Genomic DNA, 393787 nt, shown 5'->3' on the forward strand with positions numbered 1-393787 from the left:
GGCACGCCGGCGAGAGCGGGTCCTTCACCATGCTGCGATTCCCGGAATCCGATCTGTCGGACATCGTGTATCTGGAACAGCTGACAAGCGCGCTCTATCTGGACAAGGACGAAGAAGTCGCCCAGTACGAAAAGGCGATGACGCGACTCCACGAGGAGAGCCCCGGCCCGGAGGAGAGTCGTGACCTGCTCCGAGGACTTCTCCAACTCTCCTGATTTTTCAGTACGATGGCGCTCCTACAGGAGTCTGCACCTGAGTTAAGGGATCGCATGTCCTTCTTCCAAGAGCTGGCCGGCCAGTACATCGACGGTGAATGGCGTACGGGCACCGGCTCCTGGGACATCATCGATTTCAATCCGTACAACGGTGACAAGCTCGCCGCGATCACCATCGCCACCGCCGCCGAGGTGGACAGCGCCTACCGCGCCGCCGAGCGCGCGCAGGGGGAGTGGGCGGCGGCGAGTCCGTACCGCCGCCGGGACGTCCTGGAGCGCGCGCTGCGGGTCACCGAGGAGCTGGCCGACGAGATCACCGAAGCGATCATCGACGAGCTGGGCGGCACCCGGACCAAGGCCGCCTACGAGCTGAGCCTCACCCAGGAGTTCCTGCGCGAGGCCGCCCGGCAGGCGCTCTCCCCGGAGGGCCGCATCCTGCCCTCCGCCGCGGACGGCCGGGAGAACCTCCTCTACCGGCTGCCCGTCGGGGTCGTCGGCGTCATCAGCCCCTTCAACTTCCCGCTCCTGGTGACGATGAAGTCGGTCGCGCCGGCCCTCGCCCTCGGCAACGCGGTCGTCGTCAAGGCCAACCAGAACTCGCCCGTCGTCGGCGGCGGCCTCGTCGCGAGGATCTTCGAGGAGGCCGGGCTGCCGGCCGGGCTGCTCAACGTGGTCGTCACCGACATAGCCGAGATAGGCGACGCGTTCATAGAGCACCCCGTGCCCCAGGTGCTCTCCTTCGCCGGGTCGGACCGCGTCGGCCGCCATGTCGCCGCCACCGCGGGCGCCCTCTTCAAGCGCACCGTCCTCGAACTCAGCGGCAACAGCGCCCTGGTGGTGCTGGACGACGCCGACATCGACTACGCGGTCGACGCCGCCGTCTTCAGCCGGTTCATCTACTCCGGCCAGGTCTGCATGGCCGCCAACCGCATCCTGGTGGACCGCCCGGTGGCCGCGGAGTTCACGGAGAAGTTCTGCGCCCGGGTCGCCGCCTTGAAGACCGGTGACCCGCGCGAGCCGGACACCAGCATCGGCCCGGTCATCAACACCTTCCACGCCGACTCGCTGGCCGCCCTGGTGGACCAGGCGATCGCCGACGGCGCCGAGGCGCCGGTGCGCGGGCGGGTGCGCGGCAATCTGGTGGAGCCGACCGTGCTCACCGGGCTGCCGGAGAGCTCCCCGCTGCTCCACCAGGAGATCTTCGGACCGGTCGCGCTGCTGGCGCCCTTCGACGGCGAGGACGAGGCGGTGCGGATCGTCAACGACAGCCCGTACGGCCTCAGCGGCGCGGTGCACACCGCGCGCACCGGGCGGGGCGTCCGGTTCGCCCAGCGCATCCGCAGCGGGATGTTCCACGTCAACGACTCCACCGTGCACGACGACCCGGGCATCGCCTTCGGCGGCGAGAAGGACTCCGGCCTCGGCCGGATGAACGGGGACGCGGCGGTGGACGCGTTCACCACCCAGAAGTGGATCTCCGTCCAGCACGGCCGCAGCGTCTTCCCCTTCTGACCCGCCCCCGCACCGCCCGCTACCCTGGTCGGGCCGACCAGAGAGGTGGAGGGCATGTCCGCGATCCGGCTGCTGGTCCTCGGCGCCGTGCGCCAGCACGGCCGGGCCCACGGCTACCAGGTCCGCAACGACCTGGAGTACTGGGGCGCCCACGAGTGGTCCAACGCCAAGCCCGGCTCCGTCTACCACGCGCTCAAGCAGCTCGCGAAGCAGGACATGCTCCTCGCCCACGAGGTGGCCCCGAGCACCGCGGGCGGCCCGCCGCGCATCGAGTACGAGATCACCGAACGCGGCACCGAGGAGTACTTCGCCCTGCTGCGTGCCTCGCTCACCTCGTACGACCAGCGGATGGACGTCCTCTCGGCGGGCATCGGCTTCATCGTCGACCTGGAGCGCGCCGAGGCGGTCGCCCTGCTCCGCGAGCGGCTGACGAACCTCGCCGCCTGGCGGGCCGCCGTCGCCGGGCACTACCTCCCCGAGGGCGGGCCGGAGCAGCTGGGCCACATCGGCGAGGTCATGAACTTCTGGGTCCACTCGGCGGACGCCGGCGCGGAGTGGACGCGCGGCCTGATCGCCCGCATCGAGGGCGGGGCGTACGTGTTCGCGGGCGAGGGCGCGCCCTTCGTGGGCGTGCTCGCGGAGGGCGAGGAGAACCCGTACGCGACCGGGTAGCTCAGTGGTGGAAGGACGTCGCCGCGTTCTCGTCCCGGGTCAGCGGGTGCGGCTGGGCGCGCAGTTCCGGCATCAGCAGCCGCAGGTCCTCCAGGAGCAGTTCCGCCAGGTCCGACGAGAAGCCGTTGCGGCACACGACGCGGAGCACGGACAGATCCTCCCGGTTGGCCGGGAAGGTGTACGCGGGCACCAGCCAGCCGCGTTCGCGCAGTCGCCGTGACACGTCGAAGACGTCGTACGCCGTCACCTCCGGCCTGGTGGTGAGCGCGAAGACGGGGAGCTGGTCGCCCCGGGTGAGCAGCCGGAAGTCGCCCAGCTCCTCGATCTTCGCGGCCAGGCCCGTCGCCACGTCCCGGGCCGCCTGCTGCACGGCCCGGTAGCCGTCCCGGCCCAGCCGCAGGAAGGTGTAGTACTGCGCGACGACCTGGGCGCCGGGCCGGGAGAAGTTCAGCGCGAAGGTGGGCATGTCGCCGCCCAGGTAATTGACGCGGAAGACCAGCTCCTCGGGCAGCTCGGCGGGCGAGCGCCACAGCGCCCAGCCGACGCCCGGGTAGACCAGGCCGTATTTGTGGCCGGAGGTGTTGATGGAGGACACCCGGGGAAGCCGGAAGTCCCACACCAGGTCCTCGTCGAGGAACGGCGCGACCATGGCGCCGGAGGCCCCGTCGACGTGGACGGGGATGTCGAGTCCGGTGCGCTCCTGGAGGCCGTCCAGGGCCGCGCACAGCTCCGCGATCGGCTCGTAGCTGCCGTCGAAGGTGGAGCCGAGGACGCCGACGACCCCGATGGTGTTCTCGTCGCACAGCTCCACCGCGGCCCCCGGGTCGAGGTGGAAGCGGTCGCCCTCCATGGGCACGAGGCGCGGCTCGACCTCCCAGAACGTGCAGAACTTCTCCCAGCACACCTGCACGTTCACCCCCATCACGAGATTGGGCCTGGCGCTCGCCGGGTAGCGGTCGGCGTTCCTGGCCGCCCAGCGGCGTTTGAGCGCCATCGCGGCGAGCATGCACGCCTCGCTGGACCCGGTCGTGGAACAGCCGACGGCCGCCGAGGGGTCGGGCGCGTGCCAGAGGTCGGCGAGCATCGACACACAGCGCCGCTCCAGCTCCGCGGTGCGCGGGTACTCGTCCTTGTCGATCATGTTCTTGTCGCGGCACTCGCCCATCAGCACCCCGGCCTGGGGCTCCATCCAGGTGGTGACGAAGGTGGCGAGGTTGAGCCGCGAGTTGCCGTCCAGCATCAGCTCGTCGTGGACGAGCCCGTACGCGGTGTGGGGCGGCAGCGGCCCGTCCGGCATCCGGTGCCGGGGCGGGGCCGCCTCCATTCCGGCGACCGGGTCGGCGACCCCGTAGAACGGGTTGAGCGCCAGCTTGCTGTGCGCGGCCGACGGTTCGCCCTCGTGCGCGGAGCCCCGGTGGAGCGGCATCACGGACCTGCCCTTCTCGGCTCGCGCCCGCGAGACCGGACGCGTCCGACGGTACGGACGGCCCCGGCGCCCGGCACCCGGCGCTGGGCCGTCCGGATCAGCGCAGCGCCGTGCCGTCCTCGCGCAGCTGCATCAGCGGCCGGCCGGTCACCAGCAGCCAGGCGGGCAGCGACGCCACGCACAGCAGCGGGAGCAGGGCCGTGTCGAAGCCCAGGACCGCCGCCGTGAACAGGCTCAGCCAGCCCTGCCGGGTGACGGCCAGCAGCACGCCCAGGACCGCGCACGTCACCGCGAGGGTCACCGGTACCGCGTCGACGAGGGCATGGGCGCACAGGCCGAGCGCGACGCCCACGAAGACCGCCGGGAAGATCCGGCCGCCCCGGAACCCGCAGGTCGCGGCGATCACCAGGGCCGCGGCCTTCACCACCGCCATCGTCGCGAACCCGCCGGCCGACCAGCCGTCCGGGTCGGCGGCGAGCGTCTTCACCTCGTCCAGCCCCTTGAAGAGCGTCAGGTGCCCGCCCAGCGCCCCGAGCAGGCCCAGCGCGAGGCCGCCCAGGGTCAGGGAGAGCACCGGATGCGGCAGGGCCCGGAAGCAGCGGTGGACGTAGGGGAACGCGTACACCGCCGCGAGGCCGAGGACGGCTCCGGCCGAGGCGATCACGAGGGCGGCGAGCAGGTCGCCCCATCCGGTGTGCGTGTACGCGGGCAGCGACAGGTCGAAGCTCGGGTGCTCGGCCAGCGACATGGTGAGCGAACCGGCGGCCCCGGCCGCGAGCGGCCCGGACAGCTTGTCCCAGAGCGCCCCGGCGCCGGGCGCGGCGGCCAGCGTCTCGGTGAGGATCAGGGCGGCGGCGACCGGGGTGCCGAAGAGGGCGCCGATGGTGCCGGCGGCGGCCAGCGCGAGCCACAGCTCACCGGGTGCGCCGGGCGCGATCCGGCGGCCGGCCCAGGCGGCCAGGGCGATGTTGGCCGCGGTGATCGGGTTCTCCGGGCCGAGGCTGACGCCGCCCGCCAGGGCCAGGACGGTGACGACGAGCAGGCCGGGCACCACGGAGGGCGGCAGGGGAGGGTCGACCAGGCCCGTGGTCGCCGGGTCCGGGCCGCCCCGGCCGGGGACGGCCCGCAGGACCAGGCCGGTCACCAGGCCCGTGACCGTGAGCATCACGATCATCCACAGCGAGGAGTACCGCCCCACCGACAGCGCGTCGGGCAGCGTCTCCCACAGCACGTCCTGGAGGCGCTCCGCGAGCAGGCTGACCCCGAGCAGGACCAGGGCCGAAACCACGCCCACGGCCAGGGCGGGCACGATGAGCACGAGCAGCCGCCGGGCGGGGGCGGGCTCGGCGGCGACGGCGGAATCGGTCGGCATCGGCACACCATAGCGATGCGAAAGCCGTAAAACCGTTCAAAAGGTGCGGGTGGCAGGCGGGACTTGCACCTGACGCCGCGTGAGGGCCGAGGCTCGGACGCGTACCCACACAGGAAGGAGCGGGGAGCCATGGAGTACTCCGTGGGACAGGTCGCCGGCTACGCCGGGGTCACGGTGCGCACCCTGCACCACTACGACTCCATCGGCCTGCTCTCACCGGGCGGGCGCAGCCACGCGGGCCACCGGCGGTACGACGACGCCGACCTGGACCGGCTGCAGCAGATCCTCTTCTACCGGGAGCTCGGCTTCCCGCTGGACGAGATCGCGGCCCTGCTCGACGACCCGGACGCGGACCCGCAGGAGCACCTGCGCCGCCAGCACGCGCTGCTGTCGCACCGGATCGCGGAGCTCCAGCGGATGGCCGCCGCCGTAGAGACAGCGATGGAGGCACGCAGGATGGGCATCAACCTCACTCCCGAGGAGAAGTTCGAGGTCTTCGGCGACAAGGACCCCGAGGCGCACGCGGAGGAGGCCGAACGCCGCTGGGGCGGTACCGAGGCCTACGCCGAGTCGCAGCGCCGGGCCGCCCGCTACACCAAGGAGGACTGGCAGCGGATGAAGGCCGAGGTCGACTCCTGGAGCGAGCGCTACGCGGCGCTGATGGAGGCCGGCGAGCCCGCCGGCGGCGAGCGCGCCACGGACCTCGCGGAGGAGCACCGCCTCCACATCTCCACCTGGTTCTACGAGTGCGGCTACGAGATGCACCGGAACCTCGGCGGGATGTACGTCGCCGATCCGCAGTTCAAGGCGTTCTACGACGCCATGCGGCCGGGCCTGGCCGAGCACCTGCGCGACGCGATCGAGGCGAACGCGCGCCGCCGGACGTAAAGGGAGGCGGGTGGAACCCGGGGCCGCCCCGAGGCGTTGATAGCTTGGGGCGGCCACGCAGCCGCTTATCGACCTCATCCTGGAGCCCGGACCCTTGAATACGCTTGCGCTCGGACCGAGCTGGCTGGACCCGGACTATCTCATCGGACAGTTCGGCCTGGCCGGTGTGCTGGTCATCGTCTTCGCCGAGTCCGGGCTGCTCATCGGCTTCTTCCTGCCCGGTGACTCCCTGCTGTTCACCACCGGCCTGCTGGTCACGACCGACAAGCTGCACACCCCGCTCTGGCTGGTCTGCGTCCTGGTGGCGCTGGCCGCGATCATCGGCGACCAGGTGGGCTACCTCTTCGGCCGCAAGGTCGGCCCCTCGCTCTTCAGCCGGCCCGACTCCCGCCTCTTCAAGCAGGAGAACGTCGAGAAGGCCCACGAGTTCTTCGAGAAGCACGGCCCGAAGTCGCTGATCCTGGCCCGCTTCGTGCCGATCGTGCGGACCTTCACCCCGATCATCGCGGGCGTCAGCCGGATGAACTACCGCTCGTTCATCGTGTTCAACGTGATCGGCGGCGTCCTGTGGGGCGTCGGGGTGACCCTGCTCGGCGCCGCCCTCGGCAACGTCGAGTTCGTCCACGAGAACATCGAGGCGATGCTCGTCCTGATCGTGCTGATCTCGGTGATCCCGATCGCCATCGAGTTCCTGCGCGCCCGGAGCAAGGCCAAGAAGGAGGGCCCCGCCGCCGGGAACGGCGAGGTGCCCCCGCAGGACCCGTCCGCCGGCCGCCGGGGCCGCCACGCCAAGCGCTGACCCGGCCCGGCCCCCGATCCGGTCAGAAGCCGCGCGTCCGCTTGGCCGCGCGGCGGTTCGCCCCGCCGACCGCGCCCGGCACCCGCATGAACAGCCGGGAGATCTCGCTCCCCAGATTCACCCCGATGGCGATGGCCAGCGCCGTCGCCACCGCCGTGGACAGCGAGGCGAGGCCCCGGTCCAGCTCGTTCTGCGCGACGCCCAGCAGACCGAAGTACGTCGCGGACCCCGGCAGCAGCGGCCCGATCGCCGCCGTGATGTAGGGCAGCGACGACGTGTAGCGGTACCGCGAGAACAGCTGCCCGAACAGCCCGACGAGCCCGGCCGCCGCGGCCGTCGCGGCCACCGCCGACAGCCCGCCCGTCCGGGCCATCGCCCCGTAGATGATCCAGGCCACTCCGCCGTTCAGGGTCACCGCGAGCACCGTCACCCGCTCCTGCTGGAGCAGGATCGCGAACGACAGGGTCAGCACCATCGACGCCAGGATCTGGATCACCGGCCGGTCGTGCGTGATGAACCGCGCCTCCGGGTCCAGCTCCGCGCCCAGCTGAAGCCCCCCGTACAGGGCCAGCAGCACCCCGGTGACGATCGCGATGAAGAAGTACATGACCTCCAGGAGCCGCGCCGAGGCCGTGATGTAGTACCCGGTCAGACCGTCCTGCACGCCCGCCACCAGCGCCCGCCCCGGCAGCAGCGCGAACAGCCCACCGGTGATCACCGCCGACGGCCGTACGTCCGACCAGTGCGTCAGCGTCAGCGCCACGCCCATCGCGGCGGGAGGCATCGCCGCGATCGCGAACTGGTAGAACTCCGGCAGCCCGCGCCCCGCGCACAGCCAGGCCAGCCGGTCACCGAGCATCGCTCCCAGCGCCGCGATCACGAACACCAGCGGGCCACCGCCGACCAGCACGGACGCCGCCCCCGCCAGCCCGCCGGCGGCCAGCGTCAGCACCCAGCCGGGATACGGGTGCCGGTTGCGCCGGATCTCCGCGAGCCGCCGGTACGCCTCCTCCAGCGACACCTCGTCGTCGGCCGTGGTGAGGTCGTCGATCAGCCGGAAGACCGCCGCCAGCCGCGTGTAGTCGGTGCCCCGGCGGCGTACCGTACGGCTCGCCGTCACCGGGTCGTCCACCAGCGACGGCTGGTGCGAGATCGACAGCAGGGTGAACGTCACGGTCGGCTCGCAGCGGTCGAGCCCGTAGCTCCGCATCACCGCGAACATGGCCGCCTCGACGTCCTCGGCGCCCTCACCGCCCGCCAGCAGCAGCTCCCCGATGCGCAACGTCAGGTCGAGCACGCGCGGGACCGGGGGACCCGCCTCCTCGTCGTGCCGCTGGACCGGCTCCGGCGCCGGGCGCTCGGCGACCGGCATCCGCAGCATCGTGCGCATCCGGTCCTGCCAGGGCGCCTCCTTGGTCAGCCGGACCATCGGCACCCCGTACGCCGGGGTGAACGCCGGCGGGGAGTCCCGGAAGCTGTACGTGCTCGGCGGCGCGAACGCCGAACCGGTCGTCTCGGACCCGGAAGCGGAACCCGTACCGGAACCGGAGCCCGGCGCCGGCGGCTCGGGCGTCACGCCCTCCGGAAGGGCGAACTCCGACGTCGGGTGGTCCTCCTCGGGCGGCGCCGCAGGTTCCGTCCCGGCAGGCCGCGAGAAGGCGCTGTGCGCCTCGTCGGACTGGGGCTTCTCGTCGTCGGGCCCGTCCGGTTCCGCCACCACTCGACCTCGCTCCTCCTCGGCTGCGCGTCCTCGGCCGCACTCCTGCCCAGTATGGCCACGCCCAAGGGAGGGCACACGGAACGGGCGGCACACCCACCTGGGTGTACCGCCCGTTCGAGGACCCGCTCACACGAAGCGGAACGTCAGTGCGCGCCGCCCTGCGCCTCAAGGCGCTTGCGGGAGGCGACGATCTCGGCCTCGGCCTCGGCGCGGCCGACCCAGTCGGCGCCCTCGACGGACTTGCCCGGCTCCAGGTCCTTGTAGACCTCGAAGAAGTGCTGGATCTCCAGACGGTCGAACTCCGACACGTGCTGGATGTCCTGCAGGTGCTCCACCCGGGGGTCGGACGCCGGGACGCACAGCAGCTTGTCGTCGCCGCCGGCCTCGTCGGTCATCCGGAACATGCCGATCGCGCGGCACTTGATGAGGCAGCCCGGGAACGTCGGCTCCTCCAGGATCACCAGCGCGTCCAGCGGGTCGCCGTCCTCACCGAGGGTGTCCTCGACGAAGCCGTAGTCCGCCGGGTAGCTGGTCGAGGTGAAGAGCCGACGGTCCAGACGAATCCGGCCGGTCTCGTGATCCACCTCGTACTTGTTGCGCGAACCCTTCGGGATCTCGATAACGACGTCGAACTCCACGGGTGGCTCCTCCATGATCAACACATACGACTGGTGGTTAAGTGTCCCTCACGCAGATGAGTGCTCGCGAAAGGGGCTGGTCAACGGTGGCCGAGCCGGTGGAAAGACCGTCGACCGAACCGTCCGGCACGCCCGGCGGCACCATCGCGGCCCGTCCGGGCGTACGCGGCGCGGTGAACGACTGGCGGTTCACGGCCGTGTCCGCCGTCGTCGGACTGGCCCTCGCGGCCGGCGCCGTCCTCGCCGCCGGACCCTGGGACTCGGGTCAGCGTAAGGCCGAGCGCGACCGGGCGACCGCCGCCGGACGCACAGGTGGCGCACATCACGACGGCGGCGACCCCGAGGGCCCCGCCCCCGCCCCCCGCGCCCCCGCCGTCCTCGCCGCCCTGTCCGCCGCCGGCACCGGCACCGGCGCGAAGAACGCCCCGGCCGGCGCCACTCGCGACCTGCCCGCCGTCCTGGACCCGCTGCTGAAGAACGACGCGCTGGGCACCCGCCGCGCCGCCGTCGTCATCGACACCGCCACCGGCGTACGGCTCTACGGCAAGGGCGCCGACGCCCCCATGACCCCCGCGTCCACCGTCAAGATCGCCACCACCGTCGCCGCGCTCGGCGCCCTCGGCCCCGCCCACCGCATCCCCACCACCGTGCGCGCCTCCGACGACCTGCGCACCGTCACCCTCGTCGGCGGCGGCGACCCCACCCTCGACAAGGCCGCCCTGCGCGCCCTGGCCACCGAGACCGCCCGCGCCCTCAAGACCGCCAAGGCCCCCTCCGTACGCCTCCGCTACGACGCCTCCGCCTACTCGGGGCCCGCGCACCACCCGATCGGCCCCAACGAGAACATCGCGCCCATGAGCGCCCTGATGCTGAACGAGGGCCGCCTGGACGACTCCGCCAAGGGCCCGGCCCCGCGCAGCGAGGACCCGGCCGGCGACGCCGCCCGCGCCTTCGCCGGATACCTGGACGACGCCGGGGTCACCACCAAGGGCGCACCCGCCCCCGGCCGCGCCGCCGAGAAGTCCCGTACCGTCGCCACCCACCTCTCCGCCCCCCTCTCCGGACTGGTCGAACGCGCCCTGACCAACAGCGACAACGACATCGCCGAGGCGCTGGCCCGGCAGACCGCCATCGCCGCCGGGCAGCCCGCCGACTTCAAGGGCGGCCGACGGGCCGTCACCGCCCGCCTGAAGAAGCTCGGACTGCCGCTCAAGGGCGTGAACATCGCCGACGGCAGCGGGCTCGACCGCAAGGACAAGGTGACCGCCGCCCTGCTCGCCGGCCTCCTCGCCCGGGCCGCCGACCCCGCCCACCCCGAACTGCGCCCCGTCCTCACCGGCCTCCCCGTCGCCGGCTTCAGCGGCACGCTCAGCAGCCGCTACACCGCCAGGGCCGGCGGCACCGGCTTCATCCGCGCCAAGACCGGCACCCTCACCGGCGTCAACAGCCTCGCCGGCACCGTCGTGGACACCCGGGGCCGGCTTCTCGCCTTCGCCTTCCTCGCCTCCGGCACCACCGCACCCGCCGAGGCCCAGAAAGCCCTCGACGCACTCGCCACCGCACTCGGCGCCGGGAGGCGTTGAGCCCGTCAACACCTCCTCGTTCCCGGGGATGAGCACGTACGGTTGACGCATGACGAGCATCGGTGGTGCAGGGATGGTCGACTGGAACCTCGCGGTCGCGACCGCGACCCGGCTTGTGCGGCCGGGCCCCGAGATCAGCCGCGAGGAGGCCCGCGAGGTCGTCGCGGAGCTGCGCAGGCACGCGAAGGCGGCGGAGGAGCACGTCCGCGCCTTCACCCGGATGATCCCCGAGGGCACCGAGCCGGAGGACACCCCCGTCCTCGTCGTGGACCGCGCCGGCTGGATCAAGGCCAACGTCGCCGGCTTCCGCGCACTGCTGCGCCCCCTCCTGGAGAAGATGGAGGAACGGCGCACCGGCGGCGCGGGCGGCGCCGTGCTCGGCGCGGTCGGCTCCAAGGTCACCGGCGTCGAGGTCGGCATGCTGCTGTCCTTCCTCGCCTCCCGCGTCCTCGGCCAGTACGAGACCTTCGCCCCCGCCACCCGCGAACTCCCCGCCTCCGCCGACGGCGGCGGCCGGCTCCTGCTCGTCGCCCCGAACATCGTCCACGTCGAACGCGAACTGGCGGCCGACCCGCACGACTTCCGGCTCTGGGTCGCCCTCCACGAGGAGACCCACCGCACCCAGTTCACCGCGGTGCCCTGGCTCCGCGACCACCTCCAGGGCGAGATCCAGTCCTTCCTGGACGAGACCGACGTCGACCCCATGACCTTCCTGGAGCGGCTGCGCGAGGCCGCCCAGTCGCTCGCCGGCGGCCGACCCGAAGGCGAGTCCGACGAGGGCGGCGGCCGCAGCCTCGTCGAACTCGTCCAGACCCCCGCCCAGCGCGAGATCCTCGGCCGCCTCACCGCCGTGATGTCCCTCCTCGAAGGGCACGCCGACTACGTGATGGACGGCGTCGGCCCCGAGGTGGTGTCCTCCGTCGCCGAGATCCGCGAGAAGTTCCAGCAGCGCCGCGCCCGCGGCGCGAGCCGCCTCGACCAGGCCCTGCGCAAGCTCCTCGGCCTCGACGCCAAGCTGCGCCAGTACCGGGACGGCGAACGCTTCGTGCGCGCCGTCGTGGACGAGGTCGGCATGGACGGCTTCAACCGGGTGTGGACCTCGCCCAACACCCTCCCCACCAAGGCGGAGATCGCCCGCCCCGCGGACTGGATCGCGAGGGTGCACCGTAAGGCAGAGTCGTGATCAAGGTCCCCGGTACGAAGGCAACGCGCCGGTAATCACCCATCCGAGGGACCGTAGGGGCATGGGAAGGCGTGCAATGCTCGATGGACGGCATTGCTCTGTCACCATCGACGCACTCTGAGTGACGGCACTCCTTCCCGTCCCGGCACTCCGAGACACCCCTGAAGAACCTCACGAAGGGCACCGGACATGGGTCCCCATCCTGCGGTCGCGGCGATACGCCTGGCGGTCCGCCGCGTACTCCACGACGTCATCGCCGAACACGCCGAACAGACCGAACGCGCCGGGCACGCCCCGCACCCCGAGCTCGCCCGGGCCGGCGCGGGCAGCCGCCCCGGCACGCTCCCCGACCGCCCCGACACCCCCCTGGTGCTGGTCGCCTGCTCCGGCGGCGCCGACTCCATGGCGCTCGCCTCCGCCCTCGCCTTCGAGGCCCGCAAGCTCCCCGTCCGGGCCGGCGGCATCACCGTCGACCACGGCCTCCAGGACGGCTCCGACACCCGCGCGGCCGAGGTCGCCGCCCGGCTCGCCGCCATGGGCCTCGGCCCCGCCGACGCCGTCGCCGTCCACGTCGGCCGCGAGGGCGGCCCCGAGGCCGCCGCCCGCGACGCCCGCTACGCCGCGCTCGACGCCGCCGCCGAACGCCACGGCGCCGCCGCCGTCCTCCTCGGCCACACCCGCGACGACCAGGCCGAGACCGTCCTGCTGGGCCTCGCCCGCGGCTCCGGCATCCGCTCCCTGTCCGGCATGGCCGCCGCCTCCGGCCCGGCCGGCCGCTACCGCCGCCCCTTCCTCCAGCTCGACCGCCAGACCGCCCGCACCGCCTGCCTCGCCCAGTCCCTGCCCGTCTGGGACGACCCCCACAACATCGACCCCGCCTACACCCGCTCCCGGCTGCGCCACGAGGGCCTGCCCGCCCTGGAGAAGGCCCTCGGCAAGGGCGTGGTCGAAGCCCTCGCCCGTACGGCCCAGCTCTCCCGCGACGACGCCGACGCCCTCGACACCTGGGCCGCCGCCGCCGACCGTGACGTACGCGACGACGCGGGCCGTCTGGAGTGCGCCAAGCTGTACGCGCTGCCCCCCGCCGTACGCCGCCGGGTGCTGCGCCGGGCCGTCATAGAGGCGGGCTCCCCGGCCGGCTCGCTCTTCGCCCGGCACATCGAGGAAGTGGACCGCCTGGTCACCGGCTGGCGCGGCCAGCAGGCCATCAACCTCCCCGGCCGCGTGGAAGCCCTGCGCCAGGGTGGCAGACTGGTCATCCGGCAGAGCTGACGCACGAGCGGCTGACACGCAGGGCGAACGGCCGCGCGGGCCCGGGACTCCACCCCCGGACCCGGCAGGCACAGAAAGAGACGCGGGTGAACGAGAAGGACATGGGCACCGACCTCCAGTCGGTGCTCCTCACCAAGGAAGAGATCGACGCGAAGCTCGTGGAGCTGGCCGCGAAGATCGACGCGGAGTACGCCGGCAAGGACCTGCTCCTCGTCGGGGTCCTCAAGGGCGCCGTCATGGTCATGGCGGACCTGGCGCGCGCGCTGTCCACCCCCGTCACCATGGACTGGATGGCCGTCTCCTCGTACGGCGCGGGCACCCAGTCCTCCGGTGTCGTCCGGATTCTCAAGGACCTGGACACCGACATCAAGGGCAAGCACGTCCTGATCGTCGAGGACATCATCGACTCCGGCCTCACGCTGTCCTGGCTGATGTCGAACCTGGGCTCGCGCGAGCCCGCCTCGCTGGAGATCTGCACCCTGCTGCGCAAGCCGGACGCGGCCAAGGTCGCGCTCGACTGCAAGTGGGTCGGCTTCGACATTCCCAACGAGTTCGTCGTCGGCTACGGGCTGGACTACGCGGAGAAGTACCGCAACCTCCCCTTCGTCGGAACCCTCGCCCCGCACGTATACGGAGGCTGAGGGCCCGCGGGCCCGCCGACGGGCCCGCCGGGAACCCTTGAGGGGCGCCCGCCGTTGAGCTTTCGAGGCGGGATTGCCGGACGTCCGAGGCGGACGCCGGTGACCATGCTGGGGTACCGTCCGAAGAACAGTCTTTACTCACAGCAGCATTTACCTACGGGCAGGAGGGACGGGGCGTCTTCGCCTCGTATGGATGGACGTGAAGCGATACTTCCGTGGGCCGGTCATGTGGATCGTGCTGGCCGTCCTCGCCGTGGTCGTGTTGATGAATGTCGTCGGCTCGGGCGGCGGCTACAAGACGGTGGACACCGGACAGGTGATCCAGGCGATCAGCAAGAACCAGGTGGACCAGGCCAAGCTCACCACCGGTGACGATCACATCATCAAGATCGAACTGAAGGACGGCCAGAAGCTGGCCGACGAGTCCGGCAGCAAGTTCCAGGCGAGCTACATCGGCAATCAGGGCGTCCAGCTCGCCGACATGCTCCAGAAGAAGTACGAGAGCGGCGACATCAAGGACGGGTACACCGTCACGCCCTCGAAGCAGTCCCCGTTCGTCTCGATCCTCTTCTCGCTGCTGCCGTTCGTCCTCATCGTCGTCGTCTTCCTGTTCCTGATGAATCAGATGCAGGGCGGCGGCTCCAAGGTCATGCAGTTCGGCAAGTCCAAGGCCAAGCTGATCACCAAGGACACCCCGAAGACGACGTTCGCCGACGTGGCGGGCTCGGACGAGGCGGTCGAGGAGCTCCAGGAGATCAAGGAGTTCCTCCAGGAGCCGGCCAAGTTCCAGGCCGTCGGCGCCAAGATCCCCAAGGGCGTCCTGCTCTACGGGCCCCCCGGTACCGGCAAGACCCTGCTCGCGCGCGCCGTCGCCGGCGAGGCGGGCGTCCCGTTCTACTCGATCTCCGGCTCCGACTTCGTGGAGATGTTCGTCGGTGTCGGCGCCTCCCGGGTCCGCGACCTCTTCGAGCAGGCCAAGGCGAACGCCCCGGCGATCGTCTTCGTCGACGAGATCGACGCCGTCGGCCGCCACCGCGGCGCCGGCATGGGCGGCGGTCACGACGAGCGCGAGCAGACGCTCAACCAGCTGCTCGTGGAGATGGACGGCTTCGACGTGAAGGGCGGCGTCATCCTGATCGCCGCCACGAACCGCCCGGACATCCTCGACCCGGCGCTGCTGCGCCCGGGCCGCTTCGACCGGCAGATCGCGGTCGACCGGCCCGACATGCAGGGCCGCCTGGAGATCCTGAAGGTCCACCAGAAGGGCAAGCCGGTCGCCCCGGACGTCGACCTCGGCGCCGTCGCCCGCCGCACGCCCGGCTTCACCGGTGCCGACCTGTCGAACGTGCTGAACGAGGCCGCGCTCCTGACGGCGCGCAGCAACCAGAAGCTCATCGACAACGCCACGCTGGACGAGGCCATCGACCGCGTCGTGGCCGGCCCGCAGAAGCGGACCCGGATCATGTCCGAGAAGGAGAAGAAGATCACCGCGTACCACGAGGGCGGACACGCCCTGGTCGCGGCGGCTTCTCCCCAGTCGGACCCGGTCCACAAGATCACGATCCTCTCCCGCGGCCGTGCCCTCGGTTACACGATGGTGCTCCCGGAGGAGGACAAGTACTCCACGACGCGCAACGAGATGCTCGACCAGCTGGCGTACATGCTGGGCGGACGCGCGGCCGAGGAGCTGGTCTTCCACGACCCGACCACCGGCGCGGCGAACGACATCGAGAAGGCCACGGCGACGGCCCGCGCGATGGTCACGCAGTACGGCATGACCGAGCGGCTCGGTGCGATCAAGTTCGGCGGCGACAACACCGAACCGTTCGTGGGCCGCGAGATGGGCCACCAGCGCGACTACTCGGAAGAGGTCGCCGCGCTGGTGGACGAAGAGGTCAAGAAGCTCATCGAGACCGCGCACAACGACGCGTGGGAGATCCTCGTCGAGAACCGCGACGTGCTGGACACCCTGGTCCTCCGCCTCCTGGAGAAGGAGACCCTGGGCAAGGAGGAGATCGCCGAGATCTTCGCCCCGATCGTCAAGCGCCCGGCCCGCCCCGCGTGGACCGGCTCCGCCCGGCGCACCCCGTCCACCCGTCCCCCGGTCCTCTCCCCGAAGGAGCTCGCCCTCACCAACGGCGCGAGCACGGCCGCCGGCTCGGTCACGGACACCGTCACGAGCCCGGAGCCCCTCCCCGAGGACCGGCCCGAGAGCTAGTCACCGACCCGGTGTGGCCCCCGTCACGGGGCTCCCACCGGGCCCGGAATGGATGCCGCGCCCCCCAGGTTCTAGCCTGTTGGGGGCGCGGCTTTTCCGTACACCTGCGCGAATGCCCCCGCAGTGACAGCTCAAGGAACGAGGCACACATGACCGACCCGGTGACGCTGGACCCCCAGGGGCCGATCGGCGAGTTCGACGAGAAGCGTGCCGAGGCCGCCGTCCGGGAGCTGCTGCTGGCCGTGGGCGAGGACCCCGACCGCGAGGGCCTGAAGGAGACGCCGGGGCGGGTGGCGCGGGCGTACAAGGAGATATTCGCGGGCCTGTACCAGCAGCCCGAGGACGTACTGACGACCACGTTCGACCTGGGCCACGACGAGATGGTGCTGGTCAAGGACATCGAAGTGTTCAGTACGTGTGAACATCATCTTGTCCCCTTCCGCGGTGTGGCCCACGTCGGATACATCCCGGCCACCACCGGCAAGATCACCGGTCTCTCGAAGCTGGCCCGGCTGGTGGACGTCTACGCCCGCCGGCCGCAGGTGCAGGAGCGGCTGACCACGCAGATCGCCGAGTCCCTGATGGAGATCCTGGAGCCGCGCGGCGTCATCGTCGTCATCGAGTGCGAGCACATGTGCATGTCGATGCGCGGCATCCGCAAGCCCGGGGCGAAGACGCTGACCTCCGCGGTCCGCGGGCAGCTGCGCGATCCCGCGACGCGCGCCGAGGCCATGAGCCTCATCATGGCGCGCTGACCCCGCCCCGAGCCGTGCCCGAGCCGGACGCCCCGGCCGGCCCTACGCCGCCGCCGCGTCCGGCTTGTTGTCGTCCTTGTCGTCCGGGAGCTTGCAGACGTGTTCCAGGAAGAGGGCGGCGGCGATGACCGCGAGGCCGGCCAGGACCGCGAAGGCGGCGTAGACGGCCTGGTCGCGGCGGGGCGGGTTGTCCAGGGAACCGAGCAGGAAGACGGCCGTGCCGCCGTACATGCCGGAGACCAGGGCGACGACCAGGGCGCTCGCCTGGGCGAAGACCAGGGCGCGGGCGGCCATCAGGGGCTCGACGCCCTTGGCGCCGGGGCGGCGTTCGCGCTGGGCGCGCAGGCGGGCGCGGATGGAGAGCGCCGTGGCCAGCAGGACCACGGCGATCAGCGCGAGGACGATGGGCGCGAAGAGCGGCACGCTCGGCAGCGTGCCCAGGGAGTCCCAGAGCCGGGCGGCGCCCCAGGACAGGACTCCGGCGGCGGCGAAGAGGCCGGCCAGGACTCCGAGCCGTAGTTGCTTCACCGGGTGAGCCGCCCTTCGCCGCCTGTGTCCGTGGTGTCCGTCGTGCTGTGTTCTGTGAGCCTAACGACTACTCGGGCAGCCGGAGTTCCAGGTCGGCCCGGGGGAGCACGCCGTCGCGCCCGACACCGGTCAGCAGATCGGCGACCGGGCCCGCGCCGGGCAGCTGGGCCTCGGGGTCCACGTCGTGCCAGGGGGCGAGGACGAAGGCGCGCTCGCGGGCCCGGGGGTGGGGGAGGGTGAGCACGGGGTCGTCGGAGACGACGTCCGCGTACGAGACGATGTCGACGTCGATGGTGCGCGGACCCCAGCGCTCCTCGCGGACCCGTTCGAAGGCCTCCTCGATGGCCTGGCCGCGCTCCAGGAGCGAGGACGGGGGCAGCGTCGTCTTCACGACGATCACCGCGTTGAAGTACGAGGGCTGGGAGCCCGGGTCGACGCCCCAGGGCTCCGTCTCGTAGACCGGGGAGACCGCCTTGACCCGGAGGCCGGGGGTGTCCTCCAGGGCGTCGATGGCGCCCTGGAGCGTCTCCAGGCGGTTGCCCAGGTTGGCGCCGAGCGAGAGCACGGCGAGTTTGGGGTTGGAGAGGGTGATGTCCGCCGCGTCCACCTGCTCGACCACGGAGGCGGGCACCGGCTGTACGGTCGGGTCGCTCTGCCCTTCGGTGGAAAATGCAGTCATGCTCGGCTCCGGGTGATGGTGATGGTGACGTCGTCGAACGGGACGGTGATGGGCGCGTCCGGCTTGTGCACCACGACCTCCACCTCCTCGACGCCGTCGTGCTTGAGGCACTGCTGGGCGATGCGCTCGGCGAGCGTCTCGATCAGGTCGACCGGCTCGCCCTGGACCACCGCGACGACCTCCTCCGCGACCACGCCGTAGTGCACGGTCTTCGTCAGGTCGTCGGTGGCTGCCGCGGGGCGGGTGTCGAGGCCGAGCACCAGGTCCACGATGAACGTCTGCCCCTCTTCCCGTTCCCGGGGGAAGACGCCATGGTGCCCGCGGGCCTTGAGGCCGCGCAGCGCGACACGATCCACGCGAATCACTCCTGCTGTCGTTGGTCGTAGGGGCTCGGCCGCGTGCGGGCGGCCGGCTGCCCGATTTCGAATCTACCTGCGAGCACCGACAGCCCTCCCCCGTGGGGGCCGGGCCTGCGGGCACGGAACAGATAGCCGCTGATACCCCGATGCGGCCGCTTCCAATCACCCCGGGCCGGCTTTTGTGCCCGATGGCGCGGCGGGACGGCTCAGGGCGCGGGGTCTTCGTCCTCTTCCTCACCGGTTTCGGCCAGTACGGGCGAGCCGTGGTGGGACCAGAGCTTCCAGCCGTCCGGAGTGCGCCGGAACACATTCGTCGCGACGACGAGCTGCCCGACGAGCGGGCCGAGCGAGGCCCCCTCCTCGGCGGGGCCGCCGCTGAGGATGTTCTCGGTACAGGTCACCAGCGCGGTGTCGCCGGTCATGGAGACACCGACGTCGGTCAGGAAGAACTGGATGTACTCGGTGTTCGCCATGATCAGCGCGTAGCTGCGCAGCACCTCGCGCCGCCCGCTGAGCACCGGCCAGCCCGGGTGCACGCAGGAGACCGTCAGCTCCTCGTCCGGCAGCCAGGCCGAGGTCAGCGCGTCCAGGTCGCCCCGCTCCACGGCCTCGTAGTACGCCGTGTTGGCCCGCTCCACGGCCGCGATGTCGGCGGCGGCGTCCGGGTGCTCGCCGCCCGGCCCGGTCACCTCGTCGCCCGGCCCGGTCACGCGGCTTCCTCGATGGCGCGGGCGACCCGGACGGCGTCGGCGGTGGCCCGCACCTCGTGGACCCGGACCGCCCAGGCGCCGGCCCGGGCGGAGAGCGCGGAGACGGCGGCCGTCGCGGCGTCGCGCTCGCGGGCGGGCGGCGGGGCGGCGCCCTCGCGGGCCAGGACATGGCCCAGGAACCGCTTGCGGGACGCCGCGACCAGCAGCGGGCGGCCGAGGGCGCGCAGCGCGTCCAGCCCGGCCAGCAGCGCCAGGTCGTGCGGGGCGTCCTTGGCGAAGCCGAGCCCGGGGTCGATCACGAGGCGTTCCGGGGCGATGCCGCCGGCCACCACCGCGTCCATCCGGGCGCGCAGCTCGTCGGTGACCTCGCCGACCACGTCCCCGTACACCGCCCGGCTGTTCATCGACTCGCTGAAGCCCCGCCAGTGCATGACGACGAACGGGGCGCCCGCGGCGGCGACCACGGGGACCATGTCCGGGTCGGCCTGGCCGCCGCTGACGTCGTTGACGAGGACCGCGCCGGCGGCGATCGCCTGCTCGGCGACGCGGGCGCGCATGGTGTCGACGGAGACCGTGACGCCCTCCGCCGCGAGGTCCCGGACGACCGGGATCACCCGGCGCAGCTCCTCGGACTCGTCCACCCGGCTGGCGCCGGGGCGGGTGGACTCGCCGCCGACGTCCACGAGGTCGGCGCCCTCGGCGACCAGGTCGAGGCCGTGCTTGACGGCCGTCGTGGTGTCGAACCAGCGGCCACCGTCGGAGAAGGAGTCGGGCGTCACGTTGACGACCCCCATGACCGCGCAGCGGTCCCACTCCGGCAGACCCTGGACCGTCCCGCGCAACGTACTCATATGACCAGCGTAGGCCCGTGGGGCACGGCGCTACGCCGGACGGGCGTCCTGCCCGCCCGCCGGGGGCCGTACGTGGGCGCAGGGGCGGCGGGGGGCGGGCCGGAGGGGGCGGGGGAGCGCGAGGCGCACGAAGCCCTCGGCCTGCATCGCGGCGAGGGAGATGCGGGGCAGGTCGCGGGCGGTGCGGTAGACCACGAAGCGCGGCTCCCAGCGCGGCCGGAACTTGGCGTTGAACTTGTACAGCGACTCGATCTGGAACCAGCGCGAAAGGAAGATCAGCAGTCCGCGCCAGACGCGCAGGACGGGCCCCGCGCCCAGCTTCTCGCCCCGGGCGAGGGCGGAGCGGAACATCGCGAAGTTCAGGGAGACCCGGCTGACTCCGAGCCGGGGCGCGGCCTGGAGCGAGGCGACGATCAGCAGCTCGTTCATGCCGGGGTCGGCGGAGCGGTCGCGGCGCATGAGGTCCAGGGACATGCCGTCGGTGCCCCAGGGCACGAAGTGGAGCACGGCCTTCAGATCGCCGTACGGGGAGTCGGCGCTCTGCTCGTCCGCCTTGTGGGCGGTGGCGACGAAGCAGTCCCGGTCGGCGCTGTCACCGATCCGGCCGAGCGCCATGGAGAAGCCGCGTTCGGTGTCGGTGCCGCGCCAGTCGGCGGCGGCCCGGCGGATGCGGGCGAGTTCGGTCTCGCCGATGTCGGCCACGCGCCGGACGCGGGTCTCGTAGCCGCCGCGCTCAATGCGCTTCACCATCTGGCGTACGTTGCGCATCGCGCGCCCGGCGAGGGAGAAATCCGCGACATCGACCACCGCCTCGTCGCCCAGTTCCAGGGCTGTGAGTCCGGTCTCGCGGGTCCAGACCTCGCCGCCGGTCTCGCCGCACCCCATGACGGCGGGGGCCCAGGAGTGCGCCCGGGCCTCGTCCATGAAGCGTTCGATGGCGCCGGGCCACGCCTCCACGTCGCCGATCGGGTCGCCGCTGGCGAGCATCACACCCGAGACCACGCGGTAGCAGACGGCGGCCTTGCCGCTGGGCGAGAAGACGACGGCCTTGTCGCGGCGGAGCGCGAAGTGGCCGAGCGAGTCGCGTCCGCCGTGCCGTTCCAGCAGGGCGCGGAGCCGGGCCTCGTCGTCCTCGGTGAGCCGGGCGGCCGGGTGTTCGGGGCGGAAGGCCAGGTAGACGGTGGTGACGGCGGTCAGCAGGCCGAGGGCGCCGAGCGAGCAGCCGACGGTCCAGGAGGTGTCCCCGGAGTAGTCGACGGGCCCTTCGAAGCCGACCAGGCCGTACAGCACGTGCTGGAGGCGGTCGGCGATGCTGGGGCTGCCGACCAGGCGGCGGGGGTGGGCGCTGACGATGAGGAGGCCGAGGCCGAGCGAGCCGGCGCCGAGCAGGACGAAGTTGGCCAGGGCCCGCCACCGGCTGCGCGGGTCGGGCAGGGCGGCGAACTCCCTCCGGTGGCGTACGAGCAGACAGCACAGCGCCAGCGAGACCAGGGTGCCGAGGACCGAGTGCCGGTAGCTGAACTGGGCCAGCGCGCCCGCCGGGAGCAGGACGACGGCGGCCCGCCAGGCGCGGCGCTTGTGCCGCTTGAGGCCGTGGGCCAGGAGGAGCAGCAGCACACCGGCGCTGAGCGAGAGCGCGGCGGCGAAGGGGCCGAGGGCTCCGGGGAGTACTTCGGCGAGGGTGTGCACGCGGCTGTGCCGGAAGCGCGGGAAGACCCCGGCGGCGACGTCGATCAGTCCGACGGTGGTGCAGGCGGTGCCGACCAGCGCGGGCACGGACTTGGGCCGGGGCACGCGCGCGAACGTGCGCGCGCGAACCGGAACCGATCCTGATTTGTCCCCATCTAGCGTGACAGACATCGCTTCCCGTGGTTCCGCGAGAGATTTCCTGGAGTCCGGCGGCCGGGGCCCTGCGGACGATGTGCGCCTTCTAGGACGATCCTTCCGGGTCCCGGGTTCACCCGGTGCCCGGAAATTTCCTGACAGAGAGTTCCCCCGCCATGGGCCTTACCGGCAAGCCGCTGCTGATCCTCGCGATCGTGCTGGCCGTCGTGCTGTTCACCCTGACCGTCTGGTGCTGGCCGAGGCTCGCCCGGCGCAGCGTGCCCGCCGTGCTCGGCCGGGTGGGCATGCTGCTCGCGACCCAGCTGGCGGTGTTCGCCACGGTGGGCCTGCTGGCCAACAACAGCTTCCTGTTCTACGGCTCCTGGGCCGACCTCTTCGGCCGCGAGCAGGAGCTGGGCGTGGTCACCGACCACGCGGCCGGGACACTGGCCGCGAAGAACATCGTCCGGGTGGGCTCGCAGCGGCCGGACGTGCCGGGCGGGTCGCTGCCGCGGGTGGGCGGCCGGATCGACAAGGTCGTGATCGCGGGGGAGCGCTCGGGCATCGAGAGCACGGCGTACGTGTATCTGCCGCCGGAGTACTTCCAGCCGGCGTTCGCCCGGCGGACGTTCCCGGCGGTGGTGGTGCTCACCGGCTACCCGGGCACCTCGGAGAACCTCATCAAGGGGCTGCGCTATCCGCGTACGGCACACGAACGGGTGAAGGCCGGCCGGGCGCAGCCGATGATCCTGGTGATGCTGCGTCCCACGGTGGCGCCGCCCCGGGACACCGAGTGCGTGGACGTGGAGGGCGGTCCGCGGACGGAGACGTTCTTCGCGCAGGACGTGCCCCGGGCGGTGGCGGCCGGCTACCGGGTCGGCGAGCGGGCCCGCAACTGGGGCATCATCGGCAATTCGACGGGCGGCTACTGCGCGTTGAAGATCGGGCTGCACCACCCGGACCGGTACGCCGCGAGCGCGGGGCTCTCCGCGTACTACGAGGCGGCCGAGGACCCGACGACGGGCGACCTCTTCCACGGCGACGAGGCGGCGCGGCGCCGGGCGGACCTGCTGTGGTCGCTGGACAACCGGCCGCAGCCGGGCTCCTCGTTCCTGGTGACGAGCTCGCGGCACGGCGAGGCGAACTACGCCGACACGCGGAGGTTCGTGGCCAAGGTGAGGCGGCCGGCGCAGGTCTCCTCGATCGTGCTGGACAGCGGCGGGCACAACTTCAACACGTGGCGCCGGGAGATTCCGGCGGCGCTGGAGTGGCTGAGCAGCCGGCTGAGCGAGAGCTGAACGCGCCCTTCCAAAGCCCCGCAGCGCCGCTGTCCCGCTTCCTCGAAGCGCCGCCGCCCCGCCGTCTCGCCTGCTCAGATCCCCGCCGTGCCCGCCACGCTTTCGACCTCGACCTCCGCGCGCGGCACCGAGCGGCCGTCCGCGCCGACCGAGCGGCGCAGCGCCTCGTGCAGGCGGGCGGGGGTGAGCACGCCCAGGAAGCGGCCCTCGCCGGCCTCGTCGGTGACGGCGATCCAGCCGGCGTCGTGCTGGAGCATGGTGGCGAATGCCTGTTTCAGCGGGGCGCCGAGGGGAAGCCACGCCTCCATGCGGCGGGCGTGGTCGCGGACGGTGCCCCGGGAGCCGTCGCGCGCGGCGTCGGCGGGAATCCAGCCGTGCAGGTGCTCGTCGCCGTCCAGGACGACGGCCCAGCGGGCGCCCTCCGCGCGGAGGCGTTCGGTCGCGGCGGACAGCGCGTCGTCCAGGTGGACGACGGGTGGGCGGTCGAGGTCGCTCTCCTCGACGGGGGTGACCGAGAGCCGCTTGAGGCCCCGGTCGGCGCCGACGAAGTCCGCGACGTAGGCGTTGGCGGGGGCTCCGAGCACGGTGGCGGGGGTGTCGAACTGCTCGATCGAGCCCTGCCCGTAGACGGCGATGCGGTCGCCGAGACGGACCGCTTCCTCGATGTCGTGGGTGACGAACAGGACGGTTTTGCGGACCTGTTCCTGCAGTTTCAGGAATTCGTTCTGAAGGTGCTCGCGCACCACGGGGTCGACCGCGCCGAATGGCTCGTCCATCAGCAGGACCGGCGGGTCGGCGGCCAGCGCCCGGGCCACGCCGACGCGTTGGCGCTGGCCGCCGGAGAGCTGTTCGGGATAGCGGTCGCCATAAACGGAGGGATCGAGTCCGACAAGGTCGAGAAGTTCGGCGGCACGGGCGCGGCCCTTTTGGCGTTTCCAGCCGAGGAGATGGGGAACGGTGGCGGTGTTCTCCAGGACCGTCCGGTGCGGAAAGAGGCCCACTTGCTGGATCACATAGCCGATGCGGCGGCGCAGCCGGACGGGGTCGATGGCGGATATGTCGTCCCCGTCGAGGAATATCCGGCCCTCGGTCGGTTCGATCAGCCGGTTCACCATCTTCATGGTGGTCGTCTTGCCGCAGCCCGACGGACCGACGAGCGTGACCAGTTCACCCTCGGCGACCTCGAAGGAAAGGCCGTCGACGGCGGTGGTGCCGTCCGCATACCGCTTGGTGACGTGCTCGAAACGGATCATGGTTCCCCATTGTCAAGGGTGTTCTGTGAAGGACGTGTTGCTGGAATACAACGGCTCCGGCGATTGTCAGTGGTCGAGGATAGGCTCGCCGGACATCAGTACGAGAAGGCGAACGGGAGGTGGGGGGACGGATGGCCGGATCGAACTGCCTGGTGACGAACGACTGGATCTGCGGGGAGTATCTCCGTTCCCGCAGCCAGGAGTTGACGGACGCCACCGTCCAGCACATCTGGATCACCGCCGTCTCGGTCGCGATCGGCGTGGCCGTAGCCTTCCCGCTGGCGCTCCTCGCACGCCGGGGCCGCGGATTCGCCGGACCGGTCCTCGGGCTGACGACGGTGCTCTACACCGTGCCGTCGCTCGCGATGTTCTCGCTCCTGCTGCCCCTGTTCGGGCTCTCCGCCGCCCTGGTGGTGACCGGGCTCGTGCTGTATTCGCTGACCATCCTCGTACGCAACATCCTGGCGGGCCTGGAAGCGGTGCCCGAGGAGGCGAAGGAGGCCGCGCACGGCATGGGCTACGGACCGGTCCGCCTGCTGTGGGAGGTGGAGCTGCCGCTCGCGCTGCCCGCGCTGATGGCGGGGATACGGATCGCCACGGTGTCCACGATCGCGCTGACGACGGTGGGTTCCATCGTCGGCCGGGGCGGCCTGGGCAATCTCATCGAGGACGCGCTGCCGAGCTTCTTCAAGGCCCAGGTGCTGGCCGCGTCGGTGCTCTGCGTGCTGCTCGCGGTCGTCGCGGACCTGCTGCTGCTCGGCCTCCAACGGCTGCTGACGCCCTGGACGCGGACACGGGCCGCCGCGCCCGGCCCGGCGCGGACGGAGGCGGTCTGACATGGGAGTCCTCGGGGACGCCTGGAGCTGGCTCACCACCGGTGCCAACTGGTCGGGGGAGAGCGGCGCCGCCCACCGGCTGAGCGAGCACCTGTACGTCAGCGGTGTGGCGCTCGCCCTGGCCTGCGCCGTGGCCCTGCCCCTCGCGCTGTATCTGGGCCACATCAGGAAGGGCGGCGCCCTCGCGGTGAACCTGGCCAACGTGGGGCGCGCGGTGCCCGTCTTCGCGGTGCTGGCCCTCTTCATGGTCTCGCCCCTGCGCAACGCGGGGTACATACCCACGATCATCGCCCTGGTGCTGTTCGCCGTGCCGCCGCTGCTGACCAACGCCTACGTGGGGATGACCGAGGTGGACCGCGCGGTGGCGGAGGCGGCGCGCGGGATGGGCATGTCGGGCGGCCAGCTCTTCCTGCGCGTCGAGCTGCCCCTGGCCTACCCGCTGATCATGACCGGGCTGCGGTCGGCCGCCGTCCAGGTCGTGGCGACGGCGACCATCGCGGCCATGGTCGGACAGGGCGGCCTCGGCCGCATCATCACCGCCGGTTTCAACACGTACGACACCGCGCAGGTGGTGGCGGGGGCGCTGCTGGTCGCCGTGCTCGCCCTGCTGGTGGAGGCGGCGCTGGTGGCCGTCGACCGCCTGCTGTCCCCGCTGCGCCGCCGCCGGCCGGTCTGAGGGCTCCGGCCGCCGCATCCGTAACGCATGTCGCCCATCCATCAACGCATGTCGCACATCCATCGCTTGTCGCATACGGCTTCGCCGCCGTGGACGGAGAAGAACATGACCAGGACCTCACGTGTGGCCGGCGCCGTCATCGGCGTCCTCGCGCTGGCGGGCTCCCTCGCCGCGTGCGGCGGGGACAGCCTGGAGGAGGACAAGGGCGCCCCGGCCGGCGGCCGGGACACCGGGAAGAAGGGCTCGCTCGTCGTCGGCGCCGCCGCCTTCACCGAGTCCAAGGTGCTCGCCGAGCTGTACGCGCAGATTCTCGCGGACGCCGGATACAGCACCTCGGTCACCACCGTGAAGAACCGCGAACTCTACGAACCGTCCCTGGAGAAGGGCGAGATCGACGTCGTCCCGGAATACGCGGCGACGATCGCGGAATTCCTCAACGCGAAGGTGAACGGCGCGAAGGCCGCCGAGTCGAAGCCGGTCGCCTCGGGCGACACCGCCGCGACCGTCGCCGCCCTGAAGAAGCTCGCCGAGCCGCGCGGACTGAAGGTCCTGCCGGCCGGGAAGGCCGTCGACCAGAACGCGTTCGCGGTGACCAGGGAATTCGCCGACAAGCACCAGCTGAAGACCCTTTCCGATCTCGGCGCCGCGAAGATCGCCGTCAAGATCGCGGCGGGCGACGAGTGCGAGGTGCGGCCCTTCTGCGCACCCGGACTCGAGAAGACGTACGGCATCGACGTCACCGGAATCGACCCCAAGGGCGTCGGCACCCCGCAGGCCAAGCAGGCGGTGAAGGACGGCAAGGACCAACTCGTCCTGACCACCACCACCGACGCCGTGCTCGACACCTACGACCTGGTGTTCCTCGACGACGACAAGAAGCTCCAGAACGCGGACAACGTCCTGCCCGTCCTGAACGCCGAGGACGCCGGCGACCAGGAGATAGCCGACGCCCTCGGCAAGCTCACCGGCGCACTCACCACCGAGGACCTCGCACAACTGAACCGCAAGGTCGACGCGGAGCGCGCCAAGCCGGCCGACGCGGCCCGTGAATATCTCCGGTCGAAGGGACTGATCAAGAAGTAGGGCCCCGGCGAAGGCGCCCGGAGAACGGGGCGCGGGAGCCGCCGGGTAACTTGCCGGGCACAGATTGCCGGGCGGCTCCCCAAGTTCGCCGCGCACACGGTAAATTTCGGGCCATGCCCCGTGGACGCCATCGCCATTCGCCACCACTGCACAGAATCCTTCCGCCTTCGGCAATCGCCGGAGCGTCGGTCGCGTGTGCCGCGGGAGCCTGGCTGCTGACCGAACCCATGGCCCTGCGCGCCCTGGTCGCGGCAGCGGCGGCGGCCGCCGTCACCGGCGCGGTCCTGATGCGCGGCTGGGACCGCGAGGCGGGCCGTCGCGTCGCCGAGCTGACGCGCGCCCGTGCGAGCGACGAATGGCGCGCCGAGGAACGCGCGGCGGAGCTCGAAGCGGATCTGGAGGAGGCGCGGGAGATCCGCGCCCGCCTGGAGACGAAGCTGCGCCGCAAGCGCGTCGAGCTCGCCGGGCTGCGGGGCGAACACGCGGCGCTGCTGCGGCGGTACGCCAACGCGGAGACCGAGCGCGCCAGCGTCCTGGAGAGCAGGCGGCAGCTCGCGATCGAGGCGTCCGCGCCCGCCCGCGCCCTGCCCCCCGCCCGCTCCACCCCCACCCCCGACGCCTATGCCCGCGCCGCCCGCGCGCTGGCCGACCTCCCGCGCAACGCGGCGCTCCAGAAGGCCCGGCGCATCGCGGAGGAGGCCGGGAAGGACCTCGCGGAGCGCGCCCCGGAGGCGGAGGAACCGCGGTCCGCGCTGCCCGCCGCCCGGCCCGCCGCGCAGCCGCCGGCCCCGCGCCCGGTGCCGGCCGCCAGCGCGGTCGTCCCGTACACGGCGTCCCGCCGCCAGCCGGTGCCGCAGGGCGGCTTCGACTTCTTCGGTACGCAGAAGGCGGCGCCCGCCGCGACCGGGCGCGCCGCCATCGAGTCCGTGCAGCACGAGGACCTGGCCGACGTGGTGGGCGAGGAGGTCCTGGCCGCGCAGCGCCCGGACGCGCCGGAGGACCGTGCCGTCGGCAAGGTCATCGACCTCACCGCGCACGACGAGACGGAGCAGCTGGACGTGGCGGAGCTGCGCAGCGCGATCTCGTAACGCGGTGGTGCTCGTCGGCGGCTACTTGTCGATGTCGCCGACGACGAAGAACAGCGAGCCCAGGATCGCCACCATGTCGGCGACCAGCGTGCCCGGCAGCAGTTCGGTGAGCGCCTGGATGTTGTTGAAGGACGCCGAGCGCAGCTTCAGCCGGTACGGGGTCTTCTCGCCCTTGGAGACCAGGTAGTAGCCGTTGACGCCGAGCGGGTTCTCGGTCCAGGCGTAGGTGTGGCCCTCCGGCGCCTTGAGGACCTTCGGCAGCCGCTGGTTGACCGGCCCCGGCGCGAGGTCCGCCATCCGGTCGAGGCAGGCGTCCGCGAGGTCGAGGGCGTTGTGCGTCTGCTCCAGCAGGCACTCGAACCGGGCCAGGCAGTCGCCCTCGGTCCGGGTGACGACCTTCAGCGTCTTTGACAGCTCCCCGTACGCGAGATACGGCTCGTCGCGCCGCAGGTCGAAGTCGACGCCCGAGGCGCGGGCGATCGGCCCGGACACCCCGTACGCGTGCACCGCGTCGGCCGACAGCACGCCGACGCCCCGGGTGCGGCCCCGGAAGATCTCGTTGCCGAGGACCAGTCCGTCGTACACGTCCATCCGGGAGCGGACCGAGGCGACGGCGTCCCGGACCCGGCCGAGCCAGCCCGCCGGCAGGTCCTCCTTGAGGCCGCCGACCCGGTTGAACATGTAGTGCATACGGCCGCCGGAGACCTCCTCCATCACCGCCTGCAGCTCCTCGCGCTCCCGGAACGCGTGGAACACCGGGGTGATCCCGCCGAGTTCCAGCGGGTACGAGCCGAGGAACATCAGGTGGTTCAGGACCCGGTTCAGCTCGGCGAGCAGGGTGCGGGTCCAGACCGCGCGCTCCGGGACCTCCATGCCGAGCATCCGCTCCACGGCCATCACGACGCCCAGCTCGTTGGAGAACGCGGAGAGCCAGTCGTGGCGGTTGGCGAGCATGATGATCTGGCGGTAGTCGCGGGCCTCGAACAGCTTCTCCGCGCCGCGGTGCATGTAGCCGACGACCGGTTCGGCGTGCTGGACGCGCTCGCCGTCCAGGACGATGCGGAGGCGGAGCACACCGTGGGTGGAGGGGTGCTGGGGGCCGATGTTGAGCACCATGTCGGTGCTTTCGGCCGCGCCGCCGATGCCGATGGTCGTCTCCGTCATGGGGTCAGTATCGCGTGCCGCCCCGTTGCCCGGGGCGCTGCCCCCGACCCCGCTCCTCAATCGCCGGAGGGGCTCACCGCGTGTTCCAGCCAGCCGAAGTCGCCCAGACCGCCCCGCGCCGTCAGTTCCGCCGCCTCGCCCGCCGCCGCGAGGGCGCGGACGTACGCGGACGGGTCGGCCGACGCCAGAGCGAGGGACGGGCGCCCGCCCGTGACGCCCAGGGCGGACAGGGCCTCGCGCTGGGTGCGTACGGTCGCGCCCGGGGCCGCCGCCGCGCACGCGTCCAGGGCCACGTGGGCCGTCAGGTCGCAGGTGCCGTCCGGGACCGGCCGGACCTCGCGGCCCGCGCGGAAGCCGGTGAGCGTCCCGAAGGGCGGGCGTCGCCCGCGCACGTGTGCGTAGTCCACCGCCACCGCGAGCCCGGCGGACAGGGACGACACCGCCGCCGCCCACGCCTCGTCGCGCGGCCGGCCGATCTCCGCCCGGCTGCCCGGTCCGGCCGACGGCCACCAGCGGCGCAGCCACTCCGCGTCCGCCCCGGTCACCGGAGCACCCAGCCGCTCCGCGCCGTCACGGGTGCGGACCTCGACGTACCGCTCCACGCCCTCGGCGTCCGTCTCCGCGACGGGCAGCGGCACGTTGTCCAGCCACTCGTTGGCGAAGAGCAGCCCGCGCGCCCCGGGCGGCGGCTCGGCGCACCACTCCACCCGGGGGTCCAGGCCCTCGGGGCGGCCGGCGAGCTCCACCGCGTACGCGCGCACCGCGAGGTCCCCGCCGCCCTCGGCCGGGAGCGCGGCGAGGACGCCGGTGACGAGTTCCCCGCGCCCGGCGCCCATGTCGACCAGGTCCACCTGCGCGGTGCCGAGTTCCGCCGCCGTGCGGACCAGGAGCCGGGCGACGGCGGCGGCGAACAGGGGGGAGGCGTGCACAGAGGTACGGAAGTGACCCGCGGGGCCCTCGGGGCGCCGGTAGAAACCCTCGTCGCCGTAGAGCGCGGCCTCCGCCGCCTCCTGCCACCCGCGCCACTCATCCGTCACGGGCCCAGTCTCCACCTTGGGGAGTACGGTCCCGGGACGTGGATCGGCCCTTCGGCTGACCCGGCCGCCCCCGGCCTTCTTTACGCTGGGTTACGTGCAGCGCCTCTACGACTTCATCCGCCGGCACCCGACGGGCGTCGACAGCTTCTGGGCTGTCTTCCTCCTCGGGCTCTCCGGGATGACCATCGTGGTGGGCGACGTCGGGCACGGCGGGCGTCTCGAACGGATCGCGGTCGTACCGGTCGTCCTCGGGCTCTGCCTCGTCGTCGCGCTGCGCCGGCGCGCACCGGAGAAGATGCTGCTGCTCGCCATCGCGATGGGCGCCGCCCAGCTGATCTGCGGCGTCCGGCCGAACGCCGCGAACTTCGCGATGCTCGTCATCACCTTCACCGTGGCCACCGTCGGTGAGCGCTGGGCCTCCCGGCTCGCCCTGGCGTGCAGTCTCACCGCCGCCACGATGTCCCAGCTCCGCTGGCCGAACGAGGAGGGCACGCCGCGCAACTGGGCGCAGACGGTGTTCGTCGTCGCCGTGCTGACGGTGCCGTTCGTGCTGGCCTGGGTGCTCGGCGACTCGATGCGGACCCGGCGGGCCTACTTCGACCAGCTGGAGGAGCGGGCGGCCCGGCTGGAGCGGGAGCGCGAGGCCCAGTCGAAGGTCGCGGTGGCCGCCGAGCGGGCCCGTATCGCCCGCGAACTGCACGACGTCGTCGCGCACAACGTCTCCGTGATGGTCGTGCAGGCGGACGGCGCCGCCTATGTCTTGGACGCGGCGCCCGACCAGGCCCGGCAGGCGCTGGAGACCATCTCCAGCACCGGCCGCCAGGCGCTCGCGGAGATGCGGCGGCTGCTCGGGGTGCTGCGGACGGGCGACGCGCAGGAGAGCGGGGAGTACGTCCCGCAGCCCGACGTCGAGCAGATCGAGGAGCTGATCGACCAGGTCCGCAAGGCCGGTCTGGCGGTGGACTTCAAGGTCGAGGGGACCGCCCGCCCGCTGCCCAGCGGCGTCGAGCTGACCGCGTACCGCATCGTTCAGGAGGCCCTGACCAACACCCGCAAGCACGGCGGCCCGCACGCCGGGGCGAGTGTGCGGCTGGTCTACTTCGACGACGGGCTCGGCCTGCTGGTCGAGGACGACGGCAGGGGCGCCGCGCACGAGCTGTACGAGGACGGGGGCGCCGACGGCGCCGGCCACGGCATGATCGGCATGCGGGAACGGGTCGGCATGGTCGGCGGCACACTGGACGCCGGGCCGCGCCCCGGCGGAGGATTCCGGATCAGCGCGCTGCTGCCGCTCAAGGCCGCCGACCGCTGAACGAACGAGGAGAGAACAGGCCCCCATGGCGATCCGCGTGATGCTCGTCGACGACCAGGTGCTGCTGCGCACCGGCTTCCGTATGGTGCTCGCAGCCCAGCCCGACATGGAGGTGGTCGCCGAGGCCGGGGACGGCGCGGAGGCGATCGACATCCTGCGCGCCACCGCCGTGGACGTGGTGCTGATGGACGTCCGCATGCCGAAGCTGGACGGCGTCGAGGCCACCCGCCGCATCTGCGCGCAGCCCGACCCGCCGAAGGTGCTGATCCTGACGACGTTCGATCTGGACGAGTACGCGTTCTCCGGGCTGAAGGCCGGGGCCAGCGGTTTCATGCTGAAGGACGTGCCGCCGGGCGAACTGCTCGCCGCGATCCGCTCCGTGCACAGCGGGGACGCCGTCGTCGCCCCGTCCACCACCCGGCGGCTGCTCGACCGGTTCTCGCCGATGCTGCCCAGCGGCTCCCCGGAACCGCAGCACAAGGACATCGCCAAGCTCACCGAACGCGAGCGCGAGGTGATGCTGCTCGTCGCGCAGGGCCTGTCGAACGGCGAGATCGCGGGCCGCCTGGTGCTCTCCGAGGCGACCGTGAAGACGCACGTCGGCCGCATCCTGACCAAGCTGTCCCTGCGCGACCGGGTGCAGGTCGTCGTCCTCGCGTACGAGACGGGGCTGGTCCGCGCCGGCGGCGGCGCGGGCTGACGGCGTCAGCGCAGGATTCCCTCCAGGAAGTCGCTGCCGAGCCGGGCCACCACGGTCAGGTCCAGCTGGTGCAGGACGTACCGGCCCCGGCGCCGGGTCGTGACCAGGCCGGCCTTCTTGAGCACCGCGAGATGGCGCGAGACCTCGGGCGGGGTGATCCCGTTCGTGTCGGCGAGCTCACCGGTGGTGTACGGGGAACGCGCGATGTTCCGGCACAGCCGCATCCGCATCGGGTGCGCCAGCGCCTCCAGCCGCAGCTGGAGCAGCTCCACCGAGGCGGGCGCGGGCAGCTCCGGCCGGTGCACCGGATAGTGGATCACCGGACGCCAGCCCGGGGCGTGCAGCACCATCAGATGCGGCCAGCCGAAGCTGGTCGGGATCAGTGTGAGCCCGGGGCCGACGGCGGGGTCCGTCGCGTCGGTCGCCCCCTCGGTCAGCTTGTCCACGCTGATCCTGCCGCCGTCCGCGTCGAGCGTGAGCGCGGGCGAGACCGCCCGTATCGCCTCGGCGAGCCCCTTGTGCCGCAGCAGGTCCGTCTTGTGCCGCGCGTCCGCCACCAGCTGGACGCGGGTCCGCTCCCAGGTGTCCGCGAAGAACGCCTGGTCGCAGTCCTCGAACAGGCGGCGCAGCCAGCGGCGCACGGGAGCGGGGTCGGCCAGCAGCCGCTCGGTGAACTCCACCTGGCGCGGGCCGCGCGCCGCCGCCATGTCCAGCGCCCGGGTCCGCGCCTCCGCGTTGCGCAGCGGGGAGGCCGCGCCGGTCCCGTAGAACGCGGCGCAGGTGAACTCCAGGGCGGCGGAGACGAACCGGTCGTCGTCCAGCCGGTCCAGGATGTCCAGGTCGGCGGCGAGGCTGTCGCCCGTCGTGCCGTCGCCGCCGATGACCCCGGCGAACGGCATGAAGATGTCCGAGAAGGTGTTCCGCCACAGGAACTCCGCCTCGTGCAGCCGGTCGGCGAGATCGGGCTCCAGGGCCGTGGTGGTGGCCGTCGCCCAGCCGTGCAGGCCCGGGTGGTGCCCCGGCTCGGCGAGGGCGTGCAGGGCGACGCCCAGCTCGACCAGCGGGGAGGTCCGGAAGACGATGCGGGCGGGGTCGAGCCCCGCTATGTCGATGGTGACGCTCACCGGTCCATGGTGCCGGGTGGGGGTGACAGCCGGAGCGCGGATTGACGGCGGACGTCAATCCGCCTCCCCGACCGAAGCCGTCCGGGGGCCGGGCCGGGGGCCTGGGGGGCCGGGGGCGGGCCGGGGTCGTCCGGGGCGGGCCGGAGTTGTCCGGGGGCGGGCCGGAGTTGTCCGGGGGGTCCGGGGCCCGGTGGGCCGGCCGGGGCAGGCCGGGGCCGTCCGGGGACGGGCCGGAGTTGTCCGGGAGGCGTCCGGGGCCGTCCGGGGGAGGCGGGGCCGCCTCAGCTCTTCCCGTCCACCCGTTCCAGAAACGCCGCCACCGCCTCCCGTACGTCCTCGGCGCTCCACTCCAGCCCGGCCTCCGTCACCGTCACCTCCGTGTACGACACCCCCGGCGCGCCCGTGTCCGGTGTGAACCAGCGGCGGAAGAGCACCGTGCCCGTCTCCTCCGCCTGCCGCACCGAGGCCCGGCTCAGCACCTCCGCGTCGTACGGCAGCCACACCTGGAACTGGTGCGTGTGCGGCACCTGCGGACGCACCCGGAACCAGCCCGCGCCGCCCGCCTCGAAGCCTTCGGCCAGCGCCCCGGCCACCACCTTCGCCTGCGCCGCGTACGACGGCAGCCTCGGCAGCTCCCGGTCGAGCCCGGCCAGGGCCGCGACCGCCGCCGGGAACTGCTGGAAGAGCTGACCGCCGTACCGGTGCCGCCAGAGCCGGGCCTCTTCGGCCAGCGAGGCGGAACCGGCGAGCACGGCCCCGGAGATGCCGCCCAGGGACTTGTAGAACGACACGTACACGCTGTCCGCGAGCGCGGCGATCTCGGGCAGCCCGCGCCCGAAGTGCGTGGCGCACTCCCACAGCCGGGCCCCGTCGAAGTGGACGACGGCGTCGCGGTCGCGCGCGGCGGCCACAACGGCCTCCAGCTCCTCCCAGGCGGGCAGCAGGAATCCGGCGTCCCGCAGCGGCAGCTCCAGCATCAGCGTGCCGAACGGCTCCGGGAAGTCGCGGACCTCGTCGGCGGTCGGCAGCCTCGGTTCGGTCGTCGGGTGGACGGTGCGCAGCCCGCTCACCGACCCCAGGGCGCCGTTCTCGTGCACCTCCGGGTGGGCGAGCGGGTGCAGGGCGACGACGGGGTTGCCGGTGCGGCCGGCCCAGCAGCGGAGCGCGACCTGCTGGGCCATCGTCCCGGTCGGGAAGAACACGGCGGCCTCCGTGCCCAGCAGGCCCGCGACCCGCTGCTCCAGCTCCCCGACGACACCGTCCCCGTAGATGTCGGCCGGCAGCCCCGCGTCGGTGACCGTCCCGGCGTCCGCCGCCAGGGCGGCCAGCTGCTCGCCGAGCGTGCGGTCCTGCGGAAGGCGGGACAGCGCGCGCCCGGCCCGCCGCCACGCGGCGAGCCGGCGCAGCCGCCACTCCTCCTCGCTCCCCGGCTCCGCCGTCCCGTCCGTCACCTGCGTGTTCATGTCTGCCATGGGACGATCATCACGCAGAACGCCGGTCCTGCCCACCGCGTGTCCCGGGCCCGCCCGGAGCGGTATCCACAGCCTGTGGACAGCCGGGTGGGCGGGGCGGTCGCTGGCGTAGCATGCAAGGGAATCGTCCGGTACCCCCCGCGGACTGGAACGGAAGGCCCGCAGTGTGAACGCAACAGCTCCCAAGGACCCCCTCGACGCGCGGGACCGCCCCGCCCGGCTCACCGTCGGCGTGGTGGGGGCGGGCCGCGTCGGCCCCGCCCTGGCCGCCTCCCTGGCCCTCGCCGGACACCGTCCGGTCGCCGTCTCCGGGGTCTCCGACGCCTCCCGGCGGCGCGCCGCCGAACTCCTGCCCGATGTCCCCCTCGTGACGCCCGCCGACGTCCTCGCGCGCGCCGAGCTCGTCCTGCTCACCGTCCCCGACGACACCCTCCCCGGGCTGGTCGAGGGCCTGGCCGAGACCGGAGCCGTCCGCCCCGGACAGCTCCTCGTCCACACCTCCGGGCGGTACGGGACGAAGGTGCTGGACCCCGCGCGCCGGGCCGGCGCCCTGCCGCTCGCGCTGCACCCCGCGATGACGTTCACCGGCACCTCCGTGGACGTCCAGCGGCTGGCCGGCTGCTCCTTCGGGGTCACCGCGCCGGACGAGCTGCGGCTCGCCGCGGAGGCGCTGGTCATCGAGATGGGCGGCGAGCCGGAATGGGTCGCGGAGGAGTCCCGTCCGCTGTACCACGCGGCCCTCGCCCTCGGCGCGAACCACCTGGTCACCCTGGTCGCCCAGTCGATGGAGCTGCTGCGCACCGCCGGGGTCACCGCCCCCGACCGGATGCTGGGCCCCCTGCTCGGCGCGGCCCTGGACAACGCCCTGCGCTCCGGCGACGCGGCGCTGACCGGCCCGGTCGCGCGCGGCGACGCCGGCACCGTCGCCGCGCACCTCGACGAACTGCGCGCCCACGCCCCGCGCACGGTCGCCGGTTACGTGGCGATGGCCCGCGCCACGGCGGACCGCGCCCTCGCCCACGGCCTGCTCAAGCCGGAGCTGGCCGAGGACCTGCTCGACGCGCTGGCGGACAGCGGCACGGCCACCCGCGGTTCTGGCTCGGGGGGCTCTGGTTTGGGCGGTTCTGGTTTGGGCGGTCCCGGCTCGGGTGGCCCTGGCTCGGGCGGCGCGGGCACCCGCGGCCCTGGCCCGGGCAGTCCTGGCCCGAACGGTCCCGGCGGCCCCGGCCCGGACGGCCCCGGCTCGGGCGGCGCGGGCACCCGCAGCCCTGGCCCGGGCAGCCCTGGCCCGAACGGCCCCGGCCCGAACGGCTCCGGCCCGAACGGTCCCGGCGGCCCCGGCCCGAACGGCTCCGGCCCGAACGGTCCCGGCGGCCCCGGCCCGAGCAGCCCCGGCCCGAACGGCCCCGGCGGCCCCGGCCCGAACGGTCCCGGCGGCCCTGGCCCGAACGGCCCTGGCTCGGGCAGCCCTGGCCCGAACGGCCCCGGCCCGAACGGTCCCGGCGGCCCCGGCCCGAACGGCCCCCGCCCAGGCGGCCCCGGCCCGGACGGCCCCGGCGGACCGGCCCCTTCCGATGACAGCGGCACCGGACCGGAGGACTCCTGATGACCGCCACCACATCCACCGCCCCGGTCCTGCTGAACACGGCCGGTGAGCTGCACGCGTACGCCCCCGAGGGCCGGCGGGCCGTCGTCATGACGATGGGCGCCCTGCACGAGGGCCACGCCTCGCTGATCCGCGCCGCCCGCGCCCACGCGGGCCCCGCCGGTCAGGTCGTCGTCACCGTCTTCGTCAACCCGCTCCAGTTCGGCGAGGCCGCCGACCTCGACCGCTACCCGCGCACGCTCGACGCCGACCTCGCGGTGGCCGGCGCGGCCGGCGCCGACGTGGTCTTCGCACCCTCCGTGGACGAGGTCTACCCGGGCGGCGAGCCGCAGGTCCGGATCTCGGCGGGCCCGATGGGCGAGCGCCTGGAGGGGGCCTCGCGCCCCGGGCACTTCGACGGCATGCTCACCGTCGTCGCCAAGCTGCTCCACCTCACCCGCCCGGACACCGCCTTCTTCGGGCAGAAGGACGCCCAGCAGCTGGCACTGATCCGGCGCATGGTGCGCGACCTGAACTTCCCGGTGGAGATCACCGGCGTGGCGACGGTCCGGGAGCCGGACGGCCTCGCGCTGTCCAGCCGCAACCGCTTCCTCGACACGCACGAGCGCCGCACCGCGCTCGCCCTGTCCCGCGCCCTGTTCGCGGCCCGGGACCGGCTGGCCGCCCAGGCCGCCCTGCACGCCCGCGCGCAGGCCACCGGCGCCACCGAGGACCGGGCCGCCGGGCTCAACCGGCTCGGCGAGGCCCGCCTCGCGGCCGACGCCCAGGCGGTCGCCCGGGCCCGCCCGGACGCCGGGCCCGCCGCCGTGCGCGCCGCCGCCCGCGCGGTCCTGGAGGAGGCGGAGGCCGCGAGCCCGCCGCTCGCCCTGGACTACGTGGCGCTCGTGGACCCGGCCGACTTCACCGAGCTCCCCGACGACCGCGCGGCCGGTGAGGCGATCCTCGCCGTCGCCGCCCGGGTCGGCGCCACCCGCCTCATCGACAACATCCCCCTCACCTTCGGAGCGACCCCGTGACCGGTATACGGCTGACCGCCCCCGCACCCGGCTGGTCCATCGACGCCGACGTCGTGGTCGTCGGCTCCGGCGTCGCCGGGCTCACCACCGCGCTGCGCTGCGCCGCCGCGGGCCTGGCCACCGTCGTGGTGACCAAGGCCCGGCTCGACGCCGGCTCCACCCGCTGGGCCCAGGGCGGCATCGCCGCGGCCCTCGGCGAGGGCGACACCCCCGAACAGCACCTGGACGACACCCTGGTCGCCGGCGTCGGCCTCTGCGACGAGTCCGCGGTGCGGGCCCTGGTCACCGACGGCCCGGGCGCGGTGCGCCGGCTGATGGAGACCGGCGCCCGCTTCGACACCGCCGAGGACGGCTCCGTCGCCCTCACCCGGGAGGGCGGCCACCACCGCCGCCGCATCGTCCACGCGGGCGGCGACGCGACCGGCGCCGAGGTCTCCCGCGCCCTGGTGGAGGCGGTCCGCGCGGCAGCCCTGCACACCATCGAGAACGCCCTCGTGCTCGACCTCCTCACCGACGCCGAAGGCCGTACCGCCGGTGTCACCCTGCACGTGATGGGCGAGGGCCAGCACGACGGCGTCGGCGCGGTCAACGCCCCGGCCGTGGTCCTGGCCACCGGCGGCATGGGCCAGGTCTTCTCCGCCACCACCAACCCCTCGGTCTCCACCGCCGACGGTGTGGCGCTCGCGCTGCGGGCCGGCGCGGAGGTCTCGGACGTGGAGTTCGTCCAGTTCCACCCGACCGTCCTCTTCCTCGGCGCCGGCTCCGAGGGCCAGCAGCCGCTGGTCTCCGAAGCGGTGCGCGGCGAGGGCGCCCACCTCGTGGACGCCTCCGGTACGCGCTTCATGCTCGGGCAGCACGAACTCGCGGAGCTGGCCCCGCGCGACGTCGTCGCCAAGGGCATCACCCGCCAGATGCAGCTCAAGGGCACCGACCACATGTTCCTGGACGGCCGCCACTTCGGCGCCGAGATGTGGGAGCGGCGCTTCCCGACCATCCTGGCCGCCTGCCGGTCCCACGGCATCGACCCGGTCACCGAACCCATCCCCGTGGCCCCCGCCGCGCACTACGCCTCCGGCGGCGTCCGCACCGACCTGCGGGGCCGTACGACCGTCCCCGGCCTGTACGCCTGCGGCGAGGTCGCCTGCACCGGGGTGCACGGCGCGAACCGGCTGGCGTCCAACTCGCTGCTCGAAGGACTCGTCTTCGCCGAGCGCATCGCCGCCGACATCGTCACCGACCGCCCTCGTTCGGGCGCGGCCGTCGGCCCCGCCGGGACGCCCGTCCCGCTGCAGGCCCCCGAGACCCGGCTCACGGTGCAGCGCGCCATGAGCCGGGGCGCCGGGGTGCTCCGCTCCGCCGAGAGCCTGGCCGCCGCGGCGGACGAGCTGGAGGCGCTGCGTCTCGGCACCCGCGAGGACGGGGCGGCGGAGGCGAAGCCCGCGGTGCCCGGCGTCGAGGCGTGGGAGGCCACCAACCTGCTGCTCGTCGCCCGGGCCCTGGTCGCCGCCGCCCGCGCCCGCGAGGAGACCCGGGGCTGCCACTGGCGCGAGGACCGCCCCGAGCGCGACGACGCGGACTGGCGCCGCCACCTCGTCGTACGGCTCGACCCCGAGGGCGGCCTCGTCCTCCGTCGGACGGATACCGAGGCGTTCGGGCCCGTGGACGCGCCCGGGGCGCCAGACTGCGCAGCGACGAGCACCACCCACCCCACTCCCGAGGAGCCGTAACCGTGAGCACGCCCGAAGAGAATCCGCGCCCCACCCCCGTGGACGTACCGCTGATCCGGGTCGGCGCGCCCGCCCCCGCCGCGGGCGGCTGCGGGGACGGCTGCGGCTGCGGCGGGGACGAGGAGTACGAGGAGTGCGGGCTCGACCCCGCGCTCGCCCAGCTCCTCGCCGAATCCGGGCTGGACCCCGTCCAGGTCGAGGACATCGCGCACCTCGCCATCGCCGAGGACCTGGACGGCGGGGTGGACGTCACGACCGTCGCCACCGTCGCCGAGGACGCCATGGCCACCGGTGACTTCACCGCCCGCGAGGCCGGGGTGGTGGCCGGGCTGCGCGTGGCGGAGGCGGTCCTGTCGATCGTCTGCACCTCCGAGTTCGAGGTCGAGCGGCACGTCGAGGACGGCGACCGCGTCGTCCCCGGCCAGAAGCTGCTGACCGTCACCACCCGCACCCGCGACCTCCTCACCGGCGAGCGCAGCGCCCTCAACCTGCTCTGCCGGCTCTCCGGCATCGCCACCGCCACCCGCGCCTGGGCCGACGTGCTGGAGGGCACGAAGGCCGAGGTCCGCGACACCCGCAAGACGACGCCCGGGCTGCGCGCCCTGGAGAAGTACGCGGTGCGCTGCGGCGGCGGCGTCAACCACCGGTTCTCGCTGTCCGACGCCGCGCTCGTCAAGGACAACCACGTCATCGCGGCCGGCGGCATCGCCGAGGCGTTCAAGCGGGTCAGGGCCGAGTTCCCGGAGCTCCCGATCGAGGTCGAGGTGGACACGCCGGCCCAGCTCACCGAGGTGCTGGAGGCGGGCGCCGACCTGATCCTGCTGGACAACTTCACCCCGGCCGAGACCGCCGAGGCGGTCGCCCTGACCGGCGGGCGCGCCTTCCTGGAGTCCTCCGGCCGGCTCACCCTCGAATCGGCCCGCGCCTACGCGGAGGCCGGGGTCGACTACCTGGCCGTGGGCGCGCTGACCCACTCCTCGCCGATCCTGGACATCGGCCTGGACTTCCGCGACACCGACGGGGCCGGCGCCTGATGCTGCTCACCATCGACGTCGGGAACACCCACACCGTCCTCGGCCTCTTCGACGGCGAGGAGATCGTCGAGCACTGGCGGATCTCCACGGACTCCCGCCGCACCGCCGACGAGCTCGCCGTGCTGCTCCAGGGCCTCATGGGCATGCACCCGCTGCTGGGCATGGAGCTGGGCGACGGCATCGAGGGCATCGCGATCTGCTCCACGGTCCCGGCCGTGCTGCACGAGCTGCGCGAGGTGACCCGCCGCTACTACGGCGACGTCCCCGCCGTGCTCGTGGAGCCGGGCATCAAGACCGGCGTGCCGATCCTGATGGACAACCCGAAGGAGGTCGGCGCGGACCGCATCATCAACGCGGTCGCCGCCGTCGACCTGTACGGCGGTCCGGCGATCGTGGTCGACTTCGGCACGGCCACCACCTTCGACGCGGTCTCGGCCCGGGGCGAGTACACCGGCGGTGTCATCGCGCCCGGCATCGAGATCTCCGTCGAGGCGCTGGGCGTCAGGGGCGCCCAGCTCCGCAAGATCGAGCTGGCCCGGCCGCGCAGCGTCATCGGCAAGAACACCGTCGAGGCCATGCAGGCGGGCATCATCTACGGCTTCGCGGGCCAGGTCGACGGGGTCGTGGAGCGGATGAAGAGGGAGCTGGCGGCCGACCCGGACGACGTCACCGTCATCGCGACGGGCGGCCTTGCTCCCATGGTGTTGGGCGAGTCCTCCGTCATCGACGAGCACGAGCCCTGGCTGACCCTCATCGGCCTCCGCCTGGTGTACGAGCGCAACGTGTCGCGGCTGTAGGAACAGGCCCCTGACCGGCGGTTCCGGGTGCGGCGGCGCTCCGGAGCCGCCGCGCCACCGACGACCAGTTAAGCCGATTTTGTCCCATTAGCACGTATTGTCGCGTCATGCCCACGCCCTACGGATCACGCGGCGGTATGGCCTTCAGCGCGGACGAGCTGCGAGTGCTCCGACGCGCCCTCGCCTTCGCGCTGCACCCCGCGCCCCTGCCCGACGAGGATGTCCAGGACTGCCTGCGGCTGGCGGGCAGCGTGGACGAGGCCGTCTCCGAGGCCGGACGGCTGCGCGCCTTCCTCCTCGCCGACCTCGTCCGCTACCGCGACGCCCTGCCCGGTTCCCTCACCGGCTATCTGGAACTCCTCCAGGACGCCCTGGCCGCCGGATACGACCCGCTCCCCGAGGACCTGGCCGCGCTGCGCGCCCTGCGCGGCGGCCCGGTCGCCGCGGCCCTCCTGGAGCGCTGCCAGATGATCGCGGAGCGCTCGGTGCGGGCCCGGCTCGCCGGACGGGCCCTGGCCGCGACCGCCCCGGCGCCCCGCGGCAGGCTGCTCGCGCTGCCCGGCGGGCGCGCCGCCGAGCCGGACCGGCCGAAGGCGCCGCCGGCCCCGGCCCGCCCCGTACCGCCGTCCGAGCGCCCGGCGCCGAAGCCCTCCGAGGTCTTCCCGCCGCGCCGCCCCGTACCGCAGCCGCCGCAGCGCGCCGCGGGGTAGCTCCGAGGGGCCGGGAGGCGGCTCGCTACTCTGGAGGGCATGGACTACGTATCCGCGCTCGTGCCCCCCGTGGTGATGGCCGCCTTCTTCATCGGCCTGGTCGTGACGATCGTCAAGAGCCAGGGCGGCCCCAACAAGGCCAAGGAGGACGCGGCCGTGGAGGCGGCGATCAGCCGCGCCGAGTCGGCGCAGCAGACCCCGCGCACCGAAGGGGCCTGACCCCGCCGGGGGCGCTCCGGCGCTTCCTTGTACGAAAGGGCGTGCGACTCCCGAGGAGTCGTACGCCCTTTTGCTGTGTAAATAGTTACGCATTTCAGACATCTGGCACTAAGGTGACGCTGTGCCCCGTCAATTGGGAGAGCTCGAAGACGCCGTGATGACACGGGTCTGGGAATGGAACCGTCCGGTCACTGTGCGGGAAGTCCTGGAGGACCTTCAGCAGGAGCGGTCCATCGCCTACACCACCGTCATGACGGTAATGGACAATCTCCATCAGAAGGGCTGGGTCCGCCGCGAAGTGGAGGGCCGCGCATATCGATATACGGCCGTCTCCACCCGCGCCGCATACGCCGCCGCCCTGATGAACGAAGCCTGGTCGCTCAGCGACAACCCGGCAGCCGCGCTGGTCGCGTTCTTCGGGATGATGTCGGCCGAGCAGCGCGAGGCTCTGCGCGACGCGATGCGGATCGTTCTGCCCGCCCTTCCCGGGGACGGCACGGTCCAAGCGGACGAAGCCGTCGATGGCGAAGCCGGTGAAGCGGCCGATGGCGCGGAGCCGGAGACCGGGCGATAGCGTCTGCGTATGTCCTCAGAGCTTCCGCAAACCGATTCCCGGACCGAACCGTCGGTTATAAACGTGGCGATCACCGTCCGGCGCGCACGGACGAGCGATGTGCCCGCCGTCCGCCGCCTCCTCGACGGCTACGTGCGGGAAGGCATCCTCCTCGACAAAGCCACGGTGACGCTTTACGAGGACATCCAGGAGTTCTGGGTCGCCGAACGGGACGAGGACGCCTCGGTCGTCGGCTGCGGTGCGCTGCACGTCATGTGGGAAGACCTCGCCGAAGTCCGCACCCTCGCCGTCGACCACGGCCTCAAGGGCGCCGGGGTGGGCCACCAGGTCCTCGACAAGCTGCTGCGGACCGCCCGCTGGCTGGGCGTCCGCCGCGTTTTCTGCCTCACCTTCGAAGTCGACTTCTTCGCGAAGCACGGCTTCGTGGAGATCGGTGAGACGCCCGTCGACGGAGATGTCTACAGTGAGCTGCTGCGTTCCTATGACGAGGGAGTCGCGGAGTTCCTCGGCCTCGAACGAGTGAAGCCGAACACCCTGGGCAACAGCCGGATGCTTCTGCACCTGTGACCGCGCGAAGAGCGGGAAGAGGGGGCGCGCCCCTATGTCCGAATCGCGCACGTTTCCCGTCTCCTTGAGCTGCTGAACCTCTCCCGGGGGTTTGTGTTTTCCGGGGAAAAGCGGTTTCCTTTCCGCGTACTCCATTTTCGATGAAAGGAAATCCGGTGGCACAGAAGGTTCAGGTCCTTCTTGTTGACGACCTCGACGGCGGCGAGGCGGACGAGACGGTGACGTTCGCGCTGGATGGCAAGACCTACGAGATCGACCTCACCACCAGCAACGCGGACAAGCTGCGTTCCCTTCTCGAGCCCTACGCGAAGAACGGCCGGCGTACCGGTGGCCGCGCGGCGTCGGGACGCGGCAAGGGCCGCGCCGTCTCCGGTGGCAACAAGGACACCGCCGAGATCCGTAAGTGGGCCCGCGAGAACGGCCACAATGTGAATGACCGCGGTCGCGTCCCCGCCGAGATCCGCGAGGCTTACGAGAAGGCCAACGGCTGAGCCAGGGGCTCATCGTGGAACAAGCCCGCCCGGGCACGCGCCAGTCGCACCCGGTGGCATTCCGTCGCCACGGCGTCCACGAGCCGGACGAGGTCGGGAGCATCACCACGCGCGCTCCCGAAGCCGGAGAAGGCCGGGAGGACCGGCGCTTCGTCCTGCTCCCGTGACGGCCCGGGGGGCCGCAGCCAGGAGGCGGCCCCCGGCTCCACCGGACGTCCGGGCGGCGGCGGAGCGGTGATCCGCCCGCCCGCGCCCAGACCGGTCAGCGACAGCGCGACCCCGCCCCATTCCAGCCAGTCGAGCAGCCCCGGCAGCTCCTCCGCGCTCCCCGGCGCCACCAGCAGGCTCATCCGCGGCCCCATGAGCGCCACCGGCCCCGTCGGGCCCACCCGCCGCAGCGCCGCGTGACCCGCGACGGCCGGGACGACGAGCACGTCGAACCGCAGCCCGGTCAGCAGCCGCACCGGCGGGCCGCCCGCCGTGGCCCAGCCCATCTCCCGCTCGTACCACCCGGCCCATCCGTCGCACGGCTCCTCCCGGGCGCCACCGCCCAGCTCGACGGCGGACGGGACGCGGGGCGGCGGGACGGCGAGGGTCATGACGGGACAACCCCCGACCGGCCCCAGGGGTTACGTAGTGCGCACGTGCGACCGCGTAGGGTGTCCGGGTTGGGGGCGTACGGGCGCATTCAGGAGTACGAAGATGTTCGCCCGTAGCGGAGGGAACCCGCGTACGCCGCATGGACTGTCTGTAATTGCGGGTAAGACATCCCTAGTGGGGAGGGGCGACACGCAAGCCATGCACGTCTCACGTTCGCCATCGGCGTACTGGCGACTGGGGTATTGGCCTGGCCTGCGGGAACATCGTCTCGCACCATCGGGTTGGAGCAGTTGTCGGCGTTCGGGGCGGGGCATCCGCCAGGAAGCAAGGCCGTGTGTCGGCAGTTGAAATGAGCGGTCCCCGCTTGCGGGACTAAGCTGCGGAAGGACAGGGAGGGGACCGACCCCTTACTGCCTGACCGCTCTGAGGAGCGATTAACGATGTTCGAGAGGTTCACCGACCGCGCGCGGCGGGTTGTCGTCCTGGCTCAGGAAGAAGCCCGGATGCTCAACCACAACTACATCGGCACCGAGCACATCCTCCTGGGCCTGATCCACGAGGGTGAGGGTGTCGCCGCTAAGGCCCTGGAGAGCCTCGGGATTTCGCTCGAGGCGGTCCGCCAGCAGGTGGAGGAGATCATCGGCCAGGGCCAGCAGGCCCCGTCCGGCCACATCCCCTTCACGCCCCGAGCCAAGAAGGTCCTGGAGCTGTCGCTCCGCGAGGCCCTCCAGCTCGGCCACAACTACATCGGCACGGAGCACATCCTGCTCGGCCTGATCCGCGAGGGCGAGGGCGTCGCCGCCCAGGTCCTCGTGAAGCTCGGCGCCGACCTGAACCGGGTGCGCCAGCAGGTCATCCAGCTGCTGTCCGGGTACTCCGGCGGCAAGGAGGCCGCCACCGCCGGCGGCCCCGCGGAGGGCACGCCCTCCACGTCGCTGGTGCTCGACCAGTTCGGCCGCAACCTCACGCAGGCCGCCCGCGAATCCAAGCTCGACCCGGTCATCGGGCGCGAGAAGGAGATCGAGCGGGTCATGCAGGTGCTCTCCCGCCGCACGAAGAACAACCCGGTGCTCATCGGCGAGCCCGGCGTCGGCAAGACGGCGGTCGTCGAGGGCCTGGCCCAGGCCATCGTCAAGGGCGAGGTGCCCGAGACCCTGAAGGACAAGCACCTCTACACCCTCGACCTCGGTGCCCTGGTCGCCGGCTCCCGCTACCGCGGTGACTTCGAGGAGCGCCTGAAGAAGGTCCTCAAGGAGATCCGCACCCGCGGCGACATCATCCTGTTCATCGACGAGCTCCACACCCTGGTGGGTGCGGGCGCCGCCGAGGGCGCGATCGACGCCGCCAGCATCCTCAAGCCCATGCTGGCGCGAGGCGAGCTGCAGACCATCGGCGCGACCACCCTGGACGAGTACCGCAAGCACCTGGAGAAGGACGCCGCGCTGGAGCGCCGCTTCCAGCCGATCCAGGTCGCGGAGCCGTCGCTGCCGCACACCATCGAGATCCTCAAGGGTCTGCGCGACCGCTACGAGGCCCACCACCGCGTGTCCATCACGGACGAGGCGCTGGTCCAGGCCGCGACGCTGGCCGACCGGTACATCTCGGACCGCTTCCTGCCGGACAAGGCGATCGACCTGATCGACGAGGCCGGGTCCCGGATGCGCATCCGCCGGATGACCGCGCCGCCGGACCTCCGCGAGTTCGACGAGAAGATCGCGGGCGTCCGCCGCGACAAGGAGTCGGCCATCGACTCCCAGGACTTCGAGAAGGCGGCTTCCCTCCGCGACAAGGAGAAGCAGCTGCTGGCGGCGAAGGCCAAGCGCGAGAAGGAGTGGAAGGCCGGCGACATGGACGTCGTGGCCGAGGTCGACGGCGAGCTCATCGCCGAGGTCCTCGCCACCGCCACCGGCATCCCGGTCTTCAAGCTGACCGAGGAGGAGTCCTCCCGGCTGCTGCGCATGGAGGACGAGCTCCACAAGCGCGTCATCGGGCAGAAGGACGCCATCAAGGCGCTCTCGCAGGCCATCCGCCGTACGCGGGCCGGTCTGAAGGACCCGAAGCGTCCCGGCGGCTCGTTCATCTTCGCCGGCCCGTCCGGTGTCGGTAAGACCGAGCTGTCCAAGACGCTCGCCGAGTTCCTGTTCGGCGACGAGGACGCGCTGATCTCCCTCGACATGTCGGAGTTCAGCGAGAAGCACACGGTCTCGCGCCTCTTCGGTTCGCCCCCCGGCTACGTGGGCTACGAGGAGGGCGGCCAGCTCACCGAGAAGGTGCGCCGCAAGCCGTTCTCCGTCGTCCTCTTCGACGAGGTCGAGAAGGCCCACCCCGACATCTTCAACTCCCTGCTCCAGATCCTGGAGGACGGCCGCCTGACCGACTCCCAGGGCCGGGTCGTGGACTTCAAGAACACGGTCATCATCATGACGACCAACCTCGGGACCCGGGACATCTCCAAGGGCTTCAACCTGGGCTTCGCCGCCCAGGGCGACGTCAAGACGAACTACGAGCGGATGAAGGTCAAGGTCAACGAAGAGCTCAAGCAGCACTTCCGGCCCGAGTTCCTCAACCGTGTGGACGACACGGTCGTCTTCCACCAGCTCAGCCAGGAAGACATCATCGAGATCGTCGACCTGATGATCGCGAAGGTCGACGAGCGGCTCAAGGACCGTGACATGGGCATCGAGCTCAGCACGGACGCCAAGAAGCTGCTCGCCAAGAAGGGCTACGACCCCGTGATGGGCGCCCGGCCGCTGCGCCGGACGATCCAGCGCGAGATCGAGGACGTCCTCTCGGAGAAGATCCTCTTCGGCGAGCTGCGCCCCGGCCACATCGTGGTCGTCGGCAGCGAGGGCGAGGGCGACGACGAGAAGTTCACCTTCCGCGGCGAGGAGAAGTCGGCCCTGCCCGACGTCCCGCCGATCGAGCAGGCGGCGGGCGGCGGCCCGAACATGACGAAGGAAGCGTGACAGGCGTCCGCTGCCCCTCCCGGCAGTAGCGTCCGCAGAGGCGGCCCCGACCGGTTTCGACCGGCCGGGGCCGCCTCTTTGCGTATGCGGAGCCCGGGCAGCACGGTGACAGGCGCGTCACAGGAAGGTCCCGGTCGCGTTCTCTACGCGCGTTGGCCGAAACTCGCCGGTTAATCTGGCTCGGCCTCGGGCGGCCTGCCCGGGGCAGGTTTTTCGTTCGCAAACGAGGAACGACGAAGAACGAAGAACCCGAGAGCCGAGCAGCGAGGGGGATGGGGGACGCCATGGGCAGAGGCGATGTGTCGCGCAGGCGGATGATCAAGCTGGCCGGGGCCGGAGCGGGGCTGGCGCTGCTGGGCGCCGGGACCGCGGCGTGCGGCCCGGTCGAGGAGCCGGCCGGGGGCGGCGGCTCCGGTTCGGGGAAGCCGGGCGAGTCCGGGGAGCCCGGGGGCGCCGCCCCCGAGCCGGGCGGGAAGCCGAAGCCGGCCTGGCAGCACGCCACCGCGTACGACGGACTGGCCTGGATATCCGCGGTCGCCGTGGTCGACGACGTGGTGCTGGTCTCCGGCGACCCGCTGGTGGCCCGCGACCTGTCCACCGGCAAGGAGATCTGGTCGCGCGCCGAGGTGACCACCCCGGGCGCGAGCCTGCTCATCGCCGACGGCACCCTCTACCTGGCCAGCGCCCGGTACGACGGCAACATCATCGGGCTCGACCCCAAAACCGGCAAGGACACCTGGCGCAGCCGGCTGGGCGACAAGGAGTACTCCCAGCCCCGGGTCATCGCCGCCGACGCCGACCACGTCTACGTCGTCGCCGGGATTCTGGACGAGAACCTGCGCACCCCCGACAACGTGATCGCCGCCATCGACACCTCCTCGGGCAAGGTCGTCTGGCGCGAGCAGCGCGACCACGGCACCGAGGCGAACGGCCTCACCGCGCGGGTCTCCGGCAAGCGGCTCGTCTACACGGACTTTCGCGAGAACCTCACGGTCCGGGACACCGCGACCGGCCACCAGGTCTGGACGAAGAAGATCGGCCGCACCAGCAACCGCGGCTTCGAGGTCCACGAGGGCCTGGTCATCATCGCCACCGGCGACAAGCTGCGCGCCTTCGACCTGGAGACGGGCGCCGAGCGCTGGTCCTTCGCGACCGAGGAGTACAGCCGGTTCAACGATCCGGCCGTGCTGGACGGCGTCCTCTACGTCTCGGACACCGCCCACGCCCTGTGGGCGGTCGATCCGGCGACCGGGAAGCGCCACTGGCACAACCCGGAGACCTTGGAGATCGCGGCCCCCTGGCAGTTCGCCAAGGTGGGCGGCGTCCTCTACGGGGCCACCCAGTTCGACAAGAACGGCGGCGTCCACGCCTTCGACCCGGCCGACGGCAAGCTGCTGTGGACGTACAACGACGGTTCCGGCGACATCGACCGCTGGTACCTGGCCTCGGGCGCCAAGCGCCTGGTCGCCCTGCACGCCAAGAAGGTGACCGGGCTGCCCGTGGGATAGCGCGGAACCACGGGGGCGAAGGTCCCGAAACGGACGGCCTTCGGTCCCACCGCCGGTGACAAGGCGCACAGGCCGTTTCGGGCCTACTAGCCGCCTTAGGAGCAACGGGCCCGATCCGTCGGGGGCCTTTCGGCCCTGCGGCGGACGGGCCCTTCGCGCGTTCGGGGGCGTATGCCCGCACAGGGGGCGTATGTCCGGTTAGGGCGGTTTGTAGCTGGGCCTAAACCTGTTTCGGGGAGGACTTCCGAAAGCCTTCCGGAGGGAGCCGGACGCGGGTCCTCCGGGCGAATTCCCGGGGCGCTTTCTACGGCTTTTGATCGTAGATGGGGTGTTTGAGCACCGGCGGGGGTGCGGGTTACCAAGGTATGGCCAGCCCGGCACACCGCCGGGTCCAGTCATCTCCGGAGGATTTCCGCTTATGTCGAAGCGCGTTACGTTCCAGTCCCGCCGCCCGTCCGTGTCCCGTATGCGCGGCGCCGTGGTGGCAGCCGGTCTGGGGACGTCGATGGTTCTCGGTGCGGGTGCTGCGTTCGCGGCCGGCACTGCGGACGCCCCCCAGGCCCCGGCCCTGGTCAGCTCGGCCACCGCCGACTCGGTCGCCAAGCAGGCGACCGCGCAGTCCAAGGCCGCCGAGCACAAGGCCGAGAAGAAGGCCGAGGACGCGAAGAAGAAGGCCGCCGCCAAGAAGAAGGCCATCGCCAAGCTTCCGTGGGAGACCCCGGTCGACCACTACGAGCTGAGCGCCAGCTTCGGCAACGACGGCAGCCGCTGGGCCCACAAGCACTCCGGCCAGGACTTCGCCGTGCCGATCGGCACCAAGGTCGAGGCCGCCCACGACGGCACGGTCGTGAAGGCCGGCCCGAACGGCGCCGGTGACGGCCCCGCGTACGGCAACGCCATCGTGATCAAGCACGGCAACGGCACGTACTCGCAGTACGCGCACCTGTCCCACATCGACGTGCACATCGGCCAGCACGTGAAGAAGGGCGAGAAGATCGCCCTGTCCGGCAACACCGGCAACTCCAGCGGCCCGCACCTGCACTTCGAGATCCGGACCACCCCGAACTACGGTTCGGCGGTCAACCCGGTCAACTTCCTGCACCAGCACGGCATCAACGTCTGATCCGGCCCGTGCCCCCGCCCCCCCGGCCCCGCCTCCGAGCGGGATCACCGGGGGGTTTCCGGGTCGTGGGCCCGGGTGACCAGCTCGACGGCGACTTCGAGAGCGGCCTTGCGCTTCTCCTCGGGGTCGCCTTCGGTGTCCCGCAGGGCGACCATTCCGGCGTGCAGGGTGATGAGCGCGCTGAAGCACCGCACCTGGTCGGTGAGCGGCGCGTCCGGTTCCTTGATCAGGTCCACCAGGCCCAGGACCCGGTTCTTGATGGTGTGGCCGATGCTCAGGTCCCGTACGGTCGCCTGGTTCTCCTGCATGAAACGGAAGAGCGGGGCCGCGTGGATCAGCGCGTCGCTGTAGCGGCGGAGGATCTCCTTCTTCGTCTCCAGCGTGCGCGGCTGGGCCTCGCCCCAGGCGATCAGCTCCTCCACCGGCCGGTTCAGGTCTTCGAAGATGCTGACGAGGATGTCTTCCTTCGTCTTGAAGTGGTAGTAGAGCGCCGCCTTGGTGACGTCCAGCTTCTCGGCGATCTCCCGGAGCGAGGTCTTCTCGTACCCCTGCTCGGCGAAGAGCTCCAGGGCGACGTCCTGGATGCGCTGGCGAGTGTTGCCCCGGCGCGGCTGCGGCGTGCTGCCCATGGTGCTCTCCCGATTAACTTACTTGACGCCCGGCTAGTTACGGGCTTACCTTCCTCCAGTGTAAGCAACTAGCCGGGCGGCAAGTAAGAGCCCGGTGGCGGGGCGACTGGGGAGTTGGGGAAGATGGCGGACCTGATCAAGACGGCCGGCGGGCAGGCGGGCGGCCCGCCGGCCACGAAGGCGGAGCCACCGGCTCCGCCGCAGCGCAGTGTCCGGGTGGTGGTCCTCGCGCTGATGATCGCCATGCTGCTGGCGATGCTCGACAACCTGATCGTCGGCACCGCGATGCCGACCATCGTCGGTGACCTCGGCGGTCTCGAACACCTCTCGTGGGTCGTCACGGCCTACACCCTGGCCACCGCGGCGTCCACGCCCATCTGGGGCAAGCTCGGCGACATGTACGGACGCAAGGGCATCTTCCTCACGTCCATCGTGATCTTCCTGATCGGCTCGGTCCTCAGCGGCATGGCCCAGGACATGGGCCAGCTGATCGGCTTCCGGGCCGTCCAGGGCCTCGGCGCCGGCGGTCTGATGGTCGGCGTCATGGCGATCATCGGCGACCTGGTGCCGCCCCGGGAGCGCGGCAAGTACCAGGGCATGATGGCCGGCGTGATGGCCATCGCCATGATCGGCGGACCGCTGGTCGGCGGCACCATCACCGACCACCTCGGCTGGCGCTGGAGCTTCTACATCAACCTTCCGCTCGGTGCCGTCGCACTGATCATGATCACCGCGGTCCTGCACCTGCCCCAGCGGGAGCGCACCAAGCGGAACGTCGACTACCTCGGCGCCGCGCTGCTCACCGTCGGCATCACCGCGATCGTGCTGGTCACCACCTGGGGCGGTTCCGAGTACGACTGGAACTCCGCGGTCATCATGGAGCTGATCGCCATCGGAGTCGCCTCGCTGGCCGGCTTCCTCTTCGTGGAGACGAAGGCCGCCGAGCCGGTCATCCCGCTCCACATCTTCCGCAACCGCAACTTCACGCTCATGTCCGTGGTCGGTTTCATGGCCGGGTTCGTCATGTTCGGCGCGGTGCTGTTCCTGCCGCTCTACCAGCAGTCCGTGCAGCACGCCTCCGCGACCAACTCGGGGCTGCTGCTCCTGCCGATGCTGCTGTCCATGATGGTCGTCTCGCTCATAGCGGGCCGGGTCACCACCAGCACCGGCAAGTACAAGGTCTTCCCCGTCGTGGGCTCGATCCTCATGGTCGCCGGGCTCTTCCTGCTCGCGCAGATGGACACCGGCACCAGCCGCTTCACGTCCGGGCTGTACATGGCGGTGCTCGGCGCCGGCATGGGCTTCCTGATGCAGATCACGATGCTCGTCGCGCAGAACAGCGTCGAGCTGAAGGACATGGGCGTCGCCTCCTCCTCGACCACCCTCTTCCGTACGCTCGGCAGCTCCTTCGGCGTCGCCATCATGGGCGCGCTGTTCACCGGCCGGGTCCAGGACGAGATGGCGTCCCGCGGCGGCGGCGCGGCCACCGCGCACTCCGCCCAGCTGGACGCGGCGAGCCTGGCCGGGCTGCCGGCGCCGGTGCGCGAGGCGTACGAGTTCGCGGTGTCGTCCGGCACCCACATCGCGTTCCTGGTCGGCGCGTCCGTCGGCCTGGTCGCGGTCGTCGCCTCCCTGTTCGTCAAGGAGGTCCCGCTGCGGGGCGCGGGCCCCGGGGCCGAGCCCGCCCCGGCGGTCGCCGAGATCTGACCGCCGCGCTCGTACGCCGAGGGCCCCGGGACCACGCGTCCCCGGGGCCCTCGGCCAGGTCAGCCCTCCGCCTCCGGGCCCCGCTGCTCCGCGAACTGGAGCATCGGATAGCTGCCCGTGGCCGTCGGCGCGTGCTCGGGCAGCCACAGCACCGCGACCGCCCCGCCGCTGCCCTCCGCCGCCCCCTCCGGCGCCGCGTTGCGGAAGGTCAGCCGGGCCCCGAGCACCCTGGCCTGGCCCGCCGCGATCGTCAGCCCGAGCCCGTGCCCGCGCCCGGACCGGTCGGCCGACCCGGTACGGAACCGGCTCGGCCCCTCCCGCAGCAGCGTCGCCGGGAACCCGGGCCCGTGGTCGCGGACCCGGACCACCCGGCCCTCGACCGTGACCTCCACCGGGGTCGCCCCGTGCTTGGCCGCGTTGCCCAGCAGGTTGCCGAGGATGCGCTCCAGGCGGCGCGGGTCCGTGTTGACCCAGGACTCGTGGACGACCTGCACCCGGACCTCCGGGTCCAGCAGCGCCACCCGCCGGCTGACGAACTCGCCGAGCGCGATCTCCTGGAGCTCGGCCCGCTCCGACGCGCTGTCCAGCCGGGCCACCTCCAGCACGTCCTCGACCAGCGTGCGCATCGCCTGGGCCCGGTCGCGTACCAGCTCCGTCGGGCGGCCCGGCGGCAGCAGCTCGGCCGCCGTGAGCAGCCCGGTCACCGGGGTCCGCAGCTCGTGCGCGATGTCCGCGGTGACCCGGCGCTCCGCCTCGATCCGCTCGTTCAGCGCGTCGGTCAGCGCGTCCACCGCACCGGCCAGCTCGTCCGTCTCGTCGCGCACCACACCGCCGACCGCGTCCCTGACCCGGACCTCCGTGTTGCCCTGGGCGACCTTGCCCGCCGCCGCTGCCGCCTTGCGCAGCCGGCGCGAGAGCTGGCCGCCGATCAGCACACCCAGCGCGGAGCCGCCGAGGACCACCGAGACCGAACCGATGAGCAGGGCCCGGTCCAGGTCGCCCATGATCATGGTCGAGCGGTCCGCGAACCGGGTGTGCAGCGACAGCACGTTCCCGTTGCCCACCGGCACCGCCGCCCAGACGTCGGGCACCCCGCCGGAGTCGTCCACGTGCGTGGCGCGGCGGTTGCGCCGGACCTCCTCGCGCAGGCTCCGCGGCATCGTCGGATCGTTGAGCTTCGCCCCGAACCGGGGGTCGGCCTTCTTCGTCTTCTTCGCCTCGTACAGCAGCTGCGCGTAGGTCAGCCGCTCCAGCTGGACCTCGCGGGCGTTCTCCAGCATCGAGACGCGGGCCGCGTTGTGCACCACCAGGCTCAGCGCGACCGCGATCAGCGCGCCGACCGCCGCGATCGCGATGCTGATCTTCCAGCGGACGCCCGTCCGCAGGGCGGGCCGCCTCATGCGCGGAGCTTGTAGCCGAAGCCGCGGACCGTCTCGATCCGGTCCTGGCCGATCTTCGTGCGCAGCCGCTGCACATGGACGTCCACGACCCGGGTGTCCCCGCCCCAGCCGTAGTCCCAGACCCGTTCGAGCAGCTTGTCGCGGGAGAGTACGGTGCCGGGCGCCGCGGAGAATTCCAGCAGCAGCCGCATCTCGGTCGGCGTCAGCGCCACCTGGGCACCGCCCCTGCGGACCTCCATGCCCTCGGTGTCGACCTCCAGGTCCCCGAAGACCAGCACCCCGCCCACGGCCTCCTGCTCCGGCGGCCCGCCGCCGGCCCGGTCCCCCGACGCGTGGCCGAAGCGGCGCAGCACCGCCCGGATGCGGGCCACCAGGACCGCCCCGTCGAAGGGCTTGGTGACGTAGTCGTCCGCGCCGGCCTCCAGGCCGAGGACCACGTCGATCGAGTCGGCCCGCGCCGACAGCATGATCACCGGGACCGTCGACTCGTCCCGGATGCGGCGGCACAGGCTGACCCCGTCCAGACCGGGGACCATGACGTCGAGCAGCGCGATGTCGGGCCGGTCCGCCCGGAACGCCTCCAGGCCGGTCAGCCCGTCGGGCACCGCGGTGACCGCGAAGCCCACCCGTTCCAGCGCGAGCTGGGTGGCCTCGCGGATGACGTCGTCGTCCTCGACGAACAGCACATGGGTCTCGGCCATCGGTGAGCTCTCAGTTCCTCGGCGGTTCCGTGGGCTCGGGCAGGTCCTCGTCACCCGCCCCCACGGCTCGGTTGAAGTCGTTGCGCACCCGGTCCTGCTCGGCGAACCGGCCGTTCGCCCAGTGGTACGTGATCACCTCGTCGCCCGAGGGGTAGGCGACCGCGTCCTTCTTCTCGTACACCTGGGTCGTCACCACCAGGTCCCCGCGGTCGATGGTGCCGTAGACGGCGGGCTGCTCGACGGTGAAGACGTTCTCGTACGTGCCGTCGGCACGCGGCCGGTAGACGTAGGTGCCGACGCCCACCGAGTCGCCGCAGGTCATCACGTTCACCACGACGTCGGCGGACGGGCCGTCGGTGATCCTGCCGTACGAGGTGTCCACCGGATACTCGTCGCCGCCGCACGCCTTCAGGTCCATCCGGACCCGCCCGCTCACCTTCGGGTCCGCCTTCAGCAGCGCCACCGCGTCCACCCGGGGCGCGGGCTTCGCCGTGGAGGCGGCCGTCGTGCTCGGGGTGACCTGGACGACCGGCTCGGCGCCCGCCGGGCCCTCGTCCCGGGTGCCCGTACCGCCGGTCGAGCAGCTGACGGCGAACAGGCCGAAGACGGCGAGGCCGGCCAGGGCCGCGCTGCTCGCCGCCCAGCCGGTCAGCAGGCGTTTGCCGACGCGGGCCGTTCCCCCGCCCGTTGTGCCGGTGACCGTGCCGTCGTCACCGCTGCCTGTCAGGCCGCGCACCGCTCCCGCCCCCGCTCCTCGGCGAGCCGGGCCTCCCGGCTCGCCGCTTCCCTGTTCTCCAGCTCCTGGCGCAGCCGCGCCAGCGCACGGTGCAGCGTGCTCTTCACCGTACCGGCCGACATGCCGAGCGCCGCCGCCGTCTCCTCCGTGCTCATCTGCTCCCAGTGTCGCAGGACGACGACACTGCGCTGCTTGGGAGCCAGCACGCCCAGGATGTCCATCAGCAGGGCGCGGTCGGCGCGCTGCTCGGTGCCGTCCTCGACGCTCGCGTCGGGCAGCTGCTCGGTCGGCACCTCGTCCAGCTTGCGCGCCCGCCACCACTCGGTGCGGGTGTTGATCATGACGCGGCGCAGATAGGCGTCGGCGAGTGACTTGTCCTCGATGCGGTCCCAGCGGCCGTAGGTGCGGGCCAGCGCGGTCTGCAGCAGGTCCTGGGCGTCCACCGGGTCCGGCACGAGCCGGCGCGCACTGCGCAGCAGCGCCTCCTGCCGGGTCCGTACGTACTCTTCAAAGCCGAGCACCTCGCCCTGAGCCATCACAACCGCCTCCATCCCCGTGAATCCCCGTGAGAACCGCTCGTGCCGCTGCCCGCCGGTGGTCGGTCCGGCTGACGTCGCAGACGCTACGGAGCGGTTGTCACGAGGCTGTGCGAGGCAGCCGTACGCGGACGCACGGCTGCCCATCGGTTGTGTAACAGCGTGGGGAGGAGACCGGACAAAGGACCCCGCGCCGGACGAGCGAAGGGCCCGCCCGCCCCGTCATCGGCACGGGGCGGGCGGGCCCTGCCCGCCGTTGTCACGAAGGCGGGCGGACGCTGTTACGCGGGGGAGACGGCCCGGCCGCTCAGGTCAGCGGCAGCCGGTACCGCCGGTCGGCCAGCGGCTCGACCAGGCCGTCGGCGACCAGCCCGTCCAGCGCGCGGGCCCGCTGCACCGGCTCGTCCCACACCGCGTCGAGCGCCGCCTGCGGGACCGGGCCGACCGCCTCGCGCAGCACGGCGAGGAGCCTGCCGCGCACCTGCCGGTCCGTGCCGGCGTAGGTCTGGCCCCGGCGCGGCGGCCCCTGGTGCGCGGGCTTCCCGGCCAGCCGCCAGGCGCACTGCTCCGCGATCGGGCAGCGCGAGCAGTCCTCGTTCTTCGCGGTGCAGACGAGGGCGCCCAGCTCCATCGTGGCCGCCGCCCAGCGGGCCGCCCGCTCGTCCTCGTCGGGCAGCAGCTCCCGGGCGAGCCTGCGCTCGGCGGCGGTCGTCGCGTTCGGCGGGTACTGGATGCCGGTCGCGGCCCGTGCGAAGACCCGGCGGACGTTGGTGTCGAGGACGGCGTGACGCTGCCGGTACGCGAACGAGGCCACGGCCGCCGCCGTGTACTCGCCGATCCCGGGCAGGGCGAGGAGCTGGGCGTGCTCACTCGGTACGTCGCCGCCATGGCGTTCCGTTATCGCCTGGGCGGCCCCGTGGAGCCGCAGAGCGCGGCGCGGGTAGCCGAGCCGGCCCCAGGCGCGGACCGCCTCGCCGGGCGGCTCGGCCGCCAGGTCGGCGGGGCGCGGCCAGCGGGCGAGCCACTGCTCGTACACCGGGAGGACCCGGCTGACGGGGGTCTGCTGCAGCATGAACTCGCTCACCATCACGCCCCAGGCCCCCGCTTCGGGGCGGCGCCAGGGCAGATCGCGGGCGTGCTGGTCGAACCACCCGATCACGGGGGCGTGGAGGGAGGCGGGGGGCGTCTGTGTCGCAGTCGTGGCAGTCATCGCACCATCGATCCTGACACGGCGTTCCGGTAAGAGGGCCCACGCCCCGCGAGCCGTTGCGGCAACTGGCCGATGGGCCGTTTTCCGCCCGCCCCGACGCAGGTGCCGTGCGTGAACGTTTCGTCGCGGTGAGTCATATCGAATGCTTCCGGCGCCCGAACTGGCCCTCGCGGGATGATGATCCGCAAAACTTGGGGATCAAGGCGGCGGGTGGGGCGGGAGTTGGGCCGGATCTCTCGTACAGTTTGGGCCGTGGGATCTCTGCGCAATCCGATCGGTCCGCTACCCTCCAGCATCTACTGGCGACGGAGGGCGGTCGCGGCGGCCCTGGTCGTGCTGCTCGCGCTGCTGATCGCATGGGCCGTCACCTCCCGTGGCGGCGACGGGGATCGCCACGACGACTCCAAGGCGCCCGGCTCCAGCCCCGCGGGCTCGATCACGCCCGGACCCTCCCGTTCCGGCCCCGCGATCACCGAACAGCCCGGCGGGGGCGGCGAATCGGACGGCTCCGGCGGCGGCGACGGCGGCAAGGACGGCGGTTCGGACGGCGGTTCCGCCGGTACGGGCGGCGGCTCGGCCCCCTCGGACGCCAACGGCGGTGGCCAGGACACCGGTTCGGGTTCCGCCTCCGGTGCCACCGGCTCCGGCACCGGCGACGGGGTGGAGGCAGCGCGTCCGGTCCCGGCCGGCTCCACGCTCCCCGACTGCGCCGCGGGCGCGATCCGGATCGGCCTGAAGACCGAACTCAGCTACGCCCCCGACGAGAAGCCGGAGTTCCGGCTGTTCGTCACGAACACCTCGTCCACCGCCTGCAAGGCCGACTTCGGGCCGAAGAGCGCGGTGCTCACCGTCACCGAGGCGGGCGGAGAGGACGAAGAGGTGTGGTCCTCCAAGGACTGCCCGCGCGACCCCGAGCCCGTCCTGATCGAGGTGCCCGCCGGAACGACCGTCGTGCACACCGTGAAGTGGGACCGGGCGAAGAGCGCCCCCAAGTGCGCGACACCGCCCGCGGGGAAGGCCGGGCCGGGCACGTACCTCGTGGAGGCCAAGGCGCCGGGTGAGCCCGTGCAGCGCGCCTCGTTCGTCCTCGCGAAGGACTGAGCGCCGGAGGGCTTCCGGGGCCGGTGTCCCGGGGCCCTACACGTACCGTTCGAGGATGGACGACTCGGCCAGCCGGGACAGGCCCTCGCGCACGCTGCGCGCCCGGGCCTCGCCGACCCCGTCCACGGCCTGGAGGTCGTCCACGCTCGCCGCGAGCAGCTTCTGCAGACCGCCGAAGTGCTCCACGAGCCGGTCGATGATCGCGCCCGGCAGCCGCGGCACCTTCGCCAGCAGCCGGAAACCGCGCGGCGACACCGCCGAGTCCAGTGTCTCGGGCGAGCCGCTGTAGCCCAGCGCCCGCGCCACGACCGGGAGTTCGAGCAGCTCCGTGTGGGTCAGCGAGTCCAGCTCGGTCAGTGCCTCCGCCACCGTGCGCGAACGCTTCGCCGTCGGCTCCGGCACGTAGTCCCGCACGACCAGCTCGCGCTCCGGCTCCACGCCCGCGATCAGCTCGTCCAGCTGGAGCGAGAGCAGCCGCCCGTCGGTACCGAGCTCCACCACGTACTCCGCGATCTCCGTCGCGATCCGGCGCACCATCTCCAGGCGCTGGGCCACCGCCGTCACGTCCCGGACGGTCACCAGGTCCTCGATCTCCAGCGCGGAGAGCGTCCCGGCGACCTCGTCCAGCCGCAGCTTGTACCGCTCCAGCGTCGCCAGGGCCTGGTTGGCGCGGGACAGGATCGCCGCCGACTCCTCCAGGACCCGCCGCTCCCCGTTCACGTACAGCGCGATCAGGCGCATCGACTGGGAGACCGAGACGACCGGGAAATTGCACTGCTTGGAGACCCGGTCCGCCGTGCGGTGCCGGGTGCCGGTCTCCTCGGTGGGGATCGACGCGTCCGGGACCAGCTGCACACCGGCGCGCAGGATCTTCGACATGTCCTTGTCGAGGATCAGCGCCCCGTCCAGCTTGGCCAGCTCCCGCAGCCGGGTCGCGGTGAACTCCACGTCCAGCACGAAGCCGCCCGTGCACATCGACTCGACGGTCTTGTCCATGCCGAGCACGATCAGACCGCCGGTGTTGCCGCGGAGAATGCGCTCCAGGCCGTCCCGCAGGGCCGTTCCGGGCGCGACGGCGCTCAACGAGGCGCGCATCAGCGCTTCGTTGCCCGTGGTTTGGCCGGACTTTCCGGGCGATGCTGCCCGGTCGCTGGCTGCCACTGCACTCCTCCGGTCACAGGTTTGCGGTGCCCTCGTGGCCTGTCGGTCGGAACAGGCCGTCCAATCGAAGGACCCGGGGGGCGTCTGGCGCACCCCCGTCCCTCGTGCCGTTCGTACGGACGGGCGAGACCAGGGCAAAGTCTACCGGCGTGCGCCCTCCTCCCGGGGGGCCTGTGCGCGGGTCCGGCGCGGGAGCGCCCGGAGCGCGTCGCCCATGTCGGCCACCTCCGTCACCTTCATGCCGGCCGGGACCTTGCCCGGATCGGGCGGGACCAGGGCGTGCGTGAACCCCAGCCGGTGCGCCTCGGCCAGCCTGCGCTGCACCCCCGTGACCCGTCTGACCTCGCCCGCGAGCCCCACCTCGCCGATCGCCACCAGGTTCTTCGGAAGCGGTGTGTCGCTCGCCGCGCTCGCCAGCGCCAGGGCGACCGCCAGGTCGGCGGCGGGCTCGGACAGCTTCACACCGCCCACCGTCGCGCTGTAGATGTCCCGCTTGCCCAGCGAGCTGATCCGGCCGCGCTGCTCCAGGACCGCGAGCATCATCGACACCCGCGAGGTCTCCAGACCCGACGTCGTCCGCCGCGGGGACGGGATCTGCGAGTCCACCGTCAGCGCCTGCACCTCCGCGACCAGGGGCCGCTTCCCCTCCAGCGTCACCGTCAGGCAGGTGCCCGGCACCGGCTCGTCGCGCCGCGTGAGGAAGAGGCCGGACGGATCGGCGAGACCCGTGATCCCCTCGTCGTGCAGCTCGAAGCAGCCGACCTCGTCGGTCGCCCCGTACCGGTTCTTGACCCCGCGCACCAGGCGCAGCCGGGCATGCCGGTCGCCCTCGAACGACAGGACCACGTCCACCAGGTGCTCCAGGAGCCTGGGCCCGGCGATCGCGCCCTCCTTGGTGACGTGGCCCACGAGCAGCGTCGACATCCCGCGCTCCTTGGAGGCCCGGATCAGCGCCCCCGCCACCTCGCGGACCTGCGCCATCCCGCCCGGCGCGCCCTCGATCTCCGGCGACGCCACGGTCTGCACCGAGTCCAGGATCAGCAGCGAGGGCTTGACCGCGTCGAGGTGGGCGAGCACCGCCGACAGGTCGGTCTCCGCCGCCAGATACAGGTGGTCGCTGATCGCGTGGATGCGGTCGGCCCGCAACCGGACCTGCGAGGCGGACTCCTCACCGGTCACATACAGGGTGCGGTGCTCGTCGGTCGCCGCCTTGGCCGCGACGTCGAGCAGCAGCGTGGACTTGCCCACGCCCGGCTCGCCCGCGAGCAGCACGACGGCCCCGGGCACCAGACCGCCGCCCAGCACCCGGTCCAGCTCGCCGACACCGGTCGGCCGGGCGGTGGCCTGCCGGCTGTCGACCTGTCCGATGGGCAGCGCGGCGGTGGAGACCCGCCCCGCCGCCGTGGTCCGGACGGCGGGCGCGCCGCCGAACTCCTCCACCGTCCCCCACGCCTGGCACTCGGGGCAGCGGCCGAGCCACTTCGCGGTGGTCCAGCCGCATTCGGTGCAGCGGTAGGACGGCCGGTCCTTCGCGGATTTCGTACGGGCAGCCATGGCGCCACCGTATCGGTGGGGACTGACAGCGCGGCCGGGAACTCCTGTCCCTTATCGCGCGATACGTTCACCCGTAAGGGTTAAATCTACTCAAGGAGCGCGAGGGGCGAGTCTGCCGTGCCTACGGTCGCAAGGTGACGAGCAGCAGGCTGGAGACTCCGACGAACACCCCGGGGGCGCACCGGGGACAGCGCCGCGCGCCCCACACCTCGCACTCCGCGCCGAAGAAGCCGCCCGCCCGTTACGAGCCGCATCTCGACGGCCTCTTCACCTACTGCCTCTCCGTCCTGTGCGACCACGACGCCGCCACCGAGGCGCTGGGCGGCGTCCTCGCCCTGGCCGAACGGCAGGGCTCCCGCTGCCCGGACGACGAGGAGGAACGTAAAGCCTGGCTGTACGCCCTGGCCCGGTGGACGTGTCTGCGCCGGCTCACCGAGCAGAAGCAGGGCCGCCACGCCCACCGCCGCCCCGACCCCGCCCGCGCCCCGCACCGCAGGCCCGCCGACGAGGACCGCCACGCCCCGTCGGCCGCCCGCCCCGCCCGGCGCCCGGGGCGCACCGCCCCGCCCGCCGCCCACCCGGCCGCGCCCGCCGCGTCGCAGCCCCCGCAGGCCCCGGAGCCCCCGGGAGGCCCCGCCGCCGAGGCGCACCGCCGGGAGCTGGCCCAGCTGGCCTGGCCCGAGGCCGCGGGCACCACGCCGGAGCAGCGCGAGGCACTGGAGCTGGCCGTCCGGCACGGACTGGCCCCGCAGGCCGTCGCCGCCGTCCTCGGCCTCGGCCCCGCCGCCGCCCGCGAGCTGCTGGCCGGCGCCGCCTGCGAGGTCGAGCGCACCCGGGCCGCCCTCGCCGTGGTCGAGACGGGCAACTGCCCCACGGCCGGCCGCCTCACCGGCGACCACCGCGCGCTGCTCTCGCCCACGCTGCGCCGCGAGCTCGTCCGGCACGTGGACGACTGCCCGCGCTGCCGTCGCGCCGCCGAGCGCGCCGGGGCGCAGGGGCCGTGGCCCGGGAAGACGGTGACCCCGGCCGCCGTGCTGCCGGTCGTGGAGGCGCCGCGCCCCTCCGCTTACGTGGCCATGCTGCACGCGCAGAAACACCAGAAGAATCGGTCCGCCACACCGCGCTTCGACCGCACCGGCTTCCCCATGGACCCCAAGGACCACGCCGCGCGCCGCGACCGGCTGCGCTCCCGGGTCATGACGACGACGGTCGTCGCCACCGTCGTCGCCGCCCCCGTCATCGCCCTGTGGTCCGCCTACCGGGGGGCGCCCCTCACCGGCGAGGGCCGCGACGGCCCGGCGGTCAGCGCCGCCGACAACGGGACCGACGGAGCGCGGACCCCCTACGACGAGTACGAGAACGCCGGGAACGCCCGCCCGGACGGCGGCTCCCGCTTCACCGGCGAGGACTCCCCGCCGGAGGTCTCCGCCGAGATCATCAGCAAGGGTGCCGGCCCCTCCGGCGACCCCGCCGCGCCCGGCGAGGGCCGGCTCACCGTGCGGACCCGCACCGCCGGCTCCGCCACCCTGATCACCCTCACCGCGTCGAAGGCCGGCCCGGTCTCCTGGTCCGCCGCCACCGACCGGTCCTGGGTGAGCCTGAGCCGCACCTCCGGCAAGCTCCCGGCCGGCCGCAGCGTCACGATCCGCGCCCTCGTGGACCACGCGCGGCAGCCCGCAGGGCCCTGGACCGCCCACCTCACCGTCGCCCCCTCGGGCGCGGTCGTCGCCCTGCACGGCTACGGAGCCAAGGCGCCCATCCCCGGCACCGCACCGCGCGGCGGCGGCGCGCACCCGCGCCCGCCGGTCCATCCGCCGGCCACCCGGCCGGGCCCGGACCCCTCCACCCCGGACCCCTCGACCCCGCCGCCGGACCCGGGCGACCCGACGCCCACACCGACGGAGCCCGAGCCGAGCCCGACCCCGGACCCGGCCGGTTCCTCCGGACCGCCCGCACCGCCGAAGGGCCCGAGCACCCCGCCCCTCGCCGACTGACAGGCCCTACGCCGGGTCCGCCGGGTGCGGGGCCATCGGCAGCAGCGAGGCGAGCCGCTGCTCGCACAGCCCGGTCAGCGTGTCGTACGCCTCCTTGCCCATCAGCTCGATGAGCTCCGGCCGGTACGACACGTACACCGGCTCGCCGCCCCCGTGCGCCGACGTCGCCGACGTGCACCACCAGTGCAGGTCGTGGCCGCCCGGACCCCAGCCCCGCCGGTCGTACTCACCGATCGACACCTGGAGCACCCGCGTGTCGTCGGGCCGGTCGATCCACTCGTACGTACGGCGTACGGGCAGCTGCCAGCACACGTCCGGCTTGGTCTCCAGCGGCTCCCGGCCCTCCCGCAGCGCCAGGATGTGCAGCGAGCAGCCGGCCCCGGCCGGAAAGCCCGGCCGGTTCTGGAAGATGCACGAGCCCTGCCAGCGGCGCGTCTGGCGCTCCCCGTCCTCGTCGGTCTGGGTCCAGCCCGTCTCCGTACCCACGTCGTGGAACTGCCACAGCTCGGGAGTGAGGCGCGCGACGTGACCGGCCACCCGCTTCTCGTCGTCCTCGTCCGAGAAATGGGCGCCCAGCGTGCAGCAGCCGTCGTCCGCACGGCCCGCCTGGATGCCCTGGCAGCCGCTGCCGAAGATGCACGTCCACCTGGACGTCAGCCAGGTCAGATCGCAGCGGAAGACCTGCTCGTCGTCGGCCGGGTCGGGGAACTCCACCCAGGCGCGCGCGAAGTCCAGCTCCGTCTCGTCGGAAGGGTCGGGCTCCGCCGTCGCCGGCGTGCGCATCTCCACCTTCTCCACGTGCTTGATGTCCTGCGGGGCCGCCGCCCCGGTGTCCCGCTTCTTCGTGGCTTTGCCCGGCTTCGCCTTTTTCGTCTTTGGCACCCGCCCAGAGTATGTGCGCCGGCCGCAGTAGCGTGCCCCGTATGAGACTCGGAGTCCTCGACGTGGGGTCGAACACGGTTCATCTGCTGGTGGTGGACGCCCACCCCGGCGCCCGCCCGCTGCCCGCGCACTCGCACAAGGCCGAGCTGCGCCTCGCCGAACTCCTCGACGAGGACGGCGCGATCGGCCCGCTCGGGGTGGACCGGCTGATCGGGACGATCGCGGACGCGCTCGAAGCCGCCGAGGACAAGGGCTGCGAGGACGTCCTCGCCTTCGCCACCTCCGCCGTGCGCGACGCGAGCAACGCCGATCAGGTCCTGGAGCGGGTGCGCGACGAGACGGGCGTCGGCCTCACGGTCCTCAGCGGCACGGAGGAGGCCCGGCTCACCTTCCTCGCCGCCCGCCGCTGGTACGGCTGGTCGGCCGGCAAGCTGCTGGTCCTCGACATCGGCGGCGGCTCGCTGGAGATCGCGTACGGCATGGACGAGGAACCGGCCGCCGCGGTCTCGCTGCCGCTGGGCGCCGGACGCCTCACCGCGGGCTGGCTGCCGGGCGACCCGCCGGACCCGGCGCAGGTCAAGGCGCTGCGCCGGCACGTACGGGCGCGCATCGCCCGCAGCGTCGGCGACTTCACCCGCATCGGCCGCCCGGACCACGTGGTGGCCACCTCCAAGACGTTCAAGCAGCTGGCCAGGATCGCGGGCGCGGCCCGTTCCGCCGAGGGCCAGTACGTGCCGCGCACCCTCAGCCGCAAGGCGCTGGAGGAGTGGGTCCCGAAGCTGGCCGCGATGACCGCCGAGGAGCGCGGGATGCTGCCCGGCGTGTCCGAGGGCCGGGCAGCCCAGCTGCTCGCCGGGGCGCTGGTCGCGGAGGGCGCGATGGACCTGCTCGACGTGGACGAGCTGGAGATCTGCCCGTGGGCGCTGCGCGAGGGCGTGATCCTGCGCCGCCTGGACCACCTGCCGTCGGACGGGCAAGCGGTGCCGGCCTGAAGGGAGCGGTGCCGGTGGTGCGGCCCTTGCCGGTGGTGCGGCCCTTCTCACTTTCCGCCGCTCTCCCTCGGCGGGGCGCACCACTGCCCGTACGCTGGCTGCGTGGCAGAACCAGTGGTGCGCGTCCCGGATGCGAAGGTCGCCCTGTCGACGGCCTCGGTCTATCCGGAGTCGACGGCGACGGCCTTCGAGATCGCCGCGCGCCTCGGCTACGACGGCGTCGAGGTCATGGTCTGGACCGACCCGGTCAGCCAGGACATCGAGGCGCTGCGCCGGCTCTCCGACTACCACCAGGTGCCGATACTCGCCGTGCACGCGCCCTGCCTGCTGATCACCCAGCGGGTCTGGTCGACCGACCCCTGGGTCAAGCTCCAGCGGGCCCGCGCCGCCGCCGAGAAGCTGGGCGCGACGACCGTCGTCGTCCACCCCCCGTTCCGGTGGCAGCGCAATTACGCCCGTGACTTCGTCACCGGGATCTGGCGGATGGCCGACGAGACGGACGTCCGGTTCGCCGTCGAGAACATGTACCCGTGGCGCTACCGGGACCGCGAGCTGCTCGCGTACGCCCCCGACTGGGACGTCACCAACGACGACTACCGGCACTTCACGGTGGACCTGTCGCACACCGCCACCGCCCGCGCGGACGGCCTGGCGATGGTGGACCGGATGGGCGACCGGCTGGCCCACGTCCACCTGGCCGACGGCAAGGGCTCCAACAAGGACGAGCACCTGGTGCCCGGCCGGGGCGACCAGCCTTGCGCGGAACTCCTCGAGCGGCTGGCCGGTTCCGGTTTCGGCGGGCACGTGGTCATCGAGGTCAACACCCGCCGCGCGATGTCCACCGCCGAACGCGAGGCCGACCTCGCCGAGGCGCTCGCCTTCACCCGGCTCCACCTCGCCGCGTCCACCGAGCGCGCCCCCCGCGCATGACCCCGGAAGCGCCCGGCCCCCGGCGCCGGGGCCGTCCCGCCCGCGCCGCCTCGGACACCGGCCCGGACGCGCGCACCCGCATCCTGGAGGCCGCCCGCACGGAGTTCGCCGAGCGCGGGTACGACAAGACCTCGGTGCGGGGCATCGCCCGTGCGGCCGGCGTCGACTCCGCGCTGGTCCACCACTACTTCGGTACCAAGGACGAGGTCTTCGCCGCCGCGATCGAGCTGTCCTTCGAGCCCGCGCTGCTCGTCCCGGCCGTCCTCGAAGGGGACACCGGCGACGTGGGGGAGCGCCTGGCCCGCGCCTTCATCGGGATCTGGGAGAACCCGGCGACCCGGGCCCCCCTCCTCGCGGTCCTCCGCTCCGCCCTCACCCACGAGGCCGCCGCGAAGGTCCTCCGCGGCTTCGTGCTCCGCCGCCTCCTGGAACGCGTGGCGGCGGGACTGGACATCCCGGACGCGACGTTCCGCGCGGAGCTGGCGGCGTCGCACATGGTGGGGATCGCGATACTGCGGTACGTGTTGAGGGCGGAGCCGCTGGCGTCCGTACCGCCGGAGAAGATCGTCGCGATGGTCGCCCCCACGCTGCAGCGCTACCTGACGGAGCCGTCCGCGTAAGGCGTGCCGCCGTCACGGGGGCGCTGCCCCCGAACCCCCGCAGCGGGGTCCGGGGGCAGCGCCCCGATTCCGGGAAGGGGCGGGCAGGGGAGCAGGCCCGCCGCAGGCACCCCGCACCCCACCCCCCGCCCCCACCGCTTCCGCATAGCGGACACCCGGTCCACATCCTGGCACCAACGGCGTACGCTCAAGAGCAGTCTTCAACGCAGAAGGAGCGAAAAGACGATGCCCACGCTGAGGTCCCGCACAGTCACCCACGGCCGCAACATGGCGGGCGCCCGCGCCCTTATGCGCGCCTCCGGGGTACCCGGCGCGGACATCGGCCGGAAGCCGATCATCGCCGTCGCCAACAGCTTCACGGAGTTCGTGCCGGGCCACACGCACCTGGCCCCCGTCGGCCGGATCGTCAGCGAGGCGGTCACCGCCGCCGGAGGCATCCCCCGCGAGTTCAACACGATCGCCGTGGACGACGGCATCGCCATGGGCCACGGCGGCATGCTCTACAGCCTCCCCTCCCGCGACCTCATCGCGGACAGCGTGGAGTACATGGTCGAGGCGCACTGCGCCGACGCCCTGATCTGCATCTCCAACTGCGACAAGATCACCCCGGGCATGCTCAACGCGGCCCTGCGCCTGAACATCCCGACCGTCTTCGTCTCCGGCGGCCCGATGGAGTCCGGCCGCGCCACGCTGGTCGACGGCACGGTGCGCACGCTGGACCTGGTGGACGCGATGTCGGAGGCGGTCAACGACAAGATCTCCGACGAGGACATCCTCCGCATCGAGGAGAACGCCTGTCCCACCTGCGGTTCCTGTTCCGGCATGTTCACCGCCAACTCGATGAACTGCCTGACCGAGGCCATCGGCCTCTCCCTCCCCGGCAACGGCTCGGTCCTGGCCACCCACACCGCCCGCAAGGCGCTGTACGAGAACGCCGCCCGCACGGTGCTGGACCTGACCCGCCGCTACTACGAGCAGGACGACGAGTCGGTCCTGCCCCGCAACATCGCCACCGCCGCCGCCTTCGGGAACGCCATGGCGCTCGACATCGCGATGGGCGGCTCCACCAACACGATCCTGCACCTCCTGGCCGCCGCCCAGGAGGCCGGCGTCCCCTACGGCCTGACCGAGATGGACGCCCTGTCGCGCCGCGTCCCGTGCCTGGCCAAGGTCGCCCCGAACGTCGCCAACGGCCGTACGTACTACATGGAGGACGTGCACCGCGCCGGCGGCATCCCGGCCCTCCTCGGCGAACTGTACCGCGCGGGCCTGCTCAACGAGGACGTCCACTCCGTGCACAGCCCGTCGCTGGCCGACTGGCTGAAGACCTGGGACGTGCGCGGCGGCTCCCCGGCGCCGGAGGCGGTCGAGCTCTGGCACGCCGCTCCCGGCTGCGTGCGCTCGGCGGAGGCGTTCTCCCAGTCCGAGCGCTGGGACACCCTGGACCAGGACGCCGAGGGCGGCTGCATCCGCTCCGTGGAGCACGCCTATTCCAAGGACGGCGGCCTCGCGGTCCTGCGCGGCAATCTGGCCGTGGACGGCTGCGTCGTGAAGACGGCCGGCGTCGACGAGTCCATCTGGACCTTCGAGGGCCCCGCGGTCGTCTGCGAGTCGCAGGAGGAGGCCGTCCAGAAGATCCTCACCCAGCAGGTCAGCGAGGGCGACGTCGTCGTCATCCGCTACGAGGGCCCCAAGGGCGGCCCGGGCATGCAGGAGATGCTCTACCCGACCTCGTACCTGAAGGGCCGGGGCCTCGGCAAGACCTGCGCGCTGATCACGGACGGCCGCTTCTCCGGCGGTACGTCGGGCCTGTCCATCGGCCACGCCTCGCCCGAGGCGGCCTCCGGCGGCACGATCGCGCTGGTCGAGGACGGCGACCGCATCCGGATCGACATCCCGAACCGCTCGATCCACCTCCTGGTCTCCGACGAGGAGCTGGCCACCCGCCGCGAGGCCCTGAACGGCGTGTACGCCCCGAAGAACCGCGACCGCAAGGTCTCGGCCGCGCTGCGCGCGTACGCCGCGATGGCGACGAGCGCCGACCGCGGCGCGGTCCGCGACATCTCGAAGCTGGGCTGACCCGGTCGGGCGGGGGGGGGGGGCGCCCCCCCCCCCCCCCCCCCCCCCCCCCCCCGGGGGGGGGGCCCCCCGCCCCCCCCCCCCCCCCCCCCCCCCCCCCCCCCCCCCCCCCCCCCCCCCCCCCCCCCCCCCCCCCCCCCCCCCCCCCGGGGCCCCCCCCCCCCGGGCCCCCCGGGCCGGCCGCCCCCCCCCCCGGGGGCCGGGGGCCGGGGCCCCCCCGCGCCGGGCCCTCCCGCCCCCGACACGAAAGCCCCCACATGCGCAAGATCCAGAAGGCCGTCATACCGGCCGCCGGGCTCGGTACCCGGTTCCTGCCGGCGACGAAGGCGACTCCCAAGGAGATGCTGCCGGTCGTGGACAAGCCGGCGATCCAGTACGTCGTGGAGGAGGCCGCCGCCGCGGGGCTGAGCGACGTCCTGATGATCACCGGACGCAACAAGCGGGCGCTGGAGGACCATTTCGACCGGAACTACGAGCTGGAGTCGGCGCTGACCCGTAAGGGCGACGCCGAGCGGCTGGTCCGGGTCCAGGAGTCGAGCGACCTCGCGACCATGCACTACGTCCGCCAGGGCGACCCGCGCGGCCTCGGCCACGCCGTCCTGTGCGCGGCGCCCCATGTGGGCGACGAGCCGTTCGCGGTGCTCCTCGGCGACGACCTGATCGACCCGCGCGACCCGCTGCTGACCCGGATGACCGAGATCCAGGCGCGTGAGGGCGGCAGCGTCGTCGCGCTGATGGAGGTGGCGCCCGAACAGAGCCACCTCTACGGGTGCGCGGCGGTGGAGCCCACCTCCGAGGACGGCATCGTCCGGGTCACCGGCCTGGTCGAGAAGCCGGAGCCGGGCGACGCCCCCAGCAACCTCGCGGTCATCGGCCGCTACGTCCTGGACCCCGCCGTCTTCGCCGTGCTGCGCGAGACCGAGCCGGGCCGGGGCGGCGAGATCCAGCTGACCGACGCGCTCCAGCAGCTGGCCGCCGACGAGAAGCTCGGCGGCCCGGTGCACGGCGTCGTCTTCCGGGGCCGGCGCTACGACACCGGCGACCGCGGCGACTACCTGCGGGCGATCGTCCGCCTCGCCTGCGAGCGCGAGGACCTCGGCCCCGGCTTCCGTGCCTGGCTGCGCGCCTATGTCGCGTCGGAACTCTGACCCCCGCCGGGCCCCGTACTCCTGATCCCAGACACCCGTAACACCGCACCGAGGAGAACCCCATGATCGGCATGATTCTGGCCGCCGGCGCCGGCCGTCGTCTGCGCCCCTACACCGACACGCTGCCCAAGGCGCTCGTGCCCGTCGGCCCCGAGGGCGACGAGGAGAGCCTGACGGTCGTCGACCTGACGCTCGGCAACTTCGCCGAGGTCGGCCTGACCGAGGTCGCGATCATCGTGGGCTACCGCAAGGAGGCCCTGTACGAGCGCAAGGCGGCGCTGGAGGCCAAGTACGGCGTCAGCATCACGCTGATCGACAACGACAAGGCCGAGGAGTGGAACAACGCCTACTCCCTGTGGTGCGGCCGGGACGCCCTCAAGAACGGCGTCATCCTCGCCAACGGCGACACCGTGCACCCGGTCTCCGTCGAGAAGACGCTGCTGGCCGCCCGCGGCGACGGCAAGAAGATCATCCTGGCCCTCGACACGGTGAAGAACCTCGCCGACGAGGAGATGAAGGTCGTCGTGGAGGACGGCAAGGGCGTCCGGCGGATCACCAAGCTGATGGACCCGGCCGAGGCCACCGGCGAGTACATCGGCGTCACGCTCATCGAGGGCGAGGCGGCCGAGGAGCTGGCCGACGCGCTGAAGACCACCTTCGAGCGCGACCCGGACCTCTACTACGAGGACGGCTACCAGGAGCTCGTCAACCGCGGCTTCAAGGTGGACGTGGAGCCGATCGGCGACGTCAAGTGGGTCGAGATCGACAACCACGACGACCTCGCCAAGGGCAGGAAGATCGCGTGCCAGTACTGACCCGGCTGATACCCGCGCCGGTCGTCGTGGACATCCGGGCCGGGGCCCTCGCGGATCTGGCGGGCGTCCTCGCCGATCAGCGGATCTCCGGCTCGGGCAAGCTGGCCGTGGCGATCAGCGGGGGTTCCGGCCGGGCCCTGCGGGAACGGCTCTCGGGCAGCCTGCCGGGCGCCTCCTGGTTCGAGGTGGGCGGCGGCACGCTGAACGACGCCGTGAAGCTCGCCGAGGCCATGAAGTCCGGGCGGTACGACGCCGTGGTCGGCCTCGGCGGCGGCAAGATCATCGACTGCGCCAAGTTCGCCGCGGCGCGCGTCGGGCTGCCCCTGGTCGCCGTGGCGACGAACCTGTCCCACGACGGGCTGTGCTCCCCGGTCGCGACGCTGGACAACGACGCGGGCCGGGGCTCTTACGGCGTGCCGAACCCGATCGCCGTGGTCATCGACCTCGACGTCATCCGCGAGGCCCCCGTCCGCTTCGTGCGGTCCGGGATCGGGGACGCGCTGTCCAACATCTCGGCCGTGGCCGACTGGGAGCTGGCCCACCGGGTCAACGGCGAGGACATCGACGGCCTGGCCGCCGCGATGGCCCGGCAGGCCGGTGAGGCCGTGCTGCGCCACCCGGGCGGCCTGGGCGACGACACGTTCCTCCAGGTGCTGGCGGAGGGCCTGGTGCTCACCGGGATCTCGATGTCGGTGGCCGGTGACAGCCGCCCGGCCTCCGGCGCCTGCCACGAGATCAACCACGCCTTCGACCTGCTCTTCCCGCAGCGGGCCGCCAGCCACGGCGAGCAGTGCGGGCTCGGCGCGGCGTTCGCCATGCATCTGCGCGGCGCCGTCCAGGAGTCCGTACGCATGACCCAGGTGCTGCGGCGCCACGGGCTGCCGGTCACCGCCGAGGACATGGGCTTCGACGCGGAGGAGTTCGTCCGGGTGGTGGCGTTCGCGCCGAGGACCCGGCCGGGCCGCTACACGATCCTGGAGCACCTGAACCTGTCGGAGGACGGCATCCGGGACGCGTACGCCGCATACGTCAGGAGCGCCGCGGCCTAGGGCCCGGTTTGACCGGCTGTGCGGGGCCCCGTAACCTTGACCGTCGGCGTTTGTTCGCCACACCTCTGAGCACCGACCTCCCGCTCGTACGGGAGAGGCCGCTCGTCCACTCCGGATCGTCACGGGTTCCCGGACCCGTGTGGGCGGCTGGCATCAGGGGTTTCCGCTTCGAGTGAGAGTGAGATCCGCGTGTACGCCATCGTGCGCAGCGGTGGTCGCCAGCACAAGGTTGCTGTCGGCGACATCGTTGAGGTTGACAAGATTTCCACCGCCAAGGTTGGCGACACGGTAGAGCTCTCTACCCTGCTCGTTGTCGACGGCGACGCCGTGACCAGCGACCCGTGGGTGCTGGACGGCATCAAGGTCCAGGCCGAGGTCGTGGACCACCACAAGGGCGCGAAGATCGACATCCTTCGCTACAAGAACAAGACCGGCTACCGCCGTCGCCAGGGTCACCGCCAGCAGTACACGGCGATCAAGGTCACCGGTATCCCCGCGGCTGCGAAGTAAGGGACTGAGAACACATGGCACACAAGAAGGGCGCATCGTCCACCCGGAACGGGCGCGATTCCAATGCTCAGCGGCTCGGCGTGAAGCGCTTCGGCGGCCAGGCCGTCAACGCCGGTGAGATCCTGGTCCGCCAGCGCGGCACCCACTTCCACCCGGGCACGGGCGTCGGCCGTGGCGGCGACGACACGCTGTTCGCCCTCGCCGCCGGTGCGGTCGAGTTCGGCACGCACCGTGGCCGCAAGGTCGTGAACATCGTTCCGATCGCCGGCTGAATTCCCGGCGCTCGTCGAGCGGTATGACGCGGAGGCGGACCTCACTTCCCGAGGAGGGAAGTGGGTCCGCCTTTCGCGTGTTGCCCCTACGGGGGCGAGCGAAGTCTTTCCGCAGGTATGCAACTGGAGGTTCCACCCATGACCACCTTCGTGGACCGCGTCGAACTGCATGTCGCCGCGGGTAACGGAGGCCACGGCTGTGCCTCCGTTCACCGTGAGAAGTTCAAGCCGCTCGGCGGCCCGGACGGCGGCAACGGCGGCCGCGGCGGCGACGTGACCCTGGTCGTCGACCAGTCCGTCACCACGCTCCTCGACTACCACCACCACCCCCACCGCAAGGCCACCAACGGCCAGCCCGGCGGCGGCGACCACCGCACCGGCAAGGAGGGCCAGGACCTGGTCCTGCCCGTGCCGGACGGCACCGTCGTCCTCGACCGCCAGGGCAACGTGCTCGCCGACCTCGTCGGCCAGGGCACCGCCTTCGTCGCGGGCCAGGGCGGCCGGGGCGGCCTCGGCAACGCCGCGCTGGCCTCCGCCCGCCGCAAGGCCCCCGGCTTCGCGCTGCTCGGGGAGCCCGGCGAGGCCCGCGACATCGTCCTGGAGCTCAAGACCGTCGCCGACGTGGCCCTCGTGGGTTACCCGAGCGCCGGCAAGTCCTCGCTGATCTCGGTCCTCTCGGCCGCGAAGCCGAAGATCGCGGACTACCCGTTCACCACCCTCGTCCCGAACCTGGGCGTGGTCACCGCCGGCGAGACCGTCTACACCATCGCGGACGTCCCCGGCCTGATCCCGGGCGCCAGCCAGGGCAAGGGCCTCGGCCTGGAATTCCTGCGCCACGTCGAGCGCTGCTCGGTGCTCGTCCACGTACTGGACACGGCGACGCTGGAGTCCGACCGCGACCCGGTCTCCGACCTCGACATGATCGAGGAGGAGCTGAAGCTGTACGGAGGGCTCGAGGACCGGCCCCGCATCGTCGTCCTCAACAAGATCGACATCCCGGACGGCCAGGACCTCGCGGACATGATCCGCCCCGACCTGGAGGCGCGCGGCTACCGCGTCTTCGAGGCGTCCGCCGTCGCCAGGACCGGGCTCAAGGAGCTGTCGTTCGCCCTCGCCGGCATCATCGCCGAGGCGCGCGCCGCCAAGCCGGTCGAGGAGGCCACCCGCATCGTCATCCGGCCCAAGGCCGTGGACGACGCCGGGTTCACCGTCACGCTGGAGGAGGACGGCATCTACCGGGTGCGCGGCGAGAAGCCGGAGCGCTGGGTGCGCCAGACCGACTTCAACAACGACGAGGCGGTCGGCTACCTCGCGGACCGGCTCGCCCGGCTGGGCGTCGAGGACCAGCTGCGCAAGGCCGGGGCCCGGGCGGGCGACGGCGTGGCGATCGGCGCCGAGGACAACGCGGTCGTCTTCGACTGGGAGCCGACGGTGACCGCCGGTGCCGAGATGCTGGGCCGCCGTGGCGAGGACCACCGCCTGGAGGCGCCGCGTCCGGCCACCCAGCGCCGCCGCGACCGCGAGGCGGAGCGCGACGAGGCCGCCGCGGAGTACCGGGACTTCGACCCGTTCGCGTAAGGCACGAACGGCCGCGGGCCCGGCCCCTTTCCGTCATCCGGAAGGGGCCGGGCCCGCGGCCGTTGTGCCGGAACCTCAGACCTGGGCCGACGCCTCGGCGGGGGAGGGGGCCGGGGTGCGCTCGGCGAGCGGGACCACCGGCAGCAGGGTCTCCTCGCCCAGGAACACCTTGCGGACCACGCGCTCGGCGGCCCGCCCGTCGTCGTAGTCGCAGTACCGCTCCCGGAACGCCGCGCGCAGTGCCGCCGCCTTCTCGTCGCACCACTCCTTCGAGCCCAGGATCTCGGTCAGCCGCTCCTGGGTCGTCGCGACGGCGCCCGGGGGCTCGGCCATCAGGTCGAAGTACGTGCCGCGCACCACCTGGTAGGTGTCCCAGTCGTCGGCGTGGATGACGATGGGCCGGTCCAGGTTCGCGTAGTCGAACATCGCCGAGGAGTAGTCGGTGATCAGGGCGTCGGCGGCGAGGTAGAGCCGTTCGACGTCGGCGTGGGCGGAGACGTCGATGATCCGGCCGCCGGCCTGGAGCTCGGCGAGCCGGCCGGCGGGCTTGTAGAAGTAGTGGCCGCGCACCAGCAGGGTGACGTCCGGGCCGAGGTCCTCGGCCAGCTTCGACAGGTCGAGCCGGGGCGCGAAGGACTTCTCGTACTCGCGGTGGGTCGGCATGTACAGGAAGGCGGTCGTGCCGTCCGCGAGGCCCAGCTCCCGCCGGGCCGCCACGACGTCCGCGGCGGTGGCGTTGACCAGCACGTCGTTGCGCGGGTAGCCGGTCTCCAGCGTCTTGTAACGGCAGGGGTAGACCCGCTCCCAGACGGTGGTGGAGAAGCGGTTGGACGACAGGCTGAAGTCCCAGCGGTCGCACCGGCGGAGCAGCTTCTCCATGTCCATGTTGGTGGACGCCGGGTACTGCGCCTGGTCGAGGCCCATCGACTTCAGCGGGGTGCCGTGATGGGTCTGGAGGTGGATCTGCTCCTCGCGTTTGACGATGGTGTCGCCGAAGTTGACGTTGTTCGTCAGGTACTTGGCGCGGGCCATGACCGCCCAGTATTCGCGTGAGCCGACGATCACCTTCTCGACGCCCTCGGGCACCCGGTCGCGGTGCTCGGAGCGCACCGCCCAGACCCGGCGCACCTGCGGCGCGAGCCGGCCCAGCTCGGCCTCGATGGCGGCCGGATTGCAGGAGTAGCCGCGGCCCCAGTACGCGGAGAACACGGCCAGGTTCTCGTCGACCGGCAGCCGCAGCTGGGACCGGTAGAACACGCCGAGCGCCGCCCGCTTGGCCCGGCCGATACGCGCCTGCCCGCCCAGCCGCGCGCGGTGGCGGACGTTGTTGGCGCGGGTCAGACCGAAGAACGCGGAGTACGAGTCGACGCCGAGCAGCGCGTACTTGTAACCGCGCCCGCCCGCCGGCCGCTCGAAGCCCTCCGGGAGCCGCGCGCGGTAGTCCTTCGCGGCCCGGTGGAAGAACTCGGCGCGCGCGTTGCGCGGCAGCCGGCCCGGCTTCTCCAGCACGGTCAGGAAGTGGTCGACCATCTTCCGGAACAGCGCCGGGCGCCAGGAGGCGAGGTCCGGCCGCTCGTCCAGGAACGCGAACACCCGGTCGTACTGGTCGAAGACGTCGAAGTGCTTCCGGCTGACCGTACGCAGGATGTTGCCGCCCTCACGCCGCTGCCGGTACATCACGCAGGAGCGGTCGAGCACGGCGATGCGTTCCGCCGCGATGAGCGAGCTGTACGTCCACGGGGCGTCCTCGTAGTAACCGGGCGGGAACTGGAACCCGTGCCGGGTGACGAAGTCGCGGCGGTACGCCTTGTTCCACACGATCTGGAGCAGGTCCAGGAGCTGCGGGCGCTCGGCGAGCGAGAAGACGTCCGGGCCGTCCTCGGTCATCAGGTCGGAGCGCTTGTTGCGCAGCAGCCGCCCGTCCCAGTAGGTCCGGGTGTAGTCGTAGACCAGGATGTCCGGGTCGCCGGTCGCCTCGAGCCGGGCCGCGATGGCCGACAGCGAGCCCGGTGCCAGGGTGTCGTCACTGTCCAGGAAGAGGACGTAGTCACCGGTCGCCTGTTCGAGACCGGCGTTGCGCGCACGGCCCAGGCCGACGTTCTCCGTGAGGTGCAGCACACGCAGCCGGTCGTCGCGGGCCGCGTATGTGTCGAGGATCGCACCGGAGCCGTCCGGCGAGCAGTCGTCGACGCCGATGACCTCGAAGTCGGCGAAGTCCTGCCCGAGCACGGAGTCCAGACACTCCCCGATGTACCCCTGCACGTTGTACGCAGGCACGATGAGCGTCAGTCGAGGCATCGTCCACCAGTTCCAGAGGGCTGTCCGCAGGGGCTTTACGAGGGGCGCGGTCGGACCGTGCGACTGTGGTCGGCGTCCGGCACCCGGACAGCGTAATTGATCGCTCCGGCCGCGCCCGGGGAGTGCCTCCGGCCTTCCACGTAGGGTGGAACGCCGACGGTGCACAGCAGCTGACAGGAGACGCACGAACATGACCTGGATGGTTACGGGTGGGGCGGGGTTCATCGGCGCGCACGTGGTGCGCGCGATGCTCGCCGGTGGTCAGCGGGTGGTCGTGTTCGACGACCTGTCGACCGGCAGCGCCGACAAGGTGCCCGCAGGAGTGCCCCTGGTGACCGGCACGGTGCTCGACCGCGAGGCCCTGGACGCCGCGATCAGCGAGCACGGGGTGACCGGTGTGGTGCACGTCGCGGCCAAGAAGCAGGTCGGCGAGTCCGTCGAGCGGCCCCTGCACTACTACAAGGAGAACGTCACCGGCCTGGAGGTCCTGCTGGAGAGCATGGTCGCCGCGGGTGTCGGCCGGCTGGTCTTCTCCTCGTCGGCCGCGGTCTACGGCATGCCCGACGTGGACCTCGTCACCGAGACGACGCCGTGCGCGCCGATGAGCCCGTACGGCGAGACCAAGCTGATCGGCGAGTGGCTGATCCACGCCGCGGCCAAGGCCCACGGCCTGCGCGCCGCGTCGCTGCGCTACTTCAACGTGGCGGGCGCCGCATCGCCGGAGCTGGCGGACGGGGGCGTGTTCAACCTCGTCCCGATGGTCTTCGAGCGCCTGGAGGCCGGCGAGGCCCCGCGCATCTTCGGCGACGACTACGACACGCCCGACGGCACCTGCGTCCGCGACTACATCCACGTCGAGGACATCGCCTCGGCCCACCTCGCCGCCGCCCGCCGGCTGGAGGAGGCCGAGGCCGGTACGGACCTCACGCTGAACATCGGCCGCGGCGAGGGCAGCTCGGTGCGCGAGATGGTCGACCGCATCCTCAAGGTCACGGGCAACGAGGGCGCCGCCGTCGAGGTCTCCCCCCGCCGCGCCGGCGACCCGGCCCGGGTGATCGCCTCCGCCGAGCGCATCCGCGAGGAGCTGGGCTGGTCGGCGCGGTACGGCGTGGACGAGATGATCGAGTCCGCCTGGCAGGGCTGGCGCCTGCGCCACCCGTAAGCACGGCCGTACGAAGGGCCCGGCACCGCTCCACGGGGTGGCGCCGGGCCCCTCGCGTACGGCGGGATGGTCCGGGTTACGGGTGACCGTCACTTTTCCCCCGGATTCAGGGGCAACGGCCGTTTTGTCGCGGAAGATGCGCGGAAAGCTCAGTAAGGTCCCCTGGGTAGCGGCCCTGCGGCCGCCGTCACATCTCATCGTGGGGGCAGGAACAGTGAAGGCTCTCGTACTTTCCGGTGGGGCCGGCACCCGGCTCCGTCCCATCACCCATACCTCGGCGAAGCAGCTGGTCCCGGTGGCGAACAAGCCGGTGCTGTTCTACGGCCTGGAGGCCATCGCGGAGGCCGGCATCACCGAGGTCGGCATCATCGTGGGCGACACCGAGGAGGAGATCCGCGCGGCGGTCGGCGACGGTTCGCGCTTCGGCATCGACGTCACCTACATCCCGCAGGCCGAACCCCTCGGCCTCGCCCACGCGGTCCTGGTCGCCCAGCGTTTCCTGGGGGACGACGACTTCGTGATGTACCTGGGCGACAACTTCATCGTCGGGGGGATCGCGGACCTGGTCGAGGAGTTCCGCGCGGACCGGCCCGACGCGCGGATCCTGCTGACCCGGGTGCCCGACCCGACCTCGTTCGGCGTCGCGGAGCTGGACGGGGACGGCAGGGTGGTGGCCCTGGAGGAGAAGCCGGAGCACCCCAAGAGCGATCTCGCGCTCGTCGGCGTCTACCTCTTCACCCCGGCCGTCCACGAGGCCGTCCGCTCGATCCGCCCCTCCTGGCGCGGCGAGCTGGAGATCACCCACGCCCTCCAGTGGCTCATCGACCGGGAACGCGACGTGCGCTCCACCATCATCCGCGGCTACTGGAAGGACACCGGCAACGTCACCGACATGCTGGAGGTCAACCGGACCGTGCTGGAGGGCATCGAGCCGTGCACCGACGGCGCGTACGTCGACGGCGAGAGCGAGATCATCGGCCGGGTGCTGATCGAACCGGGCGCCCGGGTCACCCGCAGCCGGATCGTCGGCCCCGCCGTCATCGGGACCGGGTCGGTGATCAGCGACGCCTATGTCGGCCCGTTCACCTCGGTCGCCCAGAACTGCCGCATCGAGGACAGCGAGATCGAGTACTCCATCGTCCTCGGGGGCGCGTCCATCGACGGGGTGAGGCGCGTGGAGGCCTCGCTGATCGGCCACGAAGTCGAGGTGACGCCCGCGCCCCGCAGCCCGTCGGCCCACCGACTCGTCCTCGGCGACCACAGCAAGGTGCAGATCTCCTCATGAGCGGTACGCGCATCCTCGTCACCGGAGGCGCCGGCTTCATCGGCTCCCACTACGTCCGGACGCTGCTCGGCCCGGACGGCCCCGGCGACGTCTCCGTGACCGTGCTCGACGCCCTCACCTACGCGGGCAATCCGGCCAACCTGGACGAGGTCCGGGGCCGTGCGGACTTCTCCTTCGTGCACGGCGACATCTGCGACCCGGTGCTGGTGGGGCGGCTCATGGCCGGGCACGACCAGGTGGTGCACTTCGCCGCCGAGTCCCACGTGGACCGCTCCATCGACGGCGGCGCCGCCTTCGTCCGCACGAACGTCGTGGGCACCCACACCCTGGTCCACGCCGCGCACGAGGCGGGCGTCCGCACCTTTGTCCACGTCTCCACCGACGAGGTCTACGGCTCGATCGAGGAGGGCTCCTGGACCGAGGACGAACCCCTCGCGCCCACCTCCCCGTACTCCGCCTCCAAGGCGTCCAGTGACCTCATCGCCCTGGCGTACCACCGCACCCACGGCCTCGACGTGCGCGTCACCCGCTGCTCCAACAACTTCGGGCACCACCACTTCCCCGAGAAGGTCATCCCGCTCTTCGTCACCAACCTCCTGGACGGCCGGCCCGTCCCGCTGTACGGCGACGGCGCCCATGTCCGCGACTGGCTGCACATCGACGACCACGTCCTGGGCATCGAACTCGTCCGCACCAAGGGCCGCCCCGGCGAGGTCTACAACATCGGCGGCGGTACCGAACTCTCCAACAAGGAGCTCACCCGGCTGCTCCTGGAGGCGTGCGACGCCGACTGGGACACCGATGTGGTCCATGTCGAGGACCGCAAGGGCCACGACCGGCGCTACTCCGTCGACTGCGCCAAGATCCGCGAGGAGCTGGGCTACGAGCCCCGCAAGGACTTCGCGGCCGGCCTCGCCGAGACCGTCCGCTGGTACCGCGAGAACCGCTCCTGGTGGGAACCGCTCAAGGAGAGGGCCGCCCTGTGAGGCCGCGCTGGCTGGTCACCGGGGCCGGCGGCATGCTCGGCCGGGACCTGACGACCGCCCTGGCCCGCGAGGGCGCCACCGTGGTCGCCGCTGACCGGGCGGCCCTGGACATCGCCGACCCGGCGCGGGTCCGAGCCGTGTTCGAGGCCCACCGGCCCGCCGTCGTCGTGAACTGCGCCGCCTGGACCGCCGTGGACGACGCGGAGAGCCGGGAGGCCGAGGCGCTGCGCGTCAACGGCACCGGCCCCGCCGTCCTCGCCGACGCCTGCCGCACCCACGGCGGCGTCCTGCTGCACGTCTCCACCGACTACGTGTTCGCGGGCGACGCGGACCGGCCGTACCCGGAGGACGCCCCGACCGCCCCGCGCAGCGCGTACGGCCGCACCAAACTGGCCGGGGAGCGCGCCGTCCTGGAGACCCTGCCGGACACGGGCCACGTCGTGCGGACGGCCTGGCTCTACGGCGCGGGCGGCGCCAACTTCGTCCGTACGATGATCAAACTGGAGGCCGTCAAGGACACCCTCGACGTGGTGGACGACCAGCGCGGACAGCCCACCTGGACCGTGGATCTCGCCTCCCGGCTGGTCCTGCTCGGCCTCGCCGCGCTCGACGGCAGCGCCCCGGCGGGCGTCTACCACGGCACCAGCGGCGGTGCCACGAGCTGGTACGGCCTGGCCCGCGAGGTGTTCCGGCTGCTCGGCGCCGACCCGGACCGGGTCCGCCCGGTCGGCAGCGCCGCCTTCGCCAGGCCCGCGCCCCGGCCCGCGTACAGCGTCCTCGCGCACGACCGCCTCCGGGCCGCGGGCATCGCCCCGGTCCGCGACTGGCGTGCGGCGCTGCACGCGGCCTTCCCCGCGCTCCTCGCCGCCGAACGCCCGGGTCAGCGCCCGGCCGGGCTGAACGCCGACGCGCCGGACCGGCCCCCGGGGACGGCCGGACCGTCCGCGCGCAGCCGCGCGTAGTACGCCTCGCACGCCTCGTACGAGGGCAGCAGCCCGCGCTCCTCGGCCTCGGCGAGCTTCGGGGCCGAGGCGTCCTTCGGGGAGAGCAGCGGCGCGATGTCCGCCGGCCACTCGATGCCCAGCTCCGGGTCGAGCGGGTCGACGCCGTGCTCCCGCTCCGGCGCGTACCCCTCGGAGCAGAGGTACAGCACGCACGCGTCGTCGGTCAGCGCCATGAACCCGTGCCCGAGCCCCTCCGCGAGGTAGACCGCCCGGTGGTCGGTGTCGTCCAGCCGGACCGCCTCCCACCGCTTGTACGTGGGCGAGCCGGTGCGTACGTCCACGATCACGTCCAGCACCGCGCCCCGCACGCACTTCACGTACTTCGCCTGCCCCGGCGGCACGTCCGCGAAGTGGATGCCGCGCAGCGTGCCCCGCCGCGAGCTGGAGAAATTGGCCTGGGCCAGACCCAGCGCGTGCCCGGCCGCCGCCCCCAGGTCCGCCGCCCGGAACCACTCGTGGAAGCTGCCGCGGCCGTCCGGGAAGACCGTGGGCTCGTGCACCCAGGCCCCGGGAACGGAGAGCCGGCGCATGCGATCACATCCTGTTCGCGGTCCGCGGGGCCCGCTGCCGGCCCCGGTGTCTCTGCCCAACGAGTCCGGGGGCCGAACGGACACGGAACGGGGCATGGGCCGACGAGGAGGTTTCCAGGGTGCGGAACGCGAAGGCGCCGGATTCCGCTGTCGCGTAGATTGCGTGGTCCAGCGAGCGAATGCGGGGGACCGGGTGTCAGGGGCAAGGCAGGGCGTGACGGAAGCCCGCAGGATCGTGGTCAAGGTCGGTTCCTCCTCCCTCACCACCGCCGCCGGCGGCCTCGACGCCGACCGCGTCGACGCCCTCGTCGACGTACTGGCCAAGGTCCGCGACGGCGGCGAACGCGAGGTCGTCCTCGTCTCCTCCGGCGCCATCGCGGCCGGACTCGCCCCGCTCGGACTGCACCGCAGGCCCAGGGACCTGGCCCGCCAGCAGGCCGCCGCCAGCGTCGGCCAGGGGCTGCTCGTGGCCCGCTACACCGCCTCCTTCGCCCGCTACGGCATCCGCGTCGGCCAGGTCCTGCTCACCAGCAACGACACCAGCCGCCGGGCCCACTACCGCAACGCCTACCGCACCCTCGACCAGCTCCTGGACATGGGCGCGCTGCCCGTCGTCAACGAGAACGACACCGTCGCCACGGACGAGATCCGCTTCGGCGACAACGACCGGCTCGCCGCGCTCGTCGCCCATCTGGTCCGCGCCGACCTGCTGGTCCTCCTCTCCGATGTCGACGGCCTCTACGACGGCGACCCGAGCATCCCCGGCACCACCCGCATCGCCCAGGTCACCGGCCCCGCCGACCTGGCCGGGGTCAGCATCGGCAGCGCGGGCAAGGCGGGCGTCGGCACCGGCGGCATGGTCACCAAGGTGGAGGCCGCCCGGATCGCCACCGCCGCCGGCATCCCCGTCGTCCTCACCTCCGCGAGCCACGCCGCCGACGCGCTCGCCGGCCGCGACACCGGCACCTACTTCCACCGCACCGGCCGCCGCTCCGCCGACCGGCTCCTGTGGCTCGCCCACGCCTCGACCCCGCGCGGCTCGCTGACCCTGGACGACGGGGCGGTGCAGGCGGTCGTGGAGCGCCACAGCTCCCTGCTGCCGGCCGGGATCGCGGCGGTCGAGGGCGAGTTCACCGCGGGCGACCCGGTGGAGCTGCGCGATCTGCGGGGCCGGCCCGTGGCGCGCGGGCTCGTCAACTTCGACGCCAAGGAGATGCCGCGGCTCCTCGGCCGCTCCACCCGCGACCTCGCCCGGGACCTCGGACCCGCCTACGAACGCGAGGTCGTACACCGGGACGATCTCGTCCTCCTGCACGGCTGACGCCCCCGAAACGGCTGAAAGTCCAGCCTTCGGACCGGGACCTTCACGAAAACCGCCCCACACCGGCCCGCGGGCTGGTCCACTTTGTAGCAGGGAAACTGCGGGGTACAGCAAAAGCAACACATCACAGGAGGCCGCCGGTGAGACGAGCGCGCCCGGGGGCGCCGCCCCGAGGAACGGGTGGCCGCACCCTGACCAGTGTGGGAGCGGGGGCCGGCTTCGACGGGAGCGGGCCCCCGGACCGGAGGGACGAGCGCCCCGGCCGGCCGGAGCCGCGACCGGCCGGCCAGGAGCACACCCCGTCGAAGCTGTGGCACGTCACCCTCTGCGTCTCGGGGAACGAGTTCCCCCTGAAGGAGGTCAGACGCGGGCTCGAACAGCTCGCGCACGACCACCCGTTCCTGCTGACCAGCCGTTATGCCAACGACCACGCGGAGATCCGCTACTGGGAGGAGGCCCGCGACCTGCACGACGCGGCGGCGGTGGCCCTGCGGCTGTGGGGCGAGCACCGCTCCACCGCCGGCCTGCCGCCCTGGGCGATCGTCGGCCTGGAGGTCATCGACCGCGAGACCTACCACCAGCGCGTCGCCGAGGGATACGGGCCGCCTCCGGCAGCCCCGGTCGGCGTCCACCCGTACTGACCGGCCGCCGTCCGGCGAAACGGCCGTCTCGCATCACGGGATGCGTACGGAATGCCCGCAGGGCGCGCATTACCCTGCGGGCATGACCACGCTCTCGCCGTACGACAACATGTCTCCCGTGGCCCAGGCCGCCTACCGGGCCCGCTCCGCCGCCGCCGACATCGCGCCACTTCCGCGCGCGGCGAAGGACGACGCACTCCTGGCGATCGCCGACGCGCTGGAAGTACGGACGAGCGACATCCTGGCGGCCAACGCCGAGGACGTGGCGCGCGCCCGTGAGGCGGGCACCAGCGAATCCGTCGTGGACCGGCTGACCCTCACCCCGGAGCGCATCCGCGCCATCGCCGCCGATGTACGGCACGTCGCCGCCCTGCCCGACCCGGTCGGCGAGGTCGTCCGCGGCTCGACCCTGCCCAACGGCATCGACCTGCGCCAGGTCCGGGTGCCGCTCGGCGTCGTCGGGATCATCTACGAGGCCCGGCCCAACGTGACCGTCGACGCCGCCGCCCTCTGCCTGAAGTCGGGCAACGCCGTCCTGCTGCGCGGCTCGTCCTCCGCCTTCGCGTCGAACACCGCCCTGGTGCGGGTGCTCCGCGACGCCGTGGGCGGCTCCGGACTGCCGGCCGACGCGGTGCAGCTGGTGCCGGGCGAGAGCCGCGACTCGGTGCGCGAGCTGATGCGCGCCCGGGGCCTCGTGGACGTGCTCATCCCGCGCGGCGGCGCCTCGCTGATCCGCACGGTGGTCGAGGAGTCCACCGTCCCCGTCATCGAGACCGGCACCGGCAACTGCCATGTGTACGTGGACGCGGAGACCGACCTGGACATGGCGGTGGAGATCCTGGTCAACTCCAAGGCCCAGCGCCCCAGCGTGTGCAACGCCGCCGAGACCCTGCTCGTCCACCAGGACGTCGCCGACGCCTTCCTGCCGCGCGCCCTGGACGCCCTGGCCGAGGCCGGGGTGACCGTGCACGGCGACGAACGGGTGCTGCGGTACGCCGAGGGCTCCAAGGCCACGGTGGTGGCGGCGACCCCGGAGGACTGGGAGACCGAATACCTCTCGTACGACATCGCGGCGGCCGTCGTGGAGTCGCTGGACGCGGCCGTGGCGCACATCCGGCTCTGGTCCTCCGGCCACACCGAGGCCATCGTGACCACCTCGCAGGCCGCCGCCCGCCGCTTCACCCAGCTGGTGGACTCCACCACGGTGGCCGTCAACGCCTCGACCCGGTTCACCGACGGAGGCCAGTTCGGTTTCGGCGCCGAGATCGGCATCTCCACGCAGAAGCTGCACGCCAGGGGCCCCATGGGGCTGCCGGAGCTGACGTCGACCAAGTACATCGTCACCGGCGACGGCCATGTGAGGTGACCCGGTGACAGGCGAATGCGCCGTCTCCCTGCCCAAAGCGGTCCGCCGGGGCTAGTCTGAAACCGTGGCGGACGACGCGGGGGGCAGGCCGTACCCGGACGGCTGGGAGCCCGACGACGACCGCGGGGGCGCGGACGAGGACTTCGCCTCCGTGGTGTTCGACGAGGACTTCGTACGGGCCGCCGAATTCCACGAACCGACCGCCGTCGAGCGGCTGCTGGCCGCGGCCGAGGCGCGGGCCGAGGCCGACGCCCGGCGGGCCGGTGCCCGCGGCGGCCCCTTCGACGACGAGCTGTTCGACGAGGGCTACGGTCCGGGCGGCTACGGCGGCCCGGACGGCTACGACCCCTTGGACGCGGACGACTTCCGGGAGCACGGGCCCTACGGGCGCCACGGCGGCGCGCTGCGTCCGTACCGGGGGGCGGCCCGCTGGCACCGGCCGGTCGCCTGGCTGCTGGCCGTCCTGATGGGCGTCGGCATGGTCGCCCTGGCCTTCAGCGCCGTCTACCGCAACGGCTCGGGGGACCGGCAGGACCAGGTCCCGCCGCCGGCCTCCACCGGTGTGGACAGCGCGCCGGGCCCCGGCTCCGCCCCTTCGGACGCGGACGACCACTCCCGCCCGATGGTCTCCGCCGTCCCGCGCACCCCCTGACCCGCGCGCACCCCTGACCCGCGCACTCCGGCCGGGGGCGGGCCGGCGGCCTCGCTCCTCCGTCCGGCGGTCCGGTGGAACTCCCCGGTGGTTGCCGGGCGTCACCGCGTTTACCGTCGTCATGTTCGACCCACCCTGAAGGTATGACCCCTCCTCCGTCCGAAGAGGGGACTTCTCACGGAGTCGGGAGAAGTCATGGCACACCGCGGAGATCCGCCCGACGGCCCGGCGGAGAACGGCGCGCACGGCCCGGACGACGACTACGGCTCACTCGTCTTCGACGAGTCCTTCGTACGGGCCGCCCGACTGCAGGAATTCTCCGCCCAGGAACGCATGGGGCAGCACGCCCGCGCCGTCCGGAGCCTGCCCGGCCGGGCCTACCGCAACGGTTCCCGGATCGCCATCGCCCTGATGATCCTCATCGCCCTTGCCTTCGGGACGGCCGTCTTCATGGGCCTGAGCCACCCCTACGAGACCCCCGCCACCGCCCGGAAGCCCGAACCCCTGCGGATGACCCTCGTCCCCCTCGCCCCGCGCGGCGCCGTCCCCGCGGGCACCCCCGCCGCCCTCTTCGCGAGCAGCCCCGCCGCCCACTATCCGAAGGGCCGCGACGGCATCAACCCGCCGCCCGCCCGGCGCACCGCCGACTTCTCGGAGAGCGAGGTGAGCGCCGCCCTGGCCACCGTCAAGGACTATCTGGCCGCCTCCTCGCTCGACCCCGACGTACTCAGCGGAAACACGGTGCGCCCTGTGGAAGCACTGCTCGACCCGGACCAGATGGAGCAGTTCGAGCGCAGCGTCGACGAGCCCTACGACGACGGGCAGCACGCCGCGACCGGCTGGCTCGTCCGCTTCGACCCGGCCCAGGTCGCCCCGGACCCCGAGATCCGGGTCCGCGGCACCCTGCGCTACACCCAGACCGGGTCCGACGCCCTGGAGGTCGTCTCGGACCACACCTTCACCTACGCCCTGCGGCCCGCCGTGTCGGGCCCCCAGCCGAAGGGCGGCGCCTCCCTGTTCACCGTGCGGCGGGAGATGCGCTTCCGGTTCGACCGGGAGGACCTGCGGCTGCACCGGCTGGAGGCACAGACCAGCTACCTCCAGGCGGGCCCGCAGTCCTGCCCGGCCGACGCCTCGGGAGCCCTGCGCCCGCTGCTCGCCGGCCAGCGGGCGGTCTCGCGCGGACCGGCCGGCACCGACCCGTACGCCACCAACCGGCCCGTCGCCGCTCTCTGCGGGACGCTGGAGGTCAGCTCCCTTCCGCCGAAGGCCCCCGCGAGTCCTCAGGGCCCTCCGGCCCCTCCGGCCCGGACGGCCGCGCGGAGCCACCCGTAGCACCGCCCTTGGCGCCGCCGGTGAACTTGTCGCGCAGCTTGCCGCCCAGGTCCCCGGCACCGCCCGCTATGTCGCCGACGAGCTTCATCAGCGGATCCTTGCTGTTGCGCACCGAATCGGCGTAATGCGCGGCGGATTCCTTGAACGAGTCCGTCACCGAGGTGTCCTTGTCCTCGTCCCGGCGCGGGTAGTGGCCGTCCATGATCCGCTGGTGGTCGCGGGTCTCCGACCACTTCTTCAGTTCGGCGGCGCGGACCGTGGTGAACGGGTGCGAGCGGGGCAGCACGTTGAGGATCTTGAGCACCGAGTCGCGCAGGTCGCCGGACTTCTCGTACTCGTCGGCCTGGGCGAGGAACGCGTCCACGTTCATCTCGTGGAGGTGGTTGCCGCCGGCGATCTTCATCAGGCCGCGCATCGACGCCTGTATGTCCTGGCCGACCAGCAGCCCGGCCCGGTCCGCCGACAGCTCCGACTTGCGGAACCACTCGCGCAGCGCGGTCACGATCGCCATGATCGCGACGTTCCCCAGGGGAATCCAGGCGACTTTGAGCGCCAGGCTGGTGAGGAAGAGGAGGATCGTGCGGTACACCGCGTGGCCCGAGAGGGCGTGTCCGACCTCGTGGCCGACGACCGCCCGCATCTCCTCCTCGTCCAGCAGCTCCACCAGGCCCGTGGTCACCACGATGATCGGCTCGTCCAGCCCGATGCACATGGCGTTGGGCTTGGGGTCCTGGTTGACGTACATCGGCGGGACCTTCTCCAGGTCCAGGATGTAACAGGCGTCCCGGAGCATGTCGTTGAGGTGCGCGAACTGGGCGTCGCTCACCCGGACGGAGTCCGACAGGAAGAGGAGGCGCAGGCTGCGCTCCGGCAGCAGTCCGCTCAGCGCCTTGAAGACGGTGTCGAAGCCGCTCAGCCTGCGCAGCGCGACCAGCGCGGACCGGTCCGCGGGGTGCTCGTACGCGCGGGAGGAGATTCCCGGGAAACGCTTGCGCTGCCTGCTCGGTACGTGGTTCCGGCTCTCGTGGCTGCTGGTCATGACATGGGCCCCCTGTGTTCGTACGAGACGTCGCTCGCCCCCTGACGCCGCCCAGCCTAGGTGCTGGGGCTACGGTGTGCGGGGGGCTGTGGATAACTGAGGAGACGCCCGACATGCCGCACACCGTTGCTCTGTTCGCCGCCGCATCCGGGGACCAGGGGCCGGGCAACACGATCCGCATCGTGCTGGTCGCCTCCCTGCTGGGAGCCGCTCTGCTGGCCTGGTTCCTGCTCCGCGGATACCGCAACGACGACAACAACGACTGAGTCGGCGTGAGCGTGCCCGGGGCGCCCGCATACGATGTCCGCGACGTCTTCCCCCCGACTCCCGATCGATAGGTCCTGCCGAAGATGAGCCTCACGAGCACCGCACACCAGCTGGTCACCGTCGCCGCCGAGGGCGAGCACGGCGGCAATCACGAAAGCCTCAGCCCCTACCTCACCGGTGGCGGTGCCTTTGTCGTGCTTCTCCTCCTTCTGTGGATCACCACGCGCTTCAACCGCGACCGCTGAGGCAGAGGCGTACAGCTGTGCCAGTAGGCTCTGCACGCATGGGAGAGCAGGAAGTGCCTACCGGCCGCGTGAAACGCCGACTCGGCGTGATGGGCGGGACGTTTGACCCGATTCATCATGGACACCTGGTGGCGGCCAGTGAAGTGGCCGCCCAGTTCCACCTCGACGAGGTGATCTTCGTACCGACCGGGCAGCCGTGGCAGAAGAGCCACAAGCACGTGTCCCCGGCGGAGGACCGCTATCTGATGACGGTCATCGCGACGGCGTCCAACCCGCAGTTCTCGGTCAGCCGCAGCGACATCGACCGCAAGGGCCCGACGTACACGATCGACACCCTGCGGGACCTGCGCGAGGCCCACGAGGACGCGGACCTCTTCTTCATCACCGGCGCCGACGCGCTCGCCCAGATCCTCACCTGGCGCAACGCCGACGAGCTGTTCTCGCTCTCCCACTTCATCGGCGTGACCCGGCCGGGCCATCTGCTCACGGACGACGGGCTGCCGAAGGGGGGCGTCTCCCTGGTGGAGGTCCCCGCGCTCGCGATCTCCTCGACGGACTGCCGCGCGAGGGTCGCCCAGGGCGAACCGGTCTGGTACCTCGTGCCCGACGGCGTGGTCCGCTACATCGACAAGCGCCAGCTGTACCGCGGCGAGTGAGCCACGGAAAGGGGCACCGGTGAACGACCGACAGAACCCGTACGACCCGTACCAGCAGCAGCCGCAGATCATCGGCTACGACGAGTACGGGCAGCCGGTGTACCAGCAGCAGTACGACCCGTACGCGCAGCAGCAGCAGCAGCCGGACCCGTACGGTGGCCAGGCGCCCCAGGGCGGCGGGCAGGGGTACGGCTACGACCCGTACGCCCAGCAGCCCCCCGCTCCGCCGCAGCCGTACGACCCCTACGCGGCCCAGCCCCAGCAGGCCCCGCACCAGGACTACGGCTACGACCGGTACGGGTACGACACGGGGCAGCAGCAGCCCGTCCATGACACCGGACAGCAGCAGCCCGTCCACGACGCCGGACAGCAGCCCGCCGCGGTCGACACGACCCAGCAGTGGAGCATTCCGCAGCAGGCCGCGGCCCCCGCCGCGCCCGCCCCGCCCCGCGAGCCAGGACCGCGTCCGGCGCCGGAGCCGGCCGTGCCCGGGCAGCGCCGTGGCGGCGACGACTACCGCACCGAGCAGTTCGCCTTCATCGAGGAGCCCGACGAGGACTCCGAGGACGTCATCGACTGGCTCAAGTTCACCGAGAGCCGCAGCGAGCGCCGCGAGGAGGCGCGTCGCCGGGGCCGCAACCGGATCGTCGCGCTGCTCGTCGCCGGGGTGCTGGCCGTGCTCGGCGGCGTCGGCTACCTGTGGTCGTCGGACAAGCTCCCCGGCATGTCCGACGGGGAGAAGGAGAACACCGCGACGACCGGTCCGCAGCGCCGGGACGTCATCGTGGTCCACCTCCACAACACCAAGTCCGGCGGCACGTCCACCGCCCTGCTCGTCGACAACGTCACCACCAAGCAGGGCACCACGGTCCTGCTCCCCAACTCCCTCGCGGTCTCCGAGGAGGACGGCACCACCACCACGCTCGGCAAGTCGGTCGAGGACGACGGCACGTCCGGGACCCGGGATTCCCTGGACGCCCTGCTGGGCACCGACATCAGCGGGACCTGGCGGCTCGACACGCCGTACCTGGAGAATCTGGTCGACCTCGTCGGCAACATCGAGGTCGACACCGACACCGCCGTGCCGGGCGCGAAGAAGGGCTCCGGCGACCTGGTGAAGAAGGGCGAGGCGCAGACCCTCAGCGGCCAGATGGCCGTCGCGTACGCCACGTACCGGGGGCCCGGCGAGGCCGAGGCCAAGCAGCTGATGCGGTTCGGGCAGGTCATGCGCGGGGTGCTGCGCAAGATGTCCGACGACCCGCAGGCCGCCACGGTCACCGTCCAGACGCTGGCCCAGATCCTCGACCCGTCGCTGCCCGAGAAGGATCTCGGCGCCTCGCTGGCGAAGCTGGCCCAGCACGCCAAGATCGGCGACTACAAGACGGCGCTGCTGCCGGTGCAGGACGACGGCACCCTCACCGACGCGGCGACCGAGAGCGTGGTCAAGGGCATCCTCGGCGGCACGGTCAAGGCGCCGTCGGCGGACGGGGTGATCCGGGTAGGGATCAGGAACGCCACCGGTGACACCGGCTCCACCGAGTCCGCCCGGGGCAAGCTGGTCAACGGCGGTTTCGCCTTCGTCAACAGCGGGAAGGCCGACGCGGTCGCCTCGTCGCAGGTGGTCTACGCCGAGGCGGCCGACAAGGAGAAGGCGACCCAGGTCGCCAAGACCCTGGGACTGCCGACGAGCTCGGTCGAGAAGGGCAAGCCGGCCGGGAACGCGGACGTGTCCGTCCTCCTCGGCCAGGACTACAAGGCCGAGTAGCCGCGGAGCGGCCGGGGAGGCCCGGGGCCGGCGCGGCCCGGGCCTCCCCGGGGCGCGCCTCGGACGGCCACGGAATATGACTGCGTGGGCGGGCGGTTCCCCGTGAGACCCTAGAGGTCTACCCGACCGACGACGAAAGCCTGCTTGTGACCGCCACTGACCGCTCCATCGAGCTCATCAACGCCGCCGCCCAGGCGGCCGCCGACCGGCTCGCGCACGACATCATCGCCTACGACGTCAGCGACGTGCTGTCGATCACCGACGCCTTCCTGCTGGCCTCGGCCCCCAACGACCGCCAGGTCAAGTCGATCGTCGACGAGATCGAGGAGCGGCTCCAGAAGGAACTCGGCGCCAAGCCGGTCCGCCGCGAGGGCGACCGCGACGCCCGGTGGATCCTCCTCGACTACGTCGACATCGTCGTCCACGTCCAGCACAGCGAGGAGCGCGTCTTCTACGCGCTGGAGCGCCTGTGGAAGGACTGCCCGGAGCTCGACCTGCCCGAGGACGCGGTGAAGACCCGCGGCAAGGCCGCCGAGCACGCGCAGCTCAACGGCGGTACGGAAGGTGAGCAGAGCTGAACGGCAGCAGGAGCGGCAGGGGCCGCAGGATCGTCCTGTGGCGGCACGGTCAGACGGCATGGAATCTGGAACGCCGCTTCCAGGGCTCCACGGACATCGAGCTGACCGGGACCGGCGTCGCGCAGGCCCGCCGGGCCGCCCGGCTGCTCGCCTCGCTGAAGCCGGACGCGATCGTGGCCTCCGACCTGCGGCGGGCCGCGGCCACGGCCGCCGAGCTGGCCGCGGTCACCGGGCTCGCCGTGGTGCACGACGCGGGTCTGCGTGAGACCTACGCGGGCGCCTGGCAGGGCCTGACCCACGAGGAGATCGTGGAGCGGTACGGCGAGCAGTACGCCGCCTGGAAGCGCGGCGAGCCCGTGCGGCGCGGCGGCGGTGAGCTGGAGACCGAGGTCGCCGACCGGGCCGCCCCCGTGGTCCTCGGGCACGCGGAGAAGCTGCCCGACGGCGGCACGCTGGTCGTCGTCAGCCACGGCGGCACCATCCGGACGACCATCGGCCGACTGCTGGGTCTGGAGGCCCATCACTGGGAGGGGCTCGGCGGGCTGACCAACTGCTGCTGGTCCGTGCTCGGCGAGGGCGCCCGCGGCTGGCGGCTGCTGGAGCACAACGCCGGCACCCTGCCCGAACCGGTGCTCGGCGACGACACCTGACCGGTCGTCGCCGGCCGCCCTCCGGGGCGGTGGGGGCCGGATTTCCCTTTCCGGCTGGTCACAGGCTAGAGTTCTTCTTGTTCGCAGCGCGGGAGCGCAGGGAAACACAGCGGACAGCGGGGCTATAGCTCAGTTGGTAGAGCGCTTGCATGGCATGCAAGAGGTCAGGAGTTCAATTCTCCTTAGCTCCACAATCGGAAATCCCGTCCCCGTCAGGGGGCGGGATTCCCGCATGTGCGGTCACCGGTCTTCAGCGCTCCGGTGGTGTGCCCGCAGCGCGGCGAGCAGCTCCCTGCTCTCCTCGTCGACCGGGGTGTACGTGACGATCCGGCACTCCGGCAGCCCGTTGATGGTCAGCGACACCGAGGTCATCCGTATCTCCCCGGCCACCGCCCAGTGCCGGAAGGTCTTCACCCGGCTCCCCGGCGGGACGACGTCCCCGCTGCGCCACAGCTTCGCGAAGTAGGGGCTGGCCTCCGACAGCGCCGCGATGAACGACTCCCACGCGGGCTCGCCCGCATGGCGTCCGTAACCGCTGCGCAGGGTCGCCGCCATCAGGGGCAGCTCCTGGGAGCGGTGCACGACCGGGCACTCCTCCTCCGGCGCCGTGAACAGCGACCACAGCGCGTTGCGCACGCGGGTGCCCCGCATGACGGGAATGCCGAAGAGGTCCCGGTAGCCCGGATTCGTCGCCAGCACGTCGTAGCGCGCGTTGTAGACGACGGCGGGGAGCGGGTCGAGCGCGTCGATGACGCCCTGGACCTCGTCGCCGACCTCGACGGTGTCGGACTCCCTCCCCGGGAGACAGGCGACGCCCGCCAGCTCGTACAGGTGCGCGCGCTCCGGCGGGTCGAGCCGCAGGGTCCTCGCCACCGCGTCCAGGACCTGTGGGGAGGCGTTGATCGGGCGGCCCTGCTCCAGCCAGGTGTACCAGGTCACGCCGACGCCGGAGAGCTGGGCGACCTCCTCGCGCCGCAGGCCGGGGGTGCGCCGCCGTAAGCCCGGCGCCATGCCCACGTCGGCCGGTGTCACCCGGGCCCGGCGGCCACGCAGGAAGGCGGCGAGCTCGGAGCGCCTGCCGGGCGCCGATCCGTTCCGCCGGGTGTGCTGCTGTGTCGTCACCGTCGTCACGCCCCCATCGTCGGTGCTGCGCCCGGCTGTTGCCAGGTGCTGCCAGTACCAGCATCGGTGGGCTCTCGTTACCCGTATGCGACCGGCACCAGCCTGGAACGCATGACCGCGACATCCGAAACGACGGCCTCACGCTCCGTCACCAGTAAAGCCCCTGCCACTGACAAGACCCCCGCGCGGCTGCTCGCCGTCGTGCTGACGGCGCAGTTCATGGCCATGCTCGACATCATCATCGTGAACGTCGCCGCGCCGACGATCCGTACCGAACTCGGCGCTTCCGACGCCCAGTTGCAGCTCGTGGTGGCCGGATACACCATCTCGTACGCCGTCCTGCTCGTCGCCGGCGCCCGGCTCGGCGGTGTGTTCGGCCACGGACGCGCGCATCTGGCCGGACTCGCCGTCTTCACCGCCGCCTCGCTCGCCTGCGGACTGGCCACGGGCTCGGGCCAGCTGATCGCCTTCCGGGTGATCCAGGGGGCGGGTGCGGCGGTGATGATTCCGCAGGTGCTCAGCCTGATCCAGCAGCACTTCACCGGAGCGGCGCGGTTGCGCGCCATCGGTGCCTACAGCGCCGTGCTGGCCACCGGGGCCGCTGCGGGGCAGGTCCTCGGCGGGGTGCTGGTGAGCATCGACCTGTTCGGGACGGGCTGGCGGCCGGTCTTCCTGGTCAACGTCCCGATCGGGCTCGTCCTGCTGGCGGTCGGCGTGCGGGTGCTGCCGGGCGAGCCGCGCACCGGGGAGGCCCGGCGGGAGGCGCGGGCGCGCGGGTTCGACCCGGTGGGCCTGGTCCTCCTCGCGGCGGCCGTCACGCTGCTGACCGTGCCGCTGGTACTCGGCCAGGAACTGGGCTGGCCGGACTGGACGTGGGTGTGCCTGGTCGCCTGCGCGGTGGTCCTCGCCGCCTTCGTGGCGTACGAGACACGGCTCGCCGCGCGCGGGGGTGCGCCCCTGATCGCGCCCCGTGTGCTCCGGTTGCCCGGAATCGCCGTCGCGGCGGTGCGCCTCCTGCTGGTGATGGCCGCGAATGGGGGCTTCCTCTTCACGCTGACCCTGCACCTCCAGGGCGGACTCGGGTACTCGGCGCTGCGTGCGGGACTGATGTGCGCACCGACGGCGGTGGCCTTCGGCGTGGCCGGGCTGACGTGGCGGCGGTGGCCGGACCGGCTCCGGCGCCACCTGGTGCCCGGCGGGTTCGGGGTGCTGGTGGCCGGGGCCGCGGTGTCCGGTCTTGCGTTGCGGGACGGGGGCGGCGGGGGCGTCGCCCTGTACGCGGGTTTCGTGCTCATCGGCGTGGGTATGGCTCTCGCGTTCAGTCCCAACCTCGCGGGCGCCCTGGCGGACGTACGTCCCCAGGACGCCGCCGACGCCAGCGGTGTGCTGGTGACCGTGACCCAGCTCGGGCAGGTCATGGGCGTCGCCGCCATCGGCACCCTCTACCTCAACCGTCTCGGCACGCCGGGGCCGCAGGGGTCGGGGCACGCGCTGTGGGTCTGCGAACTGGCCCTGGCCGCGGTGGCGTGCGCGGGGGCCGCGGCGGGGCTCGTGCGGCGGCGGCGGGCGGTAACGGCGGTCGGCTGACCCTCTTGCGGGGTCATGGCAGAATCGGACCGCCGGAGGGGGCGACGGACCGAACGGGAGGGTGTGCGCGATGCCTGGGAGCCGCCACGAGGTTCCGCAGCCGCCTTTCGTCCGCCGGGGCCGGAGCTGATCCATGGGAGCACACAGGCGGAAGTGCGACTGGTGCGGCAGCGGTACGCCCATCGTCAGGGACATGGACCCGGTCAACGCGGACTATCAGTACTGGTGCGAGGAATGCGCGCGGGCGCTGATCATAAAAGGCGACCCCATCGAGACCTACCGGGAGCTCGAGGGGGAGCCGATCTACGGCCGGCTCCTCGAGGAGCACTGCACTCTCAAACGCTTCTACTCCTTCGCCACGGCCTGACCGCTTCCCCTCCTCCGGTGGGCGAAAACCGGGCGGAGGGGAATCGATTTGGTGGACGGCCCGGGTGACCGGTACTGTTCTCGATGTCGCCAGGGAGACCGGGCAACACAACGAGGGGCTATAGCTCAGTTGGTAGAGCGCTTGCATGGCATGCAAGAGGTCAGGAGTTCAATTCTCCTTAGCTCCACAGCGAAGAAGGAACGGCGGGTCATCCCAATCGGATGGCCCGCCGTTCTGTGTGCGGAGGCCGGTCAGCGGCCATGGCCCGGAGGGGGAGCGGCCCGGTGCGGTACCCTGGCGCCATGCGTGCCGTAGCCCTTCTGCTTAGCGAGCCGCGCTGATCAGTCCCGACCGGTGAGAACGCCTGGTCGGAATCAGCGCGGCGTCCCCTCCTGTGCGAGGGGATTTTTCGTTTCCAAGGACGTGTGTCCGTAGACGTGGATGCCGGCAGATGACGATCGATGGAGCTTTGAGGATCATGAGCGAGACGAATACCGCAGCGGACGCCGCTGCGCCGCACCGCTACACGGCAGCGATGGCCGCCGACATCGAGGCACGCTGGCAGGACTTCTGGGACGCCGAGGGCACGTACGAGGCACCCAACCCGTCTGGTGACCTGGCAGATGACCCGGAGCTGGCCGCCAGGCCCAAGAAGTTCATCATGGACATGTTCCCGTACCCGTCGGGTGCGGGACTGCACGTCGGCCACCCGCTGGGCTACATCGCCACCGACGTCGTCGCCCGCCACCAGCGGATGACCGGGCACAACGTCCTGCACACCCTGGGCTTCGACGCCTTCGGCCTGCCCGCCGAGCAGTACGCCGTGCAGACCGGCACGCACCCGCGGGTCTCCACCGAGGCCAACATCGAGAACATGAAGGCACAGCTGCGCCGGCTGGGCCTGGGCCACGACAAGCGCCGCTCGTTCGCCACGATCGAGTCCGAGTACTACAAGTGGACCCAGTGGATCTTCCTGCAGATCTTCAACTCCTGGTACGACACCGAGGCGGCCCGCGCCCGGCCCATCGCCGAGCTGGTCGCCCAGTTCGAGAGCGGCGAGCGCGCCACCCCCGACGGCCGTGACTGGTCCGCGCTGAGCGCCGCCGAGCGCGCCGACGTCCTGGGCGAGTACCGGCTGGCCTACGCGTCCGACGCGCCGGTCAACTGGGCACCCGGCCTGGGCACCGTCCTGGCCAACGAGGAGGTCACCGCCGACGGCCGCTCCGAGCGCGGGAACTTCCCCGTTTTCAAGGCGAAGCTGCGCCAGTGGAACATGCGCATCACCGCCTACGCCGACCGGCTGCTGAACGACCTGGACGGGCTGGACTGGCCCGAGGCGATCAAGCTGCAGCAGCGCAACTGGATCGGCCGCTCCGAGGGCGCGCGGGTCGACTTCCCGGTCGACGGCGCGGGCAGCGTCACCGTCTTCACGACCCGCCAGGACACCCTGTTCGGCGCCACCTACATGGTCCTGGCGCCGGAGCACGAGCTGGTCGAGCGGATCATCCCCGCCGCCTGGCCCGAGGGCACCCACCCGGTCTGGACGGGCGGCCACGCCTCCCCGGCCGAGGCGGTCACCGCGTACCGCAAGCAGGCCGCCGCCAAGTCGGACGTCGAGCGGCAGGCCGAGGCCAAGGACAAGACCGGTGTCTTCACCGGTGCGTACGCCACCAACCCCGTCAGCGGCGAGCAGATCCCCGTCTTCATCGCCGACTACGTCCTGATGGGCTACGGCACCGGCGCGATCATGGCCGTACCGGCGCACGACGCGCGCGACTTCGCGTTCGCGCGCGCCTTCGAGCTGCCGATGCGCTGCGTGGTCGAGCCGTCGGACGACCGCGGCACCGACGCCTCGACGTGGGAGGAGGCCTTCGCCTCGTACGACGCGAAGCTGGTCAACTCCGCCAACGACGCGATCTCGCTGAACGGTCTGGGCGTCGCCGACGCCAAGGCCCGCATCACCGAGTGGCTGAAGGAGCACGGCGTCGGCGAGGGCACCGTCAACTTCCGGCTGCGCGACTGGCTGTTCAGCCGCCAGCGCTACTGGGGCGAGCCCTTCCCGATCGTGTACGACGAGGAGGGCATCGCCCACCCGCTGCCCGAGTCGATGCTGCCGCTGGAGCTGCCCGAGGTCGACGACTACTCGCCGCGCACCTTCGACCCGGACGACGCCGACACCCAGCCCGAGACCCCGCTGTCGCGCAACGCCGACTGGGTCAACGTCACGCTGGACCTGGGCGACGGGCCGAAGAAGTACCGCCGCGAGACCAACACCATGCCCAACTGGGCCGGCTCCTGCTGGTACCAGCTGCGCTACCTGGACCCGAACAACTCCGAGAAGCTGGTCGACCCGGCGGTCGAGGAGTACTGGATGGGCCCGCGCGAGGGGCAGCCGACCGGAGGCGTCGACCTGTACGTGGGCGGTGCCGAGCACGCCGTGCTGCACCTGCTGTACGCGCGCTTCTGGTCCAAGGTGCTGCACGACCTGGGCCACGTCTCCTCCGCCGAGCCGTACCACAAGCTGTACAACCAGGGCATGATCCAGGCGTTCGTCTACCGGGACAGCCGCGGCATCGCGGTTCCGGCGGCCGAGGTCGAGGAGCGCGACGGGGCGTTCTACTACCAGGGCGAGAAGGTCTCCCGTGTCCTGGGCAAGATGGGCAAGTCCCTGAAGAACGCCGTCACGCCGGACGAGATCTGCGAGGAGTACGGCGCGGACACGCTGCGCCTGTACGAGATGGCCATGGGCCCCCTGGACGTGTCGCGGCCGTGGGACACGCGTGCGGTCGTCGGCCAGTACCGGCTGCTGCAGCGGCTGTGGCGCAACATCGTCGACGAGGAGACCGGCGAGGTCACCGTGGTCGACTCCGAGCCCGGCGAGGACACGCTGCGCGCGCTGCACAAGGCCATCGACGGGGTCGGCGGCGACATGGCCGGCCTGCGCTTCAACACGGCGATCGCCAAGGTCACCGAGCTGAACAACCACCTGACCAAGGCGGGCGGCCCGCTGCCCCGCCCGGTCGCCGAGGCCCTGGTGCTGCTGGTGGCGCCGCTGGCCCCGCACATCGCCGAGGAGCTGTGGCACCGGCTGGGCCACACGGAGTCGGTCGTGCACCAGGCCTTCCCGGTGGCCGACCCGGCCTACGTGGTGGACGAGACCGTGACCTGCGTGGTGCAGGTGAAGGGCAAGGTCAAGGCGCGTCTGGAGATCTCCCCGTCGATCACCGACGCGGAGCTGGAGGCCCTGGCCCTGGCCGACCCGGCCGTCGTCGCCGCGCTGGACGGCGCGGACATCCGCAAGGTCATCGTCCGCGCGCCGAAGCTGGTGAACGTCGTTCCCGCCTAGTCGCGAAGGCGGGTGGGGGCTTTCCCCTACGGGCAGGTTGGGGGTTCCGCCGGAACCCCCAACCTGCCCGTTCCGTTTACGGTGGAGAGAACCGGTGTAGCTGTACCGAAGGCCGTCACACGATCCGAGGGGCGCTCATGGAAGCCGTGATCCTGATTCTGGGGCTGCTCGTCGTCGCCTTCATGGCCCTGGGCGTCTACGCGACGGTCAAGGTGGTCGGGGCGGCCAGGCGTGGCGTGGACCGCACGATCACACAGGCGCGCCGCACCGTCGAGGACACCACCCTGAGGGCCAAGAGCTACGGGCAGCTGGGCGTCGGCGGTGAGCTGGCGCAGCTGCGCCTCTCGCTGCGCACGTCGATGCGCGCCACCCAGGAGGCCCTGCGGGCGGGCGTGGCCGAGGACGCGTCGCTGTCGGAGTCCTTGGGACTGTTCGACCGGCTCAGCGCACACGGACACGAGCTGGACGCGGAGCTGAAGGCGCTGGAGCGCGAGCCCGACAAGGCGACGGTCACTTCGCGGCTTCCGGGCCTCAAGGAGCGCACCGCGCAGATCACCCGGTCAGCCGACTCGCTGCGCTGGGCGGCCCGGGACCGGGCCCGCAAGTTCGCCGACGACGAGCTGTCGGCGCTGAACGCGCAGATCGACGTGGAGGCGGGGGCGCTGCGGCACTGGACGACGGCGGAAGGGACGCCGGGCCCGTCGCCGGAGTGGGGCGGCGAGGCGGACGCGGACGGGGGCCTCCGGAAGGCGCCCGATGTGCCGGACGGGGACCTCCGGAAGGCGCCCGAGGCCATCACCGCCCGGGATGCCCGGCGGAGCACCGCCTACCCGTGGGAGAAGACGGCCCGCCCCGAGACCACCCTCTGAGGACGGCCGCCCGTCGGCCGGCCGGGACGCTCCGGGGAACGTCGCGACCACCGCTGACCGAGGGTGGCAGGATGCGATGCGAAGCGACCGTGGCTGATCAGTCGCGCGGGGTCGGACTGCCTGCCCCGCGCGACTGCGGGTAACCTCCGGGGCATGTCCCGCCATGTCGCGATCGTCACCGATTCCACGGCCTACCTGCCGCCCGACGCGATGCGGCGGCACGGCATCACGGCGGTGCCGCTGACCGTGGTGCTGGGCGATCAGGCCCTGGAGGAGGGCACCGAGATCTCGGCCCGCTCGCTGGCTATGGCCCTCCAGAAACGCCGTTCCGTGACGACGTCCCGGCCCAGCCCCGAAGTCTTCGCCACCACCTACCGGGCCGTCGCGGAGGCCGGTGCGAGCGGCATCGTCTCGCTCCACCTGTCGGCGGAGTTCTCCGGTACGTACGACGCGGCGGTGCTCGCGGCGAAGGACGCCCCGGTGCCGGTGCGCGTGGTCGACACGGGCATGGTCGCGATGGCCCTCGGCTTCTGCGCCCTGTCCGCCGCCGAGACGGCCGAAGCGGGCGGCGGCCTGGACGATGCGGTGGCGGCTGCCGAGAAGCGCGCGTCGGGCACCTCCGCCTACTTCTACGTCGACACCCTGGACTACCTGCGCCGGGGCGGCCGGATCGGCGCCGCGCAGGCCCTGCTCGGCTCGGCTCTCGCCGTCAAGCCCCTGCTCCAGCTCGACGGCGGCCGGATCGAGCTGCTGGAGAAGGTACGGACGGCCTCGAAGGCCATCGCCCGGCTGGAGGAGATCGTCGCCGAGCGCGCGGGCAGCGGGCCCGTCGACATCGCGGTGCACCACCTCGCGGCGTCCGAGCGGGCGGATCGGCTGGCGGAGCGGCTGCGGGATCGCGTGCCCGGCCTCGCGGACCTGCACGTCAGCGAGGTCGGGGCGGTGATCGGCGCGCACACCGGGCCGGGGCTGCTGGGCGCGGTGATCTCACCGCGCTGATCTCACCGCGCTGAGGCGCACCCCGCCCAGCGGAAGCATCACTCTCCGGAGTGGCCGAGTTATCCACAATGGGCCCGTTGTCCACGGAAATCGCCGGTGCTCAGCGGGATGTGACCGGAGTGCTTAGCGTCCTGGGTCATGGCTTCCCGATCACATCGTGCAACCAGCGGACCCGGCGGACCGGGCGCAGGCCCCGGCCGCGCCCCGGATTCCGACGGGCGGCTGCGACGAGCGGCGCGCCCGGGACCAGGCCGCCGACGCCGGACCACGGCCCGCGCGGAGGCGGTCGCGGCGGCGCGCAGCAGGGCCGACGCGCTGCTGGCGGACGGGTCCGGGGGCCGCGTCGCGCGGTGGGGGGCGGACGTGCCCGTCGCCGCGGTGCCGGCCGCGGCGCCCCGTGCGGCGGGTGGCGAGGGGGAGGCGCCCCCGGGTGCGGCGGACGCGGCGCCCGTGGGGCGGTGGACGGCGGCCGTGTTCGCGGTGCGGGAGCGGCTGCCGATGTGGGTGCAGCTCAGATGCGGCCTGGAGCCGAGGACCCTCGCCGCGCTCGCCGTGGTCCTGGTCGCGGCCGCCGTGCTCGCGGGGACGCACTTCTGGTCCGCCCGGCCCGCGGACGTGCGGGCACCGGACACGGTCGGTGAGGCGGCGCACGCGCCGGCGCCGGACGCGGCTCCGGAGGACGGCGGCCGGCCCGAGCCGTCCCCCGGAGCCGCGCCCACCGCGGGAGCCGGCGGGCAGATCGTGGTGGACGTCAGCGGCAAGGTGCGGGACCCGGGATTGCGCCGGCTGCCCGCCGGATCGCGGGTGGACGACGCGCTGACAGCGGCCGGCGGGGCCCGGCCCGGGACGGACCTGGCGGGGCTCAACCGGGCCCGGGTGCTCATGGACGGCGAGCAGATCGTGGTGGGCGCCCCGCCGGTGCCGGCGCCCGCCCCGGGCGGCCTTGCCGGTGACGGGGCGGGGGCCGGGCCGGTGAGCCTGAGCACCGCGACGGCGGAACAGCTGGAGGGGCTGCCGGGCGTCGGGCCCGTCCTCGCCCAGCACATCGTGGACTACCGCACGCAGCACGGCGGCTTCCGCTCGGTCGACGAACTCCGCGAGGTCAACGGGATCGGCGACCGCCGGTTCGCGGATCTGCGGCCCCGGGTGCGGCCGTGAGCGCGGGGGACGCCCCCGGGGCGCCGGGCCTGCGCGCCGAGCCGGGGGGCCACGCGGAGCCGGACATCCACGCGGCGTCGGGCAGGCGGCTGGGGCTCTCCGACCCCCGGCAGGAGGGCCCGGCCGACCTCCGGCTGCTCGCCCCGGCAGCGGCGGCCTGGGCAGGTGCCGGGCTCGCGGTGAGCGCTCCCGGGCACTGGGCGGCGATGGGGGTCGTGCTCTGCCTGGGGACGGCGATGGTGCTCCTCGCGGTGGGCCTGCGCCGGTCCCGTACGGCGGGCGAGGGCGGCGGGGCCGGGGCGGCGGGCGTGGGCGGGGAAGCCGGTGACGCCGGGGCGGGGAGCGCGGCCGACGCCGTCCCCGTGCCCGGAGCCGCCCGCGCGCGGGGGCGGCTGCGGACGACGGCCGTCGCGGCGGTGCTGCTCTGCGCGGCGGCCGGGGCGGCGTCCGCCGGTCTGCACGGCGCCGACGCGCGCCGCGGCCCCGTGCCCGGGCTGGCCCGGCAGTTCGCGCGCGTCCAGGCGGAGATCACCCTCACCTCCGACGCCCGGCGCACGTTCCCCCGGGTGCGCGGCGACCACAGCACGCCCGCCTCCCTGCTCCTCGACGCGGAGGTCACCCGGCTGACGCGGCCCGACGGCACGTCCGTCCGGCTGCGGACCCCGGTCCTGGTCATCGTCCCGCCGGGCGGCGCGGCGGCGGCATGGCAGCGGCTGCTGCCCTCCACCGGCCTGCGGATCGACGGGCGGCTGGCGCCACCCATGCACAAGGGCGAACGGGTCGCTGCCGTGCTGCGGCCCGACGGCAAGGCACCGCCCAGGGTGACCGGGCCGCCCAGCCTCCTCCAGCGCACGGCGGGCAGACTGCGCGCCGGGCTGCGCGAAGCCACTGACGGACTGGGCCCCGACGCACGGGCCCTGCTGCCCGGACTGGTCGTCGGGGACACCTCACGGGTCACCCCCGAGCTGCACGACGCGTTCCGGGCGACCGACCTCACACACGTGCTGGCCGTTTCCGGATCGAACCTGGCGATTCTGCTCGTGCTGCTCATCGGGCCGCCCGGCCGGGCGCTGCGGGCCGAACGCGGCGGACTGGCGCCCAGGCTGGGGATCTCCCTGCGGATGACCGCGCTGCTCGGCGGCGGGCTCACGCTCGCCTTCGTCCTGGTCTGCCGGCCCGAACCTAGTGTGCTGAGGGCCGCCGCGTGCGGGCTGATCACGCTCCTCGCGATCGGCACCGGGCGACGCCGGACGCTGATCCCCGCGCTGTGCGCCGCCGTGCTGCTCCTGGTGCTGTACGACCCGTGGCTGGCGCGCAGTTACGGCTTCGTGCTGTCGGTGCTGGCCACCGGCGCACTGCTGACCCTCGCCCCGCGCTGGAGCGAGGCGCTGCGCCGGCGCCGGGTGCCGCCCCGGCTGGCGGAGGCGCTGGCCGCCGCGGTCGCAGCGCAGGCGGTGTGCTCGCCCGTGGTCGTGCTGCTCGCCTCCCGGGTGAGTCTGGTGGCGGTTCCGTGCAATCTGCTGGCGGAGTTCGCCGTGGCGCCGGCCACGGTCCTCGGGTTCGCCACGCTGGCCCTGGCACCGGTGGCGATGCCGGCGGCCGGGCTGCTCGCCCGGGTCGCGGGGTGGCCGGCCGGGTGGATCGCCTCGGTGGCCAGGACCGGAGCGGCGTTCCCCGGGGCGGAGACCGACTGGCCCGACGGCCTGTCCGGGGCCGCGCTGCTGGCCGCCGTGACCCTGGCCCTGGTGCCGGCCGCGCGCTGGGCCGGGCGCCGCCCCTGGGTCTGCTCGGCCGCCGTGCTGCTGCTGGTCCTCGCGGTCCTCCGGCCGGCGCCGCTGACCCGGGTGCTGACCGGGTGGCCGCCGCCCGGCTGGGCGTTCGCCATGTGCGACGTCGGACAGGGGGACGCCCTGGTGCTCGCGGCGGGGCGGGGCTCCGGCGTGGTCGTGGACGCGGGCCCCGATCCCCGGCTCGTCGACCGGTGCCTGAGCGAACTGGGCGTGACCCGGGTCCCGTTGCTCCTGCTCACCCACTTCCACGCCGACCATGTGCGGGGCCTGTCCGGGGTGCTGCGCGGCAGGGCGGTGGGGGCGATCGAGACGACGAGCCTGGACGAGCCGCCGGAGCAGGCCGCGTTCGTCCGGAGAACGGCGGCGGGGGCCGGTGTGCCCGTCCTGCGGGCCGCGCCCGGAGAGCGGCGGCGGATCGGCGAGCTGGACTGGCAGGTGCTGTGGCCACCGGGTGCGGCGGGCTCCGCCCCGGCCGCCGGGCCCGCCCCGTACGACGTTCCGCTGGACCCGAACGATGCCAGCGTCACCCTGTTCGTCCGGTCCGGCGGGCTCACCCTGCTGCTGCCGGGCGACCTGGAACCGCCCGCCCAGCAGGCGTTGCTGCTGAGCCGTCCGGAGCTGCCCCGGGTGGACGTGCTGAAGGTCGCCCACCACGGCTCCGCGCACCAGGACAGCGCCCTGCTGCGGGCCGTCCGGCCCAGGTTCGCGCTGGTGAGCGTGGGCCGGGACAACCCGTACGGGCACCCGGCGCCCCGGACGGTCGACGCGCTCGCGGAGCAGGGGGCGGTGGTGCTCCGCACCGACAGGGACGGGGCGATCGCGGTGACCGGTGCGGGGAGCGGGCTGCGGGCGGTGGGGCGGTCATGACGGGGTACGGGGCGAGGCGGCGCGCGGTGCTCCACGCGCCGGTCCGGCCGGATGCGCCGGGCACCACGACAGCCTCCGGGGCGCCGGCCTCAGACCAGCCAGCGCCCGTCCGTCATCAGCTCGCGGCCGGGCTGCTCGTTGGACTCCCGCCAGGCCCGGACCGCGTACGGGGTGAAGCGGAGGTACACCCAGGCGGGGCGCCCCCGCAGGTCCCAGGAGAACTTCGCGGCGAACGCATCGCCGGACTCCTGCGGAAGATCCGCGCCCTCCACCACCTCGGCCGACGCCTCGATCATGACCACGTCGCGGGTGTGGCCCAGGGCGATGTGGGCCCTCCCGGCCGGCGTCAGGTTGACCGCCGTCGGGTTGGTGCGCCGGGTCGCCATCAGCAAGGTCTCCCCGTCCCACAGGAACCACAGCGGCACCAGGGCCGGCGTCCCGTCGGCGGAGGCCGTGGACACCCAGGCGTCCGTGTCCTTCTCCAGGCGGTCGAGTACGTCCTGCTTGCGCTGTTCACGGCTGCGCGCCGGTTCCGGGAGGGGCATGCGGCGCACGCTAACCGGCACGCCGTGGGCGTAACACCGTCGCCGGACCTAGGACCAGTGGCGCATGGCGCGCGGCCGGGGCTGCGGCACAGACTGGCCCCATGGACCCCCAGCTGCCGCAGACCATCGACGCCTACCTGGACCGCATCGGCGCGGCCAGGCCCGCGCGCCCCGACGCCTCGGCGCTGCGGGAACTGCAATGGCGCCACCTCCTCACCGTGCCCTTCGAGAACCTCTCCATCCACCTCGGCGAGGACATCGTGCTGGAGGAAGGACCGCTCCTGGACAAGATCGTGGCCCGCGAGCGCGGCGGCTTCTGCTACGAACTCAACGGCGCGTTCGCCGTACTGCTGCGGGCACTCGGGTTCCGCGTCACCCTTCTTCAGGCCCGGGCCCACGGTGACGGGGGACGGCTCGGCATCCCGTACGACCACCTCGCACTGCGCGTCGAGACGGAGGACGGGACCGGGCCGTGGCTCGCCGACGTCGGTTTCGGCGACCACGCCAGGCACCCGCTCGCGCTCGACGACCGCGCCGATCAGGAGGACCCGGGCGGCGTCTTCCGGATCGCCCCGGCCGGGGCCGACGGCGGGGAGCCCGGGGACCTCGACGTCCTGTGCGACGGCAGGCCCCGGTTCCGGCTGGAGCGGCGGGCCAGGGAGCTGGCCGACTTCCGGGCCGGTGCCTGGTACCACCGCACCTCGCCCGACTCCCACTTCACCCGGGCCCCGGTCTGCTCGCGCTGCACGGACGACGGCCGGATCACCCTCAGCGGCCGCAAGCTCCTCACCACGATCGGCGGCCGGCGGCACGAGACGCCGCTGGCCGGCGACGACGAGGTGCTGGCCGCCTATCGGAACCACTTCGGCCTGCGCCTGGACCGGCTTCCCGGAAATACGGACCTTCGGTAACACCTGCGCCCAAGCCACTGCGAGCCACTCTGTTTGCCTCGAACGCCTCAATGGTGGTCGAATGCATGCACGTCGGCGGGCCGCTGCTTCGACAACGATGTCTGCCATCCGGCCCGAGGTGAGCGAGTGCCCGGGAGTGCGTGAAGATGTTCGGCCGTTGGTTCGGAAACAAGGGTGCGACGGGTGCCGCTCGGGGCAACGCCCTCGCCGGACTGGTGGTGCCGGACTCGGCGGGCGTCCTCAGCTGCCGGGTGCTCGACCCGGTCAACGAGCCCGTGCCGCTGGCGGAGTTCGTGCTGACGGACCGGGTGGGACGCAAGGTGGTCGGAGGCGAGACCGACCCGTACGGCAGCGTCATGGCCACGGTCCCGGCGGGGGAGTACCGGCTGGCCGTCACGGCGGAGGGCTTCACCCCCTTCCACGGCTCGGCCACGGTCACCGAGGGCGGCCATGCGAGCCTCGGCGATGTGACCCTCCAGGTCGCCGCCCCGCCGCAGCTGCCCGAGCCGGGCGACTGGGAGATCGAACCGACGCACTCCCAGATCGGTTTCACCGCGCGGCACATCGGAATGGCCCGAATCCACGGCCGGTTCAACACCTTCGCCGGGGCGGTGCGCATCGCCGACCGCATGGAGAACTCGGCGATGCACGTCATCATCGACGCCGCGTCGATCGACACGAACGTACAGATGCGCGACGACCACCTGCGTTCCAGCGACTTCCTCGACGTCGGCCGGTACCCGACGCTGGAGTTCTACAGCGACCGCTTCGTGCACCGGGGCGGGACCCGCTGGGGTGTGACCGGTGCGCTCACGCTGCACGGGGTGAGCCGCACGGTGACCCTCGACACCCAGTACCTCGGGCTCGGCAACGGAATGGAGGGCGAGTCCCGGGCCGCCTGCCGCGCCACCACGCAGCTGCACCGCGAGGACTTCACCCTCACCTGGCAGACGATGCTGGCGCGCGGCATCGCCGTCGTCGGCCCGAGCATCTCCATCGAGATGGACGTCCAGATCGTCCCGAAGGGCTGAGTCCAGCCGCGGGACGGGAACCGGGGGCGCCGGGCCTACGGCGCCTCCAGCCACCCCTCGTACTCCGCGGCGAAGGCGTCGAGCGCCGCCGGGTCGAGACGGTGGTCCGGGTCCTCCACGACGACCAGCCACTGGGCGTCCTCGGCATCGTCCTCACCGGCCAGCGCGTCGCGTACGAGCTGCGGTTCGTCGGTGACGCCGAAGCGGTCGGCGAGCTCCTCCGCCAGCTCCTCGGCAGCCTCGCGGTCGGGCAGCACCAGCACATGTCTCTCATCGCTCACGTGCCCATTCTCGGATACGGGGGAGGGCACGGCGGACCCGGCCGCGGCAAGGCTGTCAGCGGCCCGTGGGATGCTGGACGGCGATGGCCACCAGAAGGAATTCCACCGACGACCCCCTCGCCCCGCTCACGCTCGCCGTGGGTCAGGAGGACCTGCTCCTCGACCGAGCCGTGCAGCAGGTGGTGGCGGCCGCGCGCGCCGCCGACGCCGACACGGACGTCCGGGACCTCACCCCCGACCAGCTCCAGCCGGGCACGCTGGCCGAGCTGACCAGCCCCTCGCTGTTCGCCGAGCGCAAGGTCGTGGTCGTGCGCAACGCGCAGGATCTGGGCGCGGACACGGTCAAGGACGTCAAGAAGTATCTGGACGACCCGGTCGAGGAGATCATCCTCGTCCTGCTCCACGCGGGCGGCGCCAAGGGCAAGGGGCTGCTCGACGCGGCCCGCAAGGCGGGGGCCCGTGAGGTCGCGTGCCCGAAGACGACGAAGCCGGCCGAGCGGCTCTCCTTCGTGCGGGGGGAGTTCCGCGCGCTGGGGCGGTCCGCGACGCCCGAGGCGTGCCAGGCGCTGGTCGATGCCATCGGGAGTGACCTGCGGGAGCTGGCGAGCGCGGTGTCGCAGCTCGTCGCGGACATCGAGGGCACGATCGACGAGGCGGTCGTCGGGCGTTATTACACGGGGCGGGCCGAGGCGTCCAGCTTCACGGTCGCCGACCGGGCGGTCGAGGGCCGGGCGGCGGAGGCCCTGGAAGCCCTGCGCTGGTCCCTGTCCACGGGCGTGGCGCCCGTCCTGATCACCAGCGCGCTGGCCCAGGGCGTCCGGGCGATCGGCAAGCTGTCCTCGGCGCGCGGGGGGCGGCCGGCGGATCTGGCGCGTGAGCTGGGCATGCCGCCGTGGAAGATCGACCGGGTGCGGCAGCAGATGCGGGGGTGGACGCCGGACGGGGTCGCGGTTGCGCTGCGGGCGGTCGCGGAGGCGGACGCGGGGGTGAAGGGGGGGGGGGACGACCCCGAGTACGCGCTGGAGAAGGCGGTGGTGGCCGTGGCGGGCGCCGCGCGGGGCGGGCGTGGCCCGCGGTAGAGAGCGCCCGCGGATGACCTCGGTCGCCGGACGGGCGTGAACGTACCGTTCGGGCGTCCTCGACCGCCGGACGGGTTTGGTCTACGTGCGGGCTGGGTTTCGCGGCCTCGGTTCGGATGTCGGGTGTCCTCGATCGCCGGACAGGCGTGAACGTGCCGTTCGGGCGTCCTCGGTCGCCGGACGGGATCGGGAGAACGCCCATGCCGAAGGCCCCGCACCCTGGGGAAAGGGTGACGGGGCCTCGGTTTCAGATGGGTGCGTCGCACCCGCGTGGCGAACGCAGGTTCGGTGTGCGGCGCGGGGGCCGGGCAGGAGCGGGGTAGAGGGCCCGCTTGGTCCGTTCCGGCGGTGGGATCAGATCGCTCAGCCCTGGAGGGTGGCAGCCTTGGCGGCCAGCGCCGACTTCTTGTTGGCGGCGGCGTTCTTGTGGATGACACCCTTCGAGACGGCCTTGTCCAGCTGACGGGACGCGGCGCGCACGGCGACGGTGGCCTTCTCGACGTCGCCGGCGGCGACGGCCTCGCGGGCCTTGCGGATCGCGGTCTTGAGCGACGACTTGACGGCCTTGTTGCGCAGGCGCGCCTTCTCGTTCGTCTTGTTCCGCTTGATCTGGGACTTGATGTTCGCCACGAAAGAGCCTTTTCAGGTTCGTTGGATCTTCGATGTGTGTCCGTGCGGCCCGAGAGCCACATGGCACAGCGGTCCACGGTAGCAGGGGCGGTCCGACCGGCCCAAACCGGTCGCCGCCCCGCAGGCGTGGGACGATGGAGGCTACGTACAGATCCGCCCCGACCCGAACCGACCCGAGACACGGCGTCCGGCGTCTCAAGAATCAGGACCCTGCGTGCCCGCGACTCCTCTCCACGTGCCCGAGCCGAGCCGTACCGACCCGGCGCTGATCCGCAACTTCTGCATCATCGCGCACATCGACCACGGCAAGTCGACCCTTGCCGACCGGATGCTCCAGCTCACCGGGGTGGTCGACCAGCGGCAGATGCGCGCTCAGTACCTCGACCGGATGGACATCGAGCGCGAGCGCGGCATCACCATCAAGTCCCAGGCGGTCCGCCTGCCCTGGGCGCCGACCACCGGTGAGGGCCAGGGCAGCACCCATGTCCTCAACATGATCGACACGCCGGGCCACGTCGACTTCACCTACGAGGTCTCCCGGTCGCTGGCCGCCTGCGAGGGCACGATCCTGCTGGTCGACGCCGCGCAGGGCATCGAGGCCCAGACCCTGGCCAACCTCTACCTGGCGATGGAGAACGACCTCACCATCGTCCCGGTGCTCAACAAGATCGACCTGCCGGCCGCCCAGCCCGAGAAGTTCTCCGAGGAGCTGGCCACCCTCATCGGCTGCCAGCCGGAGGACGTGCTCAAGGTCTCCGCGAAGACCGGCATGGGCGTGGACGCGCTGCTCGACCGCGTCGTCCAGGACATCCCGGCGCCCGTCGGCAACGCGGACGCGCCCGCCCGCGCGATGATCTTCGACTCGGTCTACGACTCGTACCGGGGCGTCGTCACGTACGTCCGTGTCGTCGACGGCTCGCTGAACAAGCGCGAGCGGATCCGGATGATGTCGACCGGCGCCACGCACGAGCTGCTGGAGATCGGTGTCTCCTCGCCGGAGATGACGCCCTCCGACGGCATCGGCGTCGGCGAGGTCGGCTACATCATCACCGGCGTGAAGGACGTCCGGCAGTCCAAGGTCGGTGACACGATCACCTCGCTGAACAACGGGGCGACCGAGGCGCTGGGCGGCTACAAGGACCCCAAGCCGATGGTGTTCTCCGGGCTCTACCCGCTGGACGGCTCGGACTACCCGGACCTGCGCGAGGCCCTGGACAAGCTCCAGCTCAACGACGCCGCCCTGGTGTACGAGCCGGAGACCTCCGCCGCGCTCGGCTTCGGCTTCCGCGTCGGCTTCCTCGGCCTGCTCCACCTGGACGTGGTCCGCGAGCGCCTGGAGCGCGAGTTCGGCCTCGACCTCATCGCCACCGCGCCCAACGTGGTCTACCGGGTCGAGATGGAGGACGGCAGCGAGCACACCGTCACCAACCCGAGTGAATTCCCCGAGGGCAAGATCGACAAGGTGCACGAGCCGGTCGTCCGGGCCACGGTCCTGGCGCCCAGCGAGTTCATCGGCGCGATCATGGAGCTGTGCCAGCAGCGCCGCGGCACCCTCCTCGGCATGGACTACCTCTCCGAGGACCGGGTCGAGATCCGCTACACGCTGCCGCTCGCGGAGATCGTCTTCGACTTCTTCGACCAGCTGAAGTCCAAGACCCGGGGCTACGCCTCCCTCGACTACGAGCCCACCGGCGAGCAGTCGGCCCAGCTCGTCAAGGTCGACATCCTGCTGCACGGCGACAAGGTCGACGCGTTCTCCGCGGTCACGCACAAGGACAAGGCGTACGCGTACGGTGTGCGTCTCGTCGCCAAGCTGCAGAAGCTCATCCCCCGGCAGAACTTCGAGGTGCCGATCCAGGCGGCCATCGGCTCCCGGGTCATCGCCCGCGAGACCGTCCGCGCCATCCGCAAGGACGTCCTCGCCAAGTGCTACGGCGGCGACATCTCCCGTAAGCGCAAGCTGCTGGAGAAGCAGAAGGAAGGCAAGAAGCGGATGAAGATGGTCGGCAACGTGGAGGTGCCGCAGGACGCGTTCATCGCCGTGCTGTCGACCGACGAGTCCGCCGGGGACGGCAAGGCCAAGAAGTAGTCCCCGCCCCCGCGGGGGCGGTCCGGCCAGGACGTGGTCCTGGCGGGCGGAGACGGCGGCCCCCGCATCGCAGCACGCTGCGACGCGGGGGCCCGTTCGTTATCAAGCGGGGTCCGATTGCCTCTTACGCGGGGCGCGCGGGCGCTCTACCCTGATCACGACTTCTTAGTTACTCGCCAGTTAAGCAAGCGGGATCGCAGCACGCAGACGCAGACAGCAGCAAGCACCACCGCCGCAGGCCCGGAGGATGTCGTGAGCGACACACAGACCATGATCGATAACCGTCCGCCCTCCGTGGCGACCCTCTTCATCGACCGGGTGGCGGCCACCCCGGACGGGGAGGCGTACCGCTACCCCGTGCCCGCGGCCGGCGGCGAGGGCCCCGACGAGTGGAAGTCGCTGAGCTGGGCGCAGGCCGCCGAGCGGGTGTACGCCGTGGCGGCCGGGCTGATCGCGCTCGGCGTGAACCCCGAGGAGCGCGTCGCTCTCGCCTCCTCCACCCGGGTCGAGTGGATTCTCGTCGACCTCGGTGTCATGTGCGCGGGCGCCGCGACGACCACGGTCTACCCCTCCACCAACGCCGACGAGTCGGCGTTCATCCTCGCCGACTCCGAGAGCCGGGTCCTGATCGCCGAGGACGCCGCCCAGCTGGCCAAGGCCCGCGAACGCCGCGCCGAGCTCCCGGACCTGGCCCATGTCGTGGTCATCGACCCGGAGGGCGCCGGTCCGGCCGAGGGCGACCCCGAGGGCTGGGTGCTCACCCTGGCCGAGCTGGAGGCCCTGGGCACCGAGCACCTGGCGAAGCACCCGGAGGCGGTCCGCGAGCGCGTCGACGCCATCACCTCCGAGCAGCTGGCGACCCTCATCTACACCTCGGGCACCACCGGCCGCCCCAAGGGCGTACGGCTGCCGCACGACAACTGGTCCTACATGGCCAAGGCCACCGTCTCCACCGGCCTCATCACCAAGGACGACGTCCAGTACCTCTGGCTGCCGCTCGCCCACGTCTTCGGCAAGGTCCTCACCTCCGGGCAGATCGAGGTCGGCCACGTCACCGCCGTCGACGGCCGCGTCGACAAGATCATCGAGAACCTGCCGGTCGTCCAGCCGACCTACATGGCCGCCGTGCCGCGCATCTTCGAGAAGGTCTACAACGGGGTCGCGGCCAAGGCCCGCGCGGGCGGCGCCGCCAAGTACAAGATCTTCCAGTGGGCGGCCGGCGTCGCCCGCGAGTACGCCAGGGTCTCCCAGGACAACTTCCGGCGCACCGGCAAGGCGTCGGTGCCCTTCGCGCTCGGCAGCAAGCACAAGGTCGCCGACGCACTGGTCTTCGCCAAGATCCGCGAGGCGTTCGGCGGCCGGCTCCGCGCCTGCGTCTCCGGCTCCGCCGCACTCGCCCCCGACATCGGGCTCTTCTTCTCCGGCGCCGGCATCCACATCCTGGAGGGCTACGGCCTCACCGAGTCGAGCGCCGCCTCCTTCGTCAACCCCGGCGAGAGCTACCGCACCGGCACGGTCGGCAAGCCGCTGCCCGGCACCGAGGTGCGGATCGCCGACGACGGCGAGATCCTGCTGCGCGGCCCCGGCATCATGCAGGGCTACCAGGGGCTGCCGGACAAGACCGCCGAGGTGCTGGAGGCCGACGGCTGGTTCCACACCGGCGACATCGGCGAGCTCTCCGCGGACGGCTACCTCCGGATCACCGACCGCAAGAAGGACCTGATCAAGACCTCCGGCGGCAAGTACATCGCGCCCGCCGAGGTCGAGGGCCAGTTCAAGGCGGTCTGCCCGTTCGTCTCCAACATCCTGGTGCACGGAGCGGACCGCAATTTCTGCACCGCGCTGATCGCCCTGGACGAGCCCACCATCCTCGGCTGGGCCGCCGAGAACGGCATGGAGGGCAAGTCGTACGCGGACGTCGTGGCGTCCCCGAAGACCGTCGAGCTGATCGACGGCTACGTCAAGCGGCTCAACGAGGGCCTTCAGCGCTGGCAGACCATCAAGAAGTTCCGGCTGCTCCCGCGCGACCTCGACATCGAGCACGGCGAGGTCACGCCCAGCCTCAAGCTGAAGCGGCCGGTCGTCGAGCGCACCTACAAGGACCTGATCGAGGAGATGTACGCGGGCTCCCGCGAAGCCTGACCGGTGCCCGCCCCAGCTGCGTACGCCCCCCGAAAGCCCCCCGCGCGCTCCGGCGCGGGGGGACGGCGCGTTCTCGCCGTGACGTCTTCACCACCCACTTCGGTAACTCGGCGCGTATGTGAAGGGCCGATCTGTCACTCTGTCCGTGTCGTCAGCGGCACACCACGGAGAAACAGGCAGAGCGAGAACAGGTCAGGAGCCGCCCTGTGGGGTCCATTCCCTTGCAGCGGGACATCGTGCAGCGTCCCGGAACCACCGCCGCCACGGGCACACAGCCGGTCGCCCGGACGAGCCTGCCCGGCAACCTCCTCGCGCCCGCCGCGGCCCGGCGGTTCGTCACCGCCGCGCTGGACGAGTGGACCGGCCTGGGGCTGCCCGCCGCGGTCGGGTTCAGCGAGCGGCTGTCCGACGACGCGGCGATGATCGTCAGCGAGCTGGTGACCAACGCCGTCGTCCACGCGGGCACCTCGGTCGAACTGCTCTTCCGGCTGGAGGAGGCCACCGAGAACGAGGATTCCGCGCTGGTCCTGGAGGTCTCCGACCACCACCCCGGCCGCACGGTCCGCGGCGACCACGCGCACAGCGCCGAGCACCTGGGCGAGCCGGCCGACTACGGGCGCGGCCTGGACATCGTCGCCGCCCTCGCCGAGCGGTGGGGCATCACCTACCGCACCGGTACGAAGACCGTCTGGGCCCGGCTCCCCGTGGACGACTGGAATCCGTTCCCCGAGGGGCGCGGCGAGACCGGCCTCGAACGCGGGCTGCGCGCCGCCGAACTGCTGGCCCCCACCGCCCGGCGCACCGCCCGCGACGACGGGGACTGGGCCGGGCGCGGCGCGCTCTCCTTCCTCGCCGAGGCGTCCGACCTGCTGGCCGGACAGCTCGACGAGGACATCGTGGCGGCCCTCGCCGGACAGTTACTCGTCCCCCGCCTCGCCGACTGGTGCGCGATCTGGCTGGAGCCCGAGAGCGGCGGCCCCGCGGCCGTCCCGCGCCTCGCCAAGGTCTGGCACGTGGACGAGGAGCGGATCGGGCCGCTGCGCGCCCTGCTGGAGGGCGACCCGCTCCGGCTCCCCGAGCGCGTCGGCACCGGCGCCGTCTCCATGCCGTGGCCCGGCAGCGCGGAGGACGGCGAGCCGCCGGACGAGGAGGAGGGCGTCGCCTTCGCCTACCGGATCACCTCGGGCGGCCGCCCCCTCGGGGCCGTACTCCTGGGCCGCGAGTCCACCGACCGGCTGCCCGACGAGCTGACGGCCCTCATCGAGGACTTCGTACGCCGGGTCGGCCTCGCCGTGGGCGCCGCCCGCGCCTACACCCGCCAGGCCACCATCAGCCGCATCCTCCAGCGCGGGCTGCTCCCCAGCCAGGTCGCCCGGATACCGGGTGTGGCCAGCTCCCTCGTCTACGAACCGAGCGACGACGGCGTCGTCGGCGGTGACTTCTACGACATCTTCCCGTGCCCCGGCGACCGCTGGTGCTTCGTCCTCGGCGACGTCCAGGGCAGCGGCCCCGAGGCCGCCGTCGTCACCGGCCTGGCCCGCCCCTGGCTGCGACTGCTGGCCCGCGAGGGCTTCCAGGCCGACGAGGTCCTGGTGCGCCTCAACCGACTGCTCCTGGACGACGCCATGGAGGCCGCCGAGGCCGCCGCGCTGATGGTCGCCGCCGCCGGCGGCCAGCACTCCGCGGACAACGGCGGGCAGTCCCGCTTCCTGTCCCTGCTGTACGGGGAGCTGGTGCCGCTGCCCGGCGGCGGCGCCCGCTGCACCCTGGCCAGCGCCGGGCACCCGCTGCCGCTGCTGCTGCGCCCGGACGGCACCGTGCGGCCCGCCGCCGAGCCGCAGCTGCTGCTCGGGCTGATGGACGACGCCGTCTACGAGACCCAGAGCTTCGACCTGGCACCCGGTGACAGCCTGCTCTGCGTCACCGACGGGGTCACGGAGCGGCGCTCGGGCGCCCTGATGTTCGACGACGGGGACGGGCTGGCGAGGGCGCTGTCGGGGTGCGCGGGACTGAGTGCGGAGGAGATCGCGGAGCGCATCAAGCACGCCGTGCACGACTTCGCCGAGCGCCCGCCGGACGACGACCTGGCGCTGCTGGTGCTCCAGGCCGAATAGCGCCCGTCCGGGTGTGGCGTACGTTTCCCGGACGGCGCGCGACAATGGGCGGTATGCCTTCCGTACTGCCCGATGGTGAACCCGTGCCCGACGACGGGGCGCTGCCCCGCCACGCCCTGGAAGGCGCAGCCGGCCGCCCGCTCGGCTTCTACCTGCACGTGCCGTACTGCGCGACCCGCTGCGGCTACTGCGACTTCAACACCTACACCGCGACCGAGCTGCGCGGCTCCGGCGGCGCGCTGGCCTCCCGCGACAACTACGCCTCCCACCTCATCGGGGAGATCCGCCAGGCCCGCAAGGTCCTCGGCGACGACCCGCGCCCGGTCCGCACGGTCTTCGTCGGCGGCGGCACACCGACCCTGCTCGCCGCGGCCGACCTCGTCCGGATGCTGGCGGCGGTCCGCGAGGAGTTCGGGCTCGCCGACGACGCCGAGATCACCACCGAGGCCAACCCGGAGTCCGTCGGCCCCGCCTACCTGGCCGAGCTGCGCGAGGGCGGCTTCAACCGGATCTCCTTCGGGATGCAGAGCGCCCGGCAGCACGTCCTGAAGATCCTCGACCGCACCCACACCCCGGGCAGGCCCGAGGCGTGCGTGGCCGAGGCGCGGGCGGCCGGGTTCGAGCACATCAACCTGGACCTGATCTACGGCACCCCCGGCGAGTCCGACGACGACTGGCGCGCCTCCCTGGACGCGGCGATCGGCGCCGGGCCCGACCACGTGTCCGCGTACGCGCTGATCGTGGAGGAGGGCACCGGTCTCGCCCGCCGCATCAAGCGCGGCGAGATCCCGATGACCGACGACGACGCGCACGCCGACCGCTACCTCATCGCGGACGAGGTCATGGCCGCCGCCGGCTACTCCTGGTACGAGGTGTCGAACTGGGCCCGGACGCCGGAGGGCCGCTGCCTGCACAACGAGCTGTACTGGCGCGGCGCCGACTGGTGGGGCGCCGGGCCGGGCGCGCACAGCCACGTCGGCGGCGTGCGCTGGTGGAACGTGAAGCACCCGGGGGCGTACGCGCAGGCGATCGCCGAGGGACGCTCACCGGGGGCCGGGCGCGAGATCCTGTCCGCCGAGGACCGCCGCGTCGAGCGCATCCTGCTGGAACTGAGGCTCGTGGACGGCTGCCCGCTCTCGCTGCTCGCCCCCGCCGGACTCGCGGCGGCCCGCCGCGCGGTGGCCGACGGCCTCCTGGAACCGGCCCCGTTCGAGGACGGCCGGGCGGTGCTGACGCTGCGCGGGCGGTTGCTCGCCGACGCGGTGGTACGCGACCTGGTGGACTGAGCCGGCGCCCGCCTCGGGGGCGTACGCGGTCCAAGGCCTACGCCCCCGAGCACGCCCCCCTCACCACGCCGGGCACCCCCGGACCTCAGCCCGGAAGGGTGACGAAGTCGATCAGTTCCTCGACCCGGCCCAGGAGTTCGGGCTGAAGGTCCCGGTAGGAGCGGACCGAGGACAGGATGCGCTGCCAGGCCGCACCGGTGTTCTCCGGCCAGCCCAGCGCCCGGCACACGCCGGTCTTCCAGTCCTGCCCGCGCGGCACCACCGGCCACCCGGCGATCCCCACCGACGCCGGCTTCACGGCCTCCCACACGTCGATGTACGGGTGCCCGACCACCAGCACGTCGCCGTCCGACACCTGGGCCGCGATCCGGGACTCCTTGGAACCGGGCACCAGATGGTCGACCAGCACCCCGAGGCGGGCGTCCGGCGCGGGCGAGAACTCCCGCACGATCGCCGGCAGGTCGTCGATGCCCTCCAGGTACTCCACGACCACGCCCTCGATGCGCAGGTCGTCGCCCCAGACCCGCTCGACCAGCTCCGCGTCGTGCCGGCCCTCCACATAGATCCGCCCGGCCCGCGCCACCCGCGCCCGCGCCCCGGGCACCGCCACCGAGCCGGAGGCCGTACGCGCCGGCCGTACCGGACCCCCGGCCGACGGGCGCACCAGCGTGACGACCCGGCCCTCCAGCAGGAAGCCGCGCGGCGCCATCGGGAAGACGCGGTGCTTGCCGAACCGGTCCTCCAGGGTCACCGTCGGCCCCTCGGCGGTCTTCTCGCACCGGATGACCGCGCCGCAGAAACCGGTGACGGCCTCCTCCACGACGAGACCGGTCTCGGCGGGCACCTCCGGGACGGGGGCGGACTTCTTCCACGGCGGGGTCAGATCGGGCTGGTAGCTGCGCATCGCACGACGATAAGCGGGGAAGACCCGCGACACGCCGTACCGGGCGCCGCCCCGGGCCTCCGCCTTCCCCGCCGGAGACCCGCCCAATCCCGCCGCCCCCTACGACACGCCGGACACGCCGGACACGCCGAACCGCCCCGCCAGCGCCTCCCGCTGGGCCCGGACGAACGCCGCGTCCACCACCGCCCCGTGCCCCGGCACGTACAGCGCGTCCTCCCCGCCCAGCTCCAGCAGCCGGTCCAGCGCCGCCGGCCAGCGCGCCGGGCGGGCGTCCGGGCCCGCCTGCGGCTCACCGGACTCCTCGACCAGGTCGCCGCAGTACACCAGCGCCGGGGAGCCGGGGGAGCCCGGGACCAGCACCGCGAGGTCGTGGCCGCTGTGCGCCGCGCCCATGTCCACCAGGACCACCTCCCGGCCGCCGCCCAGGTCGACCGCCAGCTCCCCGCGCACCTCGTGGCGCGGGGCCACCAGCACATCGGCGGACCCGGCCGCGTCCGCCTCGGGCAGCCCCTGGGCGACCGCGTCCGCGTACAGCTCGTCCGCCCCGCGCCGCAGCAGCTCCGCCGCGCCCTCGGAGCCGTACACCCGTGCCCCGGCGAAGGCGGCCGTGCCCAGCACATGGTCGAAATGGGGGTGGCTGAGTGCGATGTGCGTCACCCTCCGGCCGAGCAGCGCCTCGGCCTGGGTGCGCAGTTCCACACCCTCGCGCAGTGACGAGCCGGTGTCGCAGAGCAGCGCCCCGTCCGGACCGGCCACCAGCAGGGCCGTCGCGTCCCAGACCGGAAGGCGGCGGCGGCCCGTTCCGTGACCCAGCCGCTCCCACCCGACGTCTTCCCAAGAGGCATCCATGCGGCGACGCTATCGGCAGCGACCCGGGCGGCGTGGCCGGTCGCCCTTGCTAGGGCACCACCCCGTCGCCGTACACTGGCCGGGGATCGCTGGCACTCGTACGCACCGAGTGCCAGGGGAAGGCCCGGGAACGGCCCGGGACACCGACGTGGACAGCTGGAGGTGTGCGCGCGATGCTCAGCGAACGCAGACTCGAAGTGCTGCGCGCGATCGTCCAGGACTACGTCGGGACCGAGGAGCCCGTCGGCTCCAAGGCGCTCACCGAGCGGCACAAGCTGGGGGTCTCCCCGGCGACCGTCCGCAACGACATGGCGGTGCTGGAGGAGGAGGGCTTCATCGCCCAGCCCCACACCAGCGCCGGGCGCATCCCCACGGACAAGGGCTACCGGCTCTTCGTGGACAAGCTCGCGGGCGTCAAGCCCCTCTCGTCCCCGGAGCGCCGCGCCATCCAGAACTTCCTCGACGGCGCGGTCGACCTCGACGACGTCGTGGGCCGTACCGTACGGCTGCTCGCGCAGCTGACCCGGCAGGTCGCCGTCGTGCAGTACCCCTCGCTGACCCGTTCGACGGTGCGGCACGTGGAACTGCTCTCGCTGGCCCCGGCGCGGCTGATGCTCGTGCTGATCACGGACACCGGCCGGGTCGAACAGCGGATGGTGGACTGCCCGGCGCCGTTCGGCGAGACCTCGCTCGCCGATCTGCGGGCCCGGCTCAACAGCCGGGTGGTGGGGCGCCGGTTCGCGGACGTCCCGCAGCTGGTGCAGGACCTGCCGGAATCCTTCGAGAGCGAGGACCGGGGAACCGTGTCCACCGTCCTCTCGATCCTGCTCGAAACCCTCGTCGAGGAGACGGAGGAGCGGCTGATGATCGGCGGCACCTCCAACCTCACCCGCTTCGGACACGACTTCCCGGTGATGATCCGGCCGGTGCTGGAGGCACTGGAGGAGCAGGTCGTGCTGCTGAAGCTGCTCGGCGAGGCCAAGGACTCGGGCATGACCGTACGCATCGGGCACGAGAACGCCCACGAGGGGCTCAACTCCACGTCCGTCGTCGCGGTCGGCTACGGTTCGGGCGACGAGGCAGTCGCCAAACTCGGCGTGGTCGGACCGACCCGCATGGACTACCCCGGAACGATGGGAGCGGTACGCGCAGTGGCACGTTACGTCGGACAGATCCTGGCGGAGTCGTAAGTGGCCACGGACTACTACGCCGTACTCGGCGTGCGCCGCGACGCTTCCCAGGACGAGATCAAGAAGGCATTCCGGAGGCTCGCCCGCGAGCTGCACCCGGACGTCAACCCCGATCCGAAGACCCAGGAGCGGTTCAAGGAGATCAACGCCGCCTACGAGGTCCTGTCGGACGCGCAGAAGAAGCAGGTCTACGACCTCGGCGGCGACCCGCTCTCCCAGTCCGGCGGCGCCGGCGCGGGCGGTTTCGGCCAGGGCGGCTTCGGCAACTTCTCCGACATCATGGACGCGTTCTTCGGCACGTCGTCGCAGCGCGGGCCCCGCTCGCGCACCCGGCGCGGCCAGGACGCCATGATCCGGCTGGAGATCGACCTCGCCGAGGCGACCTTCGGCACCACCAAGGACATCCAGGTCGACACCGCCGTCGTCTGCACCACCTGCAGTGGCGAGGGCGCGGCCCCCGGCACCTCGGCGCAGACCTGCGACATGTGCCGCGGCCGCGGTGAGGTCTCCCAGGTCACCCGGTCCTTCCTCGGCCAGGTCATGACCTCCCGCCCCTGCCCGCAGTGCCAGGGCTTCGGTACGGTCGTGCCGACCCCCTGCCCGGAGTGCGCCGGCGACGGCCGCATCCGCTCGCGGCGCACGCTGACCGTGAAGATCCCCGCCGGCGTCGACAACGGCACCCGCATCCAGCTCGCGGGCGAGGGCGAGGTCGGCCCCGGCGGCGGCCCCGCCGGCGACCTCTACGTCGAGATCCACGAGCTGCCGCACGCGGTGTTCCAGCGCCGCGGCGACGACCTGCACTGCACGGTCACCATCCCCATGACCGCGGCGGCCCTCGGCACCAAGGTGCCGCTGGAGACGCTGGACGGCCTGGAGGAGGTCGACATCCGGCCGGGCACCCAGTCCGGCCAGTCCGTCCCGCTGCACGGGCGCGGCATCACCCACCTGCGGGGCGGAGGACGCGGCGACCTCATCGTGCACGTCGAGGTGACCACCCCGGTCAAGCTGGACCCCGAGCAGGAACGCCTCCTGCGCGAACTGGCCAAGCTGCGCGGCGAGGAGCGGCCCACCGGCCAGTTCCAGCCGGGCCAGCAGGGCCTGTTCTCCCGCCTGAAGGACGCCTTCAACGGCCGCTGAGGCCGTCGGCCACGCGGTACGGACCCGGCCCGGGGTCCGTACCGCCCGGCACCGGCCGCCGGTGCGGGGCGGGCATCACGGGACAGGAAGGACATGACACGATGCGGTCATGCCCTCCGCGCTGACCGCTCTCTGCCGGTATCCCCTCGTGCAGGCCCCCATGGCCGGCGGTCCCTCCTGCCCGCAGCTCGCCGCCGCCGTCTCCGAGGCCGGCGCACTCGGCTTCCTGGCCGCCGGCTACAAGACGGCGGACGCCCTGCGCGACGAGGTCCGGCAGGTGCGCGCCCTGACCGGACAGCCCTTCGGCGTCAACCTCTTCATGCCGCAGTGCGAACCGGCGGACCCCGCCGAACTGGCCGACTACCGCCGCCGGCTCGCGGGCGAGGCCACCGGTTACGAGACGGAGCTCGGAGACCCGGACGTCCCCGGCGACGACGGCTACGAGGACAAGCTCGCCGTCCTCCTCGACTCCCCGGTCCCGGTCGTCTCCTTCACCTTCGGCTGCCCCTCGCGCGACACGCTCGACGCGTTCGCGGCCGCCGGTACGTACACCGTGGTCACGGTCACCTCACCGGAGGAGGCCCAGGCCGCCGAGTGGGCCGGGGCCGACGCCGTCTGCGCGCAGGGCACCGAGGCGGGCGGCCACCGCTCCACGTTCCACGACGATCCGGCGACCGAGGACGGCGGGACCGGGCTGCTGAGCCTGGTCGCCCAGGTCCGCGAGACCGTGCAGATACCGGTCGTCGCCGCCGGCGGCCTGATGCGCGGCGCCCAGATCGCCGCCGTCCTCGCGGCGGGCGCCGACGCCGCCCAGCTCGGCACCGCCTTCCTGGCCTGCCCGGAGTCCGGCGCGCACGTCCTGCACAAGCAGGCCCTGACCAACCCGCTGTTCGTCCGGACCACCCTGACCAGGGCCTTTTCCGGGCGCCCGGCACGCGGCCTGGTCAACCGATTCGTGCGCGAGCACGGCCCGTACGCCCCCGCCGCCTACCCCCAGGTCCACCACATGACCTCCGTGCTGCGCAAGGCCGCCGCCCGCGTCGGGGACGCCCAGGGGATGGCGCTGTGGGCCGGGCAGGGCCACCGGATGGCCCGCGAGCTGCCCGCCGGCCGGCTGGTCCGGCTGCTCGCCGAAGAACTGGACGCCGCGCGGACGGCAGTGAGCACAAGGAGCGCACCGTGACAGCACCCGTCTTCGTCGTCGGACACCTGCCGGACGCCCCCGAGTTCGTCCTCGACGGGCCCGAGGGACGCCACGCCGTCTCCGTGAAGCGGCTGCGCACCGGCGAGCAGGTCGTCCTCACGGACGGCCGCGGCCGGTGGGCCCGGGGCGTCGTGCGCGCCGCCGAGGGCAAGGACCGGCTGGTCGTCGGCGACCTCGGCCAGGTCCACGAGGAGCCGCCTCCCGCGCCGCGGATCACCGTCGTCCAGGCCCTGCCCAAGGGGGACCGGGGCGAGGTCGCCGTGGAGACCATGACCGAGACCGGCGTCGACGCGGTCGTCCCGTGGCAGGCGGCGCGCTGCATCACCCAGTGGAAGGGTGACCGCGGCCTCAAGTCCCTGGCCAAATGGCGTGCCACCGCCCGGGAGGCCGGCAAGCAGTCGCGCCGGGTGCTGTTCCCGGACGTGGCGGACCTGGCCACCACCAAACAGGTCGCCGGCCTGCTCGCCGCGGCGGACTTCGCGGCCGTCCTGCACGAGGACCGCGACTACGCGAGCGAACCACTGGCCACCGTCGCCCTGCCCGACGAGGGCGAGATCGTGCTGGTCGTCGGCCCCGAGGGCGGTGTGTCCCCGGACGAGCTGGAGGCGTTCGCCGCCGCCGGCGCCCGCACCTGCCGCCTAGGCCCCACGGTCCTGCGCACCTCCACGGCGGGCACCGCGGCGACGGCGCTGCTCCTGGGACGCACGGGGCGCTGGTCGTGAACCGTCCCCGATGGGGTGGTTGTGCCCGGAAGCGGTCTACCGCACCGTCACATGGGGTGGGAAGCTGCCCGTATGGGGACATCAAGGGCACCAGGCCGTCGTGCGGCCCGTCGCTTTCCGGTCGCGCTCTGCCTCGCCGCCGCCGCGGTCGCCGGGCTCACCGCCTGTGAACCGGCCGACGCCACCGGCGCGTTGAACACCACGGCCGTCGCCTTCACCACCGACCGGACCGCCACCCGTGCCCTGGAGCACGAAGGCGTCCGGGTGCGCTGGCTGACCTGCACGGCCTCGCTCGGCGGAGGCGGGGCCACCGGCTCGGCGGCTCCCTCCGCCGCACCCCGGTCGGCGGAGGTCCACTGCGACGGCAAGACGGAGTCCGGCGGCGACATCGCGCTGGACGGGCAGGTGACCTACGCGGTCGAAGGCCGGTGCGTACGGGGCGACATGACCGCGAAGACCGGCGGGCGCGCCGTCTTCCGGGCCACCCTGCTCGGCGACTGCACCGCCCCGGCCACGACCGCGCCGCCCGCCGTTCCCCCGGGCCGGGGCGACGGCCCGACGGCCACCGTGACGGTGACCGTCACCGCCTATCCCGGCAAGTGAGCCCGCCTTCGCGGGAGTTGGCGGCTGCCTCCGGTCCGCGCTCCCCGGTGGCCGATCCGCACCGCAGGACGTACTCCGGCCAACCCCGTGCCACCCGGCACCCCCGCGGCCTAGGGTGATCGTGTGACACAGCCTTCCTACCTCCGGTACCCCCATGTCCACGGTGACCTGATCGCCTTCACCGCCGAGGACGACGTCTGGATCGCCCCACTCGACGGCGGCCGGCCGTGGCGGGTCAGCGCAGACAACCGTCCCGTCACCCAGCCGCGCATATCTCCCGACGGCACCCTCGTCGCCTGGACGTCCACCCGCGACGGCGCGCCCGAGGTGCACATCGCCCCCGCCGACGGCGGGCCCTCCCGGCGGCTCACCCACTGGGGCGACGCCCGCACCACCGTGCGCGGCTGGACCCCCGAAGGCGACGTGCTGGTCACCAGCACCCAGGGCCAGGTCTCGCTGCGCCGCACCTGGGCCCGGGCCGTCCCGGTCGACGGCGGTCCCGCGCGGACCCTCCCGTACGGCCCCGTCGGCTCCCTCGCGTACGGGCCCGGCGGGCGCGTCCTGCTGCTCTCGGCCACCATGGGGCGCGAGGCCGCCTCCTGGAAGCGCTACCGGGGCGGCACGGCCGGAAAGCTCTGGATCGCGGCCGAGGACGACCCGATGGAGTTCGCCCGGATCCACACGGACCTCGACGGCAACATCGAGTGCCCGATGTGGGTGGGGGAGCGCATCGCGTTCCTCTCCGACCACGAGGGCACCGGCGCCCTCTACTCCTCGCTGCCCGACGGCACGGACCTGCGCCGGCACACCCCCGTCGACGGCTTCTACGCCCGCCAGGCCACCACCGACGGCACCCGGGTCGCCTACGCCTCGGCCGGTGAACTGTGGCTCCTGGACAGCCTGGAGAGCGACGGGCCCCGCCGCGTCGAGGTCCGGCTCGGCGGCCAGCGCGCCGACCTCCAGCCCTACCCGCTGCACGCCGACAGCCACCTGACCAGCGCGTCGCCCGACCGCACCGGCCGGGGCAGCGCCGTCCTGTCGCGGGGCGCCCTCCACTGGGTCACCCACCGTGAGGGCCCCGCCCGCGCGCTCGCCGCCGAGCCCGGCGTACGGGCCAGGCTGCCGCGCACCTTCCAGGCCGACGGCGACCAGCAGGTCGTCTGGGTCACCGACGCCGAGGGCGACGACGCGCTGGAGATCGCCCCCGCCGCCGGCACCGCCCCCGGCGCCGCGCCCCGCCGCCTCGCGGCCGGCCGGCTGGGCCGCGTCCTGGACCTCGCCCCCGCCCCCGACGGCAGCCGGTTCGCGGTCGCCGCGCACGACGGGCGGGTGCTGATCGTCGAGCGGGAGAGCGGCGAGATCCACGAGGTGGACCGCAGCGAGAACGGCGACGCCTCCGGCCTGGCCTGGTCGCCCGATTCCGCCTGGCTCGCCTGGTCGCACCCCGGCCCCCAGCCGCTCAGCCAGCTCAAGCTGGCCCACATCGCCGACCTCTCGGTCTCCGAGGCGACGCCCCTGCGGTTCCGGGACTTCGCGCCCGCCTTCACCGCCGACGGAAAGCACCTGGCCTTCCTCTCCGAGCGCGCCTTCGACCCCGTCTACGACGCCCACGTCTTCGACCTGGCGTTCATCGGCTCCTGCCGGCCGCACCTGCTCACCCTCGCGGCCACCACCCCTTCCCCCTTCGGACCGCAGCTCCACGGCCGGCCCACGGAGAAGGAGAAGGGCGGCGACGGCGAGGACAACCCCACCGCCCTCCCCATCACCCGGATCGACCTGGACGGCCTCGCCGACCGGATCGTGCCCCTTCCCGTCGAGGCCGCCGTCTACTCCTCGCTGCGCGCCGCGCGCGACGGCCTGCTCTGGCTGCGCCACCCGCTCACCGGGGTCCTCGGCACCAGCGGGGCCGGCCCGGACGCCCGCCGTCCGGACACCGTCCTGGAGCGGTACGACCTGGAGAAGCTGCGCTGCGAGGAGCTGTCCTCGGACGTCAGCCGTTTCGCGGTCAGCGGCGACGGGAAGCGTCTCGCGATCGTCCACCGCGGCAAGCTGTCCGTCGTCCCCTCCGACAGCCGGGTGCCCGCGGGCGACGACGACCACGACGACTCCGTGACCGTGGACCTCTCCCGCATCCGCCGCACCCTCGACCCGGCCGCCGAGTGGCGCCAGATGTACGAGGAGGCCGGACGCGTCATGCGGGACAACTTCTGGCGCCCGGACATGGGCGGCGTCGACTGGGACGGGGTCCTCGACCGCTACCGGCCGGTCCTGGAGCGCGTCGCGACCCACGACGACCTCATGGACCTGCTCTGGGAGGTCCAGGGGGAGCTGGGCACCTCGCACGCCTACGTCACCCCGCCCGGCGGATGGCGCGACGACGCGGCCCGGCAGGGGCTGCTCGGGGCGGACCTCTCCCGCGCGGAGGACGGCAGCTGGCGCATCGACCGCGTGCTGCCCTCCGAGACGTCGGACCCGGCCGCCCGCTCGCCGCTCGCCGCGCCGGGCGTCGCGGTCCGGGCCGGTGACGCCGTCCTGGCCGTCGACGGACACCCCGTCGACCCGCTCACCGGGCCCGCGCCGCTGCTCACCGGCTCGGCCGGGAAGCCCGTCGAGCTGACCGTCGCGCCGGCCGACGGGGGCGACCGGCGCCACGTCGTCGTCGTGCCCGTCGCCGACGAGGAGGCCCTGCGCTACCACGCGTGGGTCGCCGACCGGCGGGCGTACGTGCACGAGCGGTCCGGGGGGCGCCTCGGCTACCTCCACGTCCCCGACATGGTCGGCGGCGGCTGGGCCCAGATCCACCGCGACCTGCGCACCGAGATGGCGCGCGAGGGCCTGGTCGTCGACGTCCGGGAGAACCGCGGCGGCCACACCTCGCAGCTCGTGGTGGAGAAGCTGGCCCGCCGCATCGTCGGCTGGGACCTGCCGCGCGGGATGCGCCCCGCTAGCTACCCGGGCGACGCGCCGCGCGGGCCGGTGGTGGCCGTGGCGAACGAGTTCTCCGGGTCGGACGGCGACATCGTGAACGCGGCGATCAAGGCGCTGAAGATCGGGCCGGTGGTCGGGGTGCGGACCTGGGGCGGTGTGATCGGCATCGACAGCCGGTACCGGCTGGTCGACGGGACGCTGGTCACGCAGCCGAAGTACGCGTTCTGGCTGGAGGGATACGGGTGGGGCGTCGAGAACCACGGCGTGGACCCGGACGTGGAGGTCGTGATGACGCCTCGGGACCACGCCGAGGGGCGTGACCCCCAGCTGGACGAGGCGGTGCGGATCGGCCTGGAGTCGCTGGAGCGGGTGCCGGCGAAGGTGGCGCCGGAGCTGCCGGAGCTGCCGGAGCTGCCGGGTTCGCCGGGACTCGCGGGCTGAGCCGGGCGGGGCGGGGAGCGGCGCGCCTGTTCCCCACCCCGCCCCGCAGGGTGAGCCCCTCCGGCGATCGACGGAGCGGGGTCCGGGGGGCGGCACCCCCGGATAGGCTGGGCCGCAACGGATCGTCAGACCAAGGAGCGCGTAAGCGAATGGCAGGAGAACCGCAGCCCGACTGCCTGTTCTGCAAGATCGTCTCGGGGGAGATCCCGGCCACCATCGTCCGCGAGACCGACACCACCGTCGCGTTCCGCGACATCAACCCCCAGGCCCCCACCCACGTACTCGTCATCCCGCGCCTGCACCACCCGGACGCCGCGTCCCTCGGTGCCGCCGAACCGCAGGTGCTCGCCGACGTGCTCTGCGAGGCGGGCAACGTCGCCGCCGACGAGAAGATCGACGGGACCGGGTACCGCGTCGTGTTCAACACCGGCGCCGGCGCCGGCCAGACCGTGTTCCACGCGCACGCGCACGTGCTGGGCGGCCGGGGTCTGGAATGGCCGCCCGGATAATGTCCGCCCGCGAACTCGTCGTGCTCGGGACCGCCAGCCAGGTCCCGACGCGGCACCGGAACCACAACGGCTATCTGCTGCGCTGGGACGGCGAGGGCATCCTCTTCGACCCCGGCGAGGGCACCCAGCGCCAGATGCTGCGGGCCGGGGTCGCCGCGCACGACATCAACCGGATCTGCGTCACGCACTTCCACGGCGACCACTCGCTGGGCCTGGCCGGGGTGATCCAGCGGATCAACCTCGACCAGGTCCCGCACCCGGTGACCGCCCACTACCCGGCGAGCGGGCAGCGCTTCTTCGACCGGCTGCGGTACGCGACCGCCTACCGCGAGACCGTGCGGCTGACCGAGGCCCCGGTCGCCGCCGACGGACCGCTGGCCACCACCGCCGCGTACACGCTCGACAGCCATCGGCTCTCGCACCCCGTCGAGTCGTACGGCTACCGGCTCACCGAGCCCGCCGGGCGGCGGATGCTGCCCGCGAAGCTCGCCGAGCACGGCATCGCAGGGCCGGACGTCGGCCGCCTCCAGCGCGAGGGCTCACTCGGCGGGGTCACGCTCGCCGACGTCTCCGAGCACAGGCGCGGACAGCGGTTCGCGTTCATCATGGACACCAGGCTCTGCGACGGCGTGTACGCCCTCGCCGAGGGCTGCGACATGCTGGTCATCGAGTCGACGTTCCTCGACGCCGACCGGAAGCTGGCCGCCGACCACGGCCACCTGACCGCCTCCCAGGCGGCCCGGGCCGCCCGGGAAGCGGGCGTACGGCACCTCGTCCTGACGCACTTCTCCCAGCGCTATCCGGAACCGGAGGCGTTCGAGGCGGAGGCCCGGGCCGCCGGTTACGAGGGCGAGCTGACCGTCGCCCAGGACCTGATGCGCGTACCGGTCCCCAGCCGGCACGCGTAGCTCCACGCACCACCCCCCACACGATTGAGACCACCGTGCACCTCCCCAAAGCGGAACTCCACCTCCACATCGAGGGAACCCTCGAACCGGAACTGGCCTTCGCGCTCGCCGCGCGCAACGGCGTGACCCTGCCCCACCCGGACACCGAGGCCCTGCGCACCGCGTACCTCTTCGAGGACCTCCAGAGCTTCCTGGACCTCTACTACGCGCTGATGGCCGTGCTGCGGACCGAGGACGACTTCGCCGAGCTCGCCGACGCCTACCTCACCCGCGCCGCCGCCCAGGGCGTCCGCCACGCCGAGATCTTCTTCGACCCGCAGGCCCACACCGCCCGCGGCGTCCCTATCGGCACCGTGATCGACGGCCTGGGGCGGGCGCTGGAGCGCAGCGAGGAGAAGCACGGCATCTCCACCCAGCTGATCATGTGCTTCCTGCGCGACCAGTCCGCCGGATCGGCCCTGGAGACCCTGGAGGCGGCCCGCCCCCACCTGCACCGGATCAGCGCCGTCGGCCTGGACTCCGCCGAGGTCGGCCACCCGCCCGCGAAGTTCCGCGAGGTGTACGAACGGGCCGGGGAGCTCGGCCTGCGCAAGGTCGCCCACGCCGGCGAGGAAGGCCCGCCCTCCTACATCCGCGAGGCGCTCGACGTGCTGGGCGTGGAGCGGATCGACCACGGGCTGCGCTGCATGGAGGACCCGGACCTCGTGCGGCGGCTGGTCGCGGAGCGCGTACCGCTCACGCTGTGCCCGCTGTCCAACGTACGGCTGCGCGCGGTCGACACCCTGGAGCAGCACCCGCTGCCCGCGATGCTGGAGGCCGGGCTGCTGTGCACGGTGAACTCCGACGACCCCGCCTACTTCGGCGGATACGTCGGAGACACCTTCCACGCCGTGCACGAGGCGCTCGGCCTGGACCGCGAGCAGCTGCGCACGCTGGCCCGCAACTCCTTCCAGGCGGCCTTCCTCGACCACGACGAGGAGCGCAGGGCGCGCTACCTGTCCGAGGTCGAGGCGTACGCGTTCGACTGACCGCCGCCCGCCGGGCCGGCCGTCCGGAAGGCGTTCCGGCCCAGCCGGCGGCGGCGCAGGGCCGGGATGCTGATCTCCGCGACGGCCTGCTCGGGCGCACCCACCTTGGGCACCGCGCCGGGCACCGCACCCGTGGTGACCGCCAGCAGGGCCGCCGGCGCACCGCCCCGGCGGCGTACCGAGCCCGGCACCAGCGGACGGCCGCCGACGTGCAGGGCGACGGCCGTCACCGGCAGCGCGACCAGCAGGGTCGCCGCGCCCAGGACCAGGCCCATCCCCGGGAACCCGGCCTCCTCCGACAGCACACTGCCGAGCACCGGTCCGCAGGCGACGCCCACGGACGAGGCGGACCCCGCGAGGACCGCCCAGCGCCCGCGTACGTCGAGGGAGGCGGCCAGACCGATCAGATACGACAGGACCACCGGGTAGACGGTGTTCCACAGGATCTCGCCGGTCGCGAAGGAGCCGAGGCTCCCGGCGGACGAACTGAGCACGATGCTCCCCGCGATGACCGCGGTGCCCACCCCGATCGGGACCGCGCGTCCCAGCTTCGAGCCCAGCACCCCGGCACCCATCACGCCGAGCAGCCCGGCGCCCAGCGCGGCGGCGAAGACGGCGCCGATCGTCACCTCGGACAGCCCGACCTGGTCCACGCCGATCCGGCTGCTCACGCCCCACAGCGCGTTCTGCGCCATCGACCAGACGAGCATGCCGCCCGCGAGGACCATTCCGGAGCGGCGGTGCGGCAGCCGGCCCGCCGAGGGCGCGGCGGGCCCCGCCGCGCCCGGGCCGCCGAGCCGGGAGGCGGCCGGCCAGACCAGGAGCGCGACCAGGGCGATCGAGGCGAACGGCAGCCGGTGGCCGCCGCCCAGGTGCGGGACCGTCAGATACAGGGCGCCCGCGGTCGCCGAGACGCTCAGCAGGCCCAGGGACGAGGTGCGGTGCGGGTCGCTCTGGGCGGCGATGCCCGCCGCCGCGACGGCGGTCGCCGTACCGGAACCGAAGCCGCCGACCACCGCGCCCGCGACCACCAGCGGCACGGTGCCGGCCAGCGCCGCGCAGCCGTACCCCACCGCGCACAGGATCAGTCCCACGCGCGCCGGTCTGCACGGCCCGTACGCCTCCACGCGTCCCGCCAGAAAGAAGCCGGCGGAGGCCGAGCTCAGCAGAAGCGCGCTGCCGACGAGCCCGGCCTGGGCCGTGCTGAGGCCCAGATAGACGGAGAGCCGTCCCACGATGGTGGGGAGGAGATAGGCGGCGAGGTAGCCGGCGGTGAACACGGCGACCAGGGGCCACGCGGCGCGAGGGCGCGAGGACATGGGCGTTCCTGAGGACATGCCGAGAAGAGGCAGAAGGGAGGGGGGAAATGCGAAAAATCGGCGCTTCCGTCGGGTACGTCTCCAACGGTGCTCGCGGGCCAATTTGTATCAAGTGCTCCCGGCCCACCGAAAGCCGGTGTTCTGTGATCTGGGACACTTTTGTGTTTACGTGGTTCGCGGATGGGTAGCGAAGCACGTTTACGCAGGTCAGCGACCGTGAACACACGCGCGGCGCGCACTCGTCCAACACCGCCGCGTATCGGGCACACTGGCCGCAACCGCCACGACCGGGGAGTGCAAGGTGAGCGCTGACATTCCGCAGATCGACCCGCTGGACGGGCTGCGCGCCCCGCAGGACCCCGACTGCGACGTCTTCCTCACCGGCACGGTCTTCCTGGACATCATCTTCACCGGCCTGGACAGCGCCCCCGTGCGGGGCACCGAGTCCTGGGCGCGCGGCATGGGCTCCAGCCCCGGCGGCGTCGCCAACATGGCCACCGCGCTGGCCCGCCTCGGCCTGCGCACCTCCCTGGCCGCCGCCTTCGGCGACGACCACTACGGCGAGTACTGCTGGGACGCGCTCGAACAGGGCGAGGGCATCGACCTCTCCCGGTCGCACACGGTCCGGGGCTGGCACTCCCCGGTGACCGTCTCCATGGCGTACGAGGGCGAGCGGACGATGGTCTCGCACGGCCACGAGGCCCCGGCGCTCCCCGCCACCGCCTCGCCCGAGGCCCCCGCCTTCCCCCGCTGCCCGCCCAGGGCCCGGGCCGCCGTCACCTCGCTGGTGCCCGGCCGCACCGAACCCTGGGTCGCCGAGGCCGCCCGCCGGGGGGCCCTGATCTTCGGGGACGTCGGCTGGGACGAGACCGGGCGCTGGGACCTGGACGCCCTGAGCGGCCTGGAGCACTGCCACGCCTTCCTGCCCAACGCCGGGGAGGCGATGCGCTACACCCGCACCGACTGCCCCCGGGCCGCCGCGCACGCCCTCGCCGAACGCGTACCGCTCGCCGTCGTCACCCTGGGCGCCGAGGGCGCCTACGCGGTCGACGCCGCCACCGGCACCGCGGCCGAGGTCCCGGCCATCGACGTGGAGGCGCTGGACCCGACCGGTGCCGGTGACGTCTTCGTGGCCGGCTTCGTCACCGGCACCCTGGCCGACTGGCCCCTCGCCGACCGCCTCGCCTTCGCCGGGCTCACCGCGGCCCTCTCCGTCCAGGAGTTCGGCGGCTCGCTCTCGGCCCCCGGCTGGGCGGAGATCGCCGCCTGGTGGCAGCGGGTGCGCAGCTGCGCCGGGCAGGACCCGGCCGCGCTGCGGCGCTACGCCTTCCTGGACGACCTGCTGCCGGCCGCCGCCCGGCCCTGGCCGCTGCGCCGGGCCCTGCCCACGCTCGGTTTCCGCGCCTAGCCCCACCGCCCCGAAAACCCTCTGGTGTTGTCGGTGCGGAGTCGTAGGCTTGAGGCATACGAGGTTTTCGAGCAGCGAGAACCCTGCAACGGGAGGTATGCGCAGGCCCGAGGGCCGGCCCATGACTCAGTCACCCACACAGCCGCAGGCGCGTGCCCACATCAGCATCCCGGCCGCTCACCCGATGGTGATGCTCCTGGGAGCGGGCGACTCGCTGCTGCGCGTGATCGAAGCGGCGTTCCCGGCGGCCGACATCCACGTCCGGGGAAATGACATAAGCGCGACGGGCAACGCGGCGGACATCGCCCTGATCCAGCGCCTGTTCGACGAGATGGTGCTCGTGCTCCGCACCGGGCAGCCGATGACGGAGGACGCCGTGGAACGGTCGATCGCGATGCTCAAGGCCACCGACAACGGCCAGGCAGACGGCACGGAGACCCCGGCCGAGGTGCTGACGCAGAACATCCTCTCCAGCCGGGGCCGCACGATCCGCCCCAAGACGCTCAACCAGAAGCGGTACGTCGACGCGATCGACAAGCACACGATCGTCTTCGGCATCGGTCCCGCCGGCACCGGCAAGACCTACCTCGCCATGGCCAAGGCGGTCCAGGCCCTCCAGTCCAAGCAGGTCAGCCGCATCATCCTGACCCGCCCCGCCGTCGAGGCGGGCGAGCGCCTCGGCTTCCTCCCCGGCACGCTGTTCGACAAGATCGACCCGTATCTGCGCCCGCTCTACGACGCCCTGCACGACATGCTCGACCCCGACTCGATCCCCCGCCTGATGGCGGCCGGGACGATCGAGGTCGCGCCCCTGGCCTACATGCGCGGACGCACCCTGAACGACGCCTTCATCATCCTGGACGAGGCGCAGAACACCAGCGCCGAGCAGATGAAGATGTTCCTGACCCGGCTCGGCTTCGACTCCAAGATCGTCGTCACCGGTGACATCACCCAGGTCGACCTGCCGACCGGGACCAAGAGCGGTCTGCGCCAGGTGCAGGAGATCCTGGAGGGCATCGACGACGTGCACTTCTCCCGGCTCACCTCGCAGGATGTCGTCCGGCACAAGCTGGTCGGCCGTATTGTCGACGCGTACGAGAAGTACGACAGCAGCAAGGGCGAGCAGGACGGCGGGGGCCATCGGGGCCGCGGCCGTCACAACGGGAAGCAGTAGCAGCGCACCATGTCGATCGACGTCAACAACGAGTCCGGAACCGAGGTCGACGAGCAGGCGATCCTCGACATCGCCCGCTACGCGCTCGCGCGCATGCGGATCCACCCGCTCTCCGAGCTCTCGGTGATCGTGGTGGACTCCGCGGCCATGGAGCAGCTGCACATCCAGTGGATGGACCTGCCGGGCCCGACCGATGTCATGTCCTTCCCGATGGACGAGCTGCGTCCGCCGTCCAAGGACGACGAGGAGCCGCCGCAGGGGCTCCTCGGCGACATCGTGCTCTGCCCCGAGGTCGCCGAGAAGCAGGGCCAGGAAGCCGAGACCCGGCACTCCATGGACGAGGAGCTCCAGCTGCTCACCGTCCACGGGGTGCTGCACCTGCTGGGCTACGACCACGAGGAGCCGGACGAGAAGGCCGAGATGTTCGGCCTCCAGGCGGCCATCGTGGACGGCTGGCGCGGTGAGCGCGGGCTGACCGGTCCGTCTCCCGCCCCGACCGTCTCGTGAGCCTGCCCCTGGTCTTCGGCGTCGTCCTGCTGGTGGTCGTCGGCTGGCTGGCGGCCTGCGCCGAGGCGGGCATCGCCCGTACGTCGAGCTTCCGGGCCGCCGAGGCGGTCCGCTCGGGCCGGCGCGGCAGCGCCAGGCTGGAACAGGTCGCGGCGGACCCGACGCGCTATCTCAACGTCGCCCTGCTGGTGCGGGTCGCCTGCGAGATGGCCGCCGGGGTGCTCGTCACGTACGCCTGCCTGAAGGAGTTCCCGGAGACCTGGGAGGCGCTGGCCGTCGCCATCGGCGTGATGGTCCTCGTCTCCTACGTCGCGATCGGCGTCTCCCCGCGCACCATCGGCCGCCAGCACCCGCTGAACACGGCGACCGCTTCGGCGTACGTGCTGCTGCCGCTGGCCCGGGTCATGGGGCCGGTCCCGCAGCTGCTGATCCTCATCGGCAACGCGCTGACCCCCGGCAAGGGGTTCCGCAAGGGCCCGTTCGCCAGTGAGGCCGAGCTGCGGGCCATGGTGGACCTCGCCGAGCAGGAGTCGCTGATCGAGGACGAGGAGCGCCGCATGGTGCACTCCGTCTTCGAACTCGGCGACACGCTCGTGCGCGAGGTGATGGTCCCGCGCACCGACCTCGTCTGCATCGAGCGCTACAAGACGATCCGTCAGGCGCTCACCCTCGCCCTGCGCTCCGGCTTCTCGCGCATTCCGGTCACCGGCGAGAACGAGGACGACATCGTCGGGATCGTCTATCTGAAGGACCTGGTCCGCAAGACGCACATCAACCGGGACTCGGAGGCCGACCCGGTCTCCACCGCGATGCGCCCGGCCTCGTTCGTGCCCGACACGAAGAACGCCGGCGACCTGCTGCGCGAGATGCAGCGGGAACGCAGTCACGTCGCCGTCGTCATCGACGAGTACGGCGGCACGGCGGGCATCGTCACCATCGAGGACATCCTGGAGGAGATCGTCGGCGAGATCACCGACGAGTACGACCGTGAGCTGCCGCCCGTCCAGGAGCTGGAGAACGGCTGCTTCAGGGTCACCGCCCGGCTCGACATCGGCGACCTCGGCGAGCTGTTCGGCCTCGACGAGTACGACGACGAGGACGTGGAGACGGTCGGCGGGCTCCTCGCGAAGGCGCTGGGCCGGGTCCCGATCGCCGGTGCGTCCTCCGAGGTCGGCCTGCCCGACGGGCGGCGGCTGCGGCTGACCGCGGAGTCCCCGGCGGGCCGGCGCAACAAGATCGTCACGGTGCTGGTGGAGCCGGTGGCTCCCGAGGAGGAGGAGGCGGCGTCGGAATGACCCCGCAGCAGCTGAGGGCCTTCTGCCTGGGCTTCAACGCGAGCGTCGAGGAGTTCCCCTTCGGGCCCGAGGCGTCCGTCTTCAAGGTGCTCGGCAAGATGTTCGCGCTGAGCCCGCTGGACGCCCGGCCGCTGACGGTGAACCTCAAGTGCGACCCGGACGAGGCCGTGCGGCTGCGCGAGGAGTACGAGGCGGTGGTGCCCGGCCGGCACATGAACAAGCGCCACTGGAACACCGTCACCGTCTCCGGACTGCCCGACGCGAAGCTGCGCGAGCTGATCGAGGACAGCTACGACCTGGTGGTGGCGGGGCTGCCCCGGTCGGAGCGGCTACGGCTGGACCGGGGGTAGGTGCCCGCCGCGACCGCCCCGGCGGCGATGACCAGCAGGCCCGCCGCGATGGCGGCCACGGTGCGTACGCCGCCGAGCAGGGACTCCTGCGTCGTCGCCAGCACGCCGAGCAGCGGGATGCCGACCGTGAGACCCACCTGCTGAGTCGTGGTCGCCAGGCCCGTCGCCAGGCCCTGTTCCGCGTCCGGCACGCCGGTGGTGACGGTCAGTCCGTACGCGATGATCGCGCCCAGATGGCACATGCTGGCCAGCGAGACGGCTGCCGTGGCCAGCCACACGCCGGAGTGCGCGCCCAGGCCCAGCAGGGTCGCGGTGAACAGCCCCTGGCCCAGCAGCGAGAGGACCAGCGTGCGCCGGGCCCCGATCCGGCCGATCACCTTCGCCGCGTACATCCCCGCGACCACCGAGGCGAGGCCCTGCGCGCCGAAGACGAGACCGGTCGCGAACGCCGACAGGTCCAGCACCTCCTGCAGATACAGGGTCAGGACGAAGACGACCGTGCTCATCATCGAGAAGGTGAGCAGCCCGCCCAGGTTGCCGAAGGCCACCGTGCGACGGCGGAGCATCGGCAGCGAGACCAGCGGGGCGGACGCACGGACCTCGACCATGCCGAACGCGGCGAGCAGCAGCACCCCGGCCACCAGGGCGGCCTGCACGTCCACCCGTCCGAAGCCGTGCTCGGCCGCTGTGGACAGGGCGTAGATCAGGGCCAGGAGGCCGCCGGTGACCGTCACCGCGCCCGGCACGTCGAGCCGGGGCCGGTCGGGCGTACGGGACTCCGTCAGCAGCGCGGGCGCCGCCGCGAGCACGAGGACCGCCGCGAGCGTCAGCAGCCCCATCGTGGACCGCCAGCCCAGCGTGTCGGTGAGCGTGCCACCGGCGACCATGCCGACGGTGAAGCCGAGGGAGAGCAGCGTGCCGCTGATGCCGAGCGCCCGGTCGCGCTGCGGGCCCTCGGGAAAGGTGGTCGTCAGCAGGGACATCCCGGTCGGCACGATCACCGCCGCGCCGAGCCCCTGCAGGGCCCGTCCGGCGAGGAACGCGGCCGGGTTCCACGCGAGCGTGGCGAGCAGGGAGGCGGCGCCGAAGACGGCGAGACCGGTGAGGAACAGCCGCCGCCGGCCGTAGAGGTCGGCGATCCGTCCGAAGAGCAGCAGGAAGCCGCCGGAGGGCAGCGCGAAGGCAGTGATGGCCCACTGCAGACCGGACCGGCTCAGGCCGAGGTCGGCACCGAGCACGGGCAGGGCCACGTTCAGTACGGAGAAGTCGAGCGACACCATGAACTGCGCGGCGCACAGGACCAGGAGGACCAGATGGGCCCGGCCGGACAGCCGGTCCGGGCCGGACGGTGGGGGAGCCGGCAAGGCGGCGGGTGCTGGGGTGGGTGAGTCGATCGCCATGGGCATGAGCCTGCCGCCGCCGGAATATCCGTGGGGAGCGGGTACTTATCCTGTTGCCCGCACCACCAGGCAGACGCGGGCCCGGACTCCAGGAGGCGTACGTGGGCACACCGGCCCGGACCGAGGTGGACACCGGCAAAGCGCACCGCCTCGGTGAGCTGCGGGAGTTCCTGATGAGCCGGCGGGCCCGGATCAGCCCGGCCGAGGCGGGACTCCCGGACGGCGGGGCCCGGCGGCGCACCCCGGGGCTGCGCCGTGAGGAGGTCGCCGTCCTCGCGGGGGTGGGCGTCTCCTGGTACCAGTGGCTGGAGCAGGGCCGGGACATCACCGTGTCGCCGCAGGTGCTGGACTCGGTCGCCCGGGTGCTGCGGCTCAGCAGCGCCGAACGCCGGCACCTCTACGTCCTGGCGGGGCTCAACCCGCCCGCCCCGGAGGTCGATCCGGCGCACGCGGACATGTGCGAGGGGCTCCAGCGGCTGCTGGACGCCTGGATGCCGTACCCGGCGCACATCATGGACGGGTACTGGAACGTGGTGCTGTACAACGACGCGGCATCGGCGGTGATGGGGCTGCGGCCGGGGCGTACGCGGAACTGCGTGATCGACTTCTTCACCGATCCGGTCCACCGGGTCCGGAACAGGCACTGGGAGGAGACCGCCGCCCGGGTCGTCGCCCAGTTCCGGGCCGCCTGCGCGGAGTGCCCCGATGACGAGGGGTTCCGGGCGGTCGTGGCCGAGGTGTCCGCGCGCAGTCCCGAGTTCGCCGAGCTGTGGGCGCGCCGGGACATCGCGCCGGGCGGGCAGATGCGCAAGAAGCTCGCGCACCCGGCCGCGGGTGAGCTGGTCCTGGAGACCACCCAGCTGCGCATCCCGGCCCGTCCGGATCTGGTGGTCGTGCTGCACACCCCGTGGCCGGACAGCGGCACGGAGGAGAAGCTGCGGTGGCTGGCCTCGCCGGACGCCCGGCGCGGCGCGATGCCACCCGGTGCGGGAACGAGCGCCGCGGTCCCACCTGCCGGGACCCGGGCCGGGCTTCGTATGCTCGGCACATGACTGAGACCACCGACCTCGGCGCCGAGGACCGCAAGATCGTCACCCTGGCGCGCAGCGCTCGCGCCCGCAACGGCGTCCCGGAGGGCGCGGCCGTCCGGGACGAGACCGGGCGCACCTATGTGGCGGGGACCGTGGAGCTGGAGTCGCTGCGGCTCAGCGCGCTGCGGACGGCCGTCGCGATGGCCGTGGCCAGCGGGGCGAAGTCCCTGGAGGCCGCCGCGATCGTCTCCGAGGCGGACGCCCCCTCCGACGAGGACCGGGCCGCCGTACGGGACCTGGGCGGGGCCGGTACGCCGGTCCTGCTCGCCGGGCCGGACGGACAGCTGCGGCTCAGCGTCACGGCCGGCTGACCCCGTACGGGCGGGGGCCCGGGGGCCGTACGAACGCGGGCCCGGAGGCCGCGGCGGGCGCCTCGGTGCCCCGCCGCCCCCGGGATCGGGGACAATGGGCGCCATGAGCGTTCGACCTAACTCTGAAGCCGCCGCGCGGCAGGCCGAGACCCCCGCCCCCCACCGGGCCGGCTTCGCCTGCTTCGTGGGCCGCCCCAACGCGGGCAAGTCCACCCTGACGAACGCTCTGGTCGGCAGGAAGGTGGCCATCACCTCCAACCGCCCGCAGACGACCCGGCACACCGTGCGGGGCATCGTGCACCGGCCGGACGCCCAGCTGATCCTGGTCGACACCCCCGGGCTCCACAAGCCGCGCACCCTGCTGGGCGAGCGGCTGAACGACGTCGTGCGCACCACCTGGGCCGAGGTCGACGTGATCGGCTTCTGCCTGCCGGCCGACCAGAAGCTCGGCCCCGGCGACAAGTACATCGTCAAGGAGCTCGCGGGCATCAAAAAGACGCCCAAGATCGCGATCATCACCAAGACCGACCTGGTCGACTCCAAGCAGCTCGCCGAACAGCTGCTGGCCGTCTCCAGGCTCGGCGAGGAGCTGGGCTTCGAGTGGGCGGAGATCATCCCGGTCTCGGCCGTCAAGGACCAGCAGGTCGACCTGCTCTCCGACCTGATCGCCCCGCTCCTGCCCGAGGGCCCGCCGCTCTACCCCGAGGGCGACCTCACCGACGAGCCGGAGATGGTGATGGTCGCGGAGCTGATCCGCGAGGCCGCGCTCGAAGGCGTACGCGACGAGCTGCCGCACTCCATCGCGGTCGTCGTGGAGGAGATGCTGCCGCGCGAGGACCGGCCGGCGGACAAGCCGCTGCTGGACATCCACGCCAACGTCTACATCGAGCGCCCCAGCCAGAAGGGCATCATCATCGGCCCGAAGGGCAAGCGGCTGAAGGACGTCGGCACGAAGTCCCGCAAGCACATCGAGGCCCTGCTCGGCACCCCCGTCTTCCTCGACCTGCACGTCAAGGTCGCCAAGGACTGGCAGCGCGATCCCAAGCAGCTGCGGAAGCTGGGGTTCTGAGCGGCGCCGGGTGTCGGCGGCCGGAGGCCGGCGCAGCCGCTCGAAGCCGCTGATGCCCCCAGGGGCCGAGGGGTGCGAGGGGGGCGGTGTGGATGGGTTCCGAAGCAGCTGCGGAAGCTGGGGTTCTGAGCAGCGGACTCCTCGGCCTTCCCCGCCGTTCCCGGCCCTCCCCGGCTCACGCGCCCTCCTTCAGGACGCGTGAGACCAAGGCGCGCTGGGCCTCGGTCAGGCGGGGGTCCGCGCAGTGCACGGTCCTGCCGTCGACCGTTATCCGGTAGCTGAAGCCGTCCGGGACGCCCTTGGGCGCGGCGGCCTGGCCGTCGGCGAGCGCCGCGCCGGCCAGGGCCTCCCACTCCCGGGCGTCGGCCCGTCCGGAGGTGTCGATCTCGCGGTGGCGCGCGATGCCGGCGAAGCCGCCGGTCCTGCTCACCTGAATCCGCATGCGGTGTCCTCCTAGTCGGTCGGGACGCCCACCTCCGACCACGCCTTGAGGACGGCCTCCACCTCGTCGCCCTCGCCGAAGCGGCTGCGCGCCGCTGCCACGGTCAGCCGGGCGAAGTCCGCGAATTCCGCGTCCACCGCCAGTTCACCACCTGTGAGCACATCGAACCAGAGCTGGCCCGCCCGCTCCCAGGAGTGGCCGCCCAGCGCGGTCGCCAGGAGGTAGAACGCGCGGTTGGGGATGCCGGAGTTGAGGTGGACGCCGCCGTTGTCGTCCCCGGTGTGGATGTAGTCGTCCATGGACGCCGGCTGCGGGTCCTTGCCGAGCACATCGTCGTCGTACGCGGTGCCGGGCGCCTTCATCGAGCGCAGCGCCACGCCCTGGACCCGGGGTGCGAGCAGCCCCTCGCCGATCAGCCAGTCCGCCTGGTCGGCGGTCTGGCCCAGCGAGTACTGCTTCACGAGGGAGCCGAAGACGTCCGAGACCGACTCGTTGAGCGCGCCGGACTGGCCGTAGTAGCTCAGATTGGCCGTGTACTGCGTGAGGCCGTGGGCCAGTTCGTGGGCGATCACGTCGAGGGCGACGGTGAAGTCGAGGAAGATCTCCCCGTCCCCGTCTCCGAAGACCATCTGTTCGCCGTCCCAGAAGGCGTTGTTGTACTTCTCGTCGTAGTGGACGGACCCGATGAGCGGCAGTCCGCGGCCGTCGATGGAGCGCCGGCCGTACGCGGTGAGGAGCAGGTCGAAGGTGGCGCCGAGGCCCGCGTACGCGCGGTTGACGCTGGCGTCCTTCGTGGGCTTCTCGCCCTCGCCGCGGACCTTGGTGCCCGGCAGGTCCGTGCCGTGGCGGCAGTCGTAGAGCGTGCGGTCGGGCGTGGCGGTGCCCTCGTCGTCCGGTTCGGCGGGGGCGGCGGGCCGGGCGGTGGCCGTCACCTGGCGGCGGGTGCGGCGGGCCGCGTCGGACTCCAGGGTGCGGCGTGCCGGGTCGGCGAGGACGGGGTCGTCGGACTGGGACAGTTTGTCGAGGACGTGGGGCGGGACGATGGTGCAGAAGACGGGGTGGAACCCCTGCTGTGAACGAGGCTTCATACACACGACTGTGGCACTCCGTGAGTGACGTGTCACTGGTTGCAACCTTGGTTGCTGAAATGGAGTGATTGGTCACTGTTGGGCGTTTAAGTCGCCGGCGACCGGCCGGCGTGGTCGCCGATCCCGCATACTGATACGGCACCCACGTCTCGGGCGCCCCTCGGCTAGTCTCGACGCATCATGCGTTTCGGGCTGCTTCTTCTTAGCTGCCGCGGTGAGGGCCTGTAGTCGAGGCCGACCCCCTCCCCGCGGAGTCTGGTGTTGCAGTAACACAGTCGGCCGTCCCGGAGAAGGACACCCGAGGAGCCCTGCGCCATGACCGAAGTGAACCCCGCCCAGACCCCCGCCTCGAACGCCGTGGGCCGTCCCACGCCGATCACCAACGCCACGGTGCTGCAGAAGCCGTCCGGGATGCCGGTCCACAAGTACGGCCGCTACGAGGCCGTCGACATTCCCGACCGCACCTGGCCCGAGAAGCGGATCACCAAGGCGCCCCGCTGGCTCTCCACCGACCTGCGCGACGGCAACCAGGCCCTGATCGACCCCATGTCGCCGGCCCGTAAGCGCGAGATGTTCGACCTGCTCGTGCGCATGGGGTACAAGGAGATCGAGGTCGGCTTCCCGTCCTCCGGCGAGACCGACTTCGCCTTCGTCCGCTCCATCATCGAAGAGGGCGCGATCCCCGAGGACGTGACGATCTCCGTCCTGACGCAGGCCCGCGAGGAACTGATCGAGCGGACCGTCGAATCACTGGTCGGTGCCCGCCGCGCCACCGTCCACCTGTACAACGCGACCGCCCCGACCTTCCGCCGCGTGGTCTTCCGCGGCTCCCGCGAGGAGGTCAAGCAGATCGCGGTGGACGGCACCCGGCTGGTCATGGAGTACGCCGACAAGATCCTGGGCGACGAGACGATCTTCGGCTACCAGTACAGCCCCGAGATCTTCACCGACACCGAGCTGGACTTCGCCCTGGAGGTCTGCGAGGCGGTCTGTGACGTCTGGCAGCCCGAGGAGGGCCGCGAGATCATCCTCAATCTGCCCGCCACCGTGGAGCGCTCGACGCCGTCCACGCACGCGGACCGGTTCGAGTGGATGTCGCGCAACCTGTCCCGCCGCGAGTTCGTCTGCCTGTCCGTCCACCCGCACAACGACCGCGGCACCGCCGTCGCCGCCGCCGAACTGGCGCTGATGGCCGGGGCGGACCGCGTCGAGGGCTGCCTGTTCGGCCAGGGCGAGCGCACCGGCAACGTCGACCTGGTGACGCTGGGCATGAACCTCTTCTCCCAGGGCGTCGACCCGCAGATCGACTTCTCGCAGATCGACGAGATCCGCCGCACCAGCGAGTACTGCAACCAGATGGAGGTCCACCCGCGCCACCCCTACGCGGGCGACCTGGTCTACACCGCCTTCTCCGGCTCCCACCAGGACGCCATCAAGAAGGGCTTCGACGCCATGGAGGCCGACGCGGCCGCCCGCGGCAAGACCGTGGACGACATCGAGTGGGCCGTGCCGTACCTGCCGATCGACCCGAAGGACGTCGGCCGTTCCTACGAGGCGGTCATCCGGGTCAACTCGCAGTCCGGCAAGGGCGGCATCGCGTACGTCCTGAAGAACGACCACAAGCTGGACCTGCCCCGCCGGATGCAGATCGAGTTCTCCCGGATCATTCAGGCCAAGACCGACGCCGAGGGCGGCGAGGTCACGCCGGCGCAGATCTGGAGCGTGTTCCAGGACGAGTACCTGCCCAACCCGGACAACGCCTGGGGGCGGGTGCAGATCCGCTCCGGCCAGAGCACGACCGGCTCCGACGGCCGCGACACGATCACCGTCGAGGCGACCGTGGACGGTACGGACAGCGTGCTGACCGGCACCGGCAACGGCCCGATCTCGGCGTTCTTCGAAGCGCTGCAGGCCATCGGGATCGACGCCCGGCTGCTGGACTACACCGAGCACACCATGAGCGAGGGCGCGAGCGCGCAGGCGGCCTCGTACATCGAGTGCGCCATCGACGGAAAGGTGCTGTGGGGCATCGGCATCGACGCCAACACCACCCGCGCCTCGCTGAAGGCGGTCGTCTCGGCCGTCAACCGCGCCGCCCGCTGACCCGGCGCCCGAAAGGGCCCGAAGCCTTACGGCCCGCGAACCCCGCCCCCCGCTCCCGGGGGGCGGGGTTCGGCCATCTCCGGGCGGTTGTGGCCCGCGGGGTACTGACGGCACCACGGGGATGTGGTTAACATCACGTCGACACGGCAGTGTTGCCGGAGTGTTACGGAGGTGTGCGACGTGCGGTCAGCCCTGGGACAACGCGCCATGAAGCTGCGTATCTGCGGCATCCGTACGCTGTGGGACACCACCGGGGACGGGGAGTTCTTCTGCCCCGGCTGCGGCGGTGACCGCAACTACCGCCGCCTCACCGGCCGTCGCCGCTTCGCCGTGCTGGGCGTCCCCGTGCTGCGGCGCGGCACCACGGGCCCGGTGGTCGAATGCGCCGCCTGCCACCAGCACTTCGGCCCGGAGACGCTCGACCACCCCACCACCACCCGGTTCTCCGCGATGCTCAGGGACGCCGTGCACACCGTGGCGCTCGGCGTCCTCGCGGCCGGCGGCAGCACCTCGCGCACGGTGCTGGAGAGCGCCGCGGAGACCGTGCGCGGCGCCGGGTTCGAGGACTGCACGCCCGAGCAGCTCGCCAACGTGGTCGAGGTGCTGTCCACGGACATCGGCCAGGGCTGCGCGTTCGACCCGGCGGCCGAGGCGTGCGGCGCGGCCCTCGCCATCGAGCTGCACGAGGCGCTGGAACCGCTCGCCCCGCACCTCGCCCCCACCGGGCGCGAGTCGATCCTGCTCCAGGGCGCCCGGATCGCCCTCGCCGACGGCGCGTACAGCACCGCCGAGCGCGAGGTGCTGACCACCGTCGGCGGGGCGCTGAGGCTGCGCGCCGAGGACACCGCCCGACTGCTCGCCGAGGCGGCGCGTACGCCCTCCTAAGCCCGTGGGGGCGGGGCCGGCCCCGGTTGTCGGCGGCGTACCGGACAATGGACGCATGAGCTTGTTCCGGGACGACGGCGTGGTGCTGCGCACGCAGAAGCTGGGCGAGGCCGACCGGATCATCACGATACTGACCCGGGGCCACGGCCGGGTGCGGGCCGTCGCGCGCGGGGTGCGGCGCACCAAGTCGAAGTTCGGGGCCCGTCTCGAACCGTTCTCCCATGTGGACGTGCAGTTCTTCGCGCGGGGCAGCGAGCTGGTCGGACGGGGGCTGCCGCTGTGCACGCAGAGCGAGACGATCGCCCCGTACGGCGGCGGGATCGTCACCGACTACGGGCGCTACACCGCCGGGACGGCGATGCTGGAGACCGCCGAGCGCTTCACCGACCACGAGGGCGAGCCCGCGGTCCAGCAGTACCTGCTGCTGGTGGGCGGGCTGCGCACGCTGGCCCGGGGCGAGCACGAGCCGCACCTCATCCTGGACGCCTTCCTGCTGCGCTCCCTCGCGGTCAACGGCTACGCCCCCAGCTTCGACGACTGCGCCCGCTGCGGACTGCCGGGGCCGAACCGTTTCTTCTCTGTGGCGGCGGGCGGAGTCGTGTGCGGGGACTGCCGGGTGCCCGGCAGCGTCGTACCCTCGGCTGAGGCCGTTTCCCTGCTGAGCGCCCTGCTCACCGGTGACTGGGAGACGGCGGACGCGTGCGAGGCGCGTCATGTCAGGGAGGGGAGCGGGCTGGTGTCCGCGTATCTGCACTGGCATCTGGAGCGCGGGCTGCGTTCACTGCGGTACGTAGAGAAGTGACACAGGGAGACTGAGAAGCTCATGGCAGTACGCGGGATGCTCGGCGGCCGTAACCGGCGCGACTACAAGACCCCGGAGCCGCACCCGTCCGGTGCCGTGCCCCCGAAGATCCCCGGTGAGCTGGTGCCCAAGCACGTCGCCGTCGTGATGGACGGCAACGGCCGCTGGGCGAAGGAGCGCGGGCTGCCGCGCACCGAGGGGCACAAGGTCGGCGAGGGCGTCGTCATGGACGTGCTCAAGGGCTGCATCGAGATGGGCGTCAAGAACCTCTCGCTGTACGCCTTCTCGACGGAGAACTGGAAGCGGTCCCCGGAGGAGGTGAAGTTCCTGATGAACTTCAACCGGGACGTCATCCGCCGCCGCCGTGACGAGATGGACGAGCTCGGCATCCGCATCCGCTGGGTGGGCCGCATGCCCAAGCTGTGGAAGTCCGTCGTGCAGGAGCTCCAGGTCGCCCAGGAGCAGACCAAGGACAACGACAGGATGACGCTGTACTTCTGCGTCAACTACGGCGGCCGGGCCGAGATCGCGGACGCAGCGCAGCGGATCGCGCAGGACGTCGCCGCCGGGCGGCTCGACCCGGCGAAGGTCAACGAGAAGACGTTCGCGAAGTACATCTACTACCCGGACATGCCGGACGTGGACCTGTTCGTGCGGCCCAGCGGCGAGCAGCGCACCTCGAACTACCTGATCTGGCAGAGCGCGTACGCCGAGATGGTCTTCCAGGACGTGCTGTGGCCGGACTTCGACCGCCGCGACCTGTGGCGCGCCTGTCTTGAATTCGCCCAGCGCGACCGCCGGTTCGGCGGCGCGGAGGAGGTCGCGGCCTCGGGGAGCTGAGCGGAAGGGCCGGCGGGGGTGCGCCCCCGTCGGCCCGCCGCCTCAGTTCTCGCCGCTCGCGCAGTCGGCGCAGGTGCCGAAGATTTCGACCGTGTGCGCGACGTTGACGAAGCCGTGCTGGGCGGCGATGGTCTCCGCCCACTGCTCGACCACGGGCCCCTCGACCTCGACCGCCTTGCCGCACACGCGGCAGACCAGGTGGTGGTGGTGTTCGCCGGTCGAGCAGCGCCGGTAGACGGACTCGCCCTCCGTGGTGCGCAGGACGTCCACCTCGCCGGCGTCGGCGAGGGACTGGAGGGTGCGGTAGACGGTCGTCAGGCCGACCGAGTCTCCCCGGTGCTTGAGGACGTCGTGCAGTTCCTGGGCGCTGCGGAACTCGTCCACCTCGTCGAGCGCCGCCGCGACGGCCGCCCGCTGCCGGGTCGAGCGGCCGCGTACCGGAGCCGCGTTCGTACCACTGATCGGCGCCGTCGCCACAGGAGCCTCCTCGTGTCGCCCGTACATCTGTCGGGCCATTGTGCCAGCCCGCCCCTTCCGAGGGGTCAGACTCGGACGTCGTCCGGCGCCGGGCGGGCCCCCGGTACTTCCAGGGTGCACCCCTGCGCCTCGGTCGCCCCGCGCCGGGCGCGGCGGCGGGCGAGCGGGGCGGCGAGCAGCGTCAGGGCGACGAAGACGCCGATGGCCAGCAGCACGATCGTCGCGCCGGGCGGGACGTCCTGGTAGTACGAGGTGATGGTGCCGGACAGGGTGACGCCGACCCCGATGAGGACGGAGAGCACGAAGGTCACCTTGAAGGACCGGGTGATCTGCTGCGCCGCCGCGACCGGGACCACCATCAGGGCGCTGACCAGCAGCAGTCCCACGACCCGCATCGCGACCGTGACGGTCACCGCGGCGGTGACCGCGACGAGCAGGTTCAGCATCCGCACCGGCAGGCCGGTCACCCGGGCGAACTCCTCGTCCTGGCTGACGGCGAACAGCTGCCGCCGCAGCCCCACCGTCACCAGCAGTACGAACGCGGCGAGCAGCGAGATCGCGGTGACGTCCTCGGAGGAGACCGTGGCCAGCGAACCGAAGAGGTACGAGGTCAGGTTGGCGTTCGAGCCGGTGTCGGAGAGGTTGATCAGCAGGACGCCGCCCGCCATTCCGCCGTAGAAGAGCATGGCCAGCGCGATGTCGCCGCGGGTGCGGCCGTACCAGCGGATCAGCTCCATGACGACCGCGCCGGCGACGGCGACGGCGGTGGCCATCCAGACCGGGCTGGTGGAGAGCAGGAAGCCGAGGCCGACGCCGGTCATCGCGATGTGGCCGATGCCGTCGCCCATCAGGGCCTGCCGGCGCTGTACGAGGTAGATGCCGACGGCGGGCGCGATGACGCCGACCAGCACGGCGGCGAGCAGGGCCCGCTGCATGAAGGGAGGGTCGAGGAATTCCATGGTCAGCTCAGCAGTCCCGTCCGGACGGGCTCGGAAGCCGCGTGGGGGTGTACGTGGTCGTGGCCGGGCAGGGCGTGCTGCCCGACGGCCTTCGGGGGCGGCCCGTCGTGCAGCACACAGCCGTCGCGCAGGACGACCGCCCGGTCGATCAGGGGCTCCAGCGGGCCCAGCTCGTGCAGGACGAGGAGCACGGTGGTGCCGGCGGCGACCTGCTCGCGCAGGGTGGCGGCCAGGATCTCCTGGCTGGCCAGGTCCACGCCCGCCATCGGCTCGTCCATGATCAGGAGTTCCGGTTCGGCGGCGAGCGCGCGGGCGATCAGCACGCGCTGGTGCTGGCCGCCGGAGAGGGCGTCCACCGAGTCCTTCGCGCGGTCGGCGAGGCCGACGAGCTCGATGGCCCGGTCGACGGCGGCGCGGTCGGCCTTGCGGGGGAGGCCGAGCCGGGTGCGGGAGAGGCGCCCGGCGGAGACGACCTCGCGGATCGTGGCGGGCACGCCGCCGGCCGCCGTGGTGCGCTGCGGTACGTAGCCGACCCGGGCCCAGTCGCGGAAGCGGCGCAGCGGGGTGCCGAAGAGCCCGACGGTGCCGCCGGTCAGGGGGACCTGGCCGATGACGGAGCGGACGGCGGTGGACTTGCCGGAGCCGTTGGCGCCGAGCAGGGCGACGACCTCGCCCGGGCGCACGGTCAGGTCGACGCCGCGCAGCACGGGGCGCGCGCCCAGCGTCGCGGTGGCGTCGCGTACGGCGATGACGGGTTCGGGGGCGGGGTGCTGGGGCTCGGGCATGAGCGTCTCCGGTGCTGCTGCGCGGTCGGGGCCGGCGGGTGTGGTGGGGCCGCCGGGCGGGGCGGGGTCGTGGCTCACTTCGCGCCGAGTGCCGTGCGCAGGGCGGCGAGATTGGACGTCATGACCTCGATGTAGTCATCGCCCTTCGAGCTGTCGGTGATTCCCTCCAGCGGGTCCAGGACGCCGGTCTTCAGGCCGGTGTCGCGGGCGACGGTCTTCGCGGTCTTGTCGCTGGCGAGCGTCTCGAAGAAGACGGTGGTGACCTTCTTCTCCTCGGCGATGGAGTGCAGGGCGCCGATGCGGGCGGGGCTGGGCTCGGCCTCGGGGTCGATGCCGGCGATGCCCTCCTGGACGAGGCCGTAGCGCTCGGCGAGGTAGCCGAAGGCGGAGTGCGTGGTGATGAACGTCCTCGTCGCGGTGTTCTTCAGCCCGGTCCGGTACGCGGTGTCGAGCGCGCCCAGCTCCTTGACGAGGGCCTTGGTGTTCTCGCGGTAGTCCGCCGCGTGGTCCGGGTCGGTCTTCTCCAGGGAGGCGCCGACGCCCTTGGCGACCTCGGTGTACTTCACCGGGTCCAGCCAGATGTGCGGGTCGGCGCCGGCCTCGTCGCCCTCGTGCTCGTGGCCGTGCTCCTCGCCGCCGGTCTCGGTGCCGTGGTCCTCCAGCGCGGTCAGTGTCGCGGCGTCCAGGGTGCGGGAGGCCCCGGACTGCTTGATCGCCTCGTCGACGGCGGGCTGGAGGCCCTTGAGGTAGAGGATGAGGTCCGCGTGGCCGAGCCTGCCGGTCTCCCGGGGGCTGAGCTCCAGGTCGTGGGGTTCCACGCCGGGCTTGGTGAGGGTGGTGACCGAGACGTGGTCGCCGCCTATGCGCTCGGCCAGGAACTGCATGGGGTAGAAGGACGCCACCACGTCCAGCCGGCCGTCGCTCTTGTGGTCGGAGGTGTCGGACGACGAGCAGGCGGTGACGGCGGAGAGACCGAGGGCGACCGCGCCGGTGACGGCGGCGGCCGGTATGAGGCGGCGTATGTTCATGACAGTCATTTTCAACAAAAGTGGAAACGATTGTCAACAAGCGGGGTTCGCGAACGGGACCGGTACCGATTTGATCGAAGGGGAGGCGCCGCCGGTAATCTGGGCTCTTCGCCCGCCCGTTCCGTCGTAATGAAGAGAGCACCGTGGCCGCCGACAAGATCGACACCATCGTCAGCCTGAGCAAGCGCCGTGGCTTCGTCTACCCCTGCAGCGAGATCTACGGTGGCCAGAAGGCCGCCTGGGACTACGGGCCGCTGGGCGTAGAGCTCAAGGAGAACCTGAAGCGCCAGTGGTGGCGCTACATGGTCACCTCCCGCGAGGACGTCGTCGGCATCGACTCGTCGGTCATCCTGGCCCCCGAGGTGTGGGTCGCCTCCGGCCACGTCGCCACGTTCTCGGACCCGCTGACCGAGTGCACCTCCTGCCACAAGCGCTACCGCGCGGACCACCTGGAGGAGGCGTACGAGGAGAAGCACGGCAAGGCGCCCGCGAACGGCCTCGCCGACCTCAACTGCCCCAACTGCGGCAACAAGGGCACCTTCACCGAGCCCAAGCAGTTCTCCGGCCTGCTCTCCACGCACCTCGGCCCGACCCAGGACTCCGGCTCGGTCGCCTACCTGCGCCCCGAGACCGCCCAGGGCATCTTCACCAACTTCTCCCAGGTGCTGACCACCGCGCGCAAGAAGCCCCCGTTCGGCATCGCGCAGATGGGCAAGTCCTTCCGCAACGAGATCACTCCGGGCAACTTCATCTTCCGCACGCGCGAGTTCGAGCAGATGGAGATGGAGTTCTTCGTCAAGCCCGGCGAGGACGAGCAGTGGCAGGAGTACTGGATGGAGCAGCGCTGGAACTGGTACACCGGTCTCGGCCTGCGCGAGGAGAACATGCGGTGGTTCGAGCACCCGCAGGAGAAGCTCTCGCACTACTCCAAGCGCACCGCTGACATCGAGTACCGCTTCCGCTTCGGCGGCAGCGAGTGGGGCGAGCTGGAGGGCGTCGCCAACCGCACCGACTACGACCTCACCGCCCACTCCAAGGCGTCCGGCACGGACCTCTCCTTCTTCGACCAGGAGAAGGGCGAGCGCTACACCCCGTACGTCATCGAGCCCGCGGCCGGTGTCGGCCGCTCGCTGCTGGCCTTCCTCCTCGACGCGTACAGCGAGGACGAGGCTCCGAACGCCAAGGGCGTCATGGAGAAGCGCGCCGTGATGCGCCTCGACCCGCGCCTGGCGCCGGTCAAGGTCGCGGTCCTCCCGCTCTCCCGCAACCCGCAGCTCTCGCCGAAGGCCAAGGGCCTCGCCGCCGACCTCCGGCAGAACTGGAACATCGAGTTCGACGACGCCGGTGCCATCGGCCGCCGCTACCGCCGCCAGGACGAGATCGGTACGCCGTTCTGCGTCACCGTCGACTTCGACACCCTGGACGACAACGCCGTCACCGTCCGCGAGCGCGACACGATGAAGCAGGAGCGCGTCTCCCTGGACCAGATCCAGGGCTACCTCGCCACCCGCCTGCTCGGCTGCTGACGCCCGCACCGCCCACCGAGGCCCCCGCTTCCGCGCCCGCCGCGGGACCGGGGGCCTCGCGCGTCAGGAAAACCGGGTGAGCCGGGCGCCCGGTGTGGGTACCGTCTTGCCCATGTATTCGTTCTTCCAGATCTACGAGTGAGAGCGCGGCGGGCCCGACCACCCGCCGCCCCCCGGATCGATCCGAGGTCGCGAGAGACCTCACCGAGACCACACATTGGGAGAACCCCATGGCCAAGAGCCGCAACAACCTCCTCGGCGTAGGCGGACAGCGCAAGAAGCTGTCCCGCAGCGGCGCGCCGGGCGTCGGCCCCGCCGGAGAGGCCGCCGACCGCAAGTCGGCCGCCGACCAGAAGCAGGAGCTGCTCCGCAAGATGCGGGAGCGGTCCGCCGGCACCGCGCAGCCCGACACCGCGCAGGCCGACGCGCCGGCCGCGGAGCCGGAGGCCCCGGCGCAGAGCTGACGCCCCCGCGCACCGCCCGAGGCCCCGGCGGGCGGACCACCAGGTCCGTCCGCCGGGGCCGTCGTGCTCCCGGCTGCCGCCCCTACCCCACCGCGCGCGGCAGCCGCAGGCTCAGCGCGGTCGTCAGGGCGACCGCCGCCAGCTGGACGAGCAGCGTCACGATCAGGGCGTCCCGCATCCCCGACCCCGGCACCAGGGCCAGGAACAGCGAGCCGAGCGTCGCCACGCCCAGCGTCAGCGTGGCCTGCTGGGTCGTCGTCATCACACCGCCGCCCACCCCGGCCCGATCCGGCGGCACGTCCGACAGGATGATGCGGAAGATGACGGGCAGTTGGAGCCCCTGGCCGAAGCCCGCGACCGCCATGCCGGGCAGCAGGCCCGCCATGCCCAGGTCCGGCCAGCCCCGCCACACGGTGAACGCGAGCACCGCCACGCCCACCGCCTGGATCAGCCCGCCCGCCGTCACGACCCGGCTGCCGTAGCGCCGCACCAGCCGGGGGCCCGCCAGCGACGCCACGAAGAAGGCGAGCGCCATCGGGGCCATCGACAGGCCGGACCGCGCCGGCCCCAGCTCCAGGCCCTGCTGGAGGGCGACCGCGATGACGAACATGAAGCCGCCGAAGCCCACCGAGAACGGCACCACGAGGGCGAGCCCGCGCCGCAGCGACTCCAGGCGCAGCAGGCTCGGCGGCACCAGCGGGACCAGTCCGCGCCGGTCCGCCCACCGCTCCACCCGGTAGAACGCCACCGCCGCGAACGGGAACAGCGCGAGGGACACCCAGGTCCACAGCGGCCAGCCCGCCGCCCGCCCCTCGGTGAGCGGGGCCAGCAGCGTCAGCAGCGACACCGCGAGCAGCAGCGTGCCCGGTACGTCGACGGGCGCCGGCCGGTCCGCCCGGGTCTCCGGGACCGCGCGCGCCGCCAGCACCAGACCGATCGCCGCGACGGGCACGTTGACCAGGAAGACCGACCGCCAGCCCGCGCTCTCGCCGAACACCGAGGAGAGCGGCGCGGCGGCGACCAGCGCCCCGCCCAGGATCTGCCCCGCGACCATGGAGAGCCCGGCCGTCGCCCCGTACAGGCTCATCGCCCGGGCCCTGCGGTGGCCGGAGGTGGCCGCCTGGATCGTGGCGAGGACCTGCGGCAGCATCAGCGCGGCCGACGCGCCCTGGGCCACCCGCGCCCCGACCAGGGTCCAGGCGGTCGGGGCGAGCCCGCAGGCCAGCGAGGTGAGCCCGAAGGCCGCGATCCCGGCCAGGAAGAGCCGGCGCCGGCCGGCCATGTCACCGAGCCGCCCGCCGAGGACGAGCAGCACGGCGTAGGCCAGCCCGTAGCCCGCGACGACCAGTTCCAGCAGGGCCGGGCCCGCCGCCAGGTCGCGGTCGATGGTGGGCAGGGCCACGTTGACGATGAAGAAGTCGATGAGGGGGAGGGCCGCGCCCAGCAGCACGGTGAACAGCCCCAGCGTGCCGAGCACCGGGGCGGGATGGTCGTGCCGCACCACCGGGGAGGCGGGGGCGCTTGCCGTTGTCGTCCGTACAGAGGATTCACTCACGCCCTCGACGATCGTTCCGCCCGCAGCCTGGTACCAGAGTGTCCTTATCCTGGTAGAAGTACCACCAGGCACAGGCCGCCCGGTGCCCGCGCCGGGCCCGCACCCTGGAGGCATGACGACGATGGCGACGCCCCCGACGCAGACGGCCGCCCGCGGCGGGAGCGAGCCCGACGTCCGGCGGCACGAACTCGCGAACTTCCTGCGCAGCCGCCGCGAACGGATCACCCCCGAGCAGGTCGGCCTCGTCCGGGGCCGCCGCCGGCGGACGCCCGGGCTGCGCCGCGAGGAGGTCGCCCAGCTCTCCGCCGTCGGCGTCACCTGGTACACCTGGCTCGAACAGGCCCGGGACATCCAGGTCTCGCCCCAGGTCCTCGACGCCCTCGCCCGCGCCCTGCTGCTCGACCGCAGCGAGCGCAGCCACCTCTTCTCGCTCGCCGCCGCCATCGATCCGGCTCCCGGCACGGACTGTCCGCACCTCACCCCCGCGCTGCGGACCATGCTGCGGCAACTGGAGCCGATCCCCGCCTGCGTGCAGAACAGCCGGTACGACATCCTCGCCCACAACCGCACGTACGGGCGGCTGCTGTGCGACCTGGAGGCGGTCGCGCCCGAGGACCGCAACGTCATGCTGCTCGCCCACACCAACGAGCAGTGGCGGGCCTCGGTCATGGACACCGCCGAGGTGACCCGCTACATCACCGCCAAGTTCCGCGCGGCGATGGCGGAACACCTCGCCGAGCCCGCCTGGAAGGAGCTGCTGGGGCGCCTGGAGGCGGCCTCGGAGGAGTTCCGCGAGAACTGGGCCCGGCACGAGGTCGTCGGGGCCGGCAGCCGGGCCAAGGTCTTCCGCAACGCCTGGGTGGGGCTGCTCCGGGTGGAGGCCACCGACCTGTGGCTCGGCCCCTCCGCCGGACCGCGCCTGGTCAGCTACGCGCCCCGGGACGACGAGACGTACGAGCGGCTGGCGCGCCTTCAGGAGCTGGTGCGCGCCGCCGAGGACTGAGCGGCCGGGTCCCCGGCCACTGCTTCCGCCACCGGCTCAGCCAGCCGTTCCGCGGTCCGGCGGGCGGTGGAGCGGGCCCAGCGCCCGCTGCTCAGGGCGCCGATCAGCAGGACGGCGAGCCCGCAGCCGGTGACGATCCACCAGCCGGGCCGGCTCGCCGCCACGAAGCCCTCCGACCCGCCCGGGTCCGCCATGCCCGCCGCCAGCACCGCGCCGATCACGGCGACCCCGAGGGTCTGCCCGATCTGCCGGCTGGTGGAGGCGACGGCCGCCGCGACGCCCGCCTGGGAGCGGGGCATGCCGGAGACGGCGGTGTTGGTGATGGGCGCGTTCACCGAGCCGAAGCCCAGACCGAACAGCACGTACGCGGCGAACATCGAGACCGTCCCGGTCTCCGCGTCGAACGCCGCCAGCATCAGCCCGCTGGCCGCCATCGCACCGCCCGCGACCAGCAGCGGTATGCGCGGCCCGCGACTGGCCACGAGCCGCCCGGACAGCGGTGAGAGCAGGCACACCACGGCCGCCATGGGCAGCGTGCAGAGCCCGGCGTCCAGCGCGCTCAGACCCCGGACGTCCTGGAGATAGAGCGTGTTGAGGAAGAGGAAGCCACCGAGCGCGGCGAAGGCGCCGACCGCGATGACCGTGGCCCCGCTGAACGGCACGCTGCGGAAGAACCGCAGGTCGATCAGGGGATCGGCGCGCCGCGGCTCGTACACCAGCAGCGCCGCGAGGGCCGCCGCCGCGATCCCCGCGAAGAGCAGGATCTCGGCCGAGGTCCACCCCTTCTGGGGGGCCTCGATGATCGCGTACGTCAGCGAGCCCAGCAGCGCGATCACCAGGAGCTGGCCCAGCGGGTCCGGGCGGCGGGCCCGGTGGGCGCGTGACTCGGGGACGTAACGCCAGGTCAGCAGCAGGGCGGCGAGGCCCACCGGGAGGTTGACCCAGAAGATCGAGCGCCAGCCGACCGAGTCGACCAGGCCGCCGCCGACGACCGGGCCCGCCGCCATCGAGATGCCGACGACCGCGCCCCAGACGCCGATCGCGCGGGCGCGCTCGCGGGGATCGGTGAAGGTGTTGGTGATGATCGACATCGCGACCGGGTTGAGCATCGAGCCGCCCACGGCCTGCACCATGCGGAAGGCGACCAGCGCCTCCAGGCTCGGCGCCAGCGAGCAGAGCGCCGAGCCCAGGGTGAACAGCACCAGCCCGGCCATGAAGACCTTCCGCCGGCCGATCCGGTCGGCGGTGGAACCGGCGAGCATCAGCAGGGACGCGAGGACGAGCGTGTACGCGTCGATCGTCCACTGCATCCCCGCGACGCTCGCGTCCAGCTCCCGGCGCATGGCGGGCAGGGCGACGTTCAGGGCGGTGGTGTCGAGGCTGACGATCAGCAGGCTCATGCAGCAGATCGCCAGCACCAGCATCCGCCGTCGGTGACTGAGCTCAGGCATCCATCGATAGTATGCCTAACTAACGACTGCTGCCGCCAGGGCCTTCGCCACGTCCCGGACCAGCGGGTGGTCGCCCGCCGCGCCGGAGGCACCCGCCGGCTTCGTCGTCAGCACCGCCAGGACCACAGGCGCGCCCTCCTCCGTCCACGCGACGCCCACGTCGTTGCACGAGCCGTAGAAGCCGCCGCCGGTCTTGTCGGCGACCGTCCACTCCGGCGGCAGCCCGGCCCGGAACCGCGTCCCGCTCGTCCGGCAGTTCAGCAGCCAGTGGGTCAGCAGCGCGCGGTCCCGGGGCTCCAGGGCGTTGCCCAGGACCAGCCGGGCGTAGTCGCGGGCGATCGCGGCCGGGGTCGTGGTGTCCGTGACCCGGCCCGGCTCGGCGGAATTCAGGTCGGGCTCCCAGCGGTCCAGCCGGGTCTCCCGGTCGCCGAGGGAGCGGGCGAAGCGGGTGACGGCTTGCGGGCCGCCCAGCTCGCGCAGCAGCAGATTGCCCGCTGTGTTGTCGCTGTCCCCGATGGCGGCGTCGCAGAGCCGGGCGATGCTCAGCCCGCTCGCGATGCTCTCCGGGGTGTCGGTGACCGGCGAATCGGAGACGCAGTCCGCCTTCGTGTAGTGGACCACCTTCTCCAGGACCTCGCCGTCCCGGTCCAGATCGCGCAGGACGGCCGCCGCGGCGAGCGTCTTGAACGTCGACAGCATCGGGAAGCGCTCGTCGGCCCGGTGCCGCACCGAGACCCCGGTGGCCACGTTGTACGCGAACGCGCCGACGCGGGCGCCGTGCGTCCGCTCCAGCTCGCGCAGCCGGGCCGTCGTGGAGCCGGCCGCGGCGCGGGCGGTGCCCGCCGTACCGAGGAGCAGCGCCCCGGCGCCGCCGAGCGCGAGCAGTCCGCGACGGCTGGGGGAGCCGAGAGTTAAGCGGGACATAGGCGTGGTCATGATTCATGTCTCCTTGGTTCGCCGAAAATCCTCACCGGCCCGTCGCCGGAATCCCCACGCTACGGCGGGGGTCCGACAGCGCCCCCCTCTTTCCCCCGTCCCGGCGGGGCGGGACGCCCCGGGGAGCAGTCTCCGGCGTACGGGACAATGGGGCCATGACCACGCTCGCCCCCTCGCCCTCGCTGCTCCGCATCGGCCCGCACACCGTGCAGCCGCCGGTGGTCCTCGCACCCATGGCCGGCATCACCAACGCCCCCTTCCGCACGCTGTGCCGGGAGTTCTCGGGCGGCAAGGGGCTCTTCGTCAGCGAGATGATCACGACGAGGGCCCTGGTCGAGCGCAACGAGAAGACCATGCAGCTCATCCACTTCGACGCGAGCGAGACCCCGCGCTCGATCCAGCTGTACGGAGTGGACCCGGACACGGTCGGCAAGGCGGTCAGCATGATCGTCGACGAGAACCTCGCCGACCACATCGACCTCAACTTCGGCTGCCCGGTCCCCAAGGTCACCCGCAAGGGCGGCGGCTCGGCCCTCCCGTACAAGCGGCCGCTGCTGCGCGCGATCCTGCACGAGGCGGTCTCCCGGGCCGGGGACCTGCCCGTGACGATCAAGATGCGCAAGGGCATCGACGACGACCACCTCACCTATCTCGACGCCGGCCGGATCGCCGTCGAGGAGGGCGTCACGGCGGTCGCCCTGCACGGCAGGACCACGGCCCAGCACTACGGCGGCACCGCCGACTGGGAGGCCATCGCCCGGCTCAAGGAGCACGTTCCGGAGATCCCGGTGCTGGGCAACGGCGACATCTGGTGCGCGGACGACGCGCTGCGCATGATGCGCGAGACCGGCTGCGACGGCGTGGTCGTGGGACGCGGCTGCCTGGGCCGCCCCTGGCTCTTCGGCGACCTCGTCAGCGCGTTCGAGGGGACGGGGACGAGGCAGGCGCCCACGCTGCGCACGGTCGCCGACGTCATGCTGCGCCACGCGACGCTGCTGGGGGAGTGGATCGGTGACGAGGCCCGGGGCGTGATCGACTTCCGCAAGCACGTCGCCTGGTACCTCAAGGGCTTCGCGGTGGGCTCCGAGATGCGCAAGAAGCTGGCGATCACCTCTTCGCTGGAGGAGCTGGGCTCCCAGCTCCAGGAGCTGGACCTCGACCAGCCCTGGCCGGACGGTGCCGACGGGCCGCGCGGGCGCACCTCGGGCAACAACCGGGTGGCCCTCCCGGACGGCTGGCTGAAGGACCCGTACGACTGCGCGGGCATCGGCGCCGACGCGGAGCTGGATACGTCCGGAGGCTGAGCGAGCGGTCGACGAATGGGGGGCACTGCGTGCCCCCCATTCGCATTTTCGCTCATCTGAGCGGTGCCACCATCGAGTGATTCTCGCCACCTTGAGAGGGGTGGTGCTCACATGAGCGCGAAAATCGGGGTTGCATTTCTCAAAGGGTGGCACTGAGTGTCAGGTGTCCGCACTTCGACCGATCGACGCTTCGATCACTTTCAGCCACTGAATCGCGGGTTCCGGTGGGCGCTGCGTCATCCTGTGTACGACTCCTGAAGGCGCGGTTCCGGAGGGCTTCCGGGCGGTCCGCTTTCGATCTGCTGGCGGACGGGTGGTTACGGCCGTACGACGCGCAAGCGCACATACCCAGACACCTTCGATCTGGGTATGTTCCTCGCCGTCAGGGCAGCCACCGCGTCTTCGAGGAGTCGAGACCGTGTCGGAAAACAACGCAGTGCAGAAGTTCGTCTACGACTTCACCGAAGGCAACAAGGATCTGAAGGACCTCCTCGGCGGGAAGGGCGCCAACCTCGCCGAGATGACCAACCTCGGGCTCCCCGTCCCGCCCGGCTTCACCATCACCACCGAGGCGTGCAAGGTCTACCTGGACAGCGGTGAGGAGCCGGCCGCCCTCCGCGACGAGGTGAGTGCGCACCTCGACGCCCTGGAGAGGCGGATGGGCAAGAAGCTGGGCCAGGCCGACGACCCGCTGCTGGTCTCCGTGCGGTCCGGCGCCAAGTTCTCGATGCCCGGGATGATGGACACCGTCCTCAACATCGGCCTCTCCGACGCCTCCGTGGCGGGCCTCGCCGCCCAGGCCGGCGACGAGCGGTTCGCGTGGGACTCCTACCGCCGGCTGATCCAGATGTTCGGCAAGACCGTGCTCGGCGTGGACGGCGAGCTCTTCGAAGAGGCGCTGGAGGCCGCGAAGGAGGCCAAGGGCGTCAAGGTCGACGTCGACCTCGACGCGGGCGACCTGAAGAAGCTGGTCAAGGAGTTCAAGAAGATCGTCGCGCGGGACGCCGGCCGGGACTTCCCGCAGGACGCGCGCGAGCAGATGGACCTGGCCATAAAGGCGGTCTTCGACTCGTGGAACACCGACCGGGCCAAGCTCTACCGCCGCCAGGAGCGCATCCCCGGCGACCTCGGCACCGCCGTCAACGTCTGCTCGATGGTCTTCGGCAACCTCGGCCCCGACTCCGGTACGGGCGTCGCCTTCACGCGTGACCCGGCCGGCGGCCACCAGGGCGTCTACGGCGACTACCTCCAGAACGCGCAGGGCGAGGACGTCGTCGCGGGCATCCGCAACACCGTGCCGCTCGCCGAGCTGGAGGCGATCGACAAGCAGTCGTACGACCAGCTGCTGAAGATCATGGAGACGCTGGAGACCCACTACAAGGACCTCTGCGACATCGAGTTCACCATCGAGCGCGGCCACCTGTGGATGCTGCAGACCCGGGTCGGCAAGCGCACCGCCGGTGCCGCCTTCCGGATCGCGACCCAGCTGGTGGACCAGGGGCTCATCGACGAGGCCGAGGCCCTCCAGCGGGTCAACGGCGCCCAGCTCGCCCAGCTGATGTTCCCGCGCTTCGACGACACCGCGAAGACCCGGCGGCTCGGCCGGGGCATCGCCGCCTCGCCCGGCGCGGCGGTCGGCAAGGCGGTCTTCGACTCGTACACCGCCGTCAAGTGGTCCCGGTCCGGCGAGAAGGTCATCCTGATCCGCCGCGAGACCAACCCGGACGACCTGGACGGCATGATCGCCGCCGAGGGCATCCTCACCTCGCGCGGCGGGAAGACCTCGCACGCCGCGGTCGTCGCCCGGGGCATGGGCAAGACCTGTGTCTGCGGCGCCGAGGAGATCGAGGTCGACACCAAGCGCCGGCGCCTGACGGTCGGGGACGTCGTCGTGGAGGAGGGCGACCTGGTCTCCGTCGACGGCTCCACCGGCAAGGTGTACCTCGGCGAGGTGCCCGTCGTGCCGTCCCCCGTGGTCGAGTACTTCGAGGGCCGGATGCACGCGGGCGCCGACGACGCCGACGAACTGGTCGCCGCCGTGCACCGGATCATGGCGTACGCGGACCGGATGCGCCGGCTGCGGGTGCGGGCCAACGCGGACAGCGCGGAGGACGCCCTGCGCGCCCGCCGCTTCGGCGCCCAGGGCATCGGCCTGTGCCGCACCGAGCACATGTTCCTCGGCGAGCGCCGCGAATTGGTCGAGAAGCTGATCCTGGCCGACACCGACCAGGAGCGCGAGACGGCCCTGGAACAGCTTCTCCCGCTCCAGAAGGCGGACTTCATCGAGCTGTTCGAGGCGATGGACGGACTGCCGGTCACCGTACGGCTGCTGGACCCGCCGCTGCACGAGTTCCTGCCGGACATCACGGAGCTCTCGGTGCGGGTGGCGCTCGCCGAGGCCCGCAAGGACGCCAACGAGAACGACCTCAGGCTCCTCCAGGCCGTGCACAAGCTGCACGAGCAGAACCCGATGCTGGGGCTGCGCGGGGTGCGCCTCGGCCTGGTCATCCCCGGGCTGTTCGCCATGCAGGTGCGGGCCATCGCCGAGGCGGCCGCCGCCCGCAAGAACGCCAAGGGCGACCCGCGCGCCGAGATCATGATCCCGCTCGTCGGCACGGTCCAGGAGCTGGAGATCGTCCGCGAGGAGGCGGACCGGGTCATCGCCGAGGTCCAGGCCGCCACCGGCACCGACCTCAAGCTGAAGATCGGCACCATGATCGAGCTGCCGCGCGCCGCGCTGACCGCCGGGCAGATCGCGGAGGCGGCGGAGTTCTTCTCCTTCGGCACCAACGACCTGACCCAGACGGTGTGGGGCTTCTCCCGCGACGACGTGGAGGCGTCGTTCTTCACCGCCTACCTGGAGAAGGGCATCTTCGGGGTGTCGCCGTTCGAGACGATCGACAAGGACGGCGTCGGCTCCCTGGTCAAGAACGCCGTCGCGGCCGGCCGGGCGACCCGGCCCGACCTGAAGCTGGGCATCTGCGGGGAGCACGGCGGCGACCCCGAGTCGGTGCACTTCTTCCACGAGGCCGGTCTCGACTACGTCTCCTGCTCGCCGTTCCGCATTCCGGTGGCACGTCTTGAGGCGGGCCGCGCGGCGGCCGGGGCGCGGGCCAGCGACAGCCGCTGACGCGGCATTCCGGAGGCGGCGGCACCCCGTGCGGGGGTGCCGCCGCCTTGCCGTGCGGAACCGAGGTCGTGCGCCGTTGTCATGTCCCGGTAAATGCAATGTCCCGTGTCCATTGCTTCGTTTAATGCGCAAAGAAATCGAGTTGAACGGACCGGGGTGCGGCCCCTGGATCCCCATCCACGGGCCGCACCCGGCTTACCCCCATCGAGTGCGGAGCCGCACCTTTGCCAACCGCCGCCGAACGAGCAAAACCCCCCACGGCCTTCACTCGCTCTTCCGGTGGCTCCGGAATCGCACCCGACGGCGTACAGCTTTTCGTCCGGCGGCCGGTCCCGGCGAGGCGTTTCACCTCTGGCCGAAACCCCGTGGTGACGTGCTGTTACGATTCGCATACTCTTGCGAGGGGGTAATTGCAGGTGCAAGGGGTGGGAGTTCGGTGCTGCGTATCCATGTCTCCGGATGGGACCTTTCCAGGGTGCGGATGGCCTCCGGGCCGGACGCGCTGTGGGAGACAATTCTCAGCTTTCACCGGCTGAGGGACCGGAGGGCTTCCGCGGTCTTCGGGAAATGGCGCACCGAAACGCGCCCACGGTTGAGCGGTGAAGTGCGTCTGCTGTCCGCGGTGGTCCCGCAGCGCGGCTATTTCCCCGACTTCCTGACGCCTTCTCAGGAAAGCGCCGAACCGCTCGGGGCCGACGCCGCGATGGAAGCCGTGCGCGCCACTCCGCCCGACCGCCTGCGCGCCGAGATCGCCCTCCTGGAGGACCCCGGCGCCCGGCGCGCCGCCCGCCTCGACCCCCTGCGCGAGGGCGGCGCCGAGCCCCTGGCCCGCCTCGTCGGCGCCTTACGCGACTACCACCGCGCCGCCGTCGAGCCGTACTGGCCGCACATCCGGTCCGCCGTCGAGGCCGACCGCGCGATCCGGGGCCGCGCCCTCCTGGACGGCGGCGCCGACGAACTGCTCGCCTCGCTGCCCCCGGTCATCCGGTGGCGGGCGCCCGTCCTGGAGGCGGACTACCCCGTGGACCGCGATCTCCACCTGCACGGGCGCGGGCTGCTCCTCCAGCCGTCCTACTTCTGCCGGGGCACCCCCGTCGTCCTGCGCGACCCCTTGCTCCCGCCGGTCCTGGTCTACCCGGTGGCCCACCCGGCCGCCCCCGCCTTCGCCGAGCCGGGCCCCTCGCTCGGCCGGCTCCTCGGGCAGACCCGCTCCACGGTCCTGCGGGCCATCGGCGACGGCTGCACCACCAGCGAGCTGGCCCGGCGCGCCGGGGTCTCCCTGGCCTCGGCCAGCCAGCACGCCTGCGTCCTGCGCGAGGCGGGGCTCGTCCACACCCTGCGGCACGGCAGCTCCGTCCAGCACACCCTGACCCCGCTGGGCGGCTCGCTGCTGAGGGGCGGGGCGCCGGTTCCGGTTTCGTGAGGGGCCTCGTACGGAAAGGATCTGCGGCCGCACCGATGAGTTCCGGGCGGCCCCCTCGTCCTATCTGTCGAGAAGCGTTCGCGGACAGCGTGCGCGGACAGCGTTCGCAGCCACCGAGAGAGTGAGACGGCCATGCCCCAGATGATCTTCGTGAACCTGCCGGTCAAGGACCTGGAGACGTCGAAGGACTTCTTCGCGAAGCTGGGCTACTCCTTCAACCCGCAGTTCAGCGACGAGCGCACCGCCTGCCTCGTCATCAGCGACACGATCTTCGCCATGCTCCTCCAGGAGGAGCGCTTCAAGGACTTCACCAAGAAGGAGATCGCGGACGCCGCCGCGTCCACCGAGGTGATCCTCGCGCTCAGCGCCGACAGCCGCGAGAAGGTGGACGAACTGGCCGACGCCGCCCTCGCCAACGGCGGAACGCCCGCCAACGAGCCGCAGGACCTCGGCTTCATGTACGGCCGCTCCTTCCAGGACCCGGACCACCACATGTGGGAGGTCATCTGGATGGACCCGTCCGCCGTCGAGGGCTGAGCCGTCAGGGGCGGGCCGGCCGCAGCCCCGCGTACGTCACGCCGGTCAGCTGCTCCGAGGCCACCCACAGGCGCTCGCCCGCCACATCGCCGCGCGTCCAGCCCGCCCGCCAGGCCGGGCCCGGCGCGCCGCGCCAGCCCAGCACCCGGGGGCCGGTGAAGGAGTCGGGGCGCACGCCCGGCGCGGTCGCCGCGTACAGCGTGGGCAGGGCGCCGGCCGACGCGGGCTGGGCGAGGACGCGGCTGCCGAACCGGATGATCCGCTCCGCCGTCCGGCGGTTCTCCATCCGGACGGCCGCCGTCTGGAGGTTGGTCGAGGCGACACCGGGATGTGCGGCGGCGGCGACCAGCGTGCTGCCGGCCGCCGCGAGCCGCCGGGCCAGCTCGTGGACGAAGAGCAGATTCGCGGTCTTCGAGCGGCCGTAGGCGGTCCAGCGGCGGTAGTCCCGCTCGCTGTTGAGGTCGCCCATGTCGATGTTGCCCAGGGCGTGCAGCCCGCTGGAGACGGTCACCACCCGGGCGCCTCCGGTGGCCAGCAGCTTCGGCAGCAGCAGCCCGGTGAGCGCGAAGTGCCCGAGGTGGTTGACGCCGAACTGGGTCTCGAAGCCGTCGGCGGTCCGCCCGTACGGGAGGGCCATCACCCCGGCGTTGTTGACCAGCAGGTCGAGCCGGTCCGCCCGGAAGTCCGCGGCGAACGCGCGCACGGAGGACAGGTCGGCCAGATCGAGCGGGGCGAACACGACGTCCGCGCCGCGCACCGCGTACCGGATGCGGGCCGCCGCCTCCTCGCCGCGCCGCTCGTCGCGGCAGGCGAGCAGCACCCTGGCCCCGCGGCGGGCCAGCTCGCGGGCGGTGATGAGCCCGATGCCGCTGTTGGCACCCGTCACCACGGCCGTGCGGCCGGTCTGGTCGGGAATGTCGCGCGCGCTCCAGCCCTGGGTCATGGATCAAGCCTACGACCGGGGGCGCGGACGGCCGGAAGCGCCCGTTCGATGCGCTTCCGGCCGTCTTTGGGCGGCGGCGCTCAGTCCGCGCGTACCTCGAAGACCGGTACGCGGACCTCGTCGTCGTCCAGGCAGGCGCCCGTCACCAGGTCGAACCGCTGCTTGAGCAGGGGCGACGCGACGAAGGGCTGCCCGCCCTCCGAGCCGAGCAGGCCGCGCGAGAGGACATAGGCCCCGGTGAACGGGTCGCGGTTGTCGATGGCGTACGTCCGCCCCGCCCGGTCCAGGAAGAGCGCGACCTGCCGGCCGTCCGGGAGGAGGGCGGCGACCCCGCGGCCGGGGGTCAGCTGCGAGCGGTCGCACACCGTGAGCCAGCCGTCCCCGGCGGCGAGCCGGACGGTCCGGGTGTCCTGCGCGGTGGCCGGCGTCTGCGTGGTCATCAGGAGGCGGTCCCTTCGAGAGTGCGGATGGCGAGAACCGGGCCCGCGAGGATGTCCAGGTCCGGCTTGACCTGGTCGCGTTCCGGGACGAACTTCACCGACGGGTCGGGCGCGTCGGGCGCGTTGACGAAGGTGACGAACCGGCGCAGCCGCTCGGGGTCGTTGATGGTCTCGGCCCACTCGTCGCGGTAGCCGCGGACGTGGTCGGCCATCAGCCGCTCCAGCTCCTCGCAGAGCCCCAGCTTGTCGTGCACGACGACGTCCCGGACGTGCTCCAGGCCGCCCTCGATGCGCTCCAGCCAGGCCGAGGTGCGCTCCAGCCGGTCCGCGGTGCGGATGTAGAACATCAGGAACCGGTCGATCAGCCGGACCAGTTCGGCGTCGGACAGGTCCTGGGCGAGCAGGTCGGCGTGGCGCGGGGTGGCGCCGCCGTTGCCGCCCACGTAGAGATTCCAGCCGCCGGCCGTGGCGATGATCCCGAAGTCCTTGCCCCGGGCCTCCGCGCACTCCCGGGCGCACCCCGAGACCGCCGACTTCAGCTTGTGCGGGGCGCGCAGGCCCCGGTAACGCAGCTCCAGGTCGATCGCCATCCGCACGGAGTCCTGCACGCCGTAGCGGCACCAGGTCTGCCCGACGCAGGACTTGACCGTGCGCAGCGACTTCCCGTACGCGTGCCCGGACTCGAAGCCCGCGTCGACGAGCCGGGTCCAGATCAGCGGGAGCTGGTCGACGCGGGCGCCGAACAGGTCGATGCGCTGACCGCCGGTGATCTTGGTGTAGAGCCCGAAGTCGCGGGCCACCTCGCCGATCACGATCAGCTTCTCCGGGGTGATCTCGCCGCCGGGAATGCGCGGCACGATCGAATAGGAGCCGTTGCGCTGGAGGTTGGCGAGGAAGTGGTCGTTGGTGTCCTGGAGGGCCGCCTGCTCGCCGTCCAGGACATAGCCGCTGGCGCCGACCGTCGGGGCGAGCGAGGCGATGACCGAGCCGACCGCCGGCTTGCACACCTCGCAGCCGTCGCCGCCGCGCGCCGCCTCCCGCCCGTGGGAGTCGAGGAGGTCCGCGTACGAGGTGACGCGCAGGGTGCGCACGATCTCGTACAGCTCGCTGCGGGTGTACGCGAAGCAGCCGCACAGGCCCGCGTCCGCGCTCTGCGGGAGCAGCTGGCCGATCACCTTGAGGCAGCTGCCGCAGCCGGTGCCGGCCTTGGTGCACTTCTTCACCTCGGGCAGCGTGGTGTGCTCGCGGATCGCGCCCTTGGTGACGTTGTGGCAGGAGCAGATCACCGCCTCGTCGGGCAGTGCGGACGGGCCGAGCGCCACCGGGCCGCCCGCCCCGGCCGGGAGCACCAGCTGCTCCGGGGCGACCGGCAGCACGCTCCCGGTCATCGGGCGCAGCGTGCCGTACTGGTCGGCGTCGCCGACGAGGACCCCGCCGAGCAGGGTGCCGTCCGCGGCCATCACCAGCTTCTTGTAGACGCCGGAGCGGGCGTCCGCGTACACCACGTCCAGGCAGCCCTCGGTGGTGCCGTGCGCGTCGCCGAACGAGGCCACGTCCACGCCGAGCAGCTTCAGCTTGGTCGACAGGTCGGCGCCGGTGAACGCGGCCTCCTTCCCGGCGATCACCTCGGCGGCCGTCAGCGCCATCTCGTAGCCCGGCGCCACCAGTCCGTAGACCCGGCCGTCCGGGGCGAGCGCGCACTCGCCGATCGCGAAGACCGCGGGGTCGGAGGTCCGGCACTGCTCGTCCACGACGATCCCGCCGCGCTCCCCGACCGCGAGCCCGCACTCCCGGGCCAGCTGGTCGCGCGGGCGCACCCCGGCCGAGAACACCACCAGGTCCGTGGCCAGCGCGGACCCGTCGGAGAGCGCCATCCCGGTCACCGCGCCGTCCTCGCCCGCGGTCACCTCCTGCGTACCGACCCCGGTGTGGACGGTCAGGCCCATGTCCTCGATGGTGCGCAGCAGCGCGGCGCCGCCGCCCTCGTCCACCTGGACCGGCATCAGCCGGGGCGCGAACTCCACCACGTGCGTGTCCAGGCCGAGGCCCTTCAGCGCGCCGGCCGCCTCCAGGCCGAGCAGCCCGCCGCCGACCACCGCGCCGGTCGTCGCGTTCTTCGCGTACTCCTCGATGGCGAGCAGGTCCTCGATCGTCCGGTAGACGAAGCAGCCGGTGCTGTCCTTGCCGGGGACCGGCGGCACGAAGGGGTAGGACCCGGTCGCGAGCACCAGCGTGTCGTACGCGAAGACCTCGCCGGACCGCGCGGTGACCGTACGGGCCGTGCGGTCCACGGCCACCGCCGGGTCCCCGAGCCGCAGCTCGAAGCCGTGCCGCTCCATGAAGCCGTCCTCGGCCAGCGCCAGCTCGTCCGGGGTCCTCCCCGCGAAGTACGAGGTCAGCTGGACCCGGTCGTAGGCGGCGCGGGGCTCCTCGCACAGGACGACGACGCGGGCGGTCCCGGCGGCGCCGGTGAGACCGCGCTCGGCCAGGGCCTCCAGGAAACGCTGGCCGACCATCCCGTGCCCGACGACCACGAGCGTCGGCACGGCGGCGGGGCCTGAGGTGGGGGCGGTCGGGGGAGTGGACACCGGCATCTCGGGCCTCCGTCGTCGGTGGGCGGGTTCGGCAGGGCCACAGGCGCCGGGCCTGTGTGCTCATGTCCCAGAGCGTGTCGCGGCGGTGTTACCCGGCCGGTTCCCCGCTGTTTCCCGGGAGGAACCTTGCGCTCAGCACCTGCGGAAAAGGTCTGTGAGGCGGTCGGCGGAGGCCGGAAAAGGGGCCTTGTCCTGCGGAAACCTCAGAGTTGGCTCAACTTTCCCGGTGCGGGCCCGCACCGGTTGGACTGTGCGCGCATCCGCTCCATAGGGTCGTGCTCATGCCGGACATCACCCTGACCACCCTGGTCGTGCTGTGCCTCGCCGCCGCCGCGGCGGGCTGGGTCGACGCGGTGGTCGGCGGCGGCGGACTGCTCCTGCTGCCCGCGCTGCTGCTCGGCCTGCCGCACCTGCCGGCCGCGCAGATCCTCGGCACGAACAAGGCGGTCGCCATCGTCGGCACCTCGGGCGCCGCCGTCACCTACGCGCGCAGGGCACCGGTGAAGGTGGGCACGGCGGTGCGGATCGGGTGCGCGGCCCTGGCCGGGTCGATGACCGGCGCGTTCTTCGCGGCCGGGATCAGCAGCGAGGTGCTGCGCCCGGTGATCATGGTGGTGCTGCTGGCCGTCGCCGCGTTCGTGATGCTGCGGCCCCAGTTCGGCCGGGCCGCCGGGGACGGCGTCCCGCCGCTGGTCACCCGGGCCCGCAGGATCACCGCGATCGTCCTGGTGGGCGGCGGTATCGGCCTGTACGACGGGCTCTTCGGACCCGGTACGGGCACCTTCCTGGTGCTCGCCCTGACCGCCGTGCTCCACCTCGACCTGGTGACCGCGTCGGCGACCGCGAAGATCGTCAACGTCTGCACCAACGCCGGAGCGCTGGCGATGTTCGCCCACCAGGGCAACGTGCTGTGGCAGCTGGCGGCGCTGATGGCGGTGTTCAACCTGGCGGGCGGGCTGCTGGGGGCGCGGATGGCGCTGCGCAAGGGCAGCGAGTTCGTCCGCGGGGTGCTGCTGGTGGTGGTGTTCTCGCTGGTCGCGAAGCTCGGGTTCGACCAGTGGCAGAGCTGACGCCTCGTGCGGCGGGGCTCAGCGCACGTCCGTGAGGTGGGCGTACGCCACCACGTTCCCCCGGTAGCCGGTCGCTTCTGAGTATCCGCCGCCGCAGGTGATCAGCCGCAGCGAGGCGTGCGCGGTGGCGCCGTAGACCCGCTGGTCCGGGAAGTCGTCGTTCTCGTACACCTCGATCGCGTCGAGCGTGAAGACGGCGGTGCGGCCGTCCTGCCGGTCCACCTCGACGCTGCTGCCCTTCTTCAGGGAGCCCAGGTCGTAGAAGACGGACGGGCCCTGCGCGTTGTCGACGTGGCCGGCGACGATCGCGGTGCCCTTGGCGCCGGGCGGCGTGCCGTCCTTGTACCAGCCGACGATGTCCGTGTTCCCGGCCGGCGGCACGTCCAGGCTGCCGTCGGCCCCGAGCCCGAGCCGCATCATCGGCGCGTCGACCCGGATGGCGGGAATCCGGATGCGTACGGGGGCGGAGGGGCGCAGCGGCTCGGCGACCGGGGAGCCGGGCAGCAGGGCGGGCCCGGCGGCGAACGCCTGGGCGGCGGCCGGGCCCGGCGGGGTGAGCCGGGTGCCCGCGCCGTTCTGGATCAGCCAGACACCGGCCAGCGCCACGACGACGAGCAGCCAGCCCTTGGCCTTCTGGGACACGGTGGTCCTCCGGGGTACGGAAGCGGGAAACGGTCCCGTCCCGGTGGCGCGGGGCCACCGGGACGGACACCGGGCGGTACGGAGGGGTGGATGCCTCCGTCAGCCGGCGTCCCGCGTGCCGCTCGCCCGGCGACGCAGGAGCCAGGCTCCGCCGACGGCGGCAGCGGCGATTACGCCGGCTCCCGCCGCGATCTGGGTGGTGTCCGGGCCGACGCTGCCGCCGACTCCGGTCTTCACGTGCCCCGAGGGAGCGGTGGGCGCGGCCGAGGTCCGGTGCCCGGAGGGCGTCTCGCGGCCGGACCCGTTCTCGTCCCAGTCGGATGATCCGGTCGGGCGGCTGGTGGGGGCGGGGCGCTCGGCGGGCGTGGTGCGGGCGGCCTCGGCGGGGGCGTCCGGGACGAGGGCGGGGCCGGCGGCCTCGGCGTCGAGGCCGTCCAGACCGTCCAGGCCCTCCGTGTCCTCGTCGCCGCCCAGGCCCTCCAGGTCGGAGAAGTCGTACGCGGGCGAGTCGGCGGCGCCCGCGGAGTCCTCGTCGCGCGAGGAGCCCGCGGCCTTCACCTCGATCTCGCCGGTGGCCCGCTCGCCGTTCGCGCAGTCCACGCCGATGTCGTACGTCCCGGGTGCGACGCCGCCGGGCACCCGGAAGGTGCCGGCCAGGGCGTCTTCGAGGGAGACGGGCGCCAGCGGGAACTTTGGGGCGTCCAGCGCGCTCGCGTCACCGGTGGCGGTGCTGTCGCCGCCGCAGGCGGTGGTGTCCACGGTCACCGTGGCACCCGGAGCGGCGCCGGCCGGGGTGATCCGCAGCGATGCCCGCTCGTCCCCGTACGCGGACGGGGCGGCGGCGCCGAGGCCGAGCGCGGCGGCGGCCAGGGCCGCGGCGGCGGTGCCGGTCACGAGTCGGGCGGGACGGAGCATGGGGGTTTCCTCCGGGCAGAAGGCGCTGGGCGGGTGTTCCTGGCTCCGAGCCAACAGCCGGACCGGCCCCCATGCCTGTTGACATCGAGTCAGCTTTCACCCGTCCGGCCCGGCACGGCCTCCTTGCCGGGCGGCGTCGTCGCAGGTCACAGGGGCGACGGTGGATGCGGTGCGTGGTCCCTGACCCCCTGGTGCCGTTCGGGTGACGGCCCCGTCAGGGAGTGTGATGTACGTCACATGCGTGAGCCGTCGCTGAGCGGGAACACGCATCACAACCCCCCACGGGACGGTGTGCGCAGCCGCCCCCGGCCGACGCCCCCTCCGGACCTCTCCCCCCTGGGCCCGGAGGGGGCGGACTGCGTCAGGGGTGCGGCAGGACCGGCTCGCCCGGCGCGCCGTCGTAGGCCGCCGCCAGTCGCCTCATCAGCTCCGCGTCGACCGTGAACGCGGTGCCGTCGATCCGGGAGACCGGAGCCATGCCCAGCGAGTTGGTGAGGAACGCCGACCGGAACGCCCCGAGCCCGTCCAGGGTCACCGGACGGTGCAGCGACGGCAGGCCCGCGCCCGGAAGCTCGCGTACCAGGACGCCCATGGTCACTCCGGACAGGGCCGGGGCCTGCGGCCAGGTGATCGCACTCCCGTCCCAGAAGCCGATGTTGGCGACCGTCCCCTCGGTCACCGAGCCGTCGGGCAGGGTCAGCAGCGCGTCGTCGTAACCGGCGCGGCGGGCCAGGTCCGCGTAGTAGACCTGGCCGAACTCGCCGGGCCGCTTGAGGTGCGCGGCGGTCCGGGCGAACGGGACGGACATCAGGGCCTTGGGTTCCGGAGGCATCCCGCCCGGCTCCCGGACCGTCACCATCACCGTCGTCGCGGTGCTCCCCGGCGGCAGGTACCCGTGCACCCGCAGCGAGGCGTCCGTCCTGCCCGCGCTCTCCAGCGCGTGCCGGATCAGCCGGCGCACGAGCTCCCCGTCCAGGGGGAGTCGGAACAGCTCGCGGTTGGCCGCGTCCAGCCGGGCCAGGTGCAGTTCCAGGCCGCGCACCCGGCCCGCGCGCACCTGCATCGCCGTGAAGTGGCCGTAGTTGAAGAAGAGTGCCCGGCGCAGATCGTCCTCGGTTGCGGGCCGGCCGTCGAACTCGGCGTACGGGAGGCCCGCCGCTGCTGGGGTCGTCATGCGGCCACGGTATGCGGCCGCGGCCGGCCGGCGGGAGGCCCGTTCCCGGACGCGCTTGACCTCAACCATGGTTGATGTACGAACGTCTCCGCCATGGACCTCAACACCGCGGAATCCACCGCCACCGCCCTGTCCGAGACCGGCCCCCTGAAGGTGGCCGTCATCCTCGCCAGCAACCGCGAGGGCCGGTTCGCCCCCGTCATCGCCGACTGGTTCCTGGCCCACGCCGACGCCCATCCCGCGCTCACCACGGATGTGCTCGACGTCGCCGCCCTCGACCTGCCGACCGCCCTCTCCTACCGGCTGGAGCCCGGGGCCGGGAAGGTGCTGGCCGGGGTCGCGGACCGGCTGGCCGGGGCGGACGCGTTCGTCGTCGTCACCCCCGAGTACAACCACTCCTACCCGGCGCCCCTGAAGAACCTCATCGACTGGCACCGCGACGAGTGGCAGGCCAAGCCCGTCGCGTTCGTCTCCTACGGCGGGGTCTCCGGCGGACTGCGCGCGGTCGAGCACCTGCGCCAGGTCTTCGCCGAGCTGCACACCGTCTCGATCCGCGACACCGTCTCCTTCCACAACGCGGGCGCCCAGTTCGACGACGAGGGCAGGCACCGCGACCCGGCCGGGCCGGACGCCGCCGTGAAGACGCTGCTCGACCAGCTCGTCTGGTGGGGCCGCGCGCTGCGGGACGCGAAGCGGGCGCACCCGTACGGCGGCTGATGGCGCGGCGGGGGGCGGGACCCCACAATCGACGGGGGACCGCCCACCACCGCGAGGAGACGCCGAAGTGACGACGACGCCGGCATGGCTGACCGTGCTGACCACGACGGACAGCGAGGAGAAGGCCAGGGACCTGGCGCGGGCCATGGTCGAGGCGCGGCTCGCCGCCTGCGTCCAGATCTCCGCGCCCGTCACCTCGGTCTACCGCTGGCAGAACGCCGTCGAGGCCACCGAGGAGTGGCAGCTGCTGATCAAGACGACGGCCGAGCGCTACGAGGAGCTGGAGGCCCACCTCCAGGAGGCGCACGACTACGAGACCCCGGAGATCATCGCCCTGCCGATCCTCCGGGGCAGCGCCCGCTATCTGGGCTGGGTCTCCGCCGAGACGGCCCCGGTCACCTCGGTCTGAGGGGCGGCCGGCGGGAGGCCGCCGCCAGCGCGTCGTCCACGCCCCGTTCCCGGGGGCCGAGGAAGTGCGGGTCCGGTTCGAAGAGGGCGTCGAGCGCCGCCTTGCCCGCCGCGAACACCTCCCGCGTGGCGCCGTAGCACCAGGTGGCGTCGTGCTTCGCGGCCACCCCGACCCCGTACGCGTCGATCCCCGCCGCCCGGCACAGCGCGATGGCCCGGCGGATGTGGAAGCCCTGGCTCACCAGCACCGCCCGGTCGACGCCGAAGATCCGCTTCGCCCGCACGCAGGAGTCCCAGGTGTCGAAGCCCGCGAAGTCGCTGACGATCCGGTCGTCCGGCACGCCCTGCCCGACCAGGAACGCCCGCATCGCGTCCGGCTCGTCGTACTCCGCGCGGCTGTTGTCCCCGGTCACCAGGACGACCTTCACCCTGCCGTCCCGGTAGAGCGCGGCGGCCGTCCGCAGCCGGTCCGCGAGATACGGGGACGGCTTCCCGTCCCACAACCCCGCCCCGAACACCACCGCGACCTGCCGGGCGGGCACGTCCTCGACGGTCCTGACCCGGGCATCGGCCACCACATGCAGCCAGGTCGCCGGCGCGAGGGCGAGCACACACGCGGCCATCACCCCCCGCACGGCCCGCCGCCGCCCCCGACGGGTCCTCGGCAGCCGGGGCCGCAGCCGGCGGGCGGCCCCCAGCAGCCGGGCGCCCGGCACCCGTTCACTCCCCGGCGTCCGCCGCATCCGCACCCTCACGCGCCCCCACCCCACTCGTCCGCGCCCGTCTCCGGGGTCCTGCTCCAGGGGACGGTCCGAAGGCGGAAAGGGTTCACGGCCCGCCTGAACGCCCGCGTAGGATCGGGCGATGTCGCTTCCACGGTTGATCGCCTCCGATCTCGACGGCACCCTGCTGCGCGGCGACGGCTCCCTCTCGCCCCGGACCCTGCGCGCCCTGCGGACCGCCGAGGAGGCCGGGGCGGAGATCGTCATCGTGACCGCCCGGCCGCCCCGCTTCGTGGACCGGCTGGCCGAGGCCACCGGACTCGTGGGCGCGGCGGTGTGCAGCAACGGCGCCCTCGTCTACGACATGGCGAGCCGCAGCGTCGTCTCCTCGCAGCCGCTGCCCCTGACCGTGGCCCGGCAGGTCGCCACCGCGCTCGCCGCGGCCGTCCCCGGCGTCGGCTTCGCCCTGGAGACCGGCAACCAGGTCTTCTACGAACCGGCCTACCGGCTGCGCTTCGGCGAGGACGCGGACGCCGAACTCCCGGTCGCCTCCCTCGCCGACCTGTGGCTCACCGAGGCCCCGGTGACCAAGCTGCTCGCCTGGTCGGAACAGCTCGACGCGGACACCCTGCTCGCCGCCGCCCGCCAGGGGGCCGGCGACACCGTCCAGCTGACCCACTCCGGCGGGCGCGGCCTGCTGGAGATCAGCGCGCCCGGCGTCCACAAGGCCGGCGCGCTCGCGGCGCTCTGCGCGGAGCGGGGCATCGAGGCGGCGGACGTCATCGCGTTCGGCGACATGCCCAACGACCTCACCGTCCTCACCTGGGCCGGTACGGGCTACGCCATGGCCAACGCCCACCCGTCGGTGCTGGCCGCCGTCCCGACGCACGCCCGGACCAACGAGGAGGACGGGGTGGCCCAGGTCATCGAGCACCTGTTCGCGGTGCGGGGGAGGGGTTGAGGGAGCGCCGGACTTCTCGGCCGCCGTCGTGCTTCCCTCGTGAGGTGTCGGGAAGCCCCTGTGGCTGTCGTGCGACGCCCAGGTCGTCGAGCGTCTGCTGGCGGTGCGGGGGAGGGGTTGAGGGCGCGCCGGGCTTTTCGGCCGCTGTCGTGTTGCCCTCGTGAGGTGCCGGGAAACCCGTGTGGCTGTCGTGCGACGGGGAGGGCGTGGCGGTCCAGGTCGTCGAGCGTCTGTTCGCGGTGCGGGGGAGGGGCTGAGGGGACGCCGGGCTTTTCGGCCGCCGTCGTGCTTTCCCCGTGAGGCGCCGGAAAACGCCCGTGACCGCCGTGCAACGCCCCGGCAACGTCCGTCCGCGACCATCACCCCATGCACCGCATCCGGCACCTTCCCCCGCCCGGCCCCGCGAACCCCCCGGCGTCCGCCGCCCCCGCACTGGTCGCCGTCGCCCACGGCAGCCGGGACCCCCGCACACCGCGCACCGTGGCCGCGCTCCTGGACCGGGTCCGCGAACTGCGCCCCGGGCTCGACGTCCGCCTCGGCCACATAGAGCTCAACGCGCCGCTCCTGCCGGACGCCCTGCACGCCCTCGGCGCCGGCGAGGCCGTCCTCGTACCGCTGCTGCTCGGGCGCGGGCATCACGTCAAGCACGACATCCCCGCGTCCGTCGCGGGCGCCCCCGCCCTGCGGGCCCGGGTCGCCGCGCCGCTCGGGCCGCACCCGCTGCTGGTGGAGGCGCTGCACGACCGGCTCACCGAGGCGGGCTGGCAGGCCGGGGACCGCGACGGCGCCGTCGTCCTCGCCGCCGCCGGGTCGCGCGACCCCGAATCGGCCGCCGACACCCGGCATACCGCGCGGCTCCTCGGGGAACGGCTCGGCGGCGTGCCCGTCGTACCCGCCTACGCCTCCGCCGCCTCGCCCACCGTGCCCGCCACCGTGCGGGCGCTCGCCGCCCGGGGCCACCGCCGGATCGCCGTCGCCTCGTACTTCACCGCCCCGGGCCGCTTCGCCTCGGCCGCCGCCGCCCACGCGCCGTGGATCGCCGCCGCCCCGCTCGGGGCCCACCCCGCGCTGGCCCGGCTGCTCCTGCGCCGCTACGACCAGGCGCGCGCGGCCGGAGCGGCCACGTACGACATACCCATGAACACACGTTTCCCCGCCTCCGCCTGACCCGTCCCGCCGGTGCGGCGGATTACTGTCGGACCATGAACGGCACGGACGGCACCCAGCTGAACGGCACGGACGGCACGGACGGCACCCGGCATCCCGGTACGGCGCCCTACGGCCCCGCCGACGCCGAGCGCTGGGACCCCGAGCCGGACAAACGCCCCGGCCGCACCGCCTTCCAGCGCGACCGCGCCCGCGTGCTGCACTCCGCCGCGCTGCGCAGGCTCGCCGGGAAGACCCAGGTCGTCACGCCCGGCACCCGCGGCCCCGCCTGGGACGCCAGCCCGCGCACCCGGCTCACCCACTCCCTGGAGTGCGCCCAGGTCGGCCGCGAGCTCGGCGCCGCCCTCGGCTGCGACCCCGACCTGGTGGAGGCCGCCTGCCTCTCCCACGACATGGGACACCCGCCTTTCGGCCACAACGGCGAACAGGCGCTCAACGACTTCGCCTCCGACTGCGGCGGCTTCGAGGGCAACGCCCAGTCGCTGCGGCTGCTCACCCGCCTCGAACCCAAGCGCTTCGTCCCCGACACCCGCACCGGCGACCTGGTCAGCGTCGGCCTCAACCTCACCCGCGCCGCCCTCGACGCCGCCACCAAGTACCCCTGGCCCCGGGGCGCCCACCCCACCGACCCCGGCTCGCCCAAATTCGGCGTCTACGAGGACGACCTGCCCGTCTTCCACTGGTTCCGCGAGGGCGCGCCCCGCGACCGCAAGTGCTTCGAGGCCCAGGTCATGGACTGGTCCGACGACGTGGCGTACTCCGTGCACGACTTCGAGGACGGGCTGCACGCGGGTCACATCGACCCCAACTGCCTGGAGGCCGAGCCGGAGCGCCGCGACATCTGGGCCGTCGCCGTCGGCCGCTACGTCCCCGCCGACACCGACCCGCAGGAGCTGGCCGACGCGCTCGACCGGCTCATCGCCCAGGAGTGGTGGCCGCACGGCTACGACGGGTCCGCCGTCGCCCAGGCCCGGCTTAAGGACGCCACCAGCCAGCTGATCGGCCGTTTCTGCCTCGCCGCCGAGACCGCCACCCGCCGGCGCCACGGCACCGGACGCCTCACCCGTTACGCCGCCGAGCTCGTCGTCCCGCGCGCCACCCGCAACGAGTGCGCGGTGCTCAAGGCCATCGCCGACCGTTACGTGATGCAGCGCGCCGAGCAGGAGGAGATCCGCGCCGACCAGCGCGTCGTCATCGCCGAGCTGGCCGCCGCGCTCACCGCCCGCGCCCCCGAAGGGCTCGAACCGCAGCTGCGCGCGCTCTACGGGGCGGCGCCCGACGACCGCGCCCGCAAGCGGGTCCTCGTCGACCAGATCGCCGCCCTCACCGACGCCTCCGCCCGCGCCCTGCACGCCCACCTCACCCGGGAGGGCGTCCGCCACCGGGAGTGACCTGATCGGGCCGCACCCCCTTCCCCCACTACGCTGCGTGCGGGACGCTCGCAGTTGGCGCCGCGCAGCAAGCACCGAGGAGGCATCACGTGGTCGACGCACATCGGACGTTCGTCATCGTCGGCGGAGGGCTGGCCGGGGCGAAGGCAGCCCAGACGCTCCGGTCGGAGGGGTTCAGCGGCCGGGTCATCCTGATCGGCGACGAGCGCGACCATCCCTACGAACGTCCGCCGCTGTCCAAGGGCTACCTGACCGGGAAGGACGACCGCGACAGCGTCTTCGTCCACCGGACCGCCTGGTACGCGGGCGCCGAGATCGAGCTCCACCTCGGCCAGTCCGTCACCGCCCTGAACCGCGAGGCGCGCACCGTGGAGACGGGCGACGGCACCGTCATCCACTACGACAAGCTGCTCCTCGCCACCGGCGCCGAACCCCGCCGCCTCGACGTCCCCGGCACCGACCTGGCCGGCGTCCACCATCTGCGCCGCCTCGCCCACGCCGACCGGCTGCGCAACGTGCTGGCCGCCCTCGGCCGCGACAACGGCCACCTGGTCATCGCCGGGGCCGGCTGGATCGGCCTGGAGGTCGCGGCGGCCGCCCGCGGCTACGGCGCCGAGGTCACCGTGGTCGAACCGGAGGCGACCCCGCTGCTCCGGGTCGTCGGACCGGAGGTCGGCCAGATCTTCACCGAGCTCCACAGCGACCACGGCGTCCGCTTCCACTTCGGCGGCCGGCTCACCGAGATCGTCGGCCAGGACGGCATGGTCCTCGCCGTGCGCACCGACGACGGCGAGGAGCACCCCGCCCACGACGTCCTCGCCGCGATCGGCGCCGCCCCGCGCACCGCGCTCGCGGAGGCGGCCGGCCTGGAGATCGCCCCGCGCGAGGAGGGCGGCGGCATCGCCGTCGACGCCTCGCTGCGCACCAGCGACCCGCACATCTACGCCGCCGGCGACGTGGCGAGCGCCGCCCATCCGCTGCTCGGGACCCGGCTGCGGGTCGAACACTGGGCCAACGCGCTGAACGGCGGCCCGGCCGCGGCCCGCGCCATGCTCGGCCAGGACGTCGCCTACGACCGGGTGCCCTACTTCTTCTCCGACCAGTACGACCTGGGTCTGGAGTACTCCGGCTGGGCCCCGCCCGGCGCCTACGACCAGGTGGTCATCCGGGGCGACGCGGGCAAGCGCCGGTTCATCGCGTTCTGGCTGAAGGACCGCACCGTGCTCGCCGGGATGAACGTCAACGTGTGGGACGTCACGGAACACGTCCAGAAGCTGATCAGGGCCGGCCGGCCGGTCGACCCGGACGCCCTGGCCGACCCCTCGGTCCCCCTGGAAAGCCTGGTCTGAGCGGCCCCGGGCCGGTGCGCGGGCTCCTGCTCCCCGCCTCCGCGCCGGCCCGTGGCCGACCCCCGCCCGCGCCGTCGCCGTCCGAGCCCACCCGTAGACTTCAGTGCGTGGCAGGCAGGATCAATGACGACGATGTGAAGGCGGTACGGGACGCGGTCCCGATCGACGCCGTCGTGTCCGAGTACCTCCAGCTGCGCAACGCGGGCGGGGGCAACCTCAAGGGCCTGTGCCCCTTCCACGACGAGAAGTCCCCCTCCTTCCAGGTCAGTCCGAGCAAGGGCCTCTTCCACTGCTTCGGCTGCCAGGAGGGCGGCGACACGATCGCCTTCGTGCAGAAGATCGACCACCTGACCTTCGCGGAGGTGGTCGAGCGGCTCGCCGCCAAGGCGGGCATCACCCTGCGCTACGAGGAGGGCGGCTACAACCCCTCCCACCAGCGCGGCGAGCGGATCAGACTGGTCGAGGCGCACAAGGCGGCCGCCCAGTTCTACGTGGACCAGCTGAACGGCCCCGAGGCCGAGATCGGCCGCGCGTTCCTCGCCGAGCGGGGCTTCGACCAGGCCGCCGCCGCGCACTTCGGGGTCGGCTACAGCCCGGCCGGCTGGGACCACCTCACCCGCTTCCTGCGCGGCAAGGGCTTCAGCGACAAGGAGCTGATCACCTCCGGCCTCTCCCAGGACGGCAGGCGCGGCCCCATCGACCGCTTCCGGGGCCGCCTGATGTGGCCCATCCGCGACACCGCCGGGGACGTCGTCGGCTTCGGCGCCCGCAAGCTCCGCGACGACGACAACGGCCCGAAGTACCTCAACACCCCCGAGACCCCGATCTACAAGAAGTCCCAGGTGCTCTACGGCATCGACCTGGCCAAGAAGGACATCGCCAAGTCCAGCCGGGCCGTCGTCGTCGAGGGCTACACCGACGTGATGGCCTGCCACCTCGCCGGGGTCACCACCGCCATCGCCACCTGCGGCACCGCCTTCGGCGGCGACCACATCAAGATCCTGCGCCGCCTCCTCATGGACAACGGCAGCGCCCGGGTGATCTTCACCTTCGACGGCGACGCGGCCGGCCAGAAGGCCGCCCTGCGCGCCTTCGAGGACGACCAGAAGTTCGCCGCCGAGACCTACATCGCCATCGCCCCGGACAACATGGACCCGTGCGACCTGCGCCTGGTCAAGGGCGACGACGCCGTCCGCGACCTGGTCGAACCGCGCACCCCGCTCTTCGAGTTCGCGCTGCGCCAGATCGTCGGGCGGTACGACCTGGAGACCCCGGCCGGCCGCGCCGCCGCGCTGGACGAGGCCGCCCCCGTCGTCGCCAAGATCAAGACGGGCAGCGTCCAGCGCGAGGTCGCCGTCCAGCTGGCCGGCTTCATCGGCATCCTGGACCAGGAGTACGTCGTCCACCGGATCAACCAGCTCGCCCAGTGGGCCCGGGGCCGGGGCGGCGACCGGCGCGGACCCGCCCCCGCCGCCCGCGGGGGCGCCCGCCACCAGCCGGTCCAGGCCCCGCCCGCCCCCTCGGGCCCCGCGCTCAACCTCCGCAGCCCCGCCCACCGCACCGAGCGCGAACTCCTCAAGCTCGCCCTCCAGCGCCCCGAGCTGGTCGCGCCCGCCTTCGACGCCTACGGGGCCGACGAGTTCACCGCACCGCCCTACGCCGCCGTGCGCCAGTGCATCGAGGAGGCGGGCGGTGCCGAACAGGGACTCGCCGACAGCCGCGAATACCTCGTCCGGGTCCTCGACGCCACCCCCAGCGAATCCGTCCGCAAGCTGATCACCGAGCTCGCGGTCGAGGTCTTCCACGGCAAGACCATCGACGAGGCCTACGCCGGGGAGCACCTGGTCAAGGTCCGCCTGCGCGCCGTCGACCGCCGGATCAACGACGTCCAGAGCAGCCTGGCCCGCCTCGGCAGCAATGTGGCCCCCGACCACCTCGCCGCCGCGCAGAACGAGGTCTGGGTCCTCCAGCAGTACGCCCAGACCCTGCGCAACCACGGCGCCGCCGCCCTCTGACCCGGGGCCCGCGACCCAGGGCCTGTAACGGAGCGGACTCAGAAAGTCACCGCACGCCCCTCGTGGCGGCTGTGTGCCGTACCCCACACTGGATGGCGGTGCCCTGAGTCATCGGAGCGCGGCCCCACCCCCGCGGTCCGGCAGCGATCACCTGGAGGTCGCCCCCGTGCAGACCCGGACCGTCACCGACGCCGAGCGCGCCCCCGCCGTCCCCGTACAGGCCATGGCGGCGCACCACCCCGAAGGGGTCATCGAGGAAGCGGCCGAGCCTCCGGAGCCGCAGGGGAGACCGGAGGCCGGGCCCACCTCGGACCTGTTCCGCCAATACCTGCGGGAGATCGGGCGCATCCCGCTGCTCACCGCCGCCGACGAGGTGGAGCTCGCCCGGCGCATCGAGGCCGGCCTGTTCGCCGAGGAACGCCTCGCCCGCACCCCGGACCCCGACACCCGCCTCGCCGTCGACCTGGACCGGCTCGTCGTCATGGGCCGCACGGCCAAGCGCCGCCTCATCGAGGCCAACCTGCGCCTGGTCGTCTCCGTCGCCAAGCGCTACGTGGGCCGCGGCCTGACCATGCTCGACCTCGTGCAGGAGGGGAACCTCGGGCTGATCCGCGCCGTCGAGAAGTTCGACTACGCGCGCGGCTACAAGTTCTCGACGTACGCGACCTGGTGGATACGGCAGGCCATGTCCCGCGCCCTCGCGGACCAGGCGCGCACCATAAGGGTCCCGGTCCACGTCGTGGAGCTGATCAACCGCGTCGTCCGGGTCCAGCGCCGGATGCTCCAGGAACGCGGCTACGAGCCCACGCCCGAGGAGGTCGCCGCCCACCTCGACCTGACGCCGGAACGGGTCGGCGAGATCCTGCGCCTCGCCCAGGAACCCATCTCGCTGCACGCCCCCGTCGGCGAGGAGGAGGACGTCTCGCTCGGCGACCTCATCGAGGACGGCGACGCCGCGTCCCCCGTGGAGTCCGCGGCCTTCCTGCTGCTGCGCCAGCACCTGGAGGCGGTGCTCTCCACCCTGGGCGAGCGCGAACGCGAGGTGGTCCAGCTGCGCTACGGGCTGGTCGACGGACGGCCCCGCACCCTGGAGGAGATCGGCCGCCTCTTCGGCGTGACGCGCGAACGCATCCGCCAGATCGAGTCCAGGACCCTCAACAGACTCCGCGACCACGCCTCCGCCGACCAGCTCCGCGGCTACCTCGACTGACGCGCGGGGCGCGCACCCGGGGCAGCCGCGGAGCAGCCGTACGGCTCAGTCGACCTCGGCGACCGCCTGGGCGAACTGCGCCGCGTACAGCCGGGCGTAGGCGCCCTTCGCGTCCAGCAGTTCGTCGTGCGTGCCCTGCTCCACGATCGAGCCGTTCTCCATGACCAGGATGACGTCGGCGTCCCGGATGGTGGAGAGCCGGTGCGCGATCACGAAGCTGGTACGGCCGTGCGCCAGGCCCGCCATCGCCTTCTGGATCAGCACCTCGGTCCGGGTGTCGACGGAGCTGGTCGCCTCGTCCAGTACCAGTATCACCGGGTCCGACAGGAACGCCCGGGCGATCGTGATCAGCTGCTTCTCGCCCGCGCTGACCCCGGAGCCCTCGTCGTCGATCACCGTGTCGTAACCGAGCGGCAGGGTCCGGATGAAACGGTCGGCGTGGGCCGCCCGGGCCGCCTCCTCGATCCGCTCCCGGCTGACGTCGCCGGGGGCGCCGTAGGCGATGTTCTCCGCGATGGTCCCGCCGAACAGCCAGGTGTCCTGGAGGACCATGCCGATGCCGGAGCGCAGGTCCGCCCGCGACATCCTCGCGATGTCCACGCCGTCCAGCGTGATCCGGCCGCCCGTCACCTCGTAGAACCGCATCAGCAGGTTGACCAGCGTCGTCTTGCCGGCGCCCGTCGGGCCGACGATCGCGACCGTGTGGCCCGGTTCGACGTTCAGCGAGAGGTCCTCGATGAGCGGCTTCTCCGGGTCGTAGCGGAACGACACGTGCTCCAGCGCCACGCTGCCGCGCAGGACGCCGGGGTGCTCGCCCTCGCCCTTCGCCGGGTCGGCCTCCTGCTCCTCGGCGTCCAGCAGCTCGAAGATCCGCTCCGCCGACGCCACACCGGACTGCACCAGGTTGGCCATCGAGGCGACCTGGGTGAGCGGCATCGAGAACTGCCGCGAGTACTGGATGAACGCCTGCACATCACCGATCGACAGCGCGCCGGAGGCGACCCGGAGCCCGCCGACCACGGCGATCAGCACGTAGTTCAGGTTCGACACGAACATCATCAGCGGCTGCATGATCCCGCTGTTGAACTGCGCCTTGAACCCGGCCTCGTACAGCGCCTCGTTCTGCTCGGCGAAGTCCCTGGCGGACTCCTCCTGCCGGCCGAAGACCTTCACCAGGGTGTGCCCGGTGTACATCTCCTCGATGTGGGCGTTGAGCTTGCCCGTGACCTTCCACTGCTGCACGAACTGCGGCTGCGAGCGCTTGCCGACCTTCGCCGCCACGACCACCGACAGCGGCACCGTCACCAGCGCGACCAGCGCCAGCAGCGGCGAGATCCAGAACATCATCACCAGCACGCCGATGATCGTCAGCAGGGAGTTGATGAGCTGGCCCATCGTCTGCTGCATCGTCTGCGAGATGTTGTCGATGTCGTTCGTCGCCCGGCTCAGCACCTCGCCGCGCTTGGCGCGGTCGAAGTACGAGAGCGGCAGCCGCGACAGCTTGGTCTGGATGTCCTCGCGCAGCTGGAACACGACCCGGTTGATGATCCGGATCGACAGCCGCGTCGACACCAGCATCAGCAGCCCCGCGCCGACGTACACCGCCAGCGCCATCAGCAGGACGTCGCCGACCGCGCCGAAGTCGATGCCCCGCCCCGGTGTGAAGTCCACCCCGGACAGCATGTCGGCCAGGCCGCTGTTGCTCCTGCGCAGGCCCTCGACGGCCTGCTCCTTGGTCGTCCCCGCGTCCATGGACCGGCCGACGACCCCGGCGAAGACCAGGTCGGTCGCCCTGCCGAGGATCTTCGGGCCGACCACGGACAGCCCGACGCTGCCCGCCACCGCGACCAGCATCAGGTACAGGGTGTTCTTCTCGACGGCGAAGCGCTTCAGCAGCCGCTTCGAGGACCCCTTGAAGTCCATGGACCGCTCGGTCGGCGCCCCGCCCATCATGCGTCCGCCAGGCCCGGCCATTACGCGGCCTCCGCTTCCGTCAGCTGGGAGAGCACGATCTCCCGGTACGTGTCATTGCCGTCCATCAGCTCGTGATGGGTGCCGGTCCCGACGACCCGGCCCTCGTCCAGCACGATGATCCGGTCGGCCTCCCGGATGGTGGAGACCCGCTGGGCCACGATCACCACGGTCGCCTCGGCGGTCTCCCGCCCGAGCGCCGTACGCAGCGCCGCGTCGGTCGCGTAGTCCAGCGCCGAGAACGAGTCGTCGAAGAGGTAGATCTCGGGGCGCTGCACCAGCGTCCGCGCGATCGAGAGCCGCTGGCGCTGGCCGCCGGAGACATTGGTGCCGCCCTGCGCGATCGGCGCGTCGAGTCCCCCCTCCAGGCCCTGGACGAACTCCTTCGCCTGGGCCACCTCCAGCGCGTGCCACAGCTCCTCGTCGGTCGCGTCCGGATTCCCGTACCGCAGGTTCGTCGCGACCGTCCCGGAGAACAGGTACGGCTTCTGCGGCACCAGGCTCACCGTCTTCGCCAGCAGCGCCGGGTCCAGCGTCCGCACGTCCGTCCCGTCCACCAGCACCTGGCCGTCCGTCACGTCGAACAGCCGGGGCACGAGCCCGAGCAGCGTCGACTTCCCGCTGCCCGTCGACCCGATGATCGCGGTCGTCTCGCCCGGCCGCGCCACCAGGTCCACCGCCCGCAGCACCGGCTCCTCGGCGCCCGGGTAGCGGAAGTCCGCGCCGCGCACCTCCAGGTGCCCGTGGGCGCGCAGCTCGCGCACCGGCTTCACGGGCGGGACCACGCTGGACTCCGTCTCCAGGACCTCCTGGATGCGCTCGGCGCACACCTCGGCGCGCGGCACCATCATGAACATGAAGGTCGCCATCATCACCGACATGACGATCTGCATCAGATAGGCGAGGAACGCGGTCAGCGCCCCGATCTCCATCCCGCCGCTGTCGATGCGGTGCGCACCGAACCAGACCACGGCGATGGACGACACGTTCACGACGGTCATCACGGTCGGGAACATCAGGGCCATCAGCCGGCCCGTCGACAGCGCCACGTCCGTCAGCTCGGTGTTGGCGCCACGGAAGCGCCCCTCCTCGTACGCGTCACGCACGAACGCGCGGATGACGCGGTTGCCGGTGATCTGCTCGCGCAGCACCCGGTTCACCGTGTCGAGCCGCTTCTGCATCTGCCGGAACAGCGGGCGCATCTTCCGCACGATCAGGCTCACCGCGATCCCGAGGACCGGCACCACCGCGAGCAGCACCGCCGAGAGCGGCACGTCCTGGCCCAGCGCCATGACGATGCCGCCGACACACATGATCGGCGCCGACACCATCAGCGTGAACGTCATCAGGACCAGCATCTGTATCTGCTGGACGTCATTGGTCGTACGGGTGATCAGCGACGGGGCGCCGAACCGCCCGACCTCGCGCGAGGAGAAGGACTGCACCCGGTCGAAGACCGACGCCCGCACGTCCCGCCCGAGCGCGGACGCGGTGCGGGCGCCGATGTAGACGGCCCCGATGTTGCAGACCACCTGGGCGATGCTGACGGCGATCATCACGCCGCCGTACCGGAGGATGTAGCCCGTGTCCCCCCGCACGACACCGTTGTCGATGATGTCGGCGTTGAGGGTCGGCAGGTAGAGCGTGGCGCAGGTCTGCAACAGCTGGAAGACGACCAGCACCGCGAGTGGTTTCTTGTACGGACCGAGATAGGCCCGCAGAATTTTTATGAGCACGCGTGTCTCTCGGAGTCGGCGTAGGGCGGGGGAGCCGACCCATCTTCCGGCACCGCTCGCCGGGACCGCGAACGTTTTTATTCAAGTCCAGGTCAAAAAACGGACCCGGTCCATAATTTCGGCGGTCCGTCCGCACTCACCGTGTCGGTTCGAACGCTCCCGGGTGAATCTGGTCCCGCGTGGCGATGTACTGCTGGCGCACCGCCTGACCCACGGCCAGCTCCTCGCCGGGCTCCAGCACCTGCGCCGCCGCGCCCTGCCAGGCCGGGGGAGTGCGCCCGTCGAGCGCCCCCTGCGAGACCCCGAGCGCCCACGCCGCCTGCCGGGCCGCGCCGAGCGCCGCGTACTGGGCGGGCTGCGGCACGACCACCTGCGTGCCCAGCAGCGCGGGCGCCAGCTGCCGCACCGCGGGCAGCTCGGCCGCCGCGCCCAGCAGGAACACCCGCCGCACCTCCACGCCCCGGCCGCGCAGCACGTCGAGCGCGTCCGCGAGCGAGCAGAGCATCCCCTCGAACGCGGCCCGCGCCAGGTGTTCCGGCTTCATCGACTCCCGCCGCAGCCCGCACAGCGTCCCCGCGGTGTGCGGCAGCTGCGGGGTGCGCTCGCCCTCCAGATACGGCAGGAGTACGAGCCCCGAGGAGCCGGGCGTCGACTTCAGGGCCAGCGCGGACAGGGCGTCCAGCCCCTCCACGTCCAGCATCCCGGCGGTCCCGCGCAGCGCGCGTACGGCGTTCGAGGTGTGCACCACGGGCAGGTGCATGCCCGTCGCGTCGGCGAACGACGTGATCATCCCGGTCGGATCGGCCAGCGCCTCGTGGTGCACGGCCATCACGGAGCCCGAGGCCCCCAGGGACACGACCGCGTCCCCGACCCCGACCCCCAGGCCGAAGGCCGCCGCCATGGTCTCGCCGGTCCCCGCGGAGATGAGCAGCCCCTCCGGCGTCATCCCGGCCGCCTCCGAAGGGCCCAGCACCTCGGGCAGCGCCGCCTGGTGCCCGAGCGCCAGCTCCACCAGGTCCGGCCGGTAGGACTCGCTGCCCGCCGACCAGTAACCCGTGCCCGACGCGGCGCCCCGGTCGGTGGTCCGCCGGGCCGGCCGCCCGAGCAGCTGCCACACCAGCCAGTCGTGCGGCTGGAGCACCACCGCCACCCGCTGCGCCTGCTCCGGCTCGGACCGCGCCAGCCAGCGCAGCTTCGCCACCGGCTGCGCGGCCTGCGGCACCGCGCCGACCGCCTCGGCCCACGCCTGCCGGCCGCCCAGCCCGTCGATCAGATCGGCCGCGGCGGCCTGTGCCCGCTTGTCGTTGCCGAGCAGCGCCGGGCGGACCAGGTTGCCCTGGTGGTCCAGGGGGACGAGTCCGTGCTGCTGCGCGGAGACGCCGATGGCCTGCACCCCTTCGAGCAGCCCGCCGGTGGCGGCCTCACCGAGGGAGAGCAGCCACGCCTGCGGGTCGGCCTCGGTGGCCTTGGGCTCGACGGGGTGGGGGGCGTACCCCTCGCGCAGTACGGCGCCCGTGTCCGTATCGCAGACCACGATGTGTGTGAACGCGGAAGAACTGTCCAAGCCGGCGACTATGCCCATACACAGATTCTGCCGCACCCCCGGAGGTTTCCCGTACCGGTGGTGCGGCAGAGGCGACGGCGGGGCCGGCTAGGTGTTGGTGGTCCCCCAGTCGTCCTCGACGCCTTTCCCGTTCCCGCGTCCGCGCATGGACCGGACCCGGTCCGTCACGGACGCCGGGACCTTGTCGCCCACCTTCTCGCCCACGGCCTGGTACGCCTTCCCCGCGAACTCCCGGCCGCTCTGGGCCGCGGTCTCGCAGGTGTTGCGCACGGCCGGGTTCTGGGCGAACTGGCGTGCGGACTTCTTCAGCTGCTCGTAACGCTCGCGCCCGGCCCGCGTGCCGAGCACGTAACCGAGGGCCACTCCGGCGATGAACGTGAGCCGGTACCGCATGGCTGCCACCCTTCCTTCGCTCCGTGCGACGTGTGCTGCCCGCCTACCCGCAGACGCCCGAGATCACCCAGGCCGATACCGATTGGCAAAGCACCCCCCCGCTTGCGCTAATGTATGTGTCGCAGCGAGCGCGCGCCGCCCGGCATCCGCCAGGCAGGTGCGTTCGAGGCACCGCAGCAATCCCCTGTAGCTCAATTGGCAGAGCAGCCGGCTGTTAACCGGCAGGTTACTGGTTCGAGTCCAGTCGGGGGAGCGCGATCCCCTGTAGCTCAATTGGCAGAGCATTCGGCTGTTAACCGGAGGGTTACTGGTTCGAGTCCAGTCGGGGGAGCCATCGGGAGAGGACCCTTCGGGGTCCTTTTTCGTGTGCCCGGAACCGGGCGGCGGGCCACGCCGTCTTCATGGTCATCAACAGCCGGGCAGCCGCAGCGGGAGATCGTATGACCGGCTATGCTGCGGCAGACGGTGCGCACACTTGTACGCGCCACGCCGAGACGGGGCGGTAGCTCAGCCGGTTAGAGCAGCGGACTCATAATCCGTCGGCCGTGGGTTCGAGTCCCACCCGCCCCACTTCAGCAGAAACGTCGCGGCCTGTGGGAACGCCGCGCCCGCGGTCGTCTGCGGACGTCGGGGGCCCGGTCATGGAGCGCCGGGAAGGCGCAGGTTGCCGTACCTCGGATTGGGTTCCCCGCGCACCGCGTCAGTGACCTCGCCAGGGCATCCCGGCGGCGGGTGGCCCGGTATGCCGCGGACCCCGTAGTAGACGCACACCAGCCGGTCGTCCCCGTAGGGGAGCATCCGGGTCTCGCCGCAGGCGGGGCAGCGGGCGTCCGCGCGGAGGAGCGTACGGGGCTCCGTGAACACGTGGGGCAGGCGGTTGCGCGTCACGGCGGCCCGGGGCAGGGACAGGCCGTAGTGGTCGCCCAGGACGCGGTAGACGTCCGGCATCCCGGTGTCCCCGGAGGCGTCGTCCCCGAAGACGCCGTGGGGGCGGGCGAGGAAACCGGCCTCCGCGACCAGGCGCCGGCTCACCGGGTGGCCGACGTCGCCGGTGCCGTACTCCCGCATCATCCACTCGGTCTCGCCGTCCACGGTCACCGTGACGGCCGGCGGGTCCATGGTGGTGTCCAGGATGTCCACGACCGTGTGGCGGGCCCTGAGGTCTCTGCCGGGGGCCAGCCGGTCGTCGCGGTGCCCCGCCTCGGGTGCCTCCAGGGCGAACGACCAGCCGCCCGCCGCCTCGCCCACCATCGCCCAGTCCGGCAGCTTCGAGGACCCGGGCCCGTGGAAGAACTCCACGACCCCCGGGGCGGAGTCCGGATCGAGGAGCGTGCCCGGCCGAGCGCCCAGGTACCCCGCGAGGGTCTCGGGGGTGACGCCCTTCACCATGGTCAGGGAGTAGCCGTCCCGGCCCAGCTCGTCGTCCAGCCACGCGATCCCGTCGGTCATGGCGGCACTTTAGGGCCTTCCTCAGACATCTCGGCCGGTCGATACCATTCCGCGTGACCGAATCCCTGACCGAATCCGCCGAGCGCGCCGGTGAACCGGCCGCCCGTGGGCGGATACTCGCCGATCTGACCCCTTTGCGGACCTCGCCCGACTACCGGCGGCTGTGGTTCGGGAACACCGTGTCCTGGATCGGGCAGGGGATGACCGCGCTCGCGGTCTCGTTGCAGGTGTACGACCTGACCGGGTCGGCGTTCTCCGTGGGGCTCATCGGGGCGTGCTCGCTGGTGCCGCTCGTGGTGTTCGGGCTGTACGGCGGTGCCGTGGCGGACACCGTGGACCGGCGGAAGCTGGGGCTGGTCAGCGCGTTCGGCTCGTTCCTGCTGTCGGTGGCGCTCGTCGCCATCACCGTGGCCGGGATCGAGCGGGTGGGGGTGCTGTACGGGATCGTCGCGCTCCAGGCCGTCTGCTTCGCGCTCAACTCGCCCGCCCGCAGCTCGATGATCGCCCGGCTGCTGCCCGCCGAACAGCTGCCCGCCGCCAACGCGCTGAACTCGATGACCAGCACCACCGGCACGCTCGTCGGGCCCATGCTCGGCGGCCTCATCGTCGGCTGGTGGGGCTACCGGGCGGCCTACGGGGTGGACGCCGTCACCTTCACGGCCTCCCTCTACGCGATGTGGCGGCTGCCCTCCATGCTGCCCGAACGGGACGACACGGAGGACCGGAAGCGGGCCTCCGTGCTGGACGGGCTCCGCTTCCTGGGGACCCGGCCCAATCTGCGGATGACCTTCCTCAGCGACCTGTGCGCCATGGTGCTCGCCCAGCCCCGCGCGCTCTTCCCCGTCGTCGCCGTCCTCTGGTACGGGGGCGATGCGCAGACCACCGGACTGCTCGTCGCCGCCCCGGCGCTCGGGGCGCTCCTCGGCGGGGTGTTCTCCGGATGGCTCGGCAGCGTCCGGCGCCACGGTCTCGCGGTCCTGGTCGCCGTCGCCTGCTGGGGCGCCGCCGTCGCGGTCTTCGGGCTGACCCGGCAGCTCTGGCTGGGCATTGTGTTCCTGGCGCTCGCCGGGGCCGCCGACACCACGTCCATGGTCTTCCGCAACACCATGCTCCAGGCGGCCGTGCCGGACGAGCTGCGCGGCCGGCTCCAGGGCGTCTTCATCGTGGTGGTGGCCGGCGGGCCCCGGCTGGGGGACTTCATCGCCGGGTCCGCCGCCGACCTGACCTCGCCCGGTCTGGCCGTGACCGGTGGCGGGATCGCGTGTGCCGTCGCGGTGGGGCTGCTCGCGCTGCGGTGGCCCGCGTTCGCCCGGTACGACGCGCGCGACCCCGAGGCGTGACGGGGTTCCTCAGGGCCTGTCCGCCGGGTCACGGCCGGGGTCGCGGCGCCTGGCACGGCACCCCGCCGCGTTGCCGAAACGCCCGAGCGGCTCCGCCATGAGGACGCTCCGCCGCCTTGCGCCGCGCCGCACCGGACGCCGCGACCTGCCCGACCCTGATCCGCCGGACAGGTCCTCAAGCCTCCCTCTCCAGCTTCGGCTTCTCGCCGCCCGTCGTCCCGCTGTCGAACAGCGAGAACGGCGCGCCCTGCGGGTCCGTGAGCGCGGCGAACCTGCCGAACGGAATGGTCATCGGGCCGAACCGCAGCGTCGCGCCCAGCGACTTCGCCTTCTCCACCGCCGCGTCGCAGTCGTCCACCGCGAAGTACACGTTGATGTACGGCGGCACCTCCGGCGGGAAGTCGTCCGTCATCTTCATGCGGCCCATGACCGGGTCGGCGCCCAGGTCGTAGAGCGTGAAGTCGGCACCGTCGTCCACCATGCGCTGCACGCCGTACCCGAAGACCGCCGGGAAGAAGGCGTCCGCCTTCTCCGGGGCACGGGTGAAGACCTCGGCCCAGGTGAAGGCGCCGGGGACCATGCCGGCCTCGAAGCCCTGGTGGCTGCCGGGCTGCCACACGCCGAAGGTCACCCCGCCCGGATCGGTGGCCAGCACCATCGTGCCGAAGCCGCCCACCCGCATGGGCTCCACCAGGACGGTGCCGCCGTTGTCCCGGATCTTCGACGCGGTGGCGGCCGCGTCCGGCGAGGCCAGGTACAGGCACCAGCCGGTCGGCATCCCGCCCGGGTTCGGCGGCATCAGCGCGGCGACCGCCTTGCCGTCCACCCGGGCCTGCGTGTAGTTGCCGTACTCCGGCAGCGAGTCACCGAACGTCCAGCCCAGCAGCTCACCGTAGAAGCGTTTCGCACCCTCCAGATCGGTGAACGTCGCGTCGGCCCAGCACGGTGTGCCCTCGGTCGCTTCTGCGGGCATCGTGGTCATCTCCTCGAACGAGTGAGCACCCCCTGCCCACGCTAGCCAGCCTTCACCTCGCCTGCCCGTCGGCTCGCGGTCCGGCCACCGAGCGGGCCACGCCCAGCTCCACCAGGTCCTGCGGGCGCAGCCGCAGCTGCCCGGCCGTGGCCCGGACCCGGTCCGGGGGGCGCTTCAGGATCGCGGCGGCGAGCTCCGGCGCGATGACCGAGAAGTAGCTGTCCGGGGTGACGTGCGTGTTGTCCGGCGCGGCCAGGGCCAGCGCCCCGCCCGAGCCGCCCTCGCCGATCACCAGCGTCGTGACCGGGACCCGGGCCGCCGCCACCGCCGCGAACGCGTCCGCGATGGCCGCCCCCGCGCCCGCCCGCTCCGCCTCCGCGTCGTTGGCCGCGCCCGGCGTGTCGATCAGCGTGAGGACCGGGACGCCCAAGCGGTCGGCGAGCCGGATCACCCGGGCCGCCGTCCGGTAACCGGCCGGGCGGGTCGCCGTACCGCACTGCGCCACGTACGCCACCGCACGCCCTTCGCGCAGCCCGAATCCGCAGAGCAGCCCCGGGTCCGTGCCGCCGCAGCGGTCGCCGCTCAGCGGAAGGCGCGCGTCGAAGTAGGCGTCCAGATAGGCGCCGGCGCGCGGCCGGTCCGCCGCCCGCGCGCGGAGCACGGCGTCCCAGCCGGTCTTCGGCGGTTCCGCCGCCGCGAGCGCCGCCGGGACCGGGGCGGGGGAGGGCGGTGCGTCCGGGCGGGCGAGCAGGCCGAGCCAGGAGCCGACCACGGCCGGCAGCTCCCCGGGCGCCACGACCGCGTCGACCGAACCGGCCGCGAACTGGCCCTCGGCGGTGTACGCGGCGGGGTCGGCGTCGGCCGGACGCACCCGTGACCCGGCGAACCCGATCTGCGCCCCGGGCACCGCCAGGATCACATCCGCGCCCGCGCCCAGCGTGGCCCAGCCGCCCCCGGTCGTCGGGTCGCGCAGGACGGCGAGCTGCGCCGGGCCCGCCTCCCGCAGCCGGGCCGAGGCACGGGCCACCCGCTGGAGCTGGGTCAGCGCGATCATGCCCTCCTGCATGCGGCTGCCGCCCGTGGCGATCAGCGAGACGAGCGGCAGCCGCCGGGTGACGGCCTCCTCGTACGCCGCTTCGAGCCGGTCCCCGGTGCGCTGCCCGAGCGACCCGCCCAGGAACCCGAACTCGAACGAGATCAGCACGCACGGGTGCCCGCCGACCACGGCGGTGCCGTGCACGACGGACTCCTGCTCGCCGGTACGGGCGGCGGCCCGGGCCCGCGATGCGGCGTAGCCGGTCCAGCCGAGCGGGCCGTCGCCCCCGGTGTCCCCGGCCGGGGCGGCGGACTCGGCCGGGGCTGCGGACTCGGTGAAACGGTCGGTGAGCGCGGCGATCGCCTCGCGTGCCGTCAGCCGCTCAGCCATGGAGCGCCCGCTTCATGATCTTGCCCAGGTCGTTGCGGGGCAGCGCGTCCAGGTAGCGGACGGCGCGCGGGCGCTTGTGTGGGGCGAGCTGGGCGGCGACATGGTCCGCCAGCTCCCCGGCGGTGGGCGGGGCGGCCGGGTCGGCGGGCACCACCCAGGCCACGATCCGCTCGCCGAGGTCCGCGTCGGGTTCGCCGGTGACCGCCGCCTCCCGCACGCCGGGGTGGTCGAGCAGCGCGTTCTCGATCTCCCCGGCGCCGATCTTGTAGCCGCCGCTCTTGATCAGGTCCGTCGCCCTGCGGCCGACGATGCGCACATAGCCGTCCGGGTCGACCGTGGCCATGTCTCCGGTCCGGAACCAGCCGTCGGGGGTGAGCGCGGCGGCCGTCGCGTCGGGCCGGTTCAGATAGCCGGTGAACAGATTGGGCCCGCGCACCTGGATCTCGCCGATCGCGTCCGCGCCGGTGAGCGGGGTGCCGTCGTCCTCGACCAGGCGCAGCTCCACCCCGCGCAGGGGCGGCCCGACCGTGCCGGGGCGCGGGGCGCCGTCGGCCCGCACGCCCGTGTTCATCAGGGTCTCCGTCATGCCGTATCGCTCGATGACCCGGCGCCCGGTCGCCGCCGTGATGCGCTCGTGGTCGTGGACCGGCAGCGCGGCCGACCCGGAGACCAGCAGCCGGGCGCCCGCCAGGGCCTCGGCGAGCCCGGCCGACGCGTCCGGGTCCGCCAGCGCCTCCGCGAGCCGGTGGTACATGGTCGGCACACCGAACAGCATCGTGCCGCCCGCGGCCAGCTCCCGGGCCACGCCGTCCGGCGAGAACCGGCCCAGGTGGCGCACCGAGCCGCCCCGGCGCAGGGGGCCCAGCACGCCGAGGATCAGCCCGTGCACGTGGAACAGGGGGAGCGCGTGCACCAGGACGTCGTCGGCGGTCCACCGCCAGGCGTCCTCCAGCGCGTCCAGCGAGGCGGCGAGCGCCCGGCGGGGGAGGACGGCGCCCTTCGGCGGGCCGGTCGTCCCGGAGGTGTACACGACGAGCGCGGGGGACTCCGGGTCCGGTTCGGGGAGACCGGCGGCGGGCGCGACATCCGGGGGCGCGGTGGTGACGTCCAGGCGTTCCAGGCCGGCCAGGGCGGGCGGGAGCACCTCGTCGGGCGAGGCGAGCACCAGTGCGGGCGCGCTGTCCGCGACGATGTGGGCCAGCTCCCGTTCCCCCGTCTTCGGGTTCAGCGGTACGGCCGGCACCCCGGCCCGGAGCGCGGCGACCACCGCGACGACGGTGTGCGCGGTCGGTGTGGCCCAGACGGCGACCCGGTCCGCGCCGGTGAGGCGGGCCGCCAGGGCGTCGGTGACCCGGGCCAGGCCGGAGTAGGTGAGGGTGACGTCGTCGAACCGGACGGCCTCGCGGGCGGCTGCCGGACCGGTCACGTCCTGGAGTGCGGGCAGAAGTGGCATCACCCTGCGCACCCTAGATCGCGGCGCTTCCCCCGGCCCCGCGAACCGGCGCGAATGAGTCCCGCCTCACGCCCCGGCGCACGGCGCCGTCTGACGCCCCGGCGCGCGGCCCGTCTGACGCCTCGGCGCACGGTGCCGTCTGACGCCTGGCGCACGGTCCGCCTGACGCCTGGCGCGGGCGGTCCGTCTCAAGCCCGGCGCGGGCGGTTCGCCTGACGGCTTGGCGTTCGCGCTCCGTTCCTAGCCCAGTGTGGGCGGCCCGCCTGACGGCTCGGCGCGCGGCCCGTCTGACGCCTCGGCGCGCGGTCCGCCTGACGCCTCGGCGCGGGCGGTCCGCCTGACGGCTCGGCGCACGCGCTCCGTCGTTTAGTCCGGTGCGGGCGGTCTGTCTGACGCCTCGGTGTGGAGGTCTGTCTCTAGCCCGGCGCGCGGTTCGCCTGACGGCTCGGCGTACGCGCTCCGTTTCTAGCCCGGTGCGGGCGGCCCGCCTCGCGCTTAGCGGCGCGCGCTCCGCCTCGCGCCTCGGCGCACGCGCTCGGTTCCTAGCCCGGTGCGCACGGTTCGCCTGACGGCTTGGCGTACGCGCTCCGTTGTTTAGTCGGGTGCGGGCGGTCTGTCTGACGCCTCGGTGTGGACGTCTGTCTCTAGCCCGGCGCGCGGGGCTCACCTGACGGCTCGGCGCACGCGCTCCGTTCTAGCCCGGCACGCACGGTCCGCCTCACTCCTCGGCGCACGCGCTCCGTTCCTAGCCCGGCGCGGGCGCTCCGCCTGACGGCTCGGCGCACGCGCTCCGCCTCGCGCCTCGGCACGCGCGTTCCGCCCCGCGCCCGGCGGCGCACGGTCCGCCTCACGCCCGGCACGCGCGTTCCGCCTCACGCCCCGGCGGCACGCGCGTTCCGCCTCACGCCCCGGCGGCACGCGCGTTCCGCCTCGCGCCCCGGCGGCGCGCGCTCCGCCTCGCGCCCGGCGCGCGCGCCGCGCCCTCACTCGTCCCGCCGCACGTTCCGCATGCGCCCGTACGCGTACACACAGCCCGCGAGCGCCAGGTCGGACAGGAGCATGAAGCCGATCGAGTACGAGTCCTTCGCGCTGTAGATCGCGCCCATCACCAGCGGCGGCAGGAACCCGCCGAGTCCGCCCATGGCGCCGACGATGCCGGTCACACTGCCCACCTTCGCCTGCGGGGTGACCTGCGAGACCAGCGCGAAGACGCTGCCGCTCGCGGTGCCCAGGCCCGCCGCCATGACCAGCAGCGCGACCGTGCCCGTCGGGTCCAGCCTCGGGTCGAACGCCTGGACGATCGCCATCAGGGCGGCCACCCCCAGCGCCACCGAGGTGACGACCGCCGGGTGGACGCGGTCCGAGAGCCAGCCGCCGATCGGCCGGAAGATGACCGTCACCAGGGCGAACCCGGCCGCCTTCGTGCCCGCGTCGGTCGGCGTCAGCTCGTACCAGGTCTTGAGGTACGTCGGCAGGTACACGCCGAACGCCACGATGCCGCCGAAGCCGATCGCGTACAGCGCGGACAGCTCCCAGGTCACCCGCAGCCGGCCCGCCGAGCCCAGCCGGTGGGCCAGCGAATCCGTCGGCACCTTGCGGCCCGGGTGGTCGTTGATGAGCAGCCCGGCGAGCGCCGCGTACACCACGAGGGCGGCGGCGACCACGAGGACCGGCAGGTTGTCGCCGTGCTTGGCGATGCGCGGCGTGAAGTAGCCGGACAGCGCGACACCGCCCATGCCCATGCCGAAGACGCCGAGCGCGAGGCCGCGTTTGGCGGGCGGGAACCAGGAGTTGACCAGCGGGATGCCGATCGCGAACGTCGTGCCGCCGACCCCCAGCAGGAAGCCCACGGCGAGCATCGCCCCGTACGAGTTCTTCGCCGGGATCAGCAGCAGGACGGGCAGGATGGTCAGCGCCGAGGTCAGCGGGAACATCAGCCGCGCCCCGAACTTGTCGGTCAGCGCGCCCACCGGGATGCGCCCCAGCGAGCCGACCAGCACCGGCACCGCCACCAGCAGCGACTGCTGGAACGAGCTCAGGCCGAGGCGCTCCTTGTAGTCCCCCGACATCGGCGCGATCAGGTTCCACGCCCAGAAGGTGAGCGTGAAGCCGATGGTGGCCATGATCAGATTCCGGTACGCGGCGGAACCCGGGGCGTCCACGGGTGGGGGTGACTGCTTCGCGGCTGTGTCCACACGGCCAGTCAAGGGCGGCGACGGACCGCGGGCCCGTCGGCCTGCTCCGTACGGGGGACGGCTCCTCGTTCTTCGTATATGCGGAGAAGCTGGGACAATGGGGACCATGGATCGTCTGGACAGGGAAATCCTCGGTGTCCTCCAGGAAGACGCCCGGATCTCGTACCGCGACCTGGGCGTCCGGGTCGGGCTCAGTGCCAACGCGGCGGCCGACCGGGTCCGGCGGCTGCGCAAGGACGGCGTCATCCGCGGCTTCACGGTGATCGTGGACCCGGCCGCCGACACCCGCACCGGGCTCGTCGTCTTCATCGACGTGACCCTGCGGATGGACACCACCAACGACACGTTCGAACGGGCGGTGCTGACCCTGCCCGGGATCACCGAGGTGGTGCACGTGACGGGCGGCCACGACTATCTCGTACGCGCCACCGCCGCCGACACCGCGGCCCTCGACACCCTCCTGCGCCGCCTCAAGCGCGAGGCGGGCGTCGCGCACTCCAACACCCGGGTCGCCCTGCGGGCCGCGCCCGGCCCGTGACCGGCGGCGCCCTCACAGCGGCGCCTCCCAGGTCACCGTCCCCGCCCGCGAACCGTCCGGCTCGTGCCCGTCGTCCGCCACCGTGAGGCGGACCGCGCCCCGCCCGTCCGGCAGGGTCGCCGTCGCGTCCACCTCCACCTCGATCGCCGAGACCCCGGCCCGCCGGTGCGCCGCCGCCAGGGCGCCCCGCAGCGCCGCGAGCAGCCGCTTGCCGACCGGCTCCGCCACCAGCGCGTCCACCGCCCCGGCGAACCGCACCGACGGCTGGAAGCCGAGCACCGCCGCCGCGCCCCCCGTCTCCCGGAGCACCCGGCCCCGGAAGGTGGCGGGAGCCTCGGCGGGTGGCTGCTGGAGCGCGAAGATGGCCGTCCGCACCTCCTGGATCGTGGAGTCCAGCTCGTCCACGGCCGTCCCGAGCAGCTCACCCGTCTCCCCGGCACCGGCCCTCCGGCGCGTCGACTCCAGCATCATCTCGGTGGCGAACAGCCGCTGGACGACCAGATCGTGCAGGTCCCGCGCGATCCGGTCGCGGTCCTCGTACACCGCCAGCCGCTCCCGGTCCTGCTGCGCGTCCGCCAGCACCAGCGCCAGCGCGGCCTGCGAGGCGAACTGGGCGGCCAGCAGCCGGTCCAGACCGGTGTACGGGCGGGCTCCGCGCCGCCGGGGCAGGGCGAGCGTCCCGATGAGCCGGCCCCCGCTCTGCAGCGGCAGCATCATGCTCGGCCCGAACCGCGACCGTACCGGCGTCGTCATCCGGGGATCGGTCGCCGAGTCCTCGATGAACACGGCCTCGCCGCCGAGCAGCTGTTCCAGGACGGGAGAGCCGGGGGCGATCGCCGTGCCCACCAGACCGGCCGGGTCCTCGTGCGTCGAGGCGACCACGATCTCCATCCCGCCCGCCTCGGTGGGCTGGAGGATCACCCCGGCCGCCGCGTCACTGAGCAGCCGCGCCCGCTCCGCCACCGTCGTCAGCGCGTCGGACGGGTTCTCGCCGGTGAGCAGGGTGTTGGTGACGGCCGCCGCACCCTCGATCCAGCGTGCCCGCTGGCGGGCGCTCTCGTACAGCCGGGCGTTGCCGATCGCGATGCCCGCCTGTGCGGAGAGGACCTTCAGCAGTCCCGCGTCCGTCCCGGTGAAGTGCCCGGTGTGCTTCTCGGCGAGGTAGATGTTGCCGAAGACCTCGTGGTGCACCCGGATCGGGGCACCGAGGAACGAGCGCATCGCAGGATGCCCGGGCGGGACGCCGGTGGCCCGCGGATCGGTGGTCAGGTCGTCCGAGCGCAGCGGGCCCGGGGCGTCCACGAGCGCGCCGAGCATGCCGGTGTGCCCGTCCGGGAAGTCACCGATCGCCGCCTGCTCGTCCTCGGTCATCCCGCACACGTACAGCTCGCGGATCGTGCCGCGCCCGGGGTCCAGTACGCCCAGCGCCCCGTACCGGGCGTCGGTCAGGGCGGTCGCGGTGTCGATGATCTGCTGGAGCGTGGCCCGGAGTTCCAGGTCCGAGCCGACGCTCAGCACGGCTTCGAGGAGCCGGGGCAGCAGGGGCGATCTGGGCAGCCCGCGGTCCGGGAAATCCCCCGGCGGCCGGTCCGTCATCCGCCGCTCCCGCCCCGGGGTCAGCTCGCCAGCGGGTCGAGCACCAGGGGGCTGATCTCGCCCTCCATCATGGCGCCCAGGCCGAGGATCGAGCAGGTGTCGGGCCGCTCCGCGATGTGCACCGGCACGCCGGTCGCGTCGCGCAGCATCTGGTCGAGGCCGGGCAGCAGGGCGCTCCCGCCGACCATCATGATCCCGCAGTCGGCGAGGTCGGCGACCAGGTCGGGCGGGCAGTCCCGCAGCACCTTGCCGACACCGTCCAGGACCGCGGTGAGCGGGCGGTGGATCGCCTGCCGGATCGCGGCGGTGTCGACCTGGACGGTCCGGGCGAGGCCGGTGGCGACGTCCCGGCCGTGGATCTCGGTGACCGAGGGGCCCTGGGGGGTCAGCCCGGTGCCGCTCAGGGCGAGCTGGAGGGGGCGCACGGACTGGCTCGGCAGCATCAGTTCGTGGTGCTGGCGCAGGTGCTGGATGACCGCGTGGTCGATCGCGTCGCCGCCGACCGGGAGGCGTACCGCCGTCACGATCGAGCCGAGCGAGAGCACCGCGATCTGTGTCGTCGCCGCCCCGCACACCATGATCATGGTCGCGGTCGGCTGCTCGACCGGCAGCCCGGAGCCGACGGCCGCCGCGATCAGGGTGTCGACCAGCTCCACCCGCCGGGCGCCGAGGCCGACCAGGGTCTCCACGGAGGCCCGCCGCGCCAGCGGGTCGCTGTCGTGCGGGGTGCAGGCGGCGGCGCGCAGCCAGGGCTTGCGGCGCAACTGGCGGCGGAGCTTCTCGCCGAGCAGGTGGCGCAGCATGCGCTGGGCCATCTCGATGTCCACGACGGTCCCGCCGGACACGGGCCTGGCCACCCGGATGTAGTCCGGGGTGCGGCCCGTCATCTGCTCGGCGAGCGCGCCCACGGCGATCAGTGAGCCGGTACGGGTGTTGACGGCGGCGACACTCGGCTCGTCCACGACGAGGCCGGGCCCCTTGACGTACACCCGGGTGCGGGCGGCCCCCAGGTCGACGGCGACGTGGCAACGGCGCAACTGCTCAAGGCTGACGGTCACGGCGGATTCCTCCCGAGAGCGTTGAGGGCGACCGACGGACAGCCGGCTCTCCTGAAAGCCTGCGCCGTTCGGGGCCCCCGCGCCCGCTGGGCTGAGCCGGAGGAGGGACCACCTGACGGCGTGTCGGGCGCGTTGCGCGCGCGCAGCGCGCGGAGCCGTACGAACCCCCGCCCGCCCGGACCGCGCCCACGCGTAGGAACCCACCGCGTGGCCGGCCCCACCCGACGAATCCCAACCCGCCCGGCCAACCAACCCCAGCCCGCCCGGCGCCTGAGGACGCCTGGGACTCGCTGGGGTCAGTGCCCGCGTGGCGGAACCAGTTCGGCGGGCGCTTGGGGACGTTTTGGGCTCGCGGGGTCAGTGCCTGCGTGGCGGAACCAGCCCGTCCGGCGCCTAGGGCGCCTTGGACTCGCGGGGTCAGTGCCTGGGTGGCGGAACGAGCCGGTCCGGCGCTTGAGGGCGCCTGGGACTCGCGGGGGTCAGTGTCTGGGTGGCGGAACGAGCCCGTCCGGCGCCTAGGGCGCCTTGGGCCCGCGGGGTCAGTGCCCGCGTGGCGGACCCCGCCCGGCCGGCGCCTGAGGGCGCCTGGGACTCTCGGGGGTCAGTGCCTGGGTGGCGGAGCCAGCCCGCTCGGCGTCTGAGGGCGCCTTGGACTCGCGGGGTCAGTGCCCGCGGGCGGAACCAGCCCGTCCGGCGCTTGAGGGCGCCTTGGGCCCGCAGGGTCAGTGCCCGCGTGGCGGAACCAGCCCGTCCGGCGCTTGAGGGCGCCTGGACGGCACGTCCCGGCCCGCCGGCGACCGAGGCCCCCTCCGCCCCCCGGCCCCACCCGCGGCAACAACCCCCACGTGAACTCCGCGACACACGCACCCGCCCCGGACCCCACCCGCAGCGCGAACCGCGTCGGCGCGCTCCCCTCCATCGGCCGCGCCGGGGCGAAGGCGCGGGCGACCTCGTCCACCGTGCACGACCAGGGCACCAGGTCGTCCACCGTCCTCAGCACCGGCTCCGCCGCACCCCGCGCCCGCACCAGCCACTCGTTCCACACCGCCCCGCCCGGCGCCACCATCACCTCGAACCGCAGCTCCGGCCAGAGCGGTACCGGCCACAGCAGTACGTCGAACTCCAGGTCACCGAGGACCCGCCGCCCCGCCGACTCCGGCTCCCCGAGCACCGACCGGTAGCGCCGCAGGGCGCCCCGCCCCCGCGGCGCCCGGACCATGGCCTGCCACCGCCGGTTCGCCTCCCGCATCTCCGCGGGCGTCGCGCCCAACTCGTGCCGGGCGTCCTCCACCAGACCCGGCTGGTGGTCCGCCATCCGGCGCAACAGGACGAGCTGGAACTCACGGGGCCCGAAGCCCGGCCCGGCCGGCGCTGCGCCGCTCACGCGCCCAGCATCCGGCGCAGCAGATCCCGCAGCGCCGTCCGGTCCGCCGCGGGCAGCCCCGCCAGCGGCTCCCGCGCGAAGTCCAGTGCGTCCCGCAGCCGCGCGGCCGTCGCCGCGCCCCGCTCGGTCGGCGCGGCCAGCTTCACCCGCCGGTCGGCCGGGTCGGGGCGCCGCTCGACCAGCCCCCGCGCCTCCAGCCGGTCCACGATCCCCGTCACATTGGACGGCTCGCACTTCAGCTTCTGCGCGATCCGGCGCATGGGAAGCGGCTCCACGGACAGCAGTCCCAGGACGCGGGCCTGCGCGCCCGTGAGGCTGTGCGCGGCGGCGGCCTGCTCGTACTCCTCGTAGTAGCGCGCCACGACGCTGCCGATCAGCTCGATGACTTCGAGGGTCAGGGGGTCTGTGCGCGAGGTGGCCATGACACCCAGGATAGCGAGTTGCTTGACAACGTGAAATATCCAGGAGCATGGTTGTTTCAGGTGGTGAAGTTTTCTCGCCGCCGAGATCCCCGCACCCCCACCCCGAGGAGACCCCGAGCCCATGTCCGCTCTTCCCGCGTCCGGCCGCGAATGGCACCTCACCGCCCGCCCGCACGGCTGGCCGAAGGCCGAGGACTTCGCGCTGCGTGAGGCCCCGGTCGCCGCCCCCGCCGAGGGCCGGGTCCTGGTGCGCAACCTGCACTTCTCCGTGGACCCGTACATGCGCGGCCGGATGAACGACGTGAAGTCGTACACCCCGCCCTTCAAGCTCGACCACCCCATGGACGGCGGCGCCGTCGGCGAGGTCGTCGCGTCCAACGCCGAGGGCTTCCAGGCCGGCGATCACGTCCTGCACGGCCTCGGCTGGCGCGAGTACGCGAGCGTCCCCGCCCAGCACGCGGTGAAGGTCGACGGCTCGATCGCCCCGCTCTCCGCCTACCTCGGCGTGCTCGGCATGACCGGGCTCACCGCCTACGCGGGCCTGTTCGACGTGGCGTCCTTCAAGGAGGGCGACGCGGTCTTCGTCTCCGGCGCCGCCGGCGCGGTCGGCAGCCAGGTCGGCCAGATGGCGAAGATCAAGGGCGCGTCCCGGGTCATCGGCTCCGCCGGCTCCGACGAGAAGGTCAAGCTCCTCACTGAGGAGTACGGCTTCGACGCCGCGTTCAACTACAAGGACGGGCCCGTCGCCGAGCAGCTGCGCAAGGCCGCCCCCGACGGCATCGACGTCTACTTCGACAACGTCGGCGGCGAGCACCTCGAGGCCGCGATCTCCTCGTTCAACGTGCACGGCCGCGCCACCATCTGCGGCATGATCGCCCAGTACAACGCCACCGAGCCCACCCCGGCCCCGCGCAACCTCGCGCTGGTCATCGGCAAGCGGCTGCGCCTCCAGGGCATGCTCGTCGCGGACCACCAGGACCTCCAGCAGCAGTTCGTCCAGGACGTCGCCGGCTGGCTGTCCTCGGGTGAGCTGAAGTACCGCGAGACGGTCGTCGAGGGCATCGAGAACGGCGTCGACGCCTTCCTCGGCCTGCTGCGCGGCGAGAACACCGGGAAGATGATCGTCTCCCTCGGCTGAACCACCCTTCCCCGCACCCGTTAGGCTCAACCCAGGCCGTCGCGATCGTGGGCGCGAGTCGCGGCGCATCAGCAGGAGGAATCCTCAGCATGACCATTCAGGACATAGCCGTCGCGTACACCGCCGTCGCCACCGCGGAGAACGGCCGTGACGGCCGCGTCGCCTCGGACGACGGCAAGCTCGACGTCGTCGTCAACCCGCCGAAGGAGATGGGCGGCAGCGGCGCCGGCACCAACCCGGAGCAGCTCTTCGCCGCCGGTTACAGCGCCTGCTTCCAGGGCGCGCTGGGCGTCGTCGCCCGTCAGGAGAAGGCCGACATCTCCGGCTCCACGGTGACCGCGGCGGTCTCCATCGGCAAGACCGAGGCCGGCGGCTTCGGCCTGGAGGTCGCCATCACCGCGACCATCCCGAACGTCGACAAGGCGACCGCGCAGGCGCTCATCGAGAAGGCCCACCAGGTCTGCCCGTACTCGAACGCCACGCGCGGCAACATCAAGGTGGAGCTCGCGGTCGCCTGACCGCCCCCGCACCACTGAACCGAGCCCCGTCCCGGTCCCGTTAGGCTGACGCCATGCGTGATCTCGGGGCGGGGCTCGGCTTTCTCATCAAGGGCCAGCGCTGGGTGTTCGGCCACGGCAAGTGGTTCGGCGTGGGGCTGCTGCCCGGCCTGATCACCCTCGTGCTGTACGCGGGCGCCCTCGTCGGCCTCGGCTACGGCGCCGACGACCTGGTGGCGTGGGCGACGCCGTTCGCCGACGACTGGTCCTCGCCCTGGCTCGGCCTGCTGCGCAACACCCTGACCGTGCTGGTCTTCGTCCTCGGCCTGTTCCTGGCCGTGATCACCTTCACCGCCGTGACCCTGCTGGTGGGGCAGCCCTTCTACGAGTCGCTGTCCGAGGAGGTCGAGCGCACCGAGGGCGGCACGGTCCCCGAATCCGGACTGCCGCTCTGGCGGGAGCTGTGGATCTCCGCCCGCGACAGCGTGCGCGTCCTGGTACGGGTCGGGCTGTATACGATCCTGCTCTTCGCCCTCGGATTCGTGCCCGTGGCCGGGCAGACCGTCGTCCCCGTCATCGGCTTCTGCGTCACCGGGTACTTCCTGGCCGAGGAGCTGACCGCCGTCGCGCTCCAGCGCCGGGGCATGGTGCTGAAGGACCGCCTCGCCCTGCTGCGCGCCCACCGCATGCGCACCCTCGGCTTCGGCGTGCCGCTGGGGCTGGTGTTCATGCTGCCGTTCGTCGCCGTGTTCCTCATGCCCGGCGCCGTCGCGGGGGCGACCCTGCTGGCGCGGGGCCTCGTGGGGGACGGGGAACCGGACGAGGAGGAGCCGGAGGACGCGGGCAAGGGCGAGACGGCCGCCGAGGGCTGAGCCCGCCGCCCCGCTCGGCGCACCGCTAGCGCACCGAGAACCCGTACACCGTCGTGGACGCGAACTCCTCGCCCGGCCGCAGCACCGTGCTCGGGAACCCGGGCCGGTTCGGCGAGTCCGGGAAGTGCTGGGTCTCCAGGGCGATCCCGGCGCACGGGTCGAACGGCCGCCCGTCCAAGTGGTCCGCCGTGTACAGCTGGAGCCCGGGCTCCGTCGTCGTCACCGTCAGCACCCGCCCCGACCCCTCGTCGTACAGCTCCGCCGCCGGGGCGGTGCCGTCGAGCACGAAGTTGTGGTCGTACCCCTTGCTCACCGGCCGGGACTCGCGGAAGTCGAAGCGCGTGCCCTCCACCGCCAGGAACTCGCCGGTCGGCAGCGACTCCGCGTCCACCGGCGTGACCGCCCCCGCCGCGATCCGCAGCCGCTGGCCGAGCGCGCTGCCGCTGTCCGCGCCCGCCAGATTCCAGTAGGTGTGGTTCGTCAGGTTCAGCACGGTCGGCGCGTCCGTCACCGCCCGGTACGCGATGCGCAGCGCCCCGCCCTCGTCCAGCGTGTACGCCGCCGTCAGCTCGACGCGCCCGGGGAACCCCTCCTCGCCGTCCGCCGAGACGAAGGACAGCTCCACCCCGCCCGGGACCGCGCGCGCGTCCCACACCCGCTTGTCGAAGCCGCGCAGCCCGCCGTGCAGCTGGTTGCGGCCCTCGTTGCGCGTGAGGTGGTACGTACGGCCGTCCAGCTCGAAGGAGGCCCCGCCGATCCGGTTCGCGTACCGGCCCACGAGCGCGCCGAAGTACGGCGCCGTGTATTCCTGGTACGAGGCCAGGTCGGGCAGCCCGAGGGCGATCCCGGCCCGCGCGCCGTCCCGGTCCGGCACCTCGACCGACTGCACGATGCCGCCGTACGTCAGGACACACACCCGCGTGCCGTCCCGCTCCAGCGTCCAGCGGTGCACCGCGGTGCCGTCCGCGAGGGTGCCGAAGTGCTCCGTACCGATCACCGTGCCCGCGCTCGTTTCCATGATCACGACTCTACGCGGGGGGCCGCACGGCTGTGACATTTCGGTAGGCGATCTCGGCGAGCCGCGCCTGTCCGTTGCGGCCGGGGTGGAACCAGTCCCACTGGCTGAGCTGCTTGCCGGTGAACCGGTAGTCGAACACCGCCCCGCCGTCGTACCGGCAGCGGCGGTCCTTCGCGCACACCTCGCGCAGCACCTCGTTGTACGCCACGACCCGCTCCTGCACCGCGGTGCGCCGGGCCACCGCCGCCGCGCCCATGTCGTCCGCGTCGGACAGCATCGACTTGCAGATCCCGAGCTTCCAGATCTGCTTGCCCAGCGGGTTGGCGCGCCCCTGCGACCACAGCCGCTTCAGGTCCGGCACGCTCGACACGTACACCTGCGCCTTCGGCGCCCCGGCCCGCAGCTTGCGCATCGACGCCTCGAACGACGCCCGGAAGTCCGCCACCGGGGTCATCGACCGCACCGAGTCCCGGCAGGCGTCGTTGGCGCCGATCATCACGGTCACCAGGTCCGGGTCCTCGGCCGCCGCCAGCGCCATCTGCTCCGGCAGTTGCGCCATCCGGGCGCCCGTCACCGCGTGGTTCCAGCTGTGGTCCGCCGCACCGGACGCGCCGAGCAGCCGCACCGCCAGGCTGCGCACCGAGCTGTCCGTGCCGGTCGACCAGGAGACCTCCGGGCAGTCGGCCAGCACCGAACACGCGTCGAAGCCGCGCGTGATGGAGTCCCCGACCGCCGCGATCGACTTGGGGCGCGGGTCCCAGACCGGACCCGCCGCCGGCGACGGCCGGTGCTCGGCCGCCGAGCCCTTCGTCGTCCCGTCGGACCCCGAGCCGCAGCCGGCCAGCGCAGCCGAGCCCAGGCAGGCCAGAGCGGCCAGCCCCGCCAGTGCGGTGCGTGAGCGGTGCCGTACGGACCGATCCGGCATTGCCTGGTCTCCTCCTGTTCGTGCCCCGCCGCTCCGCCAGGTGAAGACTGAGCGAAGAAGGGCCCCGGGACCGACGGTACGTCACACCTCCGACACCGGGGCGCGGTAGCTTTTCCCCGTCGAACCAGTGGCTTTCGCGGCGCCCGGCTCCACTCGGGTGGCATCCGAACATCACACCGCGTCACATACTGTCGCTTTTCCGGAGAATAACTCCCGATGCTGTTTACTGATGACAGGCCGCTGGGGAAGGCGAACCTCGTCCCACACTGGAGGTCCCGGTGACGACACGTGGAGTCCTGTACGTTCACTCCGCACCGCGCGCGCTCTGCCCACACGTCGAATGGGCGGTGGCGGGAGTCCTCGGCGGGCGGGTGCAGCTCGACTGGATCAGACAGCCGGCCGCGCCGGGCACCTGGCGCTCCGAATTCTCCTGGCAGGCACGGCCCGGCACGGCGTCCAAGCTGGCGTCCGCGCTGCGCGGCTGGGACCTGCTGCGTTTCGAGGTGACGGCGGAGCCGTCGCCCACGGCGGAGGGCGAGCGCTACAGCTCGACGCCCGCGCTGGGCATCTTCCACGCCGTCACCGGCATGCACGGCGACATCCTGGTCCCCGAGGACCGCCTCCGCGCCGCACTGGCCCGCTCCGCGGGCGGCGAGACGGACCTGGCGGCGGAGATCGCCAAGCTTCTGGGCAAACCCTGGGACGACGAACTGGAATCCTTCCGCCACGCGGGCGAGGGCGCGCCCGTCCGCTGGCTCCACCAGGTCGTGTGACCGGGGCAGCGCCCCCGAACACCACGACGAAGCCCGCACCCCCACGTGAGGGGCACGGGCTCCACGTACAAGCGACGCGCTTCGCGCGTCAGACGCTACGGAACGCCAGCACCACGTTGTGGCCGCCGAAGCCGAACGAGTTGTTGATCGCCGCGATCGGCCCCTCCGGCAGCGCCCGGGGCGCGTCCCGGACGATGTCCGCCTCGATCTCCTCGTCCAGGTGGTCCACGTTGATCGTCGGCGGAGCCATCCGGTGGTGCAGCGCCATGACCGTCGCCACGGTCTCGATGCCGCCCGCACCGCCGAGCAGGTGACCCGTCATCGACTTCGTCGCGGAGATCGCGACGTGGTCCAGGTCGTCGCCCAGCACCGAGCGCAGCGCCTTGACCTCCGCGATGTCACCCTGCGGGGTGGACGTCGCGTGGGCGTTCAGGTGGGCGATCTCGGACGGCTTGAGGTCCGTCTGGTCCAGCAGGTTCTGCATCGCCGCAGCGATACCGCGGCCCGTCGGCTCCGGCTGCGCGATGTGGTGGGCGTCGGCCGAGAGGCCCTGGCCCAGCACCTCGCAGTAGACCCGGGCGCCGCGCTTCGCCGCGTGCTCCGCGGACTCCAGGACGACGACGCCGGCACCCTCGCCGAGGACGAAGCCGTCGCGGCCCACGTCGTACGGGCGGGAAGCCTTCTCCGGCTCGTCGTTGCTCTTGGACATCGCCATCATGTTGGCGAACGCGGCGATCGGCAGCGGGTGGATCGCCGCCTCGGTGCCGCCGGCGAGGACCACGTCGGCACGGCCGGTGCGGATCATCTCGACGGCGTACCCGACCGCCTCGGCACCCGAGGCGCAGGCGGAGACCGGGGTGTGGACGCCCGCCTGGGCGTTCACCTCGATGCCCACGTTCGCGGCCGGGCCGTTGGGCATGAGCATGGGCACGGTGTGCGGGGAGACGCGGCGTACGCCCTTCTCCTTCAGCACGTCGTACTGGTCGAGCAGGGTGATCACGCCGCCGATGCCGGAGGCGATCACCGAACCCAGCCGCTCGGGCTGGATCGTTTCGTCCTCACCGGCCTTGCCGGTGAAACCCGCGTCCGCCCATGCCTCGCGGGCCGCGATCAGCGCGAACTGCGCCGAGCGGTCCAGGCGGCGGGCGAGCGGACGGGGCAGGACGTCAGCGGGATCGACGGCCGCCAGGGCCGCGATCCGGACGGGCAGTTCGGCGAAACGTTCGCCCTCGAGAGGCTTGACGCCGGAACGCCCGGCCATCAGACCTTCCCAGGTCGATGCGGAATCGCCACCCAGCGGAGTGGTTGCGCCGATACCGGTGACGACCACGGTGCGATTGGTCGAGTTCACTGGAAAATCTTCTCCACGTGTAGGGGGTCGTGAATCAGCGGCGCCACCGCCGGGTGGCGACACACGAACCGGCTGGATCAGTCCTGGTGCTTGAGGATGTAGTCCGCGGCGTCGCCGACGGTCTTGAGGTTCTTGACGTCCTCGTCCGGGATCTTCACGTCGAAGCGCTCCTCGGCGGCGACGACGACCTCGACCATGGACAGCGAGTCGACGTCCAGGTCGTCCGTGAAGGACTTGTCGAGCTTGACGTCCTCGGTCGGGATACCGGCGATCTCGTTGACGATCTCGGCGAGACCCTCGACGATCTCTTCCTGCGTGGCCATTTCGGGGCTCCTTCGGTGATTATCTGCTGGGTTCGGGCGTCCGGGCGAAAAGCCCGGTGTGCCTAGGGGAGAGTAACGACCGTCGCGGCGTAGACGAGACCCGCCCCGAAGCCGATGACGAGCGCGGTGTCGCCGCTCTTGGCCTGACCGGTTGCCAGGAGCCGTTCCATGGCGAGCGGGATGGAGGCGGCGGAGGTGTTGCCGGTGGTCTCCACGTCACGGGCGACCGTGACGCTCTCCGGCAGCTTGAGCGTCTTCACCATCGAGTCGATGATCCGCATGTTGGCCTGGTGCGGGATGAAGACGTCCAGGTCCTCCGCGGAGATCCCGGCCGCGTCCAGCGCCTGCTGGGCGACCTTCGCCATCTCGAAGACGGCCCAGCGGAACACCGCCTGGCCCTCCTGCGTGATGGCGGGGAACTTGACCTCGCCGCGTGCATTGAGGGGCAGCTTCGTGACATCGCCGAGCTGGAAGTCGTTCCACGCCACGGTCTGCTTGATCGTCTCGGACTTGTCGCCCTCGGAGCCCCAGACCGTCGGGCCTATGGCGGGCACCTCGGAGGGGCCGACGATGACCGCTCCGGCGCCGTCGCCGAACAGGAAGGCCGTGGCCCGGTCGGTCAGGTCGGTGAGGTCGCTCAGCCGCTCCACACCGATGACGAGTACGTACTCCGCCGAGCCCTCGACGATCATGCCCTTGGCCAGGGTCAGCCCGTAGCCGAAGCCCGCGCAGCCGGCCGAGATGTCGAACGCGGCGGGCTTGCCGGCGCCGACCTTGTGGGCGATCTCGGTCGCGATGGCCGGGGTCTGCTTGAAGTGCGAGACGGTGGAGACGATGACCGCGCCGATCTGCTCCGGGGCGATCCCGGCATCCGCGATGGCCTTGCCGGACGCCTCGACGGACATCGCGGCCACGGTCTCCTCCTCGGAGGCCCAGTGGCGGGTCGCGATGCCGGAGCGGGAACGGATCCACTCGTCGGACGAGTCGATCGTCTCCAGGATGACCTCGTTGGGCACCACCCGGGTCGGGCGGTAGCCGCCGACACCCATGATCCGCGCGTAGGGAGCGCCCTGGCTGGGCTTGATCTTCGACATGCTCTCGGGCTCCTTAGGCGCCCGCGTGCTCAGCGATGAGCGCGCGGGCCGCGTCGAGGTCGTCGGGGGTCTTGAGCGCGAGGGTCGGGACGCCGGGCAGCGCCCGCTTGGCCAGGCCGGTGAGCGTGCCGCCGGGGCAGACCTCGATGAGCGCGGTGACGCCCAGCTCCTTGAAGGTCTCCATGCACAGGTCCCAGCGGACCGGGTTGGCGACCTGGCCGACGAGCCGGGTGATGACCTCGCGTCCGGTGGCGACGGTCTTTCCGTCGGCGTTCGAGACGTACGTGACCGAGGGGTCGGAGACGTCCAGGTCCCCGGCCGCCGCACGCAGCCGCTCGACGGCCGGAGCCATGTGGTGCGTGTGGAAGGCGCCGGCCACCTTCAGGGGCACCACGCGGCGCACACCCTCCGGCTTGTCCTCGCCCAGCGCGGCGATCTGCGCGGCGGTGCCCGCGGCGACGATCTGGCCGGCCCCGTTGACGTTCGCCGGGGTCAGCCCGAGCTTCTCCAGGTGCGGCACGGTCACCTCGGGGTCGCCGCCGAGCAGCGCCGCCATCCCGGTCTCGGTGACCGCGGCGGCCTCGGCCATGGCGAGCCCGCGCGTACGGACGAAGCGGAGCGCGGCCTCCTCGCCGATGACACCGGCGAACGAGGCGGCGGTGATCTCACCGACGCTGTGGCCGGCGACGACGTCCGGCGAGGCGCCGAGCGCGGCGGACGAGAGCAGACCGGCGGCGACCAGCAGCGGCTGGGCCACCGCGGTGTCGCGGATCTCGTCCGCGTCGGCCTCGGTGCCGTAGCGCACGAGGTCGAGCCCGATGGCCTCGGACCAGGCCGCGACGCGGTCGGTGGCACCGGGGAGGTCGAGCCAGGGAGTCAGGAAGCCGGGCGTCTGAGCGCCTTGGCCGGGAGCGACGAGTACGAGCACCCTCACACTCTCTCTTGTGAACGGTCCGGAAGACCCGTGGGGACAGGGACGAAGAACCGTAGGGGGAATTGTTGATGTCCGACAAAAGACTAGGACTGCGTATCCCGGTCGGCCAGGCGCCCCAGGATCAGGGCGATTCGCAGAGTGAACGCCGAGCGCACATCGGAAGGCGACCAGCCGGTGACGTCTGTCACACGTCGAAGCCGGTAGCGCACGGTGTTGGGATGCACGAAGAGCATCCTGGCCGCGCCCTCCAGGCTGCTCGCCTGTTCCAGATACACACTCAGCGTCTCCAGGAGCGCGGAGCCCGCTTCTTCCAGCGGTCTGTAGATCTCCTCCACCAACTGCTCGCGCGCGGCAGGGTCGCCCGCCATCGCGCGCTCCGGCAGCAGATCGTCCGCGAGCACCGGCCTCGGCGCGTCCTGCCAGGCTCCGCACGCCTTCAGCCCGGCGGCGGCGGCCTGCGCGGACCGGGTCGCGGCCAGCAGGTCCGCCACCACCGGTCCGGCCACCACGGGGCCCGCCGCGTACGGCCCGATCAGGGCCTTCGCCACCTGGAGCGGGTTGTCGCTGCCGCCCGCGATGACGACGAGGCGGTTGCCGAGCACCCCGGTGAGGACCTGGAGCTTGGCGTGCCGGGCGGCGCGCCGGATCGCCTCCACGGTCAGCTCGCTGTCCCCGTCCGGGGCGGTGCCGAGCAGCACGCAGACGTGCTCCGGGGAGTTCCAGCCGAGGGCGGCGGCCCGTGAGACGGCCCCCTCGTCGGCCTCACCGGACAGCACCGCGTTCACCACGAGCGATTCGAGGCGGGCGTCCCAGGCGCCCCGGGCCTCGGCCGCCTGCGCGTACACCTGGGCGGTGGCGAACGCGATCTCGCGGGCGTAGACGAGCAGCGCCTCCCGCAGCACCGATTCGTCACCGGGCGCGGCGACCTCGTCGATCGCGGCCTCCATCACCTCGATCGTGGTCCGCACCATCTCGACGGTCTGCCGCAGCGTGATCGCCCGGGTCAGCTCGCGCGGGGCGGTCCCGAAGACGTCGGTCGAGATCGCCTGCGGGGTCTCCGGATGCCGGAACCACTCGGTGAACGCGGCGATACCGGCCTGGGCGACCAGGCCGATCCAGGACCGGTTCTCCGGGGGCATCGCCCGGTACCACGGCAGCGACTCGTCCATGCGGGCGATCGCGTTCGCGGCCAGCCGGCCGGAGGACTGCTCGAGCCGCTTCAGGGTCGCGGCATGGAGATGGGCGTCGTTCGCAGCGGGCTGCTCAGGATCGGGTCGGGGCACGTAGACAAGACTGCCTTATCCGGACGCGCCCTCCGATGGCCGGGGCCGGTCGCGGGCCGGTTCCGCCGCCGGCGGGGCCGCGCGGGGGCCGGCGGGCTACCGTGGACCGGTGATTTCCGTACACCGCGCGGGCGACCGGTTCGAGGGCGGGGACGCGGCGGCCGGCATCGCCTCCCGGCACGCCTTCTCCTTCGGCTCCTTCTACGACCCCGACAACCTCCGCTTCGGCCCGGTCCTGGCCTGCAACGAGGAGCGCCTCGCGCCCGGCGCGGGCTTCGAGGAGCACCCGCACAGCCACACGGAGATCGTCACCTGGGTCGTCGAGGGCGAGCTGACGCACCGCGACTCGGCCGGCCACGCCACGGTGGTCCGGGCCGGTGACGTCCAGCACCTCAGCGCCGCGTCCGGCGTGCGCCACGTCGAACGCAACGACGGCGACCGGCCGCTGACCTTCCTTCAGATGTGGCTCGCGCCCCTGGAGCCCGGCGGCGAGCCCTCGTACACGACCGTCCCGGGCATCGCCGACTCCACCCCGTACGCCCTGCCCGAGGCGGGCGCCATGCTCCACGTGCGCCGCCTCGCGGAGGGCGAGCGCGCGGCGGTCCCGGACGCACCCCGGGCGTACGTGCACGTGGTGCGCGGGACGGTACGCGTCGGCGCCGAGGAGCTGACGGCGGGCGACGCGGCCCGGATCACCGGTGAACGGGGCCTCGAACTGGTCGCGGCGGGCGCGGCCGAGGCGCTGGTCTGGGAGCTGTGCGACTGACCGGCGCCCCGGCCACCGGGCCGCGTCAGCGGGCGTGGTGCCGGCCGGTCTGCTGGCGCGGGATCTCGCTCAGCCGTACCGCCGCCGGCCGCCGGCGGCTTCGGCCGCTGCTCCGGCCGGGAAACGCGTTGCGCCGCGCGGGCACCTTCGGGGCCAGGGCCACGAAGGCGAGCGGGGCGAGGACCGCGACGAGGATCAGCACGATGAGGGCGTTCATGTTCCTGCCTTCCGTCCGGTACTGACGGTCTGTCACTACGTCTCGTAACCAAATACCGAGCGCATAAACACAGTGGGTGACGGAGATCTCGGAGGCGGGGGCGGACTACCGCCGCCACATCGACCACATCGGCGGGCCCGACCGGAACGTCATCTCCTCGCGCACCTCGAAGCCGTGGCGGCGGTAGAACGTGAGGTTGCGGCTGTTGCTCGACTCCAGGAAGACCGGACGGCCGTCCGCGTCCGCCCGTTCCAGCAGGCCGCCGAGGACCGCCGAGCCGCGACCCGTACCGCGCGCGTCGGCGTGGGTGCCGATGTACTCCACGTACCAGTGCGCGGGGCGGGCCGGGTGCCGGTGTTCCAGGGCGAGCAGGCGCCCGGCCGTACGGGGGAGTTGCGCCCGGCACGCCCGGAGCAGGGTGCCCGCGTTGCGCAACAGGTAGCTGGCGGGGAGCTTCCACGCGCCGGGCTCCGCCCAGACGGCCGCCACCGTGCGGTCCTCGTCCGTCCACACCCGGCCCGCCGGGACCTGCCGCGCCAGGTGCGCGGTGAACAGCAGCCGCAGCCGCCGGTCCCGGTCCCGGGGCATCAGCCAGGACCAGACCGGGTCCTCGGCGTACGCGCTGGCCAGCACGCCCGCGAGCGCGGGTACGTCGGACGCGGTGGCGCGGACTGTCTCGTCGGTCATGGGCGGGGAGCGTAGCGGCCGTCCGGGACCGGCGGCCAGGGTTCCGGCAAGACCGGCCGACCGGCCATCGGGGCGCCATTTCCGGCTGTCACCCGTGCGGGACCTCGACTGTATGGCAGGGCCATGTAAATCTGCCGGTGCCTCAGGAATACGTCCACGGTTCGCCCGCCGTTCGTACCGGCGGCCTAGTTTTCGCAGGCGCGCAGACGTCCCTCCCCCTTGTGAACGACTCTCCCCCAGAGGTGCCCCCGATGACCCTTCAGATCAGCGAGATCCCCTGCCCGGACACCACCGGCCTGCCCGCCGACGCCGACGACACCGGCGAGCTCACCAACGACCTGCGGATCAGCCGCCGCCGGATGCTGCAGACGGCCGCCGTCTCGCTCGGCGCCCTCGCCGCGGGGCCGGTGGCCGAGGCGGTCGGCGGCGCGCAGGCCGAGGCGGCCGAATACCGTCTGCCCGAAGGCTTCAAGGGTGACATCTCCGACTTGAAGCACGTGGTGATCCTGATGCAGGAGAACCGTTCCTTCGACCACTACCTCGGCCAGTTGAAGGGGGTGCGCGGCCACGACGACAAGCAGGTCCTGACGTTCCAGGACGGCACGAACGTCTTCCAGCAGCGCGACGCCACCGGTGCCATCGTCACGCCCGCCGTGTCGACCGCCACCTGGAGCGACAAGCACAACTTCTACGGTGCCAACGGCGGGCGCTGGAACACCTGGGTGCAGGACAAGGGCGACCACTGCATGTGGTACTACACCCCCGACTACATGCCGTGGATGTACTCCCTCGCCTCGCAGTACACCGTCTGCGACATGAACTTCTGCTCGCTGCACGGGCCCACCATCCCCAACCGCTACTACCTGATGAGCGGCACGGCGGGCGGCGAGACCAGCAACGCCGGACAGAACGACTACAGCCGCCGCTGGACCACCGTCCCCGAACAGCTCCAGCAGGCGGGCATCAACTGGCGGGTCTACTCCGACAACAGCGGCAACGGCGTCGGCAAGAGCCTCCAGAGCGGATACGTCGGCGAGTACGGCTGCAACGTCACCAACAGCTTCGCCGCCTTCGACCCCCGCACCGTCGATCCGGCCGAGCTCGAACCGGGCACCGGCAGGGTCTGGAAGGCCAACTCCTTCGTCTACGCGGGCGCCACCACGCCCAACGACGACTCCGAGGCCAATCTGGACGCCGTCCTGCGCGACCTGATCGCCGCCTGCGAGCCGGGCGCCGAGCACCCGCTGCCCGAGGTGTCCTGGGTGGTCATGCCCGCCGCGTGGAGCGAGCACCCGGGCTTCGACACGGTGCACGGCGAGCGGTACATGAACAAGGTGCTGAAGACCCTCCAGAGCAACGAGGACATCTGGAACCACACCCTGGTGATCATCACGTACGACGAGAACGACGGGAAGTTCGACCACGTCCTGCCGCCGCGCCCGGAGGCCGGCACGCCCGGCGAGTACTCCGGCACCACCCCGTACGGCTTCGGGCCCCGCGTCCCGATGCTCCTGGTCTCACCGTGGACGCGCGGCGGCTACGTCGCCTCGGAGGTCTTCGACCACACCTCCACCGTGAAGTTCCTGGAGACCTGGGCCGCGCACCTGGGCAAGCCGTTCACCTGCCCGAACATCACGCCGTGGCGCCGCTCCATCGCCGGCGACCTGACCAGCGCGATCGACTTCGCGCACCCGCGCCCCGGCCCGGTCGTCATCGCCGACCCGGTCACCGGCACCCCGCCGAGGCCGCCCCGCGACCGGATGGAGCCGCGCGGCCTCTCCTTCCACCCGCACGCCGTGCTCACCGAGGACCGGGCCGCCGGCACCGTGACCGCCGAGATGACGCTGACCGGCGGCCCGGAGGGCAAGGCGGTGAGCCTCCAGGTCTTCCCCGACCGGTACCTCCCGTTCGAGAACATCCCGCACACGGTGAGCGCGGCGACCCCGCGCTCGTACACCTGGGACACGACCGCCACCGACGGCAGGTACGCCTTCTCGGTGTACGGCCCGGACGGCTTCCTGCGCTCCTTCGCCGGCCAGCTCCTCCCCGAGGACGCGAGCACCCGCCACATCGGCCTGCCGCGCGTCGAGGCACGGCTGGTCCGGGGCAGGCGTCCGGTGGTCCGCCTGGGCCTGCACAACGACGGCCGCCACCCGGTCCGCTACACCCTGGAGGCCAACGACTACGCGGGCGGCACCCGCAAGGTCACCGTCCCCGGCGGCCACTCCGCGGTGGTGGACTGGCCGACCGAGCACGGCTACTACGACGTGGTGCTCACCGCCGACACCGGCACCGGCTGGACCCAGCGGTACGCGGGCCGGGTCGCGACGGTGAACGACCGCTGACGGACGGGCGGTCCCGGCCGTGACTTCCTCGGGGGGCGGCACGATGCGGCGCTCCGGGAACCGGCTGCCCGGAGGGGTCACCGCCCGAGCAGGCCGTCGGCCGGGATCGTTGGCCGATTCCGGGCGGATCGCCTTGAGCGCGACCGGGCGGGCCGAGCGACCGGTCACCGGTCAGGAGGCGCCGTGGCGTATTCCGGCGGTCACCCCGCCAGCTCCGCCAGGACCGCGTCCGTGAACGCCGGCCACGCCTCGACCGCCCACGGGCCGAAGGCCCGGTCGGTGAGCGCGACGCAGGCCGCGCCCGCCGCCGGGTCGACCCAGAGGAACGTGCCCGACTGCCCGAAGTGGCCGAAGGTCGCGGGGGAGGAGGAGGCGCCGGTCCAGTGCGGGGCCTTCGAGTCGCGGATCTCGAAGCCGAGGCCCCAGTCGTTGGGGTTCTGGTGGCCGTAGCCGGGAAGGACGCCCTTCAGGCCCGGGTGGACCACGGTCTGCGCGGCGAGCACGGTGCGCGGGTCGAGGAGGCGGGGGGCCTGCACCTCGGCGGCGAAGCGCGCGAGGTCGGCGACGGTGGAGACGCCGTCCTTGGCGGGGGAGCCGTCCAGGGTGGTCGCCGTCATCCCGAGCGGTTCCAGGACCGCCTGGCGCACGTATTCAGGGAACGGGATGTCGGTGGCCTTCGCGATGTGGTCGCCCAGCACCTCGAAGCCCGCGTTGGAGTAGAGGCGCCGGTTGCCGGGCGGGGCCATCACCCGGTGCTCGTCGAACGCCAGGCCGCTGGTGTGGGCCAGGAGGTGGCGCACGGTCGAGCCCTCGGGGCCCGCCGGTTCGTCCAGCTCCACGGCGCCCTCCTCGTACGCCACCAGCGCCGCGTAGGCCGCGAGCGGTTTGGTGACGGAGGCGAGCGGGAAGCGGTGCGCGGTCGGGCCGTGCGTACCGGCGACCGTGCCGTCCGCTCGTACGACGGCCGCCGCCGCGGTGGGCACGGGCCAGTTCTCGATCATCGCCAGGCTCTGCATGCGTACGAGAGTAGATTCCACGTCCCACCTGTCGGAAACCGCACCCGGTGGTGCTTGCTTCGAGTGCACTCCAACGTCATAGCGTGGAGGCATGACGGTGATGGAGAGCACTTCGACCCGGGCCGATATCTGCGCCTCCGCCCCCTCGGCGCATCCGCGCCCCGACGGGCAGGACCGCTACACGATCAGCGAAGTCGCCGCGTTCACCGGGCTGACCGCCCACACCCTGCGCTGGTACGAGCGGATCGGGCTCATGCCGCACGTCGACCGGTCGCACACCGGCCAGCGCCGGTTCAGCAACCGGGACCTCGACTGGCTCGCCTTCGTCACCAAGCTGCGGCTGACCGGGATGCCGGTCGCGCACATGGTCCGGTACGCCGAGCTCATACGCGAGGGCGACCACACCTACGAAGAGCGGCAGGAACTGCTGGAGGCGACCCGCCGCGACGTGAGGACGCGGATCGCGGAGCTCCAGGACACCCTGGCCGTACTCGACTACAAGATCGACTTCTACGCGGGCGCCCGCCGGGCGCCGGAAGGGCCCAGCGCCTGATGAGCGACAACAAGACCGACAACAGGACCGGCGACAAGAACGGCGACAAGAACGGCGACAAGATCGCCACCGTCGAACTCGGCCGGGGTGGCCCCCGGGTCGGGGTCCAGGGCCTCGGCTGCATGGGCATCAGCGAGTTCTACGGCGACACCGACGAGGTTTCGGCACGCGAGACGCTGGAAACGGCACTGGCCGCGGGCGTCACCCTCTTCGACACCGCCGACATCTACGGCAGCGGCGCCAACGAAACCTTCCTCGCGCCGTTCGTCGGGGCGCACCGCGACGAGATCACCCTCGCCACCAAGTTCGGCATCGAGCGGCGCGACGACGACCCGGACTACCGGGGCGTCAACAACAGCCCCGCGTACATCCGCAAGGCCGTCGAGGCGAGCCTGCGCCGCCTGGACACCGACGTGATCGACCTCTACTACATGCACCGCCACGACACGGCCGTCCCGTTCGCGGAGTCGGTCGGCGCCATGGCCGAGCTGGTCCGGGAGGGCAAGGTCAAGCAGCTCGGGCTCAGCGAGGTCACCGGCGCCGAACTGCGCGAGGCGCACGCCGTGCACCCGATCGCCGCCCTCCAGTCCGAGTGGTCCCTCTTCAGCCGGGACGTGGAGCGCAGCGCGCTCGCCGCCGCCGCCGAGCTGGGCGTCACGGTCGTGCCGTACTCGCCGCTGGGCCGGGGCTTCCTCACCGGGTCCTTCGCGGACGCGGGCAAGGACCTCGCCCCGGGCGACTTCCGCGCCTCGCAGCCCCGCATGACCGGCGAGAACGCGAAGGCCAACGCGGCGCTCCTGGAGCCCGTCCACGCGATCGCCGCCGCGCACGGGGCGACGGCCGGGCAGGTGGCGCTCGCCTGGGTCCAGCAGCGCGCCCAGGTCCACGGCATCACGGTCGTCCCGATCCCGGGCACCCGCAGGAGCCACCGCCTCCTGGAGAACGTCGGCGCGACCCGCCTCACGCTCACCGGCGACGAGCTGGCCCTCCTCGAACCGATCGCCGGGCAGGTCGCGGGCGACCGCTACCAGGACATGAGCCTGACCTCCCTCGCCCGCGAGTAGCGCCCGGGTAGCGTCCGTACGCGCGAGGGATTACGGGCGAGGAGGAACGGGCATGGCGATCAAGCGGATGGACAACGTCGGCATCGTGGTCGAGGACCTGGACGCCGCCATCGCGTTCTTCCGGGAACTCGGCATGGAGCTGGAGGGCAGGGGCGAGGTCCAGGGCGGCTTCGCCGACCGGTGCACCGGCCTCGACGGCGTCCACTGCGAGATCGCCATGCTCCGGACCCCGGACGGGCACAGCCGCCTGGAGCTGGCGAAGTACCGCAGCCCCGCCCTGATCGACGCCCCGCGCGACCGGCCGCACAACGTACTCGGCACGCACCGCGTCATGTTCGCCGTGGACGACATCGAGGACACCGTCGCCCGGTTGCGCCCGCACGGCGGCGAACTCGTAGGCTCCATCGCCCGGTTCGAGGACAGCTATCTGCTCTGCTACCTGCGCGGCCCGGACGGCGTCATCGTCGGGCTGGCGCAGGAGCTGGGGCGGTAGTCGTACGCCCCTGTCGCAATCGCCGCGGCACGCGCGCGGACGACTTCACCCCGGGACGAAGCAGCCGGTGTGCCCCTCCGCGTCGTCGGCGGGCGCCGGAGGACGAACCGGCCGGTCCCCGCACGCCGTGCGGCGCGACGGGAAGAAGGCGGGAACGCGGTGGACACGCGGACGTCACACCGGGGAGTCGGCTCCGGGTGATACCCGGGCAGGGGCGCGGGTGGGTCAGCCGGAGCCGGGTACGACGAGCCCCGCCTCGTACGCGAAGATCACCGCCTGCGCCCGGTCGCGCAGGGACAGCTTCGCCAGGACGCGCCCGATGTGCGTCTTCACCGTCTGTTCGGCGAGCACCAGCTTCCCGGCGATCTCCTGGTTCGACAGGCCTCGCGCGATGAGCTCCAGGACCTCCGTCTCGCGCGGCGTCAGCCCGTTGAGCCGCAGCGCCGCCCCGCCCCGGGCCGCCGCAGAGGGCCCCTGCTTCGCGAAGTCGGCGATCAGACGGCGCGTCACGGAGGGCGCGAGCAGGGCGTCGCCCGCCGCCACCACCCGGACCGCCGCGATCAGGTCCGCCGGCGGGGCGTCCTTCAGCAGGAAGCCGGAGGCCCCGGCCCGCAGCGCCTCGTACACGTAGTCGTCCACGTCGAACGTGGTCAGCATCAGCACCCTGGGCACATGGACCACGCCCGGTGGCGGGTCGAGGAGTGCGCGGGCCGCCGCGAGGCCGTCCATCTCGGGCATCCGGACGTCCATCAGGACCACGTCCGGGTGGACCCGGCGGCTGACCTCGACGCCTTGGCGCCCGTCCGGCGCCTCTCCGACCACGTCGATGTCCGCCTGCGCCGCCAGCAGGGCCGCGAAACCCGCCCGCACCATGGCCTGGTCGTCGACGATGATCACACGGATGGGCACGGTTCCTCCGGGCTCAGGGGGGCGTCGTCGGGTCCGGCCGGGGACGGCGGCAGCCGCGCGGCGACCCAGCATCCCCCGTCCGGCAGCGGCCCGGCGCCCAGTGAGCCGCCCGTCAACCGTACGCGCTGCCGCGTCCCGACCGGACCGTGGCCCGTTCCCACCGGCTCCAGCGGCGAAACCGGCTCCTTCGGAGGGCCGTTGACGACCAGCACCGTCAACAGCCCGCCGCCCGCGGTGACCGAGACCCGCGTCCGCGCCCCCGGTGCGCGCCGGACCACGTTCGCCGACGCTCCTGAACGATCCGGTACGCGGGCAAGGTCAACCGCCGGCGGTACGTCACCCAGACCGGTGGTCGGCGACGGTTCGGCCGGAAGCCCCCACCCGTACCGTCGCCCCACCGGCAGCTGCGGGCGGTCGATCCCGGGCTGCGGGGCCCGCTCGCCCTCCGCGCCGTCACCGCGCGGCACCGCGAGCAGCCGCCGCAGCTCGGCCGGCGACTCCCGCGCGCCCGCCGCGATCGTCCCGGACTCCTCACGCGCCTCGACCGACAGCTCCGGCAGCCGGCATGGCGGGGAGTCCGCCTGGACGGTGATCACGGACATGTGGTGGGCGACCACGTCGTACAGCGCACGGGCGGTCCTGGCCCGCTCCTCCAGCAGCGTCCGCCGGGCGCGCCGCGCGACGCGCCGTTGCCGTACCGCCGCGCCGATCACCAGCACCACGGCCGCGCACGGTCGCCTCGGTCATCGCGGGCGGCTGCCGGCTAGAGCTCGGCCAGGAGCTGCGCCTTCTTGGCGCTGAACTCCTCGTCGGTCACCAGGCCCGCCCGGTGCAGCTCGCCGAGGTGGTGGATGCGCTCCGCGATGTCCGCCGGATCGCGCCGGGCGGCGGCGGTGAGGGGAGCCGCGGCCGGGGGCGCCGACTGCTTCCTGCGTACGGATTCGAGGACGGCCGCCGCGAAGGGCAGCGACTCGTGGACCGGGCCGTAGCCGAGCCCGAAGATCACCGCCGCGGGGTCCTGGTCGGCCCGGGCGGGCCGGGGTATCACCGGATGGACGCCGGCCACCGTCCCGCCCGTCGCGGGGCCGGTGAGCCCTCCGGGCGCGGGGGCCAAGGCCTCCGAGCCCTTGGGCAGCAGCCGCAGATAGCCCTCCAGGCCCTCCGGCGAGCGCCACTCGACCCCGCACAGATCCGTGACCGGGAACGTCTGGTCGCCGGCCTTCCACTTCTCCGACGAGGCGCCCGTCCAGAACCAGCGGAACGAGATCCGCTCACCGTCGAAGCCGGCCCGCCCGTCGTACGCCTTGAACTGCATCGGGGCCTTGGGGGCGGCGACCAGGAAACGGTCGCAGGGCTCGCCGGCGTCCGCGCCGAGGCAGGCCCGCAGCTCGTCCGCGTAGTACTCGGCAAGGGTCTCGCGGGCGGCGGGGAGCACCAGCCGGTACGGGTCGCAGCCGTCCTTCAGCTGCCCGGCGGCGGCTTCGAGGAGCGGGTCGGCCCCGGGGCGCGGGACGGCACGCAGCACCACCGTGCCCCGCCTGCCCGGGGTCAGCGTCACCGACGCCAGCGCGGTGTGCGGGACGCGGCGCTCACGGAGGCTTTGGAGGAGTCTCGGCGTGCGGATACCCCGTTCGTAGCGGATGAGCACGGAATCGGCGTCGAACTCCCAGGTGGCATGAATTCCGGCCAGCACATCACCCATGCGCCTCATCGTATGCGGCACTTGCCCGCCCCGTCCCCTCTCGGAGTCGACCGCTTCCGGAGGCCGGACGCGGTGTCTCTACGCGCGTCAGGCTGTCGCGTCGGCGTACACCCCGTCGTCGCAGGTGCTGTCGGCCGGTGCGCAGGTCACCGACGTATATGCGCCAACGCCGATCGCGGCGAAGTTCTCCAGGCTCTCGGTGCCCGGCTCGAAGTAGCCGCTGTGGCCGACCGCGCCGTCCGCCGAGACGACCCGGGCGCCGAAGCCGTGGTCCACCGGATCGGCGCCGTGCCCGAGGCCCCCGAACTCCAGGTTCGGCACGTCCTCGATCCAGTCGTCGCTGTCCCGCATCGCCCACACGCGCGCCCGGGTGTGCAGCTGCCCGGCGTTGTCCGCCCGCATGCCCGGACTGCCGGCCACGGCGATGTCCTCGACCCGGCCGGGCAGCCTGCTCGCGGCGACCCCGCACAGCACGGAGCCGTAGCTGTGGCAGAACAGTGAGACGGGCGCCGGTCCCGGGAGGGCCCGCACGAGCGCGTCGAGCCGGACCGCCCCGCGCTCGGCGAGGTTGCCGAGCGCGGCGTCCATGCCGATGCCGACGGGCGTGGTGTAGTCGGCCCAGGCGATGACGGCGGTGCGCACCGAGGGACTCGCGGCGCGCTCGGCGGCGTACAGCGACTTCGCCATGCCGACGGGCGCGGCGTTGGACTTGGCGCCGGTGCGTTCCAGGGTCAGCAGGTTCGTGTCCACGCCGGGCACGACGAGCGAGATGCGCCGCGCCCGGTCCAGGTCGCCGAAGACCTCGGCGGCGAGGCCGCGCCCCGACGGGTCGAAGGCCAGGAAGTGGCGGTCGCGGGCGAGCATCGACCGGAAGCGGTCCAGGCGGTGCCGCGCCTCGGCACGCCCGGAGGCGGAGAGTCTGGTGTCGTGGACGCGTTTGCGCTCGACCGCGCTCGCCTGCCCGATCGCCCGCCGGTTGGCGCGGTAACGGGTGGAGACGGGGGCGCCGTTGAGGTTCCCCACGACGAGCGGGTATCTGTCGGCGAGGTGTGCGCGCTGCGCGGGTGTCAGCGTGGCGAAGAAGTGCGCCAGCTTGTACGCCGGTGTGTCGGCGTCCGGCAGCGGCTGCCCCGCTATCGACCCCTTGGCCCAGGCGGCCAGCGCGAGCGCGCGGGAGTCGCTGGAGCGCTGGTGGTGCACGGCGGTCCAGCCGGTCGTCGCGAGCATCACGAGTACGACCGCGACGGCGAGCAGGGTGCGCCAGGCGGTCAGCGTGGGGGAGGAGTCGAAGGAAGTCACTCCGGACCACCCTAGGAGACGGGCAGAGCCCGTCCGGGGGCGGGGTGACGCACATCACCCGACTGTGCGGAAGGACACGGTGCTCGCCTCACCGTGAGTACGGCCTTCCGGCACGCTCCGCGCCCTTCGCGTCAACTCTGTGGGGGCTGTCACCTGTCAGGGTGGACTCTGCCCTCGACCCTTCCGATTACTCTCCGTAACGGCGCAGGGTGGTTGCCGGGAGATCCACATCGGTGGACACCAGCATCAGCGCTTTCATCACACGGGGGTTCAACTCGCATGCGCAAGACCGTCGCCGCGGCCTTCCTGGCCGTCACCGCCCTGTTCCTGCTCGCACCCACCGGGGCCGCCACGCCCGGGAGGGCCGCCGCACCCGTCTCCCTGGGGGACTGCGCGAGCGGGCAGCTCTGCCTCTGGGCGAAGCCCGACTTCACCGGCGCCCGGCAGACCCACGAGCTGTCGACCATCGACATCGAGAGCTGTGTCCCGCTGAAACCCGGCACCACCGCCCAGGCCCTGGCCAACCGCACCGGCCGGCCCGTCACCACCTACCAGTCCGCCGAGTGCGCGGAGACCGGCGAGTTCGAGACGTACCCGGGCGGGGGCACCTGGCTGCCGCGCTCGCCCTACCAGGTCCGCGCCTTCAAGGTGTGGGAAAACTGACCGGGCCCGGACGCGCCGCGGGGCGGCGGCACCCTTCCCGGGTCCCGCCACCCCGCACCGGGCCGGTCTCCGTGCCCGCGTTACGCGTCGCCGCCGGCGGCCCCCGGATCGGCCGAGGCCACGTCCAGCAGCTCGTAGCGGTCGACCGCCGTCTTCAGCGCCGACCGGTCGACCTTCCCGTCCTTAGCCAGCTCGGTGAGCACCGCGAGCACGATCGACTGCGCGTCGATGTGGAAGTACCGCCGTGCCGCGCCCCGGGTGTCCGCGAACCCGAATCCGTCCGCACCCAGCGACTGGTACGCACCGGGCACCCAGCGGGCGATCTGGTCCGGCACGGACCGCATCCAGTCCGACACCGCCACGAACGGCCCCTGCGCCCCGGACAGCTTGCGCGTCACGTACGGCACGCGCTGCTCCTCCTCCGGGTGCAGCAGGTTGTACCGCTCCACGTCCACGGCCTCGCGCCGCAGCTCGTTCCAGGAGGTCGCCGACCAGACGTCCGCCTTCACGTTCCACTCGTCGGCGAGGATGCGCTGCGCCTCGACCGCCCACGGCACCGCCACACCGGACGCCAGGATCTGGGCCGGGATGGCGCCCTTCTCCCCGGCGCTGTAGCGGTAGACGCCCTTCAGAATGCCCTCGACGTCGACATCGGCGGGCTCCGCCGGGTGCTGGATCGGCTCGTTGTAGACGGTGAGGTAGTAGAAGACGTCCTCGTTCTCCTCGGGGGTCCCGCCGTACATCCGGCGCAGACCGTCCTGCACGATGTGCGCGATCTCGTAGCCGAACGCCGGGTCGTAGGCCACGCAGGCCGGGTTGGTCGACGCCAGCAGCTGCGAGTGCCCGTCGGCGTGCTGGAGCCCCTCGCCGGTCAGCGTCGTCCGGCCGGCGGTCGCGCCCAGCACGAAGCCGCGCGCCAGCTGGTCCGCCATCTGCCAGAACTGGTCACCGGTGCGCTGGAAGCCGAACATCGAGTAGAAGACGTACACCGGGATGAGCGGCTCGCCATGGGTCGCGTAGGCGGAGCCCGCCGCGACCAGCGAGGCCGTGCAGCCCGCCTCCGAGATGCCGTCGTGCAGCATCTGCCCGGTCGGCGACTCCTTGTACGCGAGCAGCAGATCGCGGTCCACCGACTCGTACTGCTGCCCGAGCGGGTTGTAGATCTTCGCGCTCGGGAAGAAGGCGTCCATGCCGAACGTGCGGTACTCGTCGGGCGCGATCAGCACGAAGCGCTTGCCGATCTCCTTGTCCCGCATGAGGTCCTTCAGGATGCGGACGAACGCCATGGTGGTGGCGATCGACTGCTGACCCGAGCCCTTCTTCGCCGTCGCGTACGTCTTGTCCCCGGGCAGCGGCAGGGGCTTCGCGCGCACCACACGGGTCGGGACATAACCACCCAGACCCTTGCGGCGGTCGTGCATGTACTGGATCTCCTCCGAGTCGCGGCCCGGGTGGTAATACGGCGGGTTGCCGTCCTCCAGCTCCTTGTCCGCGATCGGGATGTGCAGCCGGTCCCGGAACCGCTTCAGGTCCTCGGCCGTGAGCTTCTTCATCTGGTGGGTCGCGTTGCGCCCCTCGAAGTTCGGCCCGAGGGTCCAGCCCTTGACCGTCTGCGCCAGGATCACCGTCGGCTGGCCCTTGTGGGCCTTGGCCGCCGCATAGGCCGCGTACACCTTGCGGTGGTCGTGACCGCCGCGGCCCAGGTGCAGGATCTGCTGGTCGGTCATGTCCTTGACCATCTCGCGCAGCCTCGGGTCGTCCCCGAAGAAGTGCTCCCGGATGTACGCGCCGGTCTCCGTCGCGTAGGTCTGGAACTGCCCGTCCGGCGTGGTGTTCAGCTTGTTGACCAGGATGCCCGTGCGGTCCTGCGCCAGCAGCGGGTCCCAGGACCGGTCCCAGACCAGCTTGATCACGTTCCACCCGGCACCCCGGAACTGGGACTCCAGCTCCTGGATGACCTTGCCGTTGCCGCGCACCGGGCCGTCGAGGCGCTGGAGGTTGCAGTTGACGACGAAGGTCAGGTTGTCCAGGCCCTCCCGCGCGGCGATGGACAGCTGGCCGAGCGACTCCGGCTCGTCCATCTCACCGTCACCGAGATACGCCCACACATGCGAGTTCGACGTGTCGGCGAGGCCGCGCGCCTCCATGTAGCGGTTCATCCGCGCCTGGTAGATCGCGCCGAGCGGGCCCAGGCCCATCGACACCGTCGGGAACTCCCAGAAGTCCGGCATCAGCCGCGGGTGCGGATAGCTGGACAGCCCGTTCGGCGCCTTCGACTTCTCCTGGCGGAACGCGTCGAGCTGCGCCTCGCTCAGCCGGTCCAGCAGGAAGGCGCGGGCGTAGATCCCGGGCGAGGCATGCCCCTGGAAGAAGATCTGGTCGCCGCCCAGACCGTCGTCCTTGCCCCGGAAGAAGTGGTTGAAGCCGACGTCGTACAACGAGGCGGAGGAGGCGAAGGTGGCGATGTGACCGCCCACGCCGATCCCCGGACGCTGGGCGCGCGAGACCATCACGGCCGCGTTCCAGCGGGTCGCGTTGAGGATCTTGCGCTCGATCTCCTCGTCGCCGGGGAAGAACGGCTCGTCCTTCGTCGCGATCGTGTTGACGTAGTCCGTGCTGCGCATCTCCGGCACGGCGACGCGCTTCTCGCGCGCTCGCTCGATGAGCCGGAGCATGAGATAGCGGGCCCGCTCACGGCCTCGCTCGTCGACGGCGGCGTCGAGGGAGTCGAGCCATTCCTGGGTCTCTTCGGGATCAAAATCCGGGACCTGACTCGGAAGGCCGCCAATGATGATCGGGTTGCGATCGGATCCGGAAGCCACGCTGTTCCTTCGCTGTTCGGTGCTGCGCTTCGGGGCCTGTTACGGGAGCCTGCCCCCGGACGTGAGGTACGTGTACGCCAACCCATCGTGTACCGCTGAAACGCGTACGTCATCTCTACCGAGAGGTAACCGCGAACGCGCCCCCGGCCCGGTTCCGCCGGGGCGGATGGACGGCCGTCGAGTGGGTATCGGTGCGGGCAGAAGGTCTCGGACAGGATGGGGCAGGAAGGGTGACTGGTAACGGAACGCCACCATACGCCCAAGGTGTGCAAGTGTTCCCAAAGGCTGCTCGGCTCCGAATGCCGGACCGAAACGGCATAAGCTGTCCAAGGACGTAGGACGCGACAGAAGCGGAGGAGGACGCGGGCCCCTGCGAGGGACTGCCTGAAGGACGGCGACGTGACAGGAAACGTCACCGTTTAGGCGGTCTCGCACGCTGGGTACTTGCGCGATCCGCCGCTCCCGTGTGGACTACGGCCAACGCCCCGCGCACGCGCGTGGCTGAAGCATTTTCCGAAACATGATCAGGAGGCAACCCGTGAGCGCGACCGCGGACCACGCGGAGGAGCGGACCAACCCGGCGGCACGCCTGGGGTTCGAGCCCGGACAGGTGGTCCAGGAGATCGGCTACGACGACGACGTCGAGCTGGAGCTCCGTGAGGGCATTGAGGCCATTACCGGCCAGGACCTCGTGGACGAGGACTACGACGACATCGCTGACGTCGTCCTGCTGTGGTTCCGCGACGAGGACGGCGACCTTACGGACGCGCTGGTGGATGCCCTCGGTCTGCTCGAGGACGGCGGCGTGGTCTGGCTGATGACGCCCAAGACCGGCCGTGACGGATACGTCGAGCCGAGCGACATCAACGAGGCCGCCCAGACCGCCGGGCTCGCCCAGACCAAGAGCGTCAACGCGGGCAAGGACTGGTCGGGAAGCCGTCTCGTCACGCCCAAAGCGGCCAAGGCCAAGCGCTGACCCCACCAACCCCTGAAGGCCCCCGACAGGCATCGTGCCGGCCGGGGGCCTTCGTGCATCTCTCGTACATGCGTGTCCCGGTTGCCCAGTGGCTTGATCCGCGCGTACGCGGGAAGCTTTCCCGGGCGCCGCGCGGGCGCGCGGGGGGTCTGCGTAGGGTGGGGGTCACCCGGACAGCCCAGCCCGGTGACGTAGCGAAGGGACGCGTTTTCATGGCGATCGAGGTCGGCACCCAGGCCCCGGATTTCGAGCTGAAGGACAACCACGGCCGGACCGTGAAGCTCTCCGACTTCCGCGGCGAGAAGAACGTGGTGCTGCTGTTCTACCCGTTCGCCTTCACCGGCGTCTGCACGGGTGAGCTGTGTGCGCTGCGCGACGAGCTGCCCACGTTCGAGAACGACGACACGCAGCTGCTGGCCGTGTCCAACGACTCGATCCACACCCTGCGCGTCTTCGCCGAGCAGGAGGGCCTGGAGTACCCGCTGCTCTCCGACTTCTGGCCGCACGGCGAGACCTCGCGGGCCTACGGCGTCTTCGACGAGGACAAGGGCTGCGCGGTGCGCGGCACCTTCATCATCGACAAGGAGGGCGTGGTGCGCTGGACGGTCGTCAACGGCCTGCCCGACGCGCGCGACCTCAACGACTACGTCAAGGCGCTCGGCGCCCTCTGATCCCGCTTCGGGCGGATCGCGGGCCGAACCGGGGCGGAAAGCCTGTTTCGGCCGGGAACCGGTCACTAGGATCCACTCGTTGATCGGATGTCAACACGACGTGGAGGCGCCGGCACCGGCCGGCCCCCAAGAAACCAATGGGAGGACTCGTGGGAGTCAGCCTCAGCAAGGGCGGCAACGTCTCGCTGACCAAGGCCGCGCCCAACCTGACCGCGGTCATCGTGGGTCTCGGCTGGGACGCCCGTACCACCACCGGCGGGGACTTCGACCTCGACGCCAGTGCGCTGCTGACGAACGCCGAGGGCAAGGTCGCCAACGACGGCAACTTCGTCTTCTTCAACAACCTCAAGAGCCCCGACGGCTCCGTCGAGCACACCGGTGACAACCTCACCGGTGAGGGCGAGGGCGACGACGAGGTCATCAAGGTCAACCTGGCCACGGTCCCGGCCGACGTCGACAAGATCGTCTTCCCGGTCTCGATCTACGAGGCCGAGACCCGCCAGCAGAGCTTCGGCCAGGTCCGCAACGCGTACATCCGCGTCGTCAACCAGGCCGACAACAGCGAGCTCGCGCGCTACGACCTGTCCGAGGACGCCTCGACCGAGACCGCCATGGTCTTCGGCGAGCTGTACCGCAACGGCGCGGAGTGGAAGTTCCGTGCCATCGGCCAGGGCTACGCCTCCGGTCTGCGCGGCATCGCGCAGGACTTCGGCGTCAACGTCTGACCTGCCCGGGGCCCCGGCCCCGGCACCAGCTTCTTCGTCCGGCGCCGCACCACGTGCGGCGCCGGACGCGCACGACGGACAGTTCTTCCGGCCGCACGGGGCCGGCCGGCGGCTCCGTCCGGTACAAAGACGCTTCACAGACTCGGGGAGGACACACCATGGGCGTCACGCTCGCCAAGGGAGGCAACGTCTCCCTCTCCAAGGCCGCACCCAATCTCACCCAGGTGCTGGTCGGGCTCGGCTGGGACGCACGATCCACGACGGGGGCCGACTTCGACCTGGACGCCAGCGCGCTGCTGTGCCAGTCGGGCCGGGTCCTCGGTGACGAGTGGTTCGTGTTCTACAACAACCTCACGAGCCCGGACGGCTCCGTCGAGCACACCGGTGACAACCTCACGGGTGAGGGCGACGGCGACGACGAGTCGCTCATCGTGAACCTCACGCAGGTGCCGGCCCACTGCGACAAGATCGTCTTTCCGGTCTCCATTCACGAGGCCGACAATCGCGGCCAGACATTCGGCCAGGTCAGCAACGCCTTCATCCGCGTCGTCAATCAGGCCGACGGCCAGGAACTCGCGCGCTACGACCTCACCGAGGACGCCTCCACGGAGACCGCGATGATCTTCGGCGAGCTCTACCGCTACAACGGCGAGTGGAAGTTCCGTGCGGTGGGTCAGGGGTACGCATCGGGGCTCCGGGGCATCGCTCTAGACTTCGGGGTCAACGTTTCGTAAAGCCGCGCACGGCGCGGGGGAGCCCCGTGCACATCGGGGGAGACCCGTTACATACATGATGGGGTAGCCAGTGCTTCTGAAAACCTTCGGGTGGTCGTTCGCGATCACCGTGATCGGCCTGGTGGCCGCGTTCTTCTACGGGGGGTGGCAAGCCTTCGGCGTGGTGGCGATCCTCTCCGTCCTGGAGATCTCGCTGTCCTTCGACAACGCCGTCGTCAACGCCGGAATCCTGAAGAAGATGTCCGCCTTCTGGCAGAAGATCTTCCTCACCATCGGTGTGATCATCGCGGTCTTCGGTATGCGGCTGGTCTTCCCCGTCGTGATCGTGGCCATTACCGCGAGTCTGAACCCGGTCGACGCGATCGATCTCTCGTTCAACGACCCGGACCGCTACAAGGAACTCGTCACGGACGCCCACCCGGCGATCGCCGCGTTCGGTGGCATGTTCCTGCTCATGATCTTCCTCGACTTCATTTTCGAGGACCGTGACATCCAGTGGCTGCGCTGGCTGGAGCGCCCGCTGGCCAAGCTCGGCAAGGTCGACATGCTGTCGGTCTGCATCGCGCTCATCGTCCTGCTGATCTCCGCGATGACCGTCGCCACCCACGCCCACCAGCACGGCGGCGGGCACGTGGACAAGGCGGAGACCGTCCTGCTCTCCGGTATCGCCGGTCTGATCACGTACCTCATCGTCGGCGGGCTCTCCGGCTTCTTCGAGGACAAACTCGAAGAGGAGGAGGAGCGCGAGCACGAGGCGGAGGAAGAGGCCAAGCGGAGCGGGAAGAAGATCTCCGCGGTCGCCCTCTCCGGCAAGGCCGCCTTCTTCATGTTCCTCTACCTGGAAGTCCTCGACGCGTCCTTCTCGTTCGACGGCGTGATCGGCGCCTTCGCCATCACCAACGAGATCGTGCTCATGGCGCTCGGCCTCGGCATCGGCGCCATGTACGTCCGTTCGCTCACGGTCTACCTGGTCCGCCAGGGCACCCTGGACGACTACGTCTACCTGGAGCACGGCGCGCACTACGCGATCGGCGCGCTGGCCGTCATCCTGCTCGTCACGATCCAGTACGAGATCAACGAGATCATCACCGGTCTCGTCGGCGTCGTCCTGATCGCCTGGTCCTTCTGGTCCTCCGTCCGCCGCAACAAGGCGCTGGAGGCCGAAGAGGGCAACAGCGAAGTGACCGCCGGGGTGTGACCCGGTAGGAATTGAGGGAACGCTCTCTGCGGGGCGGCTCGTACGGCAACGGCTCCGGGACACCCCGGAGGCGGCCCGGGGCCGCCCCGCAGCGGTGCGTGCGTCGCGCGCGCCGGGTGCGACGGGTGAGGGACCGAGAGGGCGGGGTCGGGGATGGCGTTCTGGAACAGCCTGTGGCCGGGGCGGGAGACACAGTTCGAGTCGGGCAGCGCGGCCACCAACTCCATCGTGCTCACCCGGCGGCGCGCCTCGGTCTCGCTGACCAAACAGGGCGCGCTGAGCGGCAACCTGCGCGTCAACCTCTCCTGGCGCATGCGCACCTCGGACATCGGGGGCCGCTCCCGGCAGAGCGGCCGGCTGCTGCGCCCCTTCAAGCTCTTCCAGCCGGAGGCCGTCCAGGCGCACACCCAGGGCATGGTCAACGTCGACCTGGACCTCGGCTGCATGTACGAGCTGGCGGACGGCACCCGGGGCGTGGTGCAGCCCCTGGGCAACCTGCTCGGCGATCTGAACGGGCCGCCCTACATCAGGCTCAGCGGCGACGACCGCTTCGGCGCTCCTTCCGGCGAGACGCTGTACGTCAATCTCGACCAGCGCGAGCACATCAAGCGGCTGCTGTTCTTCGTCTACATCTACGACCAGACCCCCGCCTTCGACCGGACCCACGCCAAGGTGACGCTCTACCCGGGCAACGGCCCCCGCATCGAGATCGAGCTGGACGAGCGCGCCCCGCAGGCCCGCTCCTGTGCGGTGTTCACGGTGGAGAACATCAAGGACGAGCTGATCGTCCGCCGCGAGGTGAAGTTCGTCTACGGCTTCCAGTCCGAGCTGGACCGGATGTACGGCTTCGGCATGCAGTGGGGCCGCGGCTACAAGACCCGTACCTAGGCGTCCTCAGGGCCGTATGAACTGCGGCCCCTGCGGGGGCAGCACGAAATTCGGGTCGGGAGCGGGCGCCGCGGCCGGGGCGGGCTGCGGATAGCCGTACGCGGGCTGCGCGGAGGCCGGCTGGGGATAGCCGTACGCGGGCTGCGGCGCCGGGGCGGCGGTGGGCTGGGGATAGCCGTACGCGGGCTGCGGCGCCGGGGCGGCGGCCGGCTGCGGATAGCCGTACGAGGGCTGCTGGTGCAGCACGGTCGCCTGCGAGTCCGGTACGGGGGCCGGGGCGGGCGGGGCCGGGGGCGGCGCCGGAGCGGCCGGCTGGGGCTCGGGCTCCGCCTCGTCGACCGAGATGCCGAACGCGGTCGCGAGGCCGATGAGCCCCGTCGGATAGCCCTGCCCGACCGCCCGGAACTTCCAGCCGTCCCCGCGCCGGTACAGCTCGCCGCAGATGATCGCGGTCTCCTCGCCCGTCTCCGCGCGCACGTCGAACACGGCGAGCGGTTCGCCGCCGGCCGCCGCCGCGTCGTGGATCAGGATGCGCAGATCGCGTACGGCTCCGAAGGCGGCCCCGTCCGAGGACGCGGCGATGACCACCTGGTCGACCGACGGGTCGAGCGCGTTCAGGTCGGCCTCGATGGTGTCCGTCAGGCCCTCGGGCAGGCTGCGCTTGGGCAGCCTGCGCACCAGGCCCGAGGGGTGGCGCGGCTGGTTGTAGAAGACGAAGTCCTCGTCCGAGCGCACACGCCCGCCGGCGCCGAGCAGCAGGGCCGAGGCGTCCACGTCGGGCACCCCGGCGCCCGGAGTCCAGCGCAGCACGGCCCGTACGGCCATCGCGTCGAGTGGGACGTTCGAGCCTTTCACCATCGCGTGCGTCATGCCGGTCATCCTGCCTGCTGGCCGCCCGCGCGGACAACGCGGGGTGAGGGGTCCGTGTCCCGGGAGCCGGGCGGATTCACCCGCTCCGCCACTTTGGAAATGCGTGCGAAACGGTCACGACGCCCGGAATTCACCCTGGCAGGGAACTGCCGACACCCGTTCGTACGTACTATTACCGGCCACACGTTGTCCGGTCGGTCAGAGAGTACGGGGGGAATTGCATGCGTCATTTCGGGCATATTGCAGCTGCTGCGAAGGACGGGCTCTTCTTCCAGGAACCCTGCGTGTTCGACGCCGACTCGCCGGCCCCCGTCCTCTCCGCCGCCCTCGGCGCCACGCTCTACAGCCCCGCCACCCGCCCCCGGCTCGCCGACGACATCGTCAAGCTGGCCGGGCGCGGGGTCGTCTCGATGGTGCTGTGCCTGGAGGACTCGATCGACGACTCCGAGGTCGTCGCGGCCGAGGAGAACCTGGTCAGGCAGTTCGCCGACCTGGACGCCCGCTCCATCGAGCCGCCGCTGCTGTTCATCCGGGTCCGCGAACCGGAACAGATCACCGACCTGGTGCGCCGCCTCGGCGCGACCGTCCGGCTGCTGTCCGGCTTCGTGCTCCCCAAGTTCACGCGGGCCCGCGGCCTGCCGTTCATGGAAGCCCTGACCAAGGCCGAGGCCGCCGCTGGCCGCCGGCTCTTCGCCATGCCGGTGCTCGAATCGCCCGAGCTCCTTCACCTGGAGACCCGCCGCGAAGCCCTCCGGGGCATCGCCGAGACCGTCACCGCGCACCGCGACCGGGTCCTCGCGCTCCGCCTCGGCGTCACCGACTTCTGCTCCGCCTACGGGCTGCGGCGCTCCCCCGACATGACGGCGTACGACGTCGGCATCGTCGCCCACGTCATCGCGGACGTCGTCAACGTGCTCGGCCGGGCCGACGGGACGGGCTTCACGGTCACCGGCCCCGTCTGGGAGTACTTCCCCCGCCAGGAGCGCATGTTCAAGCCGCAGCTGCGCAGCAGCCCCTTCCAGGAGAACCGGGCCGAGGCCCTGCGCACCGCGCTCATCGCGCACGACCTGGACGGACTGCTGCGCGAGATCGACCTGGACCGGGCCAACGGGCTGCTCGGCAAGACCTGCATCCACCCCTCGCACGTCGCCCCGGTGCACGCGCTGTCCGTGGTCAGCCACGAAGAGTTCAGCGACGCCCAGGACATCCTGCGGCCCGAGAGGAACGGCGGCGGGGTGCTGCGCTCCGCGTACACGAACAAGATGAACGAGGTGAAACCGCACCGGGCCTGGGCCGAGCGCACCCTGCTGCGCGCCGAGGTCTTCGGCGTGGCCCGGGAGGACGTCGGCTTCGTGGACCTGCTGACGGCCTGCCTCGCGGAGTGAGCGGGACCGGCGGGACGATCGGAGAGGACACCGGCGCCGACCACGGCACCGGGTCCGGCAGACGAGCGGAAAGAGGGACGGCGGACGTGGTGTGGTCGGGTAGCTGGGTGGCGGAGCGACTGGGCGTCGGGCTGGTGGGCGACGGGGAGCTGCGCGAGCTGCTGGGCCTCGCCCTGCGGCGCAACCCCAAGCGGGCACACCTGCTCGTGTCCAACGTGCTCGGCAAGCACGTGCCGCAGCGCCCCTCCGTGGTGTACGGGGCCGGAGTCGAGCTGGGGCGCCGGGTGCGGGCGCTCCTCGGCGAGGACGGCGCCCGGCGGGCGGTCGTCCTCGGTTACGCGGAGACGGCCACCGGCCTCGGCCACTCGGTCGCCGACGGCCTCGGCGCGGCGCCCTACCTCCACTCGACCCGCAGGCCCGTCCCCGGCGTGACCCGGGCGGGCGGCTTCGAGGAGGCCCACTCGCACGCCACCTCGCACCTGCTGCTCCCCGAGGACCCGGAGCTGCTGGCGGCCGGGCCCGGCTCGGCGCTGGTGCTGGTGGACGACGAGTTCTCCACCGGCAACACCGTCCTCAACACGATCCGCGCCCTCCACGAGCGCTACCCCCGCGACCACTACGTCATCGTCGCCCTCGTCGACATGCGCTCACCGGCCGACCGGGGCCGCCTGACGGAGTTCGCCGCCGAGATCGGCGCCCGCGTCGACCTGGTGGCCCGCAACACCGGCACGGTCACCCTCCCGGACGGCGTCCTGGAGAAGGGCCAGGCCCTGGTCGCGGAGCGGGAGCGGCAGCAGCCGGACGACCGGCCCGTGGGGGCGGCCCGCCGCCCCCACACCCGCCTCGACCTCCCCTGGCCCGCCGGCGTCCCCGACGGCGGACGGCACGGCTTCACCGACGCCCACCGCGCCCTCCTGGAGCCCGCGCTCCCCGCCCTCGCCGACCGCGTCGCGCGGGCGCTCGGCGACGGGCCCCGCCGCGTCCTCGTCCTCGGCTTCGAGGAGCTGATGTACGCGCCGCTGCGCCTGGCCACCGCCCTGGAGGAGCGCACCGACGCCGAGGTCCGCTACTCCACGACCACCCGCTCCCCGGTCCTCGCCGTGGACGACCCGGGCTACGCGATACGCACCCGGCTGGTCTTCCCGGCCCACGACGACCCCGCCGACGGCCCCGGCGAGCGCTACGCCTACAACGTGGCCGGCGCCGGCTTCGACGCCGTCGTCCTCGTGGTCGACTCCGCCGCCGACACCCCGGCCCTGCACGCCCCCGGCGGCCTGCTCGACCGCCTCGCCCCGCACACCGAGCAGGTCCTGCTCGCGGTGATCCCCTCATACGTACCGGGGGCCCCCGCCCCCGAACGCCAGGAAGAAGCCCCCATGCAGCTGCCCGAGCCCCTTCGCGGCCCCGCGTTCTCCTCGTACGCGCCGGACGAGGTCGGCTGGCTGCTCCAGGACCTCTCGGACACCCGCCTCGAAGCGCCCACGGAGGAGCGCGAGGAGGCGATACAGAGCGGGGGCGCGCACTACGCGGAATCGCTCCCCGTCGAGTACCAGCCCTCCGCCGAATACCAGGAACTCTTCAAAAGCGCCCTCGCGCTGTCGGCCGCCCGGATCGCCCGCGCCGTGGGCACGGTCACCGAGACCGTCCTCGCCGAGCGCGGCCCGCGCCCGGTCCTCGTCTCGCTCGCCCGGGCCGGTACGCCGGTCGGCGTGCTGATGCGCCGCTGGGCCCGGGCGCGGCGCGGCCTCGACCTGCCGCACTACGCCGTCTCCATCGTGCGCGGACGCGGCATCGACGCCAACGCGCTGCGCTGGCTGGCCGAGCACCATGACCCGGGCGACGTCGTGTTCGTGGACGGCTGGACCGGCAAGGGCGCCATCACCCGCGAACTGGCCGCCGCCATCGCCGAGTTCGAGAAGGCCGGGGGAGTGGCGGGCTTCAACCCGGAGATCGCGGTGCTCGCCGACCCGGGCGGCTGCGTGCGGACGTACGGCACCCGCGAGGACTTCCTCATCCCCTCCGCCTGCCTCAACTCCACGGTGTCCGGACTCATTTCCCGTACGGTCCTGCGCGCCGACCTGGTCGGGCCGTACGACTTCCACGGCGCGAAGTTCTACCGCGAGCTCGCCGGCGCCGATGTCTCCGGCTTCTTCCTCGACACGGTCGCCGCGCGCTTCGACGAGGTCGCGGACGCCGTGGACGCCGAGGTCAAGGAACTCCTCGCCGCGGACCGGGCCCCGACCTGGGAGGGCTGGGCGGCGGTGGAGCGCATCAGCGAGGAGTACGGCATCCACGACGTCAATCTCGTGAAGCCCGGCGTCGGCGAGACCACCCGGGTCCTGCTGCGCCGCGTCCCCTGGAAGATCCTCGCCCGGCGCGGCGCCGGACCGGACCTCGACCACATCAGGCTGCTCGCCGAGCAGCGCGGCGTACCCGTCGAGGAGGTCGACTCGCTCCCGTACACCTGCGTCGGGCTCATCCACCCCAAGTACACCCGCGGGGCGACCGGCGCCGACGGCAAGGCGGTGGAGTCCGCGTGACGGCCTCCCCGGTCACCCTCGTCGCCAGCGACCTCGACCGCACCCTCATATACTCCTCGGCCGCACTCCAGCTCACCATGGAGGACGAACGGGCGCCCCGGCTGCTGTGCGTCGAGGTGTACAACCACAAGCCCCTCTCGTACGTCACCGAGACCGCCGCCGGGCTGCTGACCGACCTGACCTCCGCGGCCTCCACGGTGTTCGTCCCGACGACCACCCGCACCCGCGAGCAGTACCACCGCATCCGGCTCCCGGGCGCCCCGGCCGAGTTCGCGATCTGCGCCAACGGCGGCCACATCCTGGTGAAGGGCGAGTCCGACCCGGACTGGCAGCGGACCGTCGCCGGCCGGCTCGCCGACGAGTGCGTCCCGCTCGCCGAGGTCCGCGCCCACCTCGTCGCCACCGCCGACCCCGCGTGGCTGCTGAAGGAGCGCGTCGCCGAGGACCTGTTCGCCTATCTCGTCGTCGACCGCGCCGAACTGCCCCCGGAGTGGACGAAGGAGCTCGCCGCCTGGGCGGAGCCGCGCGGCTGGACCGTGTCGCTCCAGGGCCGGAAGGTCTACGCCGTACCGCGCCCGCTCACCAAGAGCGCCGCCATGCGCGAGGTCGCCCGGCGCACCGGCGCCACCCACACCCTCGCCGCCGGTGACTCGCTCCTGGACGCGGACCTCCTGCTCGCCGCCGACCGGGGCTGGCGCCCCGCCCACGGCGAACTCGCCGACGCGGGCTGGAACGCCGACCACATCGAGGCCACCGCCGAACGGGGCGTGGCGGCGGGCGAGGAGATCCTGCGCCGCTTCCTGCGGGCCTCGGGCGCCGGGCGCCGGGCGTCGGACGCCGGGTAAGTCGGGCGGGCGACCATAGAGTTGTGCGATGACCAAGGGAAACTCCACCAAGATCACCGATGAGCTGTACGCGTACATGCTGGCGCACAACCCGCCGCTGGACGCCGTGCAGCGCGAACTCGTCGAGACGACCTACGCGCGGCTGCCCGAGCACGCGGGCATGCAGTCGGCCGAGGAGCAGGGCCCGCTGCTCGCCTTCCTCGTCCGGCTCACCGGTGCCCGGCACATCGTCGAGGTCGGCACGTTCACCGGCTTCTCCGCCCTGGCGATGGCCCAGGCTCTCCCGGCGGACGGACGGCTGATCGCCTGCGACATCTCGGAGGAGTGGACGGCGTACGGCCGCGAGGCGTGGGAGAAGGCGGGCGTCGCCGACCGCGTCGACCTGCGCATCGCACCCGCCCTGGACACCTTGCGCGCGATGCCGGAGGAGCCCCACATCGACTTCGCCTACCTGGACGCGGACAAGGGCAACTACATCGCGTACTGGGAGGAACTGGTGCCGAGGCTGCGCCCGGGCGGGGTCATCACCACGGACAACGTGCTGTTCCACGGACGCGTCACGGACCCGGGGGCGACGGGCGCGGCCAAGGCCATCCAGGAGTTCAACGACCACGTGTCGGCGGACGCGCGGATGGACAGCGTGCTGCTGACGGTGTCGGACGGGCTGACGCTGTCCCGCAAGCGGTAGCCGTCCGGGGGCGGCCCGGCTTCCCGGGCGGCGGAGCGCCCGGGGACACCGGCTCAGCCGCAGCAGCCGCCGCCGCAGCAGCCGCCCCCGCCGCCGGCGGAGGGCGCGGGCCGGGAACCGCCGCCCGCGGTGCCGCCGACGGCGACGGTGGAGAGCAGCTTCACGGTGTCCTCGTGCCCGGCGGGGCAGGAGGCGGGAGCGGAGGACTCGGCCATGGGGCGGCTGAGCTCGAAGGTGTCTCCGCAGGAGCGGCAGCGGTACTCGTAACGAGGCATGACGCCAGGTTAGCGGCGACGGGCCCCCGGCTGTCCACAGTGCGAGGGCCCCGGACCGGCCGAGGCGGACGGCGTCAGTGACCGCCCGCGCCGCGTTCCTCGCGGATGTCGGCGACGACGTCGGCGGCGATCCGGCGCAGGCCCTCCGTCACGGTCAGGAAGTGCCAGTAGTCGGGGTGGCGGTTCTCCAGGGCCGTGACCGCCTGCTCCAGCCGGGCCACCGCGTCGTCCAGCGGCCGGGCGTGCCGCGGCTCGGGGGTGTGGCGCCCGGCCATGGCGAGGCGCTGGGCGTCACGGATGGCGAACCGGGTGCGCTCGATCTCCTGCTGCGGGTCCTTGGCCACGTCATCGAGCCGGCGCAGACGGTCACCGGCGGCGGACACCGCCTCGTCGGTGGCGTTGAGCAGGGCCCGTACGGTGCTCAGCCGGGACGTGGCGTCGGCCCAGCGCTGCTCGTCACGGGCCTGGGCGGCCTCCTTCAGCTTCTCCTCGGCCCGGCGCACATTGACGGCCGCCTGCTCCGGGACCGGCTGGAGGTCCTGCCAGCAGGCGGCGGAGAACCGGCGCCGCAGCTCGCTGAGGACGGGCTCGACGGAGGCGGAGCGGGTGGTCAGCGCCTGGGCGCGGGTGCGCAGGGTCACCAGCCGGCGGTCGATCTCCGCGGCGCGCTCGGGCAGCTTCTCGGCTTCGGCCCGTACGGCTTCGGCGTCGCGCAGCACGCGGTCGGCGCGCTGCAGGGTCTCGGGCACGCCGTGCCGCCCGGCGCCCTGGTTGAGCTTGGTCAGCTCGGGGGCGAGGGCGGCCAGCCGGGCCGCGAGGTCGTCCGCCCGCAGACCGGACGCCCGCACCGAATCGAGAGCGTTGCTCGCACCGAGGAGCGCCTGTCGCGCGCGCTCGACGGCGGGGGCGAGCCGGGCGAGCTGCGTCTCGGCGCTCCCGAGGAGCGGCCCGAGCCCGGCGCCGAACCGGTCGAGCTCCCCCTTGACCCGTATCAGCTGCTCCTTCGCGGAGGTCAGCTCGGCCCGGGCCCGGGACGCGACGGACGGTTCGAGATCGTCCCGGTCGAGGTCATGGGCGTCGACCGCGGTGATGTACGCGTGACTCACTTCGTCGATGCGCCGGCCGAGCGCGGCGAAGTCGTCCACGGCCTTGCGGGCGGCCGGCGAACTGTCGACCGCGGTGATCGTCTCGATGGAGATCCTGAGGTCGCGCTGGGCGGTGTCCAGCTCGTAGAACGCCTCGGCGGCGGCGTCCTTCGCCGCCTGCGCCTCGGCCCGCTGCCCCTCACCGCGCCCCCCGAACCACCGCCGCGTACCGCCGCCGGTGACGGCGAGGGGGAGGGCGACGGCGAGGAGGGGAAGGGGCGCGAGAACGAGCCCGCACAGATCACGCAGACCGGCGGCACGCCGGGGAGCCCGGTCGCGCGGGTGGGGGGCGCGCCGGGCGTTTGCGGCGGGGGTGCGTCGGTCGCCCGGGCTGGGGGTGCGTCGGTCATCCGGGGCGGGGGTGGGCCGGTCGCCCGGGGCGGGGGTGGGCCGCTCAGCCGGTCCGGGGGTGGGCCGCTCACCCGGTCCGGGGGCGTGCCGTTCACCCGGTCCGTTCCCGGCCCGGGCCCCCGGGTCCGTCCCGACCGCTCGACGCCGACTCCGCTCCCGTACCGCTCCGGCGATTCCCGCCCGCGGCTGCGCGTCTGTCGCCGTCACATGCCTCTCCCGTGCCGTTCCGCCCTGCCGGATACATTCTCCCACCAGTAAGGACGAACACACGTGCCGGTTAGTTCACGCCGGGTCCGGGGTCGGGGCCGGGGACGGGTCAGGGACCAGGGCCGGGGACGGGCCCGGGGTCGAGGCCGGGGCCGGGGCCGAGGCCGAGGCCGGGGACCGTGCTCCTTCTCAGCTCGCGTGCCGGACGGCGACCCCACCGTTGGCGCTGTGCGCCTTCACGACGTGCCGGCTGCTGTCACTGCGCGGCACCGTCACGTCGACGTGCCCGTTGTCGGCCGACGCGGTCACGGCGTAGGAGGTCTTGCCGGCGGGCAGGTCGATGGCGATGCGCCCGTTGTCGCTGACGGTGTCCACGAGATCCGGGACGCGGTCGAGGCCGAGATCCACGGAGCCGTTGTCCGACCGCGCCACCACCGACCGCGAGGAGATCCGCTCGGCGCGTACGGACCCGTTGTCGCTCTTCAGCTCCAGCGGCCCGCTGACGTCCCGGACGACGACGCCGCCGTTGTCGGCGTAGAGCTTGAGCGGCGTGGTGAACTTGGACGCGGTGACCTCCCCGTTGTCCGCGTCCACGGTCAGCGCGACCCCGCGGGGCACCTTCACCGTGTGGCGCGCCTCGCAGTCGCTGATCATCGCCTTGCACTTCACTCGGAGGGTGAGCGTGTCCCCCTCCAGCCTCCACACGGGGTCCGGCCCGCTCCCGAGGACGACCCATCCGTCGACCCTCCGCGTCACCTGGACCTCGTCCACGTCGGCCGGGACGACGTCCACCACGGAGTTCTCCGCATCGATGGTGAGCGCCTTCCCCCCGAACGCGAACGACTTGTGCTCGACGGGCGCGTCGTCCACGTCCGTGCTCCCGCACCCGGTGAGCGCCGCGACGAGCAGAACGGTGCCTCCGACGGCCACGAACGCGCTGCGATTACGGATGGTCATGGTGATCAGGTCCCCCTGTGCCGGCGCTGCGTTGTGCCCCTACGGTAGGCAGCGCTGCCCCGCCCGGACGATCCGGACGGCTACCGTCTCCGGGGTGGGGCTATCCCCCGTATGCCCACCCCGCACCGATTGTCGACATGCCCCACGAGCCATGTAACCTGTTCCTTCATCCACGGGTGCGTAGCTCAGGGGTAGAGCGCTGCTCTTACAAAGCAGATGTCGGCGGTTCGAAACCGTCCGCGCCCACCAGCACAAAGACCCCCAGCCGATCAGGGCTGGGGGTCTTTGACATCTACGTCTGACATCAACGGGCACGATCACCCACGGTCGGGACGCTGCCGCTTCAGCATGCGGTCGAGGTGGCTCACGGCCTCGCGCTGCGTGTCTTGGACGACGTGGGCATAGATGTTCATCGTGACCGCGATCTGACTGTGCCCGAGGATCTCCATCACGACGCGGGGCGGGACGCCGGCGGCGGTCAGCAGGGTCGCGCAGCCGTGACGGGCATCGTGCAGGCGGATCACACGAAGGCCGGCGGTCGCGGCGACGCGGGTGAACGAGCGGTACAGGTTGCGGGGTTCGATCGGCCTGCCAGTGCGGGTGGTGAAGACGTATCCCGTGTCCTCCTACTGATCACCGGCAGCCTCACGCCGAGCAGCCTGCCGCAGCCGTTCCCAGCGGAGCGGAGCGACGCACAGGGCGGGGAGAGGAAGCGTCTGTTTCCTGCGACGTCCCTTGGGATCGTCCTCGTACGCCTCACCGCGGACACGCTGCCGCTGAGTGCGGACCCGGATCTCCCGCTTGTCGAGGTCCACGTTTTCCCACCGCAGACCGACGATCTCACCGCGGCGGAAGCCGAGCGCGATGGCGAGCACGAAGGCCGCGTAGAGCGGGTCCTTGCGGGCCACGGTGAGGAAGGACAGGGTCTCGTCCAGCGACCAGGGGGAGAGGTCTCGCGCTTCGGCCGAGGGCGGCTCCACGAGGGTCGCCACGTTTCGCATGACGAGTTCTTCCCGGCAGGCCGCCGTCAGCGCGGTACGCAGGACACGGTGGGACTCCTTGGCGGTCGCTGCGGTGCTCTGCTGTTCCAGACGGACGAGGAAGCGCCGGACATCCGCGACGCTCAACGATTCGAGCCGCTTAGAGCCGAGCATCGGCACGAGGTAAAGGCGGATGTGAGTCTCGTACTTGGCGTAGGTCGTCCGCTTGCGGCGCGGCTTGACGATGTTCTCCAACCAGTACGGCAGCCACTCGGAGAGCTTGGCCGACCGCATGGGTACGGGCACGCCTTGGTCCACCTTGGCGAGCAGGTCACGGCGCTTGGTGTCGCACTCGGCCCAGGTCTTGCCGTAGGCGAACTTGCGGGCGCGGGTGCCGTCCGGCTGGAGGACGTAGACCGCGGCTTGGTAGCGGCCGTCTTTGCGCTTGGTGATGGTGCCGGCGCCGTTGGGGTTGCGCTTGCGCTGGGGAGGCATCAGGCGGCTTCCTCGATCTCGTTGACGATGAAGTCCCGTACGGCGTCGGCGGGGATGCGCCGGGCCCGGCCGATGGTGATGGAGACCAGCCGGCGGGAGCGGATCAGGTCGTAGACGGTGGAGCGTCCGAGCTTCAGTCGGGCCATGACCTGGGGCACGGTGAGGAGTTCGGCGGTGGCGGTGGTCATGCGTCGGTTCCTTCCAGGGCGAGTTGGTCCATGAGTTCGGCGCGGTGTTCGCGGGCGGTTTCGCGGTTGTGTTGGATGTCGCGGTGGATGTTGGCGGCGAGCCAGGATTCGCCGGGGGTGTGGCCGTGGCCGGCGTAGGCCCAGTGGGCGAGGGTGAGCGTGGTTGCTTCGGGGTGGTCGTCGGGGCCGGGGAGGCCGAGGGCTGCTCGTTGTTCGGCGGCGCGGTAGTCGGCGCGGACCTGTCGGAGTGCGCCGAGGGTGGTGGAGTAGGCGCGGGATTTGGTGGAGAAGTGGCCGCGGAAGCCGAGCATGTGGGCCCAGTCGCGGAGCTTGCGGTCCGGGTAGGCGTGGTGCAGATCCAGGCACGCTTCAATGAGCCGGCGGGGGTGCTCGGGCACGTCGAGGAGGATCAGCGCTTCCTTGTTCCCGATCCGGTGATCCACGGTGCCGGTGGTCTCGGCGGCTTTGGTGGCGTACTTGGCGACGTAGGAGGCCACGGCTTGTTCGGTGAGTTCTTCGCCGTTGCCGAAGGCGCCGATGGGCTGGACGTCGAGCTGGGTGCCCCAGCGCAGCACCCATTCCGAGGGGAAGCCGGCTTCCTCGTTCGAGGGAACGGTGACTTCGGCGCGGGCGGCGGCGGCGCGGATCGCGTCTTCCAGGAGGTCGAGGGTGGCCCAGGCCGGGGGCGGGGTGTCCGGTCCTTCGGGTCCGTCGAAGCGGATCACGGCGTGGAAGTGGACGGCTCCGCGTTTCTGGTACTCGGCAACCTTGCCGAAGGAGACCTTGGACTGTTCGCGGGCGGCTTTCTGGGTGAGGCCGGCGCGCTTCGCGATTTCGCGGCGGAGGTAGATCGTGAAGTAGCGCCAGAGGTCGGAGGCGTGGTTGTTCCAGAGCACCGCGCCCGCGTAGTCGTACCGGTCGGGGTCGAGGGGTGTGCCGAGTTCCGGGGCGTTGTCGGGGTGGTGGGTGCCGCAGCGGCAGGGCCTGTTGCCGGGGCGGTTGTGGACCGGGCCGAACGAGGGAGCCGTGAGTGTCGCGAAGACGCGGGGGTGGTCGCGGATGGTGTTTGGGGTGCCTTTTTCGGGGTCGCCGGTGAGGCCGGCGCGGATGAGGTGGTAGGTGTCGCCGGCGTAGGTCCAGGCGCAGGCGGGGCAGCGGGAGGCGCGGCGGTTGCCGCAGGCGATCCGTAACCGGCCCCCGGGCTCGGTGTCCGTGGAGTAGTGGTGGAGCAGGGTGCCGGTGGTGCGGTCGATGGTCTTGGTGGCGCCGGTGAGGTGGATGGGTTGGGAGCAGCCGCCGGTGCGGCGGAGTTGTTCGGTGAGGCGGTCGAAGCCGGGTGACCCGGCCACTCTCAGCAGGTCGGTGAGGGTGGCCGGGTCGAGGCCCGCCGTGGTGGCGGTGTGGGTCACGCGGCGACCTCCAGGCGGGAGGCGAGGAGCGCGGTGGCGATGTGGCGGGTGTAGGCCGGGGGGATGCACTCGCGGATGCCGTCCCGGTTCATCCACGGGACGTTCATGTCGGTGCGGGCTTCCTGCACTCCGCTGAAGTTGCCGACGTAGTGGGCGAAGTGTCCGGCGGCGCGGGGGCGGCCCATCTTGGTCAGTGGCGCTTGGTGGGCGGGGTGAGGGGGCGGGGTGAAGGTGAAGCCGCCGCCGGTTTCGAAGAGGCGGTGGCGGTAGGTCCGCATCCCGAACGCCGCCGCGCACAAGGTCACCGGGTCACGCAGCTCGGACCTGGCCTCTTCCACGTTCTCGATGACCCACGGGCGGCCGGTGGCCTCGAGGGCGGCGCGGGTGGGGGCGATGAGGTCGGGGTGGTCGCGGTGCTGGATCTTCTGGGCGCGGCTGTAGCGCTGGCACGGGGGCGAGGCGTGGATGAAGTCGAACTCCGCACCGTGCTCCCGCACGTACTGGATCGCGTCGGTCTGGATGAACCGGAAGGGGTAACGGGGCTGCGGCGCGGAGTCGATGCCGGTGACGTCGAGCCCGGCGAGGTGGTAGCCCATGCCGGCGCCGCCCTGGCAGCAGAACAGATCAAGCACCCGCAGGGCCCGCAGCGGAGTCGTGTTCATCGGTTGCCGCCGTTCTTGTCATGGGCGGGGCCGTGGTTCGCGGTGTAGCCCTCCACCAACGCCTTGACCTGGGCATCACCGGTCGCGGTCGCGGAGGCGCCGCAGTGGCACACGGCGGAGCCAGTGGCCGGGGCGTTTTGGGACGGCTTGCTGATGTGGAGGCCGGGGCGGTCCGGAGTCGGGGTCAGGTCAGCCATGGAGGTCACCCCCCGATCCGGGCGTGGGTGCGGGTGGCGGGATGCACGCGGCCGGTGCCGTGGCAGGCGGGGCAGTCGGCGGTGATCGTGCGGCGTTCACCGGCCGGGGTGTGGGTGCCGGTGGTGATGGCGACGGTGGGGAAGCCGTCGCAGTGGCCGCAGATCGGCCGGGGCAGGGTGTGCTGGGGCATGATGGTGTCTCCCTTTCGGGTCAGCTAGATCTGGAGGGTGTTGAGGCGCCCGGGGCGGCGGAAACTTGGCGGTTGAGGCCGCCCCGGGGGCCGTTATGAGCGAGCGCGCGGGGTGTTGTTGCGTCGGCCGCGTCCCTTGACCGCGTACATGGCCGAGTCCGCAGCGGACAGAGCGTCGGTCAGGGTGCGTACGGGCAGTTCGGCGAGGTGGCAGACACCGACCGAGGCGCCGACCGGGACGGTCTGGCCGCTGTAGGCGACCGGGCGGTGCAGACCTTCGCGAAGCGCGGCCAAGCCGGGAGTGCGGGCGGGGTCGGTGATGATGGCGGCGAACTCGTCGCCCCCGAGGCGGGCCGCGATCCCGTGGCCCGAGATCCAGCCGGTCAGCCGTGCGGCGGTTGCCGCGATGACGGCGTCGCCGGCCAGGTGGCCGTAGGTGTCGTTGATGGCCTTGAAATCGTCCAGGTCCACGAGCAGGGCGGCGGCGTCGGGTGAGCGGGTGGCGATGCGTTCGGCGCGGGCCGTCCAGCCGTTTCGGGTGTGCAGGCCGGTGAGCGGGTCGCGTCGAGCGGTGGACAGGCGGTGGGTGAGCAGCCTGCCGTGCAAGGTCCACCCAAGGGCGGGTAACGCTGCGGCGACGATGGACAAGTCCATGCCGATCACCGGGCCTTGTTGTTGAGGAGCGAGCGCAGGACCACGGCGCAGATTGCGACCGAGGCGGCGGTGATAGCGGTGGCCAGGAGCATGGAGACCAGGACCGTGCCGATGATCAGGACCATGGCCGTACCGCCGGCGGCGGCGACGATCAGGGCGCCGGGGGTGAGTGGTATGGCGGGGCGGGCGGCCGGGGCCGGGACGGGCGCCAGCGTGGGGGCGGGGGTGTGGTGGCAGTCGCAGGCCGGGGGCTGGACGATGCCGGTGAGCGGCGGGACGAGGGACGTTCCCGGGGTGGGGGCGGTGTCTGGGGGCGGGATCTTCGGGGTGAACACGGTTCCTCCTGTCAGGGGTTGCAGCGGTGGGTGCGGGCGGCGAGTTCTGCGGCGGAGCGGTTGTGGTAGTTGGCGGAGAAGTTGCAGCCGGGGGCGGTGCAGGCGGCGGTGTGCTTGGTGCGGCCCCGGCCGTCGTGGTGGGTGCCGACCTGGACGGGGCCGATGCGGATCACGTCGGTGAAGCGGTTCGGACGCGGCATTGAGCGAGCCTTCCGGTGTGGGTTAGGCGAGTTGGGCGGTGATGGCGTCGGCGAGTGGTGCGGGGACGCCGAGGCGTGCGCGCAGGGTCGCTGTATCGATCCGGTTGCCGGTCGTGGCGTGGTGGGTGTCAGCGACCTTCCGGGCGTGGTCCAGCAATGCCGGCGGAACAGTCACCGAGAAAGGCGCCGGGGCCGCAACGGGTTCCGGGGCGGGTACGGGTTCGGGGGCCGCCGGAGCCGTGACGGGCGGGAGCTCGGGCGCAGGTTCCGGGGCCGGGTCGGGCTCGCGCTCGACGGTCACGGGCTCGGGTGCCGAGGCGGTCAACGGCTCTGCTGTCGGCGATGGTTGGGCGGCGGGAGTGGCGCTGTTGGTGTGGGCGAGGAGTGTTCCGCCGAGGAAGGCGAGGGCGGGCCAGCCGGCGACGAGGATGCGGAGCCAGGGCGGGACGTTGTCCAGGTCGAGCATTCCGGCGGTCGCGATGTTCGCGCCGAGGGATGCGGCCAGGGCGATGACGAACCAGATCCAGGCCGGTCCGTTGTCCGCGGCCGTGCGCATCCGGCGCCAGGCGGCGACCAGGAGCAGGTCCACGCTGACCGGGTAGGCCCAGGCTTTCCAGCCGTCTTGTCCTGCCGCGTCGGCCAGGTCGTGCAGGTGCGAGAAGGACAGGGCACCGGCGATCACGGCCTGAACCAGAACGGCATCCGGGCGGATGGTGCGGGGCATGGTGGTCACCTCCAATCTGTGGTGGTGCCGGGGCCGGGCGGAATGCGGGTGGTCGCCGCCCGGCACCCGGAGCAGAGGGGGTCAGGCGTTGGGGTCGGTTCCGGTGCCGAAGCAGTTCAGGCACAGGCCGTCCTGCTGGCCGACAGGGCGGCGCTTGCGGCCGACGCGGACGGTGGTGGGGACGTTGCCGGTCCCGCCGCACGGCTTGCAGTCACCGTTCTCGACCACGGGCGGGGGCTTGGGGGTGGTCCGTCTAGGTGCCATGGCGGGGGTTCCTTCCGGTTCCAGGCATGGGCGGGGTAGGGACCTGGCGTGAGACGGTCACGCCGACTGGGACGGGCAGGGGTGCTACTCGGGGACCGGGACCGGCTTCAGCAGCGGCGCGGTCGGTGCCGGGGCGGTGTGGATGGTCGGCCGGAAGGGTGCCAGAGCGGCGAGGTGCGGGGTGAGGTGCGCGTATTCCTGGCAGACCGCGACCGCGTCGGCCGGGGGCATGGCGGGGGTTCGGATGCGGGACCAGCCGCCGGAGGCGTCACCGGCTACAGCGACGCCGGGGCGGTCGGGCGCGATGGTGGTCGCGGCGAAGACCGCTTCCGGGGCGATGTCGCCCAGGGCCATTTCGGCGGTCTGCTTGTCGTTGACCCGGTGCACCACACGCCCGGTGAGCTGGGCGCGGAGGGCGGTTGCCCCTTTGCCGAGGTCGGAGCCGAAGCGCTGTCCGCAGACTTCAAGGAAGATCCCGACCGCGCGGGCCATCTGCGCGAGCCGGATCATGCGCATCACCATCCGGTCCCGGCGTTCCTCGTCCTTCTTCGCGGCGACGAGGAAGAGTTCCGCGACCTCATCGACCAGGACGACGAGCGGCACCGGCCGCACCTTGGCCGGCAGGTCCCACATGTCCGGGACACCGTGAGAGCTGAGGAGGTCGAAGCGCTCTTCCATCTCTCCCACGAGGGCTTCCAGCAGCCCGTCCGCCTCGTCCGGGGTCACGGCCAGGGCGGAGAGCCGAGGCGCGTAGCCGCCCTGGTCCACACCCCTCTTGCAGTCGATTCCGATCAGACCGACCGGGCGCTTGGCCAGTTCGGAGATGAGGTTCCGCTGATACATCGACTTGCCCGACTGGTTCGCACCGACTGTCAGGGCGTGCGGGATCTTCTGGTAGTCGCGGACGAACGCGGTGCCGTCCTCCCGGAGCGCGACGGGGACGACCAGCGGACCGGCGGTGGTGGTGCGGGGCAGGCGGCGCGGCATCTTCACCCGGCGCAAGACGTCGTAGCCGGTCATCCGAAGTTCCACGAACCCCGGCTTCACCTCCACCACGTGCACGGAGTGGACACCCCAGGCGTGCCGCAACCGTTCGGAGGCGGCGGACACGTCGGCGGGTTCCAGGCCAGCCGGGAGACGCAGCGTCGCCCGCATCCCGGTCGAGGAGTAGCGGACCCGGCGGACCCTCGGCGGCACCGGTTGGACTTCCTGACGGGCCACGTTGCGGACCATGAACGCCCGCAGGCGGGACGGCTGGACCGTCAGCCCGCACACATCCATCGTCGCCCGGTACGTCACCGTGAACCGGACCCGGGCAACCGGGGCACCGACCAGCGACCAGAACACCCGAGGAGACCGAACCTTCGCGTAGCCGAGGCCGCCGGCGGCCGATAAGGCCTCCGCTACCTCGATCACCGTGGACAGGTCCGACATGGTCAGGCACCCGCCGTGATGGCCACCGCGCGGAAGCTGATCCCGTGGCGGGTCTGGCCGTTGAAGGTGTTCTCCCAGTCGCGGGCCTTGAGGCCGATCACCGTGACCGGGGTGCCGGGGACCAGGTGCTCCGGGACGCCCGTGCTCGGCACGGTCACCTGGTAGAGGTTGCCCTCCCCCTCGTCCGAGATCAGCAGGCCCACCGTCGCGAGCTGGGCCCCGGTCTCCCGGTCCACCGCGATCTCGCCGGTCTGCTTGCTCACGAGCTTCGGCGTCGGAGGCGTCGCCACGAACACGACAGCGGTCGAAACGTCGATCTTGAAAGACGGCATGAGCGCATCCCTTGTTCAGGAGGTCACCGCCAACCGGCGACCTCTCTAGACATCTACAGTGAAGCAGCCCATCTCTAGAGACGTCAACACCTGTCTAGAGATGTGTTGTTGTGCCACCTCAGGGCAGGCGATCGGTTCGTAACGAGCACGTTCCGCTCGTGGGACGTACGTTTCTTTCGTGAAAGAAAGCTCTAGGCTGTCTAGAGAGGAGAGGAAGAGATCACTCATGTCCACCGAGGGCGCCAAGCGGCAGCCGAAGTACCAACGGATCGCCGATGAGCTGCGAGACGCCATCCAGTCCGGGCGGTACCAGCCGGGCGATCGGCTGCCAGGCGAGAACGACCTCATGGCCGGCCACGGCGTGGCCCGGATGACCGCGCGCCAGGCCCTCGGCGTTCTGCAAAGCGAGGGCATCGCCGAGTCACGCAAGGGCGCCGGCGTGTTCGTACGGTCGTTTCGTCCGCTGCGTCGCCAGGGCATCAAGCGCTTGGCTCAGTCCCAGTGGGGCGAAGGCCGGTCCGTCTGGGCCGTCGACACAGAAGACAGGGCACTGGTCGTTGATCAGGTGAGCGTCACCGAGCAGGGTGCCCCGGAGCATGTGGCGCGCGTGCTGGGAGTGGAGCAGGGCGATCCCGTGTGCGTACGCAGTCGACGGTTCGTCCTGGACGACAAGCCAGTGCTCATCGCTACGTCGTACCTGCCGGCAAGCCTGGTAGCCGGTTCTGCGATCACCCAGGAGGACACGGGGCCTGGCGGCATCTACGCCCGACTTGCTGAACTCGGCTCCAAGCCGGTCCACTTCCGCGAGGAGATTCGATCCCGCATGCCGTCGACGGACGAGGCGGAACAACTGAAGCTCTCCACCGGGACGCCCGTCATGCTGATCTGTCGGACAGCGTTTGCGGACGAGGGACGCGCCGTCGAGGTCAACGAGATGACCCTTGACTCTGCTTCATACATCCTCGAATACGCCTTTGACGCGTAAGGGCTGCTCAGCGCCCCGCCCAGGTTTCGCCCCGGCGGGCAACGCTGAATATCTGCTCAACCCGCTCTGGCGGAAGCACAGGTGCGAGTCCGGAGAGGGCTGTGTGCACACTGGTGCCATCGATGACGAGAACCGGAGGCGCCGCGTTCTTCACGGAGAGCCTGGCCGCACCCACGATCGCGATGACCGGGCGGACAGGCACAAGGAACCCGCAGTGGTCTGACAGAGCACGCGAGGTGCGTCGAGCCTCGTGCTCGCTGACCACGATGTACTTGGTGGGGACGCGGTTGACCGTAATGGCGTGATCGCCGTACCAGACGGCCTTGCCCCTGTGGCACTTCGAGTTGATGGTGAAAACACCCGAGGGGCCTATGACCAGGTGATCAATGTCCGACCCGCTGGGCCATTGGACAGAGTGAAGAACCCGCCAGCCCTGTCGTCTGAGAGTGTTCAGGCGCCGGCCAGTCGTACGCTCACCAACCAGCCCTAACGCCCAGTTGCGTATCTCCCGATCCGGTGACCAGCGGGCGAACGGCCTCTTCACTCGGTTGGGCTCCAGTTCTGCGAGCTTCCTCCGGATCGCATCTCCCGGCCGATTGCCCACCAAGTCCTCTTGCCGCACAGCTACCTACCCCCTCGGTTCGGGAGTCCACCGCACCATGCCCCCGCAGAGGTGCCAAGACGCCGATTCCGGCCACCGAGAGCTGTTACAGGTTTCTCTACCTCATCAAGGCACCCGGCTGCGCTCCGCTCCGCCGGGCGCGCTTCCCGGCTCTGGCTGCGCCCGCGCTCCTGCCTTCGGCCCGCTCGGCGCTGCCGCCGCCGACGCGCGCCCGCTGGATAGGCCCGAGGGCATGAGACGAGAACCAAGCCCGCGGCTTCAAGACGATGCCTCCGGCGGGGGCGCTCCGGCACCGGGATGGACGGGGCGCCGTTCGCGAGTGCCGGCCGTCTCGTGGTGAGCGTCGTGGGGGCTCCCATCCCGACCACCTTCGACCCAGGCAGAGCCGAGCAGTCGCGGCCCAGGGCGTCAAGGTCGTTCGTACAGTGGCGCGCTCCACCTTGACGCCCTGAACCACGCCCGCTCCACGGTGTGTGGGTCGAAGGCGGACGGGATGGGAGCTGGGGCGAGTGGTGGGCTAGGGGGCGTATCGGCCGACCCCGCCCACGTCAACCTGAAGGGAAATCAGGCACTGAGGCACAGTTCAAAATGCCTAGTTTCCCATTTTTTGCGGCCCTGGACGTTTTCGCACCGAAGCGCGAAGGCCGATCGCGAAATTGGTGTAGTCTGTTCCGTCGATATTGGGCCTGATGGCGTCTATTCGCTTATATAGATCATCAAAATCTCGCTGAAACGTCGGCTCAGATACGATCAGGATGTGGATCATCTCCGCCAAGCTGTCGATTAGCTGACCCCGGCGTTTGATTTCAAGGTAATTCAGCGGGCGCCTCGCCTGCCTGAAGGTTCCCTCTTTGCTTCTCTCCTCCCAAACCCATTCGCCGTGTGCAACCTTATTGCGGCCCTCGATGATTGGTGCTAGGTCACCTTTTAGCATCTGGATTATCTCGGCATAGCGAGAAACTGCGATTGTGTCTGCCAGGTCTGCAATTTCTAGATGCATGGCCACCTCGTACTGCCGACGGAAGGCGCAGTCCACGGCCAGTACCCACTGACCTATCTGGGACCTTTCGCGTCCGATCAGCTTTCTTTCGCGCTCATTAAACCCTTGGGGGTCATAAATGATTTTCTTGAGCCGCGCTTCGGCGATCATCCCTATCATCAGGGAATGCATTCGTGCGGAGAAGCTCACGGCGGGTTCATTTCCCTGCCGGATCATCTGCTTATGCATGCGCTCGGCTTGGCGGAGGCCAGAGGTCAGGGCGGTAAGATTTTGAGAATGCTTGCGGAATGGGTGACTTGTAGGCAGCTTTTCGTAATCGCCCTGGCCGTTCTGCATGCGGTGCGCTCTCCGACCTATCGACTCACGGACACCGAGAACAACAGAGAAAGGCTGTTGATCTTGGTGTCCGGGAGTCGAACCCGGTCAACTCTGCATAAGCAGAGCGCGCTCCGTGCGCCCACACCCGCAGGCATTGTATCCGGCGATGCACCCGACTGGAAGTCTTTGTTCCTAGATGTTCAATGGTCGAGTCACGGGTCCACACAAACAACACTCGTGACGGCGCGGGTGTGTCAGTGTTCGGCCCTACGATCCTCCTATGCGAAGAGGAGCGATCACGCGGGAGTCTGTGCTCAAGGTCCTGGCGGAGCATGACGAGCTGGGGCGTGAAGCCTTCCTGGCGAAGTACGGCTTCGGGGAGGCGCGGTCCTACGTCCTGGTTCATGACGGTCAGGAGTACGACTCCAAGGCTGTCGCTGGCGTGGCCCACAAGTGGGATCAGGGGCGGGCTCTCACTCGGGACGAGTTCAGCGGCGGCAAGGACCACGCCGCGGCGTGGCTCAAGCGGGTGGGCTTCCAGGTCAAGGCCATCAAGAACCCGGACTGGGCTCGTGACGAGATCATCCTTGCCTGTCAGCTGGTGATGGAGAACGGTTGGAAGGGGCTGGACGCCGGGGACGCCCGGGTAGTGGAGCTGTCTGCCCTGCTTCAGCTGCTTCCCATCCACGCCGAGGCGGAGCGCAACGAGAAGTTCCGCAACCCCAACGGTGTCGCTCGTAAGACGTTCGACATTGCCACTCGGCACCCGGAGTACCAGGGGAAGCCCACCAACGGCGGCGCACTGGATGTCGCGGTGCTGCACGAGTTCCTTGCCCGGCCGCTGGAGATGACCGAGGCCGCGAAGCTGATCCGGCAGGGCATCGCGACCGGCGACTTGCAGTCCTTCGTGCCGACTGAGGAAGAGGAGTTCGGCGACGACTTCAGCGCGCCCGAGGGGCGGCTGCTCATGCGCTGGCACAGGGCGCGCGAGCGGAACAAGAGCCTGCGCAAGAAGAAGATCGCGTCCGTCCTCAAGAGCGGTGGGCAGCTCGCTTGTGAAGCTTGCGGCTTCGACTTCGAGAAGATCTACGGAGACCGCGGTGCCGGGTACATCGAGTGCCATCACGTCCTTCCGCTCCATGTAGCCGGGGAGGGGCACACCAAGCTCAGCGATCTCGCTCTCATCTGTGCGAACTGTCACCGCATGATCCATCGGAGCGCGCCGTGGCCGACCCCCGAGGAGCTGCGAACCTCGATCGAGCAGAAGCACGCGAACGACAGGCGCGCCGCAGTAGCTGTGTCGCGACCGCGCAGGCCGGCTGACGAGCAGATGCCGAACCAGTGAGCTGACATCCACTCCTGACATCAACGTCGGCATACAACGGCAGTCCTGGAGAGCCCGCGGCGGAAGCCGCAGCGGAGTCCGTTAGGGTGCTCAGGCACCTCGGGTCGAACTTACAAAGCAGATGTCGGCGGTTCGAAACCGTCCGCGCCCACCAGCCACAACGCCCCCGCAGCGAGCCGCTGCGGGGGCGTTGACGGTAGTAGATGACGGCAGTCGCAGTCAGGCTTGACCTTCTTCTGTCTCCTCCACCCCAGCGTCAACGTTCTGTGACTTCACGCCGAGGCTCCAGAGGTAGATCACGCACTGGAACAGCAGGGCTGCCGCAGGTGACCCAGCAGCGGGTATGAAACCGTGAGCGATCTCGTTGCGCAGGTTCCAGCCGCCCGCTGGGTTTCCGCAAATAGTGAGGATGCTGCGGTACCACGATTCATCCATGTCTTTTGTGCGCAGAACCCCTAGCAAGTATCCCAGGCCGGGGTACTGCCCTGGCTTTTCGTTTCGCTGTAGTTTGTATACTCCCGCGTCAAGCGCTAGCACCAGATTCCGGGCTAGTGTCTCAACTTTTGGCGCGATGGTGAAGGTCGCCCCTTCGACGTCTCCGGACCAGTAACGAATGAAACATCGTGCAATGGATGAGGCGAGCTCGGCATCCGTTAGTTCCCCTTGAGCGAAAAAGCTCGTTAGGTCTTCCTCTGTCGGCACGCCGTGTGTCTCTGCGATCCTATGAAGTGCGATGGCCAGCAGGGGGGCCATGTGTTGCAGGGTGAAGCTTTCCTGGCGCGTCAGGCGCACTTCCTCGATCTCGGCGTCGCTTTGAGGTGAAAATCTAGGAAGTCCGTCGGATCCAATTAGTTCCATTGTGGCTAGGTCTGCGATGACAGAATGTTTCGCGTACTCTGCGGCGCTTCTTCTAGTGTTCTCAACAGATCCAGTTGCTGGGCCGTAGGAATATACAAAGTGGAGCAAAGCGTGCTGCCAGTCAGGGCAATCTACTACTGGTTTTAGATAGGACTCAAACTCTTCCCGGCTTACGGCGCTGGAGGCGGTGAATGATTTAAGTCCCAGGTCCTCGTTTCGTAGTGCTTGCAGAGAGCTCGCTGCCCGGTCAATGAGGTGAGGTACCGCAGATGTTTGGGCGTGCTGCAGGGCCGTCTTGAGATGTCCGGCTCGGACAAGCCCGGTTGCCGTTGCTGCTGCGTCCAGCCACATCTGAACGAGGTCAGAGTAGATGGCGCTGCGTGCCGCCTCCCCTTTGTGGAGGCGCAGCTTGAGGCTGAAGAATTGAGCTTTAATGAACGGGGAGCTGTATCTGGCGATGGCATCGTCTAGTAGGCCATGCAACGCCTTTGGCGGAACGCGCTCGCCGATCAGCGGGCCGAGTATTTGAGTCGCCGCGCCGGGTGTATCTGCATCGTCTGCGATCGCGCTGGCGGCGAGAGTCAGCATCTCGGCTATGACGTTTTCGGCAAGGTCATGCTTTCCTGCGGCGCGCGCCAGGCGAAGCGCTATATTGAGGCATTCTCCTTTGTCTAGTTCCTTCTCCCAGGTTCCCGCCAACTTTAGATAGGACTGTGCGGCGAGAATGGCATGATCGCGTACTTGTCCAACTTTTCTGTCGAACAACAGGTGGTGCAAACGAGCCTTACCGAAATGGGAGGCGGTTTTCGCGCAAAGTGCCGTCCAGATTTCTGCGCCGAAATCGGATACATCGGAAACCTGGGGTGGAATGGAGTGACTGTCTGGCCCTTGGAAGTAGGGAACGATCTGCACTCGCCATTTGCTGTCATTCTCAACAACTTGAACATGGTATGCGAAGGCCCATGCGGCTGCCCGTCTGATTGCGGAAATGCCGCCAGTGGACTCCACCGGGCCTTCGTGCTCACTGATAGGGATATTTTCGTTAAATCTCCTATGAGCCTGAAGGGATGTCTCGGCCAGCGCTGCGCTGTCGATCCAATCGGCGATGGTTGACAACTGTGATTCGGTACTCGGCATGTGCACAGTGTGCAGGGGGTGTTGGGAGATATCTACCAGTTTCCGAAAACCCCAGTTCTACCTGAATGCCTCGTGGACTCAGGCTTGCCTCCCGCAGTCCCGCTGCGGGAGGCAAGCCTGGACGTCAGCGGCGGCGTCGGAGGAGGCGGTCCATGTGTCCCATGGCTTCTCGCCGATTGTCGTCAGAGACGCGGGTGTAGATGTTCATCGTGACGGCGATCTGCGAGTGCCCCAGGATCTCCATCACGACCCGCGCCGGCACGCCTGCGGCAAACAGGAGCGTGGCGCATCCGTGCCGAGCGTCGTGCAGACGGATGCGCCGCAGTCCGGCGTCCTCAGTGATGCGCTCGAACGACCGGCTGAGGTTCCTCGGTTCGATCGTTCGCCCGGTCCTGGTCGTGAACACGTAGTCGCTGTCGTGCCAGGCACGCCCGGCGTCGTTGCGCTGCGCCGCTTGACGGAGGCGCTGCCAGCGCAACGGCGCCACGCACATGAGCGGTACGGGGATGGCGCGCGTGCGGCGATTCTTCGTGGAGTCCGCGTACAACTCCTTCTGAACCCGCTGGATCTGGTTCCGCACAGTGAGTGTGCGGCGCTCCAGGTCAATGTCTGACCAGCGGAGCCCGAGGATCTCTCCTCGCCGCAGCCCCAAAGCCACGGCCAGCACGAACGCTGCGTACAGCGGATCCTTCCTCGCGGCCTCCAGGAAGGTCGTCGTCTCCTCCAAGTCCCACGGCTTCGACTCCCGTGCCTGCACACGGGGGGCAGGAACGAGCTTGACCACATTCCTACTAATCAGCTCCTCGCGACATGCGGCCGTGAGAGCGCTGCGGAGAACGCGGTGAGATTTCTTAGCCGTTGCAGCCGATGCTTGTGCCGTTACCGCACTGAGCATGCGGCGTACGTCAGCTGCCCCGAGTGTCTCCAAGCGCTTTGAGCCGATCTGCGGGATCAAGTAGCGGCGCACATGCGTCTCGTACTTGGCGTACGTCGTCTTCTTGCGGTCGCCCCTGACGAACTCCTCCAGCCAGTAGGGCAGCCACTCGGAAAGCTTGGCGGAACGTGTGGGTGTCGGGATGCCTTGCCGGTCTCGCAGGACTAGCTCCTGCCGCTTGGCGTCGCACTCATCCCAAGTGCCGCCGTAGACCGTCTTGCGCTTGCGCGTGCCGTCAGGCTGGGGGACGTAGACGCGGGCTTCGTACCGCCCGTCCTTGCGCTGCCAGATACTGCCGGCGCCGTTCGGGTTCCTCTTGCGTGCCATTAGGCGGCTTCCTCCAACTGGGTTTCCATATAGGTGCGGAGAGCATCGGCGGGCACCCTGCGGCAGCGGCCGATCGTGATGCTCTTGAGCTCGCGGGAGCGGATGAGGTCGTAGACCTTGAAGCGGCTGAGGCGCAGGGCCTCCATGACCTCGGGAACAGTGAGGGCTTGATGCGTGGTGGGCAGGGCGGAACTCACTGCGGCCTCCAGGGGGCGGATGGCGGCGCCTGCGGGCACATCTGTCCTAGGTGCAGATTTCTGCGTCACAGCGTCACGAGCGTCACGCGGGGCGTTGACCTGCGGTTTTGTGTGACGCGGGGGTGTGGGTGTGCGTCATCGGTGCGTCACGGGGTGCGTCACGGCGTGACGCAGGTGACGCAGGATGACGCAGAGCTTTGCCGTCTGCGTCACGCCCTTAGCCGCAGGCCAGGGGTGTTTTTTCCGTCCGTGTGACGCTGTGACGCAGAGCTTCCCTACTTAGGAAAAAAGGGAAGGGGTGTCTGTAGTAGTGCGGGAGCTCTCAGAGCGTGAATGCGGGGCCGCTTCGCGGCGCGACCTTTGGGCGGCGTTCCGCCGAACAGCAAGAAGAGCACCAGCGGGGGCGTGCTCTTCTTGCTTGTTCAGCGAAGCGGCGGTGCGGGTCAGTGCATTTCCGGCTGCTCGTACTCGGGCGGTGCGGCGGCCGGCCGGGCCATTTCGAGGTAGCGGCCCTCGCGGGTGCGGCCGGAGTCGATGAGGACGCCCCGGGCGGCGAGGGTGGGCTGCAGCCGCTTGAGCCGGTCGGAGAGCACCTTCCCGGTGGTCGGCCACCCCTTGGGCAGGGGACGGAGTTCGTCGCCGCTGTAGAGGCGGCTGAGGTGGTGCAGCCACTCGGTGGACGTCATCCGCTGCTCACTGCCGGGGGCGATGTCCTCGGCGTGCTTGAGGACGGTCTGCGCGAGGAGGTCACCCTCGATCACGTCGTCGTTCAGGTCGTCCAGGCTCGCCCGGTACGCGGCGAGCGCCCCGAGGCCGGTGGCGGCGTCGAGCTGGGCGCAGAGGTGCGCGAAGTCCGCCATCCGCAGATCGGTCGGCGTCTCGGCCTCAGCGGCCCGGACCTTGACCGTCAGGTCCAGGAGCGATCCGAGGATGACGGGCAGGGCGTCTTCGAACTCGCCCCAGAGTTCGGCTTCGGTGCGCCGGACGCGGGGCCGCTCCAGCCGCAGGGGCAGGAGCGTTCGGCGAGGTCGGGGCGGATGACTCCGACGTCGACGCCGGTCAGGAGCAGGGGACGCCGGTAGCGGGCCCGGTGCACGTCCCCGTCGGTGAACAACGCGCGCTTCACGGACTCCGCCCCGGTGACGATGCAACACATCGCGTCGGACAGCTCCGGGCCCATGGGGGACAGGTTGTCCAGCGCCGTCACCCACCCCGCGGCGACCGCGGCGATCAGGTTCTCCTCATCCTTCGGGGCCCCCGGCGCAGGTCCCCGCTCATGCCTTCCACGATCCGTACGGGCATCCGCCCGCCGGTCGACTTCCCCGCACCCTGCGGCCCGGTGAGGAACGGGGCCGGGACTGGCACGGACGGGCCCAGGCAGCCGATGAGCCAGGCGACGTGGTTCGCCGGGCACAGGAGCTACTGATCTCCCAGGGGGTCCTGGAGGGTCGTGCGGGGTCGGGCACGTACGTCGCCGAACCTCGTCAGCGCGTTCGGGTGGTTCGGTCCTCGGCGCGCGAGCAGCGCGGCGGTTCTCCGTTCCGGGCTGACATGAAGGCCGTGGGTAAGCAGGGGGACTGGGAGAGCCGCACGGAGGCCAAGGTCCCGGCGCCGGCTGAGATTGCGTCGCGGCTCGGTATCGCCGAGGGAGACCTGTGTGTCCGGACCGTGTACGAGTTCCTCGCCGACGGTCGGCCTGTGCAGTTGTCGACGAGCTGGGAGCCGTACGACCTCACCGGCGGGACCCTCGTCGTTCTTCCCGAGGGTGGGCCTCACGCCGGGGCCGGTGTCGTGAACCGGATGGCCCAGATCGGCGTCACCATCAGCCACGCCGTGGAACAGCCCGAGCCGCGGCAGGCGACCGCCGAGGAGGCATCGCTCCTCGGGGTTCAGAAGGCCTCGCTCGTCACCCACATCCGGCGGACGTACTACAGCGACCAGGGACGCCCCGTGGAGACGGCGGACATCGTCGTACCCGCTGCCTTGTGCGAGGGTCGTCTACGAGATTCCCATCAGTCGATGATGGGGCTGTGATCGACACGGGAGGGGTGCGAATGGCGGATGATCTCCAGTTCAGCTGGGAACTGAGCGGCTCAGGGTGGGCAACGTACCGAATCGCCGACAGCGCTTCGGAGCAGAAAGGCATCGTCAGCTACTGCACGGACGCCCTGGCCGACTTGCTGTATGCCGTGACGGGTCTCTACGGGGACTCACTCACCCAGCGCCTCTCATTCGATCTTGAACCCGCCGAACTGAGGTGGCGACTCCGGCGCCAGGGAGCAGACGTGGCCGTCGCCATTTATAAGTTTCCGGACATGTCGACGAGCTGGGACTCGCCCGATGATGCGGGCACCCTTTCTTGGAGCTCGACCCAGCCCCGCAGCGTTCTGGGCCACGAGGTGATGGAAGCCGTCGAGACCGTACTGCGGGTTCACGGCGAGGCCGGGTACCAGGAGAAGTGGGTGCGGCACCCGTTCCCTGTCGCCGCCCTGCAAGACCTTCGGCGGCTGCACCGACGCAACGACGACTGCCAGCACGAGCAGTGCCGGGACAGTGCTGAGTGCTGACATCTATGAGCGCGAACGAGCACAGGGGCGGCATGCACAACGAGCGGCACGACGAGCGACTGTCTGACGAGGAGCTGGAGCTGTTCGTCCAATACCTGCACAGGTTCGCGAACCACGACGTGGACATCTCGGTGAGGATGGAAGCCGGGGATCCCGAGCACCCCGTCTACGTGCTGTTCGGCAGGGATTATCCCCCGGTCGGGGAGGCCTCGGACTATCCGCGACCGTTCGCGGGACGGCGGCGCCAGGTGACATCCAAATCTGACATCAACGACGGTGGATGACAGCAGCCCTGTGCGGCCCTTCGCGGCGTCCGCGAGCTGGGGTGGACCCTCGCCAGCCATGCTCCGCACGGACTTACAAGGCAGATGTCGGCGGTTCGAAACCGTCCGCGCCCACTGGTGTAGAGGGCCCTCAGGCGCGTGTGTCTGAGGGCCCTTGGCATGTCGTTGGGCAGAGTGGTGATCGCGGTGCCATTGCGGACGGGCCCGGCCTCCGGGGCTTGGTTCGGGCGAGAGCTGCGGGCGGCTGCTGGGGACGCCGGGCGACTCTTCTGAGCGCTCGAACAGGTGGACTCCGAGGGGCGGTAGGTTCGGGATGCCGACCTGCTGAGCGGTCGCTGCAAACTCGGGTGCCATGGGAGGAAATGTGCTGATCACCGTCGCGGATGTGGAGGCCGAGGCCGAGCGGATCGCCGGCCATGTCGTGCGGACGCCGACCGTGCCGAGTCCTGGGCTCTCCGCGTTCCTGGGGGCGCCGGTCACCACGAAGCTGGAACTTCTCCAGCGCACCGGCTCCTTCAAGGCGCGCGGTGCGACGGCGAAGCTGCTCGCGCTCAGCGAGGCCGAGCGTGCGGCGGGGGTCGTCGCGGTGAGCGGCGGCAACCACGGCATCGCGGTCGCGGAGATGGCCGGTGCGCTGGACATCAAGGCGACCGTCGTCATGCCCCGGTCCGCCCCCGGCAGCGCCGTGGAGACCGCCGAGGGGGCCGGGGCGCGTGTCATCCTCGCCGACACCATGGGCGCCGCGTTCGCCCTCGTGGACGAACTCCGGGAGTCGGGGCTCACGTTGGTCCACCCCTTCGACGATCCCGTCGTCGTCGCGGGACAGGGCACGGTCGGCCTGGAGTTCGCGGAGGATGCCGGTGAGCTCACCGACGTACTCGTCAGCATCGGTGGTGGCGGGTTGATCTCCGGTGTCGCGGCCGCGCTGCACGCGCGGCGTCCCGGGGTGCGGATCTGGGGCGTGGAGACCGAGGGCGCGCGAGCCATGTCGGAGGCCCTGGCCGCCGGAGGGCCGGTGCCGGTCGAACTGTCGTCGGTGGTCTCGACGCTGAGCGCCCCGAGCGCCTCACCGCTCACGTACGAACACGTCTCGGCCATGGTCACCGATGTCCTCACCGTGACCGATGCCGAGGCCGTTCAGGGCACCCTCGACCTGGCCGACCGTGCGAAGGTCTGGGCCGAGCCTGCCGCCGGATGCCTGCTGCCGGCGGCGCGCCAGGTGCTCGAGCGCGTCGGCGGGAGCGCCGGGCTCGGCCTGGTCGTCTGCGGCGGCAACGCGACGACCGCCGATGTGACCGCCTGGGCCGAACGGTTCGGGCTGCGCTGACCCGGACAGCACGGCGCACAATGACCGGGTGACGTTGACGATCTGGGTCGATGACTGGCAGATGCAGTGCTGTGGGGAGCCCTTCGCTCCGGGGGACGTCGTGAGGTGGTCCCTGATGGAGGCTGATGCCGAGGACTACGTCGATCTCGTCGGCGAGGAGCGCGCGGGCGGGATCGATTACTGCGAGGAGCATCACGGGGCGGAGGAGGGGTGCGCGCCCACCTCGTTGGAGGTGCTGTCGGTTGTTGAGGCGCACTGCCGCTACGGGGTGCCTCCCGGCGCGACGGACCGGGTGAACTGCCCCGTTCCCGGTACGACCGTGTTGGTTCCGGTCGAGGCGGCGGACGGGTGGGCGAAGGCCAGGCCCGGTGTGCGCTTCGCCGGGTACCTGGTGGTGGCCAGGCGGGTCGCCGATCCGGCGGAGGGCGCGGTTGTCCGCGAGGGATGACGGCGGGCGGTGGCGCGTCTCAGGCCGCGGGGGCGGGGAGGGGGAGGGGTTCGTGACGGTGCCAGATGAGGTAGCGGTCCTCGCGGCGTAGTTCCGCCGAACCCCATTCGGCGCGCATCACGCCTTCGTGCATGGAGCAGGCGTAGGCGACCAGGACCAGGCGGTTGTCCTCAGGGAGGAGTGCGAGGTCGGGGTGGGCTTCCGGCTCTTCCAGTTCGTCCAGGCCCAGGTCGAGCACCTGTTGCCTCGGTTCCGGGCCGTGGCGGCGGATGAGTTCCGCGCGGAAGCCCGTCGCTCGGCGCAGGCGGGCGGCCGTGACCGGGACGTCCTTCTTCGCGTAGCGGATCGGGTAGATGACATGGCCCGAGACGATGACCACGGAGCGGCCCTGGAGGCGTACGGCGGAGGCGTCCGCCAAGTGGGCGAGGCCCGCGACCAGTTCCTCGTACTGTGCGGCGTACAGGCCGTGCCCGTATGCCTCCAGGGTCTGGGTGTGCACGCCCTCGTGCCCGCTGCGGGCCCTCGCGTGGGCTCGCAGGAGGCAGGCCGGGATCAGGCGCGCCAGTTCATCGGCCGCTTCACCGAATGTCGCACGTGCCCACTCGCTCGTTGAGCCCATGAGGTGCCGCCCCTCCCTGATCAGCGCCGAAACGACGTGCAGTACTGGGTGAACGGTGCGGTCTCCCGGGCGATGCGCGCAAGTGCGCATGGATTTGTGGCTGTAGCGGGTCCGGTGGTGCCATTCCTTGGCCGTGGCCAGGGTTCGGCGGTGTCCGTGGTCATGCCGGTCGCGAGCTGTTCCCGGTTCAGGCGGTACGGCGTCGGCGAAGGCGGCCTCGGTGGCTTCGCCGTTCGAGCTCGCCGTCCGTGCCCGGAAGCCGGCCCGTGCCATCGTCGCGCGGACAGGATGGCAGGGTGGTCCGACAACGGTTGTCGCTGGTGGAGGGGCCTGTGCCGCAAGTAGTGATCCGTACGCGCGAGGACGCCGATCTGGGCGCGGCGGCTGTCGTGCTCGCCGGTGTCCATGAGTCCGACGGATATCCCGTCGAGGGGGTGGCGGACCCCGAGGCGTGGTTGTCGCCGGAAGGGTTGCTCGCGGCCTGGGTCGCCGAGGTCGGCGGGCGGGTTGTGGGGCATGTCGCGGTCAACCGCGCCCGGCGCGGGGAGGACGTGGCGCGGCTCTGGCGGGAGAGCGGGGGCGCCGGGGACGCGGAGGTCGCGGTGCTGGCCCGGTTCTTCGTGGGGCGGGATGCGCGCGGGGCGTCCGCCGGTGCGCGGCTCATGGGTGCGGCGGAGGCGTACGCCCGGGCGCACGGGCTGCCGCTGGTGCTGGAGGCGCTGACCAAGGACGCCGCTGCCGTCCGGCTGTACGAACGGCTCGGATGGCAGCGGATCGGTGAGCTCCGGCACTTCTTCGCCGGGCGGCACTTCGACGCTCTGTGTTACGTGGCGCCACGTGCGTGAGGGGGGCCGGAGGCGGCCAGGCGGCCGGGGCCGGGGCCGGGGCCGGAGCCGTGTGGGCGTGCCACGTCTCCGTCCCGTCCGGCGGTAGTACGCGGACGAGCCCGGCCCGGCCCGGCAGGTGCGGGCGGCCACCGCTTCAGGGCGCACCGGGCGAGAGGCAGGCGGGGCGCCTCGTACGCGTCCCTCGGTCGACTGCCGTTTCTCGGCGGGGAGTTGTCGCCCAGCGCCCGTCCGGCAGGCCCGGCGGATGCCGTCCAGGAGCGGTTCCGCGCGGGCCGCAGGGCCGGCGCCCCGCTCCACGCGGTAGCCGGCGGCCAAGCACCGGCCTCGGGCGCGGGCCGGGCGGCGGGAAGGCGGGGAGCAGGGCCGCCGGTCGGACCGCCAACCGGGGCCCCGCGTCGAGAGGTTCGGCGTCCGACGCCGACTCCGCACCGGTCGGCACGGCACCGAACGCGCGGGCGGCGACCGCCTCTTCCGGGTCGGACACGGCGGCGGTGAGGCGCGCGGCCTCGGGCCTCCCGTCGGAGATCACCGGCGCACCACAGGCGGGCCGTCACGCCTCCTCGGCCCGGGCGGCCGTGACCAGGACGGCCAGGGACGAGCGGGTCTCCTGAAGTGCGGAGATCCGGTCGTCCAGGCCCCGGAGGTGCTGTTCCAGGGTGTCCAGCTTGCACAGGGCCACCGTGCCGTCCTGCCGTACGCACGGGAGCAGATCGCGGATCGTCCGGGTCGGCAGGCCCGCGTCCAGCAGCGCGCGGATGCGGCGGACCACGGCGGGGGCGTCGGCGTCGTAGCGGCGGTGACCGCCCGCGAGGCGGCGCGACGCGAGGAGGCCCTGATCCTCGTAATACCGCAGCAGCCGGACCGAGGTGCCGGTCTCCGCGGCCAGATCACCGATCCTCATGTGGCGTACCTCACACCCTCCGGGCCCCGTGAGCCCTTGAATCTCACATCGGTGTCAGATTCTAGCGTGGGGGCATGACGCAGCAGACCACCAACTCCCTTGCCCTCTACGGCTTCCTGCGACCGCGGCCGGGGCGCGCCGACGAGGTCCGGCGCACGCTGTCCGCCCTTGTCGAGCCCACCCGGAGCGAACCCGGCAACCTGGCCTACCACCTCCACGAGCAGGAGGACGGGCGGTTCTTCCTGTACGAGGTGTGGCGTTCGCGGGAAGACCTGGACCGGCACAATGCCCTGCCCGCGCTGCGCGCCTTCCTCGACAGCCTGCCGGCCTTCCTGGAGGGCCCGCCCGAGGTGTACTTCGACACCATGATCAGTCCGTACGCGGACTCCGCCGAGAGCGCTCCTCTCGGTACAGTCCCCGTGTGACCAGCGAGCCCGAACCGACGATTCCCGAGATCACCCGCACCGACTGCGCGCGGTGCGGCACCGAGGTGCACGGTCTGGCCGGGCGGTACGCCTGTGCGCTCTGCGGGTGGGTCAACCACTACTCGGAGGGGCACGAGGAACTGCCCGGCCTGGACGCGGACCCCGATCACGGGCGGCGCTAGGACGCGGCCGGAAAGCCGGGTGCCTTCCGGCCGTGCCGCTTCTACCCTGCCGGGATGGGTGACGGGCGTGCCGGACTGATGACCGTCGGCGACCAGGGCGCTTCGCCGCTGCGGTCGCCCGCCTTCCGGCGGTTCCTGCTCGCCCAGCTGGTCTCCGCGACCGGGACCGCGATGGCCCCCGTGGCGCTGGCGTTCGCCGTGATCGAGCAGGGCGGGGGAGCGCGGTCGCTCGGGATCGTGCTGGCGGCCAACACCGTGCCGGCGCTGGTCCTCCTGCTCGTCGGCGGGGTGCTGGCGGACCGGGTCTCGCGCAGCCGGATCCTCTTCCTCGGGAACCTCGGTGCGGGGGCCGCGCAGGCGGCCGTGGCCGTGCTCGTGGCGACCGGGACGGCGACCACCGCCGCGATGAGCGTGTGTGCGTGCGCCTCGGGGGCGGCTGCCGCCTTCACCACGCCGGCGGCCCGGGGAGTGGTGTCCCGGCTCGTCGCGCCGGGGCGGCTTCAGCCGGCCAACGCCCTGATCCGGGTGCCCAGGAACGCGGTCAAGGTCGCCGGTCCCGTCGTCGGCGGCTTCGTCGTCTCCCTGGCCGGACCGGCCTGGGCGCTCGGCTGGGACGCCGTGACCTTCGCCGTGGCCGCGCTGTTGCTGGCGGGGCTGCGGCTCGCGGGCGCCGGGCCCGCCGGGGGTCAGCGTGCGGGTCTGGTGGCGGAACTGCGCCACGGGTGGGCCGGGTTCAGGTCCCGGGTATGGCTGTGGAGCTACACCCTGTCCGGTACGGCGGTCGTGGCCGCCTGGCTGGCGGGGTACCAGCTGCTCGGGCCGCTCGTGGCCGAGCGCAGCTACGCCGGCGCCGGCTCCTGGGGGCTGATTCAGGGGGCGTTCGCGGCCGGGTTGCTGGCGGGGACGTTCGTCTGCCTGCTGTGGAGGCCGCGGCGGCTCATGCTGGTCGCCGTGGTGACGAGCTCCGGGCTCTTCCTGCCGCTGGCCGCGATGGGGCTCGGGCTGCCGCTGCTCTGGGTGCTGGGGGCGGCCGTCGTTGCCGGGGCGGGGATGGACGTGGCCGTCGTCGCCTGGTCCACCGCGATGCAACAGCAGATCCCGGACGCGGAGTTGGGGCGTCTCAACGCCTTCAGCTCCCTGGGGGAGCAGCTCGCCATCCCGCTCGGCTACCTCGTGGTCGCGGTCGCGTCCGCTTACTGGTCCGGCGGGCACATCCTCCTGGTGTGCTCCGCCGTCATTCTCGCCGCCGGGGTGGCCAACGCCTGTGTACGCGATGTGCGCCGGATCAGGCGGAGCTGAGGCGCTTCCGGGCGGGCACGGACAGCCCGAGGGGTCGTTGGTTTGTATATGTCGTTCACCGACCTATAGTTGCGTCATGGCATCCAAGAAGAACCTCGTCGCCAACCGCGAGTCCCTCGCCCACAAGGTCCGTTACGCCGCGAGCCGGCCGGACCGCATCGCGCCGTACCTGAAGCGGGCGGCCCGTGACCGGTGGCTGGCGTTCAAGCACCCCGACCACGTGAACTACTACCGGGCCGTGATGGCCTCGGACACCCGGCGCAACCCGGAGGCCGCCGTCGGCAGCCAGACGCACGAACGGTGGCTGGCCCTGGGGCAGATGCAGTTCGACTACCTCGTGGAACACGGGCTCGCCCCCGAAGCCCGGATGCTCGACATCGGGTGCGGGAACCTCCGGGCCGGCTGGCGGTTCATCGACCATCTGGAGCCCGGGCACTACTACGGCATCGACATCTCGCCCGACATCCTGATCGCCGCCAAGCAGACCCTGACCGCGCAGGGGCTCCAGGCCAAGGTGCCGCACCTGACCCTCACCAAGGACCTGACGCTGGACTTCCTGCCGGACGCGTACTTCGACGTGGTCCACGCCCACAGCGTCTTCTCGCACTCGCCGATCGAGATCATCGAGGAGTGCCTGGCCCATGTGGGGCGCGTCCTGGCGCCCGGCGGGCACTTCGACTTCACCTTCGACCGGACCACCGGCGTCGAACACCAGGTACTGCGCGAGGACTTCTACTACCGGACCGAGACCCTGACCGCCCTCGCCGCCAAGCACGGGCTGCGGGCGCGGTTCATGGAGGACTGGGAGAAGCTGGGCCACGGCCAGTCGAAGATCCGCGTGACCGCGTGACCGCGTGACCGCGTGACCGCGTGACCGCGTGACCGCGTGACCGCGTGACCGCGTGACCGCGTGACGCCCCCGCGTCCTCAGCCCGTGCTCGCCCCGCCCCGCAGCCGCCACAGCCGCAGCGTCACCCCCGCCGCAGCGACGACCGCCAGGGCCGGGACCACGGTGCCCCGGTCCACCACCCCCGCGCAGTACCCCATCGCCACGAACGGCGCTCCGGCCAGCGCGAAGCGGCCGGGGGTGTGCAGCCGGGACAGCGCCGGGCGGCCCGCGAGGAGCAGGGCGGCGGCCGTCGGGAGGCCCAACCGCCAGGCGACGGCCGCCAGATGGCCGCCGGTATCCGTCAGGGCCAGCGCCGCCACCGCGAGCCCCGTCCACAGCACCAGCGCGACACGCGCCGTGGCGTCCAGGGCGCGGCCGGGCGGGCGCAGGTCCGGCGGGCAGGCCAGCGGCAGGGCGGCCACCGCGACCGGGGCCAGGAGATACGGGACGGCGGCGGGCGGGGGCGGCGCCCCGGCCGTCAGGGGGACCGCGACGAGCGCGAGCTCCTGGGCCAGCGTGGCGGCGAACGCGCACCACGCGCCCGCCGCGAAACGCCCGCCCAGCGCCAGGACCGCTCCCGCCAGCGTCACCAGTTCGCAGCCGGTCATGACGTAGCTGAGCGGGACCAGGAAGTCCGGGTTTCCGCTCAGCCGCCAGTCCGCGAGCATCGAGACCAGACCGAAGGCGGCGTACGCGGCCGTCGCGGCCAGCGCGAAGGGCGCGGCGGCGGCGAACAGGCGCCCGGCGCGCTGCGCGGACCCCAGCCGCATCCGCATCCGCAGCGCGTGCGCCACGAGATCGGCCGCCTCCCGGAACCGGGCGGTCCGGCCCGCGCCCTCGGTGGCCTCGCGGTACGCCTCCGCGATGTCGTCCCCGAAGGTCCGGCGGTAACGGGCCGGGTAGAGCCGCAGCAGCGGAGTGCTCACGTGGTGGCCGGCTTTCCGGCGGCACCCAGGCGCCGGGTGGCCTCGCGTGCGGTGGCGGCGATCCGGCGGGCCTCGGCGGCCAGGGTCTCCCGGCCGGTGGCGGTGAGCGTGTAGGTGCGGCGGAGCCGGCTGTCCACGACCTCCTCCGCGTGCACCTCGATCAGGCCCTCGTTCAGCAGGCGCTCCAGCGCCCCGTACAGCGTGCCGGTGCGCATCTTCACCCGGCCGCCGGAGATCGTCTCGACCTCGCGCGCGATGGCGTAACCGTGCCGGGGCTCGTCCGCCAGGGCGGTCAGGAGGAGGAGGGTCGGTTCCTGCATCGCGCGTTCGCTCATGCCCGTATCGTACGCCAGCATGGGTCACTCACCGGCATATGACGGGCCGCCCTGGGCTGCGACGGGGAGGGCCTTCCCCAGCCGGGCCAAGGGGGAGAGCGCCATGAACAGCGGGGAGAGGGCGAGCCCGACCGCCGTGACGAGGAGGCTCGGGCGCAGGCCCCACGTACTCGCCAGGAAGCCGCCGAGCAGGGAGCCGAAGGGGGTGAGGCCCATCCCCGCGAAGTTGATCGTCGCCACCACCCGGGCCTGGATGCGGACCGGGGTGACCGCCTGCCGTACGGACATCACCGTGACGTTGACCAGCTGACCGAACGTACCGAAGACGAGGTTGACGGCCATCAGGGCGGGCAGGACGAGGGGCCCGGAGCCGTGCAGCGCCGGGACGCCGAGCATCACGCCGTCCGCCAGAACCGCCGACCCCACCAGCACCACGCCGTACCCCAGCCGCTCCGGCAGCCTCGCCGCGAGCAGTGACCCCAGCACGGCCCCCGGGCCCGTGGCCGCGAGCGCCAGGCCCACCTCGGCGCCCGACAGGCCCAGTTCGCGCGGCAGGAACAGCAGATAGACGGTCATCAGCGCGGCCAGCGAGAACTGGAACAGGGCCGACGCCAGCCCCACCGCACGCAGCGCCGGGTGCCGGGCCACGAAGCGGAGTCCTTCGTGGATGCGCCGCAGGACCGGCGCGGGGGCCCCGGCGGGCACGGGCACGCGTTCCGGGCGGCGGATGCGGCCGATCGACACGGCCGACAGCACGAAGAAGCACGCACCGGTGACGACCGCGAGCAGCGGCGAGAACACCGACATCAGCGCCCCGCCGAGCGCCGGGCCGCCGATCCGCGCCGCCGACCTGCTGCCCTCCAGCGCGCTGTTTCCCCGCATCAGCAGCTCGCGGTCCACCAGCCGTACCAGCGACGCCTGGTAGGCCACGTCGAAGAACACGCTGCCCATCCCGAGCAGGGCGGCCACCACGAGCAGGACCGGCAGCCCGAGCACGCCGAGGAGATATGCCAGCGGAACCGCCGCCAGGGCCAGCGCCCGGCCGAAGTCCGCCGCCACCATGACCGTACGGGTGCGGCGGCGGTCCGCCCACGCGCCCGCGAACAGCGAGAGCAGCAGGATCGGCGCCTGTTCCACCGCGCGCAGCAGGCCGAGCGCACCCGCGTCGGCGTGCAGCGAGACGACGGCGACGAGCGGCAGGACGACCAGGAGCGCCTGCTCGCCGAACTGGGACGCGGTCTGCCCGGCCCACAGGCGCAGGAAGTCGGAGTCCCGCCGGAGTACGGGGGAGGGGGTACGGGAAACGGGATGCACGGTGGCCCCTTGAACAGCGGACGGCAAGGCTCCGCCACCACCCGACGTGGAGGTGTGCGTCGGTGGGCAGGCGGGAAGGGCTCGCTGTGCCGCGCTCGAAGGCAGCACGCGATGACGGGTCGTTCCAGAAGACGTCAGCGCGTGCGCGGGCTACCGGGCAACTTTCCCTCCTCGGGCCGTCGGACGAGAGGAGGTTAGCCGCCCGGCGGGACGGGGAACAGCGGATTTCCGGCGCCGCCGTCCGGCGCCTCTTCGCGGGCCGGCTGCCGGAAGCACTGCCGCAGCCAGGCGTGCGCCGGGTCCGCGTCGTGGCGCGGGTGCCAGACCGTGCCGATGGCGAGCCGAGCGGCGGCAGCGGGAAGGGAATCTCGGAGGTCCGCAGCCCCGGGGGGTCCGTCAGCGGGCGCGTGCGGAGGGGCGTGAGGCCGACCGGATCGCTGTCGAGCAGGACGAACAGCAACGACGGCGGGGTGCCCGCGCGGGCCACGACCCGCCTGCTCAGTCCGAGTCCCGCGAGCGCGGTGTCCACCGGACCCTGTGCCCGGCCGCGCCGGGGTGGCGATCGTGCCGCTGACCGTCGGGATGGCCGGCATGCCGGAGTTCGGGACGCGCCGGCAGGACCGGTACGGCATCCGGCCGGTGGCGGGCGGCGGACTCGCGGTCATCGGCCTGGGCCTGCTCCTCGTCTCGACCGCCGACGGCGGCACGCCGTACGCCCTGTACGCCGGCCACCTCCTCGTCATCTCCGCCGGTACGGGGCCCTGCCCGCCCGCGCTGACCGCGGCCGTCGTCGTCGGGCCGCCCGCGCACCGCGGCGGGCTCGGCTCCGGGCTCAACACGGCGGCGCGCGAGACCGGGGCGGCGCTGGGGGCCGCCGTCGTCGGCACCGTGCCGGCGTCCGGGGCCGGCACGGGCCGCACCGGGGCCGGCCACGCCGCCGCCTTCGCCGCGGCGATGTCCGACGGGCTGCGGGTCGTGGCGGTGGTGCTCCTCGTCGCCACGGTGTGCGTCGTCCTCGGCACGTCCGGCCGGCCGCGCGGCGGCGGGGGCCGGGGACGCGGCGGGGGCCGGGGACGCGGCGGGGGCCGGGGCGTCACCCGTACGGGTGTTTCCACGTAGCCGTACCGGGAAAGGCGGCGCAAGGTCGGTCTGACCTGTACGTCCCACCGCTCTGGAGTCCTCATGGCACAGACCGCGCCCCCGCCGGGCACCCCCTCCTCGCCCGCCACCCCGCGCACGGGGGACGAGAACCCCTGGGCGTCCGGCGGGATCATGTTCGCCGGTGTGCTGCTGCTGGTGGACGGGGTGCTCGACGCGATCAAGGGCATCGCCGGTATCGCGTCGGACGACGTGTACGCGCGGATCAACGACTACGTCTTCAAGTTCAACGTGACGGCCTGGGGCTGGATCCACCTCATCCTCGGCATCCTCATCGCCGTCGTCGGCTGGGGCATCCTCAGGGGCTTCGCCTGGGCGCGCGGGGCCGGCGTGGGGCTCGCGGCGCTCAATATGATCGCCAACTTCATGTGGCTGCCCTACCAGCCCGTCTGGGCCGTGGTCTCGCTCGCCATCGACACCTTCGTCATCTGGGCCCTGTGCACGGCCCGCAAGCCGGTCATCTGAGCGGCCCCCGCCGGCCGGGTGTGTGCCGTTGTCAGTGGCGAGGGTCACACTGGAGGCATGTGCCGCAGTATCAAGACGCTCCGACCGCCCGCCCTGCCCGAAGAGGCCACCGAGGACGACATCCGCGCCGCCGCTCTGCAGTTCGTCCGCAAGGTTTCCGGCTTCCGCGCCCCGGCCGCGCACAACAGGGAAGTCTTCGACCGTGCCGTGGACGAGATCGCCGAGGCGACCGCCCGGCTGCTCGACGGCCTGGAGATACGGGGTGGCGTCAGGACGCCATAGGGGGCGCGGCGGCTGCGGCTGCGGCGGCGGCCGGGCGCCGCATGAGCAGCGCGGCGAAGGAGCCCGCGAGGAACAGGGCGAGGACCGAGACGGCCGTGCCCAGCCAGCTCGCGCCCAGCCACTGCGCGCCGAAGTAGCCGAGCCCCACGCTGTAGCCGGCCCAGGCCACGCCCGCGACGGCCGACCAGGGCAGGAATTCCTTCGCCTTGCGGTGCGCGGCGCCCGCCCCCAGCGAGACGACCGAGCGCCCGGCCGGGGCGAAGCGCGCGATCACGACGAGGATGCCGCCGCCCCGGCTCAGGGCGGCGCCGAGGCGCTCCTGCGCGGAGGTCAGGCGGCGGGAGCGGGCGATCGCGCGGTCCAGCCGCTCGCCGCCGTGCCGGGCCAGCCGGTACGCGGCGAAGTCGCCGAGCACCGAGGCGGTGGCGGCGCACAGGACGAGGGCCAGCAGGGAGGGGACCTCGGTCACGTGACGGGCGGCGCCCGCCGCGTCGGCGGCGACACCGGTGGTGCCGGCCGCGGCGGCCGTGGCGGCGGTGATCACCAGCACGCCGCTGGGCAGTACGGGGAGGAAGACGTCCAGCAGCACGGAGAGGGCGACCGCGACGTAGATCCATGGGCTGCCGGTCAGCGCACCCACACTCTCGAGCACCTTCTACTCCCCGATCGGTTACAACGCCGCGACGTCGCAGGGGAGCGGCAGGAGCGGCAGGGTCGGCTATACAGCGTACGCCCGCCGTTCACCCGGTGATCCATATATATGCGTGATGTTGGGCACCCCGGTCGAGGCCGGCTCGACCGCGTACCGCCGGGGAGCGGTTTTCCCGGCGGTACGCGGGGGGGGTGCGGGGCCCGGTCGGTCGGCGGGCCCGGGGGAGCGGGGAGAGGGTCAGACGGCGACCGGGGAGCTCTGTTCGGGGGTGTGGTCCCGGTCCTGGCGGTCCGGGGTGCGGGCGGTGAGGAGGTTGTCCAGGGCGAAGGCGCCGGGGCCGGTGAAGACGAGGAGCAGGAAGACCCAGCAGTAGACGGCCGACGGTTCGCCGCCGTTCTGGATGGGGAAGAGGGCGTTGGACTGGTGGACCGTGAAGTAGGCGTAGGCCATGGAGCCGGACGAGATCAGGGCGGCGAGGCGGGTGCCGAGGCCCAGGGCCACGAGGGTGCCGCCGACGAGCTGGATCACCGCCGCGTACCAGCCCGGCCAGGTGCCGGCGGCTATGGAGCCGCCGCCGTGGGCGCCGCCGAGGACGCCGAAGACCGAGGCCGCGCCGTGGCAGGCGAAGAGGCCGCCGACGACGATGCGGAAGAGCGCGAGGACATAGGGCTGTGCCCGGTGGAGGTGTGGGGTCATGGGGGGATGGCTCCTTCGGTCTGGTGGGGACGTGAACCGACTGGGCGCAAAAGATTAGGTAGACCTCACCAATACTTGCAAGTTCAACGTTCTGTCGACTGGCTGGAATTCGACGGGCTGTTGTGAGCCGTCCGGTGTGCCAATACCGCCCCGAACTGGGCAGTAACGTCCGGCTACTTGGCCTGAACCAATGGCGGCGCAGCTTTCCGGCCATGGGCGTCCGGTTGCGCCGGTTGACGCTCCCACCACGGCACCCCCGGTTTCCACTGGAGTCCCACGGGAGTTCCGGGGAGTTCCGGGCCCCTCGCGCCCCGTTGACGCTCTGTCGGCCCGCGGGTCGGCCGCGCGGCTCCGGGGCGGCTTGTCATGGACAGCCGTAGTAGGCCGAAAACACGTCGGCGGCCCCGCCGGCCGGCCCGTCGTACGGGCAACAGCCGGTGGGGCCACCGGGGTTGGGAACGCGGTCGGCCGTTCCCGGGTTCAGCAGCCGCTGAGGGCGGACTGCAGGGCCGACTTCTCGGCCGAGTCCACGGACAGCTTGTAGTAGTGCTTCACGTGGACCCAGGCGCGCACATAGGTGCACTTGTACGCGGCGCGGGGCGGCAGCCAGGACGCCGGGTCCTGGTCGCCCTTGGACTGGTTGACGTTGTCCGTGACCGCGATCAGCTGCGGGCGGGTCAAGTCGTTGGCGTACGCCTGCCGTTGGGCGGTGGTCCAGCTGGACGCGCCCGAGCGCCACGCCTCGGCGAGCGGCACCATGTGGTCGATGTCCAGGTCGGACGCGGCGGTCCAGGTGGCGCCGTCGTACGGCGAGTACCAACTGCCGCCGGTGGCCGCGCAGCTGGAGTCCTGGGTGACGTTCGTGCCGTCCCGCTTCAGGACGACCTCGCGGGTGTTGCAGGCTCCCGACTGGGTGATCCAGTGCGGGAACTTGTCCCGGCTGTACCCGCTGGAGGAGCCCTCCGCCCGCACGGTCAGCTCGCTCAGATAGGTGCGGGCGGTGGAGGCGGAGACCGGGGTGGGCATGGCGGCCTGGGCGCTCGGCGCGGTGAGCAGGCCGGTGGTGGCGGCGAGTGCGGCGGATGCGGCGAGGACGGCTATGCGACGCGCGTAGACACCTGACATGCGAACTCCCTTGATGTGGGGGGATATGGGCGGGCTGTCATGAACGGCCCGGCCATGGTGGCGGCGCCGGGTTTCCGTGGGGTGGGCGCCAGGTAACAGGGTGGCGACATGGGCACGTCACATCAAGGGATCTGACGAAGGGGTTCGTGGTGCGGGGGGCGTACGGGCCCGTGCGCGCGGGCGCGGTGAGCCGGTCCGGCGCGGCGCCGGGGCCCGTGACCTGCGCGGAGCGCACGCGAACGGCCCCCGCCCGGGATGGGCGAGGGCCGTACGGAGGTTCGTGGCGCTGGTGTCTGACGTGGGGTCAGCGGACCGGTCGGTGGGGGCTGGCGTGCCCCCGGCGTGCGCAGTCGGCAGGGCGTGGGGCGCCTCCGTCGGGGGCCGGCGCGCCTCGTTGGGGGCTGGCGCGCCTCGCTGGGGGGCTGCCGTGCCTTGTCGGAGGCTACCGTGCCTCGCTGGGGGGCTGCCGTGCCTCGTCGGAGGTTGCCGTGCCTCGTCGCGGGCGGGCGTGCCCCTCCGGGAGGCTGGCGTGCCTCGTCGGGAGGCTAGCGCGCCTCGATGTGCAGCGTGATCGTGCCGTCCGTCGCCGCCTCGACGCGCAACTGCGTCAGGTCGGCCACATGGGCGTCCGGCGAGTGGGCCCCCGCGCGCGGGCCGACGCCCACCACGCGCATGCCGGCCGCCCGGCCCGCCGCGATGCCCGCCTCGGAGTCCTCGAAGACCACGCAGTCCGCCGGGGCGAAGCCCAGCGCCGCCGCGCCCTTGAGGAAGCCCTCCGGGTCCGGCTTGCTGGCGCCGACGCTCTCGGCGGTGACGCGCAGGCCCGGCATCCGCAGTCCGGCGGCGCCCATCCGGGCCGTCGCCAGCGCCAGGTCGGCCGAGGTGACCAGGGCGTGCGGCAGGGCGGCGATGGCGTCCATGAACGCGGGGGCGCCGCCGATCGCGACGACCCCGTCGGTGTCGGCGGTCTCCTCGGCGAGCATCACCTTGTTGTCCGCGTAATTCTGCTCCATCGGGCGCTCCGGGAGCAGGACCGCCATCGTGGCGTAGCCCTGCCTGCCGTGGACCACCTTCAGCGCCTCTTCCGGGTCCAGGCCGTTGCGCAGCGCCCAGCGCCGCCAGCAGCGCTCCACGACGGCGTCGGAGTTCACCAGGGTGCCGTCCATGTCGAGCAGGAGTGCGCGGGCGGTGAGGGCGGTGGCCGGCATGGGCGGGCTCCAGAGCGGGGGGAAGCGAACGCCGCGGGGGAGGCGGCGCGGGAGATCAAGCGGCCCCCGCCCGCCGGTCAGGGTGTGCGCGCGGGGACCACTTTGTTCCATCACGATACAAAAACGGGCTCGCGAATGCGAATCCCCTCCGGGGAGGGGCCCGTCAGCGGCGCCCGCGCCCCGTCGTGACCGCCTCCAGGCGGCTCCGGGTGTTCGGACCGTAGACGCCCTCCGGGTCGCCCTTGATGCTCCACCAGGTCTGGAGGTCGCTCACGGCCTTCTCCGTGCGGTCCCCGTAGGCCGAGTCGACCGGGCCGTTGTACACCCAGACCTCCCGGAGCCGGTTCTGGAGCTCCGCGACCTCCGCGCCCCGGTCGCCCCGCCGCAGGGTCCCGGCGTCGTCCTGCGATTCGGGGGGCGGGGCCACGCCCTCGGCCGGGCCGCTGCTGCTCGCGGTCGCCGACGGGGACGCCGTGCCGCCCGCGCCGGGGGGCGACGAGGACGCGGTGGCGGAGCGGGAGGGTGAGGCGGAGGCGGTGGGGGAGGCGGACGGCGACGCGGAGGCCGACGCGGACGAGGTGGGGGAGGCGGAACGGCTGGATGAGGCGGAGGCGGAGGGCGAGGCGGAGGGCGCGGTCTCGTCGCTCTCCTCGGGGAGGCTGGTCACCGTGGACGGCAGGGCCTGGTCCAGGTCGGCCTCCCCGCCGCCGTCCCCGTTGAACAGCCCGCCGACGAAGGCCGCCGTGCCGACCACGGCGACCACGGCCGCCCCCGCGACCACCGCGGCGAACGGCTTGCGGCGGCGCGGGGCCACCGGGTCCGGGCCGGTGAGGAGGAGGGCGGTGCCGGGCTCCTCCGCCTGGGGTGCGGCGCCGGCCGGGTCCAGGAACAGCGGCATCGTGGTCGCGGCGTCGCCCTCGGGGCCGTAGCCCTGGGGTGCGCCCCGCAGGGGTGCCGTGGCGGCGTCACCGCCCAGGGTCACGTACGGGCGGATGCGCAGCGGGTCGAAGTCCTCCGCCGCGGCCATCTCCGCGGACCGGCCGGCGTGGTGCTCGTCGGCGACACGCTGCTGTGCGGCGGCCCGCTCCGCATCGGTGACGTAACCCGGCGTACCGGTGTCCCGGCCCGCGCAGGCGCAGCCCGGACCGGCGCCGGGTCTGCTCTCCGTACCGCACTCCGGGCATATATGTCCGGCCATCGTGGGTCCCCTCCCCTTGAACTGCCTGCGATTATGCAGCCCGCCGCCGAGAAGCCCAATCGGATGGACCCTCGGCAGGCCATAACGGGACAGACCGGACAGGATGGTGGTGTAGCGGATCCGAGGAGATGTCTCATGGCCCAGCTGAGCCCGACGGCCCAAGCCCCCGGCGAGGACCGCTCCACACGGTCGGTGCTGGTGGCGATCGGCGCACTGCTGCTCGGCATGCTGCTCGCGGCACTCGACCAGACCATCGTCTCCACCGCGCTCCCCACCATCGTCAGCGACCTCGGCGGACTCGAACACCTGTCGTGGGTGGTCACCGCCTATCTGCTGGCCTCGACCGCCGCGACGCCGCTCTGGGGGAAGCTGGGCGACCAGTACGGGCGCAAGAAGCTGTTCCAGACCGCGATCGTCATCTTCCTGATCGGCTCCGCGCTCTGCGGCCTCGCCCAGAACATGCCCCAGCTGATCGCCTTCCGCGCCCTCCAGGGCCTCGGCGGCGGCGGACTCATGGTGCTGTCGATGGCGATCGTCGGTGACATCGTCCCGCCCCGCGAACGCGGCAAGTACCAGGGACTGTTCGGTGCGGTGTTCGGCGCGACGAGCGTCCTCGGGCCGCTGCTCGGCGGCTTCTTCACCCAGCACCTCAGCTGGCGCTGGGTCTTCTACATCAACCTCCCCATCGGCGTCGTCGCGCTCGTCGTGATCGCCGCCGTGCTGCACATCCCGGTCCGCCGGACGAAGCACACCATCGACTACCTCGGCACCTTCCTCATCGCCTCGGTCGCCACCTGCCTCGTCCTCGTCGCCTCCCTCGGCGGCACCACCTGGCCCTGGGGATCGGGGAAGATCATCGGCCTCGCGGTGCTCGCCGTGGTGCTCCTGGTCGCGTTCGTGCTCGTGGAGCGGCGCGCCACCGAGCCGGTGCTGCCGCTGAAGCTGTTCCGGATCAGGACCTTCAGCCTCGTCGCCGTGATCAGCTTCGTCGTGGGCTTCGCGATGTTCGGCGCGATGACCTATCTGCCGACCTTCCTCCAGGTCGTGCACGGCATCACGCCGACGATGTCCGGTGTCCACATGCTGCCCATGGTCTTCGGGCTCCTCATCACCTCCACGGTCTCCGGCCAGATCGTCAGCCGTACGGGGCGCTGGAAGGTGTTCCCGATCGCCGGCACCGGCATCACCGCGATCGGGCTGCTGCTCCTGCACCGGCTGACGGTGTCCAGCGGCACCTGGGAGATGAGCGTCTACTTCTTCGTGTTCGGCGCGGGGCTCGGCCTGGTGATGCAGGTCCTCGTGCTGGTCGTGCAGAACGCCGTCTCGTACCGGGACCTCGGCGTGGCGACCTCCGGGGCGACGTTCTTCCGGTCCATCGGCGCCTCGTTCGGCGTGGCGATCTTCGGCACCATCTTCACCAACCGGCTCACCGACAAACTCGGTGACGCGCTCGCCGGCCGGCGGCTGCCGCCCGGCGTCGACGCGAAGAGCCTGGCCGCGGACCCGCGCGCCATCGGGCGGCTGCCGGACGCGCTGCGGGGGCCGGTGCTCCAGGCGTACTCGACGTCGATCACCGATGTGTTCCTGTACGCGGCGCCCGTCGTCCTGGTCGCCTTCCTCTTCGCCTGGCTGCTCAAGGAGGACAAGCTGCGCGGATCGGTGACCGCGCCGGATTCGAGCGAGACCCTGGCGTCTAACCCGGTCGAGCGCTCCTCGTACGACGAGTGCGCCCGGGCCCTGTCGGTGCTGGCCACCCGGGAGGGCCGTCGCGAGGTCTACGTCAGGATCACCGAGAAGGCGGGCTTCGACCTGCTGCCCGCCGCGAGCTGGATGCTGCTGCGGATCAAGCGCCACGGCACGGTGGAGCCCGCCCGGCTCGCCGAGGTGGCCCCCGTGCCGCTGCGGGTGATCAACGACGCGGCCCGCCAGCTGGAGGGCCGCGGCCTCGTCCGGCGCGTCGGGGTGCAGATGGTGCTCACCGAGCCGGGAGCGGAGGCGGTGGTGAAGCTCGCCCAGGCCCGCGAGGACTCGCTCGCCGAGCTGCTGGGCGACTGGTGGGGGCCCGACCGGCCGACGGACCTGGTCGCGCTGGTCTCCGAGCTGACGCGGGAGACCAGCGGGTCGAGCAAGGAGCGCCCGCACAGCCCCGAACCCAAGCGCGACCACGCGGCGGGGCATCCGCACCGGGACTAGGTGTATGGACGGGACTAGGTGTATCGACTCGCAGCGCGGCGTCTGGGGTCTGCGCCCGGCGTGCGCCCGGATCGCCCTCGCACTGGACGTACTCGGGCGATGCGGGCGCGCGGCGGGGGTGCGTGCCGGGCGTCGCGGGCCCACGACGATCCGCCGGACGGGCCCTGGCGTGCGTCAGGCGTCGGTGGGTCCGGGAAGTTCCGCCGGACGGGGCGGTGTAGCCGGCCGGCGCCCGGCGCCCTCCAGTTCCTTCGCGAACCAGTGCTCCGCGTACGGTCCCCGGTTGAACGCCGGGACCTCCCGGTAGCCGTGTTTCGCGTACAGGCCGCGGGCCTCCACCAGGTCGTGCCGGGTGTCCAGCCGGAGCAGGGCCGCCCCCAGCGCCCGGGCCCGCCCCTCCACCGCCGCGAGCAGCAGCCCGCCGCCGCCCGTGCCCCGGAACTCCGGGCGGACGTAGACCCGGGTGAGCTCCGCCGTGTCCGGGGCCACGAGGACCAGGCCCGCGCAGGCCGCGGCCCGCCCGCCGCGGCGGCCGACGACGAAGTCACCGGTCGGGGCGGCCAGCAGCGCGGCGCCGTCGTCGGTGAGCCCCGCGTCGATCTCCTCGGCCGTCGCCGGACGGCCCCAGTAGCGGCCGGCGACCTCGGCGTAGTAGTCCCGCCGGAGCAGGGCCGCGTCCGGGGAGCCGACGGGTTCGGGTGCCATGGTCCAGGTCATTGGGCCATTCTTGCTATCGCACATGTGTATGAGCCAGGCGATTTCGAGGGGGCGGCGCGGTGGCGGGGCAGAACGGGGCCGGAGCGGTCCGGCGGCTCGGCGAGCGGTGGATCGGGGAGCTGGCCGGGCCGGGCGGTGACTTCGTCTGCTCGCCCGCCGGGCTGTGGCTGGCCCTGACCGCCCTCGCGGCGGGGGCGCGCGGGGAGACCGCCGAGGAGCTGCGGGCGGTGCTCGGGGTGGCCGGGGACGATGCGGCCGGCGCGGCGACGGCCACGGCACGCGCGCTGGCGGCCACCGAAGGGCTGGCCGTGGCGACCCGGGTCTGGACGCGCACGAAGGTGCACCGGAGGCTCCGGAAGGCGCTGCCGGACATCGGCTTCGGGCCCATGGACCCGGACAAGGCCGACGCCTGGGTCCGGGAGGCGACCGGCGGGCTCATCGAGCGGCTGCCGGTGACCGTGGACGCCCAGACGATGCTGGTGCTCGTCAACGCGCTCGCGCTCAGGACGGACTGGGCGATCCCCTTCGCCCGGGAGGCCACCCGGGACCGGCCGTTCACCGACGCGGCCGGCGTCACCCACCAGGTGCCGACGATGTCCGGGAAGCCCCTGCCGCTGGACGTCTGGATGACCGGCGGCGCGTTCGTCCTGAATCTGCGCTGCTCCGGGCGGCGGGGCGGGCCGCCGCCGGTCAAGGCGCGCCTCGTGCTGGGGCGGCCGGGCGAGGGCGCGGCCGAGGTGCTGCCGGCGGCCTGGGCGCCCAAGGAGGCGCGGACCGACCTGAACGCGCACATCGTGACCATCGCGGTCCCGCGCTTCACCCTGCGTACGCACATCCGGGCGGCCGACCACCTGCCGGCGCTCGGGATTCGCCTCGCGACGACCCCCGCCGCCGACTTCTCCGGGCTTTCGGCCACCCCGCTCATGCTCTCCGAGGCGGTCCAGGAGGCCGTGCTGCAGGTGACCGAGGAGGGTCTGTCCGCAGCCGCCGCGACGGCGCAGCCCGCATCGGAGGGGGCGGAGCCGGGCCCGCCCCCGCGCCGCCTGCACCTCGCCTTCGACCGGCCCTTCGGCATCGTCGTCCTGGACCCCGGCGAGGAGGTCCCGCTCTTCGCCGGCTGGCAGGCCGGGGCCCCCTCGGACCCCGAGGCCGGCTAGGGCCTGTCCGGCGGATCTTCGCGGGCCCGCGACGCCTGGCACGCACTCTCGCCGCACGCCCGAATCACCCGAGTACGTCCAGTACGAGGGCGATCCGGGCGCACGCCGAGAAGTGGGGTCTCCCCTGTTCGAGCGGAGCCGAGAACTTGGGGACGCACCAGACGCCGCGGGCTGATCCACGAAGATCCGCCGGACAGGCCCTAGCGCAGCGGCGGCGGCGTGAAGACCGGTGGCGGGGGCGTCACGGGGCGCCGCCGCCGGGCGCGTACGACCAGCAGCAGGGCCGAGGCCACCGCGACCGCGCCGCCGAGCAGCGTCAGCAGCCAGGCCGGCAGTCCGGCCCAGGTCAGCAGCGTGTCCCGGTACACCACGGTCCGGTACGGGGTGTCCTCGGCGGTCGCCCGCAGTTCGTGGTCGCCGTCGATCCGCTCGGGCGAGGGGAAGTACTGGTCGATCGCCGTCAGGAAGACCGGCTTGTCCCCGGTGACCGCCGCCAGCGCCTCGTACGGCTCGTTCGCGGGGTCCACCCGGCCCGCGAACGAGACCTTCGGGGGCCGCCCGCCGATCGCGCCGCGCGGTTCCATGCGGTGGCCGGCCAGGACGTAGAGGTCCAGGGACTGCGGGGTGGCGGCCAGCTTGGACAGGCGCATCGGATACACCAGCCGGTCGCTGGCGAACCGCAGCCGCAGCGGGTCGAGCGTCCCGCTCAGCGTGGACCCCCGCTGCTCCGGCGCGAGGCGCACCGCCACGTACTCCCACTTCTGCTCGACGTACGGGCGCAGGGCCGTGGCGAGGCGGTCCGGCAGCTCGAAGCCGTTCTCCTTCAGCCAGCTCTCCAGCGCCTCCGGGTCGGTCGCCGCCAGCCGGGCCACGTCGAACGGGCCGAGCCGCTCCCGGCCGACCACGTCGACCGGGGCGCCCGCCTTCGGGCCGGCGGCACTGTCCCCGGCGGAGTTCCCCGAACCGCCGAGCGGCCAGTCCTCGTCGCGCGGCCAGAAGTAGTGCCGCTCCTCGGTGACCGGCGCGGTGATGGCGCGCAGCTCGTCGAACAGCTCCGCGTCACCGAGCTCGACCGTGGCGCGGTGCGGCACCGGCATGATCCAGGCGGCGTCCGGCGCGTTCCCCCGGACGCTCAGCTGCATCACGATCTGCTCGGTGCGGCCGTCCCAGCCGACCGCCGACGTCTCCCGGTCGACCGCCACCTGGCTGTTCCGGTTCACCACCATCGCCCCGCAGCCGCAGGCGTACGCCGGTGCGATCAGCGACCCCGCCTGGAGCGAGACCAGCATCAGGAGCAGGGCGAGCGCCCGGGCCGGCCAGCCCCCCGTCCTTCCGTTTCTCCCCGCGCGCCGCATCTTCCGTCCTCCCCGTCGTTGCTGATCACGGGCTCAGACGTGCGCGGACCCCCGCCGGTTCCGGGCCCGCCGCGCACCTGGAGGGCGGACTTTCGGCCGAAGCCGGGTGACAGTCAGGCGTAAAGGGGGTTGATTGGGTCTACCCAAGAGCACAATGCGAAGGTTTCACACATGCCGGACAACCGGCCGGCGACAGACCTTGGGAGGGTCGGCGCAGCGTGGCGAACGCGGAGCACAGTGGCAGTACGAGCGCGACGGCGGGAGCGAGGACCGGAACGGTACGGGCGGTGCTCTGGCTGCTCGTGGCCGCGCTGGCCGTCCGGCAGGTGGCGGTGGTGCTGCGGCAGCCGCCGGGCGAACGGCTCACCGATCTGGAGACCTGGATCGGTGAGAACGGGGTGCTCCATGTGACCGGTTCGCTGTACGACACCGACCGGTTCACCGGCACCCCGTTCTCCGGGCTCGTTCTCAAGCCACTGACCCGCACCGCCGAACAGAGCCTCGGGGTCGCCTGGACCTTCGGCTCGCTGCTGCTCGTCGTCGCCCTCGGTCTGGTCGCCGCCCGCGCCCTGCCGGGGCCCGTCGGCCGGCGCACCGCACTGCTCGCCGCGCCCGTCGCGATCAGCCTGCTGATGGTGTCACTGCCGGTGCGCAACGCCTTCCACCTCGGCCAGGTCAGCATCCTGCCCGTCCTCCTGGTCCTCGTCGGCCTCTTCGCCGTCCGGGGGGAACGCCGGGCCGGGGCGCTCATCGGGGTCGCCGCCGCCCTCCAGCCGGCCGTGCTGCTCTTCGCCCTCCTGCTGTGGCTCACCGGAAGACGCCGCTGCGCGCTCACCGCCGCCGGCGCCTTCGCCGCGTGCACGGCCCTGGCGTGGGCCGCGATGCCGCACGACTCGTGGACGTACTGGGTGCACCACGTCGCCGGGGCGGGCCTCGGCGACCAGGCGGACAGCCTCGCCAACCAGTCCCTGCACGGCGCGCTGCTGCGCCTGGGTCTCGCCGGGCCGCTGGAGATCGCGCTGTTCCTGGCGCTGGCCGCCGCCGTCTGCGTCCTCGGCCTGCGCCGCGCCGTGCGGTACGCCCGCGACGGGCAGCTGCTGCTCGCGGTGGCCGTGACCGGCTGCGTGGCCGTCGCCGTGTCCCCCACCGCCTGGCAGCACCAGCTGCTCTGGGTGCTGCTCGCCGTGGTCGGCCGGGCGGGCCGCAGCGCCTCCGACCGGCTGGTGTGGCCGGCCGTCGTGGTCCTGGTGACGACCCTGCCGGGCACGATGCTGCTGCCGAACGTCGGGGCGGTGTTCCCGGTACGCGACAACGTGCTGCTGATCGCCGCGCTCGGGGCCGCCTGCGTGACGCCCTTCCTGCCGCGCACCTCCCCGTACTGGCACAAGCCCGTGCCCACCGCGTACGCGAAGCCGGTCCCGGCCCGCTGGAGCCGGGTGCCGCTGCTGCCGGTCTGGCGGCGGGTCCTCAGCCGGCCCAACCTGCTCCTGGAACTCCTCCTGATCCGCGTCGTCTACTCCGCGTACGGGCACGTCAGGCTGGCCGCCACGGCCGGGCGGGACACCGCCGAGCGGCACGGCCACCAGATCCACTCGCTCGAACAGTGGCTGCACATCGACGTCGAGCACCGGATCAACCACGCGGTCGCGGGCGTCGGCCGGCTGCGGGACTTCTTCGACTACTACTACTCGACGTTCCACTTCCTCGTCCCGCTGGCGATCCTCGCCGTGCTGTACGTGCGCCGCCCCGCCGACTACCGCTGGGCCCGGTCCACCCTCGGCTTCGCCACGCTCCTCGCGCTCGTCGGCTTCTGGCTCTACCCGCTGGCTCCGCCGAGGCTCATGCCCGGGCTCGGCTTCATCGACACGGTGCACGGGGTGCAGGACTTCTCGCAGCCCGACTACGGGGCGCTGACGGCGGTCACCAACCAGTACGCGGCGATGCCCTCGCTGCACTTCGGCTGGTCCCTGTGGTGCGGGGTCGTCATCGTGATGCTCGCCCCGAAGGTGTGGATGAAGGCGCTCGGGGCGCTGCACCCGCTCTTCACGGTCTTCGCGATCGTCGCGACCGCCAATCACTGGGTGCTCGACGCGGTGGGCGGGGCGGTCGTCGTCGCGCTCGGATTCCTCCTCGTGCACGTCCTCGCGGGGCCGCGCCGGCTGCGGGCGGAACAAGGGGGCGCGGGGACGGAACAGCGTCCCCGCACCCCTTCACCGGGTGGATCGTCGCCCCTCCAGCATCCGTCCGGCGCCCCGGCCGCGCCACCCGAACGGCTCACGGCCCCAGCGCCCACGCGGCCACCGACAGCGTGACCATCGACACCAGCGTGGAGGCCACGATCGCGTCGCGGGCGAGCCCGGTGCCGAGGCCGTACTCGCGGGCGTAGACGAAGGAGTTCTGCGCGGTGGGCAGCGCCGCGCACAGCACGACCGCGAGCAGCTGGTGGTCCGGGAGGCGCAGCAGCGGGCCCGCGACGAGCAGGGCGGCCAGCGGCTGGCCCAGCGTCTTCACGGCCACCACCGTCGCGGTCTCCGCCCGCTCCCGGCGCGCCCGGCCCCCGCCGCCCGGCCCCCGGTGCAGCGACAGGCCCAGCGTGATCAGGGCCGTCGGCACCGCCGCCGCGCCCAGCACGTCGCACGGGTGCGTCACGGCGGCGGGCAGCCGCAGCCCGGTCGCGGAGACGGCCACACCGAGCAGTGAGGCCAGGATGATCGGATTGCGCAGGGGCATGGTGAGCAGCCGGCGCACCCCGCCGCCGGGGCGCCGCCCGTCCGCCCCGCGCGTCCCGGAGTCCAGCAGCGTCAGGATCACCGGCGAGAGCACCAGCACCTGGAAGAGGATGACCTGCGCGACGAACGTGGCATCGCCCAGCACCTGCGCCGCCACCGGGATGCCGAGGTTCGCGGAGTTCACATGGCCCGCGGACATGGCGCCGATCGCCGCGTCGGCCCGCCCCCGTCCGAAGACCCGCCGGACCAGGACGAAACCGGCCCCCGCCGCCACCGCCGTGCTCGCCGCGAACGCCGCCATCGACGGATGGGCGAACACGTCCGGACTCGCCCCCGACACCATCGTGAACAGCGCGGCGGGCATGGCCACATGGAAGACGAACCGGCCGAGCACGGCCTCCGCCTGCGCCCCGAGCAGCCCGCCGCGCCCGACCGCGTAACCGATGCCGGTCAGGACCCAGATGGGGGCGAACGCGGAGAGCAGGGCGTGCATGACCGCCATGATCCCCGTACGCCTGTTCGGCACGGTGGCCGGTCCCCGACAGGCCGAAGCCCCGGCCGCGGGCGCGGTCGGGGCTTCGGGGTCACCGGATCGGGCCGGGCCGGCTCAGTACCAGTTGTGGGCCTGCCAGAAGGACCAGGCGCCGCAGGGGCTGCCGTAGCGGGAGTTCATGTAGTCCAGCCCCCACTTGATCTGCGTGCCGGGGTTGGTCTTCCAGTCCGGGCCCGCGGACGCCATCTTCGAACCGGGCAGCGCCTGGACCAGGCCGTACGCGCCGGAGGAGGCATTGGTCGCGCTCGGGTTCCAGCCGCTCTCGTGGCCGACGATGTTGCTGAAGCACTGGAACTGGGCGTCGTCACCGATCATCTGCTTCGCCGTGTCCTGGGCACTCCCGGCGGAGGCCGGCGCTGCGGACGGGGCCGCCATGGCCGGGGAGACACCCAGGCCGATGCCGGTGGCGCCCAGCAGCACGGAGGCGCCTGCGACGGCGGCCTTGCGACGGGCGGTGCGGGGCTTGGCGACGAGATCACGGGCGAACGTCACAGGAATCCTCACGGTCGGGAACAGGGAGTCGCGGCTCGGTCCGCATCCTGCGTGGACCGGCGCTCGTCGACCGCGGTCCCGGTGGGGACCCCGCGGCGCTCGGCGACGGGATTCAGTCTTAGTGAGCCCGTCCGGCCGTGGCAACGGCCCCCGTTACGGCCCCGCCTCGCACCCGGGACCGAAGGTCCGCACCGCCCCCAGCCGCTCCGTAGCAGGTCAGAGCGGAGCGGCCGGGCCCGGTGAGCCGGGCGCGCGGCTCCTATCCCGCTTCGTGGAGGACCAAGGTCCTGTGGGTGCCCTCACTCGCCACCGGCACCGAATGTGACCCGGGCCTCGAAGGAAGCCCGCCGCGTCGCCCGCCGCAGCGCCTTCAGCAGCGGCGCCCCGACCGCCAGCGTCAGCACCACCGTGAGCACGGCCCGGCCCAGGTCCCAGCCCAGCGAGGTCGTCGCGCAGTACGCCAGGAACCTGACCAGGTTGTCGCCCAGCGGGTCTCCCGGCCGGAACGAGATGCCCGAGGCGAGGCCCGGCACGATCGTCCACCCGTAGAGATTCATGACCGTCCCGTACGCGAACGAGGCGGCGGCCCCGTAGGCCGCCAGCATCAGCAGCTCGCCGCGCCCGCGCAGCCGGTCCGGGCCCGGCAGCAGCCCCGCGCCCATCGCGAACCAGCTCATCGACAGCATCTGGAACGGCATCCACGGACCCACCCCGCCGGTCAGCAGCGCGGACGCGAACATCGTCACGGACCCCAGCACGAAACCGAAGCCCGGCCCGAGCACCCGTCCGCTCAGCACCATCAGGAAGAACATCGGCTCCAGGCCCGCCGTGCCCGCCCCCAGCGGGCGCAGCGCCGCCCCGACCGCGGCCAGCACCCCCAGCATCGCGACCGCCTTCGCGTCGCGCCCGGCGTCCGCGATCATCGCGCCCACCACCCCGCCCAGCCGCGGCAGCAGCGCGGCGAACAGCCCCGGCGCGTCCTGCGCGTGCGCGAGGCCCGAGTCCCGGTCCGCGAGCAGCGGCCACCCGAAGGCGGCGATCCCGACGGCGCTGATCAGCACCAGCGCGACGACCGCCCGGGGGCCCAGCCGGACCGGGCTGCCACGCCTCTCCACCCCGCTCACGCGCCACCCTCCAGGGCCGCGCGGACCTGCGGAACGGTGAGCCATTCCTGCGGGGCGAGGATCTTGGCGGTCTGCGGGGCGAAGGCGGGCGACGACACCACCACGTCGGCGGTCGGTCCGTCCGCGACGACCTCCCCGTCGGCGAGGATCACCACCCGGTGCGCCAGCTCGGCGGCCAGCTCCACGTCATGGGTGGCGAGCACGATGGCGTGGCCCTCGGCGGCCAGTGCGCGCAACACCCCGACCAGCCGGGCCTTCGCCGCGTAATCCAGGCCCCGGGTCGGCTCGTCCAGGAGCAGCAGCGGCGGCCGGGCGGTCAGCACGAGGGCCAGGGCCAGGGCGAGGCGCTGCCCCTCGGACAGATCGCGGGGGTGCGTGCCGTCCGCCACCCCCGGCAGCAGCTCCGAGACCAGGGCCCGGCAGCTGCCCGGCTCCGCCCCGGCGTCCGCGTCCGCCGCCGCGCACTCGGCGGCGACCGTGTCCGCGTACAGCAGGTCGCGCGGCTCCTGCGGTACGAGGCCGACGCGGCGCACCATCTCGCGCGGCGGGGTCCGGTGCGGGGGCAGGCCGCCGGTCAGGACGGTGCCGGAGGTCGGCTCCACCATGCCGACGAGGGCGCCGAGCAGCGTGGACTTGCCCGCGCCGTTGCGCCCCATCAGGGCCACGGTCTCGCCGGCCCCCACGGTGAGCGACACCCGGCGCAGCGCCTCGACCCGGCCCCGCCGCACCCCGAGCCGTTCGACCCGGGCGGCGGCGCCCCCGTGGGCGGGAGCGGGTGCGGGGGCCTCCTGCGGGGCACGCCGGAACAGCCGGGCGAGGGGGCCCCGGCTCGGCGCGGGGCGGGGCGGGAGGGCGGTCGCGGGGGCGCCGGAGCGGCCGGGCGCCTCCGGTGCCGGACGCCGGGGGGCCAGGTCCGCCAGCCGGTCGCGGAGGCCGCCGGCCCGGCGCCGGGCGTCCCGGACCGTCAGGGGCAGCGGCTCCCAGCCCGCGAGGCGGCCGAGCGCGACGACCGGGGGGTGCACCGGGGAGCGGGCCATCATCTCGGCGGGCGTGCCCATCACCGGGGCGGCGCCCGGCGCGGGGAGCAGGACGACCTGGTCCGCGTACTGCACCACGCGCTCCAGCCGGTGTTCCGCCATCAGGACCGTGGTGCCCAGGTCGTGGACGAGCCGCTGGAGGACCGCGAGGACCTCCTCGGCCGCGGCGGGGTCCAGTGCGGACGTCGGCTCGTCCAGGACCAGGACCCGGGGGTGCGGGGTGAGGACCGAGCCGATCGCGACCCGCTGCTGCTGGCCCCCGGACAGGGTGGCGATCGGGCGGTCGCGCAGCCCGGCCAGGCCCAGCAGGTCCAGGGTCTCCTCGACCCGCCGCCGCATCACGTCCGGGGCCAGGCCCAGCGACTCCATGCCGTAGGCGAGCTCGTCCTCGACCGTGTCGGTGACGAAGTGCGCCAGGGGGTCCTGGCCCACCGTGCCGACCAGGTCCGCGAGCTCCCGGGGCTTGTGCGTCCGGGTGTCGCGCCCGTCCACGGTGACCCGCCCGGTCAGCCGGCCGCCCGTGAAGTGCGGCACGAGCCCCGAGACGGCACCGAGCAGCGTCGACTTGCCGACCCCGGACGGGCCGACGAGCAGCACCAGCTCACCCTCCGGGACCGTCAGGTCGACCCCCGAGAGGGTGGGGCGCCCGGCCCCGTCGTACCGCACCGAAACATCGTCGAACCGGATCACACCTGCTCCTGGAAGCCTGCGGGGGAGGGCGGGACGGGCGCGACCCCCGCGGGAAGCAGCCCGAGGAGTACGGCGGCGGCCGGCCACAGCGGCAGCACGGGGGCGGTCAGCGGTACGACCCCGGGGTGCAGGGCCGCCGGATCGGCGTTCCCGGCCCAGATCATCGCCGCCGCGACCGCCGCGCCGGACCCGGCGACCAGCCAGGCCCGCACGTCCCACCGGTCGGGCCGGTAGCGGGTCCGCACCGAACGCGCCCCGCCCAGCCGCAGCCCGGCCGTCGCCGCGAGGAGACCGGCCACGAGCAGCGGCACCCCGTAGCCGGCGCCCTCGGCGGCGAGCAGCCCGTACGTACCGGCGCACACGCCGAGCAGTCCGCCGAGCGTGAGGACGTTCGTGGTGTGGCGGACGGCGGCCGGGACCCGGGCGGTCCGTCCGTAACCGCGCGCGTCCATGGAGGCGGCCACGGCGACCGAGCGTTCGAGGGCGCCCTCCAGGACCGGCAGCCCGATCTGGAGGACGGCCCGCACGCCACCGGTCGGCCGGCCGCGCAGCCGGCGGGCGGTGCGCAGCCGCAGCACGTCGGCGACCATGTTCGGCGCGAACGTCATCGCCACGACGACGGCGACCCCGGCCTCGTACAGCGCGCCGGGCAGCGACTTCAGCAGCCGGGCCGGGTTGGCGAGGGAGTTCGCCGCGCCGACGCAGATCAGCAGGGCCGCCAGCTTCGCCCCGTCGTACAGCGCGAACAGCAGCTGCTCGGCGGTGACCCGGCCGCCGATCCGGACGCCCTTCGCCCAGTCGGGCAGCGGCAGCTCGGGCAGCGTGAACAGGGTGTGCGTGCCGGGGATCGGGGAGCCGAGGAAGACGGAGAACAGCAGCCGGACCGCGATCACGAAGAGCCCGATCCGGATGAACATCCCGTACGACCGGGCCCACGGCGCGTCCGTGCGGCGCGCGGCCACCACATAGCCCGCGACCCCGACCAGCAGGCCGAGCAGCAGCGGGTTGGTGGTCCGGGACGCGGCGGTGGCCAAGCCCAGCGCCCACAGCCACCACGCCCCGGCCGGCACCGCGTTGGAGCGGGTCGCGGCGGGGGCGCGCCAGGCGGGGAGCCGGTCCGTGGCGGTGTCCGTGCGGCCGGCCGTCCGGCCGGTCATCCGCGGCGGCGGCGGGCCTGTGCGACCGCGGCGACGCCGAGGAGGAGGACGGCGCCGATCCCGACGAGGACGCCGGCGGACGGGCCGCCGTCGGCGTGACCGCCGGAGGAGGCGGCGGAGGCCGGGGTGGGCGCCGCGCCGCCGCCCTCCGTGCCGCCGTCGCCTTCGCCGTTGCCTCCGCCGTCGCCGGAGACCTGCTCGCCGCAGCCGGTGGCCGGGTAGCCGGAGATCGCGCAGAGCATCGCGCTCGCGTCGTAGCGCAGCGGCTCGGCGACCGCCGCCAGGGCCTCCGCGCCGCTCGCGTCCTCTGCGACCCGCGCGCAGGCGGTGCGCGGCGCGGGCGGGGTCTCCCCGTCCGGCGCGTCGGCCGCGGTGCCCGGGTCGATGACGACCGCGACGCGCTTGCTGCCGTCCTTCGCCGGGGTGTCCGCGCAGATCTTCGCGAAGTCGGGGGCGCGGCGCGGCTTGGAGGCGTCCTGCGAGTCCGCGCTCACCGAGAACCGGAAGCCCTGCACCGAGCCGTCCTCGGGCCGGACGAGCGAGGGCCCCTGGGTGGCGTACGACCAGCCGTTCGCCGAGCCCTCCCAGAACGACCAGTAGCGGTAGCCCGCCGCCTGCGCCGTGCCCGCCCCGAGCACGGCCAGGACGGCGCCGACGGCCAGGAGCGCGGCGGCCCGTGCGACGCGGCTCACAGCTGCTGGTTCTTGCGGCGGCCGCTGATCAGGAAGCCGGCGCCCGCGCCGACGGCGAGGCCGATGCCGACGAACCACCAGACGCCGCCGATGCCGTCGCCGTCGCCGCTGTCCTTCTTCTCCTCGTCCTCCGTGGCCGTCGGCTCCGGCTTCTTCACGGCGGCCGGCTCGGGGCCGGTCGCGTTCAGCTGGGCGACGAGGTCGGCGCCGCCGAAGTCGCGGACATCGGCGCCGGTGGCGTGGGCGGCCAGGATCAGCTGGGCATAGGCGGCGGGACCGCTCTGCTTCGCCCAGGCGGCGGAGTTCTTCTTCAGCCAGGCGACCGAGCCGGCCGCCTTGTCCTTGTGGCCGGCGGCGGACAGGGCGACGACCGCGTCGGCGGTGTTCCCGAAGTCGGGCTGCGGGGCGCTGTCCTCGGCGCCGGGCATCTTCGGCAGGTCCAGGTGGCCGCTCTTGGCGAGGGCGGTCGCGAGGTAGGAGGCGCCGTTCTGCGCGGCCTGCTCCGGTTCGAGCGGGGAGCCCTTGTGGCAGGCGGGGTCCTTCACGGCCGCGTTGTCCGAGACGACCAGGCCCTTGCCGAGCGCGCCGAGGACACCGGCGGCGGTGGCGTCACCGTTGGCGGCGAGCTCGCCGGCCTTGTCGGGCTGGTAGGCGAAGGCGCCGCCGTCCTTGCCGCCGCAGGGGATGGAGAACGCGAGCAGCGCGGCGTACGGGGTCTTGCCGCCGTGCGTCGTGACGTCGCCCAGCTTCTCGCCGGCCCGGGCGAGGGTGCCGATCACGATGGACGTGGAGTTCGCGTCGCTGGGGCTGCCGGCGGTGTAGCCCCAGCCGCCGTCCTCGTTCTGGACGGACTTGAGCCAGCTGACGGCGTTCGCGAGGGCGTCCTGGTGGCCGCCGATCGCCCGCAGGGCCTGGGCTGCGGCGGCCGTCGCGTTGGTGTCGACCACCGTCTTGGCGTCGCAGGGCGCGGAGGTGTCCGGGCGGTAGGCGGGGAACGCGCCGCTGTCGCACTGCTGGCCGGTCAGCCAGTCGACGGCCTTCGTGGCCGGGGTCACCCCCACGGCCTGCTGCGCGAGGAACGCGAGCGACTGCCGCCACACCCCGTCGTACGTCGGGTCGCCGGTGCCGTAGAGCCCGGAGGGCAGCGCGGCCGAGGGGGACGGAGACGGCGCTGCGACGGCGGCCGGGGCGGCGGTCGCGCAGAGCGCTGCGGCGGTGACGGCGAGCGCGGCGGCGCTGCGGCGTACGGTCATGGCGGGCGGTGCCTCTCCTGGGGAACCGGACACCGGCACACACAGGCACCAGGCTCCGGCTCCGTTTACCTCGACGGGGCCGGCCACCGGGGGTTCCCGGCGGCGTGAGCCGGTCACGACTCGGACAGGGCATTCCGACTTCCACCGCGGGCGGTGGTCACGGCTGCGGGTCAGTGCCGGATTCGCACCGGCTTCCCCCTGAACGGGCATAGTGACGACGCGGCCAGTCTAGCGGGCGGGGTTCGCGCCCCTGCCCGCCCCTGTCCCTTTGCGAAACCGGGGCGCCGGGCCCCGCTCCTCAATCGCCGGAGGGGCTGAGAACGCCTCGGCCTAGACTCGGCGGTGTGAGCAGTGACGATGCCGCCCTGGACGCGCTGGCGGTCCTCGGGGACCCCGTGCGCCGCGGCCTTTACCGATATGTCGCCGCCGCCCCCGGCGACGTCACGCGCGACGCGGCGGCGGAGGCGGCCGGGGTGACGCGGGCCGTGGCCGCCTTCCACCTCGACAAGCTCGTGGACGCCGGGCTCCTGGAGACCGCCTTCCGGCGGCTCTCCGGCCGCACCGGGCCCGGCGCCGGGCGGCCGTCCAAGCTGTACCGGCGGGCGGACGGCGAGCACGCCGTCTCCGTACCGCCGCGTTCGTACGACACCGTGAGCCAGTTGCTCGCCGAGGTGGTCGAACGGGCCGGGCTCGACCACGAGTTGCAGGCGGCGGCGCGGGCGGCCGGGGAGGCGGCGGGCGCGGCGGACCCCGTCGAGGCGCTGCGGGAGCGCGGCTACGAGCCGTACTGGGACTGCGGCAAGCTCCGCCTCCACAACTGCCCGTTCCACGCGCTGGCGGAGCGATTCCCGGCCTTGGTCTGCGGGATGAACCTCGCCGGCATCCAAGGGCTGCTCGCCGAGGGCTGGAGCGCCGCCATGGACCCGCTGCCGAAGGGGTGTTGTGTCGCCGTCGAGGGGCCGGAAGGCGCCGGCGAAGTCTAAAAACGAACTCGTTGACTTTAGAAGGTTCACCCGGCCATGCTTGGGCCCGTGAACGACTTCCACCTTGCCCAGGTCAACGTCGGGCGCCTCCTCGCCCCGCTCGACAGCCCCCAGCTCGCCGACTTCGTCGCACAACTCCCCGAGATCAACGCCCTCGCCGACCACGCCCCCGGCTTCGTCTGGCGGATGGTGGACGACGAGGGTGCCGACGCCACGAGCCTGCGCCCCGACCGCCAGGACGACTTCTTCCTGATCAACTGCTCGGTCTGGGAATCGGTCGACGCGCTGAAGGCGTACGTGTACCGCAGCGACCACCTGCGGGTCCTGGCCCGCCGCCGGGAATGGTTCGAGCGCCTGGCCGACCATCACGCGGCCCTGTGGTGGGTCCCGGCCGGGCACCGGCCGAGCGTCGAGGAGGCGATGGACCGCGTCGCCCTGCTCCGCGCGGAGGGCGACACCCCCGACGCCTTCACCTTCCGCGCCCCGCACCCGCCGCCGGGCAGGTCCTAGAGCATCCGGGTGGCCGCGTCCGGGAGCTTCGCCCACCAGTGGTGGCAGCGGTTGTGGACCACCCGCTCACGGTCGCCGAGGAACGCGGCCAACGCCTTCGCCTCCACAGCCAGTTCGTCCCATACGGCGGCCGGCAGCGGGTGGAACGCCGTGGCCTCGGCCCCCTCGGCCGTCGGGCGCCGGACGCCCGCGACCCGGCCGTCGACCAGCAGTGCCGGCAGCACGTCGCCGTTGCGCCGGATCACCGGCGGGCGGTACTCCGGCGGTATCAGCCGGGCCCGGTCCGCGTACGCCGGTGGTGTGGAGTCCCACATCGCCATGAGCCGGGACGGGGCCGGGGTGCCGGCGTCCGGCCGGAAGGCGCCCGGGAGGTCGCACAGCGCCTCCCCGCCCGGCCCCCGAAGCCGCTCCACCTCGTCCGCCATGGCCGCCGGCTCCGCCCGGACCGGGGCGCCGGTCCCATTTCCTTTCCGCTTCGCCGACGCATGCCTCCGGAATGCACGGGCATGCGAACGGAAGCCATGACGACGGAGGCCGGACAGGCAGCGGCACTCCCCGGCGACAGGGGAAGGATGAGTACCGAAAAGGACACCGGAAAAGAGCAGGAGGAAGAGCGCGTCGACGCGCTCACCGCGATGCGGCAAGCCGCCGCACAGCTCACGGAAATGCTTCAGTGCGAGCCCGATTCGGTCTCGGCGGTGAAAGCCACCGAGAACGGCTGGTCGGCGGATGTCGAAGTGGTCGAACTGGAGAGGGTTCCGGACACGATGAGTGTGCTGGCCTCCTACCGGGTGCAACTCGATTCCCGCGGACGGCTCATGTCCTACGAACGCATGCACCGGTATGCCCGGGGGCAGATCGACCGCCGCTGAGGAACTCCGTCGTCGAACGAAAAGATCACCGAAAGGAGTTCCCATGACACTCGTGCAGCAGAGCAATGCGACGTCCGGCGGGAGCGGCGGCTCGGGAAATCTCTACGACGTTCTCGAGCTCATACTCGACCGCGGCCTGGTGATCGACGCATTCGTCCGCGTCTCCCTGGTGGGCATCGAAATCCTCAAAATCGACGTCCGCGTGGTGGTCGCCAGTGTCGACACCTATCTGCGGTTCGCCGAGGCGTGCAACCGGCTCGATCTCGAAGCCGGCCGCAAGGCCCCGAGCCAGCTCACCGAACTGGTCGGCGACATGACGGAGAACGGCGCCAAGGGCAAGTCCAAGGGCGCGCTCACCGGAGCCGTCGAGGCGTTCAGCGAATCGTTGCAGGGCAAGCGCGAGGAGCCCGAGGAGGAGCCGCGCAAGCGGACCGCCCGCAAGTCCACGTCCAGCCGGCAGACCCAGCGACGCGAGGAGTAGCAGCAGTGCCCACGTACATCTACGCCATCACCGGCGCCGGCCACCCGTTGCCGCTGGACGGCCTGCACGGGGTCGGTGACCCGCCCGCGGTCCTGCGGACCGTGCGCACCGACCGCCTGGCCGCGGTGGTCAGCGACGCCCCCGAGGGGCTGCGCGCGAAGCGGCGCGACGTCATGGCCCACCAGGGCGTCCTGGAGGCGCTGATGGAGCGGGGAGCGACCCTGCCGATGCGCTTCGGCCTGGTGGGGCCGGGCGACGAGGAGGTCGTCGCCGCCCTGGAGCGGGAGGCCGACGCCTACGGGGAGCGGCTCGCGGAACTGGACGGACAGGTCGAGTACAACCTGAAGGCCGGCCGCGACGAGGACGATCTCCTGCGGGAGATCATGGCCGAATCCGACGAGATACGCCGGCTCAACGAGCAGGTCCGTGCCCGGGGCAGCCACGACGACCGGCTGGCGCTGGGTGAGCTGGTGGCCCACGAGGTGAGCGCCCGCCACGCCAGGGAGGCCGAGGAAGTGGCCGGCCGGCTGGCGGGCGCCGCCACCCGCAGCTCCTCCGCCGAGCCGGCCCCCCAGCACTTCCTGAACCTGTCCTTCCTCGTGCCCCGGGCGGAGGCGGACGCCTTCGTGGAGGCGGTCCGGCACGAGGCCGAGACGCGGGGCGACGCCTACGCGTACACCCTCACCGGGCCCCTGCCGCCGTACAGCTTCGTCTGAGGCCGTCGCGGCCCCGTCCGGCCCCACGAGCGGAGGTGATCTGCCGGCATGGGACTCATCACCCAGCTGCTGACCCTGCCGTTGGCTCCCGTCCGGGGGACGGCGTGGGTCCTCGGCCAGGTCGTCCAGGCCGCCGAGGAGGAGTACTACGACCCCGAACCGGTACGCGCGCGGCTCGCGCAGCTGGAACAGGAGCTGAACAGCGGGCTCATCGGGCCGGAGGAGTTCGACCGGCGCGAGGACGAACTGCTCGACCGGCTGGACGAGATCGAGGCGTACCGCGACGGCGCACGGCATACGCCGTGACCGGCGTTCGGACCACACACGACCGGGGGAGACCCGAGGTGCATCACAGATGACGAAGAACGCCAAGATAGGCGCGGCCCTGGTGGGCGGATACCTGCTCGGCCGCACGAAGAAGGCCAAACTCGCCGTGGGGTTCGGCATGTTCCTCCTCGGCAAGAAGTTCGACCTCGACCCGAGGCGGATCGGCCGGATGCTGGCCGAATCGCCGGCCCTGGGCCCGCTCAACGACCAGGTCCGCAAGGAGCTGGTGGACGCCACCAGGACCGCGGCCACCAAGGCCGTCACCCAGCGGGCCGGCAGCCTCGCCGAATCCCTGCAACGGCGCACCCAGTCGCTGTCGGCGGGCCCCGGTGCCGAGGACGACGAGCCGTACGACGACGCCGAGGACGCCGACGACGCCGAGGACCCGAGGGCGTCCGACGACGACGGGGACGAGGACACGGCGGACCGCGACGAGAGGCCGAAGCGCGGTGGCTCGGCCCGCAAGTCCGCCGCGCCGGCCAAGAAGGCCGCCTCCAAGTCCCGGCCCGCGTCGGGCGGCAGCCGCTCCGCGAGCGCGGGGAAGGCCGGGAAGGCCGCGGCGCCCGCCCGCAAGCGTGCCGGCGGGGCCGCCAAGACCGCGACCTCCAGGACCCGCAAGACCCGGGGAGGCAGCAATGCCTGACTCCGCGATCAAGGGGATCAAGGACGATGTCGTCGGGAGCCCGGCCGCCGAACGGCTCAAGGAGGAACTGCAGAACTACCTCCGCGCCCGCGCCGAGCACACGGTGACCCAGCTGGGGCACCGGCTCGGGGAATCGGTGTCCAAACTCGCCGAGCCGGGCGGCGGGGGCGGCGCCCTGAAGGGCCTCGCCAAGGGCGGACAGGCCCTCAAGGACGGCAAGTCACCCGCCCAGGCGGCGATCGGTGCGGGCGCCTCCCACCTCAAGGACAAGGTGAAGGACAAGGTCAAGGGATTGTTCGGCAAGGGGCGCAAGTCCGGCGGCGGAAAGTCCAAGAGCGTCACCGTCGTCGAGGACATCGACGTCGGCGTGCCCGTCCGCGAGGCCTACGACCAGTGGACCCAGTTCCAGGAGTTCAGCTCGTTCGCCAAGGGCGTCGTGAGCGTGGAGAAGGCCGACGACACCACCAGCAACTGGAAGGTCAAGGTCGCCAAGTCCACCCGCAGCTGGAAGGCGAACGTCACCGAGCAGGTGCCGGACGAACGCATCACCTGGACCACCGAGGGCGCCAAGGGCACCGTCAAGGGCGTGGTCACCTTCCACGCGATCACCGACGACCTCACCCGCGTCCTGCTCGTCCTCGAATACTTCCCCAAGGGGCTGTTCGAGAAGACCGGCAACATCTGGCGTGCCCAGGGCCGCCGGGCCCGGCTGGATCTGAAGCTCTACCGCAAGTTCATCATGATGCGCGGTGAGGCGACCGACGGCTGGCGGGGCGAGATCCGCGACGGCGAGGTCGTCGTCGGCCACGACGAGGCGATCGAGGAAGAAGAGGCCGACAGCCAGGAAGCCGGGGCCGTCTCCGAGGAAGAGGACGAGGACGACGGCGCACGCGGCGACGCGGCCGAGGACGAACCGGACGGCGAAGAGGCGGACGGCGAAGAGACCGACGGCGAAGAGGAGGACGGCTTCCAGGACGGCGAGGAAGAGCCCCTGGAAGACGAGTTCGCCGACGAGGACGAGGACGAGGACGCCGCCGACGACGAGTTCGCCGACGACGAAGAGGAGCCGGCGGACGAGGCCGACCCGCAGGACGAGGCGCCGGCGGACGAGTCCGAGGAGCCCGAGGACGAAGCCGGACCTGCGGACGAGCCCGTCGACGAGGAGGCGTCCGGCTACGAGGACGCCGACGACGAGCAGGCCGAGCAGGAGCCGGAGGACGAGGAACCGGAGGACGAGGAGCCCCGGCCGGCCCGCCGCTCCCGCCGCCGGACGGCCGCCGCCCGCCGCTGACCCGGGCAGCGCCCGACCGCGTACCCGACACCCGTGAAAGGTGTGAGAGACCGTGTCCGATCCACTCGCCGGCCGGCTGCCGGCCCCGCCCAGGGGAAGCTCCCCGGCGTACGGGCAGGGCTCGTCGGCCAACCTCGCCGACATCCTGGAAAGGGTGCTGGACAAGGGTGTCGTCATCGCCGGTGACATCCAGATCAACCTGCTCGACATCGAGCTGCTCACCATCAAGCTCCGGCTGCTCGTCGCCTCGGTCGACAAGGCCAAGGAAATGGGCATCGACTGGTGGGAGCACGATCCGTCGCTCTCCTCACGGGCCCGGCCCGCACGCGAGAGCGAGGCGCGCCCCGGGGACGGTGCCCTGGCCGAGGAGAACGAGCGGCTGCGCGCCGAGCTGGCCCGGCTGCGGTCGGCCGCCGGGCTCCCCGAGGCGGCGGGCCCCCAGGAGGAGCGGACCCGGGACGCGAGGGAGGAAGGACGATGAGCACCCCGACGGACACGCCCGCCGGCAAGCGGCTGACCTATGTCTACGCGGTCGGGCGGGAGGGCCCCGCACTCCACGGACTCGCCTCCCGCCTGCCGGGCGTGGACGGCCGCCCCCTGTACCCGGTGACCGCGGGCGGGCTCTGCGCACTCGTCTCCCGGGTACCGGCGGACACCTTCGGAGCGCAGGGCCTGTCCGCACAGCTGGAGGACCTGGCACGGCTCGAAGCGCTCGCCCGGGCCCATCACGCCGTGGTGGACGGAGCGTTCGCCGAGACGTCGGTCCTGCCGATGCGGCTGGCCACGGTCTATCTGGACGACGCCCGGGTCGCCGACATGCTGCTGCGGCGACGCGGCGGGTTCGAGGAGCTGCTGGGCCGGCTGGAGGGGCACGTCGAACTCGGGATGAAGGTCTACGCCGATCCCCGGACCGCCGAGCCGCCCGCACCGGCCGCCGTGACGTCCGGCGGAGCCGGAGCCGGACGGGCCTATCTGCAGCAGCGCCGGGCCACGCGGCGCAGGGACCAGGACGCCTACCGGGCGGCGTCCGACCTGGTCGCCCGCGCCGGGGAGCTGACGCGGGGCGTCGTCGCCTCGCGCGTGGTCCACCGCCCGCAGCAGGGGCAGCTGGCCGCCCACTCCGGTGTGAACGTGGCCAACGAGGCGTATCTCGTTCCCCGGGAACGCACCGAGGAACTGCGCCGGACGCTCACCGGCCTGGCCGACGGCGTCCCCGGTGTGTCGGTCGAGGTGACGGGGCCCTGGGCGCCCTACTCGTTCGCCACCCCGGAGGACCCGGACGGCGGTGAGGGCCCGTGAGCGGGGACCTCGTCGGGAGCGTCCTCGGCCCGTCCGAGGCCCGGGAGGGCCCGCCCGTCGCGCTGATCGACCTCCTGGACCGCCTCCTGAACGGCGGGGCGGTGCTCACCGGCGACCTGGTCCTGTCCATCGCCGACGTCGACCTCGTGCACATCAACCTGCGCGCGGTGATCCGGTCGATCACCGGCGAGGAGCCCGCGCCGTGGTGAGCCGCCGGCCCCCCCGGGGCGTGCCACCGCACCACCCGGACGACGAGGACCACGAGGAGGACGGCATGACCGAGCGCGACGGCGAACACGACGCACCCGCTCCGCCCGCCGCCGTGGCCGAAGCCGTGGCCCAGGCGGCGGCCAGGTCGTTCGGGCTCAGCCCCGCGCGGCCGGACGACGGCCCCGCTCCGGCCGGGGCGCGGAGGCTGGAGACCGACCCGGACACCGTCGAGCGGGACCTCATGAAGCTGGTGCTCACCATCGTCGAACTGCTGCGCCAGCTCATGGAGCGCACGGCGCTCCACCGCGTCGACCACGGGGACCTGACGGAGCTCCAGGAGGAGCGGATCGGTATGACGCTGATGATCCTGCACGAGCGCATGACCGAACTCTGCGACCGGTACGACCTGACGATGGACGATCTCAATCTCGACCTGGGGCCGCTCGGCTCCTTGCTGCCCCACAACGGCGCGTGAGTGAGCCGCACCCAGGTTTTGTCGCGACACCCGAGGCAAGGAGGACGCCATGACCGCTGAAAAGGAAACCAAGAATTCCACTGGGAGCAAGGCGGGGACCACCGCCGCCCGCAGGACCACCGGTGCGGCGAAGAGGACGGCCGGCGCCGGTGCCGGGCAGGCGAAGTCCACGGCCGCCAAGGCGAAGACCGCGGCGGCGGACGCCAAGGACTCGGCCGCGGAGAGCGCGAGCGAGGCCGGTGGACTCACACAGCGCGCCGGTCAGGCCGCCGTCTCCGGTCTCCAGAACGGCCGTCAGGTGGTGACGGCCAACGTGGCCAGGGTCGGGAGCGCGGCCACCACCGCCTGGACCGCCATCAAGCTCAGGAAGGCGATAGCCGCCGGCGCCGCCGTGAGCGTGGCGAGCATCGCCGGTGTGGCCTTCGCGACCGGACGCGCGACCGCCAAGCCGCGTACGGGCCCGCTGACCCGGCTGGCGAACGGCAGGATCTGATCCCGCCGGCAAGCGGCCCGCTCCAGGGGCCGGCCCCGTGGCACCGCCACGGAGCCGGCCCCTGAAGCCGTGTCAGCAGCCCCCGGGCGCGGAGCCCGCCAGGCGGTCGGCGGGCAGCGCCCCCCTGGGGCGTGGGAGCGCCGCACAGGGCAGCCGCCCCGACGGCTCAGGGGGACGCCGGGCCGACCAGCCGGCACGCCGTCTCGATGTCCGTGCGCACCTGCGCGACCGTCGCCCGGCCGGAGAGCCAGGTGATCAGCGCGGAGTGCCAGGTGTACTCGATCACCCGCACGGCGGAGAGCTGCCCCGGCGTCGGGTGGCCGGTGCCCATGGCGTCCAGGATGATCGCCGTCGTGAGCCGTGAGACCGCGTCGGCCTCGCTGCCCGCGCTCCGGTCCGCGAAGGTCAGCGCGCGCACCATGGCGTCCGCCAGCCGCGGCTCGCGCTCCATCGCCCGGAACGCCCGCATGAGCGTCCCGGCGACCCGGGCCGCCGCGTGGTCCCCGGCCGGGGGATGCTCGCGGAGGGCGGTGCACAGCTGCTGGAGCCGGTCGCGCAGCAGGGCGACGAGGAGGTGGGTCTTGGACGGGAAGTACCGGTACAGGGTGCCGAGGGCGACCTCGGCGGCCTCCGCGACCTCCCGCATCTGGACGGCCTCGAAGCCGCCCCGGCCGGCCAGCTCGGCGGCGGCCCGCAGGATGCGGCGGCGGCGGGCCTCCTGGCGCTCCGTCAGGGGCGGTGCTGCCGGTCTGGCTTCCGCTGTCATGTGTCCCGTCCCGTGGCCAGGGCCTGTGCCGTGGCGTGAATCACCTGATCCGGCCGTTGCGCCGAAGCTACCTGCCGGTAGATTCGTAGCTCATTGAACTACCCAGTCTGAAACTTGTTCCAGATTAGCGTCGGCGGTTACGCTCCGTCGAACACGCAGTGAGAAGGGGGCCGAGTGTGACCGCTGAGGCCGTTGAGTCGGGCCCCCGTACGGGCGTCGCCGCACCGGGCACGGCCCCGGGCGACGGGCCCCTGCGCATCGCGCTCCTCACGTACAAGGGCAACCCCTTCTGCGGCGGCCAGGGCGTCTACGTACGGCACCTCGCCCGGGAGCTCGCCCGCCTCGGCCACCGCGTCGAGGTCATCGGCGCCCAGCCCTACCCGGTCCTCGACGAGGGCGTCCCGCTCACCGAGCTGCCCAGCCTCGACCTGTACCGCCAGCCCGACCCGTTCCGCACCCCGAAGCGCGGCGAGTACCGGGACTGGATCGACGCCGCCGAGGTCGCCACCATGTGGACCGGCGGCTTCCCCGAACCGCTCACCTTCAGCCTGCGGGCCCGGCGCCACCTCGCCGCCCGGCGCGGCGAGTTCGACGTCGTCCACGACAACCAGACCCTCGGCTACGGGCTCCTCGCCGACCTCGGCGCACCCCTGGTCACCACGATCCACCACCCCATCACCGTCGACCGGCAGCTCGACCTGGACGCCGCGACGAGCCGCCGCCGCCGGGCCTCCGTGCGCCGCTGGTACGGGTTCACCCGCATGCAGAAGCGGGTCGCACGCCGGCTGCCGTCGGTGCTCACCGTCTCCGGCTCCTCCAAGCAGGAGATCGTGGACCACCTCGGGGTGGACCCGCGCCGCATCCGGGTCGTCCACATCGGCGCCGACACCGATCTGTGGTCGCCCGACCCCTCCGTCCCCGAGGTCCCGGGCCGCATCGTCACCACGTCCAGCGCCGACGTCCCGCTCAAGGGCCTCGTCCACCTCGTGGAGGCGCTGGCCAAGCTCCGTACCGGCAACCCCGCCGCCCATCTCGTCGTCGTCGGCAAGCGCGCCGAGGACGGACCGGTCGCCCGGGCCATCGAGCGGCACGGCCTCGCGGAGGCCGTCGAGTTCGTGAAGGGCATCAGCGACACCGAGCTGGTCGACCTGGTGCGCGGCGCGCAGATCGCCTGCGTCCCCTCGCTGTACGAGGGCTTCTCGCTGCCCGCCGCCGAGGCCATGGCCACCGGCACCCCGCTCGTCGCGACGACCGGCGGCGCGATCCCGGAGGTCGCCGGACCGGACGGGGAGACCTGCCTCGCGGTCCCGCCCGGTGACCCGGGGGCCCTCGCCGACGCGCTCGGCCGGCTGCTCGGCGACGCGGAGCTGCGCGCCCGGCTCGGGGCGGCCGGCCGCGAGCGGGTGCTCGCCCGGTTCACCTGGAAGCAGGCCGCGATCGGCACCGCCGAGCTCTACCGGCAGGCGATCGCCGCCCGCGCCGCCACCGGCCCCGGCGGCCGGCGGTGACCCCGGACCGACCGCCGGGCCCCTGACCCCGTACCCCCTCCCGACCCCGACCGCGAAAGCAGGCACTCGTGCTGACCGTGGACTTCACCCGCTTCCCGCTCGCCGCCGGCGACCGCGTGCTCGACCTGGGGTGCGGCGCCGGACGCCACGCCTTCGAGTGCTACCGGCGCGGCGCCCAGGTGGTGGCCCTCGACCGGAACGCCGAGGAGATCCGCGAGGTCGCGAAGTGGTTCGCGGCGATGAAGGAGGCCGGGGAGGCCCCGGAGGGGGCCACCGCCACCGCGATGGAGGGCGACGCGCTCAACCTGCCCTTCCCCGACGAGTCCTTCGACGTCGTGATCATCTCCGAGGTCATGGAGCACATCCCCGACGACAAGGGGGTGCTCGCCGAGATGGTCCGGGTCCTCAGGCCCGGCGGCCGGATCGCCGTCACCGTCCCGCGCTACGGCCCCGAGAAGGTCTGCTGGACCCTCTCCGACGCGTACCACGAGGTCGAGGGCGGCCACATCCGCATCTACCGGGCCGACGAACTCCTGGGCAAGATGCGCGGCGCCGGCCTCAAGCCGTACGGCACCCACCACGCGCACGCGCTGCACTCCCCGTACTGGTGGCTGAAGTGCGCGTTCGGCGTCGACAACGACAAGGCGCTGCCGGTGAGGGCGTACCACAAGCTCCTGGTCTGGGACATCATGAAGAAGCCCGCCCTGACCCGGGTCGCCGAGCAGCTGCTCAACCCGGTCGTCGGCAAGAGCTTCGTGGCCTACGCGACCAAGCCGCACCTGCCCCTCGCCGCAGCCGCTGCCGCCGAGGCCGAGGCGTGAGTCTTCCCGAGCGGACCGAACACCTCGTCCTGCCCGGAGTCCTCACCGCCGCGCAGGCCGCCGAGACCGTCGCCGCGCTGCGCGCCGTGCAGCGCCCGGACGGCGCCATCCCGTGGTTCCGCGGCCACCACCTGGACCCGTGGGACCACACCGAGGCCGCCATGGCCCTGGACGCCGCGGGCGAGCACACCGCCGCGGAACGCGCGTACCAGTGGCTGGCCCGGCACCAGAACGGCGACGGCTCCTGGTACGCCGCCTACCTCGACGGCGACGCCGGGCAGCCGACCGACCGGAGCCGGGAGACCAACTTCTGCGCCTACGTGGCCGTGGGCGTCTGGCACCACTACCTCGCCACCGGCGACGACGCCTTCGTGGACCGGATGTGGCCCACGGTCTACGCGGCCGTCGAGTTCGTCCTGCGCCTCCAGCAGCCCGGCGGCCAGATCGGCTGGAAGCGGGAGGCGGACGGCACCGCGGTGACGGACGCGCTGCTCACCGGCTCGTCCTCGATCCACCAGGCCCTGCGCTGCGCGCTCGCCATCGCCGAACGCCGCGAGGAGCCGCAGCCCGACTGGGAGCTGGCGGCCGGGGCCCTCGGCCACGCGATCCGCAGCCACCCGGAGCGCTTCCTCGACAAGAGCCGGTATTCGATGGACTGGTACTACCCGGTCCTCGGCGGCGCCGTCACCGGCACGGCGGCCAAGGAGCGCATCGAGGAGGGCTGGGACCGCTTCGTCGTCCCCGGCCTCGGGGTGCGCTGCGTGCTGCCGAACCCGTGGGTGACCGGCGGCGAGAGCTGCGAGCTGGCCCTGGCGCTGTGGGTGATGGGCGAGTCCGACCGGGCGCTGGAGATCCTCCAGTCGGTCCAGCACCTGCGGGCCGAGGGCGGCCTGTACTGGACGGGTTACGTCTTCGAGGGCAACCGCGCCTTCTGGCCCGAGGAGCACACCTCCTGGACGGCCGGTTCGCTGCTGCTGGCGGTGGCCGCGCTCGGAGGGGACGAGGCGACCACCGCCGTGTTCGGCGGCGACCGGCTGCCGAGGGGGCTGGAGCCGGACTGCTGCGGCTGAGCGCTCCGTCAGCGCCGGACGCGGCCCGCCACGGCGTGCCCGATGAACAGGTACACCACGGCGGCGAGGCCGTAGCCGGCGACGACGTTGGCCCACGCCTTGTCGAACGTGAACAGGTCGTACGACCAGCCCGCGAGCCACCGGGCGGTGTCCCGGACGAACTCGACCAGTTCGTTGCCCCGGTTCGCGTCGAGCAGGTACATCAGAATCCACAGGCCGATGATGAAGGCCATGACGTCCGCCACGAGGGCGATGACACGTGCCGCGGTGACGCTGTTGCCTCTGCTGTAGGACATGCACTCCGCGTTGCCGCTCCCACCCGGCCGAAACCCGTGGCCGGACCCGTACGGCCGCGCAGCGGTGGCGGGTTGCCCGGGGCGCGGCCAGCCTGGCGGGGAGTGCCGGCTCGCGGCACCGCTCCGCCGGCCCAGGGAGGCCCGCCGTGCCCCGACCCGTACCGCTGTGCCGCCTGCTCCTCGCGCTGCTGCTGGCCGGCACGCTCCTGGCGGGCGCCACCGCGTGCGGGAGCGACGACGAGGGCAGCGGTGCGAGCGGTTCGGCGTCGCCCTCCGCCACCTCGTCGGCCCAGGCGCAGAAGTGGGCCAAGACCAGGTTCGTCGCCAACGCGGGTCTCGCCGCGGGCGCCACGTACCAGTGGATCGTGAAGCCCTACCGGGCCGGGAAGTTCAAGAAGGGCGCCGACGGGCGCACCCTCGCCCTCGTCAAGGCCGGGCTCGCCGGCGGCTTCGCCTACAACCGGCTGACGGCGGCGGTGGACAACGCCAAGGGCGACCCGCTGCTGTCCAAGGCCGTCGCCCCGCTCACCGCGGGCATCGCCTCGCTGAAGGGGCTCGCCGCCAAGGTCCGCAACGGCGACGCGGACGCCGGTGACATCGGCGTCTTCGAGGACGTCATCAGCGGTGTCAAGGACGCCGGGAAGAGCGCGGGCGCCGAGGTGAAGGACAAGGTCCCGTCGACTTCGCAGCTCGGCGGATAACCGCGTGTGCCTCCGGCCGGGCCCGCATAGGGTGCGCTCATGGGACTTCTCACGCACGAGCGCTACTGCGATGAAATCATCCGCCTCACCGGGGAGTTGAGGGCGGCCCTGCAAGGCGCCGACCTCGGCGCGACCGTGCCGACCTGCCCCGACTGGACCCTGCGCGAACTGGCCGAGCACGTCGGCCGCGCCCACCGCTGGGCCGGCGAGATCGTCCGTACCCGGGCCACCGAGGCGGTGGCGGACGACAAGGTGCCGGACAGCAGCCCCGCGAGCGACGAGCCCGCCGCGCTCGACGCCTGGCTGGCGGCCGGCGCCGCCGGCACCGCCGAGGCGCTGCGGGAGGCCGGGCCGGACGCCGGGGCGTGGTCCTGGGCCTGGGACCACAGCGCGGGCTTCTGGGCCCGCCGCATGGCCATCGAGACCGTCGTCCACCTCGCCGACGCGGCCCTCACCGCGAAGGTCCCCTACACGACGACGCCGGAGCTCGCGGCGGACACCGTCGACGAGTGGCTGGAGATCGTGGCCTTCGTGCAGCAGCTGGGCCGCCCCGGGATCGCCGGCCTGCCCCGCGACGGGCGCACCCTGCACCTGCACGCCACCGACGTCCCCGATGCCGAGTGGCTGATCGAGCTCGGCGCGGACGGCGTCTCCTGGCGCCGGGCGCACGGCAAGGCGGACGTGGCGCTGCGCGGGCCGCTCACGGACCTGATGCTGGTCGTCAACCGCCGCCTCGCCCCCGGCAGCGACCGGGTGGAGGTGCTGGGCGACACCGGACTGCTGGACTCCTGGCTGGAGCGCACCTCGTTCGCATGAGGCCATGAGGACATGAGGACGTGAGGGGGGCCGGCCGGTGTGCGGGCCGGCCCGTGCTGGGCCAAGCTGGACGGGCGGCCGTCAACCGTCCCGTCCCGCGAGGAGGTGCCGATGGACCCGGTCAGGGCCCTGGAGCGGATCGCCTTCCTGCTGGAGCGCGGCAAGGCGGTCACCTACCGTGTCCAGGCCTTCCGCACCGCCGCGCGCACCGTCGCCGCGATGGACGACGGCGAGGCGGAGCGGCGCGTGGCCGACGGCTCGCTGGAACGGGTCAAGGGCATCGGTCCCCGCACCGCCCAGGTGATCCGCGAGGCGCTGGCCGGGAGGACCCCCGGCTACCTGGAGCGCCTGGAGTCCGAGGCGGCGAGCGCCGGGCCCCTCGCCGAGGGCGGCGAGCACCTGCTGTCCCTGCTGCGCGGCGACTGCCACACGCACTCCGACTGGTCGGACGGCGGCAGCCCCATCGAGGAGATGGGACGCGCGGCGGCTGAGCTGGGCCACGACTGGACGGTCCTCACCGACCACTCGCCCCGGCTCACCGTGGCGAACGGCCTCTCCCCGGAGCGGCTGCGCCGACAGCTCGCCGAGGTGGCCGAACTCAACGAGCGCTGGGCGCCGTTCAGGCTGCTCACCGGCATCGAGTGCGACATCAACCTGGACGGCTCCCTCGACCAGGAGGAGGACCTGCTCGAACAGGTCGACCTGGTCGTGGTGTCCGTCCACTCCAAACTCCGCATGGACGCCGCCCCGATGACCCGCCGCATGGTCGCCGCGGTCCGCCATCCGCAGGCGAACGTCCTCGGCCACTGCACCGGGCGCCTCGTCACCGGCCGGGGCCGCCCCGAGTCGTCGTTCGACGCCGACGAGGTCTTCGCCGCCTGCGCGGAGGCGGGCACCGCCGTCGAGATCAACAGCCGGCCCGAACGGCTCGACCCGCCCCGCGCGCTGCTGCGCCGGGCCGTGGCGGCGGGCACCCTGTTCGCCGTCGACACCGACGCCCACGCACCGGGCCAGCTCGACTGGCAGGCGTACGGCTGCGCCCGCGCCGAGGAGTGCGGGGTCCCGCCGGAGCGCGTGGTCACCACCTGGACGGCCGACGAGCTGCTGCGCTGGACCCGGCAGGGCGAGGTCCCCGAGCGCGCGGCCGGCTGAGCCCCGGACCCGGCACGGCGGCGGCCCCCCGCCCGGAAGGGGCGAGGGGCCGCTGGGACGGACGGGGCGCCGGGCGTCAGCCGCGCTGGATGCCCGTGGTGTCCTGGAGGACGCCGCGACGGCCGTCCTGCGTCTGGGCGATCAGCGCCGAACCGCGCTGCTCGACCGCGAGGTACCAGGTGCCCGGCGCCAGCTCGGCGATCGGGGCCTGCGAACCGTCCTCGCTGTACAACTGGCGGGCCACCGGCACCGCGAACCAGAACGGGGTGAAGTCACCGGAGCCGCCCCCGGCCGCCGGCGTCGCCGGGGCCTGCTGCGCCTCGGGCCCGCCCGCCTGCTGCGCACCGTACGGCTGCTGCTGGCCGCCGAACGCCGGCTGCGGGCCGCCCGGGTAGCCGTAGCCCTGGCCGGGCTGGCCACCGTAAGGCGGCTGCACGGCCTGCGGGTTGGGGGCACCGGCGAGCGGGGCCTTGAGGGCCGGGACCAGCGGCGAGGCGACCGCGCCCGCGGCCAGCGCCAGGGAGGCGATGAAGCCGAGGATCAGACCGGCGCCCGCGTCGATCTGGCCCAGGTCGATGATCGTCCAGAAGAGGTTCCACGCGGTGAACACCGTGGCGGCGACACCGAACTGGCCCAGTTCCAGACCGGCGACCTTGCGCGGCTGGGGCTGGGAACGGGAGAGCACGATCAGCGCTGCGCCGATCACTCCGACCATGTAGACGCCGATGCCGTTGCCCAGGGAGTCCCAGGAGTTGGGGGCGTCGACGCTGCTGTTTCCGTAGTCGTAGTAGTCGAGGAACGAGGCGATGAACAGCACGACCGCTGCTCCGATCACCACGCCATCGCCTCGAGTGAGGGAGCGGATATTCACGTGAAGGTCCTTAGTCGATCGTCTCGTCGGGGCGGTCGTCGTCGCCGCCGGACACACGGCGGGCGCGGCTCGAAGCTCGGGAACGGCTCCCCATCGTAGGGATGAATCTATCGTCTGCCCGGGCGGGTTGGGTTCCTGCCCGGTTGATGCGGGAACATCCTCCCGAATTCATCGCGGAATCACCCCTTGACTACCCCTTGAGGAAGCTGCTGATGCCGTCCGCGATGCCCTGGGCGGCCTTCTGGCGCCAGCCCGGGCTGGTGAGCAGGGCGGCGTCCTGGGGATCACGCATATTGCCGCATTCGATGAAGACTTTGGGCACGGTCGACAAATTAAGTCCGCCGAGATCCTTGCGGACGTCCAAACCCGTTTTGCCGCCCACATAATTGGAAGGGGAACTTCCGGTACTGCGTACGAACAGACCGGCGATACGGGTGCCGAGATCGCGTGAGGGAGCGACGATCTTCGAGGTGTCCGCGCCCCCGCCGCGCACCGGTGCGGGGAGGATCACATGGAAGCCGCGGTTCCCCGCGGCCGAGCCGTCCGCGTGCACCGAGACCACCGCGTCCGCGTGCGCCGCGTTGCCGATCCGCGCCCGCTCGTCCACGCACGGCCCGAACTCCCGGTCCCCGTCGTACGTCAGGAGCACCGTCGCGCCCTGGGCCCGCAGCAGGTCCCGCAGCCGGTGCGCCACGTCGAGGGTGAACTCCGCTTCCGCGTAACCCCCGTTGGTGGCGGTCCCGGTGGTGTCGCACTCCTTGCGGCCGGTGCCGATGTCGACCTGGCGGCTGATCGCGGCGGTGTGCAGGTGGTTGCGCGGGTTGTGCCCGGGGTCGATGACCACGGTCTTGCCGGACAGCGGCCCCCCGGGAGCGGCCGGCGGCTTCGAGGGGGACTTCGCCGGGGACTTCGACGGCGACGGGGCGGTCTTCGCGGGCGCCGGTGAGGGCGAGGCCGGCGCGGCCGGTGTGGAGGCCGCACCGCCGCTGGGCCCGGCCTGGGCCCGCTCGGTGCCGCCTCCGTCGCCGCAGCCGGCCAGGCCCAGGCACATCAGGGCAGCGGCGGCGGCGAGCCGGAGCGGGCGGCGCGGGGTGGGGGGAAGGCTCTCGTGGTGACGCACCCGGCGATGCTACCGGCAGGCCCTTGCCCCGTCCGGGGCGTCCGCGGACCGGCCGGGAACGCCCCCGTAAGCGGGTCTTCGCGGTCAGATGCCCGGTCCGGTGCGCCGCAGCACGCGCAGCGAGTCCGTGACGGAGACCTCCGTGAAGGCCCCGGACTCCAGCGCCCGCAGATACACCCGGTACGGGGCCTGGCCGCCGTGTGCCGGGTCCGGGAACACGTCGTGGATCACCAGCAGCCCGCCCTCGGCGACATGCGGGGCCCAGCCCTCGTAGTCGCCGGTCGCGTGCTCGTCGGTGTGGCCGCCGTCGATGAAGACGAAGCCCAGCGGGCCGCCCCACACCGCCGCCACCTGCGGCGAGCGCCCCACGAGCGCGACCACGTGGTCCTCCAGGCCCGCCGCGTGCAGCGTCCTGCGGAAGGTGGGCAGGGTGTCCATCCGGCCCACCTCCGGGTCCACCACGGCCGGGTCGTGGTACTCCCAGCCGGGCTGCTGCTCCTCGCTGCCCCGGTGGTGGTCGACGGTGAGCGCGGTGACGCCGGCCGCCCGCGCCGCGTCGGCGATCAGGATCGTGGAGCGCCCGCAGTAGGTGCCGACCTCCAGCAGCGGCAGGCCGAGCGAGGCGGCCTCGGTGGCCGCCGCGTACAGCGCGAGCCCCTCGACCACCGGCATGAAGCCCTTGGCGGCCTGGAAGGCGGCGAGAATCTCCGGATCGGGCTCGGCGGTCACGGCGTTCCTCCTGGTGGGACGGGTAGGGCGCCATCGTGCCGTACGCCCCCGCCGAACCTGTCGGCGGGGGCGTACGGCGGGGGTGTCCGGCGCGGCTCGGGTCAGCAGCTCTGCCAGAGGCGGGTCATGACGCGTACGCCGAAGCGCAGTCCTTCCAGCGGGACGCGCTCGTCCACGCCGTGGAAGAGGCGGCCGTAGTCCAGGTCGTGCGGGAGCTTGAGGCCCTTGAAGCCGAAGCAGCGGATGCCCAGGTGCGTGAACGCCTTGGCGTCCGTGCCGCCGGGGTTGCAGTACGGCACCGGGTGGCCGTCCGGGTCCTCGGCGCGGACCGCCGCGCACATGGCGTCGACCAGCGGGCCGTCGAACGTGGTCTCCATGGCGATGTCGTGGTTGACCCACTCCCGGCTGACCGAGGGCAGCAGCAGCCGGTCGATCGTGTCGATCAGCTCCTGCTCGTGGCCCGGCAGGAAGCGGCCGTCCACCCGGGCGGTGGCCTTCCCCGGGATCACGTTGGTCTGGTAGCCGGCGCTGAACATCGTCGGGTTCGCCGAGTTGCGCAGCACCACCTGCATGAAGTCGGCGACCGGCCCCAGCCGGGCGAGGCTGCCCTCGATGTCCTCCTCGTCGAACTCCACGCCGTAGAGCCGGGCGGCCTCTTCGAGCAGCGCGCGGACCGGCTCGATCAGGCGGACCGGGAACTTCTCGCGGCCGATCCGGGTCAGCGACTCCGCGAGGTCGGTGACCGCGTTCTCGTCGTTGGGGGACGAGCCGTGGCCGGCCCGGCCGGTGGCGGTGAGCTCCATCCAGGCCATGCCGCGCTGGGCGTTCTCGATCGGGTAGAGGCGCCGGGTGTCGTCGATGGCGAAGGAGAACCCGCCGCCCTCGCCGATCGCCTCGGTGACCCCGGCGAACAGCTCCGGACGGTGCTCGACCAGCCAGTGCGCGCCGAACTTGCCGCCCGCCTCCTCGTCCGCGAGGAAGGCGAGGACCAGGTCGCGCGAGGGGCGCGTACCGGTGCGGGCGAAGTGCCGGGCGGTGGCCAGCATCACCGCGACGGTGTCCTTCATGTCGATCGCGCCCCGGCCCCAGAGGTAGCCGTCGCGGATCTCGCCGGAGAAGGGCGGCACCTGCCACTCGGAGGCGTCCGCCGGGACCACGTCCAGGTGGCCGTGGACCAGCAGGGCGCCGCGGTCCCGGTCGCGGCCGGCGATCCGGGCGATGACGCTGGCGCGGCCGGGCGCCGACTCGACCAGCTCCGAGTCGATGCCCACCTCGGCCAGGCGGGCCACGACCCACTCGGCGCTCGCGCGCTCCGTGCTCGTCGGGTTGGAGGTGTCGAACCTGATCAGCTCGGCGCAGAGGGTGACGACCTCGTCCTGGGCCTCGGCGGAGGCGGGGACCAGTGCGGTGCCGGGTGCGGTGCTCATGCTGCTCCCACGGGGGTGGTGGTGCGGGCGGCCGGGGCGGGGCGGTCCTGCTCGTCCTGCTCGTCGGCGAGGACGGAGGTGCCGTAGGGCTTGATCCAGCCCAGCAGCCCCAGGGCGCTGTACAGGACGAAGGCGGTGGCCAGCGAGTTCAGGGCCGGGATGCCGCCGTCGTAGAACTTGCCGACGCAGAAGGCCGCGATCCAGATGACGATCGACATCGGCACCCAGGTCGGCGAGTGCGCCGGCAGGGTCTGGGCCTCCCGGGTCTCGTCCAGCGGCTTGCGCATCCGCTTCACGACCCAGTACTCGGCCACGATGATGCCGCCGATGGGCGGGATGGCGACGCCGAGGATCGTCAGGAACTCGGTGAAGTGGCTCATGATCCCGACGGCCGACAGGACCGTGCCCGCGATGCCCAGGACGATGGTCACCGCGCCGCGGTGCACGCGCTTGTTGAAGACGACCTGGAAGAAGTTGACGACGCCGAGCGAGGAGCCGTACAGGTTCCAGTCGTTGATCTTCGCCGTGGACATCAGGACGACGAGCACACCGAAGGCGCCGGAGGTGGAGAGCACGATGTGCGAGACCTCGCTGCTCTTGACCAGGTGGCCCAGGAGCACACCGGTCAGGCCGACGATGTACTCGGAGAGGATCATCGACGAGGCGCTCTGCAGGAAGACGTGGGAGCCCTTGCGGTTGTAGCGGGTCATCTCGGGGGAGACGATCGCGCCCGTCATGTAGCCGCCCGCGATGGCGGTGGCGGCGACGGCCAGCGGAATCGTTTCTCCCGGCGGCGGCGAGTGGACCAGGTCGCTGAAGGAGTGGTCGTTCAGGGTCCGGATCACCGAGAAGGCGACCATCCCGAAGAACAGCGGGGTGACGACCTTCGCGAAGTTGGCCATGTACCGGAAGCCGAAGATCACGAGCGCGGTGATGGCGATGCCCGCGAGCACGCACCACATCCACGACGGGCCGCCGACCAGCTCCGAGACGCTGTCGCCGAAGATCTTGTTCTGGACGCCGAACCAGCCGACCAGGCTGACCGCGATCACGAAGCTGACCAGCGCCGAGCCGTTGCGCCCGAAGCCCACCCAGCGGGTGAGCATCGGCGTCGCCAGGCCCTCGCGCATCCCGGCCAGGCCGATCGCGAAGATCACCACCTCCAGGATCACCGCGCCCAGCGTGAACGCGAGGAACGCGTCGCCGAAGGTCATCCCGACGCCGATGGTGGCGCCGAGCGTGAACTGCGAGATCGAACCGGACTGGGCCAGCCACTGGAGGAGCATCGACCAGAAGCCGAACCGCTTGTCGCGCGGGACGCGCGAGAGCGCGTAGTCGTCGCTGCCGATGCTCTTGGGCGCGGGCGCCACGGCACCGGACTGCGGGGCGGCTGACATCAGGACTCCTGGGGAATACGGCCGAAGGTCTGCAGATGGGTCAGCGAGCCGTAGCGGCTGACGAGGTTGTCGAACTCCACCGCGTCGTGGAAGTCCAGCCGGCCGTCGCCGTAGGCCTTGGCGACCTCGACGGCGTAACGGGCGGCGGACGCGATGTCGCTCTCGTGACTCGCGCCCGTCCCGCAGCCCGGCACCGCCGCGGCCGAGGTGATGGCCAGGCCGACCACGGGGGCCGCCGTCGCGGTGGAGGGCTGGAGGATCGAATTGATGTGGTGTGCCCCATTACCGTACGGGGTGATGTCCTGGGTCGTCACCGGGTACGTGACCAGCGGCGCACCGGTCACCACGGCCAGCAGCTCCCCCAGCTGCTCGTTCACGCGGAGCACCCAGCCCTCCTTGACGGTGGGCGACAGGGCGAGGCCCTTGTGGTTGATGATGCGGTTGCCCTTGGTGGTGTCGATGGAGAGCACGGCCTCCATCTCGCCGGTCACCTCGTGGCGGTTCATCGTGGCGATGTCCACCGGCGAGCCCATGAACGGCACCGGGTCGTGCGGCTCGGTCGGCGCGTTCGGGCAGATGTGTGTGGCGATGATCACGTCACCGGGCAGCACGTCGCCCCGGCGGCGCATGTCGAGCAGCTTGGCGGCGGCGGCCAGCGCCGAGACGGCGCCGTCGGCGTCGGAGACCAGACCGGTCACCTCGGGCCGGGCGCCGATCCCGCCGAGCCGGCCGACGACGCCCAGGGTGCGGGCGTCCCCCCCGGCCGCACGGCCCCGGGAGCCGGGGATGCGGACCGACACGAAGTCCGTTGAGCCCCGCTCACCGGCGACCGTGGTCACCCGGGCGGACGAGCCCTCGGCCCCCGCCGCCGCGTCCAGGTACTCGACGGCGGTCTTGCCATTGGCCTGGGGGTCGTCGAGCAGCTCGACGAGGTCCAGTACGTACTTCAACATGGGGGGCCTTTCTCGCGCATCCGTCACACCCGTCCGGAGCCCGCCAGGGAGCCGCGGCTCCGGACGGGGTGCTGAGAGCAGATTCGGGATCGGATAGCGTTGAGCGCAATGATTTCCCGTTATCTGCAATTCATGTCTGAATGGTGAGATGGCCATGGCGGAGTTCGAAGTCGACCGGCGCACCCCCGCCGGAGCCCTCCAGACCGTCGACCGCGCGCTGCTCGTGCTGCTCGCGTTCGAACGCACCCGGCCGGACTGGGGGGTGACCGAGGTCGCGGCGGAGTTCGGCTGGGACACCTCCGTCGCCCAGCGGCTCCTCGCCACGCTCGCCGGACGCGGCTTCCTGGTCTCCGACCCCGCCACCCGCCGCTACCGCATCGGCCCCGCCGTGCTGCGCCTGGGCCGGCTCTGGGAGCGCTCGGGATCGCTGGAACTGCTGGCCGGACCGGTCCTGGAGGAGCTGCGCCGGGTCACCGGCGACACCGTGCTCTTCTGCCTGCCCGACAGCTTCCACATGCGGTGCGTGGCCGCCGAGGAGGGCGAGGCGGGGCCGCTGCGCTACTACCCGCTGGTCGGCGAGCTCTACCCGGCGCACGCCGGGGCCACATCCAAGTCGTACTACGCCTATCTGCCCGACGAGCAGCGCCACCGGCTCTTCCGGGGCCGTCCGATGGCCCGCTTCACCGACCGCACGGTCACCGACCCGGACGTGCTGGAACAGCAGCTCCTCGAGGTCCGCGCCCAGGGGTACGCCTGGACCGTCGGCGAGTACGACACCGGCATCGCGACCCTCGCCGTACCCGTCTTCCTGGGCCGCGAACCGTACGGGAGCCTCAGCCTCGGCGGCGCCGAGGAGCGGTTCGAGGGCGCACCCGAGAACCGCCTCGACGCGCTGCGGCACGCCGCCGAGCTCCTGGAGAAACGCCTCACCCACCCACCGCAGCGCCCGAAGCCCCGCGCGCGCCGCACCCCGTCCGCCTGACCGAACGACCCCGGAGGAACTACCCCCGTGAACCTGCTCCTGCTCTCCAACTCCACCCAGTACGGCCGCGGCTACCTGGAACACGCCCTGGACACGGTCACCGGCTTCCTGCCCGCCCGCGCCCGCCTCGCCTTCGTGCCGTACGCGCTCGCCGACCACGACACGTACACCGCGCGCGTCCGCGGCGCCCTGGAACCGGCCGGGATCACCGTGCGCGGCGTCCACGAGCACGCCGACCCGGTCGCCGCGCTGAAGGACGCCGACGCCGTGTTCATCGGCGGCGGCAACTCCTTCCGGCTGCTCAGCGCCCTCTACCGGACCGGGCTGCGCGAGGCCGTCGCGGACGCCGTGCGCGCCGGACTGCCGTACATGGGCGCCAGCGCCGGCACCAACATGGCGGCGCCCACCCTGCGGACCACCAACGACATGCCCATCGTGCAGCCGCCGTCCTTCGCGGCCCTGGGCCTCGTCCCCTTCCAGATCAACCCGCACTACCTGGACCCGGACCCGGCCAGCACCCACAAGGGCGAGACCCGCGAGGAACGGCTCACCGAATTCCTGGAGGAGAACGACGTCCCGGTCCTCGGCCTGCGCGAGGGCTCCTGGCTCCGCGTCGAGGGCGAGGCGGCCCGGGCCGAGGGGGCCCGGGTCGAAGGGGCCCGGGTCGAGGGGGCCCGCCCCGCCCGCCTGTTCGTCCGGGGCGCCGAGCCCCAGGAGCTGGCGGCCGGGACGGACGTGTCCCGGCTGCTCAGGACCGAACCGCGGTTCGACGCTCCGGCGCGCTGACACCCCCCAGCACGAGATCGGTGACCGCGGGGCCGCCCTTCGCCGGGCAGGCCCGAGGCGTGTGCCCCGTGGCCGACGCCGCCAGGACGAACGTGCCGGCCTCCGGGGCGGCCAGCGCCCAGCGGCCGAGCGTGTCCGTGGTGGTGAGCCCCGCCTGCCGGCCCTGCCGGTCGATCAGGGTCACATTGGCCCCGGCGACCGGGGCCCCGGCCGCGTCCAGCACCCGGCCGCGGAAGCCCTCCGGGCCCGGCAGCGGAAGCGGCTCGACGTCCTCGGCGGCGCGCCGGGCCGCCTCGTCGCCCTCGCTGCTCGCCAGCAGTACCGGCGCGGTGGCCGTGCGCCGGGACGGCAGGAACGAGGCCAGGACGAGACCGGCGACCACGGCGCCCGTCGCGATGAGGAACGAGATCCGGAAGCCCTTCATCGTGGGCACGTCGACCGGGCCCGTCCGGGTCGAGGTGTGGGCCAGGACCATGCCGATCACCGCGCTCGACACCGAGGTGCCGATGGAGCGCATCAGGGTGTTGAGCCCGTTGGCGGCGCCGGTCTCCGAGGCGTCGACGGCGCCGATGATCAGGGCGGGCAGCGACGAGTAGGCGAGCCCGATGCCGGCGCCGAGGAGGACGGCGATCAGCACGGTCTGCCAGGCGGCGCTCATCAGGCCGAGCCCGGCCCCGTAACCGATGGCTATGACCAGCATGCCGAGGATCAGCGACACCTTGGGCCCCTTGCGGGCGGAGATCCGCGCGTACAGCGGGGCGACCAGCATCATCGTCAGGCCGAGCGGGGCCACGCAGAGCCCCGCGACCACCATCGACTGGCCGAGGCCGTATCCGGTGGCGGCGGGCAGCTGGAGCAGCTGGGGCAGGACCAGGGAGACGGCGTAGAACGCGACGCCGACCATGATCGAGGTCAGGTTGGTGAGCAGCACCTCGCGGCGGGCCGTGGTCCGCAGATCGACCAGCGGGGCGTCGCTGCGCAGCTCGAAGAGGCCCCACAGCACGAGCACGACGAGCGAGGCCGCGATCAGTCCGAGCGTGGTGGGCGAGGACCAGCCCCAGTCGCCGCCCTTGGTGATCGGCAGCAGCAGGAGCACCAGACCGACCGAGAGACCGAGCGCGCCGACGGTGTCGAACCGGCCGGGGGCGCGCAGCGTGGTCTCCGGCACCGCGAACACGGTCAGCGCCATGGCCAGCACCCCGAGCCCGGCCGCGCCGAAGAAGAGGGCGTGCCAGTCGGTGTGCTGGGCGACGAGCGCGGCGGCCGGCAGCGCGAGTCCGCCGCCCACCCCGATCGACGAACTCATCAGCGCCATCGCCGAACCCAGCTTCTCGCGCGGCAGCTCGTCGCGCATGATGCCGATGCCCAGCGGTATCGCGCCCATCGCGAAGCCCTGGAGGGCGCGGCCCACGATCATGACGACGAGGTCGTCGGTGAAGGCGCATATCAGGGAGCCGGCCACCATCACGGCGAGGCTGGCCAGCAGCATCCCGCGCTTGCCGTACAGGTCTCCGAGCCGCCCCATGATCGGGGTGGCGACGGCTCCCGCGAGCAGGGTGGCGGTCATCACCCAGGTCGCGTTGGAGGGGGTGGTGTGCAGAAGGGCGGGCAGATCCTTGATGACGGGGACGAGCAGGGTCTGCATCACGGCGACGGTGATACCCGCGAAGGCGAGCACGGGGACGATCCCCCGGCCCGCCTTCGCGCGCGGATCGGGAAGCTCCGCGCCGGGCTGTTCGTGCGTCGTCTGTGGCATGCGTGCGGCCTCCGGGCAGCGGTGAGGGGCAGGGCGGTGCGTACGGTTACGGTCGGTACCGCGGGTAGCACCGACCGCCAAGTCTGTGCAGGGTGAACCTTCCTCGGCTACGGCGTATTCCGGGGCGCGGGGTGCGCGTGCGGCGCGGGTGCGCGCGGGGCGCGCGCGAGCAAGGTGACGGCGCGTCAGTTCGCCGCCTGTCGTGCGCCGTTGGACCGGGGGCGAGGCGATCTGAAGCCGGGTGTACGGGGCACGCCTCGGTGGTGCCCTCGGTCGTGCGCCGTTGGACCGGGGTGAGGCGGCCTGAAGCCGGGTGTACGGGGCACGCCTCGGTGGTGCCCTCGGTCGTGCGCGCTCCGCGGTCGCCGCCGCCCGCCGCCCGCACCGGCTCGACGGGGCTGGCCGGGGCGCTGGAACACGTCACGGACGCGCGGCGGGGTGCGCGCGCTGACCGGGGCGGACCCGGCCGCCCTCACCCCCCGGCTACGCGCCGGCCTTCCGCCCGGCGCGCGCCTTCCGGCCGGCCGGCCCGCTGCTGACGCCGCTCGGGCTCCCGCGCCACCGGCCGGAACGCTCACCTCCGTGCGTACAGCGTCACCCGGCGCCCCCGCACCCGCTCGTCCGCGATCACGGTGAAGTAGTCCCGCAGCACGGCCGCCTTCACCTTCTCCCGCCGCCCGTTCTCCGGACGCGCCGCCCCCGGCGCGCCCGCGACCAGCAGTATCCGGCGCTGGGCGAGCATCGCGTCCCTTATCCGGGCCGGGGCCGCCTCCACCCCGTTCAGCGTTCCGGACGCGCGCGGGCTCCGGGCCAGCGCTATGTCCCGCAGACCGGTGAACGCCTCGGGCGAGACCAGCTCCGCGTCGCGCCGGGCGCCGGGCAGGAACACCACGGCGGTGCCCGGCTCCTTCATCCGGCGCACGTCCGCCGTCATGGCCAGCACGTCGTCAACCCGGCTCGACGGCGACCGTTTGGCCAGTGACTGCGGCAGCAGCGCCGCCACCGCGCAGGCCAGCAGCACCGGTACGAGCCACCGCGACGCCGCCGGGAACCGGGGCGCCGCCGCCCGTACCGCCGCCCCCAGCAGTGAGCCGATGAGCAGCGCCAGGCCGAGCAGGCTGAAGAGGATGTAGCGGTCCAGGAACAGCGGCTTCTCCAGCGAGACGGCGGCCAGACCGAGCTGGGGGACCGCCAGCAGCGGCAGCCCCACCGACGCCACCGAGAGCCGGCGCCCGCCCGGCCGGCCCACCAGGGCCCCCAGGCCGCCGATCGCCAGCAGCACCCCGGGGCCGATCATCATGTGCCAGGTCAGCGGCGGTATCCAGGACACCTGCCTGGACTGGCCCGAGGTGAACAGAATCAGCGGCAGCGCCCCCGCCGCGGCCGCCCCCGAAGCCGCCGTCCAGCGCGCCCACACCCGGCGCCCGGCCCCGCTCCACGCCAGCGTCGCCGCGTGCGCGGGCAGGATCAGCAGCGAGAACCAGTTCAGCAGCGCGCAGATCAGCACCGTGCCCGCGTACGCCACCCAGCGCCCCCACCCCCCGCGCCCGCCGAGCACGGTCACGAGCAGCAGCGTCGAGACCCCGGCGCCCGCCGCGACCAGCGCGTACGGGCGGCCCTCCTGGAGGTAGAACTGCACGGCCGGCAGCAGGCAGAGCGCCATCCCGCCGCCCAGCCCCGCCCATCTCCCGGCCAGCCGCTCGCCGATGGCCGTCACGCAGGCCGCCGCCACCGCCATGGCCAGCACGGAGGGCAGCCGCAGGGTCGTGGTAGTCGGCCCGAACCAGTCGAAGAGACCGTGCATCAGCAGGTAGTAGAGCCCGTGGACCGCGTCGACGTGGCCCAGCATGAGCCGTATCTCGCCGGTGGACCGCAGCGCCACCTGCCAGGTCGCCGCCTCGTCCCGCCACAGGCTGCCCTGCCGGGAGAGCCCCCAGAGCCCGAGGCCCAGGGTCCAGAGCGCGGGTACGAGCCAGAGCGGGAGGCGCCGCGGCGCGGGTATTCGAGACGGCATGGCGGGGGCTCTCGGGTCGTGGCGTGGGCGGACGTGGTCAGAGCCAGCCCTGCTGCCGGGCGGCGCGGACCGCTTCCATGCGGTTGCGGGTGCCCGTCTTGCCGATCGCCGATGAAAGGTAATTGCGGACCGTTGATTCTGACAGATGCAGCTTGGCGGCGATGTCGGCGACCGTCGCCCCGTCCGCCGACGCGACCAGCGCGTCCCGCTCCCGCGCCGTGAGCGGACTCGGCCCCGAGCTGAGGGCGGCGGCGGCCAGCGCCGGATCGACCACCGTCTCCCCGGCCAGCACCCGGCGGATCGCCTCGGCCAGATCCTCGACCGGGCCGTCCTTCACCAGGAAGCCCGCCGCCCCCGCCTCCATCGCCCGGCGCAGATAACCGGGCCGGCCGAAGGTGGTGAGGATCAGCACCCGGCAGTCCGGGACCTCCTCGCGCAGGTCGGCCGCCGCGTCCAGGCCGCTGCGCCCCGGCAGCTCGATGTCCAGCAGCGCCACGTCCGGCCGGGACGCCAGCGCGGCCGCCACGATCTCGTCGCCCGCGCGGACCTGGGCCACCACCTCGATGTCCGGTTCGAGCCCGAGGAGCAGGGCGAGCGCGCCGCGCATCATCCCCTGGTCCTCGGCGAGCAGGACGCGGACGGACTTGGCCGGGGGGTGCTCCTGAGGCATCTCGTTCACCGGCCCAGGCTAAGGGCTGTCCCGTGGCCAATGGCTGTCCCGTGGCCAAGGGGTGTCCCGCGATTCCCGGCGGGCGCGCGGCGTCACGAGTCGCGGGGCAGCCCTCTGGGCCGGCAGTCCGGATCGTCCCCGGCTCCGGGCGCCGGCGTCGCGCCGGTGTCGCCGTCCCGCGCGCCGTCCGCGTCCACCGGAAGCTCGGCGGTCACCACGAAACCGCCGTCCGGACCGGGGCCCGCCACCAGCGAGCCGCCCGCCGCCGCGAGCCGTTCGGTGAGCCCCTTCAGCCCGGTGCCGCCGATGCCCGGGGTGGGCGCGGGGCCCTCACGCCCGCCCCGGCCGTCGTCGGTCACCGTGAGCCGGACCTTCTCGCCGGTGCCGCCGACCTCGAACACGCAGCGCGTCGCCGTGGAGTGCCGCACCACGTTGGTCACGGCCTCCCGGACCACCCAGCCCAGCAGCGCCTCGGTCTGCGGGGCGAGCGGCGGCCCGGAGCGCCGGACGACCGGCTCGACGCCGGCGGCGGTCAGCGCGGACCTGGCCCGGTCCAGCTCGGTCGCGAGGCTCCCCTCGCGGTAGCCGGTGACGGCCTCGCGGATCTCGGTGAGCGCCTGGCGTCCGACGGACTCGATGTCGGCGACCTGCGACAGCGCCGCGTCCACGTCGCGCGGGGCGAGCCGGCGCGCGGCCTCCGACTTCACCACGATGACCGAGAGGGTGTGGCCCAGCAGGTCGTGCAGATCGCGCGAGAAGCGCAGCCGTTCCCGCTCCACGGCGGCCCGGGCCAGCTCCTGCCGGGTGGCCCGCAGCTCCGTCACGGTCTCCGCGAGCCTCAGGATCGCCGAGGTCACGGCCCCGGAGATGAACGTCCCGTACCCCAGCGTCCACGGCGGTGACGCGCTGTCGTCGCGCCAGACCGCGACCGCGCACGCCGCGACCGCGAGCCCGAGCAGCCCGACCGCCAGCAGCCGGTGGCGCAGGACCGTGCCGGCGGCCAGCGAGAGCAGCGGGAAGAACAGCAGCCAGCTGCCCCCGTAACCGATGGCCAGGGCGAAGGTGACCGCGGCCAGCGCGCCCAGCAGGACGTACGTCACCGGGCTCTCGCGCTTCTCCTTGGTGAAGCCCCGGAACACCACCGAGACGTAGAGCGAGTTGAAGGCCAGCAGGCCGGCGCCGGCGATCCACGGGGTCGGGGTCTCGCCCTGGAAGAGGTTGGAGAAGGCGCCGAGACCCATCAGCAGCCACGGCAGCAGGGAGTACGGCGACGGCGGGCCCGGCCTGCGGCCCTCCTTCCGCATCCGGCGGCGCTCCTTGAACGACGGTCGTCCGGTCCCCGGCATGGTTCGCTCCCGTCACACGGTCCTGGCGGACCGACGGTACGAGATCACCGCGTACGCGCCGAACAACAGGAGCCAGGCGGCCAGCACGCCCACGGTCGTCGCGCCCGGGGCGCGCCCGTCGGTCGTCGCCCACCCCAGATCCGCGAACCGGTTGGCCGGGGAGAACCGGCCGACCGGGCGCAGCCACTCGGGCAGCAGCTCCAGCGGGAACCACAGCCCGCCGACGACCCCGAAGCCCATCAGGCACGCGACGTTGACGACGCCGGTGCCCTGCGGGGTCAGCCGGTAGCCGTTGCCCAGGCCGAGCAGGGTGAAGGGCAGCGCGCCCAGCCACAGCAGCAGCACCAGCACCGCCCACTGCCAGGCCGCCATCCGCACCCCGTTGATCAGGCCGCCCGCCAGCAGCACGGTGAGGATCACCGGCAGCACGGTCACCGATCCGCTGACCGCCCGGCCCACCACCGCGTGCGCGGGGGAGAGCGGGGTGACCCTCAACTGCTGGAGCCAGCCCAGGGACTTGTCGGAGGCGACGCCCGTACCGGTCGACATCGCGGAGCCGAGCGCGCCGTACGCCGCCATGCCGACCATGGACGCGGTCTTCCAGCCGTCGGCGCCGCCGTCGCCGATGTTGGTGAAGAGCAGGTACATCAGCACCGGCATGCCCGTGCCGAAGATCAGGAAGCCGGCGTCGCGCAGGGTCCGGCGCATTTCGAGCAGGATGTAACGGAACATCAGGCGGTCTCCCTCGCGGTCCGGGGCGCGGTCCTCGCGCGAGCGGTGTCCCCGGGCGCGGCGGCCCCGCCCGGCGAGGTCTCCGCGGGTGCGGTGAGCGCCAGGAAGGCGGTCTCCAGCGTGGCCCGGGAGACCTGGAGGCCGCGGATCAGGTCCAGCCGGGCCAGCGCCACGACCGTCGCGTCCGAGTCGTCGGTGCGCAGCAGGGCGCGGTCGCCGGTCACCTCGACGGCGACGACACCGGGCAGCCGGTCCAGGCCCTCGGTGGAGCGGCCGGCCAGGTCGAAGGAGACCCGGCTGTGCCCGGCGGCGTCCTTGATCGCCTCGCCGCCGCCGTCCGCGACGATCCGGCCCCGGTCGATGACGACGATCCGGTCCGCGTTCTCGTCGGCCTCCTCCAGGTAGTGCGTGGAGAAGAGGACGGTGTTGCCGCGCCGGGCGTACGCCCGCATCGACTCCCAGAACGCGCGCCGCCCCGCCACGTCCAGGGCCGCGGTCGGCTCGTCCAGGACGATGAGCTCGGGATTTCCGGCCAGCGCCACGGCGAACCGCACCCGCTGGGTCTGGCCGCCCGAGAGCTTGTCGACGCGCCGGTCCGCGTACTCCGTCACGCCGGCCAGGGACAGCGCCTCGGCGACCGGCAGCGGGCGCGGGTAGGCCGAGGCGACGAAGGAGACCAGCTCGCGCACGGTCACCCTGGGTATGGGCCGCCCCTCCTGGAGCATGGCGCCGACCAGACCCGCCCGCACCGCCCGTCCGGGGGAGCGGCCCAGGACCCGCACGGCCCCCTCGTCCGGCTCGTCCAGCCCGAGCAGCAGCGAGATGGCGGTGGACTTCCCCGCCCCGTTGCGGCCGAGCAGGGCCACGGTCTCGCCGCGCCCGATCCGCACGTCGATCCCGTCGACGGCCCGTACGGTCCGCCCGGCCCGGCCGTACGTCTTCACCACCCCGGTGAGGACCACCGCGGCCTCGTCGTCCCTTGTCTGCGTCATGTCTACGACGTTACGCAGAGTGAGCGGTCGGCGGCAGATGTATATGTACCCGGTCCGCCATGACATTTGTCATCGCGGACGCGGAGGGTCCGCGTCCGCCGGAGCCGGACAGCGCGGCGCCCCGCCGTCCGGGACGGTCTCCCGGGCGGCGGGGCGCCGCTTTCCCCTCCTCGGCCGGCTGCGTCAGGCCGCCGCCGCTTCGCTCTCCTCGGCGGGGCGGCGATGACGGCCGGCCGGCGTCACCGCCGTGTCGTCCGTCGCCACGCCCCCTCGGTGCTTTCCGGAGCCGCCGGCGTCGCCCCGCTGCGCGTCCGCCGTCGGCGGAAACGTCGGGGTCGTGTCGGTGTGGGCTTCAGACATGTGGGAAGTCACCCCGTTGTGATCGCTTACGTGTGTGCCAACCGGAGCCTCACGCCACCGCCTGTCCGGGAAGAGGCCACGGCCGGTGACCGAGACGCACGGTGCGTGAGCCCGGCCCCAGCTTAGTCAGGGGCTCTACGCCCCACGAGAGGCGCCTGCCCCAGAGGAACCGGTGTACACACTGGAGGATTCACCGATGGCGCGGAAGGTTGCCTGCCACTTGGGCCGCACGCGGGCTCCGTCTCCTCCGGCATCTCCAGCAGGGCCACCGCGCACGCCGTGTCCCCGTCCGCGTAGGGGAGTTTGAGCACCCCGTCGCGCGACCAGACCCCGCTGCCCGCCAGCCAGCCCCCGGGCGCCGCGAGCTGGTGCAGCCGACGGCCCGAAGGGCGCCACAGGCCGATCCAGCTGCCCGCCGCCCCGTCGACCCTGAGGGCCACCGCGCAGCTCTCCGGCATCAGCGTCTGCCCCGGCTGTACGGCGAACGGCCGCACCGAGTGGTCCGGCAGCCGCAGGCACTCCGGGAAGCGCACCGGCAGACAGCTGCCGAGGACCCCCCAGCCGAGCCGGTCCTGCCCGGGCGCGTCCGAGCGGATCAGCAGCAGCCCGCTGTCCGGGTCCGCGAGCAGCAGCCGGTCGTCGCTGTCCGGCGCGATCTGGAGCAGCGGAGTCATCTCGGCGCCCCGGCCCAGGTCCACCGTGGCCGTCTTCACCGGGCCGCCGCCCGCCGGTTCCCGGTCCAGGGCGAGCAGCCGGCCGGCCCGGTCCAGCCAGACGCCGCCGGAGCAGCGCCCCGGCAGGTCCGCGATGTGCTCGGGCCCGGCCGCCCCGCCCGCCACCCGCCACAGCTCCGTGGAGTACGCGCCGACCGCCAGGGCGTAGGCGCTCACGCCGTCCGGCGAGGGCGGCAGCAGCGTGAGGGCGTCCCGCTCGACGGCCCCGAGCAGCAGCTCGCCGGTGCCGGGGCCGGTCGGATAGAGCAGCGAGAAGGTGTGCCGCTCCGCGACCCGGCGCCGGATCAGCACCCGCCCGTCGGCGAGCGGCACCACCTGCGCCTCGGCCTCCTCCGGCTGGTCGGTGGGCAGCGGCACGGCGTACGGCTCGGGCCCGTCGAGCGTCCAGCGCTCGGCGTACCAGGCGGTGTCGGCGGCGGACACCGGGGCGGCCGTGAGGCGGGCACCGTAGGCGCCGTCGGCGGTGAGCGTGAAGGGGGGCAGAACCGTTTCGGCGGGGGCGTCGGGTCCGGTCGGCGCGAAGGCCTTTGACGCAGTCGGCGCGAAGGCCTCCGGTCCGGTCGGCGCGTAGGCCTCCGGTGCAGGGGCGGCCTCCGGCGGGCCGGTCTCCGCGGCGGCCGTCGTGGGATCGCCCGGATCGGGCTCCGGCTCCGGTTCCGCCGGACCGCCGTCACCCGTGGTGGTCCCGTCCTCGATGGCACAGGCAGTCATCGACTCATCACCTCCGGCGACCGAAGCTAGTTTTCGCACTTCCAGCCGAACAACCCGACCTTGCCCACTTCACACATAAGGGTGGCGATGGCCCGATTTCGTTGTGGGGCCGGGGGTGCGTGTGCTGTACGCGGGTCCGCGCCCCGTGCCCGTACGGGCGCCGCCGTGCGCGGCCGCCGGGCGGCCCGTTCCCGGGGCTTCCCGGGGCTTCCCGGGGCGCGGCGGGCAGGTAGCCTTTGCTCCGTGCCCCGTCTGTCTGAAGTCATCGCCGAGCTCGACGCCCTCTGGCCGCCCGAGCGGGCCGAAGGATGGGACGCGGTCGGCACCGTCTGCGGTGATCCGGACGCCGAGGTCCACCGGGTGCTCTTCGCCGTCGACCCCGTCCAGGCGATCGCCGACGAGGCGAAGGAGCTGGGCGCGCATCTGATCGTGACCCACCACCCGCTCTACCTGCGCGGTACGACGACGGTCGCGGCGGACACCTTCAAGGGCCGCGTCGTGCACACGCTGATCCGCGACGGCATCGCGCTGCACGTGGCCCACACCAACGCCGACACCGCCGACCCCGGCGTCTCCGACGCCCTGGCCGCCGCGCTCGACCTGCGCGTCGAGCGCCCCCTCGTGCCGGACCCGACGGACCCGGCGGGCCGCCGGGGTCTCGGCCGGATCTGCGTGCTCGACCACCCCGAGACCCTGGGCGCGTTCGCCGCCCGCGCCGCCGCCCGGCTGCCCGCCACCGCGCAGGGCGTGCGGCTCGCCGGCGACCCGGACGCGCTCGTGCGCACCGTCGCGGTGAGCGGCGGGTCCGGCGACAGCCTCTTCGACGCGGTGCGCGCCGCCGGTGCGGACGCCTTCCTCACCGCCGACCTGCGCCACCACCCGGCCTCCGAGGCCACCCAGCACTCGCCGCTCGGCCTGGTCGACGCCGCGCACTGGGCCACCGAGTGGCCGTGGTGCGAGCAGGCCGCGGCACAGCTCGATGCGATCTCCGACCGCCTCGGATGGGACCTGAGGGTCCATGTCTCGAAGCGGGTCACCGACCCCTGGACCGCCCACCACTCTTCTGGAGCCCCCAACTGAACGCCGCGCCCGCCGACCAGATCCGACTTCTCGACGTCCAGGCGCTCGACCAGCGCCTCTCCCAGCTCGCGCACCGCCGCAAGTCCCTGCCCGAGCACGCCGAGATCGAGTCGCTGACGGCCGACCTCGCCCAGCTCCGCGACCTGCTCGTCGCCTCCACCACCGAGGAGAGCGACACCGCCCGCGAGCAGACCAAGGCGGAGCAGGACGTCGACCAGGTGCGCCAGCGCGCCGCCCGCGACCAGCAGCGCCTGGACTCCGGCGCGGTCACCTCGCCGAAGGACCTGGAGAGCCTGCAGCGCGAGATCGCCTCGCTCGCCAAGCGCCAGGGCGACCTGGAGGACGTCGTCCTGGAGGTCATGGAGCGCCGCGAGTCCGCGCAGGAGCGCGTCGCCGAGCTGACCGACCGGGTCGCCGCCGTGCAGGCCAAGGTGGACGACGCCACCGCCCGCCGCGACGCCGCCACCCAGGAGCTCGACACGGAGGCCGCCTCGGTCACCAAGGAGCGCGAGGTCGTCGCCGGCTCGGTCCCCGCCGACCTGCTGAAGCTGTACGACAAGCTCCGCGCCCAGCAGGGCGGGGTGGGCGCCGCCCGCCTCTACCAGCGCCGCTGCGAGGGCTGCCGCCTGGAGCTCAACATCACCGAGATCAACGACGTGAAGGCCGCGTCCCCCGACACGGTGTTGCGCTGCGAGAACTGCCGCCGCATCCTGGTCCGCACCGCCGACTCGGGCCTGTAGTGAGCCTGCCGCGCCGGTTCGTGGTCGAGGCCGACGGCGGCTCCCGGGGCAACCCGGGCCCCGCCGGCTACGGCGCGGTCGTCATCGACCCGGACACCGGCGAGACGCTCGCCGAGGCCGCCGAGTACATCGGCGTCGCGACCAACAACGTCGCCGAGTACAAGGGCCTCGTCGCGGGCCTCCGCGCGGTGGGCGCGCTGCTCGCGGACGGCCCGCCGGGCAGCGGCGTCCGGGTGCGCGTCCGGATGGACTCCAAGCTGGTCGTCGAGCAGATGTCCGGCCGCTGGAAGATCAAGCACCCGGACATGAAGCCGCTCGCGGCCGAGGCGGCGGCGGCCCTGCCCGGCGCGGAGATCACCTACGAGTGGATTCCGCGCGAGCGGAACAAGCACGCCGACCGGCTGGCCAACGAGGCGATGGACGCGGGCCGGCGCGGCACCCGGTGGGAGCCCTCGGCGTCCACCGCCGCCCTGGACACCCCGCGCTCCCCGGAGCCCTCCGACCCCGTCACCCCGCAGGTGGGCTGGGGTTCGGCGCCCGACCTGGGCGCGCCCGCCACTCTCGTACTGCTGCGGCACGGCGAGACGGCCCTCACCCCGCAGAAGCGGTTCTCCGGCAGCGGCGGCACCGACCCCGCGCTCTCCCCGGCCGGCCTGGACCAGGCCGAGCGGGCGGCGTCCGCCTTCGCCGCCCGGGGCACCGTGCGGGAGATCGTCAGCTCACCGCTGCGCCGCTGCCGCGAGACGGCCGGCGCGGTCGCGGCCCGGCTCGGCCTGGAGGTCCGCGTCGAGGACGGGCTGCGCGAGACGGACTTCGGGGCCTGGGAAGGGCTCACGTTCGCCGAGGTCAGGGAGCGGTACGGGGACGACCTGGACGCCTGGCTCGCCTCACCGGACGCGGCCCCCACGGGCGGCGGCGAGAGCTTCGCGGAGGTCGCCGACCGCGTGGCGGCCACCCGGGACAGCCTCGTCGCGCGTTACGCGGGCCGCACGGTCCTCGTCGTCACGCACGTCACCCCGATCAAGACCCTGGTCCGGCTCGCCCTGGGAGCGCCCCCGGAGGCGCTGTTCCGGATGGAGCTCTCGGCGGCGTCCGTCTCGGCCGTCGCGTACTACGCCGACGGCAACGCCTCCGTACGCCTGCTGAACGACACGTCCCACCTGCGGTGACCCGGCCCCGGACAGCACTCGGCCCCACCGGCGGGGGGAAGGCCGGTGGGGCCGGGGCGGTTCCGGCGGGTCGGGGGATTACCGGCCGGAACCCGGGTCGCCCGGCATGCGGGCTACGTCCCCTACAAGGGTCGTGCCCCGAATACCGGGGAGCATGCACGGCGATGCGCGACAGGTTCTCCCGCCGCCCCGCTCACCCCCTCAGCGCCGCCGCCCCGGCGGCCAGCCGCTCCACCCGCGCCCAGTCCCGGGCCGCGACCGCGTCCCCGGGAACCATCCAGCTCCCGCCCACGCAGCCGACGTTGGGCAGCGCCAGGTACGAGGGGGCGGAGGCGGCCGAGATACCGCCCGTCGGGCAGAACCGGGCCTGGGGGAGCGGGGCGGAGAGGGCCTTCAGATAGGCCGTGCCGCCCGCCGCCTCGGCCGGGAAGAACTTCATCTCGGTGACCCCGCGCTCCAGCAGCGCGACCACCTCGGAAGTGGTCGAGACGCCCGGCAGGAACGGCAGCCCGGACCCCTTCATCGCGTCCAGCAGCGCGTCGGTCCAGCCGGGGCTGACCAGGAACCTGGCCCCCGCCGCCACGGTGTCCGCCACGTTCCGCGCCGAGATCACGGTGCCCGCCCCGACGACCGCGTCCGGCACCTCCGCCGCGATGGCCCGGATCGCGTCCGGCGCGGCGGCGGTGCGCAGGGTCACCTCGATCGCCGGAAGCCCGCCCGCGACCAGGGCCCGGGCGAGCGGCACCGCGTCGGCCGCGTCCTCCAGGACGACGACGGGCACGACGGGGGCGAGATCCAGCACGGAGGAGGTCATGCGCCCATCCTGCCCGGTATGCGGCGCCGTACGCAACGAGCGTTGCGGAGAGTGCAACGTACGGTCAGTGGATCTCCGTCACGACCACATCGAGCTGCCAGGGCCGCCCCGCCCGCGCGGGCGCCTCGGCCTCGACGGTGTACCCCAGATCCCGCAGGGCGGTCACCAGCTCGGCGGGACCGGCCGGCCGCGCCCCCGCGAGCAGCAGATCGCGCACCATGCGGCCCTTGGTGGCCTTGTTGAAGTGGCTGACCACCGAGCGCTTCTCCACGCCGTCCACGATCTGCGCGTGCAGCACCCGCACGCTCGCCGTGCGTTCCGCCACCGCCCCCTTCGGCTTCCACGCCGCCGTGTACGCGGACGAGCGCAGGTCCAGCACGAGCCCGTCGCCCGCCGCCTCCGGCATCGCCTCCGCCATCGGCGTACGCCAGAACGCCCCGAGGGCGCCGAGCCCGGGCAGCTTCACGCCCATCGAGCAGCGGTACGGCGGAATCCGGTCGCCCACCCGCACCGCGCCCCACAGCCCGGAGAACACCAGCAGCGACTTCCCGGCGAGGCGGCGGGCGGCCGGGTCGAGCGAGGCCAGGCCGAGCGCGTCGTACAGGACACCCGTGTACAGCTCCCCGGCCGGACGCGTCCCCGCCGTCCGCAGCTCCGCGTTCTTCGCGATCTCGCCCCGCAGCCCCTCGCTGAGCCCCAGCACCTCCCGCGCCTTCTCCTCGTCGGCCGCGCACAGCTCCACGAGCGCGTCCAGCACCTCGGCCCGCGCCCCGGCCAGACCGGGCAGCGACAGGGACTCGGGCTTCAGGGGTGCCCCGCGCCCCGAGGCGGCCTTTCCTTCGGAGGGCGGCAACAGCACGAGCACGGCGGTTCTCCTTCGTACGTACGGGGAAGGGCGCCGAAACGGTGTGTGCGGACCGCGCGGACGCCCCCGGCCAGCGTACGGGGGCGCAGCGGCACACCGTACGGGCGGGAAGTCCTCCCGGAATGCCGCGATCCGCGCCCCGCCCTACGCTCGGGACCATGCCCCGCCGCCATCTGCACATGACCGGCGCAGCCGAGACCCCGCTGCGGGCGGCCCTGCGCGGCCTCCGCACCGAGCTGTCGCTCCCCGACGACTTCCCGCCGGACGTGCTCGCCGAGGCGGCGGACGCGGCGCGGAGCCCGGAGCTCGCCGGGCACGCGGACGCCACGGACATCCCCTTCCTCACCATCGACCCGCCCGCGTCCACGGACCTCGACCAGGCGATGCACCTGGAACGCCGCGCCCGCGGCTACCGGGTGCACTACGCGATCGCGGACGTGGCCGCGTTCGTACGCCCCGGCGGCGCGCTCGACGCCGAGGCACACCGCCGGGTGACGACGCTCTACTTCCCGGACGGCAGGGTGCCGCTCCACCCGGAGGTCCTGTCCGAGGACGCCGCCAGCCTGCTGCCCGGCCGGGTCCGCCCCGCGGTCCTGTGGGAGATCGACCTGGACCCGCGGGGCGCGGCGGTCGGGACCCGGGTGCGCAGGGCCCTCGTGCGCAGCCGCGCCAAGCTGGACTACGCGGACGCGCAGCGGCGGATCGACGCGGGCACCGCCGAGGAACCGCTCGCCCTGCTCCGGGACATCGGCACGCTCCGCGAGGAACGGGAGGTCGCCCGGGGCGGCATCTCGCTGGGCGTGCCCGAGCAGGAGATCACCGAGCACGACGGGAGATACGGCCTGGAATACCGCGCTCCGCTCCCCGCCGACGGCTGGAACGCCCAGATCTCCCTGCTCACCGGCATGGCGGCGGCCCATCTGATGGCCGAGAGCGGCACCGGCATCCTGCGCACGCTGCCGGTCGCACCCGACGGCGCGGTGGCCCGGCTGCGCCGCAGCGCCGAGGCCCTGCGCATCGACTGGCCGCACCACGTCCCGTACGCCCAGGTCGTCCGCTCGCTCGACCCGTCCCGCACCGACCACGCGGCGTTCCTCCAGGAGTGCACGAGGCTGCTGCGCGGCGCGGGCTACACGGTCTTCGACGGCGGCGACCTGCCGGACCCCGCGGTGCACGCGGCGGTGGCGGACCTGTACACACACTGCACGGCCCCGCTGCGCCGCCTCGTCGACCGTTACGCCTCCGAGCTGTGCCTCGCGGCCTGCGAGGACCGGGACCCGCCGGAATGGGTGCTCGCCGCCCTGCCCGCGCTGCCCAAGGAGATGGCGGAGGGCACCCGGCGCGGCAACACAGTGGAGCGGGAGTCCGTGGACCTGGTCGAGGCGGCGCTGCTGGCAGACCGGGTGGGCGACGTCTTCGACGGTTACGTGGTGGACGTGAAGGAGAACGAACCGGCCACCGGCACCGTCCACATCGACGCCCCGGCGGTCGTCGCCCGCATCGAGGGCACCGCGCCCCTCCCGCTGGGCGAGCGCCTGCGGGTCCGCCTGGCCCAGGCCGCCCCGGGCACGGCGAAGGCCCTGTTCGTACCGGCCTGATGGCGTCTCGTACGATCGCGAGTTCGGCGCCCCGCGCCCCGCGCCCGTACGACGGAAGGACCGGCGTGACCGACCGCGCCCGCCAGCACCAGATCCTGGCCGCCGCCCGCATGCTCCTGGAGCAGGAGGGCCCGGAGGCGCTGACCATGCGCCGGCTCGCGGGCCTGCTGGGCATCACGGCCCCGTCCCTCTACAAGCACTTCCCGGACAAGTCCTCGGTGGTCGACGCGCTGGCCGCCGCGATGCTGACGGAGACCGCCGAGGCCCTGGAGACGGCGGAGACGGCCGCCCCGGGCTCCTTCCCGGCCCTGGCCACGGCCTACCGGGCCCACGCCCTGGCCCACCCCCACCTCTACCGCCTCACCACGTCCCGCCCCCACCCCCACCACCTGGAGGCCCGCGCCACCGCCCCGCTCTTCCGCGCCCTGGCCCCGGACGAACCCCTGGCCCGCGCGGCGTGGGCCTTCGCCCACGGCATGGTCATGATGGAACTGAACGGCCGCTTCCCCACCCCGGAGGCCGTCTCCACGGCCTGGACGGCGGGCATCACCGCGCTGGCGTCGGGCCGCCTCTGACGCCATGACGTCGTGCTGTGCCACGATCGGGGGAACGACTCCCATCTCACGGACGGCTGGTTCCGCGATGGCCCACTCTGGCGAGCGACCGAGGAAGGGGCGTGACATGTCTGCCATGCCGCACGAACCGCTCTCGCAGGCGGACGTCCTGCTTGAGGGCTTCCTGGCGCTGGATACGCCGGAGGGCTTCCGAGCGGAGCTGATCGAGGGGGAGATCATCGTGACACCGCCGCCGGACGGGGATCATGAGGACTACATCAGTGTGATCTTGAAGCAGGTCATCAGGCACGCGACGACCGACATGGACTTCTCCGGAAACAAGGGCCTGAAGCTGAGAAGTGGCGGAGCTTGTCCGAAGAACCACGCCATCCCCGATGCCACCTTCGCCCCGACGGCACTCCGGCTGTACCGGAGCGCGGAGCCGTGGATGCCGTGCGAGGGGGTCGCGCTCGTCGTCGAGGTCACCTCGTCCAAACCGGCCGCCGACCGCGAGGCCAAGCGGCACTGCTACGCGAGGGGCCCGATCCCGCTGTACCTGCTGGTGGACCGGGAGGAGTCCTCGGTGACGCTGTTCAGCGACCCGGAGGGCGACGACTACCGGCAGCACTGCACGGTCCCGTTCGGGAAGGCGGTGCGCCTGCCGGAGCCGTTCTCGTTCGACCTGGAGACGGCGGACTTCATCTGATCCGGCCAGGTAGCATGGGCCCCACGGCAGACGAGCCGGGCGGACGGCCGCGTGGGAATCCCCGGATTCTCCCGAGGAACGTCCGGGCTCCACAGGGCAGGGTGATGGCTAACGGCCACCCGGGGTGACCCGCGGGACAGTGCCACAGAAAACAGACCGCCCGGGACTCCGGTCCCGGGTAAGGGTGAAACGGTGGTGTAAGAGACCACCAGCGCCTGGGGCGACCCAGGCGGCTAGGTAAACCCCACCCGGAGCAAGGTCAAGAGGGGCCGTCGCAAGGCGGCCCTGCGCGAACGCTTGAGGGCTGCCCGCCCGAGTTCGCGGGTAGACCGCACGAGGCCGGCAGCAATGCCGGTCCTAGATGGATGGCCGTCTCCCCGGCCGCCGCGAGGCGACCGGGCGACAGAACCCGGCGTACAGCCCGACTCGTCTGCCGCCACTTGCGGCTTCGCCCCGGGGCGGGCCCCCGACGCAGGTCGGAGGCCCGTCCCGGGTCTTCAAGGGCTTCCTTGCTAGGCAGCGAAAGTCCCTCGGGAGTCCCTCAGGCAGCGCTCAAAGTCCCTGAAAAGTCCCTGGAGCGGAGGGTCGCGCGAGGCACCTTGGCTGCGCGTTTGCGACGTCGGGGGCGCTGTCCGGCCGCCCTGCGTTCCTGCTCCTTCGCCTTGCATACACTGCTGCGCCAACAGGCACGCCGCTGGCTGCGTGACCTGTGACGAGCAGCAACAAGCGGGGTAGCCGAACAGCACGATGTGGAGCCGAGAAGGATCAGCACTTGACTGCACCGTGGCCGCTCAAGGTCGAGCAGACTTGTCACCTCCCTGGACCCGACAACTGGCCACTCGTGGAGCTGGTCACAGGCAAGCGGAAATTGGGATGGGATGCGTCGGCAACAATGCCTTCCCGACGGGTCACCGAGGACGGGGAACGTCGTGATCTTGGCCGACCGCGCCTGTCCTGGTGTCCCCACTGCCCAATGAACTGTCACGAACCAGACAGCGTAGGCTGCGACGCGCCCTTCTCGCCATCTCGCCTCTATGAAGTTCCGCCCTGATCACGGACAGCGGTTTCCAGGCTGCAGGGTGAAGTCTTGTTGCAGCCTGGCTCGTGTTTCGCGTGGAGTGCTGTATCCAACACCGGCGGACTCACCACGTTGCCCACCAAGACCCATGCCTCCGAACGCCGCATCGCCCTCCCCACCCGCTGCCTCCACTCGCTGAAGCACCACCACGAGCAGCAGCAGCGCGAAGGCACGCGGCAGGAACTGAGTGGCAGCACAACGGGTACGTGTTCACCACGCCACAGGGCAGGCCGATCGACCTGACCAACCTCACCCGCACCTTTACCACGCTCCTCCGCAAGGCCGGCCTCCGTCGCATCCGCTTCCACGACCTTCGCCATTCGACCGCGACTCTGCTTCTGGAGCAGGGCGTCGAACTCGTCGTGATCAAGGAACTCCTCGGCCACGCCCACATCGGCGTCACCGCCACCGTCTATGCCCACGTGAGGCTCCGCCTCCAGCGAGACGCTATCGACGCCCTCTGCACCGCGCTCGACGGCCCGACGACACCGGGACAGGCAACGCCGACGGCGACGAACCGCCGCCCCGCGCCACCCTCGTCCGCTGACGTTGCCGTCAACTACTGCCGTCACCCCACACAGAAGCCCCGCCAGGACTCGCCTGACGGGGCTTCAACTTTGCTACCGATAACCAGTGCGACGGTTGCGGGATCGAGCGAAGAGGTTACGCCTCACTTCCCGCTGATCAGTCTTCATCGAGAAGACCAATGGCTTCCGGAAGCCCCAGAATTACCCTCCTGCGCTCCGGGTTCTCTTCCAGTTCGGCGCACTCAAGAACCAGGGAAGTAACTTCCCGACGCCCCTCTTCCGAGAGATCACGAAACAGGGCGGCAGCAGGTTCGAGAATGTCCGTCGCGATATCCGGATCAATATCTTCATCGTCCGTCAAGTCGATCGAGACGACGAGGCTTACGAATGCGCGAACCAGGACCTTGTTGACATCCATCAGGGCACAACCCTCACTCGAATGTTGGTGATCAGGAGGCCGCCGAGGACTTTCCTAGCCCTCGCGGCCTCAGCCGCAGTGGGGACTTCCCGCCGGCCACTGTAACCGTTCTGCTCAAGCGCCAGAGATTGATTCATGGCTTGTCGGTATGTATTGTTGAAGGTTGTGACGCTCACCTTTCGGTCGATCATCACGCCGTTGGCCGCATCAAGCCCATCGAATTTGATCTGAGACAGGTGATTCCCGCCAGCCTTGTAGTACTGCAACGCCGGGGCCACGCCAGCCCTGGAACCCGCCGCCCCAGCATCATAAGCCCGCGCTGCGGAACTCATATTTGCGTTCTCGTTGACCCAATCGATGCTGCCATCGCAGTTGTGAACGAGGACCGGCGTAGCCCCCGCCAGCACATAGTACGCGTGCACGTCTTGGATGGTGAGGTCGTGTGTGCGCTGCCTCTTTACATAGTGGCTGAGCGCTGTTATCCGGGCTCGCTTTCCCTCGCTTGTTTTCAGTTGTTGGCCAATTGTAAGGTCGCCGGCTTCGACCCAGCTCTTCATCGTCGGCACCCAGAACGGGTGGGTGTCAGTGGTGACTATATTGGTAACTTCGTTACCAGCAGTTATGGTGACATTCGTGAAGATCTTGTCGTCTTCGGTAGTAATGACACCTACGACTTTTTCGTCATAATCCTGTCCTGTGGCTACGTCCGTAGTCCGTACAACATCACCGACTTCGACATCTTCGATGGCCTTATGTGTTCCGTCGGCGAGTAGAACTTCGGTTCCGGGGGAAAGCTGTGACCGTAGCCCTTCCGTCCCTTTCCATTCACCCTCGGGCGTACGCCCGTTCCGTCTTCTCCCTGGCTGAACATCGCCATCAAGAAACTTGGCACCAGATACGCGTCAGCACAGCGCCCTGATCGGAGGCTGCCGCCGGCTGCGGGTGCGGCGGAGATGGGTCGACGCGGCGCGGCCGGGTGCCGCGGCGGCGACCACGCCCTACGCGGTCGGGTCCCAGGCGAAGAGCCGCTCGAAGATGGCCCGGTCGCCGTCGGTCTTCACCGAGTCCAGCGGGGTGCGTCCGTGGAACCACAGGACCAGCTCAGCGGCCGTGCCCCGGGCGGAGGCGTCGGCCGGGGCCGCCTCACTCCCGCCGGCGGCCGGGAGGCGGACGGCGCGGGCGCCGGCCGCCTCGACCGTGAAGCGCCAGGAGCGGCCCTCGGTGGCGTGGTAGTCGACGACGGCCGGCTCGTGCGGCCAGGCGCCCGACCACGCGCAGCAGGTGAAGAGAAATTCCTCGACGCCGTCCAGCGCCACCTCCGCCGGCAGCGGCTGCGCGGCGCCGACGGTGAGCTGGGCGTCGTAGGTGTGCACCGCGATCTCCTGGAGCTGGTGCCGGGCGACGGCACCGCTGGTCCGCGGCGACTGCGAGGCGCCCCACCACGTCCAGCACTCGGCGTCCGGGCCGGCCGCCCGCAGGGCGTCCAGCAGCTCCTGCGTCGACGTGGCGAGCCAGGCCACCAACGCCCCCCGCTCCCGGGGCGCCTGCGCCCCGGCGCGCGCCGCCACGGCCTCGGCCGGCGGGGCGTCGGCCGGACCCGCCTCCACGACAGCGGCCCAGAACGGGCGGCCCGAGCCCAGGTGCAGCGCCAGGTCGAACAGCGTCCATTCCGGACAGGTCGGCACCTGCGCGTCCAGGCTGGGAGCGGCGGCGATCGCGGCCCGGAAGGCCGTCGCCCGTTCGTCGATGAGTCGCAGCAAGTCAGGGAAGTCCAGGGTGTTTTGCACGCCGGATGTCTACCACTGCGCCCCGCTCGACCGCACGCGGATTTTCACGGCCGCCGCGGCGGGCGCTCGGCACGGTGCCCTGCTCGACCACGGAACGCCTGAGGTCTCATGAACGCCTGTGCGCGGAGCGGCCGATAAACGATCACATGGCTGTTCCCGCTTGCCTCGTGCGGGTGTATGTCGCTCCGGCGCCGTGCGGCGATTGAAGAAGAAACGATCTTCCAGTTCTGCTGTCGCTTAGTTTCTCTGCGTCGACATTCGTCTGTGAGCTCTACCGGAAGGTTTTCCGATGTCCATCCGTTTGCGCCAGGTCGTCTTCGCAGCCACGGCGGCCCTCGCCATGGCGGTCGCACTGCCGAGTTCCGCGGGCGCCGCCGTGGGCGAGTTCCGCTACACCTACTACGACGACTTCGGCAACCGGGCCGCCGGCGTCCTCGTCGAGCCCGACAGCCGTGTCTGCGTCACCCTGCCGGAGGTCTCCGACCCCGACGAGTCCGAACCCGCCTTCGCCCCGCAGAACTTCACCGGAAGCACCGTCACCATGTTCACCGGCCCGGACTGCGACGGCGACTACTACAGCCTCAGGCCCGGCGGCCGGGCCACCGACCGGCTCAAGCTCCGCTCCGCGGTCTTCAGCTGACCCGCGGCCAACTGAGCGGCCGGGGCTGTGCCCGGCCGCTCGTTCGGCGCTCCCAGGGTGCACCGCCGCGGCCTCTCGGTCTTTGCGTCACGCGGCCGACGGAGTGGCCGACCGGTGCTGAAGAATCGTTCCGGCAGCCGGTACGCCGCACCTGTCCCGACGTCCCCGGCCCTCGTGGAACAGGGTGCGCCCGTCAATCCGGCGTCGGATGCCGGGTCGCCCCTCCCGTCCGACGCGGACGGACCGCCTCAGCCGGTCCCGAGCAGCGCCGCCGCGGCCGACCGGGCGTGCGCGGCCGGGGCCGGGTCGCCGGTGATGCCCGCCGTCACGATCGCGCCCTCGGCCAGCAGGAAGACGGGGTCGGCCACGGGTGCGCCGGTGGCGTCGACCCAGGCGGCGATCTGGGCCCTGAAGGCCCTCTTGTGCTCCCGGACTTCGGCCAGAACCGCCGGTGAGGCCGCGCCGAGCTCGCCGTGCGCGTTGATCCAGGCGCAGCCGCGGAAGCCCGGCCGGGAGAACCACCGGGCCAGCCAGTCGAAGACCGCGAGCACCCGTTCGCGGCCGGCCGGGACCTGTTCCACGTACGCCGCGAGGTCCCCCCGCCACCGCTGGTCGCGCCGCCGGAGCACTGCCACGACCAGGTCCTCCTTCGTGGCGTACGACCCGTAGATCCGCTTCAGCGACAGACCCGAGGCCGCCCGTACCTCGTCCATGCCGACCGCTTGGATGCCCCGCTCGTAGAAGAGCTCCTCCGCCGCGTCGAGCAGCGCGTCGCGGTCCCGCTCCCGCTGCTCCGCTGAGATCGGCGCCGGCATCCGGGCCTCCTTGACGTTGAAAACGATCGTTCTCTACGGTGGTCATCCTAGCGCTGGGGAACGACCGTTCTCCAGCCGTCGCCGTGGGAGGCACCATGTCGGTCGAGGGCCGCCGATCCGGAACACCGTTCACCCGCGAGACCGCCCTGCGGAAGGTCCAGGCCGCCGAGGACGCCTGGAACACCCGAGACCCCCACCGGGTGGCGCGGGCCTACACCACGGACTCCGTCTGGCGGAACCGGGACACGTTCGTCCGGGGACGCGAGGAGATCGTCGCCTTTCTGGCGCGCAAGTGGCAGCGCGAGCGGGAGTACGCGCTGCGCAAGAGCCTCTGGGCGTTCGGCGACGACCGGATCGCCGTCCGCTTCCAGTACGAGTGGCACGACGCGGGCGGCCAGTGGTGGCGCAGCTACGGCAACGAGCTGTGGGAGTTCGACGAGCACGGCCTCATGCGGCGCCGCGAGGCGAGCATCAACGACCTCGCCATCTCCGAGGCCGCCCGGCGCATCCACGGCCCCCGGCCCGAGGAGCAGCGCGGAGCCGACATTCCGCTCCAGTGAGCGACTATGAGCGACTACCCGTACAGGTAAGGCAGATGAGCCACACAACGGTGAACGGAACCACCCTCCACTACGACGACCTCGGGCCTGCGGACGGGCTGCCGGTCCTGCTGGTCCACGGCCATCCCTTCAACCGCACCCTGTGGGCACCGCAGAGCGCGGCCCTCGCCGCGGCCGGCCACCGCGTCATCACGCCGGACCTGCGGGGATACGGCGACAGCGGGGTCACGGACGGACGCGTGTACCTGTCCGGCTTCGCGGACGACCTCGTCGGCCTGCTGGACCACCTCGGCATCGGACGGGCCGTGATCGGCGGCGTGTCCATGGGCGGCCAGATCGCCATGGAGACGCAGCGCCGGCACGCCTCCCGCGTGCGCGGGCTGATCCTGTCGGACACCTCGGCGCCCGCCGAGACGCCCGACGGCAGGGCCTTCAGGAACCGCCTGGCCGACCGGCTGCTCGCCGAAGGCATGGCCGGTTACGCGGACGAGGTCATCGACAAGATGCTGGCCTCCTACAACGTCACCGCCCTGCCGGAGGTCGCCGCACGCGTCCTGGCCATGATGCGCGCCACCGACCCGCGAGGTGCGGCGGCGGCCCTGCGGGGCCGTGCCGAGCGCGCCGACTACCGCGACACGCTGGCCGCCGCCCGCTGCCCGGTACTGGTCGTCGTCGGGGCGGACGACGTCCACACGCCGGTCGCCGAAGCCGAGGCCATCGCCCGCCTCGCCCCGCACTCCGTGCTGCGCGTCATCGAGGGCGCGGGACATCTCCCGGGCGCCGAACAGCCGGAACGCTTCAACCGCGTGCTGCTGGACTTCCTGCGAGCCCGCTTCCCCGATCGGGACCGATCAGGCCTGCTCCCGCCCGACCCGGCCTGATCCGCGCGAAGGCCCCCCGGACCACGGGCGTGCCCCCCGCCGGTCGCCGGCGGGGGGCACGCATCGGGCGGGGCCGGTCAGCAGGCGCCCTGGTCCTTCCAGACGCCCCATTCACCGGTGCTGCCGGGGGTCTCGTTCTGGGTCCACCACTGGGCCTTGTACGTGCGGCCGTTGTAGGAGACCACGTTGCCCGTGTTGTAGACCGTGCCGGCCACGTACGCCGGGATGGAGCCGCAGTCACCGGCGGGCGGGTCCGTGGGGCCGGTGGTGGGCGGGTCCGTCGGCTCGGTGGTCGGCGGGGTGGTGGGCTCGGTGGTGGTGCCGCCGATCGCGGTGTTGATCTGGTTCAGCAGGGTGGCCTTCTCGTCCAGGCCGAGGAGGGAGTACATCATGGCGCCGGCCAGACCGCGCTGCTTGGCGTAGTCGGCCCTGGCCTGGATGGACCTCTGGTCCAGGCCCGTGAAGAACTCGCCGTCCTTGTAGAAGTAGGACGCCTTCGCCTCGTCGTCCCAGTAGGTGGTCGCCGGGTTGTCGACGATGCCGCCGAGCTCCTTGTAGTGCGCGATGCCGGCCTGCTGGCTCAGCGGGCGGGGGGAGGAGCCGCCGGTCGCGGACTGGGCCAGGCCGTGGGTGGCGCCCTCCGGCACGCCCTTCCAGCCGCGGTAGTAGAGCTCGTAGCCCAGGGTCAGCTTGTTCGCGGGGAAGCCGCCGGCGATGCCGTAGGCCGGCTTGCCGTCGAGCCAGGAGTCGACCGCGTTGTCGATCGAGTACTTCTCGGTGCCGGGCGCGACCGGGTCGGACGGGTCGTCGGAGCCCGAGTAGAGCGGGGACTGGTGGTACGTGGGCCCGTCGCCGTCCCAGGCCCCGTGCATGTCGTACGTCATCAGGTTCGCGTAGTCGAGGTACTGGCCGATCTTGTCGGTCTCGATGTTCGCGATCTTGTCCTGGCCGGCCCCGAAGGCCGCGGTCAGCAGGTACTTCTTGCCGCCGTTGGCGGCGCCGTACGCGTCGAGTTGCTTACGGAACTCGGCGAGCAGCAACGTGAAGTTCCGCTTGTCCTCGGGGGCGTAGTGGTTGCCCAGGTGGCCGCCCGCGGAGGCGGGGTACTCCCAGTCGATGTCGATGCCGTCGAAGATGCCGGCCGCCGTGCCGGGGCCGCCGAAGCCGCCCTCGACGGGCAGGTTGCCCTTGATGTACTGGTCGATGCAGGAGGAGACCAGCTTCTTGCGACTCGCGTCCGTCTTCGCCGCGTCGCTGAAGTACTTGGAGTACGTCCAGCCGCCCAGCGAGATGTTGATCTTCAGGTGGGGGTACTTCGCCTTCAGTTCCTTGAACTGGTTGAAGACACCGACGATCGGCTGGTCCCACGTGTCGGCGACGCCGTCGACGCTGTCCGCCGCGCTGAAGGACTTCTGGTAGTCGGCGTACGAGTCGCCCGCACCGTCACCCGCGTTGGGGTTGTTGTCGTCGCCCGCCGCCTTGTTGGCCTCGAAGCACGTGAGGTCGGTCGGGTGGATGTTGCCGAACGAGTAGTTGATGATGTCCAGCTTGCCGGCGATGCCCCGGGTGTCGAGCTGCTTCGGGTAGAAGGCGTTGCCGTAGACGCTCCACTGGTCGTAGTACGCGATGCGCACGCCGCCCGAGGAAGCGGAAGCCGGTGCGTCGGCCGCCTGCGCCGAGCCGGTGCCGACGGTCGCGGCGAGGCCGCCGGTGGCGAGGGCCGTGCTCAGGAGCGCGGCGATCAATGTCTTACGGGGGTGCACGTGCGGCCTCCAGCGGGGGAGCGGGTGGTGCTGTGGATGGGCTGGAGCAGTGATAACCGGCCCGTGACCTGCGCGTCAACGAATCCAACGAGATTAGGACTAGACCAATTTGATGGTGTGTGAGGTGGCCGGCGGGCGCCGTCGCGCCGTACGGCGGCCGGGCGGCGCCGGTGACCAGCGGCTTAAGGATCACTTAAAAGTGGCCCCGCGAGCGCTTCGTCGGCGAACCACTCGATGCTGAAAAGCGGAAGCGCGAACCGACCCCCTTCCACCCCCTTGACCGGGCCTCGTTCGCCGTTAAGGTCTAGACCTGCATCGGCCAGGTCCAGACCAGGGGTCCTCGTGTGCCGCAGGTGAACGCCCGGCCTCCGTACGAGCAAAGGAAGTGATGTGGCATGAACACCAGGCGACGGATGGCCGTTTCCATCGGAGCGCTGGTCGCCCCGGTCCTCGCCCTCGGCATCCAGACGGGCACCGCCAGCGCCCACGGCTGGGTCACCGCGCCGACGAGCCGGCAGGCCCAGTGCGCGTCCGGTGCCGTCGACTGCGGCCAGATCAAGTACGAGCCGCAGAGCGTCGAGGGCCCGAAGGGGCTCAAGAGCTGCAGCGGCGGCAACGCGGCGTTCGCCGAGCTGGACGACGACAACAAGGGCTGGCAGGTCACCCCGGTCGGCCAGAAGTTCACCTTCACCTGGCACCACACGGCCCGTCACGCCACCGAGAACTGGCAGTACTTCATCGGCGACCAGAAGATCGCCGAGTTCGCCGGCAACCGCGCCCAGCCGCCCGCCGACGTGAGCCAGGAGGTGGACTTCGGCAGCTTCACCGGCCGCCAGAAGGTGCTCGCCGTCTGGAACGTCGCCGACACGGCCAACGCCTTCTACGCGTGCGTCGACGTCAACATCGGCGGCACCGGTGGTGGCGGCGACGACGGCGGCAACCCCGGCGGCAACCCCGGCGGCGGTGACGGCGACGGCGGCGACACCGGCGAGCCGGGCGCCTGCTCCGTGCCGCTGTGGAGCACCGAGGCCGTCTACTCCGGGGGCGACACCGTCTCGTACGACGGGCACACCTGGCGCGCCAAGTGGTGGGTGCAGGGCGACAAGCCCGGCACCACCGGTGAGTGGGGCGTCTGGGAGGACCTCGGCGCCTGCGCCTGACCGCACGACCGGCCCGGCGGGGGAGCTCACACCCCGCCGGGCCGTTTCCGTGACCGCCGCCGGGCCGGTGTCCCCGGGGCGGCGCGGCTTGACCCTCCCCTTGCGTCAGGCTTGATGATCGGTCGCGAGGAAAGGGCAGGTGGATGAGTTATTCCGTGGGGCAGGTGGCGGCCTTCGCCGGAGTGACGGTGCGTACGCTGCACCACTACGACAAGGCGGGGCTGCTCTCGCCGGGCGGGCGCAGCCAGGCCGGCTACCGGCTCTACGACGAGGCCGACCTGGTCCGGCTGCAGCAGATCCTCTTCTACCGCGAACTGGGCTTCCCGCTGGACGAGATCGCCGAGATCCTCAAGGACCCGCAGGCCGACATCCTGGACCACCTGCGGGCCCGGCAGGAGCAGCTGGAGGCGGAGATCGCCAGGCTGCGCCGGCTCTCCGAGGTGGCCCGGCGGGCGATCGAGGTGCAGCGGACCGGCGTATCGCTGACGCCCCACGAGCGCTTCGAGGTGTTCGGCGAGATCACCGCCGACCTGAGTTACGCCACCGAGGCGGCGCTCAAGTGGGCCGACTCGCCGGGGCAGCGCGCGTCGATGGCCCGGGCCGCCGCGCACACCAAGGAGGACTGGCGGCGGCTCATGGGTGAGGCCACGGCCTGGCGTGCCGAGCTGCTGGCGGCCTTCGACGAGGGCGAGCCGAGCGACGGCGAACGGGCCATGGACCTCGCCGAGGAGCACCGGCTGCACATCTCCCGCTGGTTCACCGCCTGCCCGTCCGACATGCACCGCCGCATCGCGGACGACTTCGCCGCCGATCCGCGCGCCTTCGCCCTGGTCGTGCCGCCGTCCCGGCAGCGCCCAGGCCTGGCCGCCTACCTGTGCAAGGCCGTCCACGCCAACGCGGCCCGCCGCACGGACGGCGGCGATGACCGATGAGCCGAGGAGAGTCATGAGAATACTGATCGCCGCCGCCGGATCGCGCGGTGACATCGCCCCCTACACCGGCCTCGGCGCCGCACTCCGCGCGGCCGGTCACGAGGTCGCCCTCGCCACGACGGACACCTTCGAACCCCTCGCCCGCGCCGCCGGGCTGGACTTCCGCGCCCTCCCGGGCAACCCGGCGAAGGGCGGCGGCGGAAGCGGCGACAAGCGGGAACTCATGCGGGCCGCCGCCGCTTTCATCACGGACCTGGGCCAGGGGTTCGCCGACGCGATGGCCGACGGCACGGACCTGATGCTGCTCTCGACCACGACCGCCCCGCTGGGCTGGCACCTCACCGAGGCCACCGGCACCCCGGGCATCGGCGTGTACCTCCAGCCCACCGCGCCGACCGGCGACTTCCCGCCCGTCGTCACGGGCACCCGCTCCCTGGGCCGCCCCGGCAACCGCCTGGCCGGACGCCTCGCGCTGCGGATGACGGACCGCCTGTACGCCCCCGCGGTGACCGCGCTGCGCGAACGGCTAGGGCTCCCGCCGGCCAAGCCCTCCGACACGCGCCGCCGCCAGGAACGCGCCGACTGGCCCGTCCTGCACGGCTTCAGCACCGCCCTGGTGGCCCGGCCCGCCGACTGGCGCCCCGGCCTGCACGTGGTCGGCAACTGGTGGCCCCACCACGATCCGGACGGGAAACTGCCCCCGGAGATCGAGGACTTCCTGAGCGCCGGGGCCCCGCCCGTCCTCATCGGCTTCGGCAGCATGGCGGCCGGCGAGGGGGAACGGCTCGGCGAGCTCGCCGTGCGGGCCCTGCGCCGCGCCGGGCTGCGCGGCATCCTCCAGTCGGGGAGCGCCGGGCTCACCGCCGAGGGCGACGACGTCCTCACCATCGGGGACGTCCCGCACGCCCCGCTGTTCCCGCGCCTGGCCGCCGTGGTCCACCACGCCGGGGCCGGCACCTCGGCCGCCGCGCTGCGGGCCGGGGTCCCCGCGGTCACCGTGCCCGTGACCGCCGACCAGCCGTTCTGGGCCGGCCGTCTCGCCGCCATCGGCGCCGCGGCCGAGCCGATCCCCTTCCGCGCCCTCACCGCCGACCGCCTCGCCGACGCGCTCGACCGCGTCGTCCGGCAGGAGCCGTACGCGCGGGCCGCCGCGAAGGGCGCGGAGCGGATGGCCGCGGAGGACGGAGCGGCCGGGACGGTGGAGGCGGTGCGGCGGCTGACCGGAGGCTGAGGCAGCGGGGCCGCGCGCCGGGGCCGGGGCCTCGCCTCGGCCGAGCGGCGCAAGAAGGCGGCGCCGTTGCGCGTAACCCCGCCCCCGCCCCGTGAGAGGACGAGATCCGGGGGTACCCCTTCCGTCGGGCGCCGCGACAAGCGGGACAGCCGGCCGACGGAGAGGCGACTCGTGCTGCTGGCGAAGAGCAAGAGGCACATGAAGGACCGGGCGCGGAGGGCGGGCGCGAGGACCGCGGAGGCCGTGGACGCCCGGCTCCCGCTCGCCGGGGCCGCCCGGTCGCTGCTGCGGAAGGCGTTCCCGGACCACTGGTCCTTCCTCCTCGGTGAATTCGCCCTCTACAGCTTCATCGTGCTCCTGCTGACCGGGGTCTACCTGACCCTGTTCTTCCAGCCGTCGATGGCCGAGTCGGTGTACACGGGCTCGTACGGCCCGCTCCGGGGAGTCCGTACCTCGGAGGCGTACGCCAGCACGCTCCGCATCAGCTTCGACGTGCGGGGCGGGCTGCTGATCCGGCAGATCCACCACTGGGCGGCGCTCGTCTTCGTCGCCTCGATCGGCGCGCACATGCTGCGGGTGTTCTTCACCGGGGCCTTCCGCAGGCCGCGCGAGGTCAACTGGATGGTGGGGGTGACGATGTTCCTCCTCGCCCTCCTGGAGGGCTTCGCCGGCTACTCCCTCCCCGACGACCTGCTGTCCGGCACGGGGCTGCGCACCGCGCAGGGCATCATGCTGTCGATCCCGGTCGTCGGCACCTATGTGAGCTTCTTCGTCTTCGGCGGCGAGTACCCGGGCGAGGACATCGTCTCGCGGCTCTACCCCGTCCACATCCTGCTGGTCCCCGGGCTGCTCCTCGCCCTGATCAGCCTGCATCTGCTGCTCGTCGTGCACTTGAAGCACACCCAGTGGGCGGGCCCGGGGCGCACCGGCCGCAATGTCGTCGGCAAACCGTTCTTCCCGCAGTACACGGCGAAGTCGGCCGGTCTCTTCCTCATGGTCTTCGGCGTGCTCGCCCTGCTCGGCGCCCTCGCGCAGATCAACCCCGTCTGGGACTACGGCCCCTACCGCACCGACCAGGTCTCCACCGGCTCCCAGCCCGACTGGTACGTCGGCTTCCTCGAAGGCGCCCTGCGGCTCATGCCCGGCGTCGAGACCCGGCTGTGGGGCCACACCCTGATGTGGAACCCGCTGGTCCCCGGCGTGCTGCTGCCCGGCGCGCTCTTCCTCGTGCTCTACGCGTACCCCTTCTTCGAGCGGTGGATCACCGGCGGCCCGGGCGAGCGCCACCTCTGCGACCGCCCGCGCGACCGGCCGGTCCGCACGGGGCTCGGCGTCGCCGCCATCACGGCCTACGCGGTACTGCTGCTCGCCGGGGGACAGGACGTGATCGCCTACGTCTTCGACGTGCCCGTGCACGCCCTGACCTGGACGTTGCGCATCGCCCTGTTCGTCCTGCCCCCGGTCGCGTTCGTGGTGACCGGCCGGCTCTGCCTGGCCCTCCAGGCGCACGACCGGGAACTGCTGGAGGACGGCGAGGCGACCGGCGGCGTGGAGCAGTCGGTGGAGGGCGGCTACCACCCCGAGCACGCGCCGCTGCCCGAGGAGAAGCGGTACGTCCTGCTGGCGCGGGAGCTGCCCAGGCCGCTGGACGTCCCCGCACCCCGGCGGGCCCCCGCCCGCATCCGGCTCACCCGGCGGCTGCGGTCACGGCTCAGCCACTGGTACTACCGCGACCAGGTCCGCCCCGGGCTGACGCCGCAACAGGAGCGGGAGGCCCGTGAGCTGCTGGCCGGGCCGCGCGGGGCGGGGGATCAGCGCTCCGGGTCGGGGTTCTGGAAGACGAAGCCGTAGACGCCCGGGGCCAGCACGCCGACCCCGATCAGGAACAGCCACAGCCCCTGGACGGTGCCCAGGCCCAGCAGCGCGGTGCCGGCCGCGCTGATCGCCGGGTAGTAGCTGCCCGCCGGGAAGTACCCGCGCCGACCGCTCACCTCCTGGACGCGCGCGTCCTTGCGGTCCTCCGGGCGGGGGGCCGACCGGTGGGCCTGCCGCCACAGGAACGCGGCGACCAGCGCCGACATCAGACCGGACAGGGCGAGCGCCGCGATGCCCGCCGGGTCCGGTGCGAACACCGCGTACACCGCGCAGGTCACCCCGAAGAACAGCGCCACCCCGCTGAACAGCCACGCCTCGCCCCTCATCGGCCCGGCCTCCCCGGGACGGCCGCCGCCTCGGGATGGTGCAGGTCGAACGCGGGTGACTCGGAGCGGATACGGGGCAGCGCGTGGAAGTTGTGCCGGGGCGGCGGACAGCTGGTCGCCCACTCCAGCGAGCGGCCCCAGCCCCACGGGTCGTCGCCCGTGACCCGCTCCCCGTACCGCCAGGTCTTCCACACGTTGTACAGGAACGGCAGCGTGGACAGGCCCAGCAGGAACGCCCCGATGGTCGACAGGGTGTTGAGCGTGGTGAACCCGTCGGTGGCCAGGTAGTCCGCGTACCGGCGGGGCATGCCCTGCTCGCCCAGCCAGTGGTGGACGAGGAAGGTGAGCTGGAAGCCCACGAAGAGCGTCCAGAAGTGGATCTTCCCCAGCCGCTCGTCGAGCATCCGGCCGGTGAACTTGGGCCACCAGAAATAGAACCCGGCGAAGGTGGCGAAGACGATCGTCCCGAACAGGACGTAGTGCAGGTGGGCCACGATGAAATAGGTGTCCGTCAGATGGAAGTCCATCGGCGGCGACGCGATCAGCACCCCGGTGAGCCCGCCGAGCAGAAAGGTGACCAGGAAGCCCAGGGACCACAGCATCGGCGTCTCGAACGACAGCGAACCGTGCCACATCGTGCCGATCCAGTTGAAGAACTTCACGCCCGTCGGTACCGCGATCAGGAACGACATCAGCGAGAAGAACGGCAGCAGCACCCCGCCCGTCGCGAACATGTGGTGCGCCCAGACGGTCGCCGAGAGACCGGTGATGGCGATGGTCGCGCCGACCAGCCCCACGTAACCGAAGGCGGGTTTACGGCTGAACACCGGCAGGATCTCCGTGACCACCCCGAAGAACGGCAGCGCCACGATGTACACCTCGGGGTGGCCGAAGAACCAGAACAGGTGCTGCCACAGCAGCGCCCCGCCGTTGGCCGCGTCGAAGACGTGCGCGCCGAACTTCCGGTCCGCCTCCAGGGCCAGCAGCGCCGCCGTCAGCACGGGGAAGGCGAGCAGCGCCAGGATCGAGGTGAACAGCACGTTCCAGGTGAAGATCGGCATCCGGAACAGCGTCATGCCCGGGGCGCGCAGGCAGATGATCGTGGTGATGAAGTTGACCGAGCCGAGGATCGTGCTCAGGCCCGAGACCACGAGGCCCATCACCCACAGGTCCCCGCCCGCCCCCGGTGAGAACACCGGCCCGTTCAGCGGCGCGTAGGCGAACCAGCCGAAGGCGGCGGCCCCGTTGGCCGTCAGGAACCCCGAGACGACCATCAGCCCGCCGAAGAGGTACACCCAGTACGTGTACGCGTTCAGCCGGGGGAACGCCACGTCCGGCGCCCCGATCTGGAGGGGCATGATCGCGTTGGCGAAACCGGTGAACGTCGGGGTGGCGAACAGCAGCATCATGATCGTGCCGTGCACGGTGAACAGCTGGTTGTACTGCTCGGGCGAGACGATCTGCATGCCGGGGCGGGCGAGCTCGGCGCGCATCACCATGGCCAGCGCCCCGGCGAACAGGAAGAACGCGAACGAGGTCACCAGATACATGTCGCCGATGACCTTGTGGTCGGTCGTCGACACCAGCCGGAGGAATCGCGCGCCCCCGCTCACCCGGCGCTCGGTCGCCCGCCGCTCCCGGTCGTCCGCCGCCGCCGCTCCCGGTCGCTCGTCCAACGACGTCATGCACCCTCCCGATCGGCCCGGTCCTCGGCCGGCCCGGCGGCCACCGGCCATCATGGGCCCGGCGCCCGGCCTCGCCGGTCACCAGCGGCGTGTACCCGGGCGTGGGCTACCCGAACGGCGCAGGAGCGGCGGAGTGCGGCGGCGGAACGCGGTCGTGGACGCCGTTGCGGTCACACGGCCGGGCAATCGGGTCATGGGCGGCGGGAAGGCGGGAGGGCGGATGCGACGCGGGTACCTCGCCCTCATGAACGCGAACCCGATTGAACTGCAGAAGGCCCTCGGCGGCGTCAGCTACCCCGCCGGCAAGGACGCGATCGTGGACCAGGCCCGCCAGAACGGTGCCGGCGACGAGATCATGGCAGCGCTGGACGCGCTGCCGGAGAAGGAGTACGAGTCGCCGGCCCAGGTCAGCAAGGAGGTCGCGCAGGAGGACTGATCCGGGCCAGGGCGAGGGCCGCGGCGCGGGTCAGGGGTGCCCGGGCTGCTGGCCGGGGGGCGTCGCGCCGCCCTCGCCGCCGCCCTTGTTCCCCTTGTCCGTCCCGTGGGCGTGCTTCCCGGCTCCGGGCCGGGGCGCGTCCTTCTGCGCCGCCTTGGTCCGCGCGCTGTCCTGCGGGGTCGCGCCGCCCTTGTCGCTGCGCCGTTGCTCGGGCTGTTGCGGGTTCGGCATCTCGGCTCCCGGATGTCTGCGAGTGGTCGTGCCGCGGCCGGTGGCCACTTCCCATGGTGCACCGGCCGGGGCCCGTCCGCCCGGCGGGTCAGCGGTGCGTGAGTACGTTGACCACCTTGCCGTTCGGGTCGCGTACGAAGAAGCGGCGCACGCCCCACTCCTCGTCGTGCGGGCCGTACACGATCTCCGCGCCCGCGCGGACGAGCGCCGCGTGCACCGCGTCCACGTCCGCGACCTCCACGCTGAGGTCAGGGTTGACCGGGCCGGTCGCGTCCTCGGTCATGAAGCTGATCTGGGCGGCCGGCCGGGCGGGCGAGGCGAGGGTCATGATCCAGCCATGGTTCATGACCTCCTCGAAGCCGAGCAGGCCGTAGAACGCGGCGTTGTCGCGGAGGGCGGACGGGTCCGTCGCGGTGTCACCCGCGCCGATCGGGATGTTCGGGACCACACGGTGAACGGACATGGCGTACTCCTGTCACATCGATCACGGTCGGTAACTCCGCTCAGCCTAGGGGCCGGCTCAAGGGGGTGGCTGGAAACTGTGGGTCGGGCCGGGGCAGACTGGCCCGGTCACAGCCGGGCCGGGGGCAACCCGGCCCATCGAGCCGCAGTCTTTCCGGGGGCGCCCCATGGTCCATTTCTCCTCACGCGTCACCGGGGAGGAGCTCGGGCGGATGGCCCACCGCCCGGACGCGCGGGACCTCTTCCCGACCGGCGTGGCCCGGCTGAGCGACACCCGGTTCCGCGTCCCCGCGCACTGGCCGCGCGCCCACCGCTTCTTCGCCCCCGTCAAGGGCCACCAGGACCCGCTGCTCATCGCGGAGACGATGCGGCAGGCGGCGATGCTGGTCTGCCACGCCGAACTCGGAGTGCCGCTCGGCGACGCGTTCGTGATGTGGGAGCTGCACTACACCACCGCCGCCGAACACCTCGTGCTCGGCGACGATCCCTGGGACGTCATGGTCGAGGTGGAGTGCTCCGGCATCCGCCGCCGGGGCCGCGGCCTCGGCTCGATGCGCCTCGGCTTCTCGCTGCGCCGGGACGGGGTGGTGATCGCCGTCTGCGACGCGCGGATCAGCTGCACCTCGGCCGCCGCCTACCACCGCCTGCGCGGCCACCGGTCCGCCGCCGCCCCCCTGCCCCCGCCCCCGGCCCTCGCGCCGCGCAGCGCCGGGCGGACCTCCGAGCGGGACGTCGTCCTCGGGCCGCCCGTCGCCCCCGGGCGCTGGCCGCTGCGGCTCGACACCGGGCACCCGACGCTGTTCGGCCGCCCCAACGACCACGTGCCCGGCATCCTGCTCCTGGAGGCGGCCCGGCAGGCGGCCCACGCCACCGTGCCCGGCTTCCTCCCGGTCACCCTGCGCTCCGGCTTCCTCCGGTACGTGGAGCTGGACCGCCCCTGCTGGGTGGAGGCGACGACCGAGCCGGCCGGGGTGCGGGTGCGGGCGGTGCAGGACGGCGAAACGGTCTTCACCTGCACGCTCGGCCGGCCGGTCTGAGCGGGGGTCAGGCCGGGTCCGGCAGCCGGGTGCCCGTCCCGCTCACCCGCACCCGCGCGTCGCCCGCCCCCAGCGTCACGGTGAGCGTGCCGGGGCGGCCCATGTCCTCGCCCTGGTGCAGGGTCAGCACGGCGGCCTCCGGCACGAGGGCCAGCTCCCGCAGATACGCCCCGAACGCGGCCGCCGCCGCACCCGTCGCCGGGTCCTCCACCACCCCGCCCACCGGGAACGGATCGCGGACGTGGAACACCGCGTCGGACGCCCGCCACACCAGCTGAACGGTCGTCAGGTCCAGCCGGTGCATCAGGGCTTCCAGGCGCCCGAAGTCGTAGTCCAGCGCGGCCAGCCGCTCCCGGGTCGCCGCGGCCAGCACGAGGTGGCGGGCCCCGGCGTACGCGATCCGGGGCGGCAGGGCCGGGTCGAGGTCGGCGGCCGGCCAGTCCAGCGCCGCCAGCGCCTGGGCGAGGTCGCCCGCCGCCACGTCCTCGACGCGTGGTTCCACGCTGGTCAGCGTCGCCCGCAGCTCGTTCCCCTCGCGGACCACGGTGACCGGCACCGTACCGGCGGGGGTGGCGAACTCCACCTCGCCCGGCCCGTCCCGCTCGGCGAGCGCGAGGGCGGCGGCGACCGTGGCGTGCCCGCAGAACGGCACCTCGGCCTTCGGGCTGAAGTAGCGGACCGCGTAACCGCGCGCACCGGGCTCCGACGCCTCGGTACGCCCGGTCAGGAAGGCGGTCTCGCTGTAGCCGAGGTCCGCCGCCACGGCCAGCATGGCCGCCTCGTCGAGACCGGAGGCGTCGAGCACCACCCCGGCGGGGTTGCCGCCCTCGGGGTCGGCGGAGAACGCGGTGTAACGCAGGATGCCCGTGGCAGGGAGATCGGTCATGTGCGGCTCAACCGCGCACCCGGCGACGGCATTCCCGGACCGGCGGCTGCCGGGCAAACCCGGCGCCCGAACGGATCGCGGGCCCGGGCGTGCGGTGCCGGGACGCCCGGGCGCCTTGCCATACGGCGCCGCAGGGGCGCGGCCTGCCGAGCCGACCGGCCCAGTACGGCATCGCCCTGCCCCCGGCGCGCCTGCGCGCCTTCTCATCCCCGGCCTACGTTCGGCACCGCCCCGCCCCCCGGCCAGCCCCGGCGCGCCTCCTCAGCCCCGGCCGGCACCGCCCGCCCCGCCAAGCCCGGCGCGCCTGCGCGCTTCCTCATCCCCGGCCCACGGCTTCGCCCGCCCCGCCAGGCCCCGGCGCGCCCGCACGCCTCCTCAGCCCCGGCCCACGGCTCCGCCCACCCCGCCGGGCCCCGGCGCGCCTGCGCGCCCCCTCAGCCCCGGCCCACGGCTCCGCCCACCCCGCCAGGCCCCGGCGCGCCCGCGCGCCCCCTCAGCCCCGGCCCACGTACGGCATCGCCGTCGCCATCACCGTCGCGAACTGGACGTTGGCCTCCAGGGGCAGCTCCGCCATGTGCAGCACCGTCCGGGCCACGTCACCGGCCGCCATCACCGGCTCCACGGCCAGTTCGCCGTTGGCCTGGAGGGTGCCCGTGCGCATCCGCTCCGTCATGTCCGTCGCCGCGTTCCCGATGTCGATCTGCCCGCACGCGATGCGGTACGGACGCCCGTCCAGCGACAGCGACTTGGTCAGGCCGGTGATCGCGTGCTTGGTCGCGGTGTACGCCACCGAGTGCGGACGCGGCGTGTGCGCGGAGATCGAACCGTTGTTGATGATCCGTCCGCCCTGCGGGTGCTGCTCCTTCATCTGCCGGTACGCCGCCTGCGCGCACAGGAACGCCCCCGTCAGGTTCACGTCGACGACCCCGCGCCAGTCCTCGTACGCCAGGTCCTCGACGGGCCCGCCCGGGCCGAACGTACCCGCGTTGTTGAAGAGCAGATCGAGGCGGCCGAAACACTCCCGTACGGACGAGAACAGCGCGTCCACGTCCTCGGGGCGGGTGACGTCGGCGGGGACGGTGAGCGCGCGGGCCCGCTCACCGGCCAGCGCGGCCGTCTCGGCGAGCGGTTCGGGGCGGCGGCCCGCGAGCGCCACCGACCAGCCGGCGCCGGCCAGGGCGAGCGCCACCGCGCGGCCGATGCCGGAGCCGGCGCCCGTGACCACAGCCACCCTCGACGGGGAGTCCTCCGCGCAATTCAACAGACTGCCGCTCATGCTGAGGCAGCGTACGCGCAGCCCCTGAGGGGTGATTCGGGGCGGGGCCCCGGCGATTCCCGCGCCCGTGCGGCGCCGGGCGATGATCATGGGTATGGCCGCGAACGCGGAGTTTGCCCCTGGGGGCACCATCCTGCCGCACTCCTCATCCGGGCGACGCCCGCGCGACGCGAACACGTCAGCCTCCGGATGCGCCGGGCCGCTGGACTTCCCCCACACCACCAGTCAGGGGAGGGACAGATGACGCACTCATCGCCACAGCAGGAGCTGCGCGACGCGGCCCGGCACACGGACCGCCGCCGCTTCCTCACCGTCACCGGCGCCGCCGCCGCGCTCGCCTTCTCGGTCGGCCTGCCCGCCGCCGGGACCGCCAGCGCCCGCGAGATCGAGGCCCGGCAGATCGGCGAGGACCCGTTCACGCTCGGCGTCGCGTCCGGCGACCCGCTGCCGAACTCCGTCCTCCTGTGGACGCGGCTCGCGCCCCGCCCGTTCGAACCCGGCAGCGGCCTCCCGGACGCCCGCGTCGAGGTCGGCTGGGAGCTGGCCAACGACGAGCGGTTCCACCGCGTCGTCCGGCGCGGCACCGCGTACGCCCACCCGGAGTTCAACCACAGCGTCCACGTCGAGGTGAAGGGCCTCGCCCCGGACCGCGTCCTCTACTACCGCTTCCGCGCCGGACAGTGGACGAGCCCGGTCGGCCGCACCCGTACGGCACCGGCGCCCGGCGCCCGCAAGCACGAACTGACCCTGGCCGCCGTCTCCTGCCAGGCCTACCACGACGGTTACTACACCGCGTACCAGCACCTCGCCCAGGAGGACGTCGACGTCGTCTTCCACCTCGGCGACTACCTGTACGAGTACGCCGTCACCGCCGTCGGCGGCGCCCGCAAGTACACCGATCGCACGCTGCCCGCCCTGTTCAACCGGGAGACGGCGACGCTGGAGGACTACCGGCTGCGGTACGCCCTCTACAAGTCCGACCCGGACCTGCGCGCCGCCCACGCCGCGCACCCCTTCGTCGTCACCTGGGACGACCACGAGACCGAGAACAACTACGCCGGCGACATCCCCGAGAACAGCGTGCCGCCGGAGGAGTTCCTGATCCGCCGGGCCGCCGCCTACCGCGCGTACTGGGAGAACCAGCCGCTGCGCGCGCCCCAGCGGCCGACCGGCCCCGACATGCGGCTCTACCGCCGCCTGAACTTCGGCCGGCTCGCCCAGTTCGACGTGCTCGACACCCGGCAGTACCGCAGCGACCAGGCGTACGGCGACGGCTGGCAGACGCCCGGACCGGAGTCCGAGGACCCGAAGCGCACCCTGACCGGCGCCACCCAGGAGCGCTGGCTCATCGACGGCTGGCGCCACTCGCACGCCACCTGGAACGTCGTGCCGCAGCAGGTCACCTTCGCCCAGCGGCGCGACGTGCCCACCGACGCGTTCAAGCTGTCCATGGACTCCTGGGACGGCTACCCGGCCTCCCGCGACCGCATCCTGCAGGGCGCCGAGCGCGTCGGCGTGGACAACCTCATGGTCCTCACCGGCGACGTGCACGTCAGCTACGGCTTCGACATCAAGCGGGACTTCGACGACCCGGCGTCGCGCACGATCGGCACCGAGATCGTCACGACGTCCATCACCAGCGGGAAGGACGGCTCCGAGAAGCCGTCCAACTACAACAACCTGATGGCGGCCAACCCGCACATGAAGTTCTACAACGGGCGCCGCGGCTACGCCCTCGTCACCCTCCAGGAGCGGGCGGCGCGCGCCGACTTCCGTACGGTCTCGGCCGTCACGACGCCGGGCGCCCCCGTCACCACCGCCGGCTCCTACGTCACCGAGGCCGGCCGTCCCGGTCTGAAGCCCGCCTAAACGGCGTCCACGGGGTAGCGGACGCCGATGCGGTCACGGACCGCGTCGAGCGTCCGCATCACCGCGAGCGAACCCTCCAGCGGCACCAGCGGGGACTCCGTCTCGCCCGCCAGGACCGCCCGCATCACCTCGGCCGCCTCGTACTGCATCCCGGACAGGCCCTGCGGACCCGGCCCGGAGGTGATCTCCTCGGGCTCGGCGCCCGCCCGGTGCAGCACGAAGCCCTGCGGATGGAAGAAGCTGTGCGGGATGTCGATCCGGCCGCCCGTCCCGATCACCGTGGCGGCCGTCGGGTGGTGCCCGACGATCGAGCAGGACAGCAGCGCGTTGGCCCCCGAGTCCCAGCCCAGCAGCATCCCGGTGTTCAGGTCCACGCCCTCCGGCGACAGCAGGGCGTCCGCCTGCACCCGGTCCGGCTCGCCCAGCAGCAGCTGCGCGAACGACACCGGGTACACGCCCAGGTCCAGCAGCGCCCCGCCGCCCAGCCGGGGATCGCGCAGCCGGTGCTCCGGGCCCAGGTCCGCCGCGAAGCCGAAGTCGGCCTGCACGGTCCGGATCTCCCCGATCGCCCCGTCCCGCACCAGCTCGGTGAGGCGCCGGATCACGGGGTTGCAATAAGTCCACATCGCCTCCATCAGGAAGACCCCGCGGTCCCGGGCCAGCTTCACCAGCTCCCGCGCCTCGCGCTCGTTCAGCGTGAACGCCTTCTCGCACAGCACGTGCTTCCCGGCCTCCAGCGCGAGCGCGGCGGCCTCCCGGTGCGCGGAGTGCGGCGTGGCCACGTACACCACGTCGACCTCGTCGTCCGCGACCAGGCCGGCCCAGTCGCCGTACGCCCTCGGTATCCCGAACCGCTCCGCGAACGCCCGCGCCGAGGCGTCCGTGCGCGACGCCACGGCCACCACCTCCGCACCGGGCACGGCCTGGAGATCGGCGGTGAACGTCGCCGCGATCCCGCCGGTCGCCAGCACGCCCCAACGGACAGTCCTGCTCATGCACGCTCCCAAAAAGGTGTCGACCATCCCCGCCGAGCTGAGAGCATAGAGCCGGATTCAACAACTATGGAGATGAGAATGCCGGAGAGCGGCGTCAGCCGGGCCCAGCACATACGCACCACCGACACCACCCCGCAGGGCGGGACCACCCCTCCCGGCAGAGCCGCCACCACCGCCGCGCGGCGCACCGGCCTCCTCGTCACCCTCGTCCTCGGCGGCCTCACGGCGCTCCCGCCGCTGTCGATGGACATGTACCTCCCGGCCCTTCCGGCCGTCACGGACTCGCTGCACGCACCCGCCGCCACGGTCCAGCTCACCCTGACCGCCTGTCTCACCGGCATGGCGCTCGGCCAGGTCGTCGTCGGACCGATGAGCGACCGCTGGGGCAGGCGCCGCCCGCTCCTCCTCGGCATGGCCGTCTACGTGCTGGCCACCGCGCTCTGCATCTTCGCCCCGTCCGCCGGGCTCCTCATCGCCTTCCGCCTGGTCCAGGGCCTCGCGGGCGCGGCCGGCATCGTCATCTCCCGCGCCGTGGTGCGCGACATGTACGACGGCGTCGCGATGGCCCGGTTCTTCTCCACGCTGATGCTGATCTCCGGCGTCGCCCCCGTCATCGCCCCGGTCATCGGCGGCCAGGTCCTGCGGCTGACCGACTGGCGCGGGATCTTCGGCGTCCTGACCGGCGTCGGCGTCCTGCTCACCTTCGTCGTCTGGAAGTGGCTCGGCGAGACCCTGCCGTCCGCCGAGCGCCACACCGGCGGCATCGGCGACGCGCTGCGCACCATGCGCGGCCTGCTCGCCGACCGGGTCTTCACCGGCTACATGATCGCGGGCAGCCTCGCCTTCGCCGCGCTCTTCGCGTACGTCAGCGCCTCGCCGTTCGTCATCCAGGAGATCTACGGCGCCTCACCGCAGACCTTCAGCCTGCTCTTCGGCATCAACTCCATCGGCCTGATCGCCGTCGGCCAGATCAACGGCAAGCTCCTCGTCGGCCGGGTCAGCCTGGACAAGGCCCTCACCTTCGGACTCGTCGTCATCGTGACCGCCGCGACCGCGCTGCTCCTGATGACCTCCGGCGTCTTCGGCGACGTCGGCCTGGTGCCGGTGGCCGCCGGGCTCTTCGTGCTGATGTCGGCGATGGGCCTGGCGATGCCCAACACCAACGCCCAGGCGCTGATGCGCACCAAGCACGCGGCCGGCTCGGCCTCCGCGCTGCTCGGCACCTCGCAGTTCCTGATCGGCGCCATCGCCTCCCCGCTGGTCGGCATCGCCGGCGAGGAGACCGCCGTCCCGATGGCCGTCGTCCAGCTGACCTGCGCGGTGGGCGCGCTCGCCTGCTTCCTGGGCCTGTGCCGCCCCTGGCAGCGGGCCGCCACGATCTGAGGGCGGCCCCGGCCCGCCTACAATCCTTCGGTGAACGCCACCCTCCCCACCGCGGACGCCCTGCGCGCGGCCCTCGCCGGACTCCTGGACGGGCTGCCGCCCAAGCAGGCCGGCCGGGCCGTCGACCGGCTCATCGCCCACTACCGGGGCACCGTTCCCACCGACGCCCCGGTGCTCCGCGACCGCGCGGACGCGGTCGCGTACGCGGCGTACCGGATGCCCGCCACCTTCGAAGCGGTACGGTCCGCCCTCGACGCCCTCCGCGAGGCCGCCCCCGACTGGGCGCCCGCCACGCACACCGACGTCGGCGGCGGCACCGGGGCGGCGAGCTGGGCCGTCGCGGGGGAGTGGGAGACGCACCGCACCACCGTCCTGGACTGGGCCGAGCCCGCGCTCGCCCTCGGCCGCGAACTGGCCGCCGCCGGCCCGGACGCCCTGCGCGCCGCCGAATGGCGGCGGGCCCGCATCGGCGAGGACCTCGACCTCGCCCCGGCGGACCTGGTCACGATCTCCTACGTGCTCAACGAGCTGACCGCTCCCGCCCGCACCGCGCTCATCGACGCCGCCGCCCGGGCCGGCCAGGCCGTCGTGGTCGTCGAGGCCGGCACCCCGGGCGGCTACGCCCGGATCATCGAGGCCCGCGACCGGCTCGTCGCCGCCGGGCTCACGGTCGCCGCGCCCTGCCCGCACAGCGGCGCCTGCCCGATAGAGCCGGGCACCGACTGGTGCCACTTCTCGGCCCGGGTCAGCCGCTCCTCGCTGCACCGGCAGGTGAAGGGCGGCTCACTGCCGTACGAGGACGAGAAGTTCAGCTACGTCGTCGCCACCCGCCTCACGCCCCGGCCCGTGGCCGCCCGGGTCGTCCGCAGGCCCCAGATCCGCAAGGGCCAGGTGCTCCTGGACCTCTGCACCCGCGACGAGGGCCTGCGCCGCGACACGGTCACCAAGCGGCACGGCGCCCTCTACCGCGCCGCCCGGAACACCGACTGGGGCGACGCCTGGCCGCCCCCGGAGGACGCCGCCTAGCCGTTCGGCTCCCGGCCGCGCAGCTCCTGCGTACAGCACTTCACGCTGCCGCCGCCCTTCAGCAGCTCGCTCAGGTCCATCGGCACCGGCTCGAAGCCCCGCGCCCGGAGCGGGTCGAACAGCCCCGTCGCGGCCTGGGGCAGCAGGACGTGGAGCCCGTCGCTCACCGCGTTCAGACCGAGCGCCGCCGCGTCCGCCTCCCCGGCGATCAGCGCGTCGGGGAAGAGCCGCGCCAGGGCCGCCCGGCTGCCGGGCGAGAAGGCCGGCGGGTAGTACATGACCTCGTCCGCCGCGTCGTCGAGCACGCACAGCGCCGTGTCCAGGTGGTAGTAGCGCGGGTCCACCAGGTCGAGGCCGATCACCGGGCGCCCGAAGAACTCCTGCGCCTCCGCGTGCGAGAGCGGCGACGACCGGAAACCCCGGCCCGCCAGCACATAGGAGGCGGTCACCGCGAAGTCGCCCTCGCCCTCGTTGACGTGGTCCGGCTCGTGGACCTCGGTGAAGCCGTGGCCGAGGAACCACTCCCGGTGCACGGCCGCCTCCTCGAACCGTTCCCGGTACGCGAAGCGGGCGCCCAGCACCCGGCCGTCGATCACCGTGGCCCCGTTCGCCGCGAAGACCATGTCCGGCAGGTCCGGGTGCGGCTCCAGCAGGTCGACGGTGTGGCCGAGGGCGCGGTAGCGGTCGCGTAGGTCCTCCCACTGGGTCTGCGCCAGCGGCAGGTCGACCGGCTTGGAGGGATCCATCCACGGATTGATGGAATACGTCACCTTGAAGTGGGCAGGCGCACACATCAGATAGTGCCGGGGCGTGGCTGCACGAGTCATAGAGGCTCCCCACGGATCGTCGCGGCGGCTGGTGGCCGCAGCGGCCGGTGCGTCGCACGGGTGTGTGCGTGAGCTCATGGTGCGCCGTACGGGGACCCCGGCGCTGTGGTCCGAACGGGTGGTTCGCGCGGACGCGGCCCCGGGGGCTTGTTGTCGCCGGTCACCACACGTGCTCTTTCATGACAAAGCATGTGATAACGCCCCCCGTGCGGCATCGGCCGTCCCACCCCGCTTCCGGACTCCGGCCACCCGAGGCGCAGGATGGTGGGACCATGGGCAGGGGCAACGCAAAGGCAAGGGGATAGATGGGCGCCGATTTCAGCCGTGGTCGCGGTGCGGAGAGCAGGATTTCCCAGTGGCTGCGGCGACGACCCAAACCGCAGCGGCGCGAGGTCGACGACACCGCACGGGAGTCGCTGCTCCTGGCCGTCGCCGAGGCCGGAATGCCCATCGCGCCCGCCGCCCACCCGGTCGGCTACCGGTGTTCGTGCGAACGCATCGGCTGTCCCACCCCGGCCCGCCACCCGCTGTCCTTCGCCTGGCAGACGCAGTCCACCACCGACCGCGCCCAGATCGAGCGCTGGGCCCGCAGCCAGCCGCAGGCCAACTTCATCACCGCGACCGGCATGGTCCACGACGTCCTCGACGTCCCGCTGGCCGCCGGCGAGCAGGCCCTCGAACGGCTCCTCGCCGCCGGGGTCGAGGTCGGCCCGGTGGCCCGCTCCGGCGACGACCGGATGCTGTTCTTCACCGCGACCCGCGGCACCCCGGAGGACGAGGACGAGTGGTGGCCGTGCGAGCTGGACTGCCACCCCGAGACGATGGACGAGCACCCCGGCCTGCGCTGGCACTGCCGCGGCAGCTACGTCCTGCTGCCCCCGGCCCAGCTCCCCGGTGAGCTGGACGTCGCCTGGCTGCGCGGCCCCGAACACCCGCTGCCGGACCCGCTGACGCTCCTGGAGACGCTGACGGACGCCTGCGCGCGGTTCATCGGCTCCGAGGGCCAGAGCGACGCCGACCACGAATCGGTGGCCTGGCCGCTGCGCCGCTAGCCGGGCGGCTCAGGAGCCCTTCGCCGAGGTCAGTCCGGGCAGCCGGCTGAGCACGGTCACCTTGCCCGTGCCGGCGCCCTTCCTCGGCACGTACACCAGCTGGCTGGAGACCCGCTCCTTGGTCAGCGTGCTCCTCACCTCGCCGGTGAGCAGCGCCTCCACATCGGGGTCGACGGCCGGGCGCAGCCCCTGCGCGGCGGTCTGCCGCTCGAAGTGCCTGCTGCTGAAGAAGACCAGCGCCCCGCCGTCCTCGGTGACCAGCCCCAGCGGGGCGTACGCACCGGTGTCCAGCGGCTGGTCGGCGTACTGGTACGAGAACCCGGCCCGCCGGGTGTTCAGCCGGGCCTCCCGCCACTGCGAGGTGGCCGCCCCCGGCGCGAACACGTCCGGGGCGCCCTCCTGGAGGTACTGCGCGTACCGCGTGCCCAGATCGCGCGGGGCCACCGCGAGCCCCGGGCCGTCCGCCGCGACCGGCGCGGCGTCCTTCGCGAGGGCGGGCAGCAGGTCCGGGGCGACGACCGACAGATAGGCGGCCTTCCAGCCCGCGTCCGGGCCGGTCTTCGTGAAGGCCAGCAGCCAGCGGCTGTCCTGCTCGCCCTGCTCCGTGTCGCGGTTGGAGTCCGTGTCGGCGAGGAACCAGCGCGGCCAGCCCGCCTTCTCCGGGATGACGAAACGGGCGTCGGTCAGCTCGAGCGGCCGGTGCCGGGAGTTGCCGGTGGGCGCTATCCGGTGCCGGGCCTTCAGCCCCGCCTGGTTGACCGCGCCGAGCGACCCCGTCACCACGTCCGCGTCCAGCGCCGGATCGTACGCCTTGTCGGCGGCGTTGTACGCGGCGGTGAACTCCTTCAGGGCCCGGGCGGCCTCAGCCCTCGTCGCCGCCGGTACGACTGCCCGCTCGCCGTGCACCGTCACGCACCCGCTCGCCGTCAGGCTCAGCACCGTCGCCATCGCGAGCCCCGCCAGCCGCCGCACCGGCCCCAGACTTCTCATCCGCTGCTTTCCGCGCCTTCTGATCCGTCGCCACTGACCGTCCGAACCCTACCGGGGACAGGAACAGCGCGAGGGCCGGGACGAGATACAGCGCCCAGACGGTGAGCTGGAGGACGGTGGGGTCCGGCTGGAAGTTGAACGTGCCCTTCAGCAGCGTCCCGTACCAGCTGTCCGGCGGGATCGTGGAGCTGATGTCGAACGCCCGGTTCTGCAGACCGCCCAGGAATTCCGCCTCCTGGAGGTCGTGCACGCCGTACGCCAGCACACCCGCGGCGACGACCACCAGCATCCCGCCGGTCCAGGTGAAGAACTTCGCCAGGTTGATCCGCAGCGCGCCCCGGTAGAACAGCCAGCCCAGCACCACCGCCGTGGCGATGCCGAGGACCGCGCCGATCATCGGGTGCCAGCCGTCGTCCGCCGCGTGCACCGCCCGCCACACGAACAGCGAGGTCTCCAGCCCCTCCCGGCCGACCGCCAGGAGCGCGGTCGCGACGAGCGCGCCGGTGCCCATGGCGAGCGCCGCGTCCAGCCTGCCGTGCAGCTCCGCCTTCAGATGGCGGGCGGTCCGCCGCATCCAGAAGACCATCCACGTCACCAGGCCCACCGAGACGATGGACAGCGAACCGCCCAGCGCCTCCTGCGCCTTGAACGTCATCTCCTGCGAGCCGAATTCGAGACCGGCGCCGAAGCCCAGGCTGACGACGACCGCGATCGACACACCGATCCAGATCGGCACCAGCCGGTCCCGGTTGCCGGTCTTCACCAGGTACGCGATGAGGATGCAGACGACCAGGCAGGCCTCAAGCCCTTCGCGCAGTCCGATCAGGAAGTTGCTGAACACGTCTCGGTTCCCTTTCCGCTTCGAGTCCCGTTACGAGAACAGCGCCCGGCCCCACCAGTCGTCCTTGTCGCGGACGCCCGGCGGGACGGCGAAGTGCGCCGAACCCACGTGCTGGATGTACTCGTTGAGTGCGTCGTGTGCCGCCAGCCGCCGTTGCAGGGGAACGAACGCCTTGCGGGTGTCGCGCTGGTAGGCCAGGAAGAACAGCCCCGCGTCGAGCCTGCCGAGGCCGTCGGTGCCGTCCGTGAAGGAGTAGCCCCGGCGCAGGATCATCGCGCCGCCGTTGCTGTCCGGATGCGCGAGCCGGACGTGCGCGGTCGGCAGCATCGCCTTCAGGAACGGCTCGTCGCGCTCCTTCGCCTTGCCGACCGGCGCGCCCTCGCCCTTGTCGCGGCCGAAGACGTCCTCCTGTTCCTGGAGCGAAGCGCGGTCCCAGGTCTCGATGTGCATCCGGATGCGCCGGGCCACCAGGTACGAGCCGCCGGTCATCCACTTGGGCCCGTCCCCGGGCCCGACCCACACGTGCTTGCCGAGGGCGGCCGTGTCGGTGCCGGAGATGTTCCGGGTGCCGTCCTTGAAGCCCAGCATGTTGCGCGGGGTCTGGGCGTCCGGCGTGGTCGAGGACGTCTTGCCGAAGCCCAGCTGCGACCATCGGATCGCGGCGCGGCCCATGCCGATCCTGGCCAGGTTGCGGATGGCGTGCACGGCGACCTGCGGATCGTCCGCGCACGCCTGGACGCACAGATCGCCGCCGCTGCGGGCCTTGTCGAGATTGTCACCGGGGAACTTCGGCAGGTCCACCAGCGCCTCGGGCCGCCGCCCGTCCAGACCGAACCGGCCCTTCGCGAACAGCGAGGGCCCGAAGCCGATGGTCAGCGTCAGCCGCGACGGCTTCAGCCCCAGCGCCTCGCCCGTGTCGTCCGGCGGCGCCTCGGGCAGACCCCCGTACGCCCCGTCGCCGACCGCGTGCCCGGCGGTCATCCGCTCGGCCGCCCGGGTCCACTCCTTGAGCAGCGCGACCAGTTCGGCCCGGTCCTCCGTCGTCACGTCGAACGCGGCGAAGTGCAGCCGGTCCTGGACGGCGGTGGCGATTCCGGCCTGGTGCGCGCCGTGGAACGGCACCGCGGCGCCGCCGTCGGCGGCCGTGGCCGGGCCGTCGTCCCCGGACCGGGCCGCGGCGACGCCCACCCCGGCCGCGGCGGCGCCGAGCGCCAGCCCGGCACCGCCCCAGCCCAGCAGTGCGCGGCGCGACGGGGCGGTGCCGCCGACGGGTGCCTCGCGGGTCTCGTCGCTCATCGCGAGCCTCTTTCCGGCCGGTTACTTCGTGACCGCGGCGGCCAGCTTCGACAGCGGCTCGGCCAGCGCGTTGACCGCGTCCGACAGCTCCTTGCGGTCCGCCTTGCCGACCTTGTCGTAGGAGACGAAGTCGTACGAGGAGGGGTCCTCGCGGTACTGCTCGAGCAGCTTGTTCAGCTCGTCGAACCGCTTGCCCAGGGTGGCGGTGAGCGCGGGGTCGTTCTTGGACGCGATCGCCTTCAGCAGGTCGTAGGACTGCTCGGCGCCCTCGACGTTGGCCTTGAAGTCGACCAGGTCGGTGTGGCTGTAGCGCTCCTCCTCACCGGTGACCTTGCCGGTGGCGACCTCGTCGAGGAGTTCCTTGGCGCCGTTGGCCATCGAGGTCGGGGTGATGTCGGCGGTGCCGACGCGCCGGCGCCAGTCGGCCAGGTCCTTGTACAGGGTCGTCGCGAGGGCCTTCTCCTCGGCGCCGAGCTTCTTGTCCTGCCACAGCGCCTTCTCCAGACGGTGCCAGCCGGTCCACTTCTGGCCGTCCTCGAGACCGTCCTCGCGGACGTCGACCTTGGGGTCGATGTCGCCGAACGACTCGGCGACCGGCTCGGTGCGCTCCCAGCCGACGCGGGAGTTGGCGTACGCCTTCTTCGCGGCCTCGATGTCCCCGGCGGCGACGGCGTCCGTGAAGACCTTGACCTTCGGCAGCGTCTCGTCGGCCTGGGCCTGCACATAGGTGCGGTACGCGGCGACGGCCTTGTCCATCTCGGGGCTGCGCTTGGCCGCCTTGCCGCCGCTGACCTCGATCTTCTGCCGGATGCCGTGGCCCTTCATGCCGGGCTTGCAGGCGATCTCGTACGAACCGGCCTTGATCTCGGCCGTGATGGTGGCCTTGGTGCCCGGGCCGATGTTCTCGCGCTCGGCGACGATGCGGTCGTCCGGGAAGAGGACGTAGACCTCGGTGACCTTGGAGCCCTTGTTCTGCACGGCCAGCTCGATGTGCCCGGCCGGCAGCTTCTTCTTCGAGACCTCGCAGGAGTCGTCCTTGGCGACGACCTGGACGGCCCCCTCGCCCTTGCCGTCGCTCTTCTCGGAGCAGCCCGTGACGGCGGTCAGAGCGGCCGCGGTGGCGGCAGCGGTGACGACGGAGAGACGAACGGCTCGCATACGGGCTCCACTTGAGGACGAAGGAGGCGGCGGTGAGGGGCCGGACAAAGCCGGGTGAGGCGGACCTAACTTAGCCGAGGCTTATCTGCTCGATACCCACCCGCGCAGTGATTCAGCTCTCACTGGGGAGGTCCGGAAACGGTCCGATCACGGCCGACCCATGGACGTACCTCACACAGGTAATACACAGGTCAAGGGGCGCGGTCGGCGCGGCCTCCCGCGCGACCGCGGCGGCAGATGCCTGTACGGATGCTTGAATGCCGAGGTGAGCGACTACGACGTACCCGCCGGAATCGACATCCTCCGCGTGTTCTGCGGCCCCGACGGCCTGCACGGCAACGCCCTCGGTGTCGTACGCGACGGGCGCCGCCACCCCGGCCGGGCCGCCCGGCAGGAACTCGCCCGGCGGCTCGGCTTCAGCGAGACCGTGTTCGTGGACGACCCCGAGCGCGGCCGGCTCGACATCTACACCCCGGGGCTCCGGCTGCCGTTCGCCGGGCATCCCGTCGTCGGCGCCGCCTGGCTGCTCGACCTGGAGGTCCTGGAGCTGGAGGTGGGCGACGTGTTCGCCCGCCACGACGGGGAGTTCACCTGGATCACCGCCCGCCCGGAATGGGTCCCGCCGCGCACCCTGGAGCAGTACGCCTCGGCCGCCGAGGTCGACGCGCTCCCGGCGCCGCCGCCCGGCGAGGGCTGGCTCTACGCCTGGGCGTGGGAGGAGGAGGCGGCGGGGCGGGTCAGGGCGCGGGCGTTCCCGCGCCGGGACGACGGCATCGCCGAGGACGAGGCGACGGGGGCCGCGGCCCTGTTGCTGAGCGCGCGCCTCGGGCGCGCGCTCAACATCACCCAGGGCCGCGGCTCCCAGATCCTCACGGCGCCCGCGCCCGACGGCACGGTGGAGATCGGCGGCAGGGTCGTCCTCACCCACCACGGATAGCGGGGCCTCCCGCCTGGGCGGACCCTCGACCGCTCGTCGGCGCCCGCCGGTCAGGCGGGCTCGTCCGGGGCGGCCGAGATGCGGTCGAGCAGTTCGGTCAGCAGGGCGCGTTCGCCGGCCGTGAGGGCGCCGGTCCGGGGGAGGAGGGCCTGGAGTGCCACGGCTGCCGCGGCAGGGCGGGGGGGGGGGGAGGCGGGCGCCCCGGTGGTGATCGCGGCGATGACGGCTTCCCTGGCCAGGTGGGAGACGCTCATGTCCCGCCGGTCCTCGGGGGTGGCGATGAGCGAGAGGGTGGTGCCGCCGCCCACGGCGTGCACCAGATGCGTCGCGCGCCTCTCGTCGATCCGCAGACGTCCCGCCTCGGCGATCCGGTGGATGTGCGCGGCCAGGATCTCCAGCGCGGCGGCGGAGGCGGGGGACGGGGCGCCCGGGCTGGGCTGGGCGTACATCAGCGTGTACAGAGCCGGGTTGGCCAGGCCGTACTCCGTGTTGAAGTCCCAGCCCCTGCGCAGGTCCTCCACCGGGTCGCCGGTGAGTTCCAGGGCGGCCTTCTCGCCGATGTGGCTCGCGAAGCCGTGGGCGGCGACCGCGTCGAGCAGGCCCTGCTTGTCGCCGAAGAGCCGGTAGATGGTGGGTGCCTGGACGCCGGCCGCGGCGCCGACGGCCCTGGTCGACACCGCCTCGCGGCCGTTCTCCGTGAGCAGTCGGGTGGCGGCGGCGATGATCCGCCGGCGGTTGCTTTCGGCGGGATCGGGGTGCTCGGTCTCCATGGTTACCGATGATAACGGCAGGGCGTTAGCGGTTGCGTTATCCCCGCTACCGTGCAACCGTTAGCAGTGGAAACGCCGAGTGGCCGCCGGCCCGCCGGCGTGCCGTGTCCGTACTCATCGCCATGCCTGCTCCGGAGGTTTCCGTGATCGTCGTTACCGCCCCCACCGGCCGGATCGGCCGCCAGGTGCTCGACGCGCTGCTCGACGGCGGCGCGAAGGTGCGGGTGATCGCCCGCGACCCCGCGAGGATCGACCCGAAGGCGCGCGAGCGCGTCGAGGTGGTCCAGGGTTCCCACAGCGACCCGCGGGTGCTGAGCGAGGCGTTCGAGGGGGCCGGCAGCGTCCTGTGGCTGGTCCCGCCGGACCCCCGCGCCGAGGACGTCCGGGAGCACTACCTCGGCTTCACCCGCCCGGCCTGCGAGGCGCTGCGGGCGAGGGGAGTGCGCCGGGTCGTCGGCGTCAGCAGTCTGGGCCGCGGCTACCCGGCGCATGCCGGGCAGTTGTCGGCCGCGTTCGCGATGGACGAGATGATCGAGAGCACCGGGGTCGGCTACCGCGCCCTGGCGATGCCGTTCTTCATGGAGAACCTGCTCCACCAGGCCGGCGCGTTGAGGGCCGCGGGCGTGCTGTCCGTGCCGGCCGCCCCGGACCGCGCGCTGCCGCTCGTGGCCACCCGCGACATCGCCGCGGTGGCCGCCCGCCTCCTCGCCGACGATTCCTGGTCGGGGCAGGAGACGGTCCCCGTGATCGGCCCGGACTCCCTGACGCCCGTCGGGATGGCCCAGGTCCTGTCCGAGGTCCTGGAACGCCCGGTCCGCTTCGAGCGGCCCGACGGCGAGGAGTACAAGGCGGCCCTGACGCGGTACGGGATGCACGAGGCCTGGGCCCAGGGCCTGCTCGACATGGCCGCCGCCCAGGACGACGGCATCTACGAGCCCGAGTGGCGGGCCCTGACCGGCCCGGCCCCCACCGGCTTCCGCCAGTGGTGCCGGGAGGTGCTGGCGCCCGCGGCGGAGGCTAAGGCAGCGTGAGGATGTCCGCGCCGGTCTCGGTCACCACGAGCGTGTGCTCGAACTGCGCGGTGCGCTTGCGGTCCTTGGTCACCACGGTCCAGCCGTCGTCCCACATGTCGTAGTCGTGGCTGCCGAGCGTCAGCATCGGCTCGATGGTGAAGGTCATGCCGGGCTTCATCACGGTCGTGGCGTGCGGGCTGTCGTAGTGCGGCACGATGAGCCCGGAGTGGAACGAGGTGCTGATCCCGTGCCCCGTGAAGTCCCGGACCACGCCGTACCCGAAGCGCTTCGCGTACGACTCGATGACCCGCCCGATGACGTTGATCTGCCGCCCCGGCTTCACGGCCTTGATCGCGCGCCGCAGCGACTCCTCGGTGCGCTCCACCAGCAGCCGCGACTCCTCGTCCACGTCGCCGCAGAGATAGGTCGCGTTGTTGTCGCCGTGCACCCCGTTGATGTACGCGGTCACGTCGAGGTTCACGATGTCGCCGTCGCGCAGCACGGTGGAGTCCGGGATGCCGTGGCAGATCACCTCGTTGAGCGAGGTGCACAGCGACTTGGGGAAGCCGCGGTAGCCCAGCGTCGACGGGTACGCCCCGTGGTCGCACATGAACTCGTGGGCGACGCGGTCGAGTTCGTCCGTCGTGACACCCGGGGCGATGTGCTTGGCGGCCTCGGCCATCGCCTGCGCGGCGATCCGCCCCGCGATGCGCATGCGCTCGACGGTGTCGCTGTCCTGCACCTCCGGCCCTGTGTACGGCGTCGGGGCGGGCTTGCCCACATACTCGGGGCGCCGGATGTTTCCGGGCACGGAACGGACGGGAGTGATCTCCCCTGGTACGAGCAGCGACTGGCCAGACATGCCAGCGAGTCTAACCAGCGTGTCCGGGGCACCATGGCACAGAGGAAAGGAACCGATGATGGCCCTGTTCAAGAAGCGCACGGTCGGCAAGCCGGGCGAGTGGTTCTACTGCCTGGAGCACAAGAAGGTCGAGGAAGGCCCCGAGTGCCCGGCCAAGGACCGCTTCGGCCCGTACGCCTCCCGGCAGGAGGCGCAGCACGCGATGGAGACCGCCCGGGAACGGAACCTGGAGTGGGACACGGACCCCAAGTGGCACGACCGCAAGGGCCCGGAGGAGGACGAGGCGGCGGGCTGACGGGGGCGCGGGGCCTTCAGGACGTGGTCCCCCGGCGGCCGGTCCCCCGATGGTCGGCCCCCATGCCTCAGGCCGCCGGCTCCACGTCCAGACCCTCCCCGTGCCGGGCGCGCCGGCGCAGCGCGTCCTCGTCCGTCTCAGAGTTGTAGGTGAGCAGCTTGGGCAGCGCCGCCGCCAGCAGCGCCACCGAGGCGACGCAGGCCACGCCGCCGGTCCAGATCGCGGGCCGGGTCCCCGTCCACCCCGCCATGCCGCCCGCCCGGACCTGGCCCAGCTGCGGTCCGACGCTGTACGAGAGCACCTCGATGCCCGCGAGACGGCCGCGCAGCTCCTCCGGGATCGTCTGGTTCCAGATGGTCGACCGGCCGAGCCCGCTGAGCATGTCGCCCGCCCCGGCGAACCCGAGGCACACCAGCACCAGCCACACGTTGCCGAACCAGCCGGCCGCCGCGATCGACAGCCCCCACACGGCGGCCCCGAACACGACGAACAGCCCGTGCCGGCGCACCCGCGAGGTCCAGCCGCTGGTCAGGCCGAGCACCAGCGAACCGACCGAGCCCGCCGCGTACATCAGGCCCAGCGACCAGTCGGCGTCCAGCTCGTCCGCGAGGAACGGGAAGATCGTGTTGGGGAACGCGAAGAACATCGCGGCCATGTCGATCGCGTACGTGCCGAGGAGCACCGGCCGGCTCCAGGCATATCGGGCGCCCTCCACGATGCCGCGCAGCGACGGCTTCCGCCCCTTCTCGACGGGCGGCGCGGGGGCGAGCCGGCGGCACATCAGCACCGAGGCGGCGAAGGTCACGACCGTGACGGAGTACGCGGTGGCGTGCCCGGCGTAGGCCACCACCAGACCGGCCAGCGACGGGCCCATGATCGCCCCGGCCTGCCAGCGCAGCGAGTTCAGCGCGGCGGCCGCCGGCAGCTGGTCGTGCGGCACGATCCGGGCCATCAGCGAATCCAGCGCGGGCCGCTGGAGCCCGGAGAGCGCGGAGACCCCGCCCGCCACCACGTAGAGCGGCCACAGCACGGGGTCGGGCAGGGCCGCGTTCACCAGCAGGACCACCGCGAGCAGCCCGAGCCCGGCCTCGGTGGCCATGATGATCTTCCGCCGGTCCGCGGCGTCGGCGAGGGCACCCCCGTACAGGCCGCATATGACGAGCGGCACCAGCTCCACCGCGCCCATCGCGCCGACGGCGAGCGGGGAGCCGGTGAGGTCCTTGATCTGGAGCGGCAGCGCGATGAGCGCCATGAAGCTGCCGAAATAGGTGACGATGCCCTGCACCCACAGCAGCCGGAAGTCGGCCGACGAACGCCAGGGCGAGAGATCGGGGAGCAGCGCGGCCAGCCTGGCGGCGAGGGAGGTGCGAGAGGTCACGAGGAGACATGGTCCGTCGCGATACGTGGCGGATGCAAATGGATTAGGGGGCCCCTGGCCCGCTCACCAGCGGGGCGGCGGGGGAGCCGTCAGATGGTCGGCCAGCCGGGACAGGCGGTCCCGGAACGTGCGCCGGCCGCCGCGCGGCACCGGCGCGCCGTTCTCCCCGGCGGCGGCGCTGACCAGGTGCTGGACGGTGTCCAGGTCCACGTCGTCCCCGTCCGTCACCGACAGCGCCTCATGGGCAAGCCCGCGCACCTGCGGATCGCCGTTGTCCAGCGAGAGCACCGTCGCCCCGGCCCGCCGGGCGTCGTGCACCCGCTCCAGCAGCCCCTCGCCGGGCCGGTCCGGCGTCACCACGAGCAGCGTCTCGCCGCGCCCGGCCGCCTCGATCCGGCCGAGGCCGACCGCGAGGTGCGCCGGGTCGCCGGGCTCCACCCGGTGGCGCACCAGCGTGGGGCGGAGTTCGGGCAGCCCGGACCAGGTGGACTCGTCCACCAGATGGGCGGCGAGGTGCCAGGGTTCGTACACCTCGGTCCCCACCAGCAGCAGCCCGCCGCCGTGCGGGACCACGGAGGAGCGCAGCGCGCCGGCGAACCGCCGGGCGGCGGCGGGCCACTCGGTCCTGGCGAGCACTTCACGCAGCAGCGCCACACGTACGGCATCCATGGCCCGGCATCCTGCACCATGCGGGGGCCCGCGCACCGGCGAAAGGCCGCACGGCCATCCGTACGAGTGGCGGCCGGGCCCCCGGGCTCCGCCCCGTACCTGGCAGTAGTGTCGGGGCCATGACTTCCAATGACAGCGGCAGCGCGCCCAAGCCCCCCGCCAAGGACCCCTGGGACCTGCCCGACGTGTCCGGCCTGACCGTCGGCGTGCTCGGCGGCACCGGACCGCAGGGCCGCGGCCTCGCGTACCGCTTCGCCCGCGCCGGCCAGCAGGTGATCATCGGCTCCCGCGCCGCGGACCGCGCGGAGGCGGCGGCCGGGGAGCTGGGGAACGGCGTGCGCGGCGCGGACAACGCGACGTGCGCGCGGGAGAGCGACGTGGTGATCGTGGCGGTGCCGTGGGACGGGCACGCCAAGACGCTGGAGTCGCTGCGCGAGGAACTGGCCGGGAAGATCGTCGTCGACTGCGTCAACCCGCTCGGCTTCGACAAGAAGGGCGCCTACGCGCTGAAGCCGGAGGAGGGCAGCGCCGCCGAACAGGCCGCCGCCCTGCTGCCGGACTCCCGCGTCACGGCCGCCTTCCACCACCTCTCGGCGGTCCTCCTCCAGGACGAGACGATCGACGAGATCGACACGGACGTCCTCGTGCTGGGCGAGGCCCGCGCCGACACGGACATCGTCCAGGCCCTGGCCGGCCGGATCGCCGGCATGCGCGGCATCTTCGCGGGCCGCCTGCGCAACGCCCACCAGGTCGAGTCGCTGGTCGCCAACCTGATCTCGGTGAACCGCCGCTACAAGGCGCACGCCGGACTCCGTACGACGGACGTGTGACCCGGGCCCGCACCGGACGTCCCGGGGCATGGGGGACACTGGACGGGACCACGCACCACCCCCGACAGGAGCCACCCATGCCCCGCCTCGCCCTCTACGCCCTCGTCGTCTGCGTCCTGGCCCTCGCCGCGGCCGTGACGTCCTTCGTCCAGGGCAGCGTGCTCATCGGCGTCGTCTGGGTCCTGCTGGTCGGCCTCTCCTCGAACATGGCCTGGTACTACCTGCGCCGCCGCCGCGCGGAGGCCGCCGCCACGGAGCGGGGCGCCTAGGGGACCGCGCACCGCGGGTCCGCCTCCTGCCAGAAGCGGTAGGCGTCCAGGCCGCAGTCGCTCCACCAGCCGTGCACGCCCAGGCCGCGCAGCAGCGCGAAGACCGCGTCGAAGAAGGCGCGGTTCAGCTCGGGCACCCAGAGCAGGGCGAAGACCGCGATCAGGCCGAAGGGCGCGATCGGCTCGACCGCGCGCCGCGCCGAGTGCGACAGCCACGGCTCGATCACCCCGTAGCCGTCGAGCCCCGGCACCGGCACGAAGTTGAGGACGGCGGCCGTCACCTGGAGCATCGCCAGGAACGCCAGCGCGTTCCGGAAGGCGGGCGGCACCCCGTCCAGGGCGTCCAGCCAGAACGGCGCGGTGCACACCACCGCGAACAGCACGTTGGTCAGCGGCCCGGCCGCCGAGATCAGGCTGTGCCGCCACCGTCCGCGAATCCGGCCCCGCTCGATGAACACCGCACCACCGGGCAGCCCGATCCCGCCCATGATCACGAACAGCACCGGCAGCACGATGCTGAGCAGGGCGTGCGTGTACTTCAGCGGGTTCAGCGTCAGATAGCCCTTGGCCCCGACCGAGATGTCCCCGCTGTGCAGCGCGGTCCTCGCGTGCGCGTACTCGTGCAGACACAGCGACACGACCCACGCCCCGGTCACGAACAGAAACGTCGCGAACCCCGGCTGCGCCGCGAAGTCGCTCCACACCCCCCACCCGGCCACGGCCGTCACGGCGGCGATCCCCAGGAAGACCGGACTGATCCTTTGGTGCGCTTCGGTCGGCATGCCCCGAGCCTAGGGCGCACCCGCGGTCTCCCCCGCCCCTTCGGAAGAAGCCGAAGGTTACGCGCACACGCTGCCCGGTCAGCCGCGAACGCGCCGAGTTCGGCCTCGGTACAGCGCGGCACCTCGCCGGCTCGTCCGGCTCCCGAGGGAGGAGCCGACGACGAGGACGTCGCTCAGCTCGCGTCCGCGTAGGGTGTGCAGGTAGACGAGGGCGAGGTCGTCGATGCCGGTGAGTCATGCGGGGCGGTGTCGCCGACGAGGTGCTCGCCGCCCTGCCCGACGCGGACCGCGCAACCCTGCTCGACCTGCTTCAACGCCTCACCGCGGAGCGAGACGGCTGAAGCAGAAGGGAAAACCGGTGGTTGTGCCTCCTCCTCCGCAGCCGAACGATGCCGATGTCTCCTGCCCTTCCCATGACTGGGTGCAGTCGATGGGCGGCCCTCTGATCGTCATCCCTGTCTCTGCCCTGGCCTCCTGGAACGGGTACTCGGCGCAGAGCGGTCCCGCCGGGGGAGGTGCCACCGCTCCGGACGACTACGAGCGTGCCTGCGCGGTGGACGACCTGGCCGGTGTGATCCCTGTCGGCGAGCACGGTGCGCAGGCGCTGGTGCTGGGGGACGAGCCGGCGACCAGCTGCTATCTGCCCGAGCGCCGGGCGTTCCTGCGGTGGCTCGCCGCCGGCTCCGAGGCCGGGCTGAGTGCCGCGGCACATGCGGCCCTCGCCGACCCCGCCACGGTGTGGGAGGAGAGCGGCACCTGGGTCTCGGACGGCCCGGCAGTCCTCATGGACTCCGCCGAAGCCGGTGCCGACTTGGGCGTGGAGTATCCCGGCGGCGGGGTGCCCGCGCAGGCACCGGTCCCGCTGCCCGCCGGCCGTTGGCGGGTCCGCGCCACGCAGACCTGGGTGGACGGGGAGAACTGGGTCGGCCTGGTGCAGCTTTTGCCGTGCGCGTCCTGATCGGGCGGCGCTTCGGCCGGGGGCGGCCCTGCTAGCGTCGCCCCACGTGAACGACAACGTATACGTGGGCAACGCCGGCAAGGACGCCGCGCTCGACCGGGGATGGATTCTCGGGCACTTCAAGGATGCGGGCGACCCCCGGCACAGCGAGGACGTCGAGATCAAGTGGGGCGTCCATCCCGTGGGCGACGAGCGGGCGCAATGGGTGCGCGGCGAGAGCCGGACCGCGTTGCTCGTGCTCATCAGCGGGCGGTTCCGGGTGGAGCTGCCCGGGCGCAGCGTGCTCCTGGAGGAGCAGGGCGACTACGTGGTGTGGGGCGTCGGCGTCGACCACTCCTGGGTCGCCGAGGAGGAGTCCGTGGTGCTCACCGTCCGCTGGCCGTCCGTGCCCGGTTACGCGGTCGAGCCGGAGGAGCGGGCGGCGGAGGGCTGACGGCGACACGGCGGAAACGGTTCGCCTCGCGCCCCGGGACCGGGGAGGGTGGGGGGATGACGAGCAGGGGCGGGGCGGCCGTGCGGGTGCCGGGGCGGGTCGCGGAGAATGGGCGCGTGCGCTACGGCATCCTCGGTACGACCCAGGCACTCCGCGACGACGGCACGGCCCTCTCCGTCGGCGGGGCGCGGCTGCGCGCACTGCTCACCGTGCTGGCGCTGCGCCCCGGCCGGACGGTCCCGGTCGCCGTGCTCGTGGACGAGGTGTGGGACGGCGAACCGCCCGCCGACGCGGCCGGCGCGCTCCAGGCGCTGGTGGGGCGGCTGCGGCGGGCCCTCGGACACGACGCCGTCGCCTCGGCGGAGGGCGGCTACCGGCTGGCCGCCGAGCCCGAGGCCGTCGACCTCTTCCGCTTCGAACGGCTCGCCGGCGAAGGCGCCCGGGCCCTCGCGGAAGGCGACCCGGCCCGCGCGACGGCCCTCCTGGGCGACGCCCTCGCCCTCTGGCGGGGCCCCGCGCTCGCCGACCTCCCCGACCGGCACGCCGCCGCCGCGCGCTGGACGGCCCGCCGGCTCGACGCCCGCCGGGACCGGCTCGCCGCGGCGCTGGCGCTCGGCCGGGCCGCCGAGGTGCTGCCCGAGCTGACCGCGCTCTGCGGCGAGCACCCCCTGGACGAACCCCTCCAGGCGCTGCGCCTGCGCGCCCTGCGCGACGCCGGGCGCACCGCCCAGGCCCTGGCCGCGTACGACGAGGTCCGCACCCTCGTCGCGGACCGCCTGGGCACCGATCCGGGGCCCGAGCTGACCGCCCTGTACGGGGAGCTGCTGCGGCAGGAGCCCCCGGCCCCGGTGCAGGGCCCCGCCCCCCTGGGCAACCTCCGCGCCCGGCTCACCAGCTTCGTCGGGCGCGAGCAGGAGATGGAGGCCCTGCGCGGCGACCTCTCCCGGGGCCGGCTGGTCACCCTGCTCGGACCCGGCGGCGCCGGCAAGACCCGGCTCTCGCAGGAGGTCGCGGACTCCGTCGACGCCACCACCTGGCCGGACGGCGTCTGGCTCGCCGAGCTGGCCCCCGTGGACGACCCGGAGGCCGTGCCGGAGGCGGTGCTCGCCGCGCTCGGGGCCCGGGAGACCGTGCTGAGCGGGGCCGGCTCCGGGGAACTCCGGGCCGCCGAGCGGGCCTCCGGCGACGAGCGCGCCGCCGGGGAGTCGCTGGCCCGGCTCACCGAGTACTGCTCCCGCCGCCGCATGCTCCTGCTCCTCGACAACTGCGAGCACGTCATCGAGGCCGCCGCCGCCCTCGCCGACCATCTGCTGGCCCGCTGCCCCCGGCTCACCGTCCTCGCGACCAGCAGGGAACCCCTCGGCGTGCCGGGCGAGGCGGTCCGGCCGGTGGACCCGCTGCCGGACCCGACCGCGCTGCGCCTGCTCGCCGAGCGCGGCGCCGCGGCCCGCCCCGGCTTCCGGGTGGACGAGGACGAGGCGACGGCGGCGGCCACCGCCGAGATCTGCCGCCGGCTGGACGGCCTGCCGCTCGCCATCGAGCTGGCCGCGGCCCGGCTGCGGATGCTCACGCCGCAGCAGATCGCGGACCGGCTGGACGACCGCTTCCGCCTGCTGACCAGCGGCAGCCGGACCGTGCTGCCCCGCCAGCAGACCCTGCGCGCGGTCGTGGACTGGTCCTGGGAGCTGCTGGACGAGGACGAGCGCGTCGTCCTGCGCCGTCTCTCCGTCTTCGCCGGCGGCTGCACCCTGGAGGCCGCCGAGGCCGTCTGCGCCGGCCCGGCCGGCCGCTCCGGCGAGGTGGCCCTCCTCCTCGGCTCCCTGGTCGACAAGTCGCTCGTGGTCGCCGCCCCGGCGGACGACGGCCGGATGCGCTACCGGCTGCTGGAGACCGTCGGTGAGTACGCGGCGGAGCGCCTGGAGGAGTCGGGCGAGCGGGACGCCGTCGAACGCCGGCACCTGGTGTTCTTCCGCGAGCTGGCCCGTACGACCGACCCCTTGCTGCGCGGCTCCGGACAGCTCGCCGCGATCCGGCTCCTGCAACGCGAGTACGAGAACCTGCGCATGGCCCTGCGCCGCGCCGTCGCCGCCCGCGACGAGCAGGAGGCGCTGTGCATGGTGCTGTCCCTGTCCTGGTACTGGCAGATCCGCAACCTGCGCGGCGACGCCCTGCACTGGGCCGACGCGGCGGCCTCCCTCGGTCCCGACCCGTTCGCGGAGCCCGTACGGCTCGCGCCCGCCATCCACGAGCGCTGCACCGACGCGCCCCCGCCCATGCGGCAGGAGCTGCTGGAGGAGGCGCGGCGGCAGGTGACCCTGGTCCAGCTGGTCAGCATGGACCACGCGATGGACGAGTGGACGAACGAGGCCAGCATGGCCCGGCTGCGCGCCATCGTCGCCACCTACCGGGCCGGCCAGCCGCAGACCTGCCGCAGCCCCGCCTCGCTCTGGTTCTACGCCGTGATGCTCACCGGCGGCGTCGTCGACCTGCGCCGCCTGCTGGACGAGACGGTGCGCGGCGCGCGGGAGTTCGGTTACGAGTGGGAGCTGGCCGCCGCCCTCCAGATGCGGGCCAACGTGCTGGCCAACCGCCCCGACTGGGCCGGTGAGGCGCACCGGGACGCCGACGAGAGCCTGGCGGTCTTCAGCAGGCTCGGCGACGTCTGGGGGATGGCCGAGGCGCTTTCCTCGCGCGGCGAGGCCAACGAGAAGCAGGGCGATTACGCGCGGGCGGCCGAGGACTACGAGGCCGCCATCCGCTCGGCCGAGAAGCTGGGCGCCCTGGCCCAGGTCTCCGTGCTCCGCGTCCGTCACGCCTCCGTGCTCACCGAGCTCGGCCGGGGCGAGGAGGGCGAGGCGGTCATGCGCGAGGTGCTGGCCGACGAGCGGCAGACCGGGCACGAGGCCAGGCCGGCGGCCCGGCTCTTCCTGGCGATGTGGCTGGGCCGGTGCGGCCGGACCGCCGAGGCGCGCGAGCAGTTCACCTGCCTCCAGGCGGAGTTCGCCTCCGAGACCATGGCGGTGTTCGAGGGCTTCGTCCTCGGCGGCCTGGCCTGGCTGGACAACCAGGACGGTGAGTACGCCCGGGCCCTGGAGCGGGGCCGGCGGTCCCTGAAGGGCGTACGCGACCCGCTGACGCAGATGATCGCGCCGCAGATGGCGGTGATCAACCTGGTCATGCTCGCCTGGGCGCTCGGCGGGCTCGGCGGTGCGGAGCGGGCCGGGGCCGCGGCGCGGCTGCTGGGCGCGGGCCGGGCGCACCTGCCCGAGGGCCACTTCATGAACGCGATGGAGCGCGAGAACCTCGCCCGCGCCGAGGCGCTGGCCCGGGGCCGGCTCGGGGACGCCGCCTACGAGGCCGCGTACGCCGAGGGCGGCGGCCTCTCCCTGGAGGAGGCCGCCGCCCTCGTGGACGCGCTGACGGAACCCGGCCCGTGACGTCAGGACTTCTTGCGGAACTTGGAGACCGCGAGCGGGGCCACGGCCGCCGTGATGACCACGGCCCAGCCGAGCGTCAGCCAGACCGAGTGGCCGAGTGACGTGCCCATCATGAGGCCGCGCGCCGCGTCCGCCAGGTTGGAGAGCGGGTTGTAGTCGGTGAACGCCTGGAGCCAGCCGGGCATCGTCGTCGTCGGGGCGAAGATCGAGGAGCCGAACTGCAGCGGCATCATGACCAGCATCCCCATGCCCTGGACCGCCTGGGACGTCTTCATCGCCAGGCCGAGCAGGATGAAGATCCACATGATCGCGGCGCCGAACGCGGCGGACAGGCCGATCGCCCCGATCAGGCCGAGCACCGAGCCGTGGAGCTCCATGCCGAGGGCGAAGCCCATGCCCAGCAGGATGAGCGTGGCGACCATCATCCGGCCGAGCTCGACCACGATCTTGGCGACGAGCACCGAGGAGCGCGCGATCGGCATCGTACGGAAGCGGTCCATGACCCCCTTGCGGAAGTCGTCGTTGACACCGCTGCCGACGGCCATGGCGATGTTCATGCCCATCATCGCCATCAGGCCGGGGATCAGGTAGTTCAGGTACTCCTGCCGGCCGCCGCCCATGCTGCCGCCGACCGAGCCGCCGAAGACGTACACGAACAGCAGCACGAAGATGACGGGCATCAGCAGCGCGTCGAACATCGACTCCGGATCCTTCTTGATCTGGAGCAGGTTGCGCCGGACCAGGGCCCCTATGTGGCGCAGGTTGTTCCGCAGCCCGATGGAGCCCTCGTCGTGGAGCTTCGCGGCCGGCGCGGAGACGGGCGCAGGGGCGGGGGTGGGCGTCAGAGTCGTCGTGCTCATGCCGCGACCTCCTCGGGAATCGTGTCGGTGACGGTGGCCTTGTCGCCGGTGATGGCGAGGAACACCTCGTCCAGGCTGGGCAGCGCGGTGGCGACGTGCGCCAGCGAGAAGCCCCGGGCGCCGAGCAGCCCGATGACGGCGGTCAGCTGCTCGTCGCTGAGGATCGGTACGTAGAGCAGGCCCTCGTCCGGGACCGCCTGCGCGCCCGCGACACCGTCGAGACCGGTCTCCCGCAGCGCCTGCGCCATGGGGGCCAGCTCGGCCGGGTCCGAGGGGCGGATCTGCAGGGTTCGGCCGCCGACCTTGGCCTTCAGCTCGTCCACCCCGCCGCGGGCGATGATCCGGCCCTTGTCGATGACGGTCAGCTCGTCGGCCAGCTGTTCGGCCTCTTCCATGTACTGGGTGGTGAGGAGCACGGTCGCCCCCTCCGCGACCATGCGCTGCACCTCGTCCCAGACCTCGTTGCGCGTCCGGGGATCGAGCCCCGTCGTCGGCTCGTCCAAATAGAGGACGGCCGGGCTGCCGATCATGGAGGCGGCCAGGTCGAGCCGGCGGCGCATCCCGCCGGAGTACTCCATCGCGGCCTTCTTCGCCGCGTCGGTGAGCGAGAAGCGCTCCAGCAGCTCGTCGGCCCGGGCCCGCGCCTTCTTGCGGGGCAGGTCGAGCAGCCGCCCGATCATGTAGAGGTTCTCCCAGCCGGAGAGCTTCTCGTCGACCGAGGCGTACTGGCCGGTGAGGCCGATGGTGCGGCGCAGCGCGCGGGGCTGCTTCACCACGTCGAAGCCGGCGACGACCGCGGTCCCGGCGTCGGGCGTGATGAGCGTGGAGAGGCAGCGTACGAGGGTGGTCTTGCCGGCGCCGTTGGGGCCGAGCACACCGAGGACGGTGCCCTCGCGCACATCGAGGTCCACGCCGTCCAGGGCCTTGGTCTCGCCGTAGTGCTTGACCAGTCCCCGCACCTCCACGGCGTTCCCGCCGTGCTTGGGGTTCTTGTCGATTCGCGTCATGCCGACCATCAGACCAGCCGCCACCGACAGGCCGCCGACAGCCGGCCGACAGCCCGCTCGTCCCCACCGACAGCGGCCGGCACGGCCGACAGCCCGCCGATGGGGGAAGTCGGCGGGCTGTCGTCGTTACCGGTGGTGGTCGTCGTGGGGCGCGCCCCCGCGGCCTCAGTGGAAGGTGTGCTCCGGGGCCGGGAACGTGCCGCCGACGACCTCCTGCGCGTACGCCTTCGCGGCGTCGCCGAGGATCTGCCGCAGGTCGGCGTACTGCTTGGTGAAGCGCGGGACCTTGCCGCCGGTCAGCCCGACCATGTCGGTGTAGACCAGCACCTGGGCGTCGGTGTCCGGACCGGCGCCGATCCCGATGGTCGGGATGTGCAGGGTGCGGGTGACCTCGGCGGCCAGCTCGGCCGGTACGAGCTCCAGGACGACGGCGAACGCGCCCGCGTCCTGCACGGCCTTGGCATCGCGCAGCATCTGCTGGGCGGCCTCCTCGCCCCGGCCCTGGACCCGGTAGCCCATCGCGTTGACGGACTGCGGGGTCAGGCCGATGTGGGCCATGACCGGGATGCCGGCGTCGACCAGCAGCTTGATCTGCTCGTGGCTGCGCTCGCCGCCCTCCAGCTTGACCGCGCCGACACCGGACTCCTTGATGAGCCGGGTGGCGTTGCGCAGGGCCTGGACCGGGCCCTCCTGGTACGCCCCGAAGGGGAGGTCCGCGACGATCAGGGCGCGCTTGGTGCCCCGGACGACGGCGGCGGACAGGATGGCGATCTCGTCCATCGTGACGGGCACGGTCGTCTCGTAGCCGAGGTGGCAGTTGCCCATGGAGTCGCCGACGAGCATGACCGGGATGCCGGCCTCGTCGAAGACGGAGGCGGTCATCGCGTCGTAGGCGGTGAGCATGGGCCACTTCTCGCCGCGGGCGGTGGCGGCGGCGATGTCGTGGACGGTGACCCGGCGGTTGCTCTTGCCCCCGTACAGCGACTTGCCGCTGTCGGAGGGGGGCCCCGCGGGGGTGGCGGACTGGTTCTGCGCAGCCTGAAGCGACATGGCAGGTGGCTCCTTCGTCATCTCGAGGCGCCCTGACGGCGTCCCCGGACCGCTTCCATGGTGGCATCCCGGAGCCGGTCGCGGGAAGTGGGCCGCGCGGCCCGGCCCCCGGTCCCGCCCCCGGGCCCGCCCTCGGTAAAGAATTTACAATACGAGACGGTCTCGTATCGCAATGCGTCTAGGCTGCTCCTCATGTCCACACCCTCCGGCGCTCCCGCCGTGTCCCAGATACCGGAGGCGGTCCACCGCCGCCGCTGGGCGATTCTCGTGGTCCTGATGTTCAGCCTGCTCATCGTGGTGCTGGACAACTCGATCCTGAACGTCGCCGTCAAGACGATCGCCTCCCCTTCGCCCACCGGCATCGGCGCCACCCAGAGCGAGCTGGAGTGGGCGATCAACTCCTACACGCTCGTCTTCGCCGGCCTGCTCTTCACCGCCGGCCTGCTCGGCGACCGCCTCGGCCGCAAGAAGGTCCTGCTCTTCGGCATCACCCTCTTCGGCGTCGGCTCCGCCCTCGCCGCCCTCTCCGACTCGCCCGGCCAGCTCATCACCTGGCGCGCCCTGATGGGCTTCGGCGCCGCCTTCGTCATGCCGGCCACGCTCGCCGTCCTGATGAACGTCTTCGAGCGCGACGAGCAGCCCAAGGCGATCGGCATCTGGGCCGGCAGCGTCGGCCTCGGCATCGCGATCGGCCCGATCACCGGCGGCCTGCTCCTCGAACACTTCTGGTGGGGCTCGATCTTCCTGGTCAACGTCCCCGTGGTGATCATCGCCCTGGTCGCTATGGTCCTGCTGGTGCCGGACTCGAAGGACCCGAAGCCGGGCCGGCTCGACCCGCTCGGCGTGGTCCTCTCCATCATCGGCCTGGTGCTGCTGGTGTACGGCATCATCCGGGGCGGCGAGCTCGCCGACTTCACCGACGTCACCGTCCTCCTGCCGGTCATCGGCGGCCTCGCCGTCCTGGTGCTCTTCGTCCTCCACGAGAAGCGCAGCGCCAGCCCGGCCATCGACGTCTCGTACTTCAGGAAGCCCGCGTTCTCCGCCGCCGTCGCCGCGATCGCGCTGGTCTTCTTCGCGCTGATGGGCGTCACCTTCTTCTCCGCCTTCTACATGCAGAGCGTCCGCGGCTGGAGCGCCCTGCAGTCCGGGCTGCTGATCCTGCCGCTGGCCGTGGCCCAGATGCTCTTCGCGCCCCGCGCCCGGATCGTCGTCGCCCGCTTCGGCGCCCGCGCCGTCTGCACGGCGGGCATGCTGGCCGTCGCGCTCGGCCTGGCCGCCTTCGCCCTCTTCGACGCCGACACGCCGGTCTGGGTGATGTGCGTCGTCTTCTTCGTCCAGGGCACCGGCATGGCCCACGTCATGCCGCCGGTCACCGTCGCCGTGATGCAGGCCCTGCCGCGCGAGAAGGCCGGCTCCGGCTCGGCCGTCAACAACACGTTCCGCCAGGTCGGCGGCGCCCTCGGGATCGCCGTGCTCGGCTCGGTGCTGTCCACCGTCTACCGGGGCGACATCGAGGACCACCTCGGCGCGCTGCCCTCCGGGGCCCGGGACGCGGCGGGGGAGTCCATCGAGGCCACCCTCGCCGTCGCGGAGAAGCTGGGCCCCAAGGGCGCCCCGCTGGCCACCGCCGCGCACGACGCCTTCATGAGCGCCATGCACGTCACGGCCCTCGGCTCGGCCGCCGTCGCCCTCGTCGGCACGCTCGTCGTCGCCCTGTGGCTGCCGGGCCGCGAGCCCGCCGTGCGGCAGCCCGTCCGCGGGGAGGAGCGCCCCGCTCCGACGGGCGCCGGGCGTTGACGTTCCCGGCCGCGCGCGGGTGAACCTTTCGGGTGAACCGGGCCGCCCGCGCGCGGCCCGGTTCACCCCTCGGGCCGGCCCCCTTGCGCGTCGGCGAGAATCGGGGGCGGCGAAAGGTGGTTTCACGTGCAGGCTCAGGCACCGGACGAGCGGTCCGGCGAGGCTCCCGTCCCTCCGGGACCCGGCGACGACCCCGAGCCGCGCCGGGGACGGCCGCGCAGTGCCGCCGCCGAGGCGGCCATCCTGGACGCCGTCGTGGAGCTGCTGGAGGCCGGTGAACCCCTCGCCGCGCTCTCCATCGAGCGCATCGCCCGCACCGCCGGGGTCGGCAAGGCCACCATCTACCGGCGCTGGGCCGGCAAGGAGGAGCTCTTCGTCGACGTGCTCCGCGCCATCGAGCCCCCGGAACCCGAGGTCTCCGGCACCGGCGGACTGAGCGACCTGCGCGTCCTGCTGGAGTCCATGCGCAAACGCGGTCTCGCCCAGCGCTCCTCCGTACTGCTGCACAACGTGTTCGCGCAGATGAAGAGCCACCCCAAGCTCTGGCACGAGTACCAGTGCACCGTGGTCGCCCCCCGCCGCCTCGCCATGGTCGCCGCCGTCCGGCGCGCCGTCGAGGCGGGCGAGCTGCGGGACGACACGGACGTGGAGCTGATGGACGACCTGTTCCTCGGCCCCATGCTCGTACGCACCATCCACCGGCCCGACGCGCCGCTGCCCGAGGACCTCGCCGACCGCATCATCGCCCTGGCCATGGAGGGCCTGGCGCCCCGGCGCGGACCGATGTGATCGTTACGTCACAGCACACCGGAATTCACCTGGCTGCCGGAACTGCCGGAGCCGCCTCCCACGTCCTCGTGGCAGTACGACCGCCGCGGGCGGCTTGAAAGGCATCGCGCATCCCCTAGGGTCGGGGACGCGGCGATGTGTACGGCAAGGCAGTGAGGACAGCGCGATGGTGCAGGCGTACAGGGCGGACACCGGGAACGGCGTGGGACCGCAGCGCACCGGCTCCCGCTTCCGGGACCTGCGCGGGAGACTGGCCCGGACCCTCCGGGACCCCGGCGTCTGGCGGCGCGGGATCGTCCTGGCCTGCTGGTCGGTCCTGCTGACCCTCGTGATGGCCTTCCACGCCCAGATCCCCAACACCATCGGCAACCTGGGCAGCCTCACCGAGACGTTCCTGCCGTGGTTCGGCGTGCTCATCCCGCTGCTGCTGGTCCTGGGCCTGGTGCGCCGCTCGGCGACCGCCCTGGTGGCGCTGACGCTGCCGGTCGTGGTCTGGCTCAACATGTTCGGCGGCCTGTTCTTCGACAAGTCCGGCACCGGCGGCGACCTCACCATCGCCACGCACAACGTCAACGCGGACAACCCCGACCCGGCCGGCACCGCCGACCAGGTCGCGGGCTCCGGCGCGGACGTCGTCGCCCTCCAGGAGCTGCCCGCCGGCAAGGTGGCGGCGTACGAGAAGGCGCTCGCCGGCCGCTTCCGGTACCACTCGGTGCAGGGCACCGTCGGGCTCTGGAGCAAGTACCCGCTCAGCGACACCCGCCCGGTGGACCTCAAGATGGGCTGGGTCCGCGCGATGCGGACCACCGTCGCGACGCCCGAGGGCCCCCTCGCGGTCTACGTGGCGCACCTGCCGTCCGTACGGGTCAAGCTGCACGCCGGCTTCACGGCCAACCAGCGCGACCAGAGCGCCGACGCCCTCGGCAAGGCCATCTCCCGCGAACCCCTGGCCCGCGTCGCCCTGCTCGGCGACCTCAACGGCACGATGAACGACCGGGCGCTCAAGGCGGTCACCTCGCAGATGCGCTCCACCCAGGGCGCGGCGGGCGACGGCTTCGGTTTCAGCTGGCCCGCGAAGTTCCCGATGGCCCGGATCGACCAGATCATGGTCAAGGGCGTCGAGCCGATGTCCTCCTGGACGCTCCCGGCCACCGGCAGCGACCATCTGCCGATCGCCGCCCGCGTCAAACTCTGACGCAACGGGCCGTTTACCGGAAAGACCCACCTCTCTGCGAGACTTTGTTCCGTACGGGAACAAGGTCGCCGGCGGCGAAGCCGGTCCGCCGCCGTGCCCCCCTGAAGCGGAAAGGTCTCTCCTCATGCCCCTGGCCCTGCTCGCGCTGGCCGTGAGCGCCTTCGGCATCGGCACCACCGAGTTCGTGATGATGGGCCTGCTGCCCGACGTCGCGGACGACCTCGGCACCTCCGTGCCCACCGCCGGCTACCTCGTGTCGGCGTACGCGATCGGGGTGGTGATCGGTGCCCCGCTGCTCACCGCCGTAGGCTCCCGCGCGCCGCGCAAGCGGATGCTCCTGCTCCTGATGGCCCTCTTCACCGTCGGCAACCTCGCCTCCGCGCTCGCCCCCGGCTTCGGCTGGCTGGTCGCGGGCCGCCTCCTCGCCGGTCTGCCGCACGGCGCGTTCTTCGGCGTCGGGGCCGTCGTCGCCTCCCGGCTGGTGCCCGAGGGACGCCGGGCGCGAGCCGTCGCCACGATGTTCCTCGGCCTGACCGTCGCCAACATCGTCGGCGTACCCGCCGCGACCCTGCTCGGCCAGCACCTCGGCTGGCGGGCCACCTTCCTGGTGGTCGCGGCCATCGGCGTCTGCGCGATGGCGGCCCTCGCCCGGCTCGTCCCGCAGATCCCCGTCGAGGCCCGGCAGGACGTGCGCCACGAGCTGCGGGCGCTCGGCAACCGGCAGGTCCTCCTCGGACTCCTCACCGCCGTCTTCGGCTTCGCCGGGGTCTTCGCGGTCTACTCCTACCTCTCGGCGATGACCACGAAGGCCATGGGCTTCGGCGAGTCCGCGGTCACGCCGGTGCTGGCGCTCTTCGGTATCGGCATGACCCTGGGCGCACTGGCCGCCGGCCCGCTCACGGACCGGGCGCTGCGCCCGACGCTGTACGGGTCGCTGGGCGCCCTCGCCGTCGTCCTGGCGGTCTTCCCGCTGGCGGCCCAGGTGAAGTGGGCGGCCCTGCTGATGGTGGTGCTGCTGGGTGCGGTGGGCTTCATGACGACCACGCCGCTCCAGATGCTCGTGATGAACAAGGCGAAGGACGCCCCCACCCTGGCGTCCGCCTCCAACCACTCCGCGTTCAACCTGGCCAACGCGGGCGGCGCGTGGCTGGGCGGCGCGGCGATCGCGGCCGGCTGGGGCTGGACGTCCCCCGCCCTGGTGGGCGCGGTGCTCGCCCTGGCGGGCCTGGCCATCGCGGTGACGGCGGGCGCGCTGGACCGGGACGCCGGCACGTCGAAGGTGGTGGCGCGCCGGAATCCGGCCCGCCCGGCACTCGAGGACAAGACCTCGGCCGGAACGGCCCGCGACTGACGAGCGCGGCCCACGGGATTCCGGCCCGCCCGGCGTGCGAGGGCGGAGGGGGCGGGGGTGGCCCGCCCCTGAGTAGCGGCGGCAATATCCGGCCCGCCCGGCGTGCGAGGACGAACCGGGCAGCAGCCAGCGGCGGCGGCAGCATCCAGCCCGTCCGGCGTTTGAGGACAGACCGGGCAAGGGGGGCCCGCACCTGAGCAGCGGCGGCGGCAGTATCCAGCCCGTCCGGCGTTTGAGGACGGACCTCGGCCCGGGGCGGGCCGCACCTGAGCGGCGGCGGCGACCGGCCACGAACAAGCCCGTCCGGCGTCCGAGGGGCAAGACCTCGGCCGGAACGGTCCGCGACCGACAGCTCAGACCGCCGGAATCCGGCGTGTCCGGCTTGCGAGGACGGACGGGGAGGGACGGTCCGCACCTGATCGGCGGCGGCAATCTCCAGCCCGTCCGGCGCTTGAGGACGGCCCCCGGCCCGGGGCGGGCCGCACCTGACCGCGGCGGCGAGCGGCCACGAACAAGCCCGTCCGGCGCTTGAGGACGAATCCCCGGCCCCGGACGGGCTCACGCAGCAGAGACCCGCGGGCTTCAGACCGCCTCGCGCCACCGGTTCGTGATCGGCAGCCGCCGGTCCTTCCCGAACCCCTTCGGCGAGATCTTCGTCCCCGGCGGGTACTGCCGCCGCTTGTACTCCGCCGTATCCACCATCCGCAGCGTCTTCGCCACCAGCGCCCGGTCGAACCCGGCCGCGACGATCGCTTCGAACCCCTGGTCCCGGTCCACGTACAGCTCGAGGATGCGGTCGAGCACGTCGTAGTCCGGCAGCGAGTCCGTGTCCACCTGGCCCGGCCGCAGCTCGGCGCTCGGCGGCTTCGTGATGGACGCCTCCGGGATCGGCGGGGTCTGCCCGCGCTCCTCGGCGGCCCGGTTGCGCCACTTCGCCAGCCGGAACACCGAGGTCTTGTACACGTCCTTGATCGGCCCGTACGCCCCGACGGAGTCCCCGTACAGCGTGGAGTAGCCGACCGCCAGCTCCGACTTGTTGCCCGGGGCCAGGACGATCTGGCCCTCCTGGTTGGAGATGGCCATCAGCATCGTGCCGCGCAGCCGGGACTGGAGGTTCTCCTCGGCGAGCCCGGTGAGCCCCAGCGACCCCATGTACGCGTCGAACATCGGCTCGATCGGGACGGTCCGGAAGTTGAGCCCGGTGCGCCGGGCCAGCTCGGCCGCGTCGCCCTTGGAGTGGTCCGAGGAGTACTTGGACGGCATCGAGACCCCGTACACCTGCTGCGCACCCAGCGCGTCGCAGGCGATCGCGGCGACCAGGGCCGAGTCGATGCCGCCGGAGAGCCCGATGAGCACGCTGCTGAAGCCGTTCTTCGCGGCGTACGCCCGCAGGCCCACCACGAGGGCGGTGTACAGCTCCTCGTCGTCGTCCAGCCGGTCCGCGTAACCGCCGGCGAGCTCCGCCTCGTACGGCGGCAGCGGCTCCTCGGAGAGGACCACGTGGTCGATGCGCAGCCCGTCGGTGACCACGCCGGACGGGGCCTCGGCCGGGGCGGCGGGCAGGTCCAGGTCCAGGATCACGCTGCCCTCGGCGAACTGCGGGGCGCGGGCGATGACCTCGCCCTCCCGGTCGACCACGATCGAGTCGCCGTCGAAGACCAGCTCGTCCTGGCCGCCGATCATCGCGAGGTAGGCGGTCGTGCAGCCGGCCTCACGGGCGCGCTTGCGGACGAGTTCCAGCCGGGTGTCGTCCTTGTCCCGCTCGTACGGCGAGGCGTTGACCGACAGCAGCAGCCCGGCCCCGGCCTCGCGCGCGGCCGGGACACGGCCGCCGTCCTGCCACAGGTCCTCGCAGATCGCGAGGGCGATGTCGATCCCGTGCACGCGGACGACCGGCATCGAGTCGCCCGGCACGAAGTACCGGAACTCGTCGAAGACGCCGTAGTTCGGCAGGTGGTGCTTGGCGAAGTTGAGGGCGATCCCGCCGCGGTGCAGCACCGCGGCGGCGTTGCGCGGCGACCCGGCCGGCTGGCCGTAGCGCTCCGCCGTGAACTCCGAGCGGTCGAGGTAGCCGACGAGGACGGGGATCTCCCCGAAGCCCTCCGCGTCGAGGCGCGCGGCGAGCGCGCGCAGCGCCGCGCGGGACGCTTCGACGAAGGACGACCGCAGGGCCAGGTCCTCGACGGGATAGCCGGTCAGCACCATCTCGGGGAACGCCACGAAGTGGGCGCCCTGTTCGGCGGAGTGCCGGGTCCAGTGGACGATCGCCTCGGCGTTTCCGGCGAGGTCGCCGACGGTCGAGTCGATCTGATTCAGTGCGAGGCGTAGTTGAGGCACGCGGCCCACTCTAATCGTCTGACTGACGCGATGCCCGGGCGGGCCGCGCGGAACCACGACTCGCGCGGTGGATTCGGCGCCGGATTCAGTGGTGCGAGCGCGAGTAGACCTGCTCCGCCCAGTCGGCGATCTGGTCGTCGGAGAGGTGCCGGGCGAGGTCCGCCTCGCTGATCATGCCGACCAGCTTCTTGTCCTCGATGACGGGAAGCCGCCGGATCTGGTGGCTCTGCATCTCCTCCAGCACCGCTTCCACGTCCGCGTCCGCGTCGATCCAGCGGGGCGTGCCCTGGGCGAGTTCGCCCGCGGTGACCTTGGACGGGTCCCGGCCCTCCGCGACGCAGCCGACCACGATGTCGCGGTCGGTGAGGATGCCGATCATCCGGTCCTCCTCACCGCTGGCCGAGATGGGCAGCGCGCCGACGTGGTGCTCGCGCATCATCTGGGCGGCGCGGTCGAGGGTCTCGTGCGCCGGAATCCAGGTGGCGCCGGTGTGCATGATGTCCTTGGCGGTGGTCATGGAGCATTCCTCCTGCGTACCGAGGGGCGGCCGTACGTACATCCCCCGAACGAACCCATCGTCATGGGCCCGTTCGGGGGATGCGACCGCTATAGCCCATTCGGGTGCATTTCCGATACGGGGGAACTTTCCGGGCGCTCTGCCGGGGGCAGCCCGTTCCGGCGGCCCGGATCAGGAACCGTCGAGGCCGCCCGTGCAGGCGGCGCCCGGCTCGGGGGTCTGGGGCCCCTGCACGTAATGCGCGAAGAACCGCGCCACGCGCGGATCGTCCGCGCCGTCGACGGTGACCTGCTTGCCCCAGGCGCTCAGCATGATCGCCCCGGCCTGGTCCTCGTAGGGGCTCATGAGCGAGTACGGCGTCTTCGAGACCCGGTCGGCGAGCTTCGCCACGTCGGCGGCGGGCGCGTCATCGGTGTACGTCACCCAGACCGAACCGTGCTCCAGGGCGTGCACGGCGTTCACGTCGGGGATGGCCTTCTTGTAGACCTCGCCGTCGCAGTTCATCCAGACCGGGTTGTGGTCCCCGCCGACCGGCGGCTTCATGGGGTAGTCGACGTCGTCGGTCACGTGGTTGCGGGTGAGCTTCTTCGCGTCCCAGGACTTCTCGCCCTCGATCGGCCCGGTGGCCAGGTTCTCGTCCTTCTCGCCCGCGGCGGGCGTGGAGCCCTTCCCGTCGGCGGTCATCGAGCTTTCCGAGCCGTCGGAATCCGACTTGTCGATGATCGTGTACGAGCCGAAGGCGACGAGCCCGGCGACGACGACAGCGCTGAGGCTCACGGTCAGGATTCGCTTGCGGCGGTCCCGCGCGCGGTCGGCGTTGCGCATCTGCTCTATTCGGGCCCTGCGGTCGTAGCTCATGTCGTGTGGTCCTTCTGCGAAGGGGACGGGGACCGGGCGGCTCGGGGTGACGGGGCGGTTTCCGCCCGTACACACCACGGCCGTTGATCGTAGTGGGTGGCCGAGTGCTCCACGTCACGTCGGGTGCGTAATCTGGGGGAAATCCGGGGTCGTGATACTGGAGTCTCTCCCCAGCCCCGGGAGGTGGAGCACGGACCGTCTGAACTGCAAGGATGTGGCTATGGACAAGCAGCAGGAATTCGTCCTCAGGACCCTTGAGGAGCGCGACATCCGGTTCGTACGGCTGTGGTTCACCGATGTGCTCGGTTACCTCAAGTCCGTGGCCGTGGCCCCTGCCGAGCTTGAGCAGGCGTTCGACGAGGGCATCGGCTTCGACGGCTCCGCGATCGAGGGCTTCGCGCGCGTATACGAGTCGGACATGATCGCCAAGCCGGACCCGGGGACGTTCCAGATCCTGCCGTGGCGCGCGGAGGCACCGGGCACGGCCCGGATGTTCTGCGACATCCTCATGCCCGACGGCTCTCCGTCCTTCGCGGACCCGCGCTTCGTCCTCAAGCGCATCCTGGCCAAGACCTCGGACCTGGGCTTCACCTTCTACACTCACCCGGAGATCGAGTTCTTCCTGCTGAAGGACAAGCCGGTCGACGGCACCCGGCCGACCCCGGCCGACAGCTCCGGCTACTTCGACCACACCCCGCAGAACGTCGGCATGGACTTCCGCCGTCAGGCGATCACGATGCTCGAATCCATGGGCATCTCGGTCGAGTTCAGCCACCACGAGGGCGCGCCCGGCCAGCAGGAGATCGACCTTCGGTACGCGGACGCGCTGTCCACGGCCGACAACATCATGACGTTCCGCCTGGTCATGAAGCAGGTGGCGCTGGAGCAGGGCGTCCAGGCCACGTTCATGCCGAAGCCGTTCTCGGAGTACCCCGGCTCGGGCATGCACACCCACCTCTCCCTCTTCGAGGGCGACCGCAACGCGTTCTACGAGTCCGGCGCGGAGTACCAGCTCTCCAAGGTCGGCCGCTCCTTCATCGCGGGCCTCCTCCGGCACGCGGCGGAGATCTCCGCCGTCACCAACCAGTGGGTCAACTCCTACAAGCGCATCTGGGGCGGCTCCTCCCGCGCCGCGGGCGCCGGCGGCGAGGCCCCCTCGTACATCTGCTGGGGCCACAACAACCGCTCCGCGCTGATCCGCGTCCCGATGTACAAGCCCGGCAAGACCGGCTCGGCCCGCGTCGAGGTCCGCTCCATCGACTCCGGCGCCAACCCGTACCTGACGTACGCGGTCCTCCTCGCCGCCGGCCTCAAGGGCATCGAGGAGGGCTACGAACTCCCGGCCGGCGCCGATGACGACGTCTGGGCCCTCTCCGACGCGGAACGCCGCGCGATGGGCATCGAACCGCTCCCGCAGAACCTGGGCGAGGCGATCTCCCTGATGGAGAAGAGCGAACTGGTCGCGGAGACGCTGGGCGAGCACGTCTTCGACTTCTTCCTCCGCAACAAGAAGCGCGAGTGGGAGGAGTACCGCAGCGAGGTCACGGCGTTCGAGCTGAAGGCGCTGCTGCCGGTGCTGTAAGCGCAGGTCAGTTGCCCAGAGACCAGAAAGCGGGCGGGCCACCCGGTTCAACCGAGGTGACCCGCCCGCAGTCATGATCAGCTCTGGGCCGTCTGTGGGCCGTCAGGCCCGAACGGGCGGCCCAAGTACACCTTGTCCATGGCGACGCGGGCCCGCCCCTCGCTGCTCGGGAAAAGGTGCGTGTACGTCCGCAGAGTGAACCCAGGGTCTGTGTGCTCGAGGTACGCACTCAACGCCTTGATGTTCTCCCCGGCGTCCAGGAGCACGGACGCGTAGAAGTGCCGCAGGGCGTGCATCCCGTGCTCTCGCGCAGCGGTATGGCGCTTGCCCGGTTCGGCCGGCGGAATGACTTCGGCCGCGACGAGGGCGGACTTCCATAGCCGAGTATTGACGTCGGTTCGCCTTACCGCGCCCTTGCCGTCCGGCCGAACGAAGAGGAGGCGCTTGGTTACCGGCTTCCCGTCCGGGCGTGCCCACGGCAGGGTCACAGCCAGGGGAGGGAAGTCGGCCAGGTGCCTCTTCAACGCGTCGGCCACCTGAGGCGACAGAGGTACGTCCCGCACTTTCTGTCGCTTGGGCAAGGCAAACACCAACTCGCCCCGCACAACTCTGACTTGACATCCGACGTGCACCCATCCTGCGCCGAATCGGATCTCCTCCTCAGACAAGCCGAAGATCTCACCCTGGTGAAGACCGCAACCCGCACCGAGATCGACCATGGCCCGGTACTGCTCGGGCAATGCGCTCTGCACCGCAAAGACTCGGTCGGCACACCAGGACACGACCTGTTGAGGATTGCGTGCCGGGGCCCGCACGGTGCTGGTGCTGCATGGGTTCTTGCGCATGTACTCGTCATCTACGGCGGCGTTGAGGATCGCTGAGACGCTAGAGAAGATCACGCGCCGGTACGACGTAGTCGGGATGGCCCGCTCCAACTCGGCCAACCAGTCGCGGATGTGCTCAGGATTAAAAGAGCCCAGGGTTCGCGACCCGAGCTAAGGGAGCGCGTGAGTCCGGCGCGGATGAGGTGGAAGGTGTCTCCGGCGTAGGTCCAGGCGCAGGAGGGACAGCGGGAGGCGCGTCGGTTGCCGCAGGCGACGCGGAGACGTCCGCCGGGTTCGCCCTGGGTGCTGTAGGAGCAGAGCACCTGCCCTGACTTGGCGTCGCGGGTGGTGGTCATGCCTTCCAGGTGGATCGGGTCCGGGCAGCCGCCGGTCCGGCGGACCTGTTCTTGCCAGCGGTCGAAGCCGGGGGCATTGGCGACGCGTAAGAGGTCGGCCAGGGTCAGCGGGTCGGTGCCCACGACCGCAGCAGCGTTGGCCACGGCGAGGGCTCGACGGGGAAGACCGTCACTGGCCGCCCTCCTTCGGGTAGCCGTGCCCGATGGGCGGGTAGAGGCCCCGTACCTTCAGGTCTTCCTCCGCGCAATGGGCGTCATCGACCACGGTGAAGAAGTGGGTGTAGGGGCGCACGTCGTGGGCGTCGAGGTACATGCCGATCTGCTCGGCCCGCTTCTCGTCCGCCCACTCAGGCGCGTGCAAGGCGTCGTCGGGGAAGCTCACGCGGCCACCGCCAGCCGGGCCGGGGACTGGTTCACCATCGCGGACAGCTTGGCGACGTACGCGGCGTGACGCTCCTTCGCGCCCTTGCTGATCTCGTCGTCCGTGATCTCACCGGGCGTGAACTCGTTCAGGCCCGAGCCGTTGCAGAAGCTGCAGAAGACCTGAAGCGACCCGCACTCCTCACCGGCCCAGCCGGAACCCTCGCACTTCACGCAGTCCGCCCATGGACGCGACGTCAGGAAGTACAGGCACTCGGCCGGGTCGGCACACGGGAAGCCCTCGCAGGCGGGGCAACCACGCTGAAGCGAGATCTGCACAGTCAAGGGGAGAAGGAGGCATGATGGGAGGTGTTCGCGAAGACTTACGGGGCGAAGTGGCCCAAAGCCATGGCCGAGATCACCGGCGACCGGGAGGAGCTGAGGAGGTCGCAGCCTGATGACCAGCCCAGAACCGCTCAGCGACGGGGAACTCGACGAGCTCGAGGAACTCGCGCAGGCTGCCACGCCAGGCCCCTGGTTCGTTCGCTGCCTTGACGACGAGCACGCGATGAACCTCATCGCCGTGAGCACCACGCCGGACACCGGCCTGGGCGACCGCTGGCCGAACTTCGACTACCGCGAGATCGTGGCCGCGACCCTGGTCCAGCAGCCCCGCTACGTGGACGCCGCTGACGAGCGCTGGGACGAGAACGCGCAGTTCATCGCCACCGCCCGCGAAGCCGTCCCCTGCCTTGTCGCAGAGATCAGACGTCTGCGCCGGCAGCTGGAGGCAGGCAGCGACCAAAGCGGATCAAGAGAAACGAGCTGATCCACAACTATTGACTATTGCTCCCCACGGCGTCGGGGCCTCTGGTCAGAGCATCACGCCTTCGGCTTCCGGTTGCACCGGCCCCTTCGACTCTCGGCCGTTGCTGCGTCGATCACACCCCACCGGCCGGCCCCCACGGGGGCCGGCGCGGGCTCGGGGCTCGGGCCTCGCTCCTGCCTTCGGCCCGCCCCGGCCCCGGCCTCGCGCCACTCACAATGCCCCGAGGTGATCACGCTCCACTCCCCGACCCCACCGAGAGGCCTATGCACCGGGCCGGTCCTGGTTTCCTCCCCAGCCCACACCATCACGGCCTGGCCCTCAGAGAAGACGGCATCGCACACAGGCCCGCAGGCATGGTGCCGCCAAGGACCCAAAAGACGCTTTGAACTCCAAAAGCAGGTGCGCGACGGTTCGGGCTTCGTCGGATCATGCGGGCCGTGGTGGGCGGAAGCTTGGAGGCTCACCGGGATGGACGGGGCGCCGTTCGCGAGTGTCGGCCGTCTCGTGGTGAGCGTCGTGGGGCTCTCATCCCGACCACCTTCGACCCAGGCAGAGCCGAGCAGTCGCGGCCCAGGGCGTCAAGGTCGTTCGTACAGTGGCGCGCTCCACCTTGACGCCCTGAACCACGCCCGCTTCCGGGGTGAGTGGTGGGTTGAGGTGGATCGGACTGCGCAGGGGCAAATGCGCTACGATCACAACCACTTGAACCCAAAACAGCCGTGTGGGCACTCTCTGGCAGAGAACGCGTGCCCCACGGCATCTACGTGAAGGAACCCCATGGGACACGGAGACCAATCACTCGCCAGCCATTGTCTACACAATGACCAACAAGAGGAACTGTACACCATGTCCGAAGAGGAGCCTAAGAAGTCTTTCCTTCGTGCCCTGGCCGACTTGGCAGCCGCAATCGCCGCCGTTGCCGGCGCAGTTACAGCCGTCGTGTCTCTGATCAACAGGTTGCTCTAGGCCGTGCCTATCCTCGACACGGTTCGCTGCGGCACGCCCGCCAGGGCCGTCCCTGGGCCGTCAAAGGGCGCTCGACGCTAGCCAACGATGACAACTGTCGACAGCGCAAGAGCAGGTCATAGCGTTGATCGATGACGTGGTCGCAGGTCGGGAATCTGGCAAGCCACTTCCTCCGCAACAAGAAGCGCGAGTGGGAGGAGTACCGCAGCGAGGTCACCGCCTTCGAACTGAAGGCGCTGCTGCCGGTGTTGTAGTCGCGGGCCGGCGACTTGGAGAGCACCGTGCGGGCGGGGCACCCGGTTCAACCGAGGCGCCCGCCCGCGCGTTGATACGGCACCGACCGGGGCGAGGTTCACCGGACGTCGCTGCCCGATGGCGGTGCGGTGGACCACGACGGCGGAGCAGTCGGCGTTCGTCCGCATCGAGGTCCGCCACCCCGGCGGGCACGTCGCCGCCCTCACCAATCCGGTGATCCTCGACTGACGGCGCATCACATCACGAGTGTTGACGCCTGGCGACGAAGCGGCCGATCTCCTCCGCCGCCCCGCTCGGGAGATCGGTATACGCCGACTCCGGCAGGGCCGAGGCGACGGCACGCAACTGCTCCGCGAGTTCCGGCAGCAGGTCCCAGACGGTCGCGGGCGCATTCACGGTGGCCAGCAGGAGGTCGCCCTCGTAGAAGCAGGCGTCGAGCAGCGGCTCCTCCAGGAGCAGGCGCACGGCGAGCGGGACGACGTACGGCAGCGCCACCTGCTGGGAAACGAGCGTGCGCAGGTCCGCTGGGCGTAGTTCGCGCAGCGGTACGCGGCGTAGCGCGTGCACCGTCCGCACCAGGTGGGTCGTGTCGGAGGGCGGGTCCGGCCAGCGCGGCGGGTCCAGCTCATCGAGCGTGCGGTCGAGGTGCAGGAGAAGGCCCATGGTGCTCATTGTCGGCCTCGGCCCAGGTGTGCCTGCCGGCGTGCCCGGCGAACAGGCAGCAGGCTTCGCCGTCGTGCCCGGGGGCGCTGGACGGGCAGTCGGGGAGGACGCGGAGCCCGACTTCGGCGTCGTGCCACCGGAGCCACAGGGCCGTGGCGGGCCCGGACTCGTCCAGGAGCGCGTAGTGCGGGCCGCCGGTGTGGCGGGGGAGTTGGCACTGTACGGCCGCATCGACGCAGCCGGATGCGGCGGTGTGACGCGCCTCCTCGGCGAGGGCCAGGGGCAGGCGGCGCCAGAGCGTGCACCGCATCACGACACCGCCCGGCTGGTTGCGAGCGGGTTCCGCTCCGCGCACCGCGCGCAACCACACGGCAGGTATCCGCCCAGGTCGGGGAGCGCCGGGGCGTCCGGCGCCCGCACCTCCTCGATCGGGCCCCACGTCCGGCCGAGTCGCGTGAGACCCGCAGCGTCATACGCGTAGCAGCAGCCTTGAACGATGACAAAAGCGTGTAAGGCTGACGGGGCCTCAGTCCACTGCCGGGAAGCGGTATTCCAGGACGAACTGGTCGGCGGCCATGATCGTGTCGCACACCTCCACGACCCGCCCGGACGTCGCCTCGGCATCGCGTACGAGGTGGACGACCGGAGAACCCGGGCTGAGTGCCAGTGCGGATGCCTCGGCCTTGGTGGCGAGGCGGGCGCGGACGGTTTCGCTGAACTGCGCGAGGGTGTGGCCGTTCTCTTCGAGGCGCGCGTAGATCCCGCCCCCGCCGGGGTTCTCGGCGAACAGCTCAGGGATGTCCTTCGCGACGTCCCACGGCAGGTAGGAGGTGGCCTCCTCGGTCGGGACGCCCTCGCGGAAGTAGCGGCGCTTCCGTGCGAGCACCTGGGACCCGACGGGGAGGTCCAGTCGTTGTGCGATCCCCTCCGGCGCCTCGGTCGGGCCGATGAAGAGCACGGCCACGGAAGGCTTGCCGCCGGACTGCTCCGCTTCCGCCAAGTACGCGGCCTTGCCGGCCTTCCGGTGTATGCGGCGGAACCGGTCGGAGGACTTGCGCTGCACGGGTGGCCGGGAACGGACGAACGAGCCGCGCCCATGGTGGGTCTCGATCAACTGCGTGGCTCGCAGTTCCGCGACGGCCTTGCGTACGGTTCCCGAGGCGACCCCGTAACGCTCCATGAGGGTTGTTTCGCTCGGCACGGGGTCCCCGGCTGCCAGCATGCCGGACCTGATCTGTGCCGTGAGGTCGTCGGCGATCTGGAGATACTTCGCTTTGGCCGAAGAGGTTACGTCGCTGCCCGTCATGGTCCTTCTGAGTCTCCTATTCTCATGTACATGAGTAACATCCGCCGAGAGAGCCCGTCAACGCCGCTTCACTCCGTGTCCGTGGCCGGAGTCGTCGTCCGGGACGACGGCCGCGTACTCGCGATCAGGCGAGCCGACAACGGGACCTGGGAACCGCCCGGTGGTGTGCTCGAACTGGCCGAGGCCCCGGAGGACGGCGTCCGGCGCGAGGTCTACGAGGAGACCGGCCTCAAGGTACGGGTCGACCGGCTGACCGGGGTGTACAAGAACACGTCGCGAGGCATCGTCGCTCTGGTCTTCCGCTGCCGGACCGAGGGAGGCTGCGAGCAACTGTCCGACGAATCAACCGCAGTCGAGTGGCTGACCCCGGACGAGGTCGCGGCCCGGATGGCCGAGGTCTACGCGGTCCGGGTCGCCGATGCCTTGCTCGACGGTGCGCCGCAGGTGCGCACGCACGACGGCAGGGCGTTCGCTCAGTGCGCTGAAAACAGCGCGAGGAAGGGGTAGTTGTGTCGCAGATCGAAGGTGCGCGGTTGTTCCGGGAGAGCTGGATCGCCGGTGAGCGGCGGCACTTTCCCGGGGAGCCGAAGGCCGGGTACGTCACGCCGTGGGAGGAGACCCCGCAGTGGGAGCGGGACGCGGCCGGGGCGGTGTACGCGCAGGTGCGGCAGTTCGTCGAGGTGAGCGACGGGCACGTGGCGCGGCTCTCGCGGGAGCAGAAGGGGCGGTTTGTCGCGCTGTGCTGGACGGCGCAGATGTACCGGCACTTCGAGGAGCCGAAGCCCGGGTATGTTGCGGACTGGGACGCGTTGCCGGCCTGGCAGCGGGAGACCGATGCCGACATCTTCGAGGCCATTGAGGCCGTGCGGTCGCCTGTGGTGTAGCGGCGGCCGAGAAGAGGGGGCCGGTTGCGGGAACCCGGAGGCCCGGGTGGGCCGTCGATACCGGAGACATCGGTGTGACCGGGAGGGCGCGTATGTCGCGAGGATGGGTTGTCACCGTGGCCCTGCTGGCCGTCGGGTGCGCTGCCGAGGTGGCGCGCAGGCGGTGGCGGGGGGACTGGGTCGCTCGGGCGAACCGGGAACTCGACGTGCGTGACCAGGTGTTGCGCGAGGAGGACCCTGAGACCGTCGACCTTCGGTTCGAGGCTCATCGGCTGCGCGAACTCGGAGACGCGGCCGGTGCGCTGGAGGTCCACGCGCGGCTGCTGGCCGCCCGGGCGGACGCCCTGGGCTCGGATCACCCGCATGTGCTCACCACGCGTTTCAACCACGCCGGCCACCTGTGGGAAGCCGGAGACAGGACCGGTGCTCTGGCCGCGTATGAGAAAGTCCTGGCCGACATGGTGCGCGTGCTGGGGGAGGACCACCCCGATACGCGATGGACCCGGAACGTGCTGACGAGCCGGCGGAGCAAGGCGGAGGAGGCCACGTGACCAGTCGGCAGGCCACGACCACCCTGTGGCGCCCCACCGGCCCCGAGGAGTTGGCACTTGTACGTGAACTGAACTGGCAGGCCTGGCCGCCCCGGCTTCCCGAGCAGCCGATCTTCTACCCGGTGCTCAACGAGGACTACGCGATCCGCATCGCGAGGGACTGGAACGTCAAGCACAGCGGCGTCGGATACGTGACCCGGTTCGAGGTCGAGACGGAGTTCCTGAGCCGATACCCGGTGCAGCGGGCGGGCGGGCGGACGATCCTCGAACTCTGGTTTCCGGCCGATGAGTTGGATGACTTCAACGCCCACATCGTCGGCGAGATCCAGGTGGTCCACGAGTTCCGTTGAGGATGCTCCCTGCCCGACAATGGGCGGGACCGGGGGAACGGGGGAGGAACACCATGCACGCGGTTCTCATCGTGTTCGGGGTGCTCTTCGGGGCCATCCTGTGCCTGGTCGTGAAGGTGAGCCTGCGCCGGCGGCGGCGTACGCACAACTTCGACGGGCAGGAGATCGAGCGGCACCACAGCGCGGAGATCCGCCACGTCCGCGCCGCGCACCGGTCGAACGCCGTCCACAACGGCTTCGTCAACGGCGGCAACGAGTACCGGCCCGGGCGGCGCTGAGACCTGAGGTAGTCTTTCGCATCCCCGCACGGGGACACGACCAAGGAGGTGGGACCGATTACCGCTGTTTCGACACGGGTGCTCCCCTCCCGCGAACGCGTGGCCGACCGGACCTAGGGCCTGCCGCGGAGCACCCCTCGGCGTTCCTCCGAAAGGCTCCGCACCATGCCGGTCCCGCTGTCACCGTCCGACCTCTCCTCCCTCGCCGCCACCCTCCGCGCCGCCGGCTGCGTCTTCGCCGAGGACGAGGCCGGGCTCATCGCCGCCACCGCCGTCCGCCCCGCCGACATCGCAGCCATGGCCCAGCGGCGCGCCGCCGGGCACCCCCTCGAACACGTCCTCGGCTGGGCCGAGTTCGCCGGGCTGCGGATCGCCGTCGACCCCGGCGTCTTCGTCCCCCGCCGCCGCACCGAGTTCCTGATCGACCGGGCCGTCGCCCTCGCCCCGGACCCGGCCGTCGTGGTCGCCCTGTGCTGCGGCTCCGGCGCGCTCGGCGCCGCGCTCGCCGCCGTCCTGGACCGGGTCGAGCTCCACGCCGCCGACGTCGAGCCCGCCGCCGTACGCTGCGCCCGGCGCAACGTCGGGGAGCGGGGGCGGGTGTACGAGGGCGACCTCTTCGCGCCCCTGCCCGGCACCCTGCGCGGGCGCGTCGACGTGCTCCTCGCCAATGTGCCGTACGTCCCGACCGGCGACGTCGCCCTCCTGCCCGCCGAGGCCCGCGTCCACGAACCGCTCGTCGCGCTCGACGGCGGCGGGGACGGCCTCGACGTGCTGCGCCGGGTCGCCGCCGAGGCGCCGCGCTGGCTCGCCCCGGGCGGCAGCCTCCTCGTCGAGACGAGCGAGCGGCAGGCGGAGACCGCGGCGGGGGTCCTGGCGGACGGCGGCCTCGTGGCGCGCGTCGACTCCTGCGAGGAGCGGTACGCGACCGTCGTCACCGGGACGCTGCCGGTACGGCCCGCGGCGGCCTGACCGGGACCCCGGAGGCGCGGCCGGGCCGCGTACCCCGGCCGCGCCCTGCGCCGCGGCCGTGCCCTGTGCCCGGCCGTGCCCTGTGCCCGGCCGTGCCCTGCGCCGCGGCCGTGCCCTGTGCCCGGCCGTGCCCCGCGCCCCGCCCGCGCCCCGCCCGCGCCCCGCCCCCCCCCCCCCCCCCCCCCCCCCCCCCCCCCCCCCCCCCCCCCCCCCCCCCCCCCCCCCCCCCCCCC

General features: G+C 72.4%; 377 protein-coding genes, 6 tRNA genes, 1 other RNA gene, 11 pseudogenes and 1 riboswitch (1 of these 396 running past the window's edge). Of the genes and pseudogenes, 219 read left to right on the forward strand and 176 right to left on the reverse strand.

The genetic code is table 11. The features are described 5' to 3' along the window. The 3 genes in view from FKN01_RS00270 to FKN01_RS00280 are tightly spaced (at most 54 nt apart) and all read left to right on the forward strand, a layout consistent with a single transcriptional unit that may run on beyond the window. Positions 1-215, forward strand: partial view of a helix-turn-helix transcriptional regulator gene (locus FKN01_RS00270; protein WP_143615639.1) — the 3' end only. Its footprint begins 667 nt before the window's first position; 215 of the gene's 882 nt are visible here — the last part of the coding sequence; the start codon falls outside the window, past its left edge; the stop codon is at positions 213-215. A 54-nt stretch (positions 216-269) separates the two neighbouring features. Continuing rightward, a complete protein-coding gene (locus tag FKN01_RS00275) occupies positions 270-1727 on the forward strand; it encodes an aldehyde dehydrogenase family protein (RefSeq protein ID WP_143615640.1) in 1458 nt (485 codons plus the stop codon). Positions 1728-1781: 54 nt separating this feature from the next. Then, positions 1782-2399, forward strand: a complete 618-nt coding sequence (locus FKN01_RS00280; RefSeq protein WP_143615641.1) for a PadR family transcriptional regulator — start codon at positions 1782-1784, stop codon at positions 2397-2399. Position 2400: 1 nt separating this feature from the next. Here the strand turns inward: FKN01_RS00280 and FKN01_RS00285 are convergent, their stop codons facing one another. Both FKN01_RS00285 and FKN01_RS00290 read right to left on the reverse strand, forming a co-directional pair. Further along, positions 2401-3825 carry a glutamate decarboxylase gene (locus FKN01_RS00285; protein ID WP_143615960.1) on the reverse strand — a complete coding sequence of 475 codons (1425 nt, stop codon included), beginning with the start codon at positions 3823-3825 and terminating at the stop codon, positions 2401-2403. A gap of 97 nt (positions 3826-3922) precedes the next feature. Further along, positions 3923-5197: an ion channel protein gene (locus FKN01_RS00290; protein WP_143615642.1), complete on the reverse strand. Its 1275-nt coding sequence runs from the start codon at positions 5195-5197 to the stop codon at positions 3923-3925. Positions 5198-5326: 129 nt separating this feature from the next. Between FKN01_RS00290 and FKN01_RS00295 the strand changes: the two genes are divergently transcribed. After that, on the forward strand, positions 5327-6085 hold the full coding sequence (locus FKN01_RS00295) for a MerR family transcriptional regulator (protein ID WP_143615643.1): 759 nt from the start codon (positions 5327-5329) through the stop codon (positions 6083-6085). Between the two features lie 94 nt (positions 6086-6179). After that, positions 6180-6884 carry a DedA family protein gene (locus FKN01_RS00300; protein WP_143615644.1) on the forward strand — a complete coding sequence of 235 codons (705 nt, stop codon included), beginning with the start codon at positions 6180-6182 and terminating at the stop codon, positions 6882-6884. 22 nt (positions 6885-6906) lie between these two features. On the opposite strand, the gene FKN01_RS00305 is transcribed toward FKN01_RS00300, so the two are convergent. Beyond that, positions 6907-8604, reverse strand: a complete 1698-nt coding sequence (locus tag FKN01_RS00305; RefSeq protein ID WP_143615645.1) for a threonine/serine exporter ThrE family protein — start codon at positions 8602-8604, stop codon at positions 6907-6909. A gap of 143 nt (positions 8605-8747) precedes the next feature. After that, the gene (locus tag FKN01_RS00310; RefSeq protein WP_018520452.1) at positions 8748-9242 is read right to left on the reverse strand and encodes an inorganic diphosphatase; all 495 of its coding nucleotides are present in this window, start codon (positions 9240-9242) and stop codon (positions 8748-8750) included. Positions 9243-9328: 86 nt separating this feature from the next. Here FKN01_RS00310 and dacB point away from each other — a divergent pair, with 86 nt between their 5' ends. The 6 genes from dacB (at position 9329) to folE (ending at position 16894) form a co-directional block, all read left to right on the forward strand. Beyond that, positions 9329-10825, forward strand: a complete 1497-nt coding sequence (dacB, locus tag FKN01_RS00315) for a D-alanyl-D-alanine carboxypeptidase/D-alanyl-D-alanine-endopeptidase (RefSeq protein ID WP_143615961.1) — start codon at positions 9329-9331, stop codon at positions 10823-10825. A 49-nt stretch (positions 10826-10874) separates the two neighbouring features. Next, positions 10875-12008, forward strand: a complete 1134-nt coding sequence (locus FKN01_RS00320; RefSeq protein ID WP_143615646.1) for a zinc-dependent metalloprotease — start codon at positions 10875-10877, stop codon at positions 12006-12008. 189 nt (positions 12009-12197) lie between these two features. Further along, positions 12198-13280, forward strand: coding sequence for a tRNA lysidine(34) synthetase TilS (tilS, locus tag FKN01_RS00325; protein ID WP_143615647.1), 1083 nt, complete (start codon positions 12198-12200; stop codon positions 13278-13280). Positions 13281-13381: 101 nt separating this feature from the next. Beyond that, on the forward strand, positions 13382-13921 hold the full coding sequence (hpt, locus tag FKN01_RS00330) for a hypoxanthine phosphoribosyltransferase (protein WP_037777945.1): 540 nt from the start codon (positions 13382-13384) through the stop codon (positions 13919-13921). A 193-nt stretch (positions 13922-14114) separates the two neighbouring features. Beyond that, entirely contained in the window at positions 14115-16139 is a 2025-nt protein-coding gene (gene ftsH / locus FKN01_RS00335) for an ATP-dependent zinc metalloprotease FtsH (RefSeq protein ID WP_143615648.1), read from the forward strand. A gap of 149 nt (positions 16140-16288) precedes the next feature. Further along, complete coding sequence (folE, locus tag FKN01_RS00340) at positions 16289-16894, forward strand: GTP cyclohydrolase I FolE (protein WP_143615649.1); 606 nt, start codon at positions 16289-16291, stop codon at positions 16892-16894. A gap of 42 nt (positions 16895-16936) precedes the next feature. Here the strand turns inward: folE and FKN01_RS00345 are convergent, their stop codons facing one another. From FKN01_RS00345 to FKN01_RS00370, 6 genes are all read right to left on the reverse strand, one after another. Continuing rightward, positions 16937-17422 (reverse strand): DUF3180 domain-containing protein, encoded by a 486-nt coding sequence (locus FKN01_RS00345; RefSeq protein WP_143615650.1) that lies wholly within the window; start codon positions 17420-17422, stop codon positions 16937-16939. Between the two features lie 67 nt (positions 17423-17489). After that, complete coding sequence (folK, locus tag FKN01_RS00350; protein WP_073966344.1) at positions 17490-18101, reverse strand: 2-amino-4-hydroxy-6-hydroxymethyldihydropteridine diphosphokinase; 612 nt, start codon at positions 18099-18101, stop codon at positions 17490-17492. Further along, entirely contained in the window at positions 18098-18457 is a 360-nt protein-coding gene (folB, locus tag FKN01_RS00355; RefSeq protein ID WP_073966343.1) for a dihydroneopterin aldolase, read from the reverse strand. The genes folK and folB overlap by 4 nt, the downstream gene beginning before the upstream one ends. 209 nt (positions 18458-18666) lie before the next feature. Continuing rightward, positions 18667-19170, reverse strand: a complete 504-nt coding sequence (locus FKN01_RS00360) for a nuclear transport factor 2 family protein (RefSeq protein ID WP_143615651.1) — start codon at positions 19168-19170, stop codon at positions 18667-18669. Further along, complete coding sequence (gene folP / locus FKN01_RS00365; protein WP_185992701.1) at positions 19167-19964, reverse strand: dihydropteroate synthase; 798 nt, start codon at positions 19962-19964, stop codon at positions 19167-19169. The genes FKN01_RS00360 and folP overlap by 4 nt, the downstream gene beginning before the upstream one ends. Positions 19965-20051: 87 nt before the next feature. Next, entirely contained in the window at positions 20052-21881 is a 1830-nt protein-coding gene (locus tag FKN01_RS00370) for a phosphatidylglycerol lysyltransferase domain-containing protein (protein WP_260696725.1), read from the reverse strand. Between the two features lie 140 nt (positions 21882-22021). On the opposite strand from FKN01_RS00370, the gene FKN01_RS00375 reads away from it, so the two are divergent. Then, positions 22022-23143 (forward strand): esterase family protein, encoded by a 1122-nt coding sequence (locus FKN01_RS00375; RefSeq protein ID WP_143615654.1) that lies wholly within the window; start codon positions 22022-22024, stop codon positions 23141-23143. 74 nt (positions 23144-23217) lie between these two features. Here FKN01_RS00375 and FKN01_RS00380 read toward each other — a convergent pair whose 3' ends face one another. Then, complete coding sequence (locus FKN01_RS00380; RefSeq protein ID WP_143615655.1) at positions 23218-24396, reverse strand: ABC transporter ATP-binding protein; 1179 nt, start codon at positions 24394-24396, stop codon at positions 23218-23220. A gap of 131 nt (positions 24397-24527) precedes the next feature. Here FKN01_RS00380 and FKN01_RS00385 point away from each other — a divergent pair, with 131 nt between their 5' ends. The 4 genes from FKN01_RS00385 (at position 24528) to FKN01_RS00400 (ending at position 28079) form a co-directional block, all read left to right on the forward strand. Next, the gene (locus tag FKN01_RS00385; RefSeq protein ID WP_143615656.1) at positions 24528-25232 is read left to right on the forward strand and encodes an ABC transporter permease; all 705 of its coding nucleotides are present in this window, start codon (positions 24528-24530) and stop codon (positions 25230-25232) included. 1 nt (position 25233) lies between these two features. Beyond that, positions 25234-25908, forward strand: coding sequence for an ABC transporter permease (locus FKN01_RS00390; protein WP_143615657.1), 675 nt, complete (start codon positions 25234-25236; stop codon positions 25906-25908). A 105-nt stretch (positions 25909-26013) separates the two neighbouring features. Next, the gene (locus FKN01_RS00395; protein ID WP_143615658.1) at positions 26014-26991 is read left to right on the forward strand and encodes an ABC transporter substrate-binding protein; all 978 of its coding nucleotides are present in this window, start codon (positions 26014-26016) and stop codon (positions 26989-26991) included. Positions 26992-27104: 113 nt separating this feature from the next. Continuing rightward, positions 27105-28079, forward strand: a complete 975-nt coding sequence (locus FKN01_RS00400; RefSeq protein WP_185992683.1) for a hypothetical protein — start codon at positions 27105-27107, stop codon at positions 28077-28079. Positions 28080-28100: 21 nt separating this feature from the next. Here FKN01_RS00400 and FKN01_RS00405 read toward each other — a convergent pair whose 3' ends face one another. Both FKN01_RS00405 and FKN01_RS00410 read right to left on the reverse strand, forming a co-directional pair. Beyond that, on the reverse strand, positions 28101-29243 hold the full coding sequence (locus FKN01_RS00405; protein ID WP_143615660.1) for an NADH-quinone oxidoreductase subunit D: 1143 nt from the start codon (positions 29241-29243) through the stop codon (positions 28101-28103). A gap of 56 nt (positions 29244-29299) precedes the next feature. Next, positions 29300-30280, reverse strand: coding sequence for an SAM-dependent methyltransferase (locus FKN01_RS00410; RefSeq protein ID WP_143615661.1), 981 nt, complete (start codon positions 30278-30280; stop codon positions 29300-29302). Positions 30281-30374: 94 nt separating this feature from the next. On the opposite strand from FKN01_RS00410, the gene FKN01_RS00415 reads away from it, so the two are divergent. Both FKN01_RS00415 and FKN01_RS00420 read left to right on the forward strand, forming a co-directional pair. After that, positions 30375-31592 carry a sensor histidine kinase gene (locus tag FKN01_RS00415; protein WP_143615662.1) on the forward strand — a complete coding sequence of 406 codons (1218 nt, stop codon included), beginning with the start codon at positions 30375-30377 and terminating at the stop codon, positions 31590-31592. 25 nt (positions 31593-31617) lie between these two features. Further along, positions 31618-32292, forward strand: coding sequence for a response regulator transcription factor (locus FKN01_RS00420; RefSeq protein ID WP_143615663.1), 675 nt, complete (start codon positions 31618-31620; stop codon positions 32290-32292). A gap of 5 nt (positions 32293-32297) precedes the next feature. On the opposite strand, the gene FKN01_RS00425 is transcribed toward FKN01_RS00420, so the two are convergent. Both FKN01_RS00425 and FKN01_RS00430 read right to left on the reverse strand, forming a co-directional pair. Further along, positions 32298-33416, reverse strand: coding sequence for a DUF5937 family protein (locus tag FKN01_RS00425; protein WP_143615664.1), 1119 nt, complete (start codon positions 33414-33416; stop codon positions 32298-32300). A 281-nt stretch (positions 33417-33697) separates the two neighbouring features. Further along, complete coding sequence (locus FKN01_RS00430) at positions 33698-34888, reverse strand: low specificity L-threonine aldolase (RefSeq protein WP_143615665.1); 1191 nt, start codon at positions 34886-34888, stop codon at positions 33698-33700. A gap of 166 nt (positions 34889-35054) precedes the next feature. Here FKN01_RS00430 and FKN01_RS00435 point away from each other — a divergent pair. The 10 genes and pseudogenes from FKN01_RS00435 to FKN01_RS00480 form a co-directional block, all read left to right on the forward strand. Next, positions 35055-35993 (forward strand): annotated as a pseudogene (locus tag FKN01_RS00435) (Rossmann-like and DUF2520 domain-containing protein); the annotation flags it as partial. Between the two features lie 500 nt (positions 35994-36493). Beyond that, a complete protein-coding gene (gene panC, locus FKN01_RS00440) occupies positions 36494-37510 on the forward strand; it encodes a pantoate--beta-alanine ligase (RefSeq protein WP_143615666.1) in 1017 nt (338 codons plus the stop codon). After that, positions 37507-39237, forward strand: coding sequence for an L-aspartate oxidase (locus tag FKN01_RS00445; protein WP_143615667.1), 1731 nt, complete (start codon positions 37507-37509; stop codon positions 39235-39237). The genes panC and FKN01_RS00445 overlap by 4 nt, the downstream gene beginning before the upstream one ends. Positions 39238-39239: 2 nt before the next feature. Beyond that, positions 39240-40271 (forward strand): carboxylating nicotinate-nucleotide diphosphorylase, encoded by a 1032-nt coding sequence (gene nadC, locus FKN01_RS00450; RefSeq protein WP_143615668.1) that lies wholly within the window; start codon positions 39240-39242, stop codon positions 40269-40271. Next, on the forward strand, positions 40271-41068 hold the full coding sequence (locus FKN01_RS00455) for a type III pantothenate kinase (protein ID WP_143615669.1): 798 nt from the start codon (positions 40271-40273) through the stop codon (positions 41066-41068). The genes nadC and FKN01_RS00455 overlap by 1 nt, the downstream gene beginning before the upstream one ends. A gap of 137 nt (positions 41069-41205) precedes the next feature. Then, positions 41206-41778 (forward strand): hypothetical protein, encoded by a 573-nt coding sequence (locus FKN01_RS00460; protein ID WP_143615962.1) that lies wholly within the window; start codon positions 41206-41208, stop codon positions 41776-41778. Positions 41779-41817: 39 nt separating this feature from the next. Further along, the gene (locus FKN01_RS00465; protein WP_143615670.1) at positions 41818-41997 is read left to right on the forward strand and encodes a hypothetical protein; all 180 of its coding nucleotides are present in this window, start codon (positions 41818-41820) and stop codon (positions 41995-41997) included. Positions 41998-42118: 121 nt separating this feature from the next. Continuing rightward, complete coding sequence (locus FKN01_RS00470; RefSeq protein ID WP_143615671.1) at positions 42119-42571, forward strand: BlaI/MecI/CopY family transcriptional regulator; 453 nt, start codon at positions 42119-42121, stop codon at positions 42569-42571. A 9-nt stretch (positions 42572-42580) separates the two neighbouring features. Then, on the forward strand, positions 42581-43138 hold the full coding sequence (locus tag FKN01_RS00475) for an amino-acid N-acetyltransferase (RefSeq protein ID WP_143615672.1): 558 nt from the start codon (positions 42581-42583) through the stop codon (positions 43136-43138). A gap of 155 nt (positions 43139-43293) precedes the next feature. After that, positions 43294-43629, forward strand: coding sequence for an Lsr2 family protein (locus FKN01_RS00480; protein ID WP_018102272.1), 336 nt, complete (start codon positions 43294-43296; stop codon positions 43627-43629). Here the strand turns inward: FKN01_RS00480 and FKN01_RS00485 are convergent. Beyond that, positions 43608-44228, reverse strand: coding sequence for an SCO3374 family protein (locus FKN01_RS00485; protein WP_143615673.1), 621 nt, complete (start codon positions 44226-44228; stop codon positions 43608-43610). The genes FKN01_RS00480 and FKN01_RS00485 overlap by 22 nt on opposite strands. Positions 44229-44669: 441 nt before the next feature. Here FKN01_RS00485 and FKN01_RS00495 point away from each other — a divergent pair, with 441 nt between their 5' ends. The 3 genes from FKN01_RS00495 (at position 44670) to FKN01_RS00505 (ending at position 49826) form a co-directional block, all read left to right on the forward strand. Next, positions 44670-47195 (forward strand): ATP-dependent Clp protease ATP-binding subunit, encoded by a 2526-nt coding sequence (locus FKN01_RS00495; protein WP_073966320.1) that lies wholly within the window; start codon positions 44670-44672, stop codon positions 47193-47195. Positions 47196-47509: 314 nt separating this feature from the next. Continuing rightward, entirely contained in the window at positions 47510-48703 is a 1194-nt protein-coding gene (locus FKN01_RS00500; protein WP_143615963.1) for a PQQ-binding-like beta-propeller repeat protein, read from the forward strand. A 418-nt stretch (positions 48704-49121) separates the two neighbouring features. After that, the gene (locus FKN01_RS00505) at positions 49122-49826 is read left to right on the forward strand and encodes a M23 family metallopeptidase (RefSeq protein WP_185992684.1); all 705 of its coding nucleotides are present in this window, start codon (positions 49122-49124) and stop codon (positions 49824-49826) included. Positions 49827-49870: 44 nt separating this feature from the next. Here the strand turns inward: FKN01_RS00505 and FKN01_RS00510 are convergent, their stop codons facing one another. After that, positions 49871-50455, reverse strand: a complete 585-nt coding sequence (locus tag FKN01_RS00510; protein ID WP_143615674.1) for a TetR/AcrR family transcriptional regulator — start codon at positions 50453-50455, stop codon at positions 49871-49873. Positions 50456-50578: 123 nt separating this feature from the next. Here FKN01_RS00510 and FKN01_RS00515 point away from each other — a divergent pair, with 123 nt between their 5' ends. Continuing rightward, positions 50579-52162, forward strand: a complete 1584-nt coding sequence (locus FKN01_RS00515) for an MDR family MFS transporter (protein ID WP_143615675.1) — start codon at positions 50579-50581, stop codon at positions 52160-52162. A gap of 59 nt (positions 52163-52221) precedes the next feature. On the opposite strand, the gene cseC is transcribed toward FKN01_RS00515, so the two are convergent. The 5 genes from cseC to FKN01_RS00540 form a co-directional block, all read right to left on the reverse strand. Next, on the reverse strand, positions 52222-53562 hold the full coding sequence (gene cseC, locus FKN01_RS00520) for a two-component system sensor histidine kinase CseC (RefSeq protein WP_143615676.1): 1341 nt from the start codon (positions 53560-53562) through the stop codon (positions 52222-52224). Next, the gene (gene cseB / locus FKN01_RS00525; protein ID WP_143615677.1) at positions 53559-54263 is read right to left on the reverse strand and encodes a two-component system response regulator CseB; all 705 of its coding nucleotides are present in this window, start codon (positions 54261-54263) and stop codon (positions 53559-53561) included. Before cseB ends, cseC begins: the two co-directional genes overlap by 4 nt. Positions 54264-54273: 10 nt before the next feature. Next, entirely contained in the window at positions 54274-54999 is a 726-nt protein-coding gene (locus FKN01_RS00530) for a hypothetical protein (protein ID WP_143615678.1), read from the reverse strand. Further along, a complete protein-coding gene (locus tag FKN01_RS00535) occupies positions 54987-55535 on the reverse strand; it encodes a SigE family RNA polymerase sigma factor (RefSeq protein WP_143615679.1) in 549 nt (182 codons plus the stop codon). Before FKN01_RS00535 ends, FKN01_RS00530 begins: the two co-directional genes overlap by 13 nt. A gap of 307 nt (positions 55536-55842) precedes the next feature. Next, entirely contained in the window at positions 55843-56745 is a 903-nt protein-coding gene (locus tag FKN01_RS00540) for an A/G-specific adenine glycosylase (protein ID WP_143615680.1), read from the reverse strand. Positions 56746-57078: 333 nt separating this feature from the next. On the opposite strand from FKN01_RS00540, the gene FKN01_RS00545 reads away from it, so the two are divergent. Further along, entirely contained in the window at positions 57079-57846 is a 768-nt protein-coding gene (locus FKN01_RS00545; RefSeq protein WP_143615965.1) for a hypothetical protein, read from the forward strand. 36 nt (positions 57847-57882) lie between these two features. Here the strand turns inward: FKN01_RS00545 and disA are convergent, their stop codons facing one another. Beyond that, a complete protein-coding gene (gene disA, locus FKN01_RS00550; RefSeq protein WP_143615681.1) occupies positions 57883-59007 on the reverse strand; it encodes a DNA integrity scanning diadenylate cyclase DisA in 1125 nt (374 codons plus the stop codon). Between the two features lie 141 nt (positions 59008-59148). After that, positions 59149-60561, reverse strand: a complete 1413-nt coding sequence (radA, locus tag FKN01_RS00555) for a DNA repair protein RadA (protein ID WP_143615682.1) — start codon at positions 60559-60561, stop codon at positions 59149-59151. A gap of 134 nt (positions 60562-60695) precedes the next feature. Between radA and FKN01_RS00560 the strand changes: the two genes are divergently transcribed. Beyond that, positions 60696-62555, forward strand: a complete 1860-nt coding sequence (locus FKN01_RS00560) for a hypothetical protein (protein ID WP_143615683.1) — start codon at positions 60696-60698, stop codon at positions 62553-62555. Between the two features lie 6 nt (positions 62556-62561). Here FKN01_RS00560 and FKN01_RS00565 read toward each other — a convergent pair whose 3' ends face one another. Further along, positions 62562-63338 carry a hypothetical protein gene (locus FKN01_RS00565; protein WP_398930702.1) on the reverse strand — a complete coding sequence of 259 codons (777 nt, stop codon included), beginning with the start codon at positions 63336-63338 and terminating at the stop codon, positions 62562-62564. A gap of 140 nt (positions 63339-63478) precedes the next feature. Between FKN01_RS00565 and FKN01_RS00570 the strand changes: the two genes are divergently transcribed. From FKN01_RS00570 to obgE, 10 genes are all read left to right on the forward strand, one after another. Next, positions 63479-64429: a Ppx/GppA phosphatase family protein gene (locus FKN01_RS00570; RefSeq protein WP_143615685.1), complete on the forward strand. Its 951-nt coding sequence runs from the start codon at positions 63479-63481 to the stop codon at positions 64427-64429. Between the two features lie 102 nt (positions 64430-64531). Further along, positions 64532-65359 (forward strand): sugar phosphate isomerase/epimerase, encoded by an 828-nt coding sequence (locus tag FKN01_RS00575; protein WP_143615686.1) that lies wholly within the window; start codon positions 64532-64534, stop codon positions 65357-65359. Beyond that, entirely contained in the window at positions 65356-65979 is a 624-nt protein-coding gene (locus FKN01_RS00580; RefSeq protein ID WP_143615687.1) for a TetR family transcriptional regulator, read from the forward strand. Before FKN01_RS00575 ends, FKN01_RS00580 begins: the two co-directional genes overlap by 4 nt. 225 nt (positions 65980-66204) lie before the next feature. Then, complete coding sequence (gene ilvD / locus FKN01_RS00585) at positions 66205-68058, forward strand: dihydroxy-acid dehydratase (RefSeq protein ID WP_143615688.1); 1854 nt, start codon at positions 66205-66207, stop codon at positions 68056-68058. Between the two features lie 257 nt (positions 68059-68315). Then, on the forward strand, positions 68316-69206 hold the full coding sequence (gene galU / locus FKN01_RS00595) for a UTP--glucose-1-phosphate uridylyltransferase GalU (RefSeq protein WP_143615689.1): 891 nt from the start codon (positions 68316-68318) through the stop codon (positions 69204-69206). Positions 69207-69268: 62 nt separating this feature from the next. Then, the gene (locus FKN01_RS00600; RefSeq protein ID WP_143615690.1) at positions 69269-70021 is read left to right on the forward strand and encodes a sugar phosphate nucleotidyltransferase; all 753 of its coding nucleotides are present in this window, start codon (positions 69269-69271) and stop codon (positions 70019-70021) included. Continuing rightward, on the forward strand, positions 70009-71070 hold the full coding sequence (locus tag FKN01_RS00605) for an iron-containing alcohol dehydrogenase family protein (RefSeq protein WP_143615691.1): 1062 nt from the start codon (positions 70009-70011) through the stop codon (positions 71068-71070). The genes FKN01_RS00600 and FKN01_RS00605 overlap by 13 nt, the downstream gene beginning before the upstream one ends. Before the next feature lie 189 nt (positions 71071-71259). Beyond that, positions 71260-71580, forward strand: a complete 321-nt coding sequence (gene rplU / locus FKN01_RS00610) for a 50S ribosomal protein L21 (protein ID WP_014045903.1) — start codon at positions 71260-71262, stop codon at positions 71578-71580. Between the two features lie 14 nt (positions 71581-71594). Continuing rightward, complete coding sequence (gene rpmA / locus FKN01_RS00615; protein WP_018103204.1) at positions 71595-71852, forward strand: 50S ribosomal protein L27; 258 nt, start codon at positions 71595-71597, stop codon at positions 71850-71852. 138 nt (positions 71853-71990) lie between these two features. Next, positions 71991-73430 (forward strand): GTPase ObgE, encoded by a 1440-nt coding sequence (gene obgE / locus FKN01_RS00620; protein ID WP_143615692.1) that lies wholly within the window; start codon positions 71991-71993, stop codon positions 73428-73430. 75 nt (positions 73431-73505) lie between these two features. Here obgE and FKN01_RS00625 read toward each other — a convergent pair whose 3' ends face one another. Further along, positions 73506-75728 carry a bifunctional glycosyltransferase/CDP-glycerol:glycerophosphate glycerophosphotransferase gene (locus FKN01_RS00625; RefSeq protein WP_143615693.1) on the reverse strand — a complete coding sequence of 741 codons (2223 nt, stop codon included), beginning with the start codon at positions 75726-75728 and terminating at the stop codon, positions 73506-73508. Positions 75729-75918: 190 nt separating this feature from the next. On the opposite strand from FKN01_RS00625, the gene galE reads away from it, so the two are divergent. The 4 genes from galE (at position 75919) to rfbD (ending at position 80123) form a co-directional block, all read left to right on the forward strand. Beyond that, a complete protein-coding gene (gene galE / locus FKN01_RS00630; protein ID WP_143615694.1) occupies positions 75919-76890 on the forward strand; it encodes a UDP-glucose 4-epimerase GalE in 972 nt (323 codons plus the stop codon). Between the two features lie 214 nt (positions 76891-77104). Then, positions 77105-78175, forward strand: a complete 1071-nt coding sequence (locus FKN01_RS00635) for a glucose-1-phosphate thymidylyltransferase (protein WP_143615695.1) — start codon at positions 77105-77107, stop codon at positions 78173-78175. Next, complete coding sequence (gene rfbB, locus FKN01_RS00640) at positions 78172-79161, forward strand: dTDP-glucose 4,6-dehydratase (RefSeq protein ID WP_143615696.1); 990 nt, start codon at positions 78172-78174, stop codon at positions 79159-79161. Before FKN01_RS00635 ends, rfbB begins: the two co-directional genes overlap by 4 nt. Continuing rightward, positions 79158-80123, forward strand: coding sequence for a dTDP-4-dehydrorhamnose reductase (rfbD, locus tag FKN01_RS00645; protein WP_143615697.1), 966 nt, complete (start codon positions 79158-79160; stop codon positions 80121-80123). Before rfbB ends, rfbD begins: the two co-directional genes overlap by 4 nt. Here rfbD and rfbC read toward each other — a convergent pair. Beyond that, on the reverse strand, positions 80042-80695 hold the full coding sequence (rfbC, locus tag FKN01_RS00650; protein ID WP_143615698.1) for a dTDP-4-dehydrorhamnose 3,5-epimerase: 654 nt from the start codon (positions 80693-80695) through the stop codon (positions 80042-80044). The two genes, rfbD and rfbC, sit on opposite strands and share 82 nt — an antisense overlap. Before the next feature lie 214 nt (positions 80696-80909). Between rfbC and proB the strand changes: the two genes are divergently transcribed. The 5 genes from proB (at position 80910) to FKN01_RS00675 (ending at position 86010) form a co-directional block, all read left to right on the forward strand. Next, the gene (gene proB, locus FKN01_RS00655) at positions 80910-82016 is read left to right on the forward strand and encodes a glutamate 5-kinase (RefSeq protein ID WP_143615699.1); all 1107 of its coding nucleotides are present in this window, start codon (positions 80910-80912) and stop codon (positions 82014-82016) included. A 140-nt stretch (positions 82017-82156) separates the two neighbouring features. Next, entirely contained in the window at positions 82157-82657 is a 501-nt protein-coding gene (locus FKN01_RS00660) for a hypothetical protein (RefSeq protein WP_143615700.1), read from the forward strand. 82 nt (positions 82658-82739) lie between these two features. Then, positions 82740-84023, forward strand: a complete 1284-nt coding sequence (locus tag FKN01_RS00665; RefSeq protein WP_143615701.1) for a glutamate-5-semialdehyde dehydrogenase — start codon at positions 82740-82742, stop codon at positions 84021-84023. Between the two features lie 64 nt (positions 84024-84087). Next, positions 84088-84675, forward strand: a complete 588-nt coding sequence (locus tag FKN01_RS00670) for a hypothetical protein (RefSeq protein ID WP_143615702.1) — start codon at positions 84088-84090, stop codon at positions 84673-84675. Between the two features lie 195 nt (positions 84676-84870). Further along, positions 84871-86010: a hypothetical protein gene (locus FKN01_RS00675; RefSeq protein WP_143615703.1), complete on the forward strand. Its 1140-nt coding sequence runs from the start codon at positions 84871-84873 to the stop codon at positions 86008-86010. Here FKN01_RS00675 and FKN01_RS00680 read toward each other — a convergent pair. Then, positions 85925-87049 carry a M48 family metallopeptidase gene (locus tag FKN01_RS00680; RefSeq protein WP_143615704.1) on the reverse strand — a complete coding sequence of 375 codons (1125 nt, stop codon included), beginning with the start codon at positions 87047-87049 and terminating at the stop codon, positions 85925-85927. The genes FKN01_RS00675 and FKN01_RS00680 overlap by 86 nt on opposite strands. Before the next feature lie 113 nt (positions 87050-87162). On the opposite strand from FKN01_RS00680, the gene FKN01_RS32385 reads away from it, so the two are divergent. The 7 genes from FKN01_RS32385 to FKN01_RS00705 all read left to right on the forward strand — a co-directional run bounded on the left by FKN01_RS32385 (position 87163) and on the right by FKN01_RS00705 (position 91401). Further along, on the forward strand, positions 87163-87315 hold the full coding sequence (locus FKN01_RS32385) for a hypothetical protein (protein WP_185992685.1): 153 nt from the start codon (positions 87163-87165) through the stop codon (positions 87313-87315). An 84-nt stretch (positions 87316-87399) separates the two neighbouring features. Continuing rightward, positions 87400-87561, forward strand: a complete 162-nt coding sequence (locus tag FKN01_RS32390; RefSeq protein ID WP_018518201.1) for a hypothetical protein — start codon at positions 87400-87402, stop codon at positions 87559-87561. A gap of 38 nt (positions 87562-87599) precedes the next feature. After that, positions 87600-88217, forward strand: a complete 618-nt coding sequence (nadD, locus tag FKN01_RS00685; RefSeq protein ID WP_143615705.1) for a nicotinate-nucleotide adenylyltransferase — start codon at positions 87600-87602, stop codon at positions 88215-88217. Positions 88218-88236: 19 nt separating this feature from the next. After that, positions 88237-89982 (forward strand): LCP family protein, encoded by a 1746-nt coding sequence (locus FKN01_RS00690; protein ID WP_143615706.1) that lies wholly within the window; start codon positions 88237-88239, stop codon positions 89980-89982. Positions 89983-90128: 146 nt separating this feature from the next. Then, the gene (gene rsfS / locus FKN01_RS00695; protein ID WP_143615707.1) at positions 90129-90560 is read left to right on the forward strand and encodes a ribosome silencing factor; all 432 of its coding nucleotides are present in this window, start codon (positions 90129-90131) and stop codon (positions 90558-90560) included. Further along, positions 90557-91210 (forward strand): histidine phosphatase family protein, encoded by a 654-nt coding sequence (locus FKN01_RS00700; protein ID WP_143615708.1) that lies wholly within the window; start codon positions 90557-90559, stop codon positions 91208-91210. The genes rsfS and FKN01_RS00700 overlap by 4 nt, the downstream gene beginning before the upstream one ends. A 118-nt stretch (positions 91211-91328) precedes the next feature. Then, positions 91329-91401, forward strand: a tRNA-Ala gene (locus FKN01_RS00705). 49 nt (positions 91402-91450) lie between these two features. Here the strand turns inward: FKN01_RS00705 and FKN01_RS00710 are convergent. Further along, on the reverse strand, positions 91451-92341 hold the full coding sequence (locus tag FKN01_RS00710; RefSeq protein ID WP_143615709.1) for a helix-turn-helix transcriptional regulator: 891 nt from the start codon (positions 92339-92341) through the stop codon (positions 91451-91453). Positions 92342-92443: 102 nt separating this feature from the next. Here FKN01_RS00710 and FKN01_RS00715 point away from each other — a divergent pair, with 102 nt between their 5' ends. The 8 genes from FKN01_RS00715 to FKN01_RS00750 all read left to right on the forward strand — a co-directional run bounded on the left by FKN01_RS00715 (position 92444) and on the right by FKN01_RS00750 (position 103315). Further along, a complete protein-coding gene (locus tag FKN01_RS00715) occupies positions 92444-93919 on the forward strand; it encodes an MFS transporter (RefSeq protein ID WP_260696727.1) in 1476 nt (491 codons plus the stop codon). Between the two features lie 133 nt (positions 93920-94052). Next, complete coding sequence (locus FKN01_RS00720) at positions 94053-94286, forward strand: hypothetical protein (protein ID WP_018103228.1); 234 nt, start codon at positions 94053-94055, stop codon at positions 94284-94286. A 114-nt stretch (positions 94287-94400) separates the two neighbouring features. Next, a tRNA-Ala gene (locus tag FKN01_RS00725) sits at positions 94401-94473 on the forward strand. Positions 94474-94764: 291 nt separating this feature from the next. Continuing rightward, positions 94765-97632 (forward strand): leucine--tRNA ligase, encoded by a 2868-nt coding sequence (gene leuS, locus FKN01_RS00730; RefSeq protein WP_143615711.1) that lies wholly within the window; start codon positions 94765-94767, stop codon positions 97630-97632. Positions 97633-97769: 137 nt separating this feature from the next. Beyond that, entirely contained in the window at positions 97770-98501 is a 732-nt protein-coding gene (locus FKN01_RS00735) for a hypothetical protein (RefSeq protein WP_143615712.1), read from the forward strand. Between the two features lie 153 nt (positions 98502-98654). Then, complete coding sequence (locus FKN01_RS00740) at positions 98655-99500, forward strand: DegV family protein (protein ID WP_143615713.1); 846 nt, start codon at positions 98655-98657, stop codon at positions 99498-99500. A 363-nt stretch (positions 99501-99863) separates the two neighbouring features. Then, on the forward strand, positions 99864-100658 hold the full coding sequence (locus FKN01_RS32890) for a helix-hairpin-helix domain-containing protein (protein ID WP_313906122.1): 795 nt from the start codon (positions 99864-99866) through the stop codon (positions 100656-100658). Between the two features lie 392 nt (positions 100659-101050). Further along, positions 101051-103315: a ComEC/Rec2 family competence protein gene (locus FKN01_RS00750; RefSeq protein ID WP_143615967.1), complete on the forward strand. Its 2265-nt coding sequence runs from the start codon at positions 101051-101053 to the stop codon at positions 103313-103315. Between the two features lie 89 nt (positions 103316-103404). Here the strand turns inward: FKN01_RS00750 and FKN01_RS00755 are convergent, their stop codons facing one another. Then, positions 103405-103860, reverse strand: a complete 456-nt coding sequence (locus FKN01_RS00755) for a pyridoxamine 5'-phosphate oxidase family protein (RefSeq protein WP_143615714.1) — start codon at positions 103858-103860, stop codon at positions 103405-103407. A gap of 101 nt (positions 103861-103961) precedes the next feature. Here FKN01_RS00755 and FKN01_RS00760 point away from each other — a divergent pair, with 101 nt between their 5' ends. Together FKN01_RS00760 and FKN01_RS00765 are read left to right on the forward strand one after the other, a co-directional pair. Then, positions 103962-104771 (forward strand): arylamine N-acetyltransferase, encoded by an 810-nt coding sequence (locus FKN01_RS00760; protein WP_143615715.1) that lies wholly within the window; start codon positions 103962-103964, stop codon positions 104769-104771. Positions 104772-104917: 146 nt separating this feature from the next. Next, positions 104918-105802, forward strand: coding sequence for a YceI family protein (locus FKN01_RS00765; protein WP_143615716.1), 885 nt, complete (start codon positions 104918-104920; stop codon positions 105800-105802). Between the two features lie 35 nt (positions 105803-105837). Here FKN01_RS00765 and FKN01_RS00770 read toward each other — a convergent pair whose 3' ends face one another. Beyond that, positions 105838-106083 (reverse strand): hypothetical protein, encoded by a 246-nt coding sequence (locus FKN01_RS00770; RefSeq protein ID WP_185992686.1) that lies wholly within the window; start codon positions 106081-106083, stop codon positions 105838-105840. An 83-nt stretch (positions 106084-106166) separates the two neighbouring features. Between FKN01_RS00770 and holA the strand changes: the two genes are divergently transcribed. Then, positions 106167-107162, forward strand: a complete 996-nt coding sequence (gene holA / locus FKN01_RS00775; RefSeq protein ID WP_143615717.1) for a DNA polymerase III subunit delta — start codon at positions 106167-106169, stop codon at positions 107160-107162. A gap of 363 nt (positions 107163-107525) precedes the next feature. Here the strand turns inward: holA and rpsT are convergent, their stop codons facing one another. Beyond that, positions 107526-107792, reverse strand: coding sequence for a 30S ribosomal protein S20 (gene rpsT, locus FKN01_RS00780; protein ID WP_143615718.1), 267 nt, complete (start codon positions 107790-107792; stop codon positions 107526-107528). Positions 107793-108006: 214 nt separating this feature from the next. On the opposite strand from rpsT, the gene lepA reads away from it, so the two are divergent. The 4 genes from lepA to hemW all read left to right on the forward strand — a co-directional run bounded on the left by lepA (position 108007) and on the right by hemW (position 115423). Continuing rightward, positions 108007-109881 (forward strand): translation elongation factor 4, encoded by a 1875-nt coding sequence (lepA, locus tag FKN01_RS00785; protein WP_143615719.1) that lies wholly within the window; start codon positions 108007-108009, stop codon positions 109879-109881. 252 nt (positions 109882-110133) lie between these two features. Then, positions 110134-112023, forward strand: coding sequence for a long-chain fatty acid--CoA ligase (locus tag FKN01_RS00790; protein ID WP_143615720.1), 1890 nt, complete (start codon positions 110134-110136; stop codon positions 112021-112023). A gap of 221 nt (positions 112024-112244) precedes the next feature. Then, positions 112245-114137: an ATP-binding SpoIIE family protein phosphatase gene (locus FKN01_RS00795; RefSeq protein WP_143615969.1), complete on the forward strand. Its 1893-nt coding sequence runs from the start codon at positions 112245-112247 to the stop codon at positions 114135-114137. 53 nt (positions 114138-114190) lie between these two features. Continuing rightward, positions 114191-115423: a radical SAM family heme chaperone HemW gene (gene hemW / locus FKN01_RS00800; protein WP_143615721.1), complete on the forward strand. Its 1233-nt coding sequence runs from the start codon at positions 114191-114193 to the stop codon at positions 115421-115423. Positions 115424-115508: 85 nt separating this feature from the next. Here hemW and FKN01_RS00805 read toward each other — a convergent pair whose 3' ends face one another. Both FKN01_RS00805 and FKN01_RS00810 read right to left on the reverse strand, forming a co-directional pair. Continuing rightward, positions 115509-116327, reverse strand: a complete 819-nt coding sequence (locus FKN01_RS00805) for a DUF3097 domain-containing protein (RefSeq protein ID WP_143615722.1) — start codon at positions 116325-116327, stop codon at positions 115509-115511. 99 nt (positions 116328-116426) lie between these two features. Further along, positions 116427-117176, reverse strand: a complete 750-nt coding sequence (locus FKN01_RS00810; protein WP_143615723.1) for an MBL fold metallo-hydrolase — start codon at positions 117174-117176, stop codon at positions 116427-116429. 173 nt (positions 117177-117349) lie between these two features. On the opposite strand from FKN01_RS00810, the gene hrcA reads away from it, so the two are divergent. The 9 genes from hrcA to FKN01_RS00855 all read left to right on the forward strand — a co-directional run bounded on the left by hrcA (position 117350) and on the right by FKN01_RS00855 (position 127846). Then, entirely contained in the window at positions 117350-118366 is a 1017-nt protein-coding gene (hrcA, locus tag FKN01_RS00815) for a heat-inducible transcriptional repressor HrcA (protein ID WP_143615724.1), read from the forward strand. Then, positions 118367-119503: a molecular chaperone DnaJ gene (dnaJ, locus tag FKN01_RS00820; protein ID WP_143615725.1), complete on the forward strand. Its 1137-nt coding sequence runs from the start codon at positions 118367-118369 to the stop codon at positions 119501-119503. Positions 119504-119612: 109 nt separating this feature from the next. Continuing rightward, on the forward strand, positions 119613-120686 hold the full coding sequence (locus FKN01_RS00825; protein WP_143615726.1) for a nitronate monooxygenase: 1074 nt from the start codon (positions 119613-119615) through the stop codon (positions 120684-120686). Next, positions 120683-121429, forward strand: coding sequence for a 16S rRNA (uracil(1498)-N(3))-methyltransferase (locus FKN01_RS00830; RefSeq protein WP_143615727.1), 747 nt, complete (start codon positions 120683-120685; stop codon positions 121427-121429). The genes FKN01_RS00825 and FKN01_RS00830 overlap by 4 nt, the downstream gene beginning before the upstream one ends. Positions 121430-121501: 72 nt before the next feature. Beyond that, positions 121502-122032, forward strand: coding sequence for a hypothetical protein (locus tag FKN01_RS00835; RefSeq protein ID WP_260696729.1), 531 nt, complete (start codon positions 121502-121504; stop codon positions 122030-122032). 123 nt (positions 122033-122155) lie between these two features. Next, complete coding sequence (locus tag FKN01_RS00840; RefSeq protein ID WP_185992687.1) at positions 122156-125401, forward strand: S41 family peptidase; 3246 nt, start codon at positions 122156-122158, stop codon at positions 125399-125401. A gap of 149 nt (positions 125402-125550) precedes the next feature. Further along, a complete protein-coding gene (locus FKN01_RS00845) occupies positions 125551-125910 on the forward strand; it encodes a histidine triad nucleotide-binding protein (RefSeq protein WP_143615728.1) in 360 nt (119 codons plus the stop codon). Beyond that, positions 125910-126818 (forward strand): ribonuclease Z, encoded by a 909-nt coding sequence (locus tag FKN01_RS00850; protein ID WP_143615972.1) that lies wholly within the window; start codon positions 125910-125912, stop codon positions 126816-126818. The genes FKN01_RS00845 and FKN01_RS00850 overlap by 1 nt, the downstream gene beginning before the upstream one ends. Positions 126819-126853: 35 nt before the next feature. Continuing rightward, complete coding sequence (locus tag FKN01_RS00855; RefSeq protein ID WP_143615729.1) at positions 126854-127846, forward strand: adenosine deaminase; 993 nt, start codon at positions 126854-126856, stop codon at positions 127844-127846. On the opposite strand, the gene FKN01_RS00860 is transcribed toward FKN01_RS00855, so the two are convergent. Then, positions 127810-129165: an MFS transporter gene (locus tag FKN01_RS00860; protein WP_143615730.1), complete on the reverse strand. Its 1356-nt coding sequence runs from the start codon at positions 129163-129165 to the stop codon at positions 127810-127812. The genes FKN01_RS00855 and FKN01_RS00860 overlap by 37 nt on opposite strands. A 301-nt stretch (positions 129166-129466) precedes the next feature. Here FKN01_RS00860 and FKN01_RS00865 point away from each other — a divergent pair, with 301 nt between their 5' ends. From FKN01_RS00865 to FKN01_RS00885, 5 genes are all read left to right on the forward strand, one after another. Further along, entirely contained in the window at positions 129467-130573 is a 1107-nt protein-coding gene (locus FKN01_RS00865; protein ID WP_143615731.1) for a PfkB family carbohydrate kinase, read from the forward strand. A gap of 121 nt (positions 130574-130694) precedes the next feature. Next, entirely contained in the window at positions 130695-131747 is a 1053-nt protein-coding gene (locus FKN01_RS00870) for a PhoH family protein (protein ID WP_143615732.1), read from the forward strand. A gap of 9 nt (positions 131748-131756) precedes the next feature. Then, positions 131757-132254: an rRNA maturation RNase YbeY gene (gene ybeY / locus FKN01_RS00875; RefSeq protein WP_143615733.1), complete on the forward strand. Its 498-nt coding sequence runs from the start codon at positions 131757-131759 to the stop codon at positions 132252-132254. Next, a complete protein-coding gene (locus FKN01_RS00880) occupies positions 132251-133549 on the forward strand; it encodes a hemolysin family protein (RefSeq protein WP_143615734.1) in 1299 nt (432 codons plus the stop codon). The genes ybeY and FKN01_RS00880 overlap by 4 nt, the downstream gene beginning before the upstream one ends. Further along, entirely contained in the window at positions 133546-133899 is a 354-nt protein-coding gene (locus tag FKN01_RS00885; RefSeq protein WP_143615735.1) for an MmcQ/YjbR family DNA-binding protein, read from the forward strand. The genes FKN01_RS00880 and FKN01_RS00885 overlap by 4 nt, the downstream gene beginning before the upstream one ends. Here FKN01_RS00885 and FKN01_RS00890 read toward each other — a convergent pair. Beyond that, positions 133839-135299: an MFS transporter gene (locus tag FKN01_RS00890; protein ID WP_143615736.1), complete on the reverse strand. Its 1461-nt coding sequence runs from the start codon at positions 135297-135299 to the stop codon at positions 133839-133841. The genes FKN01_RS00885 and FKN01_RS00890 overlap by 61 nt on opposite strands. 101 nt (positions 135300-135400) lie before the next feature. Here FKN01_RS00890 and FKN01_RS00895 point away from each other — a divergent pair, with 101 nt between their 5' ends. The 3 genes from FKN01_RS00895 to era all read left to right on the forward strand — a co-directional run bounded on the left by FKN01_RS00895 (position 135401) and on the right by era (position 137770). Further along, a complete protein-coding gene (locus FKN01_RS00895; RefSeq protein ID WP_260696730.1) occupies positions 135401-136351 on the forward strand; it encodes a helix-turn-helix transcriptional regulator in 951 nt (316 codons plus the stop codon). Then, positions 136348-136701 (forward strand): cytidine deaminase, encoded by a 354-nt coding sequence (locus FKN01_RS00900; RefSeq protein ID WP_143615737.1) that lies wholly within the window; start codon positions 136348-136350, stop codon positions 136699-136701. The genes FKN01_RS00895 and FKN01_RS00900 overlap by 4 nt, the downstream gene beginning before the upstream one ends. 94 nt (positions 136702-136795) lie before the next feature. After that, entirely contained in the window at positions 136796-137770 is a 975-nt protein-coding gene (gene era / locus FKN01_RS00905) for a GTPase Era (RefSeq protein WP_185992688.1), read from the forward strand. A gap of 175 nt (positions 137771-137945) precedes the next feature. Here the strand turns inward: era and FKN01_RS00910 are convergent, their stop codons facing one another. Continuing rightward, positions 137946-138212 carry a protealysin inhibitor emfourin gene (locus tag FKN01_RS00910; RefSeq protein ID WP_143615739.1) on the reverse strand — a complete coding sequence of 89 codons (267 nt, stop codon included), beginning with the start codon at positions 138210-138212 and terminating at the stop codon, positions 137946-137948. Between the two features lie 11 nt (positions 138213-138223). Continuing rightward, a complete protein-coding gene (locus tag FKN01_RS00915) occupies positions 138224-139300 on the reverse strand; it encodes a M4 family metallopeptidase (RefSeq protein ID WP_143615740.1) in 1077 nt (358 codons plus the stop codon). Positions 139301-139615: 315 nt separating this feature from the next. Between FKN01_RS00915 and leuA the strand changes: the two genes are divergently transcribed. From leuA to FKN01_RS00935, 4 genes are all read left to right on the forward strand, one after another. Then, positions 139616-141403 (forward strand): 2-isopropylmalate synthase, encoded by a 1788-nt coding sequence (gene leuA, locus FKN01_RS00920; protein WP_143615741.1) that lies wholly within the window; start codon positions 139616-139618, stop codon positions 141401-141403. Positions 141404-141610: 207 nt separating this feature from the next. After that, positions 141611-142288 (forward strand): TerB family tellurite resistance protein, encoded by a 678-nt coding sequence (locus FKN01_RS00925; protein WP_143615742.1) that lies wholly within the window; start codon positions 141611-141613, stop codon positions 142286-142288. A gap of 55 nt (positions 142289-142343) precedes the next feature. After that, positions 142344-143090 carry a DNA repair protein RecO gene (recO, locus tag FKN01_RS00930; protein WP_143615743.1) on the forward strand — a complete coding sequence of 249 codons (747 nt, stop codon included), beginning with the start codon at positions 142344-142346 and terminating at the stop codon, positions 143088-143090. A gap of 21 nt (positions 143091-143111) precedes the next feature. After that, positions 143112-143930, forward strand: coding sequence for an isoprenyl transferase (locus tag FKN01_RS00935; protein ID WP_143615744.1), 819 nt, complete (start codon positions 143112-143114; stop codon positions 143928-143930). 42 nt (positions 143931-143972) lie between these two features. On the opposite strand, the gene FKN01_RS00940 is transcribed toward FKN01_RS00935, so the two are convergent. The 4 genes from FKN01_RS00940 to FKN01_RS00955 form a co-directional block, all read right to left on the reverse strand. Further along, positions 143973-144407 carry a Fur family transcriptional regulator gene (locus tag FKN01_RS00940; protein WP_143615745.1) on the reverse strand — a complete coding sequence of 145 codons (435 nt, stop codon included), beginning with the start codon at positions 144405-144407 and terminating at the stop codon, positions 143973-143975. Positions 144408-144472: 65 nt separating this feature from the next. Then, the gene (locus FKN01_RS00945; RefSeq protein WP_143615746.1) at positions 144473-145366 is read right to left on the reverse strand and encodes a metal ABC transporter permease; all 894 of its coding nucleotides are present in this window, start codon (positions 145364-145366) and stop codon (positions 144473-144475) included. Positions 145367-145368: 2 nt separating this feature from the next. Continuing rightward, a complete protein-coding gene (locus FKN01_RS00950) occupies positions 145369-146151 on the reverse strand; it encodes a metal ABC transporter ATP-binding protein (RefSeq protein WP_143615747.1) in 783 nt (260 codons plus the stop codon). A gap of 74 nt (positions 146152-146225) precedes the next feature. Further along, positions 146226-147179: a metal ABC transporter substrate-binding protein gene (locus tag FKN01_RS00955; RefSeq protein ID WP_143615748.1), complete on the reverse strand. Its 954-nt coding sequence runs from the start codon at positions 147177-147179 to the stop codon at positions 146226-146228. Positions 147180-147322: 143 nt separating this feature from the next. On the opposite strand from FKN01_RS00955, the gene FKN01_RS00960 reads away from it, so the two are divergent. Continuing rightward, on the forward strand, positions 147323-148705 hold the full coding sequence (locus tag FKN01_RS00960) for a glycine--tRNA ligase (RefSeq protein ID WP_143615749.1): 1383 nt from the start codon (positions 147323-147325) through the stop codon (positions 148703-148705). A gap of 230 nt (positions 148706-148935) precedes the next feature. After that, positions 148936-149169: a DUF6243 family protein gene (locus tag FKN01_RS00965; protein ID WP_143615750.1), complete on the forward strand. Its 234-nt coding sequence runs from the start codon at positions 148936-148938 to the stop codon at positions 149167-149169. Positions 149170-149251: 82 nt separating this feature from the next. On the opposite strand, the gene FKN01_RS00970 is transcribed toward FKN01_RS00965, so the two are convergent. Then, positions 149252-150724, reverse strand: coding sequence for an MFS transporter (locus tag FKN01_RS00970; RefSeq protein WP_260696731.1), 1473 nt, complete (start codon positions 150722-150724; stop codon positions 149252-149254). 112 nt (positions 150725-150836) lie between these two features. On the opposite strand from FKN01_RS00970, the gene FKN01_RS00975 reads away from it, so the two are divergent. After that, positions 150837-151727 carry a helix-turn-helix domain-containing protein gene (locus FKN01_RS00975; RefSeq protein ID WP_143615751.1) on the forward strand — a complete coding sequence of 297 codons (891 nt, stop codon included), beginning with the start codon at positions 150837-150839 and terminating at the stop codon, positions 151725-151727. On the opposite strand, the gene FKN01_RS00980 is transcribed toward FKN01_RS00975, so the two are convergent. Further along, positions 151697-153178, reverse strand: coding sequence for an MFS transporter (locus tag FKN01_RS00980; RefSeq protein WP_143615752.1), 1482 nt, complete (start codon positions 153176-153178; stop codon positions 151697-151699). The two genes, FKN01_RS00975 and FKN01_RS00980, sit on opposite strands and share 31 nt — an antisense overlap. A gap of 15 nt (positions 153179-153193) precedes the next feature. After that, positions 153194-154114 carry a class A beta-lactamase gene (bla, locus tag FKN01_RS00985; protein ID WP_143615753.1) on the reverse strand — a complete coding sequence of 307 codons (921 nt, stop codon included), beginning with the start codon at positions 154112-154114 and terminating at the stop codon, positions 153194-153196. A gap of 155 nt (positions 154115-154269) precedes the next feature. Between bla and dusB the strand changes: the two genes are divergently transcribed. The 4 genes from dusB to FKN01_RS01005 all read left to right on the forward strand — a co-directional run bounded on the left by dusB (position 154270) and on the right by FKN01_RS01005 (position 160508). Next, a complete protein-coding gene (gene dusB / locus FKN01_RS00990; protein ID WP_143615754.1) occupies positions 154270-155418 on the forward strand; it encodes a tRNA dihydrouridine synthase DusB in 1149 nt (382 codons plus the stop codon). A gap of 418 nt (positions 155419-155836) precedes the next feature. After that, positions 155837-158548, forward strand: a complete 2712-nt coding sequence (ppdK, locus tag FKN01_RS00995) for a pyruvate, phosphate dikinase (RefSeq protein ID WP_143615755.1) — start codon at positions 155837-155839, stop codon at positions 158546-158548. Positions 158549-158984: 436 nt separating this feature from the next. Further along, positions 158985-159971, forward strand: coding sequence for a helix-turn-helix domain-containing protein (locus FKN01_RS01000; RefSeq protein ID WP_185992690.1), 987 nt, complete (start codon positions 158985-158987; stop codon positions 159969-159971). Positions 159972-160103: 132 nt separating this feature from the next. Then, a complete protein-coding gene (locus FKN01_RS01005) occupies positions 160104-160508 on the forward strand; it encodes a VOC family protein (RefSeq protein WP_143615756.1) in 405 nt (134 codons plus the stop codon). A gap of 4 nt (positions 160509-160512) precedes the next feature. On the opposite strand, the gene FKN01_RS01010 is transcribed toward FKN01_RS01005, so the two are convergent. The 3 genes from FKN01_RS01010 to nirB all read right to left on the reverse strand — a co-directional run bounded on the left by FKN01_RS01010 (position 160513) and on the right by nirB (position 164485). Further along, positions 160513-161451, reverse strand: coding sequence for an oxidoreductase (locus tag FKN01_RS01010; RefSeq protein WP_143615757.1), 939 nt, complete (start codon positions 161449-161451; stop codon positions 160513-160515). A gap of 80 nt (positions 161452-161531) precedes the next feature. Continuing rightward, positions 161532-161891 carry a nitrite reductase small subunit NirD gene (gene nirD / locus FKN01_RS01015; protein WP_143615758.1) on the reverse strand — a complete coding sequence of 120 codons (360 nt, stop codon included), beginning with the start codon at positions 161889-161891 and terminating at the stop codon, positions 161532-161534. Further along, on the reverse strand, positions 161891-164485 hold the full coding sequence (gene nirB / locus FKN01_RS01020) for a nitrite reductase large subunit NirB (protein ID WP_143615759.1): 2595 nt from the start codon (positions 164483-164485) through the stop codon (positions 161891-161893). Before nirB ends, nirD begins: the two co-directional genes overlap by 1 nt. Before the next feature lie 281 nt (positions 164486-164766). Between nirB and FKN01_RS01025 the strand changes: the two genes are divergently transcribed. Then, positions 164767-165555, forward strand: a complete 789-nt coding sequence (locus FKN01_RS01025) for a TSUP family transporter (protein WP_143615760.1) — start codon at positions 164767-164769, stop codon at positions 165553-165555. A gap of 18 nt (positions 165556-165573) precedes the next feature. Here FKN01_RS01025 and FKN01_RS01030 read toward each other — a convergent pair whose 3' ends face one another. From FKN01_RS01030 to FKN01_RS01040, 3 genes are all read right to left on the reverse strand, one after another. Next, positions 165574-166197 (reverse strand): class F sortase, encoded by a 624-nt coding sequence (locus FKN01_RS01030; RefSeq protein ID WP_143615761.1) that lies wholly within the window; start codon positions 166195-166197, stop codon positions 165574-165576. Between the two features lie 99 nt (positions 166198-166296). After that, positions 166297-167112: a hypothetical protein gene (locus FKN01_RS01035; protein WP_260696732.1), complete on the reverse strand. Its 816-nt coding sequence runs from the start codon at positions 167110-167112 to the stop codon at positions 166297-166299. A gap of 361 nt (positions 167113-167473) precedes the next feature. After that, the gene (locus FKN01_RS01040; protein ID WP_143615762.1) at positions 167474-168286 is read right to left on the reverse strand and encodes an aminotransferase class IV; all 813 of its coding nucleotides are present in this window, start codon (positions 168284-168286) and stop codon (positions 167474-167476) included. A 93-nt stretch (positions 168287-168379) separates the two neighbouring features. On the opposite strand from FKN01_RS01040, the gene FKN01_RS01045 reads away from it, so the two are divergent. Together FKN01_RS01045 and cutA are read left to right on the forward strand one after the other, a co-directional pair. Further along, complete coding sequence (locus FKN01_RS01045; RefSeq protein ID WP_143615763.1) at positions 168380-169003, forward strand: NADPH-dependent FMN reductase; 624 nt, start codon at positions 168380-168382, stop codon at positions 169001-169003. A 67-nt stretch (positions 169004-169070) separates the two neighbouring features. Then, the gene (gene cutA / locus FKN01_RS01050) at positions 169071-169412 is read left to right on the forward strand and encodes a divalent-cation tolerance protein CutA (RefSeq protein ID WP_143615764.1); all 342 of its coding nucleotides are present in this window, start codon (positions 169071-169073) and stop codon (positions 169410-169412) included. Here the strand turns inward: cutA and FKN01_RS01055 are convergent. Further along, positions 169399-170154 carry a vancomycin high temperature exclusion protein gene (locus tag FKN01_RS01055; protein WP_185992704.1) on the reverse strand — a complete coding sequence of 252 codons (756 nt, stop codon included), beginning with the start codon at positions 170152-170154 and terminating at the stop codon, positions 169399-169401. The two genes, cutA and FKN01_RS01055, sit on opposite strands and share 14 nt — an antisense overlap. A 136-nt stretch (positions 170155-170290) precedes the next feature. Here FKN01_RS01055 and FKN01_RS01060 point away from each other — a divergent pair, with 136 nt between their 5' ends. From FKN01_RS01060 to FKN01_RS01085, 6 genes are all read left to right on the forward strand, one after another. Further along, complete coding sequence (locus FKN01_RS01060) at positions 170291-171094, forward strand: Cof-type HAD-IIB family hydrolase (RefSeq protein ID WP_143615978.1); 804 nt, start codon at positions 170291-170293, stop codon at positions 171092-171094. A 366-nt stretch (positions 171095-171460) separates the two neighbouring features. Further along, positions 171461-172261, forward strand: coding sequence for a sirohydrochlorin chelatase (locus FKN01_RS01065; RefSeq protein WP_143615765.1), 801 nt, complete (start codon positions 171461-171463; stop codon positions 172259-172261). A 35-nt stretch (positions 172262-172296) separates the two neighbouring features. Continuing rightward, entirely contained in the window at positions 172297-173652 is a 1356-nt protein-coding gene (locus FKN01_RS01070) for a deoxyguanosinetriphosphate triphosphohydrolase (protein WP_185992691.1), read from the forward strand. Positions 173653-173741: 89 nt separating this feature from the next. Continuing rightward, complete coding sequence (locus FKN01_RS01075) at positions 173742-175001, forward strand: NAD(P)/FAD-dependent oxidoreductase (protein ID WP_143615766.1); 1260 nt, start codon at positions 173742-173744, stop codon at positions 174999-175001. Between the two features lie 107 nt (positions 175002-175108). Next, entirely contained in the window at positions 175109-177016 is a 1908-nt protein-coding gene (dnaG, locus tag FKN01_RS01080; RefSeq protein ID WP_143615767.1) for a DNA primase, read from the forward strand. A 166-nt stretch (positions 177017-177182) separates the two neighbouring features. Then, entirely contained in the window at positions 177183-178226 is a 1044-nt protein-coding gene (locus tag FKN01_RS01085; protein ID WP_143615768.1) for an RNA polymerase sigma factor, read from the forward strand. 45 nt (positions 178227-178271) lie between these two features. Here the strand turns inward: FKN01_RS01085 and FKN01_RS01090 are convergent, their stop codons facing one another. The 4 genes from FKN01_RS01090 to FKN01_RS01105 form a co-directional block, all read right to left on the reverse strand. Beyond that, a complete protein-coding gene (locus FKN01_RS01090; protein WP_143615769.1) occupies positions 178272-180200 on the reverse strand; it encodes an ABC transporter ATP-binding protein in 1929 nt (642 codons plus the stop codon). Next, positions 180200-181933 (reverse strand): ABC transporter ATP-binding protein, encoded by a 1734-nt coding sequence (locus tag FKN01_RS01095; RefSeq protein WP_143615770.1) that lies wholly within the window; start codon positions 181931-181933, stop codon positions 180200-180202. Before FKN01_RS01095 ends, FKN01_RS01090 begins: the two co-directional genes overlap by 1 nt. Positions 181934-182069: 136 nt before the next feature. Then, the gene (locus tag FKN01_RS01100; protein ID WP_143615771.1) at positions 182070-183515 is read right to left on the reverse strand and encodes an FGGY family carbohydrate kinase; all 1446 of its coding nucleotides are present in this window, start codon (positions 183513-183515) and stop codon (positions 182070-182072) included. A gap of 69 nt (positions 183516-183584) precedes the next feature. Then, a complete protein-coding gene (locus FKN01_RS01105; RefSeq protein ID WP_143615980.1) occupies positions 183585-183890 on the reverse strand; it encodes a YtxH domain-containing protein in 306 nt (101 codons plus the stop codon). Between the two features lie 180 nt (positions 183891-184070). Between FKN01_RS01105 and FKN01_RS01110 the strand changes: the two genes are divergently transcribed. The 3 genes from FKN01_RS01110 to FKN01_RS01120 all read left to right on the forward strand — a co-directional run bounded on the left by FKN01_RS01110 (position 184071) and on the right by FKN01_RS01120 (position 184460). Then, positions 184071-184143, forward strand: a tRNA-Asn gene (locus FKN01_RS01110). 5 nt (positions 184144-184148) lie between these two features. After that, positions 184149-184224: transfer RNA gene (locus FKN01_RS01115), tRNA-Asn, on the forward strand. Between the two features lie 162 nt (positions 184225-184386). Continuing rightward, positions 184387-184460 (forward strand) — tRNA-Ile (locus FKN01_RS01120). 69 nt (positions 184461-184529) lie between these two features. Here the strand turns inward: FKN01_RS01120 and FKN01_RS01125 are convergent. After that, positions 184530-185339 carry a hypothetical protein gene (locus tag FKN01_RS01125; RefSeq protein ID WP_143615772.1) on the reverse strand — a complete coding sequence of 270 codons (810 nt, stop codon included), beginning with the start codon at positions 185337-185339 and terminating at the stop codon, positions 184530-184532. A 65-nt stretch (positions 185340-185404) separates the two neighbouring features. Between FKN01_RS01125 and FKN01_RS01130 the strand changes: the two genes are divergently transcribed. After that, the gene (locus FKN01_RS01130; RefSeq protein WP_185992705.1) at positions 185405-186679 is read left to right on the forward strand and encodes an MFS transporter; all 1275 of its coding nucleotides are present in this window, start codon (positions 185405-185407) and stop codon (positions 186677-186679) included. A gap of 175 nt (positions 186680-186854) precedes the next feature. On the opposite strand, the gene FKN01_RS01140 is transcribed toward FKN01_RS01130, so the two are convergent. The 4 genes from FKN01_RS01140 to FKN01_RS01155 all read right to left on the reverse strand — a co-directional run bounded on the left by FKN01_RS01140 (position 186855) and on the right by FKN01_RS01155 (position 192726). After that, a complete protein-coding gene (locus tag FKN01_RS01140; protein WP_143615774.1) occupies positions 186855-187661 on the reverse strand; it encodes a VOC family protein in 807 nt (268 codons plus the stop codon). A 43-nt stretch (positions 187662-187704) separates the two neighbouring features. After that, on the reverse strand, positions 187705-189078 hold the full coding sequence (locus FKN01_RS01145) for a carboxyl transferase domain-containing protein (RefSeq protein ID WP_143615775.1): 1374 nt from the start codon (positions 189076-189078) through the stop codon (positions 187705-187707). After that, complete coding sequence (locus FKN01_RS01150; protein ID WP_143615776.1) at positions 189071-190531, reverse strand: acyl-CoA synthetase; 1461 nt, start codon at positions 190529-190531, stop codon at positions 189071-189073. The genes FKN01_RS01145 and FKN01_RS01150 overlap by 8 nt, the downstream gene beginning before the upstream one ends. A gap of 983 nt (positions 190532-191514) precedes the next feature. Beyond that, entirely contained in the window at positions 191515-192726 is a 1212-nt protein-coding gene (locus tag FKN01_RS01155) for a NarK/NasA family nitrate transporter (RefSeq protein WP_185992692.1), read from the reverse strand. 106 nt (positions 192727-192832) lie between these two features. Here FKN01_RS01155 and FKN01_RS01160 point away from each other — a divergent pair, with 106 nt between their 5' ends. Further along, entirely contained in the window at positions 192833-193264 is a 432-nt protein-coding gene (locus FKN01_RS01160; protein ID WP_143615777.1) for an Lrp/AsnC family transcriptional regulator, read from the forward strand. Between the two features lie 12 nt (positions 193265-193276). On the opposite strand, the gene FKN01_RS01165 is transcribed toward FKN01_RS01160, so the two are convergent. The 4 genes and pseudogenes from FKN01_RS01165 to FKN01_RS01180 all read right to left on the reverse strand — a co-directional run bounded on the left by FKN01_RS01165 (position 193277) and on the right by FKN01_RS01180 (position 197724). Further along, the gene (locus FKN01_RS01165; protein ID WP_143615778.1) at positions 193277-194860 is read right to left on the reverse strand and encodes a GAF domain-containing protein; all 1584 of its coding nucleotides are present in this window, start codon (positions 194858-194860) and stop codon (positions 193277-193279) included. Positions 194861-194880: 20 nt separating this feature from the next. Then, positions 194881-195918, reverse strand: coding sequence for a rod shape-determining protein (locus FKN01_RS01170; protein WP_143615779.1), 1038 nt, complete (start codon positions 195916-195918; stop codon positions 194881-194883). An 811-nt stretch (positions 195919-196729) separates the two neighbouring features. After that, positions 196730-197302, reverse strand: a pseudogene (locus FKN01_RS32895) (hypothetical protein); the annotation flags it as partial. Continuing rightward, positions 197299-197724, reverse strand: a complete 426-nt coding sequence (locus FKN01_RS01180; RefSeq protein WP_143615780.1) for a MarR family winged helix-turn-helix transcriptional regulator — start codon at positions 197722-197724, stop codon at positions 197299-197301. The pseudogene FKN01_RS32895 and the gene FKN01_RS01180, both read right to left, overlap by 4 nt. A 121-nt stretch (positions 197725-197845) precedes the next feature. Here FKN01_RS01180 and FKN01_RS01185 point away from each other — a divergent pair, with 121 nt between their 5' ends. From FKN01_RS01185 to FKN01_RS01195, 3 genes are all read left to right on the forward strand, one after another. Then, positions 197846-198862, forward strand: coding sequence for an NADP-dependent oxidoreductase (locus tag FKN01_RS01185; protein ID WP_143615781.1), 1017 nt, complete (start codon positions 197846-197848; stop codon positions 198860-198862). A gap of 89 nt (positions 198863-198951) precedes the next feature. Next, positions 198952-199380 (forward strand): organic hydroperoxide resistance protein, encoded by a 429-nt coding sequence (locus FKN01_RS01190; RefSeq protein ID WP_143615782.1) that lies wholly within the window; start codon positions 198952-198954, stop codon positions 199378-199380. A 53-nt stretch (positions 199381-199433) separates the two neighbouring features. Next, on the forward strand, positions 199434-200231 hold the full coding sequence (locus FKN01_RS01195) for an EI24 domain-containing protein (RefSeq protein ID WP_143615783.1): 798 nt from the start codon (positions 199434-199436) through the stop codon (positions 200229-200231). A gap of 25 nt (positions 200232-200256) precedes the next feature. Here FKN01_RS01195 and FKN01_RS01200 read toward each other — a convergent pair whose 3' ends face one another. Both FKN01_RS01200 and FKN01_RS01205 read right to left on the reverse strand, forming a co-directional pair. After that, positions 200257-201249, reverse strand: a complete 993-nt coding sequence (locus tag FKN01_RS01200; protein ID WP_143615784.1) for an aldose epimerase family protein — start codon at positions 201247-201249, stop codon at positions 200257-200259. A gap of 10 nt (positions 201250-201259) precedes the next feature. Continuing rightward, positions 201260-202174 (reverse strand): SGNH/GDSL hydrolase family protein, encoded by a 915-nt coding sequence (locus FKN01_RS01205; RefSeq protein ID WP_143615785.1) that lies wholly within the window; start codon positions 202172-202174, stop codon positions 201260-201262. A gap of 278 nt (positions 202175-202452) precedes the next feature. Here FKN01_RS01205 and FKN01_RS01210 point away from each other — a divergent pair, with 278 nt between their 5' ends. Next, positions 202453-202947, forward strand: coding sequence for a DUF3145 domain-containing protein (locus tag FKN01_RS01210; RefSeq protein WP_073965313.1), 495 nt, complete (start codon positions 202453-202455; stop codon positions 202945-202947). Between the two features lie 88 nt (positions 202948-203035). Here FKN01_RS01210 and fabF read toward each other — a convergent pair whose 3' ends face one another. From fabF to FKN01_RS01235, 5 genes are all read right to left on the reverse strand, one after another. Beyond that, the gene (fabF, locus tag FKN01_RS01215) at positions 203036-204298 is read right to left on the reverse strand and encodes a beta-ketoacyl-ACP synthase II (protein WP_143615786.1); all 1263 of its coding nucleotides are present in this window, start codon (positions 204296-204298) and stop codon (positions 203036-203038) included. Positions 204299-204375: 77 nt separating this feature from the next. Then, on the reverse strand, positions 204376-204621 hold the full coding sequence (locus FKN01_RS01220; RefSeq protein ID WP_143615787.1) for an acyl carrier protein: 246 nt from the start codon (positions 204619-204621) through the stop codon (positions 204376-204378). A 62-nt stretch (positions 204622-204683) separates the two neighbouring features. Then, entirely contained in the window at positions 204684-205715 is a 1032-nt protein-coding gene (locus tag FKN01_RS01225) for a ketoacyl-ACP synthase III (protein WP_143615788.1), read from the reverse strand. A gap of 13 nt (positions 205716-205728) precedes the next feature. Then, positions 205729-206643 carry an ACP S-malonyltransferase gene (locus FKN01_RS01230; RefSeq protein ID WP_143615982.1) on the reverse strand — a complete coding sequence of 305 codons (915 nt, stop codon included), beginning with the start codon at positions 206641-206643 and terminating at the stop codon, positions 205729-205731. Between the two features lie 89 nt (positions 206644-206732). Continuing rightward, a complete protein-coding gene (locus tag FKN01_RS01235; RefSeq protein WP_026171552.1) occupies positions 206733-207932 on the reverse strand; it encodes a CdaR family transcriptional regulator in 1200 nt (399 codons plus the stop codon). A 109-nt stretch (positions 207933-208041) separates the two neighbouring features. Between FKN01_RS01235 and FKN01_RS01240 the strand changes: the two genes are divergently transcribed. After that, complete coding sequence (locus tag FKN01_RS01240) at positions 208042-208698, forward strand: pirin family protein (RefSeq protein ID WP_143615789.1); 657 nt, start codon at positions 208042-208044, stop codon at positions 208696-208698. Positions 208699-208723: 25 nt separating this feature from the next. Here FKN01_RS01240 and FKN01_RS01245 read toward each other — a convergent pair whose 3' ends face one another. Both FKN01_RS01245 and FKN01_RS01250 read right to left on the reverse strand, forming a co-directional pair. Further along, positions 208724-208915 carry a hypothetical protein gene (locus FKN01_RS01245; protein ID WP_143615790.1) on the reverse strand — a complete coding sequence of 64 codons (192 nt, stop codon included), beginning with the start codon at positions 208913-208915 and terminating at the stop codon, positions 208724-208726. Between the two features lie 105 nt (positions 208916-209020). After that, positions 209021-209602: a GNAT family N-acetyltransferase gene (locus FKN01_RS01250; RefSeq protein WP_143615791.1), complete on the reverse strand. Its 582-nt coding sequence runs from the start codon at positions 209600-209602 to the stop codon at positions 209021-209023. A gap of 251 nt (positions 209603-209853) precedes the next feature. Here FKN01_RS01250 and FKN01_RS01255 point away from each other — a divergent pair, with 251 nt between their 5' ends. Further along, positions 209854-211947 carry an alkaline phosphatase family protein gene (locus FKN01_RS01255; RefSeq protein WP_143615792.1) on the forward strand — a complete coding sequence of 698 codons (2094 nt, stop codon included), beginning with the start codon at positions 209854-209856 and terminating at the stop codon, positions 211945-211947. A 200-nt stretch (positions 211948-212147) separates the two neighbouring features. Here the strand turns inward: FKN01_RS01255 and FKN01_RS01260 are convergent, their stop codons facing one another. Next, a complete protein-coding gene (locus FKN01_RS01260) occupies positions 212148-212963 on the reverse strand; it encodes a serine hydrolase (RefSeq protein ID WP_143615793.1) in 816 nt (271 codons plus the stop codon). Between the two features lie 91 nt (positions 212964-213054). Between FKN01_RS01260 and FKN01_RS01265 the strand changes: the two genes are divergently transcribed. The 3 genes from FKN01_RS01265 to FKN01_RS01275 are packed head-to-tail and all read left to right on the forward strand — an operon-like array spanning position 213055 to position 215073. Continuing rightward, a complete protein-coding gene (locus FKN01_RS01265) occupies positions 213055-213516 on the forward strand; it encodes a MerR family transcriptional regulator (protein WP_143615794.1) in 462 nt (153 codons plus the stop codon). After that, positions 213516-214580: an aldo/keto reductase gene (locus FKN01_RS01270; RefSeq protein ID WP_143615795.1), complete on the forward strand. Its 1065-nt coding sequence runs from the start codon at positions 213516-213518 to the stop codon at positions 214578-214580. Before FKN01_RS01265 ends, FKN01_RS01270 begins: the two co-directional genes overlap by 1 nt. Positions 214581-214632: 52 nt before the next feature. Beyond that, positions 214633-215073, forward strand: coding sequence for a VOC family protein (locus FKN01_RS01275; protein WP_143615796.1), 441 nt, complete (start codon positions 214633-214635; stop codon positions 215071-215073). Between the two features lie 225 nt (positions 215074-215298). On the opposite strand, the gene FKN01_RS01280 is transcribed toward FKN01_RS01275, so the two are convergent. The 4 genes and pseudogenes from FKN01_RS01280 to FKN01_RS01295 all read right to left on the reverse strand — a co-directional run bounded on the left by FKN01_RS01280 (position 215299) and on the right by FKN01_RS01295 (position 218983). Next, positions 215299-215982: a response regulator transcription factor gene (locus FKN01_RS01280; protein ID WP_143615797.1), complete on the reverse strand. Its 684-nt coding sequence runs from the start codon at positions 215980-215982 to the stop codon at positions 215299-215301. Further along, positions 215967-216707: pseudogene (locus FKN01_RS01285) on the reverse strand (sensor histidine kinase); the annotation flags it as partial. The gene FKN01_RS01280 and the pseudogene FKN01_RS01285, both read right to left, overlap by 16 nt. A gap of 38 nt (positions 216708-216745) precedes the next feature. After that, a complete protein-coding gene (locus tag FKN01_RS01290; RefSeq protein ID WP_143615799.1) occupies positions 216746-217684 on the reverse strand; it encodes a DUF4429 domain-containing protein in 939 nt (312 codons plus the stop codon). Between the two features lie 87 nt (positions 217685-217771). Continuing rightward, complete coding sequence (locus FKN01_RS01295) at positions 217772-218983, reverse strand: alpha/beta hydrolase (protein ID WP_143615800.1); 1212 nt, start codon at positions 218981-218983, stop codon at positions 217772-217774. Positions 218984-219262: 279 nt separating this feature from the next. Between FKN01_RS01295 and FKN01_RS01300 the strand changes: the two genes are divergently transcribed. Further along, positions 219263-219646 (forward strand): peptidase inhibitor family I36 protein, encoded by a 384-nt coding sequence (locus tag FKN01_RS01300; protein ID WP_143615801.1) that lies wholly within the window; start codon positions 219263-219265, stop codon positions 219644-219646. An 80-nt stretch (positions 219647-219726) separates the two neighbouring features. Here FKN01_RS01300 and aceE read toward each other — a convergent pair whose 3' ends face one another. Then, positions 219727-222468, reverse strand: coding sequence for a pyruvate dehydrogenase (acetyl-transferring), homodimeric type (aceE, locus tag FKN01_RS01305; RefSeq protein WP_143615802.1), 2742 nt, complete (start codon positions 222466-222468; stop codon positions 219727-219729). A gap of 538 nt (positions 222469-223006) precedes the next feature. Between aceE and FKN01_RS01310 the strand changes: the two genes are divergently transcribed. The 6 genes from FKN01_RS01310 to FKN01_RS01335 all read left to right on the forward strand — a co-directional run bounded on the left by FKN01_RS01310 (position 223007) and on the right by FKN01_RS01335 (position 227660). Further along, positions 223007-223444, forward strand: coding sequence for a DUF3052 domain-containing protein (locus FKN01_RS01310; RefSeq protein ID WP_143615803.1), 438 nt, complete (start codon positions 223007-223009; stop codon positions 223442-223444). Between the two features lie 212 nt (positions 223445-223656). Further along, entirely contained in the window at positions 223657-224115 is a 459-nt protein-coding gene (locus FKN01_RS01315; protein ID WP_143615804.1) for a peroxiredoxin, read from the forward strand. Positions 224116-224264: 149 nt separating this feature from the next. Next, a complete protein-coding gene (locus FKN01_RS01320) occupies positions 224265-224840 on the forward strand; it encodes a TerD family protein (protein ID WP_143615805.1) in 576 nt (191 codons plus the stop codon). Positions 224841-224998: 158 nt separating this feature from the next. Beyond that, on the forward strand, positions 224999-225574 hold the full coding sequence (locus tag FKN01_RS01325) for a TerD family protein (protein WP_143615806.1): 576 nt from the start codon (positions 224999-225001) through the stop codon (positions 225572-225574). A gap of 70 nt (positions 225575-225644) precedes the next feature. Beyond that, on the forward strand, positions 225645-226772 hold the full coding sequence (locus tag FKN01_RS01330; protein ID WP_143615807.1) for a DUF475 domain-containing protein: 1128 nt from the start codon (positions 225645-225647) through the stop codon (positions 226770-226772). A gap of 153 nt (positions 226773-226925) precedes the next feature. Further along, positions 226926-227660 carry a Tellurium resistance gene (locus FKN01_RS01335; protein WP_143615808.1) on the forward strand — a complete coding sequence of 245 codons (735 nt, stop codon included), beginning with the start codon at positions 226926-226928 and terminating at the stop codon, positions 227658-227660. Positions 227661-227666: 6 nt separating this feature from the next. Here the strand turns inward: FKN01_RS01335 and FKN01_RS01340 are convergent, their stop codons facing one another. Beyond that, a complete protein-coding gene (locus FKN01_RS01340) occupies positions 227667-228530 on the reverse strand; it encodes a TerD family protein (RefSeq protein ID WP_143615809.1) in 864 nt (287 codons plus the stop codon). Between the two features lie 221 nt (positions 228531-228751). Here FKN01_RS01340 and FKN01_RS01345 point away from each other — a divergent pair, with 221 nt between their 5' ends. From FKN01_RS01345 to FKN01_RS01360, 4 genes are all read left to right on the forward strand, one after another. Next, entirely contained in the window at positions 228752-229915 is a 1164-nt protein-coding gene (locus FKN01_RS01345) for an HpcH/HpaI aldolase/citrate lyase family protein (RefSeq protein ID WP_143615810.1), read from the forward strand. Positions 229916-230001: 86 nt separating this feature from the next. After that, on the forward strand, positions 230002-232455 hold the full coding sequence (locus tag FKN01_RS01350; protein WP_398930578.1) for a phosphoribosyltransferase: 2454 nt from the start codon (positions 230002-230004) through the stop codon (positions 232453-232455). Further along, positions 232452-233300, forward strand: coding sequence for an HAD family hydrolase (locus tag FKN01_RS01355; RefSeq protein ID WP_143615812.1), 849 nt, complete (start codon positions 232452-232454; stop codon positions 233298-233300). The genes FKN01_RS01350 and FKN01_RS01355 overlap by 4 nt, the downstream gene beginning before the upstream one ends. Before the next feature lie 28 nt (positions 233301-233328). Further along, positions 233329-233988 (forward strand): O-methyltransferase, encoded by a 660-nt coding sequence (locus FKN01_RS01360; protein ID WP_143615813.1) that lies wholly within the window; start codon positions 233329-233331, stop codon positions 233986-233988. Positions 233989-234041: 53 nt separating this feature from the next. Here the strand turns inward: FKN01_RS01360 and FKN01_RS01365 are convergent, their stop codons facing one another. From FKN01_RS01365 to FKN01_RS01380, 3 genes are all read right to left on the reverse strand, one after another. After that, positions 234042-234263 (reverse strand): zinc ribbon domain-containing protein, encoded by a 222-nt coding sequence (locus FKN01_RS01365; RefSeq protein ID WP_143615814.1) that lies wholly within the window; start codon positions 234261-234263, stop codon positions 234042-234044. 74 nt (positions 234264-234337) lie between these two features. Continuing rightward, positions 234338-235657 (reverse strand): hypothetical protein, encoded by a 1320-nt coding sequence (locus tag FKN01_RS01370; protein WP_143615983.1) that lies wholly within the window; start codon positions 235655-235657, stop codon positions 234338-234340. 498 nt (positions 235658-236155) lie between these two features. Continuing rightward, positions 236156-236923, reverse strand: a complete 768-nt coding sequence (locus tag FKN01_RS01380; protein ID WP_143615815.1) for a DUF4097 family beta strand repeat-containing protein — start codon at positions 236921-236923, stop codon at positions 236156-236158. Positions 236924-237097: 174 nt separating this feature from the next. Here FKN01_RS01380 and FKN01_RS01385 point away from each other — a divergent pair. Then, positions 237098-237172, forward strand: a tRNA-Val gene (locus FKN01_RS01385). 68 nt (positions 237173-237240) lie between these two features. Here the strand turns inward: FKN01_RS01385 and FKN01_RS01390 are convergent. The 13 genes and pseudogenes from FKN01_RS01390 to FKN01_RS01450 form a co-directional block, all read right to left on the reverse strand. Further along, a pseudogene (locus FKN01_RS01390) lies at positions 237241-238398 on the reverse strand (tyrosine-type recombinase/integrase). Continuing rightward, positions 238398-238586 (reverse strand): helix-turn-helix domain-containing protein, encoded by a 189-nt coding sequence (locus FKN01_RS01395; protein WP_136205895.1) that lies wholly within the window; start codon positions 238584-238586, stop codon positions 238398-238400. The pseudogene FKN01_RS01390 and the gene FKN01_RS01395 overlap by 1 nt, the downstream one beginning before the upstream one ends. Continuing rightward, positions 238583-239995: a replication initiator protein RepSA gene (gene repSA / locus FKN01_RS32900; RefSeq protein ID WP_143615816.1), complete on the reverse strand. Its 1413-nt coding sequence runs from the start codon at positions 239993-239995 to the stop codon at positions 238583-238585. The genes FKN01_RS01395 and repSA overlap by 4 nt, the downstream gene beginning before the upstream one ends. Further along, positions 239992-240657 (reverse strand): DNA cytosine methyltransferase, encoded by a 666-nt coding sequence (locus tag FKN01_RS01405; protein ID WP_143615817.1) that lies wholly within the window; start codon positions 240655-240657, stop codon positions 239992-239994. The genes repSA and FKN01_RS01405 overlap by 4 nt, the downstream gene beginning before the upstream one ends. Next, positions 240654-240854 (reverse strand): hypothetical protein, encoded by a 201-nt coding sequence (locus FKN01_RS01410; RefSeq protein ID WP_143615818.1) that lies wholly within the window; start codon positions 240852-240854, stop codon positions 240654-240656. The genes FKN01_RS01405 and FKN01_RS01410 overlap by 4 nt, the downstream gene beginning before the upstream one ends. A 5-nt stretch (positions 240855-240859) precedes the next feature. Then, positions 240860-241045 (reverse strand): hypothetical protein, encoded by a 186-nt coding sequence (locus tag FKN01_RS01415; RefSeq protein ID WP_143615819.1) that lies wholly within the window; start codon positions 241043-241045, stop codon positions 240860-240862. Positions 241046-241138: 93 nt separating this feature from the next. Beyond that, positions 241139-241699, reverse strand: coding sequence for a GGDEF domain-containing protein (locus FKN01_RS01420; RefSeq protein ID WP_143615820.1), 561 nt, complete (start codon positions 241697-241699; stop codon positions 241139-241141). A 5-nt stretch (positions 241700-241704) separates the two neighbouring features. Beyond that, positions 241705-242034, reverse strand: coding sequence for a SpdD protein (locus FKN01_RS01425; RefSeq protein ID WP_143615821.1), 330 nt, complete (start codon positions 242032-242034; stop codon positions 241705-241707). A gap of 11 nt (positions 242035-242045) precedes the next feature. Next, positions 242046-242234 carry a mobile element transfer protein gene (locus tag FKN01_RS01430; RefSeq protein ID WP_136205901.1) on the reverse strand — a complete coding sequence of 63 codons (189 nt, stop codon included), beginning with the start codon at positions 242232-242234 and terminating at the stop codon, positions 242046-242048. A gap of 22 nt (positions 242235-242256) precedes the next feature. Further along, positions 242257-242958 (reverse strand): DUF2637 domain-containing protein, encoded by a 702-nt coding sequence (locus tag FKN01_RS01435; protein WP_143615822.1) that lies wholly within the window; start codon positions 242956-242958, stop codon positions 242257-242259. A gap of 81 nt (positions 242959-243039) precedes the next feature. Continuing rightward, complete coding sequence (locus tag FKN01_RS01440; RefSeq protein ID WP_143615823.1) at positions 243040-243222, reverse strand: hypothetical protein; 183 nt, start codon at positions 243220-243222, stop codon at positions 243040-243042. A gap of 84 nt (positions 243223-243306) precedes the next feature. Further along, complete coding sequence (locus FKN01_RS01445; RefSeq protein ID WP_143615824.1) at positions 243307-244656, reverse strand: FtsK/SpoIIIE domain-containing protein; 1350 nt, start codon at positions 244654-244656, stop codon at positions 243307-243309. Positions 244657-244658: 2 nt separating this feature from the next. Continuing rightward, positions 244659-244988 carry a hypothetical protein gene (locus FKN01_RS01450; RefSeq protein WP_143615825.1) on the reverse strand — a complete coding sequence of 110 codons (330 nt, stop codon included), beginning with the start codon at positions 244986-244988 and terminating at the stop codon, positions 244659-244661. Positions 244989-245214: 226 nt separating this feature from the next. Between FKN01_RS01450 and FKN01_RS01455 the strand changes: the two genes are divergently transcribed. Further along, positions 245215-245973: a GntR family transcriptional regulator gene (locus tag FKN01_RS01455; RefSeq protein ID WP_143615826.1), complete on the forward strand. Its 759-nt coding sequence runs from the start codon at positions 245215-245217 to the stop codon at positions 245971-245973. A 7-nt stretch (positions 245974-245980) separates the two neighbouring features. On the opposite strand, the gene FKN01_RS01460 is transcribed toward FKN01_RS01455, so the two are convergent. Then, positions 245981-246595 (reverse strand): nuclease-related domain-containing protein, encoded by a 615-nt coding sequence (locus FKN01_RS01460; RefSeq protein WP_313906123.1) that lies wholly within the window; start codon positions 246593-246595, stop codon positions 245981-245983. A gap of 592 nt (positions 246596-247187) precedes the next feature. Continuing rightward, complete coding sequence (locus FKN01_RS01465) at positions 247188-247931, reverse strand: hypothetical protein (RefSeq protein WP_143615827.1); 744 nt, start codon at positions 247929-247931, stop codon at positions 247188-247190. A gap of 262 nt (positions 247932-248193) precedes the next feature. On the opposite strand from FKN01_RS01465, the gene FKN01_RS01470 reads away from it, so the two are divergent. Further along, a complete protein-coding gene (locus FKN01_RS01470; RefSeq protein ID WP_185992694.1) occupies positions 248194-249258 on the forward strand; it encodes an HNH endonuclease in 1065 nt (354 codons plus the stop codon). A gap of 219 nt (positions 249259-249477) precedes the next feature. On the opposite strand, the gene FKN01_RS01475 is transcribed toward FKN01_RS01470, so the two are convergent. From FKN01_RS01475 to FKN01_RS01490, 4 genes and pseudogenes are all read right to left on the reverse strand, one after another. Beyond that, entirely contained in the window at positions 249478-251253 is a 1776-nt protein-coding gene (locus FKN01_RS01475; protein WP_143615828.1) for a DUF4209 domain-containing protein, read from the reverse strand. A 124-nt stretch (positions 251254-251377) separates the two neighbouring features. Then, entirely contained in the window at positions 251378-252514 is a 1137-nt protein-coding gene (locus tag FKN01_RS01480) for a site-specific integrase (protein WP_143615829.1), read from the reverse strand. Beyond that, positions 252514-252711, reverse strand: a complete 198-nt coding sequence (locus FKN01_RS01485; RefSeq protein ID WP_143615830.1) for a helix-turn-helix domain-containing protein — start codon at positions 252709-252711, stop codon at positions 252514-252516. Before FKN01_RS01485 ends, FKN01_RS01480 begins: the two co-directional genes overlap by 1 nt. Positions 252712-253154: 443 nt before the next feature. Further along, positions 253155-254109: pseudogene (locus FKN01_RS01490) on the reverse strand (ATP-binding protein); the annotation flags it as partial. Here FKN01_RS01490 and FKN01_RS01495 point away from each other — a divergent pair. The 5 genes and pseudogenes from FKN01_RS01495 to FKN01_RS01515 all read left to right on the forward strand — a co-directional run bounded on the left by FKN01_RS01495 (position 254110) and on the right by FKN01_RS01515 (position 257337). Then, positions 254110-254734 (forward strand): annotated as a pseudogene (locus tag FKN01_RS01495) (GntR family transcriptional regulator). It begins immediately after the preceding pseudogene. A 7-nt stretch (positions 254735-254741) separates the two neighbouring features. After that, the gene (locus FKN01_RS01500; protein WP_260696734.1) at positions 254742-255278 is read left to right on the forward strand and encodes a hypothetical protein; all 537 of its coding nucleotides are present in this window, start codon (positions 254742-254744) and stop codon (positions 255276-255278) included. A 5-nt stretch (positions 255279-255283) separates the two neighbouring features. Next, entirely contained in the window at positions 255284-255562 is a 279-nt protein-coding gene (locus FKN01_RS01505; protein WP_143615831.1) for a hypothetical protein, read from the forward strand. Between the two features lie 352 nt (positions 255563-255914). After that, positions 255915-256889 (forward strand): threonine/serine dehydratase, encoded by a 975-nt coding sequence (locus FKN01_RS01510; protein ID WP_185992695.1) that lies wholly within the window; start codon positions 255915-255917, stop codon positions 256887-256889. A 28-nt stretch (positions 256890-256917) separates the two neighbouring features. Continuing rightward, the gene (locus tag FKN01_RS01515; protein ID WP_143615832.1) at positions 256918-257337 is read left to right on the forward strand and encodes a DUF6578 domain-containing protein; all 420 of its coding nucleotides are present in this window, start codon (positions 256918-256920) and stop codon (positions 257335-257337) included. Between the two features lie 19 nt (positions 257338-257356). Here FKN01_RS01515 and FKN01_RS01520 read toward each other — a convergent pair whose 3' ends face one another. Next, positions 257357-257956, reverse strand: a complete 600-nt coding sequence (locus FKN01_RS01520; RefSeq protein WP_143615833.1) for a hypothetical protein — start codon at positions 257954-257956, stop codon at positions 257357-257359. Between the two features lie 332 nt (positions 257957-258288). Between FKN01_RS01520 and FKN01_RS01525 the strand changes: the two genes are divergently transcribed. Further along, positions 258289-258801: a GNAT family N-acetyltransferase gene (locus tag FKN01_RS01525; protein WP_143615834.1), complete on the forward strand. Its 513-nt coding sequence runs from the start codon at positions 258289-258291 to the stop codon at positions 258799-258801. Between the two features lie 553 nt (positions 258802-259354). On the opposite strand, the gene FKN01_RS01535 is transcribed toward FKN01_RS01525, so the two are convergent. Next, positions 259355-259705 carry a MerR family transcriptional regulator gene (locus FKN01_RS01535; protein WP_143615835.1) on the reverse strand — a complete coding sequence of 117 codons (351 nt, stop codon included), beginning with the start codon at positions 259703-259705 and terminating at the stop codon, positions 259355-259357. A gap of 74 nt (positions 259706-259779) precedes the next feature. Here FKN01_RS01535 and FKN01_RS01540 point away from each other — a divergent pair, with 74 nt between their 5' ends. The 4 genes from FKN01_RS01540 (at position 259780) to FKN01_RS01555 (ending at position 262461) form a co-directional block, all read left to right on the forward strand. Beyond that, positions 259780-260130, forward strand: coding sequence for a putative quinol monooxygenase (locus FKN01_RS01540; RefSeq protein WP_143615836.1), 351 nt, complete (start codon positions 259780-259782; stop codon positions 260128-260130). Further along, complete coding sequence (locus FKN01_RS01545) at positions 260127-260312, forward strand: hypothetical protein (RefSeq protein WP_143615837.1); 186 nt, start codon at positions 260127-260129, stop codon at positions 260310-260312. The genes FKN01_RS01540 and FKN01_RS01545 overlap by 4 nt, the downstream gene beginning before the upstream one ends. A gap of 78 nt (positions 260313-260390) precedes the next feature. After that, positions 260391-261611, forward strand: a complete 1221-nt coding sequence (locus FKN01_RS01550) for an MFS transporter (RefSeq protein WP_143615988.1) — start codon at positions 260391-260393, stop codon at positions 261609-261611. Positions 261612-261687: 76 nt separating this feature from the next. Next, positions 261688-262461, forward strand: a complete 774-nt coding sequence (locus tag FKN01_RS01555) for a class I SAM-dependent methyltransferase (RefSeq protein WP_143615838.1) — start codon at positions 261688-261690, stop codon at positions 262459-262461. Between the two features lie 77 nt (positions 262462-262538). Here FKN01_RS01555 and FKN01_RS01560 read toward each other — a convergent pair whose 3' ends face one another. The 3 genes from FKN01_RS01560 to FKN01_RS01570 are packed head-to-tail and all read right to left on the reverse strand — an operon-like array spanning position 262539 to position 265075. After that, complete coding sequence (locus FKN01_RS01560; protein ID WP_143615839.1) at positions 262539-263426, reverse strand: hypothetical protein; 888 nt, start codon at positions 263424-263426, stop codon at positions 262539-262541. Continuing rightward, a complete protein-coding gene (locus tag FKN01_RS01565; RefSeq protein WP_143615840.1) occupies positions 263423-263761 on the reverse strand; it encodes a PadR family transcriptional regulator in 339 nt (112 codons plus the stop codon). Before FKN01_RS01565 ends, FKN01_RS01560 begins: the two co-directional genes overlap by 4 nt. Before the next feature lie 24 nt (positions 263762-263785). Further along, positions 263786-265075 carry an MFS transporter gene (locus FKN01_RS01570; protein WP_143615841.1) on the reverse strand — a complete coding sequence of 430 codons (1290 nt, stop codon included), beginning with the start codon at positions 265073-265075 and terminating at the stop codon, positions 263786-263788. Between the two features lie 564 nt (positions 265076-265639). Here FKN01_RS01570 and FKN01_RS01580 point away from each other — a divergent pair. From FKN01_RS01580 to FKN01_RS01590, 3 genes are all read left to right on the forward strand, one after another. Continuing rightward, positions 265640-266194, forward strand: coding sequence for a hypothetical protein (locus tag FKN01_RS01580; protein WP_398930603.1), 555 nt, complete (start codon positions 265640-265642; stop codon positions 266192-266194). Positions 266195-266257: 63 nt separating this feature from the next. Then, positions 266258-266698 (forward strand): hypothetical protein, encoded by a 441-nt coding sequence (locus FKN01_RS01585; protein WP_143615842.1) that lies wholly within the window; start codon positions 266258-266260, stop codon positions 266696-266698. 57 nt (positions 266699-266755) lie between these two features. Next, positions 266756-266980, forward strand: a complete 225-nt coding sequence (locus FKN01_RS01590; RefSeq protein WP_018103380.1) for a DUF2277 domain-containing protein — start codon at positions 266756-266758, stop codon at positions 266978-266980. Here FKN01_RS01590 and FKN01_RS01595 read toward each other — a convergent pair. The 5 genes from FKN01_RS01595 to FKN01_RS01615 form a co-directional block, all read right to left on the reverse strand. Beyond that, positions 266967-267632, reverse strand: a complete 666-nt coding sequence (locus FKN01_RS01595) for a DedA family protein (RefSeq protein ID WP_143615843.1) — start codon at positions 267630-267632, stop codon at positions 266967-266969. The two genes, FKN01_RS01590 and FKN01_RS01595, sit on opposite strands and share 14 nt — an antisense overlap. A gap of 237 nt (positions 267633-267869) precedes the next feature. Continuing rightward, on the reverse strand, positions 267870-268328 hold the full coding sequence (locus FKN01_RS01600; protein WP_143615844.1) for a DoxX family protein: 459 nt from the start codon (positions 268326-268328) through the stop codon (positions 267870-267872). A gap of 480 nt (positions 268329-268808) precedes the next feature. Then, positions 268809-269453, reverse strand: coding sequence for an HNH endonuclease family protein (locus FKN01_RS01605; RefSeq protein ID WP_143615845.1), 645 nt, complete (start codon positions 269451-269453; stop codon positions 268809-268811). Positions 269454-269998: 545 nt separating this feature from the next. After that, positions 269999-270661, reverse strand: a complete 663-nt coding sequence (locus FKN01_RS01610; protein WP_143615846.1) for an HAD-IA family hydrolase — start codon at positions 270659-270661, stop codon at positions 269999-270001. A gap of 163 nt (positions 270662-270824) precedes the next feature. After that, the gene (locus FKN01_RS01615) at positions 270825-271859 is read right to left on the reverse strand and encodes a peptidoglycan-binding protein (RefSeq protein ID WP_143615847.1); all 1035 of its coding nucleotides are present in this window, start codon (positions 271857-271859) and stop codon (positions 270825-270827) included. A gap of 135 nt (positions 271860-271994) precedes the next feature. Here FKN01_RS01615 and FKN01_RS01620 point away from each other — a divergent pair, with 135 nt between their 5' ends. Next, positions 271995-274052 carry an MDR family MFS transporter gene (locus tag FKN01_RS01620; protein WP_143615848.1) on the forward strand — a complete coding sequence of 686 codons (2058 nt, stop codon included), beginning with the start codon at positions 271995-271997 and terminating at the stop codon, positions 274050-274052. 174 nt (positions 274053-274226) lie between these two features. Here the strand turns inward: FKN01_RS01620 and FKN01_RS01625 are convergent, their stop codons facing one another. After that, a complete protein-coding gene (locus FKN01_RS01625; RefSeq protein ID WP_143615849.1) occupies positions 274227-274769 on the reverse strand; it encodes a GNAT family N-acetyltransferase in 543 nt (180 codons plus the stop codon). Between the two features lie 59 nt (positions 274770-274828). Between FKN01_RS01625 and FKN01_RS01630 the strand changes: the two genes are divergently transcribed. After that, positions 274829-275926 (forward strand): serpin family protein, encoded by a 1098-nt coding sequence (locus FKN01_RS01630; protein ID WP_143615850.1) that lies wholly within the window; start codon positions 274829-274831, stop codon positions 275924-275926. A 200-nt stretch (positions 275927-276126) separates the two neighbouring features. Here FKN01_RS01630 and FKN01_RS01640 read toward each other — a convergent pair whose 3' ends face one another. Beyond that, positions 276127-277215 carry a DUF2330 domain-containing protein gene (locus FKN01_RS01640; RefSeq protein ID WP_143615989.1) on the reverse strand — a complete coding sequence of 363 codons (1089 nt, stop codon included), beginning with the start codon at positions 277213-277215 and terminating at the stop codon, positions 276127-276129. Between the two features lie 353 nt (positions 277216-277568). Between FKN01_RS01640 and FKN01_RS01645 the strand changes: the two genes are divergently transcribed. Then, positions 277569-279593, forward strand: a complete 2025-nt coding sequence (locus tag FKN01_RS01645) for a bifunctional glycosyltransferase 87/phosphatase PAP2 family protein (protein WP_143615851.1) — start codon at positions 277569-277571, stop codon at positions 279591-279593. Here FKN01_RS01645 and FKN01_RS01650 read toward each other — a convergent pair. The 7 genes from FKN01_RS01650 to FKN01_RS01680 form a co-directional block, all read right to left on the reverse strand. Further along, positions 279556-280536, reverse strand: coding sequence for an AEC family transporter (locus FKN01_RS01650; protein WP_260696735.1), 981 nt, complete (start codon positions 280534-280536; stop codon positions 279556-279558). The genes FKN01_RS01645 and FKN01_RS01650 overlap by 38 nt on opposite strands. 81 nt (positions 280537-280617) lie before the next feature. Next, entirely contained in the window at positions 280618-281055 is a 438-nt protein-coding gene (locus FKN01_RS01655; protein ID WP_143615852.1) for a transglycosylase SLT domain-containing protein, read from the reverse strand. 299 nt (positions 281056-281354) lie between these two features. Next, entirely contained in the window at positions 281355-282224 is an 870-nt protein-coding gene (locus tag FKN01_RS01660; RefSeq protein WP_398930615.1) for an ECF transporter S component, read from the reverse strand. Then, positions 282176-283906 carry an ABC transporter ATP-binding protein gene (locus FKN01_RS01665; RefSeq protein WP_143615854.1) on the reverse strand — a complete coding sequence of 577 codons (1731 nt, stop codon included), beginning with the start codon at positions 283904-283906 and terminating at the stop codon, positions 282176-282178. Before FKN01_RS01665 ends, FKN01_RS01660 begins: the two co-directional genes overlap by 49 nt. Then, positions 283903-285063 (reverse strand): energy-coupling factor transporter transmembrane protein EcfT, encoded by a 1161-nt coding sequence (locus FKN01_RS01670; protein WP_143615855.1) that lies wholly within the window; start codon positions 285061-285063, stop codon positions 283903-283905. Before FKN01_RS01670 ends, FKN01_RS01665 begins: the two co-directional genes overlap by 4 nt. Continuing rightward, complete coding sequence (locus FKN01_RS01675; protein ID WP_143615856.1) at positions 285060-285755, reverse strand: SCO2322 family protein; 696 nt, start codon at positions 285753-285755, stop codon at positions 285060-285062. Before FKN01_RS01675 ends, FKN01_RS01670 begins: the two co-directional genes overlap by 4 nt. After that, positions 285752-287008, reverse strand: coding sequence for a prenyltransferase/squalene oxidase repeat-containing protein (locus tag FKN01_RS01680; protein WP_143615857.1), 1257 nt, complete (start codon positions 287006-287008; stop codon positions 285752-285754). The genes FKN01_RS01675 and FKN01_RS01680 overlap by 4 nt, the downstream gene beginning before the upstream one ends. Before the next feature lie 127 nt (positions 287009-287135). Beyond that, a riboswitch (cobalamin riboswitch) is annotated at positions 287136-287208 on the reverse strand. 144 nt (positions 287209-287352) lie between these two features. Here FKN01_RS01680 and FKN01_RS01685 point away from each other — a divergent pair. Both FKN01_RS01685 and FKN01_RS01690 read left to right on the forward strand, forming a co-directional pair. Further along, positions 287353-287991: a metalloregulator ArsR/SmtB family transcription factor gene (locus tag FKN01_RS01685; RefSeq protein ID WP_143615858.1), complete on the forward strand. Its 639-nt coding sequence runs from the start codon at positions 287353-287355 to the stop codon at positions 287989-287991. Between the two features lie 48 nt (positions 287992-288039). Further along, on the forward strand, positions 288040-288501 hold the full coding sequence (locus FKN01_RS01690) for a DUF3291 domain-containing protein (RefSeq protein WP_143615859.1): 462 nt from the start codon (positions 288040-288042) through the stop codon (positions 288499-288501). Here FKN01_RS01690 and FKN01_RS01695 read toward each other — a convergent pair. Next, complete coding sequence (locus FKN01_RS01695; protein ID WP_260696736.1) at positions 288498-289145, reverse strand: winged helix DNA-binding domain-containing protein; 648 nt, start codon at positions 289143-289145, stop codon at positions 288498-288500. The genes FKN01_RS01690 and FKN01_RS01695 overlap by 4 nt on opposite strands. Here FKN01_RS01695 and FKN01_RS01700 point away from each other — a divergent pair. The 11 genes from FKN01_RS01700 (at position 289074) to FKN01_RS01750 (ending at position 295308) form a co-directional block, all read left to right on the forward strand. Next, positions 289074-289373 (forward strand): gas vesicle protein, encoded by a 300-nt coding sequence (locus tag FKN01_RS01700; RefSeq protein WP_143615860.1) that lies wholly within the window; start codon positions 289074-289076, stop codon positions 289371-289373. The genes FKN01_RS01695 and FKN01_RS01700 overlap by 72 nt on opposite strands. 43 nt (positions 289374-289416) lie before the next feature. Next, positions 289417-289854, forward strand: a complete 438-nt coding sequence (locus tag FKN01_RS01705; RefSeq protein ID WP_143615861.1) for a gas vesicle structural protein GvpA — start codon at positions 289417-289419, stop codon at positions 289852-289854. A 5-nt stretch (positions 289855-289859) separates the two neighbouring features. Next, positions 289860-290570: a GvpL/GvpF family gas vesicle protein gene (locus FKN01_RS01710; protein WP_143615862.1), complete on the forward strand. Its 711-nt coding sequence runs from the start codon at positions 289860-289862 to the stop codon at positions 290568-290570. Between the two features lie 48 nt (positions 290571-290618). Then, positions 290619-290876: a gas vesicle protein GvpG gene (locus FKN01_RS01715; protein ID WP_143615863.1), complete on the forward strand. Its 258-nt coding sequence runs from the start codon at positions 290619-290621 to the stop codon at positions 290874-290876. Between the two features lie 49 nt (positions 290877-290925). Further along, entirely contained in the window at positions 290926-291540 is a 615-nt protein-coding gene (locus FKN01_RS01720; protein ID WP_143615864.1) for a hypothetical protein, read from the forward strand. Then, complete coding sequence (locus tag FKN01_RS01725; protein WP_143615865.1) at positions 291533-292831, forward strand: SRPBCC family protein; 1299 nt, start codon at positions 291533-291535, stop codon at positions 292829-292831. Before FKN01_RS01720 ends, FKN01_RS01725 begins: the two co-directional genes overlap by 8 nt. Positions 292832-292883: 52 nt before the next feature. Then, entirely contained in the window at positions 292884-293312 is a 429-nt protein-coding gene (locus FKN01_RS01730) for a gas vesicle protein (RefSeq protein WP_143615866.1), read from the forward strand. Continuing rightward, positions 293309-294130, forward strand: a complete 822-nt coding sequence (locus FKN01_RS01735; RefSeq protein WP_143615867.1) for a GvpL/GvpF family gas vesicle protein — start codon at positions 293309-293311, stop codon at positions 294128-294130. Before FKN01_RS01730 ends, FKN01_RS01735 begins: the two co-directional genes overlap by 4 nt. Continuing rightward, positions 294127-294339, forward strand: coding sequence for a gas vesicle protein (locus tag FKN01_RS01740; protein ID WP_143615868.1), 213 nt, complete (start codon positions 294127-294129; stop codon positions 294337-294339). Before FKN01_RS01735 ends, FKN01_RS01740 begins: the two co-directional genes overlap by 4 nt. Positions 294340-294404: 65 nt before the next feature. Then, positions 294405-294815 carry a gas vesicle protein K gene (locus FKN01_RS01745; protein WP_143615992.1) on the forward strand — a complete coding sequence of 137 codons (411 nt, stop codon included), beginning with the start codon at positions 294405-294407 and terminating at the stop codon, positions 294813-294815. Positions 294816-294864: 49 nt separating this feature from the next. Beyond that, on the forward strand, positions 294865-295308 hold the full coding sequence (locus FKN01_RS01750; protein ID WP_143615869.1) for a hypothetical protein: 444 nt from the start codon (positions 294865-294867) through the stop codon (positions 295306-295308). 166 nt (positions 295309-295474) lie between these two features. On the opposite strand, the gene FKN01_RS01755 is transcribed toward FKN01_RS01750, so the two are convergent. Beyond that, on the reverse strand, positions 295475-296074 hold the full coding sequence (locus FKN01_RS01755; RefSeq protein WP_143615870.1) for a TetR family transcriptional regulator: 600 nt from the start codon (positions 296072-296074) through the stop codon (positions 295475-295477). 176 nt (positions 296075-296250) lie between these two features. On the opposite strand from FKN01_RS01755, the gene FKN01_RS01760 reads away from it, so the two are divergent. The 3 genes from FKN01_RS01760 (at position 296251) to FKN01_RS01770 (ending at position 299473) form a co-directional block, all read left to right on the forward strand. Continuing rightward, a complete protein-coding gene (locus tag FKN01_RS01760) occupies positions 296251-297582 on the forward strand; it encodes a glycosyltransferase family 4 protein (RefSeq protein WP_143615871.1) in 1332 nt (443 codons plus the stop codon). A gap of 68 nt (positions 297583-297650) precedes the next feature. Further along, entirely contained in the window at positions 297651-298403 is a 753-nt protein-coding gene (locus FKN01_RS01765; RefSeq protein ID WP_143615872.1) for a class I SAM-dependent methyltransferase, read from the forward strand. After that, positions 298400-299473 (forward strand): prenyltransferase/squalene oxidase repeat-containing protein, encoded by a 1074-nt coding sequence (locus FKN01_RS01770; protein WP_143615873.1) that lies wholly within the window; start codon positions 298400-298402, stop codon positions 299471-299473. Before FKN01_RS01765 ends, FKN01_RS01770 begins: the two co-directional genes overlap by 4 nt. A gap of 8 nt (positions 299474-299481) precedes the next feature. Here the strand turns inward: FKN01_RS01770 and FKN01_RS01775 are convergent, their stop codons facing one another. Next, a complete protein-coding gene (locus FKN01_RS01775) occupies positions 299482-299769 on the reverse strand; it encodes a hypothetical protein (RefSeq protein WP_143615874.1) in 288 nt (95 codons plus the stop codon). A 146-nt stretch (positions 299770-299915) separates the two neighbouring features. Between FKN01_RS01775 and FKN01_RS01780 the strand changes: the two genes are divergently transcribed. The 3 genes from FKN01_RS01780 to FKN01_RS01790 all read left to right on the forward strand — a co-directional run bounded on the left by FKN01_RS01780 (position 299916) and on the right by FKN01_RS01790 (position 302438). Further along, entirely contained in the window at positions 299916-300470 is a 555-nt protein-coding gene (locus tag FKN01_RS01780; RefSeq protein ID WP_143615875.1) for a hypothetical protein, read from the forward strand. A 39-nt stretch (positions 300471-300509) separates the two neighbouring features. Continuing rightward, positions 300510-301286 carry a maleylpyruvate isomerase family mycothiol-dependent enzyme gene (locus tag FKN01_RS01785; RefSeq protein ID WP_143615876.1) on the forward strand — a complete coding sequence of 259 codons (777 nt, stop codon included), beginning with the start codon at positions 300510-300512 and terminating at the stop codon, positions 301284-301286. 111 nt (positions 301287-301397) lie between these two features. Next, positions 301398-302438, forward strand: a complete 1041-nt coding sequence (locus FKN01_RS01790; RefSeq protein ID WP_143615877.1) for a PHP domain-containing protein — start codon at positions 301398-301400, stop codon at positions 302436-302438. Positions 302439-302514: 76 nt separating this feature from the next. Here FKN01_RS01790 and FKN01_RS01795 read toward each other — a convergent pair whose 3' ends face one another. From FKN01_RS01795 to FKN01_RS01820, 6 genes are all read right to left on the reverse strand, one after another. Continuing rightward, positions 302515-303276: a DUF5336 domain-containing protein gene (locus FKN01_RS01795; protein WP_143615878.1), complete on the reverse strand. Its 762-nt coding sequence runs from the start codon at positions 303274-303276 to the stop codon at positions 302515-302517. A gap of 223 nt (positions 303277-303499) precedes the next feature. Continuing rightward, the gene (locus FKN01_RS01800) at positions 303500-304429 is read right to left on the reverse strand and encodes an N-acetylmuramoyl-L-alanine amidase (RefSeq protein WP_143615879.1); all 930 of its coding nucleotides are present in this window, start codon (positions 304427-304429) and stop codon (positions 303500-303502) included. Between the two features lie 84 nt (positions 304430-304513). Next, a complete protein-coding gene (locus FKN01_RS01805) occupies positions 304514-305158 on the reverse strand; it encodes a class I SAM-dependent methyltransferase (protein ID WP_143615880.1) in 645 nt (214 codons plus the stop codon). Between the two features lie 101 nt (positions 305159-305259). After that, a complete protein-coding gene (locus tag FKN01_RS01810; RefSeq protein WP_143615881.1) occupies positions 305260-306585 on the reverse strand; it encodes a M20/M25/M40 family metallo-hydrolase in 1326 nt (441 codons plus the stop codon). After that, positions 306582-307982 carry a cytosine permease gene (locus tag FKN01_RS01815; protein WP_143615882.1) on the reverse strand — a complete coding sequence of 467 codons (1401 nt, stop codon included), beginning with the start codon at positions 307980-307982 and terminating at the stop codon, positions 306582-306584. The genes FKN01_RS01810 and FKN01_RS01815 overlap by 4 nt, the downstream gene beginning before the upstream one ends. After that, positions 307982-308935, reverse strand: coding sequence for a DUF1177 domain-containing protein (locus tag FKN01_RS01820; protein WP_143615883.1), 954 nt, complete (start codon positions 308933-308935; stop codon positions 307982-307984). Before FKN01_RS01820 ends, FKN01_RS01815 begins: the two co-directional genes overlap by 1 nt. A 148-nt stretch (positions 308936-309083) precedes the next feature. Between FKN01_RS01820 and FKN01_RS01825 the strand changes: the two genes are divergently transcribed. Further along, the gene (locus FKN01_RS01825; RefSeq protein ID WP_143615884.1) at positions 309084-309917 is read left to right on the forward strand and encodes an IclR family transcriptional regulator; all 834 of its coding nucleotides are present in this window, start codon (positions 309084-309086) and stop codon (positions 309915-309917) included. Between the two features lie 27 nt (positions 309918-309944). Next, a complete protein-coding gene (gene pepE, locus FKN01_RS01830; protein WP_143615885.1) occupies positions 309945-310703 on the forward strand; it encodes a dipeptidase PepE in 759 nt (252 codons plus the stop codon). Here pepE and FKN01_RS01835 read toward each other — a convergent pair. The 8 genes from FKN01_RS01835 to FKN01_RS01870 all read right to left on the reverse strand — a co-directional run bounded on the left by FKN01_RS01835 (position 310666) and on the right by FKN01_RS01870 (position 320018). Next, positions 310666-312459 carry an MFS transporter gene (locus FKN01_RS01835; protein WP_143615886.1) on the reverse strand — a complete coding sequence of 598 codons (1794 nt, stop codon included), beginning with the start codon at positions 312457-312459 and terminating at the stop codon, positions 310666-310668. The two genes, pepE and FKN01_RS01835, sit on opposite strands and share 38 nt — an antisense overlap. 574 nt (positions 312460-313033) lie before the next feature. After that, positions 313034-314473 carry a glycosyltransferase family 39 protein gene (locus tag FKN01_RS01845; RefSeq protein ID WP_143615887.1) on the reverse strand — a complete coding sequence of 480 codons (1440 nt, stop codon included), beginning with the start codon at positions 314471-314473 and terminating at the stop codon, positions 313034-313036. Positions 314474-314510: 37 nt separating this feature from the next. Further along, entirely contained in the window at positions 314511-315143 is a 633-nt protein-coding gene (locus tag FKN01_RS01850) for a response regulator transcription factor (RefSeq protein WP_143615993.1), read from the reverse strand. 92 nt (positions 315144-315235) lie between these two features. Further along, positions 315236-316489 (reverse strand): sensor histidine kinase, encoded by a 1254-nt coding sequence (locus FKN01_RS01855; RefSeq protein ID WP_260696737.1) that lies wholly within the window; start codon positions 316487-316489, stop codon positions 315236-315238. A gap of 12 nt (positions 316490-316501) precedes the next feature. Next, positions 316502-317221 carry an ABC transporter permease gene (locus FKN01_RS01860; RefSeq protein ID WP_143615888.1) on the reverse strand — a complete coding sequence of 240 codons (720 nt, stop codon included), beginning with the start codon at positions 317219-317221 and terminating at the stop codon, positions 316502-316504. Beyond that, on the reverse strand, positions 317221-318213 hold the full coding sequence (locus tag FKN01_RS01865; protein ID WP_398930642.1) for an ABC transporter ATP-binding protein: 993 nt from the start codon (positions 318211-318213) through the stop codon (positions 317221-317223). The genes FKN01_RS01860 and FKN01_RS01865 overlap by 1 nt, the downstream gene beginning before the upstream one ends. Before the next feature lie 183 nt (positions 318214-318396). Next, the gene (locus FKN01_RS32405) at positions 318397-318573 is read right to left on the reverse strand and encodes a hypothetical protein (RefSeq protein ID WP_185992696.1); all 177 of its coding nucleotides are present in this window, start codon (positions 318571-318573) and stop codon (positions 318397-318399) included. A gap of 122 nt (positions 318574-318695) precedes the next feature. Beyond that, entirely contained in the window at positions 318696-320018 is a 1323-nt protein-coding gene (locus FKN01_RS01870; RefSeq protein WP_143615889.1) for a hypothetical protein, read from the reverse strand. 243 nt (positions 320019-320261) lie between these two features. On the opposite strand from FKN01_RS01870, the gene FKN01_RS01875 reads away from it, so the two are divergent. From FKN01_RS01875 to FKN01_RS01885, 3 genes are read left to right on the forward strand one after another with little or no spacing between them, the layout of a single operon-like run. Next, the gene (locus tag FKN01_RS01875) at positions 320262-321098 is read left to right on the forward strand and encodes a Nif3-like dinuclear metal center hexameric protein (RefSeq protein ID WP_143615890.1); all 837 of its coding nucleotides are present in this window, start codon (positions 320262-320264) and stop codon (positions 321096-321098) included. Next, the gene (locus tag FKN01_RS01880) at positions 321095-321838 is read left to right on the forward strand and encodes a zinc ribbon domain-containing protein (protein ID WP_185992706.1); all 744 of its coding nucleotides are present in this window, start codon (positions 321095-321097) and stop codon (positions 321836-321838) included. Before FKN01_RS01875 ends, FKN01_RS01880 begins: the two co-directional genes overlap by 4 nt. After that, positions 321838-323007, forward strand: coding sequence for a bifunctional RNase H/acid phosphatase (locus FKN01_RS01885; protein WP_143615892.1), 1170 nt, complete (start codon positions 321838-321840; stop codon positions 323005-323007). The genes FKN01_RS01880 and FKN01_RS01885 overlap by 1 nt, the downstream gene beginning before the upstream one ends. 193 nt (positions 323008-323200) lie before the next feature. Here the strand turns inward: FKN01_RS01885 and eda are convergent, their stop codons facing one another. Both eda and yaaA read right to left on the reverse strand, forming a co-directional pair. Then, a complete protein-coding gene (gene eda / locus FKN01_RS01890; RefSeq protein ID WP_143615893.1) occupies positions 323201-323821 on the reverse strand; it encodes a bifunctional 4-hydroxy-2-oxoglutarate aldolase/2-dehydro-3-deoxy-phosphogluconate aldolase in 621 nt (206 codons plus the stop codon). Between the two features lie 64 nt (positions 323822-323885). Beyond that, on the reverse strand, positions 323886-324686 hold the full coding sequence (gene yaaA / locus FKN01_RS01895) for a peroxide stress protein YaaA (protein WP_143615894.1): 801 nt from the start codon (positions 324684-324686) through the stop codon (positions 323886-323888). 179 nt (positions 324687-324865) lie between these two features. Between yaaA and FKN01_RS01900 the strand changes: the two genes are divergently transcribed. The 5 genes and pseudogenes from FKN01_RS01900 to FKN01_RS01920 all read left to right on the forward strand — a co-directional run. Continuing rightward, entirely contained in the window at positions 324866-326284 is a 1419-nt protein-coding gene (locus tag FKN01_RS01900; protein WP_143615996.1) for an RNB domain-containing ribonuclease, read from the forward strand. A gap of 65 nt (positions 326285-326349) precedes the next feature. After that, positions 326350-326859 (forward strand): TetR/AcrR family transcriptional regulator, encoded by a 510-nt coding sequence (locus tag FKN01_RS01905; RefSeq protein ID WP_143615895.1) that lies wholly within the window; start codon positions 326350-326352, stop codon positions 326857-326859. 115 nt (positions 326860-326974) lie between these two features. Continuing rightward, a complete protein-coding gene (locus FKN01_RS01910) occupies positions 326975-327544 on the forward strand; it encodes a Uma2 family endonuclease (protein ID WP_143615997.1) in 570 nt (189 codons plus the stop codon). 31 nt (positions 327545-327575) lie between these two features. Next, positions 327576-327977: RNase P RNA component class A (rnpB, locus tag FKN01_RS01915), an RNA gene on the forward strand. 693 nt (positions 327978-328670) lie between these two features. Further along, positions 328671-329113: pseudogene (locus FKN01_RS01920) on the forward strand (tyrosine-type recombinase/integrase); the annotation flags it as partial. A gap of 193 nt (positions 329114-329306) precedes the next feature. Here FKN01_RS01920 and FKN01_RS01925 read toward each other — a convergent pair. The 3 genes and pseudogenes from FKN01_RS01925 to FKN01_RS01935 form a co-directional block, all read right to left on the reverse strand. Next, positions 329307-329567 (reverse strand): hypothetical protein, encoded by a 261-nt coding sequence (locus tag FKN01_RS01925; protein ID WP_143615896.1) that lies wholly within the window; start codon positions 329565-329567, stop codon positions 329307-329309. Next, positions 329567-330322 (reverse strand): annotated as a pseudogene (locus tag FKN01_RS01930) (polymorphic toxin-type HINT domain-containing protein); the annotation flags it as partial. The gene FKN01_RS01925 and the pseudogene FKN01_RS01930, both read right to left, overlap by 1 nt. Before the next feature lie 243 nt (positions 330323-330565). Beyond that, a complete protein-coding gene (locus tag FKN01_RS01935) occupies positions 330566-331354 on the reverse strand; it encodes a maleylpyruvate isomerase family mycothiol-dependent enzyme (protein ID WP_143615898.1) in 789 nt (262 codons plus the stop codon). Positions 331355-331643: 289 nt separating this feature from the next. On the opposite strand from FKN01_RS01935, the gene FKN01_RS01940 reads away from it, so the two are divergent. After that, positions 331644-331994 carry a hypothetical protein gene (locus FKN01_RS01940; RefSeq protein WP_185992697.1) on the forward strand — a complete coding sequence of 117 codons (351 nt, stop codon included), beginning with the start codon at positions 331644-331646 and terminating at the stop codon, positions 331992-331994. A gap of 248 nt (positions 331995-332242) precedes the next feature. Here the strand turns inward: FKN01_RS01940 and FKN01_RS01945 are convergent, their stop codons facing one another. Further along, positions 332243-332809, reverse strand: coding sequence for a TetR/AcrR family transcriptional regulator (locus FKN01_RS01945; RefSeq protein ID WP_143615899.1), 567 nt, complete (start codon positions 332807-332809; stop codon positions 332243-332245). Positions 332810-332904: 95 nt separating this feature from the next. Between FKN01_RS01945 and FKN01_RS01950 the strand changes: the two genes are divergently transcribed. Further along, entirely contained in the window at positions 332905-333369 is a 465-nt protein-coding gene (locus FKN01_RS01950) for a nuclear transport factor 2 family protein (RefSeq protein WP_143615900.1), read from the forward strand. A gap of 35 nt (positions 333370-333404) precedes the next feature. Next, positions 333405-334250 carry an alpha/beta fold hydrolase gene (locus FKN01_RS01955; RefSeq protein ID WP_143615901.1) on the forward strand — a complete coding sequence of 282 codons (846 nt, stop codon included), beginning with the start codon at positions 333405-333407 and terminating at the stop codon, positions 334248-334250. Between the two features lie 77 nt (positions 334251-334327). Here FKN01_RS01955 and FKN01_RS01960 read toward each other — a convergent pair whose 3' ends face one another. Beyond that, entirely contained in the window at positions 334328-336013 is a 1686-nt protein-coding gene (locus FKN01_RS01960) for a glycosyl hydrolase family 18 protein (RefSeq protein ID WP_143615902.1), read from the reverse strand. A gap of 395 nt (positions 336014-336408) precedes the next feature. Here FKN01_RS01960 and FKN01_RS01965 point away from each other — a divergent pair, with 395 nt between their 5' ends. The 4 genes from FKN01_RS01965 to FKN01_RS01980 all read left to right on the forward strand — a co-directional run bounded on the left by FKN01_RS01965 (position 336409) and on the right by FKN01_RS01980 (position 341187). Continuing rightward, positions 336409-337173, forward strand: coding sequence for a lytic polysaccharide monooxygenase (locus FKN01_RS01965; RefSeq protein ID WP_143615903.1), 765 nt, complete (start codon positions 336409-336411; stop codon positions 337171-337173). A 143-nt stretch (positions 337174-337316) separates the two neighbouring features. Continuing rightward, a complete protein-coding gene (locus FKN01_RS01970; protein WP_143615904.1) occupies positions 337317-338105 on the forward strand; it encodes a MerR family transcriptional regulator in 789 nt (262 codons plus the stop codon). A 13-nt stretch (positions 338106-338118) separates the two neighbouring features. Next, positions 338119-339336 (forward strand): glycosyltransferase, encoded by a 1218-nt coding sequence (locus FKN01_RS01975; RefSeq protein WP_143615905.1) that lies wholly within the window; start codon positions 338119-338121, stop codon positions 339334-339336. Positions 339337-339507: 171 nt separating this feature from the next. Next, positions 339508-341187 (forward strand): cytochrome bc complex cytochrome b subunit, encoded by a 1680-nt coding sequence (locus FKN01_RS01980; RefSeq protein WP_398930656.1) that lies wholly within the window; start codon positions 339508-339510, stop codon positions 341185-341187. Here FKN01_RS01980 and FKN01_RS01985 read toward each other — a convergent pair. Beyond that, positions 341148-341537, reverse strand: a complete 390-nt coding sequence (locus FKN01_RS01985; protein WP_143615906.1) for a cytochrome c oxidase subunit 4 — start codon at positions 341535-341537, stop codon at positions 341148-341150. The two genes, FKN01_RS01980 and FKN01_RS01985, sit on opposite strands and share 40 nt — an antisense overlap. Continuing rightward, the gene (ctaD, locus tag FKN01_RS01990; RefSeq protein ID WP_143615907.1) at positions 341534-343222 is read right to left on the reverse strand and encodes a cytochrome c oxidase subunit I; all 1689 of its coding nucleotides are present in this window, start codon (positions 343220-343222) and stop codon (positions 341534-341536) included. Before ctaD ends, FKN01_RS01985 begins: the two co-directional genes overlap by 4 nt. Before the next feature lie 244 nt (positions 343223-343466). On the opposite strand from ctaD, the gene FKN01_RS01995 reads away from it, so the two are divergent. Beyond that, complete coding sequence (locus tag FKN01_RS01995; protein ID WP_143615908.1) at positions 343467-343658, forward strand: DUF2795 domain-containing protein; 192 nt, start codon at positions 343467-343469, stop codon at positions 343656-343658. A gap of 30 nt (positions 343659-343688) precedes the next feature. On the opposite strand, the gene FKN01_RS02000 is transcribed toward FKN01_RS01995, so the two are convergent. After that, positions 343689-343889 (reverse strand): hypothetical protein, encoded by a 201-nt coding sequence (locus tag FKN01_RS02000; RefSeq protein ID WP_143615909.1) that lies wholly within the window; start codon positions 343887-343889, stop codon positions 343689-343691. A gap of 88 nt (positions 343890-343977) precedes the next feature. Then, positions 343978-344352, reverse strand: a complete 375-nt coding sequence (locus tag FKN01_RS02005; RefSeq protein WP_221939347.1) for a VOC family protein — start codon at positions 344350-344352, stop codon at positions 343978-343980. Between the two features lie 211 nt (positions 344353-344563). Here FKN01_RS02005 and FKN01_RS02010 point away from each other — a divergent pair, with 211 nt between their 5' ends. After that, on the forward strand, positions 344564-345388 hold the full coding sequence (locus FKN01_RS02010) for a ScbA/BarX family gamma-butyrolactone biosynthesis protein (protein WP_143615910.1): 825 nt from the start codon (positions 344564-344566) through the stop codon (positions 345386-345388). A gap of 7 nt (positions 345389-345395) precedes the next feature. Here FKN01_RS02010 and FKN01_RS02015 read toward each other — a convergent pair whose 3' ends face one another. Together FKN01_RS02015 and FKN01_RS02020 are read right to left on the reverse strand one after the other, a co-directional pair. After that, a complete protein-coding gene (locus tag FKN01_RS02015; protein WP_143615911.1) occupies positions 345396-346274 on the reverse strand; it encodes a PhzF family phenazine biosynthesis protein in 879 nt (292 codons plus the stop codon). A gap of 493 nt (positions 346275-346767) precedes the next feature. Beyond that, positions 346768-347550 carry an SDR family oxidoreductase gene (locus FKN01_RS02020; protein WP_143615912.1) on the reverse strand — a complete coding sequence of 261 codons (783 nt, stop codon included), beginning with the start codon at positions 347548-347550 and terminating at the stop codon, positions 346768-346770. Between the two features lie 240 nt (positions 347551-347790). Between FKN01_RS02020 and FKN01_RS02025 the strand changes: the two genes are divergently transcribed. Next, positions 347791-349419 carry an alkaline phosphatase gene (locus FKN01_RS02025; protein WP_143615913.1) on the forward strand — a complete coding sequence of 543 codons (1629 nt, stop codon included), beginning with the start codon at positions 347791-347793 and terminating at the stop codon, positions 349417-349419. Here the strand turns inward: FKN01_RS02025 and FKN01_RS02030 are convergent. Continuing rightward, positions 349416-350414, reverse strand: a complete 999-nt coding sequence (locus tag FKN01_RS02030) for a Gfo/Idh/MocA family protein (RefSeq protein WP_185992698.1) — start codon at positions 350412-350414, stop codon at positions 349416-349418. The two genes, FKN01_RS02025 and FKN01_RS02030, sit on opposite strands and share 4 nt — an antisense overlap. 78 nt (positions 350415-350492) lie before the next feature. On the opposite strand from FKN01_RS02030, the gene FKN01_RS02035 reads away from it, so the two are divergent. Next, the gene (locus FKN01_RS02035; protein ID WP_143615914.1) at positions 350493-351797 is read left to right on the forward strand and encodes a multidrug effflux MFS transporter; all 1305 of its coding nucleotides are present in this window, start codon (positions 350493-350495) and stop codon (positions 351795-351797) included. A 30-nt stretch (positions 351798-351827) separates the two neighbouring features. Continuing rightward, complete coding sequence (locus FKN01_RS02040) at positions 351828-352823, forward strand: small ribosomal subunit Rsm22 family protein (RefSeq protein WP_143615915.1); 996 nt, start codon at positions 351828-351830, stop codon at positions 352821-352823. On the opposite strand, the gene ddaH is transcribed toward FKN01_RS02040, so the two are convergent. Then, a complete protein-coding gene (ddaH, locus tag FKN01_RS02045; RefSeq protein WP_143615916.1) occupies positions 352820-353650 on the reverse strand; it encodes a dimethylargininase in 831 nt (276 codons plus the stop codon). The genes FKN01_RS02040 and ddaH overlap by 4 nt on opposite strands. A 305-nt stretch (positions 353651-353955) precedes the next feature. Here ddaH and FKN01_RS02050 point away from each other — a divergent pair, with 305 nt between their 5' ends. After that, on the forward strand, positions 353956-354702 hold the full coding sequence (locus FKN01_RS02050; protein ID WP_143615917.1) for a bifunctional DNA primase/polymerase: 747 nt from the start codon (positions 353956-353958) through the stop codon (positions 354700-354702). A gap of 9 nt (positions 354703-354711) precedes the next feature. Here FKN01_RS02050 and FKN01_RS02055 read toward each other — a convergent pair whose 3' ends face one another. From FKN01_RS02055 to efeO, 4 genes are read right to left on the reverse strand one after another with little or no spacing between them, the layout of a single operon-like run. Next, positions 354712-355650 carry a hypothetical protein gene (locus FKN01_RS02055; RefSeq protein WP_143615918.1) on the reverse strand — a complete coding sequence of 313 codons (939 nt, stop codon included), beginning with the start codon at positions 355648-355650 and terminating at the stop codon, positions 354712-354714. After that, positions 355565-356533 (reverse strand): iron uptake transporter permease EfeU, encoded by a 969-nt coding sequence (gene efeU / locus FKN01_RS02060; protein WP_143615919.1) that lies wholly within the window; start codon positions 356531-356533, stop codon positions 355565-355567. The genes FKN01_RS02055 and efeU overlap by 86 nt, the downstream gene beginning before the upstream one ends. A 30-nt stretch (positions 356534-356563) precedes the next feature. Continuing rightward, complete coding sequence (efeB, locus tag FKN01_RS02065; RefSeq protein ID WP_143615920.1) at positions 356564-357829, reverse strand: iron uptake transporter deferrochelatase/peroxidase subunit; 1266 nt, start codon at positions 357827-357829, stop codon at positions 356564-356566. A gap of 21 nt (positions 357830-357850) precedes the next feature. Next, positions 357851-358987, reverse strand: a complete 1137-nt coding sequence (gene efeO, locus FKN01_RS02070) for an iron uptake system protein EfeO (protein WP_143615921.1) — start codon at positions 358985-358987, stop codon at positions 357851-357853. A 265-nt stretch (positions 358988-359252) separates the two neighbouring features. Between efeO and FKN01_RS02075 the strand changes: the two genes are divergently transcribed. Beyond that, positions 359253-359924 carry a PhzF family phenazine biosynthesis protein gene (locus FKN01_RS02075; RefSeq protein ID WP_143615922.1) on the forward strand — a complete coding sequence of 224 codons (672 nt, stop codon included), beginning with the start codon at positions 359253-359255 and terminating at the stop codon, positions 359922-359924. Positions 359925-359974: 50 nt separating this feature from the next. On the opposite strand, the gene FKN01_RS02080 is transcribed toward FKN01_RS02075, so the two are convergent. Then, complete coding sequence (locus FKN01_RS02080; protein ID WP_143615923.1) at positions 359975-360694, reverse strand: TetR/AcrR family transcriptional regulator; 720 nt, start codon at positions 360692-360694, stop codon at positions 359975-359977. Between the two features lie 143 nt (positions 360695-360837). Between FKN01_RS02080 and FKN01_RS02085 the strand changes: the two genes are divergently transcribed. After that, positions 360838-361725 (forward strand): NAD(P)H-binding protein, encoded by an 888-nt coding sequence (locus FKN01_RS02085; protein WP_143615924.1) that lies wholly within the window; start codon positions 360838-360840, stop codon positions 361723-361725. Here FKN01_RS02085 and map read toward each other — a convergent pair. Then, a complete protein-coding gene (gene map / locus FKN01_RS02090) occupies positions 361712-362569 on the reverse strand; it encodes a type I methionyl aminopeptidase (RefSeq protein ID WP_143615925.1) in 858 nt (285 codons plus the stop codon). The two genes, FKN01_RS02085 and map, sit on opposite strands and share 14 nt — an antisense overlap. 58 nt (positions 362570-362627) lie before the next feature. Here map and FKN01_RS02095 point away from each other — a divergent pair, with 58 nt between their 5' ends. Continuing rightward, complete coding sequence (locus tag FKN01_RS02095; RefSeq protein WP_185992707.1) at positions 362628-362864, forward strand: hypothetical protein; 237 nt, start codon at positions 362628-362630, stop codon at positions 362862-362864. Between the two features lie 67 nt (positions 362865-362931). Here FKN01_RS02095 and FKN01_RS02100 read toward each other — a convergent pair whose 3' ends face one another. Both FKN01_RS02100 and FKN01_RS02105 read right to left on the reverse strand, forming a co-directional pair. Further along, positions 362932-364242, reverse strand: coding sequence for an MFS transporter (locus tag FKN01_RS02100; RefSeq protein ID WP_143615927.1), 1311 nt, complete (start codon positions 364240-364242; stop codon positions 362932-362934). A gap of 63 nt (positions 364243-364305) precedes the next feature. Beyond that, positions 364306-364911, reverse strand: coding sequence for a hypothetical protein (locus tag FKN01_RS02105; RefSeq protein WP_143615928.1), 606 nt, complete (start codon positions 364909-364911; stop codon positions 364306-364308). Positions 364912-365030: 119 nt separating this feature from the next. Between FKN01_RS02105 and npdG the strand changes: the two genes are divergently transcribed. Then, positions 365031-365741, forward strand: coding sequence for an NADPH-dependent F420 reductase (npdG, locus tag FKN01_RS02110; RefSeq protein ID WP_143615929.1), 711 nt, complete (start codon positions 365031-365033; stop codon positions 365739-365741). Positions 365742-365818: 77 nt separating this feature from the next. Further along, entirely contained in the window at positions 365819-366010 is a 192-nt protein-coding gene (locus FKN01_RS02115; RefSeq protein WP_143615930.1) for a hypothetical protein, read from the forward strand. Here the strand turns inward: FKN01_RS02115 and FKN01_RS02120 are convergent. Both FKN01_RS02120 and FKN01_RS32905 read right to left on the reverse strand, forming a co-directional pair. After that, on the reverse strand, positions 366007-366792 hold the full coding sequence (locus tag FKN01_RS02120) for a site-2 protease family protein (RefSeq protein ID WP_143615931.1): 786 nt from the start codon (positions 366790-366792) through the stop codon (positions 366007-366009). The genes FKN01_RS02115 and FKN01_RS02120 overlap by 4 nt on opposite strands. A 141-nt stretch (positions 366793-366933) precedes the next feature. Next, positions 366934-367026 (reverse strand): annotated as a pseudogene (locus FKN01_RS32905) (alpha/beta hydrolase); the annotation flags it as partial. A gap of 187 nt (positions 367027-367213) precedes the next feature. Between FKN01_RS32905 and FKN01_RS02135 the strand changes: the two are divergent. From FKN01_RS02135 to FKN01_RS02145, 3 genes are all read left to right on the forward strand, one after another. Further along, positions 367214-367750, forward strand: a complete 537-nt coding sequence (locus FKN01_RS02135) for an Imm21 family immunity protein (RefSeq protein ID WP_398930677.1) — start codon at positions 367214-367216, stop codon at positions 367748-367750. Positions 367751-367796: 46 nt separating this feature from the next. Next, positions 367797-368183 (forward strand): signal peptidase I, encoded by a 387-nt coding sequence (locus FKN01_RS02140; RefSeq protein ID WP_143615933.1) that lies wholly within the window; start codon positions 367797-367799, stop codon positions 368181-368183. A 116-nt stretch (positions 368184-368299) separates the two neighbouring features. Continuing rightward, positions 368300-371620 carry a BTAD domain-containing putative transcriptional regulator gene (locus FKN01_RS02145; RefSeq protein WP_143615934.1) on the forward strand — a complete coding sequence of 1107 codons (3321 nt, stop codon included), beginning with the start codon at positions 368300-368302 and terminating at the stop codon, positions 371618-371620. Positions 371621-371622: 2 nt separating this feature from the next. Here FKN01_RS02145 and FKN01_RS02150 read toward each other — a convergent pair whose 3' ends face one another. From FKN01_RS02150 to panB, 3 genes are all read right to left on the reverse strand, one after another. Then, positions 371623-372480 (reverse strand): ABC transporter permease, encoded by an 858-nt coding sequence (locus FKN01_RS02150; RefSeq protein ID WP_143615935.1) that lies wholly within the window; start codon positions 372478-372480, stop codon positions 371623-371625. Further along, complete coding sequence (locus FKN01_RS02155; protein WP_143616002.1) at positions 372477-373496, reverse strand: ATP-binding cassette domain-containing protein; 1020 nt, start codon at positions 373494-373496, stop codon at positions 372477-372479. The genes FKN01_RS02150 and FKN01_RS02155 overlap by 4 nt, the downstream gene beginning before the upstream one ends. Before the next feature lie 156 nt (positions 373497-373652). After that, entirely contained in the window at positions 373653-374537 is an 885-nt protein-coding gene (panB, locus tag FKN01_RS02160; RefSeq protein WP_143615936.1) for a 3-methyl-2-oxobutanoate hydroxymethyltransferase, read from the reverse strand. Positions 374538-374729: 192 nt separating this feature from the next. On the opposite strand from panB, the gene FKN01_RS02165 reads away from it, so the two are divergent. The 4 genes from FKN01_RS02165 to FKN01_RS02180 all read left to right on the forward strand — a co-directional run bounded on the left by FKN01_RS02165 (position 374730) and on the right by FKN01_RS02180 (position 379669). Next, positions 374730-376334, forward strand: a complete 1605-nt coding sequence (locus tag FKN01_RS02165) for an MFS transporter (RefSeq protein WP_143615937.1) — start codon at positions 374730-374732, stop codon at positions 376332-376334. Positions 376335-376460: 126 nt separating this feature from the next. Continuing rightward, on the forward strand, positions 376461-377123 hold the full coding sequence (locus FKN01_RS02170; protein WP_143615938.1) for a TetR/AcrR family transcriptional regulator: 663 nt from the start codon (positions 376461-376463) through the stop codon (positions 377121-377123). 166 nt (positions 377124-377289) lie between these two features. Next, positions 377290-378318, forward strand: coding sequence for an endonuclease/exonuclease/phosphatase family protein (locus FKN01_RS02175; protein WP_143615939.1), 1029 nt, complete (start codon positions 377290-377292; stop codon positions 378316-378318). Positions 378319-378442: 124 nt separating this feature from the next. Next, a complete protein-coding gene (locus FKN01_RS02180) occupies positions 378443-379669 on the forward strand; it encodes an MFS transporter (protein WP_143615940.1) in 1227 nt (408 codons plus the stop codon). A gap of 582 nt (positions 379670-380251) precedes the next feature. Here the strand turns inward: FKN01_RS02180 and FKN01_RS02185 are convergent. From FKN01_RS02185 to FKN01_RS02195, 3 genes are all read right to left on the reverse strand, one after another. Continuing rightward, positions 380252-382006: an NAD+ synthase gene (locus FKN01_RS02185; RefSeq protein WP_143615941.1), complete on the reverse strand. Its 1755-nt coding sequence runs from the start codon at positions 382004-382006 to the stop codon at positions 380252-380254. An 85-nt stretch (positions 382007-382091) separates the two neighbouring features. Beyond that, a complete protein-coding gene (locus tag FKN01_RS02190; protein WP_143615942.1) occupies positions 382092-382523 on the reverse strand; it encodes a CBS domain-containing protein in 432 nt (143 codons plus the stop codon). A gap of 171 nt (positions 382524-382694) precedes the next feature. After that, positions 382695-383381, reverse strand: coding sequence for a DUF3105 domain-containing protein (locus FKN01_RS02195; protein ID WP_260696738.1), 687 nt, complete (start codon positions 383379-383381; stop codon positions 382695-382697). Positions 383382-383601: 220 nt separating this feature from the next. Here FKN01_RS02195 and glnA point away from each other — a divergent pair, with 220 nt between their 5' ends. Then, positions 383602-384963 (forward strand): type I glutamate--ammonia ligase, encoded by a 1362-nt coding sequence (gene glnA, locus FKN01_RS02200; protein WP_018103490.1) that lies wholly within the window; start codon positions 383602-383604, stop codon positions 384961-384963. Positions 384964-385040: 77 nt separating this feature from the next. Here the strand turns inward: glnA and xerC are convergent, their stop codons facing one another. The 4 genes and pseudogenes from xerC to FKN01_RS02220 form a co-directional block, all read right to left on the reverse strand. Beyond that, positions 385041-385907 carry a tyrosine recombinase XerC gene (xerC, locus tag FKN01_RS02205; protein ID WP_260696739.1) on the reverse strand — a complete coding sequence of 289 codons (867 nt, stop codon included), beginning with the start codon at positions 385905-385907 and terminating at the stop codon, positions 385041-385043. A gap of 44 nt (positions 385908-385951) precedes the next feature. After that, positions 385952-386316: pseudogene (locus FKN01_RS32910) on the reverse strand (replication initiator); the annotation flags it as partial. Next, positions 386313-386525, reverse strand: coding sequence for a hypothetical protein (locus tag FKN01_RS02215; RefSeq protein WP_143615943.1), 213 nt, complete (start codon positions 386523-386525; stop codon positions 386313-386315). The gene FKN01_RS02215 and the pseudogene FKN01_RS32910, both read right to left, overlap by 4 nt. Continuing rightward, entirely contained in the window at positions 386522-386848 is a 327-nt protein-coding gene (locus FKN01_RS02220; RefSeq protein ID WP_143615944.1) for a hypothetical protein, read from the reverse strand. The genes FKN01_RS02215 and FKN01_RS02220 overlap by 4 nt, the downstream gene beginning before the upstream one ends. A gap of 112 nt (positions 386849-386960) precedes the next feature. Here FKN01_RS02220 and FKN01_RS02225 point away from each other — a divergent pair, with 112 nt between their 5' ends. Continuing rightward, entirely contained in the window at positions 386961-387332 is a 372-nt protein-coding gene (locus FKN01_RS02225) for a hypothetical protein (RefSeq protein WP_143615945.1), read from the forward strand. 1133 nt (positions 387333-388465) lie between these two features. After that, positions 388466-388552 (forward strand): annotated as a pseudogene (locus FKN01_RS32915) (glutamine synthetase); the annotation flags it as partial. Positions 388553-388793: 241 nt separating this feature from the next. Here the strand turns inward: FKN01_RS32915 and FKN01_RS02235 are convergent. Both FKN01_RS02235 and FKN01_RS02245 read right to left on the reverse strand, forming a co-directional pair. Beyond that, on the reverse strand, positions 388794-389216 hold the full coding sequence (locus tag FKN01_RS02235) for a contact-dependent growth inhibition system immunity protein (protein WP_143615946.1): 423 nt from the start codon (positions 389214-389216) through the stop codon (positions 388794-388796). A 526-nt stretch (positions 389217-389742) separates the two neighbouring features. Next, the gene (locus FKN01_RS02245) at positions 389743-390522 is read right to left on the reverse strand and encodes a GntR family transcriptional regulator (RefSeq protein ID WP_143615948.1); all 780 of its coding nucleotides are present in this window, start codon (positions 390520-390522) and stop codon (positions 389743-389745) included. Between the two features lie 18 nt (positions 390523-390540). Here FKN01_RS02245 and FKN01_RS02250 point away from each other — a divergent pair, with 18 nt between their 5' ends. The 6 genes from FKN01_RS02250 (at position 390541) to FKN01_RS02275 (ending at position 393554) form a co-directional block, all read left to right on the forward strand. After that, the gene (locus FKN01_RS02250; RefSeq protein WP_143616004.1) at positions 390541-391029 is read left to right on the forward strand and encodes an NUDIX domain-containing protein; all 489 of its coding nucleotides are present in this window, start codon (positions 390541-390543) and stop codon (positions 391027-391029) included. Positions 391030-391031: 2 nt separating this feature from the next. After that, positions 391032-391406: a hypothetical protein gene (locus FKN01_RS02255; RefSeq protein WP_143615949.1), complete on the forward strand. Its 375-nt coding sequence runs from the start codon at positions 391032-391034 to the stop codon at positions 391404-391406. 116 nt (positions 391407-391522) lie between these two features. Next, complete coding sequence (locus FKN01_RS02260) at positions 391523-391957, forward strand: tetratricopeptide repeat protein (RefSeq protein ID WP_260696741.1); 435 nt, start codon at positions 391523-391525, stop codon at positions 391955-391957. Next, complete coding sequence (locus FKN01_RS02265) at positions 391903-392307, forward strand: ADP-ribosylation/crystallin J1 (RefSeq protein WP_185992699.1); 405 nt, start codon at positions 391903-391905, stop codon at positions 392305-392307. Before FKN01_RS02260 ends, FKN01_RS02265 begins: the two co-directional genes overlap by 55 nt. Before the next feature lie 53 nt (positions 392308-392360). After that, on the forward strand, positions 392361-392585 hold the full coding sequence (locus tag FKN01_RS02270) for a hypothetical protein (protein ID WP_143615952.1): 225 nt from the start codon (positions 392361-392363) through the stop codon (positions 392583-392585). 165 nt (positions 392586-392750) lie between these two features. Further along, positions 392751-393554, forward strand: coding sequence for a putative protein N(5)-glutamine methyltransferase (locus tag FKN01_RS02275; protein ID WP_143615953.1), 804 nt, complete (start codon positions 392751-392753; stop codon positions 393552-393554). Positions 393555-393787 lie beyond the last annotated feature (233 nt).

The organism is Streptomyces sp. 130, from assembly GCF_007096885.1.
Classification (GTDB): Bacteria; Actinomycetota; Actinomycetes; order Streptomycetales; family Streptomycetaceae; genus Streptomyces.

What these genes read in the sequence shown, in the direction of transcription:
- FKN01_RS00275 (WP_143615640.1), top strand. Translation starts at nt 270, where the DNA reads ATGTCCTTCTTCCAAGAGCTGGCCGGCCAGTACATCGACGGTGAATGG.
- FKN01_RS00280 (WP_143615641.1), top strand. Translation starts at nt 1,782, where the DNA reads ATGTCCGCGATCCGGCTGCTGGTCCTCGGCGCCGTGCGCCAGCACGGC.
- FKN01_RS00285 (WP_143615960.1), bottom strand. Translation starts at nt 3,825, where the DNA reads ATGCCGCTCCACCGGGGCTCCGCGCACGAGGGCGAACCGTCGGCCGCG.
- FKN01_RS00290 (WP_143615642.1), bottom strand. Translation starts at nt 5,197, where the DNA reads ATGCCGACCGATTCCGCCGTCGCCGCCGAGCCCGCCCCCGCCCGGCGG.
- FKN01_RS00295 (WP_143615643.1), top strand. Translation starts at nt 5,327, where the DNA reads ATGGAGTACTCCGTGGGACAGGTCGCCGGCTACGCCGGGGTCACGGTG.
- FKN01_RS00320 (WP_143615646.1), top strand. Translation starts at nt 10,875, where the DNA reads ATGACGAGCATCGGTGGTGCAGGGATGGTCGACTGGAACCTCGCGGTC.
- tilS (WP_143615647.1), top strand. Translation starts at nt 12,198, where the DNA reads ATGGGTCCCCATCCTGCGGTCGCGGCGATACGCCTGGCGGTCCGCCGC.
- hpt (WP_037777945.1), top strand. Translation starts at nt 13,382, where the DNA reads ATGGGCACCGACCTCCAGTCGGTGCTCCTCACCAAGGAAGAGATCGAC.
- ftsH (WP_143615648.1), top strand. Translation starts at nt 14,115, where the DNA reads ATGGACGTGAAGCGATACTTCCGTGGGCCGGTCATGTGGATCGTGCTG.
- folE (WP_143615649.1), top strand. Translation starts at nt 16,289, where the DNA reads ATGACCGACCCGGTGACGCTGGACCCCCAGGGGCCGATCGGCGAGTTC.
- folK (WP_073966344.1), bottom strand. Translation starts at nt 18,101, where the DNA reads ATGACTGCATTTTCCACCGAAGGGCAGAGCGACCCGACCGTACAGCCG.
- folP (WP_185992701.1), bottom strand. Translation starts at nt 19,964, where the DNA reads ATGGGGGTCGTCAACGTGACGCCCGACTCCTTCTCCGACGGTGGCCGC.
- FKN01_RS00370 (WP_260696725.1), bottom strand. Translation starts at nt 21,881, where the DNA reads ATGTCTGTCACGCTAGATGGGGACAAATCAGGATCGGTTCCGGTTCGC.
- FKN01_RS00375 (WP_143615654.1), top strand. Translation starts at nt 22,022, where the DNA reads ATGGGCCTTACCGGCAAGCCGCTGCTGATCCTCGCGATCGTGCTGGCC.
- FKN01_RS00380 (WP_143615655.1), bottom strand. Translation starts at nt 24,396, where the DNA reads ATGATCCGTTTCGAGCACGTCACCAAGCGGTATGCGGACGGCACCACC.
- FKN01_RS00385 (WP_143615656.1), top strand. Translation starts at nt 24,528, where the DNA reads ATGGCCGGATCGAACTGCCTGGTGACGAACGACTGGATCTGCGGGGAG.
- FKN01_RS00390 (WP_143615657.1), top strand. Translation starts at nt 25,234, where the DNA reads ATGGGAGTCCTCGGGGACGCCTGGAGCTGGCTCACCACCGGTGCCAAC.
- FKN01_RS00395 (WP_143615658.1), top strand. Translation starts at nt 26,014, where the DNA reads ATGACCAGGACCTCACGTGTGGCCGGCGCCGTCATCGGCGTCCTCGCG.
- FKN01_RS00400 (WP_185992683.1), top strand. Translation starts at nt 27,105, where the DNA reads ATGCCCCGTGGACGCCATCGCCATTCGCCACCACTGCACAGAATCCTT.
- FKN01_RS00405 (WP_143615660.1), bottom strand. Translation starts at nt 29,243, where the DNA reads ATGACGGAGACGACCATCGGCATCGGCGGCGCGGCCGAAAGCACCGAC.
- FKN01_RS00420 (WP_143615663.1), top strand. Translation starts at nt 31,618, where the DNA reads ATGGCGATCCGCGTGATGCTCGTCGACGACCAGGTGCTGCTGCGCACC.
- FKN01_RS00430 (WP_143615665.1), bottom strand. Translation starts at nt 34,888, where the DNA reads ATGGCAGACATGAACACGCAGGTGACGGACGGGACGGCGGAGCCGGGG.
- panC (WP_143615666.1), top strand. Translation starts at nt 36,494, where the DNA reads ATGACCGCCACCACATCCACCGCCCCGGTCCTGCTGAACACGGCCGGT.
- FKN01_RS00455 (WP_143615669.1), top strand. Translation starts at nt 40,271, where the DNA reads ATGCTGCTCACCATCGACGTCGGGAACACCCACACCGTCCTCGGCCTC.
- FKN01_RS00460 (WP_143615962.1), top strand. Translation starts at nt 41,206, where the DNA reads ATGGCCTTCAGCGCGGACGAGCTGCGAGTGCTCCGACGCGCCCTCGCC.
- FKN01_RS00465 (WP_143615670.1), top strand. Translation starts at nt 41,818, where the DNA reads ATGGACTACGTATCCGCGCTCGTGCCCCCCGTGGTGATGGCCGCCTTC.
- FKN01_RS00475 (WP_143615672.1), top strand. Translation starts at nt 42,581, where the DNA reads ATGTCCTCAGAGCTTCCGCAAACCGATTCCCGGACCGAACCGTCGGTT.
- FKN01_RS00485 (WP_143615673.1), bottom strand. Translation starts at nt 44,228, where the DNA reads ATGACCCTCGCCGTCCCGCCGCCCCGCGTCCCGTCCGCCGTCGAGCTG.
- FKN01_RS00495 (WP_073966320.1), top strand. Translation starts at nt 44,670, where the DNA reads ATGTTCGAGAGGTTCACCGACCGCGCGCGGCGGGTTGTCGTCCTGGCT.
- FKN01_RS00500 (WP_143615963.1), top strand. Translation starts at nt 47,510, where the DNA reads ATGATCAAGCTGGCCGGGGCCGGAGCGGGGCTGGCGCTGCTGGGCGCC.
- FKN01_RS00505 (WP_185992684.1), top strand. Translation starts at nt 49,122, where the DNA reads ATGTCGAAGCGCGTTACGTTCCAGTCCCGCCGCCCGTCCGTGTCCCGT.
- FKN01_RS00510 (WP_143615674.1), bottom strand. Translation starts at nt 50,455, where the DNA reads ATGGGCAGCACGCCGCAGCCGCGCCGGGGCAACACTCGCCAGCGCATC.
- FKN01_RS00515 (WP_143615675.1), top strand. Translation starts at nt 50,579, where the DNA reads ATGGCGGACCTGATCAAGACGGCCGGCGGGCAGGCGGGCGGCCCGCCG.
- cseC (WP_143615676.1), bottom strand. Translation starts at nt 53,562, where the DNA reads ATGAGGCGGCCCGCCCTGCGGACGGGCGTCCGCTGGAAGATCAGCATC.
- cseB (WP_143615677.1), bottom strand. Translation starts at nt 54,263, where the DNA reads ATGGCCGAGACCCATGTGCTGTTCGTCGAGGACGACGACGTCATCCGC.
- FKN01_RS00535 (WP_143615679.1), bottom strand. Translation starts at nt 55,535, where the DNA reads ATGGCTCAGGGCGAGGTGCTCGGCTTTGAAGAGTACGTACGGACCCGG.
- FKN01_RS00540 (WP_143615680.1), bottom strand. Translation starts at nt 56,745, where the DNA reads ATGACTGCCACGACTGCGACACAGACGCCCCCCGCCTCCCTCCACGCC.
- radA (WP_143615682.1), bottom strand. Translation starts at nt 60,561, where the DNA reads ATGGCTGCCCGTACGAAATCCGCGAAGGACCGGCCGTCCTACCGCTGC.
- FKN01_RS00565 (WP_398930702.1), bottom strand. Translation starts at nt 63,338, where the DNA reads ATGCGCACGCCGGCGACGGCGGAGCCCGACCCTTCCGACGAGACGGAG.
- FKN01_RS00570 (WP_143615685.1), top strand. Translation starts at nt 63,479, where the DNA reads ATGAGACTCGGAGTCCTCGACGTGGGGTCGAACACGGTTCATCTGCTG.
- FKN01_RS00580 (WP_143615687.1), top strand. Translation starts at nt 65,356, where the DNA reads ATGACCCCGGAAGCGCCCGGCCCCCGGCGCCGGGGCCGTCCCGCCCGC.
- ilvD (WP_143615688.1), top strand. Translation starts at nt 66,205, where the DNA reads ATGCCCACGCTGAGGTCCCGCACAGTCACCCACGGCCGCAACATGGCG.
- galU (WP_143615689.1), top strand. Translation starts at nt 68,316, where the DNA reads ATGCGCAAGATCCAGAAGGCCGTCATACCGGCCGCCGGGCTCGGTACC.
- FKN01_RS00600 (WP_143615690.1), top strand. Translation starts at nt 69,269, where the DNA reads ATGATCGGCATGATTCTGGCCGCCGGCGCCGGCCGTCGTCTGCGCCCC.
- rpmA (WP_018103204.1), top strand. Translation starts at nt 71,595, where the DNA reads ATGGCACACAAGAAGGGCGCATCGTCCACCCGGAACGGGCGCGATTCC.
- obgE (WP_143615692.1), top strand. Translation starts at nt 71,991, where the DNA reads ATGACCACCTTCGTGGACCGCGTCGAACTGCATGTCGCCGCGGGTAAC.
- FKN01_RS00625 (WP_143615693.1), bottom strand. Translation starts at nt 75,728, where the DNA reads ATGCCTCGACTGACGCTCATCGTGCCTGCGTACAACGTGCAGGGGTAC.
- galE (WP_143615694.1), top strand. Translation starts at nt 75,919, where the DNA reads ATGACCTGGATGGTTACGGGTGGGGCGGGGTTCATCGGCGCGCACGTG.
- rfbB (WP_143615696.1), top strand. Translation starts at nt 78,172, where the DNA reads ATGAGCGGTACGCGCATCCTCGTCACCGGAGGCGCCGGCTTCATCGGC.
- rfbC (WP_143615698.1), bottom strand. Translation starts at nt 80,695, where the DNA reads ATGCGCCGGCTCTCCGTTCCCGGGGCCTGGGTGCACGAGCCCACGGTC.
- FKN01_RS00665 (WP_143615701.1), top strand. Translation starts at nt 82,740, where the DNA reads ATGACCACGCTCTCGCCGTACGACAACATGTCTCCCGTGGCCCAGGCC.
- FKN01_RS00675 (WP_143615703.1), top strand. Translation starts at nt 84,871, where the DNA reads ATGGCACACCGCGGAGATCCGCCCGACGGCCCGGCGGAGAACGGCGCG.
- FKN01_RS00680 (WP_143615704.1), bottom strand. Translation starts at nt 87,049, where the DNA reads ATGACCAGCAGCCACGAGAGCCGGAACCACGTACCGAGCAGGCAGCGC.
- FKN01_RS32385 (WP_185992685.1), top strand. Translation starts at nt 87,163, where the DNA reads ATGCCGCACACCGTTGCTCTGTTCGCCGCCGCATCCGGGGACCAGGGG.
- FKN01_RS32390 (WP_018518201.1), top strand. Translation starts at nt 87,400, where the DNA reads ATGAGCCTCACGAGCACCGCACACCAGCTGGTCACCGTCGCCGCCGAG.
- nadD (WP_143615705.1), top strand. Translation starts at nt 87,600, where the DNA reads ATGGGAGAGCAGGAAGTGCCTACCGGCCGCGTGAAACGCCGACTCGGC.
- FKN01_RS00715 (WP_260696727.1), top strand. Translation starts at nt 92,444, where the DNA reads ATGACCGCGACATCCGAAACGACGGCCTCACGCTCCGTCACCAGTAAA.
- FKN01_RS00720 (WP_018103228.1), top strand. Translation starts at nt 94,053, where the DNA reads ATGGGAGCACACAGGCGGAAGTGCGACTGGTGCGGCAGCGGTACGCCC.
- leuS (WP_143615711.1), top strand. Translation starts at nt 94,765, where the DNA reads ATGAGCGAGACGAATACCGCAGCGGACGCCGCTGCGCCGCACCGCTAC.
- FKN01_RS00735 (WP_143615712.1), top strand. Translation starts at nt 97,770, where the DNA reads ATGGAAGCCGTGATCCTGATTCTGGGGCTGCTCGTCGTCGCCTTCATG.
- FKN01_RS00740 (WP_143615713.1), top strand. Translation starts at nt 98,655, where the DNA reads ATGTCCCGCCATGTCGCGATCGTCACCGATTCCACGGCCTACCTGCCG.
- FKN01_RS00755 (WP_143615714.1), bottom strand. Translation starts at nt 103,860, where the DNA reads ATGCCCCTCCCGGAACCGGCGCGCAGCCGTGAACAGCGCAAGCAGGAC.
- FKN01_RS00760 (WP_143615715.1), top strand. Translation starts at nt 103,962, where the DNA reads ATGGACCCCCAGCTGCCGCAGACCATCGACGCCTACCTGGACCGCATC.
- FKN01_RS00765 (WP_143615716.1), top strand. Translation starts at nt 104,918, where the DNA reads ATGTTCGGCCGTTGGTTCGGAAACAAGGGTGCGACGGGTGCCGCTCGG.
- holA (WP_143615717.1), top strand. Translation starts at nt 106,167, where the DNA reads ATGGCCACCAGAAGGAATTCCACCGACGACCCCCTCGCCCCGCTCACG.
- hemW (WP_143615721.1), top strand. Translation starts at nt 114,191, where the DNA reads ATGCCTTCCGTACTGCCCGATGGTGAACCCGTGCCCGACGACGGGGCG.
- FKN01_RS00805 (WP_143615722.1), bottom strand. Translation starts at nt 116,327, where the DNA reads ATGCGCAGCTACCAGCCCGATCTGACCCCGCCGTGGAAGAAGTCCGCC.
- FKN01_RS00810 (WP_143615723.1), bottom strand. Translation starts at nt 117,176, where the DNA reads ATGGATGCCTCTTGGGAAGACGTCGGGTGGGAGCGGCTGGGTCACGGA.
- hrcA (WP_143615724.1), top strand. Translation starts at nt 117,350, where the DNA reads ATGCTCAGCGAACGCAGACTCGAAGTGCTGCGCGCGATCGTCCAGGAC.
- FKN01_RS00825 (WP_143615726.1), top strand. Translation starts at nt 119,613, where the DNA reads ATGCCCTCCGCGCTGACCGCTCTCTGCCGGTATCCCCTCGTGCAGGCC.
- FKN01_RS00835 (WP_260696729.1), top strand. Translation starts at nt 121,502, where the DNA reads ATGGGGACATCAAGGGCACCAGGCCGTCGTGCGGCCCGTCGCTTTCCG.
- FKN01_RS00845 (WP_143615728.1), top strand. Translation starts at nt 125,551, where the DNA reads ATGGCAGGAGAACCGCAGCCCGACTGCCTGTTCTGCAAGATCGTCTCG.
- FKN01_RS00850 (WP_143615972.1), top strand. Translation starts at nt 125,910, where the DNA reads ATGTCCGCCCGCGAACTCGTCGTGCTCGGGACCGCCAGCCAGGTCCCG.
- FKN01_RS00860 (WP_143615730.1), bottom strand. Translation starts at nt 129,165, where the DNA reads ATGTCCTCGCGCCCTCGCGCCGCGTGGCCCCTGGTCGCCGTGTTCACC.
- FKN01_RS00870 (WP_143615732.1), top strand. Translation starts at nt 130,695, where the DNA reads ATGACTCAGTCACCCACACAGCCGCAGGCGCGTGCCCACATCAGCATC.
- ybeY (WP_143615733.1), top strand. Translation starts at nt 131,757, where the DNA reads ATGTCGATCGACGTCAACAACGAGTCCGGAACCGAGGTCGACGAGCAG.
- FKN01_RS00885 (WP_143615735.1), top strand. Translation starts at nt 133,546, where the DNA reads ATGACCCCGCAGCAGCTGAGGGCCTTCTGCCTGGGCTTCAACGCGAGC.
- FKN01_RS00890 (WP_143615736.1), bottom strand. Translation starts at nt 135,299, where the DNA reads ATGGCGATCGACTCACCCACCCCAGCACCCGCCGCCTTGCCGGCTCCC.
- FKN01_RS00900 (WP_143615737.1), top strand. Translation starts at nt 136,348, where the DNA reads ATGACTGAGACCACCGACCTCGGCGCCGAGGACCGCAAGATCGTCACC.
- era (WP_185992688.1), top strand. Translation starts at nt 136,796, where the DNA reads ATGGGCGCCATGAGCGTTCGACCTAACTCTGAAGCCGCCGCGCGGCAG.
- FKN01_RS00910 (WP_143615739.1), bottom strand. Translation starts at nt 138,212, where the DNA reads ATGCGGATTCAGGTGAGCAGGACCGGCGGCTTCGCCGGCATCGCGCGC.
- FKN01_RS00915 (WP_143615740.1), bottom strand. Translation starts at nt 139,300, where the DNA reads ATGAAGCCTCGTTCACAGCAGGGGTTCCACCCCGTCTTCTGCACCATC.
- leuA (WP_143615741.1), top strand. Translation starts at nt 139,616, where the DNA reads ATGACCGAAGTGAACCCCGCCCAGACCCCCGCCTCGAACGCCGTGGGC.
- FKN01_RS00925 (WP_143615742.1), top strand. Translation starts at nt 141,611, where the DNA reads ATGAAGCTGCGTATCTGCGGCATCCGTACGCTGTGGGACACCACCGGG.
- recO (WP_143615743.1), top strand. Translation starts at nt 142,344, where the DNA reads ATGAGCTTGTTCCGGGACGACGGCGTGGTGCTGCGCACGCAGAAGCTG.
- FKN01_RS00935 (WP_143615744.1), top strand. Translation starts at nt 143,112, where the DNA reads ATGGCAGTACGCGGGATGCTCGGCGGCCGTAACCGGCGCGACTACAAG.
- FKN01_RS00945 (WP_143615746.1), bottom strand. Translation starts at nt 145,366, where the DNA reads ATGGAATTCCTCGACCCTCCCTTCATGCAGCGGGCCCTGCTCGCCGCC.
- FKN01_RS00950 (WP_143615747.1), bottom strand. Translation starts at nt 146,151, where the DNA reads ATGCCCGAGCCCCAGCACCCCGCCCCCGAACCCGTCATCGCCGTACGC.
- FKN01_RS00955 (WP_143615748.1), bottom strand. Translation starts at nt 147,179, where the DNA reads ATGAACATACGCCGCCTCATACCGGCCGCCGCCGTCACCGGCGCGGTC.
- FKN01_RS00965 (WP_143615750.1), top strand. Translation starts at nt 148,936, where the DNA reads ATGGCCAAGAGCCGCAACAACCTCCTCGGCGTAGGCGGACAGCGCAAG.
- FKN01_RS00975 (WP_143615751.1), top strand. Translation starts at nt 150,837, where the DNA reads ATGACGACGATGGCGACGCCCCCGACGCAGACGGCCGCCCGCGGCGGG.
- FKN01_RS00980 (WP_143615752.1), bottom strand. Translation starts at nt 153,178, where the DNA reads ATGCCTGAGCTCAGTCACCGACGGCGGATGCTGGTGCTGGCGATCTGC.
- bla (WP_143615753.1), bottom strand. Translation starts at nt 154,114, where the DNA reads ATGACCACGCCTATGTCCCGCTTAACTCTCGGCTCCCCCAGCCGTCGC.
- dusB (WP_143615754.1), top strand. Translation starts at nt 154,270, where the DNA reads ATGACCACGCTCGCCCCCTCGCCCTCGCTGCTCCGCATCGGCCCGCAC.
- FKN01_RS01005 (WP_143615756.1), top strand. Translation starts at nt 160,104, where the DNA reads ATGCCCCAGATGATCTTCGTGAACCTGCCGGTCAAGGACCTGGAGACG.
- FKN01_RS01010 (WP_143615757.1), bottom strand. Translation starts at nt 161,451, where the DNA reads ATGACCCAGGGCTGGAGCGCGCGCGACATTCCCGACCAGACCGGCCGC.
- nirD (WP_143615758.1), bottom strand. Translation starts at nt 161,891, where the DNA reads ATGACCACGCAGACGCCGGCCACCGCGCAGGACACCCGGACCGTCCGG.
- nirB (WP_143615759.1), bottom strand. Translation starts at nt 164,485, where the DNA reads ATGCCGGTGTCCACTCCCCCGACCGCCCCCACCTCAGGCCCCGCCGCC.
- FKN01_RS01025 (WP_143615760.1), top strand. Translation starts at nt 164,767, where the DNA reads ATGCCGGACATCACCCTGACCACCCTGGTCGTGCTGTGCCTCGCCGCC.
- FKN01_RS01035 (WP_260696732.1), bottom strand. Translation starts at nt 167,112, where the DNA reads ATGCTCCGTCCCGCCCGACTCGTGACCGGCACCGCCGCCGCGGCCCTG.
- FKN01_RS01040 (WP_143615762.1), bottom strand. Translation starts at nt 168,286, where the DNA reads ATGACGACCCCAGCAGCGGCGGGCCTCCCGTACGCCGAGTTCGACGGC.
- FKN01_RS01045 (WP_143615763.1), top strand. Translation starts at nt 168,380, where the DNA reads ATGGACCTCAACACCGCGGAATCCACCGCCACCGCCCTGTCCGAGACC.
- FKN01_RS01055 (WP_185992704.1), bottom strand. Translation starts at nt 170,154, where the DNA reads ATGCGGCGGACGCCGGGGAGTGAACGGGTGCCGGGCGCCCGGCTGCTG.
- FKN01_RS01065 (WP_143615765.1), top strand. Translation starts at nt 171,461, where the DNA reads ATGCACCGCATCCGGCACCTTCCCCCGCCCGGCCCCGCGAACCCCCCG.
- FKN01_RS01070 (WP_185992691.1), top strand. Translation starts at nt 172,297, where the DNA reads ATGAACGGCACGGACGGCACCCAGCTGAACGGCACGGACGGCACGGAC.
- FKN01_RS01090 (WP_143615769.1), bottom strand. Translation starts at nt 180,200, where the DNA reads ATGGCCGGGCCTGGCGGACGCATGATGGGCGGGGCGCCGACCGAGCGG.
- FKN01_RS01100 (WP_143615771.1), bottom strand. Translation starts at nt 183,515, where the DNA reads ATGGGCATAGTCGCCGGCTTGGACAGTTCTTCCGCGTTCACACACATC.
- FKN01_RS01105 (WP_143615980.1), bottom strand. Translation starts at nt 183,890, where the DNA reads ATGCGGTACCGGCTCACGTTCATCGCCGGAGTGGCCCTCGGTTACGTG.
- FKN01_RS01125 (WP_143615772.1), bottom strand. Translation starts at nt 185,339, where the DNA reads ATGACCGACGGGATCGCGTGGCTGGACGACGAGCTGGGCCGGGACGGC.
- FKN01_RS01140 (WP_143615774.1), bottom strand. Translation starts at nt 187,661, where the DNA reads ATGACCACGATGCCCGCAGAAGCGACCGAGGGCACACCGTGCTGGGCC.
- FKN01_RS01145 (WP_143615775.1), bottom strand. Translation starts at nt 189,078, where the DNA reads ATGGCTGAGCGGCTGACGGCACGCGAGGCGATCGCCGCGCTCACCGAC.
- FKN01_RS01150 (WP_143615776.1), bottom strand. Translation starts at nt 190,531, where the DNA reads ATGCCACTTCTGCCCGCACTCCAGGACGTGACCGGTCCGGCAGCCGCC.
- FKN01_RS01160 (WP_143615777.1), top strand. Translation starts at nt 192,833, where the DNA reads ATGGATCGTCTGGACAGGGAAATCCTCGGTGTCCTCCAGGAAGACGCC.
- FKN01_RS01165 (WP_143615778.1), bottom strand. Translation starts at nt 194,860, where the DNA reads ATGACGGACCGGCCGCCGGGGGATTTCCCGGACCGCGGGCTGCCCAGA.
- FKN01_RS01180 (WP_143615780.1), bottom strand. Translation starts at nt 197,724, where the DNA reads ATGGCCACCTCGCGCACAGACCCCCTGACCCTCGAAGTCATCGAGCTG.
- FKN01_RS01185 (WP_143615781.1), top strand. Translation starts at nt 197,846, where the DNA reads ATGTCCGCTCTTCCCGCGTCCGGCCGCGAATGGCACCTCACCGCCCGC.
- FKN01_RS01190 (WP_143615782.1), top strand. Translation starts at nt 198,952, where the DNA reads ATGACCATTCAGGACATAGCCGTCGCGTACACCGCCGTCGCCACCGCG.
- FKN01_RS01195 (WP_143615783.1), top strand. Translation starts at nt 199,434, where the DNA reads ATGCGTGATCTCGGGGCGGGGCTCGGCTTTCTCATCAAGGGCCAGCGC.
- FKN01_RS01200 (WP_143615784.1), bottom strand. Translation starts at nt 201,249, where the DNA reads ATGGAAACGAGCGCGGGCACGGTGATCGGTACGGAGCACTTCGGCACC.
- FKN01_RS01205 (WP_143615785.1), bottom strand. Translation starts at nt 202,174, where the DNA reads ATGCCGGATCGGTCCGTACGGCACCGCTCACGCACCGCACTGGCGGGG.
- FKN01_RS01220 (WP_143615787.1), bottom strand. Translation starts at nt 204,621, where the DNA reads ATGGCCACGCAGGAAGAGATCGTCGAGGGTCTCGCCGAGATCGTCAAC.
- FKN01_RS01225 (WP_143615788.1), bottom strand. Translation starts at nt 205,715, where the DNA reads ATGTCGAAGATCAAGCCCAGCCAGGGCGCTCCCTACGCGCGGATCATG.
- FKN01_RS01245 (WP_143615790.1), bottom strand. Translation starts at nt 208,915, where the DNA reads ATGAACGCCCTCATCGTGCTGATCCTCGTCGCGGTCCTCGCCCCGCTC.
- FKN01_RS01250 (WP_143615791.1), bottom strand. Translation starts at nt 209,602, where the DNA reads ATGACCGACGAGACAGTCCGCGCCACCGCGTCCGACGTACCCGCGCTC.
- FKN01_RS01255 (WP_143615792.1), top strand. Translation starts at nt 209,854, where the DNA reads ATGACCCTTCAGATCAGCGAGATCCCCTGCCCGGACACCACCGGCCTG.
- FKN01_RS01260 (WP_143615793.1), bottom strand. Translation starts at nt 212,963, where the DNA reads ATGCAGAGCCTGGCGATGATCGAGAACTGGCCCGTGCCCACCGCGGCG.
- FKN01_RS01265 (WP_143615794.1), top strand. Translation starts at nt 213,055, where the DNA reads ATGACGGTGATGGAGAGCACTTCGACCCGGGCCGATATCTGCGCCTCC.
- FKN01_RS01270 (WP_143615795.1), top strand. Translation starts at nt 213,516, where the DNA reads ATGAGCGACAACAAGACCGACAACAGGACCGGCGACAAGAACGGCGAC.
- FKN01_RS01275 (WP_143615796.1), top strand. Translation starts at nt 214,633, where the DNA reads ATGGCGATCAAGCGGATGGACAACGTCGGCATCGTGGTCGAGGACCTG.
- FKN01_RS01290 (WP_143615799.1), bottom strand. Translation starts at nt 217,684, where the DNA reads ATGGGTGATGTGCTGGCCGGAATTCATGCCACCTGGGAGTTCGACGCC.
- FKN01_RS01300 (WP_143615801.1), top strand. Translation starts at nt 219,263, where the DNA reads ATGCGCAAGACCGTCGCCGCGGCCTTCCTGGCCGTCACCGCCCTGTTC.
- FKN01_RS01315 (WP_143615804.1), top strand. Translation starts at nt 223,657, where the DNA reads ATGGCGATCGAGGTCGGCACCCAGGCCCCGGATTTCGAGCTGAAGGAC.
- FKN01_RS01325 (WP_143615806.1), top strand. Translation starts at nt 224,999, where the DNA reads ATGGGCGTCACGCTCGCCAAGGGAGGCAACGTCTCCCTCTCCAAGGCC.
- FKN01_RS01335 (WP_143615808.1), top strand. Translation starts at nt 226,926, where the DNA reads ATGGCGTTCTGGAACAGCCTGTGGCCGGGGCGGGAGACACAGTTCGAG.
- FKN01_RS01340 (WP_143615809.1), bottom strand. Translation starts at nt 228,530, where the DNA reads ATGACGCACGCGATGGTGAAAGGCTCGAACGTCCCACTCGACGCGATG.
- FKN01_RS01345 (WP_143615810.1), top strand. Translation starts at nt 228,752, where the DNA reads ATGCGTCATTTCGGGCATATTGCAGCTGCTGCGAAGGACGGGCTCTTC.
- FKN01_RS01360 (WP_143615813.1), top strand. Translation starts at nt 233,329, where the DNA reads ATGACCAAGGGAAACTCCACCAAGATCACCGATGAGCTGTACGCGTAC.
- FKN01_RS01365 (WP_143615814.1), bottom strand. Translation starts at nt 234,263, where the DNA reads ATGCCTCGTTACGAGTACCGCTGCCGCTCCTGCGGAGACACCTTCGAG.
- FKN01_RS01380 (WP_143615815.1), bottom strand. Translation starts at nt 236,923, where the DNA reads ATGACCATCCGTAATCGCAGCGCGTTCGTGGCCGTCGGAGGCACCGTT.
- FKN01_RS01395 (WP_136205895.1), bottom strand. Translation starts at nt 238,586, where the DNA reads ATGACCACCGCCACCGCCGAACTCCTCACCGTGCCCCAGGTCATGGCC.
- FKN01_RS01405 (WP_143615817.1), bottom strand. Translation starts at nt 240,657, where the DNA reads ATGAACACGACTCCGCTGCGGGCCCTGCGGGTGCTTGATCTGTTCTGC.
- FKN01_RS01410 (WP_143615818.1), bottom strand. Translation starts at nt 240,854, where the DNA reads ATGGCTGACCTGACCCCGACTCCGGACCGCCCCGGCCTCCACATCAGC.
- FKN01_RS01415 (WP_143615819.1), bottom strand. Translation starts at nt 241,045, where the DNA reads ATGCCCCAGCACACCCTGCCCCGGCCGATCTGCGGCCACTGCGACGGC.
- FKN01_RS01420 (WP_143615820.1), bottom strand. Translation starts at nt 241,699, where the DNA reads ATGGACTTGTCCATCGTCGCCGCAGCGTTACCCGCCCTTGGGTGGACC.
- FKN01_RS01430 (WP_136205901.1), bottom strand. Translation starts at nt 242,234, where the DNA reads ATGCCGCGTCCGAACCGCTTCACCGACGTGATCCGCATCGGCCCCGTC.
- FKN01_RS01435 (WP_143615822.1), bottom strand. Translation starts at nt 242,958, where the DNA reads ATGCCCCGCACCATCCGCCCGGATGCCGTTCTGGTTCAGGCCGTGATC.
- FKN01_RS01440 (WP_143615823.1), bottom strand. Translation starts at nt 243,222, where the DNA reads ATGGCACCTAGACGGACCACCCCCAAGCCCCCGCCCGTGGTCGAGAAC.
- FKN01_RS01445 (WP_143615824.1), bottom strand. Translation starts at nt 244,656, where the DNA reads ATGTCGGACCTGTCCACGGTGATCGAGGTAGCGGAGGCCTTATCGGCC.
- FKN01_RS01450 (WP_143615825.1), bottom strand. Translation starts at nt 244,988, where the DNA reads ATGCCGTCTTTCAAGATCGACGTTTCGACCGCTGTCGTGTTCGTGGCG.
- FKN01_RS01455 (WP_143615826.1), top strand. Translation starts at nt 245,215, where the DNA reads ATGTCCACCGAGGGCGCCAAGCGGCAGCCGAAGTACCAACGGATCGCC.
- FKN01_RS01465 (WP_143615827.1), bottom strand. Translation starts at nt 247,931, where the DNA reads ATGCAGAACGGCCAGGGCGATTACGAAAAGCTGCCTACAAGTCACCCA.
- FKN01_RS01470 (WP_185992694.1), top strand. Translation starts at nt 248,194, where the DNA reads ATGCGAAGAGGAGCGATCACGCGGGAGTCTGTGCTCAAGGTCCTGGCG.
- FKN01_RS01475 (WP_143615828.1), bottom strand. Translation starts at nt 251,253, where the DNA reads ATGCCGAGTACCGAATCACAGTTGTCAACCATCGCCGATTGGATCGAC.
- FKN01_RS01480 (WP_143615829.1), bottom strand. Translation starts at nt 252,514, where the DNA reads ATGGCACGCAAGAGGAACCCGAACGGCGCCGGCAGTATCTGGCAGCGC.
- FKN01_RS01505 (WP_143615831.1), top strand. Translation starts at nt 255,284, where the DNA reads ATGAGCGCGAACGAGCACAGGGGCGGCATGCACAACGAGCGGCACGAC.
- FKN01_RS01510 (WP_185992695.1), top strand. Translation starts at nt 255,915, where the DNA reads ATGGGAGGAAATGTGCTGATCACCGTCGCGGATGTGGAGGCCGAGGCC.
- FKN01_RS01520 (WP_143615833.1), bottom strand. Translation starts at nt 257,956, where the DNA reads ATGGGCTCAACGAGCGAGTGGGCACGTGCGACATTCGGTGAAGCGGCC.
- FKN01_RS01535 (WP_143615835.1), bottom strand. Translation starts at nt 259,705, where the DNA reads ATGAGGATCGGTGATCTGGCCGCGGAGACCGGCACCTCGGTCCGGCTG.
- FKN01_RS01540 (WP_143615836.1), top strand. Translation starts at nt 259,780, where the DNA reads ATGACGCAGCAGACCACCAACTCCCTTGCCCTCTACGGCTTCCTGCGA.
- FKN01_RS01550 (WP_143615988.1), top strand. Translation starts at nt 260,391, where the DNA reads ATGACCGTCGGCGACCAGGGCGCTTCGCCGCTGCGGTCGCCCGCCTTC.
- FKN01_RS01555 (WP_143615838.1), top strand. Translation starts at nt 261,688, where the DNA reads ATGGCATCCAAGAAGAACCTCGTCGCCAACCGCGAGTCCCTCGCCCAC.
- FKN01_RS01565 (WP_143615840.1), bottom strand. Translation starts at nt 263,761, where the DNA reads ATGAGCGAACGCGCGATGCAGGAACCGACCCTCCTCCTCCTGACCGCC.
- FKN01_RS01585 (WP_143615842.1), top strand. Translation starts at nt 266,258, where the DNA reads ATGGCACAGACCGCGCCCCCGCCGGGCACCCCCTCCTCGCCCGCCACC.
- FKN01_RS01590 (WP_018103380.1), top strand. Translation starts at nt 266,756, where the DNA reads ATGTGCCGCAGTATCAAGACGCTCCGACCGCCCGCCCTGCCCGAAGAG.
- FKN01_RS01600 (WP_143615844.1), bottom strand. Translation starts at nt 268,328, where the DNA reads ATGACCCCACACCTCCACCGGGCACAGCCCTATGTCCTCGCGCTCTTC.
- FKN01_RS01605 (WP_143615845.1), bottom strand. Translation starts at nt 269,453, where the DNA reads ATGTCAGGTGTCTACGCGCGTCGCATAGCCGTCCTCGCCGCATCCGCC.
- FKN01_RS01610 (WP_143615846.1), bottom strand. Translation starts at nt 270,661, where the DNA reads ATGCCGGCCACCGCCCTCACCGCCCGCGCACTCCTGCTCGACATGGAC.
- FKN01_RS01615 (WP_143615847.1), bottom strand. Translation starts at nt 271,859, where the DNA reads ATGGCCGGACATATATGCCCGGAGTGCGGTACGGAGAGCAGACCCGGC.
- FKN01_RS01620 (WP_143615848.1), top strand. Translation starts at nt 271,995, where the DNA reads ATGGCCCAGCTGAGCCCGACGGCCCAAGCCCCCGGCGAGGACCGCTCC.
- FKN01_RS01625 (WP_143615849.1), bottom strand. Translation starts at nt 274,769, where the DNA reads ATGACCTGGACCATGGCACCCGAACCCGTCGGCTCCCCGGACGCGGCC.
- FKN01_RS01640 (WP_143615989.1), bottom strand. Translation starts at nt 277,215, where the DNA reads ATGCTGGTCTCGCTCCAGGCGGGGTCGCTGATCGCACCGGCGTACGCC.
- FKN01_RS01660 (WP_398930615.1), bottom strand. Translation starts at nt 282,224, where the DNA reads ATGGCTCACCGTTCCGCAGGTCCGCGCGGCCCTGGAGGGTGGCGCGTG.
- FKN01_RS01670 (WP_143615855.1), bottom strand. Translation starts at nt 285,063, where the DNA reads ATGACCGGCCGGACGGCCGGCCGCACGGACACCGCCACGGACCGGCTC.
- FKN01_RS01680 (WP_143615857.1), bottom strand. Translation starts at nt 287,008, where the DNA reads ATGACCGTACGCCGCAGCGCCGCCGCGCTCGCCGTCACCGCCGCAGCG.
- FKN01_RS01700 (WP_143615860.1), top strand. Translation starts at nt 289,074, where the DNA reads ATGAGTACCGAAAAGGACACCGGAAAAGAGCAGGAGGAAGAGCGCGTC.
- FKN01_RS01705 (WP_143615861.1), top strand. Translation starts at nt 289,417, where the DNA reads ATGACACTCGTGCAGCAGAGCAATGCGACGTCCGGCGGGAGCGGCGGC.
- FKN01_RS01715 (WP_143615863.1), top strand. Translation starts at nt 290,619, where the DNA reads ATGGGACTCATCACCCAGCTGCTGACCCTGCCGTTGGCTCCCGTCCGG.
- FKN01_RS01720 (WP_143615864.1), top strand. Translation starts at nt 290,926, where the DNA reads ATGACGAAGAACGCCAAGATAGGCGCGGCCCTGGTGGGCGGATACCTG.
- FKN01_RS01725 (WP_143615865.1), top strand. Translation starts at nt 291,533, where the DNA reads ATGCCTGACTCCGCGATCAAGGGGATCAAGGACGATGTCGTCGGGAGC.
- FKN01_RS01735 (WP_143615867.1), top strand. Translation starts at nt 293,309, where the DNA reads ATGAGCACCCCGACGGACACGCCCGCCGGCAAGCGGCTGACCTATGTC.
- FKN01_RS01745 (WP_143615992.1), top strand. Translation starts at nt 294,405, where the DNA reads ATGACCGAGCGCGACGGCGAACACGACGCACCCGCTCCGCCCGCCGCC.
- FKN01_RS01750 (WP_143615869.1), top strand. Translation starts at nt 294,865, where the DNA reads ATGACCGCTGAAAAGGAAACCAAGAATTCCACTGGGAGCAAGGCGGGG.
- FKN01_RS01755 (WP_143615870.1), bottom strand. Translation starts at nt 296,074, where the DNA reads ATGACAGCGGAAGCCAGACCGGCAGCACCGCCCCTGACGGAGCGCCAG.
- FKN01_RS01775 (WP_143615874.1), bottom strand. Translation starts at nt 299,769, where the DNA reads ATGTCCTACAGCAGAGGCAACAGCGTCACCGCGGCACGTGTCATCGCC.
- FKN01_RS01785 (WP_143615876.1), top strand. Translation starts at nt 300,510, where the DNA reads ATGGGACTTCTCACGCACGAGCGCTACTGCGATGAAATCATCCGCCTC.
- FKN01_RS01790 (WP_143615877.1), top strand. Translation starts at nt 301,398, where the DNA reads ATGGACCCGGTCAGGGCCCTGGAGCGGATCGCCTTCCTGCTGGAGCGC.
- FKN01_RS01810 (WP_143615881.1), bottom strand. Translation starts at nt 306,585, where the DNA reads ATGAGCACCGCACCCGGCACCGCACTGGTCCCCGCCTCCGCCGAGGCC.
- FKN01_RS01815 (WP_143615882.1), bottom strand. Translation starts at nt 307,982, where the DNA reads ATGTCAGCCGCCCCGCAGTCCGGTGCCGTGGCGCCCGCGCCCAAGAGC.
- FKN01_RS01820 (WP_143615883.1), bottom strand. Translation starts at nt 308,935, where the DNA reads ATGTTGAAGTACGTACTGGACCTCGTCGAGCTGCTCGACGACCCCCAG.
- FKN01_RS01825 (WP_143615884.1), top strand. Translation starts at nt 309,084, where the DNA reads ATGGCCATGGCGGAGTTCGAAGTCGACCGGCGCACCCCCGCCGGAGCC.
- FKN01_RS01835 (WP_143615886.1), bottom strand. Translation starts at nt 312,459, where the DNA reads ATGCCACAGACGACGCACGAACAGCCCGGCGCGGAGCTTCCCGATCCG.
- FKN01_RS01845 (WP_143615887.1), bottom strand. Translation starts at nt 314,473, where the DNA reads ATGCCGTCTCGAATACCCGCGCCGCGGCGCCTCCCGCTCTGGCTCGTA.
- FKN01_RS01850 (WP_143615993.1), bottom strand. Translation starts at nt 315,143, where the DNA reads ATGCCTCAGGAGCACCCCCCGGCCAAGTCCGTCCGCGTCCTGCTCGCC.
- FKN01_RS01855 (WP_260696737.1), bottom strand. Translation starts at nt 316,489, where the DNA reads ATGCCGGGGACCGGACGACCGTCGTTCAAGGAGCGCCGCCGGATGCGG.
- FKN01_RS01860 (WP_143615888.1), bottom strand. Translation starts at nt 317,221, where the DNA reads ATGTTCCGTTACATCCTGCTCGAAATGCGCCGGACCCTGCGCGACGCC.
- FKN01_RS01865 (WP_398930642.1), bottom strand. Translation starts at nt 318,213, where the DNA reads ATGACGCAGACAAGGGACGACGAGGCCGCGGTGGTCCTCACCGGGGTG.
- FKN01_RS32405 (WP_185992696.1), bottom strand. Translation starts at nt 318,573, where the DNA reads ATGTCTGAAGCCCACACCGACACGACCCCGACGTTTCCGCCGACGGCG.
- FKN01_RS01870 (WP_143615889.1), bottom strand. Translation starts at nt 320,018, where the DNA reads ATGACTGCCTGTGCCATCGAGGACGGGACCACCACGGGTGACGGCGGT.
- eda (WP_143615893.1), bottom strand. Translation starts at nt 323,821, where the DNA reads ATGACCTCCTCCGTGCTGGATCTCGCCCCCGTCGTGCCCGTCGTCGTC.
- FKN01_RS01900 (WP_143615996.1), top strand. Translation starts at nt 324,866, where the DNA reads ATGACCGGCGCAGCCGAGACCCCGCTGCGGGCGGCCCTGCGCGGCCTC.
- FKN01_RS01910 (WP_143615997.1), top strand. Translation starts at nt 326,975, where the DNA reads ATGCCGCACGAACCGCTCTCGCAGGCGGACGTCCTGCTTGAGGGCTTC.
- FKN01_RS01925 (WP_143615896.1), bottom strand. Translation starts at nt 329,567, where the DNA reads ATGGATGTCAACAAGGTCCTGGTTCGCGCATTCGTAAGCCTCGTCGTC.
- FKN01_RS01940 (WP_185992697.1), top strand. Translation starts at nt 331,644, where the DNA reads ATGTCCATCCGTTTGCGCCAGGTCGTCTTCGCAGCCACGGCGGCCCTC.
- FKN01_RS01945 (WP_143615899.1), bottom strand. Translation starts at nt 332,809, where the DNA reads ATGCCGGCGCCGATCTCAGCGGAGCAGCGGGAGCGGGACCGCGACGCG.
- FKN01_RS01950 (WP_143615900.1), top strand. Translation starts at nt 332,905, where the DNA reads ATGTCGGTCGAGGGCCGCCGATCCGGAACACCGTTCACCCGCGAGACC.
- FKN01_RS01955 (WP_143615901.1), top strand. Translation starts at nt 333,405, where the DNA reads ATGAGCCACACAACGGTGAACGGAACCACCCTCCACTACGACGACCTC.
- FKN01_RS01965 (WP_143615903.1), top strand. Translation starts at nt 336,409, where the DNA reads ATGAACACCAGGCGACGGATGGCCGTTTCCATCGGAGCGCTGGTCGCC.
- FKN01_RS01970 (WP_143615904.1), top strand. Translation starts at nt 337,317, where the DNA reads ATGAGTTATTCCGTGGGGCAGGTGGCGGCCTTCGCCGGAGTGACGGTG.
- FKN01_RS01975 (WP_143615905.1), top strand. Translation starts at nt 338,119, where the DNA reads ATGAGAATACTGATCGCCGCCGCCGGATCGCGCGGTGACATCGCCCCC.
- FKN01_RS01985 (WP_143615906.1), bottom strand. Translation starts at nt 341,537, where the DNA reads ATGAGGGGCGAGGCGTGGCTGTTCAGCGGGGTGGCGCTGTTCTTCGGG.
- ctaD (WP_143615907.1), bottom strand. Translation starts at nt 343,222, where the DNA reads ATGACGTCGTTGGACGAGCGACCGGGAGCGGCGGCGGCGGACGACCGG.
- FKN01_RS01995 (WP_143615908.1), top strand. Translation starts at nt 343,467, where the DNA reads ATGAACGCGAACCCGATTGAACTGCAGAAGGCCCTCGGCGGCGTCAGC.
- FKN01_RS02000 (WP_143615909.1), bottom strand. Translation starts at nt 343,889, where the DNA reads ATGCCGAACCCGCAACAGCCCGAGCAACGGCGCAGCGACAAGGGCGGC.
- FKN01_RS02005 (WP_221939347.1), bottom strand. Translation starts at nt 344,352, where the DNA reads ATGTCCGTTCACCGTGTGGTCCCGAACATCCCGATCGGCGCGGGTGAC.
- FKN01_RS02010 (WP_143615910.1), top strand. Translation starts at nt 344,564, where the DNA reads ATGGCCCACCGCCCGGACGCGCGGGACCTCTTCCCGACCGGCGTGGCC.
- FKN01_RS02015 (WP_143615911.1), bottom strand. Translation starts at nt 346,274, where the DNA reads ATGACCGATCTCCCTGCCACGGGCATCCTGCGTTACACCGCGTTCTCC.
- FKN01_RS02020 (WP_143615912.1), bottom strand. Translation starts at nt 347,550, where the DNA reads ATGAGCGGCAGTCTGTTGAATTGCGCGGAGGACTCCCCGTCGAGGGTG.
- FKN01_RS02025 (WP_143615913.1), top strand. Translation starts at nt 347,791, where the DNA reads ATGACGCACTCATCGCCACAGCAGGAGCTGCGCGACGCGGCCCGGCAC.
- FKN01_RS02030 (WP_185992698.1), bottom strand. Translation starts at nt 350,414, where the DNA reads ATGAGCAGGACTGTCCGTTGGGGCGTGCTGGCGACCGGCGGGATCGCG.
- FKN01_RS02035 (WP_143615914.1), top strand. Translation starts at nt 350,493, where the DNA reads ATGCCGGAGAGCGGCGTCAGCCGGGCCCAGCACATACGCACCACCGAC.
- ddaH (WP_143615916.1), bottom strand. Translation starts at nt 353,650, where the DNA reads ATGACTCGTGCAGCCACGCCCCGGCACTATCTGATGTGTGCGCCTGCC.
- FKN01_RS02050 (WP_143615917.1), top strand. Translation starts at nt 353,956, where the DNA reads ATGGGCGCCGATTTCAGCCGTGGTCGCGGTGCGGAGAGCAGGATTTCC.
- FKN01_RS02055 (WP_143615918.1), bottom strand. Translation starts at nt 355,650, where the DNA reads ATGGCGACGGTGCTGAGCCTGACGGCGAGCGGGTGCGTGACGGTGCAC.
- efeB (WP_143615920.1), bottom strand. Translation starts at nt 357,829, where the DNA reads ATGAGCGACGAGACCCGCGAGGCACCCGTCGGCGGCACCGCCCCGTCG.
- efeO (WP_143615921.1), bottom strand. Translation starts at nt 358,987, where the DNA reads ATGCGAGCCGTTCGTCTCTCCGTCGTCACCGCTGCCGCCACCGCGGCC.
- FKN01_RS02080 (WP_143615923.1), bottom strand. Translation starts at nt 360,694, where the DNA reads ATGGAGACCGAGCACCCCGATCCCGCCGAAAGCAACCGCCGGCGGATC.
- map (WP_143615925.1), bottom strand. Translation starts at nt 362,569, where the DNA reads ATGTCTGGCCAGTCGCTGCTCGTACCAGGGGAGATCACTCCCGTCCGT.
- FKN01_RS02095 (WP_185992707.1), top strand. Translation starts at nt 362,628, where the DNA reads ATGGCCCTGTTCAAGAAGCGCACGGTCGGCAAGCCGGGCGAGTGGTTC.
- FKN01_RS02105 (WP_143615928.1), bottom strand. Translation starts at nt 364,911, where the DNA reads ATGGATGCCGTACGTGTGGCGCTGCTGCGTGAAGTGCTCGCCAGGACC.
- npdG (WP_143615929.1), top strand. Translation starts at nt 365,031, where the DNA reads ATGACTTCCAATGACAGCGGCAGCGCGCCCAAGCCCCCCGCCAAGGAC.
- FKN01_RS02115 (WP_143615930.1), top strand. Translation starts at nt 365,819, where the DNA reads ATGCCCCGCCTCGCCCTCTACGCCCTCGTCGTCTGCGTCCTGGCCCTC.
- FKN01_RS02120 (WP_143615931.1), bottom strand. Translation starts at nt 366,792, where the DNA reads ATGCCGACCGAAGCGCACCAAAGGATCAGTCCGGTCTTCCTGGGGATC.
- FKN01_RS02150 (WP_143615935.1), bottom strand. Translation starts at nt 372,480, where the DNA reads ATGAGCACGACGACTCTGACGCCCACCCCCGCCCCTGCGCCCGTCTCC.
- FKN01_RS02155 (WP_143616002.1), bottom strand. Translation starts at nt 373,496, where the DNA reads ATGGTCGGCATGACGCGAATCGACAAGAACCCCAAGCACGGCGGGAAC.
- panB (WP_143615936.1), bottom strand. Translation starts at nt 374,537, where the DNA reads ATGTCGCTTCAGGCTGCGCAGAACCAGTCCGCCACCCCCGCGGGGCCC.
- FKN01_RS02165 (WP_143615937.1), top strand. Translation starts at nt 374,730, where the DNA reads ATGTCCACACCCTCCGGCGCTCCCGCCGTGTCCCAGATACCGGAGGCG.
- FKN01_RS02175 (WP_143615939.1), top strand. Translation starts at nt 377,290, where the DNA reads ATGGTGCAGGCGTACAGGGCGGACACCGGGAACGGCGTGGGACCGCAG.
- FKN01_RS02180 (WP_143615940.1), top strand. Translation starts at nt 378,443, where the DNA reads ATGCCCCTGGCCCTGCTCGCGCTGGCCGTGAGCGCCTTCGGCATCGGC.
- FKN01_RS02190 (WP_143615942.1), bottom strand. Translation starts at nt 382,523, where the DNA reads ATGACCACCGCCAAGGACATCATGCACACCGGCGCCACCTGGATTCCG.
- FKN01_RS02195 (WP_260696738.1), bottom strand. Translation starts at nt 383,381, where the DNA reads ATGAGCTACGACCGCAGGGCCCGAATAGAGCAGATGCGCAACGCCGAC.
- glnA (WP_018103490.1), top strand. Translation starts at nt 383,602, where the DNA reads ATGGACAAGCAGCAGGAATTCGTCCTCAGGACCCTTGAGGAGCGCGAC.
- FKN01_RS02225 (WP_143615945.1), top strand. Translation starts at nt 386,961, where the DNA reads ATGACCAGCCCAGAACCGCTCAGCGACGGGGAACTCGACGAGCTCGAG.
- FKN01_RS02235 (WP_143615946.1), bottom strand. Translation starts at nt 389,216, where the DNA reads ATGGGCCTTCTCCTGCACCTCGACCGCACGCTCGATGAGCTGGACCCG.
- FKN01_RS02245 (WP_143615948.1), bottom strand. Translation starts at nt 390,522, where the DNA reads ATGACGGGCAGCGACGTAACCTCTTCGGCCAAAGCGAAGTATCTCCAG.
- FKN01_RS02265 (WP_185992699.1), top strand. Translation starts at nt 391,903, where the DNA reads ATGGACCCGGAACGTGCTGACGAGCCGGCGGAGCAAGGCGGAGGAGGC.
- FKN01_RS02270 (WP_143615952.1), top strand. Translation starts at nt 392,361, where the DNA reads ATGCACGCGGTTCTCATCGTGTTCGGGGTGCTCTTCGGGGCCATCCTG.
- FKN01_RS02275 (WP_143615953.1), top strand. Translation starts at nt 392,751, where the DNA reads ATGCCGGTCCCGCTGTCACCGTCCGACCTCTCCTCCCTCGCCGCCACC.